Below are 450800 nucleotides of genomic sequence, written 5' to 3' on the forward strand. Positions count from 1 at the left end.
CTGACGACGGGCCGGCCGGACTTGCCCGCGCAGCCGCTGGAAGCGCGGCTGGAAAATCCCGGCAACGATGTGGCGGTGCTGATCGCCAAGGCGGAACGGCACCTGGCGCAAAGCCCCGATGACGGTAAGGGCTGGGACGTGCTGGCGCCGATCTATCTCCGCACCATGCGGGTGAACGATGCGCAACTGGCCTACCGCAACGCCATCCGGCTGCTCGGCCCAAGCCCGGCCCGGCTCGACGGCCTTGCCGAGACGCTGATGGCCGTCTCCGACGGTGTGGTGACCGAGGAGACGCGTCAGGTGCTGGAACAGTCGCTGACGCTGGAACCGGACAATCCGCGCGCCCGCTTCTACGTCGCCCTCAGCATGGAGCAGGCGGGACAGTCCGATGAGGCACGCAAGGCCTTCGAGGCGTTGGCGAAACAATCGCCGGCCGATGCGCCCTGGCTGCCGCTGGTCAATGAGCATATCGCCATGAATGGCGGCGCGCCGGCCGGTGCGGCTGCCCCGGGCGCCGGTGCGGCTGCCTCGGGCGCCAATCAGGCTGCCCCGGGCGCCAATCAGGCTGCCCCCGGCAATCCCACGCAGCAGGATGTCGCGGCGGCCGAAAACATGAGCGCCGGCGACCGGCAGCAGATGATCCGCGGCATGGTTGAAAGCCTCGATGCCAAGCTTAGCGCAGAACCGAACAATTTCGAGGGATGGGTGCGGCTCGTCCGCTCTTACGCCGTCTTGAACGACAAGGATCGTGCCGCCGCTGCGCTGAAGCGCGGGCTTGCAGCCTTTCCGCCGCCCGGCGAACAGGGCAGGCAATTGCTGGCGATGGCCAAGGAACTCGGCATATCAACGGAAGGATTGGCTGAATGACCCGCAAGCAGAAGCGCCTGGCGGTGATATCAGGTGGCATGGGCTTCATTGCCGCCGCCGTGCTGCTGGTCATGTTCGCCTTCAGCCAGTCGGTCGCCTATTTCTACATGCCAGCCGATCTGGCCAAGACGCCGGTGGCGCCGGAAACCCGCATCCGGCTCGGCGGCCTCGTCGGCGAAGGCAGCGTCGTGCGCGGCGCCGGCTCGACCGTGGAATTTTCCGTCACCGACGGCAGTGCCAATGCCGTGAAAGTCCAATATACCGGGATCCTCCCCGATCTCTTCCGCGAAGGGCAGGGGGTCGTCACCGAAGGCATGTTTGCGCCGGGCACCAACATCTTTACCGCCGATACCGTGCTCGCCAAGCATGACGAGACCTATATGCCGAAAGACGTGGCCGACAGGCTGAAGCAGCAGGGGCTGTGGAAAGAGGGGCAAGGCGAGGAGGCGAAGGCGACGCAATGATCATCGAGATCGGCCATTACGCGCTGGTGCTGGCGCTGGCAACGGCGCTCATCCTTTCGATCGTGCCGGTCATCGGCGCCCGCCGCCATGACCGGGCGATGATGGATGTGGCGACCGTCGGTTCGCTGGCGATGTTTGCGCTTGTCGCCTTCTCCTTCGGCGTCTTGACCTATGCCCATGTCGTCTCCGACTTCTCGGTCGAGAACGTCTGGGAGAATTCGCATTCGCTGGTGCCGCTGATCTACAAATATTCCGGCGTCTGGGGCAATCACGAGGGATCGATGATGCTCTGGCTGCTGATCCTGACGCTGTTCAGCGCCCTGGTCGCCGTCTTCGGCCGCAACCTGCCGGAGACGCTGAAGGCCAATGTGCTTTCCGTGCAGGCCTGGATTTCGGTTGCCTTCACCCTGTTCATCCTGCTGACCTCCAATCCCTTCCTGCGGCTCGATCCGGCGCCGGCCGAGGGCCGCGATCTCAATCCGGTCCTGCAGGATATCGGTCTGGCGATCCACCCGCCGCTGCTCTATCTCGGTTATGTCGGCTTCTCCGTCTGCTTCTCCTTTGCCGTCGCCGCACTCCTCGAAGGCCGCATCGACGCCGCCTGGGCCCGCTGGGTGCGGCCCTGGACGCTCGCCGCCTGGACCTTCCTGACGCTTGGCATCGCCATGGGCTCCTACTGGGCCTATTACGAACTCGGCTGGGGCGGCTGGTGGTTCTGGGATCCGGTTGAGAACGCCTCCTTCATGCCCTGGCTTGCCGGCACCGCGCTGCTGCATTCGGCCCTCGTCATGGAAAAGCGCGAGGCGCTGAAGATCTGGACGGTGCTGCTGGCCATCCTCACCTTCTCGCTGTCGCTGATGGGCACCTTCCTGGTGCGCTCCGGCGTGCTGACCTCGGTGCATGCCTTTGCCAGCGATCCCTCCCGCGGTGTTTTCATTCTCTGCATCCTGCTGATCTTCATCGGCGGGGCGCTGTCGCTGTTTGCCTTCCGCGCCCCGAAGCTTTCGGCCGGCGGGCCGTTTGCCCCGATTTCGCGCGAGGGCGCGCTCGTCGTCAACAATCTGATCCTGACGGTCGCCTGCGGCACGGTGCTGACCGGCACGCTCTATCCGCTGCTGCTGGAGACGCTGACCGGCGACAAGATCTCCGTCGGGCCGCCCTTCTTCAACCTGACCTTCGGCCTGTTGATGGCGCCGCTGATCGTCATCGTGCCCTTCGGACCGCTGCTGGCCTGGAAACGCGGCGATCTGCTCGGCGTTTTGCAACGGCTCTATCTGGTCGCCGGTCTCGCCTTCCTTGCTGCGGTGATCTTCTTCTATCTCCAGCATGGCGGGCCGGTGCTTTCCGTGCTGGGGCTGGCGGCCGGGCTGTTCCTGGTCTTCGGCGCCATCGCCGATCTCTGGTATCGCGCCGGCATCGGCAAGGTTACGGGCAACCTCGCCTGGCGCCGTCTGACCGGCCTGCCGCGGTCGGCCTTCGGCACCGCGCTTGCCCATGCCGGGCTCGGCATCAGCGTGCTCGGCATCGTCGCGGTGACGACGTTCCAGACCGAGCATGTCATCGAGATGAAGCCCGGCGAGACCACTGACGCCGGCGGCTACAGCCTGCATTTCGACGGCATGCAGCCGGCGAGCGGGCCGAACTACACCGAGGAGCGCGGCCACTTCACCATTCGTCGCGCCGGTGTCGCGGTCGCCGATACCTGGTCGGCCAAACGCCTCTACACCGCCCGCCAGATGCCGACGACGGAGGCCGGCATCCTGACCTTCGGCCTCAGCCAGCTCTACGTCTCATTGGGTGACGCCACCAAGGACGGTGGCATCGTCGTGCGCATCTGGTGGAAGCCGTTCATCCTCTGCATCTGGGGCGGAGCGCTTGTCATGGCCTTCGGCGGCTTCGTCTCCCTCACCGACCGCCGCCTGCGCGTCGGCGCGCCACGGAGGAAGGCGAAGGCGGCAAAGCCGGCAGAGCCTGCCATGGAGCCGGCGGAATGATGCGGCGTCTCCTCCTGGCTTTCGTCTTGATGCTGTTGGCCGCGCCGGCCTTCGCCGTCAACCCGGACGAGGTGCTCGCCGACCCGGCACTGGAAGCGCGCGCTCGCGCCCTTTCGGCGGAACTGCGCTGCATGGTCTGCCAGAACCAGTCGATCGACGATTCCAATGCCGATCTCGCCAAGGATCTGCGCCTGCTGGTGCGCGAGCGCATCACCGACGGTGACAGCGACGAGGCGGTGCTGAACTATATCGTCTCGCGCTACGGCGAATTCGTGCTGCTGAAGCCGCGGTTCAGCATGAAGACGGGCCTGCTGTGGGGCGCCCCGGCGCTGCTGGTGCTCGCCGGCGGCCTGTCGCTGCTCGTCTTTGCCCGCAGGCGCTCAGGCAAGCCGACGGGAAGTAAATTGACCGCGGATGAGCAGTCGAAGTTGAACGATCTTCTGAAAAAGTAGGCGGTCCATCGGCGGCAATCGTCGGCTCCGGCGGATTGGCCGAAGCAAACATTTCAACATTACCAATTTTTCATTGGCCGGACAGTTCGCAGTAAGGTGCGCCATCCTATATCTTGATGCATCGACTGATCCGGCGCTGCCGGGCTGAAGATTTAAGAACAAGAGAAGGTGCTCCAATGCTCAAGAATTTCAACGGACGTCCGTCCCTCGCCACCGTGCTCAAGGCTTCTACCGTTGCCGGTATCGCGGCCGCTGTGCTCGCAACCGGCGTTCCGCTCGAAATCACCCGGTCCTATGCCGAAGCAGTCAAGGTTCAAGCACCTGCTGTCCCGAGCTTTGCCAATGTTGTCGATGCCGTTTCGCCGGCCGTCGTTTCCGTTCGCGTCGAAAATCGCGTCAATCCCGTCTCCGACAATGACGGCCTGTCCTTCGATTTCAACGGCCGCGGTTTTGACGATCTTCCCGACGATCACCCGCTGAAGCGCTTCTTCAAGCAGTTCGGCGGTCAGGAGCCGAATGATCAGCAGGGCCATCAGCGGCGCTTTGGCCAGAACGGCCCCGGCGGCCCGAACGGCCCCGGCGGTAAGGGCCGTCTGCGTCCGGTTGCTCAAGGCTCGGGCTTCTTCATCTCCGAGGACGGCTACATCGTCACCAACAACCACGTCGTGTCCGATGGCCAGGCCTTCGTCGCCGTCATGAATGACGGCACCGAACTCGATGCCAAGCTGATCGGCAGGGATCCGCGCACCGACCTCGCCGTGCTGAAGGTCGACGGCAAGGGCAAGAAGTTCACCTACGTCAACTGGGCCGACGACAACAACGTCCGCGTCGGCGATTGGGTCGTCGCCGTCGGCAATCCCTTCGGTCTCGGCGGCACGGTCACAGCCGGCATCGTCTCGGCCCGCGGCCGCGATATCGGCTCCGGTCCTTATGACGATTACCTGCAGGTGGACGCGGCCGTGAACCGCGGCAACTCCGGTGGCCCGACCTTCAACCTCAGCGGCGAAGTGGTCGGCATCAACACCGCGATCTTCTCGCCGTCGGGCGGCAGCGTCGGCATTGCCTTCGCCATTCCCGCCTCGACGGCCAAGGATGTCGTTGCCGATCTGATGAAGGATGGCCAGGTGTCGCGCGGCTGGCTGGGCGTCCAGATCCAGCCGGTGACCAAGGATATCGCCGAATCCATCGGTCTGTCCGAGCCGAGCGGCGCCCTCGTCGTCGCCCCGCAGGCGGGCTCTCCCGGCGACAAGGCCGGCATGAAGGCCGGCGACGTCGTCACGGCGCTGAACGGTGAAACGATCAAGGATGCGCGCGATCTCAGCCGCCGCATCGGTGCGATGCAGCCGGGCAGCAAGGTCGAGCTTTCGGTCTGGCGTGCCGGCAAGGCGCAGTCTTTGACCGTCGAACTCGGCACGCTGCCGGCCGACCAGAAGGATGCGAACGCCGACGACAACAGTCAGCCGCAGCAGCCCGAGGCGCCGGCGTCTGAAAAGGCGCTCGCCGATCTCGGCCTGACGGTCGGTCCCTCCGATGACGGCAAGGGCCTGGCGATCACCGGCATCGACCCGGACTCCGACGCCGCCGACAAGGGCATCAAGGAAGGCGAGAAGATCACCTCGGTCAACAACCAGGAGGTCACCACCGCCGCCGATGTCGTCAAGGTGCTGAACCAGGCCAAGAAGGATGGCCGCACCCGCGCGCTGTTCCAGATCCAGTCCAGTGAAGGAAGCCGTTTCGTCGCGCTTCCGATCAACGGCCAGGGCTGATCCTTTAAGACGACAGGAGCCGTGCGGGCGAGAGTCCGCGCGGCTTGATTCTTCTGACCTTTGAAGGATGATCGCGATGGGTGCCGCCCCGCAGGAAGATGCTTTGAGCCTTGCCGAAACGCCGCCGGTGGGTAATGTCGGCCGCATGAAGATTCTCATCATCGAAGATGATCTCGAAGCCGCGGTCTACCTCACGAAAGCCTTTCGCGAGGCGGGCATCGTCGCCGATCACGCCAGCGACGGCGAGGCCGGCCTGTTCATGGGGTCGGAAAATACCTACGACGTCATCGTCATCGACCGCATGCTGCCGCGCCGCGACGGCCTCTCCGTCATCAGCGAGCTGCGCCGCAAGGCGATCCATACGCCGGTTCTCATTCTCTCCGCGCTTGGTCAGGTCGACGACCGCGTCACCGGCTTGCGTGCCGGCGGCGACGACTACCTGCCGAAGCCCTATGCCTTCAGCGAGCTGCTGGCGCGTGTCGAGGTGCTCGGCCGCCGCAAGGGCACGCCGGAGCAGGACGTCGTCTATCGCGTCGGCGATCTCGAACTCGACCGGCTCTCCCACGAGGTGCGCCGCGGCGGTAAGGAAATCCCGCTGCAGCCGCGCGAATTCCGCCTGCTCGAATATCTGATGAAGAATGCCGGCCAGGTGGTGACCCGGACTATGCTGCTCGAAAACGTCTGGGACTATCACTTCGACCCGCAGACCAACGTCATCGACGTCCACGTCTCGCGGCTGCGCTCGAAGATCGAGAAGGACTACAGCCAGCCGCTCCTGAAGACCATTCGGGGTGCGGGGTACATGATCAAGGATGAGGGATGAGCCGCTTCAGGGTTCTCTTCAAGTCTACCGCAGTCCGCCTCTCGGCACTCTACATCCTGCTTTTCGCCATCTGCGCCGCAACGCTCGTCTTCTATGTGACGGCGATGTCGGAACGGCTGCTGACCGGCCAGATTCGCGACGCCGTCAAACAGGAGGTGGAGCAGGTGCAGCGCGCCTATGACACCGGCGGCATGAACCTTCTGCTGCGCACGATGGAGCGGCGTGCCCGCCAGCCGGGCGCCAATCTCTACATCATCGCCGGTCCCTCGGGCGATATCCTCGCCGGCAACGTCGCCTCGGTGCAGCCGGGTGTTTTCGAGGAAATCGGCTGGACCTCGGCGCCCTTCGCCTATCAACGCTATACCGACGGCGGTGGTATCGAGCGCCGCCACAAGGCGATCGCCAATATCTTCGTGCTCGACAACGGCTTACGGATCCTGATCGGCCGCGACCTTGGCGACCCCGAGCGGTTTCGTCTGCTGGTGCGCCAGGCGCTGATGGTGGCGCTGGCGATCATGGGGCTCGGCGCGATCATCATCTGGTTCGCCATCGGCCGCAATGCGCTGAAACGCATCGACCGCATGTCGGATGCGAGCAAGAAGATCATGGCTGGCGACCTGTCGCAGCGTCTGCCGGTCGGCGGCTCCGGCGATGAGTTCGACCGGCTGTCGATGTCGTTGAATACCATGCTGGAGCGCATCGAGAAGCTGAATGAAGGTCTGCGGCAGGTCTCCGACAACATCGCCCACGACCTCAAGACGCCGCTGACGCGGCTGCGCAACAAGGCGGCCGACGCCCTCGACATGACCGATGGCGAGACGCGGCGCACCGCGCTCGAAGGCATCATTTCTGAATCGGATCAGCTGATACGCACCTTCAACGCGCTGCTGATGATCTCGCGCGTCGAGGCGGGATCGGTGGCGGCGGAGATGTCGCCGGTCGAGCTTTCGGCGATCGTCTCCGACAGCGCCGAGCTTTACGAACCGGCGGCCGAGGAAGCCGGGCTCGGCCTCAGCGCCAGCGTCGAACCCGGTGTCGAGGTGCAGGGAAATCGCGAGCTGATCGGCCAGGCGATCTTCAACCTGCTGGACAATGCCATCAAATATTCTTCCGATACCGAAGGGGCAGGCACGGTGTCGCTGAAACTTGCCCGCCACCCGGACGGCATCTGCCTTTCGGTGGCCGACCACGGGCCGGGCGTTCCGGCCGAGCGGCGCGACGACGTGGTGAAGCGTTTCGTCCGCCTCGATGAAAGCCGTTCGAAGCCCGGGACGGGGCTCGGTCTTTCGCTGGTGGAAGCCGTCATGGAATTGCACAATGGCCGGCTGGAACTCTCCGATACCGATCCGGACAAGCCCGGACAGCGCGGCCTGACCGTCAGCATGATCTTCCCGGCCAAGGCGGCGTGAACTCTTCTGCCGAATGACCATCGGCTGAATCGCGTCTTGGCGGTTTGGCGCGAAGACCCTAGTTTAATGCCGATCGAAGCAGACGGTTCGCGATTCCCTGTGGCCGTTTTCTTCCGCTTAGCCAGGGAGAGCGCATGCTGACGAAATCGACGCATGGCCTGACGGATGTGGCCGAAGGGCTGCTGCGTCCGCTGAGCCAGACGGAGCTGAAGCTGGCGATGGCCGATCTTCAGGAGGCCGGCAAAAGCGAGCCGTCGGTCGCCGCGATGCTGAAGACGGAAGGCCCGCTGCGCGATTTCATTGCCGCTGCGCTGACGCTGTCGCCCTATCTGCGCGAAATCGCCAATCTCGATCCGGCCATCCTCGCCGGCGCCATCACGCAGCCGCTGGAGCCGCAGATCGAGGCGCTGGTCGCCGAAGCGCGCGGCTGCTGGCGGCCGGAGGGCGAGGGAGCCGCACCGGCGGAATCGGCTGTGATGACGAGGCTGCGGATCATCAAGCGCAAGGTCGCCTTCCTGGTCGCGCTCGCCGATCTCTCGCGCATCTTCGACGGGCGGGCCACGACGGCCTGGCTGAGCGAGCTTGCCGAGGCTTCGGTCGCCGCTGCGATCGACCATCTGCTGCTGGCGGCCCACGAGGGCGGAAAGCTCAGGCTGCGCGATCCGGCGGCCCCGAGCGACGGCTCCGGGCTGATCGTACTGGGCATGGGCAAACTCGGCGCCTGCGAACTCAACTATTCCTCCGATATCGATCTGGTCGTCTTCTTCGATGAGGAGGCCGGCATCGTGCCTGACCCCGATGACGCAATCGAGGTGTTCCCTCGGATGATGCGGCGGCTGGTGCGCATCCTGCAGGAGCGCACGGCCGACGGCTACGTCTTCCGCACCGATTTGAGATTGCGCCCCGATCCCGGCTCGACGCCGCTGGCGATACCGGTCGAGGCGGCGATGATCTATTATGAGGGCAGGGGGCAGAACTGGGAGCGGGCAGCCTTCATCAAGGCGCGCGCCGTCGCCGGCGACCTTGCGGCGGGAAGCGAGTTCCTGCGCGGGCTTTCCCCTTTCGTCTTCCGCAAATATCTCGATTATGCGGCGATCGCCGATATCCATTCGATCAAGCGGCAGATCCATGCGCATAAGGGCCACGGCGCCATTGCCGTCAAAGGCCATAACGTCAAGCTCGGCCGCGGCGGCATCCGCGAGATCGAATTCTTCGTCCAGACCCAGCAGCTGATCGCCGGCGGCCGCATGCCGGCCTTGCGCGGCCGGGCGACGGAGGAAACGCTCGGTGAACTCACCAAGGCGAAATGGATCGATGCCGAGACGCGGGACGAACTGACGGAGGCCTACTGGTTCCTGCGCAATGTCGAGCATCGCATCCAGATGGTGCGCGACGAGCAGACCCACCTGCTGCCGGAGACCGATGGCGACCTGAAGCGCATCGCCTTCATGATGGGCTTTACCGATACGCCGAGCTTCGCCGAGCGGCTGGTCGGCGTGCTGAAGACGGTCGAGCGGCGTTATGCCCATCTGTTCGAGCAGGAAAGCAAGCTTTCCACCGGCACCGGAAACCTCGTCTTCACCGGCCAGGGCGACGATCCCGATACGCTGGAGACGCTGAAGAAGCTCGGTTTCACCCGGCCCTCCGACATCTCCCGCATCATCCGCACCTGGCACTATGGCCGCTACCGCGCGACGCAATCGGTCGAGGCGCGCGAAAGGCTGACGGAACTGGCGCCGGAGCTTTTGCGGGTTTTCGGCGAAAGCAAGCGCGCCGATGAAGCACTGCTGCGCTTCGACAGCTTCATCTCCGGCCTTCCCTCCGGCATCCAGCTGTTCTCGCTGCTCGGCAGCAACCCGGCGCTGCTGTCGCTGATCGTCAACATCATGTCCTCGGCACCCCGCCTTGCCGAGGTGATTGCCGCCAGGCCGCATGTCTTCGACGGCATGCTCGATCCCGGCCTGATGGCCGAACTGCCGACCCGCGATTATCTCGGCGAGCGGCTGAAGGGCTCGCTTGCCCAGGCCCGCCACTATGAGGAGGTGCTCGACCGGCTGCGCATCTTTGCCGCCGAGCAGCGCTTCCTGATCGGCATTCGCCTGTTGACCGGCGCGATCAACGGCGACATGGCCGCACGCGCCTTCACCCATCTCGCCGACCTCATCATCACAGCCGCGCTCGATGCCGTGGTGAGCGAGATGCGGGGGGCACATGGCGACTATCCCGGCGGCCGCATCGCCGTCGCCGGCATGGGCAAGCTCGGCAGCTTCGAGCTGACGGCGGGGTCCGACATCGACCTGATCCTGCTCTATGACTATGACGACGCTGCCGCCGAATCCGATGGGGCAAAACCGCTCGACGCGACGCGTTACTTCACCCGCATTACCCAGAGGCTGATCGCCGCCTTGTCGGCGCCGACCGCCGAAGGTGTGCTTTATGAGGTCGACATGCGGCTGCGCCCCTCCGGCAACAAGGGACCGGTCGCCACCCGCATCAATGCCTTCGGCAAATATCAGCGCGAGGAGGCCTGGACTTGGGAGCACATGGCGCTGAGCCGCGCCCGGCTGATCTCCGGTAATGACAGCCTGATCGCCGAGGCGGAGCATATCGTCCGCGAGGTGCTATCGGCCGACCGCGACATCGCCAAGGTGGCGCATGACGTTGCCGAGATGCGCGAACTGATCGACACGGAAAAGCCGCCGTCGGGCCCATGGGACCTGAAACTGATCCCCGGCGGCGTCATCGATCTCGAATTCATCGCCCAGTATCTGGCGCTGATCGCCCCCACCAAAGGTGTCGGCATTGCCGTCAACGGACTGAGCACCGGCGAGGCCCTGAAGGCGCTCGGCGACCGGCTGATGGCGGCGGCCGATCTCGACATATGCCTCGAGGCTTTCGGCCTATATACCAGCCTGTCGCAGCTGATCCGCCTGTCGATCGACGGCCTCTTCGATCCCGAGGACGCGCCGGCCGGCCTCGTCGAACTTGTCTGCCGCGCCGGCGACTGCCCGGACATCAGGACGCTGGAAGGCGAGCTGAAACGGCTTTCGAAGGCGGTCAGGAAGATTTTCCTGAAGATTGTGAAGGCCTGAGGCGGGATGAACGGTGTCGTGTCTTAGAAATCGTCCGGAATGCGCAGCGAGATCACCGTGCCGACAGCTTCGCGGGAGCGGATTTTCATGCGGCCGCCATGCAGCGCGGTCAGCGAGCGGGAGATTGCCAGCCCGAGGCCGGAGCCGCCCTTGCTCTTGGCATATTGGCTCTGCACCTGTTCGAAGGGCTGGCCGATCTTCGACAGCGCCGAGCGGGGAATGCCGATGCCGGTGTCGGCGATGGTGACGAGGACGGCGCCGTCGATGCGGCGTGTGCGCACCGCGATGCGGCCGCCATTGTCGGTGAACTTCACGGCATTGGAGAGAAGGTTGAGAAGCACCTGTTTCATCGCCCGGCGGTCGGCGGTCAGCGTCAGGCCGGATGAGATGCGCTGATCGATGACGATATTCTTCTCGGCGGCCGGAATGGCGGTGAAGCGCAGGCTTTCCTCGATCAGCGGCACGAGATCGATGCGCTCGCAATGCAGCCTGAGATGGCCGGCCTCGATCTTCGACATATCGAGAATGTCGTTGATGACGTTGAGCAGATGTTTGCCGCTGTCATGGATATCGCGGGCATATTCGTCGTATTTCAGCGAGCCGAGCGGTCCGAACATCTGGTTCTGCAGGATTTCGGAGAAGCCGAGGATGGCGTTCAGCGGCGTGCGCAGTTCGTGCGACATGTTGGCGAGGAATTCCGATTTCGCCTTGTTGGCGGCCTCGGCGCGTTCCTTCTCCGCCTGGTAGTTGGCATTCGCCGTCGAAAGCTCGGATTTCTGGCTCTCCAGCGTCTGGCGCGAGGCCGAGAGATCGCCGATCGTCGCCATCAGCCGGCGTTCGGATTCGCGCAGCCGCTCCTGGTGGCGTTTCATCAGGGTGATGTCAGTTCCGACCGAAACCCTGCCGCCGTCGCGGGTGCGACGCTCGTTGATCTGCAGCCAGCGCTCGTCGGCAAGCTGCACCTCGGTCGTGCGCGAATAGCCGGGGCCGTCGGCATCGGCGATCCGCCGCTCGATGACCGGGCGGGCAGCGGCGGCATTGACGATCGAGCGCTCGGTGCCGGGCACGAGTACGCTGTCCGGCAGGCCGTAAGCCTGCTGGAAATGCGTGTTGCACATCACCAGCCGATCGTTCTTGTCCCAGAGCACAAAAGCCTCGGAGGTGCATTCGATGGCATCTGCCAGGCGTTGATCGGCTTCCGCGTAACGCTGGGCGAGCCGATGCTGTTCGGTCACGTCCATGGCGATGCCGATCAGGTGCACGCGGCCGGAATTGCTGCGGATCACCTGGGCGCGGGCGCGCATCCAGACATAGTGGCCGCCGGCATGGCGCATGCGGAAGATCTGATCCACCTGGCCGGAATGGCCCTTGGCGATGGCGCGGGCGATCTCGTAGAGCCCGCCGTCATCGGGATGCATCAGCCGTGCGGCTTCGCCGAAGCCCATCGTCTTGTCGGAGCCCGGCAGGCCGAGCATGTCGTACATCGAGCGCGACCAGAAGAATTCGCGGTTCTCGAAATCGAAATCCCACAGGCCGCAGCGGCCGCGCGACAGCGCCGTCTCGACGCGCAGATTCGATTCCAGGAAGATGTCGTCGGCGTCGCGGGCGCGCTTCACCTGCGTGTAATAGGCATAGAGGATGACCAGCAGGATCGAGGAGATGCCGGCAAACAACGTGACGTTGAGGGCCAGCTGTTCGCGCCAGAGCCGGCTGATCTCCTCGAGCGAGGTGGCGGCGATGATATAGCCGCCGGCATTGCCCATCAGCGTGATCTCGGCGTAGTGCGGCACGCCGCCGATCGTCGTTTCGATGACGCCGGCGCGATCGCCGAAACGGCGGATCGCCGAGACCTCGGGAAAGAAATCGCCGACATTGCTGCCGACATGCGAAAGCCCGGCGGTCGTCGCGGCAAAGACCTTGCCGCTCGCCTGCACGAGCAGCACGAAGGCGCCGCTGTCGAGCCGGTCCTGCGGCAAGAACCTGGCGAGCCGGGCCTGCGCTTCTGCGATATCGCCGCTCTCGAAAATGTCGGATGTATCGGCAAACACCGCGGAGGCGGTCGCGGCCGAAAGCGCCGTGGCATGGCGGGCAGAGGCTTCCAGGCGGGAGTATTCGCTGACCATGCCGAAGAAATGCGAGGCGGCGACGACAACGAGGAAGGCGACGATCAGCGCCGGAATGGCGCGCTTCAGGAGCAGTTCGGCCTTCGGCAGATGACGCAGAAGCGGTTCCGATGTCGCATGGCCGGAAAGGCTGTCTCGCCAGGCTTTCAGCCCGTCAAAATCGACACGCAGCCGTCCTCCGGCCACGGTTGCCCGCCGCACGTCCATCATCTTTTCGCCTTGTCCCTCGTGTGATTCGCGCGCCGCTCGCTCGAACCTGACCTAGAGAATCATGGGTGATTCGCCTTGTCCAGAGGCAAAGGTAAAAATCCGTTAACTATTTATAATTTCGTGTTTTTCGGGCGATTCGATTTGCTCGGCAACCGGCCGCCGAATTTTTCGCGGCGGCCAGTCGAAGCTAATTACCCTTTAAGCGTGCGCTCGACGATATCGCGCACGTCGGTGGAAAGAGAGCCAGCCTGCTCGATCTCGATCAGCGCGGCGCGGGCGTGATCGGCGCGCGCCGGTTCCAGCGAGCGCCAGGAGCGCATCGAGGTGAGAATGCGGGCGGCAAGCTGCGGGTTGCGCTCGTCGATATCGAGAATCTGACCGGCGAGGAAACGATAGCCTTCGCCGTCGGCGCGGCCGAAGCCGGTCGGATTGGCAAAGGCGAAGGTGCCGACCAGCGACCGCATCCGGTTCGGATTGGTTCGCTTGAACAGCGGATCATTCATCAGCGCGCGGACCCGATCCAGGGTTTTCGCGCCGGGAATGCCGGCCTGGATCGCAAACCATTTGTCGATGACCAGCGCATTCTCGGCAAAGCGCTCGCGGAAGCTCGCCAGCGCCTCGGCCGTCTCCGCGCTGTCGGGGAAACGATGGGCGAGGAGCGTCAGCGCATGGCTGCGATCGGTCATGTTGTTGGCCGCATCGAAGGCGGCCCTAGCGCGGGCCGGCGTCGGCTCGGCATAGGAAAGATAGGTCAGCGCCGTATTGCGCAGCGCCCTGAGGCCGGCGCTTTTGGCGTCCGGGCTGAAATCGCCCGATGTCGTCGTCGCGGCGTAGAGGCCGGCAAAAACATCCTTCCCGGCATCGGCGATCTGCTTGAGAATCGCCTGCCGGCCGGCATGGATGGCATCGGGATCGTTGTTGCCGCCGAGTTCGCGGGCGATGTCGGATTCGCTCGGCAGCGCCAGCGCCTGAGCGCGGAAGGCGGGCTCGAGGCTGTCGTCGGCGGCCGCCGCGATCAGCGTCTCGACGAAGGTCGCCTCGCAGACGACCGGCTTGCCCTCGCGGGCGTCGCGCGCTGCCTTGAGGAGGTTCGGCAGCGCCAGATCGGTCAGGGCCTGCCAGCGGGCGAAGTGATCGGTCTCATGGCGGGCGAGGTGGGCGAGATCGGCCGGGCTCTGATCGAAATGCAGGTTGATCGGCGCCGAGAAGCTGCGGTTGATCGAAACGACCGGCCGCGAGCCGATGCCGTGGAACACCGCCGTCTGCGTGCGACCGGTGAGATGCAGCACCTCGCCGGCATATTCGGCGCCCTCGACCGAAGTCGGCTCGATCTTGCCGCCGTTTTCGCCGAAGAGCGCCAGGCTGAGCGGAATATGCATCGGCTCCTTGCTCGGCTGGCCGGGGGTGGCCGGGATCATCTGTTCGAGCGACAGGGTGAAGGTGGCCGCCGCAGCATCATAGCTGCCCGATGCGGTGACGAGCGGCGTGCCGGCCTGATGGTACCAGAGCGAGAATTGCGTGAGGTCGCGCCCGCTCGCATCCTCGAAGCATTTGACGAAATCCTCGATCGTCACGGCCTGGCCGTCATGGCGCTCGAAATAGAGGTCCATGCCCTGCTTGAAGCCGTCCTTGCCGAGCAGGGTCGCGATCATGCGGGTGACTTCGCTGCCCTTTTCGTAGACCGTCGTCGTGTAGAAATTGTTGATCTCGCGATATGTCGTGGGCCGCACCGGATGAGCGAGCGGACCGCCATCTTCCGGGAACTGCTCCGATTTCAGATGGCGCACCTCGGCGATGCGCTTGACCGGGCGCGAGCGCTGGTCGGACGAGAACTCGTGGTCGCGATAGACCGTCAGGCCTTCCTTGAGGCAGAGCTGGAACCAGTCGCGGCAGGTGATGCGGTTGCCGGTCCAGTTGTGGAAATATTCATGCGCAATGATGGTTTCGATATTGGCGTAGTCGGCGTCGGTCGCCAGTTCCGGATCGGCAAGGACGTATTTGTCATTGAAGACGTTGAGGCCCTTGTTCTCCATCGCGCCCATGTTGAAGTCGGAGACGGCGACGATCATGAAGATGTCGAGATCGTATTCGCGCCCGAACCTCTCTTCGTCCCACTTCATCGAGCGTTTCAGCGCGTCCATGGCATAGGCGGCGCGCGGCTCCTTGCCGTGCTCGACATAGATCTTCAGCACCACCTCGCGGCCGGACATGGTGGTGAATGTGTCTTCGACGACGCCGAGATCGCCGGCGACCAGCGCGAAGAGATAGCTCGGTTTCGGATGCGGGTCGAACCAGGCGGCGAAATGCTTGCCGGGGCCGTAGCCGGCGCCGCCGAGGAAGTTGCCGTTCGACAGGAGCAGCGGATTGGCCTCCTTGTCGGCGATGATGTTGACCGTGAACGGCGCAAGCACGTCGGGCCGGTCGGGGAAATAGGTGATGCGGCGGAAGCCCTCCGCCTCGCATTGCGTGCAGTAGATGCCGCCGGTGCGGTAAAGGCCCATCAGCTGGGTATTGGCCTCGGGATTGATCACCGTGGTGATCGTCAGCTCGAAGGGCGCGCTCTCAGGCAGATCGCGCACCGTCAGGCTTTCCGCTGTTGCCTCATAACGCGAAGGGTCGAGCTCCACCTGGTCGAACAGCAGCCCCGACAGCGTCAGTTCGTCGCCGTCGAGCACGATCGGCGCTGCCGGATCGGCGCCGGGGCGGCGATGAAAGATCAGCCGTGCCTCGACCTTTGTTTCCGTCGGGTCGAGTTCGAAGGTCAGGTCCACGCGTTCCAGCACGAAGTCGGTGGGACGGTAATCTGCCAGATGAATGACCTGGCCGGTATCTGTTCGCATGGTGTTTCCTGAAGACCGTTATTTGACAACCGCGGAATACAGAGGCGGGCGCACTCTGCCATAAATTTGCCGGGCATGATTACATTAAAGTCTGAACTAAAGTTAAAGCAAATTGCCCGCGAACACCAAGTTCACGGGCAAAATATCCTGTTTGGAGCGGATAAGCGCGGCCGCTGCGGAGCGCGGCACTATTTCAGATTGAGCGCCGCCTTGATCGTCGCGTCATTTTCCGTCTGCTGCACGACGACGCCGTACCACCCGAGCCCGTCATAATCCTCGTAGCCGAGCGTGCGCGCGAAGGCGACGAGCGAGCCGTTATTGTCGTAGTAGCTGCCCTTTGCCCGGCCGGAAGGGTTGGCGAGGGCGAAGTGCGAAAACAGCAGAGCGGGATTGGTGGTGGCGATCACCCGGCTCTTGCCGTCGAGCAGCATGACCGTTGTTTTCTCCGCCAGCTGCGGCGGCAGGTTCGCCTCTTTTTCGACGATCGCCTGGCCCTGGTTCTGCCAGTCGAAATAGACGCCGAGCGTGCCGATCAGCCGTCCGCTGAGCTTGCCCTCTTCGCGGATGCCGGTGGCATAGACGAGCGCATGCCTGTTGTCGTGGAGCGGGCTCGCCTTGACCTCGTCGACAATATAGGCGTCGCCGGAGGCGCAGGCCGATGCCGCGCGGAACCACGGATCGCCGGCAAGGCTTGTCCCGGCGAGCTTGCGCTGGAACTTGGGATTGGCGGATGCGATCACCTTGCCCGAGAGATCGGTCATGACGAGATCGAGATAGACGGTGTAGAAGCGGTTGATGGCGCCGAGACGCTCCGCTGCAAAGGCGACGGTTTCCCGATCCGGATTCTCAAGCGCCTGCCAGAGTGCCGGGTCCGTCGCCCACCAGCGCACATCGGCGGTGCGCTCGAAAAGATTGCGGACGATGAGCTGCACCAGCGTCTGCGCCAAATCGGTGAGGCGAACGCCTTCCATCTCCTCGACCAGGCTATCCGCCATGGCGCGGCTGAGGCCGATGCGGCCGAGCACGTTGCTTTCGAACCTGCCGGTGATGTCGGTTGCGATCTGTGCCAGCCGCTGCACCTCATTGGCAACGACCGCAAAGCCCTTTCCGGTCTCGCCGGCTCTTGCCGCTTCGATCAGCGCATTGATGGCGAGCAGCTTGATCTGCTTGACGATATTGGTGTTATCGGCGCTGAAGCGCTCGAGGTCGGTGCTGATGCCGTCGGTGACGACGCGCATCGAGCGCGGTGTCGCATTCTGCGACTGGGCAATGGTTTCGGCGCTAAGCGGCTTCATCAAATGATCCTGGAAGGGGCGGGCAATCGTTTGCAGGGCGAAAAATTTCGAGATCTGTAAAAACGATGCGTGCCTATGGTTTTCAATTGGTTAACGCCGACCGGTCAGAGGTGAACATTTCGGGGTGAAATCGCTGAAGAGAGGAAAAAATCGATGCTTGGGTGGCATTGCCGCTCCGTCCAGCCAGCGGTCGACGGTGATTTTGCGATTCTGCCGCGCTGCTTGCGATTTTTTCGCCAATCCGGATTTTCTTCGCTACGATGGGGAACGTCATCCTTTGCGTTCCCGAGTCGAACGCGTCTTCCCGTTCCCGTTAAGTCGGTACCAAGAGCCAGGATCATGCACGCGGTTCTCAAAAACCCGATGAGAGGCATTGCGCTGAAGGTCTCGTCGGTCGTGGTCTTCCTGGCCATGCAGACCTTCATCAAGCTGGCCGGTTCGGACATCCCGCCGGGTCAAGTGACCTTCTGCAGGTCCTTCTTCGCGCTCTTCCCGATCATGGCCTATCTCGCCTATATCGGGCAGCTGCGCGCCGCCTTCTACACCGCCAATCCGGTCGGCCATCTGAAGCGCGGCACGATCGGCATCATGTCGATGGCGTTCGGTTTCTACGGCCTGCTGCATCTCCCCCTGCCGGAGGCGATTGCGCTCGGCTATGCGCTGCCGCTCGTCGCCGTTATCTTCGCCGCGGTTTTTCTCGGCGAGACCGTGCGCATCTATCGCTGGAGCGCCGTCCTGGTCGGCATCGTCGGCGTCGCCATCGTCTCCTGGCCGAAACTCACGCTGTTCCGCAATGGCGGCATGGAAGCCGAACAGGCCGTCGGCGCGCTCGCAGTGCTGCTATCGGCCGTTCTCGGCGGCATGGCGATGATCCAGGTGCGCCGTCTCGTCGAGGAGGAGAAGACGGCGACGATCGTGCTCTATTTCTCGCTCACCGCTTCGGTCTTCTCGCTGGCCTCCCTGCCGTTCGGCTGGCTCGCCCTCGCATGGCCGTCGGCGCTCTATCTGATCGCGGCCGGCTTTTGCGGCGGCGTTGCGCAGATCCTGCTGACGGAAAGCTACCGCCATGCCGACGTCTCCACCATCGCACCGTTCGAATATACCTCGATCCTGCTCGGCGGCATCGTCGCCTATTTCGTCTTCGGCGACGTGCCGAGCGTGACCATGCTGATCGGCACCCTCATCGTCATCTCCGCCGGCATCTTCATCATCTATCGCGAACATCAGCTTGGTATCGAGCAGCGGGAGGCGCGCAAAGCCACGACGCCGCCGGCCTGACCCCGGCAAGCCGCTGATATGAAAGGCTTTAATGCGAGGATTGCCGCGATTGGAAAATTGCTCGCAAAGAGCGAAAAGAATGGTGAATTCTTGGGATACCGCTCTCTCACGGAATATGTTTGTTGAAGATGAGCGAGTATCATTTATTCGAAGCTGTGCATGTCTGAATGGCCGCTGATGCCGGAAGAGCGCTCGGTGTCGTTGCTCCGATCGCCGGCCGGTGAGGGAGGTGGAGAAAAGCGTAATGGCATTCACGGCGGAGCAATTGGCGGCGAACTGCTCCTTTCTGCTTAGCATCCGCTTTTTAGCTGGGCAGATGCGCGGCGTGTTCGATGCCGGTCCGCGCCTGGCGCGATTGCTTGCCTCGCATCAGCGCTGGCTTCTGACCCAGACTGCCTATGCCCTCAACCTGGAATATGATCCGCGCGACCCGACCTCGGGTTTCACCGCCGTCCGGCTGACCGGGCGCATCACTGCGCATAAGGTGGCGAGCCGCAACACCGTGCTCGCCTTCATCGAAGAACTCTATACTTACCGTTTCATCGTTCACACACCCGGCGACGAGCGGCGGCGGCCGCGTCATTTCGAGCCGGCCGACGTCAGCCATCAGGCGATGTTTGCCTGGATTCATTCCAATCTCGGCGCGCTTGATCTGCTTGACGGCGGTCAAAGGGCGGCGTTTTTTCAGGCAAACCCATCCATGATGCGGCTCGTTCAGCCGCGCATTGCCCGCCATTGCCTTGAGGATGCCGCCTGGCGCGAACCGCCGGAACAGGTGGCGATGTTCCTCTGGACGGAAGCCGGTGGCCTCGTCGTCGACAACTTCATCGCCCGCATGGATATAGAAAGCAGCGAACCGGATCGGTTTTCCGTCGGCCGGGTCGAAACCCGCGCGCTCGCTGCCGATTTCATGATGTCGCGCACCCATCTGCAGCGGCTGTTGGCAAAGGCGGCGCAGCGCGGCTGCGTCGGCTGGGACGACGAACCACGCAAGGCGAATCTTTGGATATCGCGGGATTTCGTCGAGCAATATTGTGCCTGGCAGGCGGTCAAGTTCGCCTATGTCGACGAAGCCTTCGAATGGGCGAAAGCCCGGTTCGAGGCAATGGCCGTCTGATCAGAGAACGATTGCCGCAGCGCTTTCCCGGCGTGAGAGGCGATCGTCGCCCGGCTTGAGCGAAAGCTCGCGCTCATATTCCCGCGCGGCTGAGACTGCGACGCGGATATGTTCGAAGGTCTTGATGTTGCGCAGAAGCGATATCAGGATCGTCATCTTGTCACTCTTAAAAGGCAGGCGAAGCGCCTGCCGCTCAATATTGCTGGAAGTCCGAGAAGATCGCGTCGGGGCGCGCCGTGCGGCCGTTGATGCCGGTGCCGCGGGCGGTCATCTGTTCGTTGGCGGCAAAGCCGAAACGGCTGTAGCCGTGGGTGGAACGAACCTGGTCGCCAGCGAGGCGAAGGGTTTCAAACCCGCTATGGATAGGACGAAAATGCTTGTTCATGGCCTTGGTTCCTGTGGTTCCTCCCAAGACACCACCTCATATTGCGGTGCAGCATCGATTCCGCAATGCGTCACGGCGGGATGCAGCTATGCAAAAGGCGCATAGGCTGATTCATAAATTATTCAACTTTGGCTAATTTCTAAGCAAAGAGAGAGACTTAAGCTTCGCTTGAAAGGAGAGCAGGTCGTTCCAGGCCAGCCGTTTGTTGACCGGCGCGGTCAGCAGATCCTGCGGATGCAGGCTGGCTATGGCAGGAATGACACAGTCCGCAGCGGCAATCTCCTTCCAGCGGCCGCGCAGGCCGTGAATCGTGTCGTTTTCGCCGAAGAAGAAGCGGGCTGAAAAATTGCCGAGCAGCAGAATCGCCTTGGGTTCGGCCAGCGCGATCTGCCGTTCGATGAAGGGCCGGCAGATGTCCATTTCGGCGGCCGAGGGCGCACGATTGCCGGGCGGCCGCCAGGGGATGACCTGTGTCAGCAGAACGCTCGAGCGCGTCAGCCCGATCGCCGCCAGCATCTTGTCGAACAACTGGCCGGATTTTCCCGAGAAGGGCACGCCTTCGCGATCGTCTTCGGCGCCCGGCGCCGAGCCGATCACCATGATACCGCTTTCGGCATCGCCGCTGGCAAAGATGGTCGAGCGGGCGCTGTGCTTGAGGTTGCAGCCGTTGAAGGCTTCGATCGCGGTTTTGAGCTCTGCTAGCGACCGCGCGGATTCGGCGACGAAACGCGCCTGCTGCACCGCCTCGCCATCCGGGATCGCCGGTTGCGGGCCGGAAGCGGCGCGTTCGGCCGGGGCAGGGCGTGCCGCTGCATTCGGGCGCGGCGATGCCCGGCCTTCGCCGGGCACGGCTCGTTCACCGGCGGCGGCAGGTTGCGCCTGCGTCGCCGGGCGCCGGGCGGCCTTCATCGCTTCGAACTCGGCGAAGCGGTCGATCGCCTCTTCCTCCAGCAGCCATTCCACGCCGGCATCCGCATGGAAATGCAGAAGCGCTGCAAGCTCGGCGGGGGAAAGGTCGTTGGCGGAGATCATAGGGACAGGTTTAGCGGAGAGACTGCGGCATTGAAAGGGCAGGATTGCCCGTCCTTGCCTGATCTATTGCACAGTCCATTGCGCGATGTCGTCGCGTTCGCCGATCAGTGCCAGGCCGTGGGCGATCGACAACAGCTCGCCGCCGCTTTCGATCCGGTCGCGGTCGAAGCGCTCGGTGAAGATGCGGCGTACCGCCGGCACGAAGGAGGTGCCGCCGGTCAGGAACACCTTGTCGATCTCTGACGCCTTTGTCTCGGTCTTGTCGAGCACGTCGTCGAGCGCGCCTTCGATACGGGCGAGATCCTCTGAAATCCAGCCTTCGAAGTCGCGGCGCTTGATGCTGCGGTGTCCGCCGCGGCCGAGCGGCGCGAAATCGAAAGGCGCCTCCTCGGCGGCCGACAGCGCCATCTTCGTCGCCGACACCGCCTGATAGAGCGGGTAACCCTCGTCATGGTCGATGAGGTCGATGAAGATTTCGAGCTTTTCCGGTTCCAGGCTGGTGCGCACCAGCTTCTTCAGATCCTCGAATTCGCGTGTGGTCTTGAAGATCGACAGCTGGTTCCAGCGGCCGAAGCTGGAATAGTAGTTGGACGGGACTTCAAGGATCTTGTCGAAGCTTTTGAAATGGCTGCCCTTGCCGATCTGCGGCGCGACGATGTTGTCGATCATCCTGTAGTCGAAATGGTCGCCGGCGACGCCGACGCCGGAATGGCCGATCGGCGTTGCCGTCAGCTTGCCGGCGACGGTCTCGAAGCGGATCAGCGAATAGTCGGTCGTGCCACCGCCGAAATCGGCGACCAGCACGGTCGCATCCTGCTTCAGGTTCTGCGCGAAGTAGAAGGCGGCGGCGACCGGCTCGTAGACATAGTGGATTTCGGGAAAGCCGAAGCGCGACAGCGCCTCGTTGTAGCGTTCGGTGGCGAGATCAGGATCGGGGCTGGCGCCGGCAAAATGCACCGGCCGGCCGGTGACGATGCGGCTGACGTCGGACGGCCAGCTGTCGCCGGCGTAATTGCGCAGCCGACGGATGAAAACCTCCATCAGATCCTCGAAATTATGCCGCTTGGCGAAGATCAGCGTGCCCTGGAACAGCGCGCTGGCCGCAAAGGTCTTGATCGACTGCAGAAAGCGGCATTCGCCGGGATTGTCGATGAACTGGCGGATCGCCGCATGGCCCGCCTCCACCTTCAGCGCCGAGGCGCCGAGTTGCGCATCCTTCATGAAGGAAAGCGCCGTGCGCATGCTGTCGGCCGTGCCTTCAGTGCTGGTGAACGCCATCGAGCGCGTCGCCCCGCTATCCGCCATGGCGAGAACCGTATTGGTCGTGCCGAAGTCCAAACCCAGCGCCTGAGCCATGCCCGCACCTCTTTCATGCCGATTGTTATTGGAGGCGGAGCATGGCTCCGCGAAGGGGCGTAAGCACGCCCCGGATTCAGGAGGGCGGGTGATGCCACAGAGGCGTGACACATTCAAGAGGATCGAAAGCGGATGTGATAGCAGGCGCACTTCTTCTCCCGGGCAGGGAAAAGAAGTGCGCCGCAAGGGATAATCGGCAATACCGAAATCAGAGGGCCGTCATCATTCGGCTGCCATTGCCCTTGCCTCCTGCACCACCGGTTCCTCCACCTTCTTTCCGCCGATCAGGCGGCCGAGGAAGTTTCCGAAGCGGTCCATCTCGACGAAGATGACCGGGGTGATGAACAGCGTCAGCATCTGCGAGACGATCAGGCCTCCGACGACGGCGATGCCGAGCGGCTGGCGCAGTTCCGAGCTTGCGCCGGTGCCGAGCGCGATCGGCAGGGCGCCGAGCAGGGCGCAGAAGGTCGTCATCATGATCGGCCGGAAGCGCCGCACGCAGGCCTCGTGGATTGCCGCCGTCGCCTTTTCGCCGGTCGTGCGCATGGTCTCCACCGCCACGTCGATCATCATGATCGCGTTCTTCTTGACGATGCCGATCAGCATCAGCAGGCCGATCAGGGCGATGATCGACAGATCGAAGCCCATGATCTTCAGCGCCAGCAGCGCGCCGAAGGCGGCGGCCGGCAGGCCGGAGAGAATAGTCAGCGGATGGATGAAGCTCTCATAGAGCACGCCGAGCACGACATAGATGGTCAGCACCGCCGCCAGGATCAGGTAGGGCGTATTGCCTTGCGACTGCTGGAAAATTTCAGCCGTACCGCCATAGGAGGTGAAGACGTCTGCCGGCACGCTGATATCCTTCTTGATCTGCTCGACCGCCGCTGTCGCATCGCTGAGCGACACGCCTTCCGGCAGGTTGAAGGAAACCGTGGTCGAGACCAGCTGGCCCGTCTGGTTGATGGTCACCGGGCCGGTGGTGCGTTGCACATGCGCGAAGTTCGACAGCGGCACCAGGCTGCCATTGGCGGAGGCGACCCGGATTTCCGACAGTTTCTGGTCGTCCCAGGGTTTGCTGGTGTCGTATTCGACGATGACGTCGTAGCTGTCGCCGGTCGACTGGATCTCCGCGGCCGCATAGCCGCTGAAGGATTCCTGCAGCGTCGTGCGTAGCGTATCGTTGTCGATCCCGTAGGCGGCTGCCCGCTCGGTGTCGATGACGATATTGGCCTGCAGGGCGTTGTTCTGGGCGTCCGAGGTCACGTCGGTGAACAGGCCGCGGTCGCCACGCATTGCCGCCTGGATCTTGCCGGCCCACAGGTTGGTCTGGTCGGCGCTGAGCGCCTGCACCACCAGCTGATACTGGCTGGCCGTCTGGCGGCCGCCGAAGCGCAGGCTCTGGTTCGGCGTCACGAAGGCCTGCAATCCGGGGATCTTGTTGATCGCCGTGCGCAGCTCGCGCAGCGTCTGGTCAAGCGGCGGCCGCTCCTTCTTGTCCTTGAGTTCGACGAACATCGAGCCGTTGTTCTGCGGTTTGTTCGGGTTGCCGCCGATCGTCGACATCACGTGGTTGACCGCCGGATTTGCCTTGACGGCGGCTGCCGCCTGCTGCTGCAGCGCTTCCATGGCGGTGTAGGAAATGTCCTGCCGCGCCTGCGTGCTGATCGTCAGGCGGCCGATATCTTCCTGCGGGAAGAAGCTCGTCGGCAGGGTCATGAAGAAATAGATCGTCAGCGCCACTGAGCCGAGGAAAACCCCGAGGATCGTCAGGCGATGGCGAAGGCACCAGCCGACCGCATTGTCATAGCCGTTGAGCGTCCGCTCGAAACCGGCATCGAAGATGCGGATGAGCAGCGGCGGGCGACTGTGGTTGTTGGACAGGCGCGAGCCGAGCATCGGCGTCACGGTCAGCGAGACGATCGCCGACGAGATGATGGCGATGGCGACCACCATGCCGAATTCGTTGAACACCCGGCCGACGACGCCGCCCATCAGCAGGATCGGGATGAACACCGCAATCAGCGAAACCGACATTGAGATGATGGTGTAACTGACTTCTCCAGCCCCCTTGATCGCCGCTTCCCGCACCGGCATGCCTTCCTCGACATGGCGCAGGATGTTTTCGAGCATGACGATCGCGTCGTCGACCACCAGCCCCACCGCGAGCGTCAGCCCCAATAGCGAGATGTTGTCGATGCTGTAGCCGAGCACATACATCATGCCGAAGGTCGAGATCAGCGACAGCGGAACGGCAAGTCCCGGAATGATCGTTGCCGTGGCATGGCCGGTGAAGAGGTAGATGACGAGAACGACGAGACCGATTGTCAGGAACAGCGTGAACTTCACGTCGGCGATCGCGGCACGGATCGGTTTTGCCGCGTCGTTCATCACGACCGTATTGACCGAGGGCGGAATTTCGGCGTGAAGCTGCGGCAGCTTGGCGTTGATCGCGTCGACGACGTCGACCGTGTTGGCATCCGGCTGACGCTGGATGGCGAGGATGATGCCGCGCTGGCCGTCATACCAGCTGCCGGTATATTGGTTCTCGACGCTGTCCTGCACATCGGCGATATCGCCGAGATGGATCGGCGCGCCGTTCGGATTGGCGATGACCAGCGAGCGGAATTGTTCGGCGTTGGTGCGTTGGGTGTTTGCCGTGATCGTCATGCTCTGCGAGTTGTTCTGCAGCGTTCCCACCGGCTGCTGGCTGTTGGCGGCAGCAAGCGCCTTGTTGACGGTATCGATGCCGATGCCGCGGGTGAGCAACTTGTTGGGATCGACCTCGACGCGCACCGCATAGGTTTGCGCACCGTAGACGCTGACCTGGGCAACGCCGGGTAGCGTCGAAAGCGACGGCGAGATGATATCTTCCGCGATCTCGTCGAGCTTGCTGCGCGGCATGGTGTTGCTCTGTACCGAAAGCAGCATGACCGGCGCATCGGCCGGGTTGGTCTTGCGGTAGCTCGGCGGCGTCGTCAGATTGTCGGGCAGCTGCCGTGTCGCATGCGAGATTGCTGCCTGCACATCGGCCGCAGCGGCGTCGATATCGCGATTGAGGTCGAACTGCAGCACGATGCTGCTGCTGCCGAGCGAACTCGAGGCGCTGATTTCGCTGATCCCGGGAATGGTTTCGAACTGTTTGATCAGTGGCGTGGCGACCGAGGTCGCCATCGTCTGCGGCGAGGCGCCGCTCAACTGCGCCGAAACGTTGATTGTCGGAAAATCGACCTGCGGCAGGGCCGCGACCGGCACGAGCCGGTAACCGGCGAGACCGGCCAGAATGACGCCGATGGCAAGCAGCGTCGTGGCGACGGGGCGCTGGATACAGAAATTGGGGATCATTGCTGAGCTCCCACCGCGATCGTCTCGGACTGCTGCTGTTGCCGAGGCTCTTCGGCGGAGGCGACATCAAGCGCCTTTTCGTCGAACTGCTCGTTGATCGCCTGCTGGTCGCTGAGCTGGCCCTGACCCTCGACGACGACATGGTCGCCTTCCGAAAGACCCGATTCGATGGCGGTGAAGCCGCCATTGGCGCGGGCAACGGTGACCGGCGTCAGATGCGATTTGCCGTCCTTGGCGACGAAGGCGAAGAAACCGTCCGGCCCGGGGCTGACGGCAACCGTTGGCACCACCACCTGCTGATCGTTATTGTTGAAATGCACCACGATATTGACCGACTGGCCGGGCCAGAGCGCCCCGGAGGCGTTCTCGAATTTCGCCTTGGCGAGGATCGTGCCGGAGGCGGTGTCGACCGTGTTGTCGTAGAAGCTGATCTCGCCCTTGCGGACCTGTCCCTTGGTGGAACTGGGAACGGTGCTGACTTCGACCGGGCCGGCTGCGAGCGCGCTCTTTAAGGTGCGCAGGTAACGCTCCTGCAGATGGAATTTAACATAGATCGGATCGTATTTGGCGATGGTGACGACGGCCGAGCCGGCATTGAGGAAGGCACCCTTGCTGATGGCGATATCGCCGAGCCGGCCGTCGAAGGGAGCGCGGATATCTGTGTTTTCGAGGATGATCTGATCGGAGGCAAGCGAGGCCTTGTCGGCGTCGACGGTGGCGGCGGCGGTATCGCGGGCAGCGACCGCCTGGTCGAGGCTCTGCTGGGTGCCGGCCTTCTGGTTGAAGAGATCCTGCGCGCGCGTCAATGCGGTCTCGGATTCCGAAAGCGTCGCCGTGTCGCGCACGATCATCGCTTTGTCTTTGTCGACCGCCGCATTGGCCGTCCGGTCGTCCAGCTTGGCGATCAAGTCGCCGGCTTTGACGGTTGCCCCATCCTGCGCATCGATGCTGACGATCAGGCCCTGTTCCTGTGCGGCAATGGTCGTGTTGTCATCGGCATCGGCCCAGCCGGTCGCGGTCACATCCGTCGGCAGCGTCGTCTTCGCCGCCGCGACGGTTTTGACGACGGTTGGGCCGCCGCCGCCGCGTCTGCGCCCGCCGCCCTGATGCTGGCCACCATTCTGCGTTTGATCGGCCTGCGCCTGATCGCCCTGTGCCGGCTGCCCGCCATTGCCGTTAACCGGCGGTTTGATGAACTGCGAGAGGTAGGGAATGCGGGAGGCATAAGGGATCTGATTCCCGAATTGCCAGACGCCGACGGCGGCAACTGCGATAACGCTGACAGTGATCCAAAATTTCTTCATGGGCGAGACCGGGGGTTGAACGGGGTTTGCGAATTTATGCTCTGATTGAACCGCTTATATTGCGGCGCAAAAAAGACATAATTCCCCGGTCGCCATCACTAAGTGGTTATAACGGCTTAAATTTTTGTAATGAATATTCCGTAATATTCAAACTATACTAATATAGACCGAGTGTAACCCGGTGCCGTTTGACGGCGGAGGGGCAGGCGGCGCGCAACAAGACGATGTCGGCCCGCGTGCCATTCGTTGCCCGGCGAAAAACACGGGAAAAACCCGAGAAAGCAGGTCATTATGACCGAGTTGAACGCCAGCGAATTTCGCTCTCTCATCATAAGCGTGTTTCCCGAACTCACGGCCTCCGCCTTCAAGCTGGCGGCGAAGGGCTGGGATTCGCTTGCCGTCGACGTCGATGACACGCTGATCTTCAAATTTCCCCGTCACTCTGGCGCGGAAAGAGCGCTTGTGAAGGAAGCCGCCTTGCTCGAGATCATCAGGCCGGCGCTGTCGATGGCGGTTCCCGACATGCACATTCACGACGGGCCGCCGATCTTTTCCAGCCATGCCAAGATCGACGGCGAACATCTCATTGCCGAAGATTACGCTGCGCTTGGCGAAGGCGATCGTCAGCACCTCGCTGACGATCTGGCGCGCTTTTACGCCGAGCTGCATGTGCTCGATGCCGATCGGATACGCTCGGCCGGCGCCGGGCCGATCCAGCCCTGGCAATCGCCCGAGATGGTGCGAACAGAGGCTTTACCGCTGCTGCCGCCTGAGATCAGGCCCTTTGCCGAGGCTGTTATTTCGGATTTCGAAACCTTGCCGCCCGATCCCCACGGCAATATCTACGGCTTCTTCGACGGTCATGGCTGGAACATGGCCTTCAATCATGCGCAAGGCAGGCTCAACGGCATTTACGATTTCGCCGATTCGGGCTTCGGGCCGTTGCACCAGGAGTTCATCTATTCGAACTTCATCTCGCCCGATCTGACCGCCCGCATCATATCGGCCTATGAAATGCTGACCGGACGTCGGCTCGACCGGCGGCGCATTTCAATCCTGACCGGCTTCCACCGTCTGTCCGAGCTCGCCGAGCTTGCCGACGATCCGGCCCATGTCGGATCGATGGTCCAAAGTGCGGCGAGTTGGGCCGCTGTTGCAGCCCATGCCGGCTGAAGGAGAGGTCAGACGGATCGGGCCGCGCCGCCGTCGCAGCGGATCAGCGAACCGGTGATGTAGCTTGCCGGCTGGCTGCACAGGAAAGCCGCCGTTGCGGCAAATTCCTCCACGCGGCCGTAGCGGCCGACCGGGATGCGCGCTTCCTTGTCGGTGCGGATCTCTTCGAGGCTCTTGCCCGTCCGCTTTGCCGCCGCCCCGTCGAGATCGTCGAGCCGCGCGGTCAGGATGCTGCCCGGCAGGAGCAGGTTGGTGGTCACGCCGAAGCCCGCCACTTCGGTGGCAAGCGTCTTGCTCCAGCCGGCCAGTGCCGGGCGCAGCGTATTGGACAGCGCCAGATTGGCGATCGGTTCGATCACGCCTGAGGAAGCGACCGTCAGGATCCGGCCCCAGCCTTGCGCCTTCATGCCGGGCAGCAGCGCATTGGTCAGCGTGATGACGCGGGCGACCATGGAAAGGAAATAGGTCTCGAGCTTTTCACCCGTCATCTCCTCGGTCGTGCCGGGCGTCGGCCCGCCGGTATTGTTGACGAGGATATCGAGTCCGCCGAACTTCTCCTTCACCGCCGCTGTCGCCGTCTCGACGAAGCGTTCATCCCCGAGGTCGGCCCAGATCCAGTCGGCCCGGCCTTTGCCTTCGCTGTTGATCGCCTTGCAATTGGCCTCCAACTGCTCGCCGCTGCGCCCGCAAAGCAGCACGTTGGCGCCTTCGTGGGCCAGTGCTGTGGCGATGCCGAGGCCGAGGCCACGTGAGGAGGCGAGGACGAGCGCCCGTTTGCCTTCGATGCCGAGATCCATGATTGTCCTCCTATATCTTAGAGCGATGTATAAGGCGCACGCAGCGGAAAAGGAAAGGGCGCGTGACCGGTTCGGTGGCGTTTGCTAATTGATGTTAACGTAAACGTTATATAATTCTGGCGCGCAGGGCCTATCATTGTGCGAATTGAAGATTGGCTGTCGTATCCCGGCTCGACAATGCTTTCTCGTTTTGACAGAAAGTGCCTGAGAGGGATGACGGCTGCGCGCCGCCAAGCGGAGACGAGTGAATGACCGAGACGACTGAGTTGCCTGAACGCGAGAGCATGGAATTCGACGTGGTGATCGTCGGCGCCGGTCCGGCCGGTCTTTCGGCGGCGATCCGGCTGAAGCAGGTCAACCCGGAACTGTCGGTCGTGGTCCTGGAGAAGGGGGCCGAGGTCGGCGCCCATATCCTCTCGGGCGCCGTGGTCGATCCGATCGGCATCGACCGGCTGCTGCCCGGCTGGCGCGACGAGGCCGATCATCCGTTCAAGACGGAAGTCACATCAGACCACTTCCTGCTGCTCGGCCCGGCCGGCTCGATCCGCCTGCCGAATGCGCTGATGCCGCCCTTGATGAACAATCACGGCAACTACATCGTCTCGCTCGGCAACGTCTGTCGCTGGCTGGCGGGCAAGGCCGAAGAGCTCGGCGTCGAGATCTATCCGGGCTTTGCCGCCGCCGAAGTGCTCTACGACGACAAGGGCGCGGTCATCGGTGTCGCCACCGGCGACATGGGCATCGAGAAGAACGGCGAGCCCGGCCCGAACTATACCCGCGGCATGGAGCTGCGCGGCAAGTACACGCTGATCGGCGAAGGCGTGCGCGGTTCGCTTGCCAAGCAGCTGATCGCCAAGTTCGATCTGCAGAAGGATCGTGAGCCGCAGAAGTTCGGCATCGGCATCAAGGAACTCTGGCAGGTCAAGCCGGAGAACCACAAGCAGGGCCTGGTGCAGCACTCCTTTGGCTGGCCACTGGGGATGAAGACCGGCGGCGGTTCGTTCCTCTATCACCTCGAAGACAATCTGGTGGCGGTCGGCTTCGTCGTTCATCTCAATTACAAGAACCCTTACCTTTATCCCTTCGAGGAATTCCAGCGCTTTAAGACCCATCCGGCGATCCGCGGAACCTTCGAGGGCGGCAAGCGGCTCTCCTATGGGGCGCGTGCCATCACCGAGGGCGGTTATCAGTCGGTGCCGAAGCTGTCTTTCCCCGGCGGAGCGCTGATCGGCTGTTCGGCCGGTCTCGTCAACGTTCCCCGCATCAAGGGCAGCCACAATGCGGTGCTGTCGGGCATGCTCGCGGCCGAGAAGCTGGCCGCTGCCATCGAAGCTGGCCGCAGCCATGACGAGGTGGCCGAGATCGAGAACGACTGGCGCAAGGGCGACATCGGCAAGGATCTCAAGCGGGTGCGCAACGTCAAGCCGCTGTGGTCGAAGTTCGGCACGGCACTCGGTGTGGCGCTCGGAGGCCTCGACATGTGGACGAACACGCTGTTCGGCTTTTCTTTCTTCGGCACGCTTGGCCACGGCAAGACCGATGCGCAAAGCCTGGAACCGGCCGCGCAGCACAAGCCGATCGCCTATCCGAAGCCGGACGGCGTTTTGACCTTCGACCGCCTGTCCTCGGTGTTCCTGTCGAACACCAATCACGAGGAGGATCAGCCGGTGCATCTGCAGGTCAAGGACATGGGCCTGCAGAAGCGTTCGGAACACGACATCTATGCCGGCCCGTCGACGCGCTACTGTCCGGCCGGGGTCTACGAATGGGTGGAGAAGGACGGGCAGGACACCTTCGTCATCAACGCGCAGAACTGCGTGCACTGCAAGACCTGCGACATCAAGGACCCCAACCAGAACATCAACTGGGTGCCGCCACAGGGCGGCGAGGGGCCGGTCTATCCGAACATGTAGATCGGATGGTCGTCCGCCATCCCAGATCTGCTACGCTTTCCTTGCTCTCCTTTCTTCGAACAGGAGCGCTCGGGCCGCTCACGCGCGGCGTGACGATGCGCGAGGTCTCGGAATTGCTGGGACCGCCCGACGGGTGGATGGATGGCGGAAGCGAGGCGCCCGTGCCTCTGCTCTGGGGCTACCGGCCCTTTCTCGAAATCCGCTTCGAGTCGGAGCCGCCCTATCTGCTGCAGACCATCAAGGTGCCGCAACTTGCGCCGCCGGATAAGAAATATATCCATATTGCACGCCTTCGCATCGCAACCGATGGGTTCCACGATCAAATGCGACTCTCGGATTTCTTGCGCCGGGACATCTGGGGGGATGACGAAATCGTCGTAGGCAGTTGTGCCGGCGGGAATCCTGTTGTCGACATTTGCACTGCGAACACCCGGTTGGTCTGGTCAATGTCGGCAGGGAGCGAAGAAATCCTGGCTCGGCAAAGCGAGGGCGGCCTATCGAAGGCGGCTTACATGGCCCGGCGCGACCAACTCTCCGATGGATTCTTCGGTATCTATTCCGCTCTTTCGCCACAACTCGATCGTGTGCCGCAAGACGGATGGGAAAACTTTTCGGCTGATCAATATCTCGCGCTGGCGGCGCATATTGAAACTGTCGTGAAATAGCGGTGGGCTATACATGATAACGCAGTCGTTATCTCTGTCTGCTGTGCTCCTTTAGCGTTTCATTAACCATAATCTCCTTAGTTTGCGACATCATGTTGACGCACTAAGGACACATTCATGACGATCTCCCGCCGGGGCTTCCTGATCGCTCTGCCGCTTTTTGTCGCCGGCTGCTCTGCGACCGGCCTGAACAGTCAGACGAATTACGCCGCACTTCCGGATGAAAAATTCCCCTTAAAGCAGGTGCCGATCGACAAGATCAAGCCGGAGCTCCGCCGTCAGGAAGTGGCCTATGAAACCACTCATGCAGCGGGCACGATCGTCGTCGATACCCCGGCACGGCGCGCTTACTATGTCCTCGGTGACAACAGGGCAGTGCGCTACGGCGTCGGCGTCGGCCGCGAGGGGCTGGCCTTTGCCGGCAACGCCTATATCGGCCGCAAGGCCGAGTGGCCGAGCTGGACGCCGACCGAAAACATGCAAGCCCGCGAAGAGCGTTATCGCAAGCTTGCCGGCGGCATGCCGGGCGGCCCGAACAACCCGCTCGGTGCACGGGCGATGTATCTCTATCGTGGCGGCGGCGACACGCATTTCCGTATTCACGGCACCAACCAGCCGCAATCGATCGGTCTCGCCATGTCGAGCGGCTGCATCCGCATGATGAACCACGACGTGATCGATCTCTACAGCCGCGTCGAGGTCGGCGCGAGGGTCGTCGTCATCCAGGCTTGAGGTGGTAAAATCACGTTCATTGAAAAAGCCGCCGCAGCGATGGCTGTCGGCGGCTTTCGACCTTTGTTGGCCCTAGCTGGCGGTCAGCGGCGCTGGGCGGCGATCCCGGTGGAAAGCGCAACGCCGATGCCGGTGATCACGGCGGCGCTGATTTCCGTCAGGCCGATCGCCTCGCCAAGCAACAAGCCGCCGCCGAGCGTTGCCAATACCGGGGTCAGCGCCGTGAAGGCGGCGGCCTGTGTTCCGCCGAGGGTCCTGACGGCGGTGCCGTAGGCGACCATGGCGACGAGACCGGAAAGCATACCCTGGCTCAGCACCTGCAGGCCGATTTCCGGGAGAGGCGCCTGCGGCAGCGAGATGCCGAAGATAAGCGCCAGCACGCCCATGATCAGGAAGGACCAGACGGCGATCAGCGCGCTTGCCTGCACGGCCGTCAGGCCCGAGCGGCGGAAGGCATGAGTATAGCTCGCCCACAGAACGGCGCCGGCCGGCAGCAGCACGAAGCTCGTCCATGCCAGCGAGGCGTCCGCAAGGCTCCGCGTCAGCAGGATCAGCACGCCGGCGACGATCGCGACGAGCCCGGCGATGCGGGTGGTATCAGGTCTTTCGCCAAACAGCACGATGCCGATCAGCGCCGCAGCGAGCGGCATCGAGCCGCCGAGCAGAATGCCTGAGGAGGCAGCCGGCGTCGAATGGATTGCCAGCGTGGTCAGCAGGAAGAAGACGGCGCCCGAGCCGGACACCATGATCGCCAGCAGATGCAGCGGCACCGTCTTCGGCAGCAGCCCTGTCTTCAGCCAGACCGGCGACAGCACCAGGGCGGGAATGCCGAAGCGGATCAGCCCGATGTCGATCGAGCCGAGAGGCGTTGCGGCGCTGTGGCGGGTGACGAGAAACCATGTCGCCCAGATCAGCACGGTAACAGCGCCGCCGGCATAACCCAGTGCCTGCGATGGCGACTTGTCGTTGGTAAATGCAATGGTGGTCATCGTCCTGTCCCTTCCTTCATCCGGAGCCTTCCGGTCGAGGAAAAGATTAGATCAGGAGGGTGGGGCATGTCCTTGCTATCTATGGCTCAAAAATCATGCTATGCGCAATCTTCTGCCAAAATGGTGCCAACAGGAATCGCGAAAATGCCAAATCTCGATAAATTCGATATCGCCATCCTGAAGTGCCTGCAGGAGGATGCGCGGGCCACCAATGTCGAAATCGCCGAGAAGGTGAACCTCTCGCCGTCGCCCTGCCTGCGCCGCATCCGCAATCTCGAACGCTCCGGCGTCATCCGCGGTTACACCGCCGATATCGACCGCAAGGAGGTTGGTCTCGGCCTGACCGTCTTCGTCGAATTCAAGGTCGCCCATCACAGCCGCGAAAATTCCGAGGCGCAACAGCAGACACTGCTCGCCATCCCCGAGATCGTCTCCTGCTTTCTGATTTCGGGCACGGCCGATTTCCTCGCCGAAGTCGTGGTGGAGGACCTCGCCGCCTACGAACGGCTTCTGACGGAGACGCTGCTGACCCTGCCCAACGCCAGCGACATCCGCTCGAACTTCGCCATTCGCAGCATCAAGACGCACGGGCCGTTGAAGCTGCCCGAGGGAAGATGATTTCTCAATAGTTTTTCTCGCTAATAAAAACCCCTCCCCAACCCCTCCCCACAAGGGGGAGGGACTAATCTGGGGCACCGTCTCGCTCCCCATCGAGGGGGTCAATATTTGGGACGCGGGTGCGGCAGTTTAAGCCCCTCCCCCTTGTGGGGAGGGGTTGGGGAGGGGCCTTTTTGCTCGACCATCAACCCGGTCGTTCAGCTCTACAGCAGCGTCCCGCTGAGGATGAGCAGCGCCACCGAGAAGTAGATGACGAGCCCGGTGACGTCGACCAGCGTGGCGACGAAGGGGGCCGAGGCGCTGGCCGGATCGAGCCGCAGCTTTTGCAGCAGGAAGGGCAGCATCGAGCCGCAGATCGAGCCGAAGGTGACGATCCCGATCAGGGCGGCAAACACCGTGACGGCGACCATCTGCCAGTGCGGGCCGTAGTCGTAAAGGCCGGACGACTGCCAGAAGACGATGCGGATGAAGCCGACGAGGCCGAGGATCGCGCCGAGCACGATGCCCGTCGGCAGTTCGCGCAACAGCACTTTCCACCAGTCCGACAGCTTCAGCTCGCCGAGCGCCAAAGCCCGGATGATCAGCGACGTCGCCTGCGAGCCGGAATTGCCGCCCGAGCTCATGATCAGCGGGATGAACAGCGTCAGCACCACGGCCTTCTCAAGCTCACCTTCGAAATGCTGCATGGCGCTTGCCGTCAGCATTTCGCCGAGGAACAGGGCGGCGAGCCAGCCGGCGCGCTTGCGGATCATGCCGGCAAAGCCGATCTTCATATAGGGCTGGCCGAGTGCCTCCATGCCGCCGAACCTCTGGGCGGCTTCCGTCGTGTCCGAGATCATCGTGTCGATCACGTCGTCGACGGTGACGATGCCGAGCACCTGCCCATGGTCGTCGGTGACCGGCAAGGCGAGCAGGTCGTGCTTGCGGATCAGCCGGGCGACATCCTCCTGCTTCATCAGCGGATCGGCCGAAACCGGCGTGCCCTTCTGCGCCACCGAAAGGATGGAAGCCTCAGGCTCGCCGGTGATGAGGCGGCGCAGCGTCACCACATGCATGAGCGCATGGCTGGCCTCGTCGAGCACATAGATGGCGTAGACGGTTTCCCGCGAGCGTTCGACCTGGCGCACATGATCGAGCGTCTGGGCAACAGTCCAGCTGACCGGCACGCTGACGAATTCCGTCGTCATGATGCCGCCGGCCGTGCGCGGCGGATAGCCCATCAGGTGCTGGATCGCGATGCGCACCGGCTCGTCGAGGCTGGCAAACAGCCGGCCGCGGGTCTCGCCGTCGAGTTCGAGCAGCACGTCGGCGACACGGTCGTTGGACATGCCGTGCAGCAGCCGTGCGGCGTCCTCGGCGCTGATCAGCGCCAGGATCTGTGCGGCGTTGCGCAGCTCCGGCCGGTCGAGAATGTTGACGGCATAGTCGAGCGGCATGCCGGTCAGCACACGCCCGGCGTCCTGGACGGTCAGCGCGTTCAACGCATCGACGCGTTCGGCGATCGTTGCGCCGCGGCTGTTGTTGATGAAGGTACGGGCGGCATGGCCTGCCCGAAGTGGGAAGCGATTGATGTTCATTAAGGCTCGCCTTTCCGTCGATCCGCCGTAGCGTCCCGAACGGGCGAGCCGACAGGAGTCGGTCAGCGCACGAGGGCCGCGTACGGCAAAGGCAATCGACTGCTACTGTCGCTTGGCATCGTGAAGATGGCTCCGTTGAAATCCGCGGACGAGTGCCATCCGCGTGAGGTTCTAGGTGGTCCCGAACGCAAAAAAAGTCAAGCGGGGTAAATGCTTAACGCCAGAATGTCGCACCCCCGCCCATTGCGAGCGGAGATGCTTTACGCAGCCTGCATGCTCCGGCTGCGGCGCTCCAGCCGCACGGAGGCTGCAAAGACGAAGAGGCCGAGGAAAGAGAGTGCCGCGCCGACATAACCGGTTGCCGCAAAACCGTAGCCCCAGGCGATGACGAGCCCGCCGAGCCAGGCGCCGATCGCATTGGCGATGTTGAAGGCGGAATGGTTGGAAGCGGCGGCAAGCGTCTGCGCATCGGCGGCGACATCCATCAGCCGCGTCTGCAGCGCCGGGCCGGCGGCAAAACCGCAGCCGACCAGGAAGACCGAGAGGCCGAGCATATAGGGATTGGCGGCGGTCAGCGAAAAGGTGGTCAGCACGACGATATTATAGACGAGCGAGCCGCCGATCGTGCCGAGCAGCGATTTGTCGGCAAGCCAGGAGCCAATGAAATTGCCGGCATTCATGCCGACGCCGAACAGCACCAGCATGATCGGGACGGCCGTTTCCGGCAGCATCGCCACCTCAGTGGTCGTCGAGGCGATATAGCTGAACATTGCAAACATGCCGCCGTAACCGACGGCGGCGATGCCGAGCGTCAGCCATACCTGCGGCCGGCGGAAGGCGCCGAGTTCGCGCAGGAAGCTTGCCTCTTCGGAAACCCTGTCCTTGGGAACGTAGAACCAGATCAGCGCCACCGTCAGCAGGCCGACGATGCCGACCGACCAGAACGCCACCTGCCAGTCGAGCGACTGGCCGAAAAACGTCGTCAGCGGCGTGCCGAGAAGAGTAGCGACGGTGAGGCCGAGCATGACGCGGCCGACGGCACGGGCGCGGCGATGTATCGGCACCATCGAGGCGGCGACCAGGGCGGCGACGCCGAAATAGGCGCCGTGCGGCAGTCCGGTCACGAAGCGCAGGAAGGTGAAGGATTCGAAAGTCGGCGCCATGGCGCTGAGGATATTTCCGACGGCAAAAACCAGCATCAGTGTCAGGAGCAGCGTGCGGCGCGCCATCTTGGCGGCGAGCACAGCGATAACGGGCGCGCCGACGACGACGCCGAGCGCATAGGCGCTGATGACGTAGCCGGCCTGCGGCGTCGTCACCGAGAAAGTATCGGCGACATTCGGCAGCAGCCCCATGATCGCAAATTCACCGGTGCCGATGCCGAAGCCGCCGCAGGCGAGCGCCAACTGGACCAGCGCCACTGTCGTTGCCGACGGCAGTCCTTCATCCTGGCTGTCGATGGAATCATTGATGGCGATCTCACTCATGAGAGCTCCTCGGGACGGTTTTTGCTTGGCAACGGCCTCCGGCGCAAGCGCGGCCGCGAGGCGATCGTGGTCTATGGCGGGAGGTGGAGACGATCTCTCCGATATGTGATCTATCCGTGATATACCGGCAGGCGTCGAGTGCATTTTTCGCAGTGCAGCGTCCTGCTATGTGCATATGTCCGTTGCAATATTTGCATTTCTGATATTCTTGCGGAAAGGCTGATGCGCTTGAAATCGCCAATGCCGCAACCATCTCAGGGCAAAGGCAGGAGCATTTCCGCGCCAGGGACGGGAGCCCTCATGAAGCTTGTAGGCTTTTTCAATCGCGACGGCGGCACCTTCAGGACCACCGACATGCTGGCCTACGAAAAGAGGGCGGAGGAGGCGTTCCGCGACGCGGGGCACGATTTCGACGCTATCGTCTTCTCCGGAAAAGAGATTATTCCCGCCATGGAGCGGGCGGCCAAGCGCGACGATATCGACGGCATCGTCGCCGGCGGCGGCGACGGCACGATTTCGGCGGCGGCATCGATCGCCTGGAAAAACGGCATTGCCCTCGGCGTCGTGCCGGCCGGCACGATGAACCTCTTTGCCCGCTCGCTGCGCGTGCCGCTCGATATCTGGCAGGCGCTCGATGTGCTGGCCACCGGCGAGATCGACAATGTCGATATCGCCAGCGCCAACGGCCGCCCGTTCATCCACCAGTTTTCCGCCGGCCTGCATGCCCGCATGGTGCGCTACCGCAACGCCTACAGCTATCGTTCGCGGCTCGGCAAGATCCGGGCGAGCACGAAGGCCGCCCTTGGCGTCATCTTCAACCCGCCGGAATTCGAAGTGGAGTTCGAGGCGGCGGGGATGCGTGAACGCCGCCGGGTGTCGGCGATTTCGGTCTCCAACAATCCCTTCGGCGAGAACGCGCTGCTCTACGCCGATAATCTGACAAGCGGCGAACTCGGCTTCTATACGGCCAATCCGCTGAAACCCATCGGCGTCGCCCGCCTCGCCATCGACATGCTGCGCGGCAAGGTCCGCGAGAACGCCGATGTCATGGTGATGCATCCGGCGGAAGTGCAACTGCATTTCCCGAAACTGCGCTCCAAGGCCAATTGCGTCATGGACGGCGAGCTGCTGCCGCTTGCACGCGACGTTTCCATCCGGCTGCATCCGGGCGAGTTGAAGGTCCTCGTCAAGCAGGGTCTCGCCGCGCAGGTGGATGCGGCCGAACGCCGCGAGCCCGCAGCCTGAGGCCGGATGCTTCAGAGCCGCGGCAGATAGGTGCGATAGTCGAAATCCGAAACGCTGCGCAGATGCGCCAGCGCTTCCTTGCGCTTGGTGTCGCCGTAAAGCGCCTGATAACGTGCGCCGAAGATGTCGGCGATGAAGGGCGAGGCACGGAAAGTCTCGACTGCGCTGAGGAAATCATGCGTCAACCGCGCCGTATTCGCCGGTATGTGTGAAGGCGTCGTCTCCGCGCCGGGGTCGAGGTCGCCATCGAGGCCAAGGAGCATGCCGCCGAGGATCGCTGCAAGCAGCAGATAGGGATTGGCATCGGCGCCGGCGACGCGGTGCTCGATGCGGGCGGCCGGCCCGTCCTGATCGGGGATGCGGATCGCCGTGCCGCGATGGCCGCTGCCCCAGGTCAGGTCGACCGGCGCGAACGAGCCCGGCTGGAAGCGGCGGTAGGAGTTGGCGAAGGGGGCGAAGATCAACTGCGCCGCGCGCATGCTGTCGAGCAGCCCTGCCGTGACCGATTTCAGGAGCTTCGGCTCGCCGCCCTTGGTATCGAGGATATTGCGGCCCTGGCTGTCGATGATGCTGGCATGCACATGCAGGCCGGAGCCGGCATGATCGGAATAGGGCTTGGCCATGCAGGTCGATTTCAGCCCGTGGCGGCGCGCCGCCTGCTCGGCGATGCGCTTCAAATAGAGGCAATCGTCGGCGGCGGCGAGCGCATCGGGTCGGTGCAGCAGGTTGACCTCGAACTGGCCCGGGCCGAACTCCGCCGTCGTCGCCTCCGCCGGCAGTCCTTGCGCCTTCGCATAGGCCCTCAGCGTCCCGAGATAGCCGTCGAGCGCGTCGACGGCGCTCATGTCGTAGAGCTGGAAACCATTCGGTTCGCCGCGATAGGTCAGGCTTTCGGGCGGGGAAGGGCGGCCGGTCGCGCGCCAGTCCCCCGACATCACGTAGAATTCCAGCTCGGTCGCCACCACAGGCGTCAGGCCGCGCGCCGTATAGCGCTCGACCACCGAGGCGAGGATGGCGCGCGGATCCATGAAGCTCGGGCTGCCGTCGAATTCATGCATGGTGGCAAGCACCTGCATCGAACCTTCGGGCGCCCAGGGCATCGACGCCAGGCTGCGCCGGTCGGGGATGACCTTGCCGTCCGGATCGCCGATCGTCAGCGACAGGCCGGTAATGTCGTCATTGTCGTCGCCCCAGATGTCGAGCGACTGCGTCGAGGTCGGCAGGCGAATGTCGCCGGCCCAGATCTTGCCTTCGGCGCCGGATGGAAGCTGCTTGCCGCGCAGCTCGCCGTTCATGCCGACGATCAGGATTTCGAGACGCGGGTCGCCGCCCTCGGTCTTGCCGTCCATCCTGTCGCTTGCCATGACCTTGAAAATCCTCCGGGACAAGGCCAAGCTCCTATCCCATCGATAGCAGCCTTTCAATCCGCGAGGGTTTTCACCTTATGCCCGATATTTATCCGCCCTCGAATCTCGCCGCGATCGACGCCGCGCACCATCTGCATCCCTTCGCCGACATGAAGAAGCTGAATGCCGATGGCGCGCGCATCATTCAGCGCGGCGAGGGCGTCCATATCTTCGACAACCATGGCAGGAAATATCTCGATGGCTTCGCCGGCCTCTGGTGCGTCAATATCGGCTATGGCCGCCGGGAGATCACCGAGGCCGTCGCACGGCAGATGACCGAACTGCCCTATTACAACACCTTCTTCGGCACGAGTTCGGCGCCCGCGACGCTGCTGGCCCAGAAGGTCACCGCCCATGCCGGCGAGCGGTTCAATCATATCTTCTTCACCGGCTCCGGCTCGGAGGCGAACGACACCTGGTTCCGCATGGCCGGTGTCTACTGGAGCGCCGTCGGCAAGCCGTCGAAGAAGATCGTGATCGCGAGAAAGAACGGTTATCACGGCTCGACCGTCGCCGGCGCCAGCCTCGGCGGCATGAAATATATGCATGAGCAGGGCGACCTGCCGATACCCGGCATTGTCCATATCGGCCAGCCTTACTGGTACGGCGAGGGCGGCGATCTCTCGCCTGATGAATTCGGCCTCAAGGTCGCCCGCGAGCTCGAAGCGAAGATCGATGAGTTGGGCGAGGAAAATGTCGCCGCCTTTGTCGCCGAGCCGGTGCAAGGCGCTGCCGGCGTCATCATCCCGCCCGAGACCTATTGGCCGGAGATCGACCGCATCTGCAAGGCGCGCAATATCCTGTTGGTGACCGACGAGGTGATCTGCGGTTTCGGCCGGCTGGGCGCCTGGTTCGGCTACCAGCATTTCGGCGTCGAGCCGGATCTGGCGCCGATCGCCAAGGGGCTGTCCTCCGGTTACTTGCCGATTGGCGGCGTGCTCGTCAGCGACCGCATCGCCGATGTGCTGATCGACGAGGTCGGCGAGTTCAATCACGGCTTCACCTATTCCGGCCATCCGGTCTGCGCCGCCGCCGCGCTCGAAAACCTGCGCATCATCGAGGAGGAGCGATTGGTCGAACGGGTGCGCGACGATATCGGCCCCTATTTCGGCAGGGCTTGGGCGGCGCTCGCTGATCATGATCTCGTCGGCGAGGCCGTCAGCATCGGCCTGATGGGCGCCCTGCAGCTTGCCGCCGACAAGAGCACGCGCACCCGTTATGAGAAGCCCGACCAGGTCGGGGCGCTGGTGCGCAACCATGCGCTCGCCAACGGCCTCGTACTGCGCGCCACCGCCGACCGCATGCTGGCCTCGCCACCGCTTGTGATCAGCCATGCGGAGGTGGAAGAGATGGCAAGGATTACCAGGCTGGCGCTGGATGCGGCCTGGAAGGAACTGAGATCTTGATGTCGCTCATCCGACCGGGTCTCTTGCGGATGCGGCGATAAGCAGGCGCTTCGCAACGCCGCCCATGCTTCCAGCCGTATCGGCGGCATTGACGCCACCGCCTGAAACACAGGTGAGGGAGGGCTTGGTAAGGCTGGCCTAATGAAGCACCCGTTGTGGTTTGTCTCTGTACGCCGGCGGCGAGTTTGGCGAGAGCGCCAACCACACTCTCCGTCTTCCCAGGCCTTGAGCCTGGGATCCATGCCACTGCTGCTAATGGATGTGGCGCGGATCCTCGGGTCAAGCCCGAGGAGGACGGAGGGTGGGGTAGGCACGGCAAACCAGTCCCAGCGCAGACGCCCGTGTCAGCACCCGCCAGCGAAGCCCGACAATGCCAGTCGCGGCCTAAACCGGTGACGTAGCGGATGATAGTCCATGTCCAGATCAACGCGGTCGGCCACCTCAATCACGGCTACACCCATTCCGGTCATTCGGCCTACGCGACCGGCACTCTCCCGATTCCGCTCAGTCCGGCCGGCCGACCCAGGCATAGCCGAAACGATACCGATCGTCGCCGCGCTGATAGAAATAGGGCACGTCGATCACCGAAGCCTGAGGTGCGGACGCGCCGAGATTGGCCTGTAGCCATTCGGCCATGGCCGGCGGGAGCCCTTCGCTTCCCCCTTTCGGCGGGATCAGCCACACGAGAAGCAGCGGTTGCCGGCCGGCCAGATCCGGGTGGAAGCCGGGGTAATCGACGGAGAGAACCGGCACATCGGGAATATCCTGCCTGAGATTGCCGGCAAGCAGGCTGTCGCCGGCAAGGATCGCCGCCGGCTCGGCCTGTTTGCGCAGGTTTTCCAGCATCGTGGCATAGGGCCTGTTCAACCGTTCGTAATGGCCGGTGAAGCGTGCGGCGGCGACACTGCCGTAGAGGGCCGCCGGCACGCCGATCATGATGATGGCGACGACCGCCATGAAACGCCGGGACGCCCTGCCGGTCGCGACGCCGGCGGCCTCGATCTTCAGGCAGAAATAGAGCGGCAGGATGAAGAGCATCGGCACCAGCCAGCGATCCTTGATGCCGGCCGCGCCGCCGAAGACGATCAGAAACAGAATGCCGATGAGGAAGACGAGCATCATCCGCTCGATGAGCTGCGTCCACTGCGAGCCGGCGGCGAGCGCCGGACGAAGGCTCTTGCCGAAGACGATCGCAAACACCGCCACGGTCAATCCGGCAAAGCTGATGGTGGCGAGAGCAAGCGAGCTGGTCCCCATGGCCACCTGCTTGAGATAGCTGGCATCGCCGCTCGCGGTCATCTTCTCCAGCGTGCGGGCGGTGGCGAAATCAAGATTGTCCTTCAGCCAGAAGAGATGCGGCAGGACGATGATAAGCGCCACGGCAGCCGTCAGCACCAGCCGCCAATCGAAGATCCGCTGCCGCAGGCGCGCATCCGCCAGCGCGGCAATCAGCGCTGCCGCCGGCAGGAGGGCGAAATTATATTTGGCGAGCAGGCCGAAACCGATGCCGATGCCGGCGAACAGATAGGAGGCAAGGCTCGGCTGCTTCAGGCTGCGGATGAAGCCGTAGAAGAAGATGCTGGCCGAGAAGAACACCGCGACCGTATGCGTCAGGTCGCGCTGCATCTCGAAAGCCATCTGCGGGATCGTCAGCAGCCCGAGCGTTGATATCGCCACCAGCGCCTTGTCGCGCAGGATAAGACGCGCGGTGAGGCCATAGAGCAGGTAGGAACTGAACAGCAGAAGGTTCTTTACGATAGAAAGCGCGGCAAGCGAGACGCCTGTAAATTGGAAAACCGCGTATTGCAGCCAGTTGTAGAAGGGCGGCTGCGGGCCGTAGCCGGCGGCAAGCCATTGCGAGCGGAAGGCCTGTTCGGCCTCGTCCAGATCGAGCGAATGCGACGTTGCCAGCCGCACGCCGATCTGAAGCACGAAATAGCCGGCCAGCAGGAGGAAAATCCAGCGGATGTCGCGGCTGTCGGTGTCGGTCATCTATCTCTCCGGCCGAACCCAGGCGTAGCCGAGCGCGAAATTGTCGCCCTGACGGCCGAAATAATAGGGAATCGACAGCGAGCCGATCTCCTGCGGCGCGATGCCTGCCGTTGCCAGTGCCGATGAAAACCGCTCCGGCATGATCGCATCCGCGGCCGTCGCCGTCTTCTTGCCGCGCCAGACGATCAGCACCGGCCCCTTGGCCTCGGCAAAGGCGGGAATGCCCGGTGCCGGGAAATCCGGGATCACCACGGGCACATCTGGAAACTGCAGCCGTATGTTTCCGCCGACATAGGTATCCGAGGCGATCACCAGCGCCGGTTCCCCTTGTCGCGTCATCTCGCGGGAAAGCCCGGCCATCGGCACGTTCGGCCTCGCGTAGACGCCGATCAGCCCGGCGCCGACGACACGCAGGCCGAGCGCGATCAGCACGCAGGCCATCAGCACCGGCAGCACCGGCCTGAGGCGGCGCAGCCCGGCGGAAAGGTCGATGCCGGCAGCCTGCATCTTCGCCAGGAAATAGATCGGCAGCACCAGCAGGAACGGGTCTAGCCAGCGTTCACGCACCGTGGTGGAACCGGTGAACAGCACGATCAGAACGATCCCGGCAAGGCTCGCAAGCATCATCCGCTCCATCATCCCGGTCCAGCGGCTGCCGGCCGAAAGCATCAGGACAAAATCCCGGCGGAAGGCGGCGGCGAAAATGGCGACCGGCAGCGCCGCAAAGGCGACGATGGCGACGAGAAAGGCGAAGAGACCTTTGCCGATCCGCACGACGCCGGCCGGCTCGTTGCCGGCGGCCATCTTGACCAGAGTATCGGAGGAGGCGAATGCGAGATTGCCCTGCAGCCAGATCGCGTGCGGCAGGACGATGACGAGCGCGACGGCAATCGCGATGAGCATGCGCCAGTCGAGCGCCCTGCGCCGCCATTCGGCATCCGGCAGGATGGCGATCAAGGCAGCGGCCGGCATCAGCGCGAAATTATATTTGGAGATCAGCCCGATGCCTGTGGCAAGCCCGAGCAGCAGATAGCTGCCGATATCCGGTCGATCGAGGGTGCGGAAAAAGCCGTAGAGAAACAGCGAACTGGCAAAGAGCAGTGCGGTCGTGTGGGTCAGATCCTGCTGGGCCATATAAGAGACCTGCGGCAGGGTGATCAGCGACAGCATGGCGACGGCGGCAAGCGCCTCGTCCTTCAGCACGCGCCGACCGGCAAGGCCATAGAAGAGATAGGATAGGAACAGCAGGATGTTCTTCGGCACGATGAGGGCGCCGATCGACATGCCGGTCACCGACACGACGGCATATTGCATCCAGTTGTAGAAAGGCGGCTGCGGGCCGTAGCCCGCCAGCAGATATTGCGAGAAGAAGGATTGCTCGGCCTCGTCGAGCTCAAGCGAATGCGGAAGCGCGATGCGCAGCACGATGTTGAGCACGAAATAGGCCGCAAGCAGCAGGCCCGCGGTTCTGATCGTCCTCGTCGCGCGCTCCAGCATCGTGATGCCGGGCTTAGGCTTGGCTTCGATCGTCGAAGATCTGCCGCACGATATAGTTCGGCGAGGCATCGTCGCGGTAGTAAGTGCGCGCGATCATCTCCGCCAGGATGCCGGTCGTGATCATCTGCACCGACGACAGCAGCAGCACGACGCCGACCATCAGCATCGGGCGCGTGCCGATATCGTTGCCCATGATGAACTTGTCGAAACCGAGATAGAGCAGGATCAGCATGGCGACGGCGCCAAGGCCGAGACCGAGCGAGCCGAAGAAATGCCCGGGCCGCGCCTTGTAGCGCATGAAGAACATCACCGACAGCAGGTCGAGGATGACGCGGAAGGTGCGCGAAATCCCATATTTCGAAACGCCGTGCTCGCGCGCATGGTGGGTAACGGCCATCTCGCCGATGCGCGAGCTCGGCACGACGCCGGCCACCCAGGCCGGGATGAAGCGGTGCATTTCGCCCATCAGCTTCACCTGCTTGATGATCGAGGCCCGATAGATCTTCAGGCTGCAGCCGTAATCGTGCAGCTTGACGCCGGTGATACGGCCGATCAGGTAGTTGGCGCACCATGAGGGGATCTTGCGCAGGAACAGACCGTCCTTGCGGTTCTTTCGCCATCCCACAAGGAGGTCGAGTTCGCGCCGTTCCAATTCGGCGACCATCGAAGGAATGTCCTTCGGATCGTTCTGCAGGTCGCCGTCCATCGTCGCGATCAGGCGGCCCTGGGCGGTGTCGATACCGGCCTGCATGGCGGCGGTCTGGCCGAAGTTGCGCTGCAGCTCGACGATCCTCAGCGTCAGCCCGTCGCGTCCGACGAACTTGCGGGCGTTGACGAGCGTCGCATCCGTGCTGCCGTCGTCGACGAGGATCAGCTCCCAGCGATGGGGATAGGCGGCCATTGCCGCTACGACACGCTCGACGAGCGGGCCGACGCTTTCCTCTTCGTTGAAAATCGGCACGACCAGCGACAGCTCGAGCGATTGTACCGGATCATTCGTACCGCGCATGGGCTCAACGGTTGTCTGCAACTCTTATCTCCAAAAAGCCGGACGGCCTGGCAATCTTTACTGCTGCCGGCGCGCTTGCGGAAGGCTAGTACATGAACTGTCCACCGGTTGCCAGCGGGCAATGCCGGTTTCCCCGCAATCGGCTGTCCTGCCGGAACGCTATTTCGAGCCGCCTTCCACCCAGGAATAACCGATAGAAAAACTGCGTTTGCCATCACCGAAGAGATAGGGCAGCGTCAGCGTCTTCAACTCCTGCAGATGAATGCCCGATCTTACCAGATCACCCGCAAAACCGGGTGAAATCGTCGGGTCATCTGCGGTTTCGCCGCGCCAGATCACCAGCACCGGCCCCTTCGCCGCCGCATATTCGGGAACGCCCGAACCAGGGAAGAACGGTATCACCACCGGAACATCGGGGAGCGCAAGCCTCATATTGCCGGCCACGAACTTGGTTCCGGCCACGATGAGAACCGGCTTGCGGGCGGCGGTCAGTTCAGCCACGTAGCCGGCAAAGGGCACGTTCGTTCTCGTATAGGTGCCGATGTATTGAATGCCAATGATCCGGAAGAGAAGGATCGACAGGATAACGACCATGAAGACCGGCACCACGGGCCGGAAGCGCGCAAGGCCGACGGAAAGATCGACATCTGCGGTTTTCAGTTTCAGGAACAGATAGATCGGCAGGACGAGCAGGCAGGGGTCGAGCCAGCGCTCGTGAATATCGCTCGCGCCGGCAAAGAGGACCACGCCGACGAAAGCGACCAGACTGACGACCATCATCCGCTCGATCACCCGGATCATCGGGCTGGACGAGGAGAGCGCGCGAAAGAAATCCCGCCGGAAGGCGGCTGCGACGAGAACGATCGGCAATGCGACGAAGCCGAGAACGGCGATGACAAGGGATAATAGTCCTTGCCCGATGCGGGGAATGCCGGCAGGCGCCAGATCTTCGGCGGTCATCCGCTCCAGCGTCGGCTGAGAGGCGCTGGCGAGATTGTCGGGCAGCCAGAGCGCATGCGGCAGCACGATCAGAATGCCGATGATGATCGCCGGCAGCAAACGCCAGTCGATGAGACGGCTGCGCCATTCCCGGTCCGGGAGCACGGCGATGAATGCTGCTGCCGGCAGGATGGCGAAATTATATTTCGAGATCAGCCCGATGCCCGTGGCGATGCCAATGACCAGGAAGCTTGTAATCGACGGCTGGCGCAGCGTGCGGAAAAAACCGAAGAGGAAGAGCGAGGTCGCAAACAGCAGGGCGACGGTATGGGTCAATTCGCGCTGCGCCATCAAACCCACCTGCGGCAGGGTGATCAGGCTCAGCATGGCGACGGCTGCGAGCGAACGGTTCTTCAGCACCTCGCGGGCGGCAAGCCCGTAGAAGACATAGCAGCCGAAGAGAATGATGTTCTTGGGAACCGAGAGCACCCACATCGATATGCCGGTCACCGAAACGATGGCATATTGGATCCAGTTGTAGAACGGTGGCTGCGGGCCGTAGCCGGCAAGCAGGTATTGCGAATAGAAGGATTGCTCGGCCTCGTCGAGATCGAGCGTATGAGGCAAGGCGATGCGCAGCGCGATGTTTAGCAGGAAATAGGCTGCCAGAAAAAGGCTTGCGCTCGGAATGCTTCTGGTAATCCGCTCCAACATCGATCTCCACGTCAAGCCGGCAAGGCGTGTGATTTACCGGTCAGCGCTCGGATCGTCGGCGGGCAAGCGGGTTCGCCCGCCATGGCCCATCAACTCCGCCGTTGTGCGCAACCTTCATTTCTCCTAAAAGGCCAGGCGAACGGGGCTAATGCCGACGCCAAGCGAGGAATGCCTACTACATGAAGAGTTCGATCGTTGAAAGCCGGCAATCCTGGTTTATGCGCAATCGCATGACGGTTCTGACGGTCGTTATCGTCGCAGCCTATGCCCTCTTCATCCAATGGTTCTGGGGTTGGCCCGTCATTATCCGGCAGTGGGCCGATGTCGGCGCCGGGCCGGTGATCGGCGCGCTGGTGCTGTTGACGAGCACCTATTTCCTGCGCACCTGGCGCATCTATGACTATTTTCCGAAGGAGACGACCGGCCGGTTCGCGGTCCTTTTTCGCGTCACGCAGATCCACAACCTGTTGAACATCATGCTGCCCTTCCGCACCGGCGAGACCAGCTTTCCGCTGCTGATGCGCACGGAGTTCGGCATCCCGCTGACGCGCGGAACCTCGGCACTGCTGGTCATGCGGCTGCTCGACCTGCACGCGCTCATTGCCGCCGCCGGCATCGGTTTTGCGGTCGCGGCCGCCGATCCGATTGTTGCCTGGTCGCTCTGGGCAGGCTTTCTGCTGCTGCCGGTCGCAGCTTTCGCCGCCCGCAAGCTGCTGCTGCGCCTCGCCGCCAGGCTGCTGCCGGAAAAGGCGCAGAAATTCGTCGTCGAGATCGAAAACGGGTTGCCGCTTAATGCCATCGCCTTTGCCCGCGCCTGGGCGATGACTATCGTCAACTGGCTGGTGAAGGTGATGGTGCTAGCCTGGGCGCTCGGCCTGATGGGCGTGCTGCCGATGGCGGCAAGCTTCGGCGGTGCGCTCGGCGGCGAGCTCTCTTCCGTGCTGCCGGTCCATGCGCCGGGCGGCGTCGGCACCTATCCGGCCGGCATCACCGCCGGCGCCATTGCTCTCGGGGCTTCGAGCGAGCGGCTGGCGCTGGCCGCGCTGGCGCAGGCGAGCGTCAATGCCCACCTGCTGATCATCGTCTCGGCGCTGACCGGCACGGCGATCTCACTGCCGCTCGGGCGTCGCGGCAAGCTCTGAAATCCGTTTTCTCAAGAATGCCTGCTCCGGCTCCTGCCGGCAGAGCGACAGCGCCGTTTCATAGGCGGCGATCGCCTCATGCTTCCGGCCGAGACGGCGCAGCAAATCGGCGCGCGCCGAATGGGCAAGGTGATAGGCCGTGAGCTCCCCGCGTCCGAGAATGGCATCGATCAGTTCCAGCCCCTTCGCCGGCCCTTCCGCCATCGCGACCGCCACGGCGCGGTTGAGTTCGACGATTGGCGAGGGCTGGGCCGCCAGAAGCAGGTCGTAATAGAAAGTAATCCGCCTCCAGTCGGTTTCCTCGGCGGTCGACACCTTCGCATGTTCGGCGGCGATCGCCGCCTGCACCGTATAGGTGCCGATCTCTCCTGTCCGCATCGCCTCGGCAAGCAGTGCCAGGCCCTCCGAAATCTTGGCGCTGTCCCAGAGCGAGCGGTTCTGATCGGCAAGCAGCACCAGCGCTCCCTCCTTGCCGCTGCGGGCGCTGCGGCGGGAATCCTGCAGCAGCATCAGTGCCAGCAGGCCTGAGACGTCGGGATGCGGCAGCAGCGCCAGGAGCAGCCGCGCCAGACGTATCGCCTCCGCGCTCAGGTCGGCGCGGACCACGTCCTCCCCCGAAGAGGCCGAATAACCTTCATTGAAGACGAGGTAGATCACCTGCAGCACACGGTCGAGCCGCTGAGGCAGCGCCTCGCGGTCGGGCACCTCGTAGGGGATTTTTTCCGCCCGGATCCGGCCTTTGGCACGCACGATCCGCTGGGCGACCGTCGGTGCCGGCACGAGGAAGGCATGGGCGATTTCTTCGGTGGTCAGCCCGCAGATTTCCCGAAGCGCCATCGCCATCTGCGCATCTGCTGCAATGGCGGGATGGCAGCAGGTGAAGATCAGCCGCAGCATGTCGTCTTCGATCGGTTCCATCTCGCTGATGTCAGTTGCATCGGGCGTGTAGAGGCTGTCTTCGATGTGCTGCTGCGAGGCATCGAAACGCGCCCGCCGCCGGATCGTGTCGATCGCCTTGAAACGGCCCGCCGAGACCAGCCAGGCGAAAGGGTTGCCGGGAACGCCGTCCGCCGGCCATGTCCGCGCGGCCGCGGCAAAGGCGTCGTGGAGCGCTTCCTCGGCCCGGTCGAAATCGCCGAGCAGGCGGATCAGCGTCGCCAGCACCCGGCGCGACTGTGTCCGGTAGATGTCCTCGATCATTTTTTCCAAAGGGGCACCTCAATCCGGCAGGGTCAGCATCCGCACCGGCCGGAGCTCCACCGCGCCGAAACGCGCCGAAGGGATCCGGCCGGCAATCTCCTTTGCCATCGCCATGTCAGGCGCCTCGATGACGTAGAAGCCGGCCAGTTGCTCCTTGGTCTCGACATAGGGACCATCGGTGGCCGACAGGATATTGTCTCGAACCCGCAGTACCGTCGCCTTGTCGGGCATCTCAAGCGCATCGGCATGGACCAAGATGGCGTCGCGGCGCAGCTCCTCATCGAAGGCGAAATGCGCTTTGATAAGGTCGTCGGTCTCTTCGGATGTCAGCGTGCCGTCGGTGTCGGCGCTGTTATAGATCAGGCAGATGTAGCGCATGACTATTTCCCATCCTGGATGGCATAAGTCGGGCGCACTTCGATCGAGCAATATCTGAGGATTGGAAAACTGGAGACGATGGTCTTCGCCTCGTCGATATTCGCGGCTTCGATCAGCACGAAACCACCGAGATGTTCTTTTATTTCGGCAAACGGACCATCCGTCGCGGAGGCCTCGCCGTTGCGCAGCCGGACCGTGATCGCGGTGGATGGTTCATGCAAGGCGAGCGCCACCAGCAGATGGCCGCTCTCGCGCCAGCGATTGTCGCTGACAATGCACTCCTGCGTGAGCGCATCCCATTCGGTCTGAGGGACCAGCTTGCTTTTCTCCGTGTCGAACCAGATTTGGCATAGAAACTTCATCGGTACCTCCTCATCAAGCTGTGAATTCGTGGATGGGCCGCACCTCGATTGCGCCGAGCTTGGCAAGCGGGATGCCGGCGGCGATGCGGATCGCATCGTTGAGGTCCTTGGCCTCGACCAGGATGAAGCCGCCGAGCGCCTCCTTGGTCTCGATGAAGGGACCATCCGTTACCGACAGCTCGCCGCTACGCACCCGGACCGTCACCGCCGATGTCGGCGGCTGTAACGCCTCGGCGACGATCATATTCCCGCTTTCGGCGAGGTCTTTGTCGTAATTCAGCGAATTCGCACCGAGTTCGGTCTTTTGCTCTTTCGTCATGGCGCTGAGCATCGCGCCGTCGAACCACACCTGACAGAGATATTTCATCGCGAACGCTCTCCTTGCCTCTTTCCATAACCCTGGACGATCGAGCTTCGCGCATTTCGACATCGCGCCCCAAAAAAACTTTTTGGCGGGTCGGCTGTCGAAACGGCAAGGCAGCACTCGACAAGGCTTCACTGAAACCTGTCGAGGAGAACTGAAATGAGCATTCTTGAAATCGCGCTGGCAAGCCAGATTTGGGCACGCCGTCATGAGAAGCGCGCGCCGGCGTTCCTCGAAAGCGATGGGCTGAAGATTCTTCAGCGCACCGCCTTCGCTTTCCTCGCCTTCACCCTGCTGATAGCAGGGCTGAATCTTGCCGCCGGCACGCCGCAAACGCTTGCGGATGGCTCGGCGTCTGCCGTGACAAGCAGATGAGGAAACGGCCTATTGGAAGGCCGTTTCGAAGAAGCTGCGCAGTTTGCGCGAATGCAGCGCTTCCTTCGGCATGGCGGCCAGCTTCTGCACGGCGCGGATGCCGATCTGAAGATGCTGGTTGACCTGCGTGCGGTAGAAGGCCGTCGCCATGCCCGGCAGTTTCAACTCGCCGTGCAGCGGCTTGTCGGAGACGCAGAGCAGCGTGCCGTAGGGCACGCGGAAGCGGAAGCCGTTGGCGGCGATCGTCGCCGATTCCATGTCGAGCGCGATGGCGCGCGCCTGCGAGAGCCGCTTTACCGGTCCGCGCTGGTCGCGCAGTTCCCAGTTGCGGTTGTCGATCGTGCCGACGGTGCCGGTGCGCATGATGCGCTTCAGCTCGAAACCCTCGTAGCCGGTGATTTCGGCAACGGCTGCCTCCAGCGCCACCTGCACTTCGGCGAGCGCCGGGATCGGCACCCAGACCGGCAGGTCGTCGTCAAGCACATGATCCTCGCGCATATAGGCATGGGCGAGCACATAATCGCCGAGCCGCTGGCTGTTGCGCAGACCGGCGCAGTGGCCGAGCATCAGCCAGGCATGCGGGCGTAACACCGCGACGTGGTCGGTGATCGTCTTGGCGTTGGAGGGGCCGACGCCGATATTGATCATGGTGATCCCGGCATGGCCCTTCTTCTTCAGATGGTAGGCCGGCATCTGCGGCAGTCGGGTGAGCGCCGCATCGGTTTCCGGCACGGTCGAGCCGGGCATGGTGACGATATTGCCGGGCTCGACGAAAGCGGTATAGCCGTCGCCGCCCTCCGCCATCAGCTTGCGCGCCCAGTTGCAGAATTCGTCGATATAGAATTGATAGTTCGTAAACAGCACGAAATTCTGGAAATGCTCGGCATGTGTCGCCGTATAGTGCGACAGGCGGGCGAGCGAATAGTCGATGCGCTGCGCGGTGAATGGCGCAAGCGGCGAGGGCTCGCCCGGCGGCGGGATATATTCGCCGTTGGCGATCTCGTCATCGGTGGTGTTGAGGTCGGGCGTGTCGAAAATATCGCGCATCGGAATGTCGATGAAGGCATTGGTCGACGCTTCTACATGCGCACCCTCGCCGAAGGCGAAGTGCAAGGGGATCGGCGTCGTCGATTCCGAGACGATGACCGGCACATTATGGCTCTTCACCAACAGCGCCAGCTGCTCCTTCAAGTAATGCTTGAAAAGCTTCGGCCGGGTGACCGTCGTCGTATAGATGCCCGGCGCCGTCACGTGACCGTAGGAAAGCCGTGAATCGACATGGCCGAAACTTGTCGTCTCGATACTGACCTGCGGATAGAAAGCCCGGTAGCGCGAGGAGATCGGAGCGCCCTGCGCAAGTTCGGTAAAGCTCTTGATCAGGAACGCCGTATTGCGCTCGTAAAGCGCCGTCAGCGCTTCCACGGCCTTGGCCGGATCATCAAAGCTCTGAGGCTGGAAAGGGGGCGGCGAGGAGATGTCGAGCGGCGGCAAAGGGGAGATTCGTTTGTTCATGACGCATTATAGAGAGTTGTTTTTGACAAGCAAACGACGCGCGCCGGCGAATTCCGATTATTTTATCCACTTTAATGTCTGATGCCGCTCACTGCACCGATGGCGCGCAGAAGGTGCCGTTTCGCTCCAGGCAGGTATAGCTCGCTCCGAAATGCGACTGTGCGCCACCGCCGCCATTGTGCACCACCACCGCCGAAAACGTGATCGCGAAGATCGCCGCAAACAGCGTGATGATGCTGAACCGTTTTGCCAGAATGTACATGTCCATCGCCGTTCCCCCGATACGCAACTCTATCGTGACAAGAGTTTTGCCATGGCGCGGCTGAATGAGTGCTGAGATACCGGTTCATCCAGCGTTCAGCTTGTGAGGCAGGCTCGGGCAGGGAGTGGGAGAGAATTTACAGGGGGTCGCCAGGCCGCGCTCAACGCGTTCGGCTTTGTCCGGTCGTCCAGGCGAAGGGGCACAAAGGCCGCGGGGATGTCGGTGCATCGGCATGTCCCGCGTTTAATGATCGTTGTCCGGCTGCCTTGCGGGCTCAGAGCCGCGTCCAGGTCTGTGACTTGCAGAGCACTTTCATCACGCAGCCCTGCATCCTCAGCGAATTGCCGGAAATCTTGCCCGAGCCGCTATAGGTCTTGTCGGCGGCCGGGTCGGTGATCTCGCCGGCATAGCTGCCGCCGGTTCCCGCAAGCGTGCCGATCTTCCGGCCCGCATATTTGCCGGTCTTCAGCGTCACGCAATAACTGCCGCCACAGGAGACGATCACTGCCGTATCGCCGGCCGCCGTCTTCCAACTGCCGACGATCGGCTCCTCAGCATGGGCGATGCCCGCGATCATTGCGATGGCGCTGGCGAGAACGAAGCTGCGGATCATCTTTTCCTCCATGATGTCCTTGGTCGGGCGCGAAATTAACTGACGCGAACGTAAAGGTAAATATGCGTGGTCATTTTCCATGCCGGTTTCATGTCGCCCGGAAGTGTGCAGCGGTTCCGGGATAACGACATGCATAAAAACAACAAGCTTTAGCGGCGGAAAAACTGCTGAGAAAAAACGCATGCGGCAGCCTTTGAAAATATCGGCTGCTGATTTCATGATGAACGATCCCTTTATTTCCAGAACTGAATCTTTCGTAAAATTCGAGCGAAAGTCCCTAAGCCGCAAGGCATCTGATGTTTAACAAAAACCCAAATTTACCAAGCATTTGCACTTTGTTTGTCTAGAATTAATCATGCATTTTAGGCGTTTTTTGAAAGCCGTTCGGCATAGTGAAGCCATCAAACGAGCGGGGCAAACCCGCCGGACCGCAAGGGCCGCAAGCCGCGATAGACGGCAAGGCCCGGAGGTAAAACAGGGTAAGTCATAAACAGGCTAACAGGGATAAAACCGATGGCACGCTTTGAAATGCACAATGCTGAAACGGCCACCATGGGTGGCGACAACAGCGCCGATGTCTTCTGTGAAATGGGGCTGATGTATGCGACCGGCCGCGGCTGCGAAGTCGATCTGGTCGCAGCCCACAAATGGCTGAACATCGCCGCAATCAAGGGCAACGACCGCGCCGCCGAGCTTCGTGCGGATGTGGCCGCCGCCATGGACAAGATGCAGATCGTGGCAGCGCTGCGCGCCGCCCGCGAGTGGATGACGGTCCACTGAGACCGTCTCCGAGCGATCGACACAAGCAGCAATAACAACCTCGGAAAGAGGGACTGGCGGGCACTTTGACAGGCCCGACGCCAGGAGAAGGGAACCGCGGCCGGATACCTCCACCGGGCGCGGTTCTTGCTGTTTTATATGAAAGAGTGAGAGCATGCCGTCATGCTCGGTCAGCCGATCTGCTTCAGCACCTGCGGCAGTGCGTTTTCGAAAAGCGCCATATCCGCCTCCGGCCCGACGCTGACGCGAATGCAGCGATTGAGCGGCGCCACGCCGGGCATGCGGATGAAGACCCCGCGTTCCATCAACCCGTCGACGATCGCCCGCGCATGGGTGCCGTCGCGGCCGGTATCGATCGCCACGAAATTCGTCGCGGAGGGCAGGGGCTCAAGGCCGTTTGCCCGCGCGATACCAGCGATGCGCTCCCGGGCTGAATGGATGTTGCCCACCACTTCGGCGAGATAGGCCTGATCTTTGAGGGCGGCGAGCGCTGCCGCCGTCGCCAGCCGGTTCATGCCGAAATGATTGCGGATCTTGTCGAAAGCTTCAGCCGTGCCGGCCGTCGAGATCACGTAGCCGGTGCGGGAGCCGGCCAGTCCGTAGGCCTTGGAGAAGGTGCGGGTACGAACGATGTTCGGCAGATCGATCAGCGAGGCGATCGACGGCAGCGACCCCGCCGGCCCGGTCTCGCTATAGGCCTCGTCGAGAACCATCATCGTCGTCTCGGGCAGCGCCCGGGCGAAAGCGACGATCCTGTCGGCATCCCACCAGCTTCCCATCGGATTGTCGGGATTGGCGAAATAGACGAGCGGCGCATTCTCGCGCTTCACGGTATCGAGCAGCCCGTCGAGATCCTCGCGGTCGTTGGCGTAGGGAACGGTCACTAGCCGGCCGCCGAAGCCGGCGACATGGAAATTAAAGGTCGGATAGGCGCCGAGCGAGGTCACGACCGGCGCGCCGGGCTCGATCACCAGCCGAACGATCTGGCCGAGCAATTCGTCGATCCCGCTGCCGATGGCGATGTTGGCGGGGGAAATGCCGAGATGGGCGGCAAGCGCTTGCCGGAGCGCGAAATTCTCCGGGTCATTGTATTTCCAGATATTGCCGGCCTCCTCGCGCATCGCTGCAAACACCGAAGGGGCGGGGCCGAAGCCATTCTCATTGGCGCCGATGCGTGCCGAAACGAATAACCCGCGTTGGCGCTCGATCGCCTCGGGACCGACGAAAGGAACTGTGGAGGGCAAGGCGCCGGCAAGAGGCGTGAAGCGCGAAAAGGCGGACATGCGAAGGCGGTTTCCCGGATATATTGACGATCGGCGCAACAATAGGCCCGGGCACCGCCGACGCAAGCAAGATATTTCTGCAACCAGATGGCTGTCGGGCTATTCACGCACGGAAGATCGGTCCCCGCCGGGCGGCGATTGCTTCCATGTTGCCGACAAGGAAATCGGTGCGGACGACGCGGCGCAAAACCTCGGGGTCCATGATGTTGATGAACCGCACCCCGATACGTTCCTTGTGCCGGTAGACCTCGGCACAGCCGATCCGGTAGGCGAGGCCCAGAATGTTGAGATAATAATGTTTCGGCAGGCCGGCGGTGGTCGACACGATGAACGTGGCGCCGCCCTGGGAAATATCGATGATCTCGGCGCTGCGCATCGAGACGCCGGTGAGGCACGGCCGGACGGCGACGATACGGGCTGGCCGCTTGACGCTGAATTCTTCCCAGCGCAGGTCATAGACGGCGGACTTGACCGTGGCAAGGTGTGTGGCGCGGAGCATAGACATTCACATTCTCCGTCAGTCAGGACGCATTGGGGGTTGATCTCGAGCAACCTGATCTTGATTTTGAGCAAGCGTGGCTTGATCCCAACCAAGGTCACATGAATGTTTTGCGCATTCGTCAAACATAAAAGTACAATTCTAACGAGTTCGAACTTTGTTCCCAAGCGGGACGCCTTGATGTTCCTTATCGGGACTCGGGCGGCATAGTCGATCAGCGCAATTTTTCCCGAACTCTTTCAATTGCCGGGCGTTCTGCCTTGATCGATGACGCACGGCGCGCTTCGAACGACGACGCGAGGAGTTGAAAATGACCGACGTTAAAATCCCTTGGGAATCATGGGTCGTGGTCTGCGATGGAGCCAAGGCTCTGATCATGCAGAATGCCGGCGATGCCCAGCTGATGAACCTGAAGGTGCAGGAAACCCTGACGCAGCCGAGCACGCCGGACCGCGAGATTGGTGCCGATAAACCCGGCCGGACCCATGCGGCAGACGGCTTCAGCCGCAGCGCTGTCGAGGAGACCAGCTGGCAGGATCAGGCCGAAGCCGAGTTTCTGAAACAGGTGGCGGAAAAGCTCGACGAACTGGTGCAGGAAAAGAGTGCCCGTCGCATCGTCATCGTTGCACCGCCAAAGGCCCTCGGCACGTTGCGGCCGGCACTTCGCGCCGACACGCAGGCCGCGATCACCGCTGAGGTGGCAAAGGACTATACCAATATGCCGGTCGACGAAATCCAACGGCATCTCGCCGCCTGAACCATGGTTGGCGAAATGGCGAGGCCCAGGCGGGCAGGTGAGGGCTGTTTTCGCCGATCTCCACCTCTGTAAAACAATGGGATAGCGTGAAACGCGGGCCTTGCGGCCCGCGTTTTCATGTCACCCCGACGGCCTTTGCCCGGCAAACAGCGCTTCATGACCGGCAAACAGCGCCGCCAGGCGGTCGATGACGACCCTCACCTCGGGCCGCTGCCGCTCGTCGTCATGCGCAACGATCCACATCTCGTAGGTCAACTCGTCGATGAGAGGCCCGGCGCGGACGAGTTTGCGATCCTGATCGCCGATGAAACAGGGGAGGACGCCGCGGCCGGCGCCCCCGCGGATAAGGTGAAAAAGCATATGCGGCGTGTTCGTCCAGCTGGTGATCCAGTAATCCGGCTGTTCGAACGTCCATTTGTCCGCCGGCGTGACGGCGGTATCGGTGCCGAGCGAGATCCAGTTGCAGTTGGCCTCGTCATAGTCCGCCGCCTGGTAAGCCGCATGCGCCACCTTGACCGAGCGGCGGATTGCGACGTTGCCGCTGTCCGGCCGGCTGTGGCCAACGGCGATATGCGCCTCGCGGTAGGTGAAATCGACGCTGGCATCGCAGGTCTTGTAGCACATGCGAAAGCTGTCTTTCGGCGTCCAGACGCTGGCCAGATGATCTGCGATGAAGCGTGAGGTCCAGCTATCGGCGGCCGTGGAGACGATCGGCAGCGTCAACACCTCGCCGCGCCAGTCGGAGATCGCCCGCGCCGCATCCTGCATCAGTCGCACGCGGTCGAGCAGTTCCTGCCCATCCCTGGCGAGCAGATAACCGGTGGGGCCGCGGCTGAACAGCGATCGGCCCGTCACCCGTTCGAGCGCCAGCATGCGCCGGCCGATCGTCGGCGCGCTGAGCCCGGTGCGCGCCGCCGCTGCCGAAAGCCCGCCGCCGGTCGCGACATGGAAGAAAAGCTGCAGGTCGTCCCAACTCGCATCTTTCATGGATGAAAACCCCCTTTCCCCGGCGCCTCTACATCGCGGAGGCGTTAAGGCCTAGCTCAAGTGCTCCAGCCAATGATGGAGGATGAAGCCATGCTTCTCAACTGGGTTGTTCTGTTCAGGGAACTTGAAAGCCGCAATCGCCGGATCCGCAACGATGCTTTTGCCGACCCGCTCGATCGGCCGGAGTGGCGCGGATTGCTCTGGATCGTTCCGATCCTTACGCGTCTGGCGGCAGGGTGGCACGTCGAGGCAAGAGTGCCGCGCCGCGATGATTCGCGGATCGCAAAAACCCTCAGCTTTCGAAGCTCAGCCGCAGCACGTGGTGCAGGAATTCCGGATTGAGCAGCATGTTGAAGCTGACCGTCACCGATTCGCCTGCGCGCTTGACCATGGTCGCGCCGATCTCGTCATGGATGCCGAGGATTTCGAGGAAGAAATGGCTCGGCATTTCCAGGTTGGGGCTAACTTCGAGCAGTGCGCCGGCGAGCGTGATCGTGCGGATCAGGCAGCGCACTTGCGTTCCGGTGCTGAGGTGATGGCCGACGAAGATGATGTTGCCCGGCCTGTCGAGATTGAATTCCCTGTAAGCACGTTCCGGCTTGGGGTGTTCTGTGTCGAGGTGCATCTGAAAGGCCCTTTTAGCCTCCGCTTGTTCTACCACGGGATATTAGCTGAAGAATGCTGACGGTTGCTGAAGAACATCGCTAAGATTGAATATTTGCGGGAAAATCGCACCGATTTCATCCAGACTTGCCCCATATTTGCTCAATCGCCAGGGCGCATGCGCCATTCTTGACATGTCGGCGGCCTTCGCGCATACAAAGGCCGGTTCGAGGCACCGGCCGCTCGCGGATGAAAATCCATGGTGAAGTCCTCGCGATCATGGTCACGGCCCTTGTGCATGCTGACTGGCGGCAATGCGAGCTCCCATCCACAGTCGAAGAGCATGCCTTGCGAAGGCTCACTCCATGACGACGACCTATCCTGCCATTGACGAATTGAAGGCCCAGGCCAGGCGCTTGCGCCAGGCAATGAACGATCGCGGCACCCCGATGACCCACAGTGCGGCGCTCGAAATGATTGCCCGCCAGCACGGCGCACGCGACTGGAACACGCTGGCGGCGCTCGCGGCAAAACCTAGCGCGGCTGCAAAGACGCGGCTCTTCGTCGGCGCGCATGTTCGCGGCCGCTATCTCAATCAGCCGTTCACCGGCGAGATTCTGGCGCTGTCGGCCCTGCCGGGCGGCGATCTTCACCGGATCACCATCCATTTCGACGAGCCGGTGGATGTCGTGACCTTCGAGAGCTTTTCAGCCTTTCGCCGGCGTGTGAATGCACAGATCGATGCCGACGGCGTCTCGCCGAGGAAGACCTCGAACGGCGTCCCGCATCTGGTGCTCGATCTCTAGATTGCTTTGATCCCTTTTGAGGCTGCTCGGATCCGCATGATTTCAAGCGGATTGGGTTGCCCGCTATCACACGGATTTCTCCATGACCGATCTTTCCGAAGGCAATGCCTTCCTCACCGGCTGGCTGCCGGCCGTCTTCATCAAGACGGCGGCGCCGATCGTCGCGATCACCACCGTCAATGGCCTGTTCACCGTCGTCGACGCTTTTTTCCTCGGCGCCTATGTCGGCCCCGACGCGCTCTCGGCAGTCAGTCTCATCTTCCCGGGGCTGATGCTGCTGATCGCTCTGCAATCGCTGGTCTCGAACGGCATGGCGAGCATCCTCGCCCGCCGGCTCGGCGCCGGCGATCGCCAGGACGCGGGCAGGGTATTCACAGGTGCCCATACACTGGCGCTGGCCGTCACTCTGATCCTCAACATCGTCTTCTGGTCCCTCGGCCGTCAGATCATCGACGCCGGTGCCGGCACGGCCGCCGTGGCCCGGGGCGCCATGCAGTTCATGGGCGCAATGATCGCCTTCGCGCCGGTGAGCTTCTTCCTGTCGCTGCATCTTGACGGTCTGCGCTGCGAAGGCAGGATCGGGTTCATGACGCTGGTGACGCTATCGGCCTCGCTGCTCAACATCCTCGCCAACTGGCTGTTCATGGCGGTGATGCATTGGGGCGTGCCCGGGTCGGCGGCCGGCTCCATCGCCTCGCAATTCGTCTGTCTGACCGCCGTGCTGACCTATCGCTTCCGCCGGCCGGCTGCACTCAGGCCTTATCGAGGATTCGCACCTGCCGAATGGCGCGGCATCGTCGCCTTCGGCGCGCCGATGAGCCTCGGCTTCATCGGCATATCGCTGGCATCCGCCGCCATTCTCGTCAACATCTCGCTCTGGAGCACCCATGATCGTGTCGCGACGGTCGCCGCCTACGGCATCATCACCCGGATCATGACCTTCGCCTATCTGCCGCTGCTTGGCCTCAGCATCGCCCTGCAGACGATTGCCGGCAACAATCACGGCGCCGGCCTCGGTCTTCGCGTCGGCCGCAGCCTGCAGATCGCCATGCTTTCGGCGCTCGTCTATTGCAGCCTGGTCGAGATCGCGGTCGAACTTTTGGCAGGCCGCCTCGGCGCCGTCTTCGTCGCCGATCCCGCCATTGTCGCCGAGGTCAGGCGAATTCTGCCCTGGACGATCGCCGCCTATTTCCTCTTCGGGCAGATGCTGATCCTGTCGTCCTATTTCCAGTCGATTGGCGACGCGCCGCGCGCGGCGATCTTCGGCCTGTCGCGGCCCTATCTGCTCACCCTGCCGCTCACTTTCCTGCTGCCTTTCGTGTTCGGTGAGCAGGGGATCTGGATGGTGCCGGTCTTCGCCGAGGCAGGCATGGTCGCCCTTGCCTTGCTGGTGCTGTCGCAGAACGCCAGACGCCGCGGCTGGCGCTACGGGCTTCTTCCGGTCTGAAAGGCCGTGCTCTCCAAGAAACGACCCCGAAAGTTGGACACCAACCTCGGGGTCGGTTCATCTGCTGCTATGCGGATACCGTCTATTCCTTGCCTGCCGAAGCGGCCGATGTCGCGGCTTCCGCCTCGTTCAGCGCCTCGGCGCATTCCCGGCAGCAGACCTCGACGGTCTTGCCGCCGAGCTTGACGGTGATGGTCTCCGCGCCGAGTTCACAGTCGCAGGCAGCGCATGTCGTCTTCTTCATAAGATGATCCTCCGGTTGATCGTCCCCGGATCGGGACAGACTGATAAGATCATCGAAGGCCGCATCGCCGCTGTCGAAATCTTTAGCGATTCCTGTCGGTCTTACCTGCGCCGTAGTTGCGCCGCGCGCTGGAATTCCGCCGGCGTCTGCCCGAAGGCCTGCTTGAAGGAGGCGCTGAAATGGCTATGGCTGGAAAAGCCGAGGTCGAGGCCGAGCGCGGTCAGATCCTCATACTGGCCGAGCAGATCGAGCGCGCGGGCAAGCCTCAGCCGCAGCTGATAGCGGTAAAGCGGCGTCGCCTCGACCTGCTGGAAGACCTGGGTGAGATAAACAGGCGAGACGCCCACTTCGGAGGCGATTTCCGACAGTGTCCAGCGCCGTGCCAGATCGGAGGAAAGCACCAGCTTTGCCCGGTCGACGAGTTTCTGCCGGCCGGCGCTGGCGCCGGCCGCATGCGATGTGCGCTCGCCGAGCGAACGGCGCACCAGCGTCAGCGCCAAGGTTTCCGCCTCCAGCGTTTCGGCGACGTTGCGCCTGAGACCGTGACGCAGAAGAGCGACCAGCGCCTGCGCGCGCGGATCGATCCGCCGGCGCTGGCGGCGGAATGAAAGGGCCGGGCCTTGCTGCACCTGGTCCTTCGGCGCGAGCTCTTCGAGCAGAGATTCGTCGATCGCCAGATCGATGCAGGCGTCGCCACCCTCGATTGGATGACTGATCCGATAACCCTGACCGGCATTGAAGAACAGCATCTGATTGGCTTCGGCCACCGTATCGTTGCGGCCGACATGCCGCATGAAGACGCCGCGATAGGGATAGACGAGGCTCGTCTTGTGAGTGCATTCCTCATCGCTTCGGTGGCGGCACTCGCCATCGCAGATGATGTCGCGAATGGCGATGGTCTTCGTTTTCAGAAGCAATGCCGTTGAAACCTGCGACATCTCGATTTCCCGGTGGACAGGCCGCGGACGAGGCGACCCGGCCACAGTATCACAACTGATGCCTGTGTTCAGGTGCGACTATAGACGTGAACGTCACTTTCCGTCTGTCCCCTGGAAAGGCCGATATCCTTCAGCTGATCGTCGGAAAGTTCCATCAGCGCATTGCGGTTGCGCCGTTCGCCGATCTTGCGTGCCAGCCAGCGGACGGCCGTGATTGCCGCAGGCAACAGGCCGGGCTCGTGATGCGAAGGACGGCTGTTGCGGCTTGTTATGGTGATATTCGAGCTATGCATGGTGATCCTCCATCCTTGTTGGATGGAGGCAGTGAACCATCAGCGGCGGCTTGGCGCTGTCAGAATATTTAGCGATTCGGAGGCGCGCTTACGCTTTCAGCAGCCATTCGTGCTCGACGGCATTGTGGAATTTCCAGACCCGTTTCGGCCCGGCCATGACATTGAGATAATAGAGATCGTAGCCGTGCGTTGCCGCGCAGGGATGGTAGCCCTTCGGCACCAGCGTCACGTCGCCGTCCTCGATCGCCATCGCTTCGTCGAGCGAGCGATCGTCGGTATAGACGCGCTGGAAACCAAAACCCTGCGGCGGGTTGAGGCGATGGTAATAGGTCTCTTCCAGGAAACTCTCGTTCGGCAAGTCGTCCCGGTCGTGCTTGTGCGGCGGATAGGAGGAGGTATGGCCGCCGGGCGTGATCACCTCGACGACGAGCAGCGAATGCGCCGAGCTGTCGTCCTCAGGCATGATATTGTTGACGTAGCGCACGTTCGTACCCTTGCCGCGCGTGACCTGCGGATGCGTGCCGGGAGAGATTTCCTTCGCCTCATAGGTGCCGCCGCCAGGCGCCGAGCAGACGGCGAGCTCGAGATCGGTCTCCGCCGTTACTGACCACGTCGATTCCATCGGGATATAGAGCGCATGTGGCGCGCCTTCGAACGGGCTCATACGGCCGCCGAGCGTGCCGAAATCCCTGGTGCCGGCCGATGCCTGGCCCTTGCCGGTCACCCAGACGAGGCAGACTTCCCGATCGCCGGTCTCTCCCGAAACCGTCTCGCCCGGCTTCAAGCGATGCAGATCGAAGCCGACATAGGTCCAGCCGGCGCTTTCAGGCGTGACATGCGTGACGCGGCCATGCGTGCCGGATGGTTTGACCTTGAGGTTTGGCATTGGTGGTTCTCCTCTACATTACAAAATCCCCGCCCCAAACCCCTCCCCACAAGGGGGAGGAGCTTAATCTGCGCCGCTGTCTCGCTCATGTTGCGACGTTCCTTTTGCAAGGTGGCGCTGTCTGGAGCAGGGCGGTGCCTCAAGTTAAGTCCCCCCATGTGGGAGGGGTTGGGGAGGGGTTTTCTTTTCCGTTATCCCTTCGGGAAACCTTCGGTTTCCACCGTATAACCCGCCGCCGTCATCACGCGCATCAGTTCGGCATGGCCGATCTCGGCCATCTTCTGCGGCGGCGCCTTGCGCGGATCCTGCTCGGCTTCGACGACGAACCAGCCCTCATAGCCGTGGTCAGCGAAGCGCTGGACGATGGCGCCGAAATCCAGCGAGCCGTCGCCCGGCACGGTGAAGGCGCCGAGTGCTACCGCATCGAGGAAGGACTGCCGGCTGCGGTCGAGACCGTCGACCACAGATTTGCGGATGTCCTTGACGTGGACATGGTTGATGCGGGCGTGGTGGTTGTCGATGGCACGCAAGACGTCGCCGCCGGCAAAGGCCAAATGCCCGGCATCGAGCAGCAGCGGAATGCCTTCGCCCGAATTACGCATGAAGGCGTCGAGTTCCGGCTCGGTTTCGACCACGGCGGCCATATGGTGGTGATAGGAGAGCGGCATGCCCTGTTCGGCGCACCATTCCCCGAACTCGGTGACGCGCCGCGCATAGGCCTTCATCTCGTCGTCGGCAAGGCGCGGCTTGGTCGCGAGCGGCTTGGAGCGGTCGCCCTGGATCGAGCGGCCGACTTCGCCATAGACGATGCAGGGCGCATTGACCGCCTTGAACAGGTCGATCATCGGCGCGATGCGGTCCTTGTTGGCGGCAAGCTCCTCATTGACCAACGTGCCGGAGAACCAGCCGCCGCACAGCGTCACGTCGGCGGCGCGCAGGATGGGCAGCATCTCCTGCGGGTTGCTGGGGAAGCGGCGGCCTTGCTCCATGCCGGTGAAACCGGCGCCGCGCGATTGCCGCAGGCATTCCTCCAGGGATACGTCGTCGCTGAGTTCGGGAAGGTCGTCGTTCCACCAGGCGATGGGCGACATGCCGAGTTTGGCCTTCATCAACATTCTCCTTAAAAGTAGTGCGGAGAAGCAGTTCCGCTCCTCCGAAAAATGACAGCAATAGAATCAGCCGATGCGCTGGGCGGCGCGCGCTTCGAGATAGCCCTTGCGCGCCTGGTTGACTTCTTCGCGCGGGCTGACTTCGGGCACCGCGACGTCCCACCAGTGGCCGCCGGCCTCGGTCGTAACAAGCGGGTCGGTGTCGATGAGGAAGACCGAGGTGCGGTCGTTTTTCTTCGAATCGGCGATTGCCTGCTCCAGCTCAGCAATGGACGAGACTTTGACAGCGATGGCGCCCATGCTTTCGGCATGCGCGCGGAAATCGATCTCCGGCATCACCTCGTGATAGGAGTCCTTGAGCAGATTGTTGAAGTTGGCGCCGCCGGTTCCCATCTGCAACCGGTTGATGCAGCCATAGCCGCGATTGTCGAGCACGACGATGTTGAGCTTGAGGCCGAGCATCACCGAGGTGGCGATCTCCGAATTCATCATCATGTACGAGCCGTCGCCGACCATGACGACGACCTCGCGTTCGGGATGCGCCATCTTGGCGCCGAGCCCGCCGGCGATCTCATAGCCCATGCAGGAAAAGCCGTATTCCATGTGATAGCTGCCCGGCGCCGTCGCCGGCCAGAGCTTGTGCAATTCGCCGGGAAGGCCGCCGGCGGCGCAAAGCACCGTCGTGTTCTCGCCACCGATGCTGCGCGCCACCGCACCGATCACCTGGGCGTCGGAGGGCAGGGCGGCATTGGTCGTCGCCATGGCCTTTTCCGCGGCTTCCATCCAGACTTTCTTCTCGGCCGCGGCCTTGTCGGCGAGTGCTGCCGGCGCCGTCCAGCCGGAAAGCCCGGCTGAAAGCGCCTTCAGCCCTTCGCGGGCATCGGCCACAACAGGATGGCTGTCGTGCTTCACCGCGTCATAGACGGCGATATTGAGGCCGATCATCTTCAGGCTGTCATTCTTGAACAGCGCCCAGGAGCCGGTGGTGAAATCCTGGCAGCGTGTGCCGACGGCGATGACGAGATCCGTCTCCTCAGCGATCGCATTCGCCGCGGACGTGCCGGTGACGCCGACCGAGCCGAGCGCCAGCGGATGGGTCTCGTTGATCGACGACTTGCCAGCCTGGGTGACGACGACGGGAATGGCGTGGGCCTCGGCAAAGGCGGCAAGCTCCTTCGTCGCCTGCGAATAAAGCACGCCGCCGCCGGCAACGATCACCGGCTTCAGCGAAGCTTTGATCAGTGCGATGGCATTGGCGAGTTCATCGGCATCCGGCTGCGGCCGGCGGATCGCCCAGACTTTTTCTTCAAACAGGCTTTCCGGATAATCATAGGCCTCAGCCTGAACGTCCTGGCAGAGCGACAAGGTCACCGGACCGCAATCCAAGGGATCGGTCAGCACCTGCATGGCGCGCTTCAGCGCCGAAATGATCTGTTCCGGCCGAGTGATGCGGTCGAAATAGCGCGAAACCGGACGGAAGGCGTCATTGGCCGATACCGTGCCGTCGCCGAAATCCTCGATCTGCTGCAGCACCGGATCGGGCGCGCGGTTGGCGAAGACGTCGCCCGGCAGGAAAAGAACGGGAATGCGGTTGACATGCGCCACGCCTGCGGCGGTCACCATGTTCAGCGCACCGGGGCCGATCGAGGTGGTGCAGGCCATGAAGCGCGTGCGGAAGTTCGCCTTGGCATAGGCGATCGCGGCATGCGCCATGCCCTGTTCGTTATGGGCGCGATAGGTCGTCAGTTCGCCACGCACCTGATAGAGCGCCTCGCCGATGCCGGCGACGTTGCCGTGACCGAAGATCGCCCAGACGCCGCCGAAGATCGGCACTTTCCTGCCGTCGACCATCGTCTTCTGCTTTTTGAGGAAATGCGCGACGGCCTGCGCCATCGTCAACCGAATCGTCTTGCCCATCGGGGCCTCCCGGAGTTTTGACTCTCTGTCTGTTTTCCCCTCCCCAACCCCTCCCCACAAGGGGCAGGGGCTAACCCGTGCTGCTCTTTCCATTCACACCACGAGGTTTCATCCGCAGGACGCTTGCTCACGGCGTGAGGCGATGCCTCAGATTAAGTCCCTCCCCCTTGTGGGGAGGGGTTGGGGAGGGGTCTTCTTCTCAATTCTCAGTGAAGCCCGCGCGTCTTCAACCACGCCTCTGTCAGCTGCCGGAAGCGGCCAGCCATGTCGGCGATCGCTTCCTCGTCGTTCATGGCGCCCGAAAGCCAGGCGCGCGCCGCATCGGCAAAGATCGTCCGGCCGACGGCAAAGCCCTTCACGGAAGGAGCCGCCAGCGTCGCCTCGAAGCAGGAGATCAGCTCCTCGGCGGGCGCCTCGAGCCCGAGCAGCACGATACCGCGGCACCAAGGATCATTTTTGGCGATGACGGCATCGATCTTCTTCCAGGCTTCGCCGGAAGCTTGCGGCTCCAGCTTCCACCAGTCCGGCTTGATGCCGAGTGCATACAGTTCTTCGAGCGCGGTGGCGATCGTATCGTCGGTCAGCGGCCCGTTCTTGCCGGCGATGATCTCCACCAGCAGCTCGCGACCGACTTTGCGTGCGGCTTCGAACAGCGTGCGCAGCTTCTCCTGCTGCTCGCTCTTCAATTCGGCCGGATCGTCGGGATGATAAAAGCACAGGCACTTTATGCAATGGCCGAGCGGCCACTCCACCAGCTGCGAGCCGATATCCTGGCTGAATTCGAAGCGCAGCGGCTTCGAGCCCGGCAGCTCCACGGGCCGGCCGATCCAGGAGAAATTTTTCGTCGCCGCATCGAAAAAGGCATCGCGGCCGAAACGTTCGTCGATCAGCATGCCGTAGCCGTCGCGGCCATTCGAAACCCGAGCCGCTGCCGAGACCGCCAGCCGCTTGAAGGCGACGATCTTCTCATGGCCGATGCCGAGTTCGTCGGCAACGCTGACGAGCTGTGAACGGTGGTCGATCGCCAACGCCATCAGCAGCGGAACGTCGCCGCGCCGGGTCGATGCCCAATGGATATGGTTGATCGCCTCGTCCTTGCGCAACGCCCGATGCTGGCTGCCGGTCTTGAGGAAGAAATCGAGTTCCGCCCAGGTCGGATATTCCGGCGAGCAGAGCAGGCGGGAAACGGCAAAGGCGCCGCAGGCATTGGCCCAGGTGGCGCAGGTCTTCAGCGGCTCGTCGCGCAGGAAGCCGCGCAGGAAGCCGGACATGAAGGCATCGCCGGCGCCGAGCACGTTGAAGACTTCGATCGGGAAACCCTCGCCGACGATGCCGGCTTCAAGATCGTCGGCGATCGGCCCGTCATAGACGATGCAGCCCATGGCGCCGCGCTTCAGCACGATCGTTGCCGGCGACAGGCGGCGAATCGCCTTCAGCGCACCGAGCACGTCGTCAGCGCCGGAAGCGATCAGGATTTCTTCTTCGGTGCCGACGATCAGGTCGCAATCCGGCAGCGTCTCCTTCATCTTCGAGGAGACTCGGTCGGATTTCACATAACGCTCGAAACCTTCGGCATGGCCGGCAAGGCCCCAGAGATTCGGCCGGTAGTCGATGTCGAAGATCACCTTACGGCCGTTCGCCTTGGCGATGCGGATCGCCTTGCGCTGCGCGGCCTCGGTATTCGGCCGGGAGAAATGCGTGCCGGACACCAGGACGGCGCGCGATGACTTAATGAAGCTTTCGTCGATATCGCCTTCGTCGAGCGCCATGTCGGCGCAGTCGGAGCGATAGAAGATCATCGGCGATACGCCTTCGGCCTCGACCGCAAGCAGCACCAGCGCCGTCAGCCGTTCCTTGTCGGTGACGATGCCATCTGTTGCCACGCCCTCGCGCGCCGACTGCTCGCGGATGAAGCGCCCCATCTGCTCGTCGCCGACGCGGGTGATGAGGCCGGATTTGAGGCCGAGCCGCGCCGTGCCGATGGCGATATTGGCCGGGCAGCCGCCGACGGATTTGGCGAAGGAGGCGATATCCTCTAGCCGCGAACCAATCTGCTGGCCGTAAAGATCGACCGAGGAGCGGCCGATGGTGATTACATCAAGCGCGGGCTCCGGCCGTGAACCCGGATTCGATTGTACCATGATGTCCTCCCGCTAGATTTTGCGCGGCTTCCAGTGCCTGCGAATTTGTCAATAATGAAACATCGGTTCCGATATTTTGTCAATTCGGAATGTTTATTCCATTTTCGCTTTCCCAGCTTTTGCGTGCTGGCGCTTGCGGCGCCGCTCGGCGATGGCCACCGGCAGCGCCATGGTGAGCGCCATCGAGGCCGAAAGCGAACGAAAGCCGGCGAAATCGGCCTCGGCCACTTCGAACCAGTGTGTGGCGCAGGCGGCAAGTGGCGAGAAGGCCGAATCGGTAATGGCGATGACGGGGACGCCGCGGTCGGCAAGCTCCTGGCTCTGGTTGAGGCTGTCGGCCGCATAGGGCGAGAAGCTTGCGGCGATCGCCGCATCCTTCGGTGTCGCGAACTGAACCATCTCCGGATCGACGCCATTCGGCGAGGCGACGATCTGGTGGCGGATATTGAGCTTGGAAAAAGCGTAGGTCATGTGCGCCGTCAGCGGATAGGAGCGCCGTTTGGCGATCAGATAGATCGTCTCGGCGGCGGCAAGGATATCCACTGCTTTGGTGAATGTGTCGCTCTGCACCGTCGCCGCCAGTCGGTTGACCGACTGGCTGGCCGCGGCGATGAAGCCAGACAGTAGATTGGCGTCCTCGTCGTCGCCGCTCGCCTGCTCCAGCGTGACCAGCCGCTCTTCATAGCTCAGCGTGCGGTCGCGCAATCTTTCGCGGAAGATGCTCTGCAGGTCGGAAAAGCCTTCGTAACCGAGATGGTGCGCCAGGCGCACCAGCGTCGAAGGCTGGACCTCGGAGGCGGCCGCGATGCTCGCCGTCGTGCCGAAGGCGATCTCGTCGGGATTGCCGAGCGCAAAGGCGGCGACCTGCGCCAGGCGCTTCGGCATGCTCGCTTTGCGCTCGATGATGGTGCTGCGCAGACTTTCGAAATCGCGCGGCACACGCGCCTGCCTCTGGGGGTCGTTATCCATGCTTGCGGCTCACGGGATGAAACAAATATTCCATATTGCGGAGCATAGACGATTTCAAACTGCGCGCCTAATTGTTTTTAATCGCCTGTAATTCAAGGGATTTAAACAGCTCTCGTAAAAAATGGTGCCGATGCCTGTGAATGGGTCTCTTGTCAAAATGATCCAAATATTCCAAAAATCCGCGCACAGTTTTGGAGGAGACGGAAATGAAGCCACTCGGCATCGGTTTGATCGGCACCGGCTATATGGGCAAGTGCCACGCGCTGGCCTGGAATGCCGTGAAGACGGTATTCGGCGACGTCGAGCGTCCGCGTCTCGTTCATCTGGCCGAAGCCAATGCCGGGCTGGCTGAGGCGCGGGCCGGCGAATTCGGCTTCGAGAAGGCGACGGCCGACTGGCGGGCGCTGATCGCCGATCCCGAGGTCGACGTTGTCTCCGTCACCACACCCAACCAGTTCCACGCCGAAATGGCGATTGCCGCGCTTGAAGCCGGCAAGCATGTCTGGTGCGAAAAGCCGATGGCGCCGGCCTATGCCGATGCCGAGCGCATGCTGGAAACGGCGGAACGCTCCGGCAAGGTTGCCGCCCTTGGCTATAATTATATCCAGAATCCGATCATGCGCCACATCAAGACGCTTGTCGGCGAGGGCGCCATCGGCACGGTCAACCATATCCGCGTCGAGATGGACGAGGATTTCATGGCCGATCCCGATGTCTTCTTCTATTGGAAGAGCGAGCTTTCCGCTGGTTACGGCGCGCTCGACGATTTCGCCGTGCACCCGCTGTCGCTGCTTTGGTATCTTTTCGGCCATGTCGAGGCCGTCATAACGGATATGGTCAAACCCTATGCCGACCGCCCGCTGAGCGATGGTGGCCGCCGTACCGTCGAAAACCACGATGCCGCCAACGTGCTGATGCGGCTTGGCGGCGGCATCTCCGCCGTGTTGATGGCCAATCGCGCCGCCTGGGGCCGCAAGGGCCGCATCGGCCTGCAGATTTTTGGCTCGAAGGGCTCGATCGTCTACGACCAGGAGCGGATGAACGAATTCGAACTCTATCAGGCCGAGGGTCGCGGCTCCGAACAAGGTTTCCGCAAGATACTGGCGGCACCAGCCCATCGGCCTTATGATCGCTTCATCCCGGCCCCCGGCCACGGCCTCGGCTTCAACGATCTGAAGATCATCGAATGCCGCGAGCTGATCCGGGCAATATCGGGTGAGCCGTCGTCGATCGTGACATTTAAAGACGGTCTCAGGATAGAGAAGTCGGTGCATGCCATGGCACAGTCCTTCCACGAGCGTCGCTGGATCGAGATCGGCTGAAGGTAAGAAGCCGCTTTCCGTTGACGGCGCATAGGGCAGGGGATAGGCCTTGGCATGAGTGTCGGCCTAGTTTCAGGAGTGAGATCGTGACGGATAGACTGGTGATCATCGGCGCGGGGCAGGCTGGTTTCGCATTGGCCGCTAAGCTGCGTGCCTTGAAGGACACGCGCCCGATCACCCTTATCGGCGCCGAGGACGTGGCGCCCTATCAGCGCCCGCCGCTTTCGAAGAAATATCTGCTCGGCGAAATGAGCTTCGACCGCCTGCTGTTCCGCGACCAGCACTGGTATGGCGACAATGACGTCGACCTTCGCCTTTCCACCTGGGCCGAGCAAATCAAGCCGGACAGCAAGCAGGTTCTGCTGCAGGACGGCTCCGTTCTCGACTACGGCACGCTGGCGCTCGCAACCGGCTCGACGCCGCGCCGGCTGCCGGCGGCGATCGGCGGCGATCTTGAAGGCGTCTATGTCGCCCGCGACAAGCGCGATGCCGATCTGCTCGCGGACGAAATGCGCCCTGGTCGCCGTGTCCTTATCATCGGCGGCGGTTATATCGGCCTCGAGGCGGCAGCCGTTGCCCGCCACCGCGGCCTTGAGGTCACCGTCATCGAGATGGCCGACCGCATCCTGCAGCGCGTCGCGGCGAAGGAAACCGCCGACATCATGCGCGGGATCCATGAGTCCCACGACGTGGCGATCCGCGAGAAAACCGGGCTCAAGCACCTGGTCGGCAAGGATGGCCGCGTCACCGGCGCCGCGCTTTCCGACGGATCGGTGATCGACATCGACTTTGTCGTCGTCGGTATCGGCGTCGTTCCGAATGACCAACTCGCCAAGGAGGCCGGCCTCGAAGTCGCCAACGGCATTGTCGTCGACGAATTCGCCCGCACCTCCGATCCGGCGATCTTTGCCGCCGGCGATTGCGCCGCTCTTCCCTGGCAGGGTGGCCGTATCCGGCTCGAATCGGTGCAGAACGCCGTCGACCAGGCCGAAGCGGCGGCAGCCGTCATCGCCGGTGGCAGCGCGGCCTATGATCCGAAGCCGTGGTTCTGGTCCGACCAGTATGATGTCAAGCTGCAGATCGCCGGTTTCAATCTCGGTTATGACGAAACGCTGCTGCGCCCCGGCGCCCGCGAAGGCGCCCATTCTATCTGGTACTTCCGGGAAGGCCTGCTGATTGCCGTCGATGCCATCAACGACGCCAAGGCCTATGTGACCGGCAAAAAGCTGCTGGAATCCGGGATCAACCCCGACCGATCGATTCTCGCCGACCCCTCAGCCGATCTCAAGGGCTTGCTCGGCTGAGCCGGACACCCACCCGTCGCCAAGAATCGCCGGCCACACGCTGTTCTGCGCCCGGCAATCCTCTCGGACGCCGGGCGGCAAAACGCCACTACGCCGTCGAAGAGAACGAAGCGCGATCAAAATCCGCCGATCCCGCCAGGAAATGCGGTCTGTTTGCGCAACCGGCCGAAATGCCGCCCACTGCATTTCTTCTGGTGAAAGCTCAAAAAACCCTTGCATTCCCAGACCGGTCGCCATAGTTAGGCCGCACCGGAGAGGTGGCCGAGTGGTCGAAGGCGCTCCCCTGCTAAGGGAGTATACGTCAAAAGCGTATCGTGGGTTCGAATCCCATCTTCTCCGCCATCTTGATTTTTCCCAGTTCAATTCAATTCACGCGGAAAACCATTTCCGCTTGGGCGACTTATGTCTCGTGATCGCTGGGCGGTCATGCCTTGCGATCGCGCAATAAGAGAATCGCTCCGCCTCGAGCATGAGAATCGCCAGCGGGGAATCATCGCCCGCTCGCATCCCCGACACGCAACGAAACCGAATCCGTGCATGTCTGGTTACGCTTGCCGCAGTGGCGATATCTCGTCCGGCATCAGGATTTCGTCAAAAAAGCGTTCCAAATATGTTGCGCAGCTCATGTCCAGATCACTGTTGGTCCGACCTAAGCTGCCGCAAAACCAAGGTTTTCTTAACAAAGCATAAAGGAAATCAGGGCCGGCTGCCCGACTTGTGTCCTTTGAGCAACAGGAAGTCGGGAAGGCTCCCTGAAACCCCCCATCCGAGTAAGTTGGTGATTGCGTGACGGCTTCCGTCTTGTATTTTCAGCGTCGGAAGCAAGGGCGACTGATCGTCCACTTCTTGCAACACGGGAATGGGGCAGGGAACGCTGCTCAGCGAAAGATCCCAAACCCGAACGAAACTTTGAATTGGAGGTCATTTATGAACATCAAGAGCCTTCTTCTCGGCTCCGCTGCTGCTCTCGCAGTAGTTTCCGGTGCTCAGGCTGCTGACGCTATCGTTGCTGCCGAGCCGGAACCGGTTGAATACGTTCGCGTCTGCGACGCATACGGCACCGGCTACTTCTACATCCCGGGCACCGAAACCTGCCTCAAGATCAACGGCTACATCCGTTTCCAGGTTAACGTCGGCGAAGACGTCGGCGGCGATTCGGACTGGGATGCCGTTACCCGCGGTCAGGTTCAGTTCACGGCCAAGAGCGACACCGAGTATGGTCCGCTGACCGGCGTCATCGTCATGCAGTTCAATGCTGACAATGCCACCGACCAGACCTCCAAGCTCGACTCCGCTTACCTCGACATCGCCGGCTTCCGCGCTGGTCTGTTCTACAGCTGGTGGGACGACGGCCTCTCCGGCGAAACCGATGATATCGGTTCTGTCGTAACGCTGCATAACTCCATCCGTTATCAGTACGAAACCTCCGACTTCTACGCTGGCATCAGCGTCGACGAACTGGAAGACGGCGTTTACAAGGCCGGCGAAGAAGCCAACAACGTTGGCGTCGCTGTTGGTCTCGGCGGCAAGGCCGGCGCATTCAGCTACCAGGTCACTGCCGGCTACGACGTCGATAATGACGACGGTGCTATCCGTGCAATGGGTACGGTTGACATCGGTCCCGGCACGCTCGGCCTCGCCGGCGTATACTCCACCGGCCCGAACTCCTACTACTCTTCGGCTGAGTGGGCTGTTGCTGCTGAATACGCTATCAAGGCAACCGACAAGCTGAAGATCACCCCGGCCGTTCAGTACTACGGCAACTACTTCGGCGGTGGCAAGGCTGTTCCGGATGACTTCGACGGTCTCGGCGATGCCTGGAAGGTCGGTCTGACGGTTGATTACCAGATCGTCGACAACTTCTACGCCAAGGCTTCGGTTCAGTACCTCGATCCGGATGATGGCGACGACTCCACGACGGGCTACTTCCGTCTGCAGCGTTCGTTCTAATCTGATCTGACTTCGGTCAATCAGGAAAGCCCGGCTCTTGAGCCGGGCTTTTTGCATTGAGGGATCGCAGCGTCTGCCAGCTGGCCGGCTTCCATGAGGTCGATGCATGTCGCCCGGAGGTGCGTCGCGGTTCGGGGGCAACGACATGTGTTACGGCAACGCGCGAGCGCATCGCGTGTATCAATTTTAAAGCGGTGGCTCCTATCGGCAGGAGGTGAGAAAAGCTCGAATCGCTGCAGGGATATCGCCGTGATGCAAAAGGGGGGCATGCCCCTGTCCTTCGGCGGTATGCAGGATCAGATTCGGATGCCGACGGGCCATTTCATCGGCCGTCTCCTTTGAGAGCAGAGACGTATTTTCGCCACGGATCAGCATCAGCGGAAATCGACACAGGTTTTCGAACTGCGCCCAGAGATCGGGCAACGGCTGGCTGAGATCGACTGATTTCACCGCCTCAGCGATCGCCGGATCGAAATCGGAGACCGGTCTTCCGCCGACGTCGCGATAAAGGGCCAGCGCCATCTCGCGCCAATCTTCCCCTCCAAGCGCGGTAAACGACGCGCCGTGATTTTCCTTCACTATATCGACCGCCTCGCTCCAGTCCGCCGGCCTTCTACCGCTGTTGAGATAATCGCGGATCAGCGCCAGCCCCTTGGCCTCGATGACAGGCCCGATATCGTTGAGGATGACGGCCTCAAGAAGATCCGGCCGTGTCGCCGCGATCAGATGCAACATCAGCCCGCCCCGGGACGTGCCGATGAAGATCGCCCGCTCGACGCCCAGCGCCGCGCAGGCCGTGACGACGTCGCCGGCCTCGATGGCGAGATTGTAGTTCGCCTTGTTCTCATCCGATGCCGAGGCTCCCCGCCCGCGCGAATCGAGCGCGATGACACGGTGCGGCACCATTGTGTCCTGAGAGAGAAGCAGCGCAAGCTGATGGAAATCCCGCGTATTGCGGGTCAGGCCGGGCAGGCAGATGATCGGCAGCCGTCCTGCGGTCGCCGTCTCGCCTGGCCGGTAGTCGCGGGCATAAAGCTTCAACCCGTCGGAAGACGTGTAAAATCGCTCCTGGAACCCGCTTGTATCCGTCTCCGCCATCGCATCCCTCGAGGGTTGTTGATCCCGAAGATGTAGCCTGGTTTTTAAACCGCGCCAAACGACTTCAGGAGGCGCTGCGTCCGCCGATCAGGTCGCGCTCGATATCGGTGGGCTGGCCGAGGCGGGCCTTGTAAACCTCGTAGTTCTCCATCACTCGCTGCACGTAGTTGCGCGTTTCGGGGAAGGGGATGCGTTCGATCCAGTCGACGATGTCGTCGATCGATCTGCCGCGCGGATCGCCGTAGCGGCCGATCCATTCAGGCACCCGCTTCGGCCCGGCATTATAGGCGATGAAGGTGAGGATATAGGAGCCGCCGAAGGCCTCGATCTGTTCGCCGAGATAATGCGCACCAAGCGTCGCATTATAGCCGGCATCGGCGGTCAGCTTGTCCTTCGAATAGGCGATGTTGTGGCGCTTGGCCACCGCCTGGGCCGTCCCCGGCAGAAGCTGCAGCAAGCCGCGTGCGTTCGCCGCTGAAACGGCTGCCGGGTTGAATGCGCTTTCCTGCCGGGCGATTGCATAGGCAAGGGCCTTGCCGGATCCAGAAATATTGGCATTCGCCGGGATGACGCCGACCGGAAAGGCGAGCGCTGCGACATCGATGCCGCGTCCATAGGCGATCTTGCCGATCTGCAGCGACAGATGATGGTCGCCGGATTGCTCGGCCTGTGCCGCAAGCACAGCCAGTTCACCGGGGCTCTGCAGCTGATCGGCGAGCGCGAGATAGAGAGTATCGGCCCGCCATCCATGGCCGGCGGCCTCCAGCCGGGCGATTGCCTTCACGGCTTCGCGGGCCTGGAAGCGTTGCCGGTCGGCCGCGCTCGGCGCGGGATAGGTAACGTTCAGCGTCTTTCGCCCCAGCCGTTCCGCTGCGAGCTGGCCATAGAAGGTGCCGGGAAAAGTCGCAGCCTTCGCATAGAATTCGCTGGATTTGCCAGGACCGCCGGCCTCAGCCGCTCGTCCGAGCCAATACCAGGCGCGTGACACCGAGATCGGTCCGTTCGATGTCTGCAGAATCTTGCGGAAGTGTTTTTCCGCCGCAGTCGGGTCCTGCAGGCCGCGCAGCGCATACCATCCGGCATGGAATTCAGCCTCGACGATATCGGTCGGGCTCGTTGCGGCGTAGTTGGCGACGATGCGATAGGCAGGCTTGAACTGGCCCTGGTCGACGAGACCACGGCTGACGATGCGCTGCTCGTTCCACCACTCGCCGGAATTGACGAGCTCGCTGCGCTCGGGCGGCATCTGCTCCAGCAGTGCTGCCGCCTCGGCATATTTGTCCTGCTTGCGCAAATATTCGATCCGCGCAAACAGCAGGCCGGCATCGCTGCGCCATCTGGTATCGACGGCGTCGAGCAGGGCGCCGGCATTGCCGGCTTTGGCGTCGACGGCAGCCCAGGCCTTGTAGAGCGACTGCGCCTGGCCCATGTCGCCGAAGCGCTTGGCCTGCGCCACCCGGCCGCGATACATTAGATAGTCCATCCGCGCCTTGTGGTCGGCCGGCGTCAACAGCGCTGAGAATTCGATGAGGATCTTGTCCTCGGTCGCCTTGTCGAGAGCCTCTCCGCGCCAGACTTTGCGGATATATTTCGCCGCCTGCGCCTGCTTGCCGGTTGCAACCAACGCCCGGCCGAGGATGACGGCGCCCTGCATCGTCTCAGGCGCGGTATCGCCGAAGGCGGCAAGCACGGCTGAGGGAGCGGGGTTTTCGTCATAGAGCGCGCGTTCGGAATAGGCGCGCAGCCGCGAAAGGCCCGGCCAGCTCTTAAGCTCCTGCGCAGCGCTGGCGATTTCGTAGGAAGGAACGCCCTTCAAGCCGGAAACGGCGATCGCCCAGGTGAGGATATGGCGATCGAGCGTACCGTCGGGCATATTGTCGCGGATCGACAGCGCCAGCCGTGGGTCCTTGTCGGAAAGCGCATCGAGGCCGGCTTTCAGGTCGCTGTTGACAGGTGCGATTGCCGGATTGCGCGGAATGGCGCCTGTTGTGATCGATTCGGGTATGGCGGTCTCGGGAATGAAGCCGAGCGGCTTGACGCCGGGCACCGACGTGCTTTCACCGGGAAGCGGCGACGCTACACTGCTCCACGCGGCGGCAACGAGGCCGAAGGCGGACAGAATCAGGACAGCTTTCTTCATCCGGGATCTCGCAACGAAAACACGCCCTGCCATTTGGCTAGAGGCATCTTAACGAAACCTTACCGTACCAGGTAAAATTCATTCACATCTGCTATCGGAATTTGCCCTAAACCGAACTCTACGCGCTTGTCGCGATGATTTCGGCGCTCTATGGTGCGCAAAATATTCATGGAATGCGGCCGAAGCAAGGATTTGGTCGTGAGGAGCTTTGCATGTTCAATGGGTCCATCCCCGCCCTCGTCACTCCTTTCACGGATGCCGGACTGATCGACGAAGACAGCTTCGCCGCCCATGTCGATTGGCAGATCAAGGAAGGCAGCAGCGGCCTTGTTCCTGTCGGCACGACGGGCGAATCCCCGACGCTGTCGCATGCAGAGCACAAGCGGGTCGTGGAATTGTGCATCGAGGTGGCTGCAAAACGTGTTCCCGTCATGGCCGGCGCCGGTTCGAACAATACGGGTGAGGCGATCGAGCTTGCCCAGCATGCCGAAAAGGTCGGCGCCGACGCTGTTCTGGTCGTCACGCCTTATTACAACAAGCCGACGCAAAAGGGTTTGATCGCACATTTTTCGGCGATTGCCGAGGCCGTCGATCTGCCGATCTATATCTACAATATCCCCGGCCGCTCGGTTGTCGACATGACGCCGGAAACGATGGGCGCGCTTGCCAAGGCGCATGGCAATATCGTCGGCGTCAAGGATGCGACGGGCAAGATCGAGCGCGTCTCCGAACAGCGCATCACCTGCGGCAAGGATTTCCGGCAATTGTCCGGCGAGGACGCGACGGCGCTCGGCTTCAACGCCCATGGCGGCGTCGGCTGTATTTCGGTCACGGCCAATGTCGCCCCGCGCCTTTGCGCCGATTTCCAGGCAGCGACGCTGAAAGGCGACTATGCCAGCGCGCTGGAATATCAGGACCGGCTTATGCCGCTGCACAAGGCGATCTTCCTTGAGCCGGGTCTTTGCGGCGCCAAATACGGTCTCTCCCGGCTTGGCCGCATGAGCCGCAACGTCCGCTCGCCGCTGCTGTCGACGCTGGAGCCGGCAACGGAAGCGGCAATCGACGCGGCGCTGCGCCATGCCGGGCTGCTGAACTGAGGAGACCGGACGTCTTCACAAGGCCGGGTCGTTCCCTTACATAGAGGGCAAGCAATGAGGGCGCGGTTTTTCACGCGCCTCGAAGGGAATATTGTCATGGCCCCCAAAGGCAGCCAGCGTGTGGTGAACAAGGTCGTGGCCGAAAACCGCAAGGCCCGCTTCAACTACGAAATCATCGATACCTACGAGGCCGGTCTCGTGCTGATGGGCACGGAGGTCAAATCGCTGCGTGAGGGCAAGGCCAATATCGCCGAATCCTATGCGTCGGATGAGGGCGGCGAGATCTGGCTGATCAACTCCTACCTGCCGGAATATCTGCAGGCGAACCGCTTCAATCACGAACCGCGCCGGCGCCGCAAGCTGCTTTTGTCGGGCCGTGAAATCCATCGCCTGCGCTCTGCCGTCAACCGCGAGGGCATGACGCTGATCCCGCTGAAGATCTATTTCAACGACCGCGGTCGGGCGAAGATGGAGCTGGCGCTCGCCAAGGGCAAGAAACTGCATGACAAGCGCGAGTCCGAGAAGGAGCGCGATTGGAACCGGCAGAAGAGCCGCCTGCTGAAGGATAACGGCTGACCACGCCGCTTGGGCGGTGATTGCCGTCTCCGGATCATTCTTGGAAATCGCTGGCCGGGGCGACGACTTCGACTTGGCGCGGCGCCCGCTCTGCGGGATCGCGACCGATTTCGGCTTTCAAAGACAAGAGATCGATGAAGTGGTCGGCCTGGCGTCGCAGGTCGTCGGCGATCATCGGCGGCTGCGTCGCCATCGTCGAGATTACCGAGACCTTGCGGCCTCTGCGCTGTAGCGCCTCGACCAGGTTGGTGAAGTCGCCGTCGCCCGAGAAGATGACGAGATGATCGACCGTTTCGGATTGTTCCATGGCGTCGATCGCAAGCTCGATGTCCATGTTGCCCTTGATCTTTCGGCGTCCCATGGAATCTGTGAATTCCTTGGCGGGCTTGGTGACGACCTTGTAGCCGTTATAGTCGAGCCAGTCGATCAGCGGCCGGATCGAGGAATATTCCTGATCCTCGATCAGCGCGGTGTAATAGTAGGCGCGCAGGAGGTAACCGCGTTTCTGGAATGCTTTCAAGAGCTTGCGGTAATCTATGTCGAAACCGAGGCTCTTGGATGCAGCGTAGAGGTTGGCGCCGTCAATGAAGAGTGCAATTTTTTCGCGTGGGTCAAACATCGCTTACCAATCCAATGAGAGCAATCGAAATCCGCAGGACCAAAATTCAATAAAATCAATAATTTGTGTGTTGATTTTGCTCTGATCCATACTTTAACAATTATTCATATATGAAAGATTTAGGGCACGATTCGGCATATTCCAAGCAACCATAGGTGGAATTGTGACATTCTCCATGGAAATTTAGTTCGGCCCTTTATAAAGACGAGGGGAGCCGGAACGAAAAACTTGTATTTGCCCGGTTTTAATTGTATCGGGCGTGCTAATCCCGAAATGACGACCGTAAAGGACAGGCAATGGCCCGTGTCACAGTTGAAGATTGCATCGACAAGGTGGAGAACCGCTTTGAGCTGGTTCTGCTCGCCAGCCATCGCGCCCGGCTGATTTCCCAGGGCGCCTCGATCACCATCGATCGCGACAACGACAAGAACCCGGTCGTCGCCCTGCGCGAAATCGCCGACGAGACGCTTTCGCCCGACGACCTCAAGGAAGATCTGATCCATTCGCTGCAGAAGCATGTCGAAGTCGACGAGCCCGAGCCCGATCCGGCCAGCATGATTGCCGCCGGCGGTGTCGCCGCAGCCGACAGCGAAGAGCAGGATGATCTGCCTGAGACGATCACTTTCGACCAGATGTCGGAAGAAGAGCTGCTTGCCGGTATCGAAGGCCTGGTGCCGCCGGAAAAGAGCGACGACTACTAAGCGCGCAGGCCGATCCTGGTCGTGTGTGATCCCGGTCGCATGCGAACAGGAAAAGTTTCATGCGATGCGAAAGAGCGATGATTACCAATCGTCAATCTTGCGCCTTTATTGCTTAGGCATATTATTGCCCATGTGTGCGCCAATCGTTGATTGGCGCGCTTTTATTTTTACCGGAGTGGCTTTGGAATGATGCGGCAGTACGAGCTCGTGGAGCGGGTTCAGCAATACAAGCCCGATGCCAATGAAGCACTGCTGAACAAAGCCTATGTCTACGCCATGCAGAAGCATGGCCAGCAAAAGCGCGCGAGCGGCGATCCCTATATTTCGCATCCGCTGGAAGTCGCCGCCATCCTCACTGACATGCACCTCGATGAATCGACGATCGCGGTGGCTCTTCTGCACGATACGATCGAGGATACGACGGCGACGCGCGCCGAGATCGACGAACTTTTCGGCGAGGATATCGGCCGTCTGGTCGAGGGTCTGACCAAGATCAAGAAACTCGATCTCGTCACCAAGAAGGCCAAGCAGGCGGAAAACCTGCGCAAGCTGCTGCTGGCCATCTCCGACGATGTGCGCGTGCTGCTCGTCAAGCTTGCCGACCGCCTGCACAATATGCGCACCCTCGATCATATGTCGGCCGACAAGCGGGCCCGCATCTCCGAGGAGACGATGGAAATCTATGCGCCGCTCGCCGGCCGCATGGGCATGCAGGATATGCGCGAGGAGCTCGAAGAGCTCTCCTTCATGCATATGAACCCGGAAGCCTACGACACCGTCACCAAAAGGCTGGAAGAGCTTTCCAAGCGCAATGAGGGCATCGTCAAGAAGATCGAGGCCGAGCTGCGCGACCTGCTGGTCGCAAGCGGCCTGACCAGCGCCTATGTCAAGGGCCGGCAGAAGAAACCCTATTCGGTCTTCCGCAAGATGCAGTCGAAGTCGCTGTCCTTCGAGCAGCTTTCCGATGTCTACGGCTTCCGGTTGATCGTCGAGGACATCCCGTCCTGTTATCGGGCGCTCGGCATCGTCCACACCCGCTGGCGCGTCGTGCCCGGCCGCTTCAAGGATTACATCTCGACGCCGAAGCAGAACGATTACCGCTCGCTGCACACCACCATCGTCGGTCCGTCAAGCCAGCGCATCGAACTGCAGATCCGCACCAAGCGCATGCACGAAATCGCCGAATTCGGCATTGCCGCTCATACCCTTTACAAGGACGGCGCCACCAACGCCGACGGCGACATCCTCTCGCGCGAATCCAATGCCTATTCCTGGCTGCGCCATACGATTGAGGCGCTGGCCGAAGGCGACAGCCCGGAAGAGTTCCTCGAGCACACCAAGCTCGAGCTGTTCCAGGACCAGGTCTTCTGTTTCACGCCGAAGGGCAAGCTGATTGCTCTGCCGCGCGGCGCCACCCCGATCGATTTCGCCTATGCGGTGCACACCAATATCGGCGATACCACGGTGGGCGCCAAGATCAACGGCCGCATCATGCCGCTGGTGACACGGCTTGCCAATGGCGACGAGGTCGAGATCATCCGGTCCGGCGTGCAGGTTCCGCCCGCCGCCTGGGAGGAGATCGTCGTCACCGGCAAGGCGCGCGCCGCCATCCGCCGCGCCACCCGCATGGCGATCCGCAAGCAATATGCAGGCCTCGGCCATCGCATCCTTGAGCGCACCTTCGACAGGGCCGGCAAGATTTTCTCCCGCGAAGCGATGAAGCCGGCGCTGCACCGCCTCGGCCAGAAGGAGGTCGAGGATGCGATCGCCGCCGTCGGCCGCGGCGAGATGTCCTCGCTCGACGTCCTGCGCGCCGTCTATCCCGATCATCAGGATGAGCGCGTCACCGTGAGGCCCTCCGGCGACGACGGCTGGTTCAACGTCCGCAGTGCCGCCGGCATGATCTTCAAGATCCCCGGCAAGACCAAGGCCGGGGTCGATGGCGGTCCTTCGGAAATCGACACCGACGCCGATATCGGGCCGATCCGCGGCCTCTCCGGCAATGTCGACGTCAAGTTCGCCTCTACCGGCGCCGTGCCGGGCGATCGCATCGTCGGCATCATGGACCAGGGCAAGGGCATCACCATCTATCCGATCCAGTCGCCGAGCCTGCAGCGCTTCGACGATCAGCCCGACCGTTGGATCGACGTCCGCTGGGATCTCGACGAAGCCAACAAGTCGCGCTTCATGGCGCGCATCATGGTGAACGGGTTGAATGAACCCGGCACGCTTGCCAAGGTCGCCCAGACGGTCGCAGGCCTCGATGTCAATATCCGTTTGCTGAACACGGTGCGGGTCGCGGCGGATTTCACCGAAATGATGCTCGAGGTGGAGGTCTGGGACTTGCGCCAGCTCAACCAGCTGCTCGCCCAGATGAAGGAACTGGATTGCATCGCCACGGTCCGGCGGCTCTACGAGTAAGCTTTTGTTAAGCCCTCAGACGTTTGAGTGCAAGATTGCACATTTTATGATCGCTTTATGATCAAAATAGTTCGCCAAAAAGGCATGCCATGCGTTGAGCGCATGGCTGTCTCCATGTTGCGGCTGTAGTAATTAACCCGCCCCGGGCCTATCTTCTGGTCATCGAAACACAAACAGAAGATGAGACAAGACAATGTTTGACCCAATCAGGAAAATCGCTCGCGCCCTCCGCGCTCCGACCGCGCAGGAACGTGAAATGGCATATCTCAACGGCTCGTTCGATCGTATCGATCTCGAGTTTCGTCAGCGCCAGGTCGACCGCGGTCTGTTCCGCACGCGCTGATACTGAATTTATACTTGAGACGAGTGAGGGACGTTATGCATGACGAACGCCCCTCGGCATGAAGAAGCTCCTCTCTGCTGAGGGGATGAGCGGTTTTTTCGGCGGTATCATTTGCCGCTCTTGTCATGGTCATGTGCGCTGCACTAAATACCGGCCATGTTGTTTCGCCGTCGCAAGCCCGCGGGATTCAAGGAAAAGATGCGAGAGCTTCTATGGCCCCGCAAAGGTTTCCTTCGCCCGATCCGTTATCTGACAATGCGCATCCTGCGCCTGAGCGCCTCGCCGCACGCGGTTGCGGCCGGCGTCGCCGCGGGTGTCTTCGTGTCGTGGACGCCGTTCATCGGCGTGCATTTCGTCATGGCCTTCGTCATCACCTATTTCCTTTCCGGCAGTATGGTGGCTGCCGCCCTCGGTTGCGCAGCCTTCGGCAATCCGCTGACCTATCCCTTTATCTGGGGCATCACCTGGGAGATCGGGCATCTGCTGTTGAGCCGTGAGGATCAACTGGCCGGTCAGACGGTTGATCTCGCCGCCCTCTTTCACAAGCTCAACTTCACGGAATTGTGGAGGCCGGTGCTGGAGCCGATGCTCGTCGGCGCCATTCCGCCGGCGGTCGTCACCTCCGTTGCGCTTTACGCTCTGACATTCTACACCGTGAAGGGTTTTCAGACGCGCCGCCACACACGGCTGCTGGAGCGGGCACGTCTGCGCCTGGCCGGTCCGGCCGGCGACATGCCGAGCGTATGAACCTGGTCAAGAATGCTTAAGCCACGGAAGGTTCCGGCATGATCATCGGCATTGGCAGCGATCTGATCGACATTCGCCGCGTCGAGAAATCCATCGAGCGCTTCGGCGAGCGCTTCACCCATCGCTGCTTCACCGAGATCGAGCGTGCGCGTTCAGACCGCCGGGCAAATCGCGGCGCCTCCTATGCCAAGCGTTTTGCCGCCAAGGAGGCCTGTTCCAAGGCGCTCGGGACCGGCATAGCCCAGGGCGTCTTCTGGAAGGACATGGGCGTCGTCAACCTGCCGAGCGGCAAGCCGACCATGGTTTTGTCGGGCGCTGCCGCCGTGATCCTCGAATCGATGCTGCCCGCCGGTCACAGGCCCGCCATTCATTTGACAATAACGGATGATTATCCCTTGGCGCAGGCCTTCGTGATTATCGAGGCGTTGCCCGAGCACCTTTGATCGCGAGCACGGGAGCGTTGATCGCGACCTCTCGTCGCTTTTGACGTTGTCGCCATTGCCGCAACCGGCCGAAGCCGCTAGAGAATACGACAGAAGAATTGCGCCGTCGCGGCGTCTTGAAGGAATAAGACTGCGTGTCCGAAAAAGTCGAAGCCAAGCCGAACGCCCTCTGGGAAAATATCAAAGTCATCATCCAGGCGCTGATTTTGGCGATGGTGATCCGAACGGTGCTGTTTCAGCCCTTTACCATTCCGTCCGGTTCGATGATGCCGACGCTGCTCGTCGGCGACTACATCTTCGTCAATAAGTTCGCCTATGGCTATTCGAAATATTCGCTGCCCCTCTCGCCTGATATTTTTAGCGGCCGCATTTTCGGCTCCGCTCCGAAGCGCGGCGATATCGTCGTTTTCCGCTTCCCGCCGAACCCCGACATCGATTACATCAAGCGCTGCATCGGCTTGCCGGGCGACCGCATTCAGATGAAGGAGGGCGTTCTCTACGTCAACGGCAAGCCGGTACCGAAGGTGCCGGACGGCGCCTTCACCTCGGATTACAAGCTCGATCCGGGCGCGGATGTGCCGGTGTTCCGCGAGACGCTCGATAACGGCAAGACCTACGACACGCTCGATTCGTCTCCGGCATCGCGCGGCGATAACACCCGCGAGTTCATCGTGCCGGAAGACCACTATTTCATGGTAGGCGACAACCGCGACAATTCGGCCGACAGCCGCTTCGACGTCGGCTTCGTGCCGGCCGAAAATCTTGTCGGCCGCGCCAGCGTCATCTTCTTCTCGCTCGGCAACGACACCTCCTTCCGTGAAATCTGGAAGTGGCCGACGAACATGCGCTGGGATCGCCTCTTCAAGGTTGTTGAATGAGCAAGGCGCCGACGCTTTCTGCGGCCGACCGCGCAAAGCTTGAAGGCCTGATCGGCCATGACTTCGCCGAAAAAGAACGCCTGGATCGGGCGCTGACCCATGCCAGCGCCCGCACCGAGAAGGGCGGCAATTACGAACGGCTGGAATTCCTCGGCGATAGGGTCCTCGGGCTCTGCATCGCCGAGCTTCTGTTCCGCACCTTTGGCACGGCGGGGGAGGGCGAGCTCTCGGTACGCCTCAACCAGCTGGTCAGCGCCGAAACCTGCGCTGCGGTCGCCGACGAACTCAATCTTCACCTCTATATCCGCACCGGCGCCGACGTGAAGAAGTTGACCGGGAAGCGCATGATGAACGTGCGCGCCGACGTCGTCGAAAGCCTGATCGCCGCGATCTATCTCGACGGCGGCCTCGAAGTGGCCCGCCGCTTCATCCTGCGCTACTGGCAGGGCAGGGCAGTCCGGGCCGATGGCGCCAAGCGCGACGCCAAGACCGAGCTGCAGGAATGGTCGCACGCGAAATTCGGCGTCACGCCCAACTACCGGGTTGATGAACGCAGCGGACCGGATCATGATCCGCGCTTCAAGGTGACGGTGGAAGTTGCTGGCATTAAGCCGGAAACCGGCGTAGAGCGGTCGAAGCGTGCCGCCGAACAGGTTGCGGCGACAAAGATGCTTGAGCGCGAAGGCATTTGGCAGCAATCGCCTGCCGGAAACTGATGGGACAATGACACAAGAAGAAGATATCGCGGCCGAAGCTGCTGCCGAAACCCATGGTCCGACGCATTCGGGCTTCGTCGCGCTGATCGGCCCGACCAACGCCGGTAAATCGACGCTGGTGAACCGCCTTGTCGGCGCCAAGGTCTCGATCGTCAGCCATAAGGTGCAGACGACGCGCGCCATCGTCCGCGGTATCGCGATCCACGACAACGCCCAGATCGTCTTCATGGATACACCCGGTATCTTCAAGCCGCGTCGCCGGCTCGACCGTGCCATGGTGACCTCGGCCTGGGGCGGCGCCAAGGATGCCGATCTGATCGTGCTGCTGATCGACAGCGAGCGCGGCCTGCGCGGCGATGCCGAAGCCATCCTCGAAGGCCTCAAGGAGGTTCGGCAACCGAAGATCCTGCTGCTCAACAAGATCGACCGCGTCAACCGCGAGGATCTGCTGGCACTCGCGGCGGCCGCCAACGAGAAGATCGCCTTCGAACGCACCTTCATGATATCGGCCGAAAACGGCTCAGGCTGCGACGATGTCATGGATTATCTGGCCGCCACACTTCCCGAGGGGCCGTGGTACTATCCGGAAGACCAGATCTCCGATCTGCCGATGCGCCAGCTCGCTGCCGAGATCACCCGCGAGAAGCTGTTCCTGCGGCTGCACCAGGAGCTTCCCTACGCCTCGCATGTCGAAACGGAAAAGTGGGAAGAGCGCAAGGACGGCTCGGTGCGGATCGAGCAGGTGATCTATCTCGAGCGCGACAGCCAGAAGAAAATCGCGCTCGGCAAGGGCGGTGAAACCATCAAGGCGATCTCGACGGCGTCCCGCAAGGAATTGTCGGAGATCCTCGAGCAGCCGGTCCATCTCTTCCTGTTCGTCAAGGTTCGCGAGAATTGGGGTGACGATCCCGAGCGGTTCCGCGAAATGGGTCTCGATTTCCCGAAATAACGGACGGCAAGGATTTCATCGGGTAAACGCCAGCCCTTTGTTTCTTTGGAAAAAACTAGCTTCGTTGCGGAACGAATCCATGCCTGTGCGCATTTCTTGCTCGACGGTGCGTCGATGAGGGGCCGCCGGTTTGCATGACCGCGAGGGCAGGTATGGCAACGTCGAAACGCGTCCACTCTTTCAAGACCCCTTGTGAGCAATGTCCTTTGCGGCCGTTGCCGCATTTCCGGGAATTCAGCCGCGACGAGCTGGAGTTCGTTTCCCGTTTCAAGAGGGGTGAACTCGCCGTCGATGCCGGCTCCACCATCCTCGTCGAAGGCGCACATAGCGCGCATCTCTTCACGGTGCTTTCCGGCTGGGGCTTTCGCTACAAGATGCTGGAGGATGGGCGCCGCCAGATTCTGAATTATATCATGCCAGGCGATCTGGTCGGCCTGCAGGGGACGATCGCCGGCGAGATGCAGCATTCCGTCGAAGCGCTGTCACCGGTTTCCCTTTGCGTCTTCGAGCGCGACAGACTGATGACGCTTTATAACAAGCACCCCTCGCTCGCCTTCGATATCACCTGGATCGCCGCGCGCGAGGAGCGCATTCTGGATGAGCATCTCTTGAGCATCGGCCGCCGCACGGCGCTGGAGAGAGCAGCCTACCTGCTGGCTTTCCTCTTCGAGCGCGGCCGGAAGCTTAACCTCTTCAATGGCCGCAAATTCATCCCCATCACCCAGCAGCACATTGCCGATACGCTCGGCCTTTCCATCGTCCACACCAACAAGACCTTGAAAAAGCTCGGTGAACGCGGGTTGATCCGCTGGCAGGAGCGCGGCTGCGAGGTTCTGAACGGCGAGGAATTGATGGCGATTGCCGGCTGGGAAGGGCTGGGAGAGGGCAGACGTCCCTTCATCTAGTCCCGCCTTATGTCTTTTTTAAATGCGCATTAGCATCAGGGAAAATAAGCTCGGCCATCGTCTTTCGTCCAATGTGATTCTTATCGACCGGACAGAAAAATGGTTCATTCGGAATTGGTGGCAGAATTCACCGATAGCGTGCCATGCGGGGCACCGGAGGGCAATGATGTTGGCGAAACGGCCTGGGCGCTGCGACAGGCGCCCGACGGAGGGCATGGAATCATGAGCGCAATCCGTGTTCTGGTTCTTGAAGACAGTCTGATCATCGCGATGGAGGCGGAGGATATGCTGCGCCTGGCCAGCGTCGAGAATATCGATATCGTCGGCAGCGTGGAGCAGGCGAGGGCTGCCATCGTTGCGGAGACATATGATTTCGCTCTTCTCGACGTCAATCTCGGTGAGGGCACGAGCTTCGGATTTGCCCGTCATCTTCTCGATCTCGGCATTCCTTTCGGCTTCGTCAGCGGCTATTCCGATACCGGCGATTTTCCGCCGGACTTGCAGCACATTCCGCTTCTGGTGAAGCCTTTCGACGAGACGGCGATGCGTGAATTCCTGCTGAGGCTTTTCCCGGCTGTCGCCTGACGCGGTCCGTGACGGCAGTCAGGCCTTTCCCATTTTCGGCATCATGCTCTAGGAGCTGTGGACACTTATCTGAGCCATAGGATTGTTGCGGCCAGAGCGATCATGGCTTTGTAATTTCGAACGGTTTTCTCATATCGTGTGGCGATGCGTCGAAACTGCTTGAGCTTCGAGAAGCAGCATTCGACGAGATAACGCTGAGCATAGAGTTGCTTGTCGAGCGGATACTTCTTGGCACGCGAGGGATTGTTCGGGATGACCGCTTGCGCGCCCTTGTCGGCAATGAGTTTGCGTAGCCGGTCGCTGTCGTAGGCCGTATCGGCCATGACGACCTCGGCTGGCAGGTCTTCGATCAGGAGATCGGCTTGCGGGGCATCCCCTTTCTGACCGGCGGTCAGAATGAAACGAACGGGACATCCAAGGCCACGCACGGCCATATGGATTTTGGTGCTCAAGCCTCCGCGGGAACGGCCAAGGGCCTGATCTTCAGCCCCTTTTTTGCGCCGGAGGCGTGCTGGTGGGCGCGAATAATAGTGCTGTCGACGATCAGATATTCGAAGTCGGTATCCTCCGACATCGCCTCAAAGACACGCCACCAGACACCCTTTTGGCTCCAGCGGCTGAAGCGGCGAAACACGCTGTTCCAATCACCGAACACCTCCGGCAGATCGCGCCAGGGCGAACCCGTCCGCACGATCCACAAGACCGCTTCCACAAACATGCGATTGTCACGTCCAGACGAACCACGCGTGCGATCGTCGCCAATGATATGGCGAGACATCCGCTCCCACTGGTCATCTCGAAGAATGAGACGATCTAAAACACCCATGACTGCCTCCAAAAGACAGTCTTGAATCTGATTTGCTCACCTTTGGGAATCCCAAGAGTCCACGACTCCTAGAACCTTTCCTGGTTAGATTGAAGCATTCTGTTGGCTCAAACGGTGTCGGATGGTCGACCGGCTGGCGCGGGGCGTAGCCCAGCGCTACGGCCAAGCCGGCCGGTCGATCAGCCGGCCCGTTTCAGTTAACCCTCGCGCAGATTTGCCAGGCAAATCTGCAAGACTTGGGAATCGCCGGAGGCACTGATCGCTTCGCCGTGGCGAAGCGGTGCGGCCGGTGGGCCGGGCATCTCTAGCCAGGATCAGAGGCGATCGGCTCGGACGTACCAAGGGGTATGCCCGTCGCCAATCGCCTCTGCCCTGGCGAAAACCTGCTCCGGCAGAATGCTTTAATCTAACCAGGAAAGGCTCTAGGATGGATTCGTCAGCCGCAAGGACTTCTTTCGATGCAGTGGCAGGATCATGCGATCATCCTGGGCGTGAAGCGCCACGGCGAGACGAGTGTCATCGCCGAGGTGATGACGCGCGATCGCGGCCGCCATCTCGGCCTGGTGCGCTCCGGCCGGTCGCGCGCCATGCAGCCGGTGCTGCAGGCCGGCAACGCCGTGGAGGTTATCTGGCGCGCCAGGTTGGACGAACATCTCGGCGAATTCCGCGTCGAGCCGGTAACATTGCGCGCCGCCCGCCTGATGGAAACGGCGACCGCCGTCTACGGTGTTCAGGCGATGGGAGCGCTGCTGCGGCTGCTGCCCGAGCGTGACCCGCATCCGCACCTCTTCGATGCGCTGGAAGTCATCCTCGATCACCTGCACAACCCGGCCGATGCCGGCGAGCTCTTCGTGCGTTTCGAGCTTGCGGTGCTGAACGATCTCGGCTTCGGCCTTGATCTGGCCGAATGCGCCGCGACCGGCGCCCGTTCCGATCTCGTCTACGTCTCGCCGAAATCCGGCCGCGCCGTCAGCCGCAGCGCCGGTGCCCCCTGGGCGGACAAAATGCTGCTCCTGCCGCCTTTTCTCGGTACCGAAGGCAACCATGCGGCCGACTTCGACAGTCTCGCGGCCGCATTCCGTCTGACGGGGTTCTTTTTGCATCGCCACGTCTATGAACCACGCGGCATCGAAGCCGCGGCAGCCCGCGACGGCTTCGTTCAGGCGGCGCTCAAGGCGCTCAATCCAGCCTTGCGGACGCTTTCCGGCCCAAATGATATTTCCGCCTGATCCCGGTTTTTTACCGGTGCAAAACATCCTCCGAATTTGGCGGTTTACCCGCATGAGAGCCCTTCCTATGTCTGGAGGACTGCCAGCCAAGGAGGATCCCATGCTGACCAAGACCGCATCCCCGACGACGATTACGCTCTGGAACGGCCGCGAAATTCCGCGTCTCGGCATGGGGTGCTGGGCGATCGGCGGCCCCTTCTTTGCCGGCGACACGCCGCTCGGCTGGGGCGAGGTCGACGACAGTGAATCCGTCGAAGCGATCGGCCGCGCCATCGAACTCGGCATCCGCTTCTTCGATACCGCCTCGAATTACGGCGCCGGCCATTCCGAAGAAGTGCTCGGCCGGGCGATCGGCAATCGCGACGATATTATCGTCGCCACCAAGTTCGGCTTCGCCACCGACCCGCAAACCAAGCAGGCAACCGGCGCCTTCGCCGATGAGGCCTTTATCCGCCGTTCGGTCGAGACCTCGCTGCGCAGCCTCAGGCGCGACCGCCTCGATCTCCTGCAATTCCACATCAATGATTTTCCGCTGGAGCAATCGGATGCCGTCTTCGATACGCTGGAGGCGCTGCGCGCCGAAGGCAAGATCGATGCCTTCGGCTGGAGCACCGATTTTCCCGATCGCGCCGCCCGCCATGCCGGCCGCCCCGGCTTTGTCTCGATCCAGCATACGATGAACGTCTTCGAGCCGGCGCCGGAGATGATCGGGGTGATCGAGGGGAAAGGCCTGATCTCGATCAATCGCGGTCCACTCGCCATGGGGCTTTTGACCGGCAAGTTCACCGCCGACAAGGCGGTGGGCGCCAAGGATGTACGCGGCGCGGCGCTCGACTGGATGGTCTATTTCAAGGACGGCCGTATGGCCCCGGAATTTGCCGCAAGGCTCGACGCCGTCCGCGATCTCCTGACCTCAGGCGGCCGCACGCTGACGCAAGGCGCGCTCGCCTGGCTCTGGGCAAAGTCGCCGCGCACCCTGCCCATTCCGGGCTTCCGCACGGTCGCCCAGGTGGAGGAAAATGTCGGGGCGCTGGAGAAAGGGCCGTTATCGGCCGGAGTTATGGCGGAGATCGACGCCGCACTTGGGCGCGGATGAGCGACGGACACCTGAGAGGCGTGGCTTTCTCCACGCCCCTCATTCCGGTGCTCGTCACAGGAATCCAGCCATCGCGCGTCTGCGCGGTGAATGACTCTTAACAAGCAAGGAGTCTCCCGCGCCCAAGGACTTGGGCGCACTGGATTCCTGTGACAAGCACAGGAATGAGGGAGAATGTTGCGACGTATACAGGATAAAGCGCGGTCAGATCTTCCCCAATTCGACCTAACTCCGCGCACGAACCTTCAACGCCCAGCCCTCCGGTCGTGCCTCGATGATCTTCACCTCGTCATCGATCGTGATCCTGCCGTTGCCGCGTGGGGTGACGTTCCAGCCGAAGAGCGGGCCGGGGACGCGCCGGTCGGCCGACATGCGGATGCGGCCCATGGATGGCATCGGGTTCGGCCCCTCGCGGGAACCGGTCAGTTGGTCCTGCGTCGTCATGATGCAGCGCGAGCAGGGTTTGACGAGATCGAAGCGGATGCCGGCGATCTCGATCGCCGCCCAGCCGTCCTCCGGCCAGGCCTCGTCGATGTCGATGACGATGTTCGGCCGGAAGCGTTCCATGCCGACGCTGCCTTCGCCATGGGCGGCGAGGTCGGCGTTCAACGCTTTCAGCGAACCGGTCGTCGTCACCAGGATCTGATAGCCGTCGGTAAAGGTGACGGGCGTGCCTTCGCCGGCCCATTCGGCATTCGCCGTGCGCCGTGCCTGGCCGTCGAAGTAGACCAGCCGCACCTCGCGGCCGAGCCATTCGGAAAGCAGCCGGTTGCTTTCGGGATCGGCGACGGCGGCGCTGACGGTCGATTTCCACACGCTCACATCCATGCGGTTTTCAGGCCGAGGCGGCGCCACCGATATGTCCTGCCTTCCCTGCATCAGCAGCCGAAAAGCGCCGGGCTCCGGCCGGACCTCGATGCGCGCGAGGTCCGGCAATTCGCGCTGGGTGATGAAGTGTCCGTTGGGATCAGTGATCATCGCCCGCCGGTCGCCGGGAAGCCCATAGGCGTCGATGTCGGCCGAAGGCAGGGCAATGCCGCGGGCACTTTTGAGGGGGTAGATGAAGAGGTCGCTGATACGCATGCCGTTCTCCCAAAACAGGATGATTTAGGCCGAGTCGGACTGAGATCTGAATCCTGTTCTAGATCTCGTCCATGAAGGCCTGGAGGAAGTCGCGCAGGCTTTTATCGCGATCGGCCGCCAGCCTGCGGCCGGTCTCGGTCTGGAACCCGTCAGCCAGTTTGAACAGCTTCGTCCGGAAATGGTCAATGGCATAACGCTTGTCGTCGAGCGGGCGATCCGCCGCCGCCGGGTCGAACGGATCGTAGAGCCCGGATCCCAGTCGCCCAGCAATATAGAAGCAGCGTGCGGCGCCGACCATGCCGATCGCATCCAGCCGATCGGCATCCTGCAGGATCTTTGCCTCCAGCGTCTGCGGCGCCACCCCGGCCGAGAAACTGTGCGCGGTGATGGCGTGAGCCGCAGCGTCGATATCCGCCTGGTTCCAGCCGAGTTCTGCCAAGATCGCCGATGCTTTCTGCGCCGCCAAAGCCGATGCCTGTGCCCGCAGCGGCGAATTCTTCTCTACGGCGACGCAGTCGTGTAGCAGCACGGAGGCGGCAAGAATTCGCCCGTCGCCGCCTTCGTCAGCATGGATGCGCATGGCGTTCCGGAAGACGCGCAGGATATGGGCAAGATCGTGCGAGCCGTCGTCGCCATCGGCCGCATGGGCGATCAGCGCCGCGGCGAGCGTTTCATGAGGAGAGAAGGCTTCGGCCTCGGACATTGAGCCACCTGTTTATGAGGAGGATTGTTCCGTCGATAGAGCATCGGTGCGGAAGCGGATGCGGGATCTCGGTCGAAGCACGCGACAACGAAGGCTCGGGGACCGTTGCCGATTATGTAGCCGCTTGCCGTGCGAGTCGCAATTGAAGCGGGCTCAGTGACTCGGCAGATGCGTCGCGCCGCCGTTTTTCGGCAGGGAAAGAAGATGGGGCACATCAAGGGCGGGTCTCGGCGGGCTAATGTGATAACCCTGGATCTCGTCGCATTCCTCGCATTCGAGCAGCGCCAGCTGCGCGGCGGTTTCGACGCCTTCGACGGTGACGCGCATGCCGAGCGCATCGCCGAGCAGGATGATCGCGTGCATGATCGCATGCGCCTCCTTGTTGTCGGCGATGTCGTTGACGAAGGATTTGTCGATCTTGATCTTGTCGAAGGGGAAGCTCGAGAGATAGCTCAGCGAGGAATAGCCGGTGCCGAAATCATCCATCGAAATGCGGATGTCGCGCTCCTTCAGCGCATGCAGGATCGGCAGCACCTCGCTGAGATTTTCCATGAGCACGCTCTCGGTGATTTCGAGCTCAAGCCGCGACGGCGACAAGGAGGCGGCCGCCAGAGCCTCGCCGACATCGCTGGTCAGGTCGCTGCTGCTGAACTGCGTCGCCGAAACGTTGACGGCGACTTTGATGTCTTCAGGCCATTCCGCCGCATCGCTGCAGGCCCGGCGCAAAACCCAGCGGCCGATATCGACGATGAGGCCGACCTCTTCGGCGAGCGGAATGAAATCCATCGGCGCAACACGGCCGCGGATCGATGGTTCCAGCGGATCAGCGCCTCGAAGCCGCAGATGCGTCGCTGCGAAAGGTCATAGAGCGGCTGGTAGTGCAGCTCAAACTCTTCCTTCTCGACGGCAGCTCTGAGGTCTGCCTCCAGCGCGTGGCGGAGCTGCATCTGCGCTTCCATCTCGCCGGCGAAAAAACGCTCGCGCTTGCGCCCGTCCGCCTTGGCGTGCGACAGCGCCACGCCGGCATGTTTCAGCAGGATATCGGTTTCTTCGCCATCTCCCGGGGCGACTGCGATCCCCATCGAGACGCTGAGTTCCACCTGCTTTTCGCCGTGCCGGAAGAGATCGGAAAGCTCGCGGCGGATCTGCTCGGCCAGCGCCGTCACATTCCACGGCTGCTGCCTGCCCGTCTGCAGGATGGCGAATTCGTCCGAGCCCAGGCGCGCCAGGGTATTTTCCGAACCGGCCGAGGCCCGGATGCGCTCGGCGACCTGCTGCAGGATCTTGTCGCCGGCGGATACGCCCATCATGTTGTTGATCGATTTGAACCGGTCGAGGTTGAGATGAACGAGAGCGATCTGCTCATCCGGTTTGCGCGCTGCGAGCGCCGCATCGACCTGCTGGCGGAAATGGATGCGGTTCGGAAGACCGGTCAGCGGGTCGTGGTGGGCGAGATAGGTGATGCGCTCGGCCGCCTCTCGATCCTCGGTAATATCGGCATGAATGGCGATGCTGCTGCCGTCGGCAAGGATGGTCACCATGCTCTGGATGATACGGCCGTCGTCCATCAGCCATTCGCGCCGGCGGATACTGCTGCTGTTTGCGGCTGCGGAAGAGTGTCGGCCGGCCCGCCGGCCGGGCCTGGCGCTGGTGCCCTCGGCACCGCGCATCTTGTCGATGAGATCGTCGATTGTCGCGCCGGGAGTGACATCGTCCTGCGTCAGGCCGAAGAGCTGACCGAAGCGAATGTTGGAAAGCGTCAGCCGCTGCTCTGCGTCGAAGACGCTGAGGCCGAGCGGCAGGTTGTTGAGGATGATTTCGAAGAGCCTCTGCTGTCCGTCGAATGCCTGACTGAGGGCCGACATATTGCCTCTCAGCGCATGGTTCTCCCGCAGCAGCGTTTCCGCGCTTCTCTCGATCTCGCCATAGTCGCTTTCGTGGACCCGATAGGTCGCGATCACAAGCTCCATCAGACGCTGCGCATCGACCGATCCATCGGCCGTGACTGCCTGGCTGCATTGCTGCCAGAAGAGCGCTTCAGCTTTCATGTGGGGGCTCTTGCGGGGCGGCGGCGGTCGCCGTCAGTTGATGGACGTACCTCATCGCATTGAAAACTCATCCAAAAGTGACCGTGAAATTGATTTTTCATAAACTAAACGTCCAGGTGGTATCTCGTGACGTTCATTCTGGACGTGCGGGATTAATATTCGGTTGCAGTGCAGCAGCGGAGTCGCGTCGTTAGACATTTGTTTTATATGTGAAAAATCGCTGAAATACGGCAAAGCCTCTTCGCTTGGTGCAGGCGGATGTTCGGCCTGGGGCTGTTCCGTTAACTGTTGTCAATCATCGTTAATGAGAAGTTAACAACTTATTGACGCACCGCGCAAATCAGTTTAACCAGCGAGTCAATCAGTGATTTTCCACGTTCGTATTGCGTACAAACACCACCGGCAAAAGGCGGTGAATGGAGGTTTGTATGACCAGCACCACATCCGTTTCCGACACTTCATATGCATATTTGGCGACGCTGTCGCGGCTTGATTCCAATGGTGATGGTGTGCTCAGCCGCGGCGAACGCGCCGCCGATGAGAAGCCCGGCATCATCAAGGAGCTTCTGGAAGAGGACAATACCAGCGAGGCGCAGCCGAAATTTTCCGGCAGCCTGATTGCGCTGATGATGGACTCGCGTGACAGCGGCATGGCGTCCAGCATCGCCGTTCCCTATCCGTTGCAGCAAACCGCGCCGACCTCAGGCGATCAGCCGGACGATCTCTACCGCAACACCTACGGCCAGTTCGACTTCAACACAGCCGCCTGAGGCGCTTCCCAATCTGGTGATTCTGCAAGCCGGCCCTTTGGCCGGCTTTTCCAGTCCTGAGCTCCCTGCGCTATGCGCCTCTTCCAGATGATAGAGCGCCCTCGGCGCCTCCTGTCGGACGCGCGGCGCTCTAAATCAGGAACACCTTCCGGGTTGATACGTTCAGAAGGACAACCGGACGGAAGGAGATCCCCATGAAAGCCATGTGCACCATCGCCGCCCTGAGCCTGCTTGCCGTTGCATTGCCGGCGGGGGCTCAGGACAAGCAGACGGCGGTCGCCAATTTCGTCGGCAAGGACGGCAAGGAGGACGGACGCGCGCAACTGACGGCGGCTGCCAGCGGTGGTGTCCTGATCGAGGTCGAGATATCGGGACTGCCGGCGAACAAATGGGTAGCCTTCCATGTTCATGAGACCGGCCGATGCGACGCCGCGACCCATCACGAGTCGGCCGGCGGCCACTTTAACCCCGAGAAGGCCGAGCACGGCATCCTTGCCGCCAACGGTCCGCACGCCGGCGATCTGCCCAATCAATATGTCGGGCAGGACGGTGTGCTGAGAGCCCAGGTCTTCGACAGCATGGTCACCCTCGACGGCAAAACCGACGGCATTCGCGGCCGCGCCTTGATGGTGCATGCCAATTCGGATGATTATCGCAGCCAGCCCTCAGGGGATGCCGGGGAAAGACTGTCCTGCGGCGTCATTCAATAGTCTGCCGCATACGTTCCGGGATCAATGTCTCATTGCCGGCTCAGTGCCGGCTTTTCGGCCGCGGCCCTGCCGTTGGACGTCTTTGCCGGCGCGGCGTTCGATGCCGGCACCTCGGTCGGATTGTTCTCGTCGAAGGCGAGCTTGACGCGTTTTGTTATGTCGCGGCTGACCGCCCACCAGTCACCGGTCTTTGCCCAGTAGCGCAGCGTCACGAAGATCGGACCGTCACCGAGGCTGTCGATGAAGACGCTTGGTTCCGGTGACGTCAGTACCCGGGAATCGGCTTTGGCAAGGCCCATCAATGTCTCCATCGCCTGATCGATGTCCTTCTCTATCTTGATCTTCAGCTCGTTGCGCCGCGTCGCCTCGCGGCTGAAATTGGTGATCGGCGTGTTCCAAAGCGTGGAATTCGGCGCCAGTCGATAGAGCCCGTCTGCGGTCCTGAGTTCGGTCGCAAACAATCCGATTTCGCGCACTGTGCCGGCCACGCTGCTGGTCTCGATATATTCCCCGACCCGAAACGGCCTGAGGATCAGCAGCATGATGCCGGCGGCGATATTCTGCAGCGTTCCTTGCAGCGCCAGCCCGATCGCGAGACCGGCTGCGCCGAGGGCTGCGATGATCGAGGCGGTCTGGACGCCGAACTGGCCGAGCACGGTGATGAATACCAGGATGAGCAGCGCGTAACGCAGCACATTGGTGAAGAAACGCGCCAATGTCTCGTCGATACCACGGACCCGCGACAGGCCTTCATAGGCCCAGCGGCTGGCAAAACCGGCAAGCGCCCAGCCGAGAATGAGCAGGATCACGGCCCCGAGGATGGAGAAGGAATACTGTACCGCCAGCGCGCTCGCCTGGTTGAGCGCCGTTTGGGTGGCGAGAAGAACGTCGGCTGCCTGTTGCTGCATGATCTGGCCCTGTCGATTGTACATGGTCGGGGGCTAGATGGAGCACATAGCAGCAGCGTCAACCGCGGGCGGGCTCGCCGATCGTAAGCACGAAGGGCGCATTGCCGTCGGCATCGGCACCGCGTCCGATCGCCCGCACTGCCGCGACCAGCCGGCCGCCGCGGTTCAGCAGCGCGTCGCCGATCTCGATCAGCCGGGCATTCGGCGTCGCGAAAGGCGAGGCTGCCCGCAGCCGGTCGGCAAGCTGTTCGTCGCTCTGATCCGGCGCAAGCGACAGCGCGGCGATCAGGGCGGCTGCCGGCGATCGCGACACGCCCATCCAGCAATGGATGAGCAGCGGCGTCTCCCGCCGCCACGATGCGGCAAAGTCGATAATCCCCTGCACATGCGTCTCGCCGGGCGCGACCAGGCCGCCGGTGCCTTTGAAGGTGATGTCGTTCATCGCAAGCGTCAGATGACGGTTGGACGCGATCACGCCCGGCCGATGAAAGGCCTGCTCCTTGGCGATCAGGCTGATCATGTCGCGCGCCTTGTGGCGCACCGCCATCTCCGCGATGCGCGACAGCGGCGAGACGACGATGAAGCTCACGACACCATCTCCCGCTCGGCCTCGATCGCCGCGAAGCGCTCGCAGAATAGCCGTTGCGCTTCGATTGCCGGCAGCGGCTCGATCATCAGCATCTCCCTGCTGATGCCGCGCGGCTGGCCGAAGAATTTCTGCGCCTCGGCGGGTGTGAAGCCCGCCAGTACCGTCGCCTCGAAATAGGCGGCGATCGTATCGGCCTTCTTGATTCGGTCCTTGAGGTCGCGCGAGGGATGCGGCGGCAGGCCGAAGCGCAAGTGCACGGCGGCCTCCAGCCGCTTTTCCACCGTCTTGTAGCCGCCGCCGACCACCGATTTGAACGGCGAGATCATATCGCCGATCACATATTCGGGCGCATCATGCAGCAGCGCCATCAGACACTCCCGCGGGGACGCATCGTTGAAGCGGCGGAAAATATCTTCGACGAGGAGACTGTGCTGCGCCACGGAAAAAGCATGATCACCCGATGTCTGGCCGTTCCAGCGGGCGACGCGCGCCAGCCCCTGGGCGATGTCGATCAGTTCGACATCGAGCGGCGAGGGGTCGAGCAGGTCGAGCCTGCGCCCGGACAGCATGCGTTGCCAGGCACGCGGAGCTTTCGCCGTCGTCACGCGCTGGCCTCGTCGGCGCTCGTGGGAAAGACAAGGCCGGACCATTCCGGCAGGACGAGGGAAACCGGTGTTTGCCCGGCAAGCAGCGGTGTGCCGGCTGCCATTGCCGCGCCGGCGCGGTCGATGCGCACGATCGCCAGTCCATGGTCGCCTTCGACCGAACCGAGTGTTCCCACCGGCTTGCCGGCGGCGGTGATCTCCGTACCGGTCTCCGGCAGAGTCGTTGCGGCGGACACCGTGACGACGCGCCGGCGCGCCGTGCCGCGGTGATGCATGCGCGAAACGACCTCCTGGCCGACATAGCAGCCCTTCCTGAAGGAGAGGCCGCCATTGAAATCCATCAGCACGTCGTGCGGAAAGGCATCCTGCAGGGCGAAGTCCGATCCTGATGTGACGATGCCATGGCTGATACGCAGCGCGTCGTAGAGCGCTTCAGCGCCATCGCCGTGTTTGCCGGGCCGACGGATCAACGTAACGCCGGCCTTAGCAAAGCGGCTGTCCCGGACGCCTTGGCTGTCCTGGACGCCCTCGGCATCTTCGCTCCAGGACACGGTGACACCCTCTTCGCCGCGCGGCGTCAGCGTGACGGCGGCGCGCAGCTTGTACATCGCCAGCCGCTTCAGCAGGCCATCGCGCTGGCCTGTGTCCGTTTCGATCGTATAGCCGTCGCCGTCCGGCCAGATCATGAAATCGAACAGGATCTTGCCCTGCGGCGTCAGCAGGGCCCCGGGCCGCGCCTCGTCTGGCGCAAGCGAGATGATATCGGTGGTGATCAGGTTCTGCAGGAAGGATTGGGCTTCCGCGCCGCTGATCGAGAGCAGTGCGCGGTCTTTCAGGAATACGGCTGGCATGGCGGAACCTGTCGCGTTGGTTATCGCTCAGAGGTATGTCTTCACGAGGTGGATCGCAAGCGCCCCATGCGCAACGCGAGACGCGAATGGCGAAGTGAGGTGGGGTCAGTCGCCCGCCGTGAAGAATTTCCATTTGCCCTGAGGCGTAATGCCGAGGCGGTAGAAATTATATCCGCCGAACTCCTGCATGTCGGAAAGATCGCCGGCCGTGACGATGCGCAGCAGTTCGACGCGCTCCGGCGGTGTCAGCGACTTCAGGTCTTTTTCGGCAAAATAGGGCCAGACATACATCTCGTCTGCCGTACCCTGGCCGACATGCACGAAGCCGGTCGAGACGATGTCGAGCATGATGGCGAGGATCTCGTCTCCATCGGGATCGCCCGAAAGATCCTTCAGCGTGCCGATCGGATCGTCCGTGGGCTCGCCGACAGTCACCTGTGTCTGCTCGGTGCCCGTGCCCATCAGCGGCCTCAGCCGTTCGAGATCGCCGGAGGCGGCTGCCTCGACGATCTGCTCGCGCATCTTGCGAACCGGCTCGGGCACCTTGCCGATGTCGTAGATCACTTCGGCGGGCTTGGAAGCATCCTGAGCGCTCGGCGTCTTGTCGACTCCCTGATTGTTCTGGCTGTTGACCAGCGGATCGGCCATGGGAACGCTAGGAGCGCTGCCGCCCTGCGGCTGGCTCTGTCCCTGAGCGCTTCCGGGCGCAGCCGGCGCATCGTTGGCCGCCTGGCCGGGGATCTTGTGCAGTTCGGAAAGCGCGTAGGCTGCCGGCGCGAGGAAAACATTGCCGGCGAGGCTGAACGCAAGCAGCACCGGCGCGAGCGGAATCCGCGAAACTTTCTCTTTACCGGCGCGCATGAAACTCTCTGATAATAACTATTGCAGGGTGCGGTTCGCGGAGAATTCGCCGGCAAGCATGCGTTCACGCAGCGAATCCAGCAAGGCTTCGGCGCTGCTTTCCCCGTGCAATCTGATCGTCTCGCGCAGTGCATGCGCAATAGCGGCATCAGCGATGATTTCAGGCTCGATTCCGTCGGCCATGCCGTCGGCCCAAGCCTCGTTCTGGTACTCCAGAGCCGCCTGCATCTTTTCATGGACGATCATGTCGTCGATCTCGTTGAGGCTTGCTTCCATTGTCTTTTCCTCAGAACTTCTCATGTCTTACTGCACCGTTAACAACACTAACAGCCTTTTCCCAAAACGACACGTCCACATGCGAAAACAGGTTAATTAAACGTCAATTTCCAAAACGCGAGGTAATTTCTGTGGCGAGTGTTGCACCTTCGTTACGGTAGCGCTCTTCTGCCACGATGGCCGCTGCGGTGCAATCCGTATAGACGGAGGCGAAGGCGCGGTAGCCGCGGTTGAAGGCGGCGGTCAGCTTTTCCTTGCGCTGCGGCTCGATGCCGGTCTCCGAATCGAGCAGCTGCTGCATGCCGTTTCGCCACTCGTCACCATCAGCCGCCTTGCAGAGCGTTCTCAAATAATGCACCGATCCGAGCACCTCAGCGAGCCGCGCCAGCTTGTCGTCATAGGGCACGATTACGGCAGGCGGCGGCGCAATCTCCTCCTCATGCGGAGGCGGCGTGTTCTTGCCCTGCGCCATGGTGGGGCCGGCGAGCACGAGCAGGGACAGAAAAACGCGTCGAACGGGAATCATGCTCCCAGTTGATACGCTGAGCATGACGGCAACAAGGCGCTCACCCAAATTTCCACTTCTATTCGGCGCAAGCCGGAGCATAATGCCGAAAAGTGTCAGCGGTTTTCGGATGACATCATGCTTTAACTTTAGCTCAGAACAGGATGATTATCGGCCGGTTGGCCGATAATCATCCTGTGCCAGCCGCTCCGCGCATTCGAGCACGCTCTGCGGCACCGGCAATCGCCGGATTTCCTCCACCGTGTACCAGCCGACGGCGGCCGCATCGTCGGCGGCCTCAGCCACCACATCTCCATCCGCATCGACGCGAAAGACCGACAGGAAGAAATGGCTGCGGAGGCTTCCATCGGCTGCATGGGTCTTCAGGTCGTAGGTCGAAAACAGCTGTGGATTACGCACCGAAATGCCGGTTTCCTCACGGAACTCCCGCAGCGCGGTTTGCTCCGGCGTTTCATCAGGCTCGGCCCGGCCGCCCGGAAAGGCGTACATGTCGGCGGAAGGCGGGTTGCGTCGCAACACCAGAAGGAATCGTCCGTCCCGTTCGAGAATGGCGGAGGAGGCGGCTTTGGCAGTGGAGATCATGAGACGGCTCCTGCTGTGATGGCCCATCCTACCTGATGAATACCACCGAAGAAATGCAAAGGATCGAAAGGCGCTTCCGTGGCCTACATCATCTATGCATTTGCCGCCGTCTTCGAGATCGCCGGCTGCTTCGCGTGGCTGGTCGAAGCCGCGTGCCCGATCGCTACGATATCGGCGGGGCGCTGATCTGCCTTGCCGGAACGAGCGTTATCCTCTTTGGGCCGAGAGGCTGACGCGCCTTGACCGGACTCAAGCCGGGTGCAAAGACAAGCCGATGTGTGGACGTTTCGCCCTGACAAGCTCCAGCGCCGACCTGCGCGAATTTTTCTCCGGTCTCGATCTCGACGATTTTCCGGCGCGCTACAACATCGCGCCGACGCAGCCGATCCTCGTCGTCATATCGGGCGAGGGGAGGGAGCAGGGAAGCAACCTGGCCGATCGGCGCGCCGTGCTGGTGCGCTGGGGTCTGACGCCGGCCTGGGTCAAGGATCCAAGGGACTTCCCGCTTCTGATCAACGCCCGCTCAGAGACTGCGATCGGCAAGGCCTCTTTCCGGGCGGCCATGCGTCATCGCCGCGTGCTCATCCCGGCCTCCGGCTTCTATGAATGGCATCGCCCGTCCAAAGAAAGCGGCGAGCCGCCGCAGGCCTATTGGATCAGGCCACGTCAGGGCGGGATCGTCGCCTTTGCCGGGCTGGTGGAGACGTGGTCCTCGGCGGATGGTTCCGAGGTCGATACCGGCGCGATCCTGACGATATCGGCCAATTCGGGCATATCGGCGATTCACGATCGCATGCCCGTCATTATCAAGCCTGAAGATTTTTCGCGCTGGCTGGATTGCAAGACGCAGGAACCGCGCGAAGTGGTGGACCTGATGCGGCCGGTTCAGGAGGATTTTTTCGAGGCCATCCCGGTCTCCGACAAGGTCAACAAGGTCGCCAATATGGGTCCCGACCTGCAGCAACCGGTGGTCGTCGAAAAGCCGCTGAAGGCTCCGGAAAAGCAGAGGCTTGGCGACGGCCAGCTCAGTTTCTTCTGAACACTATCCGTCGCTCTTCCTTGGTCGTGCTGACGTTTTAGGCGGATTTCTTGACGCTGGCCGGCTTGTGCTTGGCCATCAGCGATGCCGCTGCAACAGCCTTGAGGCCGACGGGGCGATAGTTGGCGGCGAGGTCGGGCTTGGCCGTCTGTTGTTCGCCGCTGTTGCTCTTCTTCGAAGTCACGATACTCTCCTACGTGGTTCTTCCCAGGGTATTTTGTAGTTTGATGTTTGGTCACAAATAGCGACAAAATGGGGTCGCGGCCTATCAGGATTTGTAAACGCGCACCATAATTCGCGAGGCTTAACTGAAGCCTACGTTGGTTAATACTTACTGAAGAGAGCAGTTCCAATAAAAGTGCACGACCGCTTTTCCGGGGAAAAGCGCGCAGCGGCTTGAAGGCGGGAAGTGAAGAGAGAAGCATGCCGATCACACGAAGAGATCAGGAAATGCGCCCGCGTCAGATGTGCCGGCCGATATCGTCGTCGCCGACGCCGGGTTCCTCGATTGTCAGCGTCCCGTATTTCCGCCGCCATTTCCGCGCGCCGAAGGGAAGCGAGACGAGGTAGGCGGCAACGGTAAACACCATCACCTCCCAGGTGTAGCTCATCAGCAGAGCCACATAGAGCACGACGCCGAGCATCATCGGCAGCACGAGGTCGCGCCGCAGCCGGTTGCCTTCCGATTTGCCCGACCAGACCGGCAGCCGGCTGATCAGCAGGAAAGCGATGACGACGGTGTAGATCGACGAGAGATAGGCGAAGGTGCGGTCCGTCGCCAGGCCGAGGAAGCCGAGATAGACCGGCAGCAGCACCAGCATGGCGCCGGCCGGCGCCGGTACGCCGACGAAATATTCCGATTGCCAGCTCGCCTTGTTCTCGCGTTCGGCCATGACGTTGAAGCGGGCAAGCCGAAGCCCGGCGGCGATCGCATAGATCAGGGCGGCGATCCAGCCAAGCGAGCGCGCCTGGTCGAGCGCGAAGACATAGACGACGAGGGCAGGGGCGACGCCGAAGTTGACGATATCGGCAAGCGAATCCATTTGCGCGCCGAACTTCGAGGTCGCCTTCATCAGCCGGGCCACGCGCCCGTCGATGCCGTCGAGGAAGGCGGCGACCAGCACCATGGAGACGGCGAGCTCGTAACGATTCTCGAAAGCCAGCCGGATGCCGGTCAGCCCGGCGCAGATCGCCAGAATGGTGATGAGGTTCGGAAAGACGAGACGGAGCGGGATTTCGCGCAAACGCGGACCGCGGGCGGAATCATCCGGACCATTGGGCTCGAAAGGCGGAAAGGGCGTTTCCATATCGCGTTCCAATCTAGACCTAATGCATGTCGCCCGGAAGTGTGCGGCGGTTCCGGGACAACGACATGCATAAAAACAAAGGGCTTTAGCTGCGGCGGCTGATGACGGGACCCTTGGCGGAGGCGAATTCGGCGATGACAGTTTCTCCCGCGATCGCCACCTGGCCGAGCGAAACGCGTGGCGCCGCACCGGCGGGCAGGAAGACGTCGAGCCGCGAGCCGAAGCGGATCAGCCCGAAGCGCTCACCGGCATCCACCGGCTCGTTCGGGTTTGCCCAGCAGAGGATACGCCGCGCCACGAGGCCGGCGATCTGCACGACGCCGATCTGGCCGTGGCGGGTTTCGATCACCAGCCCGTTGCGTTCATTGTCCTCGCTCGCCTTGTCGAGCTCGGCATTGACGAAGCTGCCGGAGCGGTAATTGATGCTGACGATGCGCCCGCGCATCGGCGCCCGGTTCACATGGCAATTGAAGACGTTCATGAACACCGAGATGCGCAGCATCGGCTCGGAGCCGAGATTGAGTTCGGCCGGCGGGGTCACCATCTGGATCGCCGAGACCTTACCGTCGGCCGGAGAGATTACCAGATCGTCGTCCTGCGGGGTCACTCGCTCGGGATCACGGAAGAAATAGGCGCACCACAGCGTGAAGATCATGCCGATCCAGAAGAGCGGCTTGAAGATCCAGCCGAGGATCAGCGAGGCGACGAAGAAGGCGGCAACGAAGGGATAGCCCTCCTTATGCACGGGGACGATCGTGTTGCGAACCGTGTTGAACAGGCTCATGCTGCCGGTCTCCTTGCGTTGTCGTTTTTTGCTGGTTAGCGAAAAACCGTCTCCGGGGCAATGCTGTGGCCCCGGCCCTGGTTCCGACGCCGCGGTTCTGAACAACAAAAGCTTGGCCGTTGTCGCTCCCGACTCAGCTTGCCGGGGCAAGCCGCGTGATCACGCCCAGGTCGTCGCTTTCGCGCACCTGCTTCAGATGTTCTTCCGCCTGCGTCGCCTCGCGCTGACGGTTCCACATCGAGGCGTAAAGACCGTTCTTTTCGAGCAGGGCGGCATGGGTCCCGCGCTCGGCAATCTCGCCGCTTTTTAAGACGATGATTTCATCGGCGCCGATCACGGTCGACAGCCGGTGGGCGATGACCAGCGTCGTGCGGTTCTTCGACACCATGTCGAGTGCCGTCTGGATTTCCCGTTCCGTCGTCGTATCGAGCGCCGACGTCGCCTCGTCGAGGATCAGGATCGGCGGTGCCTTGAGGATGGTGCGGGCGATCGCCACCCGCTGCTTCTCGCCGCCCGAAAGCTTGAGCCCGCGCTCGCCGACCTTGGTTTCGAACCCCTCGGGCAGCATTTCGATGAAATGGGCGATCTGCGCCACCTCGGCTGCCGCGAAGACCTCGCCGTCGCTGGCCGACGTGCGGCCATAACGGATGTTGTAGGCGACCGTGTCGTTGAAGAGCACGGTATCCTGCGGCACCATGCCGATCACAGAGCGCAGGCTCTTCTGCGTCACCGTGCGGATATCCTGGCCATCGACGGTGATGGCGCCGCCCTGGATATCGTAGAAGCGGTAGAGCAGCCGCGACAGCGTCGATTTGCCGGCCCCCGACGGGCCGACGACGGCGACCGTCTTGCCGGCCGGCACCTCGAAGGAAATGCCCTTCAGGATCGGACGGGCCGGGTCATAGGCAAAATGCACGTCCTTGAAGGCGATCGCACCCTGACCGATCCCGAGCTCTGCCGCGTCGGCCGCGTCCTTGACCTCGGCCTTGACTTCCAGCAGATCGAACATCTGCTCGATATCGGTCAAGCCTTGACGGATTTCGCGGTAGACGAAGCCGATGAAGTTGAGCGGCGCGGAAAGCTGCAGCAGCATCGAATTGACGAACACGAAATCACCGACCGTCTGCTCGCCGCGCTGGACGGCCAGCGCCGACAGCACCAGCATGATCGTCGTGCCGATGCCGAAGATGACGCCCTGGCCGAAGTTCAGCCAGCCGAGCGAGGTCCAGACATCGGTCGCTGCCTTCTCGTAGCGCTCCATCGATTTGTCGAAGCGCTTCGCCTCCATCTCTTCGTTGCCGAAGTATTTGACGGTCTCGAAATTGAGGAGGGAATCGATCGCCTTGGTGTTAGCGTCGGTATCGCTGTCGTTCATCGACCGGCGGATGGCGATGCGCCAGTCGGATGCGCGGATGGTGAACCAGATATAGGCCCAGACGGTGAAGGCGGTGACGGCGAGATAGGAGAAGCCGTAGCCCCACCAGAAAATCGCCGCCGTCAGCAGGAATTCGATGACGGTCGGGACCGAATTGAGGATCGTGAAACGCACGATCGTTTCGATGCCCTTGGTGCCGCGCTCGATGATGCGCGACAGGCCGCCGGTCTTGCGCTCCAGATGGAAGCGCAGCGACAGCTCGTGCATATGCACGAAGGTCCTGTAGGCGAGCTGGCGCACCGCATGCTGGCCGACGCTGGCAAACAGCGCGTCGCGCAGCTGGTTGAGGCCGAGCTGGATCAGGCGGGTGATGTTGTAGGCGATCACCAGGGCGATGGCGCCGGCAAGCAGCGGCGGCACCGAGCCGGCCAGATCCATTCTGCCGTTCAGCGCATCGGTCGACCACTTGAAGAAATAGGGGACGAGCAGCAGCACGAATTTGGAAATCAGCAGGAAGACCGAAGCCCAGACGACGCGCATCTTGAGATCGGGCCGGCCGGCCGGCCACATATAGGGCCAGAGGTTGAGAAGGGTACGCAGCAGGTTGGATTCCGAGACTGTCTTGCCGTTTGCCATGCTTGTCTCCGGCCCGGACGGGCTTGCCGCGATTGCCGCGCTTAGATGCCGGCAAGAGCGCGAAACCGGCTTGTGCCCGAAGCGCTTCCCCCGCTACCGCCAGATAGGATGCTGGGCGGGCGAATACAACAAATGCCGGGTTCTGGAAAAGACAGGCCGGGCGGTTATCCCGCCCGGCCTCGTCATGTTGTCTGGCGCTTAGAGGTGCCGATTCGATAGGCGCTTGCGGTGCAGTTCCTCGGCATTCGGCAGCGCATCCTTCGGCAGGCCGAAGATCTGGCCCGGGCGGATGCGGTCGGGATCGATGATCTTATCCTCGTTGGCGATGTAGATCGTCGTGTAACGGACGCCGAGGCCATAGGTGCGGCGCGAAATCTGCCACAGCGTGTCGCCGCGGCGAATGATAACAGCGGCGTTGTTTGCCGTCAGCGGCGCCTGTTCGATCGTCTTCGGCTGGTTGCCTGCCGCGTCGTTTGCCGCAGGCGCTGCCGGCGCAGGGGACGCGGAGAGTTCGGCGATGATCGCTCCCAGACCGTCGAGGCCTGCGCCGACGGATTTTGCATCCTTCGGCAGGCCCTGCAGCATTTTCAATGCGCTGGTCGCGGTCTGCGAGGCGGTGCCGGAGGCTTGCTTGAAGGTGTCGGGCGCATCGGACCCCGGACGGAACTCTGCGACCGAGCGCAAGGCGAATTCGGTTGCCGAGCGCGCTGCCGCAAGCTGTTCGGCGCCGGGCAGCTTGCCGTCGGCAAACAGGCCCTTCAGCAGGCCGAAGGCCTTGCCGGCCTCGGCCTTGCGCTTGCCGAGTTCGCCTTCGTCGAGCGGCACCATCGAGGAGGCGCCGTTGGCGTCGGCGGGGACCGATTGCGCGGCGACCCGCACTTGGTCGCCGGCCGGGCGGTTGAAATTCACCGCCGCACGCACGATCACCTTGCCGGCGGGATCGACGACATCGACGCGGATCTTGTGGTCGCCGACCGAGAGCGCCACCACGCCGTCGATGACGAAATGGCCATCGGAGCCGGCAGTGTCCTGGCCGACAAGGCTGTCGTCGGCATAACCGAGAACCTTGGCGTTGGCGCGCGCCGTGCCGGCAATGAAAATCTTGTTGCCCTCGATCTCGACGGCATTGACCATCACATCGGGCGCATTCGCCTTGTCGGGTGCGACGGTGCCTGGAATGGCCGGCGCAGTCGCCGCGCCGGGATCGGTGACATCAGGCGTCTGCAGCGCCAGCTCGCCGGTAGCGGCAGGCGCAGCCGAACCTTCGCCCGGCTTGTCGGCAGGCGGCGCCATCGGGTTGGAGGCGTCGGCGACTTCGGTGCCGGCCTTCGGCGCGGTGATGATGCGGCTTGCCGTGCCCGGTTTGGAGACCATGGCGAGCAGATTGGCGCCGTTGCCGTCCTTCGGCACGGAGATGGTCGCGACTTCTTCGGAAACCGTGGTCTTGCCGTCCTTGCCGGTAAACTTGAGCACGAGCTGGTGGTCACCGGCGGCAAGCGGATCGTCGAGAACGGCGGCGAAATCGCCGCTGGCATCGACATTGGCTGTCGTCACGACCTTTTCGCCGTCAAGCACTTCGAGTTTGCCGTTTGGTTCGGCGGAGCCGGCAATTACCGTCGAGCCATCGGGCTCGACGCGCAGGACGTCGAAGGCAGGCAGCTTCGGGCCGGCATTCGCCGCTGCGGTGCTCGCCGCAGGCTCAGGCGCACCGGTCAGTGCTGCCTCGGCCTTGGCGATCGCGGCAAGCGCATCGGCGATATTCTCCGGCAGCGACTGGATAATGGCGAGCGCCTTGGCGCCGCCGTCCTTGGCTTTGTCGGCAAGTGTCTGGGTCGCCGGATCGAGGCCCTCGGGAATGGCGAAACCGGCAAGTGCGGTCAGCGCATTGACGGCCTTGGTCTTGGCGGCGGTGAAGACATCGTCGGCAGGCCCCTTGCCGTCGGCAAACAGCGCCTTAAGTTCGTTGAGCGACACGCCTGCCTCGGCCGAAAGACGGCCCACCTTGTCGGCGACCCCGGCCGCGTCCGCCACAGCGGAGCGCGATGTCTTTGCCGACTCGTTAACCGTGTCCTTGAGCTCCGTGCTCGCCTGGTTGATGGCGTCGCCGACCTTGGCTGCATCGCCGCCGATGCGCGGCATGACGACAAACACCATGAGTAGGATTGCGATTACGAGCACTGCAAGGGCCAGCAAGCCGGCACGGTTCTTCATCATTATGTCTCCCCAGGCGGCAATTTGCCGTAGTAACCGAAATTGCTAGCGATTCCCGTTGCTTTTCACAAGCATTCAAAGCAATTCGGCAAGCTCGCGACGCTGCTTTTCAGTCAATTTTCTTGACTGCATTGAAATGGAATAGTTGTTTGCCTCCATGACCGACCAATCTGTATCGATTCGATCCATCTGCGTTTACTGCGGCTCGAGATCGGGACGCGATCCCTCCCACATGGCGGCCGGGCGTGCTCTCGGACGAGAGATCGCCGAATACGGCCTGCGCCTCGTCTATGGCGGGGGTACCAAAGGCATCATGGGCGCGGTTGCCAGCGGCGTGCTTTCAGGCGGCGGTCAGGTGACGGGCATCATTCCCGAATTCCTGATCGATATGGAAGCGACTCGCCACTCGCTCGGTCAGCTCAACGAACTCATTGTAACGCCTGACATGCACGCGCGCAAACATACGATGTTCGAGCGCTCCGACGCCTTCGTAGCACTCCCCGGCGGCATCGGCACGCTGGAAGAGATCGTCGAGATCATGACCTGGGCGCAGCTCGGCCGCCATGAAAAGCCGATGGTCTTTGCCAATATCAACGGTTTCTGGGATCCGATGATGGAGCTGATGCGCCACATGACCGAAGAGGGCTTCCTGCACACCGCCCACCGAGTGCAGCCGCTCGTCGTCGACGAGATCTCCGGCATCATTCCGGCGATCATGGCTCAGGCAGCCCAACTCGCCGCCGATCGTGACGGCGAGGACGAGGTGATTTCGAAGATGTAGGTGGGCAAGAGCCCTGGATTGCCCAGCCTTGTGGCTGGCATATTCAGCTGTAGGCCGAAACAAGCCGGGTCACCTGAGATCGCATCCATTGATTGGCGGGATCATTGTCACTTGCCGCCGACCAGACCATCGATATCGGGCTCACCGTTAAATCAAGGGGAACCTCGGCGGTCGCCAAGCCGAAAAGGCCGGCATACCGCTTCACGATCCTGGTCGGCAGGGTCGCGATCAGGGGCGCTTCCAGGACGGCGGTAAGCACGGTCAGGAATTCCGGCGCTGCCACCGACACGTCCAGTCGCACGTTGATCCGCTTCAACGCGTCATCGATGCAGCCTTCGATGGCGTCCTTCTGGGAAACGAGTGCATGCCTCAGCCCGACATAGCTGTCCCGGTCCAAAGTTTCGGGAAGATCGAGAAGCTCAGGATTGTAGCAACACATTAGCGATTGCTCGAACAGCAGGGTCCGCCGGTGTCTGTTGTTGCCGTCATCGTAGCAACCGACGCCGAGGTCGATGACATTGTCGTCCAGAAGCTTGTGGACCAGCTCCGGATCGACCGCTCGCGCAAGCACTTTAATACCCGGGGCTGTCTCGTTCAACATAGCGGCGAGGCGCGGCACGAGCAGCACCTCAAGCTCGCTGGAAAAGCCGATGCGGAATATCTGCTCGGCCTGATCGGGCTCGAAGATTGCCGGCGTTACGATCGCCTGCTGCGTGCGGCTGAGTATCTGCTCTACGGCTTCGGCGAAACGCAGCGCCCGATGAGTCGGCTGCATGACCTGGCCGACACGCACAAACAGCTCATCTTGCAGCAATGTCCGGAGAGTGCCGAGATTGTGGCTCATCGCGGGCTGCTGGATTTTCAGGCGAACAGCAGCTTTCGTCACGCTCCGCTCCTTCATGAGCGCATCGAACGCGACCAGCAGATTGAGGTCGAAAGACCACAAATTGAAATGATCAATGGAGACAATTTCATTCATCGATTTGATCGTTGCAGGAATTCTTCTTACTGTCCATAGCCATCAGACAGCGCTGTCACGGTCCAGTTAACTCGAAAGGAATTCCATGAGCGATCTTGGAAAGGAATATCGTATTGCCGGCGTGACAGTGAGAAAGGTGCAGGAGCAGTACCTTCACGACGTTCCCCCCTCATTCCTCTACCCGACTGCCGGATCTGAGGAGATCAAGGCGGTCGAGCCGCGGCTTTCCGCCGTCGATATGGACGAGGGCCGCGATGCCCTTGTAGTGAGCATTCATAGCTGGCTTGTCATCACGCCCGACCACGTCATCCTCATCGACACGGGCTCGGGGAACGACAAGGAGAGACCGCGCAATTCCGGCTTCCATCGTCAGACCATTCCGTTTCTCGATAGGCTGCGTCAGGCGGGTGTCGAGCCCGAAGATGTCGACTTCGTCATCAATACCCATCTCCACGTCGATCATTCCGGCTGGAATACCGTGCTTCAGGACGGACGATGGATTCCGACTTTCAAAAACGCCCGCTACGTCTTCCCACGCGCCGAGCAGGAATATTACGCGTCGACGGCGAGTCACAACGACGTCAACATTCCCAGCCTCGGCGTCTATGAAGACAGCGTAAGGCCGGTGATCAAGGCGGGGCTTGCCGATTTCATCGACAGCGCAGGCGGTCCTTTCCTCGATCGATTCATCTTCTTGCCGACGCCTGGGCACAGCATCGGCCATATGTCCGTTATGCTGGAGGCGGACAATGAAGCGGCAATCTTCGCCGGCGATGTCATGCACCATCCGATCCAGGTGGAACGGCCCGACCTCAACACGGTCTTCTGCGAATTCCTGGATCAGGCTGCCCAGTCCAGACAGCGTGTCCTCGAACTCGCAGCTGATAATCGCGCCATGTACTTCTCCACGCATTTCCCCGGTTCGTCTGCTGGTTATGTCACCCGCGACGGCGAAAAATTCAGGTGGTCCTATGTCTAACAACGAGCTCGCATCGTCAGCTTTTGACGCCAGTCGGATCGTATTCGACGAGCATTACGTCGACAGCGGAACCGAGGGCATCAAGCTCTATCTGCGCAATAAGCGAAGGAAGGACCACAAAGTCTTTCTTGCGGAGAAAACAATCGTGATGGTGCATGGAGCGACCTTCTCGTCCGGAAGTCTTTACGACGTTCCCTTCAATGGAATGTCCTTCATCGACTTCCTCGCGCATCATGGGTTCGACGTCTTTGCCGTCGATGTCCGGGGCTACGGAAAATCGACCCGTCCACCGGAAATGCAGGCGCAGCCCGATCTCAACCCGCCCCTTGTTTCCACCGACACGGGCGTTACCGACTTCGCAACGGCTGTCGAGTTCGTGCTTCGACTTCGGGGCCTGAAGGCTGTCAACGTGTTCGCAATGTCGTGGGGCGGTACCGTAGCCGGCGCATATGCTGCTCGCAACGCCGACAATGTCGTCAAGCTCGCGCTGCTCGCGCCACAATGGCTGAGTGACGTTCCCATTCCCATCGACCAGGGCGATTCCCTCGGCTCCTACAGGCTTGTTCCCGTCAAAGCGGCCCTGGCGCGTTGGCTGGGCACCGCACCTGAATACGCGCGTGAACGTCTTGTGCCCGAGGGCTGGTTCGATCTCTGGTCGGAATTGACCCTCTCGGAGGAGACGTCGCAAGACGATAGGGAGCAAGGCAAACTTCGCGCCACCAACGGGCCGATCCAAGACATCCGCACCTACTGGAGAGCTGGAACCCCATATTATCAACCGAGCGAGATTCGCGCGCCGGTGCTGCTGTTGCACGGCGAATGGGACATCGACGTTCCGCTTGATCTGGCGCGGGCCTATTTCGAGCAGCTGACCGGCGCCTCCTACAGGCGATGGGTGGAAATCGGGGAGGCGACACATCTGGCCCTGATGGAGAGCCACCGCATGCAGGCCTATGCCGAGGTCGTCCGCTTCTTCGATGAAGCTTTCAAACCGGAATAGAGTCTGAACGACCAGGCTCCGGCATCGAATCCGGAGCCTACTTCCTCCATCAAGCCGGCCGCGCGTTCACCCGGCCATCGAGCCATTCGTTTCCATGACAATGCTGATAACCGCCATCCTGGATGCCGGGCGAAGTGCCGTCGACATCGCGATATTCACCTTTCTGCCTCTCATGATCGTGACATTTTCGCTGATGCGCTACCTCGAGAGCGTGAGCGCGTTGCGATCAATCGCCGGCAAGGTAAACCCGCTGTTCAGACCTTTCGGTCTGGACGGTTTTGGGGTTTTGGCAATCATCCAGCTCAGCCTCGTGAGTTCGGCTGCCCCGGTCGCTGCCCTGACGCTGATGGCGCATAAAAGAGCGTCGGAGAAATTTATGGCCGCGGCCTTTGCCGCGGTGCTTGCGGCGGCGCCGGCGAATGCCAGTTTTCCGCTCGCAAGCCTCGGTGTCGATCCGGGCTCGATCATAATGAACGGCATTTGCGGGGCGCTCGCTGCGTCCACTCTCGCCGGTTGGATCGTCGGCCGCCGTTCCTTGCCTGGAAAGATCTGTTCCTGCGACAGGGCGGATGACCACGACGTCGTCAGGCGCGATCTGCTGGCCGCGATCAATCGCGGTGGCGCAGATGCCATTAGCGTCATTGCTGCGATCCTGCCGGTGCTCGTGATCTCACTTGCCCTGGTAAGGCTGACCCAAAATACAGGCGCACTTTCGGCTTTCACGTCCGTTGCGCAGCCATTGCTTCAGCTGCTCGGCGCCTCGCAGCAGGATGTGCTGTTCTTCCTCACAAAGTGCCTGGCAGGATCGAGCGCAACGGTCACGCTGTTACTCGACGCCCACAAGGAACTGAGTCTTACGCCAGAGAAAATCATTCACGGATCCGCATTTCTGCTAAACCCTCTTGACCTTCCTGGCCTCTCCATTCTTATCGCTTCGGTGCCGGCGCTCCGCTCGGTAGCAGGCGTCGCAGTCTTCAGCGCACTGGCCGGAATCCTGGTCCGCACAGCTCTGCTATCCTGGCTTTGAGCCAAGTCGGTCGGGTCGAGACGAGCGCAACGGCTACATCCTTCCGCGGCTCCCTTTGAGCATCGACCAGCTGTAGAGGAACAGCCCCGCCCAGATCAGCGGGAAGGCGATCATGCGCGCCGTGCCGAGCGGCTCGTGAAAGATAAAGACCGCGATCAGGAAGATCATCGTCGGCGCGATATACTGCATGATGCCGATCGTCGAGAGCTTCAGCAGCTTGGCGCCATTGGCATAGATCATCAGCGGCACGGCGGTGATGACGCCGCAGCCGAGCAGCAGCGCCGTATCGGCAAGGCCGGTGCGATAGAGATGGCCCTGGCCGCTGCCGAATTCGAGATAGAGGATATAGAGAAGGGCAGGCCCGCTGAGGATCAGCACTTCGAGGAAGAAGCCCTGGTTCGGCCCGAGCGGCAGCGTCTTGCGCAGCAAGGCATAAAAACCCCAGCTGATCGCCAGCGTCAGCGCCACCCACGGAATGCCGCCGCTGTCGAATGCGAGAATGGCGACGGCAAGCGCCGCCAGCGCGATCGCCGCGATCTGCAGCGGCTGCAGCTTCTCCTTGAGGAGCACCGCGCCGAGGAAGATGCTGAACAGCGGATTGATGAAATAGCCGAGTGCCGCGTCGAGCGAATGGCCGGCGCCGATCGCCCAGACATAGGTGCCCCAGTTGACGGTGATCAGCGACGCTGTCAGCGCCGCCATTGCCAACATGCGCGGCGAGCGCAGCGCCGTCGCGATATCCGCAGTGCGTCCGAGCACGATCAGCACCATGCCGGCCAGCGGCAGCGACCAGACGATGCGGTGGGCGATGACCTCGGCCGGCGAGATATGCGCCACCGCCTTCATGTAGATCGGCAGGAAGCCCCAGAGCAGATAGGCCGTCAGCGCGAAGGCAAAACCGCGCGGACTGTCTTCGTTCTTGGCCAAGGGAACGGTTGCATCGGTCGACATCGGGGTGTTTCCATCTTTGTTCTTCTTCTGATCCGGCCTAGCTTAAGCGCCGTGAATAGGCCAATTCATTTCGTTGAATAAAGGCTAAGAGGATTTGAAGCGGATGGGGGAGAATGAACGCATGATAGCGGCAAAGGCTGGTATCGGCCTCCAAAAATCCGAATCCTGTTCCAGACTGCCGCGGGCAGGCGACAGGCGGACCAATCGAGGGAACAAACTCGCAAACCCGCTGATGATCTGCGCCTTCAGTTGACAGGCCCGGCAGGTTCTTTCATCTGGAACGCCAAGCGCCAGATCAGGAGCCGCTCACATGACCCTTACCGTACGCCCGGCAACGCCTTCAGACGCGACAACGATCCTGCGATTTGTCCGCGAATTGGCCGATTATGAAAAGGCGATCCACGAGGTCGAGGCGACCGAGGAGAGCACGCGTGCGGCAATCTTCGGCGACGGTTCAGTCACCCATGCGTTGATCTGCGAACGCGAGGGTCAAGCCATCGGCATGGCGGTTTATTTCTTCAGCTATTCGACCTGGCAGGCGAAGAACGGCCTTTATCTGGAAGATCTCTACGTAACACCGGACGCGCGCGGTTCGGGCGCCGGCAAGGCGCTTTTGCGGCGCCTGGCGCAGATCGCGCTGGAGAAGGGTTGCGGCCGCTTCGAATGGAGCGTGCTCGACTGGAACGAACCTTCGATCCGTGTCTACGAGGCGATTGGCGCGGAGCCGCAGAAAGAATGGATCCGCTATCGGATGACGGGCGAGACGCTGGCGGCGTTTGCCCGCGGTTAGCCCTAGCGACGGAATAGACTTACTCCGCCGCGATCTTGCCGGCGAGCTGCCGGTTCTTCATCAGCTTGTAGATGACGGAATCCATCAGCGCCTGGAACGAGGCGTCGATGATGTTCTCCGAAACGCCGACCGTCCACCAGCGCACGCCGTCGCTGTCGGTGGATTCGATCAGCACCCGGGTGATCGCCGCCGTGCCGCCGTTGAGGATACGCACCTTGAAATCGGCGAGCACCAGATCGTCGATCTCGTGCTGGTATTTGCCGAAATCCTTGCGCAGCGCCAGATCGAGCGCGTTGACCGGGCCTTCGGCATCGGCAACCGACATCAGCGTCTGGCCGTCGATGGTGATCTTGACCACCGCTTCCGAGACGATCTTCACGCGGCCAAGACTGTCGAAGCGGCGTTCGATCATCACCCGGAAGCCTTCGATGGTGAAGAATTCCGGGATCGTGCCGAGCGTGCGGTGCGCGAGCAGCTCGAAGCTCGCATCCGCACCCTCATAGGCATAGCCGATGGATTCGCGCTCCTTGACGATCGAGATCAGCAGGTCGAGCTTCGGATCCTCCTTGGCGACGGTAATGCCGCGCCGCTTCAGCGCATTGATGAAATTCGCCTTGCCGCCCTGGTCCGAGACCATGACCTTGCGGAAATTGCCGACGCTCTCGGGCGGCACATGTTCATAGGTCCGCGGATCCTTGAGCAGCGCCGATGCGTGGATGCCGGCCTTGGTGGCGAAGGCGGAAGCGCCGACATAAGGCATCTGATGATCGGGCGAGCGGTTGAGCAACTCGTCGAAGGCATGCGAGACCCGGGTGAGGTTGAGCAGCCGCTCCTCGTCGATGGCCGTTTCGAACCGTGTGTTATAGGCGCTCTTCAGCGCCAAGGTCGGGATCAGCGTCACCAGATTGGCGTTGCCGCAGCGCTCGCCGATGCCGTTCAGCGTGCCCTGGATCTGCCGGACGCCGGCTTCGACGGCAGCCAATGAGTTGGCAACCGCCTGGCCGGTGTCGTTATGGGCATGGATGCCGAGACAGCTTCCGGGAACACCTGCAGCGATCACTGCCTCGACGATGGCGCGCACCTCCGGCGGCTGCGTGCCGCCATTGGTGTCGCAGAGCACCACCCAGCGGGCGCCGCTCTCATAGGCGGTCTTGGCGCAGGCAAGCGCATAGGCCGGATTGGCCTTGAAGCCGTCGAAGAAATGCTCGCAATCGACGATCGCTTCCTTGCCGGCGCCGACCGCCGCCTTGACGCTTTCGGCGATGCTTTCCAGGTTTTCCTCGTTGGTGCAGCCGAGCGCCACCGCGACATGATAGTCCCAGCTCTTGGCGACGAAACAGATGGCGTCGGATTTCGCCTGCAGCAGCCCGGCAATGCCGGGATCGTTGGAAACCGAAACGCCCGCCCGCTTCGTCATGCCGAAGGCGACGAAGCTCGCCTGGCCGGTGCGCTTCTCGCTGAAGAAGGCCGTGTCGGTCGGATTGGCGCCGGGATAGCCGCCCTCGACGTAATCGATGCCGAACTCGTCCAGCATCGCGGCGATCGCAATCTTGTCCTCTACCGAGAAATCGATGCCGGGCGTCTGCTGCCCGTCCCGGAGCGTCGTATCGAAGAGGTAGATGCGTTCTTTCATGTCGTTTCCTCCCGGCGGGCGGGTGTTGTTGGAATGCGGATGCTGCCCCTCATCCGGCTGCCGCCACCTTCTCCCCGTTCTGACGGGGAGAAGGGAGATGCCGCGCCGTATCGCAGAGCTCGTCCCCTCTCCCCGCGCGCGGGGAGAGGGCTAGGGTGAGGGGCCGCCTCAAACAATCAGTTTGTCTTCCCGGCAAACCGATCCGTCGCCCGGATCAGCCGATCGAGAATCCCAGGCTCCGAATAGGCATGCCCCGCACCCTCGATCAGGTGGAATTCCGCCTTCGGCCAGGCCTTGTGCAGCAGCCAGGCATATTTGGCCGGGCAGGGCATGTCGTAGCGGCCATGCACGATGACGCCGGGAATATCCTTGAGCTTGCCGGCGTCGCGGATCAGCTGTCCCTCGTCCATCCAGCCGGCATTGACGAAGAAATGGTTCTCGATGCGGGCGAATGCATAGGCGAATTCCGGTTCCTCGAACTTGCCGCTCGTCGAAGGCTCGGGCAGCAGCGTGATCGTTTCGCCTTCCCAGATGCTCCAGGCCTGCGCGGCTGCAAGGCGCACGCTCCTGTCCTCATGCGTCAGGCGGCGATGATAGGCATGCATCATCTCATGCTGTTCCTCGGGCGGAATCGGCGCGATGAAGCGCTCCCACTTGTCCGGGAACATTTCCGAGACGCCGAACTGATAGTACCAGTCGAGTTCGGCCTTGGTCAGCGTATAGATGCCGCGCACGATGATCTCGGAGACACGCTCCGGATGCGCCTCGGCATAGGCGAGCGCCAGCGTCGAGCCCCAGGAGCCGCCGAACACCTGCCAGGTCTCGACACCGGCCATCTCGCGCAGACGCTCGATATCGGCGACGAGGTGCCAGGTCGTATTGGCATTGAGTTCGGCATGCGGCGTCGACTTGCCGCAACCGCGCTGGTCGAACAGCATGACGTCGTAGAGGGCGGGATCGAAAAGCCGCCGATGGGCGGGCGAGAAACCACCGCCGGGGCCGCCATGCAGGAAGACGGCCGGCTTGGCGCCTGATGTGCCCGAGCGTTCCCAATAGATCACATGGCCGTCGCCGACATCGAGATGGCCGGAGGCATAGGGTTCGATTTCGGGATAGAGCGTGCGCAGGATTTCGGTCATATTTTCACGCCTTTCGCGGGCCAGACTGAAGTATCGTGATCGGGATGCTGGAAGGAGATGATCTCTTCCTGCCGTGCATAGAAATCCTGATCCTTCAGCACCGGCGCCTCGAAGATTTCCTCGACCCAGGGCAGGCGGGCCTCGTAATTCACCTGGATCAGCGGGGCCAGATCGCTGCGGTCGTCGAACGTGCCGATGGCAAGCTCCAGCCCGCCCGGGTGGCGATAAGTCATCGGCGTGCCGCAATTGCTGCAGAAGCCGCGGTCGATGTTGACCGAGGACTGGAAGTAGCTCGGCGCGCCGCGCGTCCATTCCATCCCGTCTTCAGGTGCTGTGACCAGCGCGGAGAAGAAGCCGCCGAACTGCTTCTGGCACATGCGGCAATGGCAGATCGAGGGGCGCCCCAGCTTGCCTGAAATGCGGAAGCGCACGGCGCCGCATTGGCATCCGCCTGTCTTGATCGTGTCCGTCATGGCGTTTCTCCGATGGGCCAGCTTTTCGTGTCGTGGTCGGGATGCTGATGGTTGCTTGCCGCGATCGCGTCCTCGCGCTCGGGCGTTTCGGGCTCCGGCTCCACCGGCAGGCCGGGGAGCGCGTGAAACCAGGACATCCTGCGGGCGGTGTTCGATTGCATCACCGGCTTGACCGCATCAGGATCGTCCAGCGAGCCGAGCGTGATGTTGATGAAATCCGTTCCCGGAATGTCATAGAACAGCGGGGTGCCGCAATCGCCGCAAAAACCCCGCCGCACCAGATCCGAGGACTGGAACCATTTCGGCGCGCCGCGCGTCAGCGTGAAATTGCCGTGCATCACGCCGCCGAGCGGCATGAAATAATTGCCGGCCGCCTTCTGGCACATGCGGCAATGGCAAAGATGGGGATAACCGAGTTCGCCTTCGGCGCGGTAACGCCCGGCCCCGCACTGGCACCCGCCGCTTGTGTTCGTCTGCGCTGTCATTTGGGCTCCTTGGGCGGCCATACTTGCGTCTCGTGATCGGGATGCTGGAAGGAGACCAGTTCGAGCACGAAGGGAGCGGATTGCGCGTCCTCCTCCGTCCGGTGCCCCGGCAACTCGTGCAGACGATCGACGAAGCCGATCTTGCCCTCGGTGCCGAATTGCACCACCGGCGGAAGCGCCGAAGGATCGTCGAAGGCGCCCGCGGCAATCGCAACCCCGTCAGGCGCTTCGTAGGAAAGCGGCGTGCCGCAATCGCTGCAAAAGCCGCGTTCGACGAAATTGGAAGAGCGGAATTTTTTCCGCTCTCCGCGTGTCCACGCGAAATCGGCGCCGCGCACCGAGACCAGCGGCGCGTAATAGGCCCCGAACGCCTTCTGGCACATGCGGCAATGACAGATCGACGAATCCTTGAGTTCGCCGCTGACGCGAAAGCGCACAGCGCCACACTGACATCCGCCGGTATAGGCGGTCATGGACAAGCCCTCCGCAACAATGTGGATGAGAAAAAGAAAACCCCTCCCAACCCTCCCCACAAGGGGGAGGGCTTTCTCGTGGCACCACCTTCATTTCCGCCTCGAATGCCTGCAATTGCAGTGACGTCGTTTCGGAGCAGCGCGGCACCGTGGTCCCTCCCCCTTGTGGGGAGGGGTTGGGGAGGGGTCTTATCCCAAGACACCACTCTCACCGCTTGACCTCCCACGTCGTCACCCGCTCACCGGTCGCTGCGTCCTTGCCGTCCTTCAGCTGGATGCCCTTTGCGGTCAGCTCGTCGCGGATCTTGTCGGCCTCGGCGAAATTCTTTGCCTTCAGCATTTCAAGACGCATGGCGACCAGCGCATCGACCGCGGCTGCGACGGCTTCGTCGATTTCGGCCTTCTTCGGCAATAGGCCGAGGAGGGCAGCCGTTGCGGCAAAACGGGCGCCGGCGGCGGGATCGCTATGGGCGGCCTGCGCCAAAGCGTGCAAGGCCTGCACCGCCGCCACCGTGTTGAGGTCGTCGGCGAGTGCATTCAGCACGGTCTCGTCAGGCTCGGCATCGCCGGGCTCCGTCGCCGGCCATTTGGCGAGCAGGCGTTCGGCTTCCTCGAGCCGCTTGATCGAGAAATCGATCGGCTCACGGTAATGCGTCATCAGCATGGCGAGGCGCAGCACTTCGCCCGGCCATTTGCGGCCGCCGAAAACCTGTGTGTGCAGCAGATCGTGGATGGTGACGAAATTGCCTTCGGATTTCGACATTTTGCGGCCTTCGACCTGCACGAAGCCGTTATGCATCCAGACATTCGCCATCACCTCGGTGCCGTGGGCGCAGCGCGACTGGGCGATCTCGTTTTCATGATGCGGGAAGATCAGGTCCAGCCCGCCGCCATGAATGTCGAAGATATCGCCGAGATAGCGCCGGCTCATCGCCGAGCATTCGATATGCCAGCCCGGCCGGCCGCGGCCCCAGGGACTCTCCCAGCCGGGCTCGTTGTGGCTCGACAGTTTCCAGAGCACGAAATCGCCCGGGTTCTTCTTGTGCGCATCGACGGCGACGCGGGCGCCGGCCTGCTGCTCGTCGAGCGGGCGCTTCGAAAGCTGGCCGTAGTCCGCCATGGATTTGGTGTCGAACAACACTTCGCCTGCAGCCACATAGGCATGGCCGTTGGAGATCAGCCTCTCGATGATCTCGGTCATCTCAACGATATTGTCGGTGGCGCGCGGCTCGACGCTCGGCTCCAGGCAGCCGAGCTCGGCGACATCGGCGTGAAACTGCGTCTCGGTTTTTTCCGTGACCGCGCGGATCGCCTCGTTCAGCGGCAGGCCGGGATGATCCCTCAGCGCCCGCGCGTTGATCTTGTCGTCGACGTCGGTGATGTTGCGGGCATAGGTGACGTGCTCCTCGCCGTAGATATGCCGCAGCAGCCTGAACAGCACGTCGAAGACGATGACCGGGCGGGCATTGCCGATATGGGCGAAATCATAGACGGTCGGGCCGCAGACATACATGCGGACATTGTCGGGATCGATCGGCGCAAAGACCGATTTTTCCCGTGTCAGCGTGTTGTACAACTTCAATTCCGGCATGCCGCCCATTCCACTCTCCCCTAAGCACAACTAGAAAAACATCGCGACCGGCGGGCCGGGGCGTTTCGCATCTGACTATTTGGGAGACGAAAACGGCCGGGCCAGCGCGTGCGCTAGCGAATAATCTTCCGGCAGATAATGCAGATAACCGTTTTCATGGCGGGATTTATGGCGCGGGAATGGCCTTTGGTCAAGAGGGGCGAGCAATGATCCACGGCACGGCTCACCTGCCATTTTCGTGGCGCAAATCGCTTATAGGCAGTTGGGACGTTGCTGAAAATAGGGGGACTGCGTGAGGGGCTGGGGCCGGGGGATGATCGGAGCGATTGCAATTCTGGCAGTCGCATCGGCTGCATATTTCGCATACGATTTCGGTATGCTTCGTTTCAACAATCCGTCTTTGTCAACCTATCCGATCCAGGGCATCGATGTCAGCCATCACCAGGGCGACATCGATTGGAAAACGGTGGCCGCGCAGCCGAATGTGCGTTTCGCGATCATGAAAGCGACCGAAGGCGGCGACCACAAGGATTCCAGGTTCGCCGATAACTGGCAGCGTGCCGGCGATGCCGGAATGGTCAGAGGTGCCTATCATTTCTTCACCTTCTGCCGCCCGGGCAAGGATCAGGCGCAGAATGTCCTGGCGACCGTGCCGCGGCAGCCGGGAACCCTGCCCATCACCGTCGATCTGGAGTTCGTCGGCAATTGCAACAAGGTCCCGACACTCGAGGAAATGGCCGCCGAAGTGAATGCTTTCTTCACCGAACTGAAGGGCACTTTTCCGGAAAAGCCGATTTTCTATGTCACCCAGGAATTTTATGATCAGTATCTGAAGGGCAATGAATCCCGCTTCCCCGAGCATTACCTCTGGCTGCGAAGCGTATTCAAGGAACCGGCGCAGGAAGATTGCAGTCGTTGGTCGATCTGGCAATTTGCCGATAACGGCACTGTCGGCGGCATCCAAGGAGCGGTGGACCTCAATGCGCTGTGCCCGTCGGAAACGGGCTTCGCGCATCTGTTCCCAGCCGTCGCAGCCAAGTGAGTCCCTGCTTATTCCGGCAGGCGGTAATCGACGAGCTTGTTTTCCCGCACGATGAACAGCTTGCCGGTCTCGGTCACGCCGGGACCGACGAGCGGCAGGATCGCCTTCGCCACCTCGGAGGGATGCGGCAGCGTCTGCGGATCTTCGCCCGGCACCGCCTGCGCCCGCATCGCCGTGCGGGTCGCGCCCGGATCGACGCTGGTGATGCGCAGCGGCGTCGATTGGCTCTCGCCGGCCCAGGTCCGGGCCAGCGCCTCGACGGCGGCCTTGGACGCGGAATAGGCGCCCCAGAAGGGCCGGCACTTGTGGGCGGCACCCGAAGACAGGATGACGGCGCGGCCGGCATCCGAGCGGGCGAGCAGCGGGTCGACCGAGCGGATCAGCCGCCATGTCGCTGTCACGTTGATGGTCATCACCTTTTCGAACACCTTCGCCTCGATATGGCCGATCGGCGAAATGACGCCGAGCACGCCGGCATTGGCGACGAGAATGTCGAGTTTGCCCCAGCGCTCGAAGATCGAGCCGCCGAGCGCGTCGATCGCGTTCATGTCGGCCAGGTCGAAGGGCACCAGCGTCGCCGTGCCGCCGACCGCCTTGATCGCGTCGTCGAGATCCTCGAGCCCGCCGACCGTGCGGGCGCAGGCGATCACATGAGCGCCGGCTTTGGCGAGTTCCAGCGCCGTGAAATAGCCGATGCCGCGCGATGCGCCGGTAACGAGCGCGATCTTGCCCTCAAGATTGATGTTCATCTGCCCCGGTTCCGGATTTGCGTGCAAAGGCGAGGGGCGCAAATCGGCCCCTCGGAAGGGAAGTCAAAATGACGGTGGCTCAGCCGTTGCTGGCAAGCATCGAAAGCTTGTTGCCCATCGACTCGCCGTTTTTGTCGAGCAGGCGGGTCGGATAGTCACCGGTGAAGTAATGGTCGGTGAACTGCGGGCGGGCGGGATTGCGGTCCTCGCCGCCGACGGCGCGGTAAAGCCCGTTGATCGACAGGAAGGCAAGCGAATCCGCGCCGATATATTTGGCCATGGCTTCGACATCGGCGTACTGGTTGGCCAAGAGCTTTTCGGCGTCGGGCGTATCGATGCCGTAGAAGTCCGGGAAGAAGATCATCGGGCTGGCGACGCGCAGATGAACTTCGCGCGCGCCGGCCTCGCGGATCATCTGCACGATCTTGAGAGAGGTCGTGCCGCGCACGATGGAATCATCGACCAGCACCACGCGCTTGCCTTCGATCATCGCCCGGTTGGCTGAATGCTTCAGCTTCACGCCGAAGGCGCGAATCTGCTGCGTCGGCTCGATGAAGGTGCGGCCGACATAATGGTTGCGGATGATGCCGTATTCGAAGGGAATACCGCTTTCCTGTGCGTAGCCGAGAGCAGCAGGCGTGCCGCCATCCGGCACCGGCACGACCACGTCGGCCTCGACGGGCGATTCCTTGGCGAGGTTCATGCCCATGTTCTTACGCGTCGTATAGACGTTGCGGCCGCCGACGACTGAGTCCGGGCGGGCGAAATAGACATATTCGAACAGGCAGAGGCGCTCCGGCTGCGGCTTGCCGGGCTTGCGGGCGTCGATGCTGATCGAGCCGTCGGGCTGGATTTCGCAGATGACGACTTCGCCGTTTTCGACATCGCGAATGAACTTGGCGCCGATGATGTCCAGCGCGCAGGTTTCCGAGCAGAAGATCGGCTTGCCGTCGAGTTCGCCCATCACCAGCGGGCGGATGCCCGTGGGGTCGCGCGCGGCAATCAGCTTGGTGCGCGTCATCGCGAGCATCGAATAGCCGCCCTCCATCTGGCGGATCGCATCGATGAAGCGGTCGGATGTGGAGGCATGGCGGGAGCGGGCGATGAGGTGGAGGACCACTTCGGTATCGGAAGTCGACTGACAGATGGCGCCGGTAGCGATGATCTGGCGGCGCAGCGTCAGGCCGTTGGTGAAGTTGCCGTTATGAGCAATGGCGATGCCGCCTTCCTCGAGTTCGGCAAAGAGCGGCTGTACGTTGCGCATCGCCACTTCACCGGTCGTCGAGTAGCGCGTATGACCGATCGACATGCTGCCGGGCAGGCGGGCGAGCGTCATCGGGTTGGTATAGTGATCGCCGACGAGGCCCATATGGCGCTCCTGATAGAAGCGTTTGCCGTCGAAGGAGACGATGCCGGCTGCTTCCTGTCCGCGGTGCTGCAGGGCATGCAGACCGAGAGCCGTCAGTGTGGCGGCATCGGGATGTCCCAGAATTCCGAAAACCCCGCATTCTTCATGCAGCGTATCTCCGTCGAGCGGATCGTCGGTGGGCAAGGAATGGGACTGGTTCATTTCTGCGGGCCTCTGCTCTCACAAGAATGGATCGGCATTTCCAGAAATAGCTGAAGCCCGACAGAGCTGGAATGCCCGGCCGGACCCCTCATTTCAACTCCCGCTCAAATGGCAATTGCCGGAAGGCGGGTCAAGCTCTTGAACACTGTGTCAATTCGCCGGCTGCTGTGCAGGCGCTGTCGGTGCATCTTCCGCCGGCGCCTGGTCGCCCGTCGGCGGATTGGTGCCTTCAGCGCCGCCCTGTGCCGGCGGCTGAAGCTTATCACGGATGCTCGCCGGTATCATCTGGGCAAATTGCTCCGGCAGAGCCGATTTCAGCTTCACGACCATCGAATCCAGGAAGGGCTTCGACTTCGCTTCGTTGACCCAGGCCGGGCGGTGGTCGGCATCGACCAGCCAGTTCCAGAAAGCGACGGCGACGACCAGCAGCAGCACGCCGCGCGCAGCCCCGAACAGGAAGCCGAGCGTGCGGTCGAGCGCGCCGACGCGGCTGTCGATGATGAAATCGGCGATCTTCATGGTGATGAAGGAGATGACGATGAGCGCGATCAGGAAGACGACCGCTGCCGAACCGACGATCGCGATGCGGTCGTCATCGGTGTATTTCTTCGCATAGGGCAGAAGGTAGGGATAGAGGTAATAGGCCGCCGCTGCCGATCCGCCCCAGCTTGCGATCGAGAGGATCTCGCGCGAGAAGCCGCGGACCATCGCCAGCACGGCGGAGAAGAGCACGACGCCGATGACAATACCGTCGAAAATCGTAATGGGCATGTAAATTCAACTCCAGGACTGCCGCTTGGCGGCCGTGTCGTGCCTTATCGTGTGCCTCCTATATCATCACCAATCTTGGCAATGAAAGGATCAAACCTCGTCTTCCACACGCAACGCCCCCTTCGACCCGGCGATGCGCGCGACCAGATCCGGCAGGCTTTCGACCTCGTTCCAGCGTCCGCCGGAACCCTTCGGCAGTTCGGCGGAGGCGGAGGGAAGCAATGCTGCGGAAAAGCCCAGCTTCTCGGCTTCCTTGAGGCGCTGGGCGGTGTGCGCAACCGGCCGGATGGCGCCCGACAGGCTGACTTCGCCGAAATAGACGCAATCGGCGGGAAGGGCAATACCGGCAAGCGAGGAAACAAGGGCCGAGGCGACGGCGAGATCGGCCGCCGGTTCGGAGATGCGGTAACCGCCGGCGACGTTGAGATAGACGTCGTGCTGGCCGAGCCTGACGCCGCAATGGGCTTCCAGCACCGCCAGGATCATCGACAGCCGGGCCGAATCCCAGCCGACCACCGCGCGCCTCGGCGTGCCGAGCGAGGTCGGCGCCACCAGCGCCTGCACCTCGACCAGCACCGGGCGCGTGCCCTCCATGCCGGCGAAGACGGCTGCACCCGGCGATTTTTCGTTGCGCTCGCCGAGGAAGAGTTCGGAGGGGTTGGCGACCTCGCGCAGTCCTCTGTCCGACATTTCGAAAACGCCGATCTCATCTGTCGGGCCGAAACGGTTCTTGACCGTGCGCAGGATGCGGTAGTGATGGCCGCGATCGCCCTCGAAATAGAGCACGGCATCGACCATGTGCTCGACGACGCGCGGGCCGGCGATCTGCCCGTCCTTGGTCACATGCCCGACGAGCACCATGGCGGCCCCCGTCTGTTTGGCGAAGCGGATCATTGCCTGCACGCCGGTGCGCACCTGCGTCACCGTTCCCGGCGCGGATTCGGCAAGTTCGCTCCACAGTGTCTGGATGGAGTCGATGATGACGAGGTCCGGCCGCTTGCCCTCGGCAAGCGTCGCCAGAATATCCTCGACATTGGTTTCGGCCGCCAGCATGACGTCGGTATCGGCGGCTGCCAGACGCTGCGCCCGCAGCCGGACCTGGGCGACGGCTTCTTCGCCGGAGACGTAGATGATCTTGTGGCCGCGCCGCGCAAGGGCAGCGGCCGCCTGCATCAGCAGCGTCGACTTGCCGATACCGGGGTCGCCGCCGATCAGCACCGCCGAGCCGCGCACGAAGCCGCCGCCGAGTGCCCGGTCGAGCTCCGACATGGCAGTATGGATGCGCGGCGCCTCCTCGATCTCGCCGGAGAGCGCCGTCAGTGCCACCGGCCGGCCCTTCTTCGGCGTCTTGCCGGGGCCGGAGCCGATCCCGCCCATCGGGTCTTCTTCGACGATGGTGTTCCACTCGCCGCAGTTCTCGCATTTGCCCGCCCAGCGGGTATGAACCGTGCCGCAGCTCTGGCAGATGAATTGTGTCCTGGCCTTCGCCATCGAATACTCTTTCAGTCCGGGTCCCGAGTGAAGCAGACGACTGCTTCATCGAATCATTGTCGTGCCTGAGATAATGGCTATCGCGACGGATCAAAACTAATGATTTTCCCATCAGCCTCTCCTGTGCCTATCCTTTGCCTCTGCTCATCCTGAACGGTGGAAAATGTTCGATTATTCGTTCACGCACTGGTTTGCATTTCTCTCGGCCGCGGTTCTGCTCAATCTCTCGCCCGGGCCCGACATCGCCTTCATCCTCGGTCACACGATGAGAGGCGGAAAACGCGCCGGTTTTTCCGCGCTGTTCGGCGTCTGGTCCGGCGCCTGCCTGCATGTTCTGATGGCAGCGCTCGGCCTTTCCGCCGTGCTCGCCGCTTCTTCGGTCGCCTTCTCCGCGGTCAAGTGGATCGGCGCCGCCTATCTTGTCTGGCTGGGAATCCAGGCTTTGCGCGCCGGCGGCGGCAATGGCCTGATAAAGGCTGCCGGCGAAGAGTTGCCGGTCGCAAGGATCTACCGACAGGGAATCCTGGTGTCGCTGCTCAATCCGAAAGTGGCGATTTTCTTCCTTGCCTTCCTGCCGCAATTCGTCGTCGAAGGGGCAGGGCCGGCATGGGCCCAGCTCATGCTGTATGGCGGGCTCATCATCGTCGTTGCCGCCTTCATCGAGCCGCCGCTTGTCCTTCTCGGAGGGCGTCTTGCCGATGCGCTCAGGCACAATCAAAAAATCGGGCTATGGCTCGATCGTGGCCTCGGCGCGCTTTTCCTCGCGCTCGGCGTCCGCCTTGCGCTCAGCAGCCGCTGAACGGGTAGGCTATTCCTCCTCGGCGACGTAGCGCCGTTCGTGGCGCAGCCCCATGCTGGTCAGCATCTCGTATCCGATCGTGCCTGCCGCGCGTGCCACGTCGTCGAGGGCCATGTTCTTTCCGAACAGCTCGACATAATCCCCGGCGCGCACGGCGTTGTCGGGCAGGTCGGTGATATCGAAGATGGTCAGGTCCATGGTGATCCGGCCGGCGACCGGGACCTTGTGTCCGGCGATGAAGCCTTGCCCGCCCTGCGGCACGGCCTGGCGCAGCGGCACGCCGCCGCTCGACAGGCCGCGCATATAGCCGTCGGCATAACCGGCCGAGGCGATCGCCAGCCGGCTCTTGCGGCCAAGCTGGAGCGCCCGCCCATAGCTGACGGTCTCGCCGGCCTCGACGCTGCGCACCTGGATGATGCGCGCTTCCGCGGTCGCCACCGGCCGCATCGGATTGGCGAGGCCGCAGACCGCTTCGCCGCCATAAAGCGCGATGCCGGGACGGGTCAGGTCGAAGTGATAATCCTCGCCGAGAAAGATGCCGGCCGAGGCGGCAAGGCTTGAATCGATGCCTTCATAAGCAGCGCTAACCCTGCGGAATGATTCGAGCTGCCGCCGGTTCATCGCATGGCTGGGCTCATCGCCGCAGGCGAGATGGCTCATGATCAGCACCGGTGCGAAGCTCGCCGGCCGCGACACGTCGTCGGCGAGTGCGATCGCATCGTCCATGTGCAGTCCGAGCCGGTTGAAGCCGGTGTCGACATACAGCGCGCAGGGATAGTCGCCGTAATCGGCAAGAACCGCCATCCAGAAAGCGAGCTGCTCATCGGAGGAAATTACCGGCACCAGATCGTTTTCGAAAAAGCGCCGCTCGGTGCCCGGCCATATGCCTGAGAGCACGAAGATGCGGGCCTCGGGCGCATAAAGCCGAAGCGTGACACCCTCGTCGACCGTGGCGACGAAGAAATCTCGGGCGCCAGCCATATAGAGCGCTTCACCGGCATCCTCGATGCCCATGCCATAGGCATCCGCCTTGACGACGGCTGCGGCGCGCGCCGCGCCGGAGCGGCGCGCCATGTCGCGCCAGTTCTCCGTCAGCGCCGTCAGATCGACGGTCAGCCGCAGGCCCGCGGAAGCGAAAAGATCGTCGTCTTCGAAGGGGATGGGGAAATCTGTCATGAATCGCCGTGAACCAGTGGAAGGAAATCGCCAGAGCCAGTTTAAAGCATGTCGCGCAAAAGTGTGCAGCGGTTTTGCGATAACGACAGGTGTAAAAACAAAGAGCTAAAGCGCAAGGAGCGAATCTGAAAGATCGCGACGCGCTTTAGAAAGCATTAGGGCCAAGGCAGGTCACATACCACCCTTTGCCTGTCATACGATCACTTTTGTTCAAGACGCGTGCAGGCTTCCGCGATAATCTTGGGGGATGCAGAACGTATCGCAAAAAGAAGCGGCGGAGGCCATGCCGCTTGCGAACGTGGAATCGGCCCGCTTCTGGCGGGATAGCCGCTTCCGCGGCATGGAGTGTTTGAGCGCCACCTTCCTGACGCATGAATATGCGCCGCATGCGCATGACACGTTCAGCATCGGCGCGATAGAAAGCGGCAGCCAAATCGCCACTCTCAGCGGCAGGCGGGAGGAAACCGGCCCGGGCGACCTTTATCTCATCGATCCCGGTGTCATCCATGACGGTGCTCCGGGCGGCGAGGGCTACCGCTACCGGATGATCTATCCCGACATGAAGCTGTTCGTCGATATTCTCGAGGATGTTACCGGCAAGGCCTTCCATGCGACGCCCTCTTTCTCCGGCGGGCTTCCACGCGATCCACAGCTCGCCAATGCCTTTCACGCCGCCCATCGAACGCTTGAGAGCGGGGCCGGCGCGCTGGAATCCGATGAGGGAATGTTTTCGGTGCTGGCAGCGATCTTTGCGCGTCATGGCAGCGCAGTCATCGTTCCTGTCGATACGCAGGAACGAAGCGCGGTGGCCCGCGCCCGCGAATACCTCATCGAGAACTTCGACAGCGATGTCGGCCTCGAGGAACTGGCCGGAGTGGCAGGTTTGAGCCGCGCCCACCTCATCCGTGCCTCCGCAAGGAATATCACATTACCCCGCACGCTTTTCTGACGGATCGGCGCGTGCAGGTGGCCCGTCGGCTGCTGCGGCAGGGGCGCATGCCTGCCGATATTGCGCTCGAATGCGGTTTTGCCGATCAGGCGCATTTCAGCCGACACTTCAAGGCACGGACAGGCGTAACACCCGGCCAATTCCGCACGGGCTGATCACTTTCGTTCAATACGGCCCTGGCTGGCCGGGCTAATCCTCCGCGATCTTGATCAGGAGGTTGCCATGTTGCAGCACAGCCGGCCATCCGGCGAATTTCTTGCCGGAATGCGCGCCATTTTTCCGCTTGTTGTCGCCGTGTTGCCGATCGGCCTGGTGTTCGGCGCGGTCGCGGCCACCAAGGGGCTTTCCCCGCTGGAAACGACGCTGATGAGCGCGCTTGTCTTTGCGGGCGGTTCGCAATTCGTGGCCATGGACATCTGGACCCATCCGGCAAGCTGGATCGGCGTCGGCTTTGCAGCCCTGCTGGTCAATATCCGCCATGTGCTGATGAGCGCGTCGATCGGCACGAAGATGCAGTCCTTCTCCAGCGTCAAACGATATATCGCCATGCTGTTCCTCGCAGATGAGCTGTGGGCCATGGCGGAATTCCGCGCCGGCGCCACGCGGCTGACGCCGGCCTGGTATGCCGGGATCGTCACGCCCTTCTACCTCACCTGGGTCGGCTCTTCGCTAACAGGCGCACTGCTCGGCGCCTTTCTCGGCAATCCTGCGGCCATCGGCCTCGACTTCGCTTTTCCGGCCGTCTTCATCGTGCTCGTCATGGGGTTCTGGAAGGGGCCGGAAACCGGCGCCGTCCTTGCGGCAAGTGGTGCGGCATCCGTTGTGGTCCACCATTTCGTGCCGGGGGTCTGGTATATCGCCGCCGGCGCTCTGGCCGGGCTGGCAACGGCCCTATGGCAGGGCAGGGCGCGGGAGCAGGCGGCATGACACTCGATCTCAACATCATGATCGCCATCCTCGCGATTGCCGCCGCAACGGTGTTCACCCGCGTCGCCGGCCTCCTATTGGTCCGTCATGTCGAGATGGATGAGCGGCGGAGAACGGCGATCGAGTCCATTCCGCCGGCGGTGCTGATGGCGGTCATTGCCCCGACCGCCTTTGCGGCGGGCTGGGCGGAGACCTTGGCCTGCGCGGTAACGGCAATCGCCGCGCGCCGTCTGCCGATGCTTGCGAGCATCGTGATCGGCGTCGCAACGGTCGCCCTGTTGCGGACCGCCGGGCTTTAGCTAAGGTAATCGACGCGGGACCGCGTCAATGTTCCTCGTAATGTGTGAAGGAGGGATCGGCGAGATCGGCGAAGCGGGTGAATTCCGACTGGAAGGCGAGCTTCACCGTTCCCGTCGGCCCGTGACGCTGCTTGGCGATGATGACATCGGCTGTGCCCTTCACCTTGTCGAACAGCGCTTCCCATTCCGGATATTTCGGATCGTGGGGATCGCGCGGCTCCTGGTTCTTGACGTAATATTCCTCGCGGAACACGAAGAGCACGACGTCGGCGTCCTGCTCGATCGAACCGGATTCGCGAAGGTCGGAAAGCTGCGGCCGCTTGTCGTCACGGCTTTCGACCTGACGCGAGAGCTGCGACAGGGCGATGATCGGAACGTTGAGTTCCTTGCCCAGCGCCTTCAGGCCGGTGGTGATCTGGGTGATTTCCTGCACGCGGTTGTCGCTGGATTTACCCGAGCCGGTCATCAGCTGAATGTAGTCGACCACCAGCACGTCGAGGCCGCGCTGACGCTTGAGACGGCGCGCGCGCGCCGAAAGCTGGGCGATCGAAATGCCGCCGGTCTGGTCGATATAGAGCGGCACCTTCTGCATCATCATCGAGCAGGCGACAAGCTTTTCGAAATCGGCATCGTTGATGTCGCCGCGGCGGATCTTCGAGGAGGAGACTTCCGTCTGCTCGGAGATGATACGGGTGGCAAGCTGTTCCGACGACATTTCGAGCGAATAGAAGCCGACGACGCCGCCATTCCTAGCCTTCATGCTGCCGTCCGGCTGGACTTCCCCTTCATAGGCGGCGGCGATATTGTAGGCGATATTGGTCGCAAGCGAGGTCTTGCCCATGCCGGGGCGTCCGGCAAGGACGATCAAGTCCGAACGCTGCAGGCCGCCCATCTTGGAATCCAGCGAATGGATGCCGGTGGAAATGCCGGAAAGCCCGCCGTCGCGTTCCTTGGCGACGGCCGCCATGTCGATCGCCAGCGCAACCGCATCGTTGAAGGCCTGGAAGCCGCCGTCGTAGCGGCCGTTTTCCGCCAATTCGAAGAGGCGGCGTTCGGTATCCTCGATCTGAGACTGCGGCGGCATGTCGAGCGGCGCGTCATAGGCGATGTTGACGACGTCCTCACCGATGGTGATCAGCGCCCGGCGCAGCGCGAGATCATAGATCGCCCGGCCATAATCCTCGGCATTGATGACGGTGACGGCATTGCTGACGAGACTTGCCAGATATTGCGAAACCGTCATGTCGCCGACCTTCTCGTCGGCCTTCAGGAAGGTCTTGATCGTCACCGGGTTGGCGATCTTGCCCATGCGGATGATATCGCCGGCAACCTCGAAGATCTTCCGGTGCAACGGTTCGTAGAGATGGATCGGCTTCAGGAAGTCGGACACCCGGTAGTAGGCGTCGTTGTTCATCAGGATGGCACCCAGAAGCGCCTGCTCGGCTTCGATATTGTTGGGTGCTTCGCGATAATGCTGCTCCGAGGGAGCAACAGCTGCAATCTTTCGAGCGGCGTCGTTCATCATCATCCGTTCTGTCTTTTTCCAGCTCCCGGATTTGCAATTCCGGACGCGAAAATCAAGAGGTTGCGAAAGGAGCAGGCGCCCGCTTCGCTGAAATCCTGAACGCTGTGCACGTTGTTCGACTTCTCCACAGTCCGGGGCGACACAAAGGAGAAATACCGTCAGTGTCACCCGCACGACACGGCATGGTGCCGACTCAGCCCATCCGTTTCGGAGAAGGTTATTTTAGCGCGATGCCATAAGGCACGCAGCAAAAACATCCGGATCATCCCCAACGAAAAAGCCCGGCGCTAAGGCCGGGCTTCCCTCACGCGGATCGCTCCGACGATATTATGCTTCGTCTTCGTCGACGCCGTCGGCTTCCGGATCGAAGAAATCTTCCGGACGCAGAGCGTCTTCGTCGACACCGTAGATGGCGTCGACCGAGGTGAGTTCTTCACCCTTGGCCTGGCGCTCTGCCTCTTCGGCGGAACGGGCAACGTTCAGCTCGACGTGGATTTCGACTTCGGCATGCAGCTGCAGCTCGACCTTGTGCAAGCCGATCGCCTTGATCGGCGTGTTCAGGTGAACCTGGTTGCGGCCAATGTTGAAGCCTTCGGCGGCGAGAATCTCGACGACGTCACGGGCAGCGACCGAGCCGTAGAGCTGGCCGGTTTCGCCGGCGGAGCGCACGACGATGAAGGACTTGCCGTCGAGAACGTCGGCGACCTTCTGGGCTTCCGACTTGCGTTCGAGGTTGCGGGCTTCGAGCGTCGCACGCTCGGCTTCGAAGCGGGTCTTGTTGGCGGCGTTGGCGCGCAGCGCCTTGCCGAGCGGCAGCAGGTAGTTACGGGCAAAGCCGTCGCGAACCTTTACGGTTTCGCCCATCTGGCCGAGCTTGGAGATGCGTTCGAGAAGGATGACTTCCATTTTCTTTTACCTTTCTGTGTCTCAGATTTTCGTGTCGGATTGTTTGGGGGCATCAGCATCTTTCGTCGGGGTCAGCGCGATCGCCTTGCGCGTATCGCTGAGACCGAGGACGAGGATGAGGAAAGCTGGCAGCAGAATGAGCATCGAGGCCAGGTAGCTGAGGATGAGGGCCGGCAGCCGCCAGTCCTTGCCGCGCGTGCGGAAATGCAGCGAGGCGAAACCGGAAAGCATGAAGCCGGCGCCGAAAGTGCCGATTACCGTCGCGCCGACCAGTGCCGGCACGCCGCCGAAGAAGCAGGCGGCAAGCCCGGCGAGGAAGATGAAGATCGAGTTGCGGTTCATGCGCAGCGACGAGGGGATGTCCTCGCGCGGGCGAAGACCGCGGCCGGAGGCTGCGACGATACGCACGGCAAAATAATAGGCGGCAAACAGCATGGAGACCCACATGCCGCCCTGCACCGCCGGCAGCATCAGCACGATCAGCGATTTGGTCTGCGCGGTCGCCGCCGGATCGGGCATGAATTCCGGTTGCTGGTCCTTGACCGAGGCGATCAGCAGGTCGACGATCTGATCGGTGATGGCAGGCCCATAGCCGATCATCACGCCGATGACGATGACAGCGAGCGTCACCAAGCCGCAGAGATGCAGCAGGATATCGGAGAGTGGGTACCAGGCCAGCAGATGGTCCGGGCCGCCGAGTTCGGAGGCGGGACGGGCGAGATTGGCGAGGTGGCTGAGCCAGCCGGCTGGCAACAGCGTCACCAGCGTCATGATTAGCGCGAAAGAGGGGGAGATGAGGGCCGCGCCGAGTGCGGCTGCCGTGACGACGGCCGCGATTGCCGCGGCATTGCCCCAGCCGAGCCCGACGATCAGAATCGGAAGCGCCGAGGCCGTGTAGAGCAGCGCGCTGAAAAACGACGGCTGCATGCTCGCGCCCAGCATCAGCAGGAAGGCGGTCAATCCGGCGAGTGCGCCGATCAGCAGCGTTTTAAGGTCAGGTCGGTTCAAGGTCGCTGTCCTGCTTCATCAAGCAGTTAGAGGATGTTGCTGAATCGAATTCAGAAACGTCTCAACATGGGTTTTTAGAGTTCCGATCCGCGCCCATCGCGGAAGGGAGGCAACCCCCGGATCTGCGATCCGGGGGTCACATATTGTATCAGGCTACGACGTAGGGCAGCAGGCCGAGGAAACGGGCGCGCTTGATCGCCTGGGCGAGTTCGCGCTGCTTCTTCTGGGAAACGGCCGTGATGCGGGAAGGAACGATCTTGCCGCGCTCGGAAATGTAGCGCTGCAGCAGGCGAACGTCCTTGTAGTCGATCCGCGGCGCGTTGGCGCCGGAGAACGGGCAGGTCTTGCGGCGGCGATGGAACGGGCGGCGGACCGGAGCGGAGGAAGTTTCAGACATATCTTGGATCTCCCTTATACGCGGTCTTCGCGCGGACGGCGCGGACGGTCTTCACGGTCGCCGAAGCCACCTTCACGCGGAGGACGCGGGCCGCGGTCACGATCGCCGAAGCCGCCTTCACGCGGGCCACGGCCGCCTTCACGCGGACGGTCGTCGCGGTCGCGCTTCTGCATCATGGCAGACGGACCTTCTTCATGCTTCTCGACGGCGATCGTCATGTAGCGAAGAACGTCTTCGCTGATGCGCATCTGACGTTCCATTTCCTGGACGGCAGCAGCCGGTGCATCGATGTCCATCAGGGCGTAGTGCGCCTTGCGGTTCTTCTTGATGCGGTAGGTGAGGGACTTGAGGCCCCAGTTCTCGATACGCCCGACTTTACCGCCGTTAGCTTCGATCACACCCTTGTACTGTTCTACGAGGGCATCGACCTGCTGGGCGGAAATATCCTGCCGGGCAAGGAATACATGTTCATAAAGAGCCATGACAGCTTTGCCTTTCTTGCGTTTGGTTCAACCCGATATTCGGCGGCTAAGCCTCAACGACTGCTCCTGATTGGGCGAACCCAGGCAAGAAAGCGTTTCCGAGACGGTCGAGAGCGGAGACACGGGAGGCTGGAACGCTTGCGTTCCGAACGATTTCCGAGGAAACCGGCCCTCCGTTCAGCCACCAGCCAGAAGACCGGGTTAACGAACAGCGCGGCTTATACGGATTTTTCGGGGAAAGGCAACCCCAATCAATATTCAAGCCCGACGCAGACCGTTCGCCAGCGTCGGGCCGGATCAGAGGATCAGGTTCAGAGCGTCAGCGGATACTGCCGGTGCACCTTGGCGATCTCAGTCAACACTTCGTTCGACAGCGTCAAGTCGGCCGCGCCGATATCGACTTTCAGTTGCTCCATCGAGGTGGCGCCGATGATGGCGGAGGCCATGAAGGGTCTCGACAGGCAGAAGGCGAGCGCCATGGCCGCCGGGTCGAGACCGTATCTGGCCGCGATCTCCAGATAGGCCTTGGTTGCCGGCTCCTGCAGCGGCTGCAGGCGGCCGCCGATATCATGGTTGATCGAGCCGCGCGAACCCTTCGGCCTGGCGCCACCGACATATTTGCCGGACAGGATGCCGCCGGCGAGCGGCGAATAGGCGAGCAGCCCGACATCCTCGTGATGGGAAAGCTCGGCGAGATCCAGGTCGAAATGGCGGTAGAGCAGATTGTATTCGTTCTGGACGCTGGCAACGCGCGGCAGGCTCTTCTGCTCTGACAGCGTCAAGTATTTCTGGATGCCCCAGGTGGTTTCGTTGGAAAGGCCGATCGCCCGGATCTTGCCTTCCTTGACGAGTGCCCCCAGCGTTTCCAGGATGTCGAGCATATTGGCGACGGCCTTGTCGCGATCCTGGGTGAAGGGATTGTAGCTCCAGTTCTGGCGGAAGTGGAAATGGCCGCGGTTCGGCCAGTGGATCTGGTAAAGATCGACATAATCGGTCTTCAGCCGCGTCAGGCTGGCCTCGAGCGCCAGCCGGATATTCTTTGCGTCGGCGCCTTCGCCGCCGCGTATATAGTCGCGGCCGCGGCCGGCGACCTTGGTGGCGAGTACGATATCCCCGCGCTTGCCTGATTTGCCGAACCAGCTGCCGATATAGTCCTCGGTCCAGCCCTGTGTTTCAGGCGAAACCGGGGTGGTCGGGTAGAGTTCGGCGGTATCGAAGAAATTGACGCCCTTTTCGACGGCGTAATCCATCTGCGCATGGGCGTCGGTTTCGCTGTTCTGCGAACCCCAGGTCATGGTGCCAAGGCAGATTTCTGAAACGGAAATGTCGGTGCGGCCGAGTGAATTGTACTTCATGAGAAAACCTTGGGAGAGAGCTGAAGCCTTGGGGAGGACCGGGCAAATCTAGGCCGGATTTGGCGGAGCGCAAGAGTAAAAGCCTGGCTTTTGCGCCGGTCCGGAAGGCTTTGCGGAGAATGGGCCGCCACTTGACTCTGCCGGAAAGAATGTCAATTGGAGGCAAAACGCCTCGCGGGGCGCGCAATCAGGGGCATGAGCCAGGGATACGAGAATGACCATTGCTTTCACTTTTCCCGGTCAGGGCAGTCAGGCCGTCGGCATGGGCAAGGATCTGGCCGAAAATTTCGCCGAAGCCCGCGCCGTTTTCGACGAGGTGGATGAGGCGCTCGGTGAAAAGCTTTCGGACGTCATGTTCAACGGTCCCGAGGATACGTTGACCCTGACGGCGAATGCCCAGCCGGCGCTGATGGCCGTCTCGATCGCCGTCGTCCGGATTCTTGAGGCCAAGGGGCTGGATCTGAAGTCCAAAGTCGCCTATGTCGCCGGCCACTCACTCGGCGAATATTCTGCCCTTTGCGCCGCCGGCACCTTTTCGCTCGCTGACACCGCCCGGCTGCTGCGCATCCGCGGCAATGCCATGCAGGCGGCAGTCCCGGTCGGCATCGGCGCCATGGCGGCGATCATCGGCCTCGAACATGCCGACGTCGTCGCCGTCTGCGAAGAGGCCGCTGCTATCGGCGCATGCCAGATTGCCAACGACAATGGCGGCGGCCAGATCGTCATCTCGGGTGAGAAGGCAGCCGTCGAAAAGGCAGCCGGCCTGGCAACGGACAAGGGCGCCAAGCGCGCCATCCTGCTGCCGGTCTCAGCACCCTTCCATTCGAAGCTGATGGCGCCCGCCGCCGAGGCCATGCGTGCGGCCCTGGCAACGGTTGCCAAATCCGATCCGGTCGTGCCTCTGATCGCCAATGTCCGCGCCGCCCCGGTGACGAGTGCCGACGAGATCGCCAGCCTGCTGGTCGAGCAGGTGACCGGTCAGGTCCGTTGGCGCGAGACGGTGGAATGGTTCGCCGGCAATGGCGTCACCACCCTTTATGAACTTGGTTCCGGCAAGGTGCTGACCGGCCTTGCGCGGCGCATCGACAAGACAGTCAACGGCATCTCCGTCAACGGTCCGGCGGTAATCGACGCGGCCGTTGCCGCCCTCATGGCCTGATTGGTATTTCCAGATATCCAGATATAAGGAACGTTTCCATGTTCGATCTTTCCGGCCGCAAGGCTCTCGTCACCGGCGCATCGGGCGGTATCGGCGAGGAAATCGCCCGCCTTCTGCATAAGCAGGGCGCCATCGTCGGCCTGCACGGCACCCGCGTCGAGAAGCTGGAAGCGCTGGCGGCCGATCTCGGCGAGCGCGTCAAGATCTTTCCGGCAAACCTCTCCGACCGCGACGAGGTCAAGGCGCTCGGCCAGAAGGCTGAGGCAGAACTTGAAGGCGTCGACATTCTCGTCAACAATGCCGGCATCACCAAGGACGGCCTCTTCGTGCGCATGAGTGACGAGGATTGGGACGCCGTTCTCGAAGTGAACCTGACGTCGACCTTCCGTCTGACGCGCGAATTGACGCATCCGATGATGCGCCGCCGCTATGGCCGCATCATCAACATCACTTCCGTCGTCGGCGTCACCGGCAATCCGGGCCAGGCCAATTACTGCGCCTCCAAGGCCGGCATGATCGGCTTCACCAAATCGCTGGCGCAGGAGATTGCCACCCGCAACGTGACGGTCAACTGCGTCGCGCCCGGCTTCATCGAAAGCGCCATGACCGGCAAGCTGAACGACAAGCAGAAGGAAGCGATCATGGGGGCGATCCCGATGAAGCGCATGGGCACGGGCGGCGAGGTCGCGTCGGCCGTCGCCTATCTTGCCTCCTCCGAGGCTGCCTATATGACGGGCCAGACGCTGCACGTAAACGGCGGCATGGCGATGATCTGAAACGACAAACCGTCGGCATGCGAGTATTTCCGCCAATAGCATGTTGAGCAATCACGAACCGTTGATTTTCTCGCTTTGCGGCAGACCTAAAGCATGTTAAGCGGGCCATGACTGTCAACAGTCGTCCCGAGAAAGCAGACGGACCGGCGAGCTTTTTGCAAGCCTGGGACATCTCTGAAGCCGGGTAAACGAGTTTGCCGAGGATGTCTGAAAACATCGCAGGCTGAAACAGGGTAGGGGTGCCGCAACGGCATTCCGATCAGGACATAAGGTCGAGGAAACCGACATGAGCGATATCGCAGAACGCGTAAAGAAAATTGTTATTGATCATCTTGGCGTCGATGCCGACAAGGTCGTCGAGAGCGCCAGCTTTATCGACGATCTGGGCGCTGACTCGCTCGACACGGTCGAACTTGTCATGGCATTCGAAGAAGAATTCGGCGTTGAAATTCCTGACGACGCTGCCGACTCGATCCTGACGGTCGGCGATGCCGTGAAGTTTATCGAGAAGGCCCAGGCCTGATCCTGTAAGTTTGAGAAAGGGCGGGCTTGGAGTCCGCCCTTTTCTTTTCGGCCTATTTCTCCATAGAGCATAAGAGACGGGGGAAAGCACGCGATGAGACGTGTCGTCATAACCGGTACCGGCATGGTGTCACCCTTGGGATGCGGAACCGAGGTGACGTGGTCGCGGCTGCTTGCCGGCCAGAACGGCGCCCGTCTCGTCACCGAATTCGAGGTCGACGACCTTCCCGCCAAGATCGCCTGCCGTATTCCCATCGGCGACGGCACCGACGGCACCTTCAATGTCGATCAGTGGATGGAGCCGAAAGAGCAGCGCAAGGTCGATCCCTTTATCATCTACGGCATGGCCGCCGCCGACATGGCGCTTGCCGATGCCGGCTGGCATCCCGAGACCGATGAGGACCAGATCGCCACCGGCGTGCTGATCGGCTCTGGCATCGGCGGCATCGAAGGCATCGTCGAGGCGGGCTACACCCTGCGCGACAAAGGCCCGCGCCGCATCTCCCCCTTCTTCATTCCGGGCCGCCTGATCAACCTCGTTTCCGGCCAGGTCTCGATCCGCCACAAGCTGCGCGGACCCAATCATTCGGTCGTCACCGCCTGCTCGACGGGCGCGCATGCGATCGGCGATGCCGCGCGGCTGATCGCGCTGGGTGACGCCGACGTCATGGTCGCCGGCGGCACGGAATCCCCCGTCAGTCGCATTTCGCTCGCCGGCTTTGCAGCCTGCAAGGCGCTGTCGACCCAGCACAACGACGACCCGCAGAAGGCCTCGCGCCCCTATGACCGCGACCGCGACGGCTTCGTCATGGGCGAGGGCGCCGGCATCGTCGTGCTCGAGGAACTGGAACACGCCAAGGCGCGCGGCGCCAGGATCTATGCCGAAATCGTCGGCTACGGCCTGTCTGGCGACGCCTATCACATCACCGCGCCATCCGAAGACGGCGAAGGTGCCGGCCGCTGCATGGCGATGGCGCTGAAGCGCGCCGGACTGACGCCGGCCGATATCGATTACATCAACGCCCACGGCACCTCGACCATGGCCGACACGATCGAACTCGGCGCCGTCGAGCGGCTGGTCGGCAACGCGGCATCGAAGATCTCGATGTCCTCGACCAAATCGGCGACGGGACACCTTCTTGGTGCCGCCGGCGCGATCGAGGCGATCTTCACCACGCTTGCCATCCGCGACAATATCGCGCCGCCGACGCTCAATCTGGACAATCCCGAACGCGAGACGGCGATCGATCTGGTTCCGCACAAGGCGCGTGAGCGAGAAATCAATGTGGCGTTGTCCAACTCGTTCGGATTCGGCGGCACGAACGCGTCGCTCGTTCTGCGCCGTTACGCGCAATAACAGCCCGCGCGGCGCAATAAGTGTCCCTTGCGCCGCGACGGCCGCTCCTCTGCATTGCGCAGCAGGGCGTGCGGGCGCATAACGACCGGCAGCGGCGCCGTTGAACGGCGGCAGAACCTGCTTTTGCCGCATTGCTTCGCGAAATAGCGACGTGAGGGTCAAGTTTTAGAGGATTGCCGGTGAGCGATACGACGAACCAGAGCAACGATGCCCCGCAGGGCGAGAACGGCCGGCAAGCGCAGAAGGGACCGATCATCCCGAAGTCGCCGAGCGAAGCCCTGCGTCCGGAGCGTGTTCCGGAGCCGCCGAAGCGGTCCAAGAAAGCCCGCGGCCAGGTCGTTCTGTTCCTGAACTTCATCATGACGATGGCGGTATTGGTCTGCGTCGTCGCCGTCATCGGCTTCTATTACGCCACCTCGACCTATCGGAATCCCGGTCCGCTGCAGACCAATACCAATTTCATCATCCGCAATGGCGCGGGTCTCGCTGAAATTGCCTCGAACCTCGAGCGCAATGCGATCATCAGCGATGCCCGCATCTTCCGCTATCTCACGGCAACGCATCTGTCTGCCGGCGAGAGCCTGAAGGCCGGTGAATATGAGATCAAGGCCAGAGCCTCCATGAGCGATATCATGGAGCTTCTGAAATCGGGCAAATCCATTCTCTATTCCGTTTCCTTCCCCGAGGGCCTGACGGTCCGCCAGATGTTCAACCGCATGCTGGAGGATCAGGTGCTGGAAGGCGATCTGCCGGCCGCCTTGCCTCAAGAGGGCAGCCTGCGTCCGGATACCTACAAGTTTTCGCGCGGCACCAAGCGCTCGGAGATCATCCAGCAGATGGCGGCGGCACAGCAGAAAATCGTCGATCAGATCTGGGACAAACGCGATCCCTCGCTGCCGCTGCGGTCCAAGGAAGAATTCGTGACGCTCGCCTCGATCGTCGAAAAGGAAACCGGCGTTGCCGACGAACGCGCCCATGTCGCCTCGGTTTTCCTGAACCGGCTCGGCAAGGGCATGCGCCTGCAGTCCGACCCGACGATCATTTACGGCCTCTTCGGCGGCGACGGCAAACCGGCAGACCGGCCGATCTATCAGTCGGACCTGAAGCGGGAAACGCCCTATAATACCTATGTCATCAAGGGCCTGCCGCCGACGCCGATCGCCAATCCCGGCAAGGATGCGCTTGAGGCCGTCGCCAATCCCTGGAAGACCCAGGACCTCTATTTCGTCGCCGACGGCACCGGTGGCCATGTTTTCGCGGCGACGCTCGAGGAGCACAATGCCAACGTCAAGCGGTGGCGCAAGCTCGAAGCCGACAAGGGCTCGGACCCGAACATCGCAGTCGACGGCCAGCCTGAAGAGCAGCCGGCCGATGACGGCGCAGCCGTCGCGCCGCCGAAGAAAAAGAAGATCAACTGATAGCTTCTGGAGGCTCGTATGGCTTTGCAGTCCATGACCGGTTTTGCGCGGCGCGAGGGAACGAGCGGCCGCTGGCGCTGGGCATGGGAACTGCGCTCGGTCAACGGCAAGGGCCTCGACCTGCGGCTGCGCCTGCCGCCTGGCCTCGAACGCATGGAGGCCGACGTCCGCCGCCTTGCCGGCGAAAGCTTCAGCCGCGGCAACCTGCAGGCATCCCTGTCCGTCACCGCCGACGAGAACCGCTTCGAGGCCGTGCTGAACAGGCAGGCGCTCTCAGCCGTGCTTGCGATGCGCGAGCAATTGGACGGCGTGATCGATCCGGCGCCGCTGAAGCTCGACACGCTGCTGCTGGTGCGCGGCATCGTGGAGTTTCGCGAAGGCGAGGATGGCGAGGAAGCACTCGCTGCCCGTGACGCCGATATCACTGCCGGCCTGTTGGCAGCCCTTGCCGATCTCCGGGCCATGCGCGAACAGGAAGGCTCGGCGCTGACCCGCATTCTCCTCGACCATGTGACGACGATCGAAGGCCTGACGCGCACGATCGAGGCCGATCCCTCACGCTCGCCGCAGGAGATTGCCGCGCGGCTTACCGCGCAGGTCGCCTTGCTGATGGACGGCATGGCCGCGCTCGACCGCGACCGGCTGCATGCAGAAGCCGCACTGCTGGCGACCAAGGCGGATCTGCGCGAAGAAATCGATCGTCTGAAGGCGCACGTTGCCGCAGCACGCGATCTCCTGGTGAAAGATGGCCCTGCCGGCCGCCGGCTGGACTTCCTTGCACAGGAATTTAACCGCGAATCGAATACCATCTGCTCGAAGTCGAATGCCTCGGCGGTCACCGCCGCCGGCATCGAGCTGAAAGTCGTGATCGACCAGTTCCGCGAGCAGGTCCAGAATTTGGAGTAAGACATGAAACCGGCGAAATCCTCGCCCGTCCAGATCGCCCGCCGCGGTCTGATGCTTGTCATCTCGTCGCCGTCGGGCGCCGGCAAGTCCACCATCGCGCGCACGCTGCTGGAGCAGGACAGGCAAATCGGCCTCTCCGTCAGCGTCACCACGCGCCAGCGCCGCCCGAGCGAAGTCGAGGATGTGCATTACCACTTCAAGAGCGTGCGCGAGTTCGAGCGGATGCGCGACAGCGACGCGCTGCTCGAATCGGCCGAGGTGCATGGCAATTTCTACGGCACGCCGCGCGAGCCTGTGGAGCAAGCCATGGCCGAGGGCCGCGACATGCTCTTCGACATCGACTGGCAAGGCGCCCAGCAGTTGCAGGAGAAGATGTCGGCCGACGTCGTCTCGATCTTCGTGCTACCGCCGACCATGACGGAGCTGCAGTCGCGGCTGCACCGCCGCGCCGAGGATTCCGAGGAGGTCATCCAGACGCGCCTCGCCAACAGCCGCGCCGAGATCGCCCACTGGCGCGAATATGACTACGTCATCGTCAACGACGATCTCAACGCCGCCTTCGACGCCGTCCAGTCGATCGTCAAGGCCGAACGCCTGCGCCGCGACCGCCGCCACGGCATGTTCGATTTCGTCCGCGAGCTGCTGGAAGAGACCCCGTCACTCTAAAGACTGTTTGCCAGAAGGCAGAATTCCTCGACCGACAGGGTCTCCGCCCGCCGCGCCGGATCGATCCCGGCCTTGACGAGCAGTCTCTCGCCGCCGAGCGGTTTGAGGCTCTGGCGCAGCATCTTGCGGCGCTGACCGAAGGCGGCCTGCGTCACTCTTTCCAGATTGGCAACGGCGCAGGGGATGGGGTTTTCCCGCGGCGTCAGATGCACCACCGTCGAAGTTACCTTCGGCGGCGGCGTGAAGGCTTGCGGCGGCACGTCGAAGGCCATGCGCGCCTGCGTCCGCCAGCCGCAGAGCACGCCGAGCCGGCCGTAATGGTCGTCGTCTTCCGAGGCGACGATACGCTCGCCGACTTCCTTCTGAAACATCAGCGTCAGCGACTGCCAGAACGGCGGCCAGGCCTTCGGCAGCAGCCAGTTGACCAGAAGCTGCGTACCGACATTGTAGGGCAGGTTGGCGATGATCTTGATCGGGCCTTCCGGCGCCAAGGCCTCGAAATCGGTCTTCAGCGCATCGCCTTCGATCACCTCCAGCCGGCCGGGATAGTGATCGGCGATCTCGGCGAGCGCCGGCAGGCAGCGTGTATCCCGCTCGACGGCGATAACCTTTTTGGCGCCGAGCGCCAGGATTGCCCGCGTCAGCCCGCCCGGGCCGGGGCCGACCTCGAAGACGGTCGCCTCGTCGAGCGCGCCCGCCGTGCGGGCGATCTTCTGCGTCAGGTTGAGGTCGAGCAGGAAGTTCTGCCCGAGCGCCTTGCGTGCGTCGAGGCCGTGACGCTGGATGACGTCGCGAAGCGGCGGCAGGCCATCAAGTGCTGCCATCAGCGGCGGCTTTCCGCACTGCGGCCGAGCTGGGCGGCGAGCTTCAGCGCCGCAACCAGGCTCTGCTCCCGCGCCAGTCCCTTGCCGGCGATGCCGAAAGCGGTGCCGTGATCGGGCGAGGTGCGCACGAAGGGAAGCCCGAGCGTGACGTTGACGCTGTCGTCGAAACCGAGCGCCTTGGCCGGGATCAGCGCCTGATCGTGATACATGCAGACGGCGACGTCATATCGCGCCCGCGCCTCGTCGTGGAACATCGTGTCGGCGGGCAGGGGGCCGATCGCATCGATGCCCTCGTCGCGCAGGCGCTCGATCGCCGGGCGGATGACATCCTCGTCCTCCCTGCCGATCGTCCCGCCTTCGCCCGCATGCGGGTTGAGACCGGCGACGGCGAGCCGCGGCGCCTCGATGCCGAAGCGCTGCCTCAGGTCTTCATGGGCGATCCGGCAGGTTTCGACGATCAGGTCGCCGCTCAGCGCCTGCGGCACGTCCCGGACCGGAATGTGGATGGTGACGGGAATGGCCCGAAGCTTCGGTCCCGACAGCATCATCACAGGCGTCACCGGCCTGCCGGTCGCCCTGGCGGCGAGATCGGCGAGAAATTCGGTATGGCCGGGAAACCGGAAGCCGGCCTCGTAGAGCACGGATTTGGCGATCGGGTTGGTCACGACCGCAAGCGCCTCGCGGTTAATGACAAGCGACACGGCTTTCTCGATCGCCGCGATCGTGCCTTTCGCTGACGCCGCATGCGGCTCGCCGGCCACCACTTCGATACCGGCCGGCACCGTCATGACCGGCAGCGCGTCGGCAAATAGGCCGGCCGCCTCGCTGGTTTTATCGACCCCGCGGATCGAAACCGAAAGATTGAGCTGCCGGGCTCGCAATGCCAAGACATCGGGATCGCCGATCAGGAAGAAAGGCGGCAGCCCGAGTTCGCGCCGCCGGAGCCAGGCCATCAGCGTAATATCCGGCCCGATGCCGGCGGGGTCGCCCTGGCTCAGCGCAAGCGGTTGCGAAAACGGTATCGTCATCGCAGATCAACGATAGGCGATCTGCGCCTTTTTGCGCAGTTCATCCAGATACTTCTTGCTGTTTTCGTTTTCCGGGCTGGCGTCCTTGTCGGCCTTGGCCTTGCCGAGATCTTCCTGGCGGAAGACCATCTCGGCCGCCTGGTCGTCGGAAACCTGGCGCTGGCTGCAGATCGCCAGATATTCGACGCCCTTGTCGGTGACGCGGGTTCCTGTCGTATTGCCTTTGGCCTGCTCGACCAGCGGCTTCCAATCCGGCGGGATTTCGGGGGCGAGCATCCGGCCGAGATCGCGCACGGAAACATCGCGCATCGTCGCGGCAAAGACCTTTGCCTGGTCGCAGCCCGGAAATTTCGCGCGCGACGCCTCGGCCTCGCCCTTGCGCTTGCCGGTGATGGCGTTGCGCTTGGCCTGCGGAATGACGAAGATGATCTGCTGCAGCATGTATTCGGTCGTCACCGGCTTCTGCTTGTTGTTCTGCATCATGCGCGAGACGAGATCATAGTTCGACAGCCGCGAGGTCGAACCGTAGCGCGCGTTGACGACCCGCGGCCAGCTCATCTGCACGGCGATGAAACCCTTGAAATGGTCGACGCCGACGCCGGCGCGATCGAGGATCTGCGACATCTGCGCGACGGAAAGCTTGTTGCCGGCCGAAAAGCGCGCGAAGGACGCATCGACGTCCTGCTGCGAAACCGACATATGGACGCGGGAAACCTCCTGGCGCTTGAGCGCCTCGTCGATCAGTTGCTCCTCGGCAGCCTTGGCGTCGGCCTTGGTATGCTGCAGGCGCAGGAAGGCCTGGCGTTTGGCGACGTCGCCGCTGGTGATGGCGGTGCCGTTCACCACGGCCTTGACCTCGCTTGCGGCAAGTGCAGGAGCGGCAACACCCGTCAGCAAGGCAAGCGCCGCCCCGGCGAGGAACTTGGTTATGGCTTTTTTCGCGTCAATCATCTGTTGACCTCCCGATAGCGCCGCGAGACGTTGTTCGCGGCGTTTTTTACCACAGTGCGAGACACGCGGCCAAACCCCTATGCCTCAGATATCGACTGGCGGCAATGTCCTGCACAGGCATACGGCGAAAGAATGGCTTCAGGCCATGTTTGCGCCGGCCGCCCGTCACTCAAGGGTGTTTGTACCGATCTTGATGTCGCCGAGCGTCCGGAAGGTCAGCCTTGCGCCGATCGTCCAGTCGCTGGCCGACTCGTCGTCGGAGTCCCGGGTATCGGTATAGGCGATCGTGAAGATCGTGCATTCGTCCTCATAGGAGAGACCGAGCGTCCGGCGGCTGAGCACATCATTGTTCAGATCCCAGGCGATGCCGCCGAAGATCGACCAGTAATCCTTGAACTTGACTTTGCTGCTGGTCTGGATCTCGTCGTTGTCCTCGGCAAAGCCATAGGCCGGCTGGGCGCTGAGATGGGTGTAGGTCACCTGCGTCTGGAAGGTGTCGTTCTGGTAGGCCGTCGTCAGGTCGCCGCGGCGGAACTCGAAATCCTTCTCGTCGAGGCGGTAGGAGGCCGCGACGGAAACGCCGTACGGTGTTTCGACGCCGCCAAGGCCGACATAGTCGGAACGGTCGGTCTCCAGGCCGGAATCCGCACCGACATTGACCAGGTCATCGGTTGCAAAGGAGTTCTGGCCGGCAATCTGATAGGATTGTCCGAAGATGCCGTGCAGTTTGTAGCCGCTGTCGAACGTCCCGGTATACTGGATGCCGACATTGGCGCGGGTGCCGCCTTCGACGCGGTCGTAGCCTGAGAACTTATCGCGATCGAACAGCGAGGTGGCGTCGAAGACGAAGCTCTGCGCATCCTCGTTCGGCAGCCGGCCGGCGAGCTGCTCGTCGGGGCGGGCATAGATCTGCGCGATCGGTTCGAGAATATGGGTGCTGTTCTCCGTCGTCATCAGGATCGGATAGCGCAGATCCAGCCCGGCGGTGAACATCGAGCGGGTGGCGGAATTGTCGTCGAGATAGTTGCCGGAGTACCCTGTGGGGCTGTCCATGTTGAGCGCGAAGGCGTCGCCGCGCGCGGCCAGAAGCGGCGTGATCACCAGGCCGGTCGGCGTGACGTAGGTGCGTTTCCACTGCAGTTCGGCCGTCAGGCGCGAGGTCTGTCCCTTCAGGCCGCGGAATCGGTCGAAACCGTCGACGGTGGTAAGGAAATCGTCATGGGTGCGCGAAATATTCGTCAGGTTGACATCCGCCGACAGTTCGCCGCCGGCAAGCGGCTGCGGCGCCACATAGTGGTAGTCGAGCGACGGATAGACGATCGCCTGCTGTTTTTCGGCCGTGTTCGTCCGATCGGCATCCTGGACGTCGAAATAGAACGCCCGCATGTCGAAATAATTGCGTTTCCCAAGTCCCGTCAGGTAGATCTGGTTCGTGCGATCCGTGGCGGTGAAATCCCGCAGCTTGTATGTTTTCGAGAAGTTGTTGTCGCTCTGCACCATGACGTCCCAGCCGAACGTCCAGCGCGGATTGATGCGGAATTCGGCCTTCGAGGCGACCATGCCACGCCGACTGGCTTCGGCATCGCTGGTGCCGGAGCTGAAATTGTCCGGCTTTGCCTGGTCTATGCCGGCGACGCGCAGGATATGCGTACCGTTTTCGAAGCGCTGGCGGAATTCGCCTTCGACGAGGAAGCCCTGGGCGGTGTAGCCGGTGGTGGTGACCGTCGCGTCCATGCTCGGCGAGATCACGTAATAATAAGGAATCGAAAGTCCGAAGCCGAGATTCTGCGACAGGCTCATCGTCGGGAAGAGAAAGCCCGACTTGCGCTTCACCGTATTGTCGGGGACCTCGATGAACGGCAGGAAGGCGATCGGATAGCCGAGCAACTCGAAACGCGCACTTTCCAGACGGATCGTGTGGGTCACGCCGTTCTGGATCACGCGCTTGGCCTTGACCTGCCAGAAAGGCGCGCGCTTCGGATCTTCGGCGCAGGGAAGGCAGGCGGTGTAGACGCCCTTGTTGAGAATCATCATCGTGCCGCCGACACGCTGGCCGCTTTCGGCGACGATACGCGTATTGTCGGAGGTTTCGATGCGCAGCGAGTTCAGGAACCCGTCGGCGAAATTGTCGGTCACGTCTAGGTTGTCGGCATAGATGCGGTTGCCGTCCGGGCTGACCAGCTCGACATTGCCGAGCGCCATCATCCGGCCGGTCTTCTGGTTGTACTCGACCTTCTGCGCGACCATCTTGTAGCCGGCATAATTGATCTGCACGCCGCCGACCGCCGACACCAGATCGGCGTCACGGTTATAGACGAGTTCATTGGCCGAAAGCAGGAGCTTGGCCCCTTCCGGAATCTTCTTCCCAATATCTTGAGCGGACGTATTGGCCTGGCCGTAGGAGACCGGGACACTGCCGAAATAGGAACATAGAGTCGCGCCGACGAGCAGGGCAACCAACTGTTTACTAAAATACTTGCGGTCGCCTGCCGCCACTAGCCGTCCTCCTGATGAAGCAGAATAGTCGCACCCAAGGCCAGCGCGACGATCACCGGTATCCACGTCGCCACGAAGGGAGGCACGACTCCACTGCTTCCGAATGCCTTTACAAGCACGGTGATGACATAAAGCATGAAGCCCGAAAGGATGCCACCCAGAATCACCGAGCGGGATTGGTTGAACCGGCTAAATTTTAGGGACACTGTTGCAGCAATGAAAGTCATGGCCACCAACAGCAACGGCTGGGACAACAGGGAGTTGAATTGCGTCTCCAGCGCCTTGGTCGAGATGCCGAAGGATTTGGCCGCGGCGATGCGGTTGGAAAGGTCAAAGAAACCAATTGTTTCCGGCGCTGTCAGCCGCTCCTGGACGAAGTCCTGTTTCAGATTGGTGCGAAGTTGAACCGAAGCTTTACGCATCGGTATTTCGCCAGGCTTGCGCTCGACAACGTTGTTAAGTTGCCAGTAACCATCTTCCAATTTAGCCGTCGCGGCGTCCTGTCTCAGAATGACCTGACCGCTTGAATCGAAATGGATCAGCACGGCGTCGATCAGCTTGGTTCCATTCTCCTGAACCGTATGAGCGCCGATGATGACATCGTCCCGGCCGCTGATCTGGCGCAGCCACGGAATCTGCGGCGCCTTGCGCAGAACCGCGTTCTCGCCGCGCCAGTCGGATTCGACGAGCAGCGCCTGGCGCTGCCCCCAGGCGGCAAGCGGGTTGAGCGCTGTCATCGTCAGCAGGCCGAGTATCAGCGAGCCGGCGATGAAGGGGAACATGAACTGCCAGACCGAAATGCCGGCGGCGCGCGTGACGACGAGCTCATATTTGCGGTTGAGCCCGATCAATACCGTCATGCCGACGAACAGCGCGATGAACGGCACCGTCTGCTGCAGGATGAGCGGCAGGCGCACGGCGGTCATCAGAATGCCGCCGCCGATCGTGTAGCCGGGCAGGCCCGACATCCGGCCCGCCGTCTCGCTGAAATCGAGAAGGAAGGAAATCGCCGAGACGCCGATCAGGAACCAGCCCATCGTCACCAGGTAGCGGCGAAAGAAATAACGCGACAATGTTCCGAACATCATTGGGCGGCATCTCCGCCGGTCCTGCCGGTTGCGGCAAGCAGCCTTTCCTGCGTCCGTCTCCAGAAAGACGACATCCGGTCGCGAATGAAGGACGGGACGGCCAGTCGTTTGTGCAGGCCGAGGAAGACGATCGAGATGATGCTGCTGACGATCGGTATGGCATAAAGAACGACGATATATTCAGGATCGGTATCGATCTGATTGGCAGCGTAAAACGCCGCCCATCTGAGCGCGAAGGCATAGGCGAGGGCGCTCACCATCGGATGCAGCCGCGCTTCGCGGTGCGAGCGTGCATCACCGGCAATCGCCAGCGAAAACAGCGCGAAGACGACAGGCAGGACCCAGTCCGTCAGCCGCCGATGCAGTTCGGCGCGATAGCTCTGCGGGCGGATCGTATAGTCCTTGTCGGCCGGATCCGGATTGAGCAGGAACCACAGGTCGCGGTCGCTGGCGCGCAGCGTCGCCTGGCCGCGATTCTCCGTCATGTCGGAGAGGTCGAAGGAATAGGAATCGAAATTGATGACCGAGACATTGCCGTCGGGCGTTTTGCGGTGCACCTCGCCCTGATGCATGATCAGCGTCGTGCCCGTATCGTCGACGGCGCCCTCCTTCGCATAATAGATCAGCTCGTAGGCCGGATCGCGCTCGTCGGCGACGAAAAGGCCCTTCAGCATGCGGCCGGCCATTCGCTTCGAGATCTGCACGTAAAGGCCTTCATCAAGCTTGCGGAAGGTCTTTTCTTCGATCACCGAAGACAGCAGATCGGCATAGGTCTCGGCGATCATCTGGCGCACGACGGTCTTTGCGCGCGGCTCGACGACGTTGTCGACGAAGAAGGAAAAGAGGCTGACGACGGCGGCAAGCAGCAGGATCGGGCGGATCAGCACGCTGCGCCGCGCCCCGGCCGCGTCGATGACGGTCAGCTCGGAATCGTTGTTCATCGTCGTCAGCGTCTGGGTAATCGCGATGACGAGGGCGAAGGGCAGGACAACAGGAATGATCGACGGCAGGATCATCGTCGCGAGCTTGGCGAACGAACCGATCGACTGGCCGCTGTCGGTCACCAGGTTGATGCGCTGCAGAACCTGAGTCGTCCAGATGATCGCCAGAACGGGCAGGAGGGCCACGAGAAACATCTGGCCGACGCGCCGCAATATGTATGTCTCGAGTAGTTTCATGCCTGCCCTTGAAAGCACCTGCACGCCCAAACGGCTTTGCAGGAGAAACCCTCTACGCTCTTTGTCGCCGTATTGCGACAAGCTGGTGTCAAAAATTCATTCAATTTTCAGAATTTTTTTGATGCTGTTGCGACTCAGTTAACGCCAGCAACGCGGCGAAGACGACAAGCGATGAAAGCCATCCGAGAACGACGTCGGAAAGGTAGTGCGCGCCGAAGGATAGCCGCATCGCAGGCGTCAGGATCGAGATCGCCGCCAGGGGTGCTGCCACCGCATACCGTAATGATTTCGGCACGAATAGCAGCAGGCAGAAAAGCCAGCCGGCGCTCGCGGCCTCGCCAGAGATGAACGAACAGTTCGAAACGCATTTTCCGGCAAGCGAACCGGCCTCGACGAAATGCAGCGCGCCGCCGAAAATGTCCGTCTGTATCGGCCGCGGCCGGCCCCAATGTTCCTTCAGCACGACATTGACGAGCAGTACCGGTCCGATCAGCAGCGTTCCCAACGCCACTTTCAGCTTGCGCGCCCGTTCGGCGTTGAAGGTCGCGCCGTGCTGCTGGTAGCATTCGATGAATTTCCACGCCATCACGATGGCCACCACATAGGGCAGGCGGAAGAAGATGGTGCGCAGCAGGTCGAAGTTCCCCGAGTCGCGATAGGGAAAGCCGCCGCAGATGCTTCCGGCCGCAGCCGTCGGGTCGCAATCCGTGGCCAGAAAAAAAAGCTGGGAAAAGTAGATGTCTATCCCGGGAAAGGCGCGGAAGGCGGCAAGCAGCGCCCACCACACCCAGAACAACAGCATGAATGCACCGAAAGTCGTTTTAGGCAGGCGGACGACCGGCCCCCGCGGGCGATTTTTCGAAAAAACTGTCAACGCGAATATCTACGAAACTGACGAAAACATGGGGGCCGTGATGGCCGCGGGCGACCATAACAATTGTCGCCAGCCATTGACAGACCCGCCAAACGCGAAATTATCCGCCGGGAACGGATTTCAAGAATCCCTGCGGAGAAGACATGTCAGCAAAGTTCGAAATCTCATTTTCAAAGTCGGCAAAGCTCACCGGCGGTTTGGCGATCCTGCTGAAGACCGGCGAAGCCGACAGCGCTGCCGGCGCCGAAACAGTCGATCCGGCAGGCGTGATCGCCAAGGCTGCCAGGATCGCCCGGTTCTCCGCGAAATCCATGAGCGCGCTCGATATCGTCGCCCCGGAAGGCGCGCCCGTCGAGCGCATCGTCGTCATCGGGCTCGGCAAGGCCGCCGATCTTTCCGCCCATGACTGGCTGAAGGCCGGCGGCTGTGCGGCGGCGAGAATCAAGAATACCGACAAGGCGGCCGTGTTCATCGACGTGCCCGGCCTTCCGGCGAGCGCGCGGGCGGCCGCCGATTTCGCGCTCGGCATGCTGCTGCGCGCCTATAGCTTCGATAGCTACAAGACGAAGAAGAGCGATGACGAGGAAAAGGCCGGGAAATCCGTCAAGGTGACGATCGTCACCGCCGATCCGGCAGGTGCCAAGAAGGCGTTTTCCGATTCCGAAGCGATTGCCGGCGGCGTCAATCTTGCCCGTGACCTCGTCAACGAACCGCCGAACGTGCTCGGCCCCGTCGAGTTCGCCGCCAAGGCGAAGGAGCTGGAAAAGCTCGGCGTCGAAGTGGACATCCTGACCGAAAAGGAGATGCGCCGTTTCGGCATGGGCGCCCTTCTCGGCGTCGCCCAGGGCTCCGTCCGCCCGCCGCGCCTGGCGGTCATGCAATGGAAAGGCGGTAAAGCCAAGGATCGTCCCATCGCCTTCATCGGCAAGGGCGTCGTCTTCGATACCGGCGGCATTTCGATCAAGCCGGCCGCCGGCATGGAGGACATGAAGGGTGATATGGGTGGTGCGGCGGCCGTCACCGGTCTCATGCATGTGCTCGCCGCCCGCAAGGCCGCCGTCAACGCCGTCGGCGTCATCGGTCTGGTCGAGAACATGCCGGACGGCAACGCCCAGCGCCCGGGTGATATCGTCACGTCGATGTCCGGCCAGACGATCGAGGTGATCAATACCGATGCTGAAGGCCGCCTCGTGCTCTGCGATGCGCTCTGGTACTGCAACGACCGTTTCAAGCCGCAGTTCATGATCAATCTCGCCACGCTGACCGGCGCCATCGTCGTGGCGCTCGGCAATGTGCATGCCGGCCTGTTTTCCAATGACGACCAGCTTTCCGCGCAGCTGACGGCAGCCGGCCTATCCACAAACGAGAAGCTCTGGCGCATGCCGCTCGGCAAGGATTACGACAAGCTGATCGACAGCAAGTTCGCCGACATGAAGAACACCGGCGGCCGGCAGGCCGGCTCGATCACCGCTGCGCATTTCATCAAGCGCTTCGTACAGGACACGCCCTGGGCGCATCTCGACATCGCCGGCACGGCGATGGGCTCGCCGCAGGACGAGATCAACCAGTCCTGGGGTTCGGGTTTCGGCGTGCGCCTGCTCGACGAGCTCGTTCGCGCCCATTATGAAGCCTGATGACGGACGTTCTCTTTTATCATCTGACCGAAACCAGGCTGGAAGACGCGCTTCCGCCGCTGATCGACAAAAGTGTCGAGCGCGGCTGGCGCGTCGCCGTCCAGACGCGCGAGCCGGCGCGGCGCGATGCGCTCGACACGCATCTCTGGACGTTTCGCGAGGAGAGTTTTCTGCCGCACGGCACCGACGAGGGCGATTTCGCCGAAAGCCAGCCGGTGCTTTTGACGGTGACCCCAGGCAATGCCAATGCTGCGACCGTGCGTTTCATCATCGACGGCGCCGAGCCGCCGCCGGTCGATGCCTATGAGCGCGTCGTCTTCATGTTCGACGGCCACGACCAGGCGCAACTGGAGGCCGCCCGGGCGCAATGGAAGAAGCTGAAAGGCGAGGGGCATAACCTCACCTATTGGCAGCAGACGCCGGAAGGGCGGTGGGAGAAGAAGGCTTGAGCGCTTCAGCGGAGATACCGACAATCGTCGCCAATATGGCACCGATTGTCGGTCTGCGAAAAACCTGACCCTTGCGGCGGGTCTTGTTGCTCAGCCTGCAAAAGTCCAAGATGGCGTCCCAAAGCCGCCAACGGCTCAGTCGTGGAACGCGTCCACGAATTTGCGCTTGCCGAGCATGAAGGCGTCGGCGACGTGGCGCAGCGGCGCCAGATCCACATCCGATGTGCCGGCCTTGATGATTTCGGCGAAGCGGCGGTAGAGCGAGGGATATTCCTGCTCCGGCGCGGCGAAGGTCAGCGTGCCGTCGATGGAAAGCTTGGCGCCGCCTTCGGCGAGAACCATCTGGCCGTCCGCCGTCTCCGCGACGATATCCCAGCTCTGCTTGCCGGTCTGGCGCCAGTCGAATTCGGCATGAACCGGAAGGCCGTCGGCATCGCGGAAGCGAATGTCGGACGCGATCGGCGCATCGCGGTTTTCAGGAAATTCGAGCACGGCCTCGGTGATGAAGATCGGCCGCGGCAGGATATGGGTGACGATCGACAGCGCGTTGATGCCGGGATCGAAAACCCCGAGGCCGCCGGCCTGCCAGATCCAGTCCTGGTTCGGATGCCAGTGGCGGACATCCTCCTTCCAGATCACATGCACACTGTTGATCGTCGTCGAAGCCAGAAACGCCTTGGCGGCCTCGACGGCCGGCGCATAGCGCGAATGCCAGCTGGCAAACAGTGACGCGCCCTGCTTTGCGGCAAGCGCCTCGAGATCGGCCACTTCGCTCAGCGTCGCACCCGGCGGCTTTTCCAGGAAGACGTGCTTGCCGGCGACGAGCGCCTTATAAGCGGCCTCGTAGCGGTATTGCGGCGGCATGCAGAGCGACACCGCATCAATCGACGGCTCGGCGTCGAGCATCGCCTCGATCGTCGTATAGCTGTTGATGCCTTCGACCGTGCCGTGGCGGCTTGCCGTGGCGACGAGCTTGAAATCGGCGTTCTTGGCGATGGAAGGGAGATGCTGGTCGCGGACGATCTTGCCGACGCCGACGATGGCGAGGTTGATAGGAGACATGGTTTCGCTCGAGCCTGTGAAAAGTATGATTTATTGCGCTTCTTTTAGCAGAAAGGAGAGCGCCGACAAGCTCTCTCCCGTCATTCTATTCTATCCTACCGCATGATGGCCCGTCTTACCTCATGATAGTCTGGCGAAGGAAGCTGTAGCCCATGGCCGCGCGGGCGGCGCGCTCCTCGGAATTGCCGTCGCCGCCATGCCCGCCCGAGCCGAATTCATGGAAGAGCGGCCGGTGTCCGGCTTCCTCCAGCCGCGCGGCAAAGCGGCGCGCATGCGAGGGATGCACCCGGTCGTCATTGGCGGAGCTTTCGATATAGATCGGCGGATAGCGGATCTCGGTCGCCGGCCTGACATTGTGAAGCGGCGAGTAGCCGAGCATGAAATCCCGGTCCGCCGATATCTCCGGATCGCCATATTCGTCCATCCAGGCCTGCCCTGCGCTGAACAGGTGGAAGCGTGTCATGTCGAGCACCGGCACCTGGCACCAGACGGCGCCGAAATCCTCCGGGTAGCGCGTCAGCATCACGCCGGTCAGCAGACCGCCATTGCTGCCGCCCTGGCAGGCGATCCGCGACGGCACGGTGTAGCCGCGGGCGACGAGATCGCGGGCGACGGCGACGAAATCGGCAAAGGCCTTGTCGCGTCCCTGCCGCTTGGCGCTGCGATACCAGTCGGGCCCGAATTCGCCGCCGCCGCGGATATAGGCCTGCACGTAGGCGCCACCTTGTTCCAGCCAGCGGCCGGTCACGCCGGAATAGTTCGGCGACAGCGACACATCGAAGCCGCCATAACCGTAAAGCAGCACCGGCAGCGCGCCCTTGGTCCATTGCTTCGGCAGGACCAGCCGGTAGGCAACCCTGGTCCCGTCCTCGGACACCGCCTCCAGCAGTTCGGATGACATGCCGGTCGCATCGAAATAGCTGGGCGCCGCGGCGACGAAAATCGGCTCGGCCTCCTTGCTGCGGTCCGACAGCTCCAGCCGGTAACAGGCCGGAGGCTGCAGGAAGCCCTGGCCGATGATGCAGAGCGTATCGTCGCCAAGATGCAGATCCGCATAGAGCGGCCTGAAATGAGCCGTCTGCATGTCCGCCGGCAGCGCGATCTCGCGCTGTTCGGCGTCGGGCTTCGTCAGATCCAGCACCATGAGACGCGGACGCAGCCGATCGGAGATGATGAAGACGCACCACTCGCGCATCAGCATCAGCTGCGAGATCGACTGGCCCTCGCCAGGCTGAAACAGGATCCGCTCGGGCCCGAGCGGAACTGTCGCCGAGCCGGGATCGAAGCGCTGCAGCACGAGGCTGCCGGTGGGAACGCGCTCATCGTTCTTTGCCCGCCAGAGGCAATGATCGTGGTTGAACTGGAAGTCCGCTTCCTTGGGCAGATCGATGCGCCGCTGCGTGCCGTCGTCGGCAGTCAGGAAGGCGCTGGCCACGCCGATCTCATGGGCAGCGACGAAAATGTCGATCAATCCGGCATCCGCCGCAGCGCCCGACAGGGCGGGGTCGATGATGAGATTGAAGCCGTAGACGTCCTCGTTCGCAGCTTCGAACATGACGGCCGCATCTTCCGGCCGCTGCCCGCGCTTCAAGCGCCGCCCGACCCGCGGCCATCCGGAGCGGGTCGCCGAAAATCGGTCGATCGAACCGAAATAGCAGATCTCGTCGCGGTTCAGCCAGTTGGCATGCGATCGTGCGGCCGGCGTATCGAAACCGCCCTCGACGACCTGTTTGCTCTCGGCGTCGAATTCGAGCAGCCGGAGAAGATCGGAGCCGCCGTCCGAGAGCGTCAGCAGCACCCGTGTCGGCTCCCATGGGCAGGTGACGACGCCGCGCCAGTTCCAGCGCTTGCCTTCACTGACGCAGAAAGCATCGAGGTCGAAGACCGGCTCCCAGTCGGCGTCCGGCAGCGGCTCCTGGTCATCAGGCAGACGCAGCCAGACGCCCAGAGGATTGTCCTTGCTCTGCCGAAAATCGAACAGCCAGCCGCCGCGCCGCATCGGCACGATCAGCCTGTCCTGCCGCTCGATCAGCGCCTTGATCGCATCGCGATCCCTGGCGAATTCAGCTGTCCTGAGTGCCGCGTCGGAAACCCGGTTATATCCGTCGATGAACTGACGGGTGCGCGGATCGTCGTCCGTTTCGAGGTGAAGGTTCATGTTCGACCTGCCGGCTCCTGTGTAGCGTCTTCCAAGATGCTGTAGCATTTTGAATTGTGCAGGAGCCACTATTTCGCAGAGTTAGGGCGAAATTGGCGCAGGCCGCGTCAGGCCGAGATGTTCGCGAAGCGTCGAGCCGCCATATTCCCTGCGGAACAGGCCGCGCTCCTGCAGGATCGGCACGACCAGCTGCGTGAAGTCTTCCAGGCCTCCGGGAAAAAACGGCGGCATGACGTTGAAGCCATCGGCGGCACGGCTGTCGAACCATTGCTGCATCCTGTCGGCGATTTCGACCGGCGTGCCAAGGATGATATGATGGCCGCGGCCGGCAGCAACGCGCAGCGCCAGCTGCCGGATCGTCAGATCCTCGCGCCTTGCCAGCGCCGTCAGCAGTTCGGCGCGGCTGCGCAACTGATCGGAGATCGGCAGATCCGGCAGCGGGCCGTCGAGATCGTATTCGGCAAGGCTGTGGCCGATGCGTTCTTCCAGAAGCGGCATGGCGCTTTTGATATCCGTCCACCTGTCGAGTTCTGCAAGCTTGTCCGCGGCCTCCTTGGTGGTGCGGCCGATCACCGGCAGAAAGCCCGGCATGACGGCGACGTCGTCCGGCCGACGCCCGAAGCGAGCGACACGCTCCTTGAGGCTTCCGTAAAAAGCCTGCGCCTCTTCAAGGCTCTGTTGCGCGGTGAACACCACGTCGGCGGTGCGGGCGGCAAGATCCTGGCCCGGCCCCGACGAGCCGGCCTGGATCAGGATCGGGTGGCCCTGCGGTGCGCGCGGAATGTTCAGCGGTCCCTTGACCGAAAAATATTTGCCCTTGTGATCGAGGATGCGGAGCTTGGCCGGGTCGGCATAGACGCCGCTCTGCTTGTCCTTGACGAAGGCATCGTCGTCCCAGCTGTCCCAGAGCCCGCGCACGACGTCGACAAATTCCTCGGCCACGGCGTAACGCTCGTCATGCTCGGGATGGGCCTTGGAGAAATTGTTCGCCGTGCGGGCATAGGAGGTCGTGACGATATTCCAGGCGGCGCGGCCGTGGCTCAGATGGTCGATCGAGGCGAAGGCGCGGGCCGTGTGATAGGGCTCTCCGTAGGTCGTCGACGCCGTTGCCGCCAGCCCGATCTTGTCGGTCACCACGGCCAGCGCGGAAAGTAGCGTCAGCGGTTCGAAACGGGCGATCGTCGAGGGATGCGCATCGACGCCGCTGGTCAATCCGTCGGCCAGGAAGACCATATCGAATTTCGCCGCCTCGGCGATCTCAGACACGCGCCTCAGCAGGTTGAAATTCTCGCTTCCCGCCTCGGCATGAGGATGACGCCAGCCGGATACGTGGTGGCCGGCCCCTTGCAGGAACAGGCCCAGATGGATTTCTCTCTTGCGGGTCATGGCAAAATCTTTCGTCAAACGAGGTTTTGGGCGGCATCTTGATTGAGCAGCGCCAGGAGTTTTCGAAGGTCGGCGGCGCTGTGCATGGTCCGGACGAGTGAGGGGATGTCGGCGAAGGCCGGATGGCGACCGGTCGCGTCACGAAATTTTTCCGTCGGATCGGTCAGCCCCGGCAGGCCGTCGAAACGGCGCTGTATCGTGCTGCCGTCGGCAAGCGCGATATCGACGATGACGAAGCGGGTCCGTGGATCGCTCGACATGCGCGGCGCGGCCTCGTCATGGCGGCGGCCGGCGCGCTTGGCGAGCGCGATCAGCCGTGGCGCGACCGGCTGCCCGTCAAAATGATCGAGCCGCAGGCCGCCGTCGATCAGGGCCGCCGCGAACACGTATTCCGGGCTGAAGCGCGCCTCGATCCCGTTGGTGGGCTCGCTCAACACCAAAGCTGCATCGGCACCGGGCGGATAGGTGAAGGTGATACGCTCGATTGCGTCTGCGCGCAGGCCTTCGCGGTTAAGGTCGATGCCGAGAGAAGCGACCGGATGGCTGGCGGTGCAGCAGGGATAGGCCTTCAGCGTCAGCCCGGGCGCTGCGATCTGCCAGGGTAAGCCCCAGTTCTCGGTCAAGGCGGACAGGCGTTCCGCGCCGAAGGCAAAAACCGAATGGAAGCCGACCGGATTGTCGAGAAAATCGGACGCGCCGCCAAAACCTGCCGCTGCCAATCGCGCCGACAACAGACCGGATCGCGCCGCCATGCCGGCATGAAAGGGTTTGGCGTCCTTGCCGAACTGCAGCCGCAGGCCGGAGGACTGCGTTGCTGCAAGGCCCAGTGCAATGGCGGTCTCGTCCGCAGAGGCGCGCTTGAGATGGGCAATTGCGCCTGCCGCGCCCATCGTGCCGAGCGTTGCCGTGGCATGGAAACCCTTCTCGTAGTGTTTCGAGCCGAGCGACAATCCCAGCCGCGCCATGGCTTCGAGCCCGACGATATAGGCGGCGACCAGCGCCTCCGCCGAAAAGGTATGCTCGGCGGCCAACGCCAGCAGCGCCGGGACGATCACCGTCGTCGGATGGCCACGCACGCTTGCATGCACGTCGTCATAGTCGAGCACATGGCCGGCATAACCGTTGACGACCGCAGCTGCCAGCGGATCGGTTCGGCGCGCGCTGCCGATCAGGGTCGCTTCACCCGGGAGATCGGCTCCGACGGCATCGGCCAGAAGGCCGGTCGTCCTGTCTCGGGCGCCGGCAATCGCGCAGGCGAGAAAATCGATGATCGCCAGGCGGGCCGCGTCCATCGCCGCGACATCCTGCAACGGGTCCGAGGCGATGATCGCTTCGGCGAATGCCGAAGTCAGAGGGGCGAATGTTCTCGTCATGACAATATCCTAAATGCCTTCGCCGCGGTCCATGCCGCGCCCGCCGGCAAGGCCGCCGACGAACTGGCGGATACGGGGATTGTCGAACGTATGGAATATTTCTTCAGGGGAGCCGTGGTCGACAATGCGTCCGTTCTCGGTGAAGACGACGGTGTCGCTGATCTCCTCGGCGAAGCGCATTTCATGGGTCACCAGGATGCTGGTCATGCCGTCGCGGATGAGGTCGCGGATCACCCACAGCACTTCGCCGACCGTCTCCGGATCGAGCGCCGAGGTGACTTCGTCGAACAGCACCAGTTCCGGCTTCATCGCCAGCGCGCGGGCAATCGCCACGCGCTGTTGCTGGCCGCCGGAAAGCTGGCCGGGATAGGCGCCTGCTTTTTCGGAGAGCCGCACCTTTTCGAGCAGTTCGCGCGCCAGTTTTTCTGCCTCGCCCCGCGCGACACCGAGGATGCGGGTCGGAGCCAGCACGATATTCTCCAGCACCGTCAGGTGAGGAAAAAGATTATATTGCTGAAAGACGATGCCGACGCGCTTGCGCAGCGCAATGCGCTCGCTTTCCGTGGCCAACTGGTCGACGCGGGTGCCGCCGACCGTGATGCGGCCGCGCTGCGGCGTCACCAATGCGTTGATGCAGCGCAGGATCGTCGACTTTCCGGAGCCGGATGGGCCGATGATGGAAACCGCATTGCCCCTGTTGACGGTCAGGTCGATGCCCCTCAGCACCTCGGTCTGGCCGAAGGAAAGGTGTACGTCTTCCAGTCGCACGATCGCGTCGTCGGTTTTCATGTTCATCGTCTCAAATCCTGGAGCCCGCGTTGAAGCGCCGCTCGAGGCGTCGGGTCAGGCGGGCGATCGGGTAGCAAAGCGTGAAAAAGGCGGCCATCACCACGATGTAGGCGATGATGGTGAAATCGAGCCGGCGCACGGCCGTGCTGGCATCGGTTGCCGCATGCAGGAGTTCGTGCACGCCGACCAGCGAGGCAAGCGACGTGCCCATGGTGATGGACGCCAATATGTTCATCCATGGCGGCAGCGAGCGCCGCAGGCATTGCGGCAGAATGATCCAGCGCAGCGCCTGGCTGCGGGAAAACCCCAGTCCCTTTGCCGCTTCCCATTGCGTGGTCGGGATCGAAAGAATGGCGCCACGCGTAATCTCGGCCACATAGGCGCTGGCCGGTATGGCAAGCCCGATCACCGCTTTCAGCCAGTCCGGGAAGGGCAGATAGTTGCCGAACACGACGATCTCGAAGGGAAAGATATAAGTCGTGGCGAAAATCAGCACGAGATGCGGTGCATTTCGGAAGGCCTGAACATAGGCGACGACCGGGTAGCGCACCGGCCTGTAGGGCACCAGTTGAAGAATGCCGAATATGGTTCCGACCACCGTTCCCAATGTCATCGCACTGAGGCTGATGACGACGTTCATCAGGAAGCCGGAGGCGAGATAGGGAAGCCACTCCACCAGTTCGCGCCCAAGGGTGAGATCGGCCAGCGACCAGAGGAGAATGAGGGCAGGGAGTGCTGCGAAGCCGATATTGCGCAGCAGGTGGCCGCTCTTGCGCGGCTCGGAAAGCGCCACCGTCGTCATAGGCCATATCCCGGAACGGCGAGCTTGCGCTCTACCCACAGGCCGACGCGGGCGACGACGAGATTGATGAGACTGAAGAACAGCAGGATGACGATCATCAACGACACCACATTGTCGCGCTGCGTCCACACCATGATGGAGGCATAGGTGATCTCGCTGACTGCAATCGCATTGCCCACCGTCGTCAGTTTCACGAGGTTGATGAGGTTGTTGACGATCGCCGGCAGCGACGCCCGGAACGCGAGAGGAATTTCGACGTAACGAAGGATCTGCAGCTTGCTGAAGCCGATACCGCGCGCCGCCTCCACGGTCGAGGCCGGAACCGCTTCGATACCCGCTCGGATCGCCTCGGCATGCAAGGCGGCAATGTGCAGCCCCACCACCGCCACCACCCAGAAGAACGGCGTCAGCGGATTGTTCTGCGCGCCGCCGACCAGGTTCGACACGAAGGTATTGAGGACGAGGAAGCTGAACATCAGTTGCACCAGCGTCGGCGTGTTTCGGGTGATTTCCACGAAAGCGCGCACCGGCGCGGAGAGCCAGAGCCTGTCCGATGTCAGGCAGGCGGCAAACAGCAGTCCGGCAATCAGGCTGACCGGGATCAGCAGGGCGATCAGATAGAGCGTGGTAATGAAACCGTCACGCCATATCTGCGCTTCGTAGCCCGTTGCCAGAAACTCGTAGTTCAGGCCAAGCCTGTTCGTCAGGTCGACGAACAGGCCGGTTATGCCGCTATTCCACATGTCGATCTACCAGTGCGACCCGTCTTATTTGCTGGCTGTCAGGGTCTTGTGCTCCTGCTCGAGATATTCGGTGTTGCTGAGCCTGTTCGCCTTGGCAAACTCAAGCAGCTTTCCGGAGGTATGAAGCTGCCGGATCGTCTTATCGAGTGTCTCGGCCGTTTCCTTTTCGCCTTTGCGAACCCAGATGACGGAATCGGACGGGATCAGTTCCGTCGGGAAGAGAATGGCGTAGTCCTTCCAATCCTCAGGGCGATCCTGCAGCAGCAGGCCAAGAGTTGCGCCGACATGCACCGCGACCACGCAATTGCCCCCCTGCAGCGCCAGCAGCGATTCCGGCTGGCTCGGCAGGCCTTTTACCTCGGCGCCGTATCTTTCGATCAGCGGCTGGGTGTAGTTCGACCCCTGCGAAACGCAGACCGGCTTTCCCTTGAGATCTGCCCAGTCCTTCAGGCCACTGTCCTTGCGCCCGACGGCAGCGCCGCCGCTGCGGTCGTATGGCGTTGGCACCCAGTCGAGGACTTTGGCGCGATCTTCGGTGTATTGCATGTTGGCAATCAGAATATCGACCTTGCCCTGCTGCAGAAATTGCACCCGGTTCGGCGGCGTGACGGTGACGGTTTCGAGTTTGACGCCGAGATCGTCGGCCAGCGCTTTGGCGATATCGAGATTGTATCCCTTCTGCGTTTGCGACGTCGGATCGATATAGCCGAACGGCGCGCCGGACAGGATGACGCCGACGGTGAGGGCGCCGCGGGCTTTAATGCGATCGAGCGTGGCATCCGCGAATGCCTGCGTTGCCGCCAGCAGCGAAATCGACATGGCGAAAAGCGCCTTTGGCAGAATTTTATGTGACATGTTTGAGCTCCATTACGAAACGAAGGAAGGAAGGAAAGAAAGGGATGGAAAAGAGAAGTCCGGACGACATCGAAACCGGCGATGCGGCGGGCGCTTGGTGAATAATCTCGCTCATGCCTCGTCTCCGGATGCGTCGAAACCGCCGGCCTGAAGAAGAGCCGCGACGGCCTTTCGGGCAATCTCCGCCGGCCTCGCTTCCGGTCGCAGGACCGATGCGGCAAGCACGCCTTCGTAGACCACGAGCAATTGCTCGCTGATCTCGTCGTGAGCCGGGCCTGGCGGGACAAGCCGGCCGAAGAGGGCGCGAAGAAAAACCTTATGCGCGCGCGCCACGTCCCGGATCGCTGCCGAGCCGGGGTTTTCGGTTACCGCAATGAGGAAGGCGCAGCCCCGGAAGCTTTCGCTGCGGGTCTTGTCGGCCAGGCTATCGAAGATCGCGAAAATGGCTGGCGCATTGCTTTTGCCGGCGACGAGCTTCTCCAGTTGGTCGCTGACCAAGGTATGGCGGTGGCTGAGATAGGTGACGATGAGACCCTCTTTGCCGTCGAAATGACGGTAGAGAGTGGCGCGGGCAATGTTTAGTTCCCGTACGATTTCGTCGATGCCGACCAGATAGGTGCCGCGCCGGTAGAAAAGGTCGCTGATCGCATCGATTATTCTTCCGCGGGTCGACATTTGGGCAGTTTTGAAAGGCATCGGTGACCGGTGAGAGAGAAGGAACGTTCTTTCTCGAAAAGATCACCATCACGATCGTTTTTATAGATTTTATTTTTTCAAATTCATGCGCGCTTTGAAAAATCCTCCGCGCGAGACGCCGTTGATTGGCCTCTCGTCTAACGGGTGGTCACGAAATCGGCCGAGGCGACGAGGTTGCTCGGCGCCTGCGTCTTCTTGAACCTCAGCGTCACCACCTTGTAGCCTTCGGCCTCGAGTTCCGAGAGTAGGGTCGGCAGCATCGTTGCCGTGCGTTTGTGGATGTCATGCATCAGGATGATGCCGCGGCCGCGCTTGTGCAGCAGGTCCATCGTCCGCTGCGTCACGGAGGCCGGCGTGATGGTGAAATAGTCCTTGCTGTCGATATCGACATCCATGACCACTATATCGCGCATGGCGATCGCGGCGCGCAGCCTGTGGCTCTCGGCAAGATAGGGGAAGCGGAAGAAGGAGACGTCGGTTCCCGTCGCCTTGGTCACCGCCAATTCGCCTTTGATCACCTCGGCCATCGCCGCGTCGAAATCGAGCAGACTCAGATTGGCGTGGTCATAGGTGTGACTGCCGATCGTGTTGCCGTCCTCGGCGACCTTGCGGGCGAGCGTCGGATGCATCTCGGCCATTTCGCCGACCATCATGAAGGCGCCCTTGACGCCGAACTGGTCGAGGATGGCCAGCACCTTGTCGGTCCGGCCGGGGATCGGGCCGTCGTCGAAGCTCAGGATCACTTCCTTGTTCTGCAGCTTGAGATCGGCGAGGGAGGAGACCTCAAGCGTCCGTCCGGCCAGATGGTGCCAGCCGGTCATTCGCGGCGCGGCTGCATCGTCGCCGGCATAGCCAAGTTTCCGCCCCTCGGGCGCAATCACCGAGGAGGTCTTGATCGATGTATCCGGGGCCTGTTTGGTGGTGCTGCAGGCAGACAGCGCGGCCGTGAGGGCCATGCAGGACAGAATGAAAAAGCGATACATCGAAAGGGCTCAACAAATCGGTAACGAATGTTGAGACAACCTTTCGAATTATGGTTAACGATTGGTTGATGGCGGCCGGAATTGTACCGATCCGCGGCACTTCGCCACGCTTTGGACGGAGCATGATGCCGAAAAGTGTCAGCGGTTTTCGGGCGACATCATGCTTTGAGGAATGTGGCTATCCTGCCATGGCTTCTTCGTATTCGGCCGAAAGCATCAGCCAGTCTTCCTCGGCGGCAGCCAGCTTGGCCGCGGCCTCGCCGCGCTGCTTTGCCTTCTCAGCCGCCTTGGCGGGCGTCTTTTCGTAGAGGGCGGGATTTGCAAGTTCCGCGTCAAGCGCCTGAATCTGTTTCTCCAGCTTCGCCGTCAAGGATTCGATTTCGTTGATCTTTTTCTTGAGCGGCGTCAGTGAGGCGCGACGTTCGGCATTGAGCTTGCGCTGGTCGGCCTTCGACGTCGCATCCTCAGTCAGTTGCGGCTTTTCTTCTTTTTTTTTACCGGATGTGACGATCAGGTCGCGGTATTCGTCCATGTCGCCTTCGAAGGTCGTCACCGTGCCGCCATTGACCAGCCACAGCCGGTCGACCGTCGCCTCGATCAGGTGGCGGTCATGCGAGATCAGAATGACGGCGCCTTCGTAATCGTTCAGCGCCTCGATCAGCGCCCGGCGGCTGTCGATGTCGAGGTGGTTTGTCGGTTCGTCGAGGATCAGCAGATTAGGTGCGTTGAAGGCGGCGAGCCCCATCAGCAGCCGGGCCTTTTCGCCGCCGGAAAGATCCTTGGCGGCGGTCGCCATCTTCTCGGTCGCAAGCCCCATCTGGGCGACGCGGGCGCGCACCTTCGGCTCCGGCGCGCCGGGCATCAGCCGGCGCACATGCTCGACCGGCGATTGCTCGGGAATGAGGTCGTCGAGCTGATGCTGGGCGAAGAAACCGATCTTCAGGCTCGGCGCCAGCTTCACTTCGCCGCTTTCCGGCGCAAGCCGGCCGGAGATGAATTTGGCGAAGGTCGATTTGCCGTTGCCGTTCGAGCCGAGCAGGGCGATGCGGTCGTCATTGTCGATGCGCAGGTTGAGGTTCTTCAGGATCGGATTGCCGGGCTCGTAGCCGACGGCGCCGCTCTGAATCGCCACGATCGGCGAGGCCGGCTGCTTTTCCGGCTCTGGAAAAGTGATCGGCTGTACGTGATCCTCGATGACAGAGGCGACGGTTCCCATGCGCTCGAGCGCCTTGACGCGCGATTGCGCCTGCCGGGCCTTGGAGGCCTTGGCCTTGAAGCGATCGATGAAGCTCTGCAGATGTTTGCGCGCCGCGTCGTTCTTGGCCTTGGCCTTGGTCTGCAGTTCGTCGGCTTCCGCCTTCTGCCGCTCGAACTGGTCGTAGCCGCCGCGGTAGAAGGTCAGTTTCTTCTGGTCGAGATGGACGATCGCATTGACCGCGTTGTTCAGGAGGTCGCGGTCATGGCTGATGATGATGACCGTGTGCGGATAACGCCGGACATAGTCTTCCAGCCACAGCGTGCCTTCGAGGTCGAGATAGTTTGTGGGTTCGTCGAGCAGCAGCAGATCCGGCTCGGAAAACAGCACGGCGGCCAGCGCCACGCGCATGCGCCAGCCGCCGGAGAAGGAGGAGGCGGGGCGGGCTTGCGCCGCCTGGTCGAAGCCGAGGCCGGCCAGAATGCTTGCGGCGCGCGCTTCGGCCGAATGCGCGTCGATATCGACGAGGCGCATCTGGATTTCGGCGATACGGTGCGGATCGGTCGCCGTTTCCGCCTCGGCAACGAGGGCGGCGCGTTCCTTGTCGGCTGAAAGCACGATCTCGATCAGGGATTCCTCGGTCGCCGGTGCTTCCTGCGCCACCTGGCCGATGCGTGCCGCCTTCGGGATCGACACGGATCCGGTCTCCGAGCCGAGATCGCCGGTAATGACGCGAAACAGCGTGGACTTGCCGGCGCCGTTGCGCCCGACGAGCCCCGCCTTTGTGCCCGAAGGCAGCGAAATGCTGGCATTGTCGAGAAGCAGGCGCCCGGCAATGCGGGCGGAAATATCGGTGAGCGTGATCATGGCCGGCGTTTTGGCCGAAAGCGCCCGCCAAGGCAAGAGCTTGTCCGCTTCTCAGTGGCCGAAGGCTTGCACCGGCTGGCGGGGGTTGGTCTGCGCGGCGAGAAGCGCCACGCGGGCATTGGCCTGCAACTGTCCGGGCGTTGCCGCATCCGTGCTGAGGGCAACGCCGATCGAGATGGTCAGCCTGCCGCGATCGGCCCTGTCAGAGGTCGCGAAGACCAGATTGTCCTCGACGGAGGCGCGCAGGCGCTCGGCGATCGTCATCGCATCCTGCATGCCGACATTGGCAAACAGGAAAGCGAATTCGTCCGCCTCGGTGCGGGCGACGAAGTCGTTTTCTTGACCGACTTGCGGAAGAGGCCGGCGAGCTTTTTCAAGAGCTTGTTGCCGGCCTGGGTGCCGTATCTGTCGTTGAGATCCCTGAAATTGTCGATATCGACCATAACAAGCGCGCTGCCGGCGAACCCCCCTTCGCGCTCATAGAGGTCGGCGATCTCGCGGTTCAGCGCGATGCGGTTCGGAAGTCCGGTGATCCGGTCGGCGACGGCGGCCGACTGCATCGCCGAAATGCCCCGCTCCAACCTTTCCAGTTTCTTGATGTCGTCCTGCAGCTTATCCGCGATCTCCGTTTCCGCCGACAGCACCGTCGCCAGCGAGGCGGAGAGGTAGTCGATCTCGCCGAGGAAGGCGGTGAGGCTCTGGTTGTCGTTGCCGGAAACCGATTTCAAGATCGTGCCGCAGGCGCGTGCAAAGGCGTCTTTGTGCCGCAGCCCCTCGGCAAGCCTCTCCGCCACCTCGCGCAGCATCCGGCTCGCCTCGTTACGCGAGGTCTCGCCGGCCAGGCCGCAATGGCCGACAAGGCGGTATTTCAATCCGAGTGCGTCAAGCATCGCCTGTTGCGGCTGCGGCCCGAGTGCTGCGATATCCTGGGCAAGACCGGCATTGAGCCCGACGATCGCCTCGTGAAAAAGTTCGTAATTGCGCGGCAGCGCCGCAATGTTCAGCCGCGTCAGGTGCTGAGCGATCCTCTGAATGTCGGCCATAGGCGCCGGGTGCGCCGCCTCGCGCGGCACCAAAGCGTTTGCGCTTGCATTCTGCATGACGATCCCTCGCAGCCCGGCTTTTCCCTTCGTTCCGCTATGCCTGCAAGGCTTTAAGAGAGGCTGAATCTTTGGCTGGATTGCGTGCGCAACCGGCAAAGGCGGTTAATGCGGTCTTGATGATGAAGGCTGCCTACATCCACTCGCGGCCTTCGCTGCGCAGGAAGTAGATGAGATCGAGACTGAGGCTCGGCTTGCCGAGCGCCGTCAGCGTCATATGGCATTGGCCGCGATGATGGGTCTGGTGATTGAAGAGATGCGCAAGCGCCGGCTGCAATGGCTGGGTGATCTCGATCGGCTGCGTCACCGGCACATAGGTGAAATCGGCGGCAAGGCTTGCCTCGTCAAGCGTGCCCGTCCAGGCAATGATCCGCTCGTCCTCCGCCCTGCGTGCGACGGTAAGCGCATCCAGTTCTTCGTAGAGAACGGCATCCAGTGTCGCCGGCGCCTCGCCGGTGCCGGTGAAGCGCTTCATCCATATCCGGTCGGCGACGAGCAGATGATTGAGCGTGTGGTGCAGCGACCCGAAGAAGGCGCCGCGGTCGCTGCGGAATTCGGCGTCGCTGAGTTCGGCCGCCGCAGCGTAGATCTGGGCGTTGGCCCAGCGGTTATAGGCGGCAAACATCCTGTAATGTCGGAGCATTCGGTCCCCCTGTCGTGATTACGGCAGTCTAGCCAGTTTCCCGAGAAATCCGAGTGATGGCGCCATGAAATTTCCTGATTTGATCGCAGGCTTTTTCTGTCGTGGAATGCACTGCGTTTCGATCTCGAAAGGACTGTCATGACCAGAGCCCTCTATTCCCTGTGCGGTGCCGACAAGCAGCACTTCTTCTCGCCTCATTGCTGGAAGGCGGTGATGGCGCTGGCGCATAAGGGGCTCGATTTCGAGGAGATCCCGACGACCTATAGCCGCATCCGCGCGATCGGCGGCGGCGTCTCGCAGACCGTGCCCGTTCTCGACGATAACGGCCGGCTGATCCCCGACAGTTTCTCCATCGCTCTCTATCTGGAGGAGGCCTATCCCGAGCGGCCGTCGCTGTTTGGTGGGGAGGGCGGCAAAGCGCTGTCGCGCATGGTCGAGGGCTATTCGCAGATGATCATCCATCCGGCGATCATGCGGATTGCTCTTCTCGAAATTCACGCCAACCTCGACGAGGAAGACAAGGCCTATTTCCGCGAAAGCCGCGAAGCGCGTCTCGGCAAGCCGCTTGAAGTCGTTGCTGCCGACAGCGAGGCGGAGAAAGCCGCCTTCGGCGCCAAGCTCGAGCCGCTCCGGCATATGCTGAAATTTCAGCCCTTCATCGGCGGGCAGACGCCGCTGTTTGCCGATTATATCGTCTTCGGCGCGCTGCAATGGCTGCGCGTCTGCGCCGGTCTCGCCATGCTGGCCGCCGACGATCCCGTCCTGGGCTGGTTCGAACGCTGCCTCGATCTCCATCAAAGCCGCGGCCGGACTGCAACAGCGGCGTGAAATTGCCGCGGGGGCTAGCTGGCGTTCAGGTGCCGCCCCATTACCAAGGCGGATCTGGGCGTTAACGCAGCGGGCTAGGTTTTCCGAAGACGCGGCCGACCATCGACGCGATCGCATTTGCTGCCGAAGCGAACATGGAAGGCTTTGGCACGATGGGCGGCAGGCCCATTTCCAAGCGCTGCCGAGGCGTCAGCGATACCGTATCGACGAGGGTCCACGCATCGCCGGTGGCAACATCGATCAACCCAAGATCTGCGGCCGCTTTGACTGCGTCATCATCCGCGAGGCCGACACCGGAAACATAGCCTCCTTCTGCAGCAACAGTGGTCAAAAGCGTATCGATTTCCCGTGAATATGACACCTTGCGCCCCCCCCAGCACCTCACAACCCTGCGCACCGAGTAACAGGTTGTGAAATGCTCGTAAATCGCCTGTAACGTTGGTCATGGAAAGAGACCAAAAATGGTCCGTCAGGTTACGTTTTGCTTATCACTGTCCTCAGGCCATTTGCCGTATCCAAAAACTTGAGAGAAGCGAACTTCAATTCAGGTTCTACAAAATGTCGTCCGACCTTGGTTTGGTTTAAATAACATCGGCGACAGGTATAATTTCTTATTTGGAAGATTTTTATGCTTAATGAGTAAGAAGAGAGTTTTGGTTATTTCAAACACTCAGGACTTGTTGTCTTTCGGCCATTCGATATTGCGTGAAGCGCCATTCGAGTGTGCGCACTGCAGCTACGCAAGCCTCGATCGTCGCCAAACCCGCAACAGCACTGTGACAGCGGCGTGAAATTGCCGCCGACCCCTTGTTTTCGGGCGTTGGGGCGGGTAAAGACCGCCCACTTTTCCCGAGAAAACAGAGGATTTGACTATGGCGATTGAACGCACCTTCTCGATGATCAAGCCGGATGCAACCAAGCGCAACCTGACGGGCGCCATCACCAAGATGCTCGAAGATGCCGGCCTGCGCGTCGTCGCCTCCAAGCGCGTCTGGATGAGCCGTCGCGAAGCCGAAGGCTTCTATGCCGTTCACAAGGATCGCCCCTTCTTCGGCGAACTCGTCGAAGGCATGACCTCCGGCCCGACCGTCGTTCAGGTTCTGGAAGGCGAAGGCGCCATCCTCAAGAACCGCGAGATCATGGGCGCGACCAACCCGGCAAACGCTGACGAAGGCACGATCCGCAAGGTTCATGCCCTGTCGATCGGCGAAAACTCCGTTCACGGTTCGGATGCTCCGGAAACGGCTGCTCAGGAAATCAAGTACTGGTTCTCCGATACCGAAGTCGTCGGCTGAGGCTGCGCTTCGGCATTGGCTCGCAATGCCTTGAATTGACTCTCGAAAGCCGGGGCCTCGCTCCGGCTTTTTCTATGCCGGCATTTTTATGCCGGGCACTTGTCGGTATTGGAAAAATCGACGCTGCCGTCCGGCTTGAAGACCTCAGGGTTCTTGTCATAAAGCGCACCAACGACGAGCGGCTTGCTCGGCAGCACGGTCTGATCCAGGTCGGATCGGAACTGCGTCTTCAATTCCTGCAGCACCTTGCCGTCCTTGTCGACCAGCCGGACATTCACTGCATAGGGTCGGTCCTTGCGTACGCAGTGCAGGTTTTGGCTCTGCAGCGCGATCTTGTCGTCGATCGGATAGATTTTCTGGTTCAGCACCAGCGGTTCGCCGCCTTGAGGATTTTCGAATTCGGCGATGATGACCGAACCGTCAGGGATGGGCCCGGTCTTTTTCAGCGTCAGCAGATAGGTGGCGCTCGCCACCCGATAGTTGAAGACGAAGAGGTGGCCGGTGACTTCGACCAGGTTTTCGGCCTGACGCTGGCAGGCGGACAGCAGGAGGCCGATTGCCGCCGCTGTGACGATCAGATGTTTCCTCATGGGATTTCCTCCTTCTTGCGACGATAATGCCGGTTCGCCTTGGCGCGGTTGCCGCAGACCGCCATGTCGCACCAGGCCCGGCTCCTGTTCTTGCTGCGGTCGATGAACAGCCAGCCGCAATTGCCGCAGATTTTCATCCGCTCCGGATCCGGCATGGCAATCAGCCGCAGCACCGAATGGGCGGTCGCCGCGACCAGGCTGCCGGGGCTTGCCTCGCGCAGCACCTTTGCCAGCGCGTCCAGCAGTCCGGCCAGCAATTGGTCGTCGCCGCCATCCAGTATACGCTTGCGGAAATAGCGGTCGATTGCTTCCCGCAGCGCGATGAAATCTGCCTCGTTTTCCCTGGACACCGGGGCGATATCGCCGAAGAGGGCCCGCTCGGCGCAGAATTCGGCAGCGGCGCGCGGAAAATCCCGCATCTGGTCCCGGGCCGCGAAGCGGTCGATCCGCCGCGCCGCATCGTGGCGCAGCACGACGCTATTGGCGACGTCGAGCGCCAGCGCGCCTCCGGCAAAGCGGTGAGGGGTCCAGGAAAAGCTCATGATGAAATTATAACTGGTGAAGTCAGTTTTACCAGTTATAAGTTTGGCGACGCGGAGTGTCTGGGATGGCCTATCTTCTGCAACAGTTGGCGAATGCGGTTCCGCTCGCGGCCCTCTATGCTGCGCTCGCTTTCGGCTATTCCGTCGCCTTCGGCGTGACCAAGCGGGCCGACATCACCTATGGGGCGATCTTCGCCTTCGCAGGGCAGATCCTGCTGCTCTTCACCGAACTCGCCTATGTCAAGTTCTGGCTGGTGCTGCCAGCGGCCCTTGCCGTCGGCGCCGGCGCTGCGATCGTCTACTCGTTGGCAGCGGGCCTGTGGATCGGCCGCTCGATCATGCTGCCGCTCGTCAGAAAATCCCCGAATACGGTGATTGTCGCCGCCCTCGGCATCATGATCGTGCTGATGGAAACCGCCCGGCTCGCCGCCGATACCCGCGCCATCTGGCTGCCGCCCTTCCTGAACGGTACGGTCGTGTTCTGGAGCGACGGCCCGTTCAAGGTGACGCTGACTTATATCCAACTGATCGATACCGCGCTGATGGCGGCGATCGTCGCCGTGGGGACGCTAATCCTCAGGCGCACGGCCTGGGGCCGCGTCTGGCGCGCCGTCACCGACGATCCGCTGGCCGCCGAACTCTGCGGTACCAGCGCCGACCGCGTTTTTCTCGCCGCTTATGCGGCAGCCGCCCTCGTCGCCACGATCTGCGGCATCCTCGCCACTTTCTATTACGGCTCGATGGATTTCGGCGCCGGCCTGATGTTCGGGCTTAAAGTGCTGCTGATATCAGCCGTCGGCGGCTATTCCGACCCGCTGCGCTCGGCCGGCGGTGCTGCCGGGCTTGCCGTCGTCGAAACCCTATGGGGCGCCTACGGCCCCTTCGTCTGGCGCGATCTCGTCATCTTCTCACTGCTCGTCCTGCTCTTGGTCATGAGCCGCAGGGAGCGCGTCGTGCTATAAGTCACTTCCACTTGTCGCGCGCCGCATCGTCGGCGTCTTTCGCCGCGACCCAGTCGCCGGCGCCGCCATCCCTAGCGTGCTCCTTCTTCCAGAAAGGGGCCGCGGTCTTCAGGAAATCCATGACGAAATTGGCCCCGTCGAACGCCGCCTGCCGGTGCGGCGCGGCCGCGACGACGAGCACGATATTCTCGCCCACGGCGATCTTGCCGTAACGGTGGATGGCGGTCAGCCCGAGCAGCCCGAAACGGACAATGGCGAGTTCGCCGATGCGCGCCATCTCGGCTTCGGCCATGCCGGGGTAATGTTCGAGTTCGAGCGCCGCAAGTGTGCCGCCGTCATCGCGGCAGAGGCCGGAAAAGGTGACGACAGCGCCGATGCCGGGTTTGCCGTTGGAGAGGAGGTCGACCTCGGCTTGCAGGTCGAAGTCCTCATGCTGGACGCGGATGGTGGGGGTAACGGTCACAGCGAGATCCTCCGCTGCTTTGATGCAGCTGCAAAGAATACCGAAACGCTGTGCCGTGGAAACCCCCCTCTGGCCTGCCGGCCATCTCCCCCACAGGTGGGGAGATCACAAGTGGCACGACCTTCTTGCCCCCTTACCGTTCCGCCCGGCTGAAACGTTGATTGTTTGAGCGAGCCGGCACTCCCAGCCAATCTCCCCACCTGTGGGGGAGATGCCCGGCAGGGCAGAGGGGGGCGATCTGGCACGGCCGTCACCGCATTACCCCCCCGTCATCGGCGGAAATATCCCGATCTCCCGCGCGCCTGCTATCGGCTCGTCATGCTCGACATGCTCCATGTCGAGCGCCACGCGGATCACGTCCGGATATTGAAGTGCCGCCTCATATTCTTCGCCCAGCGTCTTCAAATGATTCAGAAGATCGGCGACGGTGACGACGGAGGAGGGGAGGTCGATTTCCTCCTCGTCCTTGCCGATGCGCTCGCGCACCCATGCGAAATAGACAAGCCGCGTCATTCCTCGTCATCCACGATATGTTTCAGCCCGGCGCGGAAATAGTCATAGCCGGTATAGATGGTCAGCAATGCGGCGATCCATAAGAGCGCGATGCCGGTCTGCGTCGTATAGGGGAAAATCTCGTCGCCGGCAGGACCCGCGAGCAGGAAGGCGATGGCGACGAGCTGCAGCGTCGTCTTCCATTTGGCGATCCGCGTCACCGGCACGCTGACCTTCAGCGCCGCCAGATATTCGCGCAGGCCGGACACGAGGATTTCGCGGCAGAGAATGGTGATCGCCGCCCAGATCGACCAGCCGGCAATCGTCTGGTCGGCTGCGACCAGGAGCAGGATCGAGGCCACCAGCAGCTTGTCGGCGATCGGGTCGAGCATGCGGCCGATATTCGACGTCTGGTTCCAAATGCGCGCGAGATAGCCGTCGAGGAAATCGGTGATCGAGGCGATGACGAAGATCCACAGCGCCACCCAGCGCGCCGTGTTGCTGATCGACAGCCTGCCTTCGATGAAGAAGCAGAGAACGATCAGCGGCACGGCGAGGATACGGCCGTAGGTCAGAAGATTGGGGATGCTGTACGCACGCGATGCCATGGGATCGTTTCTCTGAATGGATGCACCGCTACAGCGCCGCGCGTCTTTCAGGACGCTGTAACACTTTGAATCGACGCATCGTACTTTCCTGATAATCGAGTCCGATTTTCGGGCCGATGCGGTAGATGACGGCTTTGACCGCGGACCGTCAACATTCTTTCTGTCTTTTCACTGCCTTTGCGTGGAATTTGCGACGGACGCCGGTTATTTCGCGGCGTCGTCGTGGAAATGGTTATAAACCTGCCTGGCGACGGCTTCCGAGATACCTTCCACCGTCATCAGGTCGGAGAGCGCGGCGCGCGAAACCGCTTTCGCCGTGCCGAAATGCTGCAGCAGCGCGCGCTTGCGCGACGGGCCGATGCCGCCGATCTCGTCGAGCGGGTTCTTGACCATTTCCTTCTTGCGCCGGGCCCGGTGCGAGCCGATGGCAAAGCGATGCGCTTCGTCCCGCATGCGCTGGACGAAATAGAGCACCGGATCGCGCGGCGGCAGGGTAAAACTCTCGCGTCCCGGCGGGAAGAAACGCTCGCGCCCGGCATCGCGGTCGACGCCCTTGGCGATGCCGATCGCCGTCACGCTGTCGGTGATGCCGAGTTCGGCGAGGATGGCGCGCACCGCCGTCATCTGCCCCTGGCCGCCGTCGATCAGGATCACGTCGGGCCAGGCCGGGAAGGGCATGTCGGCGGCGTCGGCAGTGGCCGTCTGCGCCGATCGGTCGGGAATGCCTTCCTCCTTGATGAGCCGCGAGAACCGCCGCGTCATCACTTCCTTCATCATGCCGAAGTCGTCGCCGGGGGTGATGTCGGTCGATTTGATGTTGAACTTGCGGTACTGGTTTTTGACGAAGCCTTCCGGCCCCGCGACCACCATGCCGCCGACGGCATTGGTGCCCATGATATGCGAGTTGTCGTAGATCTCGATGCGCTGCGGCGCATAGGTAAGCCCGAACGTGTCCTTGAAGCCTTCGAGCAGCCGCGACTGCGACGCCGTCTCGGCAAGCTTTCGCCCATGCGCCTCGCGGGCATTGCCCACGACATGGTCGACCAGATCACGCTTCTCGCCGCGCTGCGGCACCAGGATCGAAACCTTGTGGCCGGCCTTTTCGCTGAGCGCGGCTGCGAGCAGTTCCATCTCCTCGATCGTTTCCGACAGCATGATCTGCTTCGGCACCGGCTTGTCGTCGTAGAACTGCGCGAGGAAGGCATTCAGCACTTCGGCGCCGGACAACTGCGGATCGGCCTTCGGGAAATAGGCGCGATTGCCCCAGTTCTGTCCGGTGCGGAAGAAGAACACCTGGATGCAGGAGACGCCGCCCTCGTGGTGGATGGCGAAAACGTCAGCCTCCTCGACGCCGGCCGGATTGATGCCCTGATGGCTCTGCACATGCGAAAGTGCGGCCAGGCGGTCGCGATAGATTGCCGCCCGCTCGAAGTCGAGATCCTCCGCCGCCTGGTTCATGGCCTCGGCCATATGCGACTTGACCTTCTGGCTCTTGCCGGAGAGGAAGTCCTTCGCCTCCTGCACCAGTTCGGCGTAACCCCCGTCGCTGACCTCGTGGGTGCACGGTCCGGAACAGCGCTTGATCTGGTAGAGCAGGCAGGGACGGGTGCGCGTTTCGAAGACGCTGTCGGTGCAGGTGCGGATCAGGAAGGCGCGCTGCAGCGAATTGATCGTCCGCCCGACCGCGCCGGCCGAAGCGAACGGCCCGAAGTAGTCGCCCTTTCGCGCCCGCGCACCGCGATGCTTGAAAATGGCCGGCGCCCGGTGATCGCCGGTGATGAGGATATAGGGAAAGGACTTGTCGTCGCGCAGCAGCACATTAAAGCGCGGCCGCAAGCGCTTGATCAGATTCGCTTCCAGGAGCAGCGCTTCGGTTTCCGTGCGCGTCGTCACGAATTCCATGTTCGCCGTCTGGCGCACCATCTGTGCGATGCGGTTTGAATGCACGCGGCCGACGGCGTAATTGCCGACGCGTTTCTTCAGGCTGCGCGCCTTGCCGACGTAGAGCACGTCACCCTCGGCGTTGAACATGCGGTAGACGCCGGGGCTGTTCGGCAGCCGCTTGACGAATTCGCCGATCAGCTCGGCGCCGATGAGCCCGGTCTCGTTGAGGCTGCCGGCGTTCCAGTCGACACCAGCCGCAAGCGGGGCGGCGGCGGAAACGTCGCCTTCCACCTCGATCTCGTCTTCGCTCTCATCCGTATCGTCGTAGAGAACGCCGCCGTCCGGCAGCTTTCGTCCGTTCATTCCGTAATCTCCGCCACATCGGGCGTCTGCCAGGCAAGGTGCTGGCCGCCGTCGAGGGCAATCATCTGGCCGGTGATCGAGGGCGTGTCGTAAAGGAAGCGAATCGTTTGTCCGAATTCCTCCAGCGCCGGCCCTCGCTGCAGGATAAGGGCTGAGACCTGTGCTTGGAAGTCCTCCTGCGCTTGCCGTTCGCTCGGCATCGACGGGCCGGGGCCGATGGCATTGACGCGGATGGCCGGCGCCAACGCCTGGGCAAGCGTCTGCGTCGCCGTCCACAGCGCCGATTTGGAGAGCGTATAGGAATAGAAGCTGGGCCTCAGTGCCCAGACCCGCTGGTCGATGATGTTGACGATCAGCCCGGCGGCCTCGCCGGGCATCTGCTGCGCGAAGGCTGCGGCAAGGATCGAGGGCGCCCGCACATGCAGGTCGAAATGCAGTGCCCAGGTGTCGGCGTTGAAACTGCGCACGGAATCATTCTGGAAGATCGATGCATTGTTGACGAGCAGATCAAGCGGGCCGAGCGCTGCCGACGCCTTTGTGACCAGCTCGCTTGTTTCGCCGATATCGGTAAGGTCGGCCTTGAGCGCGATCGCCCGAAATCCCTTCCGCCGCAATTCCGCCGCCAACTCTTCGGCTTCAGCGAGGGAGCCGTTCGCGTGGATCGCGACGGAAAAGCCATTTGCAGCAAGGTCTTCGGCGATTGCCCGGCCTATTCTTTTAGCAGCCCCTGTTACAAGGGCCGAGCGAAGTCTTTTGTGGTTCAAAATCCTGCCTTCTAATCCCGCGAGTCTGTCTGCCGACTATATAGGCGCGGGCGGAGATTATATAAATAGGTCGTTGTGGTTGCGTCCGTGGGCGGGATATTCTATGTATTATTTAAGAATGCGATTTCTTAAAATAAGTATTTTAAGTTTAACCCTTCAGTAAGGTTAATGAAGTGTATGTTGCGACAAAGCAACATCGAATTTCGGCCATGCGGCAGCCACAATGATATCACAATTTGGCTCTTTCAAATCCGCATTTGAGTTCCAATTTCAGTCTCGATCCGGAAGGGACATCTGGCAATATCCCGCCAATGCTTCACTGATAGACAGATGATAAGCGGTGCGGGACTGAAAGGAGACTAAGTATGCGTGTACTCATTGCTGGCCTCATGGCCTCCGTTTTTGCAATTGCGGGCGTCTCGGCAGCTCAGGCGGCCGATGCCGTCGACCAGGTTCCGGAAGCACCGGTCGCCCAGGACGCTCCGGTCAAGCCGGCCGGCAGCTGGGAAGGTTTCTACCTCGGCGGCGCCGGCACCTATAACATGGGTGACTTCGGTTCCGACCGTCACACCTATGGTTTCGGCGGCCAGGTCTTCACCGGCTACAACTGGCAGCAGGGCCAGATCGTTTACGGCGTTGAATCCGATCTCGGCTACAGCGGCGACGACGTTTCCTCGGGCGGCGTCAAGAACAAGTATGGCTGGAACGGCTCCGTCCGTGGCCGCGTCGGCTACGACATGAACCCCTTCCTGCTCTACGGCACGGCCGGTCTCGCCCTCGGCAACATCAAGGTTTCCGACGGCACCTCGGACGAAAGCAAGACGAATTACGGCTATACCGTCGGCGCCGGCGTCGAAGCCTTCGTGACCAACAACATCACGACGCGCTTGGAATATCGCTACACCGACTACCAGAGCAAGGACTACGACCTCGACTCCGGCAGCTTCTCGCGCGGTTACGACGAGAACAGCGTCAAGCTCGGTATCGGCGTCAAGTTCTAAGCCGAACGGAATTATTCAAACATGGAAAAGCCGGGCACGTCGCCCGGCTTTTTGCTGCTCGCCTGTTGTTGCCAGGCGCTCAGGCCTGGGTCTTGAGTTCCTGATAGGCTGGGAATTTCTTTTCGAACTGCCGCAACCAGTCGATCAGCGGTGCATGATCGGCTTCCCACTGGCCCTTGAAGCGCAGATCGAGATAGCCGAGCGTGGCGGCCAAGGCGAAATGCCCGCCGTTGAGTTTCTTGCCCAATTTCGGCGGCTTGGCGCTCAGATGCGCAAGCCCGCTCGTCACCTTCTTCCATTGCCGGTCGATCCAGGGCTGGTGGATCTTTTCCTCATCGCGAAAACGCCGCTCATACATGATCGCCAGCAGGCAATCGCAGATGCCGTCGCAGAGCGATTCGAGGACGTCGGCATCCGTGCGTTTGCCCTTCTTGGAGGGATAGAGCTTGCCCTTCGCCAGCCGGTCGAAATAGTGCATGATCGCCACGCTGTCGAAGACCGAGGCGCCGTCATCGGCCAGCAGCGTCGGGATCTTGCCGAGCGGATTGTTCTCCACCAGGATCGCCGGCGCCGTATTGGTGTCGACCCGGATGGCGTTCAACTCGAGATCCAGGAAATGCGCGGCCATCCGCACCTTGCTGGAATAGGGGGAGGGCGGCGACCAAAGGAGCTTCATGAGATACCTGACGAGATTGTGAAACTGCGGCGGACTATTCCCGAACCGGGTTAATGGGTCAATCGTCCTTCACCGCCTTGGTCTCGCCGCGCAGCCAGAAGGCCCGGTGCGAGGCGAAGCGGTCCTGGGCCAGATGGTCCTTCAATGCTGGCAGCAGCTGGTGCAGCTCGTCCTTCAGCGTGAAGGGCGGGTTGACGATGACGAGGCCCGAGCCCGTCAATCCGGTGATGCCGCGGTCGCTCCGAACGGAAAGTTCGGCGCAGAGCATTTTCGGAATGTCGAGCGCCTGTAGCCTCTCGTGGAATTCCTTGATCGGCGCGCCCTTTTTCAGCGGGTACCACAGGCAATAGGTGCCGCCGGGAAAACGGCGATAGGCCTTTTCCAGCCCCTCGGCCAGACGCTGATATTCGTCCTCTTCCTCGAAAGGCGGATCGACGAGCACGATGCCGCGCTTCTCCTTCGGCGGCAGATGCGCGCCGAGCGCCAGCCAGCCGTCGAGCTCGGTGATGCGCGCATGGTGGTCGCCTTCGAACAGCCGGTGCAGCCTGACAAAATCCTCGGGATGCAGCTCCATCGCCGACAGCCGGTCCTGCGGCCGGAACAGCAGGCGCGCCAGTTTCGGCGATCCGGGATAGAAGCGGATGCCGCCTTCGGGGTTGAGTTCGCGGATGGCTGTCAGGTAGGGCTCCAGCAGTTCGGAAACCTGCGGTCCGAGATCGGCCTCCATCAGCTTGCCGATGCCTTCAAGCCATTCGCCGGTTTTCTGCGCTTCTTCGGAGGAGAGGTCATAGAGCCCGATGCCGGCATGTGTGTCGAGCACGCGGAAGGCGCCATCCTTCTTCTGCATGTAGCGGATCAGCCGCGCCAGCACGGCATGTTTCAGCACATCGGCAAAATTGCCCGCATGATAGATGTGGCGGTAGTTCATTTTCGGTGATGTCCGTATGAATTCGCGTCATGGGAAAGTTTGTGGCTTTTGGCCGTGCAAGGCTTGGAATATACAAATGCCATGAACATTGCGACCCCCATCCACGCCAAATCCCCGAAGCCGGACACCAGGGTAGGCCACACCGCCTGTCCGCACGACTGTCCCTCCACCTGCGCGCTGGAGGTCGACATATCCGAGGACGGCCGCATCGGCCGCGTCCGCGGGGCCAATGATCACTCCTACACCTCCGGCGTCATCTGCGCCAAGGTCGCCCGCTATGCCGAGCGGCTCTATCATCCCGATCGCCTGATGCATCCCCTGCGCCGCGCCGGCGCCAAGGGGGCAGGGCAATGGCAGCAGATTTCCTGGGACGATGCGCTGGATGAGATTGCCGAAGCCTTCGTGAAGGCCGAGGCGCGGGACGGCAGCGAGGCGATCTGGCCTTATTTCTATGCCGGCACCATGGGCTGGGTACAGCGCGATTCGATCGATCGCCTGCGTCACGCCAAGCGTTATTCCGGCTTCTTCTCCTCGATCTGCACCAATCCGGCCTGGACCGGCTTCACCGTGGCGACCGGCACGCTGCGCGGCCCCGATCCGCGCGAGATGGGCCGCACCGATTGCGTCGTCATCTGGGGCACCAATGCGGTCTCGACCCAGGTCAATGTGATGACCCACGCCATCAAGTCGCGCAAGGAGCGCGGCGCCAAGATCGTCGTCATCGACATTTACGACAATCCGACGATGAAGCAGGCCGACATGGCCTTGATCGTCAGGCCCGGCACCGATGCGGCACTGGCCTGCGCCGTCATGCACATCGCCTTCCGCGACGGCTATGCCGACCGGGACTACATGGCGCGCTATGCCGATGATCCCGCCGGCCTCGAAGTCCATCTGAAAACGAAGACGCCGCAATGGGCCGCCGATATCACCGGCCTTTCGGTCGAGGAGATCGAAGCCTTTGCCCGCCTCGTCGGCACGACGAAGAAGACCTTTTTCCGCCTCGGCTACGGCTTCACCCGCCAGCGCAACGGCGCGGTCGCCATGCATGCCGCCGCCTCGGTCGCCACCGTGCTCGGCTCCTGGCAATATGAGGGCGGCGGCGCCTTCCATTCGAACAACGATATCTTCCGCATGAACAATGCGGAACTGACCGGCCGTTCGATGAAGGATGCCGATATCCGCATGCTCGATCAGTCGCAGATCGGCCGGGTGCTGACCGGCGATCCGGTGGCGCTGCGCCATCGCGGCCCGGTGACGGCGATGCTGATCCAGAACACCAACCCGGCCAACATCGCCCCCGAGCAGCGCCAAGTCAAACGCGGTTTTGCCCGCGACGACCTGTTCGTCGCCGTGCACGAGCAGTTCATGACCGAGACGGCCGAGATCGCCGACATCGTCATTCCCGCGACGATGTTCGTCGAGCATGACGACATCTACCGGGCCGGCGGCCAGAACCATATCCTGCTCGGGCCGAAGCTGGTCGAGCCGCCGCCGACCGTGCGTACCAATCTCTTCGTCATCGAGGAACTGGCCAAACGCCTCGGCGTCGCCGATCGCCCCGGCTTCGGCTTTTCAGCCCGCGAAATGGTCGATCGCTTACTGGAATCGAGCGGCCTGCCGGATTACGAGCATTTCCTAGAACACAAATGGTTCGATCGTCAGCCGGCCTTCGAGGAGGCGCATTTCCTGAACGGCTTTGCCCATCCCGACGGCAAGTTTCATTTCCGCCCGGACTGGATCGATCAGCCGGCGCCGAACAAGCCGCCGGCGGCGGTCGGCCTGCTCGGGCCGCATGCCGAGCTTCCCGCCTTCCCCGATCAGGTCGATGTCATCGAAGTCGCCGATCCCGGGCATCCCTTCCGCCTCGCCACCTCGCCCGCCCGCAATTTCTTGAATTCGAGCTTCGCCGAGACCAAGACCTCGCGTCAGAAGGAGGGCCGTCCTGAGGTGATGATCAATCCGGCCGACGCCGAAGCCAACGGCATCGCCCATGGCGATCTCGTCCGAATCGGCAACAGCCGCGGCGATCTGCGCATCCACGCCCGCATCACCACCGACGTGAAGCCTGGCGTGCTGATCGCCGAGGGCCTCTGGCCGAACAAGGCGCATATCGACGGCGAGGGTATCAATGTCCTCACAGGCGCCGACCCGGTCGCGCCCTATGGCGGGGCGGCCGTGCACGATAACAAGGTCTGGATTCGCAAGGACGCAGCATGATGCAGCCGAAATCACGCGTGAAGATCGTCAGCGCGGAAACGCTGTCGAATGGTTGGACAAAGCTTAGCAGCTATCTGCTCGACTATATCGACCGCAAGGGCGCGACCCAACGCTTGAAGCGGGAGGTCTACCACCGCACGCACGCCGCCTGCATCCTGCTTTATGATCCGCAACGCGATCTCGTCATTCTCGTCCGCCAGTTCCGCCTTCCCGTCCATCTGAACGGCGATCCCGCCTGGATGATGGAGGTGCCGGCCGGCCTCCTCGATGACGATCATCCCGAACAGGCGATCCGCCGCGAGGCGATGGAGGAAACCGGTTACCAACTGCGCGACGCGCGTTTCCTCTTCAAATGCTACAGCTCGCCCGGCGCCATCACCGAAGTCGTTCACTTCTTCGTCTCGCTGATCGACATCGCCGACCGCGTGGCGGAAGGCGGCGGCCTGGACGAGGAGCACGAGGATATCGAGGTTCTCGAAGTCCCGCTCGATGAGGCAGCCCAAATGATCGAAAACGGCGAGATCTTCGACGCCAAGACGATCATGCTGCTGCAATGGGCCTTGTTGAACAGGAATAAGCTTCGATAGCGGGTGAGCGGTCTCGGGCAACCCGCCGGGTTGGGCTCAAGACGGTTTCGGTATCGCGGTTCTGGCGTTCGAAAAGTTCATACGTTTGTCACGAAGCGGTTCTATCCGCTGCGGTCTGTCAATCATCGATGCGGTCAGGAGAAAGCCCATGTGGCTCAGCAATTTCACCCTCGTTCTCCCCAACGAGGTGGTGAGTGAAGGTTCCGTGCGGGTTGAAGACGGCGCCATCGCCGAAATCAGGCCGGAGCGGGTCGCCGGGGCTGCCATCGATGGCGGCGGGCGGCTGCTGATGCCGGGCTTCGTCGATCTCCACGGCGACATGATCGAGCGCGAGATCGCGCCGCGCCCGAACGCGACGATGCCGATCGATTTCGGCATCCACGAGCTCGACAAGAAGCTGGCCGCCGCCGGTGTCACCACGGCCTTTGCCGCCGTCTCTTTCGCCACCGAAAGTGTTTACGGCCACGTCCGCTCGCTGGAGACCACCTCGGCGGTGATCGAGGGCATCAACCGCCTGCGCGATGATCTGCTGATCGACCACCGCGTCCACGCCCGCTACGAAATCACCAATGTCGGCGCCGCTGCCGCACTCGAGCGCCTGCTCAATGCCGACCAGATCGATATGGTTTCGCTGACCGACCACACGCCGGGGCAGGGCCAATACAACAACCTGCAAAGCTACATCCTCAGCATTTCCGAGCGCCGCGCCATCTCTGAGGATATGGCCGCCGAGATCGTCGCCAAACGCATCGCCATGCGCAGCAATTCCGAGATCGAGGCCAAGCTGAAGGAGATCGTCGCGCTGTCGCTGAAGCATAAGCTGTCGCTTGCCTCGCATGATGATGACAGTGTCGAGAAAGTCGCGGAAATGCACGATCTCGGCGTCACCATCAGCGAGTTCCCGGTGACGGCGCCCGCCGCCGAAGAGGCGCGCCGCCGTGGCCTCTGGACGCTGATGGGCGCGCCCAATGCGCTGCGCGGCCAGTCGATGTCGGGCAACCTCAGCGCCCTCGATGCCGCCAGGGCCGGCCTCTTGAGCGTCATAGCCGCCGACTATCACCCGGCCGCCTTTGTGCCCGGCATCTTCAAGCTCGCCGAGATGGTGGAAGGCGGCTTGCCTTCAGCCGTCGCCATGGCGACCGGCAACGCCGCCCGCTCCGCCGGCCTCTCGGATCGCGGCGAAATCGCCATCGGCCAGCGGGCCGATCTGGTGGCGGTCGAACCGGGTGAAGTCCATCGCATCCGCGCCACCTTCCGCGCCGGCCGCTTCGTCTATAGCGACGGCACCCTGCATCCGCTGCGGGCGCTTGCGGCGTAGCTTTAATTGAACTTGATTGCCGTCGGTTGAGCAGCGTGCAAACGATAGCGAACCCATGGCTCGAATTGCTTCAAGGCCATACTTCAACCAGGGCAGCCGTTTGCTGTTGCGTAGGGCGAACGTATGCCGTGCGCTAGCCAGCCTCACTGCACTCCGAACTCGATAAAATCGTCTATGCTGGGTTAGCGAACACTTCAACTTTCTCGTGCATCGTTCGGCGATTTCAAGATCAACGAGGCTGTACTTAGTGACCATTTTTGGCCAATCTCGGCTTACACGCATCACCTATGCCGTGCTGCTTCTGCTCATGTTCTGCTTCGACTTTGCAAAGGACCCGATCCAGCGCCTCATTGTGGCCGAACAGGATCAGGCGGCGCGCGAGCTAATGGCGCCACGCCCGGCAAGCAGCGTAGGGACCGCCGTCGGAGGAGAGGTCAGCGGCAAAAACATGCCGCTGATGTTCAAAGGCCAGGAAGAGTTGGTGAAGCAGATTGCAGCCTCCGGCCGCAAGCCGACGGCGGAGGATATGGAAAATCTACGTGCTATGGCCGCCAAAGGGGCAATGCAGATGACGTTGGGCGTCGGAGCGGGCGACGCCGAAACTGCCAAGCTCGTCGCCCGCCGATCCTTCTTCGAAACGCTATACATGGTTGCTGCGATCGCGATGACAGCGATTACAATTGTAGGCCTGCTCTACATCGTATCAGGTCGCCTTCGCGATATTGGCTGGCCTCAATATCTGCTCTGGGGGCTGCTTGCGCCCGTCTTCTTGCCGAAGTTTTTGGCAATTCCCCTGCCGGCGCTCGCGATCCAGGGGATTACCTTTTTCTTCTACGGCGTCCTTCTCGTTCTTGCCTTCATTTCTGGTGAGGACTCCAGCCCGCCCACTCGTTACAAATTGGCCCAGTCGCCGACTCCGGCCAAACGTCGGCCGGGTCAGTTCGGACGACTTGGCACGCAGTAGATGTAGCGGCTCGCTAAGCAGTATTTGGATTGACCTGCCCAGCCGGTTTAGGGGCTGTCGGCAAGCCGCCGCTCGTCGCTTCCATGCAGTTGAGCGTCGGCCTACCCCGGCCAGGTCAGAAGAGGCATTGCAGTCATAAGGTGATCGATGGAGAGGCGACAAATGCCGATCATAAAGTGTAGCGGCAGCATTCCGGAGTCGTTCACGACCAGAAGAGGGCTACTTACGTCGTTCGGAGCGTTGGCATTGGTCGGTTGCCAGGGTGCAACTACGTCGGTTCGTTTCAAGGTCATCGCATCTGCGATCATCGATGGCCGACCGGTCGAAAGTTCATCAGTGATGGAGATCACCTATTCTAAGGTGACGCACAGCCTGATCGGAAATGGTGGCGCAACACGGCTCTATGGCGAGGCCTTGATTTTTGATCTAGACGGAAAAGGTACAATTTACATCTTGCCAACCCAGCATGATCCGAACAACAGTCTTACCCAAGTTTACGAGGATGGCATCCTAGCAACCTTAGAGATAAGGAATAGCATAGGCTCGCTGTCTGATGCAGATTTTGCGAGCCTGCGCAGCGCAAATGGGCGGTATCCATTCAAGTTGAAAACGAGCCGGCTGCCGGTAATCGTGTCGTTCAAGAACGAGAATGATCCAAAAACTATATTTGAGATTCAGCCGGGCGAGATTGGTCGATACTTTTCAGGCGTGCAGTTTACGGGTCTCGATATCGCGATTACGACCGACCGGCTAACTTATAAATTACGAAAACGGCTTCCCTGGCTCGATACCACTATTGCACCGCGAAAAATTTTTGCGCGCGATCCTCCAGGCGCTCTGCGGCCTTATAGGGAATTGCCGTTCAGTTACGTGATTACGCCAGCCGACTTCTTTGGAGACGCTAGCCGATGACAGAGATGCCCTTTGCCCCGAAGAGTTGGCTGCGTTAGTAAAATGTTTAGAAGAGCCCTTGTGGCTCTGTACCCTAACAGCGGTCGCCGATCAGCGAGATGAGCTGGGCCTTGGGCGCAACGGCCGAAGCCTCGGCGCCGATGGCCTTGCCGCCTTCCATCGTCACGCGGCCTTCGGCGAAGAGCCGCAGTGCCTGCGGATAAATCTGGTGTTCGACGGTCAGCACGCGCGCGGCAAGGCTTTCGGCCGTGTCGCCGGAAAGGACAGGCACGGCCGCCTGGCCGATGACCGGCCCTTCGTCCATGCCTTCGGTGACGAAATGCACGGTGCAGCCGGCGATGCGCATGCCGGCGTCGATGGCGCGCTGATGAGTGTGGAGGCCCGGAAACAGCGGCAGCAGGGAAGGGTGGATGTTGAGCATCCGGCCTTCGTAACGCTGGATGAAGGTCGGCGTCAGCAGCCGCATGTAGCCCGCCAGGCAGAGGATATCGGGGGAAAGCTCATCAAGTGCGGAAAAGATCGCCGCCTCATGCGCTTCCTTGCTGGCATAACCCTTGCGGGGAAAGGCGTAGGTGGCGATGCCTTCGGCGGCTGCCTTGGCAAGGCCGCCGGCCTCAGCCTTGTCGGAAATCACGCCGACGATTTCGGCCGGGTAATCGGCGGCCTTGGCGGCCGCAACCAGCGCCATCATGTTGGAGCCGCCGCCGGATATGAGGACGACGACGCGTTTGCGCTTCGCGCTCATATGGCAAGCGTGCCCTTATACACCGTGCCGGCAGCACCCTCGTCGCGGGCGATCATGCGGCCGAGCGTGACCACCGTCTCGCCCTCGGCCTCGAGGGCAGCGGAAACGGCGGCGACATTCTCGCCGGCGACGACGGCGATCATTCCGACTCCGCAGTTGAAGGTGCGCAGCATTTCCTTGGTTTCGACGCCACCCGTCCTGGCGAGCCACGAAAACACCGTGGGAACCTTGACGGCGGCAAGATCGATCTCGGCCGCCAGATGCTTCGGCAGCACGCGCGGAATATTCTCGGGGAAGCCGCCGCCGGTAATGTGGGCCAGCGCCTTGATGGCGCCGGTCTCGCGGATCGCCTTCAGCAGCGGCTTCACATAGATGCGGGTCGGCTCGAGCAGCGCTTCGCCGAGCTTCTTGCCTTCGGCGAACGGCGCCGGCGCATCCCAGCCGAGGCCGGACAGTTCGACGATCTTGCGCACCAGCGAGAAGCCGTTGGAATGGACACCGGAGGAGGCGAGACCGAGGATCACGTCACCCTCGGCAATATCGCCGGAGGGAAGCAGCTTGCCGCGTTCGGCAGCTCCGACGGCAAAGCCGGCGAGGTCATAGTCGCCGGAGGAGTACATGCCGGGCATTTCGGCGGTCTCGCCGCCGATCAGCGCGCAGCCGGCCTGCCGGCAGCCGGCGGCAATACCGCCGACGATCGCAGCACCCTGGTCGGGGTCGAGCTTGCCAGTGGCGAAATAATCGAGGAAGAACAGCGGCTCGGCGCCCTGGACGACGAGATCGTTGACGCACATGGCGACGAGGTCGATGCCGACGGTGTCGTGATAGTCCGCATCGATGGCGATCTTCAGCTTGGTGCCGACGCCATCATTGGCGGCGACGAGAACCGGATCGGTAAAGCCGGCGGCCTTGAGGTCGAAGAGCCCGCCGAAGCCGCCGATCTCGCCATCGGCGCCGGGGCGCCGCGTCGAGCGCACCGCCGGTTTGATCTTCTCGACAAGGAGGTTGCCGGCATCGATGTCGACGCCCGCATCGCTGTATGTCAGGCCGTTTTTCCCAGACTGGCTCATGCTGGTCTCCGATGGCTATTTTCAGGCGGCTAACATGCCGCGTCATCTGCCGGTCGCAATTGCATGACAGGGGCTTTTATGCAAGCGCCGCATGGCAAAAGCCCCCAATTTCCCGCGTCTTCAACCGGCCTTTCCGGGATTTGCCGCGACAGGGTTGACCATCTTTGCGCCTGCATCCTATGTGCTGAATGGCCGCGTCGGTTCGAATGCGGCGTTTGGCGGCGGAAAGCGATCAGCGGGGAAGCGATGCCACAGCAAGTCAGCGGCAACAGTCTCAAGCGTCAGATTTTCTTCTGGCTGGGCGTGCTCGCCTTCTTCATCGTCTTTCTCTATGTCTTCAGCTCGATCCTGCTGCCCTTCATCGCCGGCATGGCGATCGCCTATTTCCTCGACCCGGTGGCCGATCGGCTGGAGCGTCTGGGCCTCAGCCGCATGATGGCGACGGTCGTCATCCTGATCGCCTTCGTCATCACCTTCGCGCTGGCGCTGATGATCCTCATTCCCGTGCTCGTCAGCCAGTTCAACGACTTCGCCGAGCGGCTGCCGGGTTATATCAGCCAGCTGCAGCAGTTCATCGACAGCTCGAAAAACTCGCTGCTGCCGGACTGGGTCAGGAGCCAGGCCGGCACGATCAAGGACAATTTCTCAGGCATCCTCTCCGAAGGCATGGGCTTCCTGACCGGGCTCTTCGCGCAGATCTGGAATTCCGGCAAGGCGATCGTCGACGTCATATCGCTGCTCGTCGTCACCCCCGTTGTCGCCTTCTATATCCTGCTCGATTGGGACCGTATGGTCGCCAAGGTCGATCAGTGGATCCCGCGCGATTATATCAGCGACGTCCGCCAGATCGCCAGCGAGATCGATCAGGCGATCGCCGGCTTCATCCGCGGTCAGGGCTCGCTCTGCCTCATCCTCGGCATTTATTATGCCGCCGGCCTGTCGCTCGTCGGGCTGAATTTCGGCCTGCTGATCGGGCTCTTTGCCGGCATGATCAGCTTCATTCCCTATGTCGGCTCGCTGGTCGGCCTGGTTCTCGCCGTCGGCGTGGCGATCGTCCAGTTCTGGCCGGATTATCCCTGGATCGGCCTGGTGCTCGTTGTCTTCTTCAGCGGCCAGTTCCTGGAGGGCAACATCCTGCAGCCGAAGCTCGTCGGCTCCAGCGTCGGACTGCACCCGGTCTGGCTGATGTTTGCGCTGTTTGCCTTCGGCGCGCTCTTCGGTTTCGTCGGTCTTCTGGTCGCCGTGCCGGCTGCTGCTGCCGTCGGCGTCCTTGTTCGTTTCGCGCTTTCACGCTACCTTCAGAGCGATCTTTATTTTGGCGGGTCATCAGGCGACCGCGCCCGGAAGACGAAATCAGTTTCCAATGAATGACGTGAAGAACGCTGATCCGAAGCGCAAGGCCGGAGAGCAGCTGCCGCTGGTCTTTTCGCACGATGCCGCCAGCGGGCGTGACGACCTCCTGATCTCGGAGCGTCTTGCCGCCGCCGTGTCGATCGTCGATGCCTGGCCGGCATGGCCGTCGCCGGTTGTCGTGCTCGCCGGCCCGGTCGGTTCGGGAAAATCGCATCTCGCCCGCATTTGGCGGGAGCTGAGCGGCGCCGTCGACATCCATCCCGAGCTTGGCTCGGACGCTGCCGTTATTGCCGCCGCCGGCCCGGTGCTGTTCGAGGATGCCGACCGCCTCGGCTTCAACGACAATGCGCTCTTCCACGTCATCAACAGCGTGCGCGAAAACGGCACCAGCCTGTTGATAACCAGCCGCCTCTGGCCGATCTCCTGGCCGGTCTTGCTGCCGGATCTGCGCTCGCGCCTGAAAGCTGCGACCGTCGTCGAGATCGGTGAGCCCGACGAGGCACTGTTGTCGCAGGTGATCGTCAAGCTCTTCGCCGACCGCCAGCTTTATATAGATGACAAACTCGTGCTCTATATCGTCAACCGGATGGAGCGGTCGCTGAATGCCGCCCAGACGATCGTCGAAAGGCTGGACCGGCTGGCCCTGTCGCGGGGTACGAAAATCACCCGGTCTATGGCTGCCGAAGTATTGAATGAATTGGGAAATTCGGAGCCGGCCGATTGACTGTCACAGTTCCGTCGTGAAACTGATATAATTGCCTTCGGCGATTGAGAACGGGGTAGACCATGGATAGTGCCGTCGCAGAGCATCAGGAACTCACTCCGGAAACCAACGACAACACGCCCCCGCTGGAAGAACTGCTCAAGAGCCCCGAGCGCTTCATCAACCGCGAATTCTCCTGGCTGCAGTTCAACCGCCGTGTCCTGGAGGAAACGCTGAATACCGAGCATCCGCTGCTCGAGCGCGTCCGCTTCCTGTCGATCTCGGCTGCCAACCTCGATGAATTCTTCATGGTGCGTGTCGCCGGCCTCGAGGGCCAGGTGCGCCAGAACATCGTCATCCGCAGTCCCGACGGCAAGACGCCGGCCGAGCAGCTCGATTCGATCCTGCAGGAGATCGACCATCTGCAGATGGAGCAGCAGGCCTCGCTGGCCGTCTTGCAGCAATATCTCGCCAAGGAAGACATCCTGATCGTGCGCCCCGGCGCCTTGAGCGATGCCGATCGCCAGTGGCTGGCCACCGAATTCGAACAGGCGATCTTCCCGGTGCTGACGCCGCTGTCGATCGATCCGGCCCATCCTTTCCCGTTCATTCCCAATCTCGGCTTCTCGATCGGCCTGCAACTCGTCAGCAAGAACGGCCGCGAGCCGATGACGGCGCTGCTGCGTCTGCCGCCGGCGCTCGACCGCTTCGTCCGTCTGCCGGACGATGGAAACACTATCCGCTACATCACGCTTGAGGATGTCGCCAACATCTTCATCCATCGGCTCTACCCGGGTTACGAGGTGCAGGGTTCCGGTACCTTCCGCGTCATCCGCGACAGCGATATCGAAGTCGAGGAAGAGGCCGAGGATCTCGTGCGCTTCTTCGAAACGGCGCTGAAGCGGCGGCGTCGCGGTAAGGTCATCCGCATCGAGACCGACTCGGAAATGCCGGCCTCGCTGCGTCAGTTCGTCGTTCAGGCGCTGAATATCCCTGACAATCGCGTCGCCGTTCTGCCGGGCCTTCTGGCGCTGAACACCCTGTCCGAGATCACCAAGGCGCCGCGCGACGATCTCAGGTTTCCGTCCTACAATGCGCGATTTCCCGAGCGCGTCCGCGAACATGCCGGCGACTGCTTCGCCGCCATCCGCGAAAAGGACATGGTCGTCCATCACCCCTATGAATCCTTCGACGTGGTGGTCCAGTTCCTTCTCCAGGCTGCGCGCGATCCTGACGTCCTGGCGATAAAGCAGACGCTTTACCGCACCTCCAACGACAGCCCGATCGTCCGCGCGCTGGTCGACGCCGCCGAGGCCGGCAAGTCGGTGACGGCACTGGTCGAGCTCAAGGCCCGCTTCGACGAAGAGGCGAACATCCGCTGGGCGCGCGATCTCGAGCGCGCCGGTGTGCAAGTCGTGTTCGGCTTCATCGAGCTCAAGACCCACGCCAAGATGTCGATGGTCGTCCGCCGCGAGGAAGGCAAGCTCCGGACCTATTGCCACCTCGGAACCGGCAACTACCACCCGATCACCGCGAAGATCTACACCGACCTGTCCTATTTCACCTGCAATCCGGTCATCGCCCACGATATGGCGAACATCTTCAATTTCATCACCGGCTACGGCGAGCCGGAACAGGGCATGCAGCTTGCGATTTCGCCCTATACGATGCGGCCGCGCATCCTGCGCCACATCGAGGAAGAAATTCAGCATGCCCGGAACGGCGCTCCGGCAGCAATCTGGATGAAGATGAACTCGCTTGTCGACCCCGACATCATCGACGCGCTCTATCGCGCCAGCCATGCCGGCGTTGAAATCGATCTCGTCGTACGCGGCATCTGCTGCCTGCGCCCGCAGGTGCCCGGCCTTTCCGAAAAGATCCGCGTCAAGTCGATCATCGGCCGCTTCCTCGAACACAGCCGCATTTTCTGCTTCGGCAACGGCCATGGCCTGCCGTCCGACAAGGCGCTGGTTTATATCGGTTCGGCCGATATGATGCCGAGAAATCTCGATCGCCGCGTCGAGACCATGGTTCCGCTGACAAACCCGACCGTTCACGAGCAGGTCTTGTCACAGATTATGCTCGGCAACGTGATTGACAATCAACAAAGCTACGAGATATTGCCCGACGGTACGTCCCGGCGCATGGAAGTGCGCAGAGGCGAGGAACCGTTCAATGCGCAGCTGTATTTCATGACCAATCCGAGCCTGTCGGGCCGTGGTGAAGCTCTGAAGTCCAGTGCGCCGAAGCTGATCGCCGGCCTGCTCGAAGGCCGCAACAACAAGTAAAACTGGACCTAGATGGTTGAATCTGAAGCCCAGGGGCGCCTTCCGGGGATCGCCCCGGTCTCCGTCGTCGATATTGGATCGAATTCCATTCGTCTTGTCGTCTATGAAGGCATGTCCCGTTCGCCAACCGTCCTGTTCAACGAAAAGGTTCTCTGCGGCCTCGGCAGGGGCATAGCCCTGACCGGCAAAATGGATGAAGCCAGCGTCATCAGGGCTTTGGCGTCGCTGCATCGTTTCAAGGCTCTGTCCGACCAGGCGCGCGCCGCCACCATGTATGTCTTGGCGACGGCCGCCGCGCGCGAGGCGAGCAACGGTCCCGATTTCATCCATCAGGCCGAAACCATCCTCGGCCGCAAGGTCCGTGTGCTCTCGGGCGAGGAGGAGGCGAAATTCGCCTCGCTCGGCATCATCAGTGGCTTCTTCAATCCCGATGGCATCGCCGGCGATCTCGGCGGCGGCTCGCTTGAGCTCATCGATATCAAGGGCAAGGAGTTCGGCAAGGGCATCACCCTGCCGCTCGGCGGCCTGCGCCTGTCGGAATATGCCGGCGGCTCGCTCTCCAAGGCCCGTACCTTTGCCCGCAAGCAGGTGAAGACGGCAAAGCTCTTGTCGAAGGGCGAGGGGCGCACCTTCTACGCCGTCGGCGGCACCTGGCGAAACATCGCCAAGCTGCATATGGAGATGACACATTATCCGCTGCACATGATGCAGGGTTATGAAGTCTCGCTCGAAGCGATGATGCTGTTTCTCGAACAGGTGGTGACCGCGCGCGATTCCAAGGAGCCGGCGCTGCAAGCCGTGTCCAAGCATCGCCGTTCGCTGCTGCCCTTCGGCGCCGTCGCCATGAAGGAAGTGCTGAGCGCGATGAAGCCGTCGGTGATTTCCTTTTCGGCGCAGGGTGTGCGCGAGGGATATCTCTATTCGCTGCTGTCGGAGGGCGAGCGCCGTCTCGATCCGCTGCTTGCCGCTGCCGGCGAACTGGCAATCCTGCGGGCCCGCTCGCCCGAGCATGCCCGCGAGCTGGCGGAATGGACCGGCCGGATGATGCCGCTCTTCGGCATCCAGGAAACCGAAGAGGAAAGCCGTTATCGCCGGGCCGCCTGCCTGCTTGCCGATATTAGTTGGCGCGCTCATCCCGATTATCGTGGCCTGCAGGCGCTGAACGTCATCGCCCACTCTTCCTTCGTCGGCATCAGCCATCCTGGCCGCGCCTTCATCGCGCTGACCAATTATTACCGTTTCGAGGGCTTGCACGACGACGGCGCCACCGGCCCGCTGGCGCAGATCGCCACGCCGCAGCTCATCGAGCGCGCCAAGCTGCTCGGCGGCATGCTGCGCGTCGTCTACCTCTTCTCGGCCTCGATGCCCGGAATCGTCAAGAACCTGACCTTCCGCAGATCGTCGAACCCGGACCTCGACCTCGAATTCGTCGTGCCGCCGGAATACCGCGATTTCGCCGGCGAACGCCTGGACGGACGATTGCAGCAACTGTCGCGGCTGACGAACAAGAGGCTGGCGTTTTTGTTCGAGTAAGGTGGTGCTTGCTCCCTCTTCTCCCCAGCGGGGAGAAGGTGGCCCGAAGGGTCGGATGAGGGGGCCGCACGGCACACCATGTAATTATTGCCTTCGCTTGCGCTCAGTGCATTCGCGGCTTTTGCCGCTCACCCCCTCATCTGCCTGCCGGCATCTTCTCCCCGCTGGGGAGAAGGGGAATGTGGCGGCGCCGAATGCCTTCTTCACTCGTTAGAAGCCCGAGGGAACGAACGAGACGGCTGCTTACCTCCTCACGCATGTTGTCCAGGCAAAAAGGGCGCCGCTCGCGCACCGCCCTTCCTGTTCAAGTATCAGAACCCAAATCACTTCGCGCTCAAAAACTCCCCAACCTCCAGCAGGCTGAACTCGTTATTGTCGGCCTTGTCGACGGCGCGGCCGGCGGAGAAGGGCAGGTTGTTGTCGTTGCCGATGATGATGTGGGTGGCGTCGACGCGGTCGACGTTTTCGATCGTCACGAAGGGCATGTCGTAGACGCCGTCCTTGGCTCCGGCCTTCTTCTTGTTGTCGGGGTCCTGGATATTCAGAAGGTCGATATAGCCGATCTTGCGGACGGCCTTGCCGGCATTGGCGTCGTTGAACTCGATCTTGTAGACGCGCTTCAGCTCGGCAGGCGCCTCGAAGCAATCCGGCTTCGGCTGCTTCGGGTCGGCGCAGGCCTTGTCCTTGGTGCCGGCGCCGCTGTCACGCTCGATGACGAGGGCGGTCGTGTCGTCGAGCATGTTGAAGTCGCCGATCGACACGCCCTTGTCCTCGAACGGATAGAGCCAGCTGCGGCCGGTCCACTTCTTGGAGGCGAGGTCGAATTCGATGATGCGGACGGCGGTGTGGCCGTCAACCGTTTCCATCTGGCCGTCATCCTTGTAGATGGCGCCCTCGAGCAGGCCATAGAGCTTAGCGCCGTCCTTCGACATGGCGAGGCCTTCGAAGCCGCCGGAGCGCTTCAGGTTGAAGACCGGCATCTTCGCGGCCGGGTTGCCTGGAGGCTGGATCAGCGGATTGTCGGGCGAAAGCACCGGCTTGCCGTCGAGCGTCGTTGCGATGACGTCGGTCAGGTGGCCCTCGGTGTCGATTTTCAGAATGTAGGGGCCGAATTCGTCGCCGAGCCAGAAACCGTCGGCAACCGGCTGGATCGATTCGATGTCGAAATCGGCGCCGGTGAGGTAACGCGTATCGGTGCCTTCCAGCACGATCGGGAAGGGGGCGATCTTGTTCGGATCGGAAAGGAAGAGGTTCTTGACGACGTCGGCCTTGTTGGCCGCCCAGTCGAACTTCATCTGGTGCAGGAAGAGCATGGAGTCGGAGGAATTGGCCTTCGAGCCGAAGCCGTTATCCGTGAGCGTCCAGAAGGTGCCGTCAGCCATCGTCTTGATGCCGGAGAAACCCTGGACCGCCTGACCGTCGAAGGGGAGCTTCAGATCGGTGACGCGGGCGCCGTCCTTGCCGGGAACGGTGCCGAGCGCTTCGGTGCGCTTGCGGTCCGGCGTCGTGAACTTGCCTGAGTGCTTGAGGAATTCAGGAGCGTCGGCCGGAGCCGGAACCAGGGTGTTGGCAAGCAGGATTGCCTGGCCGGCGAGCTTCGCCGGAAACTGCTGCTGGTCGGCCGAAGCGGAGGCGGCCATCAGGATGAAAAGCGATACGGAAGCAAAAAGGACGTTCTTCATAATATCCCCATGGAACGGATGCCAATGGCTTCCGCTTAGCAGGGCTTCCGTGTCAGCGAATTGACGGTTGGGTGAAGCTTTGGTGACGGGTGGAAATGCCGTTGCTCAGCCGTGCAGAATGACTGCCGGCGTGTTCAGCACGGTCACCGCGCGCGAGGAAAGCGCCATGACGCCGAGCGCCTGGCCGCGCCCCTTGACGGCATGGGTGCCGAGATCCTCGCAAGCGATATCGTCGGGAAACTCCATGCGCCGGGCAAGCTCGGAGGAGATCAGCACCGGCCGGTTCAAGCTGCGGCAGAGGGTTTCCAGCCGGGCGGTGGTGTTCACCGTATCGCCGAAATAGCTGATTTTGTGATGATCGACGCCGATTTCGGCGGTGATGATCTCGCCGCCATGAAGGGCGGCCCGCAGCTTCGGCACCTGTCCGTAGCTTTTCCGCCAGCCGGCGGCATTGGCTTCGATATCGGCGAGGATATCGAAGATGCAGCGCACGCAGCGCGCATTTTTGACGCCGCGGGCAAGTGGCCAGGTGATGATCGCCGCATCGCCGACATAGTCGTTGATCATGCCCTTGTGGCGCCGAACCGGCTCGGCGAAGGTCGCAAACAGCGAGCTCAGCAGCTGCTGCGCGCGGAGGTCGCCGTGCTTTTCGGCAAAAGCCGTCGAATCGACGAGATCGATGAACAGGAAGACACGCTCTTCCCTGACCGGATTGCGATAGCGGCTGACCAGCATGCTCAGGAAGACTTCGCGGCCGAGCAGTTCCCGCACGCGCAGAAGGAAGATCATCGCCGAGCAGACGGCAAGCGCATAGAGGAAGACCTCGTAAGGCATGATGACGAGATCGAAGAGCGAGGGCGGCTTCAGCATGCCGATCGCCCAAAGCAGCAGGCCGCCGCAGGCAAAGCCGATGCTCATCAGAATCTCGTAGATCACCAGCTCGGTGATGATGAAGGCGAACGTCGGCAGCTTCTGGATGCGCCTGTAGAGTCCGCGGAACAGCACCTTGCGCTCGAAGGCGATGATCGGCATGCCGATGAACAGCGCAAAGATCGCCCCGATCACGGGCGTCTGATTGGAGTAGAACATCAGATCATAGACGACGCCGCTGGCAGCCAGAACGATCGTGATCAAGATCCAGTTCTGCGTCGGAGATATTTCCCGCATGCGGCGCTTCGCCCGTAATGTTTCGTCCAGCCATTGTTTCAGCTGGGAAAAAAGCGTCAAGCGAATTCGCTGCGGCACCGTAGCGCTTGGAAACCGCCTGTCGGGCCGATGCGCTACAGGCTGACGGTTTCGACCTTGCGGCCGACGAAACGCAGAGCGATCTGACCCTGGATAAGCTGCAGCGCCGGCTCGCCGAAAAGATCGCGTCGCCAGCCGTTGAGGGCCGCGACTTCGGCCTTCTCGCCCTCGGCGGCGATCCTGTCGAGATCCTCGCTGTTGGCGATCACCTTCGGCGCCACGCCGTGTTTTTCCGAAATCAGCTTCAGCAGCACCTTCAAGAGTTCGACGGCAGCAGCAGCCCCTTCGGGCGCCTGCGCCTGGCGCGGCACATGTGGCATATCGGCCTTCGGGAGAGCGAGTGCTGCGTTGACGGCCTCGATGACGGCGGCGCCGGAAGTCGAGCGTTCCCAGCCTTTGGGAATGGTGCGCAGCCGGCCGAGCGCCTCAGTATCCTTAGGCTGCTGCTGGGCGACCTCGTAGATGGCATCGTCCTTCAGCACCCGCGAACGCGGTACGTTGCGGGCGCGGGCCTCGCGTTCGCGCCAGGCGGCGACATATTTCAGGATCGCCAGCTCCTGCGGCTTGCGCAACCGCATCTTCAGCCGCTGCCATGCATCGTCGGGATGCAGGTCGTAAGTTTCGCGCGCCTCGAGAATGTCCATTTCCTCGGAGAGCCAGGAGGTGCGGCCTTCGCGATCGAGTTCCGCCTTCAGCGACAGGTAGACGTCGCGCAGATGGGTCACATCGGCCAGCGCATATTCCAGCTGCTTGTCGGAGAGCGGCCGGCGGCTCCAGTCGGTGAAGCGCGACGACTTGTCGATATGGACATTCTTGATGCGGCTGACCAGCTGATCATAGGAGACGCTGTCGCCGAAGCCGCAGACCATCGCGGCGACCTGCGTGTCGAAGATCGGATGCGGAATGAGATTGCCGCGATTGAAGATGATTTCGATGTCCTGGCGGGCCGCATGAAAGACCTTCAGCACCTTCGGATCGGCCATCAGCTCGAAGAAGGGGGCGAGATCGATGCCCTTGGCCAGCGGATCGACGAGCACTTCGGTTGTCGGGCTTGCCATCTGGATAAGGCAAAGCTCCGGCCAGAAGGTCGTCTCGCGCAGGAATTCGGTGTCGATGGTGATGAAGTCGGACTTGGCCAGCTCTTTGCAGGCGGCCGCCAAATCGGCGGTGGTTTCGATCATATCATTTCATTCGCAAGGAAAAGGTCGGTTGAACCTTCCTTCTCCTTTCGCTTCGATATGTCAATACAACAGCATAAGCTTCGCGCATCGCTGGCTAAGAATTACGTCCGAACTGCGGCGAAGCCGCCTCAGCTCACTCTGACGTAGCTGGTCATCCCGGTCTTCTGGTGCTCGATGATATGGCAATGCAGCAGCCAGTCGCCGGGATTGTCGGCGACGAAGGCGAGCTGCACCTTCTCGTCGGGCTGGATGAGATAGGTGTCCGACACCAACGGCATCACCTGCCGCGTCGAGGAGGAGATCACCGTGAAGCTCATTCCGTGTAGATGGATCGGATGCGCGTGCGGCGTGACATTCTCCAGATTGAAGACATAGCTCCGGCCGAGCTTCAATTCCGCCAGCGGCGCCGTCGGATCCGGCGTGTCGCCCGGCCATGGCACCTTGTTGATCGCCCAGAAACTGTAGCCGAGTGTGCCGCAGATGCTCTCGGTGGCGGTATTCTCGGCGGTGGCGCTCAGCACCAGCGGGATCTCTTCGGCAGTGGAAAGGTCGGCCTTCGCCACCGGATTTTCGGCAAGCGGCCCGAGATCGCCGATCTCGCGCTTCAGCGATGGCCCGATGGCGCGCAGGCTGGCGATCGTCTTCGGCGTGGTGCCGCGGATATCCTCGAGCGTCGCGACAGCGCCTTCTCCATCCGGCATGCGCACCGCAAGATCGAGCCGCTGTCCCGGTCCGATCTGCAGCAGGTCGAGGGGAAAACGCTTCGGCACCGGATTGCCGTCGATGGCGATGACGGTCGTATCGGCGCCTTCCACCTTCAGCGAGAAGATCCGCGTCACGTCGGTGACCGCGATGCGCAGCCGCACCAGCCCGCCGGCCGGCGCGTCATATTGCGGCTCCTGACGCCAGTTGGCGGTGCGCACCGTGCCGTAGGTGCCGGACTTGGCCGCGTCGCGCGGTCGGAAAGCGGCGATGAACTGCCCGTCTCCGCCAAGCCGCCAGTCGCGCAGGTTCAGCACCACCTCCGCATCGAACTCAGGATCGGCCGGATCTTCGACGACGATGACGCCGGTCATGCCGTGACCCATCTGCGTCAGCGTATTGCAATGCGGATGATACCAGAAGGTGCCGGCATCGGGCGGCGTGAAGGCATAGTCGAAGCTGTCGCCGGTATAGATGTAGGGCTGCGTCATGAAGGGCACGCCGTCCATGCGGTTGTCGATGCGAAGCCCGTGCCAGTGGATCGTCGTCGGCTCGTCGAGCCCGTTTTTCAGCCGCGCGGCGTAAGGGCGCCCCTTCGTCATCCGGAGAACCGGCGGCATGCCGTCATGGCCCCAGCTCATGATATCCCGGGTCGGTCCCGCCTCGGTCAGCACCGCCTCGGTCTTAACCGCCGCCAGCAGCTGCGGCTCGGGTGCTGCCTCAGCGGGCCCGAATTTGCCGGCAATGCCGATGCCGACGCCATAGGCGCCCGCGACGGCGGATGCCTTGAGAAGATTGCGGCGGGTCAGGAGGGGCATGCGGGCGCTCCACAGTGAGAATGCCGATCCTTTTAAAGTTGACCGGCTTCTTCATCAATACGGGAAGCGCGGCCAAACTGCCGCAGCATACGGGCCGCTGCGTTACCACAAACGCGTGCCAAACGCGTGGGCGGCACGCGCCAAGCCTTGACAAATCGGAGCGTCCATGCGCTTTTCCGCCCGATTTTCTTGTCGGCGCTTGAGGGTCTTTGAACCCTTGCTGCCGTCTTAAGCCACATTCCAGGATTTGAGATCATGCATCGCTATCGCAGCCACACATGCGCCGCCCTCCGCAAGACGGATGTCGGCTCGACCGTCCGTATCTCCGGCTGGGTCCATCGCGTCCGCGACCATGGCGGCGTTCTCTTCATCGACCTTCGCGACCATTACGGCATTACCCAGGTGGTTGCCGATCCGGACAGCCCGGCCTTCAAGATGGCCGAGACCGTGCGCGGCGAATGGGTGATCCGCATCGACGGTCTCGTCAAGGCCCGCACCGAAGACACCGTCAACAAAACAATGGCGACCGGCGAGATCGAGCTCTACGCCCAGGAGATCGAAGTGCTTTCCGCCGCCAAGGAATTGCCGCTGCCGGTCTTCGGCGAGCCGGATTACCCTGAAGACGTCCGCCTCAAATACCGCTTCCTCGATCTCCGTCGCGAAACGCTGCATAAGAACATCGTCAAGCGCACCCAGGTCATCTCGGCGATGCGCCGCGAAATGGGCAATGTCGGCTTCACCGAATATACGACGCCGATCCTGACGGCCTCCTCGCCGGAAGGCGCGCGCGACTTCCTCGTGCCCTCGCGCATCCATCCCGGCACCTTCTACGCCCTGCCGCAGGCGCCGCAGCAGTACAAGCAGCTGCTGATGGTCGCGGGCTTCGACCGTTACTTCCAGATCGCGCCCTGCTTCCGCGACGAAGACCCGCGCGCCGACCGCCTGCCGGGCGAATTCTACCAGCTCGACCTCGAAATGAGCTTCGTCGAACAGGAGGACATCTGGGACACGATGGGCCCGATGATGACTTCGATCTTCGAAGAATTCGCCGAAGGCAAGCCGGTGACCAAGGAATGGCCGCGCATCCCTTACGACGAGGCGATCCGTAAGTACGGTTCCGACAAGCCGGATCTGCGCAACCCGATCGTGATGGAAGCGGTGACCGAGCATTTTGCCGGCTCCGGCTTCAAGGTCTTCGCCGGCATGATTGCCTCCAATCCGAAGGTTGAGATCTGGGCGATCCCGGCAAAGACCGGCGGCTCGCGCGCCTTCTGCGACCGTATGAATGCCTGGGCGCAGAGCCAGGGACAGCCCGGTCTCGGCTACATCTTCTGGAAGGAAGAAGAGGGCAAAATCGCCGGCTCCGGACCGCTTGCCAAAAACATCGGCGAGGAGCGTACCGAGGCGATCCGCACGCAGCTCGGCCTTGAGGCGGGCGACGCCTGCTTCTTCGTCGCCGGCGAGCCGTCCAAGTTCTACAAGTTTGCAGGTGAGGCCCGTAACCGCGCCGCCGACGAACTGAACCTGATCGACCGCGACCGCTTCGAGCTGTGCTGGATCGTCGACTTCCCCTTCTTCGAATACAACGAGGAAGAAAAGAAGATCGACTTCGCCCACAACCCGTTCTCGATGCCGCAGGGCGGCCTCGATGCGCTGCTGAACCAGGATCCGCTTGGCATCAAAGCCTACCAGTACGACGCGGTCTGCAACGGCTTCGAAATCGCCTCGGGCTCGATCCGCAACCAGTCGCCGGAAACCATGGTCGCCGCCTTCGAGAAGGTCGGTCTCAGCCAGCAGGACGTCGAAGACCGCTTCGGCGGCCTCTACCGCGCCTTCCAGTACGGCGCGCCGCCGCATGGCGGTGCTGCATTCGGCATCGACCGTATCGTCATGCTGCTCGTCGGCGCCAAGAACCTGCGTGAAATCTCGCTGTTCCCGATGAACCAGCAGGCGCAGGATCTGCTGATGGGCGCGCCGACCCCGGCAACCCCGACGCAGCTGCGCGAACTCTCGATTCGGCCGATCCCGCCGGTCAAGAAGGACTGAGGATCGTCCGATCCCGAATGTGAAAAGCCCGGCGACCGTTCAGGTGTCGTCGGGCTTTTTGCTGTCGCTCACAAGGCCGCGTAGATCGCCTCGCGCAGATCGACCGTGAACTTGCCCCACATGCCCTCCAGCGTCGTGTTCGTCAGCGCCACGACGGTTATCCCGTTGACCGGATCGATGAACCAGCTGTGGCCGTAGACGCCGCCCCATTTCACCGTGCCCTTGGGGAAGGGGACGCCTGCCTCGGCCGGATCGGTGATGACGGACCAGCCGAAGCCGAAGCCCGAGCCGGGTTCATACCGCTGGCGGTGCCCGCCGGCCTGGTCGGTCATCATCATCGCAACGGTGTCGCTCGAGAGCAGCGGTGCGCCGCCCCTGCGGATGGTTTCGAGCACGGCCAGAACGTCACCAGCCGTTCCCGCCATGCCGCCGCCGCCCGAATGATAGGAGGCGGGATCGAAGATGCGCTTCGGCGCGAAGCGGATCGGACCCATCAGCGACATCACCAGCGCATTTTCGCCCATCAGCGCCGGTTCCGGTGAAGCGTTCATATAGGCGGCGGCGAGCCGGCTGCGGTCACGAACCGAAAACGCCGTGTCGGCAATCCCGAGTGGTCTTGTCACCAGTTCGGCGACGGCCTCAGCCAACGGCACGCCGGTTTCCGCCTCGATGACGCCGCCGATAACATCCATGGCAAGGGAATATTGCCAGTCGCTGCCTGGCGCGAAACGCAAGGGCACACTGGCGATCCGCCTGAGATTTTCGGTGAGCGCCAGTCCCGACTGGTCGAGGCCGTCGGAAATACCGGCGCGGATATAGGGACCACCGTCCTCTTCTGAGAAACTGTAGCCGAGGCCTGATGTATGGGTCAGCAGATGGCGAATACGAATGGTCGCCTCGCTGCCGTCGGGCAGCTTTGGCCGGAATTCCGGCAGCCATCTGGTCACCGCGTCGTCAAGGTCGATTCTCGCCTGCTCGACGAGCCGCATCGCGGCGATGGTGACGATCGGCTTGGTGATGGAGGCAAGCCTGAAGATCGTATTCTCGCGCATTGCCAGGCCGTTTTCGCGGTCGGCGAGGCCGGCTGCGCGCCGGTGAATGATTTCTCCGTCGCGGGCGACGAGCACGACCGCTCCGACCAGCCGCCTGTCGTCGAGCGCATCTGCAATTGCCGCGTCGACGCCCGCGGAAAGCAAGGAATTCTTGTTGGCATGTGTCGTTTCGAGGGGAAGACTCATCAGATCAAACCTTCTATAATCACAATGACCATTCCTGAATTAGATAGATCAGGCGAAATTTCTAGAGTGATCGTTGTGAAAAATAGTCCAGAGATGAAAAATCCTTCCGCGCGCCGCCGCGGCCGCCCGCCAGCCTTCGATCGCGAGACGGTTCTCGCGGCCGCCCGCGAGACCTTCTGGGCGCATGGATACGAAGGCGCCTCGATCGCCGATCTCACGACCGCCATGGGCATCACGCCTCAAAGCCTCTATGCCGCCTTTCACTCGAAGGCCGATCTCTACCGCGCGGCGCTGGAGCAATATAGAGCGCTGGGCGCCGGAACCTTTTCCGCGCTCGGCGAGCCGATCGACACCGTCTCTGCCTTCGAACGGATATTGCGGGGCTCGGCGGCGATATTTTCGGCGCCGGAACATCCGAAAGGCTGCATGATTTCGACGGCTGCATTGAATTGCGCCAGCGAGAACGACACGATCGCCGACCATGTCGCGGCGCTGCGTCGTCGGTCGCTGGATACTTTTGCGGCAAGGATCGAGCGCGGCATCCGCGAGGGCGACATGAGCGCGGAAACGAATCCGCGTGCGTTGGCGCGATTCCTCGGCGCGATCGTTCAGGGCATGTCCGTGCAGGCAAGGGACGGCGCATCGCTTGAGGAATTGCTTGAGATCGCGACCCTCGCCATCGCAGAACTCGCCCGCCACCGCGTTTGAAAACGAAAGGCCCGGCGGTGCGAACGGCCGGGCCTTCCATCGCAAGAGTGAAGCGATCAGTCGTTAGCCGAAACCTTGACGCCGAGCACTTGCGGCAGCGTGTTCGGAGCGCCCATGGCAGCACCGACGATCGTCGGGAAAGGCACCGGCTTTTCAGGAGCGGCCTTGACGGTCAGGCTCTTCGGGTCGTCGAGGAAGGTGTTGACCGCAGCCGAAACGGCGTTCTGCAGTTCCGGGATGTTGAGCTGCGCCAGCATGATCGGCGTCATCGCCTTCAGCGAATCCGCCATCTGCTTACCCGACATGTTCTGCTGCGAGCCGGCATAATCAAGCGCGCGCTTGGTGATCGAGGCATCGTCGAAACGCACCTGCGCCGCCTCGAAGGAAAGCTGCTGCATCAGGCCGAGCATGGCGAGGCCGAGCGCCTGCTGCGACTGCTCCTTGTTCGGGTTGGTTTCGGATTCCTTCATCGCATCCTGCATCGATTTCATGAAGGCCATCGTGTAGCCCGAAATCTTGAAGCCGAGATTCAGCTTGCCGACATTGGTGAAGTCGAAGGCAAATTCCGAAATGTCAATCGTGCCGGGGGCGAGTTCCCAAGCGCCCTTCATGGTGATGTCGCCCTGGACGTGCTGCAGGGCGAGCTTTTCGATCGCATCCTTGCTCTGCGCATCCTCGGTCTTGGTGAGATCGGCCTTCATGCTTTTGAAGGCGCCGTCGAAATCGAAGCCGGATTCGTCTTCGCGCAGCGTCAGGTTCATGTTGCTTTCGAGCAGCGAGAACACTTCCGCACCGTCCTTGACCACCTTCACCGGGCCAATATGCGCGGTTTCGTAGAGCATCATGGTGTCGAGCGTGTCGCCGCCCGGCGTTGCCGGCACGGAGATGCCGGCGAGCGTCAGCTCTTGCGCCGTCACGGTGACGCCGTCCTGCGTCTTGTTAATGTCGGGGAAGGCCGCTTCTTCGATGTAATAGCCGCCGTCCTCGTCTTCTTCGACGCCGGAAAGGGTGATTTCGCCGATGGGCAGGCTTTCGCTGCCGGTCGGCTTGACGGTGACATTCTTCAACGTAACGGTCGTGCCGTCGATATCGACGCTTTCAGCCGCAATCGTCCCACCCTGGGCGGCATAGGCGGCATTGATCTTCTTCAAGAGATCGGTGCCGTCGAGAGCGAAAGCCGAGCCGGCGAGCGAGAAAAAGGCGGCGCCCGACAGCATCAGCCGCGTTGTCCGGTAAATGTTCATGGGGTGATTCCTCTGGTGGCGTGTGGCGGTTGGAAATCTGCAGTTACGCTACTACGGATTGGGCCTGCTTTATATTTGCGGACTTCTAAATTTCCGTTGAAGGGAACGGCAAACGAAGTCCAAATTGCGGCCGCACGTTTGTCTCATCCTTTGATGTCGGTGCCAAGACTTCATCCACAGCTGCAATGGCCTGGATTCCTTGCCCGCCAGCCTCTTCTGGGCTAGTCAGAACCTATGGGACAAGAGATTTTGCCGCCTTCCGGCGGAGACGACGACAACATCCAGCCGGTCGACCTCAAGGCGGCGCTCGAACAGCGCTATCTCGCCTATGCGCTGTCGACCATCATGCACCGCGCTCTGCCAGACGTGCGCGACGGGCTGAAGCCCGTCCATCGCCGCATCGTCTACGCGATGAACGAGATGGGGCTGAGGCCGACATCGGCCTTCAGGAAATGCGCAAAGATCGTCGGCGAGGTGATGGGTAATTACCATCCGCACGGCGATCAGTCGATCTATGACGCGCTTGCCCGTCTCGCCCAGGATTTCTCGCAGCGCTACACGCTGGTCAACGGCCAGGGCAATTTCGGCAATATCGACGGCGACAGCCCCGCCGCCATGCGTTACACCGAATCGAAGATGACGGCAGTCTCCGAACTGCTGCTCGAAGGCATTGATCAGGATGCCGTCGATTTCCGCGACACCTACGACGAATCGAATTCCGAGCCGACCGTCCTTCCCGGCGCCTTCCCGAACCTGCTCGCCAACGGCTCTTCCGGAATTGCCGTCGGCATGGCGACCTCGATCCCGTCGCACAATGCCCACGAGCTTTGCGACGCGGCGCTGCATCTGATCAAACATCCGGATGCGACGGTCGAAAAGCTCGTCGAGTTCATTCCCGGCCCGGATTTCCCCACGGGCGGCATCATCATCGACAGCCGCGACAGCATCATCGAGAGCTACCGCACCGGCCGCGGCGGTTTCCGCGTGCGGGCGAAATGGCAGACCGAGGATCTCGGCCGCGGCGGCTACCAGATTGTCATCACCGAAATTCCCTTCCAGGTGCAGAAGTCGCGGCTGATCGAAAAGATCGCCGAGTTGCTGATTGCCCGCAAGCTGCCGCTCCTGGAAGACATCCGCGACGAATCGGCCGAGGACATCCGTGTCGTCCTGGTGCCGAAGACCCGCAGCGTCGATCCGACGATCCTGATGGAATCGATGTTCAAGCTGACGGAGCTGGAAAGCCGCTTCCCGCTCAACATGAACGTGCTCTCCATGGGCCGCATCCCGCGGGTCATGGCGCTGAACGATGTGCTGAAGGAGTGGCTGGATCACCGCCGCGAGGTGCTGCAGCGCCGCTCGCGCTTCCGTCTGGCGGCGATCGAAAGGCGCCTCGAAATCCTCGGCGGCCTGCTGATCGCTTATCTCAACATCGACGAGGTGATCAGGATCATCCGCGAGGAGGATGAGCCGAAGCCGGTCATGGTGGCGCGGTGGGATCTCACCGACAATCAGGTCGAGGCGATTCTCAACATGCGGCTGCGCTCTCTGCGCAAGCTCGAAGAGTTCGAGATCCGCAAGGAGTTCGACGAACTCACCAAGGAAAAGGGCGAGATCGAAGCGCTGCTTGCCTCCGACGACAAGCAGTGGCAGACGGTCGCCTGGGAAATCGGCGAGGTGAAGAAGAAATTTGCCAAGGCGACCGAGGTCGGCCGCCGCCGCACCCAGTTTGCCGACGCACCAGAAGCCGATGAGCAAGCCATCCAGCAGGCGATGATCGAGAAGGAACCGATCACCGTCGTCATATCCGAAAAGGGCTGGATCCGCGCGCTGAAGGGCCATATCGCCGATACGGCGACGCTGACCTTCAAGGAGGGCGACGGCCTGAAGATAGCCTTCCCGGCGCAGACGACGGACAAGATCCTGATCGTCACGACAGGCGGCAAGGCCTTCACGCTTGGTGGCGACAAGCTGCCGGGCGGTCGCGGCCACGGCGAGCCGCTGCGCATCATGGTCGACATGGACAACGACCAGGCGGTGCTGACCGCTTTCGTGCACGATCCCTCGCGCAAGCAGCTGATCGTCTCCACAGCCGGCAACGGCTTCGTCGTTGCCGAGGCCGAGCTGCTCGCCAATACGCGCAAGGGCAAGCAGATCATGAACGTGGCGCTGCCCGAGGAGACGCAGCTGCTCGTGCCCGTCGGCGGCGATCATGTCGCCGTCGTCGGCGAAAACCGCAAGCTGCTGGTCTTCCCCTTGGCGCAGGTGCCGGAAATGTCGCGCGGCAAGGGCGTGCGTCTGCAGCGCTACAAGGATGGCGGCATCTCAGACGTCCGCTGCTTCGCGATATCGGACGGCCTCGTCTGGGAAGACAGCGCCGGCCGCACCTTCACGAAGAACAAGGACGAGCTTGCCGAATGGCTGTCCGACCGCGCCACCGCCGGCCGCACCGTGCCGAAGGGCTTTCCGCGCAGCGGCAAGTTCGCCGGCTAATGCATGTCCCCCGGACGTGTACAGCGGTTCCGGAACGACATCCATAAAAATTCCATGCTCGTCTCTTGGCGGGCGCTGGAACTTCTCTATCTCAACGCTGTTACCCAAAAGAAGAGAAGGCCGGTCCGTGGGCGGATGGAACGGCTATGGCACGCGCGCTTGGAGAAGGCGCGCGCCGTTACCGGAGGAAAATCGATGCCCGCCAGCACCATCAAATTGCATGTTTGCCACACCTATAGAGTGCCGCCTGCTGTCGTGTACGACGCCTGGCTCAACCCCGAAATCGCCCGCCGCTTCCTGTTTGCCACCGATGACGGTCACGTCATTCGCGCCGATATCGATCCGCATGTCGGCGGCCGTTTTTTCATCGTCGACCGCCGCCCGACCGGCGACGCCTTTCACCAGGGGGTCTTCCTGGAGCTGAAGCGCCCGCAGCGCATGGTCTTCAGCTTTTCCGTCGAGGACCACGACCACAATTGCGACCGCGTCGAAATCGACATCGAGCCGCTCGGCGGCGGCAGCCGACTGACGCTGACCCACGAAATGTGCGCCGAATGGGCCGAACATGAGGAGAAGACCCGGCAAGGTTGGGCGTACGTGGTCGAAGGGCTTGGCCGTGAGCTGGAGCAGCAGCAGATGAAGGCTACGGGTTGAGCGGCACGCTGAAGTCGCGAAGGAAGCGGGTCGCGTCAAGACGTTGAAGCGGCCCCGCTTTTCGATGAAATTTGAACCGCTTTATTCCGCCAGCTTTTTCAACGCGACCTTGTACTTGTCTACGAAATTTCGTGCCGCTTCCAGCTGACGAGGGAAATCCTCATTGACCGGCTTCATATTGATGCCGCCGTTTTGCAGCTTCACTTCCAGTGAATCACCCGTCTTCAATCCAAGACGGGCCAGAACTTCCTTAGGGATAATAATCCCCTCGGAATGACCGATCTTGCGGATTGTAACGTTCATCGCTTCGTCCTCTGTGTCAGAACGGAGTATCACATGGTGGTAAGCAGGCGACAACGCCTATTCCGCCAACGGCCTGCTGCTTCCCCGCGCCATCCAGAAACAATGCCCGGCGATCGCCGCCATCAGGATTCCGCCGCCGATGAGTGTCATCGTCGCCGGCGTTTCCGAAAAGATCAGCCAGACCCAGATCGGGGCGAGCACGGTTTCGAGCAGGTAGAACATGCCGACTTCAGGGGCGGAGAGGTAGCGCGGCCCGGTGGCAAGGCACCAGAAGGCGACAGGCATCACGATGGCGCCATTCAAGAGGATCCAGCCCGGATGGGCGATGGAAAGCCCTGACGGCAGAGCTTGCGCGAGACCGAGCGCGGCCGGCAGGATGGCGGCAAGCAGCGGCACGAAGCCCATTTCCCGGCGCGAAGCCCGCCCGATCGTGATGGCTGCGGCAAGAATAAGCGCGCTGAGAAGTGCCATGGCATCGCCGAAAAAATGCCCGCTGGATAGCCCTTCGCGCACGATCAGTCCGACGCCGAGAATCATGAAGAACATGGCGATCAGCGTTGCGGCCTGCGGTCTCTCCTTGAGGAAAATCCACGAAAGAAGCGCCCCGAACATCGGGTTGAAGGCGACGATGAAGACGACATTGGCCGTGGTCGTGTTGAAGATGGCCAGCACGAAGGTGAGGGAGGAGAGGCCGTAGAGCAGACCGGCGAACAAGCCGGGCCGCCCCGGGACGAGGATCGGCCATTTGCCAGAGGCCAGGCGCATCGCGCCAAGGATGACGAGCGTGGCGAGGACCGTGGCCGCGCTTCGCATCCCCAATACCGACCAGATGTCGCCACCGCCAAGACGGACGAGCGGAATATCCATGGAAAGCGCCAGCCCGCCGATCGCCGTCAGCAGCAGACCCTTCCGATGATCGGAAAGAGCGGTGGGGAACATTTAGTCGTGGGGACTCTCGGGCATGGATGAGGGATCGAAACGTTCCCAGCCGCGTGGGGTCAGATGCTCCTGCGGCTGGAAGCGTGTCTTGTAGTCCATTTTTCGCGACCCTTGAACCCAGTAACCGAGATAGACATGTGGCAGGCCGAGCGCCTTCGTACGCCTGACATGGTCGAGAATCATGAAGGTGCCGAGCGATCGCCGCTCGATATCGGGGTTGAAGTAGGAATAGACCATCGACAGCCCGTCGCTCATCGTGTCGGTCAGCGCAGCGGCAAGCAGCTCGCCCTTCGGTCGCTGCTCCAGCCCGGAGCCTTCTTCACGCCGGCGGTATTCGACGATTCGCGTGTTCACATGCGTGTCCTCGACCATGATCGCATAGTCGAGCACGGTCATGTCGGACATGCCACCCTGCTGGTGGCGATAATCGAGATAGCGGCGGAAAAGCGAATATTGCTCGCTGGAAGGCTGGGCCGTGAATTCGGTGGCGATGACGTCGGAATTGGCGGCAAGCACCCGCTTCATCGATTTCGTCGGCTCGAATTCCTGGGCGAGAATCCGTACGGAAACGCAGGCGCGACAGGATTCGCAGGCCGGGCGGTAGGCGATGTTCTGGGATCGGCGGAAACCGCCCTGGGTCAGGATGTCGTTCATCTCGGCGGCGCGCGGGCCCACCAGATGGGTGAACACCTTACGCTCCATCTCATGCGGCAGATACGGACACGCAGCCGGAGCCGTCAGATAAAACTGCGGGGATGGCGTTGTCTGCGTATTCATCTGTCGCGGAAATTTCCTTGTCGAGACTGTGCTGTTTCTTGACAGCATGACCTAAGAATAAAAAACGTCAACAGCGGGGCGGTTCTTGCCCTTCATTTCGGTCTTCTAATTTTAGATATGGAGCGTTGGCGCGCCCGGGCAAAGAGAAAGCGGAGACTTTATTTCGTCTCCGCTGAATGGCTTAGCCGTGGCCTCGGTCCAACGCTCAGGCGGTGCGAACCGTCGCCGTCCCGACCAGCAGGTCATGGATGAGACGGCTGCGCTCGGTGAACAGGCCGGCAAGCAGAATGAGCGGCGTCAGCACCGAGTTGAGGATCCAGAACAGCGCCAGATGCACGATCGCCGTCAGGAAGTCCATCGGCCGGCCGTCGACGCGCACGATGGCGATGCCCATCGCGCGCATGCCGAGCGAGGCCTGGCTCCGCCCGCCGACGGTCAGGCCGAAATAGATGCCGGCGACGATGACGAAGAGGGCAGGGTAGAGCAGGAAGCCGAGCCCGAGCGTGACGATCGACAGAAAGAACAGCACGATCCCGGCGGGGATGCAGAGCAGCAGCACGATAAGATAGTCGAGGATGAAGGCGAAGACACGGCGGCTCAACACGCCGCTATAGGCGCGCCAGTCCTCCGGTGCGGCATAAAGCGGATTGGGGTTGTAGCTCATCTCAATCTCCTGCGGAAAAGCGATGCCGCTGATATGGTATCGGCAGTGGGAAATACAATATTTCTTCCTAGATGCGGATGTTTCAGGCCGGATTGGCCTGAAACATCCGCATCTAAATCGAAGAAATAGAGCATGATGTCGCCCGAAAACCGCGTACACTTTTCGGCATCATGCTCGCAATCACCGCTTGGCGAGGATTTTCGCCACCTCGATCGCGAAATAGGTGAGGATGCCGTCGCATCCCGCCCGCTTGAACGACAGCAGCGTTTCGAGCATCGCCCGTTCGCCGTCGATCCAGCCGTTCATCGCCGCCGCCTTGATCTGCGAATATTCGCCGGAAACCTGGTAGGCGAAGGTCGGCAGGCCGAATGCCTCCTTCATCCGCCAGCAGATGTCGAGATAGGGCAGGCCGGGCTTGACCATCAGCATATCAGCGCCTTCCTCGACGTCGAGGGCCGCGTCGCGGATCGCCTCGGTGCCGTTGGCCGGGTCGATATAATAGGTCTTCTTGTCGCCCTTCAGCAGCCCGCCCGTCGAGATCGCCTCGCGATAGGGGCCGTAGAAGGCGGAGGCGAATTTCGTCGCATAGCTCATGATGCCGACGCCCTGGTGGCCGGCGGCATCGAGCGCCATGCGGATTGCGCCGATGCGTCCGTCCATCATCTCCGACGGTGCGATGATGTCGGCGCCGGCATCCGCCTGCATCACCGCGGCCCGCGCCACCTGATCGACCGTCTCGTCGTTGACGATCTCTCCGTGTCTCAAGATTCCGTCATGGCCATGGCTGGTGAAGGGATCGAGCGCGACGTCGGTGATAACACCGATATTGGGCACCGCCTTCTTGATCGCCGCCGTCGCCTGATTGATCAGATTGTTGGCTTCGAGGCTGTTCGAGCCGGTCTCGTCGCGCAGTTCCATTTCGATATTCGGAAAGGTGGCGAGCGCCGGAATGCCGAGGCTGGCCGCTTCGCGCGCCGCTTCGACGGCCTTGTCGATGCTCATGCGGTTGACGCCCGGCATGGCCGGGATCTGATCGACGATGCCGGAACCCGGCACGATGAAGATCGGCCAGATCAGGTCGTCGACCGTCAGCCGGTTTTCCTGCACCAGCCGGCGCGTCCAGTCTGCCTTGCGGTTGCGCCGCATGCGGCGATGGCCGGTGATGTCGTCGACGAGATGCGTCCTATCCTGCATGATATCTGCCCCTGGCCCATTCCATTTATCGGAGCGCTCATTATCATGACGCCTCGAAAATCCAAACCGGGCGATTGGCCGCGGCGGAAAAACCTCAGGCTTATAAACCCGCAATCATTTTTCTGCGTTACGCGCGAACGCGATATGATAGAGCGTCGTTGGTACGTCGTCAGATGTGCGGCGCTCTTTAACAAGCTGCAACCCCAAACCGATGTCTGCGCTATGGAAACCGATTCCCCGACGATACCGAAACGCACGCTGGCGGATATACTCTTCATTCTCTTCCTGAGGCTGGTCGCCGTTTCGTGCTTCTGGTTCGGCCTGCAATATTGGGCGATGCTCGTCGGCTATTCGCTGGTCGGCGCCGGCCGCTTCGATCTTTTGAGCCTGCCGTGGAAGGTGGCGAGCACCAGTCTTGCCGTGCTTTTTCCCGTCGCCTCCCTCGGCCTCTGGCTGACCGTCTCCTGGGGGCCGGTCATCTGGGTGCTGGCGGCCGGCGGGCAAATCCTGATGTATGGCCTGCTGCCGGATATTTTCGGCCCGAACAAGCTGATCATCCTGCTGCATCTGATCGTCGCCGTCGTCTACTGGATTTTCCGCCTGCTGCTCTGGCTGGAAAAGCGCCGTCATCGCCGCCAGGTAAGTGTTGATTTACCCTGAGACAACGTGGGGTTTCCAGTAAGGCTCCGTTAAGCCTGCGGTTTAAGTCGAATTTTATATGTATTCGATAGGGTCTCACTCAAGGCGGGAAGAAAACGACACCGCCAAACAAACAGTGAGGCAGTCAATATGAACACGAAAATCAAGCCGCAGGCGGTATCGAACTTCCGTGACCAGCAGGACCAGGGCATCCGTGATCTTTACATGGAATCCCTTCATCTTGTTGAACGTCTCCACCGCCGTCTTCTCGACGTCATCAAGGACGAATTCGACCGTCAGGGCCGCAGCGATGTCAACGCCATCCAGGCGCTGCTCCTTTTCAACATCGGCAATTCCGAGCTGACCGCCGGCGAGCTGCGCTCGCGGGGCTACTATCTCGGCTCCAACGTTTCCTACAACGTCAAGAAGCTGGTCGATCTCGGCTTCATCAACCACCAGCGCTCGCGCATCGACCGCCGATCGGTCCGCATCAGCCTGACCGAAACGGGCCAGGACATTGCCGAAACGGTTGCCAAACTCTACGAACGCCACATCACCTCGATCGACAAGGTCGGCGGCATCGGCACCGACGAGTTCACCCAGATGAACAAGCTGCTCCAGCGTCTTGACCGCTTCTGGAACGATAGCATCATGTATCGCCTCTAAGACCCTGGACCTCCATCAGGGTTGCAGAAAACCGGACGTGTCCCTGCGCGTCCGGTTTTGCCGTTGGCGCTGCGTGGCATCTTTGCAACGCAAGGGAGGCAAGCATTATCTCCCGTATCCAAGCCGTTTTTTAGCCGTTATTAACCGCCACGGTTTAGCCCGTCATATGGTTCGTTGTGTCGTGTTTCCGCTAGCCGGGTCGTCGGTCTTTCGGCCGGCAACACGAATTGGCCATATTGGTGTGGCAGCGGAAGGCTTAACAACCGGCGCTTTCAATGGACCGATCGAAATTGTCAGGCTGTCGCATCGCAAACTTGTGATGGGGCAAGCGGAAAGTTTTGATGTGCCGGGACAACAAATGCACAGAGATCTGCGTTAAGGCGCAGGGATATCGCAAAGAGCCGCGGCTTCTCTTTATCGCCGCATTCAGTGGTTGGGACTATGTCGAAGAAAAACGGAAATGAAGCTCTCTCGCGCCGCGCTTTCCTTGCGTCCGCGGCAACGGTTGGCGTAAGCGCGATTGCCGCGCCGGCCTTCGCGCAATCGGCGATCGATACGCTGATCAACGCGCCGCGCCGCGGCAACTGGGACGACCAGTTTGACGCCAAGGCGGCTTCGCGCACGGCAAGCGCCGTCGTTTCCAACACGCCGATCCTTGGTCCCCAATCGCTCGCCAGCGCCCAGCAGGCGGTCATGCAGTATCAGCAGATCGCGGCCGCCGGCGGCTGGCCGGAGGTCAATCCCGGTGACCAGAAGCTGCAGCTCGGCGTCAGCCATCCCGCAGTCCAGGCGCTGCGCCAGCGTCTGGCGATCACCGGCGACCTGCCGCGCGAGGCCGGCATGTCGAGTGCCTTCGACTCCTATGTCGACGGCGCCGTCAAGCGCTTCCAGGCCCGCCACGGCCTGCCGTCCGATGGTGTGCTCGGCGAATTCACGCTGAAGGCGATGAACATCCCCGCCGATGTCCGCCTACAGCAGTTGAACACCAACATCATCCGCTTGCAGACGTTCCCCGAGGATCTCGGCCGTCGCCACGTGATGGTCAACATCCCCGCCGCCTATGTCGAGGCTGTCGAGGATGGCACTGTCGCGACGCGCCACACCGCGGTTGTCGGCCGTCTCAGCCGTCCGACACATCTCGTCAATTCGAAGATCTACGAGGTCATCCTCAACCCCTACTGGACCTCGCCGCGCTCGATCGTCGAGAAGGACATCATGCCGCTGATGCGCAAGGATCCGACCTATCTCGAAAAGAACGCCATCCGCCTGATCGACGGCAAGGGCAACGAAGTCGCCCCCGAGACCATCGACTGGAACGGCGAGGCGCCGAACCTGATGTTCCGCCAGGACCCCGGCAAGACCAACGCCATGGCCTCGACGAAGATCAATTTCTACAACAAAAACGGCGAGTATATGCACGACACGCCGCAGCAGGGCCTGTTCAACAAGCTGATGCGCTTCGAATCCTCGGGTTGTGTCCGCGTCCAGAACGTGCGCGACTTGTCGAACTGGCTGCTGCGCGAGACCCCCGGCTGGAACCGCCAGCAGATGGAGCAGGTAATCGCAACCGGCGTCAACACGCCGGTCAAACTCGCCACGGAAGTTCCGGTCTATTTCGTCTATATCTCCGCCTGGGGCATGCCGGACGGCATCGTCCAGTTCCGCGACGACATCTATCAGATGGACGGCAATGCCGAACTGGCGCTCGATACCACGGCCGGCATGGAACAGCCGGCCCAGTAAACGCCGGCCTCTGCATCGTATCTTCAAACCGCGCCCTCCCGGCGCGGTTTTTTTTATGCCGGGGGAAGGTGACCGCCGGTTCTTAGTTTTGCGCTGTCGCAAAATGACGGGAGCGCGCGCTTTGCTCAGCAAATGTCGTTCTTCGTATTGCCCTTGCCCCGGCGGAAGGCTAATACCTCAGCGCATTCCAGTTGAGGAGCCCGCCCATGACCAATGCTTCTACCGAATCCTTCTTCAATCGCCCGCTTGCGGACGTCGATCCCGAGATTTTCGGCGCGATCGGAAAGGAACTCGGTCGCCAACGGCACGAGATCGAACTGATCGCTTCCGAGAACATCGTCTCCCGCGCCGTGCTGGAAGCCCAGGGCTCCATCATGACCAACAAATATGCCGAGGGTTATCCGGGCAAGCGCTATTACGGCGGCTGCCAGTTCGTCGATATCGCCGAGGAGCTGGCGATCGAGCGCGCCAAGAAGCTGTTCGGCGTCAACTTCGCCAACGTTCAGCCGAATTCCGGCTCGCAGATGAACCAGGCCGTGTTCCTGGCGCTGCTGCAGCCCGGCGATACCTTCATGGGCCTCGACCTGAATTCGGGCGGCCACCTCACGCATGGTTCGCCGGTCAACATGTCCGGCAAGTGGTTCAACGTCGTCTCCTACGGCGTGCGCGAAGGCGACAACCTGCTCGACATGGATGACGTTGCCCGCAAGGCCGAACAGCACAAGCCGAAGCTGATCATCGCCGGCGGCACCGCCTATTCCCGCATCTGGGACTGGAAGCGTTTCCGCGAAATCGCCGACTCGGTCGGCGCCTATCTGATGGTCGACATGGCCCACATCGCCGGCCTCGTTGCCGGTGGCCAGCATCCGTCGCCGTTCCCGCATTGCCATGTCGCGACGACCACGACCCACAAGTCGCTGCGCGGCCCGCGCGGCGGCGTCATCCTCACCAATGAAGAGGATCTGGCCAAGAAGTTCAATTCGGCCGTCTTCCCGGGCCTGCAGGGTGGTCCGCTGATGCACATCATCGCCGCCAAGGCCGTCGCTTTCGGCGAGGCGCTGCAGCCGGAATTCAAGGACTACGCCGCCCAGGTCGTCAAGAACGCCAAGGCGCTGGCCGAAACGCTGATCGCTGGTGGCCTCGATGTCGTCTCCGGCGGCACCGACAACCATCTGATGCTGGTCGACCTGCGCAAGAAGAACGCCACCGGCAAGCGCGCCGAGGCAGCTCTCGGCCGCGCCTACGTCACCTGCAACAAGAACGGCATTCCCTTCGACCCGGAAAAGCCCTTCGTCACTTCCGGCGTGCGCCTCGGCGCGCCGGCCGGCACGACCCGCGGCTTCAAGGAAGCCGAATTCCGCGAAATCGGCAATCTGATCGTCGAGGTTCTCGACGGCCTGAAGGTCGCCAATTCGGATGAAGGCAACGCTGCCGTCGAAGCCGCCGTGCGCGGCAAGGTGGTCAACCTCACAGACCGCTTCCCAATGTATGACTACATGGGATAAGGAGTAGCGATGCGCTGCCCCTATTGCGGTTCGGAAGATACACAGGTCAAGGATTCGCGCCCGGCGGAGGACAACACGTCCATCCGCCGGCGGCGTATCTGTCCGGATTGCGGCGGCCGCTTCACCACCTTCGAGCGCGTGCAACTGCGCGAGCTGATGGTCATCAAGAAGACCGGCCGCAAAGTACCCTTCGACCGCGACAAGCTGGTGCGCTCCTTCGAAGTGGCGCTGCGCAAGCGCCCTGTCGAGCGCGATCGCATCGAGCGGGCCGTTTCCGGCATCGTTCGCCGGCTTGAAAGCTCCGGCGAGACCGAGATCTCCTCCGAGCAGATCGGCCTGCAGGTGCTCGAAGCCATGAAGAGCCTCGACGATGTCGGCTTCGTGCGCTACGCCTCGGTCTATCGGGATTTCTCGCTTGCCGAGGATTTCGAGAAGGTCATTTCCGAAATCAACGCCAAGATCGCCCGCGACCCGCTGGACAGGTGAGCCATGAGCGTCACGCCGCATGACGAGAGTTTCATGGCGGCGGCGATCCGCCTGTCGCGCCGGCATCTCGGCCGCACCGCCACCAACCCCTCCGTCGGCTGCCTGATCGTGAGCGATGGCGTTGTCGTCGGCCAGGCGGTCACCGCCGTCGGCGGCCGCCCGCATGCCGAGCCGCAGGCGCTTGCGGAAGCCGGCGCGGCTGCCCGCGGCGCCACCGCCTATGTGACGCTCGAACCCTGCTCGCATCACGGCAAGACGCCGCCCTGCGCCGAGGCGCTGATCGCCTATGGCGTTGCTCGCGTCGTCATCAGCGTCACCGATCCCGATCCGCGCGTCTCCGGCCGCGGTATCGCCATGCTGCGGGAAGCCGGCATCGAGGTGGATGCCGGCGTGCTGGAGGCGGAGGGAAGGCGTTCACTGGCCGGCTATCTCACCCGCCAGACGAAGAACCGGCCCTATGTGACTCTCAAACTTGCCGTTTCCGCCGACGGCATGATCGGCCGCGAGGGGGCGGGACAGGTGGCGATAACCGGCCCGGAGGCCCGCGCCGAGGTTCAGGCGCTGCGCGCCGAAACCGACGCGATCCTGGTCGGCATCGGCACGGCGATATCGGACGATCCGCTGCTGACTGTGCGCACGCCGGGCCTCGAAGCGCAGTCGCCTGTTCGTATCGTGCTCGATCCTTCTTTGGCCCTGCCGCTGACGAGCAAGCTGGTTCAGACGGCGCGGGATGTCCCGGTGATCGTGGTGGCGAGTGAAGAGATTTCGCCATTAGGGACAGAAGAAGGGTTACCCCCCTCTGTCCTGCCGGACATCTCCCCCACAAGGGGGGAGATCAACAAGGAGCACGATCTGAGTTTCCACGACAGCGGGTCGCCGTCCGCGGCGGAAGAGATAGAGCAGGGAGCTGACCCTCAGCCAATCTCCCCACCTGTGGGGGAGATGCCCGGCAGGGCAGAGGGGGGTACCGCATCCACCGACGCCGCCGACCTGGACTCCCGCCGCGCCGCACTGGAAGCCGCCGGCATCGAGATCGTCTACTGCAATCCCTATCACCCGGAAGTCCTGCTGCCGGCCTTGGCAACACGCGGTATTTCCTCGCTTCTGGTCGAAGGCGGCGCCAAGACGGCGCGGCTTTTCCTCGAGGCTGGCCTCGTCGATCGCATCCAGCTTTACCAGGCGCCTGTCGTGATCGGCGAGGGCGGTATTGAATCGCCGCTTGAGGTAACCGACATACCATCGGGTTTTGCCCATACGGGCACACAGATGTTCGGCGAAGATCGTCTGGACGAATACGAAAGAGGACTTTGATGTTTACCGGAATAGTCACCGATGTCGGCACGGTCGAATCCGTTTCCCCCTTGAAGGAAGGCATCCGGCTGCGGGTCGCGACCGCTTATGATCCCTCGACCATCGACATGGGCGCCTCGATCTCGCATTCCGGCATCTGCCTCACCGTCACCTCACTTCCTGCCGAAGGCAGCAACGGCCGCTGGTTCGAGGTCGAGGCCTGGGAGGAAGCGCTGCGGCTGACGACGATCGGCGCCTGGCAGCAGGGCAGCCGCATCAATCTCGAACGGTCGCTGAAAATCGGCGATGAACTCGGTGGTCACATCGTTTCCGGCCATGTCGACGGCAAGGCGGAAATCCTCTCGGTAACATCAGAGGGTGACGCCACCCGTTACCGCTTACGGGCGCCCGACCATCTGGCGAAATTCGTCGCCCCCAAGGGCTCGATCGCCCTCGACGGCACCTCGCTCACCGTCAATGCGGTCGACGGCACCGATTTCGACGTCCTGCTCATCCGCCACACCCTCGAAGTGACGACGTGGGGCGAACGTAAGGCCGGCGATTTCGTCAATTTCGAAGTCGACACCATGGCACGCTACGCTGCCCGACTGGCGGAATTCCCGAGCGCCTGAATCGAAAACCTGTACCTGTTTCCGGGGTCACAAGTCACTTACCAATCCGGGGACAGCTTCGTCAGATACTGGCCGTAAGCGCTCTTGCCGAGCTTCTCCGCCAGCTTGGCGAGGTCGCCCTGCGAGATGTAGCCCATGCGCCAGGCGACTTCTTCGGGGCAGGCGATCTTGAAGCCCTGGCGTTTTTCCAGCGTGCTGACGAAAGCGGCTGCATCGTGCAGACTATCAGGCGTGCCGGTGTCGAGCCAGGCATAGCCCCGGCCCATCAGTTCCACGAAAAGCTGGCCGCGCTCGAGATAGGTGCGGTTGACATCGGTGATTTCCAGTTCGCCGCGCGGTGACGGTTTCAGGTTGGCGGCGATATCGACCACCTGCTGGTCGTAGAAATAGAGGCCGGTCACCGCCCAATTCGATTTTGGCTCTTTCGGTTTCTCTTCGATCGACAGCGCATTCATCTTTTCGTCGAAGCCGACAACGCCGTAGCGTTCCGGATCGGTGACGTGATAGGCGAACACCGTTGCGCCTTCCCGCCGGCTCGTGCCGGATTTCATGATCTCCGGCAGTCCGTGCCCGTAGAAGATGTTGTCGCCGAGAACGAGCGCCGAGCTGTCGCCATGCAAGAAGTCGGCGCCGATGATGAAGGCCTGGGCGAGGCCGTCCGGGCTCGGTTGTACGGCATAGTTCAGCGAAATTCCCCATTGCGAGCCGTCGCCGAGAAGGCGCTTGAAGGCTTCGACGTCGTGAGGCGTGGTGATGATCAGCAGTTCCCTGATGCCGGCGAGCATGAGCGTCGTCAGCGGATAGTAGATCATCGGCTTGTCGTAGACCGGCATCAACTGTTTCGAGATCGCCTGCGTGATCGGATGCAGACGCGTGCCGGTGCCGCCGGCGAGAATAATGCCCTTCATGCCCATCTCCTTAAAGACCCTCGTTCAAAAGGTCTTGCATGACAATTGTCATAGACTGCTTCCACTCAGGGAGCCGGATTCCATATGTCCTGGCGAGCTTGTCGCCGTTGAGACGGGAATTGGCGGGACGCTTCGCCGGTGTCGGATAGTCCGCCGTCCGGATGCGTTCGACGCCGACGTTTCTGCCGCCGGACTTGGAAAGCTCCGCGAATATCTCTTCGGCGAAATCGGCCCAGCTTGCTTCGCCGCTGCCGGTCAGGTGAAAGGTGCCGCGGAGTGATGGCGCAGGGTCCGCTACAACACGGGTTGCGATCGCAAGAATCGCATCGGCGATGTCGAGTGCCGAGGTCGGGCATCCTGTCTGATCGGCGACAACGCGAAGATGATCGCGCGTCTCGGAAAGCCGCAGCATGGTTTTCAGGAAATTGGAGCCAAAGGGCGAGTAGACCCAGGCGGTGCGCAAGATGACGTGGTTCGGGTTTGCCGCCGCGACGGCCTTCTCGCCCGCGAGTTTCGAATGCCCGTAGACGGAGATCGGCGCCGTCGCATCCTCTTCGCAATAGGCGGAGGCCTTGTTGCCGCTGAAGACGTAGTCGGTCGAAATGTGGATCACCGGGACGCCGATCCGCGCGGCAGCCTCGGCAACCGCGCCGGCGCCTGCCGCGTTGACGGAAAAAGCAAGCTCGGCTTCGCTCTCGGCCTTGTCGACCGCCGTATAAGCGGCGGCCGAGACGATCACATCCGGGCGCAGAGCCGAGAAGGCGGCTGCGATGCTTGCAGGATTCGCAAGGTCCATTTCTGGGCGCCCGACCGCGCTGATTTCGACGCCTGTTCCGGCGCCACGTCTGAGCAGCGACTGAACGACCTGGCCCTGTTTGCCGGTGACGGCAATGCGCATCTTATCGCCCCTTGACAACGCCGAGGCGTTCGCCGGAGTAGACTTTTTCGCGCAGCGGCCTCCACCACCATTCGTTTTCCAAATACCAGTGCACGGTCTTCTCGATGCCGGTTTCGAAGGTCTCTTGCGCCTTCCAGCCGAGTTCGCTTTCGAGTTTCGAGGCATCGATCGCGTAGCGTGCGTCGTGTCCGGGGCGGTCGGTAACATTGGTGATCAGACGTGCATGCGGTGCCTTGTCACTGTAGACGCCGTCGAGAATAGCGCAGATGCGATGAACGACATCGATATTCCTGCGCTCATTGCGGCCGCCCACATTGTATTTTTCGCCAGGGCGCCCTCTGGATGCGATCGTGAAGAGCGCGCGGGCGTGGTCTTCGACATAGAGCCAGTCGCGGACATTCACGCCATTGCCGTAAACCGGAAGAGGCTTGCCCTCCAGTGCGTTGAGGATCATCAGCGGAATGAGCTTTTCCGGGAAATGGAACGGGCCGTAATTGTTGGAGCAGTTGGAGACGACGACTGGCAGGCCGTAGGTGCGGTGCCAGGCGATCGCCAGATGGTCGCTCGCGGCCTTGGAGGCGGAGTAGGGCGAGGACGGATCGTAAGGCGTCGTCTCCTCGAAGAGGCCTTCGTCGCCGAGCGAGCCGTAGACCTCGTCCGTCGAGACATGCAGAAAGCGGAAGGCGCTCTTGCGGCGAACGTCAAGCCCGTCCCAATAGTGCCGTGCGGCATCCAGCAGTCTGAATGTGCCGACGATGTTGGTCTGAATGAAATCGGCCGCGCCCGAGATCGAGCGGTCGACATGGCTCTCTGCCGCCAGGTGCATGACGATTTCAGGACGGAAGGACGCGAATGCTTCCCGCATCCTGGCATGGTCGCAGATGTCGGCGCGCAGGAATTGATAGTTCGGCGCCGATTCGACGGATTTCAGCGATTCCAGATTGCCGGCATAGGTCAGCGTGTCGACATTCAGTACCTCGGCGCCGATCTCGCTGACGAGATGGCGCACCAATGCCGATCCGATGAAGCCCGCTCCGCCCGTGACCAGTATGCGCATTGTCGATCAATCCTGGGGTTGCTGTGCTGAAAAGGAAAAATGGCTTGGCAGATCGGCGAGCCGCGGCAGCGTCTTGTCCTTGTCGGACGATACCATGTCTCGCTCATCGAAGGGCCAGCGAATGCCGATCGCCGGATCGTTCCACGCAATGCCCCGGTCATGCTGCGGGCTGTAGGGTGCGGTTACCTTGTAGCTGATGACGCTGTTCGGCTCGATCGTTACGAACCCGTGCGCGAAACCGGCCGGTATCCAGAGCTGCTTGCCGGTGTCCGGCGAAAGCTCCTGAGAGAGCCATTTGCCGAAGCTCGGTGATCCCTCGCGGATGTCGACGACGACGTCCATGATCCGGCCGGCAAGGCAGCGCACCAGCTTGCCCTGTGCGAAGGGTGGGATCTGGAAATGCAGCCCCCGGACGGTGCCGGCCTGCGCCGAGAGCGATTCATTGTCCTGGATGAATGTGACGTCGGCCACATTTTCCCGGAACCAGGCATCCTTGAATACCTCGGAGAAGTAGCCGCGGTGATCGCCGAAGCGTGGCGGCGTGATTGCAACGATGCCCTCGATGGCGGCGGTCTCAATGCGCATGACGTACCTTTTCTGCGGCCTTCATAACGCTCATCAGCATGTCCGCCTGCGAGCGGATCCGAATGGCCTCAAGACCTTTCGCGGCAATGGCATCGCGCTCGTTAGCATCTGCGATCAGCTTGAAGCAGCGCTCGATCATGTCGTCATAGGGCTCGATTGCCAAGCCGCCGATGAAGGGCTGGAGGTCCGGATCGCGGATGTTGCCTTCCGTCAACACGCAGACCCGATTGGCGAGCAGATAGGAAATGCGCACGATCTCGAAGACGCCGCTGGCATAATGATGGATGTTGATGACGATCTTGGCGCGGGCAATCGCCGCATCGCGTTCCGCACCATAGATGTTGAAGAGGTGGGCGACCTTGAGCCCGCCGTCCTTCAGCGTCTTCAGGATATGGTGGCGGCGTTCGTTCATCGAGCCGTAGAAGAGCACGTCGATATCCTTGACGGGGGCGTGCTGAATCTGGCTCAGGCAACTGTTGTAACCGATCTCGAGCACACCGGCGTGATCGATCCCCTTGGCGGCAAGGTTCTCGCGGTTGCGCGGGCTGTAGTCGAGCACCGGCATCGCCCTCAGGATCGACACATAGCGTGAATTGATCCAGGTGCTTTCTTCAGACACCTGCTCGAGGTTGATCAGAACGCTATCCTTCGGCAGATGAGCGACGACTTCGGGGGCCAGAAGATTGCCGCCGTAGATGATTGGCGCACGGCCGGCAAATGCGTTCATGTCGCGGACGATCGGTGCCGAGCCGCCGAGTTCCTCGAAGGCGCCCTGCAGGCCGAGCGCGACTTCGTCGAAGGCGTGGCTGTGATTGTAGTTTTCAGGCGTGACGATCCAGATGCAATGACGGTCCTTGTGGGCCTGCCATCCGCCGGCAAAGGGCTGCAACGGCGGCTGCTCGATTCTCGGCGCGGCCGGTATGGCGGGCCTTTCCGTTCGTAGCGGCTGCTGTGGCGCCGGAGAGGCGCCTGGAACCTGGTGGGAATAGGCACGCACCAGTTCGGGGCCGCCGGTGAACTGGCCGCGCGGCATCCAGGCCGGCGGATCATCGGCGCACCAGATCAGATGCGGCTGCTTGATCAATGGTTGACGGCCTTGCTGCCACGCGTTCAGGAGAGCATCTTCAGGACTCCGCAGAAAGGCTTCCTTGGCGGCGAAGAGGCCATGCAACATCCGGCCGAGGCGGACGCCGAACTTCCATTCGAAATCGGCAAGGGTCGGCACGAAGGCAGCGACTTTCAATCCGGAGGCGATAGCCTGCTGGACATAAAGGCCGAGCAGACGCTCGATCACGAAAGGGCGCATCTTTGCGTTGGCATCGCGTGAGTAGTGAGCCGTACCGGAATATGCGTTGCCCGCCGCGGTGCCGGCGCGCGCCTGGTTTTCCAGCGATTCGAGAATGCGTTCGCAAAAGGCGAAATACCCGGACCAGAATTTCCGGTTGCCGCAGAAATAGTTGCAGAACATGAAGGCAATCTTGTCCTGCGGCGGCGCGATCGGATAGCCGAGCTCCTGGAGATGCAGAAAGATCGGCTCCATGCCAGGATGACCGCCAAGCAGCGAATGTTCCCAGACGTTGCTGTAGATCGCCGCGTGGCCGATCAGCGGATTGTAAAGATAGGCGTCCGCACCTTCCGCCCTGGCCTTTTCCGCCTCGGTGACGAAGGACGGGAAGCTCGTCACCGACTTCATCTCGAATTTGCTCGAAAGCAGCCCCCAGAACACGTCGTCGCCGAGGCCGATCGCCTCGTGATGCTGATGCAGGGTGAGGAAGAGTTCATATTCGCGGGTCGTCGCCTGCGTATTGAACGAGATGTCGAACGGCATGGCCGCCGCGTCGAGCTGGCTGCGCTGCGAAGCATCGAGATAAGGCTGATAGATAATGACGGATCCCGTGCCGGCCGCTTTCTCCGTGAGAAGCGCCAGATCAGGAAGGCCGGCCGGCAAAGAAGAAATGGGCTGATTGATCGTCAAGGCGTCGTCCTTCGCGCATAGCTACCGTTTTCGTGATTCACGAAACGGCATTCGGGCTGGTTCTGGTGTCGACTATTGGACGTGAAGCTTGCGCCACACTGTTGGGCGGGAATTTCGCTGGTCAGCCTGGGAACAGGTTAAGCCGTGATGTTCGCGCCAGGCCCATTGCGTGATAGTGGCTAACTTTGGACGGCGTCATGAAAAACGAAAAGATCTATGTAACGAAGCCCAGCCTGCCGCCGCTCGAAGAATTCATTCCTTCGCTGGAAGCTATCTGGAACAATCGCATCCTGACCAATGGCGGGCCTTTCCACGAGCAACTGGAGCAGGAGCTCTGCAGCCATCTCGGCGTGAAGCACATCAGCCTGTTTTCGAACGCCACCGTTGCGTTGCTGACGGCGCTTCAGGCGCTCCGCGTCACGGGCGAAGTCATCACCACGCCTTATTCCTTCGTGGCCACTTCGCATTCGCTTCTCTGGAACGGCTTGAAGCCCGTCTTCGTCGACATCGATCCGGTGACGCTCAATCTCGATCCAGCGAAGATCGAGGCAGCGATCACGCAGCAGACGACGGCGATCATGCCGGTGCATTGCTACGGCCACCCTTGCGACGTCGATGCGATCCAGAAGATCGCCGATCTCTACAATCTCAAGGTCATCTATGATGCCGCCCATGCCTTCGGCGTCGAGGACGAACGAGGAAGCATTCTCAATCACGGCGACCTTTCCATCCTGAGCTTCCACGCAACCAAGGTTTTCAACACCTTCGAAGGCGGGGCCATCATCTGCCCTGATGTCAAGACGAAGACTCGAATCGACCAGCTGAAGAACTTCGGTTACGTCGATGAGGTTACCGTGGTAGCGCCAGGCACGAACGGCAAGATGAGCGAATTCAATGCAGCGCTCGGGCTGTTGCAGCTGAAATATATCAATTTCGCCCTTGAAAGGCGTGGGCTCATCGACGCCGCATACCGCGAGCGTCTGCGCGGCGTCGCCGGCATAGAATGCCTGGACCGCTCAGGCGAGACTGTCTCAAATTTCTCTTATTTCCCGATCCTCGTACGCCCTGGCTATCCCATATCGCGCGATGAGCTCTATGAGCTTCTGAAGGAAAACGGCATTCATCCGCGCCGTTATTTCTATCCGCTGATCTCAAGCTTTTCGATGTACCGCAGCCTGCCTTCCGCGCAGCCTGCGAATCTGCCGGTCGCAACCGAAGCCGCACAACAAGTGCTCTGCCTTCCCATCTATCCCGACATGGAAATGGAGGTCGTCGACAAGGTCTGCGCGATCATTGCTTCTTAGGGGTAGACGAAATGAAACTGGCTATTATGCAGCCGTATTTCTTTCCTTACATTGGCTACTTTCAGCTGATCAGTGCGGTCGATAAATTCATCGTCTACGACAATATCAAATACACAAAAAAGGGTTGGATTAACCGAAACCGCATGTTGCGCGACGGCCGGGACGCCACATTCTCTCTGCCGCTGAAGGCCGCGCCGGATAGTTTGGACGTGTGCGAACGCAGCCTGTCGCCAGACTTCGACCGCAACAAGCTGCTCAATCAAATTCAAGGCGCTTATCGACGCGCGCCATTTTTTTCCAATGCTTTCCCGGTAATCGAGCAGGCGATAGGATTTCCCGACAACAATCTTTTTTTCTATATTTTCAACTCAATCAGGGAAATTTGCGGCTACCTTGGCATCAGGACAGACTTCGTCGTTTCCTCTGAAATAACGATAAATCATGATCTCAAGGGCCAGGAAAAAGTTTTGGAGCTTTGCGAGAAAGCGGGCGCGGAGGTCTATGTGAATGCGATAGGGGGTATGGAACTTTACTCTCGAGAGGCGTTTGCTGCGCGCGGTATAGAACTGAAATTCATCAAGTCGAAGTGTGTGGAATATTCTCAGTTCGGCGCTGATTTCGTGCCCTGGCTGTCAATGGTGGATGTCATCATGTTCAATTCGGTGGAAGAGATTCAGGGGAATATGCTGGGTGCGTATGAGCTCATTCAACCTTAGATGCGGACGAGTGGTTCCTTTCGGCGGTCTGCCAAGAAGAAGATATCGGTGAAGCAATGTTCAAATGGAAGAAGTTAGGCAAGGTTTTTACACCGCAGGAGGTGACTGATCGTCCGTGGCTTAAGGAGTTTGCTCAAGCGCCCGCAACGCTGCTTTTCGACGATTTTGTGCGAATATACTTTTCCTGCCGCCCACCAGCGGATCAGGCCGGGCAATATGTCTCGCATTCTGCTTATGTTGACGTGGATAGGGCCGACTTGTTTAAGATCATACGGATCAGCGAAGGTCCGGTCCTGGAATTGGGCGGTCTCGGCGAATTCGATCAATTTGGTACTTATCCGATCTCCGTCGCGAGGGATGGCGACCTCATACGCGCTTACTATGCCGGCTGGACGCGATGCGAATCCGTGCCATTCAACGTCGGTATAGGATTGGCCTTTAGCACGGACGAAGGCCGGACCTTCTCTAAGGCGGGCAGGGGACCCGTCGTGCCATACTCGCCGGATGAACCCTTCGTCCTGAGTGGACCCAAGATTCGGCGTTTTAACGACCGGTGGTACCTGTTCTATATCTCTGGTTCCAAGTGGATCATGGCCAATGGGCGTGCGGAGCCTGTGTACAAAATCCGTCTAGCCACCTCTGAAGATGGCGTGCACTGGAAGAAAGCGAACAGGGATCTGATCGAATCTGTCGTCGAGACCGATGAGGCACAGGCGAGCCCCGATGTGATCTTTGCCGGCGGGCGCTACCACATGTTCTTCTGCTATCGCCACAGCACGAATTATCGCGGCAAGGAAGGGGGGTACCGGATCGGTTACGCCTCGAGCAACGATCTGGTCAACTGGCAACGTGACGATAGCAAAGCGGGGCTGACGGTGTCCGACACAGGCTGGGATGATGAGATGGTTAGCTACCCGCATGTCTTCGAGTTGGATGGCAAGACCTATATGGCCTATCTCGGCAATCAAGTCGGGCGCAATGGTTTCGGCCTTGCTGTTCTCGACGGAAAGCTTGGTGACGCATGACCAAGATGCGATGGAAGAAACTGGGCAAGATCTTTGATCCCACGCAGCATCATCTGCCCGCAGGCTGTGTCGAGTTTGCGCAGTCGCCCCAAGCGCTCGTTTTCGATGACTTTATACGAATCTACTTCTCAACGCGCGCAACTGACGTGAACGGCAAATATCTCAGCCATGTCGCTTTTGTCGATATGGACAAGACTCTGGAGAGGGCCATTCGCGTTTCCGACAGGCCGGTTATTGAACTCGGCAAACTCGGTTGCTTTGACGAGCATGGCATCTTCCCGATGAATGTGATGCGACACGAAGGGAAGATCTACGGCTACACATGCGGCTGGAATCGAAGGGTTGCTGTCTCGGTCGATACGGCAATCGGGCTTGCCCTCAGTCACGACGACGGGATGTCGTTCAAGAGGATCGGCGATGGGCCGGTCTTGTCGGCGTCTCTCAAGGAGCCGTGCCTGGTCGGCGACGGCTTTGTGAAGTTCATCGATGGCCTATTTCACATGTGGTACATTTTCGGGACTGGGTGGAAAGAATACTCCCCGGGCGCGCCTCCGGATAGGACTTATAAAATTGGTCATGCGACCTCGCCAGACGGCATCAATTGGCAGAAGGAGGAAGGCAGGCAGATCATACCGGATCGGCTTGGCGCCGACGAGAGCCAAGCTCTGCCGACCGTCATCCGGATCGATGATCGCTATCATATGTTCTTTTGCTATCGGCAATCGTCGGATTTCCGAACTAACAGGAAACGCGGCTATCAAATCGGCCACGCCTATTCGCACGATCTGATCAACTGGTCACGCGATGACCTTGAATTGGGGATTGAAGGAACGGACGGCGAATGGGATTCCGACATGTTGTGCTATCCGCACGTCTTTGAGGCGGATGGGGCGATTTACCTCCTCTATAACGGAAACCAGTTTGGCCGGCATGGATTCGGCGCCGCAATATTGGAACGCGCTGCATGACGCCGGATTGGGGCCACAACCTCGCTTCGGCAAGCGACATCGCCTACCACTTGAATGAATGCGGAAGTGTTTTCGCCGAGGGGCTTCGCGCACGCGTGGACATCGACGCTTATGCGCTGAAAATCCTGCTCAATGCCGAGCGCTTTGAGGCATGGTCTGACGGTAGGTTGATCGGGCTTCTGGCCATATATTGCAACAATTCCCAACAGACATCGGCGTTCATCACGAATCTAAGTGTGTTCGAAGAATGGCGCGGCAGGGGGATAGCGGGAGCGTTGCTTGAACGGAGCATCGCTTTGGCCAGGCAGAAGAGGTTTGAAACGATACGCCTCGAGGTCGAGGCGAAAAACACGGCCGCCGTCGCTGTCTATAGCAGATATGGGTTCGTGGTGCTGGATAGCGAACAGTCAATGCTGACAATGAAGCGAGATTTGGGGTAGAAGATGGCTGAGAAGAAGCGCGATTATAATAGCGAAATCAAGGATGCTAGTGATCATCGCTACGCATACAACTTCGATTTTGACGTCATGCATCATTATATGCTGAAGTCTTTCATGCCCTTTTTCCGCCCGGGAAGCCTGCTTGAACTTGGAAGTTTCCGGGGCGATTTCACGAAAAGGATCGTTCCTTATTTCGACGATATCACCTGCGTAGAAGCCTCCGATGAGGCAATAGCCGTCGCGAGGAACGAACTGGGTGACGGCCTGACATTTATCAATGACGTGTTCGAAGAGGTGAAGCTCCCCAAGCGCTATGACAATGTCCTGCTGACACATGTTCTCGAGCATCTGGACGATCCGGTAGGCGTGCTGAAGCGCATCAATGACGAATGGCTATCGGAAGGGGGCAGGCTCTTCCTGGTATGCCCGAATGCGAATGCCCCGTCCCGCCAGATCGCTGTTAAAATGGGTTTGATAAGCCACAATTCCGCAATCACGAAGGCGGAAGCGGAACATGGTCACCGCATCACATATTCACTAGATACCCTGGAGCGCGATGCAAGATTGGCGGGATTGAACGTTGTGCATCGGTCCGGCGTTTTCTTCAAAGCCCTGGCAAATTTCCAGTGGGATCGCTTGCTCCAGACGGACATCATTTCCAGTGAATATCTGGAGGGGTGCTATCAGCTAGGGCAAATCTATCCCGATCTTTGCGCCAGCATCTTTCTCATGTGTGAAGCCGGCCGAGCGCAATAGGCTGCGCTTTAGCGAACTCAACTTCTGAATTCGAAGGATGTCCGATGCCGCGCGTATCGATCTGTATTCCCGCATACAAGGCCGACTATTTCGAACTGTGCCTGCGAAGTGCGTTAGCTCAAAGCTTCACCGATGTCGAAATTCTGGTGTCGGATGATTGTCCGACCGATGAAATCCAAGCGATCTGCCGGAACTACGAAGGGTTTGTCCAATACAGCCGCAATCCGAATCCCGGTCCCGAGAGCAATGTGCGCAGACTGGTGGAAATCGCGAGCGGCGAATACATCAAATTCCTGTTCGATGACGACGTGCTACACCCTTTCTGCATACAGTTCCTGCTAGAGGCGCTGGAGTCGACAAAGGAAAGAAACACGCGCCTTTCGTTTTCTCCTCGTTATTTGATTGACGGGAAAAATCACACTACCGGCTTCATCAACCACTTCAATGCTTCCGGAGATGGCCTCAAGATCGTTTCTGGCGACGACTTCTTGCGGTTGACGGCTCTCAATCACGTCAATTTGGTTGGAGAGTATACAACGGCTTTATTTCGGAAGGAGGATGCATTCGATAGCAATGGTCAATTCCGATTGTATAAGATGGAAGGCGATCTCTTTCCTGGCTTGATTGATTTGTCAGCCTGGGTGGAACTGGCGCAGCTCGGCAACTTCGTCGTTCATCCTACACCGCTTTCCTATTTCAGGCGCCATGAGAACGCCACGTCGAACCCAGAGGTCAACTGGAAATTCATTTATGCAATCACCTACTATGAGGACGTGCTAAATTTTGCGTTTGAAAGAGGTTATTTGCCGGCAAGCGACTTGCCTACCTCATATCGTAACCTGCTGAATGTCTACCGGTACTGGCAGAATTCGTTCCCTCAGCTTGGAGCGAGAATTGCGCAAATTGAAGAAGCACTGATGTAAAAGAAAGGTGGCACGCCCTCGTGCATTCGCAACCCCGCATTCCACGAGCATCGGGCCGGTGCGGTGGACGCCCTGCGCCACTCTGTGCCCGTTTGGCGGATCCCTACCGCGAAAACTGAATGATCTCGCCGTTATACTGCGTGCGTGTGGTCTCGCGGAAACCGAGCTTGGCTGCGACCCTGAGCGAGGCCTGGTTTTCCGGGCTGATGATGCAGCTCATCGGCTTTCCCGGGAAATAGCTTTCCGCCCAGCCGATCAGCGCCGTCAGCGCCTCGGTGGCATAACCGCGGCCATGCGCCGAGGGCATCAGCACCCAGCCGATCTCCATCGTCCCCTCGATCGGCGGTTCCATCTCGCGGCGCGATTCCATGAAGCCCGCTTCGCCGATGAAACGACCGCTCGCCTTTTCCTCGATCGCCAGAAAGCCGAAGCCCATATGGTGCCACATGCCGGCAATCCGCAGCATGCGGCTCCAGCTCTGCTCGCGCGTCGATGGGCTGCCGCTGATGAAGCGAACGACGTCTTCGTCTGCCCAGAGTGCCGCATGGGCCTCGAAATCGTCGAGGCGGTGTGGACGGAGCGTCAGCCGCTCCGTTTCGAGGGTTGGGATGTCGGTCATATCGGGTCCTTCAGGCGCCGGGCTCGCCGTCCCAATAGTCGAGATCGCCTTCCGGTCGGCCGATATGGCGGAAGCGTACAGGTTTGGAACCGTCTCTGTTGGTCTTGGCAAGAAATTTTCCGGAGTCCGGGTATTCGACGATCTCGGTCTTCGCCATCGTCGAGATGCCGAGATAGACGAGCGGAGCGGTGCCGGTGTTGATGATCTGGTGCGCCGTTTCCGGCCCGCCGGCCGGGGCGCCGAGCGTGTCGCCCGCCTTGATCGCATGGCGCTCGCCGCCGAAGCGGTATTCGCCGCTGCCTGATATCACGTAGAAAAGCTCGTCTTCGACATGGTGATTGTGGAAAGGGCAGCCCGATTTGCCCGGCGGCACCTCGTTATAGCTGATGCCGAGGCCGGTCAGGCCGAGAAGCGCGCCGAACGACGTGTCCAGGCTTTCATAGAGCGTGCCCCGTTTCCAATGGTCGAGCTTGAGATCGGCGATATTGATCGCCGCCTTCGATTCCCTGGCCATGATGTCCTCCTGTTGCAGAAAGAGAAACCATCATCGCCGGGGAAAATTCAATAGTTTTCTGGAAATCCCCGGCATAGGCGGAGAAAGGCATGGGCGGAGAAAAGCATGGGCGGAGAGGAGACCGCCGCCCATGCTTTGAGCGCCGCGCACCGATGGGACGCGATGCGCTCGAGCTGTCAGCGGACGTAGAAGGTCAGGCTTCCGTCGGCGGCCTGTTCGGCATTGACGATGTTGCGGACGTCGACGCCCTCATTGTTGAGCCGATGGGCCAGCGACCGGTTGGCGTCGATCGAGGCCTGGATGGCGTGAACGGCCTGGCCGGAACGTTCCGGCGCCGAGCGCGGCCCGGTGCTCTCGTCGTCGAGGTTGCGCCAGTTATGGACCTGCTCGACGTTGAAATCATTGCCGTGGAAGGTCCTGAGAGTCTGCTCGATGCCCTGGGCAGTGTTCATCCCGAGGCTTTCGGCCCGGCTGACACCGGCAAATGCGAGGGAGGAGAGGGTGGCTGCGATGGTGAGAGTGACAACGCGGTTCATGATTATATCCTTTCATCTGCTTTGACGGTCGGCTGTCGTTGCAGGGGATCGTCTGTCACGACATGGAATTGGCGTTCTCCTCTTCGCGATTCAATAGGTTAAGCCACTGAAAACGCATTAAGAATTGTTCATGAAATCCGCCTTCGAATTGCCGTTTTCCAGGCATGCGGAAAAACGGGGTCGAAAGGCCTGCCGAGCAGCGTGGTGGTGGCGCGGCTATCCCCTTGCGGATATTTCTTCTTTGGCGCTGCGGCATCGGGCGAAAGTGCTTGCCATTCTGGTGAAGGCATGTTTTGACCGCGGGCTGCCGCGAGTGGAAAACGCCCCACAAAACGAAGGTGAACCATGCCGAGAGAGACCGCTCCCCATATTTTGATCGTTGAGGCCCGCTTCTACGACGACATGGCCGACGCCCTGCTCGAAGGCGCGACCTTCGCATTGGAACAGGCCGGCGCCACCTTCGAGGTCGTCACCGTTCCCGGCGCACTGGAAATTCCGGCAGCGATTGCCATGTCGCTCGATGGAGACGACAATGGCGGAACGCATTATGATGGCTATGTCGCCCTCGGCATGGTCATTCGCGGCGAGACCTATCACTTCGATATCGTGTCGAACGAATCCTCGCGCGCTTTGATGGATCTTGCGGTCAGCGAGTCGCTTGCCATCGGCAACGGCATTCTGACCGTGGAAAATGACGAACAGGCCTGGGCGCGCGCGCGCCGCTCGGACAAGGACAAGGGCGGATTTGCCGCCCGCGCAGCTCTGACGATGATCGAGCTGAAGCAGAAACTGGGTGCATAACGAATGAACGACGACAAGACGGAACGGCCGGTCAAGACTGCAAACCAGCGGGGCGCTGCCCGTCTTGCTGCCGTTCAGGCACTGTATCAGATGGATGTCGGCGGCACCGGCGTTCTGGAAATCGTCGCCGAATACGAGGCGCACCGTCTTGGCCAGGAAATCGACGGCGCCACCTATCTGAAGGCCGATGCCGGCTGGTTCCGTTCGATCGTCTCCGGCGTCGTGCGCGATCAGACCCGTCTCGATCCGCTGATCGCCGCAGCCCTGCAGGATGACTGGGCCTTGTCGCGCCTCGACAGCACCGTGCGCGCCATCCTGCGCGCCGGCGTCTTCGAGATCACTGATCGCAAGGACGTCCCGGTGGCGGTCATCGTCACCGAATATGTCGAGATCGCCCAGGCCTTCTTCGACGACGACGAGCCGAAGCTCGTCAATGCGGTGCTCGACCGTATTGCCAAGCAGGTTCGCGGCGAGACGAAGAAGTAAGTCTTTAGCCGCCAAACAATCTCCCTAAGTCTTTCTTTGCACTGCAACGGTTTTCGCCCGTTGCGGTCTTGACGCCACGTGATCGACCACGCAATCTCCGCACCGCTTAGCTGTGGCATTTCTGTGGAGAGGAAAGGCGATTCGGCGGCGTTTTTGCCGGAGGAGGAGTGAGCTCCGGCCTATGGGAGGAAAGAGCGAAATGACCATTCTTTTATGCGTAATTGCATGCGGTCTGCTCTCGGTGGTCTATGCCGCCTGGGCAACCCGATCGGTGCTTGCCGCCGATCAGGGCAATAGCCGCATGCAGGAGATCGCGGGCTATATCCGCGAGGGCGCCCAAGCCTATCTGACGCGCCAGTACAGAACCATTGCCCTTGTCGGCGTCGTTGTTTTCATCGCAGCCTGGCTGCTTCTTTCCGCCACGGCCGCCATCGGTTTCCTGATCGGCGCCGTGCTTTCCGGGGCTGCCGGCTTCATCGGCATGCACGTCTCCGTCCGCGCCAATGTGCGCACCGCCCAGGCGGCTTCCGCCAGCCTCTCCGCCGGTCTCGACATCGCCTTCAAGTCCGGTGCGATCACCGGCATGCTGGTGGCCGGCCTCGCGCTGCTCGGCGTCTCCATCTACTATACCATTTTGACCTTTGGCCTTGGCCATGAGAGCGGTTCGCGCGAAGTCATCGATGCGCTGGTGTCGCTCGGCTTCGGCGCTTCGCTGATCTCGATCTTCGCCCGTCTTGGCGGCGGCATCTTCACCAAGGGCGCCGATGTCGGCGGCGACCTCGTCGGCAAGGTGGAAGCCGGCATTCCCGAGGACGATCCGCGCAACCCGGCAACGATCGCCGATAACGTCGGCGACAATGTCGGCGACTGCGCCGGCATGGCCGCCGACCTCTTCGAGACCTATGCGGTCTCAGTCGTCGCCACCATGGTTCTCGCCGCCATCTTCTTTGCCGGCGCGCCGATCCTCCAGTCGGCGATGATTTATCCGCTGGCGATTTGCGGCGCCTGCATCATCACCTCGATCATCGGCACCTTCTTCGTCAAGCTCGGCTCGAACGGCTCGATCATGGGCGCTCTCTACAAGGGGCTCATCGTCACCGGCCTGCTGTCGATCGTCGGTCTCGGCGCTGCCACCTCGCTGACGGTCGGCTGGGGCTCGCTCGGCACGGTCGCCGGTGCCGACGTGACCGGTACGAACCTCTTCGTCTGCGGCCTTGTCGGCCTCGTCGTCACCGCGCTGATCGTCGTCATCACCGAATACTACACCGGCACCGGCAAGCGCCCGGTCGTGTCGATCGCCCAGTCGTCGGTCACCGGTCACGGCACCAACGTCATCCAGGGCCTGGCGGTCTCGCTGGAATCGACCGCCCTGCCGGCCATCGTCATCGTCGGCGGCATTCTGGCCACCTACCAGCTCGGCGGCCTTTTCGGCACCGGCATCGCGGTCACCGCCATGCTTGGCCTTGCCGGCATGATCGTCGCCCTTGACGCCTTCGGCCCGGTCACCGACAATGCCGGCGGCATCGCCGAAATGTCGCATCTGCCGCCTGAGGTGCGCAAGTCGACCGACGCGCTCGACGCCGTCGGCAATACCACCAAGGCGGTCACCAAGGGCTATGCGATCGGCTCGGCCGGTCTCGGCGCGCTGGTGCTCTTTGCCGCCTATGCCAACGACCTCAGGTATTTCGCGGCCCACGGCGACCAATATCCCTATTTCGCCAATATCGGCGAAATCTCCTTCGAATTGTCGAATCCCTATGTCGTCGCCGGCCTGCTGTTCGGCGGCCTCATCCCCTATCTCTTCGGCGGCATCGCCATGACGGCCGTCGGCCGCGCCGCCGGCTCGATCGTCGAAGAGGTGCGCCGTCAGTTCAAGGAGAAGCCGGGCATCATGCAGGGCACGGACAAGCCGGACTACGGCAAGGCCGTCGACCTTCTGACCAAGGCCGCCATCCGCGAAATGCTGGTGCCATCGCTGCTGCCGGTGCTGGCCCCGATCGTCGTCTATTTCGGCGTGTTGCTCATCTCCGGCTCCAAGGCCTCGGCCTTCGCCGCACTTGGCGCATCGTTGCTCGGCGTCATCATCAACGGCCTCTTCGTCGCCATCTCGATGACATCGGGCGGCGGCGCCTGGGACAATGCCAAGAAGAGCTTCGAGGACGGCTTCGTCGACAAGGACGGCGTGCGTCACATGAAGGGCTCGGATGCGCACAAGGCATCCGTCACCGGCGATACCGTCGGCGATCCCTACAAGGATACGGCCGGCCCCGCCGTCAACCCGGCGATCAAGATCACCAACATCGTCGCGCTGCTGCTGCTCGCTGTTCTCGCCGGTTGATGCGAGAACCGCCGATGGCTGCCCCTCACCCTAACCCTCTCCCCGTTCTGACGGGGAGAGGGGACGTGCCTTGTGAGACGCTGGTGAGGGACGGGGAGCTGGCGGCGTGTCCCCTTCGCCCCGCAGGCGGGGAGAAGGTGGCGGCAGCCGGATGAGGGGCGGGCGTCCAATCTCCTGGGCCGAAGATGACGCCAATTAAAAAACTAGATTTCTCAACAAAAAACCCGCCGGAGCGATCCGACGGGTTTTGTTGTTGAAGCTTGTCCGATCAGCGCAGGCTGCTCGGATTCTGCGGCGTGCCGCCGGCGCCGCCGCCGAACAGGCTGCGGGCAGCACTTGCAGCGCTGCCGCCGGATAGCATCTGCTGCAGGAAGGTGAGTTCCTTGCCGCCGGTCGGCGTGACGCGTCCGATCGTGTCGAACACCTTGCCGTCCTGCAGCGCATAATTGGCGCGGCGGCTGACGACGCCGTCCTTGTCGAAATAGATCGCCAGAACGCTCTGGTCGACGACCTTTAGTTTCTGGAAGGCGACCGCACGTGTGCGCCGCTGCGAGATATAATAGAAGACTTCGCCGTCGAAGGTCGCCGTCGTCGACGGAGTGCCGAGCGAAAGCAGCACCTGCTCACGGCTGGATCCTTCCGGAACGAGGTTCAGCGACTGCTGGTCGGCGACGTATCCGCCGTTGAGCACGGTGCTGGTTTGGCAACCGGAAAGAGCCGTGGTGGAGGCGATTATAAGGGCAATGGCCGCACTGCTGAAGAGTTTCACGTCAGACTTGAAATACCGTTTCTTCAACGACATCTACTCCCTAAAGTATCGATAGCAGCCATTTGGGCCTTGCACGCTTTACCTCCTGCAAAACCATTGTGGCCATTCCGGGTCGACTATCCCGATTTCGCTTCGCTGACGCATCGAGGGCGTCGTCCCGAAACTGGCCACGATCGGCATTGCAATTCGCGCCTGCTTCGGTAAACCAGCTTTCGAAATCATGCAACAAGGCCAGAGGCCGGCCGGCGTGAAGAATGAGGCATTTCCGGAAAAAACAATGATCTTCGGGCTGTTCCGCAAGAAAAACAACAATCAGGCAATCGTCGACAGGCAATATGCGCTGCTGACGGCGGCCGCGCGCATGCCGGAGATTTATGAGCGGCTCAATGTGCCGGATACGGTCATGGGCCGTTTCGAGATGCTGTCGATCGCCATGATTCTGTTTTTCCGCCGCACGCGCAGCTCCGCCGTGAGCGGTCAGGAGATCGCCCAGGAGATCGTTGACGCCTTCTTCCAGGATATCGACTATTCGATCCGCGAACTCGGCATCGGCGATAACAGCGTGCCGAAGCGCATGAAGAAGCTCGCCGGCATGTTTTACGGCCGGCTCGAAGCCTATTCGAAGGCGATGGACATGGGCGATACCGAAGCGCTCGCACTGGCGCTCACGCGCAATGTCTATCCGGAAAGCCCGGCGCCGGCCGACATGTCCGGTCTCGCCGGCTGGATGATCGCCGCGGAAGCGCATTTGTCGGCTCTGGCCGAAGAGGAGATCGCCACCGGTTCGGCGACGCTCCCGCCGGTTGCCCACCCACCGGTTGCTTAGGAGGACATCATGAAGAACGATCGGGACCATGTTCCCTTCTCCTATCACGTCAAGGTCGGCCATATCTCGGCCAACCCCGTCGAGGTTCATGTCGAGGCTGATGCCAACGAGTTGAAGGCGCTTGCCGAAAGCTGGAGCGTCGTCGCCGTCGATGATCTCCGCGCCGATCTGCAGATTGCCCGCTGGAAGCGCGACGGCGTGCGCATCAAGGGGCGCGTACAGGCGAAGATCGTCCAGTCCTGCGTCGTGACGCTGGAGCCGGTCGAATCCGCCATCGACGAGAGCTTCGAGCAGATTTTCGTGCCTGAAGGTTCCAAGCTTGCCCGCCAGGCCGGCAATGATGCCGGCGAGATGCTGCTCGATCCCGACGGTCCCGATCTGCCCGAAACCTTTGTCGGCGATACGATCGATGCCGGCGAGGTGGTTGCCGAATTCGCCGCTCTTGCGATCGACCCCTATCCGCGCAAGGCGGGCATCGAATTTTCAGGCCATATCGAGGATAGCGGCGAGGACGACAAAAAGCCTTCGGCTTTCGCTGCCCTCAAGGATTGGAAAAAGGACTGAAGCGCCTCTGGCATTTGACATAATTCAGTTGTAAGCGACGCCAAAACCGGTATTTTGGCCGAAATTTCGCCCTCGGCGAAAAGAAGGATCAGGGACGCGTGATCAGAATATCTCTCGACCTCATGGGTGGCGACTTTGGTCCCCAGGTTGTCATCCCCGGCGCCGCCAAGGCGCTGGACCGGCATCCGGATATTTTCTTCGTTTTCTACGGTCTCAAGGAACAGTGCGATCCGGTTCTCGCCAAGTTTCCGAAGCTCAAGGAAAAATCGGTCTTTCACGACTGCGAGCTTGCCGTCAGCATGAGTGAGAAGCCGAGCCAGGCGCTCCGCCGCGGCCGTTATATCTCCACCATGTGGCGCTCGATCGAGGCGGTGAAGACCGGGGAGGCCGATGTCGCGGTCTCGGCCGGCAATACCGGCGCGCTGATGGCGATGGCGAAGTTCTGTCTGCGCACCATGGCCAATATCGAGCGCCCGGCGATCGCCGCGATCTGGCCGACGCTGAAAGGCGAGAGCATCGTGCTCGATGTCGGCGCGACGATCGGCGCCGATGCGCAGCAGCTGATGGATTTCGCCCTGATGGGCGGCGCCATGGCGCGGGCGCTGTTCGAGGTCGAACGTCCGACGGTCGGCCTTCTGAATGTCGGCGTCGAGGAGATGAAAGGCCAGGAAGAGGTCAAGGAGGCCGGCCGGCTGCTGCGCGAGGCGAACATCGATTCGCTCGAATATTCCGGCTTCGTCGAGGGCAACGACCTTGGCAAGGGCACGGTCGACGTCGTCGTCACCGAAGGTTTTTCCGGCAATATCGCTTTGAAGACCGCCGAAGGCACCGCCAAGCAGATCGCCGAATATCTGCGTGCCGCCATGTCGCGCACGTTGCTTGCCCGCATCGGCTACCTCTTTGCCAAAAGCGCCTTCGACCTGCTTCGCGAGAAGCTCGATCCGAGCAAGGTCAATGGCGGCGTGTTTCTCGGCCTGAACGGCATTGTCATCAAAAGCCATGGCGGGGCGAATGCCGAAGGCATCGCAGCGGCCATCGAAGTCGGCTATGATATGGCCAAGAACGGCCTCAATCAGAAAATAGAAAACGATCTTAAGAAATATCATGCCAAGCGGCTGCCCCCGATGGGCCCGGAAGCTGCATGAGCAATGGGGTTCAATCGAATATGATCCGTTCAGTGGTTCGCGGGTTCGGAGCCGCACTCCCGAAGCGCGTGATGACCAATGGTGACATGGAGGCCATCGTCGACACGTCGGACGAATGGATCGTCCAGCGCACCGGCATCCGCCAGCGTTATGTCGCCGGCGATGACGAGACGACGGCCTCGCTCGGTGAGGCCGCCGCGCGTGCCGCCCTTGCCAATGGCGGCCTGACGCCCGCCGATATCGATATGATCATCTGCGCTACCTCGACGCCGGATAACACCTTTCCAGCAACCTCGGTCAATATCCAGAACCGTCTCGGCATGAGCCACGGCTTCGCCTTCGACGTCCAGGCCGTCTGCACCGGTTTCGTCTATGCGGTCACGACGGCGGATGCCTATATCCGCGGCGGCCTCGCCAAGCGCGTTCTCGTCATCGGCGCTGAAACCTTTTCGCGCATTCTCGACTGGAACGACCGCACCACCTGCGTGCTGTTCGGCGACGGCGCCGGCGCGATCGTGCTCGAAGCGGCAGAAGGCGAGGGCACGGTTGCCGATCGCGGCGTGCTGACCGCGCATCTGCGCTCCGACGGCTCGCACAAGGAAAAGCTTTATGTCGATGGCGGGCCGTCGACGACCGGCACCGTCGGCAAGCTGCGCATGGAAGGCCGCGAGGTCTTCAAATATGCCGTCGGGATGATCACCGATGTCATTCAGGCTGCCTTCGATTCCACAGGCACCACCGCCGAGGATCTCGACTGGCTGGTGCCGCATCAGGCCAATCGGCGCATCATCGACGGCTCGGCCAAGAAGCTGAACATCGATGCGGCGAAGGTCGTCGTCACCGTCGATCTGCACGGCAATACCTCGGCCGCCTCGATCCCGCTTGCGCTGGCGACCGCCGCCGGCGACGGCCGCATCAAGAAGGGCGACCTGGTGATGCTCGAAGCCATGGGCGGCGGCTTCACCTGGGGCGCCGTTCTGCTGCGCTGGTAGGCACGAATCCAAAAAAACTGGCGGCGAACAAGAGCTTGACCGTAAGGCGCAAGACAAATACTCTTTGCGCGATTTCACAAAATATTTGTAATGGGCGGGGAAACCATGACCGGAAAAACAGTGACGCGAGCAGACCTGGCGGAATCGGTTTTCCGAAAGGTCGGGCTGTCCCGCACCGAATCTGCGGAACTTGTGGAAACCGTCATCGACGAAGTTTGCAACGCCATCGTGCGTGGTGAAACCGTCAAGCTGTCCTCCTTCGCCACCTTCCAGGTGCGCGACAAGAACGAGCGGATCGGCCGCAACCCGAAGACCGGCGAGGAGGTTCCGATTTCTCCCCGCCGGGTCATGACTTTCAAGGCGTCGAACGTGCTGAAGACACGCATCCTCAAGGCGCATGTGTCTCGCAAGGTCAAGCTGAAGCCGCAGAATCCGGCCTCCTGATCACCGGCTTTCCGTTTCCAAACGGCGTTTTTTTCCCCTCGCACTGTCCTGCGTTGTGCGCAACGTCGAGACATGACTTGAATTGTCGGCGCCAAACCGTTGAAATATGATGAGTCGCCGTAAGATCGAGCCGCGAGGTCGCGTAGCAGTATGACGTTGGACAAGAGCCCCGATGCCTTTCGCACCATCAGCGAAGTCGCAGACGATCTTGATCTGCCGCAGCATGTGCTGCGCTTCTGGGAGACGCGTTTTCCGCAGATAAAGCCGATGAAACGCGGCGGCGGCCGGCGCTACTACCGGCCCGAGGATGTCGATCTCCTCAAGGGCATCCGGCATTTGCTCTATGATCACGGCTATACGATCAAGGGTGTGCAGAAGCTTCTGAAAACCAACGGCAATAAGTTCGTCATCTCGGTCGGCCACGGCGATCTCGCCAGCGTCGAGGCGCTTGCATCGGGCGTGCAGGAAACGAGTGCCGGGGAACCGCGCGTCGGCATGGCCGACGAAGACCAGATTGTCGGCCGCGCCAAGCCGCCGATTACCCGACGCTTCTTCAATTTTGTGGCTGGCGAGGACGAGCAGGAAGTCTCGATCGGCAAGTCGAGCGTTGGCAAGGAAGACAGGGCATTGCTGCAGGAGGCGCTTTACGACCTGCTGGAATGCAAGCGTCTGCTCGATCAGGTGCGCTGACCAGAACGTTTTATGCAAGTCGTGATCCCGACCGCTGGACGTTTCCTGCGACAGGCATCAGGCTTCGGTAAGCCGTTTCATCGTCTGTTCGAGTTCGCTGAGCTGGAAGGGTTTTTGCAGCACCGGCAATGTGCTTGGGCTGCTGCCAGCCGGGGCTGCGCCATATCCCGTCGCATAAACATAGGGCTTGCCGCGTTCGTCGAGCAGTTTGGCGACCGGCAGCGAGCTCTGCCCCGCAAGCGAGACGTCGAGAATCGCAGCGTCGAATTCCGTGTCCCGGGCGGCGGCCATCGCCCGTTCCAGATCGGGCGCGCTGGCGCAAACCCGGTAGCCGAGATCGGCGAGCATGTCCTCGAGCAGCATGGCAATCAGCGCGTCGTCTTCGACGATGAATATGTCTTTCATGTTCCCGTCCAACCATTTCCCCTTGCCGGGCCTGCGGATTTATGTGGACTCCTGGCACGGCTCGTCAAGACGTCGTGTCCGCCAGTGCGAGAAACAGCATATTGCCGGGTGAAATTCGATGTGTAAAAGCTGAGATGCCGTCTGCGCAACGGCGACTGCATAGGTCTTAGATCGGGATCGATTTTGGATAAAACTATGCAGTAATTCAAAGTGTTACGGCGTTCTTTGGAGTCTGAAAAGACGCGGGCGCCGTAAGGAGGGTCTGGAATGGATTTGCTGAGCGCCACGGATTGGCTGCGTCATAGGCCGGGTTATACATATCCGCTGGCCGTTGCCTTCGTGGGCCTGACGTTTCTTCTGAGGCTTGCCGCCAGCGACTATCTCTCCGGCTTTCCCTTTCTGAGCTTCCTTCCGGCAATATTGCTGGCGAGTTTCATCGGCGGCGCGGGGCCGGGTTTCGTCGCGGCGATACTGGCTGCCTTCACCGTTCAGCAGTTTTTCGTCGAGCCGCACGATGTCTTCTGGCCGGTCAGCGCCGGCCAATGGGTTGGGCTTTCAACCTATCTCGTCAATGCGGTGATTATCATCGGCCTGATGGAACTGATCATCATCGCCCACGGCAGGCAGAGTCGCCTCCGCGATGAACTCAACAGTTTCAACACCCGCCTTGAACAGACGGTGGTCCAGCGTACCGCCGAGCTCAGGCACGAGATGGAAGAGAATGCTTCCGCGCAGGCGCAGGTGCGTCAGTTGCAGAAGATGGAGACGATCGGCCAGCTCACGGGCGGCGTCGCGCATGATTTCAACAATATGCTGGCGATCATCATCGGCAATCTCGATCTCGCCCAGCGGCGGATGACCGGACAGGAGGATCCCCGCCTGCTGAACTCCATCCAGAATGCCAAAGACGGCGCCCAGAGGGCCGCGGTACTGACCGCCCGTCTTCTCGCTTTTTCGCGTCAGCAGCCGCTCGCCCCTGAAGTGATCGACCTCAACAAGCTGGTCGGCGGCATGTCGGAACTGCTGCGGCGTACACTTGGCGAGCAGATCCGGATCGAGACAGTGCTGGCCGGCGGCCTCTGGCCGAGCTTTGCCGATTTGAGCCAGCTTGAGAACGCCATCCTTAACCTTGCCGTCAACGCCCGCGACGCCATGCCCGGCGGCGGAAATCTGACCATCGAGACCGCCAATACCGAACTTGACGAGCGATATTCCCGCATGCATTCGGAGGTCGAGGCCGGCCAATATGTGATGGTCAGCATGACAGACACCGGCACCGGCATGTCGCCCGACGTGATCGAGCGGGCATTCGACCCATTCTACACCACCAAGGGACCCGGAAAGGGCACCGGTCTCGGCCTCAGCCAGGTTTACGGCTACATCAAGCAGAGCGGCGGCCACATCAAGATCTATTCGGAGATCGACAGGGGCACGACGATAAAGATCTATCTGCCCCGTCATGTCGGCGCAGCGGACGCCAGGCTGAGTGCCTCGGGCGCCCAGCCGATCCCTCAGGGCAGCGTCAATGATATCATCCTGGTGGTGGAGGATGACGAGAACGTTCGCTTCATGACCGCCGAAAGCCTGCATGAACTGGGTTACACGGTGTTGCAGGCCGCAAGCGGCATGGAGGCGCTTCTCCTTCTGGAAGAAAATCGCGAGGTCGACCTGATCTTCACCGATATCGTCATGCCGCAAATGAGCGGGCGCCAGCTTGCCGATATCGTCCAGGAAAAATGGCCGGCGATCCGGATCCTCTACACCACCGGCTATACCCGCAATGCCATCGTCCATAACGGGGTGCTCGATCACGGCGTCTCCCTGCTTGCCAAGCCCTTCAGCCTGGAGCAGCTCGCCCACAAGATCCGCGAACTTCTGAATGTGCCGGCGAGAATGGAAGATGAGAGGACGTGAAGCCGCTCCTTTAACCGGGCCATCCCGTTCCAGGCAGCCGCACGTCCACTGTTCCCGATCACCTTATTCCAGGACCTGGATCACGCGGTGCGTCTTCGGCTCGACGATGACGCGCCGCTCGTTGACGACGGTATAGCCATAGCCGTCTATATTCGGCACCGTATGTATTTCGACGGTATCGGGCAGCGTCGCGCCGACGGCGATATCGCCTTCATAGACGACGGACGGCGTGTTTTGCTCCATCACATAGGTGCGAACTTCGCCCGGCAGCACGACGGAGCCGGTCGGTGCGGGATCGGTGACGATGACGGTGCTTTGCGCGAAGGCGGCGGAGCTGATGGTCAGCATGGCGGCCGTAGTCAGCATGATCTTGCGCATAGGATGTTCTCCTCTTTAACCTCAGACATCAAGGCAACGCTGACCATGCGGCATAGTTCCCGCGCCGGCGTTTCATGGCGAGGCAGGTCAGGCGTCACGGGCGCAGCTGAGGTGTTGCTAAATCGATTTATGCACCATACGGTTGAGCTATCCGAATCATGATCCGTGCGGGTTCGATTGGTGCCATCGCCGGCCGACTGTTTACTCTTCGTTAACCATGTTGGCGATTTATACCCTGTGAACGGCCGCGTGGTCGTTGATTCGAAGGTCCGTCGCGTTTCGGTTTGCGAATGGATATCTGGAAAGACGATTGCGGCGGCTCGAAATATGCGTTTGCGGATGACGATATCGCTGGTGGCTGTAGCAGGCATGATGGCCGGCTGCACCTCGACAGGCGGTGTGCGCCAGCCCTCCGGGCCGGAGACCGTGGCGCCTGAAAAGGCGCTGGTCCTGCCGCCGCCGGGCGGCCCGTCGATCGTTAGCGTCGTCGAGCGCAAGCGTGGCAACGGCGTCGAGCAGACGGTCTCCTTGTTTACCTCATCCTCCGTGCCGGGGCAGAACTTCCTGAAAGTTCAGTTTTTCGGCGCCTCCGGGGCCAATCCCGGCACCGGCAATGCCGGCTTCAGCATGATCAACGAGAGCGGCATTGCCCGCGAAGTGGCGCGCTCGGCCCCCGGTGTGCCGATGGCGACGTCGGCGACCTTCCTGCAGAACAGCTATGGCCCCTTCGGTTATGCCTCCGGCCGCAGCCGTGCCGGCGACACCTGCATCTATGCCTGGCAGCAGATCCGCTCCAGCGTCAACGCCAATACCCAGGCGCGCAATTTCGGCATGATCCAGCTGCGCCTGCGTCTCTGCGACGCGAGGGCCAGCGAGCGTCAGCTGCTCGGCATCGTCTATGGCTATACCGTATCGGGCACCTTCGACGGGGAGATCTGGAATCCTTACGGCAATCCGCCACCCGCCGATGCCGCACTTGGGCGCACCGGCGAGCCGATCTATCCTGACCAGGGCGGTTACCGCGCCAGCCCGATGCCGATCGGCTACGAGCCGGCGCCTGCCATTGTCAGCCGGCCGCGGGTAGCGCCCGCCCGCAGCGCTTCGCCACCGGCGCAGAGCGTCGCACCGATGCCGGCGCCGATCGGCCCGCCTGTGCCGCTGCCCGGCGAGGCGCCTCAGGCGAGCGCAATGCCGGATGCAGCCGCATCGGCCGAGCAACAGGTTGAACAATCCGCAAGGGCGATCGGCGTCACCGTGCCGTCGCCAGACTGCATAGGCGACGCGGCCATGACGGCCGCCTGCCGGAGATAGAGCATGATGCCGAAAAGTGTGAGCGGTTTTCGGACGACATCATGCCTGTCCTAGTGAGCATGCCCGGAGTGCCGAAGGGCGCCTCGGTTAGCAATTTCGAGGAACGTCGATGCGCAAAGCCCGCAGTGTCTTCATATGGGCCGTGGTTTCGCTCTGCTTGATCGTACTGATCACGCTGCCGGTCAACCTGCAGACCCAGCTCATTACCAGTATCACGGTCGTGACGGTGATGGCGCTGATCAAGGTCTTGAAGGGCGAGGGGACCTGGCGCCTCGTGGCGCTCGCCTTCGGCACCTCGATCGTGCTGCGCTACGTCTACTGGCGCACCACCAACACGCTGCCGCCTGTCAACCAGCTTGAGAATTTCATTCCCGGCCTGCTGCTCTATCTCGCCGAAATGTACAGCGTCGCCATGCTGGCGCTCAGCCTGTTCATCGTCGCCACACCGCTGCCGCCGCGCCCCTCGCGCGCCGCCAATCCCGGGCGTTTGCCGCATGTCGATGTCTTCGTACCGTCCTACAACGAGGATGCCGGGCTGCTCGGCAACACGCTGGCGGCCGCCAAGGCGATGGATTATCCGGCCGACAAGCTGCATGTCTGGCTGCTCGACGACGGCGGCACCTTGCAGAAGCGCAATTCCGGCAAACTGCTCGAGGCCCAGGCCGCCGCTGCCCGCCATGTCGAGCTGAAGCAGCTCTGCCAGGACCTCGACGTCCATTATCTCACGCGCGACCGCAACGAGCACGCCAAGGCCGGCAATCTCAACAACGGCATGAAACACTCGACCGGCGAACTCATCGCCGTCTTCGACGCCGACCACGCGCCGGCCCGCGATTTCCTGCTCGAGACCGTCGGTTACTTCGAAGACGATCCGAAGCTCTTCCTCGTCCAGACCCCGCACTTCTTCATCAATCCCGATCCGCTGGAGCGCAACCTGCGCACCTTCGACAAGATGCCGAGCGAAAACGAAATGTTCTATGGCATCATCCAGCGCGGCCTCGATAAATGGAACGCCGCCTTCTTCTGCGGTTCGGCCGCGGTTCTGAGCCGCAGGGCGCTCGAATCCCAGAACGGCTTTTCCGGCATCAGCATCACCGAAGACTGCGAGACTGCGCTGGCCCTGCACGGCGCCGGCTGGAACAGCATCTATGTCGACAAGCCGCTGATCGCCGGCCTGCAGCCGGCCACCTTCGCAAGCTTCATCGGCCAGCGCAGCCGCTGGGCGCAGGGCATGATGCAGATCCTGCGCTTCCGCTTCCCGCTGCTGAAGCGCGGCCTGTCGATCCCGCAGCGCCTCTGCTACATGTCCTCCACGCTTTTCTGGCTCTTCCCGTTCCCGCGCACGATCTTCCTGTTTGCGCCGCTCTTCTACCTGTTCTTCGATCTGGAGATCTTCACCGCGTCGGGCGGCGAGTTCCTGGCCTATACGCTGGCCTATATGCTGGTGAACCTGATGATGCAGAACTACCTTTACGGGTCGTTCCGCTGGCCATGGATTTCGGAGCTCTACGAATATGTCCAGACCGTGCATCTGCTGCCGGCTGTCGTCTCCGTCATGCTCAATCCGAGGAAACCGACCTTCAAGGTTACCGCCAAGGACGAATCGATTGCGGTCAGCCGCCTGTCGGAGATCAGCCGCCCGTTCTTCGTCATCTTTGGGGTGCAGATCATCGCGCTCGTCATCACCTTCTACAGGATCTATGCCGAGCCCTATAAGGCCGACGTCACGCTCGTCGTCGGCGGCTGGAACGTCATCAACCTGATCATGGCCGGCTGTGCGCTCGGTGTCGTGTCGGAGCGCGGCGAGCGCGCCTTGTCCCGCCGCGTCCGCGTCAACCGGCGCTGCGAATTCGGCGCCAATGGCAAGTGGTATGCCGCCTCGATCGAGGACGTCTCCGTCCATGGCGCCAGGCTTCACATCTTCAACAAGCAGCTCGACGAGATGCTGGTCGGCGCCGTCGGCGAAATCCGCTTCCGGCCCTATAGCGGCGCGGAACTGGAAACCCTGCCGCTGATCGTCCGCAACATCGAGCCCTCGGGCGACATCAGCAATGTCGGCTGCCAATACGTGCCGAAAAGCGCGCTCGACCATCGCCTGATCGCCGATCTGATGTTTGCCAATTCCGGCCAGTGGACCGAGTTCCAGGCCTCGCGCCGCCGCAATCCGGGCCTGATCCGCGGCACCATCTGGTTCGTCGGCATGGCGCTCTATCAGACCAGCCGCGGCCTCGTTTATTTCTTCCGCAGCATGCGCCCGGAGCGCGAAGCCCAGCAGCAGGCGGCAAAGGTCAACGCCGGATGAGAAGCATCGTCGCCGCCTCGCTTCTGCTGCTGAATGCCTCCGCCTTCGCCCAGGCGCAGACGGCACCCTTCGACATGTCCGGCGAGCGGCCGCCCGGCGCCTCCGTTACCCCGAGACTGACACCGTCGACCCCGCCGGCACCAGCCGCGCCGGTTCCCGTCACGCCTCCGGTTTCCGTAGCGCCGGCACCCGCACCCCATGCGACTCCCGCGCCTGCTTCGGCACCGGCGCCGGTTGCCCCGCCGATTACCGTTTCGCCGCAGGCGCTGCAGCCGGCCGCGACAGATACGGCGCCGGCTCAGCACCCCGAGAGCGTCCGCCGTTATGTCGTGCCCTTTTCGAAGCTCGGTCTTAACGGTGAATATGACCGGCGGTCATGGTCGGTCTATCTGACGCAGGAACAGGCGGCCTCCCAGGCGAGCTTCACCTTCGCCTACCAGAATGCGATCGTCGTCGCCCCCGAGGCCTCGGCGCTGACCGTCTATCTCAACAATCGCCCGATCGGCCAGCAGCGCGTCGGCTCGCCGGACGGCCCGTCGGCCGTCACCTTCAAGGTTCCGCCAGGTCTGCTGCAGCCGGGCGCCAATGTCGTCAGCTTCGAGGCCGCTCAGCGTCACCGCACCGATTGCAGCATCCAGTCAACCTATGAATTATGGTCGAATATCGATCCGGCCGGCACCTATCTGAGCTTTGCCGGCAACGACGCCGCAGAGCCGGCGAGTGCCGATGCGATCCGCGCCATCGGTGTCGACGGCGCCGGCAAGACCGAGTTCGATATCGTCGTCCCGGCGCTGGAGCAGCCGGGAACCACGAAGCCGCTGCTGCGCCTGGCGCAGGGACTCTCTGTGCTGAGCAGCATGCCGAACCAGATCTTTGCTTTCAGCACCGCTTCGCTTCCGGCCGGCGGGGCCGGCAGGCTCAGCGTGCTCGTCGGCACCGGGGCGGAACTGCGGCCGCTCTTTCCCGGCCTGCCGCCCGGCGCCGAGAGTGCGGCACTCGCCGCTTTCGTCACCGATCCGCGCAGCGGCTTACCGGTACTTCTGATCAGCGGCCCCTCCTGGCAGGCGGTGTCCTCGGCCATCGATACCATCGTCTCGCCGACGGACAGATCCGCAGATAGCCGCCGCGACGTGCTGACCACCGAACGCTGGAGCGCGCCGAACGCGCCGCTCGTCTTTTCCGACACCAACATCGCTTTGTCTCAGCTCGGTGTGAAGACCACCGAATTCTCCGGCCGGCGGCTGCGGACCAGCTTCAATATCGCCGTGCCGGCGGATTTTTATGCCAATGCCTATGGCGAGGCGAAGGTGCTGCTCGACGCTGCCTATACCGACAACGTGCTGCCCGGCAGCCATATCGATATTTACGTCAACGACAATATCGCCTCCACCGTGCCGATCACCACCACAACAGGCGGCATTTTGCGTCATCTGCCGATCCGCGTGACGATGCGGCACTTCAAGCCCGGCCTGAATACGGTGGCGATCGAGGCGATCCTGATGACCAAGGACGATGCGGCTTGCGCGCCTGGCGCCACCGCCGGCGCCAGCCCGCGCTTTGCCCTGTTCGACACTTCCGAGCTGCATATGCCGGATTTCGCCCGTGTCGGCCAGCGGCCGAACTTGGCCGCCATGGCCGGCACCGCCTATCCCTATGGCCGGGCCACGGAGCCGACGCCGCTGTTCATCGACCGTGTCGATACCGACACGCTTTCGGCCGCCGCGACCCTGCTTGGCCAGATGGCGATCATGGCCGGCCATCCGATCCCCGTGGAAACCGTCGCCTCGCCGAATACGATCGGCGATCGTGACGCCATCTTCATCGGCTCCATCTCGCAGATGCCGACTACCGCGCTGTCGCAAACCAATATTGCGACGGCGAGCCAGGCTTCGTGGCGTCCGGTGACGGATGCGCAGACGGGTGTCGTCGATACCGGTACGGCCTTCGAGGAGTGGAATTCCAAGGTCAGCGGCGGTGTTTTGCGCAGCCGGATGACGGCGTTCCGCGAGTGGTTGTGGCGCAATTTCGATATTTCCCGCAGTTCGCTGCAATTCGTGCCGGGCGCCGAGCAAATCTTTACGCCGCCCAATACCGCCTCGCTTCTGGTGGCCCAGGGCTCCAGCCCGGCGGGAGCGGGCTCTTGGACCGTGGTGGCGGCGCCGTCGGCAAAGGATTTGCGGGAAGGGGTCGAGGTTCTGACGTCGCAGCTGAACTGGCCGCAGATATCGGGCCACATCACCACCTATTCCAGCAAGACCGGCAAGATCGAGGCGGTGCCGGTCACCCGTTTCGATTTCGTGCCGTCGACGCCCTGGTCGATCGCCAACTACCGCCTGATCGCTGCCAACTGGCTGTCGACGAATATCCTCTCCTATGCCTCGCTGCTGGTCGTCTTCGTGCTCCTGATCGGCGTCACCACGTCGAAGATGCTGAGAAACCTGGGTCGGTCGAAATGAGGCGGTGGTGTGCGCTCCTGCTGGCGGCATCGGTCGCGCTGGCACCGGGCCTGCCGGCCAGCGCGCAGCAGGCGATGATCAATGCCGGCGCATGGTCGGCCTATAAGGCGAAGTTTCTCGATCCGACCGGCCGCATCGTCGACAACGGCAACGGCAACATCAGCCACAGCGAAGGGCAGGGCTATGGCCTGCTGCTCGCCTATCTCGCTGCAAACCCCGCCGATTTCGAGCAGATCTGGTATTTTACCCGCACCGAGCTGCTGCTGCGCGATGATGGCCTGGCCGTGTGGAAATGGGATCCGAACGTCAAGCCGCACGTGGCCGACACCAACAATGCCACGGACGGCGACATGCTGATCGCCTATGCGCTGGCGCTGGCCGGCACGGCATGGAAGCGAGAAGACTATATCCTCGCAGCCTCCCGCATGGCGCAGGCGCTGCTTGCCGAAACCGTCGGCAGCTCGCAAGGCCGCACTTTGCTGATGCCGGGAACCGAAGGCTTTACCGGCAGCGACCGCGACGACGGCCCCGTCGTCAACCCGTCCTACTGGATTTATGAGGCGATCCCGGTGATGTCGGCGCTCGCTCCTTCGGATGCCTGGAAAAAACTGTCGGACGACGGCGTGGAGCTGTTGAAGACGATGCAATTCGGCCCGCGCAAGCTTCCGGCCGAATGGGTGAGCCTTCGCGATAAGCCACGGCCGGCGGAAGGGTTCGACGCCGAATTCTCATATAACGCCATCCGCATCCCGCTCTATCTCGCGCGGGGCGGCATCACCGACAAGGCGCTGCTGATGCGCCTGCAAAAGGGGATGTCGCAAGATGGCGTTCCCGCCACCATCGATCTGACCACCGGCCGGCCGAAGACCGTGCTGTCCGACCCCGGTTATAGAATTGTTAACGATGTTGTGGCCTGTGTTGTCGATGGGACCAGGCTGCCGAGTTCGGCGCTGCAGTTTGCCCCCGCACTCTATTATCCGTCCACCCTTCAACTGCTGGGGCTGGCCTATATCGGGGAGAAGCATCCGGAGTGTCTGTGAAGTCTTCTCTCGTGGCGGTTTCAGCGGCAGTGGTGGTGGCGAGCCTCGTCACCGGGCTGAAGGACCGCGCCGCTCTGCAGGAAAAGTTTGGCCTTGGCCCGGCCGGCAAGCCGGCGCCGGAGCTGATGATGATGGGCCGCATCAAGCCGACTGATGCCGCTGCCGGCAATTCCGACTTCAATGCGCAGCTCGTCGCCGACAAGATCGAAGCGATCACCTCCTCGCCGCCGTCAGCATCGGGGACTTCAGATCCGAATGCCGTTGCGGAGCAGCCCGCACCGCCGCAATCCGCCGCGCCTCAATCTGCACCCCAACCTGCACCTCAGCCGGCGGCTCCGCCGGCGCCGGTCACGCCTCCCATCGTCTCCGAATCTCCCGCGCCGCAAGAGGCCGCCGCGCCGCCGCAGCCTGCCGTCGATGAAAGCGCGCTTCGGTATTTCGCCAGCCGCGGCGACAAGGTGCGCCTGCAGGCCGAGATCTCCCGCCTTCAGGCGCTCTACCCGAACTGGGTTCCGCCGGCCGATCCGCTCGCCGTGCCGCAAAACGGCGACAAACAGCTGGAGGCCATGTGGCAGCTCTATTCCGATGGCCGTTATGCCGAGCTGCGCAAGGCGGTCGCCGACCGTCAGGCCGCCGATGCCGGATGGCAGCCGCCGGCCGATCTGCTCGATCGGCTCGACGTCGCCGAGGCCCGCGCCCGCCTCATCAACGCTTCGGACCTCAAGCAATATGCGACCGTGGTCGATATCGCCGCCGCAACGCCGAGCCTGCTCACCTGCAGCGAGGTCGACGTCCTCTGGCGTGTCGCCGAAGCCTTCATCCAGACGGAGAGGGTGCAGCGCGGCCAGGACGCCTATAGCTATATCCTGAAGAACTGCCCCAATCCGTCCGAGCGGCAGGCGACTGTGGAAAAGGCCTCGACACTGCTTGCCTATCAGCCGATGCAGGCGCTGCTGGCGCTGGAAAAGCCTGCTGCCGACGGCAGCAGGGAGTTCGATGCGATCCGCGACAACCTCGCCCGACGCTTCATGGCCGAAGGCAATGACGATCCGAAGCTCGCCATCGGCCCCGATTACGTCGCCCGCCTCGAAAAACTTGCCGGAAGCGAGGGGCTTGCCTCGGATGCGCTGCTGCTCGGCTGGTACCAGCTTCGCCGCAACAACGATGCCGAGGCGGAGAAGTGGTTCCGCGCCGCCCGCGCCAAGGAAGACACGGCGGCGGCTTCGCAGGGGCTGGCGCTGGCGCTGATTGCCCGCAAGGCGCCTGAGGAGGCCGAGGATGTGATGTTCCGCTGGCGCGCCGAATCCGATGATGCGAGCGCCACCTATCTCGCCGCCACCGCCAATCTGATGGCGCTGCAGCCGCCGGCCGATCTCGCCGAAGACGTGCTGCATCGCATCGCCGCCGAGATTATCGCCCGGAAATACGTGCCGACGGCGCAGCAGTTCGGCTGGTATGCCCGCTCGCTCAACCAGTTCCAGACCGCCGCACGCTGGTTCGAGACCGCGCTTGCGTGGAAACCCGATGACGAGCCGTCGGCCTATGGCCTTGCCGTCACCCGCGAGCAGCTGGACGACCGCAAGGGTGTGCTCGACCTGCAGCACGCCTGGGCCGGCCGGTCGACCCGGATCGCCAATCTCGAGGACACCTCCTCGCTAATGCCGAACGGAAGCGTCCTTCCGCCGCAGAAGGGCACGCTTGCCCCGCAGCAGCCGGTTCAGCCGGTTCAGCCGACGCAGCCGGCGCAACGCCCCGCCACGACGGCAGAGCCACTTCCGGCTGAACGCCCCACGCCGCTGCAGCCGGGGCCTGATCAGGCCGTTCGCCCGGCAAGGCCGGCGCTGCAGACGGTGACCGTTCAGCGCGGTCCGCGCCAGACACGCGGCTGCTCGACGACCATCGATGCGGCACAGCTCAGCCCGGCGAACGCGCTGTCGCGTGGCTGGTGCCTGATGGATATCAACCGGCCGATGGAGGCGATCTCGGCCTTCGAGACGGCATTGCAAAGCCCCGTCCGCAAGGACCGTGAAGACGCAGCCTACGGCCAGAGCCTTGCCTATCTGCGCGCCGGCCTTTCCAGCAATGCCGCTGTGGCCGCCACCAAGGCACCGCAGAACCGCCAGCGCGCCGCCGAGCTCCAGGTGGCGATCCTCGCCGACCGTGCGCTTTCGGCCTTCGACGCCGGGCGTTATCGCGAGACCCTGATCTATCTCGATCAGCGCGCCCAGCTGCAGCAGGAACGCATCGACCTGATGGTGCTGCGCGGCTACTGCTACCTCAATCTTAAAATGTATGGCGACGCGACCCGTATCTTCGAAGCTGCTGCCGCGACCGGCAACCGCGACGCCGCCCGCGGCCTGGCCGACGTCCGCAACGTCACCCATCCCGATGTCAACGACTAGCGTTGACGCCGCCGCCGCTCTCCGCTACTCGCCTGTGCAGGGGTCGCCCCGGCCTCGCACCCGCAAGGAAACGCCCGTGCCCGCTCTCCACGATATCCTCGACAGATCCTATGACGCCTTCCTTTTCGACATGGACGGGACGCTGCTGAATTCGATCGCCGTCGTCGAACGCGTCTGGAGCGAATGGGCAAGGCGCCACGGCTTCGAACCGGAGGTCTTCCTGAAGACGATCCACGGCATCCGCGCTTCCGACGTTATCCGCGGGCTCGGCCTGCCCGGCGTCGATCCGGCCCATGAGGCGGATCTGCTGCTTGCCGAGGAGATGGAGGATGTCTCCGGCATCGTCGAGATCCCCGATGCCGTCCGCTTCCTCTCCGCCATTCCCGACGGCAAATGGGCGATCGTCACCTCGGCGCCGATCGAACTCGCCGTGCGCCGCATGGCCGCCGCCGGCATCCCGATGCCGAACGTCATCGTCAGCGGTGGCGAGGTCAAATCCGGCAAGCCCAGTCCCGAGGGTTACCTGCTCGGCGCCAGCCGCCTCGGTGTCGATCCCGAAAAATGCCTGGTCTTCGAAGACGCCGTCGCCGGCATCCTCGCCGGCGAGGCGGCCGGTGCCGATGTGGCCATCATCACCGAAACCCACGCCACCCCCTTCGAAACCCCGCATTTCTCCATCGCCAATTACCAGGCATGGCAGCCCCGCCACACCGCCGAAGGCCGGCTGACGATCGCGGCGATCTGACCAAACCGACAAACCGCCCTCCTTTTTGTCGGAGGCGAGTTTTTCCGCTTGCATTGCACGCGCCGAAAAACTAAACGAAGCAAGCCGTTTCGGCAGGTCGGGGCGTAGCGCAGCCCGGTAGCGCACTTGACTGGGGGTCAAGGGGTCGCTGGTTCGAGTCCAGTCGCCCCGACCATTTATCCCCTTGAAATCCAGTCAGAAGATCATGTTTCGTGGCGGCCGCTCTCGCGGCCATTGCCGAAAACGGCGGATCTTCAGTGCGGTTTCTGGGCAATCGCGATCATCGATTTGGCCAGAAGCGGAATCCTCCCGACATATTCGAAGTCGACCTCTTCGAAACCTGTTTCATGCAGCAGCGTGCTCAGCGTTCCCGGAGACCAGAATTTGATATGGCCATGGTCCTTGAGCGGCATGAAATGGTCGTCCATCTTACCGCTCACGGCCAAGGCCAGATTTTTCCAGTAACCGTGAAAAGGCGTCGACATGACCGCGATGCCGCCGGGCCTGACCAGATCGTACATGGTGGCCGAAAACGCCTTGGGATCATAGACGTGCTCAACGACCTCAAGGCTGATCACCGCATCGAAGGTTCCGTACCGGCTGGAAAGATCTTCGTAACCGGAGCCGATTTCCAGCGGCAGATTGGGATGGGCCGTTCGCGCTTTTGCGATGCCGTCCTCGGACGGATCGACGCCGATGACATCATAGCCCTTTCCCGCAAGCATGGCTGCAGCACCGCCGGCACCGCAACCGAGATCGAAAACCGATGTTTCGTTTGCCTCCTGAAAACTGTTCTCAAGTACATCGACAACAGCCGGCAAGATATAAGAATGCGCAGTCGCCGGTTTGGCATGCACATAGGTCGTCGCGTCTAGTTCGATAGACATTTTAACTCCTGGAGAAGTGGGCCCGCCAACCCAATAATACGCAACACAATCGTACGGCGGACTTTGACGGCAGTGTGGTGTCGTTGTGGTATTAAAGTGATTAGCGCCGAAGGCGATCGCGGCAGCTGAGGATATTGTTGACGATGTGCGCATTCAGCCGGGCGCGCCGTTGCCTCATGAACCATGTCCGCCCGGCGCACGCCTTGGACGATTTCGAAGCGGATTGACAGGGTGGAGGGAAGATGATGAAACGTGCCGCAATTCGGATTTTGTCTGGTAGGCGGGTTAAATAGTCGCCGCTTCGACTCCGATGTCGCAGCCATTTGCAGTAACTAACGCAATGAAAATACCCTTCGAGGGTGCGTAGTCAAATAATCTATTAGTTCTTTTTGGCACTCATCCAATTGATGGAGGCTGTGTTTGTTGCCTTTTGTTAAGGTTATACCAAGAGATACCAAAATTCGAAATTTAAGAACGTGAAACCTCTTCGCATTCATGCGAATATGTGTAGATTAAAACGTCCCTATCACAATTAGCCTAGGGCGAGCGCATGGCGGATATGAAGCAGAATCTCACTTGCAGGCAAGCCCTCGCCGGCGCATTCCAGGCTTTGTCCGACGAGGCCGTCAAGGCTGGCTGGCCGGAAGGCGATGTCGCCCTCGCGCTTGCTGAACTGGCCGAGGAGCAGGTGATCGAGGTAACCGCCAAGGTGATCATGGAAGGCTCCATTCACCCGCAGCTCGCCGCCGCCGGCCGCCACAGCAGCTGATCTCACAGCAACAATCCCGCCGTCTTCGCCGCCGTGATGAAAGAAGCCTGTGCGGCGCGCGGGCTGCGTAGCCCGTCGAGCGCATCCAGGCAATGCTGGCGCGCAACGCGATAGTCGCGCCCACGCTTGTTCGGCCATCGTTTCAAATATTCGACGGCTTCCCAAACGGTGGAAACGATCAGGCTGCGGTTTTGAGAAACTACCCGGACCGGGGAGGGAAAGCGTATTTCAGTCAACGCCTGCACTCGCTCATTCCTGCTGCAAACGCGCCTAAAACGCGCGGGGCAAAATTTTGTTCCCGAATTTTGCTCTGTGGAAATTTGCATAGTTGCTAAAGTTCGGACCCTCGCGCATAATCATTTTTGCCGGTTGCGGAGGGCGGCCGGCAATGCAAGCGTGAATGCGTTTGCCCTCGGAGGGAATGCGGCGTGATGTTACGATCATCAATTCATCCGCATGATTTACCGCTGTTTTCGGAAGATCTCGACCTGCTGTCGCAGGTGCTCGACAAGGTCTGCGACGAACGCGGCTTGGTCCGGACGACACCCGAAGCCGAGCGGATCGGTGCGGTGATCATTCAGCTCTACAGGCAGGGCGTGAAGGACGGCGGCAAACTCGCCGATCTGGCGAAGACCTATCTCTGACGCTCAGTTCTGCTCGATCGTGTTTTCCCAGCGGTGGATATAAGCGCCGAGCCGATAGCACCCATTTCCTAATCGTCGTTGGCGGCGTTGAGGTTTTCCGGCCGGATACCGTCGTCGCTCATGGTGCGCGCGCGCAACCGGATGCCGGGGCCGCCTTCATCCTGATTGCCGCTCGACAGGAAGATGATGCCGTGCGCCTCGAGCGTGCTGCGCACATCGAACAGCGCGTGCGGTTCGCCCGCGAATTCGCCGTTTTCCAGAGCGGTCACGGTCTCCACCGGCAGGCCGCTTGCGGCGGCGAGCTCTTCGATACTCATCCCGATCATGGCGCGCGCGCCGCGTATCTGCGTTGCTGTTATCATGGCGGAAAATCTAGCGCATTGACCGCACTTCTCAAGTGGTGCGGGCCGATCAAGCGTCTTTCAATTTCACGCCGAACAGATCGTCGTGCATGCGCTCGACCGCGACCCCCATTCCTCCCATAAGGGCGGCGCGGTTGCCAAAGCGGCTGATCTCGATGCGCGGCGGGTAGGGCGTGCAACGCGGCAGGAAACCGCGGATGGCGTTGACGAGTTCCGGTCTTGCGCCGATGCTGCCGCCGGTGATCACCAGTTCGGGATCGAGAGTGGCTCCGATGGCGGCAATGGCGAGCGCCACCAGCCGCGCCGTCTCTTCGATTGCCGCGACGGCGCTGGTCTCTCCGGCATTGAACGCGGCGAAGAGATCGGCGACGGTGGATGCGTTGCGCCCACCGAAACCGGTGTAGCGGCGCAACATGGCGACGCTGCCGACTGCGCTCTCAAAGGTTCCAAGCGTAAACCCGCCGGGATCGAAAGCATCGCCGCCGATCGGAAGATAGGCGATTTCGCCGGCCGCACCGCGCGCGCCGCGCAACAGAGCGCCATTGGCGATGATGCCCATGCCGACGCCGGTTCCGAGAGCAATGAAGGCGAAGTTGCCAGTTTCGACCCCGTGACCCCGCCATCTCTCCCCTTGCGCCGCCAGGTTGACGTCATTTTCGACAATCACCGGTATGCCCATCCTGTCGCTGAAGACCTGCCGCAGATTGATGGCGTCAATGCCCGGGATGTTTGGCGCGACGTTGATATGTCCGGTGGCCGGATCGAGCACGCCGGGACTGCCCAGAACAACGAGGCGGAGCTTGTCGGCGGCCGTTCCTGCCGCAGATGCGAGTCCAGCGATCACATCGCTGAACTGATTGACGAGATGCATTCCGCCGCGCGGGTCGGTCGCCACTTTGGTTTCGGCAACGACATTGCCCAACAGGTCGCAGATCGCCGCGGCAATCTTGGTGCCGCCGAGATCGATGGAGACCGCCAATCCAGCCCTGGCGTTGATTTCGTAGATGATTGCATTGCGGCCCGGCCGACCGTCGGTCTGCCCGGCAGGTTTCAGCCAGCCATCATCCTCAAGGTCGCGCACGACATCGGAGATCGTCTGTTTCGACAGGCCGGTCAGCTTGGCGATATCGGCGCGGGAAATCGACCGGTTCGCCAACACGGTCCGGATCACCGCATTGGTCGATATTTTTCGGGCGATCGGTGTTTCTACGACAGAAGATGTCATTGGCACCCGGTTGTTGCTCTAATTAGTTCGGAGCATGTACCTAATTCGATGGCGATATCGGCTGGTAACCATCGCGAAAAGAAGCGAGAGGTCAAACTCTCATGATCTTGTCCCAAATTCAGTACATCGAAGTCGATGGTTTGTCTATGCCATTGACAAATAGGGGGCTGGCTGTAGGCTGAGACCAACGTGCAATGAGATGCGCGATGAAATAAAGAGGGGTCGGACAAGTATGCATCATACATATTGTCTGTGTAGCCGCGCGCTCGCCAAGGTCGTCCTAGTCGCGGCCGGCTGGGACTTATCTCGCTATTTTCGCTTTGACGTCTCGCCGTCCCGTTAACTTGGCTGCCGGGGATCTGCCGATGCTAAAGCCCTTGATTGATGGACAGCTCTTCACGGAAGAAGGCGTTTTACTGCCTGTCATGGCGCCACGCCTTCAGGCGGATGTTCACCCTGATGGATATGCCGATCTTGCCTTATGGGGGGCGGGCAGCCTCGGCCGTGTAAGATTTTCCGCGGTCAGCGAGCCTTATACCTATGCCCCCAACCGGATCCTGTCGGAACAAGGCGGCGTCTTCGTTGCGCAGTCGCTGCCCGTGATGGTGATCCGCGGCGTGAGACTTCAGGGCGTCTATCCAGCCCGCCGCTGCGCGTGGTGGCATGAGCCAGGTGGGGAAGGCGCAAGGGCGAGGGTCACCCGGAAGCATCACCGGCAGACGTTCGAAATGGGCTGGGGTGTCCTCATTGTGGAGGCTCTGGCTTCCGATTTGCGGATTGCCGTCGGCGCGTCGAGAGACGAAGCCGAGAAGGCGCTAAGCCTCACCAGCGAAGCCATCATTGCCGAAGCCGCTGAATATGCGGCTCGTTGTGACATGGCGCCAGCCGCCGACCCGTTGATGCGCAGCATGGTCAGCCAGGGGACGCACGCCGCCCTTTCCAGCATCAGGCGCGACGAAAACGGCGCCTTCGCCGGACTTGCCGCCGGGCAGGCCTATAGCGCTCCGGCGCGCACCTATTACCGCGATGGCTATTGGACGATGCAGCCTCTTTTGACGCTTGCGCCGGAGGCGGTGCGCGACGAGATCCGGCTGCTTGCGAAAGGCGTGCAGCCGGATGGAGAAACCCCAAGCGGCGTGATCTTGACGGGACCGGCGCAGTCAGAAGCCTGGCAGCGCTTTGTCGCAGACAGCAAGGCCAATCCCAAAACCCACAAAAGGGCGGTTCCGGAATATCACAACCGCCCGCAGGACTGGTGGAGCGACCACTTCGACAGTCCGCTTTTCTTCATCCTGTTCATCGACGACTATGTCAGGGCCACGAAGGACCTCGCCGAGGCGCAGCTGCACTGGCCGATCGTCCGGGCAATCGTCGACCGCTATCTCAGCCTGGCCGGCCCCGACAGCGTCCTGCCGGTAAAGCCACGTAACGATCGGGATTGGGCCGACAACGTCTATCGCGAGGGCCTTGTCTCCTATGATCTCGGCCTTTTCGTCGGCGCCATGGATGCGGTGGCAAGGCTTGGCGAGGGGCACGATCCGGCTCTTGCCGAACGCGCGGGCAGGATCGCAGATCTGGCCCGCCAGGAAATCGAGGCCAAACTCTTCGTCCCGGCAACGGGAGGATATCTCGACTATGGAACGCCTGGCGTATTCGTCGAGGATCATCTGGCGCTCGACAGCCTGACCTTGTCGCGGTTTGGTGCGATTTCACGGCCGAAGGCTATTGGCTTGCTGAGAGCGTTTGAAACCAAGCTGGAAACGCGCAACAATCAGCAACAGCCCTATGGCAGCTGGGGTGTCATGTGCGCCTATCCGCCCTTCAAGCGGCCAGGCGATCTGCGATCCAAGACCGCGTTTCCCTACCGTTACCATAATGGTTCGGACTGGCCCTATTGGGATGGCGCCTATGCCGAAGAGCGCCTTCGCCACGGACTTGGAGGTGCACGCTACGCGCTGACACGCTGGTGGGAAACCTGCCTGGAGAACGGCTGGATGGGTGCGGTGGAATATTTCTCGCCGCCCTATGGGCGCGGCTCCCTGCTGCAAGGCTGGAGCGGCATGTCGGCGGCGGTCGTTTTGAAATATGGGCTTGACGCCGCAAATGCGGAGCCAATCTCATGAGCAGAATGGCACCGTCGGTTCTAGCCGGGGACCTTATCGATCCGCATGGCGAAGGCGACGGAGCCGTCCCGTTCGAGTTCGGCAAAGCCAAGGTGACGGTAAAAACCTCTGGCCCGTTCATTGTTTGGATCGACACCGAGATGCACAGCTGCGACCCCGTGATTGCGAAGCGCTTCGAGCTCGGTGCTGATCATCCGGCGGCCCCAGCCGCCTGCCTGAAGTCCGGGAAGAATGTTGATGTGAAGATGCGCCGGGTAATCGTCCTGAAGCCACGTCGTTCCGCTGCGCGGATTTTGAATTCGTTCGATCACGTCGGCGTCGCGCGCACGGCTGGGCGTCAGCCCGGCGATCTCTCGGCGGACGAACGGCCACCAGTTTACCTCAAGGTCTTTGTCGAACCCGCCGGTATCGGGCACCCCGACGACGTAGCCGACCGGCCGGTCGCCCTGAACGAGAACAAAGGCAAAGTCCCTGGCGAATTTGAGATAGGGTACCGACCAGATGTAACCGGGCAGATGCGGGTCGCTGTAAAGCGCGCTGGCATCCTCGCCGCCGTTGGCGGTTTTCAGGCAGATGTCGAAAAGAGCGTCACTATCGGCCTCGATCGCCGGGCGGATGAAGCAGTTGCTGTCCATCGCTTTGCCACCTCCTGCGTGGCGCTTTGTCATTCTGGATCGCGAGAGGGGCTGATGCATTGACGATTACCCCAGATTCGCCAGCCAGGCAAAGCTCTGGGGGAAGAAAACGTTCGGCCGGCGCCAGGCGCGAGGTCCGGACGGGGAGTGGAGAATAAACCAAATGAGGTGGAGCAGATGAACAGAACCGTGAAATCGATCAGCATACTGCCGGCATACCGATTGAAAGCAGCTGTCGCGCTTGCCGGCGCGGCGCTTGTCAGTTTCGGCCTTTCCGCCGCCCGCGCCGACGATCTGGCCGTATGGGACGACCAAACCTTTGAGGGCCAGAGCGCGGTCATCGAGCAACTGAACAAGGAGTTCGAAGCCGCACATCCCGGTGTCACGATCAAACGCACCGCCCGAACCTTCGATGACATGAAGCTGACGCTGAAGCTTGCGGTTTCGGCAGGCGATGGCCCCGTCATCACCAAGGTCAACCAGGGCGCCGGCGACATGGGCGCGATGGTCAAGGAAGGATTGCTCCTGCCGGTTGACGAGTACATCAAGAAATACGGCTGGGATAAGCGGCAGTCGGATTCCGTGCTGGCCAGAGACCGCTGGGAGGGGACGAAATTCGGGGTCGGCAAGACCTACGGCATATCGGGTCTCGGTGAGATCGTCGGCCTTTACTACAATAAGAAGATCCTCGACGAGGCGGGCGTGGCGCTGCCGAAGACCTTCGAGGAGCTTTTGGCGGATCTCGACAAGCTCAAGGAAAAAGGCGTCGCGCCCTTCATGATGGGCTCGGCCAAGCAGCATCTCGCCCTGCACATGATCGGCGCCATCGATCAGGCCCATATCGACGCGGCCAATCGCGCCGAGCTTGACGACCTGATTTACGGCAAAGGCGGCTCCTGGAACACCAAGGGGAATATCGAATCGGCCAAGCTCGTGCAGAAATGGGCGCAGGGCGGCTATTTTTATCCCGGCTTCGAGGGCATCTCGGGTGACGACGCCGTCCAGCTGTTCATATCCGGGCAGGGCGCATTCCTGATCTCCGGGACCTGGTATTTCGGCGACATGCAAAACAATCCGGATATCGGCTTCATGGCCATTCCTGCTCCGAAGGGCGTTTCCAAGCCGATGAGCGTCGGCGGCGTCGATCTTGCCTGGGCGATAACCAGCCTTGCCAAAGACAAGGCGAAGCAGGACCTGGCCGGCGAGTACATCGACTATATGGTGTCTGAAAAGGCCGCTGAAAGCTGGGCCGCGGCAGGCTATCTTCCGGCAACATCGCTCCCGGCGGATGCAAAGCCGAAGCTCACGCCGCTCCTGACCGCTGGTATCGAGATGTGGAAGACGCTCAACGCCAACGATGCGCTCGGCCACTACCCCGATTGGTCGAGCCCGACGATGCTGAAGACAATCGACGACAACACGCCGCTTCTCTTGTCCGGCAAGATCACCCCCGAAGCCTTTGTCGATGCCATGGACAAGGACTATCAGGCCTATTTGAAGGATAAGAAATAAGGGAGTGCGGACGCCGGTCGCGCCCTCCGGGCGGCTCGACCGGCGTCCTGTTCCTCACGCTGAAATGAGCGTTGCGAGCCTACGGCTTACTGCGCGATGACCCGAGATTTGGCAGGGAGTACTGGATGAAACGCTCCGCACTGGATGGAACGCAACAGACCAATTTCATCTATTTATTGCCTGGATTGCTGCTCTATGGGGCGTTTGTCTTTGGGCCGATCGTCGCGGCTTTGGGTTTGAGCCTGACCAGTTGGGACGGCCTGACCATGCCCAGATGGGTTGGGCTCGGCAATTACGCCGATCTCTTTTCCGACAGCCGTTTTTACATTGCCTTGCGCAACAACGCCGAGCTCATGATCTTCTACTGCGTTCTGCCGCTCGTGCTCGGTATAACGCTTGCCGCCTGCGTGTGGAATTTGAAGCAGCGCGAGCAACTCGCCCTCAGAACCTTCCTGTTCCTGCCTTACATCATGCCGACTGCCGTGTTGGGCATCATCTGGGCATGGCTCTACAATCCTGCATTCGGCCCGTTCAATCAGTTTCTGCGAGCGGTGGGATTGGGCAGGTTCGCATTGCCCTGGCTCGGAGATTTCAATTTTGTGCTTCCTGCGGTCGGGATCGTTGCCACCTGGTATTTCTTCGGTTTTTGCATGGTGATCTTCCTCACCGGAATCCAGCGCATCGACCCGTCTCTTTTCGACGCCGCCAAGGTCGACGGCGCGTCGCCGCGAAAGACCTTTTTCTGGATAACGCTGCCGCTTCTCATGCCGGAGATCAGGGTGGTTTTGCTTCTGACGGTCATTGCCTCGATCAAAAGCTTCGACCTGATTTTCACGATGACCCGCGGTGGACCCGCCAACGCAACGCTGGTGCCGAATATCTACATGTATCAGCTCGGCTTCGAGCTCAATCGCTTCGGCGCCGCAGCCGCCATCGCCATTGTCGGCGCCTTGCTGACATTCGCAATCAATTTCGCAATTCACCGGCTGGTGGGCTCCAGAAGCAAAGGATTGGCTTGATGAGCCGTTCGTCCAATATTCCCGCCGCGCTGTTCCTTCGCATTGTCCTCTGGCTCCTGGCCTTCGTAACGATCACCCCGTTCCTGCTGCTGTTGCTGACCTCGATAAAGAGCAAGGCCGACGTGCTGAAAGGCGCATTCGCCCTTCCGGCCTATCCGCATTTCGAAAATTACGTCGATGCCTGGAATGCCGGGCACTTCAACATTTACTTCTGGAATTCGATCGTCGTCGTCATACCCGTCGTTGCCGCAAGCGTCTTTCTGGGCCTGCTGACCGGTTTTGCCTTCGCCTACCTGTCGTTTCCGCTGCGGCGCACGCTGTTCGCGATCCTGACGCTCGGCATGATGGTGCCGGCGGAGGCCTTCATCATCCCGCTTTATTATGAAATGCGCTACCTTGGGCTGATCAATACCTATGCGGCTCTCATCATCCCGCAGATCGCGATGTCGATACCCTTCTCCACGATCTTTCTCGCTAGCGCGATGCAGCAATTACCGGAGGAGGTTCTCGAAGCGGCGGTCCTCGACGGCGCCGGACGCTTCTATATCCTGCGCAAGATCGTTATTCCGCTGATGATACCGGCAATGTCGACGCTGGCGCTGTTCTTGTTCATCTGGACCTGGAACGAGTTTCTCATTCCGTTCATTCTGGTCAATGACGACGCCTATCGGACGCTGCCGCTCGGCATGCTGTTTTTCCAGGGGCGTTATACCGTCAACACGCCGGTTCTGACCGCCGGCGCGGTGATCGTCATTTTCCCGCTCATTCTGACCTATCTGGTATTCCAGCGGCGGTTCATCGCCGGCTTGACGGCCGGCGCGACGAAATAGCACGACGACAGAGCCTTACGGCGTGCGCCCGAGCCGTCTTTGACGCTTGTGGCGCACCTCGAGCGCGGCGCACCCCCAGACAGTGCCGAGCAGCAGATAGACATGGCGCCAGTGATCGATATCGATGACGTTGCCGATGGTGGCGTGGCCGAGAACCGAGATCCAGGCGATCATCAGGAAGGGCTGCCACGGCCGGTCGAGCAGCAGGTATCGGAAGCCGAGCGCCAGCGTCCAGACAAGCATGCCGACATAGGTGACGAAGCCGAGCCAGCCATAGGTGGTCAGTGATTTCAGCCAGATATTGTGCTCGTCCTCGGGAAACATCGTGCCGAACACCAATGGCCCGATGCCGAGCGGCCGCTCCATCATCATGGTGAAGCCGATCCGGTGACGCTCGAAGCGGCCGAGATGCTCGCCGTCATATTGCTGCACCAGCTGGGCGCGCGCCGAAAACAGTTCGGCGACTTTCGGGATCTGCAGCGCCACCAGCAGTGAGCCGACCAGCATGATGATCGCCGCCAGCGACAGGACCAGCACCCTGAGGCGAAAGGCGCCGCTACGCTCCTTGAGCAGCATGATGAAGATCAGGAGCGCCACGCCGAGCGCGAAGAGCCCCCAGGCGGCGCGGGAAAAAGACAGGAAGATGCCGAGCGCAAGCACCAGCAGGGCGACAGCCTTCAGCGGCGATCTTTTCAGGTCGCCGACCAGGATGCCGTGGACGAGATAGAGCGACGGCGGCACCAGGAACGGGCCGAAGACGTTCGGGTCCTGAAAGGCGCCCTTGGCGCGGTCATAGAGCGTGAAGATCTCCGCGCCGGGAAAGGCGTGGAAATAACCGAGTATGCCGAGCGCGGAGGTGGCGACGGCGGCGAAGGTCCAGGCGTTGAAGATCAGCGGCAGCCGCTTGTGGCTGTCCTCGATAATCGCCGCGTAGAAGACCGCCGTCAGCGCCAGGAAGGTCGAGACCGCGATATACATCGGCCCGGTCGCCAGATCCTTCATCTGCGTCAGCGATAGCATGCCGCCGATGTTGAAGGTGAGCAGCAGCGCAAGCAGCGGTGCCACGCCGCGCGAAATCCTGAGACCCAGGATGAACCAGAGGCCGATCAGCCCGGCCATCCAGAGTTCGTAGGGCGCCGGCTCGTCGATCACGAAACCGGAGAGGAAAACGCCGAAGGCGACGAAGGCCGAGCCGATCAGGCGCAGCGTCATCCGCTGCGGCTGGGCGACACGGGGATATGTCGCCTCGATCGCGCTCAATAGGCGTTTTCCGTGTTGAGCAGCCGGATCGGTGTCAGGAACAGGATCTTGAGATCGAACCAGAGCGACCAGTTCTCGATGTAATAGAGGTCGTAGGCGGTGCGGAACTTGATCTTCTCGTCATTGTCCACTTCGCCGCGCCAGCCGTTTATCTGCGCCCAACCGGTGACGCCGGGCTTGACGCGGTGGCGGGCGAAATAACCCTCGACGACATCGCCGAAGGCGCGGTCGCGGGCCTGGGCGAGAACGGCATGCGGGCGCGGGCCGACCAGCGAGAGCTCGCCCCGCAGCACGTTGAAAAGCTGGGGCAGTTCGTCGATCGAGGTTTTGCGGATGAAGCGGCCGACGCGGGTGACGCGCGGATCGCCCTTGGTCACCGCGGCCTTGCCCGTGGGGTCGGCCATGTTGGTGTACATCGAGCGGAACTTGAAGACGTTGATGATTTCGTTGTTGAAGCCGTGGCGCTTCTGCATGAAGAAAACAGGGCCTTCGGAGGTCGCCTTGATGGCGATGGCGGTCGCGACCATCAGCGGCCAGAGCAGCGCCAGGGCGACGAGCGTGAAGAATATGTCGAAGCCGCGCTTGGCGACGGAATCCCAGTCGCGGATCGGCTTCTTGAAAATGTCGAGCATCGGCACCGAGCCGACATGCGAATAGGCGCGCGGCCGGAAGCGGAGCCGGTTGGCATGGGCGGCAAGGCGGATATCGACCGGCAGCACCCAGAGCTTCTTCAAAAGGTCGTAGATGCGCGCTTCGGCCGACAGCGGCAGAGCGATGATCAGCATGTCGATGCGCGTCAGCCGCACGAATTCGACCAGTTCGGCCACGGTGCCGAGTTTGGGATAACCGGCAACCATGATCGGCGAGCGCTTTTCGCCGCGGTCGTCGAAGATGCCGCAGATGCGGATGTCGTTGTCATCCTGCTGTTCGAGGATGCGGATCAGCTCCTTGGCCGGCTCGCCGCCGCCGACGATGACGGCGCGGCGCTCCATGATGCCGTTGCGCGCCCAGTTGCGGATGCCGTAGGCGACGAGGAAACGCTCGGCCGTAAGGAAGAGCGCGCCAGCCGCGAACCAGGGCATATAAGCGTCGACGACCATCGCCCATGTGCTGCCGCGAACGAGAGCGAACAGGCCGACGGTCAGAAAAAGTGCGATCGTCCACGACGCCAGAATGCGCGGGATCAATCGCAGCTTGGCCCGAAGTGCCGGAATGGTGTAGCTGTCGGCAAGCTGCAGGCCGATGACTGTCAAGGCCGAGGCAATCGCCGCCATGACCGTCCGCACCAGGGCTGAATCATTGCCGTCGCCGGGCCAGAAATAATGGGCGATCAGGGCGATCGCGAAGAGCGCCAGGAATTCCAGCAGCCGCAATTGCCCGATGATGATCACGGGCGAATTGGTTCCGTCGCGGAACTGTTCGGCGATCTGCCGGGCATAGGGATTGATTTCGGTCGGGTCGGACGGTTTTTCCTGACCCGCGTCGCCGCGCGCCTCGATGTCGGAGACCTGCCTGCGCAGAGCTTCCACGTCGAATTGATCGCCTTTTTCCAGCTTGTTCATGGGGCTTTTCGCTCGTTGTCAGCAAGCGAAATACCAGAAAGCCCCTAAGAAATATTTACGGGGCGGCGGGCATTGCTCGGCCGGCGGCGGGCTCGACGAGTTCATGGTATAATTTCAGGACATCGCGCGCCATGACGGCCGAGGAAAACACCGCCTTCACCGCTTCGGGCTTCGGCATCGTCCTGGCGTGCCAGCCGGGCGTGCTCAGCGTTTCCGCCATGACGCGGGCGAGATCGTCGGAATTCCCAGCCTCCACGAGGGCTGCGCTATCGGCGCCGAGCACCTCGGGAATGCCGCCGACACGGCTGGCGATGATCGTCTTGCCGGCGCCGAGCCCCTCGAGCACGATATAGGGCATGGCTTCGGCGCGCGAGGGAACGACGAGGTTCTGCGCCATGGAGAAGGCTTCATGGACCCGCATCGCGGGCAGCATGCCGATGCGCTTGCCGAGGCCGCGTTCGACCATCATCTCGCGGTAGCGGTCGCGATCCGGTCCGTCGCCGATCATCAGCGCCGACAGCGGCCGCCCGAGCAGCCGTTCTGTCTTGGCGAAGGCATCGACAAACAGATCGGGACCCTTGAGGTCCCGGAGCATACCGACATAGATGAAGTGAACGGCATCCGAGCGGGTGGGGATCGGTTCGAAATCGCGCTCGGAGATGCCGTTGTAGATCAGTCTGGTCTTCGTCCGCGGCTTACCCACCTTGCGCGCGTAAGTGTCGCGCTCGTATTCGCAGATGAAGACCAGCGCATCGGTGAAATATTCCTGCAGGCGCTCCATCCTGAGGACGAATTGTCCGCTGAGCGAGGAACGCGAATAATGCAGGCTTCCGCCATGCGCGGTATAGAGGCGGGCTACGCGATACCTGTTCACCCGCAACGCTGAGCCGGCAAGTCGCGCGAGCACGCCGCCTTTGGCGCCGTGTCCGTGCAGCACATCCGGCCGCAAACTTTTGATTTTCTTGTATGTATCCCACATCGTCGCAATGTCGGACGGGCTGATCGAACGCCGGATCGGCACCCGTGTCAGGCCGAGCGAAAGATAGGGTCTTATATCGTCGAACAGGCTGTCCTCGTACTCGCCGCCGGTCGAGCTGTCGCAGAGGATGCCGACTTGGTGGCCGGCCTTGCTGTGCTCCTCGACGAGATCGCGGACATGGCGGAAAATCCCGCCGACCGGCGATCTGAAGCAATGGAGGATGCGGAGGGGCTTGTGTGTTGCCATCGCTCAGAAGAGCCGTTCGCGTACGTAGATCGTGTCGCCGGCGATGATCGGCCCCGATATGTTGATGCGGCCGGTCAGCACCTGTCCGTTGATCTTGCGGGTGACGTCGACCATGCTCTGGTTGGCACGGCTGGTAAAGCCGCCGGCGACCGCAATGGCATTTTGCACCGTCATGCCGGGGACATAGGCATATTGGCCGGGTTGACCGACTTCGCCCATGAGGAAGATCGAACGGTAGCGATCGACATCGATGGTGACATCCGGATCGCGAAGATAGCCCTGCTGCAGTTTCTGGGCGATCTGCCCCGACAATTGCTGCAGGGTTCGGCCGCGGGCAGGGACCTGGCCGATAAGAGGGAAGGCGATATAGCCGGCCTGATCGACTGTATAGGTGTTGGTCAGGCTCTGCTGGTCGAAGACGGTAACGCGCAACCGGTCGCCGCTATCCAGCGTATAGGGCTGGATGGTCGCCTCGTTGAACGCCTTCGGAGCCGGCTTGTACGTCGTGCAGCCGCCCAATGCCGCCGTCATGGCTGCAAGGCTCAGGGCCAAAAGGATCTTGGGCTGGACGACAGACATCCGTTGGTGCTCACAGAAAATGAACTCGGTAGAGCCGTTATCGATCCGTTAGGGTTAATGCCCGGTAAAGGCCGCTTGCGATTTCCTGGCGTCCGTTCTTCAGTCGTCGCTTATTCTCGGCAAGATTGCCATTAACCGTTGAGTTACCATGGTCGTTTACGCTTGCGGCACCTTTGTTGTGGAGTAAGAGCATGTCCGGCGTAGCGCGTGATCAGGATGTGGACATCGACCTCGGCCAGCTGGTTCGCGCCGTCTGGGCGCGGCGGCTCAGGATTCTGGCGATCACCTTTGCGGGAGCGGGCGTCGCCTTTACCGGCGCCAAGATCATGTCGCCGCAATATCGCAGCGAAACGCGCATTCTGATCGAACCCCGCGCGCCGGCCTTCGCCAGCACCCAGCAGGTCAACGACGCTGGCGCCGGCCCGCTGATGGACGAGCTGAATATCGCCAGCCAGGTGCAGCTGCTGCAATCGGCCGATCTCCTCAAGAAGGTGATCAACGACCTGAAGCTCTACAACCTGCCGGAATTCGACGATGCCGCCAACGGCTCGGCGATGAGCAGCATCCTGGTCAAGCTGCACCTGAAGAAGAACCCGATGGAGAACCCGCCGGAAGAGCGGGTGATCGACGCCTTCGTCGAGCGCCTGCAGGTCTATCAGGTGCCGGGTTCGCGCGTCATCGGCGTCAGCTTCACCTCGAAGGACCCGAAGCTCGCCGCCGCCATTCCGAACGCCATGGCCAATGTCTATCTTTCGACCCAGAGCGGCGCCAAGCTCGATTCCAATTCGGAAGCGACACGCTGGCTGGAGCCGGAGATCGAGGGCCTGCGCCGCAAGGTCAGCGAAGCCGAGAAGAAGGTCGCCGAATACCGCACCTCGCACGGGCTCTTACAGACCAACGGCACGACCACCTTTCCGGCCCAGCAGCTGAACGACATCTCCGCCGAGCTGACCCGCGTGCGCGGCGACAAGGCCAATGCCGAGGCGAGGGCGCAGGCAGTGCGCAATGCGCTGTCTTCGGGTGAGGCTTCCGACACGCTGCCCGACATCATGTCGTCCCAGGCGATCCAGCGGCTGAAAGCGACGGAATCCGGCCTGCAGTCGCAAATATCGGATCTGCAGACCAGCCTTCTCAACAATCATCCGCGGCTGAAAAGCCTGCGCGCCCAGCTCGCCGATATCCGCACTCAGATCCGCCAGGAAACCAAAAAAATCCTGACGAGCATCGAGAACGAATCCAAGGTTGCGGATCTGCGGGCGAGCGAGCTTGAGCACCAGTCGGACACGGTGCAGGCCACCAGCGCTCGTGCCGGGGAGGACGAGGTCGGTCTCAACGCGCTGGAGCGCGAGGCCACCGCCCAGCGTCAGCTGCTCGAAACCTATCTGGTGCGCTACCGCGAGGCCGCCTCCCGCGCCGACAGCAATTCGAGCCCGGCCGATGCCCGTATCGTTTCCAAGGCCATCGAGCCGGTCGATCCCTACTTCCCGAAGGTAGTGCCGATCGTCGTCGTCGCTGCCGTCGCCACTTTGATCCTGAGTGCCATTGTCACCATGCTGGCCGAACTCTTCAGCGGCCGGGCGCTCCGTCCCGTCGATGCGCCCCTTGAGACGATCGAGGCGGAAACATTCGTTGAGGGGAGGGTTGTCCCGCAGGCCGCTCCGGTTGCCGCGGCCGTCAGAAAGCCCATCCGGCCGAGTATGCTCGCCATTGTCGGCGATGAAGACGAAAAGGACGCGACCGAAGACACCGAGGCCGCCGAGGAGCCGCCGGAGGACGACAATGAATTCTCCGTCGCTTCCGTTGCTGATTATCTCACGGGCAGCGGTGCGCCGCTGGCAATCGCAATATCTCCGACCGGTGACAATGGCTCGGCGGCGACGGTCCTGCTGACCCGCATGCTGGCCGACGCCGGCCGCCGCGTCATTCTGATCGATATGACCGGTTCCGGTTACCCCACGGAACTGATGGCCGAGGACGAGGCTGCTCCCGGCGTCACCGATCTGCTGTGCGGCGAGGCCGCCTTCGGCGACACGATCCATGGCGACCGCCTTTCCGACGCCCACCTGATCCCTCAGGGCCGGAGCGACGTGCGCCGCGCCATGCGCGGTGTCGACCGGCTGTCGCTGCTGCTCGATGCACTTGCCGCCGCCTACGACCTCGTGGTGGTCGAATGCGGTTCGGCCGATGTCGCCGGCGTCTCGCGGCTGACGCGCAGCCGCGATGTCGAGATCATCCTCTCCCTGCCGGAGATCGAGGAGACGATCTTCGTGACCCTGATGACGGAATTCCAGGCCGCGGGCTACGAGCGCGTCGTGCTGATGTCGGGCGGAGAAGCGGGCGAGCAGACGCTCGGCCGGGCTGCCTAAAAATTGAAGGTTTAGCCGAGCCGTGCTCGGATGCTCTGCGTGAATTTATAAAGCTTCGGACGGGCCTTGATATATGCCTTGCCGCGGGTGACGATCCGGTGCGCGGTGCCGGCGACAATGCCAAACGGCGAGACCGGCAGCACCACGTCGTAATGCGCGGTTTCCACAGGCGCCCAGGAACGTTTGTACGTCTGATCGCCGAGACCGAAATCGAACAGCTCAACGCCTTTGCCATGCAATCCCGAGATGGTTTGCCAGTAGAGGAATTCGCCGGGGCTGGTATCCGGCACCAGCTCTTCATCGATCGCGCCGAACTGACAGATGATGTGGTCGCCCTTGCGCGAAATCCCTGAAATCGCGGCGATCCGGCCCTCATTCTCGCCCTTGAGCCGCAGCGCATGCATCTGCAGCCCGAAATATCGCCTGCCGCCATCCCGCTTGTCGATGAGAGCGTGCAGGAAGGCTTGCGTTTCCTGATCCGCGAAGACGTCGGGCAGGCCGAGGCTGGCGAAACGGGCGCTCTTCAGCCGGAAGAAGATATCGAGCAGACGGTGCTGCTCTTCCGATGCCTCGGGGATAAGATATTCGAAGCCGCCGGCCGCCTCAAGACGTTTCGATTGAACGCGGAATTTCTTGCGCCGGTTTTTGGCGTTGAGTTGCTTCAGCGTCTCCTCGAAGGCGGGAAAGAACGGCAACTGATAGGCATGATTCTGGTTCTGCACCATCGGCAGCCCGGTGAGCGGGGTCTGTCGCCCGCGCCATTCCAGCGGAATATTCTGCAAGAGCAGCAGATCGGCCCGGCCTTTGAGCGCCTGCTGAAGCTGGCCGGCGAACTTGCCGGCATCGATGCTGCCGCCGGATTCGGCAAAGCTCTCGGAAAACAGGCCGGTATTGATATTGCTGTGATCGGCGGCGATGAACTTCGCCACGGCAAGCCCCCGCGACTTGACGATTTCGACCGGCAGAATGAAGGCGGTCTGGCCGGCATAGCTGCCTTTGAGGATCGCCAGCGGCCGCTGAAAGGCGCTGACCCATGCGGCGCACCAGTCATAGCTCTGATGCAGCGATTGGAGATTGTCGCGCTCCAGCGCCCGCCAGTCGTCCTCCAACGGCTGCATCGCGTCGAAAACGCCGATATCGACTTCGGCCATGGCGAGTTTCATGCTCAGCTGACGCAGGCGCGAAATGGCCGTCTGGGCCAGCGCCACGTCTTCCGACGGCTGTTCATGAACATCGAGCTTTTGCGTCTGCACGGTTTTCTCCGGTCAAGAATGCTGAACGGGAAGGTAGGAATGCAGGACGTATATTTGGTTTACTCGCACGCGATGGGCGAGGTTTTCCGCCGATCACGGTTATTCGGCCGTTAATGGCCTATTGCTGCCGCGGCCCGGCCATCCATTTGATGATCACCATCGCCGGCAGGACCCAGAGCAGGCCGGTGAGCAGGAAATAGAGCAGGTGCCCCCACCAGGGCGCATTGCCAAGCGTCGCCACCGCGATCGTATTCGCCACCAGCGCATAGACCAGAACGAGCACGATGATGAGGGTCGTACCGATGAATTTGCGGAGGCGGACGGGCATCGATGATCTCTCGGCAGGGACGGGGCGGACCGGCGCGACGGCATGCCGCAAAGGTTCGGGGCTTGTTTTGCATGAGCCGGTGGGGCAAATCAACTGCCGGATAGAAGGAGACATCATGGCCGTCGCAAACCCGACCACGGAACAGGCGATCCTGAGCGAAGTGCAAAAGCAGAACCGCAACCGCCGCGCCTTGCGCTTCTGGCTTGGCTTCGTGTTGTTGGCGCTCTTCTGTCTCGTGCTCGTCGGCGGCGCCACCCGGCTGACCAATTCCGGCCTGTCGATCACCGAGTGGAAACCGATCCACGGTGTCATCCCGCCGCTGTCGGCTGTCGAATGGGAGGAGGAATTCCGCCTCTACCAGCGCATTCCCGAATTTCAGCAATTAAACAGCGCCATGACCGTCGACGAGTTCAAGGGCATCTTCTGGTGGGAATGGGCGCACCGGCTGATTGCCCGCGGCATCGGCGTGATCTTCGCGCTGCCGCTCCTCTATTTCTGGCTGACGGGGCGAATCGAAAAGCGCCTGCGCTGGCCGCTCGTCGGCATATTGGCGCTCGGCGGCCTGCAGGGCTTCATCGGCTGGTGGATGGTGTCCTCCGGCCTTTCCATCCGCACCGATGTCAGCCAATACCGGCTGGCGACGCATCTCGTCATGGCGTGCCTGATCTTTGCCGGCTGCATGTGGATCATGCGCGGGCTCTCACCGCATTCCAGCGATCCGCCGCCGGCCCGCAGTTCGCGCGGTTTCGCCGCCGCGATCGCCATTTTCGCGCTGTTCCAGATCTATCTCGGCGCGCTGGTCGCGGGGCTGGACGCCGGCTTTTCCTACAACACCTGGCCGCTGATGGATGGCGCCGTCATCCCGTCGGATCTCCTGATCCAGCAGCCCTTCTGGATCAATGCCTTCGAGAACCCGAAGACGGTGCAGTTCATCCACCGCGTCGGCGCCTATACGCTTTTCGCGCTAACCTTGATCAACATGGTGATCGCCCTTCGCGCCGCATCCTGGACCACCCATGCCCGCCGCGCCGTCGTGCTTTTCTCGCTGGTGACGCTGCAGGCGGCCATCGGCATCGCCACGCTGCTGATGCAGGTGCCGCTTCACTGGGGCCTGCTGCATCAGGCCGGCGCCCTGGTGGTTTTCGGTTTCGCCGTCGCCAACTGGCGCGGCTTTTACGGCGAATATCCGCAGGCGACGATGATCAGAGAGCGCGATTGACGCGAGCCTTCGCTCCACGGAGGGGGCTACCGCAGCACACCGTCGAGCAGCGGCATGCCGATGATCGCGGCGGCGGCGATCAGGATGTAGCAGGCGATGCGGAAGGTCCGCTCCTCGGCGAGCCCGAATAGTTTCGAGCCGCCGTAGAGCCCGACCGCATAACTCGGCAGAATGACCGCAGTCAGCGCGAAGATGGCAGGCACGAACAATCCCCCGAAGTAATAACTGATGGCGCTGAAGACGCTCGAAATCGAGAAATAGAGCACGACATTCGCCCTGACGCGGGTGAAGTCGCTCTTGCCGCCGAGCCAATAGGCGACAACCGGTGGCCCGCCGAGCTGCGCGGCGCCGCTGAAAAGCCCGGCGATCAGCCCGACGCCACTTGTGAGCGGTGCGGACGCCTCCCCGTGATAGCGCCATCCAGATACCAGCAGCGCAAGCAGGCAGATGGCGATGATCGTGATACTCCAGCGTAGGATCAGCGGGTCGAGCAACGTCAGTATCGCCGTGCCGGCTGGGATGCCGAGCGCAGCACCGGCCGCCATGACGAAGACTTCGCGCCGGTTGGCGCCGCGCCAGGCCGGCGGAATCATCCCGAGTGAGGCAATGCCGTCGATGACGAGGAGGATGGGTGAGATCAGCTTCGGCCCGACGATCGCACCGCCGAGCGGAACGAAGATCAACGCGGCGCCGAAGCCTGAAAAGCCGCGGGCGAGCCCGGCGACGAAGGCAAACGCCATCAGCGCATAGATGCCATGGTCGGGCAGGGCGGCGGCAAACCAGGCCTGCACGCCGGCGATGAGTGCCTCGAGCGTCATAATGTCAGGAAGCGAGCATCAGGTCCATGTTCTGCACGGCGGCACCCGAGGCGCCCTTGCCGAGATTGTCGAGCAGCGCCACCAGATTGACCTGGGAACCGCCCGGCGTGCCGAAGACGAAGAGCTTCATCGTGTCCTGGCCTTCGAGCTCGACGGCGTTGACGCGGGGGAGCGCCTTGCTTTCGGCGAGCGGCACGACCGTGACGACCTCCTGACCGGCATAATGAGCGGCGAGGGCGGCATGGAGGCTTTCCATCGTCGTGCCCTCGGCGAGATCGCCGAGATGCAGCGGCACCTGCACAATCATGCCCTGCGCGAATTTGCCGACTGACGGCGAGAAGATCGGCGCGCGGTCGAGCAACCCGTGCACGGTCATCTCGGGCACATGTTTGTGGGTGAGCGGCAGGCCGTAGAGGAAATGCGGCGCGGTGATCGCATCCGGGTGATCCGCATTTTCCATCTGGGCGATCATCTGCTTGCCGCCGCCGGTATAGCCGGAGACGGCGTTGACCGTCACCGGATAGCCGTCCGGCAGGAGGCCGGCGGCACGCAGCGGCCGGATCAGGCCGATTGCGCCTGTCGGATAGCAGCCGGGATTGGCGACGAAACGGGCGGCTCTGATCCTGCCTGCCTGTGCGCCGTCCATTTCGGCAAAGCCATAGGCCCAGCCGGGATTGACCCGGAAGGCGGTCGAGGTGTCGATGACGCGCACATTGTTGTTGGCCGAGACCATCTGAACCGCTTCCTTCGACGCATCGTCGGGCAGGCAGAGAATGGCGATATCGGCGCTGTTCAGCATGTCCTCGCGCATGGCGGCGTTGCGCCGCTCGGCTTCGGGAATGGACAGAAGCTCGACATCGCGGCGACCGGCCATACGCGTGCGGATCTGCAGACCCGTCGTGCCGTGTTCGCCGTCGATGAAGATTTTCGGTGCCATGTTAACCTGCGCTTTCAATGGGTTCAGAAGGTTTCCGGATTCATTTTGGGATAATAGGTCAGCCTTGTGACACGGCGATGGCGCGTCGTTCGGCATGAAGCCCCAGCATATACATCGCCACCGTTGCTCCCGCAATGGCGGTGATGTCGGCATGGTCGTAAGGCGGCGATACCTCGACGATATCGGCACCGCGAATATCGAGCTGGTGAAGACGCTGCAGCACCGAGAGGATCTTGGCGCTCGACGGCCCGCCGGCAACCGGCGTGCCGGTGCCCGGCGCAAAGGCCGGATCGAGGCAATCGATATCGAAGGTGAGATAGGCAGGCGCGCCGCGCGTATGCGAGATGATCGCCGAAGCAATGTCGCCGGCGCTCATCTCCTCGACCTGATGACCGTAGAGAATATTGATGCCGCAATCCTCCGGCGCATGGGTGCGAATGCCGATCTGGATCGAACGATCGGGATCGATGATGCCGGCGCGGGCGGCGCGTGCCACGAAGGAGCCGTGGTCGATCCGCCGGTCCTCGTCGAACCAGGTGTCCTGGTGCGCGTCGAACTGAACCAGTGCCAGCGGCCCGTGTTTTGCCGCATGGGCTTTGAGCAGCGGCCAGGTGACGTAGTGATCGCCGCCGAGCGTCAGCAGGAAGGCGCCGCTGTCGAGGATCATGTTCGCCTGCCGTTCGATGGCAGCAGGCGTGTCCTGATGATTGCCGTAGTCGAGCAGGCAATCGCCGTAATCGATCACCGCCATCTCGGCGAAAAGATCGCGGTTGAAAGGATATTGCGCATCATTGTCGAAGATCGCCGAGGCGCGCCGGATGGCCTGCGGCCCGAAGCGCGTGCCCGGCCTGTTCGAGGTAGCGGCATCGAAGGGAATACCCCAGACAGCGACGTCGACGCCGGCGAGCTCCTTGGTGAAGCGCCGGCGCATGAAGGACAGCGCTCCGGCAAAGGTCGGATCGCTGGCGGCTGACGTGAGGCTGGTCGCCGTGAAGGCGTGGTCAATCGATCTGTTCGCCAAGTCATGCTCCTTTTTTCGGTCGCAGAACCATCGTCGCGTTCAATGCGGACGCTGCATTGCGGGTGCTCGACGTCAAAGCGTCGGTGCCTGGTCCGCGCGAAGGAATTGGCCGATCCGTCGCGCAGACAGGGGTAGGCGAGGTGCGCACGGATTTCAAGCAATCGTTCGGACGACGGCCGCTCGTCGTTATCGGGCGGCCGTCCTTCTCGTCGCTGTCAGGCCGGTTCTCGCAGGCACCGCAATCCAGAAAGGGTCGTCAGCGCGGTCACGCAGACATAACCCACGAGCGGCCAGGCGCTGTCGCCGCCGAGCAGAAGCACGAACAAGGTTCCGGCAAAGCTGACGATGATGCTCTGGATGCACGAATAGAACGCGACGGCCGTTCCTGCCATGTCCCCAAAGGCGTCGAGCGCACCATTGGCGGTGACCGCTGTGGCTAGGACGATGCCGATTGCGATGATCCACATCGGCCCGACGAAGCTGAGAAGCGAAGGCTGCAGAAACAACTCGCCGAAGGCCAGCAGCGCGGCTCCGAAAAGCAGCATGGCCATGCCTCTGGCAAGGCTGCCGGCAATGCCCCAGCGCATGACGAAGCGCTTGGTGAACCGCGCCGTCACGACCATTGCCAGCGCCACCGTGGCAAAGGCGACGCTGAAGCCGATGCCGGAGAAGCCGGCTTTATCGATCAGGATCCGGGGTGCAGTCGAGAAAAAGACGAAGAAGGCGCCCATCGCCGCGCTGAAGCCGGCTGTATAGACCCAGAACGGAGAGCTTTTGAGGATTAAGCGCAGAGCGATCTTCGCGGGGGCCGCTGGACGGGTCTCATGCCACCGCATGCCGGCGTTAAGAAGGGTGGCAACCGACAGCAGGCCGATGACGAGAAAAATGGCGCGCCAGCCGAGGTGATCGGCGATCAGGGCTCCGGCGATCGGGCCCAATGCGGGCACGAAGGACAGGATGGAGCCGAGAAGGCTATAGATCGCGCTGCTTTCGGGGCGCCCGGCGTAAACGTCACGCACGGTTGCGAAGGTCGCGACCATGGCCGCCGACGCGCCGATGGCCTGCAGCAACCTCAAGGCCACGAAGAGCGGTGCGGAGGAGGCGCCGGCAAGCAAGAGCGAGGCAGCGGCGAAGAGTGCCGCCCCGCCGAGCAGAACGGGCCGCCGCCCGACGATATCGGAGACGGGACCGAAGACGATCTGTCCGGCACCGAGCACAAGCATGTAGAGGCTGAGGGTCAGTTGGATGACCGCACGCGAGGTGCCGAGCGCCTCCGGCATCGTCGGCACGACCGGCAGATAGATGTCCATGGCAAGCGAGGCCAGGATGTCGAAAGGCGCCATCAGCAGCAAGGCTGCCGGCAGGGAATAGGTCCAGCGCTGGATTTTGGGATAAGACATGGGAAAGAACCCGCTCAAATGATTTTCATTCGGCGGCGATCTGTCTCTTCATCAGTATCAGGATTGGCCGGACAGACGCCGCAACAACAGGGCAGAGTTGTTGCGGCCTATTTGTCTGCGGACTTGGTTGTTCCCATCATGCGCCCCTGACTGCGGCTCCGCTCATTCCCGAAGCCCCTTTGCTCCTATCTAGCAGCGTAGCCAAGGCTCGACAACTGAGCATGCCTCCTCCGGCGCCGGTGATCCGGATAAAAGCGGTGGTTTAGTCAAATTTTTTCTAAAAGTAATACTTGCAGAAAATACCACGACTGCCTATGCAAGGCCGGGTTGCAGATTCGCTCCTTTTCGCCGGCATTAGCATCATATTTTTGGGAATATTTGAGTGATTTACCGAAGAGAGATTGACGGCCTGCGGGCGGCCGCGGTGATGCCTGTCATTCTGTTTCATGCGGGCTTCAGTTTCTTCAGCGGCGGCTTCATCGGTGTCGATGTTTTCTTCGTGATCAGCGGCTTTTTGATCACCTCGATCATCCTTGAGGAGATGCGCAACGGCACCTTCTCGCTGGCGGCATTCTATGAGCGCCGCGCTCGCCGGCTCCTGCCGGCCCTGTTTCTCGTCATCCTGTGCTCTCTGCCCTTCGCCTGGCTCTGGGTCATGCCGGAGGAGTTTCGCGCCTTCTCCGACAGCCTGATTGCCACCAGTCTTTCCGGGGCCAACTTCCTGTTCTGGTTCAAGAGCGGTTATTTCGCACCGGAAGCCGGAGAGGTGCCGCTGCTCCACATCTGGAGCCTCGCCGTCGAAGAGCAGTATTACATGTTCTTTCCGCTCCTCGTCATGGTGATGGGGAAGCGCAAGCCGAGTTGGATGTTTGCGGTCCTGGTTGCGATCGCGTGTGCCAGCCTTGCCTACAGCGAGTGGGCCTCGCGGGTCTTTCCCTCGGCCAATTTCTATTTCCTGCCCTCGCGGGCCTGGGAGTTTCTGGCCGGATCGATCTGCAGCTTGGTGCAGTCGAAGGGGCAGAAGCGCGGCAACGATCCGTTGTCGCTGCTGGGGTTCGGCATGATCGCCTTCTCCGTCTTCTATTTCGACGAAACCTCGCCGATTCCCTCCACGCTCGCCCTGGTTCCCGTGATCGGCGCGATGCTCGTGCTGCTCTATGCACGACAGGGAACCTGGGTGGCGGCACTGCTTTCGACCCGCATCTTCACCATGATCGGGCAGATCAGCTACAGCGCCTATCTCTGGCACCAGCCGCTTTTTGCCTTTGCGCGGATTCGCAGTATCGATCCGCCGTCGCTCGCTGTGATGGGCGCTCTTGCCTGCCTTTCTCTTATGCTCGCCTATATCTCCTGGCGTTTCGTCGAGCAGCCGTTCCGCCGCGGCGAGCGCCGGTTGCTGCCGTCCACCCGCAGCCTGGTCGCATCCGTGTCCCTGGTGCTTGCAGCCTTCATCGCCTTCGGCATCTACGGCCACGACACGCGTGGGATTCCCTGGCGGCTGCCGGCGCCGATCAAGGAATTCATGGCGGACAATGATTGGAGCAAGACCTGCCTTATCGAGGGCGCGTCGGGCTGGGATGCGATGCCGATCGAGGACTGCGTATTTAACGGCAACCACGCCCAGACTTACGCCATCCTCGGAGATTCCCTAGCCTCGTCGCTGACACCGGCGCTGGCCAAGCGCCTGGACGGCATGAATATCGGCCTGCAGCAGATCACCCACAGCTTCTGTGCGCCGGTCGCCGACGTCTCGATGGTCCCTCACCAGGCGCGCGACTGCGGCGCCTTCAACGCTGCGGCGATCGACTATCTCGTCAAGAGCAAGGTGAAAACGGTCTTCCTCGCCGCCTCATGGAAGATCTTTTTCGAGCAATCCCGGTACATCTTCAACGGCGAAGAGGTCGCGACATCAGACGTGGGACAGAGGTTGAGGGATGCTTTCGACAAAACCGTCGGCGCGCTGACATCGGCCGGCATCCGCGTCGTCATCGTCTATCCTCATCCGCGCGGCGACACGGAGATCGCCGCCAAGGTCGCGAAACTGATGCACAAGGGCACGCCGGCGCCGACGATCACGATCGCCCAGGATGAATTTCTCCAGCAATCGTCGCCTTCCTACGCCTATCTCGACGGTCCCAAAGACAGGCATGTCCTACGCGTCGATCCGGCCAGGATTTTCTGTGGGAGAGAGGCGGGGCGGTGCGATCTGGCGCGGGACGGCAAGACGTTCATTTCCGACAAAGTGCATTTCACCCCGGCGGGTGCGGAAGCCGTCGCCGACGAAATCGTGGTCGCTCTCAGGCAAGACGACGTGGTGGATGGAAACGGCGTGGCCTCCCTTTCTTCCGACTGATGCACGCCGGGTGGGGCGAACCAAGGCGCGTCGCTATCTTTCAGACGCGCTGCTTCTGCTTTTGTTTGACCCACACCGTTACCGCGGAACCGCAGCGCGGTTTTGCGCGGGATGTTTTGGCGTCCTGAAGCGCGCGCGTGGCAGTGGTTCTGCCCTTTTAAGCCGATTGCACAATAAAAAAGGCCGGGTTGCCCCGGCCTTCGTAATTCCGTCTGTTCGAAGCGATTAACGCTTGGAGAACTGGAAGGAGCGGCGAGCCTTGGCCTTGCCGTACTTCTTACGTTCGACGACGCGGCTGTCGCGGGTCAGGAAGCCGCCCTTCTTCAGCACCGAGCGCAGGCCCGGTTCGAAGTAGGTGAGCGCCTTGGACAGACCGTGGCGAACAGCACCGGCCTGGCCGGAGAGGCCGCCGCCGGCAACGGTTGCGACGATGTCGAACTGGCCGTCACGGGCAGCCGCAACGATCGGCTGACGCAGGATCATCTGCAGCACCGGACGGGCGAAATATTCCGCGAATTCCTTGCCGTTGACGATGATCTTGCCGGAGCCCGGCTTGACCCAGACGCGGGCGACAGCGTTCTTGCGCTTGCCGGTCGCGTAGGAGCGGCCGAGCGAGTCGACCTTGCGGACGTGGGCCGGAGCAGCAGCTTCGGAAGCCGTGCCGAGATCCTTCAGGGAGGAGAGGTCAGCCATGATCAGGCGCTCCTTACATTCTTTTTGTTGAGCGCGGCAACGTCGAGGGCGACCGGCTGCTGGGCTTCATGGGGATGGTTGGAGCCGGCGTAGACGCGCAGGTTCTTCATCTGGCGACGGCCGAGTGGGCCGCGCGGAACCATGCGTTCGACGGCCTTTTCGAGGACGCGCTCCGGGAAGCGGCCTTCGATGATCTGGCGCGCGGTGCGTTCCTTGATGCCGCCGGCAAAGCCGGTGTGCCAGTAGTAGACCTTGTCGGAATACTTCTTGCCGGTGAAAACGACCTTGTCGGCATTGATGACGATGACGTTGTCGCCGTCGTCAACGTGGGGCGTGAAGGTTGCCTTGTGCTTGCCGCGCAGGCGCATAGCGATGATGGAAGCGAGACGGCCAACGACCAGCCCTTCGGCGTCGATGATCACCCACTTCTTCTCCACCTCTGCAGGCTTCTGGGAGAAGGTTGCCATAGTGAATACTCTCTTTTGAGACCCTTGGCCCGAGGGCTTGAAGGGCGTTTCTTGTTGCTTGAATTGACAGGCTTGCAGCATGCCAAAAAGAAAGCAGCCCGGACAGGCTGCGTTCTGGCGCGGTGTATAAAGGGAATGTGACATGGGGTCAACATCGACGTTCCCGAGGTTTTGAAAAAAATACAAGCAGAAACAATAGGTTAATAGTATGGTATTATGTTACCTCAAATTTGGCGACTGGAATCTGCCGTATTTGGTGTTGGCGTCACCTGTGGCGGGCTTAAACCCGCCGGCCGCGAAAGCGTACGCGACCGCCGAGAGCTGCCGCTAATCCTCGAAGGCGCGCAGGCATTTCATCATTTCGCGAAGGCCGCGTGTCAGATGTTTGTCGCGGCGCAGAACCATCCCGAGGCGGCGCGTGAGCTTAGGCCGCAGCGATGATGTCGTCACGAGGCCGGCGCGGTCGCGCTTTACCGCCAGCCCCGGCAGGATCGACCAGCCGAGCCCGACGGCCACCAGTTCCTTGATCGCCTCGATGCTGCCGAACTCCATCGCCGGCCGGATCCTAGTGTCCGGGGCGGCCAGCCACGCGTCGATCGCTCGCCTGGTATTGCCGCCCTCATACAGCAGCAGCGTCCTGTCGCGCATGAAGGCGGCGTCCGGTCCGCCTTCGGGCATGCGGCTACCGGCCGGCGCCACGGCCAGCAATTCCTCTTCGTAGAACGGTTCGATCTCAAGGTTCCGTCCCGAGGCCGGCAGCGCGATGACGGCGATATCGAGGCTGTTGGCTTCCAAATCACGCAAGATGTCGTCGGCATTGCCGATATGGACGGTGATTTCGAGGCCGGGCATGGATTTGCGGGCGGCGGCAATGGCGCGGGGAAGCAGATGGATCGACGCGGTGCCGCCGCTGCCGATCCGCACGCGGCCGCTGGCGCCATCCCGATAGGGCATCATCGCTTCCTCGGCGGTCGCCGCGTCCTGGAGCAGGCGCCTTGCATGCGCCAGCAGATCGAGGCCCGCCGCGGTCGGCTGCGCCCGCCGTCCGACGCGCTCGATCAGCCGAACGCCGAGCCGCTGTTCGAGCCCCTTGACCTGCAGGCTGACGGCCGGCTGCGTCAGTCCTTCCTTGTCGGCCGCGGCCGTAAAGCTTCCGAGATCGGCGACGTTGACGAAGGTTGCAAGCTGATCGAGGCTGAGCGCCATACCAAAGGAATCCTTATGTATCTCATAATATCCATAAGCTTCCTTCGCAGCATTCTCCAGCGCATTTCTTCCGTCGAGGAAAGGAAGACGAAATGGCCTTGGAATTGAGCGAGAGACTCGAAACGCCGCGCGATATCGCTCGGTCGAAGATTGGCGGGATGGCGCGCCGGGGCCGATGGCTGCTTGCGGCCGTCGAGCATCGCCTGGAAAAGCGCCGCAGCCGCCGCACGCTGTGCGAACTCACCGAGGACGAGCTTCGCGACATCGGCCTGACCCGTGCACAGGCCAAGGCCGAAATATCGAAATCCTGGTTCTGGTCCTGACCAAGAGGGCTTGCGCGAAAAGCGTGGATGCCGCTCGAAATTGCCGGCGCCTTGTGGCAATACCTCAGTCTGGAAATCGAGCGCAGGGAGCAGCATCATGGCCGAAATCGTATCCTTCCCGGAGGCAGGCAAAGCGGATGGCTTGCTGCTCCGCTCGTCGCGCGACGGCGTGCTGCGTCTCGTGCTCAACGACCCGCCGGCCAATGCGCTGTCGATCGCCCTTCTCCAAGCGCTGATCGCCGAGCTCGACAAGGCCGGATCGGATGCGAGCGTGTGCGTCGTCGTCATCGCCTCGACCGGCAATGTCTTTTCCGCCGGCCATGATCTCAAGGAACTCACCGCCCATCGTGCCGATGCGGATCAGGGAGCCGGTTTCTTCGAGAGGGCCTTCCGGCTCTGCGCCGATCTGATGCTGAAGATCGCGCATCTGCCGAAACCGGTCATCGCCGAGATCGATGGGCTGGCGACGGCGGCCGGCTGCCAGCTCGTCGCCTCCTGCGATCTGGCGATCTGCACGGACACGTCGACATTCTGCACGCCGGGCGTCAATATCGGCCTGTTCTGCTCGACCCCGATGGTCGCCGTTTCCCGGGCCGCCCATCGCAAACAGGCGATGGAGATGCTGCTGACCGGCGAGACCATCGACGCCTCCACAGCCAAGGATTTCGGCCTCGTCAACCGCATCGTGCCGAAGCAGTATCTGGCGCAGGTCGTCTCCAAATATGCCGGCGTGATCGCCAGCAAGTCGCCTCTGACCCTGAAGATCGGCAAGGAAGCCTTCTATCGGCAGCTCGAGCTGCCGGTCGAGGCAGCCTATGATCATGCCGCCAAAGTGATGGTCGAGAACATGCTGACGCGCGATGCCGAGGAAGGCATCGGTGCCTTTCTCGGCAAGCGCTTGCCGGAATGGAAAGGCGAATGATTACGTCAGTTTCAGAACCAGCCCGCCAATGGCGATGACGACGCCGGCGACGTAGCGCCAGACGCTGGCCTTTTCCTTGAAGACGGTAATCGAGATCACCAGCGCAAAGAGGATCGCGGTTTCGCGCAGGGCGGCAACGGTTGCGACCGGGGCTTTCGTCATCGCCCAGAGCGCCAGTCCGTAGGAGGCGATCGAGCCTGCGCCGCCGATGAGGCCGCGCCACCAGTTGCGACGGACGTGACGCGCCACGGCCAGGGTGCCGCGCTGCGAAACCGCCCAGGAAAACAGCAGCACCGGCGGCAGCAGCGACATCCATAATGTGTAGGACACCGCATTGCCGGAAAGGCGTGCGCCGATGCCGTCGACATAGGTGTAGCTGGCGATGACGCAAGCATTGACAAGCGAGAGGATGACGGCGCGGCTGCTGCCGTGCCGCGCCTCTAGAGCGAGTGTGAGCACGCCGGCGCAGATCGTCATTGTGCCGGCAAGGGCACCGCCGGAAAGATTTTCCTTCAGAATGAAACCGCTTGTCGCGGCAATCAGCAGCGGTGCGCAGCCACGCATCAGCGGATAGACGAGGCCGATATCGCCGGCTCGATAGGCGGCGGCGACCAGCTGGAAATAGGCGAATTGCAAGATGGCGGAGGCGCCGATGAACGGCCAGGAGGCGCTGTGCGGCAATGGCAGAAAGGCCAGGAACGGCAGCGCTGAAACCGCGCCGCCAGCCGAGATCAGCGCCGCATCGAGGGATTTGTCGCTGCCGGCTTTGACGATGGCATTCCAGGTCGCATGCAGCAGTGCACCGAAAAGAACGAGCAGGATGACGTCCAGAGGCAAGGGGTAAATCCGGAATACGGGAGGGAGAGTACGCTTCGCCCGACGGGGCGAACATCTCAAAAGACAACTGGTATTTGCAAGAAAATCAACGCGACGCGGTCACGGATGCGTTCCCACGTCGAATAGCATCCTTTCAACATGCAGACAATGTGCGATCGCCAAGGCAATTTTTACGTGCGCGCGATATGCGTTCAATCCACACGGTCCTTTCAACTATGAGATGTTTCTAATGGACGCGGGAACGTGTGCCGTACCTATCATGAACAAAATGAGAATTGGCATCAGCGAATTCCGCGGCGGATTATTCTATGATGCTGAAATACAGATATTATTCTATAACTTTGACATATGTGGAAATTAAAGCTGCTGATTGCAATATCGAAAATAAATCGCCGTGCGCGATTGAGTTCCAGCCCTTACGCAAGCGCGATGGGCGCGACGCTTCAGCCTCCGCTACTTCTGAGAAAACATCAGAGCTGATAGTGCGGAACGAACAGCATCCCGTCCAGGTTGTCTATGTTCTGGCAGTTCAGAACCGGGCAGCGGGGATCGTCTTTCGAGGGGATGTGCGTCCACTCCGCATAATCGGTCGCGTCGCAATAATGGCTGTTGCGGACGTAACGATCATAAAGGGGCAGACCGCGACGAGACTGGTATCGGAAGATGACGGCGCCCTGATTGTGGATGGCGGCGCGCACGCTGGCGCAGCTCATGGTCAGCGGATTGTAGCGTGAGATCGCCAGCGCCGGCGATGCGGCGAGCACGAGCACGAGGGCAAGAGCGATTTTTTTCATCGAATTATCCTCCGGGAGCACCCAATTCATATATACGGCAAAGACACGCAGCCGGTTTCACCTAAACGCAAAAAAACCGCAGGCCGCAGCCTTCGGGAGTGGAGACGCGAACATGAACCACGACAGCTACACGGATGACTATCTCGCCGGAATCCTGCATTCGGTAAAGACCATCGCGCTGACCGGCGCTTCGCCCAATCCGGCCCGGCCGAGCAACGGCGTCATGGGTTATCTGCTGTCGCGCGGCTACGAGGTCATTCCCGTCAACCCGGGGCAGGCGGGCAAACAGATCCAGGGCCGCACCGTCTATGCCCGGCTCGCCGACATTCCCGTGCCGATCGACATGGTCGACGTGTTCCGCGCCGCTGAATATCTGGACGGTGTTGTCGAGGAGGCCTTGGCGCTGAGGCCGTTGCCGAAGATCATCTGGGCCCAGCTCGGCGTCCGCGACGATGCGGCTGCGGCAAAGGCGGAAGCCGCCGGCATCAAGGTGGTGATGGACCGCTGCCCGGCGATCGAATATCCCCGTCTCATTGCCTGAGTTGCGGTCTGGAGAGACGGATTTTCCACCGAACGCCATTGGGTTGAAACGGATCGCGATTAACTTTCGTCTTCAAGCGGCTATGATCCCGTCCGTCAGCAATAATTGGAGGACGACATGGCCAAGAACGATCCGGGATTCAACACGTTGGCGATCCATGCCGGCGCTCAGCCCGACCCGGCGACCGGCGCGCGGGTAACACCGATCTATCAGACGACCGCCTTCGTCTTCAATGATTCCGATCACGCGGCCGCCCTCTTCGGCCTGCAGGCCTTCGGCAACATCTACACCCGCATCATGAACCCGACCCAGGCCGTGCTCGAGGAGCGCGTCGCAGCGCTCGAAGGCGGCACGGCGGCGCTTGCCGTCGCCTCCGGCCATGCGGCGCAGATGATCGTCTTCCACACCATCATGCGCCCCGGCGAGAATTTCATCGCCGCCAACAGGCTCTACGGCGGCTCCATCAACCAATTCGGCCACGCCTTCGAGAATTTCGGCTGGCAGGTGCGTTGGGCCGATCCCGCCGATCCGGCAAGCTTCGAAAGCCAGATCGACGACAAGACGCGCGGTATCTTCATCGAAAGCCTGGCCAATCCCGGCGGCACCTTCGTTGATATCGCCGCCATTGCCGATGTCGCCCATCGCAACGGCCTGCCGCTGATCGTCGACAATACGATGGCAACCCCCTATCTCATCCGCCCGATCGAACACGGCGCCGATATCGTCGTGCATTCGCTGACGAAGTTTCTCGGCGGCCACGGCAATTCCATGGGCGGCCTTATCGTCGACGGCGGCACTTTCGACTGGTCGAAATCGGGCAATTACCCGATGCTGTCGAGCCCGCGGCCGGAATATAACGGCATGATCCTGCACGCGACCTTCGGCAATTTCGCCTTTGCGATCGCTGCCCGCGTGCTCGGCCTGCGCGATCTCGGGCCGGCGATCTCGCCCTTCAACGCCTTCCTGATCCTGACCGGCATCGAGACGCTGCCGCTGCGCATGCAGCGCCACAGCGACAATGCGATCGCGGTGGCGAAATGGCTGAAGGCCCACAGCAAAATCGCCTGGGTGAACTATGCCGGCCTCGACGACGATCCGAACCACGCCCTGCAGCAGCGCTACTCGCCGAAAGGCGCCGGTTCCGTCTTCACCTTCGGCGTCGAGGGCGGTTACGAGGCAGGCAAGGCGCTGGTCGAGGGGCTGCAGCTCTTCTCCCATCTTGCCAATATCGGCGACACCCGCTCGCTCGTCATCCATCCGGCCTCGACGACGCACCGGCAGTTGAGCGACGAGCAGAAGACCTCAGCCGGCGCCGGACCGGATGTGGTCCGCCTCTCCGTCGGCATCGAGGACGTCAAGGACATCATCGCCGATCTCGAACAGGCGCTCTCGAAGATCTGAAGTCGGAGGTCCTGACCATGACTCATTTCATCACCTTCAGCATTGACGGCGTCGAGCCGGAGTTCGGCGCTCCGGAGGCCGGCCGGATCATCTCCGGCGATCCGCAATTTCGCACCTGGAGCCTGGAGGAGGCCGAAGGTGGCCTCTATTCCGGGGTTTGGGAGGCAACGCCGGGCAAGTGGCGAATCGTCTACGAGGAATGGGAATATTTCAGCCTGCTGTCCGGCCATTCGATCGTGACCGAGGACGGCGGCGAGCCGGTTCATCTGAAGACGGGCGACCGGATGATCCTGAGACCCGGCTTCAAGGGAACGTGGGAAGTCGTTGAAACGACTCGCAAGGACTATGTGATCAAGGTTTAGGCCGTGCCGGCAAATCGCCGCCGACGATGGTCGGCCTGTCCCGAATTGCGGCGGGGACGGCCGGTCTTTGTGCGAATGACCGCGCCTCTTTCCCAGATAGAACGCTTTTAACCAATCCCATTAATCGGGCCTACATCGTCAAAATGCTATATCTCGTCCGCAGCGCATAGCGGACATGATGTCTCCTGCCGTCTCACAGACATGGCCTTGCAATCAATCTTTTGCGGAATTTGCATGTCGACCCTTGCAGGTAGGTACGTTCGGACTCAAACGTCCTCCATCATCGCGACAACGGTCTGCTTCCTCGTCGTCGCCCTTGTCCTGACCGGCCTGATGGCGCATGTCGTCGTCACGATGACCCGGTCGGCAAATGAGATCGATGATGCGCGGGCCACGCGCGCCGCCCGTGCGGCGATCTCAGCCTTTGTGGCGCGCCTGAGCGGGACGACGACGGACAATGCCATATGGGACGATGCCTATAGTGCAGCCTCGTCTCCGACCGCCGCCGCTTGGGCTTTTGAAAATTGGGGAAAGACCAGTGAGGATTACGCGCTCTATGACGGCGCGGTCGTTATCGGTCCCGACCGGACTTCGATCGTCTCCGCATATGCCAAGGGCAAGCCCTTCGAGCCGACCGCCTTTTTCGGCGAAGGCTTTTTTCGGCAGACCAACGCGGCTGCCGATCCGGCCCGGGCGCCGCTCGTCAATTTCATCAAGACCGAAAACGGCATCGCCCTGCTCGCATCGCAGGCGATCCAGCCATTCCAGACCGCCGGCGAGCTTCCGAAGCTCAGCACGCTGAGTTTCTACAAGGAATTTACGCCCGAGGTTCTCGACACGCTCTCGGACGAACATGAACTCGAAGGCCTGCACCTTGAGACGAAGCCCAGACCGGAATTTCTGAACACGCCGATCACCGACATCAAAGGCGCCGTCATCGGTTATCTCGTCTGGCCGAGCAAAGCCCCTGGAAGTACGGTGTTCCAGCAGGTAACGCCATATGTGGCGGCCGCCGTCGTCATCCTGGCGCTGTTCCTGATCGGCGTGCTGATGCTCGGCGCATCCGAGACGCGGCGCCTGCGCCAACTGGCGCAAGCAGCACTTTTCGAAGCCGGCCATGACAGCCTGAGCGGTCTGTTGAACAGGCATGGGCTTCTCGGCCTGCTGGAGGAGTTGGAAGGGCTGGGCTCTTCGCCGCCACGGCTCTATCTGGTCGACCTTGACGGCTTCAAGGCCGTCAACGATGCCTGGGGGCATGCGGTCGGCGACGATTTGATCCGGCTGGTCTCGACCGCCCTGGTGGGCTGCCATCCCGAAGTCGTTGCCGCGGCCCGGCTGGGCGGCGACGAATTTGCGCTGGTGCATGTTGGGTCCGCCACCTGTGAAGAGATGGAAAAAACCATTCTGGCGCTGTTTGCCGAGCCCTTCAAAATCGACGGCCGGACGATCGAAGTCGGTGCAAGCATCGGCGCTGCCGCGGGTGACGGAGACATCGAGCCTTTGGAGCTTCTGCGCAGAGCGGATATGGCCCTCTACCGCGCCAAGGCAAACGGCCGAGGCCAGGCGATCGAATACGACCCCGAACTGGACGAGGAGCGCCAACGGATCGCCGAGTTGGAAGGCCTTTTGAAAGGCGCCATCAGCACTGGTGCGATCGAGGCTGTTTTCCAGCCTCTCGTTTCTGCCACGACAGGCGCTGTCACCGGTCTTGAAGCACTGGCGCGCTGGCGAACGCCGACAGGACACATCAGCCCGGAGATTTTCATCCCGCTCGCCGAGCGGTGCGGTCTCATCGATGCGCTCGGCGTGCACATGCTGAGAACTTCGATCGAGCATGCCAGGAGCTGGCCGGATCTGGCATTGTCGGTCAACGTCTCGCCGATCCAGCTCTGCAATCCCGAATTTGCCGCCGAAGTGATTTCGGTCCTGCAGGAGCTCGATTTCAATCCAAAGCGCCTGACCCTGGAAATCACCGAAGGCGTCCTGATGACGAATCCGGATCAGGCCCGGCGGTCGATAGACCAGCTCAAGCGCGTCGGCATAAAGTTCGCGCTTGACGACTTTGGCTGCGGCTACGCCAGCATTGGCGCCTTGCGGCAGTTCGGGTTCGATCGCATGAAGATCGACCGCTCGCTTGTGTCCGCTCTCGATGAAGGTGCCAACGGCGCCGATGTGCTTCGGGCAACCATTTCCCTGGCAACCGCTTTGCAGATCCCGGTGACCGCCGAAGGCATCGAGACCAGCCGCCAGGCGACGATCTTGCGAGAGGCCGGCTGCGATCAGCTTCAGGGATATCTGATTGGCAGGCCTATGTCGGCCCGTGACATATCCAGCAAGCTGGAAGAAGAGTCGGCCGCCTGACGCCGTGGATTTCGTGGCATATGCTCCGATCAGGCGTACCAACCAGCAGGCTTTCCGCATCGATCGCCACATTTTCGGGCATGGCCGTCGCCGGCCCATGCGGCGGCTGTCCCGATAAGTTTTGTCAATCCGCGTTTCAACCAAAAGGCTGAGGCTGGGGCATCACCGGCCGCTGCGGCTGATCAGCGCTTCCGAACGGGTCACCACCGCAGGTCCAGCCGGTCGAGCCCGTGGAAATGATAGACGTCCTTGACCACGGGCGTCTTTGCCAGCTTCAAGCCGGCAAGCCTTGCGAACAGGATCGGCAGCACGACGTTGAGTTCCAGCCGCGCCAGCGGCGCGCCGATGCAGAAATGGATCCCGGCGCCGAAGGAGAGGTTTGCCGCCTCGCTGCGGTCCGGACGGAAGGTGAGGGGATCGGAAAATTTCGTCGGGTCGAGGTTGGCGGCGGCCAGAATTAGGCTCACCTTGTCGCCGCGCTGGAACGAGACGCCGTCGATTTCGGCCGGCTCGAGCGCCCAGCGCTGAAAGATGTGGACCGGCGCGCAGATGCGCAGGGTTTCCTCGACGGTGCGCTCCGTCGTCGCCTCGTCGCGGAAGAGCGTTGCCGGATTCGAGCCGCTCTCGAGAATGGTGCGCACGGAATTGCCGATCTGGTGCACGGTCGCCTCGTGCCCGGCATTGAGCAGCACGATCGTCGTCGAGATCAGCTCTTCCTCTGTGAGATACTGCCCCTTGTGCTCGGTATGGATCATGTGGGTCAGCAGGTCGTCGCGCGGCGCGGCGCGGCGTTCCGTGATGACGGTCCTGACGTAGTCGGAAAATTCCTTCGCCGCCCGTTCGGCCTCGTCTTCCTGGGCGCGCGTGCGGCCGAACATGTACATGCGGACATAGGCGTGCGACCAGGCGAGCAGCTGCGGCCCCATCTCCTCGGGAATGCCGATCATCCGCGCGATCATCGTCACCGGGATGATGTCGGCAAAGGCGGAGAGCAGCTCGACCTCGCCCTGGTCGGCAAAGCCGTCGATCAGCCGGTTGGCGAGGTCGGCAAGTTCCGGCTTCATCTTTTCGACATGGCGAGAGACGAAGGCGCGGTTGACGAGCGTGCGCAGCCGCGTGTGCTCCGGCGGTTCGAGTTCGAGCAGCGAATACCGTTCCGAGAGATCGAAATTTTCAAGATGCGGCATCGGCTCGGCAAGCCCCAGCTCCTCGCGGCTGGCGATATGCAGGATCTGCCGGCCGAAGCGGCGGTCGCGCAGCAGCCCGTTCACATGGTCGTAGCCGGTGAAGAACCACTGCTTCTGCTCGCGCCAGTAGAATGTCGGGCAATGGGCGTGCAGCGCGGCATAGACGGCATTCGGGTTGCCGTAGAAGGCCGGATTGCGGGCATCCAGCGAGACATGTCGGTTGGATGGATCGATCGAGAGAAAGGGCGGTATCGTCATGACCCGAAGGCTTAGCGGATTTGCCGGCCCTCGGAAAGATGGCGGGGTGAGGGCGAGCGATCCTGAAACGACGCGCCCGCGGGACGCGCCGATCACATTAAAATCCGTGCCTAACCCCGGGGATTGATTCCCGTTTTCCGGTTAGCCGGCCCGCGACAGCGTGCCCATGCGCCGCAGTGCCTCGACCTGGTCGTCGACCGTCGGCACGAGTTCGCCGGCGGTGGTGCTCGGCGTCGCCGGTGCCGGGGATGCCGCCTCGGCTTCGCCGAAAGTGACGGTGCAGTTGCGGCCGGCGCCCTTCGCCGCGTAGAGCGCCCGGTCGGCGGCCGAGATCAGCTTGTCGATATTGGCTTCGATCGAGGAGGCAAGCGCGATGCCGATGCTGACGGTGGCCGGGACGATCGCTTCGCCGGTGCTGACGGGCAGGCGGCAGAATTCGGTGCGGATCGCTTCGGCGATCGCCTCGGCTTCGGTCTGGTCGGTGACCGCGGCGAAGGCTGCGAATTCCTCGCCGCCCATGCGGCCGAAGATGCTGTTCGGAATATACTGGCGGGCCATGCGCGCGAATGCGATCAGCACGGCGTCGCCGGACTGGTGGCCGAAACGGTCGTTGACGCGCTTGAAATGGTCGAGATCGAAGAGCATCACCGCGACCTGGCGCTGCTCGTCATGGGCTTTTTCCTGGATGGCGTCGAAATAACCGATGAGGCCGCGGCGGTTAAGCACGCCGGTCAGCGAATCGGTCAGGGTGAGGGCGCGCAGGTGCCGTTCGGAGCGCTCCATGATCAGCCGGCAGGTGAAGGCGAAGGCGATGGTGAGCAGGAAGGCGCTTGCCATGGCCGAGGCGCCGCCGAGATTGGTTGCCTCGATATCGCTCGGCAGCGTCAGCGCCATCGTCAGCGCCGAGCCGAAGCACAGGCAGCCCTGGATGACGAAGACGCCCATCAGCTTGACGCGGGTACGCTCACGGCGCATGTCGCCGGCGGCAACCGCGAGCGCCAGCGCCGTCGCCCCCGTTGCCGAAGCGAGATTGTAGAGCACGACGCGGTTTGAATAGTCGCTGTTGACCCAGGGCAGGAAGACCCCGGCCAGCCAGATCGCCGGCGGCAGCAGCGCCCACCATTCGATCTTCTTGCGGTCGAGCGCCAGAAAGCCCGCCACCCAGGCGCTCTGGCCGAGCAGAGCGACGGCATTGCCGATCTCGATGGACAGCAGGCTGGGCACTTGCCCACGCAGCGCGATCATCGCAAAGCCGATGCCGGTCAGAAGGAAGCCGATGCCCCAATAGAGATAAGCCTCGTTCCTGACATTGTGGCGCCAGGCGACGAACAGCACCAAAGCGAGCGTCATGGCCTCGGAACACCAGATGGCGAGACCTGTAGCGATATTGAACACGGCAGCAACCCCTTGCCCGTCGGCCTGATCAGTCGGCCCGATTTGTTGGCGTGCATCCTTGCCGAGGAAGTTCGCCACTTCCTTAATGCTGCTGCGCTGCGGCATGATTTTACGCCGATATCTGCCGGTAGGCTTTCCCTAGGGTAAACGTGTGTGAGCACTCTCGAATGGAGTAAGCATTCCTTCATCCTGTCGCGGAGAAAAGTCGGGGAGGGCGGTGCCATGGGCTCGCCGTTAACAGCCGCTTGTTGGAAAGAGGCTACCAGCTAAGGCCGTCTTGCCCCGGCTTCTTAACGTTATCCGCATGCGTGTCTTGAAGAGGAGGGCCGGGACACTCTATGTAGGGATAAGACATTTTCTTTGATTCCCGGCGCCGGCCGGCGAGACGTTGACAAAGGACGCACATGAGAAACCCAGTCGATACCGCAATGGCCCTCGTGCCGATGGTCGTGGAACAGACCAACCGCGGTGAACGCTCCTACGACATCTATTCCCGCCTGTTGAAGGAGCGCATCATCTTCCTGACCGGTGCCGTCGAAGACCATATGGCAACGCTCGTCTGCGCCCAGCTTCTCTTCCTCGAGGCCGAAAACCCCAAGAAGGAAATCGCCCTCTACATCAATTCGCCGGGCGGTGTCGTCACTGCCGGCATGGCGATCTACGACACGATGCAGTTCATCAAGCCGGCGGTTTCGACGCTCTGCATCGGCCAGGCCGCCTCCATGGGCTCGCTGCTGCTGGCCGCCGGCCACAAGGATATGCGCTTCGCCACGCCGAATTCCCGCATCATGGTGCATCAGCCCTCGGGCGGCTTCCAGGGGCAGGCTTCGGACATCGAGCGCCACGCCCGCGACATCCTCAAGATGAAGCGCCGCCTGAACGAGGTCTATGTCAAGCACACCGGCCGCACCTACGAGGAAGTTGAAAAGACGCTCGATCGTGACCATTTCATGGATGCGGACGAAGCCCAGGGCTGGGGCGTGATCGACAAGGTTCTGACGTCGCGTCTCGAAATGGAAGGCGAACAGGCCTAGTAATTAATTGGGATGGTGTTTTCGTCGCCACAGTTCTATCTCATTTGTGATCGAACAAGGCTTTCAACTGGCGACGAAGACGCTAATAGTAGCTATTAATGCTATGTTGAATTTTTATGACATAGCATCGGCATTCGAAGGGGAATTCGTTGCCACCGGAACCCGGACATGATTGGGCCCGGTTCGTACCCCCTGAAGCCCTTCTCGGCAAAGGCTCCGGTGACGGAGTGCCGCCAGGAGCTGATTGAGTGGACCGCGATTTCGCCTTGAAATGCGGCGTGCTGGAAGGAAAGTGATATGAGCAAGGTCAGCGGCAGCAACGGCGGCGACTCCAAGAACACACTCTATTGTTCGTTCTGCGGAAAGAGCCAGCACGAAGTCCGGAAACTGATTGCCGGACCGACCGTCTTCATCTGCGATGAATGCGTCGAATTGTGCATGGACATCATCCGCGAGGAGAACAAGTCCTCGATGGTCAAGTCCCGCGACGGCGTACCGACGCCCCAGGACATCATCAAGGTCCTCGACGAATATGTCATCGGCCAGCGGCAGGCGAAGAAGATCCTGTCGGTCGCCGTTCACAATCATTACAAGCGCCTGGCGCACGCCTCCAAGAACGGCGAAGTCGAGCTGGCGAAGTCGAACATCATGCTGGTCGGCCCGACCGGCTGCGGCAAGACCTATCTTGCCCAGACGCTCGCCCGCATCATCGACGTTCCCTTCACCATGGCCGATGCGACGACGCTGACCGAAGCCGGCTATGTCGGCGAGGATGTCGAAAACATCATCCTGAAGCTCCTGCAGTCGGCCGACTACAATGTCGAGCGCGCGCAGCGCGGCATCGTCTACATCGACGAAGTCGACAAGATTTCGCGCAAGTCCGACAATCCGTCGATCACCCGCGACGTCTCGGGCGAGGGCGTGCAGCAGGCGCTGCTGAAGATCATGGAAGGCACGGTCGCTTCCGTTCCGCCGCAGGGCGGCCGCAAGCACCCGCAGCAGGAATTCCTGCAGGTCGACACGACCAACATCCTGTTCATCTGCGGCGGTGCCTTCGCCGGTCTCGACAAGATCATCTCCGCCCGTGGCGAGAAGACGTCGATTGGCTTCGGCGCCACTGTCAAGGCCCAGGACGACCGCCGCGTCGGCGAAGTCCTGCGCGAGCTGGAGCCGGAAGACCTGGTCAAGTTCGGCCTCATCCCCGAATTCATCGGCCGTCTGCCGGTTCTGGCGACGCTCGAGGATCTCGATGAGGATGCGCTGATCCAGATCCTGTCCGAGCCGAAGAACGCGCTGATCAAGCAGTATCAGCGCCTGTTCGAGATGGAAGACGTGGAACTGACCTTCCACGAGGATGCGCTGCGGGAAATCGCCCGCAAGGCGATCGTCCGCAAGACCGGCGCCCGCGGCCTTCGCTCGATCATGGAGAAGATCCTGCTCGACACGATGTTCGAACTGCCGACGCTGGAAGGCGTGCGCGAAGTCGTCATCTCCGAGGAAGTGGTGCGCGGTTCGTCCCGCCCGCTTTACATCTATGCCGATCGTCAGGAAGAAAAGGCCAACGCTTCGGCGTAACCTTTGCGCTTTCGCACGATTATTTTGGGGGCTTGCCATCGGCAGGCCCCTTTCTATTTGAAAAACCATCCGAGGCACTGTTAGTATTTTGCCGGTGGGAACCGGAATTGACTTAGCCGACGTTGCGAAGGGGCCGATGTTGCGCAAGTAAAGAGTGCTTGGCAATGATGCCGTGATTCCGTAGCCTATTGCCGGTGCTTGTATTTTAGCCGGTCGGAAGTGGTAAGCGCCGGTCCAGCCACGCGCTTCATAGTGTTGGCGTTCCGTTGTAACAAAGCTGTCACATCCGGGGAACGCGGGCGTTAGCGTGGCTTGAAAAGCGTAGTCAGAACCTCCACTTGTAGACCCAAGTGAGAGTGCCGGCCGGTCCCAAGCGGCCGCGCAGAGAGCCCGGTAACGGGACGATGGAAAGGACTTAAAAATGACGAAGAAAACGTCTGTAGCGAGCAGCACTGCCTACCCTGTTCTGCCTTTGCGCGACATCGTGGTTTTCCCGCATATGATCGTGCCGCTGTTCGTCGGACGGGAAAAGTCGATCCGTGCGCTCGAAGAGGTCATGGGTTCCGACAAGCAGATCATGCTCGTGACGCAGATCAACGCCAGTGACGACGATCCGGATCCCTCCGCGATCCACAAGGTCGGCACCGTGGCGAACGTATTGCAGCTCCTGAAGCTGCCCGACGGCACCGTCAAGGTTCTGGTCGAAGGCCGCGCCCGCGCCGAGATCGACACCTATACCAGCCGCGAGGATTTCTATGAGGCGCTCGGCCACGTGCTTGAGGAGCCGCATGACGATCCGGTCGAACTGGAAGCCTTGTCGCGTTCGGTCGTCTCCGAATTCGAGAGCTATGTGAAGCTCAACAAGAAGATTTCGCCTGAAGTGGTCGGCGCTGCCAGCCAGATCGACGACTATTCCAAGCTCGCCGATACGGTCGCTTCGCATCTGTCGATCAAGATCACCGAGAAGCAGGAGATGCTGGAAACCACCAGCGTCAAGGCTCGCTTGGAAAAGGCCCTCGGTTTCATGGAAGGCGAGATCTCGGTTCTGCAGGTCGAGAAGCGCATCCGTTCGCGTGTCAAGCGCCAGATGGAAAAGACCCAGCGCGAATATTACCTGAACGAACAGATGAAGGCGATCCAGAAGGAACTCGGCGACGGCGAGGAAGGCCGCGACGAGATGAGCGAACTGGAAGAGCGCATCGCCAAGACCAAGCTCTCCAAGGAGGCCCGTGAAAAGGCCGATGCCGAGCTGAAGAAGCTGCGTCAGATGAGCCCGATGTCGGCCGAGGCCACCGTCGTGCGCAATTATCTGGATTGGCTGCTCGGCATTCCCTGGGGCAAGAAGTCGAAGATCAAGGCCGATCTCAACAATGCCGAGAAGATCCTCGAAGCCGATCACTTCGGTCTCGACAAGGTCAAGGAGCGCATTGTCGAATATCTGGCCGTGCAGGCCCGCGCCACCAAGATCAAGGGTCCGATCCTGTGCCTCGTCGGCCCTCCGGGCGTCGGCAAGACCTCGCTCGCCCAGTCGATCGCCAAGGCGACCGGCCGCGAGTATGTCCGCATGGCGCTGGGCGGCGTTCGTGACGAAGCCGAAATCCGTGGTCACCGCCGCACCTATATCGGCTCGATGCCCGGCAAGGTCATCCAGTCGATGAAGAAGGCCAAGAAGTCCAACCCGCTCTTCCTGCTCGACGAGATCGACAAGCTCGGCCAGGACTATCGCGGTGATCCGTCTTCGGCGTTGCTCGAGGTGCTCGATCCGGCGCAGAACTCGACCTTCATGGACCACTACCTGGAAGTCGAATACGATTTGTCGGACGTGATGTTCATCACGACGGCGAATACGCTGAACATCCCGGCGCCACTGATGGACCGCATGGAGATCATCCGTATCGCCGGCTATACCGAAGATGAAAAGCGCGAGATCGCCAAGCGGCATCTGCTGCCGAAGGCCATCAAGGAACATGCGTTGCAGCCGGAAGAGTTCTCGGTCAGCGACGACGCCCTGATGGCGATCAGCCAGCAGTACACCCGTGAAGCCGGTGTGCGCAGTTTCGAACGCGAACTGATGAAGCTCGCTCGTAAGGCGGTGACCGAGATCATCAAGGGCAAGACGAAGTCCGTGCATGTGACGGCTGCCAACATCTCCGACTATCTGGGCGTTCCGCGCTTCCGCCATGGCGAAGCCGAGGGCGAGGATCAGGTCGGCGTTGTCACCGGTCTGGCCTGGACCGAAGTCGGCGGCGAACTGCTGACCATCGAAGGCGTGATGATGCCGGGCAAGGGCCGCATGACGGTTACCGGCAATCTGAAGGAAGTCATGAAGGAATCGATTTCGGCAGCGGCTTCCTATGTCCGCTCGCGCGCTGTCGATTTCGGCATCGAGCCGCCGCGCTTCGACAAGAGCGACATCCACGTGCACGTGCCGGAAGGCGCGACACCGAAGGACGGCCCCTCGGCCGGCGTCGCCATGGCGACCGCGATCGTCTCGATCATGACCGGCATCCCGGTGAACAGGCACGTGGCCATGACCGGTGAAATCACCCTTCGCGGCCGTGTGCTGCCGATCGGCGGTCTCAAGGAAAAGCTGCTCGCAGCGCTTCGCGGCGGCATCAAGAAGGTGCTGATTCCGGAGGAAAACGCCAAGGACCTGGCAGAGATTCCGGATAACGTGAAGAACAGCATGGAGATCATCCCGGTATCCCGCATGGGCGAGGTGATCAAGCATGCGCTGATCCGGCGGCCGGAGCCGATCGAATGGGACGGCACGGTGGAAACGCCGGTCATCACCTCGGTCGAAGGCCTTGATGAGACGGGCGCGACCATAGCGCATTGAGTGGCCTTGGCCACATTTAGGCCCCATTGGCTGAAAAGACGGAAAAAGGCTGGCGAAAACGCCAGCCTTTTTTGTGAAAACGTCATGGAGACGCTTGCTTTTCCTTGATTTGCAGGGCTTTTGGGTTCCCGGCGGGCCTGATGAAACCTATTCTGCGCCTAGCTTACTTTTGAGTCGTTTCGTACCATTTAGAAAGGGGTGGAAACATGAACAAGAATGAACTCGTGTCCGCAGTCGCCGAAAAGGCAGGACTGACGAAGTCTGACGCGGCTTCCGCTGTTGACGCGGTTTTTGACGTTGTCCAGGGTGAACTCAAGAACAAGGGCGACATCCGCCTCGCTGGGTTCGGCAGCTTCACCGTTTCTCATCGTGCCGCATCGAAGGGCCGCAACCCGTCGACGGGCGCTGAAGTCGACATTCCGGCTCGCAACGTGCCGAAGTTCACGCCCGGCAAGGGCCTGAAGGACGCCGTCAACGGCTGATCTGAGATTATCCGCCAGCCGTAAACGAGACCGGCTGCGCAGGATTTGGAAGGGGTTCGGCTTTGCCGGACCCCTTTCGCTTTCGCCGCTTGCCGCATGCGGCCCTTTGTTCTACGACAGAGCTGTTCTCAGGGCGGGGTGAAACTCCCCACCGGCGGTAAGGGCTGCGGCCCGAGCCCGCGAGCGCTTTCCCAAGCCGACGCTTGGGAGGGGTCAGCAGATCCGGTGCGATTCCGGAGCCGACGGTCAAAGTCCGGATGGAAGAGGATGAGCATGGCCGCGTGCGGGGCAGGGGACTGCCAGCGTCAGCGTGCTGTCGCTCGTTGCGTCCTGATTTATGTTGGTCCCTGATTTCGGATGAAAGACATGAATCAGAAATCCCTTGCAGTCTCGCAGTCGCGCGCCCTTGCCGGCGCAGCTTTCATGGTGCTTGGAGGCGTGGTCTTCTCGCTCCTCAACGTCGTCACCCAGTGGCTGACGATGAAGCTCGCCTTTCCCCCGGCCTCCGCGGCCTTCTGGCAATATGCCTTCGCCTTTCTGTTCTCCTTGCCCTTCCTGCGCAAATCAGGCCTTTCGGCAATGCGCACCGAATATCCCTGGCGGCATCTCGTGCGCGTGATCTTTGCCGCGCTCGGCGTCGAGGCCTGGATTTCCGGCCTTGCGTCGGTGCCGATCTGGCAGGCGATCGCCCTCGTCATGACCTCGCCCTTCTTCATCATTCTCGGCGCCCGCCTGTTCCTCGGTGAACGTGTCGGTCCAGCCCGGTGGGCGGCGACCGGTGTCGGCTTTGCCGGCGCGATGATCATCCTGCAGCCATGGTCCGACAGCTTCACCTGGGCAGCCCTGCTGCCGGTGCTCTCGGCGCTGCTCTGGGGCGCCTCCTCGCTGATCACCAAGAGCCTGACCGGCATCGAAAAGCCCGAGACGATCACCGTCTGGCTGCTGGTGCTGCTGACGCCGATCAACGGCGGCCTGGCGCTGGCGGCGGGCTTCGCCGTGCCGACAGGCACCGCACTTGCTCTCTTCCTGCTGGCCGGCCTGCTGACGGTCGTGGCGCAATATCTGCTGACGCTCGCCTATGCCAGTGCCGACGCCGCCTATGTGCAGCCCTTCGACGATCTGAAGCTGCCGCTGAATGTGCTGGCAGGCTGGCTGTTCTTCGGTTATGCGCCGGCTGGTTACCTTTGGCTCGGAGCCGCCCTCATTCTTGCCGCGTCGCTTTTCATCATGCGCAACGAGATGCGCCGGGAAAAGGGCGGCCTGACGCAAAGCGCGTAAAATGGCCGGGGCTGTCATGCCTCTGTCATGGCAGTCCCGCAGAAAACCCATGTTTCGACTATTCGACACATGGGGGATTTTCATGACAATTTTATCGCGCAAGGCAGCGCTTGCTGCCGTGCTTTTCACATCCGTTGCCTTCCCGGCCGCCGCCGAGCCGGTCTTCAACCGCATCGCGTCCTTCCCGGTCGCGCAGAACCTGCCTGATGACAAGGACAAGCTTTCGCCGACCTCTGCCGAAATCATCACCGCGACCGATGACGGCAACACGCTGATCTATAGCGACAGCCCGCTCGGCGCGATCGGCTTCATCGACATCACCGATGCCAAGGCCCCGAAATCAGGCGGCGCGCTGATGATGGACGGCGAGCCGACATCGGTCACCTCGAGCGCCGGCAAGGCCCTGGTCGCCGTCAACACCTCCGAAAGCAAGGCCAAGCCCTCGGGCCGTCTGGCGATCGTCGACGTGGCGACGAAGAAGATCGAAAACAGCTGCGATCTCGGCGGCCAGCCGGATTCGATCGCGCTCAACAAGGACAAAACGCTCGGCGCCATCGCGATCGAAAACGAACGCGACGAAGAGGTCAATGACGGCAAGATCCCGCAGATGCCGGCCGGCGATCTCGTCGTCTTCCAGCTGAAGAACGGCGCCGTCGATTGCGGCACCATCAAGCACGTGGCACTGACCGGTCTCGCCGGTGTCGCCCCTGAGGATCCGGAGCCGGAATTCGTCGCCTTCAACGGCCTGAACGAGATCGCCCTGACGCTGCAGGAAAACAACGAGATCGTCATCATCGACGCCAATACGGCTCAGGTGAAAACGCATTTCTCCGCCGGCAGCGTCGATCTCACCGGCATCGACACCAAGCGGGACGGCGCCCTGAAATTCACCGGCGAATTGAAGGGCGTGCCGCGCGAGCCCGACGCCGTGAAATGGCTGGACGACAACCGCCTCGTCGTCGCCAATGAAGGCGACTATCAGGGCGGTTCGCGCGGTTTCACCATCTTCGACAAGACGGGCAAGCTTCTCTACGAATCGGGCGCATCCTTCGAACGCGCCGTCGTCCATATCGGCCATTATCCGGAAAGCCGTTCGGGATCGAAGGGAGTCGAGCCGGAAGGCCTCGAAGCGGCAAAATTCGGCGATGAGCAGTATTTTTTCCTGCTTGCCGAGCGCGCCTCGGTCGTCGGCGTCTATAAGGATACTGGTGCCGATCCCGAACTCGTGCAACTGCTGCCGTCGGGCATTTCGCCGGAAGGCGGGATCGCCATTCCCCAGCGCAATCTTTTTGCCACCGCCAACGAACTGGACCTCGGCAAGGATGGCGGCGCACGCTCGCATGTGATGATCTACCAGCGCTCGGAAGGCGAGAAAGCCTATCCGCAGATCGTCTCTGCTGACAAAGACGGCAATCCGATCGGTTTTGCAGCCCTTTCGGGCCTTGCCGCCGTGCCGGGCAAGCCAGGCATGCTCTATGCCGTCAGCGACAGCGTTCTCGGCGCGCAGCCGACGATCTACACGATCGATGCCAGCAAGAAGCCGGCCGTCATCACCGACGCTCTGATCGTCAAGCGTGACGGCGCCCCGGCCCAGAAGCTCGACATCGAAGGCATCGCAGTGGCTGCCGACGGCTCGTTCTGGCTGGCCTCGGAAGGCTACAGCGAGCGCCTCGTCCCGCACGCCCTCTACAACGTCAACGCCAAGGGCGACATCAAGGCCGAGATCGCCCTGCCGAAGGAGCTTGCCGCCAACGAAATCCGCTACGGCTTCGAAGGTGTGACCATTATCGGCACCGGCGACGACACCACGCTCTGGATGGCGGTTCAGCGCGAGTGGGGTGACGACGAGAAGGGCTTCGTCAAGCTCGTCTCCTACAATCCGAAGAAGAAGGAATGGGGCGCCGTGCGCTATCCGCTCGACAAGACGGAAAGCGGCTGGGTCGGCCTGTCGGAGATTTCGGCGCAAGGCGACAGCGTCTACATCATCGAGCGCGACAACCTCGTCGGCGATGCCGCGAAGCTGAAAAAGCTCTACAAGGTGGCGATCTCGGAGCTGAAGCCCGCCAAGCTCGGCGGCGAACTGCCGGTGGTCAAGAAGACCGAAGCCCACGACTTCCTCGGCGAACTCAAGAGCGCGACCAACGGTTACGTGCTCGACAAGCTCGAAGGCTTCACCTTCGACGCCTCAGGCAAGCCCTACGCCGTCACCGACAATGACGGCGTCAGCGACTCCTCAGGCGAGACGCTGTTCTTCACGGTGGAGCTGAGCGCCACGAACTGAGACGCGATAGAGGGGGAAAAGCCCCTCACCCTAACCCTCTCCCCGTGAAAACGGGGAGAGGGGACGTGCCTTGCGAGAGGTAGGAGGGGAACCGAGAGGTCGCGGCATATCCCCTTCGCCCCGTTTACGGGGAGAAGGTGCCGGCAGGCGGATGAGGGGCGGCTCTCCGTCGTGCCACAACCCTCAAAAACAAGCAGCCGCACCCTACCAACGCTGATGCACATGCGGCGCGATCAGCCGCTCGTAGATCTCGCGCGTTGCCGCCATGACATCGGCCGCAAGCGGCGCCAGATCGGCGGCGGCCGCGTTGGCTCTGGCCTGCTCGCCATTGCGGGCACCGGGGATGACGACGGTGACGGCGTCGGTCATCAGGATCCAGCGCAGCGCGAAGGCCGCCATGGTGGCGCCTGCGGGCACGAGCCTGCGCACCTCTTCCACCGCCTGCAGGCCGACCTCGAAGGGCACGCCGGCAAAGGTCTCGCCGACATCGAAGGCTTCGCCGTGGCGGTTGAAGTTGCGGTGGTCGTCGCTGGCAAAGTGGGTCTCCCCGGTAATCTTGCCGGAGAGAATGCCGCTGGCCAGCGGCACGCGGGCGATGATCGCCACGTTCCTGCGGCGCGCTTCCTGGAAGAACAGGTGGTCCGGGCGCTGGCGGAAGATGTTGTAGATGATCTGGATGCTGACGACGCCTGGATATTCGATCGCCTTCAGCCCGTCCTCGACCTTTTCGACGCTGACGCCGTAACCCTTGATCTTGCCGGCCTTCTGCAGCGCATCCAGACTTTCGAAGACCTCCGGCTGATAAAACACCTCGCGCGGCGGGCAGTGAAGCTGCACGAGGTCGAGGCTGTCGACGGCAAGATTCGCAAGGCTGCGGTCGATGAAGCCTTCGAGGTTCGCCTTGGTATAACCTTCGGCAACATGCGGGTTGAGCCGGCGGCCCGCCTTGGTGGCGACCATCGGCCGTTCGCCGCCGCGCGCCTTCAGCACGTCGGCGATGATCTTTTCCGAGCGGCCGTCGCCATAAACGTCAGCCGTATCGATGAAGGTCATGCCGGCATCGAGCGCGGCATTCAGCGCCGCGCGGCCGTCCGCCTCGCTGATATCGCCCCAGGAGCCGCCGATCTGCCAGGCGCCGAAGCCGACACTGGTGACGGTAAAGGGCATGCGGCCGAAAGCATGGTGTTTCATGAGAAAAATCCTTCGTAAGTAATGAAAGACACTGGCCTAGCAGGCGGGGAACTGTGCGACAATTGCCGATCCGGCCTTGATCGGTCATCCCGTTGAAATATCGTGGAGCGCGGTAAGGCTTCAACCGCAATGGAATAGAAAAGGAAAAGATCATGGAGATCAAACCCGCCGGCTCTCGCCCCTCGATGACGCCGCCGGCCGACTATTTCACCGGCGCCGTTCGCCAGGCCCCCCTGATGGAGACGCCCGAACCGGCCCGGATGCGGGCAACCTCCGTCACCTTCGAACCCGGCGCCCGCACCGCCTGGCACACGCATCCGCTCGGCCAGACGCTGATCGTCACCTCTGGCAGGGGTCTCGTCCAGAGCTGGGGCGGTGAGATCAGCGAGATCCGCGCCGGCGACACGGTGTGGTTTTCGCCGGGCGAAAAACATTGGCACGGCGCCGCCCCGGATACGGCGATGACGCACATCGCCATCCACGAAGCACTGGACGGCAGGCATGTCGATTGGATGGAGCAGGTCAGCGACGCGCAATATTCCGGCAAAAGCTGATCAGAGCCGCTTCAGGCAATAGGAAAAATGCGCGTGTGATTCGACCGTCAGGAACTCGAATTGCCAGCCGTAATCCCTGCAGAATTTGGTGACCGCCTCGACGACGCCATAGACGATCGGCTTGACCGTGTTGCCGGTGCAGAAATCATGCCCGGCAATGCGCCCCGTCCGCTTCACCTTCTTTTCGCAGAGCAGCAGTTCCTGCCAGGTGAGCTCGAAGGAATGATCGGTATCGATATAGGCCCAGTCGAGGAAATCGTCCGCGAATTCGGCGAGCTTCTCCAGCGACGTGCCTTGCATCAGATGCAGCCGGCCTGCCTCGATCTCGGCCGCGAACGTCGTGTGGATCGAATCGAGGCCGGAGCTGTAGCGATCCATCGACCAGGGGTCGATGAGGTAGAGCTGCGCCGGGCGATTCTTTTCCAGGATCTCCGCCGTATATTCGCCGAAGGCCGCACCGACCTCGACGCCGATGCCGCCGTTCGGGATGCGGTAGAGCAACTCGCCGCGATCGGGCAGCAGGCGGGCGTTTTCCATATGATGGGCGCTGAGGGAGGTGCGCGGCATGCTTGCCCGGAGCGCCTGCCTGTCTTCACGTGTCTTCATCTCTGATCTCGGGATTGCGGGCGTCTGACGGCCCTGATGCGGTCTGCGGGGAACGTAGGAGCAGCGGCCCTCGATGACAACCACATGACGGGAATTTGCTTCTTTCGAACAAATCGCTAAGTTTCACCTGTGGACTGACGAGAGCCTCGGGAGGAGCGATTTCATGAGACGCATGTGGCCTGAAGAGTTCAACGCCATCATCAACGGAGCCGAGGAGGTGATGTTGGAAGCGCCCGCCGAGGCCGGCGAAGCGCCGCTGCACCGCAAGGCACTGAAGGCGCGCATCAGCATGGCGGATTACGAGCGGATCTGGCCGCTGGCGGAGATGCGATTCCGGCTGGGTGAGGAAGCCCTGGAAGGCAAGGCCATCACTCTGATCACCACCAACCCCCATTACCACGCCTGGCACCCGAAGGACGGCGGCAGCATCGAATCCGTGTCCGACAGCGGCCGCCATTACAAGACCGATTATCTCGTCGTGCACTTCCTGCTCGACGACGTGAAGGAAACATCCCCCGCCTGAGTGCCTGAGTCCGGCGCCGGCCGCAAGCCTGCGCCGGCTCTTGTTGACGCCGAGTTGATCCAGACGCTGATGACAACGGTGGCGATATCGCTAAGTTTGGCGGATATGTTCCGACCAAAATTGGAGGCTCCCGTGACGGGCAACGTGCTGGATATCCCTGTCAAGTCAGTGGACGGTCGTGAGACCACGCTCAACGAATACAAGGGCAGGGTGCTGTTGATCGTCAACGTCGCCTCGAAATGCGGACTCACGCCGCAATACGAAGGGCTGGAAAAGCTCTATGGGGAAAAGCGCGAGCGCGGCTTCGTCGTCGCCGCTTTCCCCGCCAATGATTTCAAGGGCCAGGAACCAGGCACCGACGCCGAGATCCTCGACTTCTGCACCAGCACCTACGACGTCACCTTCCCGATTTTCTCGAAGATTTCGGTCAAGGGCGAGACCCAGCACCCGCTCTACCGGCAACTGACCAAATCCGGCGTGAAGACCACAGGCGAGGGCCCGATGCGCGAACGCCTGAAATCCCATGGCATATCGGGTGGCGACGAGGACGATATCCTCTGGAACTTCGAAAAATTCCTGATCGGCCGCGACGGCAAAATCGCCGCCCGATTCGCGCCCGACGTGACGGCCGATGATTCGCGGCTGGTCTCGGCGGTGGATAAAGAACTGGCGAAGGGGTGAATGGTCGGCGATGAGCCCGGCTGTTACGATTCTAAAGCATGTCGCGCAAAAGTGTGCAGCGGTTTTGCGGCAACGACATGCGTAAAACAAAGAGCTAAAGCGCGAGGAGCGAATCTGAAAGATCGCGACGCGCTTTAGAACGCCACTTCGGAATCCCGAAATTCCCCGCTTCGGGATTCCGAAATCCGCAGCGTTTTGCGAGCGGTCGACAGAAAAAATCACGCAATGATTTCAATGCCGCAACCAATTTCGGGATTCCGAAGGGCTATATAGAGTCTGGTGGGGAGTTCAGGGCGAAGGCCCTTGGCCACGATCAGAAACTCCGTCGCAGTCAAGCGATGGATCCCGTCGGGCTGGCAAGCCGGACTGGATCACGATGATTCGCAAAGACGCTGAGACGGTCGTCAGATCCCAAGCACGGTCACCAGCGGGGGCGTAAAGTCCTTGAAGCCCACTCTCGGCCAGTCGCACCGCCTGTCAAACTTCGTCTTTGGTTCGTGGCGCTGGCACTGCGGATTCGTCTTGAATGCGTATCCGGGCAGGCTGACATAGATGGCGTTTGGCGTGCAAAGGGCGATTGCGATGCACAGCGTCAAAGCGGAGCAGAGAGTCCTCATGGAACACCTCCAGGTGTCGTAAGCCGTCAGAGCGGAGACTTTCCGGGCCGCGAATATTCCCATTTTTGCCGGCCCCCATCCATTCGCCCAATAGGAGGTGGCCGCGGCGGTCGGGAGTAGTCCGTTTGATGGAATCAGATGTCAGGCAGCGCGCCGCATCTGGCGGGCGTTCCACTGGGATCAATGGGTCGTTTGGGATCGTACATAGTGGCAAGCAGCGTCGGCGGGCCTGTGGGCCGTTTATGCCGCCAAGATATCTGACATTCTAGGGAAAATGGTGGGCGATGAGAGACTCGAACTCCCGACATCCTCGGTGTAAACGAGGCGCTCTACCAACTGAGCTAATCGCCCATCGCGAGCGAAGCCGGATCGGCCTGCCGCGTTGGTGGCCGTGATCTATGCGGATCGCGGCAAAACCGCAAGAGTGTTTGTGAAGATTTTTTGATTTTTTTGGCGGCGGTCTCGCTCCTGCCGATGCCGGTCGGGCGCAGCCAGGCTGTGGATAAAGGGGAGGGGGCATGTCGGCTTCGACTGCGCCGGCGGCTTCGAACGGGTGTCGGTGTCGATGCGGACAACGGAATTGCCGATTTTCATTCTCCCCGCATGGGCCTTGCCGAAACAATTCAACGACTGTCATGGTTTTGTCTCCAAACCTGCTTGACACTAAATGGCGAACCCCGTAGTTAGCCGCTCATCGAAACGGGCAGCCGTTTTGGTGAGGGTGCGAAGGCATCCGGACTGCTTGAAATGAATTGCGGGTGTAGCTCAGTTGGTTAGAGTGCCGGCCTGTCACGCCGGAGGTCGCGGGTTCGAGCCCCGTCACTCGCGCCATTTCAAGTCTTTAGAACGCAAATGTGATTTGTCGTTCGTCCGGTTTTCTTCATCCCTGCGGCCGCAAATGGCCAATCAATGCGCGGGTGTAGCTCAGTCGGTTAGAGTGCCGGCCTGTCACGCCGGAGGTCGCGGGTTCGAGCCCCGTCACTCGCGCCATTTCTTCTCAAAGCCATGCAGTTTCCGTTGGTCAGACATGCAGCTTCAGGCAGCTTGCGCGGATTTGTCGCGACATCGTTGCATCTGCTTGATAATGTCCGCGCGCGACGCGTCGAATTGCCTCTGTAAATCTCTTGCGCCGGGGCTTCGGCTGCGCTAACCACGGCTTTGTTGCAACGCACGTTCGCTTGCCGGGCATTTGCCCAAATGCGCCGCCTGGCGCCTCCGGCAAGCAGGGATGAACATGATGACTGAACTGCTCAGTTCCTATATTCCGATCGCTATCTTCATCGCTATCGCGCTCGTTATCGGCCTGGCGCTGCTCATTGCGCCGTTCGCCGTCGCTTTCAAAGCGCCCGATTCGGAAAAGCTCTCGGCTTACGAATGCGGCTTCAACGCTTTCGATGACGCCCGCATGAAGTTCGACATCCGCTTCTACCTCGTGTCGATCCTCTTCATCATCTTCGACCTCGAAGTCGCCTTCCTCTTCCCTTGGGCCGTCTCCTTCGGCGCCATCGGCTGGTTCGGCTTCTGGTCCATGATGGTCTTCCTCTTCGTGCTGACCATCGGCTTTATCTATGAATGGAAAAAGGGAGCCCTGGAATGGGAGTGACCCCTGTGAGCAATCAGCCGCTCGTCGCCCAGCAGCCGAAGGGGATCATCGATCCCTCCACAGGCAAGCCGATCGGCAGCAACGATGCATTTTTCGGTGAGATCAACAATGAGCTTGCCGACAAGGGTTTCCTCGTCACCTCGACCGACGAGCTGATCAACTGGGCCCGTACCGGCTCGCTGATGTGGATGACCTTCGGTCTCGCCTGCTGCGCTGTCGAAATGATGCAGCTGTCAATGCCGCGTTATGACGTCGAGCGCTTCGGCTTTGCGCCTCGCGCCTCGCCGCGCCAGTCCGACGTGATGATCGTCGCCGGCACGCTGACCAACAAGATGGCGCCCGCGCTCCGCAAGGTCTACGACCAGATGCCTGAGCCGCGCTACGTCATCTCGATGGGCTCCTGCGCCAATGGCGGCGGTTACTACCACTATTCCTATTCTGTGGTGCGTGGCTGCGACCGCATCGTGCCGATCGATATCTACGTGCCGGGCTGTCCCCCCACGGCAGAGGCGCTGCTCTACGGCGTGCTTCTGCTGCAGAAGAAGATCCGGCGCACCGGCACGATCGAACGCTAAGGGTTAAGGACAAGGCATATGAGTGAAGCCCTGACTGAGCTTGCGTCTTACCTTGGCGAAGCGCGCGGCAATCTGATCGCCGCATCGCAGATGAAGTATGGCGAGTTGACGCTGACGACGACGGGTGAAAACCTGATCGCGCTTTTGACCTTCCTGCGTGACGACGCCAAATGCGGTTTCGTCAACCTGATCGATATTTGCGGCGTCGACTGGCCGCAGCGCGAGCTGCGTTTCGACGTCGTCTATCACCTGTTGTCGCCGAAGCAGAATGTGCGCATCCGCGTCAAGGTCGCAACCGACGAAGATACGCCGGTTCCCTCGGCCTGCGCCGTCCATCCCGGCGCCGACTGGTTCGAGCGCGAAACCTGGGACATGTACGGCGTGCTTTTCACCGGTCATCCGGACCTGCGCCGCATCCTGACCGACTACGGCTTCGAAGGCCACCCGCTGCGCAAGGACTTCCCGACGACAGGTTTCGTCGAAGTCCGCTACGACGACGCCGCAAAACGCGTCGTCTACGAGCCGGTCGAACTCAAACAGGAGTTCCGCAACTTCGACTTCATGTCGCCCTGGGAGGGGACGGAGTATGTGTTGCCGGGGGATGAGAAGGCGAAGCAGTAGCTTTAGGCATTAGGCAGAAGCCAGCAGGCAGCAGTAATAACGGAGAATGGCAACGGCGATTAATTCCTATCAGGACCTTACGGTGTGGCAGCGCTCTATGGATCTTGCGGTTGAATGTTACGGCCTGACCAAGGAATTTCCAAAAGAGGAAATTTATGGCCTTACGTCCCAGGTAAGACGTTCAGCAGCGTCCATCGCGGCAAACATAGCGGAAGGTTACGGACGAGAATCAACAGGTGCGTATGTGCACCATTTGAAAATCGCCCAAGGATCCCTGAAGGAATTGGAGACGCATTTGATACTCTCGGGGCGAGTAGGAATGGCTACGGTGTCGCAGACCCAGTTGGCGCTTTCCTTGATCACCGAAGTAGCAAAGATGCTGCGGTCGCTCATTCGCCGCCTGCAGGATGGACAGAACGAACGTGCGAACTAAAAACGATACTATTGCCTATTGCCCACTGGCTAATGCCTGCAATAGCGGAGCGCTTGCAAATGACCGAACATAACGTCCGCAACTTCAACATCAATTTCGGACCGCAGCATCCGGCGGCGCATGGCGTTCTTCGTCTTGTCCTGGAGCTTGACGGCGAAATTGTGGAGCGGGTTGATCCGCATATCGGCCTCTTACACCGCGGCACCGAGAAGCTGATCGAGACCAAGACCTATCTTCAGGCCGTGCCCTATTTCGATCGGCTCGATTACGTCGCGCCGATGAACCAGGAGCATGCCTATGCACTGGCGGTGGAAAAGCTGCTCGGCATCGGCATCCCGATTCGCGGTCAGCTGATCCGCGTTCTCTATTCGGAAATCGGCCGTATCCTCTCGCATCTCCTGAACGTCACGACGCAGGCGATGGACGTCGGCGCGCTGACGCCGCCGCTCTGGGGCTTCGAAGAGCGTGAAAAGCTGATGGTATTCTATGAGCGCGCCAGTGGTTCGCGCATGCACGCCGCTTACGTGCGTCCCGGCGGCGTCCATCAGGACCTGCCGGAACAGCTCGTCCAGGATATCGGCGACTGGTGCGATCCCTTCCTGAAGGCGCTCGACGACATCGACAATCTGTTGACCGGCAACCGCATCTTCAAGCAGCGCAACGTCGATATCGGCGTCGTCTCGCTGAAGGATTGCTGGGCCTGGGGCTTCTCCGGCGTCATGGTGCGCGGTTCGGGCGCTGCCTGGGATCTGCGCCGCTCCCAGCCTTACGAATGTTATTCCGATCTCGAATTCGACATTCCGATTGGCAAGAACGGCGACAATTACGACCGCTACCTGATCCGCATGATCGAGATGCGCGAATCGGTCCGCATCATGAAGCAATGCGTCAACCGGCTGCTGTCGGATGCCAAGACCGGTCCCTTCTCGTCGATCGACGGCAAGGTCGTGCCGCCGAAGCGCGGCGAGATGAAGCGCTCGATGGAAGCGCTGATCCACCACTTCAAGCTCTATACCGAAGGCTACCACGTTCCGGCCGGCGAGGTTTACGCCGCCGTCGAAGCACCGAAGGGCGAGTTCGGCGTCTATCTGGTCTCCGACGGCTCCAACAAGCCGTATCGCTGCAAGATCCGCGCGCCCGGTTATGCGCATCTGCAGGCGATGGATTTCATGTGCCGCGGCCACCAGCTTGCCGACGTCGCAGCCGTGCTCGGCTCGCTCGACATCGTCTTCGGCGAGGTGGACCGCTGATGCAGCCTCTGCCGCTTGCCGTCGCACTCCTTCTTGCGGCATCCGGGGTTTCGGCCCAGGAGACCGACACGCTCGGCACGCCGCTGGGTCATAAGGAAGTGACGCCGCCGGCGGCGAAAACGTCCATGGGCGAGCTTTTGTCCAAGGGCTATCAGATCAAGGCCGCCATTCCGAATGGCAGCAAATTCGTCGTATTTATGCAGAAAGACCAGTCGGCCTATGCCTGCGAAATGCAGTCTTTGACCGCTTCGCGGTGTGGAACCCTAAACTGACAAGGCGTGAGGAAGAATGTCCGTTCGTCGATTAGCCGAAGATCAATTTCAGCCTGCCGCATTCGCTTTCAGCGACGAAAATGCGGTCTGGGCGGACAAGACGATCCAGAAATACCCTGCCGGCCGCCAGCAATCGGCGGTCATTCCGCTGTTGATGCGGGCGCAGGAGCAGGATGGCTGGGTCACGCGCGCGGCGATCGAAAAGATCGCCGACATGCTCGACATGGCCTATATACGGGTGCTCGAGGTCGCGACCTTCTATACCCAGTTCCAGCTGCATCCCGTCGGCACCCGCGCCCATGTGCAGGTTTGCGGCACCACGCCCTGCATGCTGCGCGGCTCGGAAGCGCTGATGTCGGTCTGCAAGAGCAAGATCCATGCCCATGCTTTCGAGCGCAATGCGGAGGGAACGCTGTCCTGGGAAGAGGTCGAATGTCTTGGCGCCTGCGTCAACGCCCCGATGGTGATGATCGGCAAGGACACCTATGAGGACCTGACGCCGGCCCGTCTCGAAGAGATCATCGATACCTTCGCCGCCGGCAATGGCGCGAGCATCAAGCCCGGTACCCAGATCGACCGGATTTTCTCAGCACCAGAAGGCGGCCCGACCTCGCTGACGACGGAAGAGCCGAAGGCAAGGACGCGCGCCAAAAAGGCCGATGCCGAAACCATTTCGGCTCCGGTCGACGCCGCTCCGGTTCCGCCCTCCGAGGCTGCCCGCCCGAAGAGCACCGATGCCGAGACCAACGCGGCGCTGAAGACGCCGGCAACGGCGCCGAAGGCGGCTGCCAGGAACGCCAAGGCTGCCGAGCAGCAGCCGGTGTCCGGCACTGCGCCCGCCGAACCGGCGCCGGCAACCGCCGCCAAGGCCGAAGCTGCCCCGGCGGCAAAGCCTGCGCTCAGCGACAAGAACCGTCCGGCCGGCATCGAAAAGCCCGCCGCGCCGGATGATCTGAAGATGATCTCGGGCGTCGGCCCGAAGATCGAGGCGACGTTGAACGAAATCGGCATCTTCACCTTCTCGCAGGTCGCGGGCTGGAAGAAGGCCGAACGCGAATGGGTCGACGGCTACCTGAATTTCCGCGGCCGCATCGAGCGCGACGACTGGGTCAAGCAGGCCAAGGCGCTCGCCAAGGGCGGCGAAGCGGAATATATCAAGGTCTTCGGCAAGAAGCCGCGGTAAGAGGTGAAGCATGTTACAAGATAAAGACCGCATCTTTACCAACATCTACGGCCTCAAGGACAAGTCCCTGAAGGGCGCGATGAGCCGCGGCCATTGGGACGGCACCAAGCAGATCCTCGAAAAGGGCCGCGACTGGATCATCAACGAAATGAAGGCGTCAGGCCTTCGCGGCCGCGGCGGCGCCGGTTTCCCCACCGGCCTCAAATGGTCCTTCATGCCGAAGGAAAGCGACGGCCGCCCGCATTATCTCGTCGTCAACGCCGACGAATCGGAGCCCGGCACCTGCAAGGACCGCGACATCATGCGCCACGATCCGCATACGCTGATCGAAGGCTGCGTTATCGCGAGCTTCGCCATGGGCGCTAATGCCGCCTATATCTATGTTCGCGGCGAATATATCCGCGAGCGCGAAGCGCTGCAGGCGGCGATCGACGAATGTTATGATTACGGCCTGCTCGGCAAGAACAACAAGCTCGGCTGGGATATGGACATTTTCGTCCATCACGGCGCCGGCGCCTATATCTGCGGCGAAGAGACCGCGCTGCTCGAAAGCCTCGAAGGCAAGAAGGGCCAGCCGCGCCTAAAGCCGCCGTTCCCGGCCAATATGGGTCTCTACGGCTGCCCGACGACGGTTAATAACGTCGAATCGATCGCGGTCGCGCCGACGATCCTGCGCCGCGGCGCCGGCTGGTTCTCGGCCATCGGCCGTCCGAACAATGTCGGCACCAAGCTGTTCATGCTCTCCGGCCACGTCAACAAGCCGTGCACCGTCGAAGAGGAAATGGGCATCACCTTCCGCGAACTGGTCGACCGCCATGCCGGCGGCATCCGCGGCGGCTGGGACAACCTGCTCGCCGTCATTCCGGGCGGCGCATCCTGCCCGATCGTTCCGGCCAAGGACATCATCGACTGCCCGATGGATTTCGACGGCCTGCGCGGCGTCGGTTCCTCCTTCGGCACCGCGGCTGCGATCGTCATGGACAAGTCCACCGACGTCATCAAGGCGATCGCCCGCATCTCCGCCTTCTTCAAGCATGAGAGCTGCGGCCAGTGCACGCCCTGCCGCGAAGGCACGGGCTGGATGTGGCGAGTGATGGAGCGCATGGCCAAGGGCAATGCCCAGAAGCGCGAAATCGACATGCTGTTCCAGGTGACCAAGCAGATCGAAGGCCACACCATCTGCGCGCTCGGCGACGCCGCCGCATGGCCGGTGCAGGGTCTGATCCGTAACTTCCGTCCCGAGATCGAAAAGCGCATCGACCAGTACACGGCAAGCGCGCTCGATCACGGCGCGGTTCTGGAGGCGGCTGAATAGTCATGGCGGACAAGGCATCGAAGAGTGGACAGAAGGAAGACGTCGCCGATTTCGCGGCCGGCTTCGGCCGTCTTGCCGCCGAGATGCTGGAAAATGCACGGGCGATGCCGGTGCATCCGCTGATGGCGCATCCGGCCGCCGCCTTCGCCGCCGCAACGGCGATCGGCTTCGGTTTTTCGACGCAGATGGCGGGCGCCTTCTTCGGCGCCTTCCAGAGCGCGCTGGAAACCACCGGCAAGGTCGCTGCCGCCCTCGATGACACGCCGCCGGATGCACTCGCGTCCGACGTCGAGATCCGGCCGGAGAATATTCGCCCTGCCGTCAAGGTTGTCGCCAGGCCGGCGACCGCGAACCGGCCGGCGGCGGAGACCAAGCCTGACGTCGAGACGAAGGCAAGGCCGAAACTGACCGTTGTAACACCGGTCAGCGCACCAGTACCGGCAAGCCAGCCGAAGCCCGCCGTCAAAGCAAAACCGGCAGCGCGGGCTGCGAAGGCCGACGATCTGAAGCTGATCGCCGGCATCGGCCCGAAGCTGGAGCAGGTGCTGAACGCCAAGGGTATTCGCAGCTTCGCCGAGATTGCCGGCTGGAGCGCCGAGGACATTGCCCGGCTTGACGCCGAGCTTGGCTTCAACGGCCGCATCGGCCGTGACGACTGGACCGGTCAGGCGAAAGTTCTGGCCCGGCGGGCGCGCCGAAAGAAATGAACTGTCCGGCCGTGCAATCGGCCGGAAAAATGGGCGGATCGGCGGACGGGCGGGGGCCTCACGCTGCAGAAGCCGGTGCGGGTTCCGGACCTGGAACACGCGATAGAGAATTTGGCGGCATCAGATGTCGGCAGGACGAAAGATCCGGCTTGGCAATGAGAGTGTTGCAAAAATAGGTTTGTTTGCCGTCATCAGGCAAACGGGAAACAGGACTGAGCGACGATGGCAAAACTGAAGATTGACGGCAACGAAATCGAAGTTCCGGATCATTACACGCTGTTGCAGGCGTGCGAGGATGCCGGCGCCGAGGTTCCGCGCTTCTGCTTCCATGAGCGCCTGTCGGTTGCCGGCAATTGCCGCATGTGCCTTGTCGAGGTGAAGGGCGGCCCGCCGAAGCCGCAGGCTTCCTGCGCCATGAGCGTGCGCGATATCCGCGGCGGCCCGAATGGCGAACTGCCCGAAGTCTTCACCAACACGCCGATGGTCAAGAAGGCCCGCGAAGGCGTGATGGAATTCCTGCTGATCAACCATCCGCTCGATTGCCCGATCTGCGACCAGGGCGGCGAATGCGACCTGCAGGACCAGGCGATGGCCTTCGGCATCGACACCTCGCGCTACCAGGAAGACAAGCGCGCAGTCGAGGACAAGTATATCGGCCCGCTGGTCAAGACGGTGATGAACCGCTGCATCCACTGCACGCGCTGCGTCCGCTTCACCACCGAGGTCGCCGGCATTTCCGAACTCGGCCTGATCGGCCGCGGCGAGGATGCCGAGATCACCACCTATCTCGAACAGGCAATGACCTCCGAGCTGCAGGGCAACGTCGTCGATCTTTGCCCGGTCGGTGCGCTCACCTCCAAGCCCTTCGCCTTTACCGCGCGCCCATGGGAATTGAACAAGACCGAATCGATCGACGTCATGGATGCCGTCGGTTCGGCGATCCGTGTCGATACCCGCGGCCGTGAAGTCATGCGCATCCTGCCGCGCGTCAACGAGGCGATCAACGAAGAGTGGATCTCCGACAAGAGCCGCTTCATCTGGGACGGCCTCAAGACCCAGCGCCTCGACCGGCCTTACGTCCGCCGCGACGGCCGCCTGCAGCCGGCCACCTGGGCCGAAGCTTTCGGCGCCATCAAGGCCGCTGTCGGCGCCACATCGGGCGACAAGATCGGCGCGATCGCAGGCGACCTTGCCTCCGTCGAGGAAATGTATGCGCTTTCCGAACTGGTGAAGTCGCTGGGTTCCGAGAACCTCGACTGTCGCCAGGATGGGGCGGCACTCGATCCGTCGCTCGGCCGTGCAAGCTACCTCTTCAACCCGACCATCTCGGGCATCGATCAGGCCGACGCGCTGCTGATCATCGGCGCCAACCCGCGCTTCGAGGCGGCGATCCTCAATGCCCGCATCCGCAAGCGCTGGCGCCGCGGCAAGTTCCCGATCGGCGTGATCGGCGAGCCGGGCGAACTGCGCTACAGCTATGACTATCTCGGCGGCGGTCCCGACACGTTGAAGGATCTGGTCGACGGCACCCACGCCTTCGCCGACGTGCTGAAGAACGCCGCCAAGCCGATGATCATCATCGGCCAGGGCGCGCTGTCGCGCACCGACGGCGCCGGCGTTCTCGCCAGTGCCGCCAAGCTTGCCGGTTCGGTCGGCGCGGTCGTCGAAGGCTGGAACGGCTTTGCCGTCCTTCATACCGCCGCCTCGCGCGTCGGCGGCCTCGATCTCGGCTTCGTGCCGGGTGCCAAGGGCGTCAACGCCGCCGAAATGCTGACGGCGATGGATGTGCTCTTCCTGCTCGGCGCCGACGAACTCGCTTTCACCGCCAAGAAGGCCAAGCTCACCGTCTATATCGGCTCGCATGGCGATAACGGCGCCCATCATGCCGACGTCATCCTGCCGGCCGCGGCCTATACCGAAAAGTCCGGCACCTGGGTCAACACCGAAGGCCGCGTCCAGATGGGCAATCGCGCAGGCTTCGCGCCGGGCGACGCCCGCGAAGACTGGGCGATCATCCGCGCCCTTTCCGACGTGCTCGGCAAGAAGCTTCCCTTCGATTCGCTCAGCCAGCTGCGCGTTGCGCTCTATGCCGCTTTCCCGCATTTCGCCGCCATCGACGAGATCGCCGAATCCGATAGCGCCCAAATTGCCGCAGTTGCGAAAAAAGCCGGCAAGATGAACAAGTCAGGGTTTGCGTCGCCGGTGAAAGACTTCTATTTGACGAACCCGATAGCGCGTGCCTCGGCAGTGATGGCGGAGTGCTCGGCATTGGCCCGCAACAACTTCAAAGTCGCGGCAGAGTAAGGGCAGGGGACTATGGATTCTTTCTTTTCGACCTATGTCTTGCCGGCGATCATCATGATCGGTCAGTCGCTGCTGCTTCTGGTCTGCCTGCTCGTCTTCATCGCCTACGTGCTGCTTGCCGACCGCAAGATCTGGGCTGCCGTGCAGCTGCGCCGCGGCCCCAACGTCGTCGGCCCCTTCGGCCTGTTCCAGTCCTTCGCCGACCTTCTGAAGTTCGTCTTCAAGGAGCCGATCATTCCGGCCGGCGCCAACAAGGCGGTGTTCCTGCTTGCCCCGCTGGTGACGGTGCTTCTCGCACTGTCCACCTGGGCGGTAGTGCCGCTCGCCGACGGATGGGTGATTGCTAACATCAATGTCGGCATCCTCTACATCTTCGCGATCTCCTCGCTCGAAGTTTACGGCATCATCATGGGCGGCTGGGCTTCGAACTCGAAGTATCCGTTCCTCGGCGCGCTGCGCTCGGCCGCACAGATGGTGTCCTATGAAGTTTCGATCGGCTTTGTCATCGTCACCGTGCTTCTCTGCGTCGGCTCGTTGAACCTGACCGATATCGTCAATGCGCAGCATACCGGCCTCGGCACCATGCTCGGCCTGCCGGCGTCGTTCCTCGATTGGCACTGGCTGTCGCTCTTCCCGATGTTCATCATCTTCTTCATTTCGGCGCTGGCCGAAACGAACCGTCCGCCCTTCGACCTTCCTGAAGCCGAATCGGAACTGGTTGCCGGCTTCATGGTCGAATATGGCTCCTCGCCATACATGATGTTTATGCTCGGCGAATATGCGGCCGTCTGCCTGATGTGCTCGCTGACGACGATCCTCTTTTTGGGCGGCTGGCTGCCTCCGGTCGACATCTGGATCCTCAACTGGGTTCCCGGCATCATCTGGTTCATGCTGAAGGCCTGCTTCGTGTTCTTCATGTTCGCGATGGTCAAGGCTTTCGTCCCGCGCTACCGCTACGACCAGCTCATGCGCCTCGGCTGGAAGGTCTTCCTGCCGCTGTCGCTCGCCATGGTCATTATCGTTGCATTCGTGCTGAAGCTGATGGGATGGGCTTGATGACGCCCTCTCTCGTTTCCGGCAAAATTGGAGGTTGAAGATGGCAAGCTTGTCCGGCTCCATCAGCTCGCTGTTTCTCAAGGAATTCGTCGGCGCGTTCTTTCTGTCGATGCGCTATTTCTTCCGCCAGAAGGCGACGATCAACTATCCCTTCGAAAAGGGCCCGGTTTCCCCGCGTTTCCGCGGTGAGCATGCGCTGCGCCGTTATCCGAACGGCGAGGAACGCTGCATCGCCTGCAAACTCTGCGAGGCGATCTGTCCTGCCCAGGCCATCACCATCGAGGCCGGTCCGCGCCGCAACGACGGCACCCGCCGCACGGTGCGCTACGACATCGACATGGTGAAGTGCATCTATTGCGGCTTCTGCCAGGAAGCCTGCCCGGTCGACGCGATCGTCGAAGGCCCGAATTTCGAATTTGCGACGGAAACCCGCGAAGAGCTCTATTTCGACAAGGCGCGCCTTCTCGATAACGGCGACCGGTGGGAGCGCGAAATCGCCCGCAACATCGCGATCGATTCGCCGTACCGCTGATTGGGTTTTGAAATGCCGCGATGGAGCAGCTGCTCCACTCGCGGTCAATATGCACAGGAGCTTTGCCGGTCAGCCGCGCAAATCTCTATCGGGCAGATAAACTCCCGGCTGCCCGGGGGAAGATGAAAAAGGCACCAACATGGGTCTGCAGGCTCTATTTTTCTATCTTTTCGCCTTTGTCGCGGTGGCGTCGGCGTTCATGGTCATCTGGGCGAAGAACCCGGTTCACTCGGTTCTGTTCCTGATCCTGGTGTTCTTCAACGCGGCCGGCCTCTTCCTGCTGCTGGGTGCCGAATTCCTGGCGATGATCCTGCTGGTGGTCTATGTCGGCGCCGTCGCCGTGCTCTTCCTCTTCGTGGTGATGATGCTCGATATCGACTTCACCGAGCTCAGGGCAGGGGTTCTCGAATATGCGCCGATCGGCGGGCTGATCGGGATCATTCTCGCAGCCGAGCTGATCGTCGTCATCGGCGGCAGCGTCATCTCGCCCGAGATCGCCAAATCCGTCGCCATGCCGATCCCGGCGCTCAGCGAGCGCACCAACACCGCCGCTCTCGGCGACGTGCTCTACACCAACTACGTCTATTTCTTCGAGATCGCCGGTCTGGTGCTGCTGGTCGCGATGATCGGCGCCATCGTCCTGACGCTCCGGCACCGCACCAACATCAAGCGGCAGAATATCCCGAGGCAGGTTGCCCGCACGCCCGCCACCGCCGTCGAGGTGGTGTCGGTCAAGCCCGGGCAGGGCGTCTAAGGCAGGTCAAGGAACAAAGAACATGGTCATCGGACTTTCCCACTACCTGACGGTCAGCGCCATCCTCTTCACGCTCGGCGTCTTCGGCATCTTCCTGAACCGGAAGAACGTCATCGTCATCCTGATGTCGGTCGAACTGATCCTGCTTTCCGTCAACATCAACATGGTCGCCTTCTCCTCCTTCCTGAACGACATCGTCGGCCAGGTCTTCGCGCTGTTCATCCTGACGGTCGCGGCTGCCGAAGCGGCGATCGGTCTTGCAATTCTCGTTGTCTTCTACCGCAACCGCGGCTCGATCGCGGTCGAAGACGTCAATATGATGAAGGGCTGAGTGGCTCATGTTCCTCTATAAGGCTATCGTCTTTCTTCCCTTGATCGGTGCGATCGTCGCCGGCCTGTTCGGCCGCGCCATCGGTGCCAAGGCTTCGGAATATGTCACCAGCGGCCTGATGATCATCGCCGCCATCCTCTCCTGGTACGTCTTCTTCACCGTCGGCATGGGCCATACCGAAGGCGGCCCGATCAAGGTCGAGGTGCTGCGCTGGATCCAGTCCGGCGGCATCGACGTCTCCTGGTCGCTGCGCGTGGATACGCTGACCTCCGTCATGCTGATCGTCGTCAACACGGTCTCGACGCTGGTTCACATCTATTCGATCGGTTACATGCATACCGATCCGCATCGCCCGCGTTTCTTCGCCTATCTCTCGCTCTTCACCTTCGCCATGCTGATGCTGGTGACGGCCGACAACCTGGCGCAGATGTTCTTCGGCTGGGAAGGCGTCGGTCTCGCCTCCTATCTGCTGATCGGCTTCTGGTTCAAGAAGCCCTCGGCAACGGCTGCGGCGATGAAGGCCTTCATCGTCAACCGCGTCGGCGACTTCGGCTTCGTGCTCGGCATTGCCGGTGTCTTCGTGCTGTTCGGCTCGATCAACTTCGACACGATCTTCGCCAACGCCTCGAACTTCGCCCCGCATGAAGGCGGCGGCGAGGCTGGTGAAGTGATCCTCAACCTCTTCGGCATGCAGCTCGACAAGGCGCATGCGCTGACCGGCATCTGCCTGCTGCTGTTCATGGGCGCCATGGGCAAGTCGGCGCAGTTCCTGCTGCACACCTGGCTGCCTGATGCCATGGAAGGCCCGACCCCGGTTTCGGCCCTCATCCATGCCGCCACCATGGTCACCGCCGGCGTCTTTCTCGTCGCCCGCATGTCGCCGCTCTTCGAACTGTCGCCGGATGCGCTCGTCGTCGTCACCGTGATCGGTGCGATCACCGCCTTCTTCGCGGCAACCGTCGGCCTGGTGCAGAACGACATCAAGCGCGTCATCGCCTATTCCACCTGCTCGCAGCTCGGCTACATGTTCGTGGCGCTCGGGGTAGGGGCCTATGGCGCGGCGATCTTCCATCTGTTCACGCATGCCTTCTTCAAGGCGCTGCTGTTCCTCGGCGCCGGCTCGGTCATCCACGCGGTCGATGGCGAGCAGGACATGCGTTACATGGGTGGACTTTTGCCGCATATTAAGGTTACGGCCGGGCTGATGATCATCGGCACGCTGGCGATCACCGGCGTTGGTATTCCCTTCACGCCGTTCGGCTTTGCCGGCTTCTTCTCCAAGGACGTGATCATCGAGGCGACCTATGCTTCGCATTCGCCGGTCTCGGGCTTTGCCTTCTCGCTGCTGGTTATCGCGGCGCTGTTCACCAGCTTCTATTCCTGGCGCCTGATCTTCATGACCTTCTTCGGCAAGCCGCGCGCTTCGCACGAGGTCATGCATCATGTCCACGAGTCGCCGCAGGTCATGCTGGTGCCGCTCTATCTTCTGGCGTTCGGCGCAATGTTTGCCGGCGTGATCTTCGAAGGCCGGTTCTACGGCGAGGAGTATGCCGAGTTCTGGAAGGGCGCGCTGTTTACCGGCGCCGAGAACGAACTCGTCGAACAGTTCCACCACGTGCCGGCGCTGGTGGCCCTGAGCCCCTTCATCGCCATGCTGCTCGGCTTCGTCACCGCCTGGTACATGTATATCCGTTCGCCGCAGACGCCGCGCACCCTCGCCAGGCAGCACCGCGTGCTCTACCAGTTCCTGTTGAACAAGTGGTATTTCGACGAGCTTTACGACTTCCTCTTCGTCCGCACCGCCAAGGCTCTCGGCCGCTTCCTGTGGAAGAAGGGTGACGTCGGCGTCATCGACACCTACGGCCCGAACGGCGTGGCCGCCCGCGTCGTCGCCGTCACCGACCGCGTCGTCCGCCTGCAGACCGGTTACCTCTATCACTATGCCTTCGCGATGCTGATCGGCATTGCGGCGCTTGTTACCTGGATGATGCTCGGGAGTTCCTTCTGATGACCGATTGGCCTATTCTTTCAACGGTCACCTTCCTGCCGCTCGTCGGCGTGGTGTTCCTGCTCCTGATGAACGGCGACAGCCAAGCCGGCCGGAAGAACGTGCTGGGAATCTCGCTGATCACCACCGTCTTCACCTTCGTCGTCTCGCTCTTCATCTGGATCGGCTTCGACAATGCCAATCCGGGATTCCAGATGGTCGAAAAGCATGACTGGCTCGGCACCGGCATCGGCTATCATGTCGGCACGGACGGCATCTCCATGCTGTTCATCATTCTGTCGACCTTCCTCATGCCCTTCTGCGTGCTGGCGAGCTGGCTGTCGATCGAGAAGCGCCTGAAGGAATACATGATCGCTTTCCTCATCCTGGAAACGATGATGGTCGGTGTCTTCGTCTCGCTCGATATCGTGCTGTTCTACGTCTTCTTCGAGGCGGGCCTCATTCCGATGTTCCTGATCATCGGCGTCTGGGGCGGCAAGGACCGCGTCTATGCGAGCTACAAGTTCTTCCTCTATACGCTGCTCGGCTCGGTGCTGATGCTGCTCGCCATCATGGCGATGTACTGGCAGGCCGGCACGACCGACATCACCGCGCTGCTCGCCTACAAATTCCCGCCGGCGATGCAGACCTGGTTGTGGCTAGCCTTCTTCGCCTCCTTTGCGGTGAAGATGCCGATGTGGCCGGTTCATACCTGGCTTCCGGATGCCCACGTTCAGGCACCGACGGCAGGCTCGGTGATCCTGGCCGGCGTGCTGCTGAAGCTCGGCGGCTACGGTCTGATCCGCTTCTCGCTCGGCATGTTCCCGGTCGCATCAGATTATTTCGCGCCGTTCGTCTTCGCGCTGTCGGTCATCGCGATCATCTACACCTCGCTGGTGGCGATGATGCAGGACGATATCAAGAAACTGATCGCCTATTCCTCCGTGGCGCACATGGGCTATGTCACCATGGGCATTTTCGCCGCCAACATGCAGGGTGTTCAGGGTTCGATCTTCCAGATGCTCTCGCACGGCATCGTCTCCGGCGCGCTCTTCCTCTGCGTCGGCGTCGTCTACGATCGCACCCACACCCGCGAGATCAACGCCTATGGCGGCCTCGTCAACAACATGCCGAAATATGCCGTGGCGATGATGGTCTTCACCATGGCCAATGTCGGGCTTCCCGGCACATCGGGCTTCATCGGCGAATTCCTGACGCTGATGGGCGTCTTCCGGGTCAACACCTGGGTCGCGCTCTTTGCCGCCACCGGCGTCATCCTTTCGGCCGCCTATGCGCTCTGGCTTTACCGCCGGGTGATCTTCGGCGCGCTGGAGAAGGAAAAGCTGAAGGCGCTGCTCGACCTGTCTCCCCGGGAGCAGCTGATCCTCTACCCGCTGGTCGCACTGACCATCCTCTTCGGCGTTTACCCGGCTCCGGTCTTCGATGCGACGGCTGCCTCGGTGGATCTGCTGGTCAACAACTACACGGCCGCCGTGCACGCAGCGCAGAATGTTGCGCTGTCTATGAATTGATGACGGGACTTATCGGACATGACCGCTGAAACAATTCTCCTCAGTCTGCATCTTTCCGCGCCGGAGCTCATCCTCGCGGTCGGCGCCCTGGTGCTGCTGATGGTCGGCGTCTTCTCGGGCGAGCGCTCGGGCCTCGTCGTCACCGGCCTCGCCATCGTCCTGCTGCTGGCTGCCGGCCTGTGGCTGCTCTTCGTGCCCGCGGAAGGCCTTGCCTATGGCGGCGTCTACATGGCCGACGGCTTCTCCCGCTTCATGAAGCTGGTGGCGCTCATCGGTTCGCTGGTCGCCCTGTTCATGACGATCGGCCATGCCAGGGAAAATCAGCTCGACAAGTTCGAGTTCCCGGTTCTGCTGGTGCTTGCGACCCTCGGCATCCTACTGATGATCTCGGCCAACGACCTGATCTCGCTCTATCTGGCGCTGGAACTGCAGTCGCTGGCGCTTTATGTCGTCGCCGCGATCAACCGCGACAGTCTGAAGTCGACCGAAGCCGGCCTGAAATATTTCGTCCTCGGCGCGCTTTCCTCCGGCATGCTGCTCTATGGCATGTCGCTGGTCTATGGCTTCACCGGCCACACCCACTTCTCCGAAATCGCCCAGGCGCTTTCGGTCGAGGGCGCACGGTCGCTCGGCCTGATTTTCGGCCTGGTCTTCATCCTCGCCGGCATCGCTTTCAAGATCTCCGCCGTTCCCTTCCATATGTGGACGCCGGATGTTTATGAAGGCGCGCCGACGCCGGTCACCGCCTTCCTGGCCGCAGCCCCCAAGGTTGCCGCCATGGCAATGATGACCCGCATCGTCATCACCGCCTTCCAGCCGGTCCTGGCCGACTGGCAGCAGGTCGTCGTCTTCATCTCGATCGCCTCGATGCTGCTCGGCTCCTTTGCCGCGATCGGCCAGAAAAACATCAAGCGGCTGATGGCCTATTCGTCGATCGGCCACATGGGCTACGCGCTGGTCGGCCTTGCCGCCGGCAATCAGACCGGCGTTTCCGGTGTCATGCTCTACATGGTCATCTATATGGTCATGACCCTCGGCAGCTTTGCGATCATCATGTCGATGCGCCGCAAGGACGGCACCGTCGTCGAGGAGGTCAACGATCTCGCCGGGCTTTCCACTACCAACCCGTTCATGGCCGTGGTGCTGACGGCGCTGATGTTCTCGCTTGCCGGCATTCCGCCGCTCGCCGGCTTCTTCGCCAAGTACTTCGTCTTCGTCGCCGCCATCGAAGCCAAGCTTTATGCGCTTGCGATCATCGGCGTTCTCGCCTCGGTCGTCGGCGCCTACTATTACCTGCGCGTCATCAAGCTGATGTGGTTCGATGAGGCGACCGGCGAATTCGCCCGTGTCTCCGGTTCATTGCGTCTGGTCTTCGGTCTCTCCGGTCTTTTCGTCACCGCCTATGTCCTCATCGGCGGCCCGATCGGCGGTGCGGCAGAGCTTGCCGCCGCGACGCTCTTTTGATGGCTTCCGACGGACGGCGCCGGATATCGCTCGGCGATTTCAGGCACGAGGCTCTGTCGGAAACATCGTCCACCAACAGCGAATGCCTCGCCCGGGCGCGGGCGGGCGATGACGGCAATCTCTGGGTGACGGCCGAACGGCAGACCGGCGGCCGCGGCCGCCGCGGCAGGCTCTGGGTTTCCGAACGCGGCAACCTCTACGCCTCTCTTCTGCTGATCGATCCGGCGCCGATGGAGCGCCTGAGTTCTCTGCCGCTGGCCGTCGCCGTTGCCGTGCACCAGGCGATCCGCCAGGTGCTGCCGCCGGGCGCCGAGCCGCTCGAGGTCAAATGGCCGAACGATATTCTCATCGGCCGCAAGAAGACCTGCGGCATCCTCGTCGAAGGCGAGGGGCTGCCCGATGGCCGCTACGCGCTGATCGTCGGCATCGGCATCAATGTCTCGGTGATGCCGGACAATCCCCTCTACCCCGTCACCTGCCTGCGTCAGCACGCAAGTGCGGCCTCGCCGGAAGAGTTGTTCGCTCATCTCTTCGCTTCGATGGCTGATGTGCTTGATCAATGGAACCAGGGCCGCGGCATCGCCGAAATCACCGCCCGCTGGCGCGCGATCGCCTGCGGCATCGGCGAAAAGATCACGGTGAATTTGTCGGACCGCTCGATTTCCGGACAATTCGCCGGAATTGATGATAATGGCTTGTTGATGCTCGATACCGGCACTGGCAGGATAATGCCCATTGCTGCCGGTGATGTGTTTTTTGGATAGCGGAAAAAACGAAAATTATGGCGAAACAGGACGAGTTGGTATTCCTGCCTCTGGGCGGCGTTGGCGAGATCGGCATGAATCTCGCTCTTTACGGCTACGGCCCGCCCGAGCATCGCCAATGGATCATGGTCGATTGCGGTGTCACCTTTCCCGGGCCCGACCTGCCGGGCGTCGACCTCGTGCTGCCCGATATCCGCTTCCTCGCCAGTGAGCGCAAGAATCTCAAGGCGATCATCATCACCCATGCGCATGAAGATCATTATGGCGCGCTCGCCGATCTCTGGCCGGGCTTGAACGTGCCGGTCTATGCCTCGGGCTTTACCGCTGGCCTGCTCGAGGCCAAGCGCAATTTCGAGAAGGCGAGGATCGGCGAAGTGCCGGTGACGCCGTTCAAGGCAGGCGACACGATCAATGTCGGCCCCTTCAGCATCGAAGGCGTGGCCGTCAACCATTCGATCCCCGAGCCGATGTCGCTGATGATCCGCACGCCGGCCGGCAACGTCATCCACACCGGCGACTGGAAGATCGACCACGAGCCCTCGCTCGGCCCCCTGACCGATGAGACGCGGTTCCGCCAGCTCGGCGACGAGGGCGTTTTGGCGCTGATGTGCGATTCCACCAACGCGCTGCGCGACGGCGTTTCACCCTCCGAAAAGGATGTCTCGGAAAGCCTGCGCAAGATCATCGAGGATGCCGAGGGCCGGGTGGCGATCACCACCTTCTCGTCGAATGTCGGGCGCATCCGCACCGTTGCCGAAGCTGCCGAGGCGGCCGGCCGCGAAGTGCTGCTGCTCGGCAGCTCGCTGAAGCGGGTCGTCGACGTCGCCCAGGATATCGGCCTGATGGAGGGCGTGAAGCCTTTCATCTCCGAGGAGGAATACGGCTACATCCCGCGTGACAAGGTCGTCGTCATCCTGACCGGCAGCCAGGGCGAGGCGCGGGCAGCGCTTGCCAAGCTTTCCCGCGACGAGATGCGCAATGTCGCCTTTGCGGCAGGCGATATCGTCGTGTTTTCCTCCCGCGCCATTCCCGGCAACGAGAAGGCGATCCAGGACATCAAGAACGGCCTGGTCGAGCAGGGCGTGCACATCATCACCGATACCGAGGCGCTGGTTCACGTCTCCGGCCATCCCCGCCGCAACGAGCTGCAGCGGATGTACGAGTGGACGCGGCCGAAGATCGTCGTGCCGGTGCATGGCGAGGCGACGCATCTGACGGCGCACAAGGAACTTGCCGAGCAATCCGGCATCGCGATCGTGCCGCGTGTGCGCAACGGCGATATCCTGCGGCTGGCGCCGGGCCCGGTCGAGGTGATCGGCGAGGCGCCGCATGGCCGCATCTACAAGGACGGGTCGCTGATCGGCGATTTCGACGAGATGGGGATCGGCGAGCGCAAGAAGCTCTCCTATGTCGGCCATGTCGCGGTCAGCGTCGTGCTCGACGCCCGCTATGACATCGTCGGCGACCCCGATCTCGTGTCGATCGGCCTGCCGGTTTATGACGACGAGGGTGAGGAGATGGAGGATACGCTCTTCGAAGCGGCGATCGGCGCCATCGAAAGCATTCCGCGCGCCCGCCGCAAGGATATCGACATGGTGCAGGAAGCCGTGCGCCGCGCCATCCGCGCCGCCGCCAACCATGCCTGGGGCAAGAAGCCTGTCGTCACCGCCTTCGTCACCAAGGTCTGATCATGCTCGGCCGGGTAAACCATATCGCCATTGCCGTTCCCGATCTGGCAGCGGCGACGGCCGCCTATCGCGACACGCTGGGTGCGGCCGTATCGCAGCCGCAGGCTCTGCCGGAGCACGGCGTCACCGTGGTCTTCGTCGAATTGCCGAACACCAAGGTCGAATTGCTGCAGCCGCTGGGGGACGCTTCGCCGATCGCGGCCTTCCTCGAAAAGAACCCGTCCGGCGGCATGCACCACATCTGCTACGAGGTGGACGATATCATCCTCGCCCGTGACCGGCTGGTCGAAGCCGGGGCGAGGGTGCTCGGCGACGGCCGGCCGAAGACCGGCGCGCATGGCAAGCCGGTGCTGTTTCTGCACCCCAAGGATTTCTGCGGCACGCTGATCGAACTCGAACAGGCGTGAGGCCTGCGGCAGAATGCCCGCAAGGCGGCTACGGGTTTCATTCGCTTTGAGTTGGTCGCCATTCCGCCGTATAAGGGCGCCTAACTCAAAGTGAATGAACGTCTGTCGCCCGTTCTGTCGGCGCGGCACCACCGGGAACCAAAATGCTCCAGACATTTCTTCAGGGATTTGCCGTCTACTTCATCGTCTGGTGGATGACGCTGTTTGCCGTCCTGCCGATCGGTCTGCGCACCCAGGCCGAGGACAATGATGTCGTGCTCGGCACCGTCCCAAGCGCGCCGAGCCGCTTTCGCGCCGTCTTCACCTTTTCGCTGACGACGCTGATCTCGGCTCTGGTCTACGGCACCTGGTATGTCTGCGACACCTATTTCGGCTGGGGCTTCGATGCTCTTCCACAACTCGGGCCGAGCTTCTATTAAAGATCAGCTTTTGCCCAAACTTTGGGCATATGTATATTATAAAAACGCGAACTTCGTCATACCAGCGTCATGCCATTGCGGCAAAGAGCTGGCGTAAGGGAATGAGGATCATTCCCTTACGGAAGTTGGCCCGGATTTCCAGGGTAGAGCGAAGTCTAAAAGCCAAAAAAAAACAAGGCTAAAAGCCTTGTTTTAAGTATCGCGTGATCTGTAACCGTTGCCGGGGCAGCGACGAGCGCGCCTAAGATCTGATCCTCCCAAGACTTGACCGCGAATTTGGCAAGAATTTATCTCTCTTGCCTGTTTTGTGAGCTAAAGCTAGCTCAAACATTGGGCTTTGTCATCAGCTTTTTTTGCATTTTTGCTACACTCTAGCAAAATTTTTCTGTTGACAAGATTTTCGTTCAAGTCCTTATAAACACGCGCTTTTTCACGCCCTTTCATTTTGCGGCTGCGAACATGCGCATGCGGGAGGTTGCCGACATCAGTTGCGGGTTTCCTTCCTGCCGCGAAGCGGCTATGAACGCTCCCGACATTAACCATTGTCTTTCGATTCCGCCTGCTGCGGGATCTCAACTGCTTCGGAATCCGCCATGCGTCTGTCCCGCTATTTCATGCCCATCCTCAAGGAAAATCCCAAGGAGGCGGAAATCGTCTCCCATCGGCTGATGCTGCGCGCCGGCATGATCCGCCAGCAGTCGCAGGGCATCTATTCCTGGCTGCCGCTCGGCAAACGCGTGCTCGATAAGGTCAACGCCATTATCCGCGACGAGCAGAACCGGGCCGGCGCCATCGAGCTGTCGATGCCGACGCTGCAATCGGCCGAACTCTGGCAGGAAAGCGGCCGCTACGACGCCTATGGCAAAGAGATGCTGCGCATCAAGGACCGGCAGGATCGGCCGATGCTCTATGGCCCCACCAATGAGGAGATGGTGACGGATATTTTCCGCTCCTCCGTCAAGTCCTACAAGGATTTGCCGCTCAATCTCTATCACATCCAGCTGAAGTTCCGCGACGAGATCCGTCCGCGCTTCGGCACCATGCGCTCGCGCGAATTCATGATGAAGGATGCCTATTCCTTCGATCTGACGCGCGAAGGGGCGGAGCATTCCTATAACAAGATGTTCGCCGCCTATCTCAGAACCTTCGATCGGCTCGGCCTGCGCGCCATCCCGATGCGCGCCGATACCGGCCCGATCGGCGGCAATCTCAGCCACGAATTCATCATCCTCGCCGATACCGGCGAATCCGAGGTCTTCTGCCACAAGGATTTCGTCGGCTTCGATATTCCCGACGACCGCACTGATTTCGACAGCGTCGAGGGCCTGAAGTCGATCTTCGACAAGTGGACCTCGCTCTATGCGGCAACTTCGGAAATGCATGACGAGGCGGCCTTCAACGCCGTTCCCGAAGGCGAGCGCCTGTCGGCGCGCGGCATCGAGGTCGGCCATATCTTCTATTTCGGCACGAAATATTCCGAGGCGATGGGCGCGAAAGTGCAGGGGCCCGACGGCAAGGAACACTTCGTTCACATGGGTTCTTACGGTATCGGTCCGACACGCCTTGTTCCCGCCATCATCGAAGCATCGCATGACGACAATGGAATCATCTGGCCGGCGTCGGTCGCGCCTTTCGATATCGTGGTGATCAACATGAAGGCGGGCGATCAGGCCTGCGACGATACCTGCGAGCTGATCTATGCGGCGCTCACCAAGGCCGGCAAGGATGTGCTCTACGACGATACCGACGACCGGGCCGGCACGAAATTCGCGACCGCCGACCTGATCGGCGTGCCCGTCCAGATCATCGCCGGCCCGCGCGCGGTCGCAAACGGCGAGGTCGAAGTGAAGGACCGCAAGACCGGCGCCCGCGAAACGATGACCATCGAAGCGGCGATCAACAGGTTCGTGGCTTAAGGAAACGGAGGCGAAATGGCAGAGACAGCAGTGGACCGGAGTTCAACATCCGGCTTGGGTCCGGCTGGCAAGCCATTTTCCACCTTCGAACGTCTTGTCGCCTGGCGCTATCTGCGCGCCCGGCGCAAGGAAGCCTTCATCTCGGTCATTGCCGGCTTCTCCTTCGTCGGCATCATGCTCGGCGTTGCGACGCTGATCATCGTCATGGCCGTCATGAACGGCTTCCGCACCGAGCTCGTCTCGCGCATCCTCGGCATCAACGGCCATATGATCGTTCAGCCGTCCGATGGCCCCTTCACCGATTATGCCGACCTTTCCAGCCGGCTCGCTGCCGTACCGGGGGTGAAGATGGCGCTGCCTTTGGTGGAAGGCCAGGTGCTCGCCTCCGCCCAGGCCGGCGGTAGCACCGGCGCTCTGGTGCGCGGCGCCCGCGCCGAGGACCTGACCAAGCTCAAGACGATCTCCGGAAACATTAAATCCGGCGATATGGTGGGTTTTGCCTCCGGGCAGGGCGTGCTGATCGGTACCGGCATGGCCAACCAGCTCGGCCTGAACGTCGGCGACCTTATCACGCTGACGTCGCCGGATGGTGACATTACGCCGATGGGAGTCAGCCCGCGCGTCAAGTCCTACAAGATCTCCGGCCTCTTCGAGATCGGCATGTCGGAATATGATTCCTCGATCATCTTCATGCCGCTGGAGGAATCGCAGCTCTTTTTCAATGCCGAGGGACTGGTGCAGTCGATCGAGCTTTTCGTCGATCACCCCGACGACATCGACGCTCTGAGACCGAAGGTGGAAGAGGCGGCTGGCCGCCAGATCAACCTCACCGACTGGCGCCAGCGCAACCAGACCTTCTTTTCGGCGCTGCAGGTCGAGCGCAACGTCATGTTCATGATCCTGACGCTGATCGTGCTTGTCGCGGCGCTGAACATCATCTCCGGCCTGATCATGCTGGTGAAGGACAAGAGCAGCGATATCGCCATCCTGCGCACCATGGGCGCCAGCGCCGGTGCGATCATGCGCATCTTTTTCATGACCGGCGCTGCGATCGGCATCGTCGGCACCATGGCCGGCGTGCTGCTTGGTGTGCTCGTCTGCGTCAACATCGAATCCATCCGCCAGTTCTTCTCCTGGATTTCAGGCACGGTGATCTTCAATCCGCAGGTCTATTTCCTCAGTCAGTTGCCGGCCGAGATGCAGCTCAGCGAAACCATCTCGATCGTCGTCATGGCGCTGACGCTCTCCTTCATCGCGACGATCTTCCCGGCCTGGCGCGCCTCCAGGCTCGATCCGGTGCAGGCCCTGCGCTACGAATAAGGAATGCCGCCTTCATGAAACGCAACGTCGTTCTCAAGCTTACCGGCGTCGAGCGCCATTACGGGCAGGGTGATACGCTGCTCCCGATCCTGAAGAGCGTGGATTTCTCGCTGTCGAAGGGCGAGATCGTCGCTCTCGTCGCTCCCTCCGGCACCGGCAAGTCGACCCTGCTGCATCTTGCAGGCCTCTTGGAACATCCCGATGGCGGTGAAGTCACGATCAACGGCCATGCCTGCAACGGCCTGAGCGATGAGAAACGCACCGCCATCCGCCGCAGCGAAATCGGCTTCGTCTACCAGTTCCACCACCTGCTGCCGGAATTTTCCGCACTCGAAAATATCATGATGCCGCAGCTGATCGCCGGGCTGGCCTGGAAGGAAGCCGGCGAACGGGCCGGCCAGCTTCTCGATTATATGCGCATCGGCCATCGTGGCGCCCATCGCCCCGGCGAGCTTTCCGGTGGCGAGCAGCAGCGCGTTGCGATTGCCCGCGCCGTCGCCAATGCGCCGAGCTTGCTTCTTGCCGATGAGCCGACCGGCAATCTCGACCCGGAAACGGCAAGCTACGTCTTCGATGCGCTGGAGGCGCTGGTGCGCCAGTCCGGCCTCGCGGCCCTCATTGCCACCCACAATCACGAGCTCGCCCGCCGCATGGACCGGCGCGTGACGATCTCGGATGGCAAGGTCGTCGATTTCTAATGCATGTCGCCCGGAAGTGTACAGCGGTTCCGGGATAACGAGATGCATAAAAACAACTTCTAATGCATGTCGCCCGGAAGTGTGCAGCGGTTCCGGGATAAGACATGCATAAAAACAACCAGCGAGAGCATGATGCCGAAAAGTGTGTGCGGTTTTCGGGTAACATCATGCTCCAATATGTGGCTTGCAATCAGGGAATGACCAGCCCGCCGCGATAATCGAGCATATAGGCCTTCCGGCCCTCGACCATGATGCATTCATTGCCGCTGAACCGCTCGCAGTTCCCTTCGCTGCGATCGAGATAGCGGCCGAGCGGGTGGTGGAATTCCATTCCGCCGAGAAAGCGCCCCTGCCGATACATGGTTGAAAGTGCTGCCTTGATCACCGCACCGGCGGCAGCGCCGTCGATGACCTCCGGCGCGACGATCCAGCCGAAATAATTCATCACCCAGACGGGCTCGCCGGCAAACCAGACAACCTCCTGTCCGGCGAAATCGGTGCCGCCGAAGTAACTGTCGAGATAGCGCCAGTCGCCGCGCTCATAGCCGATATCGTGGGCGCCTGGCCGGCAGGGCGCGCGCGGCACGCCGCCGCCGACATAGGTGGCAGCCTTGGCCTCCACGATGAATTCATTGAGCATGGCGATGTCGAGCATGATGCCGTTCTCCTCTCGGCTGGATGCTGGCAAATATCCTGCGGCATGTAAAGAACAAAAGTAGAACAAATTCGGAAGCAAGGGGGCGCCGCGAGAGGCGGTCTGGTGTTCCCGCAGCATGTCCGAGCTGGTTTTCAAGCACAAAAACGAAGGAAAAGATTCCTGTTGACAACGGAACATACATCGAACAAATTGAAAACATAACGAGTAAAGGAGAGCCAAATGACTGACATGATCCGTGATATCGCAGCATTCACCTCCATCGCAATGTTCGTTGCCAGCTTCTCGCTGATCGTCATGGCGATCTAAAGTTTTCAGGGGACCGCATGGCAAACATGCGGTCCGGACGCGGGACTTCTTCTGGACATCATCGCCCTCTATGCCGACAATGCGTCCGATTCATTCGGGTGATTGGGAAGGCATGACATGGCGGATACGGCAAAGGGTTCAACGGGTGAGGCGACCGGCGGCACGCCGGGCTTCATCCACCTGAGGGTCCACTCCGCCTATTCGCTTCTCGAAGGCGCTTTGCCGCTGAAGAAGATCCTTTACAAGGCGACCGGCGACAGCCAGCCGGCGATCGCCATCACCGACACCAACAATCTGTTCATCGCGCTGGAATTCTCTCAGAAGGCGATGGACGAAGGCCTGCAGCCGATCATCGGCTGCCAGGTCTCGATCGACATGGAAGACGGGCTGGAAACGGAAAAGCGCGGCGGCCAGCAGGCGCTGGTCAAGCTCCCGTCGATCGTTCTTCTCGCCGCCACGGATGCCGGTTACGAACGGCTGGTCGATCTCGTCAGCCGCGCCTATCTCGGCGGTGAAAGCAACCAGACGATCCATATCCGTGCCTCCTGGCTCGAGGAGACCGGCACCGAAGGGCTGATCGCGCTGACCGGCGCCCTGACCGGGCCGGTCGACGCGGCGATCCGGGAGGGCCATACCGCGCAGGGGGAGGCCCGGCTGCTGGCGCTGAAACGTCTCTTCGGCGACAGGCTCTATGTCGAATTGCAGCGGCATGGCACCTATGACAAACGCCACGAGCAGAAGATCGTCGGCCTCGCATATACCCATGACCTGCCGCTGGTCGCGACCAACGAGGCCTTCTTTCCCACACGCGACGATTACGACGCCCATGATGCGCTGATGGCGGTCGCCCACAATGCCATCGTCTCCGACGACAGCCGCTTTCGCCTGACCCCGGACCATTATCTGAAGAGCCGGGCGGAGATGGCCAAGCTCTTCGCCGATCTGCCGGAAGCGCTGGAGAACACGATCGAGATCGCCAGGCGCTGTTCCTTCGTGCTGAAGACGCGAAAGCCGATCCTGCCGCGCTTCACCGGTGCGACCGACGATGCCGAGGAGGCCGAACGCGCCGAGGCGAGCGAACTGCGCCGCCAGGCTGTGGAAGGGCTGGACATGCGGCTTGCAACGCTCGGCATGTCGCCGGGTTACGAGGAGAAGGAATATCGCGAGCGGCTGGATTTCGAACTCAGCGTCATCGAACGCATGCGTTTTCCCGGTTACTTCCTGATCGTTGCCGACTTCATCAAATGGGCCAAGCAGCACGACATTCCGGTCGGTCCCGGCCGCGGTTCGGGCGCAGGTTCCCTGGTCGCCTACGCTTTGACGATCACCGACGTCGATCCGCTGCGGTTTTCGCTGCTGTTCGAACGCTTCCTCAATCCGGAACGCGTCTCGATGCCGGACTTCGACATCGACTTCTGCCAGGATCGCCGCGAAGAGGTGATCCGCTACGTCCAGGCCAAGTATGGCCGCGAGCAGGTGGCGCAGATCATCACCTTCGGTTCGCTGCAGGCGCGCGCCGCCCTTCGCGACGTCGGCCGCGTGCTGGAGATGCCCTACGGCCAGGTCGACAAGATCTGCAAACTGGTGCCGAACAACCCGGCCAATCCGACGCCGCTCTCCAAGGCGATCGAGGAGGAGCCGAAGCTGCAGGAGGAAGCGGCGAAGGAGCCGGTCGTCGCGCGCCTGCTCGACATTGCCCAGAAGATCGAGGGGCTCTACCGCCATGCCTCGACCCATGCCGCCGGCATCGTCATCGGCGACCGCCCACTGTCAAAACTGGTGCCGATGTACCGCGATCCGCGCTCCGACATGCCGGTCACCCAGTTCAACATGAAGTGGGTGGAGCAGGCAGGTCTCGTCAAATTCGACTTCCTCGGCCTGAAGACGCTGACGGTGCTGAAGGTCGCGGTCGATTTCGTCGCCAAGCTCGGCATCAAGGTCGATCTTGCGGCCATTCCGCTCGACGACAAGAAGACTTACGAGATGCTGTCGCGCGGTGAGACGGTCGGCGTGTTCCAGGTGGAAAGTGCCGGCATGCGCAAGGCGCTGATCGGCATGAAGCCGGACTGCATCGAGGACATCATCGCGCTGGTGGCGCTCTACCGCCCGGGCCCGATGGAGAACATCCCGACCTACAATGCCCGCAAGCACGGGGACGAAGAGCTGGAATCGATCCATCCGATGATCGACCACCTGCTCAAGGAAACCCAAGGCGTCATCGTCTACCAGGAACAGGTGATGCAGATCGCCCAGGTCCTGTCCGGCTACTCGCTTGGAGAAGCCGATCTTCTGCGCCGCGCCATGGGCAAGAAGATCAAGGCGGAGATGGACCAGCAGCGCGAACGCTTCGTGGTCGGCGCCGTCAAGAACGGCGTATCGAAGCCGCAGGCCGACAATATCTTCGAACTGCTGGCGAAGTTCGCCAATTACGGCTTCAACAAGTCGCATGCCGCTGCCTACGCCATCGTCTCCTACCAGACGGCCTATATGAAGGCGCATTATCCGGTCGAATTCCTCGCCGCCTCGATGACGCTCGACATGTCCAACACCGAAAAGGTCAACGATTTCCGCCAGGATGCCAAGCGCCTCGGCATCGAGGTGATCGCCCCCTCGGTGCAGACCTCCTTCCGCCATTTCCAGACCGGCGACAACCGCATCTATTATGCGCTCGCCGCCCTCAAGGGGGTCGGCGAATCCGCCGTCGACCATATCGTCGAGGTGCGTGGCGACAAGCCCTTTGCCGGCATCGAGGATTTCTGCCTGCGCATCGATCCGCGCCAGGTCAATCGCCGTGTCTTGGAAAGCCTGATCTTTGCCGGCGCCTTCGATTGTTTCGGCACCGACCGCGCCCAGCTTTCAGCCGGCCTCGACCGTATCCTCGGTTATGCCCAGCGCGCCCAGGAGAACAAGCTGAGCGGCCAGTCGGACATTTTCGGCAGCACTCTGACCTCGGGGCCTGAAAAAATTTCCCTGCCGCCGTTTTCGCCCTGGCTTGCCTCCGAGAGATTGCTCAAGGAATTCCAGGTGCTGGGCTTCTATCTCACCGCCCACCCGCTCGATTCCTACAACAACATCCTGCAGAAGATGCGGGTGCAGACCTTTGCCGAATTTTCCCAGGCGATCAAACAGGGCGCCTTCAATGCGCGCCTCGCCGGAACGGTCATTTCGAAGCAGGAGCGCAAGACCCGCACCGGCAACAAGATGGGCATCATCGTCTTTTCCGATTCCTCCGGCCAGTTCGAGGCGGTGCTGTTTTCGGAAATGCTCAACCAGTATCGCGACGTGCTGGAGTCGGGAAAATCCTTCGTGCTGACCGCGACGGGGGAGGAGCGGCCGGAGGGCATCGGCCTGCGCATTCAGACGATCCAGTCGCTGGAGGAAAAATCGCTGCAGATGCAGAAGGCGCTGCGCGTCTATGTCAGAGATTCCGGGCCGCTGAAGATGGTCGCCGGCCATCTCAACGCCAAGGGCGACGGCCTCGTTTCCTTCATCGTCATCAAGGAGGATGGCAAACGCGAGGTGGAAGTGGCGCTGGCGGAGAAATACCGCATCACCCCTGAGATCGCCGCCGCGCTTCGCGCCGCCCCCGGCGTCGTCGATGTCGAGCTTGTCTAAGGGCAATGCGCCTTACCATAGGTTACGCACTTCACCCTGGGTGATGGTTGTCATCCCAGGGTGATGGTTTATCGCCCCGGGAATCATCAACCCCTTGTGATGGTGATGAAATCCGTGCCTTCGCCGGTCTCCCGGCCGAGGCCGGTATCGGAGATCGTCAGCGTCGAGCCGGGCGCGATCAGCGCCTCGATCCTGCGGCGGGTCTCGTCGGGGATCGTGATGCGGCTGAGCGACCGGGCGATCGGCCTGCCGCTGACGATCGAGCTTTCCTGATTGGTGACGCCGAGCCGCTTCATCGTCTCGCGGGAGAGATTGTTTTCCAGCGTGATGCCGAGCCAATCCGCCGTACCGGCATTTTCATCGAGTGCATGCAGCGTGAAGAAATGCGTGCCGAGCGCCAGTCCCGGATCGGCAATCGTCACCGGGGCTTCGAAGATCGGCTTGAACGCCTGGCGCACCATGATGACGCCGTTTGGCGGTTCACCCCTGCCGGTCGCCGCATAGACGGATTTGAGCAGCGTGTCGGAGACCAGGCTCCTGTCGCCGGCAAATTCCGCCGGCCGCAGCGTCTTGAAAGACTTGATCGCCTGCACGGTCGACGGCCCGAGCAAGCCGTCCGGATCGCCGGCGGAAAAGCCGAGCTGGTTGAGCAGGGTCTGGATGTCGATCACCGTCTCGCGCAGCGTGCGGCGGGTGATCAGCATGCTGATCGGCTCGGACGGCGGTTCGGCCTCGGGCGTTGCAACCAGCGGCGCTGCCGGCATCGGCATCGCAGCCGTGTCGTTCATCGCCACCTGCACCGGTGTCCCTGCGCTGTCGGGCATCGAGGGTCGCAGTTCGACATCCGAAAGCAGCAGCATCGGCGCCGGCGCCTGCGGATGGAAAAGGGTTGGATGGTCGATCGGCTGCGGCACCACTTCGCCGTTGCTGATGATGACGGGAATACCGGGCTCGGTCATCCCGTAAAGCTTTTTTGCAAAAGTACCGGGCATGCGCACGCAGCCATGCGAGGCCGGATAACGCGGCACGGAATTGGATTCGTGCAGCGCAATGCCCGACCATGTCAGCCTTTGCATGAAGGGCATCGGCGCGTTCGAATAGAGATTGGATTCGTGGTACTTCTGCTTTTCCAGCACCGAGAAGATGCCGCTCGGCGTCGTGTGCCCGTCCTTGCCGGTCGAGACTTTCGAAGTCGCGACGACCTCGGTGCCGTCATAGACCGCAAGCGACTGCTTGTCCTTCGAGACGATGATCTGCAGCGTGCGCGCATCCGCCGCAAGAGCAGGGTGCACGAGTGCGGTGGCCGACAGCAAGCCGAGGCCGAAGACAAGACGCGAGAACATGATAGCCAACCATACGCAATACTGGCCGGCACATTATGGGACGAAGTTTAAGGAAGATTTTATAGGCCGCGCGGCGCGCACGGCTCACGCTTTAGTGATTGCGTTTGCCGCTGCCGAAGGTGTAGCCGGTTTCGACAGTGTTCTTGCCGAACTTGTCGCGCAGCTTGTCCATCGCCGCTTCGGCCGCCGCCCGCCGGCCCGACTGCCGGTCGATGAGATCGGGCGGATCGGCGCGGGCGGCATCGCCGAGATCGCTGACGCCGATGCCGAGCAGCCGGAACTTTGTGCCGTCGGTCTCTTTTTCGAGAAGCTCGAGCCCGATGAGAAAGATCCGGTCGGTAAGCTGGGTCGGGTCTTCGAGCTTGCGGTTGCGCGTCCGTATCTTGAAGTCGGCGGTCTTCATCTTCAGGACCACGGTCTGGCCGGCGATGTCGCTTTTCTTCAGCCGCCAGGAGACTTTTTCCGAAAGATTGCGCAGGATCGGCACCAGATCGTCATAGCGCCAGATATCTTCGAAGAAGGTGGTCTCGGATGAAACGCTCTTGGCTGCATCGTTGAGATGCACTTCACGGTCGTCGATCCCGCGCGACAGCCGGGCGAGCCGCTGGCCGATGCTGCCGTAACGGCGCATCAGATCGTTCTCCTCCATCTGCTGCAACTGGCCGATGGTGCGGATGCCATCCGCCTCCAGCGTCGCCGCAAAGGCCTTGCCGACGCCCCAGATCGTGGTGACCGGACGCGGCGCCAGGAACTCGACGGCTTCTTCGCGGCCGATGACGGAAAAGCCACGCGGTTTCTGCAGGTCAGAGGCGACCTTGGCGAGGAATTTGCAATAGGAAAGCCCGACCGAAACGCTGATGCCGATCTCCTTTTCGACCCGGCGGGCGAATTTGGCGAGCGTGCGCGCCGGCGGGTCGTGATGCAGCCTCTCGGTGCCGCCAAGCTCCAGGAAGGCCTCGTCGATCGACAGCGGCTGCACCAGCGGCGTCAGATCCTGCATCATGGCGCGCACCTGCCGCCCGACCCGGACATATTTCTCCATGTCGGGCCGAATGACGATCGCCTGGGGGCATGCTTCCAGCGCCTTGAACATCGGCATCGCCGAACGCACGCCGTGGATGCGGGCGATATAGCAGGCGGTGGAGACGACGCCGCGTTTGCCGCCGCCGATGATCACCGGCTTGTCGGCAATGTCGGGATTGTCGCGTTTCTCGACGGCCGCATAGAAGGCGTCGCAATCGATATGCGCCAGCGTCAATGCGTAGAGCTCGCGATGGCGCACCAGCCGCGGGCTGCCGCAGGACACGCAGCGGCGCGCCTCGCCCTTCTGCTCGGCAAGGCAGTCGCGACAGAAGCCGGGTGTCTTGTCGGGCGCGGGCGTCATCATGAGAACAAAGATTGAACGCCGCGACATTACGCCCTAAGCTTCCGAGTCTCAAGAGAGGCCGGGAGCTTTGCCTTTGGATAACGATCTTCGTTTCGAGCCGGTAACGGCAGAACGCTGGGACGATTTCGAAACCCTGTTCGGGCCGCAGGGCGCCTTCTACAATTGCTGGTGCGTCGCGCTGCGCCTGCCGCATGCGATAAGAACGAAGATGGCGGCCGATGAGCGCAAGCTGCATATGCACGAGCGGATCAAGGCTGGGCCGCCGCCGGGCGTTCTCTGTTACGCCGACGGCGCGCCGGTCGCCTGGGTGCAGGTCGGGCCGCGCCATGACGTGCCGCAGTTCAATTCGCCGCGCACAGTCTCGCGGCCGCTGGAGGAGGGCGATGCGTTCGATCCGTCGATCTGGGCCGTCAGTTGCTTCTTCCTGCTACCCAGGCTGCGCGGCAAGGGGATGAGCCATCGCCTGCTCGCCGGCGCCATCGATCACGCCCGGCGCCAGGGCGCGCGCCTGCTCGAAGCCTGTCCGATCGATCATGTGAAGCAGTCGAAATCGGTGACCCTCTGCATCGGCTCGACGGCGATCTTCGATGCGGCCGGTTTCGAGACGGTGGCGCGGCGCAAGGATGGCCGTCCGCTCATGCGGCTGGAGCTGCGGGGTTGAACGCGCCGGCAAGGAAATGCGCCTCGATCAGCGCGGCCGCATGCGCCCAGTCGCTGGCCCGGGTAATGTCGTCGGCCGCCGCCGGCGCAAAACGATGGACGGGCGAATCCGGCATCAGGTGGATCAGCAGGCAATCGGCGACATGGTCCCTGACGGAATGCAGATTGCGCGCCATATCATCGATGAAGACGACGGGAAGGGAGCGGCTGGCATGCAATGCGTGAACGATCGGCCCCTTGGGCTCTTCGCTGGCAAGCAGCGGAAAAATGAGGCCGATCCGGTCGAGCAGGCGGCGGCGCTGATCCTGGAAGCGCGGCTGCATGGCCGTCAGGAAAAGTACATCGGCGGCCTCGGAAAGCCGGCCGAGCGTTTCGACGACACGGTCGAGCGGCGTCTGCCACTGCTCCTGCGTCTCGAAAAATTCCTCGATCAGCCGGCTGACCTCCTGGTCCTCGATCTCCGCGCCATCCGCCTGCGAGACGATGTTGCCGTGGAGCCGGAACGAGCGCGGCAGGAAGGCATGACCCCGGCTTTCAATGAAAAGCTGGAACGGGCCGATGAATTGCAGCACCACATCGTCGACGTCGCAGACGATCAGCGGCCTCTCGCCGAGGCGGATATGCGAGATATCGAGTTCCCTCACGCCGATCACCGTCAGTACTCCCCGGAATCGAGGCCGGGCGAGGCGAAATGCTGCCAGGCGGCGGTCACCGTCTCCGGGCTGATGCCGCTCGCCGCGCAGAAAGCCATCGCCGTCGGTTCGTGGTTCATCAGGAAATCCATTATGCCGGCGAGGAAGCCGGGATCGTTGACGGCGCCGCGCACCTGGCCAGGGGCCACACCCGTCAGCGCAAGAAAGCGGCCGAACATGTCGGGATCGTCGGCAAGCCAGCCGAGCACGGCGATCGCGGTTGCGTGCGGGTCGGCGGCCTGTTGTTTCGAAGTCTTGAAGTTGCTTTGCATTTCGAGGGGTAAGTTACCTTTTCTTCAACCAAATGCCGCTAGCGTGCGCTATCGGTTTCACGGAGCTATTGTCCGCATGTGCCTTTCTCATGGGACGAACCGCTGCGCGAACGGACGTAGGGACAGCTTGTCATGCCCAAACAGGTGATGATTGTAGAAGATAACGAGCTCAACATGAAGCTCTTTCGCGACCTCATCGAGGCGTCCGGCTATACCACGATCCAGACCAGAAACGGCATGGAAGCGCTGGATCTGGCGCGCAAGCATCGCCCCGATCTCATTCTGATGGATATTCAGCTTCCCGAGGTCTCGGGCCTCGAAGTCACGAAATGGCTCAAGGAAGACGACGAGCTGCACGTGATTCCCGTCATCGCCGTCACGGCTTTCGCGATGAAGGGCGACGAGGAGCGGATCCGTCAGGGCGGCTGCGAGGCCTATGTTTCCAAGCCGATCTCGGTTCCGAAATTCATCGAGACGATCAAGACCTATCTGGGCGATGCCTGACGCATCGGAAAGACAGCTATGACTGCGCGAATACTGGTGGTTGACGATATTCCGGCCAATGTGAAGCTGCTCGAAGCGCGGCTGCTTGCGGAGTATTTCGACGTGATGACCGCAGCCGACGGCTACACGGCGCTGGCGATCTGCGAGCGCAACCAGGTCGATCTCATCCTGCTCGACATCATGATGCCCGGCATAGACGGTTTCGAAGTCTGCGAGCGGCTGAAGGCCAGCCGCAAGACCGCCCATATTCCCGTCGTCATGGTCACGGCACTGGATCAGCCGGCCGATCGCGTCCGCGGCCTGAAGGTCGGCGCCGACGATTTCCTCACCAAGCCGGTCAATGATCTGCAGCTGATCTCGCGGGTGAAGAGCCTGCTGCGGTTGAAGACGTTGAGCGACGAGCTGCGCATCCGCGCCGATACCGCCCATACGATGGGCATCGACGATCTCATGCGGGCAGGCGAGGGCCGCGCCGACGAGACGGGTCAGATCCTGCTCGTCGACGGCCGCGCCAATTCGCAGGAGCGCATCATCAAGGCGCTGAAGCCCGTTGCCGACGTGCTTGCCCTTTCCGATCCGCAGGCAGCCCTCTTCGAAGCGGCCGAAAGCCCGTTCGATCTCGTCATCGTCAACGCCAATTTCGATGATTACGATCCGCTGCGCCTCTGCTCGCAGCTGCGCTCGCTGGAGCGCACGCGCTTCCTGCCGATCCTGATCATCACCGAGAAGGGCGCCGACGAGATGGTTGTGCGCGCGCTCGATCTCGGCGTCAACGACTACATCGTCCGCCCGGTCGATCCCAACGAGCTGGTTGCCCGCAGCCTGACGCAGATCCGTCGCAAGCGCTGCAACGACCGCCTGCGCGCCAGCGTCAAGCAGACGATCGAGCTCGCCGTCACCGATCCGCTGACCGGCCTTTATAACCGGCGCTATCTCGACAATCATCTGAACGTGCTCTTCAACCGTTCGATGGCGCGCGGCCGGCCGCTTTCGGTGCTGATCACAGACATCGACCGCTTCAAGCAGGTGAACGACACCTATGGCCACGACGGCGGCGACGAAGTGCTGCGGGAATTTGCCAATCGCGTCCGCTCGACCATTCGCGGCGCCGACCTCGCTTGCCGCTACGGCGGGGAGGAGTTCGTCGTCGTCATGCCGGATACCTCGCCGGAAATTGCCGCAACTGTCGCCGAGCGCCTGCGCGCCGCCGTCGAAAGCGCGCCCTTCCAGCTGAAACATTCGGGAGAGCCGCTGAATGTCACCGCGTCCTTCGGCATCGCCTCGCGTATCGGCGCGGTGCTGACCCCCGATCAGCTGATGAAGCAGGCGGATCTTGCGCTTTACGAAGCCAAGAACACCGGCCGCAATCGCGTCGTCGCTGCGGCCGCCTGACGAATCATCTGCCGCCTTATGTGCCGTTTATGGGTTTTCCACCGTGGTAAGCGGATTGTTACACAATTTTAATGCTCGCCCGCACAGCGTGGCGTGAAAAACTTGCAATCGAATAGCCAAAAAAAGGATTTTCGGCTTTGCTGCGGATGTGCCGCTGACCGATAGTTTTGAACGCGTCCGGCCATAGCTAAAAATGAAATGGCGACTATAAAAAGCGCCTGCTGCCGATTGGGGAAAATAGAGTGCCGCAGCCCCACCTCACCCAGGGGGAGGGGAGGTGTAAGTTATTACGCTATATTGTCGAATTTCTTCGGTGGGTCAGCGTCTAGGCTTCATCCCTAAGCAGAGTCGATAAATCTTTGTATGTACCAAAACTGGACTTTTAACCATAGAATCAAGTCCGCAAAAATCATCATTAAGAATTTGTTGATTTTCTTTCATTTTTGCGCAAATTATCGGCTCATAAGAGAAGCGCTCCCGCTGAGGAGTTGTCGATACCCCATGATGCTCAGGTCCGCCGCATCTCCTGGGTCGTGGGGTCGGTCGGCTAGTAGGCAAGTTATAGCGGTTCCTCGTGCCGTTTTGCATGCTGGCCGACCCCCTTTCAAGAAAACGCCGCTACTTCCCGAAGATGGAAGGGCGGCGTTTTTCTGTTTGCGCTGTCATTTTCAAAGCGGGAATTTCGGACAAAAAAAACGCGCGACCCGAGGGCGCGCGTTTTTTGCGAAATCCGCAGATCAAGTGATTACTTGATCTTGGTTTCCTTGAACTCGACATGCTTCTTAGCAATCGGGTCGTACTTCGTCTTCGTCATCTTGTCCGTCATCGTACGGCTGTTCTTCGTCGTGACGTAGAAGAAACCGGTGTCGGCTGTCGACAGCAGCTTGATCTTGATTGTTGTAGCCTTGGCCATGGTCGTCCTGCCTTTAAGAAAATGAAAGCCGTGGAAGCCGGATGGGCTCCACGGCAAATTCTGGCGCGAAACTACGAATCCCGCCCGAAAAGTCAAGTCCGTTTTCGAATGAACATCAGCCTGATGCCGGAAAGTAGGGCGTAAAAGCCGAAGAAAGCGGCAATCGCCCAAGCAAAACCGTTATTTCCGGCGACATCGATCGCTGCGCCGATCGCCTGCGGCCCGGCTACGGTTCCCATCGCATAACAGAAGACGAAGGCGGCATTGGCCGCGGCAAGATCGGAACCCGTCAGCCGCGAGCCGAGATGGCTGAGGCCGACCGTATAGAGGCCGGAGACGCAGCCGCCCCAGAAAAGCAGGAGCCCGGCCATCAGCAGCCAGTTGTCGAGCAGCAGGGGCAGCAGCATCGAGCCGATGAAGCCCATCAGCGCCATGCCGGCCAGAAGCGGCCGCTTGTCGGCGATGCGGTCGGAGAGCAGGCCGAGCGGGATCTGGAAGATGATGTTGCCGACGCCCATCATGGTGAGCAGAAGCGCTGCCTGTGATTCGGTGAAATGGGCGCGCACCGCAAAGATCGGGAAGAGCGACAGGCCGCCCGCTTCGACCGCGCCGAAGATGAAAACCGCCGCCGTCGCCGTCGGCACCAGGAAAACGTAGCGCATGAAATGCAGCTCCGGTTTTTCCTCGAGCACAGGGCTTTCGTCGCGGGCGATGAAGATCGGAATGGCGGCAAGCAGAATGGCGCCGGCGCCGATCAGGAAGGGGAAGATGCCGTCGCTGCCGAGGATCGAAAAGAGCAGCGGCCCGGCTGCGAAGCCGAGTGAAAGCACGGTCGCATAGATGCCGAGCACGAAGCCGCGTTTGGACGGCGGCGAGGCGGCGTTGATCCAGAATTCGGAAAGGATGAACAGCGTCGTCGTTGCCCCATGGAAGGCGAAACGCAGCGGAAACCACATCCAGAAATCCTCGGCATAATAAAAGCCGAGAGCGCTCAGCGCCGAAATCAGCACCGCCCAGAGCATGGTCGGCGCAACGCCGTATTTATGGGCGAGCTTGGTGGTGATGGGCGCGGCGGCCATCGCCGCGACGCCTGCCATCGCCGTGTTGAGCCCGATCAGGGTAGACGAGATGCCGCGTTTTTCCAGGATGATGCTGAGCAGCGGAAGTCCGAGGCCGATTGCTATGCCGACGGCCGATATGGACGAGACGGCTGCCACCAGAGAAGGCCAATGGATTTCCTCGACATCGCCCGGTGTGCCGTTTCTCGGCTGAGACATTTATCCATCCTTAGAAAGCTGCGCGAGCGAATCGGCCGGTTCCCGTCGGATAGATAGGCACAGACGTGCCAAATCCGGGTGACGGATGCCGCTTCGCAGTATTTCCGATGTGAGTGACCATCTGCGGAATGTAAAGCCCGTTCGGCCAAGAAATGCTTACCATGTCGGGTTGAGGATCGTCGGCTGCCGCATTCGGGTGGTGGTCGGTGGAGCGCTGGCACTACACGTTAAATATGTCTGGAAGGTGAAGGCGCTCAATCCCGGCGTCCGGCAATGTCGTAATCGTCAGGCCCGTCGCTCTCGCCGCCGAAACCGTGCATGCGCAGCGCCCATTGCAGGCCGATGACGCCGCCCTTGATCGGCTGGATCGAGGCAAGCGCGGTGATGACCGTGATCGGCGCCCAGATGGCAATATGCGCCCATACCGGCAGCACGAAAGTCAGGTCCGTCAGCATATAACCACCGACCACCACATGGCCGAGGACGAGGATGACGATATAGGGCGGCAGGTCGTCGGCGCGTTGGTGATGCATCGCCTCGCCGCAGGCCGCGCAATGATCGACCGGCTTCAGGAAGGCGCGGAAAAGTTTGCCGCTGCCGCAGGCCGGGCAGCGGTTCATCAGCCCGCGCAGGATGGAGCGCCCCAGCGGCCGCTCGGTCTCCGGCTTGTCGCCGTAGTGCACGGTCGGATCGGTCGATGTGCCCATCGTAAGCTCCTCTTCGCAGAATACCCTAACGCCGCCCGCGTGGCGGCCTCGTTCCGGGCTTCTTGCGGACCTGGCCCTTGTCGCGGCGGCCCGCTTTATGGAAGCTGCGCACCGCCGTCGGCATCTCGCGGCCCTCGCTGATCATCTCGAAGCGCAGCGCGCCGGCAAGCGGGATCGCTTCGGCAAGCTTCACCGTGACGTTGTCGCCAAGGCGATAGCCGAGCCCGGTCCTTTCACCCGAGAGCGCCTGATGCGCCTCGTCATAGATGAAATAATCGGTACCGAGCGTCGATATGGGAACGAAACCGTCGGCGCCATACTCCGGCAGGGCGATAAAAAGGCCGGATTTCGTAACGCCCGAAACCCGCCCGGCAAATTCCTCGCCGACGCGGCCGCTGAGATGATGCGCGATCAGCCGGTCGACCGTCTCGCGCTCGGCCGCCATCGCCCGGCGCTCGAAGGTCGAGATTTCGGCGGCGATATCGTCGAGAGCAGCCTCTTCCTCCGTCGTGATGCCGCCTTCGCCGAAGCCGAGCGAGCCGACGAGGGCGCGATGGACGATGAGGTCGGCGTAACGGCGGATCGGCGAGGTGAAATGCGCATATTTCATCAGATTGAGACCAAAATGGCCGATGTTCTCCGGGCCATAGATGGCCTGGCTTTGCGACCGCAGCACCATCTCGTTGACCATGGTCTGGTGGGGCGTGCCGTCCGCCTTGGCCAGAATGCCGTTGAAATTGTTGGCGCGCATGTTGCCGCCCTTGGCAAGCGGGATGCCGAGCGTCGCCAGGAACTCCCGCAGGATTTCCTGCTTGGCAAGCGTCGGCCCGTCATGAATGCGGTAGATCAGCGGCTGGCGTTTCTTTTCCAGGGTCTCGGCGGCGGCGACGTTCGCCTGGATCATCATCTCCTCGATCAGCTTATGCGCGTCGAGCCGCGGCGGCACATGGACCCGGTCGACGGTGCCGTCGGGCTTCAGCAGGATCTTGCGCTCCGGCATGTCGAGTTCCAGCGGCTGGCGCCGGTCGCGGCCGCGCTTCATCACCTCATAGGCGTGCCAGAGCGGCTTCAGGATCGGCTCGAGCATCGGCCCGGTCTTATCGTCCGGCTTGCCGTCGATCGCTGCCTGCGCCTGCTGATAGGAGAGCTTGGCCGCGCTCTTCATCATGACGCGATGGAATGTGTGGCCGATCTTGCGGCCTTCGCCGGAGAAGCTCATGCGCACGGCAAGCGCCGGGCGGTCGACGCCTTCCTTCAGCGAGCAGAGATCGTTGGAGATGCGCTCCGGCAGCATCGGCACGACGCGATCCGGGAAATAGACCGAGTTGCCGCGCTTCAGCGCCTCTCGGTCGAGCGGCGACTTGGGGCGGACATACCAGGAGACGTCGGCAATCGCCACGGTGACGATGACGCCGCCGGGATTGTCGGGCGAGGGGTCGAGTTCGGCATAGACGGCGTCGTCATGGTCCTTGGCATCGGCCGGATCGATGGTGATCAGCGGCACGTCGCGCCAGTCCTCGCGATGCGACATGGTGGCGGGCTTTGCGTCCTCCGCCTCGGCGATCACGGCGGGCGGGAAGACATGCGGAATGCCGTGCGCATGGATGGCGATCATCGAGATGGCCTTTTCCGAGCCGACGGAGCCGACGACGGAAAGCACCTTGGCGCGCGGCAGGCCGAAGCGGCCGAGCCGGGCGACTTCGATCTCGACCAGGTCGCCGTCCGCAGCACCGCCGGTGAAATCGGGATCGATCACCATCTCCTCGCCACGCCGCTCGATCGGCAGCAGCCTGCCGCCGCCGCCGGGCGCGGCGCGGAAAACGCCCATCGCGGCGCCACGGCGCTTGTCGATCACCTTGATGATCCGCGCGGTATAGGCCGGCCCGCCGCGATCGACGGCCGGGAAGATCTTCGCCAGGATGCGGTCGCCGAGGCCGGCGACCGGGGCCTTACCCTTGCCCTGGCGGCCTGCGGGCGATTGCTGGCGGATGGCGACCGCGGGCGCCACGCCCTGATCCTCAGGCCATTCCGCCGGCCGGCCGATCAGATCGCCGTCCTTGTCGCGCGTGGTGATATCGAGAACGGTGACCGGCGGCAGCGCGCCGGGACGGATCAGCGACTTGCGGTTCTTCTGCAGCATGCCTTCCTGCTCGAGCTCCTGCAGCATGTGCTTGAGTTCGACGCGATTGTCGCCCTTGAGGCCGAAGGCCTTGGCGAGCTCCCGCTTGGACGCTTTCTGCGGATGATCGGCGATGAAGCGCAGGATCACCTCGCGCGAGGGCAGCGCGCCGTGGACGATGTTCAGCGGCTCGACGGCCGGAGCATCCTTGCCGGCACGGCCGATCTTGCCCGGGCGCTTGCCCGCAGGGTTCGTTCTGTCGCGCGGTATTCTGCTCACGTCAGCTCTTTTTCGATTTCGCGGGCGCTTTCGCCTTCGTTGTCTTCGGCTTGGCCGCCGTCTTGGTGGTCTTGGCTTCGGCCGCCGCCGCCTTCGGCTTGGCTTTCGCCTTGCTCGTCTTGCCTGCAGGCGCCTTGCCGGCCTTTTCCGTGATCAGCGCAAGCGCCTCTTCGACGGTGATGGCCTGCGGATCCTTGCCCTTCGGCAGGGTGGCGTTGACCTTGCCCCAATTGACGTAAGGACCGTACTTGCCGTCGCGAACGGTGATGGCGCCGCCATCGGGATGATCGCCGAGCGTCTTCAGCGCCGCCGGCGTGCCGCGCGAACCGCGGCCCGGTGCCTGGTTCGCCTTTTCGGCAATCACGGTCACCGCGCGGTTCAGGCCGACCGAGAACACGTCCTCGATCGTTTCCAGATTGGCATAGGAACCGTCATGCAGGAGGAACGGCCCATAGCGGCCGATGCCCGACGAGATCATCTTGCCCGATTCCGGATGTTTGCCGATATCGCGCGGCAGCGAGATCAAAGCCATCGCCTTTTCGTAGTCGATATCTTCGGGCTTCCAGCCCTTCGGCAGCGAAGCGCGCTTGGCCTCCTTGCCGTCGCCGCGCTGGATATAGGGGCCGAAGCGGCCGGAACGCAGCGTCAGCTCCTCGCCGGTCGTCGGATCGGTGCCGAGGTTCTTCGGTTCGTTGAGGGCCGCACCATCCGCTTCTCCGCCGTTTTCGGAGGAGAGCTGGCGGGTGTAATTGCATTCCGGATAGTTCGAGCAGCCGACGAAGGCGCCGTATTTGCCGAGCTTCAGCGACAGGTTGCCGGTGCCGCATACCTGACAGATCCTCGGATCGCTGCCGTCCTCCCGCTTCGGGAAGACCAATGGCGCCAGCGCTTCGTTCAGTGAATCGAGCACATTGGTGACGCGCAGTTCCTTGGTGTCTTCGATCTGGGCGAAGAAATCCTTCCAGAAATCGCGCAGCACCTGCTTCCAGTTCAACTCGCCAGCGGAGATGCGGTCGAGTTTCTCCTCGAGATCGGCGGTGAAGTCGTATTCGACATATTTGGTGAAGAAGCTTTCGAGGAAAGCCGTCACCAGCCGGCCCTTGGCCTGCGGGATCAGCTTGCGCTTGTCGATCGTCACATAGTCGCGGTCGCGCAGCGTCGCCAGCGTCGCGGCATAGGTGGAGGGGCGCCCGATGCCGAGTTCTTCCATCTTCTTGATCAGCGAGGCTTCCGAGTAGCGCGGCGGCGGCTCGGTGAAATGCTGGGTCGAATTGATTTTCTGCTTGGCGAGCGTCTCGCGCGCATTGATCTCTGGCAGGCGGCCATCCTCGTCGCCGTCGTCGCTCTGCTCGCCGTCTTCCTTCTGATCGGTATAGGCGGCAATGAAGCCGTCGAAGCGGATGACCGAGCCGACGGCGCGCAGGCCGGCCTTCTCGCCCTTGTTGTCGGCGGTAATCTCGGCCGTCGTGCGCTCGATTTCGGCCGAGGCCATCTGGCTGGCGATGCCGCGCTTCCAGATCAGGTCGTAGAGCCGGATCTGGTCGGCATCGAGGAACTGGCGCACGCGGTCGGGCGAGCGGTAGAAATCAGTCGGGCGGATCGCCTCGTGCGCCTCCTGGGCGTTCTTCGCCTTGGTGGAATAGAAGCGTGCCTTTTCAGGCATGTAACGCTCGCCGAACTGGTCGACGATGGCGCGGCGCGCCGCATCGATCGCTTCGGGTGCCATCTGCACGCCGTCGGTTCGCATATAGGTGATGAGACCGACGGTCTCGCCGCCGATATCGACGCCTTCATAAAGCTTCTGGGCGATCTGCATGGTGCGCGATGCGGAGAAGCCGAGATTGGAGGAGGCAGCCTGCTGCAGGGTCGAGGTCGTAAAGGGCGGTCCCGGGTTGCGTTTGACCGGTTTCGCCTCGACCGTGTCGACGACATAGCTCGCGCCTTCGAGCAGCGCCTTGAGCCGGCCCGCATCCTCGCCGTTGCCGATCGCGCGCGGCTGCAGCCGTTTGCCGTTCGCCGAAACCAGCCTTGCCTCGAACTCGTCGCCGCGCGGCGTCTTCAGCAGCGCCGAGATGTTCCAGTATTCTTCGGAAATGAAGCGCTCGATTTCGGATTCGCGGTCGCAGACCAGGCGCAGCGCTACCGACTGGACGCGGCCGGCCGAGCGTGCGCCGGGCAGCTTGCGCCAGAGGACCGGCGAAAGATTGAAGCCGACGAGATAGTCGAGCGCGCGGCGGGCGAGATAGGCGTCGACCAGCGGCACGTCGATGTCGCGCGGATCGGCCATCGCGTCGAGCACCGCCTTCTTGGTGATCGCGTTGAAGACGACGCGCTTGACCGGCTTGCCGTTCAGCACACGCTTCTTGTTGAGCATGTCGAGGACGTGCCATGAAATCGCTTCGCCTTCGCGATCCGGGTCGGTCGCGAGAAACAGGCCGTCGGAGGATTTCACCGCGTCGGCGATGTCCTTCATCCGCTTGGCCGAGGCCCCATCGACCTCCCAAAGCATTTCGAAATCCTGATCGGGGAGGACAGAGCCATCCTTGGCAGGCAGATCGCGCACATGGCCGAAGGAGGCGAGCACTTTGTATCCCGAACCCAGATACTTGTTGATCGTCTTGGCCTTGGCAGGCGATTCCACCACTACAACATTCATGATGATTCTCTAAAAAAGGAAACGACGCCAGCGTTGAAGCCAGCGCAACACACACCGCAACTTGGATACCGGCCCTCCGACATGGACAGGGAAATCGCTGCGGTCAAGGGGTTTGCTACAATTTTACCTCTTGCAGCCGCTGCAAAGCGGGTCGCTCGTATCGTGCAGGCCTCACTCGGAAAGCGAGATGAGACCGCCCTGATGCCGGTGCAGCCTGCCTGCTATGTCGAGCTCCAGCAGGATGAGATAGACCGCCGATGCCGAGAGCCCGGTGTGGCGGATAATATCGTCGATCTCGACCGGCGTCGGCCCGAGCGCATCGATGATGCGGTTGCGATCCGTATCGCCGGGCGGCATCGTCATTGCCCCGCCGTCACGTGGCGGTTCCTCCGCCATCGACGACGGGAACAGCTCGAATTGCGCCAGCGGCGCCAAGGCTTCGATGACATCGGCGGGGGCGGTGACGATCGAAGCCCCGTCCTTCAGCAGGCCGTTGGTGCCATGGCAGCGCGGATCGAGCGGTGAGCCGGGCACGGCAAACACCAGCCGGCCGAACTCGCCGGCAAGCCGTGCGGTGATTAGCGATCCCGAGCGCGTCGCCGCTTCGACGACCACGAGACCGAGCGCGATGCCGGCGATCAGCCGGTTCCGGCGCGGGAAATCGCGGGCCCGCGGTTCCCAGCCGAAGGGCATCTCGCTGACCGCCAGGCCGTTGCCGCCGGTTATCTCCGCGAGCAGGCCGATATTCTCCGGTGGGTAGGGCTGGTCGAGGCCGCCGGCAAGCGCCGCGATCGTGCCCGTATCGAGGCTTGCCCGGTGCGCCGATGTGTCGATGCCGCGCGCCAGCCCCGAGACCACGGTATAACCGGCGCGACCGCAGTCACGCGCCACCATCGCCGCGAATTTGGCGCCGGCGATCGAAGCGTTGCGCGAACCGACGATGCCGACGGCCGGCCGCTTGGCGGCGGCAAGCGCGCCCTTGACGGCGAGAAGCGGCGGCGCGCCGTCGATCTGCTTCAGCGCTTGCGGATAGTCCGGCTCGCCGATGCCGACGAAGCGGGCGCCGAAACGATGCGCCGCTTCCAGCTCCCGATGCGCCTCGGCCTCGCTGGCGATACGGATCGCCCGCGTCGCGCCGCCGCGCGCCGAAAGCTCCGGCAACGCCGCGAGCGCCGCCTCGGCCGATCCGAAATGATTGATGAGGTCGCGAAAGGTCGCCGGGCCGATATTGTCGGAACGGATGAGGCGCAGCCAGGCAATTTTCTGCCGTTCGCTCAGCACAGTGCCTTTTGGTCCCGCGCTCAGCGCATCCATTATCCCTTCGCCCCGATCTTGCTTTCCGTCCCGCCCATCAGGCGGGAAATATTCGCCCTGTGCTTCCAGTAGGAGATCAGCGTCATGATCGCCATGACGGCTGCAACTTTTTCATTGCCGAGTATCCACAGCGCAACCGGCATGACAAGCATGGCAACCAGCGCCGACAGCGAGGAGTAGCGGGTCGTGAAAGCGATCGCCAGCCAGATGGCGGCGAAGAGCACGACCATGATCGGTGCGACGCCGAGCAGGGTGCCGATATAGGTGGCGACGCCCTTGCCGCCCTTGAAGCCGATCCAGACCGGGAAGAGGTGGCCGATGAAGGCGAAGAAGCCGGCGATGATCGCAGCCTCGTCACCGAGAAAGTAACCGACGACCCAGGCGGCGGCCGATGCCTTCAGCGCATCGAGCAGCAGCGTCGCCGCCGCAAGCTTGCGGTTCCCGGTTCTCAGCACATTGGTCGCGCCGATATTGCCGGAGCCTATGCTGCGCACGTCGCCGAGGCCGGCGGCGCGCGTCAGGATCAGGCCGAAAGGAATGGAACCGAAGAGATAGCCGATGACGGCGGCGGCAAGCGCGACCGGCAGCGTGATCTGCCATGACATGAGATTGGATAACATATGCCGCCTCAGCCCCTCCGTTGCCTATCCCAATATGCCGTTCTTTAAGGACGCCGTTTCCTAGAGTGCGTGGACAAGCTTTCCCGAGACATATGTCGCGACCGCTCGCCCGCTGAAGCGCGCATCTTCGAACGGCGTGTTCTTCGAGCGAGAGAGAAGCATGTCTTTGGCGACAAGCCAAGGCTCATCGAGATCGATCAGCGCGATATCGGCCGCAGCCCCCGGCTTCAGCGTGCCGGCGGGGAGGCCGAAAATTTCAGCCGGGCGGGTGGACATGGCGTCGATCAGGCGCATCAGGCTCACTTGGCCGCCATGGTGAAGCCTGAGAGCCGCCGCCAGCATGGTTTCAAGGCCGACCGCGCCGTCTTCAGCTTCGCCAAAGGGCAGGCGCTTCGTATCGACGTCCTGCGGGTCGTGCGAGGAGACGATGATGTCGATCGCGCCGCTTGCCAGCGCCTCGACCATGGCCACCCGGTCGTCTTCCGGGCGCAGCGGCGGATAGAGCTTGAAGAAGGTGCGGTATTCGCCGATGTCGTTTTCGTTGAGCGCCAGATTGTTGATCGAGATGCCGGAGGTGACCTTGGCGCCGCGGCTGCGGGCGCGTTCGATCGCCTCGACCGATTGCGGCACGGAGATCATCGCGGCATGATACCGGCCGCGCGTCAGCTCTGCGATCCTGAGATCGCGCTCGAGCGGGATGAGCTCTGCTTCTCTTGGAATGCCGGAGAGCCCGAGCCAGCTGGCGAAAAGCCCCTCATGCATGACACCGTTGGCGCCGAGATATTTGTCACGCGTTTCGCAGCAAATGACGGCACCGAATTCGCGCGCATAGGTCATGATCCGCCGCAGCACCTGCGTGTCGTGGACGCTGGAATGAGCATCGGTGAAGGCGACGGCGCCTGCCTGCATCAACAGGCCGATCTCCGTCATCTCCTCGCCGGCAAGACCCTTTGTGAGGGCGGCGGCCGGATAGACGTTGACGGCAGCGGTATCGCGCGCCGTCTTCTTGACGAATTCGACAAGTGCGATGTCGTCGATCACGGGATCGGTGTCCGGCATCATGATGATCGAGGTGACACCGCCGGCTGCGGCCGCCCGGCTTGCCGAGGCGATCGTCTCGCGGTGCTCGCCGCCGGGTTCGCCGATATGGACGCGCGCATCGACGAGGCCGGGCGTGGCGACAAGGCCCGTGCAGTCACGGATATCAGCACCTTCAGGTGCACCCTGGTTCTGCGCCGCGCTGCCGGCAGCAAGGATCACACCACCTTCGGCGATGATCGTGCCCACCTCGTCGAGATGGCGCGAGGGATCGACGATGCGGACGTTCTGGAGGACGATCGCGTTGCTCATGCCTTCAATCCATCGGTTCGGGGACCCTGGTTCTGGGAGACGAGCAGCGTCTCCATGACGGCCATGCGCACAGCGACCCCCATTTCCACCTGTTCGGCGATCACGCTCTGCGGACCGTCAGCCACCTCGGAGGCGATCTCGACGCCGCGGTTCATCGGGCCGGGATGCATGACCAGCGCATCCTCTTTCGCCGCCTTCAGCGTTTCGGCGTCGAGCCCGTAGAAATGGTAGTATTCGCGCACCGAAGGCACGAAGGCGCCGGACATGCGCTCGCGCTGCAGCCGTAGCATCATCACCACGTCGGCGTCCTTCAGCCCTTCCTTCATCGAATGGAAGACCTCGACGCCCATATCGGCGATGCCGGCGGGCAGGAGGGTGGCGGGCGCGACGACCCGCACGCGGGCACCCATGGCGTTGAGCAGCAGGATATTGGAGCGCGCCACGCGTGAATGCAGCACGTCGCCGCAGATCGCCACGATGATGCGCGAGAGCTTGCCCTTGGCGCGGCGGATCGTCAGCGCGTCGAGCAGCGCCTGGGTCGGATGTTCGTGCTGGCCGTCACCGGCATTGACGACCGAGCAGGAGACCTTTTGGGCGAGCAGGGCGGCCGCTCCGGCGCTCGAATGGCGGATCACCAGTACGTCGGGGCGCATCGCATTCAGCGTCATCGCCGTATCGATCAGCGTTTCGCCCTTCTTCACCGAGGAGTTTCCGACCGACATGTTCATCACGTCGGCGCCGAGCCGCTTGCCGGCAAGCTCGAAGGAGGCCTGTGTGCGGGTCGATGCTTCGAAGAAGAGGTTGATCTGCGTCAGTCCGCGCAGCGTCGATGTCTTCTTCTCTCGCTGGCGGCTGATCTTGACGGCTTCGTCGGCCTTATCGAGCAGATAGGTGATATCCTGCTCGGTGAGGCCCTTGATGCCGATGAGGTGGCGGTGGGGGAAAAAGACCATGACCCTGCCTCTTGCTGTCTCTGGCGGGTCTATAAAGAGTGCGGCCCGCCGGGGCAAGCATGCGCTGTGGGCAAAGGCTTATGTCCCCATGCATTTTCGCCAAAATTCCGATAGAGCAGAATGAACCGAATCATAACTTCCGGTTTCCCTTTGCCGGGTTCTTACACTAGAAGCGAATTATGACCTCCGCCAACCGGACTGACGAAAAACTCGCAGAACTCAACCAGCCGAGCCTGTGGTCCGGCATCAACGCCTATCGGTCCGATCCGCTGATCGTCGATCTGACGGCGGCTCTGCCCCGGGGCATCCGCGAGGACCTGGAAAACATGGGCCGCTACGTCACTTCGCCGGAGGCGCAGGAGCTGGCGCGCATGGCGAACCAGGGCGCGCCTCAGCTGCGTACCCACGGTTCCCGCGGCGAGCGCCTCGACGTCGTCGAGTTCCACCCCGCCTGGCACGCGCTGATGCGCCGCTCCATGTCTGTGGGCCTGCATTCCTCCGTCTGGGATCCGCAGGCCGATACCGATGCCAAGGATGAGGCCCACAAGGTTCGCGCCGCCCGCTTCTATCTGACGGCGCAGCTGGAATCCGGCCATCTCTGCCCGCTGACGATGACCAGCGCCTCGGTTGCCGCGCTTTCGGCGTCGCCCGCGGTGCAGAAGGACTGGGCGCCAAAGATCCTCTCGCGCAAATATGATTCGTCCAACAAGCCCGCCATGCAGAAATCCGCCGTCACCATCGGCATGGGCATGACGGAAAAGCAGGGCGGCACGGATGTGAGGGCCAACCGGACCGCTGGCGAAAAGGTCAGCGAAGGCATCTACCGGCTGTCCGGCCACAAATGGTTCATGTCCGCGCCGATGAGCGATGCCTTCATCATGCTGGCGCAGACGAAGGAGGGCATGGGCTGCTTCCTGGTGCCGCGCCTGCTGGAGGATGGCTCCGCCAACGGCCTGCAGTTCCAGCGTCTGAAGGATAAGGTCGGCAACCGCTCCAACGCCTCTGCCGAAGTCGAATTCTCAGACACCTTCGGCTTCCTGCTCGGCGGCTCCGATGCCGGGATCCGCACCATCCTCGACATGGTGACGCTGACGCGGCTCGACTGTGCGCTGGCTTCGTCAGGCATGATGCGCGCCTCGCTGGCCGAGGCCGTGCACCACACCCGCGGCCGCAGCGTCTTCGGCAAGATGCTCGTCAACCAGCCGATCATGACGCGCGTGCTGGCCGACATGGCGCTCGATGTCGCCGCAGCCACCGCTCTCTCCTTCCGCCTTGCCGACGCCTTCGACAAGGCGCGCGGCAATGCCGAGCAGGCGGCCTATGCCCGCGTCATGACGCCGGTCGCCAAATACTGGTGCTGCAAGATCGCCCCGGCGCTGATCTACGAGGCGATGGAATGCATCGGCGGCAACGGCTATATCGAAGAGCGCCCGATCGCCCGCCATTACCGCGAAGCCCCCGTCAATGCCATCTGGGAAGGCTCCGGCAACGTCATGGCGCTCGACGTGCTGCGTGTATTGAACCGCGGCAAGGATCTGTTCGAAACCGTTTTTTCAGGCCTTGCCCGCGATCTCGGCCCGGCCGGCAAGAAGACGATCGACGTGCTGCGCGCTGCAATCGCACTCTGCGAACAGGACGAGGGGGCCGCGCGCCTGCTCGTCGAGCAGCTGGCGCTTGCCGCCGGTGCCGCCGAACTCTATCGGCTGGGGGCAGGGCGCATTGCCGATGCCTTCATCGAGACGCGCCTTGCCGGCGGCTGGCGCTCCACCTACGGCATGCTCGATTCCCGCTTCGACGCCAGCTACATCGTCGATCTGCTCTATCCCCCGGCGGCCTGACCGCAGCGGACAATGATTGCTCTTCGCTGGCATCGATCTCAGCGATATCGACGCGCGCGTCGCGCCGATGGTTGCCCCTCACCCTAACCCTCTCCCCGTTCTGATGGGGAGAGGGGACGTGCCCTGCGAGAGGTTGGTGGGGAACGGAGAAGTCGCGGCTATCCTCCTTCGCCCCGCGAGCGGGGAGAAGGTGCCGGCAGGCGGATGAGGGGCTGGCCTCGGCGATCTCCCGGACCGGGCTGGCCGCACCTATCCCGCGCAGATGCACGGATCCAAATCCGAACTGTGGACGACGATCACCGTCTGTCGTCCGGCTGGTCGCAACGTCTCTCTTCCAGGTTGCCTTCCCAGCCTATCCCTGCGAGATCTGCGATCGCATTTTTCCGGCGGTGCCTCTCGATGAGGATTCGTAAAGCCTGTTCGACGGCGGCCTCTTTTGTCGCCAACCCCGTGACGATCATTGCTGCGTCGAGCAAGCCATCATCGATATCGATCGTTGTAGGCATGACCACCTCAAATGTCCCAATATCGTGAAGGTAGACGCCCGGCCCTCAGGGTTCAACTTTGCTAAAGAAGCTCGCCACAAACAAAAATCCGGCCGCGTCGCCACGGCCGGATTGATTATTTACGTCCAAAAATCAGCGTTCAAAAGAAGCCACGGCGCTGCCACCAGCCGGCTTTCTTCGGCTTGCCGTCATCGCTTTCGGCATTTTCGCTGCGGGTGGATTTCACCGTCGGCTCGGAGGAGGTGATGTTGGATTCGCGGTTGGCGCGAACCGGCTTTGCCTCTTCCGGGGCTTCTTCCTGGGCGGGCGTTTCAAGATCGGCGGAGGCCTCGACCAGCTCCGGCGCGGGTTCGGCGACAGGAGCCGCTTCTACCACCGGCTCCTCGACCGGCGCTGCAGCGGCTTTGCGACGGCCGCGGCCACGGGCGGGCTTCACATCCTCGGTGACAACAGCCGCAGCCTCGACGGCGGCAGCTGCGGCCTGGCTTTCGCCAGCCTGATCGGCAACCGCTTCGACAGCTTCTGCTTCCCCAGGAACGCCTTCGTTCGAAACGTCGTCGCCTTCGCTCTCGTCAGGCCCATTGTCTTCACCGGCTTCGCCGGCCGTCAGTTCAGAACCGTCCTCGGCGCGGTTGCGGCGGCCGCCGCGTTTGCCGCGGCGGCGGCGCTTGCGGCGCTGCGATTCTTCGCTCTCAGCCAGCGTCTCGGACGTGGCTTCGGTGTTTTCATCACCTTCGCCGCCCTCGTCGTCGCCGTCTTCATCCTCGTCGCCGGCTTCGCCAGTCGCCGATGCCGGCTGCTCGGCATTGCCGTTGCGGCCGCGCCGGCGCCGGCGGCGCTTGCGCTTGCGGTTGCCGTCACCTTCGCCTTCCGAGCGCGCCGCAACGGGTCGCTCGGCAGCGGCCGGCTTTTCCTCGATTTCCTCGTCTTCGTCCTCATCCATTTCGATGACGATGTCGTCGTCGTCATCCTCGGGAATGGCTGCGAAATTGAAGAGCGTCTCGATCTTGACCGGGTTCTCCACAGCCTCGCCGCGATCGATGGCGAAATGCTGCGCGCCGACCGAACCGTCCGCATCGATGACGATAGCGACGCCGAAACGATTTTCGTAGTCGATGATCGTCTGGCGCTTGTGGTTGAGCAGGTAGAGCGCAATGTCAGGCGTGGTGCGTACGCTGATGTTGTGCGTGGTATTCTTGAGCAGATATTCCTCGATACCGCGCAGGACATGCAGCGCGACGGAGGACTGCGAACGCACATGGCCGCTGCCGCCGCAATGCGAGCAGACCTGCGTCGTCGATTCGAGAACCGAGGCGCGGATGCGCTGGCGCGACATTTCCAGCAGGCCGAAATGCGAGATCCGGCCGACCTGGATGCGGGCGCGATCGTTCTTCAGGCATTCCTTCAGTTTCTTCTCGACGGCGCGGTTGTTGCGTTTTTCTTCCATGTCGATGAAGTCGATGACGATCAGGCCGGCAAGGTCGCGCAGGCGAAGCTGGCGGGCGACTTCGTCGGCAGCCTCGAGGTTGGTCTGCAGCGCGGTGTCTTCGATCGAGTGTTCTCGGGTCGAGCGGCCGGAGTTGACGTCGATCGAAACCAGCGCTTCGGTCTGGTTCATGATCAGGTAGCCGCCGGACTTCAGCGTCACCTGCGGCTGCAGCATGCGGTCGAGCTGGGCTTCGATGCCGGAACGCGAGAAGATCGGATGGATGTCGCGGTAGGGCTGAACCACCTTGGCATGGCTCGGCATCAGCATCTTCATGAAGTCTTTCGCTTCACGATAGCCTTCTTCGCCGGAGACGATGATCTCGCCGATATCCTTGTTGTAGAGGTCGCGGATCGAGCGCTTGATCAGCGAGCCTTCCTCGTAGACTAGGCAGGGCGCGGTGGATGCCAGCGTCAGCGTGCGGACGTTTTCCCAGAGGCGCATCAGATATTCGAAGTCGCGCTTGACCTCGACCTTGGTGCGGTTGGCGCCGGCTGTGCGCAGGATGACGCCCATGCCCTGCGGCACCTCGAGCATGCGCGCGATTTCCTTCAGGCGCTTGCGGTCGGCAGGGTTGGTGATCTTGCGGGAAATGCCGCCGCCGCGCGCCGTGTTCGGCATCAGCACGGAATAGCGGCCGGCAAGCGACAGATAGGTGGTAAGAGCTGCACCCTTGTTGCCGCGCTCTTCCTTGGCGACCTGCACCAGCAGGATCTGACGGCGCTTGATGACTTCCTGGATACGGTACTGCTTGCGCGGCTTGCGCTGCACGCGGTCCGGCACTTCTTCCATCGCGTCTTCGGCGCCGACAGATTCGATGACTTCCTCTTCGCCGTGATCGTCATCATCGTCGTCATCATCGTGGCGACGCTTGCTGGTATCGACATCTTCGGAGATCGAGTCGGTTTCCACCATGGCGGCCATCGCGCCGCCGGTCGAACCGTCATCCTCGTTGTCGACGCTCGCAGCGCCTTCGGCCTCGACATCAGTGGGAACGGCGTCCTCGGTCGCGGTCGTCTCGGCAACCGGTTCGGCGGCCTTCTTGCGGCTGCGGCGCGGTCTTGCCTTCTTGGCCGGCGCTTCTTCGGCGGCCTCGGGCGCTGCCGCGGCTTCTACCGCCGGCTCTTCCGTTACATCTGCCGTTTCCGGCGCCGCTGCCGGCACGATGCCGACATCCGGCTGATCCTGCTTGGAAAGATCGACCATCGGCGCGGTTTCGACATGCTCGACGTCTTCGTCGCGGCGATGCTCCTCGGCTTCGGCCCGAAGCAGCGCCTGACGGTCGGCAAGCGGTATCTGATAATAGTCGGGATGAATTTCGGCGAAGGCCAGGAAGCCGTGCCGGTTGCCGCCGTAATCGACGAAGGCGGCCTGCAGCGAGGGCTCGACCCTCGTTACCTTTGCCAGATAGATGTTGCCGCGGATCTGCTTCTTGTGCTGGGACTCGAAGTCAAATTCTTCTATGCGGTTCCCGCGAACGACAACGACGCGCGTCTCTTCCTCGTGAGACGCATCGATAAGCATTTTGTCTGCCATGTAAGCTGTGCTCCTCGGCGTGGCCGCGAGAGCGCATTCCCGACTGCTGTTGAAACAGAAAGAATGCGGTCCGCAGTGGCCGCGCCGGATAATGAAAGTCGCGCCTGATGCGAGGGGGAGGGCAGCAGCCAGACCGCAGCCGGAACCATTTCGGTCCGGGGCCTGTACACTTCAGATAAAACCTGCTGCGAAACCATCAACAACCAAGCGTGATCGACAAATACGAAGACCCATTCGGGTCCGATGAGTTTGCTCCCTGAGAGCGTGGTGGCTGATCCACCAATGAATTCCGACAATGAGCCGGAAAATCAGGATCCAGTTCTACGGGTGAAGCGCATGAGACGGCGGACGATGACCGGTGTGGCGCCAGGTCCAGATCTGGCTGGCAGCCTTTGCGGCGACTCTATCCCGTCAACACTTTACCCTAAAATTCGTTGTATGTTTTCCGTGTCACAATAGCAAGGGAAAAGCCAAATGTGCCATAATATTGATGGATTTCGTAACGCATAGAAGCTGGGGATAAAGCGATTGCGATTCGGCAGGCCGCAACGGGTGTTTCGTCCCAACGACGTTCGACGCGGCCGCGCCGGCTCCATCGCAGTAACAGATAGGGTGTGGCGGTTTATTGTTTAAGAGGGCTCGGACCGCGGTGAAATCCGCAATGCGGCGATCGACATGCGCAAGGCGGGTTCTGACGGCGTTTCTGGCCGTTGGTCTGTTGTCGGCTGTTGTTGGTTCCGTCGAGGCCAAAGATCCGCTGCTTGCTTATGGCGCGCGCATCATCGGCGACGATGCAAGAACCCGCATCGTCATCGATTTCGATCGGGAACCGCGTTTTTCCGTCCACTATATCGCCAATCCCGAACGTATCGTCGTCGACCTGCCGGCGACCGCCTTCGGTTTTCCGGCCAAGGATCTCGCTGCCCGCGGCCTGTTCAAGGATATTCGCTACGGTAAGATGGACGAGGAGAGTGCCCGCATCGTGCTGACGACGGCAGGGCCGGTGAAGCTGGCGCTCGCCAAGGTACAGGCCGACGAGGCCGGCAAGGGCCATCGCCTCGTGCTCGATGCGGAGATGATCGACAAGCAGGCCTTTGCCGAACTGGTCAAGACGCAATCCTGGGGCGATCGGGCCTGGAGCGATCGGACCTCGAACGATGAGACCGGCGCAGCCCAGACGACGAGCGCCATTCCGGCACCTGAGAAAACCGCTCCCGGGGATTTCGTCATCGCGGTCGACGCCGGCCATGGCGGCATCGATACCGGCGCGATCGGCGTCGACACCAAGACCGAGGAAAAGCAGGTGACGCTCGCCTTCGCCAAAGCCTTGACCGAGCGGCTGAACAAGGAGCCGGGCATCAAGGCTTTCCTGACGCGCAAGGATGACGAGTTCCTGTCGCTGTCGCAGCGGGTGCTGATCGCCCGCCAGAACCATGCCGGGCTGTTCATTTCGCTGCACGCCGACACCCTGAAGCAGAAGGATATCCGCGGCGCCACCGTCTACACCATCTCCGACAAGGCATCCGACAAGCTCGCCGCCGACCTTGCCGAACGCGAAAACCTCTCCGACCAGATCGCCGGCAAGGAGACTGTCGCCGAGCCGCCCGAGGTCGCCGATATCCTGCTCGATCTGACCCGGCGCGAGACCCAGGCCTTTTCGATCTCGCTGGCCGAAAGCGTGCTGAATTCGTTCAAGGACCAGGTCGGCACCATCAATAATCCGCACCGTCATGCCGGTTTCCGCGTGCTGCAGGCCCCAGATGTGCCGTCGATCCTTCTCGAGCTCGGCTTCCTCTCGAACGCCGAGGACGAGAAACTGCTGCTCGACGAGACCTGGCGCGGCAAGATCGTCGGTCTATTGACCGACGCAGTGAAGCGCTACCGCGCCGCCGTCATCGCCAATGGCGGCTGATGCCCGCCGCGCCCCATAAATCCATAGGGGTTTCAGGTCGATGAAATCCATAAAAACAGAGACTTAATGTGCATCGCATGATTCAAACTCTGAGCAGCATGGCTCGGATGGGCGGCGGCGACGGGCGTTGCTTGGATGTGACAGTCCCGATGAAACGCGCCCGCGGCGGTGAATGCGGCGGGCAGGGCCCTATTTTCCTCACAATCGCGCCGTTACTCCGGCTTATGTTTCGTAAGCCTTGAGCGCGGAATCGGCTTGTGGCGGTAGCGCTCATGGAGTAAGCCGCGCAACGTGCAAATTGCCTTGATCGGTGCAATCGTTGCGTTCTGCGCCGATTGAAGATCGAAGAGACCGGTAGCTGAAAATATGGTTAGACTTTTTGGATATTTCTTCGGAATGGCCTGCGTCCTGTTTCTGGTCGCGGCGGCGGGTGTTGCCATCTATCTCGCCAACGTCGCGAAGGATCTCCCGGACTATGCCGTTCTGAACAGCTACGCGCCGCCGGTGACCACCCGTGTCCACGCCGGCAACGGCGCGCTGATGGCCGAATACGCCAAGGAAAAGCGTCTCTTCCTGCCGATCCAGGCCATCCCCGACCGTGTCAAGGCGGCTTTCCTGTCGGCCGAAGACAAGAATTTCTACAATCATCCGGGCGTCGATCTCACCGGCCTCGGCCGCGCCATCCTCGTCAACCTGCAGAATTTCGGTTCCGGCCGCCGCCCGGTCGGCGCTTCCACGATCACCCAGCAGGTGGCCAAGAACTTCCTTCTGAGCTCTGACCAGACGATCGACCGCAAGATCAAGGAAGCGATCCTGTCCTTCCGCATCGAGCAGGCCTACAGCAAGGACAAGATCCTTGAGCTCTACCTGAACGAGATCTTTTTCGGCATGAATTCCTACGGCATCGCCGGCGCCGCGCTGACCTATTTCAACAAGTCCGTCACCGAACTGACCGTCGCCGAAGCCGCCTATCTGGCATCCTTGCCGAAAGGCCCGGCCAATTATCATCCTTTCCGCCATCCGGAAGCTGCGCTCGAGCGCCGCAACTGGGTGATCGACCGCATGATCGAGAATGGCTATGTGAGCCAGAGCGACGGCGTGGAAGCCAAGAAGCAGCCACTCGGCGTCACCGCCCGCACGACCGGCCCCTCGCTTTTTGCTTCGGACTATTTCGCCGAAGCCGTGCGCCGCCAGCTGATCGACCAATATGGCGAGAAGGTTCTCTATGAGGGCGGCCTTTCTGTACGCACCTCGCTCGATCCGCAGATGCAGCTCGCCGCCCGCAAGGCGCTGCAGGACGGTCTGGTGACCTATGACGAGCGTCGCGGTTTCCACGGGCCGATCAAGCAGATCGATGCAAGCGGCGACTGGGGCAAGGCGCTTGCCGATATTCCGGCACTCGCCGACGTGCCGGAATGGCGGCTGGCCGTCGTGCTTGCGGTTTCCGACAGCAATGTCGATATCGGCCTGCAGCCGGCCAAGGATGGAAGCGGCAAGGTTTCGGCCGACCGTCAACGCGGCACCATCGATGCCAAGAACATGCAGTGGGCCTTCCGTTCGGCCGACGCCGCCCGCAAAAGCACGAAATCGCCGGTCGGCGCCGTAGCCCCCGGTGACGTCGTCTATGTCGCAAAGCTCGGCGGCGACGCCTCGACCTCCTATCGCCTGCAGCAGCCGCCGAAGGTGCAGGGCGGCCTGGTCGCCATGGATCCGAAGACCGGCCGCGTGCTAGCCATGGTCGGCGGCTTCTCCTATTCGCAGTCCGAATTCAACCGCGCCACCCAGGCGATGCGCCAGCCGGGCTCCTCGTTCAAGCCCTTCGTCTACGCCGCCGCGATGGATAACGGCTATACGCCGGCTTCCGTCATCATGGATGCGCCGATCGAGATCGTCTCCGGCGGCCAGGTCTGGAAGCCGGAAAACTACGGCGGCGAAGTCGGGGGCCCGTCGACGCTGCGCTCGGGCATCGAGCATTCGCGCAACCTGATGACGGTGCGTCTCGCCAACGATCTTGGCATGAACATCGTCGCCGAATATGCCGAGCGCTTCGGCATCTACGATCACATGATGCCGGTTCTCTCCATGTCGCTCGGCGCCGGCGACACCACGGTACTGCGCATGGTCTCGGCCTATTCGGTCATCGCCAATGGCGGCAAGCAGATCAAGCCGACCTTGATCGACCGCATCCAGGACCGCTACGGCAAGACGATCTTCAAGCATGAGGAGCGTCTCTGCGAAGGCTGCAATGCCGGCGACTGGCAGAACCAGGAAGAGCCCAATGTCGTCGACAACCGCGAAACCGTTCTCGACCCGATGACCGCCTATCAGATCACCTCGATGATGCAGGGCGTTATCCAGCGCGGCACCGCCGCCGGCAAGATCGATCTCGGCGGCCGCGACGTGGCCGGCAAGACCGGCACCACCAACGACGAGAAGGACGCCTGGTTCGTTGGCTTCACCCCGGATCTGGTCGCCGGCCTCTATATGGGCTTCGATACGCCGGCCCCGCTCGGCCGCGGCGGCACCGGCGGCGGTCTCTCCGCTCCGATCTTCAACGAGTTCATGCAGGCCGCCGTCAAGGACGCGCCGGAGTCGAAATTCGTCATTCCGCCGGGCATGAACCTGATTTCGATCGACCGCAAGACCGGCATGGCCGCCATGGACGGCGATCCGAACACCATCATCGAGGCCTTCAAACCAGGCACCGGCCCGGCCGACAGCTTCAACGTCATCGGCATGGATAGCACCATGGCGCCGGAAGAGATCCTGAAGACCTCGCCGCAGGCAAACCAGGCCGTCCAGACCGGCACGCCCGGCCTGTTCTAACCATCGCCGAATTTTGAACGCCCGCCGCGGCTCTTTACATCCGCGGCGGGCGTCTCTATGTCCACCAGCACCGGAAGAACCGAGACAGAGAAGCAGGAAAATGCGAGCGGAAATCGAAAACGTGGTCGATGAAACCAAGCAGGCTATCACCCTGCTGAGGAGGCATCTTTGACTGGGACCAGGCGATAAGACGGCTGGACTGGTTGAACAACAAGGCAGAGGATCCGACCCTCTGGAACGATGCGCAGGAAGCCCAGAAGCTGATGCGCGAGCGCCAGCAGCTCGATGACGGCATCAATGGCGTCAAGCAGCTGGAACAGCAGCTGAATGACAATATCGAGCTGATCGAACTCGGCGAGGAAGAGGGCGACGAAGGGGTCGTTAAGGAAGCCGAGGATACGCTGAAGGCCTTGAAGGCCGAGGCCGCCCGCCGCCAAGTCGAAGCCATGCTCTCCGGCGAAGCCGATAGCAACGACACCTATCTCGAAGTCCATTCCGGCGCCGGCGGCACCGAGAGCCAGGACTGGGCGAACATGCTGCTGCGCATGTACACCCGCTGGGCCGAACGCCAGCGTTTCAAGGTCGAGCTTCTCGAGGTCCATGACGGCGAAGAGGCGGGCATCAAATCCGCGACCCTGCTCGTCAAGGGACACAATGCCTATGGCTGGCTGAAGACGGAATCGGGCGTGCACCGGCTGGTGCGCATCTCGCCTTACGACAGCAACGCGCGTCGCCACACCTCCTTCTCGTCGATCTGGGTCTATCCCGTGGTCGACGACTCGATCCAGATCGAGATCAACGAAGGCGATTGCCGCATCGACACCTATCGTTCGTCGGGCGCCGGCGGTCAGCACGTCAACACCACCGACTCGGCCGTGCGCATCACGCATATGCCGACCGGCATCGTCGTGCAGTGCCAGCAGGAGCGTTCGCAGCATAAAAACCGCGCGAAGGCGTGGGACATGCTGCGCGCCCGCATGTACGAAGCCGAGCTGAAGAAGCGTGAGGACGCCGCAAACGCCGAAGCCGCCTCCAAGACGGATATCGGTTGGGGCCACCAGATCCGCTCCTACGTGCTGCAGCCCTACCAACTGGTCAAGGATATGCGCACCGGCGTCGCCAGCACCGCGCCGGACGACGTGCTCGACGGCGAACTCAACGAGTTCATGGAAGCGGCGCTTGCCCACCGCATCAGCGGCGCCGCCGACGCGGTCGTCGACGACGTGGACTGACAGACAAAACCACGATTGAGACGAGAAAGCCCCGGAGACGGGGCTTTTTTGATGCTCAGGCCATCGCTTTGACAGCGCTGTCCTGAAACAGCGCTGCCGACAGATCGGCAATCTCGTCATGAATGGCCGCGCGCTCGATATCAGGAGGATCGGTAAAGAGCTCTGCCGCAAAGGCCAGGCCGAGGGCGGTACCTTCAGGCACGAAGACATAATGGCCAAGCCCGCCGCCGAAGATTTTAAGAGAACTGCGCCGGAGCCGCGCATGCAGCCATGCGGAACATTCTTCGGCCGGTGCCGCCCTGTCGGCATCGCCGACCACAATGAGGGCGGGCGCGTCGACGGCTTTCAGGCTTTCCTCGCTGAAACCGAAAATGGAGCGGCCCGGCGCGCACAGGAGTGCGGCCTTGATTCTGTCGTCCCGGTAAGACTTCGACATGCGCGACCATGAATGGCGAAAGACATCGCTGGTGCGAAGCAAGGTCGGGATATGATCGGCAAGGTCGGGAAATTCCCTTGGTCCGCGCGCCGCGCCCGGCTTCATCCTGGATAGTTCGAACTGCGAAAACCGGGCGACAGCGCCGAGAAGCAGCATCACGCTATAGGCTCCGGCCGAAAATCCGGCTGCGAACACGCGGGTGGTATCGATATGAGTGGAGAGATCGCCGAGCCAGTCATCGCGGCGGTCGAGCATGAAGCTCAGATCCGGCGCCCGCTCCCAAAGGCAGGCAAAGCCTTCGGCGCGATAGGGCTCGTTGCCGGTATTGCCGTGATGGTTGACGCCGAGCGCTGCAAATCCGCGCTCGGCGAGCCGTCGCGCCAGCCACTCCAATCCCGCCGCGGATCCGCCGGTGCCATGCGACAGCAAGACGAGGGGATAGGGCCGGGCCTCAGGCCGGATGGCTGCGTCGCGGGCGACGACCGCCTTCTTGAACCAGCTTCTTTCCGCCGTATCGTTTTCCAGCGCCGCGTCGGCAGCCGGATACCACAGCGACCAGCTGATGGGTCTGGGGCCGTCTGCGTCCCAGTTCGATCTGTTGTCGTCGTAAAGGACGCCGTCGCGGAAGCCGAGTTTCATTTCTTCAGCACCTTCCCGAACGGATCCTCGCGGTTCAATTCGTCGCCTTCTGGACGGTGATGTCGCCGAATTCGTCGATCAGCACGGTCCAGCCATCCGGCTCGGCATTGGGATCCGTCTTCAGATAAATCGTGGCGAACAACCCGGGTTCCTTAATGATGCCGTTCGAATTTTCGGGGCGTATATCGGTAATATAAGGCTTGAGGTCGCTGATTTCCTGCAATTCGACGGTAGAAGCGATCGTCGGGCCGGTCTCGGTCTGGGCAATCTGCTGCAAATAGACCTTCGAGGTCCTGTCTGCTTGGCGCACGGCAAAGAGCTTGTAGTAGCCGTGGCGCTGCGTGGCCTTTGCCTGCGGGTTGGCAACGCTCTCGGCGGCTGTCGGCGCCCGCTCGACATCAGGTGCGTTGCCGTCATCCTCCCAATAGCCGGTGCTGGTTGCGAAAATAACCGATGCCGGCAGGATGGCGTCCTGCGCCGGCAAGGCTGCGGCCGACCATCCGATGAGGAAACCGGTGGTCATCAATATCCGTCGCATTGCCATCGTCTTAATCCTTGAACTGCTCGGCGAGAATACGGTCGGACCAAGAGCGGTCGGGATCGGAAAGAATGCGCGCCGTCATATGCTCCGACTGGGCGATGCGGACATGCAGCACCGATTTGACCTCGGTATTGTCGGCCACCGCATTGACCGGCCGCTTCACCGGCTCGAGCACGTCGATATCCACCGTCACCTTGTTCGGCAGCAGTGCGCCCCGCCAGCGCCGTGGCCTGAAGGCGCTGACCGGCGTCATGGCGAGCAGCGGCGCCTCCAGCGGCAGGATCGGGCCATGGGCGGAAAGATTATAAGCCGTCGAGCCGGCAGGGGTCGCGACCATCAGCCCGTCGCAGATCAGCTCCTCCAGGCGCACGCGCCCGTCCACCGTCACTCTCAGATTCGCCGCCTGATATGACTGGCGGAAAAGATAGACCTCGTTGATGGCGAGCGCCGTCGAATTGGTGCCGTCGGCATTGGCCGTCGTCATCTGCAACGGCCGGAAGACGTTTTCGACGGCGTCGCAGATGCGCTGCTGAAGCTGGTCGGTGCGATAGTCGTTCATCAGGAAACCGACCGAGCCGCGATTCATGCCGTAGACCAGCTTGCCGGAGTTCATGGTGTTGTGCAGCGTCTGCAGCATGAAACCGTCGCCGCCGAGCGCGACGATGACATCGGCATCGTCGGCCGGCACGTCGCCGTAGATGCGAATCAACTCCTCGCGCGCGGCGAGCGCCTCCGTCGTCGGCGAGGCGATAAAGGAAAGAGTCTGAAATGAACGGCCCATGCAATGCCCTTTGTGAAGCTGCTCTAGCTAACGGATAAAGGGCTGGCGCGACAAGGACGTTTTCTATCGCCAGGCGTTTGAGCGGCAGCCGACCTGTCCGCACAGACACGAATTTTCCTTTACAGAACCTTAGAATCTGCTAGTTGGGCACCTGTTGCCCTTGTAGCTCAGTTGGTAGAGCACCTGATTTGTAATCAGGGGGTCCCGGGTTCGAACCCTGGCGGGGGCACCATCTTTTTCCGCGTCATATCCCTGCCCAGACGATCGCTATGGTTCGACGTCGCTTAGCTCGATCGCACCGGCAGATTTTTTCAGCCATCGCACATCGCTTGATGAACCTTGTCTGAAGGGCTGCTTCAGCGCCAATTCAGCCGCGCGGGTTTAACTTCGCCTCATCATCAATGAGGAAGCAGCCATGAAGCTCGCACATCTCTTTTTCGCCGCAACCATATCTGTCGGTGCGGCTTTGGCATCCGTCGCCCCGGCAACCGCCATGCCCGTCGACCGGCCGGCGGTGTCGGCCCAAGGCGATATCGTTCAAATTCGTGATGGCTGGCGCCATGATCGCGGCGGTGACGACCGTGGCTGGCGTGATGAGCGTGACGACCGTGGTTGGCGCCATCAGCGCGATTGGCGCCGGTCCGACTGGCGCGGTGATGACTGGCGCTGGCGCCGGTGGCGTGCCGAGCGTTGGCAGGAACGCCGTGAGTGGCGCCATCGCGATCGTGATATGCCTTTCTGGCTCTACCGCGGCTGACGCCAACAGCGTCTGTTGCGCGTCCGAGACGCGCGGCGAGAGAACGGCCCGGATCATCCGGGCCGTTTTTTAATGACTGACGGGTTCGTTGACGCTTGCCTCGAGCTTGCTGCCGTTGCCGGTCTGGCCGGCGCCCGACGGCGACAGGATTGCGATGCTGAGCACGGAGGCGACCATGAAGGCAACGACGGCAATCATTATGCGCATAGGCGTTCAATCCTCGTTCAGTGGGGATTAACGCGCCATTGTCGTCCGCGTTCCTGTCAGGGCTAAAGCGCGCCGCATCGAATTTGATTCATGCTACGCGCTTTAGCCTTTTGTTCTTATGCATGTCGTTACTCCGGAACCGCTGCACACTTCCGGTCGACATGCATTATTGCATCGTCCCCGGCGTCGCGGGGCCGGGTGCCGTCGGCGACAGGGGATCGGGCTGGTGGACCGGATGCGAGGTGTCCACCCAGATGATGCTGAGGATGATCCCGACGAAGACCGCGATGAAGAGGATACCGAAAATCAGCGGTCGAATAGCCATGATGGGGATCGTTCCTTCTTGCTTCCGACCGGTCGTTGCAATCGGTCATCGCCCGATCATAATGCTCCAGGAGGTCTTTCCAAGGCAAAATCGAATTTCTCCGGCATCGCTCGAGCCTCGCTGGGCTATCGCAGGCCTCCGTTTTCCATCTGTCGCACCGGGTTGAACTGTGTCAGGGATGCCTGAAACAGTTGGGGACGGACGTCATGAAGCGCATGGTTACAGCATCGGTCATTGTCGCGGCATTCGTCTCCGTCGCCGGAGCCTCGGAAAATGCGGCCGCTTTCGACAAGCCGATAAAAGTCGATGTGGTCGCGTTGCCGAAGGATGAGCTCAATCCCGATGCGAAACCGAAGATCACCTGCAGCCGCTATCCCACCTTCATGGTCAAGGTGGTCGATCTCGGTGAAGTCGGCGCCGAAAAGCTGGCACTGCTTGCCGCCGATGCGCCTTGTGAGCGCACAAGCGAGCGCGAGCGGGTGATCGCCGACGATACCGCCGGCTATCTCATGGGTGTCAGCGGTGGTTTCGTCTTTTTCCGGGCGGCGGACGGGTGGAACGGCGGACTGCCTTTCGTCGTCTACGATGCGGCGACGGGTGAGAGGCTGCTCGACGATTCCCTCGAGGGCGACGATTTTGCCGCGATAAGGAGCGGGAAGGGGGAGCTGACCCTCGATTTCCGCCGCGTCTACACGGCGTCCTGTTCGCTCTATCCGGAGCGTGCTGCCTGTGCGAAGACGATCGCCGCCGACATTGGCCTGTCGCAACTGCCGGATTGCACCGCCGCCTACAAGGCGGAAATCAAACGCAGCCCCGACCATGCCGGCGAAATCGACAAACTGCCGAGCGTGATCGTCTATCCCGTCGAACTGACCTATGCGGCGGGCGACACTTCGCGCCGTGCGTTGGAAGGACCGACGGCCTGCCGCGTACCGGACTGACCGGCGTGTTGGCGGTTGCGTTCGAATCATTGACGCACGAGCGACAGCGGCTTGCCGCCTTCTTCCTTCGATTTGTCGAAATTGCCGTCGGCGCGCATGTCGAAGCCAAGCGATGAGCCGTCACCGCCCATCAGCGTCAGGCCGAAACCTTCGATATGCCAGACCGCGAGTTTCAGCCCGGAGACTTTGGCGGCGCAGTCGCCGGACAGCGACAGCGGCGCATTGCCGTCCGCATCGGCATGGCCGTCGAGCGTCACCCCGCAAAGCCTTTCGCCGTCCGGTCTTTGCATCGTCCATATCCCGGCAAGGCTGCTGACGCTCGGCAGGCGATCGATGCCGTCAGGCGCGGCGATCAGCAAAAGCGGCGTACCGTCCTGCGTCTTCAGCGGCGAGCCCTCGTTTTCGACGAAACGGGCGAGCACCTTGCGCGTCGCATCGATCAGGATGACGCCGCCATTGCCGTCGAAATTCCAGGCAGCGGCTTCGGCAAGAGCTGGCAGCGGCTTGGTGCAGGCGGCCTGGCCGGACAGCGAATGACCGCCGATCGCCATGTCGGTTTCGAGCGTCATCCGGCATCCCGCGCGCCCATCTTCCGGAGCGACGAGATAGGTTCCGGCCTGCGCTTTAAGGATATCGGGATCGATATCCTGCCCATACGTCTGACCGCAGACGAAGAGGGCGGCTGCGGAAGCCGCGAGCCGAAAGACGAAACGGATCATGACAGTCCCCCTTGTCGCTGCCCGCATGCGGACCGGCCTATGCCTTCAGGTAAAGCTGCGCCGCATAAAGCGCAATTGCCGCAGCATTCGAAACGTTCAACGATTTGATGGCGCCAGGCATGTCGAGACGGGCAAGCGCGGTAACGGTTTCCCGCGTCTTCTGCCTGAGCCCCTTGCCCTCCGAGCCGAGCACCAGCGCCACTTTCTCGCCAGAGAAGGTGCCCTCGAGCGGCGCCGGTCCTTCCGAATCGAGGCCGATGGTGGAGAAGCCGAGCTTGTGCAGTTCACCGAGCGCATCGGCGAGATTGGTCACCTGTATATAAGGTATCAGTTCCAACGCGCCGGAGGCGGATTTGGCAAGCACGCCTGACTCTGTCGGACTATGTCTCTGGGTGGTGATAACGGCACCGGCATTGAAGGCGACGGCCGAGCGCATGATCGCGCCGACATTGTGCGGATCGGTGACCTGATCGAGAACGAGCAGGAGAGGGCTGTCCTTCAGGGCTTCGAGCCGGCGCACCGGCAGCGGCCGTGTTTCCAGCATGACGCCCTGATGGATCGCCTCGGGGCCGAGCACCTTGTCGATATCCTGCGGCGAGACGATCTCGAAGGGAATGCCGAGCGCTTCGGCGTCGACTTCGAGCCGCGCCAGCGCGTTCTGGGTCACAAAAAGCTTAATCTTCTTGCGCTCGGGATTGTCGAGGGCGGCGCGCACCGTATGCAGGCCGTAAAGATGCACCTGGTCGGGCGCCAGCGCCGGTGGCTTCCAGTCGTCGCCGCCGCGCCTGCGCTTCTGCGGCTGAGGCGTCGGAATCTCGCCGCGTTCACGCTTGGCGTCACGGTGGGCGCGCCGCAGCGTGGCGTAATGCGTATCCTTGGCCGATGGGTCTGTCGCGGCCTTGCCGCCGGGTTTTTTGTCTTTGCTCATGCGGCTTTATAGCCATGGCGCTCGCCGCCGCATAGGCTTTCTTTCATATGCCGGCTTTCGGCGGCGAATGAAATTTTTCGTGTTTTTTCCGTGGTCATCGTGTTGACAGACTGAAATGCTCCGGTCATATACGCGGCGCAGACGACGGGCGGCAACGCTTCGAAGTCTGACAAACTTGGTCTTCTAGATCCGGACGAAAAACTGGAGAGATGCCCGAGTGGTTAAAGGGGACGGACTGTAAATCCGTTGGCTCAGCCTACGTTGGTTCAAATCCAACTCTCTCCACCATTCGTCATCGGATCGGACCAACCCCGCGGGTATAGCTCAATGGTAGAGCAGCAGCCTTCCAAGCTGAATACGCGGGTTCGATTCCCGCTACCCGCTCCAGTTCTCAAAAGCTCAATTCAAGTGACTGGCGCCGCGGCGATCAATTGCCACGCGGATGTTTCGGATGACGCCCGGCGACAGCTTGTCATCGGCCGACAGGCGAGGGCCCTCGGTGCCGGGCGCGGCCGCTCATCTCCGCCAGCCCACGCGATTTTATCCAAGCATTTCAGTGATTTTCGATAGGGCCCCGGCGAATCATCTTGCAGGCGGCGAATTGTCCCCCATATGCGCTGTCACACCAAGAATGGCGTCTGCAATTAAGTCTTGCGCAATTTCGCCGAAAGCCTTAAACGGCGGCACTAAACCGGTTCGCCGGGGCCCACCATTTCGTTCACAGGAAGCATTCAAATGGCAAAGAGTAAGTTTGAGCGCAACAAGCCGCACGTCAACATCGGCACGATCGGCCACGTTGACCACGGCAAGACGTCTCTGACGGCAGCGATCACGAAGTACTTCGGTGAGTTCAAGGCGTACGACCAGATCGACGCTGCTCCGGAAGAAAAGGCCCGTGGCATCACCATTTCGACGGCGCACGTCGAATATGAGACGCCGGCCCGCCACTACGCGCACGTCGACTGCCCCGGCCACGCCGACTACGTCAAGAACATGATCACCGGTGCTGCCCAGATGGACGGCGCGATCCTGGTGTGCTCGGCCGCTGACGGCCCGATGCCGCAGACGCGCGAACACATTCTGCTGGCCCGCCAGGTCGGCGTTCCGGCGATCGTGGTGTTCCTGAACAAGGTCGACCAGGTTGACGACGCCGAGCTTCTCGAACTGGTCGAGCTCGAAGTTCGCGAACTGCTGTCGTCCTACGACTTCCCGGGCGACGATATCCCGGTCGTCAAGGGTTCGGCGCTGGCCGCTCTCGAAGATAGCGACAAGAAGATCGGCGAAGACGCGATCCGCGAGCTGATGGCTGCGGTCGACTCTTACATCCCGACGCCTGAGCGTCCGATCGACCAGCCGTTCCTGATGCCGATCGAAGACGTGTTCTCGATCTCGGGCCGCGGCACGGTCGTGACCGGCCGCGTCGAGCGTGGCATCGTCAAGGTTGGCGAAGAAGTCGAGATCGTCGGCATCCGCGCAACCTCGAAGACGACGGTGACCGGCGTTGAAATGTTCCGCAAGCTGCTCGATCAGGGCCAGGCCGGCGACAACATCGGCGCACTGGTTCGCGGTGTGAACCGTGACGGCGTCGAGCGTGGCCAGATCCTGTGCAAGCCGGGCTCTGTCAAGCCGCACAAGAAGTTCATGGCGGAAGCCTACATCCTGACGAAGGAAGAGGGTGGCCGTCATACGCCGTTCTTCACCAACTACCGTCCGCAGTTCTACTTCCGCACGACGGATGTGACCGGCATCGTGACGCTGCCTGAGGGCACGGAAATGGTTATGCCGGGCGACAACGTCACGGTTGCCGTCGAGCTGATCGTTCCGATCGCGATGGAAGAAAAGCTGCGCTTCGCGATCCGCGAAGGCGGCCGCACCGTCGGCGCCGGTATCGTCGCTTCGATCGTCGAGTAATCCTGGGATTACCCGCAATTCAGGAAAAACCCCGCTGGAAACGGCGGGGTTTTTTCGTTTTGATGCCTATTCGGGTGTTTAACAGGTGTTGTAAAAATATCGTTAAATTAGCCCGTCACAGTATTTTGTTCATCTCACATTCAGAAACCGGTTGTGATTGGTTCATTTTAGTCCAGACTCCTTCATGCAAAGAGGAGAGCCCGGATGATTCCAAAGGCCACATTCGCTGCGACGATATTCGCAATGTATGTTTTCACGATGTTTTTCATCGCTGCCATTCCGCAGGAGGTTGTTCAGGCAGCCGGCGTGCAGATTGGCGAGGTAAGTGTTGTTAAGTGATGATTAGCGCAGTTCCTTAAGGGGCTGCGATGATCGGAAATGATCGGCCAGGCGCTCCCGGATCGGATGCTCTTGGCGACGCGGGGGTGAACCCTTGCAGGACGCTCGCTTGCTCTTCGCGCGGAAGCGTCTAACTATGCCTCCGATTTGATGACGCGGAGGATATTCCATGAAGAAGCGAATTCTGTTCACGGGCGGTTCGGGCAAGGCAGGTCGCCATACCGTGCCGTGGCTGGTCAATGCCGGTTACGAGGTTCACAACCTCGATCTCGTGCCGCTGGACAGTCCCGGCGTCACCAATCTCATTGCCGATATCACCGATAGCGGTCAGGTCTTCAACGCGCTGTCGATGCACCGCGATTTTCCCGATCTCGATGCGGGCAGGGGCGTGCAGTCCTTCGATGCCGTCGTGCATTTCGCCGCCATCCCGCGCATTCTGATCAAGCCCGACAATGAGACTTTCCGCATCAACACGATGGGCACTTATAATGTCATCGAGGCCGCGGTGAAGCTTGGCATCAGGAAGATTATCGTCGCATCGAGCGAGACGACCTACGGCGTCTGCTTTGCCGAAGGCCATCGCGATTTCCACCAGTTCCCGCTGGAGGAGGACTACGACGTCAATCCGATGGATTCCTACGGGCTGTCAAAGGTGGTCAACGAAAAGACGGCCCGCGCCTTTGCCGAACGGTCGGGCTTCGACATCTATGCGCTGCGAATCGGCAATGTCATCGAGCCGCACGAATATGAGAGGTTCCCCACCTTTTTCGCCAATCCCGAGATGCGCAAGCGCATCGCCTGGAGCTATATCGATGCCCGCGACCTCGGGCAGATCTGCCATCTCTGCATCGAAAAGGACGGTCTCGGCTATCAGGTGTTCAACGCCGCCAACGACACCGTCTCGGCCAACACGCCGTCGAAGGAGCTTGCGCAGCGATTCTTTCCGAACGTGCCCTTCACTCGCGAGATCGGCGAATATGAAGGCCTTCTCTCCAACCGCAAGATTCGCGAGGTGCTGGGGTTCAAGGAAGAGCACGATTGGCGGAAATATGTGACGGTCTGAACGGATCCCGGCAGCGCGACGAGCAAGCCGATCGCTCGCATATACGCAGAATGGCTATGAAAATCGAAAATCGTGCTTGCCAATCCGCTGTCGTCGTCTTAAAGGGAGCGCCATGCTTTTCAGCAGCGATTTGCGGGCCTTGGCCCGGCGCTGAATGATCGGTGTGAAGGGGTATAGCTCAGTTGGTAGAGCGGCGGTCTCCAAAACCGCAGGTCGTAGGTTCGAGCCCTACTGCCCCTGCCATTTTCCTTGATGCGGGACAGCGCGGACATGCTCGCGGCATTCCGGCCGGGGATTGATGGGTGATGACTAATTTCGTTAAACTTCGGTTTCCCTCTTGTGTATTCGGAAATCGGTGTTTATTTAGGGTTCAACAGACACGCGGTGCGTGGGGCTGATAGTTTCAGCTTTACGCGCCGTAATTGCGTGGGCAGTCGATGGCATCCAAATCCAATCCGTTTGCGTTTCTGCAGCAGGTTCGCTCCGAGACGTCCAAAGTTACATGGCCGTCGCGCCGCGAGACGATGATCTCGACGGTTATGGTGCTTGTGATGGTGGTTTTCGCTGCACTGTTTTTCTTTGCCGCTGACCAGCTGATCGGCTGGGTTCTGAGCTTCGTGCTGAATACCGGCAACTGATACGGGTGGAGATGAAAATGGCGGCACGTTGGTACATCGTCCACGCATATTCAAATTTTGAAAAGAAGGTCGCTGAAGACATCGAGAACAAGGCTCGCCAGAAGGGGCTTGAGCACCTGTTCGAGAAGATCCTCGTGCCGACCGAAAAGGTGGTGGAAGTGCGTCGCGGCCGCAAGGTCGACAGCGAGCGCAAGTTCTTCCCGGGCTATGTCATGGTTCGCGCCAATCTGACGGATGAAGCCTATCACCTGATCAAGAATACGCCGAAGGTCACCGGCTTTCTCGGCTCTGACAATAAGCCCGTTCCGATTCCGGATTATGAAGCCGAGCGCATTCTCGGTCAGGTCCAGGAAGGTGTCGAGCGGCCGAAGGCCTCCATTACCTTCGAGATCGGCGAGCAGGTTCGCGTTTCCGACGGCCCGTTCGCGTCGTTCAACGGCACGGTTCAGGATGTCGACGAAGAGCGTTCGCGCCTGAAGGTTGAAGTGTCGATCTTTGGCCGCGCAACGCCGGTCGAGCTGGAATACGCTCAGGTCGAGAAGGTCTGATTGCAAGAGATTGGAAGCAGGCCTTGCGGCCGGTTTCCCGCGGACCTTGTCCGCACCCGCGTGGAAGGTGAGGGGTCTTAGCCGGACCCCAATGATCCGCACCACGCAACCGCAGCCGCCGGAGCGATCCGGCATCACGGGCCGGGCGACCGGCCGCTCATGAAAGGCAGAGAGATATGGCTAAGAAAGTTGCAGGCCAGCTCAAGCTTCAGGTCAAGGCAGGATCGGCAAACCCGTCCCCGCCGATTGGTCCGGCGCTTGGTCAGCGTGGCATTAACATCATGGAATTCTGCAAGGCGTTCAATGCCGCCACGCAGGAAATGGAAAAGGGCATGCCGATCCCGGTCGTCATCACCTATTACCAGGACAAGTCCTTCACCTTCGCGATGAAGCAGCCTCCGGTCAGCTACTGGCTGAAGAAGGAAGCGAAGATCACGTCCGGTTCCAAGACGCCCGGCAAGGGCGCCAAGGCCGGCTCCCTCACCAAGGCTCAGATCAAGACGATCGCAGAAGCCAAGATGAAGGATCTGAACGCAGCGGATATCGAAGGTGCAATGGCGATGATCGAGGGCTCTGCCCGCGCCATGGGCCTGGAAGTGGTGGGTTAAGATCATGGCTGGTAAGCGCACGCAGAAGATCAACGAAGGTGTTGATCCCACCAAGCTCTACGCTCTGAGCCTCGCCATCGGCATGGTCAAGGAACGGGCTGTCGCCAAGTTCGACGAAACCATCGAAGTCTCGATGAACCTCGGCGTCGACCCGCGCCATGCGGACCAGATGGTTCGCGGCGTCGTCAACCTGCCGAACGGCACCGGCCGTACGGTTCGCGTCGCCGTCTTCGCTCGCGGCGTCAAGGCTGACGAAGCCAAGGCTGCCGGTGCCGATATCGTCGGTGCTGAAGACCTCGTCGAAATCGTTCAGGGCGGCAAGATCGAATTCGATCGCTGCATCGCCACCCCCGACATGATGCCGCTCGTCGGCCGTCTCGGTAAGGTTCTCGGCCCCCGCGGCATGATGCCGAACCCGAAGGTCGGCACCGTCACCATGGACGTCGCCGGAGCCGTCAAGGCTTCCAAGGGCGGCGCAGTCGAGTTCCGCGTCGAGAAGGCTGGTATCGTCCATGCCGGCATCGGCAAGGCCTCTTTCGACGCCAAGGCTCTGGAAGAAAACATCCGCGCTTTCGCTGACGCCGTCATCAAGGCGAAGCCGGCTGGCGCCAAGGGCAACTACGTCAAGCGCGTGGCGATTTCTTCGACCATGGGTCCGGGCGTCAAGATCGAAGTCGGCTCGGTCACCGCAGCGCCGACTGCATAAGTTGATTGCCGGACCTCGGTCCGGTCACTGAAATTCCGGCCTCGCAAGGGGCCGGAATATTCCGGAGAAATCCGGAATCCTGTCCGAGATTGCAGGTGGTTTTCCCTTAATCACTTCGCCTGCATGAGACGGGTAAGACCCGAATTGCATGAAGTTCGCTTCTCGTAACTCGGTTCGAGCCTTGGATGCCTTGTGCCTCTTCAGCCTTCATTGGCGCGGGAGCGCGGGGGGACAGGATCCTCAAGCGTCGCTTGGGATCTCGCATGATCCCGGGAGGCAAAAGGCAACCCGGCGGGCCCGTTTTCGGTCCCGCCAACTGGAGATAGGCAGTGGAAAGAGCGGAAAAACGCGAATTCGTCACGGAACTGAACGAAGTCTTCAAGGCTTCGGGCTCGGTTGTCGTGGCCCACTATGCTGGTGCCACAGTCGCGCAGATGAACGATTTTCGTTCGAAGATGCGTGCAGCTGGCGGTACCGTCAAAGTCGCGAAGAACCGCCTGGCCAAAATTGCCCTTCAGGGTACGGAAGCGGAAGGGATCACCGATCTCTTCAAGGGTCAGACGCTGATTGCATACAGCACCGACCCGGTCACCGCTCCGAAGGTCGTCATGGATTTCGCCAAGACCAACGACAAGATCGTTGTTCTGGGCGGCGCCATGGGAACAACCACGCTCAACGCCGATGCAGTCAAGTCGCTTGCGACCCTGCCTTCGCTCGATGAGCTGCGTGCGAAGCTGCTGGGCATGATCCAGACACCGGCTACCCGCATCGCTGGGGTTGTTGCAGCACCGGCAAGCCAGCTTGCCCGCGTGTTTGCGGCCTACGCCAAGAAGGACGAAGCCGCTTAAGGCGGTTTTTCGCTGTTTATAATCAACCGGTTCGAACCGAACAAAAGGAACTAGTAAAATGGCTGATCTCGCAAAGATCGTTGACGACCTCTCCGCTCTGACCGTTCTGGAAGCTGCAGAACTGTCGAAGCTTCTCGAAGAAAAGTGGGGCGTTTCCGCTGCTGCTCCGGTAGCTGTTGCTGCCGCTGCTGGCGGTGCTGGCCCGGCTGTCGTTGAAGAAGAAAAGACCGAATTCGACGTTATCCTCGTCGACGCCGGTGCCAACAAGATCAACGTCATCAAGGAAGTCCGCGCCATCACCGGTCTCGGCCTCAAGGAAGCCAAGGACCTCGTCGAAGGCGCTCCGAAGGCTGTCAAGGAAGGCGTCAACAAGGCTGAAGCCGCTGACATCAAGAAGAAGCTTGAAGACGCTGGCGCCAAGGCCGACGTCAAGTAATCTTGAAACGCTTTTGGGAGGCAGTCTCTGCTGCCTCCCATTTGCCGTTTTTCTGAACGAATTACCCAAAAGCCGCGTCAAACCGGCTTTTGGGTAATGGGTTCTTCAAAAGGATAGTCTCGCACCGAGGGCAGCACAGCAATCCGAGCTGAGCGTTTTCGGGTGTCGGACGAGATTGAACTACCCATTGATAGACGGGATCGACTGGCCATCGGTTCCCGTCCGTTGCAGGCCCGGGTGCAAGATTTTGAAGGAGCGACGATGGCTCAGACCCTTTCGTTCAATGGTCGTAGGCGCGTACGCAAGTTTTTTGGTAAGATCCCCGAAGTCGCAGAAATGCCGAACCTCATCGAGGTTCAGAAGGCGTCCTACGACCAATTTTTGATGGTTGAAGAGCCGAAAGGCGGCCGGCCCGACGAGGGCCTTCAGGCCGTTTTCAAGTCGGTTTTCCCGATCACAGATTTCTCCGGCGCCTCCATGCTGGAATTCGTGTCCTACGAGTTCGAGCCGCCGAAGTTCGACGTTGACGAATGCCGTCAGCGCGACCTGACCTATGCTGCGCCGCTGAAGGTGACGCTGCGCCTGATCGTGTTCGATATCGACGAGGATACCGGCGCCAAGTCGATCAAGGACATCAAGGAACAGTCCGTCTACATGGGCGATATGCCGCTCATGACCAACAACGGCACGTTCATCGTCAACGGCACCGAGCGCGTCATCGTTTCCCAGATGCACCGTTCGCCGGGCGTCTTCTTCGACCACGACAAGGGCAAGAGCCATTCTTCCGGTAAGTTGCTCTTTGCCGCCCGCGTCATCCCCTATCGCGGCTCCTGGCTCGATATTGAATTCGACGCCAAGGATATCGTCTACGCCCGTATCGACCGTCGCCGTAAGATCCCTGTCACGTCGCTGCTGATGGCGCTCGGCATGGACGGCGAGGAAATCCTCGACACCTTCTACACGAAGTCGCTCTACAAGCGCGACGGCGAAGGCTGGCGCATTCCCTTCAAGCCGGAAACGCTGAAGGGCGCCAAGGCGATCACCGAGATGGTCGACGCCGATACCGGCGAAGTCGTCGTGGAAGCCGGCAAGAAGCTGACCCCGCGCCTGCTGCGCCAGCTGTCCGACAAGGGACTGAAGGCGCTGAAGGCCGGCGACGACGATCTTTACGGCAACTACCTCGCCGGCGACATCGTCAACTACTCCACCGGTGAGATCTACCTCGAAGCCGGCGACGAAATCGACGAGAAGACGCTCGGCATCATCCTGGCGAACGGTTTCGACGAGATCCCGGTTCTCGGCATCGACCACATCAATGTTGGTGCCTATATCCGCAACACGCTGACCGCCGACAAGAACGAGAACCGTCAGGACGCTCTGTTCGACATCTACCGCGTCATGCGTCCGGGTGAGCCGCCGACCATGGAATCGGCCGAAGCCATGTTCAACTCGCTGTTCTTCGATGCGGAGCGTTACGACCTCTCCGCCGTCGGCCGCGTCAAGATGAACATGCGTCTCGACCTGACTGTCGAAGACACCGTCCGCATCCTGCGCAAGGACGACATCCTGGCCGTGGTCAGGATGCTGGTCGAACTGCGCGACGGCAAGGGCGAGATTGACGACATCGACAACCTCGGCAACCGCCGCGTCCGTTCGGTCGGCGAGCTGATGGAAAACCAGTATCGTCTCGGCCTGCTGCGCATGGAGCGCGCGATCAAGGAACGCATGTCCTCGATCGAGATCGACACGGTCATGCCGCAGGATCTGATCAACGCCAAGCCGGCAGCCGCCGCTGTGCGCGAATTCTTCGGTTCCTCGCAGCTCTCGCAGTTCATGGACCAGGTCAACCCGCTCTCGGAAATCACCCACAAGCGCCGTCTGTCGGCCCTTGGCCCGGGCGGTCTGACCCGTGAGCGCGCCGGCTTCGAAGTCCGCGACGTGCATCCGACCCACTACGGCCGCATTTGCCCGATCGAAACGCCTGAGGGCCCGAACATCGGTCTGATCAACTCGCTTGCGACCTTTGCCCGCGTCAACAAGTACGGCTTCATCGAAAGCCCGTACCGCCGCATCGTCGACGGCAAGGTGACGAGCGACGTGCTCTACCTCTCCGCCATGGAAGAGGCGAAGTACTACGTCGCCCAGGCCAACGCCGAAATGAACGCCGACGGTTCCTTCGTCGACGAGTTCGTCGTCTGCCGTCATGCCGGCGAAGTCATGTTGGCGCCCCGCGACAGCATGAACCTGATGGACGTTTCGCCGAAGCAGGTCGTTTCGGTCGCAGCCGCGCTCATCCCGTTCCTGGAAAACGACGACGCCAACCGCGCCCTCATGGGCTCGAACATGCAGCGTCAGGCCGTGCCGCTGCTGCGTGCCGAAGCCCCGTTCGTCGGTACCGGCATGGAGCCGGTCGTTGCCCGTGACTCCGGCGCTGCCATCGGCGCCCGCCGCGGCGGCGTGGTCGACCAGGTCGACGCGACGCGTATCGTTATCCGCGCCACCGAAGACCTCGAAGCCGGAAAGTCCGGCGTCGACATTTACCGCCTGCAGAAGTTCCAGCGTTCGAACCAGAACACCTGCGTCAACCAGCGCCCGCTGGTCACCGTCGGTGACGAGGTCAACCGCGGCGACATTCTCGCCGACGGCCCGTCGACCGATCTCGGCGACCTGGCGCTCGGCCGCAACGCGCTCGTCGCGTTCATGCCCTGGAACGGCTACAACTACGAAGACTCGATCCTGCTCTCCGAGCGTATCGTTGCCGACGACGTGTTCACCTCCATTCACATCGAGGAATTCGAAGTGATGGCGCGTGACACCAAGCTTGGTCCTGAGGAAATCACCCGCGACATTCCGAACGTTTCGGAAGAAGCGCTGAAGAACCTCGACGAAGCCGGCATCGTCTATATCGGCGCCGAAGTTCAGCCGGGCGATATCCTGGTCGGCAAGATCACCCCGAAGGGCGAAAGCCCGATGACGCCAGAGGAAAAGCTTCTGCGCGCCATCTTCGGTGAAAAGGCCTCCGACGTGCGCGATACCTCCATGCGCATGCCGCCCGGCACCTACGGCACGATCGTCGAAGTTCGCGTCTTCAACCGCCACGGCGTTGAGAAGGACGAGCGCGCGATGGCGATCGAGCGCGAAGAGATCGAGCGTCTGGCAAAGGACCGCGACGACGAGCAGGCGATCCTCGACCGTAACGTCTACGGCCGTCTGATCGAAATGCTGCGCGGCCAGGCTTCCATCGCCGGCCCGAAGGGCTTCAAGAAGGGCACCGAGCTTTCGAACGCCGTCGTCTCCGAATATCCCCGCTCGCAGTGGTGGATGTTCGCCGTCGAGGACGAGAAGGTTCAGAGCGAACTCGAAGCGCTCCGCGGCCAGTACGACGAATCCAAGTCGCGCCTTGAACAGCGCTTCATGGATAAGGTCGAGAAGGTCCAGCGCGGCGATGAAATGCCCCCGGGCGTCATGAAGATGGTCAAGGTCTTCGTCGCCGTGAAGCGCAAGATCCAGCCAGGCGACAAGATGGCTGGCCGTCACGGGAACAAGGGCGTCGTCTCGCGCATTGTGCCTGTCGAAGACATGCCGTTCCTCGAAGACGGCACGCATGTCGACGTCGTTCTCAACCCGCTCGGCGTTCCCTCGCGCATGAATGTCGGCCAGATCCTCGAAACCCATCTGGGTTGGGCTTGTGCCGGCATGGGGCGCCAGATCGGCGAACTGATCGAAGCCTACAAGGCCAATGGCAATATCGAGCCGCTGCGCAAGACCATCGGCGATGTCGTCGGTGACGGTCCGAAGGCCGAACAGGTGCAGGAGTTCGACGACGAATCCGTTCTGCGTCTCGCCGACCAATGGAAGCGCGGCGTTTCGATTGCGACGCCTGTTTTCGACGGTGCCAACGAAGCCGACGTCAACGACATGCTGCGTCTGGCCGGTCTCAAGGACAGTGGTCAGTCGACGCTCTATGACGGCCGTACCGGCGAGCAGTTCGACCGCCAGGTGACCGTGGGCTACATCTACATGCTGAAGCTCAACCACTTGGTCGACGACAAGATCCATGCCCGTTCGATCGGTCCTTACTCGCTCGTGACCCAGCAGCCGCTGGGCGGAAAGGCGCAGTTCGGCGGACAGCGTTTCGGCGAAATGGAAGTCTGGGCGCTCGAGGCATATGGTGCGGCCTATACGCTGCAGGAAATGCTGACGGTGAAGTCGGACGACGTCGCCGGCCGCACCAAGGTCTACGAAGCCATTGTCCGCGGAGACGACACGTTCGAAGCCGGTATTCCGGAAAGCTTCAACGTTCTCGTCAAGGAAATGCGCTCGCTGGGCCTCAGCGTCGAACTCGAAAACACCAAGCTTGATGAGGCGCAGGCAGCACAGCTGCCCGATGCTGCCGAGTAAGCACTTGATAGGGCGTGCGCTGCCATGGCGGCGCGCGCCGGTCCCACCGGGCGCCGTATCCGTGTCGCCCCGGAAGGGAAGTTTCGCCGCATCTTGCGGTTATTCTCGTTTAAGCGAGGGAGGCGGCTCCCGGGAAATTGCCGCCGACCATCGCATTTTGAGGGCGCTTTAGCCCATGAAGGAGACAGGCATGAACCAAGAGGTCATGAATCTTTTCAATCCGCAGGTGCCTGCACAGAATTTCGATTCTATTCGGATTTCAATCGCATCTCCGGAGAAGATCCTCTCCTGGTCTTACGGTGAGATCAAGAAGCCGGAAACCATCAACTACCGCACGTTCAAGCCGGAACGCGACGGTCTGTTCTGCGCGCGCATCTTCGGACCGATCAAGGATTACGAATGCCTGTGCGGCAAGTACAAGCGCATGAAGTACAAGGGCATCATCTGCGAAAAGTGCGGCGTCGAAGTGACGCTGTCGCGCGTTCGCCGTGAGCGCATGGGCCATATCGAGCTCGCTGCTCCCGTTGCCCATATCTGGTTCCTCAAGTCGCTGCCGTCGCGCATTTCGACGCTGCTCGACATGACGCTGAAGGATGTCGAGCGCGTCCTCTACTTCGAAAACTACATCGTCACCGAGCCGGGCCTGACGGCCCTGAAGGAGCACCAGCTCCTCTCGGAAGAAGAGTACATGCTTGCCGTCGACGAATACGGCGAAGACCAGTTCACCGCGATGATCGGCGCTGAGGCGATCTACGAGATGCTGGCCTCGATGAACCTCGAAAAGATCGCCGGCGACCTGCGCGCCGAGCTTGCCGACACCACGTCGGATCTCAAGCAGAAGAAGCTGATGAAGCGCCTGAAGATCGTCGAGAACTTCATGGAGTCGGGCAATCGTCCGGAATGGATGATCATGAAGGTCGTTCCGGTCATCCCGCCGGATCTGCGTCCGCTGGTTCCTCTGGATGGTGGTCGGTTCGCGACCTCGGATCTGAACGATCTCTACCGCCGCGTCATCAACCGTAACAACCGTCTGAAGCGCCTCATCGAGCTTCGTGCGCCCGGCATCATCATCCGCAACGAAAAGCGCATGCTGCAGGAATCGGTTGATGCGTTGTTCGACAACGGCCGCCGTGGCCGCGTCATCACCGGCGCCAACAAGCGTCCGCTGAAGTCGCTCTCCGACATGCTGAAGGGCAAGCAGGGCCGCTTCCGCCAGAACTTGCTCGGCAAGCGCGTCGACTATTCCGGCCGTTCGGTCATCGTCACCGGTCCGGAACTGAAGCTGCACCAGTGCGGCCTGCCGAAGAAGATGGCGCTCGAGCTCTTCAAGCCGTTCATCTACGCCCGCCTCGACGCCAAGGGTTACTCCTCGACCGTCAAGCAGGCCAAGAAGCTGGTCGAAAAGGAAAAGCCTGAAGTCTGGGATATCCTCGACGAGGTCATCCGCGAGCATCCGGTTCTCCTGAACCGCGCGCCGACGCTGCACCGCCTGGGCATCCAGGCCTTCGAACCCACCCTGGTCGAAGGCAAGGCGATCCAGCTGCACCCGCTCGTCTGCACGGCCTTCAACGCCGACTTCGACGGCGACCAGATGGCCGTTCACGTGCCGCTGTCGCTGGAAGCCCAGCTCGAAGCCCGCGTGCTGATGATGTCGACCAACAACATCCTGCATCCGGCCAACGGCGCGCCGATCATCGTTCCCTCGCAGGACATGGTTCTTGGCCTCTATTACCTGTCGATCCTGAACCAGAACGAGCCGGGCGAAGGCATGGCCTTCTCCGATCTCGGCGAACTGCATCACGCCCTCGAAACCAAGGTCGTGACGCTGCACACCAAGATCCGCGGCCGCTTCAAGTCGGTCGACGAGGATGGCAAGCCCTACTCGAAGATCTATGAGACGACGCCTGGCCGTCTGCTCATCGGCGAACTGCTGCCAAAGAACGGCAAGGTGCCCTTCGACATCTGCAACCAGGAAATGACCAAGAAGAACATCTCCAAGATGATCGACACGGTCTACCGCCATTGCGGCCAGAAGGACACGGTCATCTTCTGCGACCGCATCATGCAGCTCGGCTTCTCCCATGCCTGCCGCGCCGGCATTTCGTTCGGCAAGGACGACATGGTCATTCCGGATGCCAAGGCCAAGATCGTTGCCGACACCGAAAGCCTGGTGAAGGAATACGAGCAGCAGTACAATGACGGCCTGATCACCCAGGGCGAAAAGTACAACAAGGTTGTCGACGCCTGGGGCAAGGCCACCGAAAAGGTCGCCGAAGAAATGATGGCCCGCATCAAGGCGGTCGAATTTGATGAGAACACCGGCCGTCAGAAGCCGATGAACTCGATTTACATGATGAGCCATTCCGGCGCCCGCGGTTCTCCGAACCAGATGCGCCAGCTGGGCGGCATGCGCGGCCTGATGGCCAAGCCGTCGGGTGAAATCATCGAGACGCCGATCATCTCGAACTTCAAGGAAGGCCTGACCGTCAACGAGTACTTCAACTCGACGCACGGCGCCCGTAAGGGTCTGGCAGACACTGCCTTGAAGACCGCCAACTCCGGTTACCTGACCCGCCGTCTCGTCGACGTCGCGCAGGATTGCATCGTCACGCACGTTGATTGCGGCACCGAAACCGGCCTCACCATGACCGCCATCGTCGATGCCGGTCAGGTCGTCGCCTCGCTCGGCGCCCGCATCCTCGGCCGCACGGCGCTCGACGATATCGATCATCCGGTCTCGGGTGAGCGCATCGTCGATGCCGGCAAGATGATCCTCGAGCCCGACGTCATCGAGATCGAGAAGGCCGGTATCCAGTCGATCCGCATCCGCTCGGCGTTGACCTGCGAAATCCAGACGGGCGTCTGCTCGGTCTGCTACGGCCGCGACCTTGCCCGTGGTACGCCTGTCAACATGGGCGAAGCCGTCGGCGTCATCGCCGCTCAGTCGATCGGTGAGCCGGGGACCCAGCTCACCATGCGTACCTTCCACCTTGGCGGTACGGCAACCGTGGTCGACCAGTCGTTCCTGGAAGCCTCGTACGAAGGTACGGTGCAGATCAAGAACCGCAACATCCTGCGCAACTCCGATGGCAACCTCGTTGCCATGGGCCGCAACATGACCGTCCAGATCCTGGACGAGCGTGGCGTCGAGCGGTCGTCGCAGCGTGTGGCCTACGGTTCGAAGCTGCATGTCGACGAAGGCGACAAGGTCAAGCGCGGCCAGCGTCTGGCGGAGTGGGATCCTTACACCCGTCCGATGATGACCGAAGTGGCTGGTACCGTTCAGTTCGAAGACCTGGTCGACGGTCTTTCGGTCCTGGAAGCGACCGACGAATCCACCGGCATCACCAAGCGTCAGGTCATCGACTGGCGTTCGACCCCGCGCGGTTCGGACCTCAAGCCGGCGATCGTCATCAAGGATGCCAGCGGCAATGTCGCCAAGCTGTCGCGCGGCGGCGACGCCCGCTTCATGCTCTCGGTCGACGCCATCCTGTCGGTCGAGCCGGGCACCAAGGTCTCCCAGGGTGACGTTCTCGCGCGTTCGCCGCTGGAAAGCGCCAAGACCAAGGACATCACCGGCGGTCTGCCGCGTGTTGCCGAGCTCTTCGAAGCCCGCCGTCCGAAGGACCACGCCATCATCGCAGAGATCGATGGTACGATCCGTCTCGGCCGCGACTACAAGAACAAGCGCCGCGTCATCATCGAGCCGGCGGAAGACGGTGTCGAGCCTGTCGAATACCTGATCCCGAAGGGCAAGCCCTTCCACCTTCAGGAAGGCGACTATATCGAAAAGGGTGACTACATCCTCGACGGTAACCCGGCTCCGCACGACATCCTGGCGATCAAGGGCGTGGAGGCTCTGGCCTCCTACCTCGTCAACGAGATCCAGGAAGTCTACCGCTTGCAGGGCGTTGTCATCAACGACAAGCACATCGAGGTAATCGTCCGTCAGATGCTGCAGAAGGTGGAAATCACCGATGCAGGCGACTCGACCTATATCGTCGGCGACAATGTCGACCGGATCGAGCTCGAAGACGTCAACGATCACCTGATCGAGCAGGGCAAGAAGCCCGCCTACGGCGATCCGGTTCTTCTCGGCATCACCAAGGCGTCGCTGCAGACCCCGTCCTTCATCTCGGCCGCATCCTTCCAGGAAACGACCAAGGTGCTGACGGAAGCTGCGATCGCCGGCAAGACCGACGGCCTGCAGGGTCTGAAGGAAAACGTCATCGTCGGCCGGCTCATCCCGGCCGGCACCGGCGGCACCATGACCCAGATCCGCCGCATCGCCACGTCGCGCGACGAGCTGATCCTCGAAGAGCGCCGCAAGGGCACGGGTGCTGCCGTTGCCACGCCGATGCTGCAGGACATGGCCGAAAAGGCTCCGGCTGCGGAATAATCCGCGGCCCTTGCCCACCACCTGGTGGCACACGAATTGAAAAACCGCCCGGAGCGATCCGGGCGGTTTTTGTTTTTGGTCTGGGTTGATCAGTCTGGGGGAGGGAGGGCCTTTCCTCCGCTTGTGCTGCCACAGCTTATGCTGCCTCTGGCGACCTGCAGCTTTCGCGGCGGCTCCCGTCAGTTGAAGCGGATGATCGCGACCTCGCCATCGACGGCGCCTTGGTAGGCAGAGGCATGCGGCTCTTCGGCGGGCACCTCGGTCAGCATGCCGATCTGGTCGAGATCGGCCTCGATGAAGCCTTCCTCGGCAAGGGCGTTCAAGGCTTCCCGCACGGCGGTGTCGTCGTCAGGCGCCTTCAGCATGATGTGCAGGTCGATGCCGTCGCTGTCGTCGGACTCGTAGCCTTTGCCGATGATGATGAAGATCATCGGGCCGTCGAAATTATTGTCGTTATCAGGTGTCGTAATCATCGCCTGTCCTTCGGCTCTTTGACGATTCGGTCGCTCGAATCCTGCTGTGAGGGCCGCACGCCGCAATTGCTGATTCCTTAACTGCTTTTGCCGCGATGCCCAAGTTTTTATCTTGGTCCAAGGCCGCCATTTCGTCTAGAAGGATGAAATCAGGCCGTTAGGCCCGCAGATCAAGGCGATACGGCGAGTTTATTTCTTAACCGGCCTTGACGAGAGGGGTGGAAACCAGTAGTACCCCGGCCATCAGATCCCATGTGAGGCTTGGCTGTTCGGGGCGACGCGCCCTGAAGTTCACCTCAAACAAGGTTCTAAACGCACGTTGAAGTCATGATGCTGCACGCACGACGCATATTTTATGCGTCCTCTGCTCCTTGTGGTCCATCTGCGGAAGCGGATCGGGCCATATTTTGCGCATTGACGGAAAGCGTGCGTCACTGCCGGAGACGGCGCGAGTTCAAGCCCGCAAGGGTACTGAGATAAAACGTAAGGGATGGTTGAATGCCTACCGTAAACCAGCTGATCCGCAAGCCTCGCCAGGCGAACGTAAAGCGTAACAAGGTTCCCGCACTCCAGGAGAACCCGCAGAAGCGCGGCGTTTGCACGCGCGTCTATACGACGACGCCGAAGAAGCCGAACTCGGCTCTGCGTAAGGTCGCAAAGATCCGCCTGACCAACGGCTTCGAAGTCATTGGTTACATCCCCGGCGAAGGTCACAACCTTCAGGAACACTCTGTCGTCATGATCCGTGGCGGCCGCGTCAAGGACCTTCCGGGTGTCCGTTATCACATCATCCGCGGCGTTCTCGATACCCAGGGTGTCAAGAACCGCAAGCAGCGCCGCTCCAAGTACGGCGCGAAGCGTCCGAAGTAATTCGGTTTTGAATAATTCGGCGCTGCGCGAGGTCCTCCGCGTGATGAAGCGCCTTAACGGTTGAAGAGACGAAAACTATGTCCAGACGTCATAAAGCAGAAAAGCGCGAGATCAATCCGGACCCGAAGTTCGGCGACCTCGTCGTCACCAAGTTCATGAATGCCATCATGCTCGACGGCAAGAAGTCCGTTGCTGAAAACATTGTCTATGGCGCGTTCGACGTCGTCCAGGGCAAGTCCAAGCAGGAGCCGCTCACGGTATTTCATTCTGCGCTCGACAACATTGCTCCGCACGTTGAAGTCCGCTCGCGCCGCGTCGGTGGTGCGACCTATCAGGTGCCGGTCGATGTTCGTCCGGAGCGCCGCCAGGCTCTCGCCATTCGCTGGCTGATCGCTGCTGCCCGCAAGCGCAATGAAACGACTATGGTTGACCGCCTTTCCGGCGAACTGCTCGATGCGTCCAACAATCGCGGCTCCGCCGTCAAGAAGCGCGAAGACACGCACAAGATGGCTGACGCCAACCGTGCATTCTCGCACTATCGCTGGTAATTCCGAACGGTATCGAAAGGCAGTCCACAATGGCTCGCGAATATAAGATCGAAGACTACCGTAATTTCGGTATCATGGCGCATATCGACGCCGGCAAGACCACGACGACCGAGCGTATCCTTTATTACACCGGCAAGTCGCACAAGATCGGCGAAGTCCACGACGGCGCAGCCACCATGGACTGGATGGAGCAGGAGCAGGAGCGTGGCATCACGATCACCTCCGCTGCCACCACGACCTTCTGGAAGGGCCGTGACGGCAAGACGCGCCGCTTCAACATCATCGACACCCCCGGCCACGTCGACTTCACCATCGAAGTCGAGCGTTCGCTGCGCGTTCTCGACGGCGCCATCGCGCTGCTCGACGCCAATGCCGGCGTCGAGCCGCAGACGGAAACCGTCTGGCGCCAGGCCGAGAAGTACAATGTCCCGCGGATGATCTTCTGCAACAAGATGGACAAGACCGGCGCCGACTTCTACCGCTCGGTCGAGATGATCAAGACCCGTCTCGGCGCAACGGCTGTCGTGATGCAGCTGCCGATCGGTGCCGAAACCGAATTCAAGGGCGTCATCGACCTGATCGAGATGAACGCTCTCATCTGGCGCGACGAGTCGCTCGGCGCCCAGTGGGATGTCGTCGAGATCCCCGAGGACATGAAGGCCAAGGCTGAAGAATATCGCGAAAAGCTGATCGAGACGGTCGTCGACATCGACGAGGCCGCGATGGAAGCCTATCTCGAAGGCATTCTGCCCGACAACGATCAGATCCGTGCGCTCGTTCGCCGCGGCACGATCGACGTCAAGTTCCACCCGATGTTCTGCGGCACCGCCTTCAAGAACAAGGGCGTGCAGCCGCTGCTCGACGCCGTCGTCGACTACCTGCCGTCGCCGATGGATATCCCGGCGATCAAGGGCATCGACTTCAAGACGGAAGCCGAAATCGAGCGTCATGCCGATGACAGCGAGCCGCTTTCCATGCTCGCCTTCAAGATCATGAACGACCCCTTCGTCGGTTCGCTGACCTTTGCCCGCATCTATTCCGGCAAGCTCGAAAAGGGCGCATCGGTCATGAACACGGTCAAGGACAAGCGCGAGCGCGTCGGCCGCATGCTGCAGATGCACTCCAACTCGCGTGAAGACATCGAAGAAGCCTTCGCAGGCGACATCGTCGCTCTCGCCGGCCTCAAAGAAACCACGACGGGCGATACGCTTTGCGATCCGCTGAAGCCGGTTATCCTCGAGCGCATGGAATTCCCCGAGCCGGTCATCCAGATCGCCATCGAGCCGAAGACCAAGGGCGACCAGGAAAAGATGGGCCTCGCGCTCAACCGCCTGGCTGCTGAAGATCCGTCCTTCCGCGTCAAGACCGACCAGGAATCCGGCCAGACCATCATCGCCGGCATGGGCGAACTGCATCTCGACATCATCGTCGACCGCATGCGTCGCGAATTCAAGGTTGAAGCAACCGTCGGCGCGCCGCAGGTTGCCTACCGCGAAACCATCACGCGCCAGCACGAAGAAGACTACACGCACAAGAAGCAGTCCGGTGGTACCGGCCAGTTCGCGCGCGTCAAGATCGTCTTCGAACCGAACCCGGAAGGCGATGACTTCAAGTTCGAATCGAAGATCGTCGGTGGTTCCGTTCCGAAGGAATACATCCCCGGCGTTCAGAAGGGCATCGAAAGCGTTCTGTCTTCGGGTCCGCTCGCTGGCTTCCCGATGCTCGGCGTCAAGGCGACCCTCATCGACGGCGCCTTCCACGACGTCGACTCCTCGGTTCTCGCCTTCGAAATCGCATCGCGTGCCTGCTTCCGTGAAGCGGCCAAGAAGGCCGGCGCGCAGCTGCTCGAGCCGATGATGAAGGTCGAAGTCGTTACCCCGGAAGATTATGTCGGCGACGTCATCGGCGACCTGAACTCCCGTCGCGGTCAGATCCAGGGCCAGGAAAGCCGTGGTATCGCCGTCGTCATCAACGCGAACGTCCCGCTCGCGAACATGTTCAAGTACGTCGACAACCTGCGCTCCATGTCTCAGGGCCGCGCCCAGTACACGATGACCTTCGATCACTATTCGCCGGTCCCGTCGAACGTCGCAACAGAAATCCAGGCAAAGTATTCCGGTCAGAAGTGACCGGAATACCAATTGACCGATAACAAGAATTAGATCCCCTCGGGGACTAGCAAAACGGAGAGCCGAAAATGGCAAAGAGTAAGTTTGAGCGCAACAAGCCGCACGTCAACATCGGCACGATCGGCCACGTTGACCACGGCAAGACGTCTCTGACGGCAGCGATCACGAAGTACTTCGGTGAGTTCAAGGCGTACGACCAGATCGACGCTGCTCCGGAAGAAAAGGCCCGTGGCATCACCATTTCGACGGCGCACGTCGAATATGAGACGCCGGCCCGCCACTACGCGCACGTCGACTGCCCCGGCCACGCCGACTACGTCAAGAACATGATCACCGGTGCTGCCCAGATGGACGGCGCGATCCTGGTGTGCTCGGCCGCTGACGGCCCGATGCCGCAGACGCGCGAACACATTCTGCTGGCCCGCCAGGTCGGCGTTCCGGCGATCGTGGTGTTCCTGAACAAGGTCGACCAGGTTGACGACGCCGAGCTTCTCGAACTGGTCGAGCTCGAAGTTCGCGAACTGCTGTCGTCCTACGACTTCCCGGGCGACGATATCCCGGTCGTCAAGGGTTCGGCGCTGGCCGCTCTCGAAGATAGCGACAAGAAGATCGGCGAAGACGCGATCCGCGAGCTGATGGCTGCGGTCGACTCTTACATCCCGACGCCTGAGCGTCCGATCGACCAGCCGTTCCTGATGCCGATCGAAGACGTGTTCTCGATCTCGGGCCGCGGCACGGTCGTGACCGGCCGCGTCGAGCGTGGCATCGTCAAGGTTGGCGAAGAAGTCGAGATCGTCGGCATCCGCGCAACCTCGAAGACGACGGTGACCGGCGTTGAAATGTTCCGCAAGCTGCTCGATCAGGGCCAGGCCGGCGACAACATCGGCGCACTGGTTCGCGGTGTGAACCGTGACGGCGTCGAGCGTGGCCAGATCCTGTGCAAGCCGGGCTCTGTCAAGCCGCACAAGAAGTTCATGGCGGAAGCCTACATCCTGACGAAGGAAGAGGGTGGCCGTCATACGCCGTTCTTCACCAACTACCGTCCGCAGTTCTACTTCCGCACGACGGATGTGACCGGCATCGTGACGCTGCCTGAGGGCACGGAAATGGTTATGCCGGGCGACAACGTCACGGTTGCCGTCGAGCTGATCGTTCCGATCGCGATGGAAGAAAAGCTGCGCTTCGCGATCCGCGAAGGCGGCCGCACCGTCGGCGCCGGTATCGTCGCTTCGATCGTCGAGTAATTAGCGGCTGGGCCACCAGGCCCAAGGAAAGGATAGGGACGCCGATCTCGGTGTCCCTCTCGATCTTTGAAACCGGTGGCCCGCTAACGTAACTGAAGGTAAGTCGTGTCCCTGAATGGTGACACGCGGATAACAGACACAAGGATAAAGTCGAATGAACGGCCAGAATATCCGCATCCGCCTGAAGGCGTTCGATCACCGGATTCTCGATGCCTCCACGCGCGAGATCGTATCGACGGCTAAGCGCACCGGTGCAAGCGTCCGGGGCCCCGTTCCGCTTCCGACCCGCATCGAGAAGTTTACGGTCAACCGGTCCCCGCACATCGACAAGAAGAGCCGTGAACAGTTCGAGATGCGCACGCATAAGCGCCTTCTCGATATCGTTGACCCGACCCCGCAGACGGTAGACGCGCTGATGAAGCTCGATCTCGCCGCCGGTGTCGATGTTGAGATCAAGCTCTGAGACTTCGGGTCTTCGGGCTGAGTGAGAAGGATTGAACCGATGCGTTCAGGTGTGATTGCACAGAAGGTGGGAATGACCCGCGTCTATAACGACGCCGGTGAGCATGTCCCGGTAACGGTACTGCGTATGGACGGCTGCCAGGTCGTCGCCACGCGCACTGTCGAAAAGAATGGCTATACCGCAGTTCAGCTCGGTGCCGGCCAGGCGAAGGTGAAGAACACGTCGAAGGCGATGCGCGGCAACTTTGCCGTTGCCAACGTCGAGCCGAAGGCCAAGGTTGCTGAATTCCGCGTGTCGGAAGACCAGCTGCTGGAGATCGGCACGGAGATCAAGGCAGGTCACTTCGCAGCCGGTCAGCTCGTCGACGTGACGGGCACGACGATCGGTAAGGGTTTTGCCGGCGCCATGAAGCGTCACGGTTTCGGCGGTCTTCGCGCCACGCACGGTGTGTCGGTGTCGCACCGTTCGCACGGTTCGACCGGCTCGCGCCAGGACCCGGGCAAGGTTTTCAAGAACAAGAAGATGGCTGGTCACATGGGCCAGACGCGCGTCACGACGCAGAACCTTGAAGTGGTTTCGACCGACGAAGATCGTGGTCTGATCCTGATCAAGGGTGCTGTTCCCGGTTCCAAGGGTGCCTGGATCATCGTGCGCGACGCCGTCAAGTCGGCCGCGAAGTAAGGGAGCCAGATCAATGGAATTCAACGTCAAGACCCTCGAGGGAAAAGACGCCGGGAAGGTTTCCCTTTCGGACGCGATTTTCGGCCTCGAGCCCCGCGAAGACATTCTCGCCCGCGTCATCCGCTGGCAGCTTGCCAAGAAGCAGCAGGGCACCCACAAGGCAAAGGGCCGCGCTGAAGTTTCGCGCACCGGCGCCAAGATGTACAAGCAGAAGGGTACGGGCCGCGCCCGCCACCATTCGGCTCGCGCTCCGCAGTTCCGCGGCGGCGGCAAGGCCCACGGCCCGGTCGTCCGCAGCCACGAGCATGACCTTCCGAAGAAGGTTCGGGCGCTCGGCCTGCGTCACGCTCTTTCGGCCAAGATCAAGGCCGATGACGTCATCGTCATCGACAACCTGGTTGCTGCCGAAGCCAAGACCAAGGCTCTCGCGTCCGTATTCGAGACGCTCGGCCTGACCAACGCCCTTTTCATCGGTGGCGCAGAACTTGACGGCAACTTCAAGCTTGCAGCTCAGAACATCCCGAACATCGATGTTCTGCCGATCCAGGGCATCAACGTTTATGACATCGTGCGCCGCGGCAAGCTCGTGCTTTCCAAGGCTGCGGTTGAAGCGCTAGAGGAGCGATTCAAGTGACCGATCTTCGCCACTACGATGTGATCGTCTCTCCGGCGATCACCGAAAAGTCCACGCTGGTATCCGAAAACAACCAGGTTGTTTTCAATGTCGCCAAGCAGGCGACGAAGCCGGAAATCAAGGCTGCTGTCGAGGCGCTGTTCGGCGTCAAGGTTACGGCCGTCAACACTCTGCTGCGCAAGGGCAAGACCAAGCGGTTCCGCGGTTTCGTCGGCAAGCAGAAGGACGTGAAGAAGGCTGTTGTGACCCTGGCTGAAGGCCAGACGATCGACGTCTCCACCGGTCTCTGAGGTATAAGAAAATGGCATTGAAAACATTCAATCCGATCACCCCGAGCCAGCGCCAGCTGGTCATCGTCGACCGTTCGGCCCTCTACAAGGGCAAGCCGGTTAAGGCGCTGACGGAAGGCCTGACCAAGAGCGGCGGTCGTAACAACCTCGGTCGCATCACCGCCCGCTTCATCGGCGGCGGTCACAAGCGTACCTATCGCCTGATCGACTTCAAGCGTCGCAAGTTCGACGTCGAAGGCACGGTCGAGCGTATCGAATACGACCCGAACCGCACGGCGTTCATCGCGCTGGTGAACTATGCTGACGGCGAGAAGGCTTATATCCTCGCTCCTCAGCGTCTCGCTGCCGGTGACAAGGTCATCGCTTCGGAGAAGGCTGTCGACGTCAAGCCCGGCAACACCATGCCGCTGCAGTTCATCCCGGTCGGCTCCATCATCCACAACGTGGAAATGAAGCCGGGCAAGGGCGGTCAGATCGCTCGCTCCGCCGGTGGCTACGCGCAGCTCGTCGGCCGCGACCAGGGCATGGCGATCCTTCGCCTGAACTCCGGTGAACAGCGTCTCGTGCATGGCTCCTGCCTTGCTTCGATCGGCGCCGTCTCCAACCCTGACCACGCCAACATCAACGACGGCAAGGCCGGTCGTACCGTTTGGCGCGGCAAGCGTCCGCACAACCGCGGTGTCGTCATGAACCCGGTCGACCATCCGCACGGCGGTGGTGAAGGCCGGACCTCCGGTGGTCGCCATCCGGTGACACCGTGGGGCAAGCCGACCAAGGGCAAGCGCACCCGGTCGAACAAGTCGACCGACAAGATGATCATGCGCTCGCGTCATCAGCGTAAGAAGTAAGAGAGGAAGTCTCCAATGGCTCGTTCAGTATGGAAAGGTCCGTTCGTTGACGGCTATCTTCTCAAGAAGGCTGAGAAGGTTCGTGAAGGCGGACGCGCAGAAGTAATCAAGATCTGGAGCCGTCGCTCCACGATCCTGCCGCAGTTCGTCGGTCTCACCTTCGGCGTCTACAACGGCAGCAAGCATATCCCGGTCAGCGTCAATGAAGACATGGTCGGCCACAAGTTCGGTGAATTCTCTCCGACCCGCACCTATTACGGTCACGGCGCGGACAAGAAGGCGAAGAGGAAGTAACGATGGGCAAGGCAAAAACAGAACGCCGGCTCAAGGACAACGAAGCGCAGGCAGTCGCCCGCACGCTCCGCGTCAGCCCCCAGAAGCTCAACCTGGTTGCTGCGGCCATCCGCGGCAAGAAGGTCGAGCGCGCACTCGCTGAGCTGGAGTTCTCCCGCAAGCGTATCGCAGGCGCCGTTAAGAAGACGCTCGAATCTGCGATCGCCAACGCCGAGAACAATCACGATCTCGACGTCGACGCACTCGTCGTCGCCGAGGCCTATGTCGGCAAGTCGATCGTCATGAAGCGTTTCCACGCTCGTGGCCGCGGTCGCGCGTCGCGCATCGAAAAGCCTTTCGCGCACCTGACGATCGTCGTTCGTGAAGTGCAGGCAGTAGAGGAGGCCGCATAATGGGTCAGAAAATCAATCCAATCGGTTTCCGTCTTGGCATCAACCGTACCTGGGATAGCCGCTGGTTTGCGGACAATGCCGAGTACGGCCAGCTGCTGCACGAAGACCTGAAGATGCGTAAGTTCGTCATGAGCGAACTGAAGCAGGCCGGGATCTCCAAGGTGGTCATCGAGCGTCCGCACAAGAAGTGCCGCGTCACGATCCACTCGGCACGTCCGGGCCTGATCATCGGCCGCAAGGGCGCCGACATCGACAAGCTCCGCAAGAAGCTGTCGGATATGACCAACTCGGAAACGCACCTCAACATCGTCGAAGTGCGCAAGCCCGAAGTCGATGCGACGCTGGTCGCTCAGTCGATCGCCCAGCAGCTCGAGCGCCGTGTGGCTTTCCGTCGCGCCATGAAGCGCGCCGTTCAATCCGCAATGCGTCTTGGCGCCGAAGGCATCAAGATCACCTGCGCCGGCCGTCTCGGCGGTGCTGAAATCGCCCGTACGGAATGGTACCGCGAAGGCCGTGTGCCGCTGCACACGCTACGCGCCGACATCGACTACGGCACGGCTGAAGCAGAAACCGCGTTCGGCATCTGCGGCATCAAGGTCTGGATCTTCAAGGGCGAAATCCTTGAGCATGATCCGATGGCTTCCGAGCGCCGTGCGATGGAAGGTGACGCCCAGGGTCCGGCAAGCCGTGATCGTGACCGCGACAGAGACCGTCGCCGCGACAACGCTTGATAGCGCGCGTGGCAGAGAAGTTCGGAGAATAAGAAAATGTTGCAGCCAAAGCGTACCAAGTACCGCAAGCAGTTCAAGGGCCGCATCAAGGGCGTCGCCAAGGGCGGTTCTGACCTGGCATTCGGCGAATTCGGCCTGAAGGCACAGGAACCCAACCGCGTCAATGCGCGCGAGATCGAAGCGGCCCGCCGCGCGATCACGCGTTATATGAAGCGCGCCGGCCGTGTATGGATCCGCGTGTTCCCGGACGTTCCGGTAACCGCAAAGCCGACCGAAGTCCGCATGGGTAAGGGTAAGGGCTCCGTTGAATACTGGGCATGCAAGGTCAAGCCCGGCCGTATGATGTTCGAGATCGACGGTGTCAGCGAAGAAATCGCCCGTGAGGCGCTTCGTCTCGGCTCTGCCAAGCTCTCGGTCAAGACGCGCTTCGTTCAGCGCATTGCAGAGTAAGGGATTGAGCTCATGAAAGCCTCAGATGTTCGCGGGTTCACCGCCGACCAACTCAAGGACGAGCTTGCCAAGCTGAAGAAGGAGCAGTTCAACCTGCGCTTCCAGAAGGCGACCGGCCAGCTCGAAAAGTCCTCGCGCATCAACGAAGTCCGCAAGGACATCGCCCGCGTGAAAACCATTGCCCGCCAGAAGGCGGCAGAAGTTAAGGCCTAAAGGAAGAAAAATATGCCGAAGCGCATCCTGCAGGGCGTCGTCGTTGGCGACAAGAACGAGAAGACGGTAGTGGTTCGCGTCGAGCGTCGTTTCGCTCACCCGCTACTCCAGAAGACCGTTCGTCGTTCCAAGAAGTACAAGGCCCACGACGAGAACAACCAGTACAAGATTGGCGATACCGTATCCATCGAGGAATGCGCGCCGATCTCCAAGGACAAGCGCTGGACGGTAATTTCCGCCCAGGGTCAGTAAACAGAATTTCGTGCGAGGCCTTGCGTCTCGCCGAAATATCTGTATGAAGCAGCGTCAGAACGCTCGAATGCCGGGCGTTCTTTTGCTTTGAGCGCACGGAAGGTCCTTCGGGAAACCACCCTGGCACGATCGATCCCGCGCTATTCAGCTATTGCCGCGTCTGTGCTGCCGTTACGGCAGTTCGGCCGGCGAAATTTTCATAAGCCGGAGTAGGGGGCTAGCCCAACCATTCCGGTAAACCAAGAAGGCGACCTGATATGATTCAGATGCAAACAAACCTCGACGTCGCGGATAATTCCGGCGCACGTCGTGTCATGTGCATCAAGGTGCTGGGCGGCTCGAAGCGCAAGTATGCCTCGATCGGCGACGTCATCGTCGTTTCGATCAAGGAAGCGATCCCGCGCGGCCGTGTGAAGAAGGGTGACGTGATGAAGGCGGTTGTCGTTCGCACCGCCAAGGACATCCGTCGTCCGGATGGCTCTGTCATCCGCTTCGACACCAACGCAGCAGTCCTCATCGACAACAAGAAAGAGCCGATCGGCACCCGTATCTTCGGACCGGTTCCGCGCGAACTTCGCGCCAAGAACCACATGAAGATCATCTCGCTGGCTCCCGAAGTACTGTAAGGAGCGGAAGCGATGCAGAAGATTCGTAAGGGCGACAAGGTCGTCATGCTCGCTGGCAAGGACAAGGGCCGTACCGGCGAAGTTGTCCAGGTCATGCCGAAGGAAGATCGTGCCGTTGTTCGTGGCGTCAACGTCGTCAAGCGCCACCAGCGCCAGACGCAGACCCAGGAAGCCGGCATCATCAACAAGGAAGCCCCGGTTCACCTCTCCAACGTTGCAATCATCGACAAGGACGGCAAGCCGACCCGCGTCGGTTTCAAGGTTGTTGACGGCAAGAAGGTCCGTGTGGCCAAGCGTTCTGGAGAAGTGATCGATGGCTGAGGCAAAATACGAGCCGCGGCTCAAGAAGGAATATGTCGAGCGCATCCGCAAGGCGATGCAGGAGCAGTTCTCCTACGCCAACGAGATGATGATCCCGAAGCTCGACAAGATCGTGATCAACATGGGTGTCGGCGAAGCGACCGCTGACTCGAAGAAGCCGACGGTAGCTGCCGCCGACCTCGCAGCGATCGCCGGCCAGAAGCCGGTCATCACCCGCGCACGCAACTCCATCGCAGGCTTCAAGGTCCGCGAACAGATGCCGATCGGCGCGAAGGTCACCCTGCGCGGCGCCCGCATGTACGAGTTCCTGGATCGCCTGGTCAACATCGCGCTCCCGCGCGTTCGCGACTTTCGCGGCCTGAACCCGAAAAGCTTTGACGGCCGTGGCAACTTCGCCATGGGCATCAAGGAGCACATTGTGTTCCCTGAGATCAACTACGACAAGGTTGATCAGATGTGGGGCATGGACATCATCGTTTGCACGACGGCGACGACCGACGACGAAGCACGGGCTCTTCTGAAAGAGTTCAGCTTCCCGTTCCGTCAATAACCGTAACGACGAGCGTAGAAAAGGAACCTGACATGGCGAAGACAAGCGCAGTTGAAAAGAACAAGCGCCGCCGTACTACGGTCGCCAACCAGGCCGCTAAGCGGGCTGCGTTGAAGGCGATCATCATGAACCAGGCTCTTCCGATCGAAGAGCGGTTCAAGGCCTCGATCAAGCTGGCATCCCTGCCGCGTGATGGATCGAAGACCCGTATTCGCAACCGTTGCGAAGTTTCGGGGCGTCCGCGCGCATATTACCGCAAACTGCGCATGTCGCGTATTGCGCTGCGTGAACTGGGCAATCTCGGCAAGGTGCCGGGCATCGTCAAGTCGAGCTGGTAAGGAGCAGGTTACATGACAATGACTGATCCGTTGGGCGATATGCTCACCCGTATCCGTAACGGCGCTTCCCGCCGCAAGTCGTCGGTCTCGACGCCTGCGTCCAAGCTCCGTGCACGTGTTCTCGATGTCCTGCAGTCCGAAGGCTACATCCGTGGCTATTCCGTTGTCGATTTCGGCAATGGCAAGTCGGAACTCAGCATCGAGCTGAAATATTATGAAGGCGCATCGGTGATCCGTGAGATCGGCCGCGTGTCCAAGCCGGGCCGCCGGGTTTATGTCTCGGTCAAGTCCATTCCGCAGGTCGCGAACGGCCTCGGCATCACCATCCTTTCGACTCCGAAGGGCGTGATGGCCGATCACCAGGCTCGCGAACAGAACGTTGGCGGCGAGGTTCTTTGCTCGGTCTTCTAAGATCGGGCAGAGATCTCCATAGCGAACAGACAGGATTGAAACATGTCTCGTATCGGTAAAAAGCCCGTTCAGGTGCCTGCTGGGATCACGGCTACGGTCGATGGCCAGAAGGTCACTGCAAAGGGCCCGAAGGGCGAACTGTTTTTCGTTGCTAACGACGAAATCAGCCTCAAGCTCGAAAACAACGCGGTCGTCGTGACGCCCGTGAATCAGACCAAGGATGCACGTTCGAAGTGGGGCATGTCCCGCACGATGATCGAAGGCATCTTCAAGGGCGTCAAGGACGGCTTCGAGCGCAAGCTCGAAATCAACGGCGTCGGCTACCGCGCCTCCCTGCAGGGCAAGAACCTGCAGCTGGCCCTCGGCTTCAGCCACGACGTGATCTATGAGCCGCCGGTCGGCATCACGATCGCCGTTCCGAAGCCGACTGAAATTGTTGTCTCCGGCATCAATAAGCAGCAGGTCGGTCAGGTCGCCGCCGAAATCCGCGAATATCGCGGTCCTGAGCCTTACAAGGGCAAGGGCGTCAAGTACGCTGACGAGCGGATCGTCCGCAAAGAAGGCAAGAAGAAGTAAGGATCACGCGAAATGGCTAGCAGGAAAGAAGCACTTGCACGTCGTGCCAACCGCGTGCGCCGTCATCTCAAGTCGGTGGCCAACGGCCGTCCGCGCCTGTCGGTTCATCGCTCCTCGAAGAACATCTACGCTCAGGTTATCGACGATGTCGCCGGCAAGACGCTTGCCGCTGCATCGACCCTCGATAAGGATCTGCGCGGTTCTCTGAAGACCGGTGCTGACACCGCAGCAGCTGCCCTCGTCGGCAAGCTCGTTGCAGAGCGCGCTTCGAAGGCTGGCGTCACCGAGGTCGTATTCGACCGTGGCGCCTTCATCTATCACGGCCGCATCAAGGCTCTTGCCGATGCAGCCCGCGAAGGCGGTCTCACCTTCTGATCAATTTCCGGCCGGACGCTTTTGGCGCCGGCCGGATTTTCGCCGGACCGCAGGCACTCTCCGAAAGGGGAGGCTGACGCGGTCCACATGTATTTGCCGATTGCACCCGGAAAAGAAAAAGGAAGAGGACAATGGCACAGGAAAGAAGGCCGCAGCGGGAAGACCGCCAGAGCCGTGAAGAGCGCGATAGCGAATTCGTCGACAAGTTGGTCGCGATCAACCGCGTCGCCAAGGTCGTCAAGGGCGGCCGTCGTTTCGGTTTCGCAGCACTCGTCGTCGTCGGCGACCAGAAGGGCCGCGTCGGCTTCGGCCATGGCAAGGCACGCGAAGTGCCGGAAGCCATCCGCAAGGCAACCGAAGCCGCCAAGCGCGAGCTGATCTTCGTACCGCTGCGTGACGGCCGTACGCTGCATCACGACGTTCATGGCCGCCACGGCGCCGGCAAGGTTCTGCTGCGCTCGGCCAAGGTCGGTACCGGCATCATCGCCGGCGGTCCGATGCGCGCCGTATTCGAAACGCTCGGCATGCACGACGTCGTCGCCAAGTCGACTGGTTCGTCGAACCCCTACAACATGGTTCGCGCCACCTTCGACGCTCTGAAGCACCAGGTTCACCCGAAGGACATCGCAGCTCAGCGCGGCATCAAGTATGCAACGCTGCAGGCTCGTCGTAGCGCCTCCGGCAACGCCTCTGAAGAATAAGAGGAGTTTGACAGATGGCCAAGGCTACCAAGAAGGCTGAAGCGAAGACTGTCACGATCGAACAGATCGGCAGCCCGATTCGCCGTCCGGATGTTCAGCAGCGCACGCTGATCGGTCTCGGACTGAACAAGATGCACCGTCGCCGCACGCTGGAGGATACTCCTTCGGTTCGCGGCATGATCCGTGCTGTCCAGCATCTCGTTCGCGTCGTCGACGAGAAGTGAGACGGAGGAAACGCTCATGAAACTCAATGAAATTAAAGACAACGAAGGCTCGACCCACAGCCGCAAGCGCCTCGGCCGCGGTATCGGCTCGGGTTCCGGCAAGACCGCTGGCCGCGGTGTGAAGGGTCAGAAGTCCCGTTCGGGCGTCGCCATCAACGGCTTCGAAGGCGGCCAGATGCCGATCTATCGTCGCCTGCCGAAGCGCGGCTTCAACAACATTTTCGCTTCCGATTTTGTTGTTGTGTCGCTCGCTCGCATCCAGACGGCGATCGACGCCGGCAAGCTCGATGCCAAGGCGACCGTTGACGCAGCTGCCCTCAAGGCTGCCGGCGTCATCCGCCGCACCAAGGACGGCGTTCGCGTTCTCGCCGACGGCGAGCTGAAGGCCAAGATCACCATCGTCGTTGCAGGCGCCTCCAAGCCTGCCGTCGAGAAGATCGAAAAGGCCGGCGGTACCGTGACGCTGCTTTCGGCTCCGGCTGCAGCCGAATAATAATCTGATGATATGTCGCCCGGGGTGCTTCACACCGGGCGATTTTGCTCCCATATGTGGGCCTCACAAAATGTTGGCTGGCGCGCCCGCGTCATGCCGGTAAGACTAAAACAAGGGTGAGGCATGGGGTTGCGCTGCAATCCGTACTGAACCCGGTTTTGAATAATTTTCATACTGATTCCGGGCCGGCCTATCCCCAGAGACGCCGGAATTGGTAGCGCGGAGAAACGCATGGCTTCTGCAGCGGAACAATTGGCATCCAACCTCAATTTTTCGACCTTTGCCAAAGCCGAGGATTTGAAGAAGCGCCTGTGGTTCACACTGGCAGCTCTCCTCGTTTACAGGCTCGGCACCCATATTCCGCTTCCGGGCCTCAATCCCGAAGCCTATGCCCAGGCTTTCCGCGGCCAGTCAGGCGGCATTCTCGGCCTTTTCAATATGTTTTCGGGCGGCGCCGTGCAGCGCATGGCGATCTTCGCGCTCGGCATCATGCCCTATATCTCGGCTTCGATCATCGTGCAGCTCATGACGTCGGTCGTGCCGGCGCTCGAAAACCTCAAGAAAGAGGGCGAGCAGGGCCGCAAGATCATCAACCAGTATACCCGCTACGGCACGGTCATCCTCGGTGCGCTGCAGGCCTACGGCATTGCTGCCGGGCTTGAGAGCGGCCAGGGACTCGTCGTCGAGCCGGGCTGGTTCTTCCGTGTTTCCACCGTTCTGACGCTGCTCGGCGGCACGATGTTCCTGATGTGGCTCGGCGAGCAGATCACCTCGCGCGGCATCGGCAACGGCATCTCGCTGATCATCTTCGCCGGCATCGCCGCCGGTCTTCCCACCGCTCTTGCGGGCACGCTCGAACTCGGCCGCACCGGCGCGCTGTCGACCCCGCTCATCCTGCTGGTCATCCTTGTCGCGATCATCGTCATCGCCGTCATCGTCTTCGTCGAGCGTGCGCAGCGCCGGCTGTTGATCCAGTATCCGAAGCGCCAGGTCGGCAACCGGATGTTCCAGGGCGATACCTCGCACCTGCCGCTGAAGCTCAACACTTCGGGCGTCATTCCGGCGATCTTCGCCTCGTCGCTGCTGCTGCTGCCGGCAACCGTCGCAGGCTTTGCCAGCACCACGGCAATGCCTTCCTGGGCAACGTCGATCGTCGCGGCCCTCGGCCACGGCCAGCCGCTCTATATGGTGCTCTATGCGGCGCTGATAGCCTTCTTCGCCTTCTTCTACACGGCCATCGTCTTCAACCCGAAGGACACGGCCGACAATCTGAAGAAGCATGGCGGTTTCATTCCGGGCATCCGCCCGGGCGAGCGCACCGCCGAATATATCGACTACGTGCTGACCCGAATCACGGTGATCGGCGCAATCTATCTCGTCTTCGTCTGCATTCTCCCGGAGATCTTGGTGTCGCAAACCGGCATTCCATTATCCCTTGGTGGGACTTCGCTTTTGATCGTGGTTAGCGTAACTCTTGATACGGTTGCACAGATCCAGGGTCACCTGATCGCGCAGCAATACGAAGGCCTGATCAAGAAATCGAAGTTGCGTGGAGGAAAGAGGGGGCGATGAGACTTATCCTTTTAGGGCCGCCGGGCGCGGGTAAGGGAACCCAGGCCCAGCGGATCGTGGAAAAGCACGGCATTCCGCAGCTTTCCACGGGGGACATGCTGCGCGCAGCGGTCAATGCGGGCACGGATGTCGGCAAGCGCGCCAAGGCGGTGATGGATGCCGGCAAACTCGTCTCGGACGAGATCGTCATCGCCATCGTCTCCGAGCGAATCGATCAGCCCGATTGCGCCAACGGTTTCATTCTCGACGGCTTCCCGAGGACGCTCGTCCAGGCCGATGCCACCGAAGCGATGCTGAGGGCAAAGGGTCTCGGCCTTTCCGTCGTCATCGAATTCCGTGTCGACGACGACGAGCTGGTTCGCCGTGTCGCCGGTCGCTATTCCTGCGCACAGTGCGGCAGCGTCTATCACGATACCGATAAGGTTCCGGCTGCCGAAGGCGTGTGCGACAAGTGCGGTTCCACGCACTTCAAGCGCCGTCCTGACGACAATCCGGAGACCATGACGGCTCGGCTGCAGGTCTACTACAAGGAAACCTCGCCGCTGATTGGCTACTACCATGCCAAGGGGAAACTCAAGTCCGTGGACGGCATGGCGGAGATTGATCAGGTGACGTCAGAGGTCGAAAGCATTCTTTCCAAGCTTTAAGGCTTTGAAAATAAACTTGGCGGAACGGTTGCTTTTCAGCAGTGATTCCGCTAAACACCGCGCCAACTCGCGACATTCCATGCGATCGGCGCGGATTTCCCAGGGAAGTCCGGGTGCGGTCGTTTTGACATGTTACGGACGTAAATCTGAACGAGCGGTTCCAAAGACCGCATAACGAAGCCCACTTGCCGGATGGCAACTGGAATGCAAGGAGAATAGGCGTGGCACGTATCGCTGGCGTCAACATCCCGACTGCAAAGCGCGTTGTTATCGCGCTGACCTACATTCACGGGATCGGTCCGAAATTCGCACAGGAAATCGTCGAGAAGGTCGGTATCCCGGCTGAACGTCGTGTGCATCAGCTGACGGACGCCGAAGTCCTTCAGATCCGCGAAGCCATCGACCGCGACTATCAGGTCGAAGGCGATCTTCGTCGCGATACCGCGATGAACATCAAGCGCCTGATGGATCTCGGCTGCTACCGCGGCCTGCGTCATCGCCGCGGCCTTCCGGTCCGTGGTCAGCGCACGCATACCAATGCCCGCACCCGCAAGGGCCCGGCAAAGGCAATTGCTGGTAAGAAGAAGTAATTTCCGGGAAACCGGGGTGGGGAGGCTGGCGGTCTGCGCCGGCCTCTTTTGAGTTTGGAGCGGGACCATATAGGCGCCGTTCCGGTGTAGCCGCTGGCATTACGGCGGTGAAGAGATCAACGAAAGGAATACCATGGCTAAGGAAGCCGTCCGCGTTCGCCGTCGTGAGCGCAAGAACATCTCGTCGGGTGTCGCTCACGTCAACTCGACCTTCAACAACACGATGATCACCATCACCGATGCCCAGGGCAACGCGATCGCTTGGTCGTCGGCTGGCGCCAAGGGCTTCAAGGGCTCGCGCAAGTCGACCCCGTTCGCTGCCCAGATCGCTGCCGAAGACTGCGCCAAGAAGGCTCAGGAGCACGGTATGAAGTCGCTTGAAGTCGAAGTCTGCGGTCCGGGTTCGGGTCGTGAATCGGCTCTGCGCGCGCTCCAGGCTGCAGGTTTCATGATCACGTCCATCCGCGACGTGACCCCGATCCCGCACAATGGCTGCCGTCCGCGCAAGAAGCGCCGCGTCTGATCATCGCTCTCGTCACTGGTGAGCGCCTTGGCGCTCCCGGTGGTTTTCAAGCTCGGTTGCCACGATTGGATGGTGGCAACGAACGGAAGGCAAACTCATGATTCAGAAGAACTGGCAGGAACTGATCAAGCCGAACAAGGTGGAGTTCTCCTCGAGCTCGCGCACCAGGGCGACGCTTGTTGCCGAACCGCTGGAGCGCGGCTTCGGTCTCACCCTCGGCAATGCGCTTCGCCGCGTTCTGCTCTCCTCGCTGCGCGGCGCTGCCGTCACGGCGGTGCAGATCGATGGCGTGCTGCATGAATTCTCGTCGATTCCGGGCGTCCGCGAAGACGTGACGGACATCGTGCTCAACATCAAGGAAATCGCCATCAAGATGGATGGCGACGACGCAAAGCGCATGGTCGTGCGCAAGCAGGGCCCGGGCGTTGTCACGGCTGGCGACATCCAGACGGTTGGCGATATCGAAATCCTCAATCCCGAGCATGTCATCTGCACGCTCGACGAGGGCGCCGAGATTCGCATGGAGTTCACCGTCAACAACGGCAAGGGCTACGTTCCGGCTGAGCGCAATCGCGCGGAAGATGCGCCGATCGGTCTCATCCCGGTCGACAGCCTCTATTCGCCGGTCAAGAAGGTGTCCTACAAGGTAGAAAATACCCGCGAAGGACAGGTTCTCGATTACGACAAGCTGAACATGACCATCGAAACCGATGGCTCGATCACCGGTGAAGACGCCGTCGCATTTGCGGCGCGCATCCTCCAGGATCAGCTTGGCGTCTTCGTCAACTTCGACGAGCCGCAGAAGGAAACCGAAGAGGAAGCAGTCACCGAACTCGCTTTCAACCCGGCTCTCCTCAAGAAGGTGGACGAACTCGAACTGTCGGTCCGTTCGGCAAACTGCCTGAAGAACGACAACATCGTCTACATCGGCGACCTCATTCAGAAGACCGAAGCAGAAATGCTCCGCACCCCGAATTTTGGTCGCAAGTCGCTGAACGAAATCAAGGAAGTTCTCGCTTCCATGGGCCTGCACCTCGGCATGGAAGTGCCGGCATGGCCGCCCGAGAACATCGAAGATCTCGCCAAGCGTTACGAAGACCAGTACTGAGCGGCGTGAGGAAAAGTGTGAAGCGGTTTTTCGCCCGCACGCCGATCGCAAGAACATAACAAAAGGCAGGCTCTTTCGGCTGCCTTTCCCCGTCAAACAGCAGGCCGATCGCCTGCATGTGCCAGGAAACGGCAGGCCCACGTAACGTAAGGGCACCTGCATTAAAGGAGAATAGCAATGCGCCATGGTAAAGCCGGCCGCAAGCTGAATAGAACTGCAAGCCACCGCAAGGCGATGTTCGCCAACATGGCGGCTTCGCTGATTACCCACGAGCAGATCGTCACGACCCTGCCGAAGGCCAAGGAAATCCGCCCGATCGTCGAGAAGCTCGTCACGCTCGGCAAGCGCGGCGACCTGCATGCTCGCCGTCAGGCGATCTCGCAGATCCGTGATGCCGCTGTCGTTTCGAAGCTGTTCGACACGATCGCAACGCGTTACGCCACCCGCAACGGCGGCTACCTGCGCATCATGAAGGCCGGCTTCCGCCAGGGCGACAATGCCGCCATGGCTGTCGTCGAATTCGTTGACCGCGACACCTTCGCCAAGGGCGCAGCCGACAAGGCCCGCGTCGCCGCCGAAGAGCAGGCCGTCGCCGCTTAATCTTCCGCTCCGTCGGAAACAAAACAGCCGGGCTCACAAAGCCCGGCTGTTTTTGTTTGTGCATCGGTCGTGGACGAACGTGGAAGCTGCGATGACAGGCAGCACCTCGCCGGATAATTGGATATCTCCGCCTCAACACTCCAATGGTCGATCTCTGTAGGACAGATTCTATTGCTCGAATTCATTCAGACGCGCTCGCAAGCGCAGTTCCTTCGCCTCGCGGCCCTGCTTGTGGTGATCGTGCTCGGACTGGCGCTCAGGCGTTTCGGCTACGCGATCGACCTGTCCTTCATCGTCGTCAAATATGGCGGGTCGGCGCTGTGGGCCGCGATGGTCTATCTGCTCGTGGCGCTCTTTGTCGCAAGGGCCCGACCGGCAATCATCGCCGCCATGGCGCTGTTCATCGCGATCTCAGTCGAGCTGTTCCGGCTCTACCACACGCCCTGGCTCGACGCATTTCGGCTGACGACAGCAGGCGCGCTGCTGCTCGGCCGAATATTTTCGCTCTGGAACATGCTGGCTTATGCGATCGGGATCGCCGCGGCCTGCGCCTTCGATCCCGCCCGCCGGGCGGCGTTTGGTCGTCGCCGGTAGTCTAAAGCATGTCGCGCAAAAGTGTGCAGCGGTTTTCCAGGCAAAGCGCGAAGCGCTTTTGCCGCAACGACATGCGTAAAACAAAGACCTAAAGCGCGAGGAGCGAATCTGAAAGATCGCGACGCGCTTTAAGGTCTCACGAAGCCGACGCCATGGCGCGATTGCGCGTCCGGCCCTGGCCCTTTTTCCGGTTGCGGGCAATCGGCCGCCAGGAGCGGTAGAGGATGAGCGCGATGATCAGCCCGACATAGATATATTGCTCGAGATCGAGGATCTTGGTCGAGAGCGCGAAGTGCAGCGCTCCGCAGGCGGCGACAATGTAGACGAGCCGGTGCAGCCAGATCCAGTTCTTGCCGAGGCGGCGGATCGAGACATTATTGGATGTCACCGCCAGCGGAATGAGCATCGCAAGCCCGGCCATGCCGAACATGATAAAGGGGCGCTTCAGCACGTCATTGACGACGGCGTGGATATCCATCGCCTGGTCGAGCACCATGTAGACGGTAAAATGCATCAGCGCGTAGTAGAAGGTCAGCAAGCCCACCGCGCGGCGATAACGCAGATAATTCCAGCCGAGGAGCTCGCGGGCCGGGGAGACGGCAAGCGTTGCGATCAGGAAACGGATCGTCCAGATGCCGAGGAAGAGCTCGAAGGTCTTGACCGGATCGGCGCCGAGCTGATCGGTCGCGCCGAGATAGAAGGTCCAGACCGCCGGCACGAGGCCTGCCACATAAAGCAGCCAGACGGAGGCGGGCTGCCAGCGCTTCTGGATGGCGAGCGACAATTCCGCCATCAGAAATTCGCCTTCAGATCCATGCCAGCATAGAGGCTCGCCACCTCGTCGGCATAGCCGTTGAAGGGCAGGGTGGAATGGCGGCTCGCGCCGAAGAAGCCGCTTTCGCCGATGCGCCGTTCGCTCGCCTGGCTCCAGCGCGGATGGTCGACTTCCGGATTGACGTTGGCGTAGAAGCCGTACTCCTGCGGATTGGTCACCTGCCAGGTGTTCTTCGGCTGCTGGTCCGTGAGGGTGATCCTGACGATCGATTTGATGCCCTTGAAGCCGTATTTCCACGGCACGACGAGGCGCATCGGCGCGCCGTTCTGGTTCGGCAGCGTCTCGCCATAAAGCCCGACGGCAAGCAGCGTCAGCGGATGGCGCGCCTCGTCGAGGCGCAAACCTTCGACATAGGGCCAGTCGAGCGACTGGAAGAAGCCCTTCTGTCCCGGCATCTCGTCCGGCCGCACGACGGTTTCGAAGGCGACATATTTGGCGCTGCCGAGCGGCTCCACCTTGTCGAGCAGCGATGCCAGCGGAAAGCCGTCCCAGGGAATGACCATCGACCAGGCTTCGACACAGCGCATGCGATAGGTGCGCTCCTCGATCGGGAATTCCTTCATCAGCGCCTCGAGGTCGAAGGTGCCTGGTTTGTTGACCATGCCGTCGACCTTGATCGTCCAGGGCAGCGGCTTGAAATCGCCGGAATTGGCTGCGGGATCGGCCTTGTCGAGGCCGAACTCATAGAAGTTGTTGTAGGTGGTGACGTCCTTGAGCGGCGTCGGCTTCTCGTCGACCTTGTACTTGCTCCCGATAGCGGAAAGCGCGGCCGCGCTCGCCTTGCCGGCGCCGTAGAGCGCCATGGCGCCGAGAGCCGCTGCGCCCAGGAATTCACGCCGGCGCACATAGATCTGGCGCGGAGTGATCTCCGACGACGCGATCTTCGGGGGGCGATAGCTTGGCATGACGAAAAACCTCCAGGGCGGATTTCCCGAATATAGTCTCTAAACGAACCGCCCGCATATTCGTATTAGTGTCTAAGCCTTGAATATTGCTGACGGGAAGCCAACTTTTTGTGTTCGGCTGTGATGGAATAGGCTGTAACCGAACCGCGCGCCGAACCGTATATCATCGATGGTGCTCCGTCCGCAGCGTACCGGATTTGACCTTGCCGGTAGTGACAGCCCCCGTCGATTGGATTAGGACAATTCCAAAAGGCAGCGTTCGCCCGGCCCGCAGGCTTCATGCCGCTTCGCTTCGCCTGATCATTTCCGACACGTCGAGGAAGACACCGATGCCAGCTTACCGTTCGAGAACCACGACCCACGGCCGCAACATGGCAGGCGCGCGCGGCCTTTGGCGCGCCACGGGCATGAAGGATTCGGATTTCGGCAAGCCGATCATCGCGGTGGTGAATTCCTTCACCCAGTTCGTGCCCGGCCACGTGCACCTGAAGGATCTCGGTCAGCTCGTCGCCCGCGAAATCGAGGCGGCCGGCGGTGTCGCCAAGGAGTTCAACACGATCGCCGTCGACGACGGCATCGCCATGGGCCATGACGGCATGCTCTATTCGCTGCCCTCGCGCGAGCTCATCGCCGACAGCGTCGAATACATGGTCAATGCCCATTGCGCCGACGCCATGGTCTGCATCTCCAACTGCGACAAGATCACTCCCGGCATGCTGATGGCGTCGTTGCGCCTCAACATACCCACCGTCTTCGTCTCCGGCGGTCCGATGGAAGCGGGCAAGGTCGTGCTGCACGGCAAAACCCATGCACTCGACCTCGTCGATGCCATGGTCGCCGCAGCCGATGAAAAGATCAGCGATGAGGACGTCCAGACCATCGAGCGCTCGGCCTGTCCGACCTGCGGCTCCTGCTCCGGCATGTTCACCGCCAATTCGATGAACTGCCTGACGGAGGCGCTCGGCCTGTCGCTGCCCGGCAACGGCTCGACGCTCGCCACCCACGCCGACCGCAAGCGTCTCTTCGTCGAGGCCGGCCATCTGATCGTCGATCTCGCCCGCCGTTACTATGAGCAGGACGATATCAAGGCGCTGCCGCGCACGATCGCCTCCAAGCAGGCCTTCGAGAATGCCATGGCGCTCGACATCGCCATGGGCGGCTCGACCAATACGGTCCTGCACATCCTTGCCGCCGCCCATGAAGGCGAGATCGATTTCACCATGGCCGATATCGACGCGCTTTCGCGCCGGGTGCCCTGCCTGTCGAAGGTCGCACCCGCCAAGAGCGATGTGCATATGGAAGACGTGCACCGCGCCGGCGGCATCATGTCGATCCTCGGCGAACTCGACAAGGGCGGTCTCTTGAACCGCGATTGCCCGACCGTGCATGCCGAGACCCTGGGCGATGCGATCGACCGCTGGGACATTACCCGCACCAACAGCGACACCGTCCGCAATTTCTATCGCGCCGCGCCCGGCGGCATCCCGACCCAGGTCGCCTTCAGCCAGGAGGCCCGCTGGGACGAACTCGACACCGACCGCCAGAACGGCGTCATCCGCTCGGTCGAACATCCTTTCTCCAAGGATGGCGGCCTTGCCGTGCTCAAGGGCAACCTTGCGGTCGACGGCTGCATCGTCAAGACCGCCGGCGTCGATGAATCCATCCTGAAATTCTCAGGTCCGGCCCGCGTCTTCGAAAGCCAGGATGCCTCGGTCAAGGCGATCCTCGCCAACGAGGTCAAGGCGGGAGACGTCGTGGTCATTCGCTATGAAGGCCCGAAGGGCGGCCCCGGCATGCAGGAAATGCTTTATCCGACGAGCTATCTGAAATCGAAGGGCCTCGGCAAGGCCTGCGCGCTGATCACCGACGGCCGCTTCTCCGGCGGCACCTCGGGCCTCTCGATCGGCCACGCGTCGCCGGAAGCAGCCAATGGCGGCACGATCGGCCTGGTGCGCGAAGGCGACATGATCGACATCGACATCCCGAACCGCACGATCAGCCTGCGCGTCGGCGAGGCCGAACTTGCCGCCCGCCGCGCCGATCAGGACGCCAAGGGCTGGCATCCCACAGAAGTGCGCAAGCGCAACGTCACGACGGCGCTGAAGGCTTACGCTGCCTTCGCCACGAGCGCCGACCGTGGTGCCGTGCGCGATCTGAACGCCCGCTGACCCACCTATCAGACCTGCTGATTCAAGGTCAGCTGCTCAAGACCGGTCGCTTTCAAAGCGGCCGGTTGATGTTTTTATAGGTCTCGCCGAGCTGTTTCAGCCGCTCCTCATAGGCAGCCTTGATACAGGCGGCATCCGCCGCGCATTCCTGCCGTTTCTTCAGCCAGGCGGTCTGCTCGTCCTGCAATGTTCCGCGTGAGCCCATCGCCAGCAGACCGGAGAGCAGCTCGAAGGTCGTCACCATCTTCACGTCGGCATCGTTGAGCGCGCGATTGTCGCAGATCGCCTTTTCATCAGGCTTCAATTCCTTCGCATCGCAGTCGAAGCTCGCCGCCTGCGCCATATCCGATGCGAAGATCGAAATCGCAAAACCAAAACCCATCATCATCGCTCTTGCCGTCATCATTCCATGTCCCTTTTGCTCCTGGTCAGCCCAGTTTGCGCAATGCCAGAGCCAGGAAGATGATGCAGGCAAACCAGACGGCAAGGATGAAGATCAGCCCGGCCCGGCCGGAAGGACGCTCGATGCGTCTTGCCGCTTCATCGCGCAGCGCGCTCATCATTTCTGCCGGAATAAGCCGCGTCGCCAGCAGAATGCCGAGCGGCACGATCAGGAGATCGTCGAGATAGCCGAGCACCGGAATGAAATCGGGGATGAGATCGATGGGGGACAGCGCATAGGCCGCAACGGCGCCGGCCACCGCTTTCGCATGCCAGGGCACCCGCGGATCCCGCGCGGCAAGCCATAGAGCGATGATGTCACGCTTCAGTGACTTCGCCCAGGTTTTGGCTTTTGATATCAGTCGCATGGCCGCTCTTCCTGAATCGAATTCGCAAAGACTTCCAGCGAAGTCTTGCGGGCACATATCTGCCTTATTCTTCCATGCTTCCGCCCTCTTTCCTTTCTAGCGTCGGGCCGCAGAACAAGATGATTTTGGGCCGGTTCGGCCTGAAATCTGAATACTGTTCGCATTAAATAGTTAGAGCACGATGTCGTCCGAAAACCGCTCACACTTTTCGGCATCATGCTCTAAAACTATCCACAAGAGGATTCAAAAGGAATACCCATGCAAGGCCTGTTCAAGCGCGCCTCCGTCTCGCTACTCGCTCTCATGCTCGTTCTGCCGGCTGCGGCCAATGCGCAGACCGCAAAGACCGTGCCCGAGAGCCAGATGCAGATGCAGCTCTCTTTCGCGCCGCTCGTCAAACAGACGTCGGGCGCCGTCGTCAATGTCTATGCGGAAAAGACCGTCCGGCGGCAGTCGCCCTTTGCCGGCGACCCCTTCTTCGAGCAGTTCTTCGGCCAGCAGATGCCGAATCGCTCGGAGAAGCAGTCCTCGCTCGGTTCCGGCGTCATCGTCGAGGCGAACGGCACTGTCGTCACCAACAATCACGTCGTCGAAGGCGCCGACGACATCAAGGTTGCGCTGCCGGATGGACGCGAGTTCCCCTGCAAGGTGGTGCTGCGCGACGATCGTGTCGATCTTGCCGTGCTGAAGATCGACACCAAGGAAAGTTTTCCGACATTGCCGATCGGCAATTCCGATGCGGTCGAGGTCGGCGATCTCGTGCTGGCGATTGGCAATCCCTTCGGCGTCGGCCAGACGGTGACGAGCGGCATCGTCTCAGCACTGGCCCGCAACCAGGTGGTCAGGAACGAGTTCGGCTTCTTCATTCAGACCGACGCCTCGATCAATCCCGGCAATTCCGGCGGCGCCCTGATGAACATGAAAGGCGAGCTGATCGGCATCAACACCGCGATCTTCTCGCGCGGCGGCGGCTCGAACGGCATCGGCTTCGCCATCCCCGCCAATCTGGTCAAGGTCTTCCTCGCTTCGGCCGATGCCGGCGTCAAATCCTTCGAGCGGCCCTATGTCGGCGCCAGTTTCGATGCCGTGACTTCCGAAGTCGCTGAGGCGCTGGGGCTGAACAAGGTTCGCGGCGCGCTCGTCGTCAAGGTTTCGGAAGGCGGCCCGGCCGCCAAGGCCGGGCTGAAGGCCGGCGAAATCGTCACTGCCGTCGACGGTATTTCGGTCGAACATCCGGATGCGCTGCTTTACCGGCTGACGACGGCCGGTCTCGGCAAGTCGGTCAAGCTCACCGTTGTCGAGAACGGCCGCGAGGAGCAGTTGCCACTGACGCTCGATCGCGCCCCGGAAACCTCGCCGCGCGACCAGCGCACCATCGGCGGGCGCACTCCCTTCAGCGGCGCTGTCGTCGAGAACCTGTCGCCGCGGGTCGCCGACGAGTTGCGCATGCCGCCGGAATCGGCGGGCGTCGTCGTCTCCGAGGTGAAGGAGGATTCACCGGCCGCCCGTCTCGGCTTCGAGCCGAAGGATATCATCGTCTCGATCAACGGCACCGATGTGAAGACCACCAGCGAACTGTCCGAGATCGCCGAGAGCGACCCCGGTCTTTGGCGGGTGGAGATCGAGCGCGACGGTCAGCGCATCCGGCAGTTCTTCCGATGAGCAATGATCTCTTCGCGCCGCGCGTTCCGGAGGAGGTCGCCGCCAGGCGGCCGCTTGCCGACCGGCTGCGGCCGAAGACGCTTGCCGATGTCACCGGTCAGAAACATCTGACCGGTGAAGACGGCGTGCTGAAACGGATGATCGAAAGCGGTTCGCTGGGCTCGATGATTTTCTGGGGTCCGCCCGGCACCGGCAAGACGACGGTGGCACGGCTGCTTTCGGGCGAGGCGGGGCTGGCTTTCGAGCAGATTTCGGCGATTTTCTCAGGGGTCGCCGACCTGAAGAAGGTGTTCGAAACTGCCCGCCTGCGTCGCATGGACGGCCGTCAGACGCTGCTCTTCGTCGACGAGATCCACCGCTTCAACCGCGCCCAGCAAGACAGTTTCCTGCCCGTCATGGAGGACGGCACCGTCATCCTGGTCGGCGCCACCACCGAAAACCCGTCCTTCGAGCTCAACGCCGCTCTGCTGTCGCGCGCCCGCGTGCTGACCTTCAAGTCGCATGACGAGGAGAGCCTTGAGGAGTTGCTGAAGCGCGCCGAGGCGATCGAGCAGAAGCCGCTGCCGCTGACGGAGGAAGCGCGCGTCAGCCTGATCCGCATGGCCGATGGCGACGGCCGCGCGGTGCTCACACTTGCGGAAGAGGTCTGGCGGGCCGCGCGCGAGGGCGAGAGTTTCGATACCGAAGGCCTGACGCGTATCGTCCAGCGCCGCGCCCCGGTCTATGACAAGGCGCAGGACGGCCACTACAATCTGATCTCGGCGCTGCATAAATCCGTGCGCGGCTCGGACCCGGATGCCGCCCTTTATTATCTCGCCCGCATGTTCGATGCCGGCGAGGATCCGCTCTATCTCGGCCGGCGGCTGGTGCGCATGGCGGTGGAGGATATCGGCCTTGCCGATCCGCAGGCGCTGGTGATCTGCAACGCCGCCAAGGATGCCTATGAGTATCTCGGCTCGCCGGAGGGAGAGCTGGCGCTCGCCCAAGCCTGCGTCTATCTCGCCACCGCGCCGAAATCGAATGCCGTCTACACCGCCTTCAAGGCGGCAAGCCAGGCCGCCAAGCAGAACGGCTCGCTGCTGCCGCCAAAGCATATTCTCAATGCGCCGACCAAGCTGATGAAGGGCGAGGGTTACGGCGACGGCTACCGCTACGACCATGACGAGCCGGATGCCTTTTCCGGCCAGGATTATTTCCCGGAGAAAATGGGCCGCCAGACCTTCTACGATCCGCCGGAGCGCGGCTTCGAGCGCGATATCCGCAAGCGGCTGGAATGGTGGGACAAACTGCGCAAGGAGCGCAAGCCGCGCTGATGCATCTGAACCTGTTCGGTTGGTGAACGGCGCTCAGCCGCCAAGCGCGATCGCTATTGCAACCAAAAGCAAGCCGAGACAAGTCATTGTCATGCCTGCATAAACAGGCCTCCCTCCTGAAAACCGCGCCCATGCATAGCCCGTCACGAACAGCAGCGTGATGAGAAACAGGTTGCTGGTCCTCAGGGCAAGGTGCGCATCGTCAATGAAAAAGAAAGGGATCACTGCCGGAATGGCGGTAGCAGAGACCAGAACGAAGACCGCGATTGCGGCGAACAGATCGCCTTTCGGGAGGGACGCCTTCACAGGATCGGCCCGGCATGCGAGCGTCAGGAGCGTTCGATAGAGCGCGTCCGCGTCAGCGCCCCTTGCAGAGAACGGTGCCTCCTCTATCGGGAATTCGTTCGCAAGCACCGTCAGCGCCGCAGATTCGCTTCTGGCGGTTTTGATTTGCCGAAAAAGGCGCAGCCGTCTGCTTTTGTAAAACGTCGTACCCAGGAAGAACAAGACGGCGTCAATGATCCCCCAGGCGACGTTGCAACCGATCGTCGCGACGATCAGATCGTGGACATCTAACCCTTCCTTTTCAAAAACCAGCCTCGAACCGACCGTCAGCGTCAGCGCCATGATCAATCCGAAAAGGAGTTCGCCGAGCGCATCGCCAGGATCAATGATATTGGTGATGCGACCGATCGGTTTCGAAGTCATGGACCGCTTCCCATGTGATGAAGACCATAGTGGCGACGCGGCGTGGTCTTGCGGCCGTCACTGTGATCGACATTGCAGCCTGATTCATTGATCGTGATCAAAGAACAGCGCGATCGGACGTGTCCATGGAGCGCGTCGGCGCTACCGCGACGCTTCCCGGAGAGACGCGCGGTGCTGTAAAGCTCAGGAGGCGCGCGGCGTCTTCTGATTTGGCGGCGCGGCGATCACCTTGACGGAAGAGTCCGCCAGCCCGTGATGGCCTTCCATATCGACGACGACGTGCCAGTGGCCGCTTTCCGGAACGGCGATCTTGATCGGCGATTTGCGTGCCACGCCACCGATATATTTGAAATCGAGAACCTCGGTGAAACGCTGGAAATTCGGCGCCGTCATCAGCCGGACATTGTTCACCGCATTCAACGACACCTCGATGATCGTTCCGGCGCGTTGTTCTTTAAGATCGTAATGGGTGAAGCGGAAATTCGGTTTCGGCATCGGTCTCGTGGTGTCTGAAGTCTCTGCGACGAGATTTTACCAGCATGCCGGTTAAGGAAAAGTTGGATATCGGCAGCAAAGCCCGATCGGAGAAATTTCGAAGCGCGGTGTCGGAAAGGCCTGGCCGCCGCCGTCCTTGCGGTATCGACGCAAAAACGGAGCAAGGACATGTCGAAGATGAGGCTGATTTCGATGATTGCAACCGCTGCCGCATTCCTGGCCGCGCCCGACATGGCAGGCGCCGGCGGTGCGCCGGCGAGCGAGGATAAGGCGGTCGCGCCGATCGTCACGAAGGGAAGCCTGCCGGTCGACGGCATCGACTATTATTACGAAATCCGCGGGGAAGGCGAACCGCTGCTGTTGCTGCACGGCGGCCTCGGACAGATCGAGATGTTCGCACCGGTCATGCCCGTTTTCACCGACCACCGCCAGGTGATCGCCGTCGATCTGCAGGGCCATGGCCGCACGCCGCTCGGCAAGCGGCCGATCGAGCTTGCGGCAATCGGCGCCGATCTTGCGGTGCTGGTGAAGCAGCTCGGTTACGACAAGCTCGACGTCTACGGCTATTCCTTCGGCGGCGGCGTGGCGCTGAACATGGCGGCGAACGCGCCCGACCAGGTGCGCCGTCTGGTGATTGTGTCGGCGCCCTATGCGCAGAACGGCTTTTTCCCGGAGATGCTGCCGCAGCAGGCGGCCGTCGGCGCCGGCATGGCCGAGATGATGAAGGACACGCCGATGTTCCTCTCCTACAAGGCAGTGGCGCCCGACGTGTCCGAATTTCCGAAGCTGCTGGACGCCATGGGTGTGCTGATGCGCGAACCCAAGGATTATGGTGATGCCGTCGCTAAGCTCACCATGCCGGTGATGCTGATCTACGGCGATGCCGACATGATCCGCCCCGAGCATATGGTCGATTTCTATCACAAGCTCGGCGGCGGCCTGCGCGACGCCGGCTGGATGCGGGAGAATATGTCGAAGAACCGGCTGGCGATCCTGCCCGATCTCACCCACTACGAGACCTTCGCTTCGCCACTGGTGGCTAATGTGGCGATGACTTTCCTCGACGGCGGCGGCAAGGCGCCGAACTGGGCCGAGCAGGTCGTAAAGTAAGGAACGGCAGCGGGGGCTTCCGCTGCCTTTGTCTCCCGCTGTCACGCCGCCGCATCGCGAAATTCGGAAATGCGGCGGTACTGGCCTTGGCCCTCAGGCCGAGGCCGTTGCATCGCTCGGAAAATCCGTGGAGAGAGCAAGTTCACGCCAGCCGGCAAGCTCCTTTTCGACGCTGGCATGCTGCGCTTCGATCATCGCCACCGTATCGCTGCCGAATGGCATGCGCAGCGGCGGGTTGGCGGAATTGACCATCGTCATGATGCCGGCGGCGAGCCTGGCGGGGTTGCCGGGCTGGGCATGATTGGCGTCGGCGGCGAAGGTGCGCATGTTGCCGGCCGGCGTGCCTTCGTAGTCAGCGATGGAGGCCGGGCTGACCGCGAGCGACGTGTCGGCGAGGAAGTCCGTGCGGAAGAAGCCGGGCTCGACGATTGTCACCTTGATGCCGAAGGGTTCGAGTTCGGCGGCCATCGATTCCGACAGGCCTTCGACGGCGAATTTCGTCGAGCCGTAGACGCCCCAGCCGGGATAGCCGAAGTAACCGCCGATCGAGGAGAAGTTCAGGACATGGCCGGAACGCTGGCGGCGCATATAGGGCAGCACGGCGCGCGTCACCTTCAGGAGGCCGAAGACATTCGTGGCATAGAGCTTTTCGATCTCTTCGGCCGTGGCTTCCTCGACGGCGCCGAGCAGGCCGTAGCCGGCATTGTTGGCGAGAATGTCGATGCGGCCGAAGCGGGCGATGCCGGCAGCCGCGGCTTCTTTCGCCTGCGCCTCGTCGGTGACGTCGAGCGCGACGGCCAAGAGGTTCGGATGATCGCCGAACTGCTCGGCCACGGTCTTCGGGTTGCGGGCGGTGGCAATGACGGCATCGCCTGATGCAAGGGCTTCCTTGGTCATCAGCGCGCCGAAGCCGCGGGATGCACCTGTGATGAACCAGACTTTCATGGTGAATTCCTTTCGAGGTCTATTTGGGTGTCTCGGCGTCGCATCTCTGTGCTGACGGGTCGAATTTGACCGAAAATCTGTTGGTGTATAAGATTTGTTATTCTTGAGACTATGATGAGTGTAATTCAGCAATGCGCGCCACCGAGCTTTCCGAACTCGCGGCTTTTGCGGCCGTTGCCCGACATAAGAGCTTCCGCAGGGCCGGCGAGGAGAGGGGTGTCACCGCCTCAGCGGTCAGCCATGCCGTCCTCAATCTCGAAGACCGGATCGGCATTCGCCTGCTCAACCGCACGACGCGCAGCGTCTCGCTGACCGAGGCCGGCGAGCTGCTGATCTCGCATCTCGACCCGGCCTTCGGGGAGATGACGGCAGCGCTCGATGCGCTGAACCGCTACCGCGACACGCCCTTCGGCAAGGTGAGGATCAACGTGCCGAATTCGATCGGCTCCTTCATCATCGGTCGCATCATCGGCCCGCTGCTGAAAAGCAATCCCAATCTGCAGCTGGAGATCAACGCGACCGACAGGCTGGTCGATATCGTCGAGGAGGGCTTCGATGCGGGCATCCGCTTCGGCGAGCGTGTCACCGAAGGCATGATCGCGCTGCGCATCAAGCCGCGCATCCGGCTGATCGTCGTCGGTTCGCCCGCCTATTTCGAGGCCCGTCCGAAGCCGGCGACGCCGCACGAGCTCAAGCGCCATCTCTGTATCCAGAACATGTTTCCGTCAGGCGCGCGTTATGCCTGGGAATTCGAGAAGGATGGCCAGACGGTGAGCTTCCAGCCGACCGGACCGTTGTCGCTCGACGATCACGAACTGATGATGCAGGCAGCCCTCGGCGGCGTCGGCCTTGCCTATATCTGGGAGCCGCGCGTCGAGAAGGCGATCGCCGGCGGAGAGCTGATCCAGGTGCTCGACGACTGGTGCCAGCCGGAGGAACCGCTCTATCTCTATTATCCGAGCCGACGCCACATGTCGGCGGGCTTCAGGGCGGTCATCGATGCGATGAGAGCCGAGTAAAAAAGGTGAGGATTCGCATCCTTCAGCCTTTTGACTCCCGCACGCGAACTGGCCAAAGATGCTGCCATGGCCACCATGGCCAGCACCATCGGGAGAGGTTGATGAACGGTCGGATCTTGCCAACTGTCAATCGAAACGCATCAAGGCGGCTCGGCGGTCTGTTGCCGGCATTGGCCGCGCTGATGCTGCTGGCCCCGGCGGCGGTCGGCAAGGACATTGGACCGCAAAGCCAGGCCTCGCGCGAGCAGGTCGAAAAGCTTGTCGGCCTCTGGAAGGATCATTTTGCCGGCGCCGATAGCCTGCAGCAGCGGCGCACAGCCTTCCGGACGCTGATGGAAACGACGCCGGGGCCAACCCGCATCCAGGTCCGGCAGGTCGATGCCGATGGCGTCGATGCGGAGCTGATGTGGCCGGCCCGTCTCCATCACCCGATCGGTCACAGGGTGATCCTCTATATTCATGGCGGCGGCTTTTCCGGCGGCTCCATCCGCACGCACAGCCTGCTTGCCGGCTCGCTCGCCAAGGCCGCATCCAGCGACGTGCTGCTGATCGACTATCGGCTGATGCCCGAATATACCTATCCCGCCCAGATCAACGACGCGCTGACGGCCTATCGATGGCTTCTCGACAACGGCTATCGCAACGACAACGTTATCATCGCCGGCGACGACGCCGGCGGCAATATCGCAATCGAGACGGTGCTGCGGCAGAAGCAGGCGGCAAAGCCATTGCCGGCGGCTGTGATTGCGCTCAGCCCGATCACCGATCTCACCGCGACCGGCGGATCAATGACATCAAATGCCGATAGCGATCCGCTGGTCGGAAGCGCCTCGATCGAGGTCTTGCGCAAAGCCTATCTCGGCAACCGCTCGCCGACCGATCCCCCGGCGTCGCCGCTTTATGCAGATATGACCGGTTTTCCGCCGCTTCTGCTGCAGGTCGGTTCCGGCGAGGTCTTGCTCGACGATACGCTGCGGCTCGCCGAAAAGGCGCGCCAGGCAGGCGTTGATGTCACCACCGAGATCTGGCCCGGCATGCCGCATCAGTGGCAGTTGTTTCCCTCGCTGCTCGACGATGCCGATCGCTCGAGTCAGAATATTGCCGAGTTTGCGATCCGGCATTTTGAGGACAAGCCGGAAGAATAAGCCAGCAAGGGTAGGGGCTACTCTCTCATTGTGATGTGCCACGCGCCTGTGACGGCGCCAGAGGCCGTTCGACTTCCCGGCCGACGCTGAGCGCCTTTCTGATATTCGGCTCCAGCCGCTCGATATAGGCGTGATCGGGTGCGGCACCCAGCGCATCCAGCATTTTCGAGAAGAAACACCGGGCCGCTGCCGCGGCCGTGACGTCGAAGACCTCGGCATCACTCAGCCCGTGTTTCTTCAGCCCGTCTATATCCTGTTGGGTGACCGACGTCGCATCGCGCGCCACCTTGGCGGCAAAGGCCATGATGGCCCGTTCACCGGCATCAATCGGCGCTTTCTCCGTCTCGTTGACGACAGCCGTCAGCCCGTCGCTGGTAAAACCCTCGCGCAGCAGCACCGAGCCGTGCGCCAGCATGCAATAGGAGGATTTCAGCTCCTTGGCGGCGGCCAGCGTCACCAACTCATAGCGCCTGAGGCTCATATGACCGCGAATGCTCGAAAGCAGCGCTGCCCAGTTCTCCATCACCTCCGGCCGGTGTCCGAAGGCACGGTACATGTTCGGCAGATAACCATAATTCGCTTCGGCCGACGCATACATCGACGTCGTCTTCTCGCTGGCGGATGCATTGGGGGTGTGAATGAAAGCCATGGCATGGTCCTCCTCTATAGCGAGAAGGATAGGGTAGATATTGAGGACAGCAATCCTGAAAAATCAGGCGGCGTCGCTGCTCGCAGAAGCGTGACCGGTTCGCTCGATCGGAAGGGTGACGGTAAATGTCGATCCGCATCCTCTGGCGCTTTTAACCTCTATCGAGCCGTGATGCAGTTCGACGATCTGCTTCACCAGGTTGAGGCCGATGCCCGTTCCGGCAATTCCGGTCGACGTTCCTGCCCGAAAATAGCGCTGGAACAGCCGGGGCACGTCTTCGGGATCGATCCCCACCCCGTCATCGCTGATAGACACTTTGACGTTTCCGGTCTCCTGCCATGCCGTGACGCGAATTTCGGGGGTTCCGGGCGCATATTTGACGGCATTGGACAGCAGGTTGGTAAAGACCTGCGCCAAACTGCGGGGGTCGGCATCGATGCACTCCGGCAGCCTATCGATATCCAGCACGAAGCTGTGCGTCTTGGCGATCGTCGACTGCCGCTCGCAACAGGTTCTTATCAAGGATCTCACGGCGCAGGCGTCGTAGCTTATATCGATCTTGCCGGTGTCGAGACGCCCGGCCGACAGGATGCTCTCCATGAGATCGACGATCCGGTTCACCGAGGCACGGATCTGATCGACCTTGTCGCTCAAGAATTCGGGCTCGACTGCTCCTTTTTTGCGCAGCAGCCGTTGGGCGGCAGCGTCGATGATGGCGAGCGGTGTGCGGAATTCATGGGATGCCATTGCGACGAACTGCCGCTGCAGTTCGTTGATGTTGCGCTCCTGCGCAAGCATTCGCTCGAGTTCCCGGGCCTGGCGCTCGACCTCGGCCGTGCGGCTCTGCACCGCCGTTTCGAGCTGATCGTGATGCCGGCGCAGCTCTTCCGTCAGCCGCACTGTCTTGGTGACGTCTTCGTGGGTGGCCACGTAGCCACCGTTTTGCATCGGATTGTGGGTGATTTTGATGACGCGGCCGTCGGAGAGCACGATATTCTGGCTGGCCACTGCACCGCGCGCCGTCGCTTCGAACACCACATCGAAATAGGTCGCGGTGTCGGCCGGACCATTTCCCTCGCGGCTGCGATAGGCCAGGATATCGACAAGCGGCGTCCCTGGCTGCGTCAGTGAAAGCGGCAGATTGTACATCCGCGCGTAGGATGGATTGCACAGGATCAAGTTCTTCGTCGAATCGAACATGCACAGCCCATGCGGCATGTTGCGGAGCGCCGCGTCGAACCGGTGATGTTGTTCGGTGAGACTGTCTTCGACACGGATCAGGGTAGAGATGTCTTCATAGCTGAGGATCCAGCCTCCCTCTTTCGATGGGGCGCAGGTCAATGAAACCATCCGTCCATCGGACAGCGCAAACTGAGACGTGTGCGGCCTGCCGGTCGTCGACTGCCGGCATGCGGCTGCGCGGCAATCGGCGGTGCCCGGCAATCCGTCGATAGTCATTCCTCTGCCGATGGCTCCATCCGGCAGCCCGAGAATATCCAGCGTGCGGGAGTTGAATGCCGTCACCCTATTGGCACGATCAAGGAGAACGATGCCCTGCGGCAGGTTCTCCAGAATGGATTCAAACGAGTGTGGCATCATCCGGCCCTGCTTCAGATCTGGCACCTTGCACGTATCCGTAGCATTCGTCAGAAAACGATAAAGTTTCGCTAATGGCTATCGATCGCGCTTCTTCGGTTGAAGAGAGGGCACCGTCACATCGTTCGGAGCAACCACCGATGGCAGGGACACTCCTCGTCCAGAGGGAAACAGCTTTCATGAACAATCTGGTTGTCTTGGCCCCGCGGGCTGTTCAGCAGAGGTTGGCCAGCTGTTCGTCCAGAAGGTCGAGACTGTCCTCTTCCACCTCGTTGACATCACTCGGCATCGGCTCGCCGATCTCATAAAACAAGCCAGGCAATGCCGCGTTCTATCGCAGAAAATGTAGCTCTCGCGTGCCCCAGAATATCGGTGGATGCCCCTTGATCGTCACCCAAAATTTAGAACGTTCCAAATAATTCAGTGCTTCATTGCTGGATGAAAACCCCGCAGGCCCACATAATGCGTCTGATTGAATGGCATCTTCGCAAATATTAACTTGACATAATTGGAACGTTCCAAATATTTATCCAGCAGTCGACGTTGCCGGAGAGGGAAATGACAAAGGCGCGGGTAACCGTCATTGATATCGCGAAGGCCGCCGGCGTCTCCAAGTCGACGGTGTCGTTGGTGCTGCAGGGCTCCTCCCTGGTCAATGAGGGCACGCGCTCCAAGGTCAATGCCGTGATGCGCGAACTCGGCTACGTCTATAATCGCGGCGCAGCCAATCTTCGCCAGGCGGGCGCCAAATCGCGGATCGTTGGGGTTGTCGTCAACGACCTGACCAACAGCTTCTTTGCGGAACTGGCGGTCGGCGTCGATATGGTCGTTCAGTCGGCCGGCTTCGTGCAGTTCCTGTCGAACACCGGCGAGAGCATCGACCGGCAGCGTGAGGTTGTCGCATCGATGCGTGAGCACGGTATTTCCGGCCTCATCGTCTCGCCGGCGCGCGCCACCGATGCCGCGGATTTCAAGCCGCTCGTCGCCGCCGGGATTCCTGTCGTGGTCGTCGTTCGAAGCCTGCCCGGTGCCAAGGTCTCGTCAATCGTTTCCGACAACCAGGCCGGCATGATGTCGGCGGTCAAGCATCTGGCCGGGCTCGGCCACAAGCGCATCGCTTTTCTCGGCGGCTTTCCCGACACCGCGGTCTTCGACGACAGGCTTGCCGGCTACCGAAGCGGCGTCGAAGCGGCCGGGCTCGATTATCACGACGAACTCGTCATAGCGTCGGCGCCGTCGCGGGCCGGCGGGGTCGAGGCGGTCGGAAAGGCCATTGCGCTCGGCCGTCGGCCGACCGCAGCCGTCTGCTTCAACGATGCCGTAGCCTTCGGTGTTTGCGACGGATTGCGTGCGCGCCGGCTGGAGCCCGGCGTCGATTTCGCCGTGGTGGGCTTCGACGACGTCATCGAGGCCCAGGCAGCGGTCCCGGCGCTGACGACGGTCTCGGTCGATCCGCAGGGGATCGGGCGCCGCGGCGCGCAGATGCTGCTCAAGCAGATCAATGCGGGCAAGGCCGAGGCGGAGACGGTGACGACGGCCGTTCGGCTGGTCGTTCGCGAGAGCTGCGGCGCCGGCAAGGCTGCGACGTCGAGGACCGGCAAGAGCGTAAAATCGAAACAGGACGCCGAGTAATGCCCATGAAGAAGCATCTCACCCCAGCCGAAGCGGCCGCGCTCATCCCGGATGGCGCCGTCGTCACGGTATCGTCCTCGAGCGGTCTCGGTTGCCCGGACCTCATGCTGAAGGCGATCGGCGAGCGTTTCGAGGCGACCGGCCATCCCTGTGATTTGACGACCCTTCATCCGATCGCCGCCGGCGACATGAGCGGCATCAAGGGCATCGACCATATTGCCAGGAAGGGTCTGCTCAAGCGCATCGTCGGCGGCTCCTATCCATCCGGGCCCTCATCGTCCGAGCCGCCGCTGATCTGGCAGATGATCACCAATAACGAGATCCCGGCCTACAACATTCCCTCCGGCATCCTCTTCGACATCCATCGCGAGGCGGCTGCCAAGCGGCCGGGCGTGCTGACCAAGATCGGCGTCGACACATTCGTCGATCCCCGCCGGCAGGGCTGCGCGATGAACGAGCTGGCTTCGCAACAGCAGGTGGTCAAGCGCGTCAGCTTCGAGGGTGACGACTGGCTGTTCTTCCCCTCGATCGTCCCTCAGGTCGCCATCATCCGCGCCACCACCGCCGATGAGCGCGGCAACCTGACCTACGAACATGAGGGCGCCTATCTCGGCGGTCTCGATCAGGCGCTCGCCGCCCGCAACAATGGCGGCATCGTCATCGCCCAGGTCAAGCGGATCACCAAGGAAGGCTCGCTGAAACCGCATGATGTCCGGGTGCCGGGAATGCTGGTCGACTATATCGTCGTCGACCCCGATCAAAAGCAGACAACGCAGACGGGGTATGATCCGGCGATTTCGGGTGAGATCTTCCGCCCGCTCGACGGCTTCCACGTTCCGGAGTTCAATGTTCAGAAGGTGATCGCGCGCCGTGTCGCGCAGGAGCTGCAGGCGGGAAGCTGCGTCAATCTCGGCTTCGGCATTTCGGCCAACGTGCCGCGCATTCTGCTGGAGGAGGGGCTCCACGGCGCCGTCACCTGGGTCATCGAGCAAGGCGCGGTCGGCGGCGTGCCGCTGCTCGATTTCGCCTTCGGCTGCGCGTCCAACGCGGACGCCTTCATGCCGTCCCCCTATCAGTTCACCTATTTCCAGGGCGCGGGTTTCGATGCATCGCTGCTGTCTTTCCTTGAAATCGGCCGGGACGGCTCGGTCAATGTTTCAAAACTTTCCTTCCGGCCGCATGTGACGGCTGGCGCCGGCGGCTTCGTCGACATCACCGCGCGGGCAAAGAAGATCGTCTTCTCCGGCATGTTCAACGCCGGCGCAAAGCTTTCGATCGCCGATGGGGCGCTCCTCATCGAAAAAGAAGGCAAGCTGAAGAAGCTGGTGAACGAGGTCGAACACGTCACCTTCAGCGGCAGGCGGGCGATCGAGCAGGGCCAGGACATCACCTATGTCACCGAGCGGTGCGTGATGAAGCTGACCCCCGATGGCATCGTGCTGACCGAGATCGCGCCCGGCGTCGATCTTCAGTCCCACATATTGGACCAGTCGGAATTTCCGCTGATCGTCGCGCCGGACTTGAAGGTCATGGATGCGGCACTCTTCGGCGAGGCGAACATCGGCCTGTCGCTTCCGACAAAAAGCGCGCCGACATTGGAGGGCACCTTCCATGGTTAGCGGAACGGTCAGAGTTGACGTCGATGGGCATGTTGCAATCCTGACGATTTCCCGTCCGGAGAAGTTGAACGCGCTCGATCTCGACATGCTGAAAGCGCTGGCCGAGGCGGCGGATGCGGTGGAGGCGAATGCGGATGTGCGCGCTGCCGTTCTCACCGGCGAGGGTAAGGGTTTTTCTGCCGGGGGTGATATCAAAGCCTGGGGTGGAATGCAGCCGCAGGAGTTCGGTCACGCCTGGGTGAGGCACGGTCACCGTATCTTCGAAAGGCTGGCGACGCTCCGGGTGCCGCTGGTCGCGGCTCTGAACGGCCACGCGCTTGGCGGCGGGCTCGAACTGGCGGGCGTTGCCGACATTCGCATTGCCGAGGAACACATCAAGATCGGCCTGCCGGAAACCGGCCTTGGAATGGTGCCGGGCTGGTCGGGCACCCAGCGTCTCGTGCGCCGGTTCGGCGCGCAGGCCGTCCGCCGCATGGCGCTCGGCGGCGAGATATTCACCGCCGAGGACGCCCGCCTGCTCGGCATCGTCGACGCGGTCGTTCCGACAGGAAATTCGGTCGCCGCCGCCAGGCAATATGCCGGGCGGATTGCCGCGCGGGGACCGGCGGCCCTCGAGATCGCCAAGTTGATGATCGCATCGGCGACCGGCGAAGACAACGGAACGGCGGTCGAAGCTCTGGGCTCGATCCTCGCCGCGAAAACCGGCGATCTGAAGGAGGGCGTCGCATCATTCAGCGAGAAGCGCCCGGCAACGTTCAAGGGAGAATGGTAATGACGGTCCTCGTCAACCCCACGGCGCTCAGCGACCACAAGGCGCGTGATTTCAAGATGCTGATCGACGGCAAATGGGAGGCCGGCGCCTCCGATCCGATCGAACGTATCGCGCCGAGCCATGGTGTGACGGTCAGCCGCTTCCCCGCCGGCAGCCGGAAGGACGCCGAGCGCGCCATTGCTGCGGCACGCAAGGCCTTCGACGAGGGGCCGTGGCCGCGCATAACGGCGTCCGAACGCTCCGCCATCCTGCTCAGGGCTGCCGATCTGATCGCGGCACGTGCCGAAGAGCTGGCATTTCTCGATGCCATCGAGGCGGGCAAGCCCATCACCCAGGTGCGGGGGGAAATTGCCGGTTCGGTCGACATCTGGCGCTATGCGGCGGCTCTCGCACGCGATCTCCACGGCGAAAGCTACAACACGCTCGGCGACGGCACGCTCGGCGTCGTCCTGCGCGAAGCGATCGGCGTCGTCTCGATCATCACGCCCTGGAACTTCCCGTTCCTGATCGTCGGCCAGAAGCTGCCCTTCGCGCTCGCCGCGGGCTGCACGACCGTCGTCAAGCCTTCCGAGCTGACGTCGGGATCGACGCTCGTCTTGGGCGAAATCCTGCAGCAGGCGGGCATTCCGGATGGTGTCGTCAATATTGTCACCGGCACGGGACCTGAAGTCGGCGCAGTCATGACGTCTCATCCAGACGTCGACATGGTCTCCTTCACCGGCTCGACCGGTGTCGGAAAACTGACGATGTCGAATGCGGCGCAGACGCTGAAGAAGGTCTCACTGGAACTCGGCGGCAAGAACCCGCAGATCGTTTTCCCCGATGCCGACCTCGACGCCTTCATCGATGCCGCCGTCTTCGGCGCCTATTTCAATGCCGGCGAGTGCTGCAACGCCGGCTCGCGGCTGATCCTTCACAAGTCGATCGCCTCTGACGTCGTCAGGCGCGTCGCCGAGCTGTCGAAGGGGGTGAAGGTCGGTGATCCCCTCGATCCCCAGACGCAGGTCGGCGCGATCATCACGCCGCAGCATCTGGAAAAGATCTCAGGCTATGTCAGCGGTGCCAAGAGCACCGGCGCCCGCGTCGCCCATGGCGGCGACACGCTCGACCTCGGCATGGGGCAGTTCATGTCGCCGACGATCCTGGAAGCCGTCACGCCCGATATGGCGGTGGCGCGCGAGGAAGTCTTTGGCCCGGTCTTGTCGGTCCTGACATTCGAAACATCGGCCGAAGCGGTCAGGATTGCCAATTCCATCGACTACGGCCTGTCGGCCGGTGTCTGGAGCCGCGATTTCGACACCTGCCTGACCATCGGCCGGTCGGTGCGGGCGGGCACGGTCTGGATGAACACCTTCATGGACGGCGCCTCGGAGCTTCCCTTCGGCGGCTACAAGCAGAGCGGCCTTGGCCGCGAACTCGGCCGCCATGCAGTGGAGGATTACACCGAGACCAAGACGCTGAACATGCATATCGGCAAACGCACCGGTTGGTGGATGCCGCAGACGGAGGTCTGACGCATCGGCCCGAAAATCGGAATCGATTTTCGGAAAGCACGATGCGTCGATTCAAAGTGTTACAGCGTCCTTTGCGCGCCTGAAAGGCGCGCGGCGCTGTAAACGGCAAAGCGACTACGCCCGGGGAGGGCGGGTGATCGATGCGGGAATGGTCCCGCATCTTCCAAGAGGGAACTGGGAGGTTCTTCGATGAATAGGTTTTTGACCACGACTGCCGTGATCGCATTGGCGCTGGCCGGCACGCATGTCGCGGCCCGCGCCGCCGACGTAAAAGAAGTGCAGATGCTGCACTGGTGGACGTCAGGCGGCGAGGCAGCGGCTCTGAACGTTTTGAAGGAGGATCTGTCGAAGGAAGGCTTTGCCTGGAAGGACGTTCCGGTGGCCGGCGGCGGCGGTGATGCGGCGATGACGGCGCTGAAGGCGATGGTGGCGGCCGGCACCTATCCGACGGCCTCGCAGATGCTCGGTTATACCGTGCTCGATTATGCCCAGGCCGGCGTCATGGGCGACCTGACCGAGACGGCCAAGAAGGAAGGCTGGGACAAGTCGGTGCCGGCGGCCCTGCAGAAGTTCTCCGTCTATGACGGCAAGTGGGTTGCAGCCCCCGTCAACGTGCACTCGGTCAACTGGCTGTGGATCAACAAGGCGGTGATGGACAAGATCGGCGGCACTGAGCCGAAGAGCTTCGACGACCTGATCGCCCTGCTCGACAAGGCGAAGGCGGCCGGTGTCATCCCCTTGGCGCTCGGTGGCCAGAACTGGCAGGAAGCGACGATGTTCGATTCCATCGTGCTGTCGACCGGCGGCCCGGAATTTTACAAGAAGGCCTTCAACGACCTCGACGAGGCGTCGCTGAAGTCGGACACGATGAAGACGTCCTTCGACAACCTGGCGAAGATCGTCAAATACGTCGATCCGAACTTCTCCGGCCGCGACTGGAATCTCGCGACCGCCATGGTCATCAAGGGTGATGCGCTGGTGCAGGTGATGGGCGACTGGGCGAAGGGCGAATTCGTCGCCGCCAAGAAGACCCCGGACAAGGACTTCCTGTGCTACCGCTTCCCCGGCACCGACGGCAGCGTCATCTACAACTCCGACATGTTCGGCATGTTCAACGTCCCCGACGACCGCAAGGCGGCGCAGGTGGCGCTGGCAACGGCAACGCTGTCGAAGAGCTTCCAGTCGGCCTTCAACGTCGTCAAGGGTTCGGTGCCGGCCCGTACCGACGTTCCCGACACCGACTTCGACGCCTGCGGCAAGAAGGGCATTGCCGACCTGAAGGCGGCCAACGAGGGCGGCACGCTGTTCGGTTCGCTCGCTCAAGGGTACGGCGCGCCGCCGGCGATCGCCAATGCCTATAAGGACGTCGTCTCGAAGTTCGTCCATGGCCAGATCAAGAGCTCCGACGAAGCCGTCACCCAGCTGGTCCAGGCGATCGACGACGCTCGCTGAGATCAGTCGATGCACATGGCTTCCCCGCGCCTGCCGCGGGGAAGCGTCAGGCTCCGCAGCGATAAATGCCGAGCGATCCTGCGGGAAGGGAGATGATATCCATGAGCACAGTTGCCACCACCGATCCGGTTCTGACACCCCGGCGAGCGACGCCGATCTCGCTCAGAGGCCGGCTGCAGGATGCGCTGCCGAAGATCGTGCTGGCGCCGAGCTTCGTTATCACCCTCATCTTCGTCTACGGCTTCATCGTCTGGACGGCCTATCTCTCCTTCACCAATTCCAAGACCTTTCCGTCTTATGCGCTGACGGGGCCACGCGCCTATCAGCGGCTGTGGCGCTGGACCTTCGAGAGCGATCCGCCGTCATCCTGGTATACCTCGATCACCAACATGGCGATCTTCGGCTTCCTCTATGTCGGCATCTGCCTGGCGCTCGGCCTTTTCCTGGCCATCCTGCTCGACCAGAAGATCCGCGGCGAGGGGTTGCTGCGGCCGATCTTCCTCTATCCGATGGCGCTCTCCTTCATCGTCACCGGGGTGGCCTGGAAGTGGTTCCTCGATCCCGGCCTCGGGCTGGAGCAGACGCTGCATCACTTCGGCTGGACGAGCTTCCACTTCGACTGGATCAAGAACAAGGACTTCGTCATCTATACCGTCGTCATCGCCGGTGTCTGGCAGGCGTCGGGCTTCGTCATGGCGATGTTCCTGGCGGGGCTTCGCGGCATCGACGGCGAGATCATGAAGGCGGCGCAGATCGACGGCGCCTCGCCCTTGCAGCTTTATCGCCGCATCGTCATTCCGCTGCTGCGGCCGATCTTCCTCTCCGCCTTCATCGTGCTCGCCCATATGGCGATCAAGTCCTACGACCTTGTGGTGGCGCTGACCTCGGGCGGGCCGGGCGGCTCGGCCTGGCTGCCGTCCAACTTCATGTATGAATACACCTTCAAGCGCAACGAGATGGCCGTCGGCTCGGCCAGCGCCATCATCATGCTGATGACGATCTCGGCGATCATCGTGCCCTATCTCTATTCCGAACTGAAGGAGAAGGCGCGATGAGCATCTCGGCTTCCTCTCCCTCCCATTCCAGCAACACCCGCTGGATCGGCCGGCTGGTCATCTACGGCCTGCTGGTGATCTTCGCCATCCTCTACCTGATGCCGCTCTTCGTCATGCTCGTGACCTCGTTCAAGACGATGGACGAGATCCAGGGCGGCAACATGCTGGCGCTGCCTGAGGCCCCGACCTTCGATCCCTGGATCAAGGCCTGGGGCGAGACCTGCGTCGGGCTGACCTGCGCCGGCATCAAGGGCTACTTCTGGAACTCGATCAAGATGGTGGTGCCGGCGGTGGCCATCTCCACCATCATGGGAGCGCTGAACGGCTATATCCTGACCAAATGGCGTTTCCCCGGCCATACGCTGGTGTTCGGGCTGATGCTGTTTGCCTGCTTCATCCCGTTCCAGTCGGTGCTCTTGCCGATGGCGACCATCCTCGGCTCGCTCGGCCGCTTCGGCGTCACCCTGCAGAACGCCACCGGCTGGAACTTCGGCTTCGGCAATTCCACGATCAACCTGGTCTTCGTCCATGTCGTCTATGGCTTGGGCTTCACCACGCTGTTCTTCCGCAATTTCTACGAGGCCTTTCCGACCGAGCTGGTCCGCGCCGCCCAGGTCGACGGCGCCAGCTTCTTCCAGATCTTCCGCCGCATCATGCTGCCGAACTCGCTGCCGATCATCGTCGTCACCGTCATCTACCAGTTCACCAACATCTGGAACGACTTCCTGTTTGCCTCGGCCTATGCCGGCACTGGCGACTCCATGCCGATGACGGTGGCGCTCAACAATGTCGTCAACACCTCGACCGGAGTGGTCGAATACAATGTCAACATGGCGGCGGCGATGATCGCGGCCGTTCCGACACTCATCGTCTATATCCTCGCCGGCCGCTACTTCGTGCGCGGTCTGATGGCGGGCGCAGTCAAAGGGTAAGTCATGGCCTTCCTGGAAATCTCCGGTCTCAGAAAACGCTTCGGCGCCGTCGACATTCTCAAGGGCATCGACCTCGAACTCGAAAAGGGCGGCTTCCTGGTGCTGGTCGGCCCGTCCGGCTGCGGCAAGTCGACCCTGCTCAACACCATTGCCGGGCTGGAGACGATCACCTCGGGCGACATCAGGATCGACGGGCGCGACATCAGCGGCCTGCATCCCTCCAAGCGCGACATCGCCATGGTATTCCAGTCCTATGCGCTCTATCCGAACATGACGGTGGCGGGCAATATCGCCTTCGGCATGGAGATCCGCGGCGTGCCGAAGGAGGAGCGGGCCAAGGCGATCAAGCAGGTCTCCGACATGCTGCAGATCGGCCATCTGCTCGACCGCAAGCCGTCGCAATTGTCCGGCGGCCAGCGCCAGCGCGTCGCCATGGGCCGGGCTTTGGTGCGCAATCCGCAGGTCTTCCTGTTCGACGAGCCGCTTTCCAATCTCGACGCCAAGCTGCGCGTCGACATGCGCACCGAGATCAAGCGGCTGCATCAGCGCATGGGCACCACCTTCGTCTATGTCACCCACGACCAGATCGAGGCGATGACGCTGGCGACCAAGATCGCCGTGCTGAAGGACGGGGTGCTGCAGCAGTTCGGCACGCCGGCCGAGATCTATAACAGCCCGGCCAATCTCTTCGTCGCCGACTTCATGGGATCGCCGGCGATGAACCTGCTCAACGCCACCGTCGAAAATGGCGCCTCCGGGCTTGCCGTCGCACTCGAACGGCCGAACGGCGCGCCGCTGAGATTGCCGGTGGTCGCCGGCGCCAACGGGTTGTCGGCCTATGCCGGCAAGCAGGTGATCTTCGGCATCCGCCCGGAGGCGCTAACCGACCCTGATGGTGCCGACCGCAAGGCGCGTTCGCTGACCGAGGACGACTGCCTGATCGAGGTCGTCGAACCGGCCGGCTCCGACACCTTCGCCGTCACCAAGCTCGGCGGCAAATCCGTCGTCGCCCGCCTGCGCGCCGATGCCGGCATCGCCCCCGGACAGACCACACGCCTCGCCTTCAATCTCGACAAGGCCGTGTTCTTCGATCCGCAGAGCCAGGTGCGGATCGCATGATGGCCAGAGGCTAAGATGAGCAGTTCACCAGACATCGTCATCATCGGCTCAGGCGTCGGCGGCTCCACTGTCGCCGCCGGCCTGGCCGCGACCGGCGCTGAGATATTGATCCTCGAAGCTGGCGATCACATTGCCGATCTTCCCGTCAACCGTGACCAGCGCGCCATCTTCCAGCGAGGGCATTTCCGCCCGAGGGAAGTCTGGTACGAGGCGAACGGCAAGGGCTTCAGTCCCGGCAATTATTACAATGTCGGCGGCAATTCGAAATTCTACGGCGCCGTCTTGTCGCGCTACCGCAAAGAAGACTTCGGCATCATCGAACACCGGGAAGGCGTGTCGCCGGCCTGGCCCTTTCCTTATGAGGAGTTGGAGCCCTGGTACTCGAAGGCGGAGCTCATATATCAGGTTCGCGGCAGTCTCGGCGACGATCCGACCGAACCGCAGCACTCGACTGCCTACGAATTCCCGCCCGTGCCCGACGAGGCGCCGATCGCCGATGTCAGGGCACGCCTCAAGGCGAAAGGCCTGCATCCGTTTTCGCTGCCGCTCGGCCTCGATCTTGACGCTTGGCTCTCCAAGGCGCGCACGCCTTGGGATGCCCATCCGAACGCGCGGGACGGCAAGATGGACGCCGAGACCGCCGCGCTTGCGGTGGCGTTGAGACACAAGAACGTCCGGCTCGAAACCAATGCGCGCGTGACGCGGCTCGATACCGGATCAGGCAGTCGGATCGACCGGGTCACCTATGTCAGGAACGGTGAGACGCTGACTGTCTCGCCTGACATCGTCATCCTTTCGGCCGGGGCGGTCCAATCGTCGGTGCTGTTGCTGCGGTCGAAGAACGACCGCTTCCCCAGGGGCCTCGCCAACTCGTCCGATCAGGTGGGACGCAACTTCATGAACCACAACGCCTCAGCCGTGATCGGCGTTTCGCCACAGTTCAGGAACACCGCCGTCTACCAGAAGACTTTTGCCTTCAACGATTTCTACCTTTCCGACGGAGAGGGGGGGCCGCCGCTGGGCAACGTGCAACTCCTCGGCCGTATCTCCGAGAAGGTTCTGAAGGGCTCGCTGCCGCAGGCTCCGGAATGGCTACTGCGCTTCATCACAGGCCATGCCATCGACTTCTACGCCATGAGCGAAGACGTGCCCAATCCCGAAAGCCGCGTCATGGTCGACGGCGATCGGATCATTCTCCAATGGCAGAGAACCAACTGGGACGCCCATCTGGCGCTCGTCGCCAAGCTGAAAGCCATCCTGCGGTCGATCGGGTTTCCGATCGTGCTGTCGCGGCCCTTCGACAAGCGCACGCCGTCCCATCAGTGCGGGACGATCCGGATCGGCAGCGACCCTGCGACGGCGCCGCTCGATCCCTATTGCCGGTCCTATGATCACGAAAACCTCTTCGTCGTCGACGCCGGCTTCCTGCCCACCTCGGCTGCGGTCAATCCGGCGCTGACCGTCGCCAGTCAGGCGCTGAGAGTTGCAGATCACATCGCATCGAAGGACTGGCAGGCAAAAGCAGATCCGTTGGCGCATGCCGGCTCTCAAATAGGACAGTAAAATGGGATTCGATTATATCATCACCGGTGCCGGTCCTGCAGGCTGCGTCCTGGCAAGCCGGCTCAGCGAGGATCCCGATGTCAAGGTGCTGCTTCTCGAAGCGGGCGGCGGCGACTGGAATCCTCTTTTTCACATGCCGGCCGGCTTCGCCAAGATGACCAAGGGCGTGGCGAGCTGGGGATGGGAAACCGTCCCCCAGAAGCACATGAAGGGTAGGGTGCTTCGTTACACCCAGGCGAAGGTCATCGGCGGCGGCTCGTCGATCAACGCCCAGCTCTACACGCGCGGAAACGCGGCCGACTATGATCTCTGGGCCAGCGAAGACGGCTGCGAGGGCTGGGACTATCGCTCGATCCTGCCCTATTTCAAACGGGCGGAGGACAATCAGCGCTTCGCCAACGACTACCATGCCTATGGCGGCCCGCTGGGCGTGTCGATGCCGGCGGCAGCGCTGCCGATCTGCGACGCCTATATCCGCGCAGGGCAGGAACTCGGCATTCCCTATAACCACGATTTCAACGGCCGCCAGCAAGCCGGTGTCGGGTTTTACCAGCTGACCCAGCGCAACCGCCGCCGGTCCTCGGCATCGCTCGCCTATCTCTCGCCGATCAAGGGCCGGAAAAACCTGACGGTCCGAACCGGGACGCGCGTCGCGGGCATCGTGCTGGAAGGACGCCGCGCTGTCGGCGTCGAGATCGCAACGGCGCACGGTTCCGAGATCGTGCGCGCCGAGCGCGAAGTCCTGGTCTCGTCAGGCGCGATCGGATCGCCGAAGTTGCTTCTGCAGTCCGGCATCGGGCCGGCCGATCACCTCAAATCGGTGGGCCTCAAGGTGAATCACGATCTGCCGGGTGTCGGCGGCAATCTTCAGGATCACCTCGATCTTTTCGTCATCGCCGAATGCACCGGCGATCACACCTACGACGGCGTCGCGAAGCTGCACCGCACGCTTTGGGCCGGCATTCAATATGTCCTGTTCCGCACCGGCCCGGTGGCATCGTCGCTCTTCGAGACCGGCGGCTTCTGGTATGCCGATCCTCATGCCCGGTCTCCCGATATCCAGTTTCACCTAGGTCTGGGATCGGGCATCGAAGCCGGTGTCGAGCGGCTGAAGAATGCGGGCGTGACGCTCAATTCTGCCTATCTGCATCCGCGCTCGCGGGGGACGGTGCGGCTATCGTCGTCCGACCCGGGCGCCGCGCCTCTGATCGATCCCAATTACTGGTCCGATCCGCACGACAGGCAGATGTCGTTGGAGGGACTCAAGCTCGCCCGCGAAATCATGCAGCAGGCGGCGCTGAAGCCCTATGTCATGGCCGAAAGGCTTCCTGGCCCGAAGGTCACGACTGACGAGCAACTGTTCGACTACGGCTGCGCAAATGCCAAGACCGATCATCACCCGGTGGGCACCTGCAAGATGGGAACCGGGCCGGACGCGGTGGTCGGGCTGGATCTCAAGGTCCATGGGCTGGAGGGCCTGAGGGTCTGCGATTCCTCCGTCATGCCGCGCGTACCGTCCTGCAATACCAACGCGCCGACGATCATGGTCGGCGAAAAGGGATCGGACCTTATTCGGGGTCTGCCGGCGCTGCCCTCCGCCATTTTCGCCTATGAGCGCAACGATACCAGGCCACGAGCCCGCGCAGAAATCCGCTAAGGAGAACGACGATGTCTCAAGTCAGAGTTGCAGTGCTTGGCGCCTCGGGCTGGATGGGGAAGGTCCACACGATGGCCTACCAGACCTTTCCGCATTTCTTCGGCGTCTCGGACGGAACGGCGAATATCGTGGCGCTGGTCGATAGCAACCCTGAGGTAGCGCCGGATATCGGCAACAGAGCGCCGGGCGCCAGGATCTATCAGGATTGGAAGCTGGCGGTCGCCGATCCCGAGGTCGATCTGATCGATATCTGCCTGCCCGACCATCTCCACTACCCCGTTGCCAAGGCGGCCTTGCTGGCCGGCAAGCATGTCTATTGCGAGAAGCCACTGGCCAACACTGCCGATGAAGCGCGGGAGCTGGCCGAGATTGCCAGAGAGAAAGGCGTGATCACCCGTGTCGGTCATGCCTTTCCCCGCAATCCCGTCCACGACATGGCGAAAGACATCATCGATTCAGGCGAAATCGGCGAGATCAAGCTGTTCCGCGGCTGCCAGCACGTCGACATGTACGGCGATCCGACGGCACCCTTCATGTGGCGCGCCGACGGCAAGCTGGCGCCGACGGGGATCGTTGGGGACACGGGCTCGCATATCTTCAGCTTCATGGATTTCCTGGTCGGCCGCGTCAGTTCGCTGATCGCCGACAATCTGATCGTCACGCCGCGCCGGCCCGTCGTCGAGGGTCTTGCCTATGGCGAGCAGGTGAAACTGTCAGGCAACGAGTCCTGGGCCGATATCACCAACCCCGACGCCACTAACCTGTTGTGCCGCTTTGCCAATGGCGCCGGCGGGATCGTCGATTTCAGCCGTGTCGCCACCGGCCGCAAGTTCATGCAGACCTATGAAGTCTATGGAACGAAAGGCAGCATTGCCTATACCTATGACGAGATAAACCGGCTGCGCTTCTACTCCAACGACGACCGCACGGGGCGGCGTGGCTTCCGGGAGATCGACGTCGGCCCGGAAAATGCCACCTTCCGCGCTTTCCTGCCGCTGCCGAATTTCGGTATCGGCTATAACGAAAGCAAGATCATCGAGGTGGCCGAGGTGATCCGCTCGATCGTTGCAAACAAGCCGATGTGGCCGACCTTCGATACGGGCCACCACATCTGCCAGATCGTCGACGCATGCATGCAGTCCTCCCGGCAGAAGCGCTGGGTCGACATCCCGCTGGGCTGACGTCTATGAGCACAGCTGTTCCGCAGGAAATTCTCGACGCATTGACCGATGTCGATATGCCCAAGCTTCCGTCCGAGATCGCCTCATCGGAAGCGATCCGGCTCGCCGGCATCGAGGTGCCTGTCTATCGGGCCGGCTGCGTCGTCGTCGGATCGGGTGCCGCAGGTCTGCGTGCGGCCGTGGAAATGAAGCGGCGCGGCGACGACGTCGTCATCATCAGCCAAAGCGCCTGGGGCGGAACCTCGGCCTGCTCCGGATCCGACAAGCAGACCCTGCACACCGCCGATACGGCCGATCAGGGCGACAATTACAAGGCGATGGCCCGCGCCATCCGCAGCGGCGGTGCTATGGACGAGGACACGGCCTATGCCGAGGCCGTCGGCTCGTCGCGGATGATGGCGTCGCTGCAGTTCCTCGGGCTGCCGCTGCCGCAGGATCCGCTCGGGGGAACGCTGCGATATCAGACCGACCATGACGAGGTCGGCCGCGCCACCAGCTGCGGCCCGCGCACCTCGCGCCTGATGGTCAAGGTGCTGGCCGAGGAGGCGATCCGGCTTGCTGTGCCGTTCTACAACCAGACCACTGCGGTGAAAATCCTCACCGAAGGCGAGGGGTCGGGACGCCGCGTCGTCGGCATGCTCACTATGCGCGCCAGCGACCGCGCGGAGGCGAACCCGCTGGGCATCGCCCTCTTCGTCAGTGACGTGATCGTGCTGGCCGCCGGCGGCCCGGGCGAGCTCTACCGTGACAGTGTCTACCCCAACGGCTGCTTCGGCTCGCTCGGACTGGCGCTCGAGGCAGGTGTCGAACTCGTTAACCTCACCGAAAGCCAGTTCGGCATCGGAACGCGCAGGGAAGGCTTCCCGTGGAATCTGTCGGGCACTTACGTCCAGGCGATCCCGCATATCTACTCGGTTGATGCCGATGGCGTCGAATATCACTTTCTGGCGCAATATTATCGCAGCACACCGGAATTGGCGTCGAACGTCTTCCGCAAGGGCTATCAATGGCCGTTTCATGCGACGCGCATGCTCGATTTCCGCTCGAGCCTGGTAGACCTCGCCATCTTTTGCGAAACCGCTGCCGGCCGGCGTGTCTTCATGGACTTCAATCGCAATCCGCTGCCGGTGCCGGGCGATCTGCCGTTCAGCCTGGAGAGGCTGGATGATGACGTTCGCCTCTATCTCGGTAAGGCCGGCGCCGGCCAGGAGATGCCGATCGACCGGTTGAAGCACATGAACCCGCTGTCGATCGAACTCTACCGCCGCTACAAGATCGACATCGCCGCCGATCCTTTGGAATTCGCCGTCAATAACCAGCATATGAATGGCGGCATCCTGGTCGACACCTGGGGCCGCAGCAGCCTTGCCGGCTGTTACGCCGTCGGCGAAGCGGCGGGCACACACGGTGTCACGCGGCCCGGCGGCGCAGCGCTCAATGCCGGGCAGGTCTTCGGCACACGGGCGGCCGAGCATATCGGCGCAAACGGCAAGGCCAAGCGGGCGGCTGCAGGCGATATGTCCGCTATCGCAGAGCCAGGTATCGCCGAGATGCTGGCCACCCTTCGCACCGGGAGCCCGCTCACGGTCAAATCGGTCCGCTCTCAAGTGCAGGCACGAATGAGCGAGAAGGCCGGCATCATCTGCGATCAGGAGAGCGTCGCCCAGGCCCTGATCGAGGCGCGGAGGCTGAATGCCGACATTCGCGCTGGCGGCCTCGCTTACGGCCGCGCCGCCGAGGCGGTCCGCGGTGTGCAATGGCGGCACATGGCGTTGGCCTCCGAAGCGGTGCTGAGCGCCCTCGACTTCTTCATTGGCAATGGCGGCGGCAGCCGCGGGGCGCGGGCGATATGCGATCCGGAAGGCGAATCCCTTCCGCATGCGCGTACGGGCCCACTCGAGGAATATCGCTTCCGAAGGGAACGCGAAGAGGATCGGAACGAGCAGATCGTCGTTCGGCTCGAGGGCGATGAGATCAGGCTTTCCAAACGCGCAAACCGCCGCTTGGACGAAACCGCCAGGTCATTCTTCGAGCGAGACTGGCCGGCCTGGCTGACGGGCCGGATATACGATCTCTCCCTCGACGAATGAGGCGGTGCCGGTAGTTGGCCTCGCCGAGGCTCACATGGCGTCTGCGCCGGGAACATCCAGCTCGATCAGGACGGGTGCGTGGTCGCTCGTATGCTCCCAGCCTCGCGGTTTTCTCCGGACCGTCGCCGATCGAAGCCATGGCGCGGCGGCCGGGCTGAGCAGAAGGTGGTCGATCCGCAGCCCGGCGTCGCGCTCGAAGCTGTTGCGCCAGTATTTCCAGAAGGTGTAGATGCGTTCCTGCGGATGCAGATGCCGGACGGCGTCAGTCCAGCCCTGGGCGACGAGACGGCCATAGGCCCTGCGAACCTCCGGCCGGAAAAGCGCGTCGTCGAGCCAGCGTTCCGGCTTGTAGACATCGATCTCCGTCGGCATGACGTTGAAGTCGCCTGCGAGGATTGCCGGCACTTCGAGTTCGAGGAGCTCGGCGGCGTAGTCGTGCAGGCGGCGGAACCAGCGGAGCTTGTACTCGAACTTGACGCTCGGGAACGGATTGCCATTCGGCAGATACAGGCATCCGATCACCATGCCGTCGATAACGGCTTCGATATAGCGGCTGTGGGTGTCATCGGGATCGCCGGGAAGACCGCGCCGCGTCAGGATCGGTGTTTTGTCCTTCGCCAGGATGGCGACGCCGTTCCAGGACTCTCTGCCCGTGCCAGACGGCGCCGTAGCCGGTTCGCTCGATCTCCTCTCGCGGAAACCTTGCATCGTCCGTCTTCAGTTCCTGAAGGCAGACAATATCGGGGGCGTCTTCCTTCAGCCAGCGCAACAGGATGGCCAGCCGTCCGTTGATCCCGTTGACGTTGTAGGTTGCGACCTTCACGCCGGCTACTTAACGCGTCGCTCCGAAGACGAAGGCGATGCCGGCGACGATCGCGACCGCTGTGAGCGGCTGCCGGCGTATCCGGTCTTCGAAGTCCTGGACAAAGCTGCGTGCTTCCGCCTTTGCCAGGCGGGCGGTTCCGGAAGCCAGCTCCGAAGCGGTTTCCGCTACGCGGCCGGCGTCTTTCTGGAGCGTCCGCCTTTCGCCGCGATCGGCATCGAAGCCTTCGGAGGAGCCGCCGGTTTCGCCGGTCGAGCGCAGGGCTTGGTCGACGAGTGGAAACGCTTCATCGAGCCGGGTGGGATCGGGCTCCCGCTTGACGCGTTCGGCCGCCTCGACGTCGCTGCGGCCGGCAGGAATCGAGGTGTGGGTGGCCGACACAGGGTCGGAGGCCGGGAAGGTGCCCTCGATACCCCTGTCGAGTTCACCCTTTCGGGCCCTCCGTTGCTGCTCAGCCTGTTCCTTTCGCAGGGATTGGACTGCGGGGGATTCGTTCGGGTTTACCATCGGCGTTTCCTCTCTTGCTCTTCGACAATCAAAAGCGGCGACAAGGAAAGAAGTTCCAGAAAAATGCATCCTCCTTGTGCGGCCACCTATTGACGAGGAAGCAAACATCGCGAATGGCTCGCTGCGCAATCCAGCGCCCGCGATAGTCCTTCGAACTTTTGCGCCTTCAAGGCCTCGGCAATCCGGCAGGCAGGACCAAAGTCCTGCCCGATCTAGTACCTAGGTCCGGTTGCATTTGGTCGACGAAACGGCGAAAATTGCCGCGCGTCCATATTGCGTGGAGAAAGGGAGGAACGGACGAGGCTATGGCATGACACTCTCGAAACGCGATTTTCTGAGATTGGGCGGCAGCGCGGCCGTTGCCCTCGTCGCTGCCGCATCGCCGGCGACATTCAATCTCCAAGGATACCTCCCCGTTCTGACCGTCGAAAGCGCCGAGGCAAAGGACGGCAATAACGGCAACGGCGGCGGCAATGGAAACGGCAACGGGGGAGGAAATGGCAACGGCGGCGGCAACGGCAACGGCGGCGGGAACGGCAACGGGGGAGGGAGTGGCAACGGCAATAGTGGCGGCAACGGCAATAGCGGTTCGGGCAATAGCGGCGGTGGAAACTCCGGCAATAGTGCCGGCTCCTCTTCCTCTGCGACTGGAGGACAAGGATCGGCGGCAAGAGCGACGGAAGCGTCCGATGGCTCGATCGACGTCCGCCATGCGAACGGCATTACCGAAACCTTGCGGCGCGGCCGCTACGTGATGAAGGACGGAAAAGGCAGGACGATCATAAGCCGGCAAGCGACGGCAAACGATGCCCGCCGGCTAGGCCGCTACCTTCGCTAAAGTGAGAAAGCCACGGGACTAAACATCTAGCGCTGTTCGCGCCATTGGAGAGCCGCTTCAGTCCTGTTCGAAACGCCGAGCTTGCTCAGAATCTGGGTCATATGATGCTTCACCGTCTTTTCCTGCAGGTTGAGACGCAAGCCGATATGTTTGTTTGACAAGCCTTGGGCGACCAGATCCATCACTTCGCGTTCCCGTGGCGTTAGGCCGTTCTTGTCAGGGGCGCCGCCATTCAGCGAATTCTCCATGACTTTTGTCGACATCGTCGGCGAGATATATCGTGATCCGCTCAGCACCGTCTGGATGGCTTCGGCGAGACCACGCGAGCCGACGCCTTTGAGAACATAGCCCATTGCGCCCCGTTGCAGGGCTGTCAGCAGCGTGTCCACCTCCTCGGATACCGTCAACATCAGCACTTTTGTTGTCGGGCTGCGCGTCAGCACGGCGCCGATCGCCGACAGTCCGCCGCCGGGCATGGAGACATCGAGCAGCATGATGTCGGGACGGTTGTTTGCAGCGATCATCGCTGCGTCGTCGCTGCTTGCGCCTTCACCAACGACGGCGAAGTCGCTGATCTCCGACAGGCTGCGCGTGACGCCCTCGCGAAAAAGCGGATGGTCGTCCACGACGCCGATGGTGATTGATGTCATGTCTAGTCTCCCACTTCCATGGGCTCGAAGGTCATGGTCACCGTCGTCCCTCCTTCGCCCGTATTGATCTCGAAGGATCCTCCCAGGCTGTCGATGCGTTCGCGAAGCCCCACCAAGCCGAGGCTGGCCGGCCGCACCTCGTTCGGGTCGAAGCCATCGCCGCGGTCGCTGACCTCGACATGAACATGACCATTGTGCGAGACCGCTCTTACGGCCTGCTGAATACCGCCGCCATGGCGATAGGCATTGTTCAAGGCTTCCTGCACGAAGCGATAAATGCAGATCTTTACAGCAGGAGCGAGTTCGGGGCCATCATCGTCGATGATTGTTTCGACGCGGGTTTCGGTCTTGTGCTGATGCGCTTCGACCACCCGGGTTACGATCTCGCTGATCGAGGACTTCTCGATTTGCGGCAGCACCAGTCCGCTGCAGATATTGCGGATCTCGGTCATCGCCTCGGCAAGGCTCGAGCGTATCCAAGCGAGTTCCTTTTCCCGCGCTTCGGGCAGGGTCGACGCGTTGATCAACATATCGCTGTCCAGCCGCAGTGAGGCATAGGCTATGTGCTGGGCCGGGCCGTCGTGCAGATCGGCGCCGATGCTGCGCAGATAGGTTTCGTTCAGCGCCGCCACGCGCTGGGAGGCGCGCTGCAGCCGCCGCTGCAGCCCGCGGTTTTCCGCCAGCAGCGCTGACAGATCGTTGACCCGTTCCTTGAGATCCTTGCGCTGCGCCTCTATCGTGCGGCTGACCCGGAACACCAGGACGGCGAGAACAAGGAAAAAGATTGCCGTCAGAGCGGCGACTGCGGCCCAGCTCCGGAGCCTGGCATGCGCCAGGCTGTCGCCCAATCCTTCCGCCGTCTCGTAGAATTCGATGACGGCGACCGCCTGTCCGGACCATGGCTGGAGCACGGGGTTGTAAATTTCCATCAGCGGTTTGCCGAGTGCGCGCTCCTTGTCGCTTTCCGGATCGTCGGCGATTTCGTAGCGGGCGACGAGAGATCCCGCGAAGGCTGTCTGGAGCTTGTCGCTGACCGCAAACCTCCTGCCCACCATCTCCTTCTCGTTCGAATAAAGGATGGTGCCGTCGTTTCGCCAGAGCTTGAAGGAAACGAGCCGCCTGCCGAGTGCCCCCTGACCGAGCGTCTCGTCCAGAGCCTGAGCGCTGCCTTCGTCCAGGAATGATGCCGTTTGCATGTCGGGGAGCAGCGGCGCGACAACGCTGTCGACATAGAGCGCCGTCGCGGCACCGGAATTGTGGATGACCGCCTCCTCGATGAGGTGGGTGACGAGAATGCCCACCAGGAACATGGCGGCAATCGAGATCAACCCACCCGCGATAAAGAACTGGGAGGCGAGTGAGCGGGCATTCCAGCGGCGAAGCCAATTCATTGTGATACCGGTAAGAGACTTGCCGACTAACCTATCGCTTCCTCAGAATTTTTCCAGACAGCGTCAGGGCACATCCCTGGTATCGAAGATTTCGGCGCCTCTTATGCTTTTGGTCAACTGCAGCGTATCGCCTGACATGGCCGCCCCGAAGACGTAGAGAAGCCCGGCCAGAACGACGACAAGGGCGATGACGCACAGGTTGCAGGCGTCATTGACGCGGGATCTGTTAGTCTGGGCCATATTTGGATCTCCTTCGGTATCCTTCGAAACGGAGCCGGTTCGGTGCGCGTTCCACGCCGGGGACTTCGGTCGGGGAGGATAGGGACCAAGGTCTTATCCCCGTGGACATCGGCGGAAGCCGTCATATTTCAGACCTGAGGGACTTAAGGGTGGAGGTTTGTGAGTGACGATTTCTGCCGACATCGAAAGCGGCGACAACGCTGTATTTGCCACGTCTCCCGCGCCATTCGATCAGGGCGTCGCCGAGCTTTACCAGGCCCTTCTGGTGCCGATCCTCTTCGCGCCCTATGCGGCGGAGATGGCCATCGCCGCCGACCGGTCGAAACCCGGCAGCGTTCTGGAGCTTGCTGCGGGGACAGGCGCCTTGACACGCGCGCTGCGCGCGACGCTCGATCCGCCGACGGAGATCGTCGCCACCGATCTCAGCCAGGCGATGATCGACATCGGTGCACCATCGGTGACGATGTCGCGGACTCACTGGATGCATGCCGATGCGCAGAACCTTCCCTTCGCCCCCGAAATGTTCGATCTCGTCATCTGCCAGTTCGGCGCAATGTTCTTTCCCGACAAGGTGAAGGCCTATGGCGAGGCTGAAAGAGTGCTGCGCGGCAAAGGCCGTTTTCTGTTTTCGACCTGGGATTCACTGTCGGCCAACAGCTTCGCAAGCTGCGTCGACGAATGTCTGGCAAACCTCTTCCCATCCGATCCGCCGGATTTTCTCAGGCGCTTGCCCTATTCCTATTTCGACCCCAGCCAGATCAAGGCCCAGATGTCGTCGGCAGGGTTTGAGGCCGTGACCTGCGACCGGCTCGAATTGACCTCCGTCGCGGCCACCGCGCATGACGTTGCGGTGGCCTTCTGCCGGGGCACGCGGCTGCGGGGAGAGATCGAATGGCGGGCGCCGGAGCGCGTGTCCGAAATCGTCGACGAGGTGGCCGGGCGGGTTGAAGCGCGGTACGGCGCTTGCCCCAGCGGCGGCATGAGCGCCTTGGTCGTCACCGGTCACGTTTCGTAGTCCTCGGCCGAGTGTCGGCGCATTAATCATACAATTCCTACAATCATCATCCGGTTTTATAATCATTCTTAATCGGAACATGCTTCACTCGTCCCAAGGCCGAGGGAATAGCATTCATGTCGATAATATTTCGAATTCTGATCGCAGCATTGATCGTGCTGCCGACAGCCGTCTTTGCTGCTGATGACTGGCGGGTCGTCAAGGCGACAGATCAAGTAAAATTTACGGTCGACAGGACGAACTGGCAGGGCTTGCGCGCCGGCGCGGTGGTTCCCAACCGGGCCTGGGTTTCCACCGGCCCGCGTGGGCGCCTTCAGCTTGCCAGGGGGGTGGAGAGCATCACCTTCCAGCCCAACACGCTTGCCGCCATCGCCACCAACGATTCCGCCACCATGAAGACACAGATCTTCCAGCAGGTCGGTTCGCTGGACCTTGAAATCGAGAAGCGAAGCCAACCGCATACGACGGTACAGACGCCCTACCTCGCGGCAGTGGTGAAAGGGACGATCTTTCATGTGACGGTCAACAGGGCGAAAGCATCCGTCGCCGTCGATCGTGGACTGGTCCAGGTGACCTCCTTCGCCAGCGGCCAGCGGTCGAACGTGGCGCCGGGGCAGAGCGCGACCGTCGACAAGACGGCCGGTATGACGGTGGCGGGCCGGCTATCCAAGCCCGAGATCACCTCGGTTGCAGCCTCGGTCGCCCAGATTCCGGCCGTGGGCACCACGAAACTCGCCGGTGCCACCGCAGAGACCAAGAGCAGTTCTTCGGCGACGAGCGAGAACACCAGTTCCAGAGCGAGCGAGGATGACAGCGCTAGCAACGGCAAGAGCAACGGCAATTCCGGCAGCAACAGCGGTAACGGCAACAGCGGCAGTAGCAACGGCAATTCCGGTGGCAACGGAAACGGAAACGGCGGCGGCAACGGCAACAGCAATTCCGGAGGAAACGGCAACAACGGCAATGGCAACGGCCATTCCGATGACAGCGGTAGCAATGGAAATGGCAATGGCAATTCCGGCGGCCACGGCAACAACGGCAATGGCAACGGCCATTCCCAAGACAGCGGTAACAATGGAAATGGCAATGGCAATTCCGGCGGCCACGGCAACAACGGCAAGGGTGACAACAACGGCGGCGGCAACGGCAACGGCAATTCCGGCGGAAAAGGCAAGGACAAGTGAGGGGTAGGGCCAAGGCGGCTGGGGATTATCTCTCCAACGGCATCAGCACGATCACGGTTCGGCTTGTGCTGATCGCCGTCATGCTGGTGCTGCCCGTGGCCAGCCTCGGCTTCGTGCAGGGGATCGACAACAGCCTTTTCGCCAAGCGCTTCGAATGGGCGCCTCGCACCGCCACCGGCAACATTGTCTTCGTTGCGATCGACAAGCATTCACTCGACGCTGTCGGGACATGGCCCTGGCCACGGAGCATCTACGCGACACTGCTCGACAAGCTGATTGCCTCAGGCGCCAAGGAAGTCTTTCTCGACGTCGATTTTAGCGCAACCTCCAGCCGTGAGGAGGACGAGCTTCTCGCAGCGGCGCTCGCGAGGTCCGGAGGAGGGGTTCTTCTGCCGGTGTTCCGGCAGCAGGAGACGGCGTCATCGTCTGAAACGGCGGTGACGAGGCCGATCCCGCAGTTCCTTGAGAATGCTTGGCCCGCATTCGCCAATGTCGCGTTGGATGCGGACGGGATCGTCCGGCGTTTCGATCTGGGAAGCCAACTCGATGGCAACCCCACCCAATCGGCCGCAGCAGCCCTGGGCAGGATCGACGGCAGTTCCGGTTCCCTGGCTGTGGACTATTCGATCAGGCCCGACACCGTCCCGACATTCTCGTTGTCCGGCGTGCTGAACGGGACCGTGCCGGCCGAGGCGATCAAAGACCGCTCGGTCGTGGTGGGAGCATCCGCGGCCGAGCTGAAGGACATTTTCGCCGTTCCCGTCTACGGCGCGATCGCCGGCCCGCTTATTCACGTGCTTGCCGCTGAAACGCTGCTTCAGAAGCGTTTCCTCCGGGTGTTCGATCAGGTTCCGCTGGAACTCTTGTTTGCCACCTTGCTGATCGTCGGCGTCATCCGCAGCCGTTCAACCGGGATTGTCACGATGATGGCGGTGGGACTGACCATCGTCGCCATCGGCGAGATCAGCGCATTCCTGCTGCAGTGGCGCTACGGGATCCTTGTCGCAACCGCAGTGCCGTGGTTGACGCTGCTGCTCGCATGGATGCTCGCTTTGAACGAACGTGTCGACCTTGGCCGAATGCTGGTCGCCATCGCCAATACCGAGGTCCGCAACACCAGGCGCCTGATGAGACGGATCATCGCCGACAGTTCGGACGGTGTCGTTGCATTCGATAGCGATCTGAGGATCGTCGAAGCGAGCGCATCCGCAAAGGCGGTGCTGCGAGCCGAGATCGGCGCCTCCCTTCTCACCAGCACCGACGCCGCCATCGTCGATGTCGTGCGAAGGCTGGTAGCGGAGCACGATGCCGAACCGGGCAAGGTGCACACGGCCCTTGTCGACTTCGCCGACAAGGGCTCGCAGGGCACGCATTACGAGGCATCCGTCACGATTTCGCCGATCGAACAGCCGCATGGGCATCCGGCCTCGGCGCGGTTTCGGTTTGCCGGTTGCCTGATCATACGGGACATCACCGCGCGGTATGATTATGAAGAGCGGTTGAAGGCGCTGTCCGAGCTGGACGACCTGACCGGGCTGCTCAATCGCCGGGAATTTGCCTCCCGTCTGGCAACCCTTGAGGGCGGCACCCTCGTCTCGGTGCTGGATATCGAACGTTTCTCCTCGCTTTGCGCCACGCTTGGGCGCGACGTCGGCGACGAACTCCTGAAGGCCGTGGCGGTGAGACTCGGCAATGCATTCGCCGGCAATTTGCTGGCGAGGCTCGACCGCGACCATTTCGGCATCGCCACCCCGGCGGTCGATGCACAGGCGATCGAGGGTTTTGCAAAGGGTCTGTTGGACCTGTTCGAGGCGCCTCTACAGCTCCGCGGTTCGGCTGTGCCGATCTCGGTTCACGTCGGAATAGCCAGCTCGGAAGATGCCGCCGCCGGCGCGCTCCTGAACGCCGCAGAATCCGCGCTCGATGCTGCGAAGACCATGGCAGGCCGGCAATGGTCTTCTTTCGATCCTTCCACGGCCGTTCGCCAGGCCCGGTCGCGCCGGCTGGAGCGGGATATGCGCGATGCCCTCCGGGATCGGCAGTTCTTCCTGCTGTTCCAGCCACAGATCGAATTTGCAAGCGGGCGCCTGTTAGGCGCGGAAGCCCTGATCCGCTGGAACCATCCCGAGTTCGGTTTGATATCTCCCGCCGAGTTCATCCCGATCGCGGAATCCTCCGGCTTGATCTGCGAGATCGGCCGCTGGACGCTGTTCGAGGCCTGCACCGAAGCGGCCGCCTGGCCCGGTGAACTCGGCGTCGCCGTCAACGTCTCGGCCCTTCAGTTCGAGCAGTCCGACATCGAGGCCGATGTGAGGGAGGCATTGTCAAACAGCGGGCTTCCTTCTTCCCGCCTCTGCCTCGAGCTGACGGAATCCGCCTTCCTCGGCCAAGGCGGACTCGTGATCGAAAAGATGCGCGCACTTCGCGAAACGGGGGGCGTCATCGCCTTGGACGATTTCGGCACCGGCTATTCCTCGATGAGCTACCTTGCCGATCTTCCTCTCGACAAGCTCAAGATCGACCAGTCCTTCGTCCGGCGAATGAAGGGAAATCCGACCATGCTGGAGATCGTGCGGGCGATCATTTCGCTGGCGCATGGTTTGAAACTGCAGGTCGTCGCCGAAGGCGTCGAAACCGAAACGGAGGCCGAAGCACTGCAACGGCTCGGATGCGAGACGGGGCAGGGCTATCTGTTCGGCAGGCCGGACGAGGCTCTTCGCATGCTTTCCAACTGGAGTGTCCGGAAACGTCTATCGGCCTGACGGCTCGCCGGGTTTGCGCTGAGGGGCCGTGGGTCCGACGGAACGTTCGTGGATTGCCCGGATGACGTGCTTTTCGATCTCGAAACAGGTTTCGTCATATTCTTGCACCCGCTTCGGATCGAAGTGCTGCTTGCGAACGCAGTCGCGCGCTTCGATCGCCATCTGGTAGGCCTCGAAGAGCTGGAGTTGCCACGGGTCGCGCGCTTCCATGATCAGCTTCCGCATCTCAGGCAGACGCATCGCCAGGCGCCTGCGCCCCGCCTCCCTGCGGTTGGATCGTGCCATCTCCTTCAGTCTCCTGCCGATACCGGGAACGACCGGTTCCTTTCGATCAGAAAGTAGCGCCGGCGACCGACATTGACATGGATCTCGGACCAAAGGCCGGGATCGATCGGACTGAGGTCCTAGGCGTGGAACG

426 protein-coding genes, 9 tRNA genes, 4 pseudogenes and 1 riboswitch (1 of these 440 only partly in view) are annotated in these 450800 nt (G+C 61.7%); of the genes and pseudogenes, 242 read left to right on the forward strand and 197 right to left on the reverse strand.

The features are described from left to right. The 8 genes from ccmI to AMK05_RS06860 form a co-directional block, all read left to right on the forward strand. Positions 1–867, forward strand: the 3' portion of a protein-coding gene (gene ccmI, locus AMK05_RS06825) for a c-type cytochrome biogenesis protein CcmI (RefSeq protein WP_064837737.1). 327 nt of this gene lie to the left of the window's left edge; 867 of the gene's 1194 nt are visible here — the last part of the coding sequence; the start codon falls outside the window, past its left edge; the stop codon is at positions 865–867. Next, positions 864–1331, forward strand: coding sequence for a cytochrome c maturation protein CcmE (gene ccmE, locus AMK05_RS06830; RefSeq protein WP_064837739.1), 468 nt, complete (start codon positions 864–866; stop codon positions 1329–1331). Before ccmI ends, ccmE begins: the two co-directional genes overlap by 4 nt. Further along, positions 1328–3325: a heme lyase CcmF/NrfE family subunit gene (locus AMK05_RS06835; protein WP_064837741.1), complete on the forward strand. Its 1998-nt coding sequence runs from the start codon at positions 1328–1330 to the stop codon at positions 3323–3325. Before ccmE ends, AMK05_RS06835 begins: the two co-directional genes overlap by 4 nt. After that, positions 3322–3777, forward strand: a complete 456-nt coding sequence (locus AMK05_RS06840) for a cytochrome c-type biogenesis protein (protein ID WP_064837743.1) — start codon at positions 3322–3324, stop codon at positions 3775–3777. The genes AMK05_RS06835 and AMK05_RS06840 overlap by 4 nt, the downstream gene beginning before the upstream one ends. Positions 3778–3953: 176 nt before the next feature. Further along, on the forward strand, positions 3954–5543 hold the full coding sequence (locus tag AMK05_RS06845) for a Do family serine endopeptidase (RefSeq protein ID WP_064837745.1): 1590 nt from the start codon (positions 3954–3956) through the stop codon (positions 5541–5543). Between the two features lie 67 nt (positions 5544–5610). Further along, on the forward strand, positions 5611–6366 hold the full coding sequence (locus AMK05_RS06850; protein WP_432431652.1) for a response regulator transcription factor: 756 nt from the start codon (positions 5611–5613) through the stop codon (positions 6364–6366). Then, a complete protein-coding gene (locus tag AMK05_RS06855; RefSeq protein WP_064837750.1) occupies positions 6363–7775 on the forward strand; it encodes a sensor histidine kinase in 1413 nt (470 codons plus the stop codon). Before AMK05_RS06850 ends, AMK05_RS06855 begins: the two co-directional genes overlap by 4 nt. 134 nt (positions 7776–7909) lie before the next feature. Further along, complete coding sequence (locus AMK05_RS06860; RefSeq protein ID WP_064837753.1) at positions 7910–10867, forward strand: bifunctional [glutamine synthetase] adenylyltransferase/[glutamine synthetase]-adenylyl-L-tyrosine phosphorylase; 2958 nt, start codon at positions 7910–7912, stop codon at positions 10865–10867. A 23-nt stretch (positions 10868–10890) separates the two neighbouring features. Here the strand turns inward: AMK05_RS06860 and AMK05_RS06865 are convergent, their stop codons facing one another. The 4 genes from AMK05_RS06865 to AMK05_RS35120 all read right to left on the reverse strand — a co-directional run bounded on the left by AMK05_RS06865 (position 10891) and on the right by AMK05_RS35120 (position 17609). After that, positions 10891–13200 (reverse strand): PAS domain-containing sensor histidine kinase, encoded by a 2310-nt coding sequence (locus AMK05_RS06865; protein WP_064837755.1) that lies wholly within the window; start codon positions 13198–13200, stop codon positions 10891–10893. A gap of 191 nt (positions 13201–13391) precedes the next feature. Continuing rightward, on the reverse strand, positions 13392–16040 hold the full coding sequence (pepN, locus tag AMK05_RS06870; RefSeq protein ID WP_064837757.1) for an aminopeptidase N: 2649 nt from the start codon (positions 16038–16040) through the stop codon (positions 13392–13394). A gap of 188 nt (positions 16041–16228) precedes the next feature. Then, positions 16229–17335 (reverse strand): methyl-accepting chemotaxis protein, encoded by a 1107-nt coding sequence (locus tag AMK05_RS36040; protein ID WP_064837759.1) that lies wholly within the window; start codon positions 17333–17335, stop codon positions 16229–16231. An 82-nt stretch (positions 17336–17417) separates the two neighbouring features. After that, complete coding sequence (locus AMK05_RS35120; RefSeq protein WP_190237336.1) at positions 17418–17609, reverse strand: hypothetical protein; 192 nt, start codon at positions 17607–17609, stop codon at positions 17418–17420. Between the two features lie 65 nt (positions 17610–17674). Here AMK05_RS35120 and AMK05_RS06880 point away from each other — a divergent pair, with 65 nt between their 5' ends. Both AMK05_RS06880 and AMK05_RS06885 read left to right on the forward strand, forming a co-directional pair. After that, complete coding sequence (locus tag AMK05_RS06880) at positions 17675–18613, forward strand: DMT family transporter (RefSeq protein WP_064837761.1); 939 nt, start codon at positions 17675–17677, stop codon at positions 18611–18613. A 244-nt stretch (positions 18614–18857) separates the two neighbouring features. Then, the gene (locus tag AMK05_RS06885) at positions 18858–19730 is read left to right on the forward strand and encodes a hypothetical protein (protein ID WP_064837763.1); all 873 of its coding nucleotides are present in this window, start codon (positions 18858–18860) and stop codon (positions 19728–19730) included. Here the strand turns inward: AMK05_RS06885 and AMK05_RS35125 are convergent, their stop codons facing one another. The 6 genes from AMK05_RS35125 to AMK05_RS06910 form a co-directional block, all read right to left on the reverse strand. Then, positions 19731–19886: a hypothetical protein gene (locus AMK05_RS35125; protein WP_190237337.1), complete on the reverse strand. Its 156-nt coding sequence runs from the start codon at positions 19884–19886 to the stop codon at positions 19731–19733. A gap of 37 nt (positions 19887–19923) precedes the next feature. Continuing rightward, positions 19924–20115 carry a hypothetical protein gene (locus AMK05_RS06890; protein WP_003569328.1) on the reverse strand — a complete coding sequence of 64 codons (192 nt, stop codon included), beginning with the start codon at positions 20113–20115 and terminating at the stop codon, positions 19924–19926. Positions 20116–20247: 132 nt separating this feature from the next. Next, on the reverse strand, positions 20248–21147 hold the full coding sequence (locus tag AMK05_RS06895) for a uracil-DNA glycosylase (RefSeq protein ID WP_064837765.1): 900 nt from the start codon (positions 21145–21147) through the stop codon (positions 20248–20250). Between the two features lie 63 nt (positions 21148–21210). Beyond that, on the reverse strand, positions 21211–22503 hold the full coding sequence (locus AMK05_RS06900) for an Hsp70 family protein (protein WP_064837767.1): 1293 nt from the start codon (positions 22501–22503) through the stop codon (positions 21211–21213). A 222-nt stretch (positions 22504–22725) separates the two neighbouring features. Beyond that, a complete protein-coding gene (locus AMK05_RS06905; RefSeq protein WP_064837770.1) occupies positions 22726–25845 on the reverse strand; it encodes an efflux RND transporter permease subunit in 3120 nt (1039 codons plus the stop codon). After that, positions 25842–27149, reverse strand: coding sequence for an efflux RND transporter periplasmic adaptor subunit (locus AMK05_RS06910; protein ID WP_064837772.1), 1308 nt, complete (start codon positions 27147–27149; stop codon positions 25842–25844). Before AMK05_RS06910 ends, AMK05_RS06905 begins: the two co-directional genes overlap by 4 nt. 291 nt (positions 27150–27440) lie before the next feature. Between AMK05_RS06910 and AMK05_RS06915 the strand changes: the two genes are divergently transcribed. Then, complete coding sequence (locus AMK05_RS06915; RefSeq protein WP_064837773.1) at positions 27441–28322, forward strand: phosphotransferase family protein; 882 nt, start codon at positions 27441–27443, stop codon at positions 28320–28322. Positions 28323–28330: 8 nt separating this feature from the next. Here AMK05_RS06915 and AMK05_RS06920 read toward each other — a convergent pair whose 3' ends face one another. Beyond that, complete coding sequence (locus tag AMK05_RS06920; RefSeq protein WP_064837775.1) at positions 28331–29119, reverse strand: SDR family oxidoreductase; 789 nt, start codon at positions 29117–29119, stop codon at positions 28331–28333. Positions 29120–29367: 248 nt separating this feature from the next. On the opposite strand from AMK05_RS06920, the gene AMK05_RS06925 reads away from it, so the two are divergent. The 3 genes from AMK05_RS06925 to AMK05_RS06935 all read left to right on the forward strand — a co-directional run bounded on the left by AMK05_RS06925 (position 29368) and on the right by AMK05_RS06935 (position 32429). Continuing rightward, positions 29368–31032, forward strand: a complete 1665-nt coding sequence (locus AMK05_RS06925; RefSeq protein WP_064837777.1) for an electron transfer flavoprotein-ubiquinone oxidoreductase — start codon at positions 29368–29370, stop codon at positions 31030–31032. Between the two features lie 95 nt (positions 31033–31127). Next, positions 31128–31697: a hypothetical protein gene (locus AMK05_RS06930; RefSeq protein ID WP_143535819.1), complete on the forward strand. Its 570-nt coding sequence runs from the start codon at positions 31128–31130 to the stop codon at positions 31695–31697. Between the two features lie 117 nt (positions 31698–31814). Then, on the forward strand, positions 31815–32429 hold the full coding sequence (locus tag AMK05_RS06935; RefSeq protein ID WP_064837781.1) for a L,D-transpeptidase: 615 nt from the start codon (positions 31815–31817) through the stop codon (positions 32427–32429). Positions 32430–32512: 83 nt separating this feature from the next. On the opposite strand, the gene AMK05_RS06940 is transcribed toward AMK05_RS06935, so the two are convergent. Next, complete coding sequence (locus AMK05_RS06940) at positions 32513–33418, reverse strand: DMT family transporter (RefSeq protein WP_064837783.1); 906 nt, start codon at positions 33416–33418, stop codon at positions 32513–32515. 144 nt (positions 33419–33562) lie between these two features. Between AMK05_RS06940 and AMK05_RS06945 the strand changes: the two genes are divergently transcribed. Then, a complete protein-coding gene (locus AMK05_RS06945) occupies positions 33563–34036 on the forward strand; it encodes an Lrp/AsnC family transcriptional regulator (RefSeq protein WP_064837784.1) in 474 nt (157 codons plus the stop codon). Positions 34037–34239: 203 nt separating this feature from the next. On the opposite strand, the gene mgtE is transcribed toward AMK05_RS06945, so the two are convergent. Both mgtE and AMK05_RS06955 read right to left on the reverse strand, forming a co-directional pair. Beyond that, positions 34240–35613 (reverse strand): magnesium transporter, encoded by a 1374-nt coding sequence (gene mgtE / locus AMK05_RS06950; RefSeq protein ID WP_064837785.1) that lies wholly within the window; start codon positions 35611–35613, stop codon positions 34240–34242. Between the two features lie 260 nt (positions 35614–35873). Next, positions 35874–37100, reverse strand: a complete 1227-nt coding sequence (locus tag AMK05_RS06955; protein WP_064837786.1) for an MFS transporter — start codon at positions 37098–37100, stop codon at positions 35874–35876. 300 nt (positions 37101–37400) lie between these two features. On the opposite strand from AMK05_RS06955, the gene AMK05_RS06960 reads away from it, so the two are divergent. Beyond that, complete coding sequence (locus AMK05_RS06960; protein ID WP_064837790.1) at positions 37401–38345, forward strand: diacylglycerol/lipid kinase family protein; 945 nt, start codon at positions 37401–37403, stop codon at positions 38343–38345. Between the two features lie 11 nt (positions 38346–38356). On the opposite strand, the gene AMK05_RS06965 is transcribed toward AMK05_RS06960, so the two are convergent. Further along, positions 38357–39709 carry a glutamine synthetase family protein gene (locus AMK05_RS06965; RefSeq protein ID WP_064837793.1) on the reverse strand — a complete coding sequence of 451 codons (1353 nt, stop codon included), beginning with the start codon at positions 39707–39709 and terminating at the stop codon, positions 38357–38359. A gap of 80 nt (positions 39710–39789) precedes the next feature. On the opposite strand from AMK05_RS06965, the gene AMK05_RS06970 reads away from it, so the two are divergent. Further along, positions 39790–41157 (forward strand): aspartate aminotransferase family protein, encoded by a 1368-nt coding sequence (locus AMK05_RS06970; protein ID WP_064837795.1) that lies wholly within the window; start codon positions 39790–39792, stop codon positions 41155–41157. A gap of 504 nt (positions 41158–41661) precedes the next feature. Here AMK05_RS06970 and AMK05_RS06975 read toward each other — a convergent pair. The 4 genes from AMK05_RS06975 to AMK05_RS06990 all read right to left on the reverse strand — a co-directional run bounded on the left by AMK05_RS06975 (position 41662) and on the right by AMK05_RS06990 (position 47308). Further along, the gene (locus AMK05_RS06975) at positions 41662–43149 is read right to left on the reverse strand and encodes an ArnT family glycosyltransferase (protein ID WP_064837798.1); all 1488 of its coding nucleotides are present in this window, start codon (positions 43147–43149) and stop codon (positions 41662–41664) included. Beyond that, positions 43150–44646 (reverse strand): glycosyltransferase family 39 protein, encoded by a 1497-nt coding sequence (locus AMK05_RS06980; protein WP_064837800.1) that lies wholly within the window; start codon positions 44644–44646, stop codon positions 43150–43152. A 13-nt stretch (positions 44647–44659) separates the two neighbouring features. After that, entirely contained in the window at positions 44660–45676 is a 1017-nt protein-coding gene (locus AMK05_RS06985) for a glycosyltransferase family 2 protein (protein ID WP_064837802.1), read from the reverse strand. A 138-nt stretch (positions 45677–45814) separates the two neighbouring features. Continuing rightward, positions 45815–47308 (reverse strand): ArnT family glycosyltransferase, encoded by a 1494-nt coding sequence (locus AMK05_RS06990; RefSeq protein WP_064837805.1) that lies wholly within the window; start codon positions 47306–47308, stop codon positions 45815–45817. Between the two features lie 179 nt (positions 47309–47487). On the opposite strand from AMK05_RS06990, the gene AMK05_RS06995 reads away from it, so the two are divergent. After that, on the forward strand, positions 47488–48450 hold the full coding sequence (locus tag AMK05_RS06995) for a lysylphosphatidylglycerol synthase domain-containing protein (RefSeq protein WP_064837810.1): 963 nt from the start codon (positions 47488–47490) through the stop codon (positions 48448–48450). Here AMK05_RS06995 and AMK05_RS07000 read toward each other — a convergent pair. From AMK05_RS07000 to AMK05_RS07015, 4 genes are read right to left on the reverse strand one after another with little or no spacing between them, the layout of a single operon-like run. After that, a complete protein-coding gene (locus AMK05_RS07000; protein ID WP_064837812.1) occupies positions 48418–49659 on the reverse strand; it encodes an RNA polymerase sigma factor in 1242 nt (413 codons plus the stop codon). The two genes, AMK05_RS06995 and AMK05_RS07000, sit on opposite strands and share 33 nt — an antisense overlap. Before the next feature lie 9 nt (positions 49660–49668). Further along, positions 49669–50028: a YciI family protein gene (locus AMK05_RS07005; RefSeq protein ID WP_064837814.1), complete on the reverse strand. Its 360-nt coding sequence runs from the start codon at positions 50026–50028 to the stop codon at positions 49669–49671. Positions 50029–50030: 2 nt separating this feature from the next. Next, positions 50031–50390, reverse strand: coding sequence for a YciI family protein (locus AMK05_RS07010; protein WP_064837816.1), 360 nt, complete (start codon positions 50388–50390; stop codon positions 50031–50033). 13 nt (positions 50391–50403) lie between these two features. Beyond that, positions 50404–50757: a YciI family protein gene (locus AMK05_RS07015; protein ID WP_064837818.1), complete on the reverse strand. Its 354-nt coding sequence runs from the start codon at positions 50755–50757 to the stop codon at positions 50404–50406. A 156-nt stretch (positions 50758–50913) separates the two neighbouring features. Here AMK05_RS07015 and AMK05_RS07020 point away from each other — a divergent pair, with 156 nt between their 5' ends. Continuing rightward, entirely contained in the window at positions 50914–51129 is a 216-nt protein-coding gene (locus AMK05_RS07020; protein WP_064837820.1) for a hypothetical protein, read from the forward strand. Between the two features lie 9 nt (positions 51130–51138). On the opposite strand, the gene AMK05_RS07025 is transcribed toward AMK05_RS07020, so the two are convergent. The 3 genes from AMK05_RS07025 to AMK05_RS07035 form a co-directional block, all read right to left on the reverse strand. Then, positions 51139–52641, reverse strand: a complete 1503-nt coding sequence (locus AMK05_RS07025; RefSeq protein WP_064837823.1) for an AMP nucleosidase — start codon at positions 52639–52641, stop codon at positions 51139–51141. A gap of 88 nt (positions 52642–52729) precedes the next feature. Then, entirely contained in the window at positions 52730–52909 is a 180-nt protein-coding gene (locus tag AMK05_RS07030) for a hypothetical protein (protein ID WP_049733843.1), read from the reverse strand. 268 nt (positions 52910–53177) lie between these two features. Further along, entirely contained in the window at positions 53178–53516 is a 339-nt protein-coding gene (locus tag AMK05_RS07035; protein ID WP_003587628.1) for a DUF2147 domain-containing protein, read from the reverse strand. Between the two features lie 513 nt (positions 53517–54029). Here AMK05_RS07035 and AMK05_RS07040 point away from each other — a divergent pair. Further along, complete coding sequence (locus AMK05_RS07040; protein ID WP_003569238.1) at positions 54030–54296, forward strand: SEL1-like repeat protein; 267 nt, start codon at positions 54030–54032, stop codon at positions 54294–54296. Positions 54297–54466: 170 nt separating this feature from the next. Here AMK05_RS07040 and AMK05_RS07045 read toward each other — a convergent pair whose 3' ends face one another. Beyond that, complete coding sequence (locus AMK05_RS07045; protein WP_064837825.1) at positions 54467–55579, reverse strand: pyridoxal phosphate-dependent aminotransferase; 1113 nt, start codon at positions 55577–55579, stop codon at positions 54467–54469. Between the two features lie 103 nt (positions 55580–55682). After that, positions 55683–56084 carry a hypothetical protein gene (locus tag AMK05_RS07050; RefSeq protein ID WP_064837827.1) on the reverse strand — a complete coding sequence of 134 codons (402 nt, stop codon included), beginning with the start codon at positions 56082–56084 and terminating at the stop codon, positions 55683–55685. Positions 56085–56388: 304 nt separating this feature from the next. Here AMK05_RS07050 and AMK05_RS07055 point away from each other — a divergent pair, with 304 nt between their 5' ends. After that, on the forward strand, positions 56389–56835 hold the full coding sequence (locus AMK05_RS07055) for a baeRF12 domain-containing protein (RefSeq protein ID WP_064837830.1): 447 nt from the start codon (positions 56389–56391) through the stop codon (positions 56833–56835). A 120-nt stretch (positions 56836–56955) separates the two neighbouring features. Here AMK05_RS07055 and AMK05_RS07060 read toward each other — a convergent pair whose 3' ends face one another. Then, positions 56956–57822 (reverse strand): LysR family transcriptional regulator, encoded by an 867-nt coding sequence (locus AMK05_RS07060; protein ID WP_064837832.1) that lies wholly within the window; start codon positions 57820–57822, stop codon positions 56956–56958. Between the two features lie 90 nt (positions 57823–57912). Between AMK05_RS07060 and AMK05_RS35495 the strand changes: the two genes are divergently transcribed. After that, positions 57913–58164 carry a hypothetical protein gene (locus tag AMK05_RS35495; RefSeq protein WP_082935711.1) on the forward strand — a complete coding sequence of 84 codons (252 nt, stop codon included), beginning with the start codon at positions 57913–57915 and terminating at the stop codon, positions 58162–58164. Here AMK05_RS35495 and AMK05_RS07065 read toward each other — a convergent pair. Next, complete coding sequence (locus tag AMK05_RS07065; RefSeq protein ID WP_064837834.1) at positions 58115–58447, reverse strand: hypothetical protein; 333 nt, start codon at positions 58445–58447, stop codon at positions 58115–58117. The two genes, AMK05_RS35495 and AMK05_RS07065, sit on opposite strands and share 50 nt — an antisense overlap. Before the next feature lie 343 nt (positions 58448–58790). On the opposite strand from AMK05_RS07065, the gene AMK05_RS07070 reads away from it, so the two are divergent. Both AMK05_RS07070 and AMK05_RS07075 read left to right on the forward strand, forming a co-directional pair. Next, positions 58791–59231 (forward strand): glyoxalase superfamily protein, encoded by a 441-nt coding sequence (locus tag AMK05_RS07070; RefSeq protein ID WP_064837836.1) that lies wholly within the window; start codon positions 58791–58793, stop codon positions 59229–59231. A gap of 82 nt (positions 59232–59313) precedes the next feature. Beyond that, entirely contained in the window at positions 59314–60678 is a 1365-nt protein-coding gene (locus AMK05_RS07075; protein WP_064837839.1) for an MATE family efflux transporter, read from the forward strand. An 82-nt stretch (positions 60679–60760) separates the two neighbouring features. Here AMK05_RS07075 and AMK05_RS35130 read toward each other — a convergent pair whose 3' ends face one another. From AMK05_RS35130 to AMK05_RS07110, 8 genes are all read right to left on the reverse strand, one after another. Then, entirely contained in the window at positions 60761–60922 is a 162-nt protein-coding gene (locus tag AMK05_RS35130; RefSeq protein ID WP_171899757.1) for a hypothetical protein, read from the reverse strand. A 101-nt stretch (positions 60923–61023) separates the two neighbouring features. Continuing rightward, on the reverse strand, positions 61024–61860 hold the full coding sequence (locus AMK05_RS07080) for a helix-turn-helix transcriptional regulator (protein WP_064837841.1): 837 nt from the start codon (positions 61858–61860) through the stop codon (positions 61024–61026). Between the two features lie 68 nt (positions 61861–61928). After that, complete coding sequence (locus AMK05_RS07085) at positions 61929–62153, reverse strand: DUF1127 domain-containing protein (RefSeq protein WP_064837844.1); 225 nt, start codon at positions 62151–62153, stop codon at positions 61929–61931. A gap of 88 nt (positions 62154–62241) precedes the next feature. Next, positions 62242–63039, reverse strand: coding sequence for a 5-deoxy-glucuronate isomerase (gene iolB / locus AMK05_RS07090; RefSeq protein ID WP_064837846.1), 798 nt, complete (start codon positions 63037–63039; stop codon positions 62242–62244). Positions 63040–63230: 191 nt separating this feature from the next. Then, positions 63231–64148, reverse strand: a complete 918-nt coding sequence (iolE, locus tag AMK05_RS07095; RefSeq protein ID WP_064837848.1) for a myo-inosose-2 dehydratase — start codon at positions 64146–64148, stop codon at positions 63231–63233. Positions 64149–64214: 66 nt separating this feature from the next. Continuing rightward, a complete protein-coding gene (gene iolD, locus AMK05_RS07100) occupies positions 64215–66065 on the reverse strand; it encodes a 3D-(3,5/4)-trihydroxycyclohexane-1,2-dione acylhydrolase (decyclizing) (RefSeq protein WP_064837850.1) in 1851 nt (616 codons plus the stop codon). Between the two features lie 206 nt (positions 66066–66271). Beyond that, complete coding sequence (locus AMK05_RS07105; RefSeq protein WP_064837852.1) at positions 66272–68206, reverse strand: bifunctional 5-dehydro-2-deoxygluconokinase/5-dehydro-2-deoxyphosphogluconate aldolase; 1935 nt, start codon at positions 68204–68206, stop codon at positions 66272–66274. Between the two features lie 93 nt (positions 68207–68299). Then, positions 68300–69175, reverse strand: a complete 876-nt coding sequence (locus AMK05_RS07110; RefSeq protein WP_064837855.1) for a MurR/RpiR family transcriptional regulator — start codon at positions 69173–69175, stop codon at positions 68300–68302. A 206-nt stretch (positions 69176–69381) separates the two neighbouring features. On the opposite strand from AMK05_RS07110, the gene AMK05_RS07115 reads away from it, so the two are divergent. The 4 genes from AMK05_RS07115 (at position 69382) to AMK05_RS07130 (ending at position 73751) form a co-directional block, all read left to right on the forward strand. Further along, a complete protein-coding gene (locus AMK05_RS07115) occupies positions 69382–70497 on the forward strand; it encodes a Gfo/Idh/MocA family protein (protein ID WP_064837857.1) in 1116 nt (371 codons plus the stop codon). A gap of 86 nt (positions 70498–70583) precedes the next feature. After that, positions 70584–71801 carry an NAD(P)/FAD-dependent oxidoreductase gene (locus AMK05_RS07120; protein WP_064837859.1) on the forward strand — a complete coding sequence of 406 codons (1218 nt, stop codon included), beginning with the start codon at positions 70584–70586 and terminating at the stop codon, positions 71799–71801. Between the two features lie 251 nt (positions 71802–72052). Next, positions 72053–72143 (forward strand) — tRNA-Ser (locus AMK05_RS07125). Between the two features lie 585 nt (positions 72144–72728). Beyond that, positions 72729–73751, forward strand: coding sequence for a porin (locus AMK05_RS07130; RefSeq protein ID WP_064837861.1), 1023 nt, complete (start codon positions 72729–72731; stop codon positions 73749–73751). 201 nt (positions 73752–73952) lie between these two features. On the opposite strand, the gene AMK05_RS07135 is transcribed toward AMK05_RS07130, so the two are convergent. After that, positions 73953–74849, reverse strand: a complete 897-nt coding sequence (locus tag AMK05_RS07135) for an alpha/beta fold hydrolase (protein WP_064837864.1) — start codon at positions 74847–74849, stop codon at positions 73953–73955. Between the two features lie 64 nt (positions 74850–74913). Continuing rightward, entirely contained in the window at positions 74914–76989 is a 2076-nt protein-coding gene (locus tag AMK05_RS07140) for a lytic transglycosylase domain-containing protein (protein ID WP_064837866.1), read from the reverse strand. Positions 76990–77201: 212 nt separating this feature from the next. On the opposite strand from AMK05_RS07140, the gene dapA reads away from it, so the two are divergent. Both dapA and smpB read left to right on the forward strand, forming a co-directional pair. Beyond that, positions 77202–78086 (forward strand): 4-hydroxy-tetrahydrodipicolinate synthase, encoded by an 885-nt coding sequence (dapA, locus tag AMK05_RS07145; RefSeq protein ID WP_064837868.1) that lies wholly within the window; start codon positions 77202–77204, stop codon positions 78084–78086. A gap of 96 nt (positions 78087–78182) precedes the next feature. Beyond that, positions 78183–78662, forward strand: coding sequence for an SsrA-binding protein SmpB (gene smpB / locus AMK05_RS07150; protein WP_012557117.1), 480 nt, complete (start codon positions 78183–78185; stop codon positions 78660–78662). A 34-nt stretch (positions 78663–78696) separates the two neighbouring features. Here smpB and AMK05_RS07155 read toward each other — a convergent pair whose 3' ends face one another. Beyond that, the gene (locus AMK05_RS07155; protein ID WP_049733874.1) at positions 78697–79281 is read right to left on the reverse strand and encodes a LabA-like NYN domain-containing protein; all 585 of its coding nucleotides are present in this window, start codon (positions 79279–79281) and stop codon (positions 78697–78699) included. A 296-nt stretch (positions 79282–79577) separates the two neighbouring features. Here AMK05_RS07155 and rpoZ point away from each other — a divergent pair, with 296 nt between their 5' ends. The 10 genes from rpoZ to AMK05_RS07205 all read left to right on the forward strand — a co-directional run bounded on the left by rpoZ (position 79578) and on the right by AMK05_RS07205 (position 87969). Further along, on the forward strand, positions 79578–79982 hold the full coding sequence (gene rpoZ / locus AMK05_RS07160; RefSeq protein ID WP_003574261.1) for a DNA-directed RNA polymerase subunit omega: 405 nt from the start codon (positions 79578–79580) through the stop codon (positions 79980–79982). Positions 79983–80168: 186 nt separating this feature from the next. Then, positions 80169–82403, forward strand: coding sequence for a RelA/SpoT family protein (locus AMK05_RS07165; RefSeq protein WP_064837871.1), 2235 nt, complete (start codon positions 80169–80171; stop codon positions 82401–82403). 193 nt (positions 82404–82596) lie between these two features. After that, positions 82597–82746, forward strand: coding sequence for a DUF3563 family protein (locus AMK05_RS07170; protein WP_064837873.1), 150 nt, complete (start codon positions 82597–82599; stop codon positions 82744–82746). A gap of 156 nt (positions 82747–82902) precedes the next feature. Continuing rightward, the gene (locus tag AMK05_RS07175) at positions 82903–83493 is read left to right on the forward strand and encodes a DUF2062 domain-containing protein (RefSeq protein ID WP_064837875.1); all 591 of its coding nucleotides are present in this window, start codon (positions 82903–82905) and stop codon (positions 83491–83493) included. A 38-nt stretch (positions 83494–83531) separates the two neighbouring features. Further along, positions 83532–83936 (forward strand): holo-ACP synthase, encoded by a 405-nt coding sequence (gene acpS / locus AMK05_RS07180; RefSeq protein ID WP_064837877.1) that lies wholly within the window; start codon positions 83532–83534, stop codon positions 83934–83936. Positions 83937–84070: 134 nt separating this feature from the next. Next, entirely contained in the window at positions 84071–84814 is a 744-nt protein-coding gene (gene lepB, locus AMK05_RS07185) for a signal peptidase I (RefSeq protein WP_049733878.1), read from the forward strand. Then, positions 84811–85530: a ribonuclease III gene (rnc, locus tag AMK05_RS07190; RefSeq protein WP_064837880.1), complete on the forward strand. Its 720-nt coding sequence runs from the start codon at positions 84811–84813 to the stop codon at positions 85528–85530. Before lepB ends, rnc begins: the two co-directional genes overlap by 4 nt. 7 nt (positions 85531–85537) lie before the next feature. Then, positions 85538–86479, forward strand: a complete 942-nt coding sequence (gene era, locus AMK05_RS07195; protein ID WP_049733880.1) for a GTPase Era — start codon at positions 85538–85540, stop codon at positions 86477–86479. A 152-nt stretch (positions 86480–86631) separates the two neighbouring features. Then, positions 86632–87384: a Crp/Fnr family transcriptional regulator gene (locus tag AMK05_RS07200; protein ID WP_064837882.1), complete on the forward strand. Its 753-nt coding sequence runs from the start codon at positions 86632–86634 to the stop codon at positions 87382–87384. 99 nt (positions 87385–87483) lie between these two features. Next, on the forward strand, positions 87484–87969 hold the full coding sequence (locus tag AMK05_RS07205) for a response regulator (RefSeq protein ID WP_064837884.1): 486 nt from the start codon (positions 87484–87486) through the stop codon (positions 87967–87969). Positions 87970–88034: 65 nt separating this feature from the next. Here the strand turns inward: AMK05_RS07205 and AMK05_RS33135 are convergent. Next, positions 88035–88795, reverse strand: a protein-coding gene (locus AMK05_RS33135; protein WP_088930309.1) for an IS5 family transposase whose coding sequence is annotated in 2 segments (ribosomal slippage) — positions 88035–88468 and positions 88468–88795 — 762 coding nt in all. Because the reading frame shifts where the segments join, the coding sequence is not laid out codon by codon here. 458 nt (positions 88796–89253) lie between these two features. Between AMK05_RS33135 and recO the strand changes: the two genes are divergently transcribed. Beyond that, on the forward strand, positions 89254–90024 hold the full coding sequence (recO, locus tag AMK05_RS07220; protein WP_064837886.1) for a DNA repair protein RecO: 771 nt from the start codon (positions 89254–89256) through the stop codon (positions 90022–90024). A gap of 100 nt (positions 90025–90124) precedes the next feature. Continuing rightward, entirely contained in the window at positions 90125–91120 is a 996-nt protein-coding gene (locus tag AMK05_RS07225; protein WP_064837888.1) for an aldo/keto reductase, read from the forward strand. Between the two features lie 225 nt (positions 91121–91345). Here AMK05_RS07225 and AMK05_RS07230 read toward each other — a convergent pair whose 3' ends face one another. The 3 genes and pseudogenes from AMK05_RS07230 to AMK05_RS07240 all read right to left on the reverse strand — a co-directional run bounded on the left by AMK05_RS07230 (position 91346) and on the right by AMK05_RS07240 (position 94954). Next, on the reverse strand, positions 91346–92203 hold the full coding sequence (locus AMK05_RS07230; RefSeq protein ID WP_064837890.1) for an MOSC domain-containing protein: 858 nt from the start codon (positions 92201–92203) through the stop codon (positions 91346–91348). Positions 92204–92261: 58 nt separating this feature from the next. Then, positions 92262–92906: an HD domain-containing protein gene (locus AMK05_RS07235; RefSeq protein WP_064837892.1), complete on the reverse strand. Its 645-nt coding sequence runs from the start codon at positions 92904–92906 to the stop codon at positions 92262–92264. A gap of 153 nt (positions 92907–93059) precedes the next feature. Next, a pseudogene (locus tag AMK05_RS07240) lies at positions 93060–94954 on the reverse strand (putative bifunctional diguanylate cyclase/phosphodiesterase). A 428-nt stretch (positions 94955–95382) separates the two neighbouring features. Here AMK05_RS07240 and AMK05_RS07245 point away from each other — a divergent pair. Beyond that, positions 95383–95724, forward strand: coding sequence for a hypothetical protein (locus tag AMK05_RS07245; RefSeq protein ID WP_064837894.1), 342 nt, complete (start codon positions 95383–95385; stop codon positions 95722–95724). A 194-nt stretch (positions 95725–95918) separates the two neighbouring features. Continuing rightward, the gene (locus AMK05_RS07250; protein WP_064837897.1) at positions 95919–96434 is read left to right on the forward strand and encodes a superoxide dismutase family protein; all 516 of its coding nucleotides are present in this window, start codon (positions 95919–95921) and stop codon (positions 96432–96434) included. Positions 96435–96463: 29 nt separating this feature from the next. Here the strand turns inward: AMK05_RS07250 and AMK05_RS07255 are convergent, their stop codons facing one another. The 8 genes from AMK05_RS07255 to AMK05_RS07290 all read right to left on the reverse strand — a co-directional run bounded on the left by AMK05_RS07255 (position 96464) and on the right by AMK05_RS07290 (position 101632). Next, positions 96464–97342: a mechanosensitive ion channel family protein gene (locus tag AMK05_RS07255; RefSeq protein ID WP_064841301.1), complete on the reverse strand. Its 879-nt coding sequence runs from the start codon at positions 97340–97342 to the stop codon at positions 96464–96466. Between the two features lie 58 nt (positions 97343–97400). Beyond that, positions 97401–97931, reverse strand: coding sequence for a tyrosine phosphatase family protein (locus tag AMK05_RS07260; RefSeq protein ID WP_064837899.1), 531 nt, complete (start codon positions 97929–97931; stop codon positions 97401–97403). Beyond that, positions 97928–98536 (reverse strand): YfbR-like 5'-deoxynucleotidase, encoded by a 609-nt coding sequence (locus tag AMK05_RS07265; protein WP_064837901.1) that lies wholly within the window; start codon positions 98534–98536, stop codon positions 97928–97930. Before AMK05_RS07265 ends, AMK05_RS07260 begins: the two co-directional genes overlap by 4 nt. Next, positions 98533–99387 (reverse strand): CAF17-like 4Fe-4S cluster assembly/insertion protein YgfZ, encoded by an 855-nt coding sequence (gene ygfZ / locus AMK05_RS07270; protein ID WP_064837903.1) that lies wholly within the window; start codon positions 99385–99387, stop codon positions 98533–98535. The genes AMK05_RS07265 and ygfZ overlap by 4 nt, the downstream gene beginning before the upstream one ends. Positions 99388–99492: 105 nt before the next feature. Continuing rightward, positions 99493–100248 carry a hypothetical protein gene (locus AMK05_RS07275; RefSeq protein WP_064837905.1) on the reverse strand — a complete coding sequence of 252 codons (756 nt, stop codon included), beginning with the start codon at positions 100246–100248 and terminating at the stop codon, positions 99493–99495. An 18-nt stretch (positions 100249–100266) separates the two neighbouring features. After that, complete coding sequence (locus AMK05_RS07280; protein WP_003578293.1) at positions 100267–100524, reverse strand: hypothetical protein; 258 nt, start codon at positions 100522–100524, stop codon at positions 100267–100269. A gap of 103 nt (positions 100525–100627) precedes the next feature. After that, positions 100628–101074 carry a TIGR02301 family protein gene (locus AMK05_RS07285; protein WP_064837907.1) on the reverse strand — a complete coding sequence of 149 codons (447 nt, stop codon included), beginning with the start codon at positions 101072–101074 and terminating at the stop codon, positions 100628–100630. Between the two features lie 123 nt (positions 101075–101197). Then, positions 101198–101632, reverse strand: coding sequence for an NUDIX hydrolase (locus tag AMK05_RS07290; protein ID WP_064837909.1), 435 nt, complete (start codon positions 101630–101632; stop codon positions 101198–101200). A 274-nt stretch (positions 101633–101906) separates the two neighbouring features. Between AMK05_RS07290 and AMK05_RS07295 the strand changes: the two genes are divergently transcribed. Then, entirely contained in the window at positions 101907–102671 is a 765-nt protein-coding gene (locus AMK05_RS07295) for an SOS response-associated peptidase (RefSeq protein ID WP_064837912.1), read from the forward strand. Between the two features lie 37 nt (positions 102672–102708). On the opposite strand, the gene AMK05_RS35135 is transcribed toward AMK05_RS07295, so the two are convergent. The 5 genes from AMK05_RS35135 to AMK05_RS07315 all read right to left on the reverse strand — a co-directional run bounded on the left by AMK05_RS35135 (position 102709) and on the right by AMK05_RS07315 (position 108987). Continuing rightward, entirely contained in the window at positions 102709–102855 is a 147-nt protein-coding gene (locus AMK05_RS35135; RefSeq protein WP_167347791.1) for a hypothetical protein, read from the reverse strand. Positions 102856–103132: 277 nt separating this feature from the next. Next, positions 103133–103978 (reverse strand): CDP-diacylglycerol--serine O-phosphatidyltransferase, encoded by an 846-nt coding sequence (pssA, locus tag AMK05_RS07300; RefSeq protein ID WP_064837914.1) that lies wholly within the window; start codon positions 103976–103978, stop codon positions 103133–103135. Between the two features lie 85 nt (positions 103979–104063). Beyond that, the gene (locus AMK05_RS07305) at positions 104064–104762 is read right to left on the reverse strand and encodes a phosphatidylserine decarboxylase (protein WP_049733895.1); all 699 of its coding nucleotides are present in this window, start codon (positions 104760–104762) and stop codon (positions 104064–104066) included. A gap of 133 nt (positions 104763–104895) precedes the next feature. Further along, a complete protein-coding gene (locus tag AMK05_RS07310) occupies positions 104896–106773 on the reverse strand; it encodes an ABCB family ABC transporter ATP-binding protein/permease (RefSeq protein ID WP_064837916.1) in 1878 nt (625 codons plus the stop codon). Positions 106774–106971: 198 nt separating this feature from the next. After that, positions 106972–108987 (reverse strand): Ig-like domain-containing protein, encoded by a 2016-nt coding sequence (locus AMK05_RS07315; RefSeq protein ID WP_064837918.1) that lies wholly within the window; start codon positions 108985–108987, stop codon positions 106972–106974. 154 nt (positions 108988–109141) lie between these two features. On the opposite strand from AMK05_RS07315, the gene AMK05_RS07320 reads away from it, so the two are divergent. After that, entirely contained in the window at positions 109142–109765 is a 624-nt protein-coding gene (locus AMK05_RS07320) for a TIGR00730 family Rossman fold protein (RefSeq protein ID WP_082935712.1), read from the forward strand. Positions 109766–109808: 43 nt separating this feature from the next. On the opposite strand, the gene AMK05_RS07325 is transcribed toward AMK05_RS07320, so the two are convergent. Continuing rightward, entirely contained in the window at positions 109809–110744 is a 936-nt protein-coding gene (locus AMK05_RS07325) for a LysR family transcriptional regulator (RefSeq protein WP_038687963.1), read from the reverse strand. Between the two features lie 85 nt (positions 110745–110829). Between AMK05_RS07325 and AMK05_RS07330 the strand changes: the two genes are divergently transcribed. From AMK05_RS07330 to AMK05_RS07340, 3 genes are all read left to right on the forward strand, one after another. Next, the gene (locus AMK05_RS07330) at positions 110830–111723 is read left to right on the forward strand and encodes an MBL fold metallo-hydrolase (protein WP_064837920.1); all 894 of its coding nucleotides are present in this window, start codon (positions 110830–110832) and stop codon (positions 111721–111723) included. Next, complete coding sequence (locus AMK05_RS07335) at positions 111716–112723, forward strand: alpha/beta hydrolase (RefSeq protein WP_064837921.1); 1008 nt, start codon at positions 111716–111718, stop codon at positions 112721–112723. The genes AMK05_RS07330 and AMK05_RS07335 overlap by 8 nt, the downstream gene beginning before the upstream one ends. 94 nt (positions 112724–112817) lie before the next feature. Continuing rightward, positions 112818–113750: a hypothetical protein gene (locus AMK05_RS07340; RefSeq protein WP_064837922.1), complete on the forward strand. Its 933-nt coding sequence runs from the start codon at positions 112818–112820 to the stop codon at positions 113748–113750. Between the two features lie 33 nt (positions 113751–113783). Here AMK05_RS07340 and rarD read toward each other — a convergent pair whose 3' ends face one another. Next, positions 113784–114701: an EamA family transporter RarD gene (gene rarD, locus AMK05_RS07345; RefSeq protein ID WP_064837923.1), complete on the reverse strand. Its 918-nt coding sequence runs from the start codon at positions 114699–114701 to the stop codon at positions 113784–113786. A 310-nt stretch (positions 114702–115011) separates the two neighbouring features. On the opposite strand from rarD, the gene AMK05_RS07350 reads away from it, so the two are divergent. Then, a complete protein-coding gene (locus tag AMK05_RS07350; protein WP_064837924.1) occupies positions 115012–115491 on the forward strand; it encodes a GNAT family N-acetyltransferase in 480 nt (159 codons plus the stop codon). A 19-nt stretch (positions 115492–115510) separates the two neighbouring features. On the opposite strand, the gene cimA is transcribed toward AMK05_RS07350, so the two are convergent. From cimA to cysS, 6 genes are all read right to left on the reverse strand, one after another. Beyond that, positions 115511–117124 (reverse strand): citramalate synthase, encoded by a 1614-nt coding sequence (gene cimA, locus AMK05_RS07355; RefSeq protein ID WP_064837925.1) that lies wholly within the window; start codon positions 117122–117124, stop codon positions 115511–115513. Between the two features lie 176 nt (positions 117125–117300). Beyond that, a complete protein-coding gene (pip, locus tag AMK05_RS07360) occupies positions 117301–118263 on the reverse strand; it encodes a prolyl aminopeptidase (protein WP_064837926.1) in 963 nt (320 codons plus the stop codon). Then, a complete protein-coding gene (locus tag AMK05_RS07365) occupies positions 118260–118736 on the reverse strand; it encodes a GFA family protein (protein ID WP_064837927.1) in 477 nt (158 codons plus the stop codon). The genes pip and AMK05_RS07365 overlap by 4 nt, the downstream gene beginning before the upstream one ends. Then, complete coding sequence (locus tag AMK05_RS07370; RefSeq protein ID WP_064837928.1) at positions 118733–119221, reverse strand: GFA family protein; 489 nt, start codon at positions 119219–119221, stop codon at positions 118733–118735. The genes AMK05_RS07365 and AMK05_RS07370 overlap by 4 nt, the downstream gene beginning before the upstream one ends. Beyond that, on the reverse strand, positions 119218–119694 hold the full coding sequence (locus AMK05_RS07375) for a GFA family protein (protein WP_064837929.1): 477 nt from the start codon (positions 119692–119694) through the stop codon (positions 119218–119220). The genes AMK05_RS07370 and AMK05_RS07375 overlap by 4 nt, the downstream gene beginning before the upstream one ends. A gap of 208 nt (positions 119695–119902) precedes the next feature. Continuing rightward, entirely contained in the window at positions 119903–121294 is a 1392-nt protein-coding gene (gene cysS / locus AMK05_RS07380; protein ID WP_064837930.1) for a cysteine--tRNA ligase, read from the reverse strand. Between the two features lie 304 nt (positions 121295–121598). Between cysS and AMK05_RS07385 the strand changes: the two genes are divergently transcribed. Further along, positions 121599–122327 carry a glycoside hydrolase family 25 protein gene (locus AMK05_RS07385; protein WP_064837931.1) on the forward strand — a complete coding sequence of 243 codons (729 nt, stop codon included), beginning with the start codon at positions 121599–121601 and terminating at the stop codon, positions 122325–122327. 8 nt (positions 122328–122335) lie between these two features. Here the strand turns inward: AMK05_RS07385 and AMK05_RS07390 are convergent, their stop codons facing one another. The 4 genes from AMK05_RS07390 to radA form a co-directional block, all read right to left on the reverse strand. Then, positions 122336–123076 carry an SDR family NAD(P)-dependent oxidoreductase gene (locus AMK05_RS07390; protein WP_064837932.1) on the reverse strand — a complete coding sequence of 247 codons (741 nt, stop codon included), beginning with the start codon at positions 123074–123076 and terminating at the stop codon, positions 122336–122338. 79 nt (positions 123077–123155) lie between these two features. Then, the gene (purF, locus tag AMK05_RS07395; RefSeq protein ID WP_064837933.1) at positions 123156–124646 is read right to left on the reverse strand and encodes an amidophosphoribosyltransferase; all 1491 of its coding nucleotides are present in this window, start codon (positions 124644–124646) and stop codon (positions 123156–123158) included. Between the two features lie 150 nt (positions 124647–124796). Then, positions 124797–125417 (reverse strand): CvpA family protein, encoded by a 621-nt coding sequence (locus AMK05_RS07400; protein ID WP_064837934.1) that lies wholly within the window; start codon positions 125415–125417, stop codon positions 124797–124799. Positions 125418–125507: 90 nt separating this feature from the next. Then, on the reverse strand, positions 125508–126908 hold the full coding sequence (radA, locus tag AMK05_RS07405; RefSeq protein ID WP_064837935.1) for a DNA repair protein RadA: 1401 nt from the start codon (positions 126906–126908) through the stop codon (positions 125508–125510). Positions 126909–127071: 163 nt separating this feature from the next. Between radA and AMK05_RS07410 the strand changes: the two genes are divergently transcribed. Continuing rightward, positions 127072–127707 carry a LysE family translocator gene (locus AMK05_RS07410; protein WP_064837936.1) on the forward strand — a complete coding sequence of 212 codons (636 nt, stop codon included), beginning with the start codon at positions 127072–127074 and terminating at the stop codon, positions 127705–127707. A 9-nt stretch (positions 127708–127716) separates the two neighbouring features. On the opposite strand, the gene alr is transcribed toward AMK05_RS07410, so the two are convergent. Further along, positions 127717–128883, reverse strand: a complete 1167-nt coding sequence (alr, locus tag AMK05_RS07415) for an alanine racemase (protein ID WP_064837937.1) — start codon at positions 128881–128883, stop codon at positions 127717–127719. Between the two features lie 283 nt (positions 128884–129166). Between alr and AMK05_RS07420 the strand changes: the two are divergent. The 3 genes and pseudogenes from AMK05_RS07420 (at position 129167) to AMK05_RS07430 (ending at position 131058) form a co-directional block, all read left to right on the forward strand. Further along, positions 129167–129987 (forward strand): annotated as a pseudogene (locus AMK05_RS07420) (AraC family transcriptional regulator). Positions 129988–130054: 67 nt separating this feature from the next. Then, positions 130055–130759, forward strand: coding sequence for an AzlC family ABC transporter permease (locus AMK05_RS07425; protein WP_064837938.1), 705 nt, complete (start codon positions 130055–130057; stop codon positions 130757–130759). Further along, positions 130756–131058 carry an AzlD family protein gene (locus AMK05_RS07430; RefSeq protein ID WP_064837939.1) on the forward strand — a complete coding sequence of 101 codons (303 nt, stop codon included), beginning with the start codon at positions 130756–130758 and terminating at the stop codon, positions 131056–131058. Before AMK05_RS07425 ends, AMK05_RS07430 begins: the two co-directional genes overlap by 4 nt. Before the next feature lie 25 nt (positions 131059–131083). On the opposite strand, the gene AMK05_RS07435 is transcribed toward AMK05_RS07430, so the two are convergent. The 6 genes from AMK05_RS07435 to AMK05_RS07460 all read right to left on the reverse strand — a co-directional run bounded on the left by AMK05_RS07435 (position 131084) and on the right by AMK05_RS07460 (position 136731). Then, a complete protein-coding gene (locus tag AMK05_RS07435) occupies positions 131084–132580 on the reverse strand; it encodes a replicative DNA helicase (RefSeq protein ID WP_064841302.1) in 1497 nt (498 codons plus the stop codon). A 330-nt stretch (positions 132581–132910) separates the two neighbouring features. Further along, entirely contained in the window at positions 132911–133489 is a 579-nt protein-coding gene (rplI, locus tag AMK05_RS07440; protein ID WP_049733920.1) for a 50S ribosomal protein L9, read from the reverse strand. Between the two features lie 21 nt (positions 133490–133510). Continuing rightward, on the reverse strand, positions 133511–134497 hold the full coding sequence (locus AMK05_RS07445; protein ID WP_064837940.1) for a DUF2232 domain-containing protein: 987 nt from the start codon (positions 134495–134497) through the stop codon (positions 133511–133513). A 148-nt stretch (positions 134498–134645) separates the two neighbouring features. After that, positions 134646–134894 carry a 30S ribosomal protein S18 gene (gene rpsR, locus AMK05_RS07450; RefSeq protein ID WP_003547038.1) on the reverse strand — a complete coding sequence of 83 codons (249 nt, stop codon included), beginning with the start codon at positions 134892–134894 and terminating at the stop codon, positions 134646–134648. A gap of 14 nt (positions 134895–134908) precedes the next feature. Continuing rightward, on the reverse strand, positions 134909–135376 hold the full coding sequence (gene rpsF / locus AMK05_RS07455; protein WP_003574183.1) for a 30S ribosomal protein S6: 468 nt from the start codon (positions 135374–135376) through the stop codon (positions 134909–134911). A gap of 311 nt (positions 135377–135687) precedes the next feature. Beyond that, positions 135688–136731 carry an aldo/keto reductase gene (locus AMK05_RS07460; RefSeq protein WP_064837941.1) on the reverse strand — a complete coding sequence of 348 codons (1044 nt, stop codon included), beginning with the start codon at positions 136729–136731 and terminating at the stop codon, positions 135688–135690. A 214-nt stretch (positions 136732–136945) separates the two neighbouring features. Here AMK05_RS07460 and fabD point away from each other — a divergent pair, with 214 nt between their 5' ends. The 7 genes from fabD (at position 136946) to gmk (ending at position 143535) form a co-directional block, all read left to right on the forward strand. Beyond that, the gene (gene fabD / locus AMK05_RS07465; RefSeq protein WP_064837942.1) at positions 136946–137890 is read left to right on the forward strand and encodes an ACP S-malonyltransferase; all 945 of its coding nucleotides are present in this window, start codon (positions 136946–136948) and stop codon (positions 137888–137890) included. 38 nt (positions 137891–137928) lie between these two features. Further along, positions 137929–138666 carry a 3-oxoacyl-[acyl-carrier-protein] reductase gene (gene fabG, locus AMK05_RS07470; RefSeq protein WP_003578339.1) on the forward strand — a complete coding sequence of 246 codons (738 nt, stop codon included), beginning with the start codon at positions 137929–137931 and terminating at the stop codon, positions 138664–138666. A 286-nt stretch (positions 138667–138952) separates the two neighbouring features. Further along, positions 138953–139189 (forward strand): acyl carrier protein, encoded by a 237-nt coding sequence (locus AMK05_RS07475; RefSeq protein ID WP_003547058.1) that lies wholly within the window; start codon positions 138953–138955, stop codon positions 139187–139189. A 93-nt stretch (positions 139190–139282) separates the two neighbouring features. Further along, entirely contained in the window at positions 139283–140545 is a 1263-nt protein-coding gene (gene fabF, locus AMK05_RS07480) for a beta-ketoacyl-ACP synthase II (protein WP_018447415.1), read from the forward strand. Between the two features lie 179 nt (positions 140546–140724). Further along, positions 140725–141963 carry an endolytic transglycosylase MltG gene (gene mltG / locus AMK05_RS07485; protein ID WP_064841303.1) on the forward strand — a complete coding sequence of 413 codons (1239 nt, stop codon included), beginning with the start codon at positions 140725–140727 and terminating at the stop codon, positions 141961–141963. 18 nt (positions 141964–141981) lie between these two features. Continuing rightward, the gene (locus AMK05_RS07490) at positions 141982–142869 is read left to right on the forward strand and encodes a YicC/YloC family endoribonuclease (protein ID WP_064837943.1); all 888 of its coding nucleotides are present in this window, start codon (positions 141982–141984) and stop codon (positions 142867–142869) included. Positions 142870–142872: 3 nt separating this feature from the next. Continuing rightward, positions 142873–143535, forward strand: coding sequence for a guanylate kinase (gene gmk / locus AMK05_RS07495; protein ID WP_064837944.1), 663 nt, complete (start codon positions 142873–142875; stop codon positions 143533–143535). On the opposite strand, the gene rsmA is transcribed toward gmk, so the two are convergent. The 7 genes from rsmA to AMK05_RS07530 all read right to left on the reverse strand — a co-directional run bounded on the left by rsmA (position 143532) and on the right by AMK05_RS07530 (position 151974). Continuing rightward, positions 143532–144359, reverse strand: coding sequence for a 16S rRNA (adenine(1518)-N(6)/adenine(1519)-N(6))-dimethyltransferase RsmA (gene rsmA / locus AMK05_RS07500; protein WP_064837945.1), 828 nt, complete (start codon positions 144357–144359; stop codon positions 143532–143534). The two genes, gmk and rsmA, sit on opposite strands and share 4 nt — an antisense overlap. Further along, positions 144359–145387, reverse strand: a complete 1029-nt coding sequence (pdxA, locus tag AMK05_RS07505) for a 4-hydroxythreonine-4-phosphate dehydrogenase PdxA (protein ID WP_064837946.1) — start codon at positions 145385–145387, stop codon at positions 144359–144361. The genes rsmA and pdxA overlap by 1 nt, the downstream gene beginning before the upstream one ends. 6 nt (positions 145388–145393) lie before the next feature. After that, positions 145394–146338, reverse strand: a complete 945-nt coding sequence (locus AMK05_RS07510; protein WP_064837947.1) for a peptidylprolyl isomerase — start codon at positions 146336–146338, stop codon at positions 145394–145396. A gap of 165 nt (positions 146339–146503) precedes the next feature. After that, complete coding sequence (locus AMK05_RS07515; RefSeq protein WP_064837948.1) at positions 146504–148834, reverse strand: LPS-assembly protein LptD; 2331 nt, start codon at positions 148832–148834, stop codon at positions 146504–146506. Further along, positions 148834–149922: an LPS export ABC transporter permease LptG gene (gene lptG / locus AMK05_RS07520; RefSeq protein ID WP_054181791.1), complete on the reverse strand. Its 1089-nt coding sequence runs from the start codon at positions 149920–149922 to the stop codon at positions 148834–148836. Before lptG ends, AMK05_RS07515 begins: the two co-directional genes overlap by 1 nt. Further along, positions 149919–151100 (reverse strand): LPS export ABC transporter permease LptF, encoded by a 1182-nt coding sequence (gene lptF, locus AMK05_RS07525; protein ID WP_064841304.1) that lies wholly within the window; start codon positions 151098–151100, stop codon positions 149919–149921. Before lptF ends, lptG begins: the two co-directional genes overlap by 4 nt. Positions 151101–151200: 100 nt before the next feature. Then, positions 151201–151974, reverse strand: a complete 774-nt coding sequence (locus AMK05_RS07530) for a phosphatase PAP2 family protein (protein WP_064837949.1) — start codon at positions 151972–151974, stop codon at positions 151201–151203. A gap of 143 nt (positions 151975–152117) precedes the next feature. Between AMK05_RS07530 and AMK05_RS07535 the strand changes: the two genes are divergently transcribed. Beyond that, positions 152118–153608, forward strand: a complete 1491-nt coding sequence (locus AMK05_RS07535) for a leucyl aminopeptidase (protein WP_064837950.1) — start codon at positions 152118–152120, stop codon at positions 153606–153608. Continuing rightward, positions 153608–154057, forward strand: coding sequence for a DNA polymerase III subunit chi (locus AMK05_RS07540; RefSeq protein WP_064837951.1), 450 nt, complete (start codon positions 153608–153610; stop codon positions 154055–154057). Before AMK05_RS07535 ends, AMK05_RS07540 begins: the two co-directional genes overlap by 1 nt. A gap of 135 nt (positions 154058–154192) precedes the next feature. On the opposite strand, the gene AMK05_RS07545 is transcribed toward AMK05_RS07540, so the two are convergent. The 13 genes and pseudogenes from AMK05_RS07545 to AMK05_RS07605 form a co-directional block, all read right to left on the reverse strand. Beyond that, a complete protein-coding gene (locus AMK05_RS07545; protein ID WP_064837952.1) occupies positions 154193–155119 on the reverse strand; it encodes a Gfo/Idh/MocA family protein in 927 nt (308 codons plus the stop codon). A 115-nt stretch (positions 155120–155234) separates the two neighbouring features. Continuing rightward, complete coding sequence (locus tag AMK05_RS07550; RefSeq protein ID WP_064837953.1) at positions 155235–157277, reverse strand: prolyl oligopeptidase family serine peptidase; 2043 nt, start codon at positions 157275–157277, stop codon at positions 155235–155237. An 81-nt stretch (positions 157278–157358) separates the two neighbouring features. Then, positions 157359–158663 carry an LLM class flavin-dependent oxidoreductase gene (locus AMK05_RS07555; RefSeq protein WP_064841305.1) on the reverse strand — a complete coding sequence of 435 codons (1305 nt, stop codon included), beginning with the start codon at positions 158661–158663 and terminating at the stop codon, positions 157359–157361. Positions 158664–158677: 14 nt separating this feature from the next. Further along, a complete protein-coding gene (locus tag AMK05_RS07560) occupies positions 158678–160036 on the reverse strand; it encodes an MmgE/PrpD family protein (RefSeq protein WP_064837954.1) in 1359 nt (452 codons plus the stop codon). Positions 160037–160045: 9 nt separating this feature from the next. Further along, the gene (locus AMK05_RS07565; RefSeq protein WP_064837955.1) at positions 160046–160831 is read right to left on the reverse strand and encodes an amino acid ABC transporter ATP-binding protein; all 786 of its coding nucleotides are present in this window, start codon (positions 160829–160831) and stop codon (positions 160046–160048) included. A gap of 4 nt (positions 160832–160835) precedes the next feature. Next, entirely contained in the window at positions 160836–161627 is a 792-nt protein-coding gene (locus AMK05_RS07570) for an amino acid ABC transporter permease (protein ID WP_064837956.1), read from the reverse strand. After that, the gene (locus tag AMK05_RS07575) at positions 161624–162370 is read right to left on the reverse strand and encodes an amino acid ABC transporter permease (protein ID WP_064837957.1); all 747 of its coding nucleotides are present in this window, start codon (positions 162368–162370) and stop codon (positions 161624–161626) included. Before AMK05_RS07575 ends, AMK05_RS07570 begins: the two co-directional genes overlap by 4 nt. Before the next feature lie 24 nt (positions 162371–162394). Continuing rightward, entirely contained in the window at positions 162395–163225 is an 831-nt protein-coding gene (locus AMK05_RS07580) for a transporter substrate-binding domain-containing protein (protein ID WP_064837958.1), read from the reverse strand. 111 nt (positions 163226–163336) lie between these two features. After that, positions 163337–163900: a TetR/AcrR family transcriptional regulator gene (locus AMK05_RS07585; protein WP_237352194.1), complete on the reverse strand. Its 564-nt coding sequence runs from the start codon at positions 163898–163900 to the stop codon at positions 163337–163339. 158 nt (positions 163901–164058) lie between these two features. Then, positions 164059–164904 (reverse strand): polysaccharide deacetylase family protein, encoded by an 846-nt coding sequence (locus AMK05_RS07590; RefSeq protein ID WP_064837960.1) that lies wholly within the window; start codon positions 164902–164904, stop codon positions 164059–164061. 178 nt (positions 164905–165082) lie between these two features. Continuing rightward, positions 165083–166966, reverse strand: coding sequence for an ABC-F family ATP-binding cassette domain-containing protein (locus tag AMK05_RS07595; protein ID WP_064841306.1), 1884 nt, complete (start codon positions 166964–166966; stop codon positions 165083–165085). Positions 166967–167017: 51 nt separating this feature from the next. Continuing rightward, a pseudogene (locus AMK05_RS07600) lies at positions 167018–168066 on the reverse strand (diguanylate cyclase domain-containing protein). Positions 168067–168199: 133 nt separating this feature from the next. Continuing rightward, positions 168200–168709, reverse strand: a complete 510-nt coding sequence (locus AMK05_RS07605) for a DinB family protein (RefSeq protein WP_064837961.1) — start codon at positions 168707–168709, stop codon at positions 168200–168202. A gap of 138 nt (positions 168710–168847) precedes the next feature. Here AMK05_RS07605 and AMK05_RS07610 point away from each other — a divergent pair, with 138 nt between their 5' ends. Then, positions 168848–169537 carry a glutathione S-transferase family protein gene (locus AMK05_RS07610; RefSeq protein ID WP_064837962.1) on the forward strand — a complete coding sequence of 230 codons (690 nt, stop codon included), beginning with the start codon at positions 168848–168850 and terminating at the stop codon, positions 169535–169537. A 61-nt stretch (positions 169538–169598) separates the two neighbouring features. On the opposite strand, the gene AMK05_RS07615 is transcribed toward AMK05_RS07610, so the two are convergent. Next, positions 169599–169868: a hypothetical protein gene (locus AMK05_RS07615; protein WP_064837963.1), complete on the reverse strand. Its 270-nt coding sequence runs from the start codon at positions 169866–169868 to the stop codon at positions 169599–169601. A 541-nt stretch (positions 169869–170409) separates the two neighbouring features. Here AMK05_RS07615 and ndk point away from each other — a divergent pair. Continuing rightward, a complete protein-coding gene (gene ndk, locus AMK05_RS07620; RefSeq protein ID WP_003574140.1) occupies positions 170410–170832 on the forward strand; it encodes a nucleoside-diphosphate kinase in 423 nt (140 codons plus the stop codon). Positions 170833–170918: 86 nt separating this feature from the next. On the opposite strand, the gene AMK05_RS07625 is transcribed toward ndk, so the two are convergent. Then, positions 170919–171422, reverse strand: coding sequence for a hypothetical protein (locus AMK05_RS07625; RefSeq protein WP_064837964.1), 504 nt, complete (start codon positions 171420–171422; stop codon positions 170919–170921). Continuing rightward, on the reverse strand, positions 171419–171964 hold the full coding sequence (locus tag AMK05_RS07630) for a CGNR zinc finger domain-containing protein (RefSeq protein ID WP_064837965.1): 546 nt from the start codon (positions 171962–171964) through the stop codon (positions 171419–171421). Before AMK05_RS07630 ends, AMK05_RS07625 begins: the two co-directional genes overlap by 4 nt. A gap of 65 nt (positions 171965–172029) precedes the next feature. Here AMK05_RS07630 and AMK05_RS07635 point away from each other — a divergent pair, with 65 nt between their 5' ends. Further along, positions 172030–172926 carry a branched-chain amino acid ABC transporter permease gene (locus AMK05_RS07635; RefSeq protein WP_064837966.1) on the forward strand — a complete coding sequence of 299 codons (897 nt, stop codon included), beginning with the start codon at positions 172030–172032 and terminating at the stop codon, positions 172924–172926. A gap of 1 nt (position 172927) precedes the next feature. Here AMK05_RS07635 and AMK05_RS07640 read toward each other — a convergent pair whose 3' ends face one another. The 5 genes from AMK05_RS07640 to AMK05_RS07660 form a co-directional block, all read right to left on the reverse strand. Further along, on the reverse strand, positions 172928–173389 hold the full coding sequence (locus tag AMK05_RS07640; protein ID WP_064837967.1) for a molybdenum cofactor biosynthesis protein MoaE: 462 nt from the start codon (positions 173387–173389) through the stop codon (positions 172928–172930). A gap of 258 nt (positions 173390–173647) precedes the next feature. After that, on the reverse strand, positions 173648–173902 hold the full coding sequence (gene moaD / locus AMK05_RS07645) for a molybdopterin converting factor subunit 1 (protein ID WP_064837968.1): 255 nt from the start codon (positions 173900–173902) through the stop codon (positions 173648–173650). After that, positions 173899–174489, reverse strand: a complete 591-nt coding sequence (pgsA, locus tag AMK05_RS07650) for a CDP-diacylglycerol--glycerol-3-phosphate 3-phosphatidyltransferase (RefSeq protein ID WP_003587473.1) — start codon at positions 174487–174489, stop codon at positions 173899–173901. Before pgsA ends, moaD begins: the two co-directional genes overlap by 4 nt. 204 nt (positions 174490–174693) lie before the next feature. Continuing rightward, positions 174694–176736 (reverse strand): excinuclease ABC subunit UvrC, encoded by a 2043-nt coding sequence (uvrC, locus tag AMK05_RS07655; RefSeq protein WP_064837969.1) that lies wholly within the window; start codon positions 176734–176736, stop codon positions 174694–174696. Then, entirely contained in the window at positions 176733–177500 is a 768-nt protein-coding gene (locus tag AMK05_RS07660; protein WP_064837970.1) for an SDR family oxidoreductase, read from the reverse strand. Before AMK05_RS07660 ends, uvrC begins: the two co-directional genes overlap by 4 nt. 365 nt (positions 177501–177865) lie before the next feature. On the opposite strand from AMK05_RS07660, the gene AMK05_RS07665 reads away from it, so the two are divergent. After that, on the forward strand, positions 177866–178501 hold the full coding sequence (locus AMK05_RS07665; protein ID WP_064837971.1) for an outer membrane protein: 636 nt from the start codon (positions 177866–177868) through the stop codon (positions 178499–178501). Between the two features lie 79 nt (positions 178502–178580). Here AMK05_RS07665 and AMK05_RS07670 read toward each other — a convergent pair whose 3' ends face one another. Continuing rightward, the gene (locus tag AMK05_RS07670; protein WP_064837972.1) at positions 178581–179177 is read right to left on the reverse strand and encodes a glutathione S-transferase family protein; all 597 of its coding nucleotides are present in this window, start codon (positions 179175–179177) and stop codon (positions 178581–178583) included. Between the two features lie 58 nt (positions 179178–179235). After that, positions 179236–180105, reverse strand: a complete 870-nt coding sequence (locus AMK05_RS07675) for a 23S rRNA (adenine(2030)-N(6))-methyltransferase RlmJ (RefSeq protein ID WP_064837973.1) — start codon at positions 180103–180105, stop codon at positions 179236–179238. An 81-nt stretch (positions 180106–180186) separates the two neighbouring features. Between AMK05_RS07675 and AMK05_RS07680 the strand changes: the two genes are divergently transcribed. The 5 genes from AMK05_RS07680 to AMK05_RS35140 all read left to right on the forward strand — a co-directional run bounded on the left by AMK05_RS07680 (position 180187) and on the right by AMK05_RS35140 (position 186106). Beyond that, on the forward strand, positions 180187–182325 hold the full coding sequence (locus AMK05_RS07680) for a molybdopterin-containing oxidoreductase family protein (protein ID WP_064841307.1): 2139 nt from the start codon (positions 180187–180189) through the stop codon (positions 182323–182325). Further along, the gene (locus tag AMK05_RS07685; protein ID WP_064837974.1) at positions 182322–182912 is read left to right on the forward strand and encodes an NUDIX domain-containing protein; all 591 of its coding nucleotides are present in this window, start codon (positions 182322–182324) and stop codon (positions 182910–182912) included. Before AMK05_RS07680 ends, AMK05_RS07685 begins: the two co-directional genes overlap by 4 nt. 148 nt (positions 182913–183060) lie before the next feature. After that, entirely contained in the window at positions 183061–184230 is a 1170-nt protein-coding gene (locus AMK05_RS07690; RefSeq protein WP_064837975.1) for an alpha-D-ribose 1-methylphosphonate 5-triphosphate diphosphatase, read from the forward strand. A gap of 247 nt (positions 184231–184477) precedes the next feature. Next, positions 184478–185194 carry a hypothetical protein gene (locus AMK05_RS07695; protein WP_064837976.1) on the forward strand — a complete coding sequence of 239 codons (717 nt, stop codon included), beginning with the start codon at positions 184478–184480 and terminating at the stop codon, positions 185192–185194. Between the two features lie 162 nt (positions 185195–185356). Further along, positions 185357–186106: a hypothetical protein gene (locus tag AMK05_RS35140; RefSeq protein ID WP_064837977.1), complete on the forward strand. Its 750-nt coding sequence runs from the start codon at positions 185357–185359 to the stop codon at positions 186104–186106. Between the two features lie 73 nt (positions 186107–186179). On the opposite strand, the gene purN is transcribed toward AMK05_RS35140, so the two are convergent. Together purN and purM are read right to left on the reverse strand one after the other, a co-directional pair. After that, positions 186180–186851: a phosphoribosylglycinamide formyltransferase gene (gene purN / locus AMK05_RS07705; protein ID WP_064837978.1), complete on the reverse strand. Its 672-nt coding sequence runs from the start codon at positions 186849–186851 to the stop codon at positions 186180–186182. Beyond that, a complete protein-coding gene (gene purM / locus AMK05_RS07710; RefSeq protein ID WP_064837979.1) occupies positions 186848–187921 on the reverse strand; it encodes a phosphoribosylformylglycinamidine cyclo-ligase in 1074 nt (357 codons plus the stop codon). Before purM ends, purN begins: the two co-directional genes overlap by 4 nt. A gap of 246 nt (positions 187922–188167) precedes the next feature. On the opposite strand from purM, the gene AMK05_RS07715 reads away from it, so the two are divergent. The 4 genes from AMK05_RS07715 (at position 188168) to ppx (ending at position 193798) form a co-directional block, all read left to right on the forward strand. After that, entirely contained in the window at positions 188168–189292 is a 1125-nt protein-coding gene (locus AMK05_RS07715; RefSeq protein WP_064837980.1) for an AI-2E family transporter, read from the forward strand. Further along, positions 189285–189998, forward strand: coding sequence for a DnaA regulatory inactivator HdaA (gene hdaA, locus AMK05_RS07720; protein WP_064837981.1), 714 nt, complete (start codon positions 189285–189287; stop codon positions 189996–189998). The genes AMK05_RS07715 and hdaA overlap by 8 nt, the downstream gene beginning before the upstream one ends. Before the next feature lie 62 nt (positions 189999–190060). Continuing rightward, the gene (locus tag AMK05_RS07725; protein WP_064837982.1) at positions 190061–192265 is read left to right on the forward strand and encodes an RNA degradosome polyphosphate kinase; all 2205 of its coding nucleotides are present in this window, start codon (positions 190061–190063) and stop codon (positions 192263–192265) included. Positions 192266–192277: 12 nt separating this feature from the next. Next, positions 192278–193798, forward strand: a complete 1521-nt coding sequence (ppx, locus tag AMK05_RS07730) for an exopolyphosphatase (protein ID WP_064837983.1) — start codon at positions 192278–192280, stop codon at positions 193796–193798. A 323-nt stretch (positions 193799–194121) separates the two neighbouring features. Here the strand turns inward: ppx and AMK05_RS07735 are convergent, their stop codons facing one another. From AMK05_RS07735 to AMK05_RS07750, 4 genes are all read right to left on the reverse strand, one after another. Further along, positions 194122–195480 carry an esterase-like activity of phytase family protein gene (locus AMK05_RS07735; protein ID WP_064837984.1) on the reverse strand — a complete coding sequence of 453 codons (1359 nt, stop codon included), beginning with the start codon at positions 195478–195480 and terminating at the stop codon, positions 194122–194124. Positions 195481–195585: 105 nt separating this feature from the next. Continuing rightward, entirely contained in the window at positions 195586–196647 is a 1062-nt protein-coding gene (locus tag AMK05_RS07740; RefSeq protein WP_064837985.1) for an adenylate/guanylate cyclase domain-containing protein, read from the reverse strand. Between the two features lie 113 nt (positions 196648–196760). Beyond that, on the reverse strand, positions 196761–197906 hold the full coding sequence (gene rnd / locus AMK05_RS07745; RefSeq protein WP_049733968.1) for a ribonuclease D: 1146 nt from the start codon (positions 197904–197906) through the stop codon (positions 196761–196763). Positions 197907–198034: 128 nt separating this feature from the next. Continuing rightward, the gene (locus tag AMK05_RS07750) at positions 198035–199426 is read right to left on the reverse strand and encodes a multicopper oxidase family protein (RefSeq protein WP_064837986.1); all 1392 of its coding nucleotides are present in this window, start codon (positions 199424–199426) and stop codon (positions 198035–198037) included. A 255-nt stretch (positions 199427–199681) separates the two neighbouring features. Here AMK05_RS07750 and aspS point away from each other — a divergent pair, with 255 nt between their 5' ends. After that, positions 199682–201472 carry an aspartate--tRNA ligase gene (gene aspS / locus AMK05_RS07755; RefSeq protein ID WP_064837987.1) on the forward strand — a complete coding sequence of 597 codons (1791 nt, stop codon included), beginning with the start codon at positions 199682–199684 and terminating at the stop codon, positions 201470–201472. Between the two features lie 68 nt (positions 201473–201540). Here the strand turns inward: aspS and AMK05_RS07760 are convergent, their stop codons facing one another. After that, a complete protein-coding gene (locus tag AMK05_RS07760) occupies positions 201541–202710 on the reverse strand; it encodes a serine hydrolase domain-containing protein (RefSeq protein ID WP_064837988.1) in 1170 nt (389 codons plus the stop codon). Positions 202711–202776: 66 nt separating this feature from the next. Between AMK05_RS07760 and AMK05_RS07765 the strand changes: the two genes are divergently transcribed. After that, on the forward strand, positions 202777–203418 hold the full coding sequence (locus tag AMK05_RS07765) for a TetR/AcrR family transcriptional regulator (RefSeq protein ID WP_082935633.1): 642 nt from the start codon (positions 202777–202779) through the stop codon (positions 203416–203418). Positions 203419–203474: 56 nt separating this feature from the next. On the opposite strand, the gene AMK05_RS07770 is transcribed toward AMK05_RS07765, so the two are convergent. Further along, positions 203475–204662, reverse strand: coding sequence for a hypothetical protein (locus tag AMK05_RS07770; RefSeq protein WP_064837989.1), 1188 nt, complete (start codon positions 204660–204662; stop codon positions 203475–203477). A gap of 234 nt (positions 204663–204896) precedes the next feature. Here AMK05_RS07770 and parC point away from each other — a divergent pair, with 234 nt between their 5' ends. Both parC and AMK05_RS07780 read left to right on the forward strand, forming a co-directional pair. After that, entirely contained in the window at positions 204897–207152 is a 2256-nt protein-coding gene (gene parC / locus AMK05_RS07775; RefSeq protein ID WP_064837990.1) for a DNA topoisomerase IV subunit A, read from the forward strand. Positions 207153–207347: 195 nt separating this feature from the next. After that, positions 207348–207806 carry an SRPBCC family protein gene (locus AMK05_RS07780; protein WP_064837991.1) on the forward strand — a complete coding sequence of 153 codons (459 nt, stop codon included), beginning with the start codon at positions 207348–207350 and terminating at the stop codon, positions 207804–207806. An 81-nt stretch (positions 207807–207887) separates the two neighbouring features. Here AMK05_RS07780 and AMK05_RS07785 read toward each other — a convergent pair whose 3' ends face one another. The 5 genes from AMK05_RS07785 to hemB form a co-directional block, all read right to left on the reverse strand. Next, positions 207888–208109: an AbrB/MazE/SpoVT family DNA-binding domain-containing protein gene (locus tag AMK05_RS07785; protein WP_064841309.1), complete on the reverse strand. Its 222-nt coding sequence runs from the start codon at positions 208107–208109 to the stop codon at positions 207888–207890. Between the two features lie 57 nt (positions 208110–208166). After that, positions 208167–209048, reverse strand: coding sequence for a DMT family transporter (locus AMK05_RS07790; protein WP_064837992.1), 882 nt, complete (start codon positions 209046–209048; stop codon positions 208167–208169). Beyond that, positions 209049–209825 carry an arginyltransferase gene (locus tag AMK05_RS07795; protein WP_064837993.1) on the reverse strand — a complete coding sequence of 259 codons (777 nt, stop codon included), beginning with the start codon at positions 209823–209825 and terminating at the stop codon, positions 209049–209051. Between the two features lie 205 nt (positions 209826–210030). Beyond that, the gene (locus AMK05_RS07800) at positions 210031–210489 is read right to left on the reverse strand and encodes an RDD family protein (protein ID WP_003574079.1); all 459 of its coding nucleotides are present in this window, start codon (positions 210487–210489) and stop codon (positions 210031–210033) included. A 180-nt stretch (positions 210490–210669) separates the two neighbouring features. Then, positions 210670–211683, reverse strand: a complete 1014-nt coding sequence (hemB, locus tag AMK05_RS07805) for a porphobilinogen synthase (protein WP_064837994.1) — start codon at positions 211681–211683, stop codon at positions 210670–210672. A gap of 222 nt (positions 211684–211905) precedes the next feature. Between hemB and AMK05_RS07810 the strand changes: the two genes are divergently transcribed. The 8 genes from AMK05_RS07810 to AMK05_RS07840 all read left to right on the forward strand — a co-directional run bounded on the left by AMK05_RS07810 (position 211906) and on the right by AMK05_RS07840 (position 218644). Then, positions 211906–212343: a DUF6163 family protein gene (locus tag AMK05_RS07810; RefSeq protein ID WP_049733978.1), complete on the forward strand. Its 438-nt coding sequence runs from the start codon at positions 211906–211908 to the stop codon at positions 212341–212343. Between the two features lie 129 nt (positions 212344–212472). Continuing rightward, positions 212473–212988 carry a transcriptional regulator LdtR gene (gene ldtR / locus AMK05_RS07815; protein ID WP_003574072.1) on the forward strand — a complete coding sequence of 172 codons (516 nt, stop codon included), beginning with the start codon at positions 212473–212475 and terminating at the stop codon, positions 212986–212988. Positions 212989–213025: 37 nt separating this feature from the next. Next, positions 213026–213367 carry a hypothetical protein gene (locus AMK05_RS34475; RefSeq protein ID WP_143535821.1) on the forward strand — a complete coding sequence of 114 codons (342 nt, stop codon included), beginning with the start codon at positions 213026–213028 and terminating at the stop codon, positions 213365–213367. Positions 213368–213429: 62 nt separating this feature from the next. Then, positions 213430–214731 carry a L,D-transpeptidase family protein gene (locus tag AMK05_RS07820; RefSeq protein ID WP_003587437.1) on the forward strand — a complete coding sequence of 434 codons (1302 nt, stop codon included), beginning with the start codon at positions 213430–213432 and terminating at the stop codon, positions 214729–214731. Positions 214732–214937: 206 nt separating this feature from the next. Next, on the forward strand, positions 214938–216236 hold the full coding sequence (gene glyA / locus AMK05_RS07825) for a serine hydroxymethyltransferase (protein ID WP_064837995.1): 1299 nt from the start codon (positions 214938–214940) through the stop codon (positions 216234–216236). Between the two features lie 9 nt (positions 216237–216245). Further along, on the forward strand, positions 216246–216722 hold the full coding sequence (gene nrdR / locus AMK05_RS07830; RefSeq protein ID WP_003547190.1) for a transcriptional regulator NrdR: 477 nt from the start codon (positions 216246–216248) through the stop codon (positions 216720–216722). A 3-nt stretch (positions 216723–216725) separates the two neighbouring features. Continuing rightward, positions 216726–218033 (forward strand): bifunctional diaminohydroxyphosphoribosylaminopyrimidine deaminase/5-amino-6-(5-phosphoribosylamino)uracil reductase RibD, encoded by a 1308-nt coding sequence (gene ribD, locus AMK05_RS07835; protein ID WP_064837996.1) that lies wholly within the window; start codon positions 216726–216728, stop codon positions 218031–218033. Next, the gene (locus tag AMK05_RS07840) at positions 218033–218644 is read left to right on the forward strand and encodes a riboflavin synthase (protein WP_064837997.1); all 612 of its coding nucleotides are present in this window, start codon (positions 218033–218035) and stop codon (positions 218642–218644) included. The genes ribD and AMK05_RS07840 overlap by 1 nt, the downstream gene beginning before the upstream one ends. A 38-nt stretch (positions 218645–218682) precedes the next feature. Here the strand turns inward: AMK05_RS07840 and rfbA are convergent, their stop codons facing one another. The 5 genes from rfbA to AMK05_RS07865 are packed head-to-tail and all read right to left on the reverse strand — an operon-like array spanning position 218683 to position 224067. Then, positions 218683–219552 carry a glucose-1-phosphate thymidylyltransferase RfbA gene (gene rfbA, locus AMK05_RS07845; RefSeq protein WP_064837998.1) on the reverse strand — a complete coding sequence of 290 codons (870 nt, stop codon included), beginning with the start codon at positions 219550–219552 and terminating at the stop codon, positions 218683–218685. A 10-nt stretch (positions 219553–219562) separates the two neighbouring features. Further along, positions 219563–220450, reverse strand: a complete 888-nt coding sequence (gene rfbD, locus AMK05_RS07850; RefSeq protein WP_064837999.1) for a dTDP-4-dehydrorhamnose reductase — start codon at positions 220448–220450, stop codon at positions 219563–219565. A 1-nt stretch (position 220451) separates the two neighbouring features. Further along, on the reverse strand, positions 220452–221507 hold the full coding sequence (rfbB, locus tag AMK05_RS07855) for a dTDP-glucose 4,6-dehydratase (protein WP_064838000.1): 1056 nt from the start codon (positions 221505–221507) through the stop codon (positions 220452–220454). A 6-nt stretch (positions 221508–221513) separates the two neighbouring features. Then, on the reverse strand, positions 221514–222092 hold the full coding sequence (rfbC, locus tag AMK05_RS07860; RefSeq protein ID WP_064838001.1) for a dTDP-4-dehydrorhamnose 3,5-epimerase: 579 nt from the start codon (positions 222090–222092) through the stop codon (positions 221514–221516). Continuing rightward, positions 222082–224067, reverse strand: coding sequence for a hypothetical protein (locus AMK05_RS07865; RefSeq protein ID WP_064838002.1), 1986 nt, complete (start codon positions 224065–224067; stop codon positions 222082–222084). Before AMK05_RS07865 ends, rfbC begins: the two co-directional genes overlap by 11 nt. Positions 224068–224264: 197 nt before the next feature. On the opposite strand from AMK05_RS07865, the gene AMK05_RS07870 reads away from it, so the two are divergent. From AMK05_RS07870 to AMK05_RS07900, 7 genes are read left to right on the forward strand one after another with little or no spacing between them, the layout of a single operon-like run. Continuing rightward, positions 224265–225371, forward strand: a complete 1107-nt coding sequence (locus AMK05_RS07870; RefSeq protein ID WP_064841310.1) for a DegT/DnrJ/EryC1/StrS family aminotransferase — start codon at positions 224265–224267, stop codon at positions 225369–225371. Positions 225372–225382: 11 nt separating this feature from the next. Further along, a complete protein-coding gene (locus tag AMK05_RS07875; protein WP_064838003.1) occupies positions 225383–226087 on the forward strand; it encodes a WbqC family protein in 705 nt (234 codons plus the stop codon). A 56-nt stretch (positions 226088–226143) separates the two neighbouring features. Then, complete coding sequence (locus AMK05_RS07880) at positions 226144–227112, forward strand: hypothetical protein (protein WP_064838004.1); 969 nt, start codon at positions 226144–226146, stop codon at positions 227110–227112. Next, positions 227109–228080, forward strand: coding sequence for a hypothetical protein (locus AMK05_RS07885; protein ID WP_064838005.1), 972 nt, complete (start codon positions 227109–227111; stop codon positions 228078–228080). The genes AMK05_RS07880 and AMK05_RS07885 overlap by 4 nt, the downstream gene beginning before the upstream one ends. Beyond that, a complete protein-coding gene (locus AMK05_RS07890; RefSeq protein ID WP_064838006.1) occupies positions 228077–228520 on the forward strand; it encodes a GNAT family N-acetyltransferase in 444 nt (147 codons plus the stop codon). Before AMK05_RS07885 ends, AMK05_RS07890 begins: the two co-directional genes overlap by 4 nt. A 3-nt stretch (positions 228521–228523) precedes the next feature. Beyond that, positions 228524–229276 (forward strand): class I SAM-dependent methyltransferase, encoded by a 753-nt coding sequence (locus tag AMK05_RS07895; protein WP_064838007.1) that lies wholly within the window; start codon positions 228524–228526, stop codon positions 229274–229276. A 44-nt stretch (positions 229277–229320) separates the two neighbouring features. After that, positions 229321–230199: a glycosyltransferase family 2 protein gene (locus AMK05_RS07900; RefSeq protein WP_064838008.1), complete on the forward strand. Its 879-nt coding sequence runs from the start codon at positions 229321–229323 to the stop codon at positions 230197–230199. A gap of 103 nt (positions 230200–230302) precedes the next feature. On the opposite strand, the gene AMK05_RS07905 is transcribed toward AMK05_RS07900, so the two are convergent. The 3 genes from AMK05_RS07905 to AMK05_RS07915 all read right to left on the reverse strand — a co-directional run bounded on the left by AMK05_RS07905 (position 230303) and on the right by AMK05_RS07915 (position 231868). Beyond that, entirely contained in the window at positions 230303–230818 is a 516-nt protein-coding gene (locus tag AMK05_RS07905; protein WP_064838009.1) for a GNAT family N-acetyltransferase, read from the reverse strand. Between the two features lie 10 nt (positions 230819–230828). Beyond that, positions 230829–231332: a cupin domain-containing protein gene (locus AMK05_RS07910; RefSeq protein WP_064838010.1), complete on the reverse strand. Its 504-nt coding sequence runs from the start codon at positions 231330–231332 to the stop codon at positions 230829–230831. 176 nt (positions 231333–231508) lie between these two features. Next, the gene (locus AMK05_RS07915) at positions 231509–231868 is read right to left on the reverse strand and encodes a hypothetical protein (protein ID WP_064838011.1); all 360 of its coding nucleotides are present in this window, start codon (positions 231866–231868) and stop codon (positions 231509–231511) included. Positions 231869–232213: 345 nt separating this feature from the next. Here AMK05_RS07915 and ribH point away from each other — a divergent pair, with 345 nt between their 5' ends. The 3 genes from ribH (at position 232214) to AMK05_RS07930 (ending at position 235493) form a co-directional block, all read left to right on the forward strand. Next, positions 232214–232669 carry a 6,7-dimethyl-8-ribityllumazine synthase gene (gene ribH / locus AMK05_RS07920; RefSeq protein WP_003574043.1) on the forward strand — a complete coding sequence of 152 codons (456 nt, stop codon included), beginning with the start codon at positions 232214–232216 and terminating at the stop codon, positions 232667–232669. A gap of 3 nt (positions 232670–232672) precedes the next feature. Further along, complete coding sequence (gene nusB, locus AMK05_RS07925) at positions 232673–233155, forward strand: transcription antitermination factor NusB (RefSeq protein ID WP_064838012.1); 483 nt, start codon at positions 232673–232675, stop codon at positions 233153–233155. A 199-nt stretch (positions 233156–233354) separates the two neighbouring features. Continuing rightward, positions 233355–235493: a sodium-translocating pyrophosphatase gene (locus AMK05_RS07930; protein ID WP_049733997.1), complete on the forward strand. Its 2139-nt coding sequence runs from the start codon at positions 233355–233357 to the stop codon at positions 235491–235493. Positions 235494–235761: 268 nt separating this feature from the next. On the opposite strand, the gene AMK05_RS07935 is transcribed toward AMK05_RS07930, so the two are convergent. Beyond that, entirely contained in the window at positions 235762–236295 is a 534-nt protein-coding gene (locus tag AMK05_RS07935) for an outer membrane protein assembly factor BamE (protein ID WP_064838013.1), read from the reverse strand. A 187-nt stretch (positions 236296–236482) separates the two neighbouring features. Between AMK05_RS07935 and AMK05_RS07940 the strand changes: the two genes are divergently transcribed. The 6 genes from AMK05_RS07940 (at position 236483) to AMK05_RS07965 (ending at position 240923) form a co-directional block, all read left to right on the forward strand. Next, positions 236483–237088, forward strand: coding sequence for a ubiquinol-cytochrome C chaperone family protein (locus tag AMK05_RS07940; RefSeq protein ID WP_082935634.1), 606 nt, complete (start codon positions 236483–236485; stop codon positions 237086–237088). Between the two features lie 9 nt (positions 237089–237097). Continuing rightward, complete coding sequence (locus AMK05_RS07945) at positions 237098–237652, forward strand: YceD family protein (RefSeq protein WP_064838015.1); 555 nt, start codon at positions 237098–237100, stop codon at positions 237650–237652. A gap of 98 nt (positions 237653–237750) precedes the next feature. Next, entirely contained in the window at positions 237751–238797 is a 1047-nt protein-coding gene (plsX, locus tag AMK05_RS07950; protein WP_064838016.1) for a phosphate acyltransferase PlsX, read from the forward strand. 20 nt (positions 238798–238817) lie between these two features. Then, positions 238818–239789, forward strand: coding sequence for a beta-ketoacyl-ACP synthase III (locus AMK05_RS07955; RefSeq protein WP_049734143.1), 972 nt, complete (start codon positions 238818–238820; stop codon positions 239787–239789). 105 nt (positions 239790–239894) lie between these two features. Then, positions 239895–240233: an integration host factor subunit alpha gene (locus AMK05_RS07960; RefSeq protein WP_003574027.1), complete on the forward strand. Its 339-nt coding sequence runs from the start codon at positions 239895–239897 to the stop codon at positions 240231–240233. 150 nt (positions 240234–240383) lie between these two features. Further along, on the forward strand, positions 240384–240923 hold the full coding sequence (locus AMK05_RS07965) for a MerR family transcriptional regulator (protein WP_049734001.1): 540 nt from the start codon (positions 240384–240386) through the stop codon (positions 240921–240923). A gap of 57 nt (positions 240924–240980) precedes the next feature. Here AMK05_RS07965 and AMK05_RS07970 read toward each other — a convergent pair whose 3' ends face one another. After that, positions 240981–241328: a response regulator gene (locus AMK05_RS07970; RefSeq protein ID WP_064838017.1), complete on the reverse strand. Its 348-nt coding sequence runs from the start codon at positions 241326–241328 to the stop codon at positions 240981–240983. A 267-nt stretch (positions 241329–241595) separates the two neighbouring features. Here AMK05_RS07970 and AMK05_RS07975 point away from each other — a divergent pair, with 267 nt between their 5' ends. Then, positions 241596–243242, forward strand: coding sequence for a response regulator (locus AMK05_RS07975; RefSeq protein ID WP_064838018.1), 1647 nt, complete (start codon positions 241596–241598; stop codon positions 243240–243242). A gap of 63 nt (positions 243243–243305) precedes the next feature. On the opposite strand, the gene AMK05_RS07980 is transcribed toward AMK05_RS07975, so the two are convergent. Beyond that, a complete protein-coding gene (locus AMK05_RS07980; RefSeq protein ID WP_064838019.1) occupies positions 243306–243620 on the reverse strand; it encodes a DUF1236 domain-containing protein in 315 nt (104 codons plus the stop codon). A gap of 327 nt (positions 243621–243947) precedes the next feature. Between AMK05_RS07980 and bcsN the strand changes: the two genes are divergently transcribed. From bcsN to AMK05_RS08015, 7 genes are all read left to right on the forward strand, one after another. Continuing rightward, the gene (bcsN, locus tag AMK05_RS07985; protein WP_064838020.1) at positions 243948–244931 is read left to right on the forward strand and encodes a cellulose biosynthesis protein BcsN; all 984 of its coding nucleotides are present in this window, start codon (positions 243948–243950) and stop codon (positions 244929–244931) included. A 109-nt stretch (positions 244932–245040) separates the two neighbouring features. Then, positions 245041–247233, forward strand: coding sequence for a UDP-forming cellulose synthase catalytic subunit (gene bcsA / locus AMK05_RS07990; RefSeq protein ID WP_064838021.1), 2193 nt, complete (start codon positions 245041–245043; stop codon positions 247231–247233). After that, positions 247230–249689 (forward strand): cellulose biosynthesis cyclic di-GMP-binding regulatory protein BcsB, encoded by a 2460-nt coding sequence (locus tag AMK05_RS07995; RefSeq protein ID WP_064838022.1) that lies wholly within the window; start codon positions 247230–247232, stop codon positions 249687–249689. Before bcsA ends, AMK05_RS07995 begins: the two co-directional genes overlap by 4 nt. Beyond that, entirely contained in the window at positions 249686–250729 is a 1044-nt protein-coding gene (locus AMK05_RS08000; protein WP_064838023.1) for a glycosyl hydrolase family 8, read from the forward strand. Before AMK05_RS07995 ends, AMK05_RS08000 begins: the two co-directional genes overlap by 4 nt. Continuing rightward, entirely contained in the window at positions 250726–253131 is a 2406-nt protein-coding gene (locus tag AMK05_RS08005) for a hypothetical protein (RefSeq protein ID WP_064838024.1), read from the forward strand. Before AMK05_RS08000 ends, AMK05_RS08005 begins: the two co-directional genes overlap by 4 nt. 76 nt (positions 253132–253207) lie before the next feature. After that, complete coding sequence (locus tag AMK05_RS08010) at positions 253208–253876, forward strand: HAD family hydrolase (protein WP_064838025.1); 669 nt, start codon at positions 253208–253210, stop codon at positions 253874–253876. Positions 253877–253974: 98 nt separating this feature from the next. After that, positions 253975–254051 (forward strand) — tRNA-Pro (locus AMK05_RS08015). A gap of 79 nt (positions 254052–254130) precedes the next feature. On the opposite strand, the gene AMK05_RS08020 is transcribed toward AMK05_RS08015, so the two are convergent. After that, a complete protein-coding gene (locus tag AMK05_RS08020; RefSeq protein WP_064838026.1) occupies positions 254131–254763 on the reverse strand; it encodes a class I SAM-dependent methyltransferase in 633 nt (210 codons plus the stop codon). Positions 254764–255313: 550 nt separating this feature from the next. On the opposite strand from AMK05_RS08020, the gene AMK05_RS08025 reads away from it, so the two are divergent. Beyond that, positions 255314–255532, forward strand: a complete 219-nt coding sequence (locus AMK05_RS08025; protein ID WP_064838027.1) for a hypothetical protein — start codon at positions 255314–255316, stop codon at positions 255530–255532. A 2-nt stretch (positions 255533–255534) separates the two neighbouring features. Here AMK05_RS08025 and AMK05_RS33165 read toward each other — a convergent pair whose 3' ends face one another. After that, the gene (locus AMK05_RS33165; protein WP_049734145.1) at positions 255535–255768 is read right to left on the reverse strand and encodes a DUF982 domain-containing protein; all 234 of its coding nucleotides are present in this window, start codon (positions 255766–255768) and stop codon (positions 255535–255537) included. Between the two features lie 195 nt (positions 255769–255963). On the opposite strand from AMK05_RS33165, the gene AMK05_RS08030 reads away from it, so the two are divergent. Then, entirely contained in the window at positions 255964–256176 is a 213-nt protein-coding gene (locus AMK05_RS08030) for a hypothetical protein (protein ID WP_003587392.1), read from the forward strand. A gap of 68 nt (positions 256177–256244) precedes the next feature. Here AMK05_RS08030 and AMK05_RS08035 read toward each other — a convergent pair whose 3' ends face one another. Both AMK05_RS08035 and AMK05_RS08040 read right to left on the reverse strand, forming a co-directional pair. Continuing rightward, entirely contained in the window at positions 256245–256538 is a 294-nt protein-coding gene (locus AMK05_RS08035) for a helix-turn-helix domain-containing protein (protein WP_049734013.1), read from the reverse strand. Positions 256539–256587: 49 nt separating this feature from the next. Beyond that, positions 256588–257769: an ROK family transcriptional regulator gene (locus AMK05_RS08040; RefSeq protein ID WP_064838028.1), complete on the reverse strand. Its 1182-nt coding sequence runs from the start codon at positions 257767–257769 to the stop codon at positions 256588–256590. A 359-nt stretch (positions 257770–258128) separates the two neighbouring features. On the opposite strand from AMK05_RS08040, the gene AMK05_RS08045 reads away from it, so the two are divergent. Beyond that, positions 258129–259886: a hypothetical protein gene (locus AMK05_RS08045; RefSeq protein ID WP_064838029.1), complete on the forward strand. Its 1758-nt coding sequence runs from the start codon at positions 258129–258131 to the stop codon at positions 259884–259886. A 20-nt stretch (positions 259887–259906) separates the two neighbouring features. Here the strand turns inward: AMK05_RS08045 and AMK05_RS08050 are convergent, their stop codons facing one another. Beyond that, the gene (locus AMK05_RS08050; RefSeq protein WP_064838030.1) at positions 259907–260521 is read right to left on the reverse strand and encodes a GNAT family N-acetyltransferase; all 615 of its coding nucleotides are present in this window, start codon (positions 260519–260521) and stop codon (positions 259907–259909) included. Between the two features lie 177 nt (positions 260522–260698). Here AMK05_RS08050 and AMK05_RS08055 point away from each other — a divergent pair, with 177 nt between their 5' ends. The 3 genes from AMK05_RS08055 to AMK05_RS08065 all read left to right on the forward strand — a co-directional run bounded on the left by AMK05_RS08055 (position 260699) and on the right by AMK05_RS08065 (position 263882). Then, the gene (locus AMK05_RS08055; RefSeq protein ID WP_064838031.1) at positions 260699–262033 is read left to right on the forward strand and encodes an extracellular solute-binding protein; all 1335 of its coding nucleotides are present in this window, start codon (positions 260699–260701) and stop codon (positions 262031–262033) included. Positions 262034–262158: 125 nt separating this feature from the next. Further along, entirely contained in the window at positions 262159–263052 is an 894-nt protein-coding gene (locus AMK05_RS08060; protein ID WP_064838032.1) for a carbohydrate ABC transporter permease, read from the forward strand. After that, positions 263052–263882, forward strand: coding sequence for a carbohydrate ABC transporter permease (locus tag AMK05_RS08065; RefSeq protein WP_064838033.1), 831 nt, complete (start codon positions 263052–263054; stop codon positions 263880–263882). Before AMK05_RS08060 ends, AMK05_RS08065 begins: the two co-directional genes overlap by 1 nt. A gap of 15 nt (positions 263883–263897) precedes the next feature. Here the strand turns inward: AMK05_RS08065 and AMK05_RS08070 are convergent, their stop codons facing one another. The 4 genes from AMK05_RS08070 to AMK05_RS08085 are packed head-to-tail and all read right to left on the reverse strand — an operon-like array spanning position 263898 to position 268508. Further along, entirely contained in the window at positions 263898–265142 is a 1245-nt protein-coding gene (locus tag AMK05_RS08070; protein ID WP_064838034.1) for an O-antigen ligase family protein, read from the reverse strand. Next, positions 265139–266704, reverse strand: a complete 1566-nt coding sequence (locus tag AMK05_RS08075; RefSeq protein WP_064838035.1) for an undecaprenyl-phosphate glucose phosphotransferase — start codon at positions 266702–266704, stop codon at positions 265139–265141. The genes AMK05_RS08070 and AMK05_RS08075 overlap by 4 nt, the downstream gene beginning before the upstream one ends. Before the next feature lie 55 nt (positions 266705–266759). After that, the gene (locus AMK05_RS08080) at positions 266760–267929 is read right to left on the reverse strand and encodes a glycosyltransferase family 4 protein (protein ID WP_064838036.1); all 1170 of its coding nucleotides are present in this window, start codon (positions 267927–267929) and stop codon (positions 266760–266762) included. 3 nt (positions 267930–267932) lie between these two features. Further along, positions 267933–268508 (reverse strand): polysaccharide biosynthesis/export family protein, encoded by a 576-nt coding sequence (locus AMK05_RS08085; protein WP_003573986.1) that lies wholly within the window; start codon positions 268506–268508, stop codon positions 267933–267935. 191 nt (positions 268509–268699) lie between these two features. Here AMK05_RS08085 and AMK05_RS08090 point away from each other — a divergent pair, with 191 nt between their 5' ends. Then, positions 268700–270874 carry a GumC family protein gene (locus AMK05_RS08090; protein WP_064838037.1) on the forward strand — a complete coding sequence of 725 codons (2175 nt, stop codon included), beginning with the start codon at positions 268700–268702 and terminating at the stop codon, positions 270872–270874. Between the two features lie 11 nt (positions 270875–270885). Here AMK05_RS08090 and AMK05_RS08095 read toward each other — a convergent pair whose 3' ends face one another. Continuing rightward, entirely contained in the window at positions 270886–272127 is a 1242-nt protein-coding gene (locus AMK05_RS08095) for a GNAT family N-acetyltransferase (RefSeq protein WP_064838038.1), read from the reverse strand. 118 nt (positions 272128–272245) lie between these two features. Further along, positions 272246–272455 carry a DUF2842 domain-containing protein gene (locus tag AMK05_RS08100; protein WP_064838039.1) on the reverse strand — a complete coding sequence of 70 codons (210 nt, stop codon included), beginning with the start codon at positions 272453–272455 and terminating at the stop codon, positions 272246–272248. A gap of 115 nt (positions 272456–272570) precedes the next feature. Here AMK05_RS08100 and AMK05_RS08105 point away from each other — a divergent pair, with 115 nt between their 5' ends. Next, positions 272571–273674: a COX15/CtaA family protein gene (locus AMK05_RS08105; protein ID WP_064838040.1), complete on the forward strand. Its 1104-nt coding sequence runs from the start codon at positions 272571–272573 to the stop codon at positions 273672–273674. Positions 273675–273700: 26 nt separating this feature from the next. Here the strand turns inward: AMK05_RS08105 and AMK05_RS08110 are convergent, their stop codons facing one another. The 4 genes from AMK05_RS08110 to cml all read right to left on the reverse strand — a co-directional run bounded on the left by AMK05_RS08110 (position 273701) and on the right by cml (position 277850). Beyond that, positions 273701–274492 carry a sulfite exporter TauE/SafE family protein gene (locus tag AMK05_RS08110; RefSeq protein WP_064838041.1) on the reverse strand — a complete coding sequence of 264 codons (792 nt, stop codon included), beginning with the start codon at positions 274490–274492 and terminating at the stop codon, positions 273701–273703. Between the two features lie 4 nt (positions 274493–274496). Beyond that, positions 274497–275429: an N-acetyl-gamma-glutamyl-phosphate reductase gene (argC, locus tag AMK05_RS08115; RefSeq protein WP_064838042.1), complete on the reverse strand. Its 933-nt coding sequence runs from the start codon at positions 275427–275429 to the stop codon at positions 274497–274499. Positions 275430–275487: 58 nt separating this feature from the next. Beyond that, on the reverse strand, positions 275488–276450 hold the full coding sequence (gene speB / locus AMK05_RS08120; protein ID WP_064838043.1) for an agmatinase: 963 nt from the start codon (positions 276448–276450) through the stop codon (positions 275488–275490). 215 nt (positions 276451–276665) lie between these two features. Further along, positions 276666–277850: a CmlA/FloR family chloramphenicol efflux MFS transporter gene (gene cml, locus AMK05_RS08125; protein ID WP_064838044.1), complete on the reverse strand. Its 1185-nt coding sequence runs from the start codon at positions 277848–277850 to the stop codon at positions 276666–276668. Between the two features lie 382 nt (positions 277851–278232). Here cml and AMK05_RS08130 point away from each other — a divergent pair, with 382 nt between their 5' ends. Then, positions 278233–280203, forward strand: coding sequence for an acyltransferase family protein (locus AMK05_RS08130; protein ID WP_064838045.1), 1971 nt, complete (start codon positions 278233–278235; stop codon positions 280201–280203). A gap of 225 nt (positions 280204–280428) precedes the next feature. Here the strand turns inward: AMK05_RS08130 and rpsI are convergent, their stop codons facing one another. From rpsI to AMK05_RS08145, 3 genes are all read right to left on the reverse strand, one after another. Then, entirely contained in the window at positions 280429–280896 is a 468-nt protein-coding gene (rpsI, locus tag AMK05_RS08135; RefSeq protein WP_009995734.1) for a 30S ribosomal protein S9, read from the reverse strand. 2 nt (positions 280897–280898) lie between these two features. After that, positions 280899–281363, reverse strand: coding sequence for a 50S ribosomal protein L13 (gene rplM / locus AMK05_RS08140; protein ID WP_010069368.1), 465 nt, complete (start codon positions 281361–281363; stop codon positions 280899–280901). 327 nt (positions 281364–281690) lie between these two features. Beyond that, positions 281691–282569: a LysR family transcriptional regulator gene (locus AMK05_RS08145; protein ID WP_064838046.1), complete on the reverse strand. Its 879-nt coding sequence runs from the start codon at positions 282567–282569 to the stop codon at positions 281691–281693. A 92-nt stretch (positions 282570–282661) separates the two neighbouring features. Here AMK05_RS08145 and AMK05_RS08150 point away from each other — a divergent pair, with 92 nt between their 5' ends. After that, positions 282662–282892 carry a DUF1127 domain-containing protein gene (locus AMK05_RS08150; protein ID WP_064838047.1) on the forward strand — a complete coding sequence of 77 codons (231 nt, stop codon included), beginning with the start codon at positions 282662–282664 and terminating at the stop codon, positions 282890–282892. Positions 282893–282989: 97 nt separating this feature from the next. Further along, positions 282990–283814, forward strand: coding sequence for an enoyl-CoA hydratase (locus AMK05_RS08155; protein WP_064838048.1), 825 nt, complete (start codon positions 282990–282992; stop codon positions 283812–283814). Here AMK05_RS08155 and AMK05_RS08160 read toward each other — a convergent pair whose 3' ends face one another. Then, the gene (locus AMK05_RS08160) at positions 283815–284651 is read right to left on the reverse strand and encodes an EamA family transporter (protein ID WP_064838049.1); all 837 of its coding nucleotides are present in this window, start codon (positions 284649–284651) and stop codon (positions 283815–283817) included. 470 nt (positions 284652–285121) lie between these two features. Further along, on the reverse strand, positions 285122–285445 hold the full coding sequence (locus AMK05_RS08165) for a hypothetical protein (RefSeq protein WP_064838050.1): 324 nt from the start codon (positions 285443–285445) through the stop codon (positions 285122–285124). A gap of 112 nt (positions 285446–285557) precedes the next feature. Between AMK05_RS08165 and AMK05_RS08170 the strand changes: the two genes are divergently transcribed. The 4 genes from AMK05_RS08170 to AMK05_RS08185 all read left to right on the forward strand — a co-directional run bounded on the left by AMK05_RS08170 (position 285558) and on the right by AMK05_RS08185 (position 290110). Then, positions 285558–285986 (forward strand): CoA-binding protein, encoded by a 429-nt coding sequence (locus AMK05_RS08170; RefSeq protein ID WP_064838051.1) that lies wholly within the window; start codon positions 285558–285560, stop codon positions 285984–285986. Between the two features lie 117 nt (positions 285987–286103). Next, positions 286104–287387 carry an O-acetylhomoserine aminocarboxypropyltransferase gene (locus tag AMK05_RS08175; RefSeq protein ID WP_064838052.1) on the forward strand — a complete coding sequence of 428 codons (1284 nt, stop codon included), beginning with the start codon at positions 286104–286106 and terminating at the stop codon, positions 287385–287387. A 17-nt stretch (positions 287388–287404) separates the two neighbouring features. Continuing rightward, positions 287405–287749 (forward strand): cupin domain-containing protein, encoded by a 345-nt coding sequence (locus AMK05_RS08180; RefSeq protein ID WP_064838053.1) that lies wholly within the window; start codon positions 287405–287407, stop codon positions 287747–287749. 234 nt (positions 287750–287983) lie between these two features. Next, positions 287984–290110 (forward strand): bifunctional diguanylate cyclase/phosphodiesterase, encoded by a 2127-nt coding sequence (locus AMK05_RS08185; RefSeq protein ID WP_064838054.1) that lies wholly within the window; start codon positions 287984–287986, stop codon positions 290108–290110. A 200-nt stretch (positions 290111–290310) separates the two neighbouring features. Here the strand turns inward: AMK05_RS08185 and AMK05_RS08190 are convergent, their stop codons facing one another. Both AMK05_RS08190 and AMK05_RS08195 read right to left on the reverse strand, forming a co-directional pair. Continuing rightward, positions 290311–291555 carry a cytochrome P450 gene (locus tag AMK05_RS08190; protein ID WP_064838055.1) on the reverse strand — a complete coding sequence of 415 codons (1245 nt, stop codon included), beginning with the start codon at positions 291553–291555 and terminating at the stop codon, positions 290311–290313. Between the two features lie 141 nt (positions 291556–291696). Further along, positions 291697–292950 (reverse strand): GGDEF domain-containing protein, encoded by a 1254-nt coding sequence (locus tag AMK05_RS08195; protein ID WP_064841311.1) that lies wholly within the window; start codon positions 292948–292950, stop codon positions 291697–291699. 404 nt (positions 292951–293354) lie between these two features. Here AMK05_RS08195 and clpP point away from each other — a divergent pair, with 404 nt between their 5' ends. The 6 genes from clpP to AMK05_RS08225 all read left to right on the forward strand — a co-directional run bounded on the left by clpP (position 293355) and on the right by AMK05_RS08225 (position 302439). After that, a complete protein-coding gene (gene clpP, locus AMK05_RS08200; RefSeq protein WP_003573944.1) occupies positions 293355–293984 on the forward strand; it encodes an ATP-dependent Clp endopeptidase proteolytic subunit ClpP in 630 nt (209 codons plus the stop codon). Positions 293985–294281: 297 nt separating this feature from the next. Continuing rightward, positions 294282–295559 carry an ATP-dependent Clp protease ATP-binding subunit ClpX gene (gene clpX / locus AMK05_RS08205; protein WP_064838056.1) on the forward strand — a complete coding sequence of 426 codons (1278 nt, stop codon included), beginning with the start codon at positions 294282–294284 and terminating at the stop codon, positions 295557–295559. 421 nt (positions 295560–295980) lie between these two features. Continuing rightward, positions 295981–298398, forward strand: coding sequence for an endopeptidase La (gene lon / locus AMK05_RS08210; RefSeq protein ID WP_012557323.1), 2418 nt, complete (start codon positions 295981–295983; stop codon positions 298396–298398). Positions 298399–298604: 206 nt separating this feature from the next. Then, complete coding sequence (hupB, locus tag AMK05_RS08215; RefSeq protein WP_003573937.1) at positions 298605–298880, forward strand: DNA-binding protein HupB; 276 nt, start codon at positions 298605–298607, stop codon at positions 298878–298880. A gap of 120 nt (positions 298881–299000) precedes the next feature. Beyond that, a riboswitch (FMN riboswitch) is annotated at positions 299001–299153 on the forward strand. 84 nt (positions 299154–299237) lie between these two features. After that, the gene (locus AMK05_RS08220; protein ID WP_442966256.1) at positions 299238–300158 is read left to right on the forward strand and encodes a DMT family transporter; all 921 of its coding nucleotides are present in this window, start codon (positions 299238–299240) and stop codon (positions 300156–300158) included. Between the two features lie 82 nt (positions 300159–300240). Next, positions 300241–302439, forward strand: coding sequence for an esterase-like activity of phytase family protein (locus AMK05_RS08225; RefSeq protein WP_064841312.1), 2199 nt, complete (start codon positions 300241–300243; stop codon positions 302437–302439). A gap of 204 nt (positions 302440–302643) precedes the next feature. On the opposite strand, the gene AMK05_RS08230 is transcribed toward AMK05_RS08225, so the two are convergent. Further along, positions 302644–303630, reverse strand: a complete 987-nt coding sequence (locus AMK05_RS08230; RefSeq protein ID WP_064838058.1) for an aldo/keto reductase — start codon at positions 303628–303630, stop codon at positions 302644–302646. A gap of 152 nt (positions 303631–303782) precedes the next feature. Here AMK05_RS08230 and AMK05_RS08235 point away from each other — a divergent pair, with 152 nt between their 5' ends. Beyond that, positions 303783–304184 (forward strand): (R)-mandelonitrile lyase, encoded by a 402-nt coding sequence (locus AMK05_RS08235; protein WP_064838059.1) that lies wholly within the window; start codon positions 303783–303785, stop codon positions 304182–304184. On the opposite strand, the gene AMK05_RS08240 is transcribed toward AMK05_RS08235, so the two are convergent. Further along, positions 304185–304790, reverse strand: coding sequence for a class I SAM-dependent methyltransferase (locus AMK05_RS08240; protein ID WP_064838060.1), 606 nt, complete (start codon positions 304788–304790; stop codon positions 304185–304187). Positions 304791–304953: 163 nt separating this feature from the next. Here AMK05_RS08240 and AMK05_RS08245 point away from each other — a divergent pair, with 163 nt between their 5' ends. After that, positions 304954–305313 (forward strand): hypothetical protein, encoded by a 360-nt coding sequence (locus AMK05_RS08245; protein ID WP_064838061.1) that lies wholly within the window; start codon positions 304954–304956, stop codon positions 305311–305313. A gap of 132 nt (positions 305314–305445) precedes the next feature. Beyond that, a complete protein-coding gene (locus AMK05_RS08250) occupies positions 305446–305994 on the forward strand; it encodes a glutathione peroxidase (protein WP_064841313.1) in 549 nt (182 codons plus the stop codon). Between the two features lie 404 nt (positions 305995–306398). Here the strand turns inward: AMK05_RS08250 and AMK05_RS36085 are convergent, their stop codons facing one another. Both AMK05_RS36085 and AMK05_RS08260 read right to left on the reverse strand, forming a co-directional pair. Beyond that, positions 306399–306611, reverse strand: coding sequence for a hypothetical protein (locus tag AMK05_RS36085; protein ID WP_064841314.1), 213 nt, complete (start codon positions 306609–306611; stop codon positions 306399–306401). 275 nt (positions 306612–306886) lie between these two features. Then, positions 306887–306962: transfer RNA gene (locus tag AMK05_RS08260), tRNA-Val, on the reverse strand. 403 nt (positions 306963–307365) lie between these two features. Here AMK05_RS08260 and AMK05_RS08270 point away from each other — a divergent pair. The 26 genes from AMK05_RS08270 (at position 307366) to AMK05_RS08395 (ending at position 331742) form a co-directional block, all read left to right on the forward strand. Next, positions 307366–307442: transfer RNA gene (locus AMK05_RS08270), tRNA-Asp, on the forward strand. Positions 307443–307524: 82 nt separating this feature from the next. Beyond that, positions 307525–307601 (forward strand) — tRNA-Asp (locus AMK05_RS08275). Between the two features lie 247 nt (positions 307602–307848). After that, entirely contained in the window at positions 307849–308214 is a 366-nt protein-coding gene (locus tag AMK05_RS08280) for an NADH-quinone oxidoreductase subunit A (protein ID WP_007626195.1), read from the forward strand. Next, positions 308205–308789 carry a NuoB/complex I 20 kDa subunit family protein gene (locus tag AMK05_RS08285; protein ID WP_003573916.1) on the forward strand — a complete coding sequence of 195 codons (585 nt, stop codon included), beginning with the start codon at positions 308205–308207 and terminating at the stop codon, positions 308787–308789. Before AMK05_RS08280 ends, AMK05_RS08285 begins: the two co-directional genes overlap by 10 nt. Before the next feature lie 18 nt (positions 308790–308807). Next, positions 308808–309410 carry an NADH-quinone oxidoreductase subunit C gene (locus tag AMK05_RS08290; RefSeq protein ID WP_003587282.1) on the forward strand — a complete coding sequence of 201 codons (603 nt, stop codon included), beginning with the start codon at positions 308808–308810 and terminating at the stop codon, positions 309408–309410. Between the two features lie 46 nt (positions 309411–309456). Beyond that, complete coding sequence (locus tag AMK05_RS08295; RefSeq protein ID WP_064838063.1) at positions 309457–309843, forward strand: four helix bundle protein; 387 nt, start codon at positions 309457–309459, stop codon at positions 309841–309843. A gap of 59 nt (positions 309844–309902) precedes the next feature. Beyond that, complete coding sequence (locus AMK05_RS08300; protein ID WP_064838064.1) at positions 309903–311093, forward strand: NADH-quinone oxidoreductase subunit D; 1191 nt, start codon at positions 309903–309905, stop codon at positions 311091–311093. Then, positions 311093–311365, forward strand: coding sequence for a hypothetical protein (locus AMK05_RS08305; protein ID WP_064838065.1), 273 nt, complete (start codon positions 311093–311095; stop codon positions 311363–311365). The genes AMK05_RS08300 and AMK05_RS08305 overlap by 1 nt, the downstream gene beginning before the upstream one ends. A gap of 16 nt (positions 311366–311381) precedes the next feature. Further along, positions 311382–312548: an NADH-quinone oxidoreductase subunit E gene (locus tag AMK05_RS08310; RefSeq protein ID WP_064838066.1), complete on the forward strand. Its 1167-nt coding sequence runs from the start codon at positions 311382–311384 to the stop codon at positions 312546–312548. A 10-nt stretch (positions 312549–312558) separates the two neighbouring features. Beyond that, entirely contained in the window at positions 312559–313863 is a 1305-nt protein-coding gene (nuoF, locus tag AMK05_RS08315; protein ID WP_003547378.1) for an NADH-quinone oxidoreductase subunit NuoF, read from the forward strand. A gap of 2 nt (positions 313864–313865) precedes the next feature. Further along, a complete protein-coding gene (locus AMK05_RS08320) occupies positions 313866–314570 on the forward strand; it encodes a hypothetical protein (protein WP_064838067.1) in 705 nt (234 codons plus the stop codon). A gap of 222 nt (positions 314571–314792) precedes the next feature. Then, positions 314793–316874, forward strand: a complete 2082-nt coding sequence (nuoG, locus tag AMK05_RS08325) for an NADH-quinone oxidoreductase subunit NuoG (protein ID WP_064838068.1) — start codon at positions 314793–314795, stop codon at positions 316872–316874. 12 nt (positions 316875–316886) lie between these two features. Continuing rightward, positions 316887–317930: an NADH-quinone oxidoreductase subunit NuoH gene (gene nuoH / locus AMK05_RS08330; RefSeq protein ID WP_003587271.1), complete on the forward strand. Its 1044-nt coding sequence runs from the start codon at positions 316887–316889 to the stop codon at positions 317928–317930. Between the two features lie 40 nt (positions 317931–317970). Then, complete coding sequence (gene nuoI, locus AMK05_RS08335) at positions 317971–318462, forward strand: NADH-quinone oxidoreductase subunit NuoI (RefSeq protein ID WP_003547385.1); 492 nt, start codon at positions 317971–317973, stop codon at positions 318460–318462. 139 nt (positions 318463–318601) lie between these two features. Continuing rightward, positions 318602–319216 (forward strand): NADH-quinone oxidoreductase subunit J, encoded by a 615-nt coding sequence (locus AMK05_RS08340; RefSeq protein ID WP_003573901.1) that lies wholly within the window; start codon positions 318602–318604, stop codon positions 319214–319216. Positions 319217–319238: 22 nt separating this feature from the next. Further along, a complete protein-coding gene (gene nuoK, locus AMK05_RS08345; protein WP_049734055.1) occupies positions 319239–319547 on the forward strand; it encodes an NADH-quinone oxidoreductase subunit NuoK in 309 nt (102 codons plus the stop codon). A 7-nt stretch (positions 319548–319554) separates the two neighbouring features. Further along, positions 319555–321555: an NADH-quinone oxidoreductase subunit L gene (gene nuoL / locus AMK05_RS08350; RefSeq protein WP_064838069.1), complete on the forward strand. Its 2001-nt coding sequence runs from the start codon at positions 319555–319557 to the stop codon at positions 321553–321555. Beyond that, the gene (locus AMK05_RS08355) at positions 321555–323066 is read left to right on the forward strand and encodes an NADH-quinone oxidoreductase subunit M (protein WP_064838070.1); all 1512 of its coding nucleotides are present in this window, start codon (positions 321555–321557) and stop codon (positions 323064–323066) included. Before nuoL ends, AMK05_RS08355 begins: the two co-directional genes overlap by 1 nt. A gap of 18 nt (positions 323067–323084) precedes the next feature. Continuing rightward, complete coding sequence (nuoN, locus tag AMK05_RS08360; protein WP_064838071.1) at positions 323085–324530, forward strand: NADH-quinone oxidoreductase subunit NuoN; 1446 nt, start codon at positions 323085–323087, stop codon at positions 324528–324530. Further along, positions 324530–325294: a biotin--[acetyl-CoA-carboxylase] ligase gene (locus AMK05_RS08365; RefSeq protein ID WP_064838072.1), complete on the forward strand. Its 765-nt coding sequence runs from the start codon at positions 324530–324532 to the stop codon at positions 325292–325294. Before nuoN ends, AMK05_RS08365 begins: the two co-directional genes overlap by 1 nt. Positions 325295–325311: 17 nt before the next feature. After that, the gene (locus tag AMK05_RS08370) at positions 325312–326982 is read left to right on the forward strand and encodes a ribonuclease J (RefSeq protein ID WP_064838073.1); all 1671 of its coding nucleotides are present in this window, start codon (positions 325312–325314) and stop codon (positions 326980–326982) included. A gap of 2 nt (positions 326983–326984) precedes the next feature. Continuing rightward, the gene (gene mce / locus AMK05_RS08375) at positions 326985–327389 is read left to right on the forward strand and encodes a methylmalonyl-CoA epimerase (RefSeq protein ID WP_064838074.1); all 405 of its coding nucleotides are present in this window, start codon (positions 326985–326987) and stop codon (positions 327387–327389) included. Between the two features lie 143 nt (positions 327390–327532). Then, positions 327533–327808: a DUF1467 family protein gene (locus AMK05_RS08380; RefSeq protein WP_064838075.1), complete on the forward strand. Its 276-nt coding sequence runs from the start codon at positions 327533–327535 to the stop codon at positions 327806–327808. A gap of 593 nt (positions 327809–328401) precedes the next feature. Further along, entirely contained in the window at positions 328402–329724 is a 1323-nt protein-coding gene (gene proS, locus AMK05_RS08385) for a proline--tRNA ligase (protein WP_064838076.1), read from the forward strand. 15 nt (positions 329725–329739) lie between these two features. Beyond that, positions 329740–331044 (forward strand): lipoprotein-releasing ABC transporter permease subunit, encoded by a 1305-nt coding sequence (locus AMK05_RS08390; protein ID WP_064838077.1) that lies wholly within the window; start codon positions 329740–329742, stop codon positions 331042–331044. A gap of 14 nt (positions 331045–331058) precedes the next feature. Next, positions 331059–331742 (forward strand): ABC transporter ATP-binding protein, encoded by a 684-nt coding sequence (locus tag AMK05_RS08395; RefSeq protein ID WP_064838078.1) that lies wholly within the window; start codon positions 331059–331061, stop codon positions 331740–331742. Positions 331743–331932: 190 nt separating this feature from the next. On the opposite strand, the gene AMK05_RS08400 is transcribed toward AMK05_RS08395, so the two are convergent. After that, positions 331933–332397 carry a DUF5680 domain-containing protein gene (locus AMK05_RS08400; RefSeq protein WP_064838079.1) on the reverse strand — a complete coding sequence of 155 codons (465 nt, stop codon included), beginning with the start codon at positions 332395–332397 and terminating at the stop codon, positions 331933–331935. 426 nt (positions 332398–332823) lie between these two features. On the opposite strand from AMK05_RS08400, the gene dnaE reads away from it, so the two are divergent. Continuing rightward, positions 332824–336321, forward strand: a complete 3498-nt coding sequence (gene dnaE, locus AMK05_RS08405; protein WP_064838080.1) for a DNA polymerase III subunit alpha — start codon at positions 332824–332826, stop codon at positions 336319–336321. An 86-nt stretch (positions 336322–336407) separates the two neighbouring features. Here dnaE and AMK05_RS08410 read toward each other — a convergent pair whose 3' ends face one another. Next, positions 336408–337664 (reverse strand): L,D-transpeptidase family protein, encoded by a 1257-nt coding sequence (locus tag AMK05_RS08410; protein ID WP_064838081.1) that lies wholly within the window; start codon positions 337662–337664, stop codon positions 336408–336410. Between the two features lie 91 nt (positions 337665–337755). Next, the gene (locus AMK05_RS08415; RefSeq protein WP_064841315.1) at positions 337756–339048 is read right to left on the reverse strand and encodes a DNA polymerase IV; all 1293 of its coding nucleotides are present in this window, start codon (positions 339046–339048) and stop codon (positions 337756–337758) included. Between the two features lie 76 nt (positions 339049–339124). Between AMK05_RS08415 and AMK05_RS08420 the strand changes: the two genes are divergently transcribed. Further along, complete coding sequence (locus AMK05_RS08420) at positions 339125–339712, forward strand: GNAT family N-acetyltransferase (RefSeq protein WP_064838082.1); 588 nt, start codon at positions 339125–339127, stop codon at positions 339710–339712. Here the strand turns inward: AMK05_RS08420 and AMK05_RS08425 are convergent. Then, positions 339687–340361: a hypothetical protein gene (locus AMK05_RS08425; protein ID WP_171899821.1), complete on the reverse strand. Its 675-nt coding sequence runs from the start codon at positions 340359–340361 to the stop codon at positions 339687–339689. The two genes, AMK05_RS08420 and AMK05_RS08425, sit on opposite strands and share 26 nt — an antisense overlap. Positions 340362–340366: 5 nt before the next feature. After that, complete coding sequence (locus AMK05_RS08430; RefSeq protein WP_064838084.1) at positions 340367–340675, reverse strand: DUF3572 domain-containing protein; 309 nt, start codon at positions 340673–340675, stop codon at positions 340367–340369. A 132-nt stretch (positions 340676–340807) separates the two neighbouring features. Between AMK05_RS08430 and AMK05_RS08435 the strand changes: the two genes are divergently transcribed. Both AMK05_RS08435 and AMK05_RS08440 read left to right on the forward strand, forming a co-directional pair. Next, positions 340808–341179 carry a response regulator gene (locus AMK05_RS08435; protein ID WP_003547430.1) on the forward strand — a complete coding sequence of 124 codons (372 nt, stop codon included), beginning with the start codon at positions 340808–340810 and terminating at the stop codon, positions 341177–341179. 18 nt (positions 341180–341197) lie between these two features. Next, entirely contained in the window at positions 341198–342571 is a 1374-nt protein-coding gene (locus tag AMK05_RS08440) for a PleD family two-component system response regulator (RefSeq protein ID WP_064838085.1), read from the forward strand. Positions 342572–343316: 745 nt separating this feature from the next. Here AMK05_RS08440 and rpmG read toward each other — a convergent pair. The 9 genes from rpmG to AMK05_RS08485 form a co-directional block, all read right to left on the reverse strand. After that, on the reverse strand, positions 343317–343484 hold the full coding sequence (gene rpmG, locus AMK05_RS08445; RefSeq protein WP_003587245.1) for a 50S ribosomal protein L33: 168 nt from the start codon (positions 343482–343484) through the stop codon (positions 343317–343319). 92 nt (positions 343485–343576) lie between these two features. Then, on the reverse strand, positions 343577–344761 hold the full coding sequence (locus tag AMK05_RS08450; RefSeq protein WP_064838086.1) for an MFS transporter: 1185 nt from the start codon (positions 344759–344761) through the stop codon (positions 343577–343579). A 254-nt stretch (positions 344762–345015) separates the two neighbouring features. Then, a complete protein-coding gene (locus tag AMK05_RS08455; RefSeq protein ID WP_064838087.1) occupies positions 345016–345468 on the reverse strand; it encodes a DUF983 domain-containing protein in 453 nt (150 codons plus the stop codon). A 25-nt stretch (positions 345469–345493) separates the two neighbouring features. Then, positions 345494–347866 (reverse strand): ribonuclease R, encoded by a 2373-nt coding sequence (gene rnr / locus AMK05_RS08460; RefSeq protein ID WP_064838088.1) that lies wholly within the window; start codon positions 347864–347866, stop codon positions 345494–345496. 1 nt (position 347867) lies between these two features. After that, complete coding sequence (gene topA / locus AMK05_RS08465) at positions 347868–350522, reverse strand: type I DNA topoisomerase (RefSeq protein ID WP_064838089.1); 2655 nt, start codon at positions 350520–350522, stop codon at positions 347868–347870. Positions 350523–350693: 171 nt separating this feature from the next. Then, complete coding sequence (gene dprA, locus AMK05_RS08470) at positions 350694–351836, reverse strand: DNA-processing protein DprA (RefSeq protein WP_064838090.1); 1143 nt, start codon at positions 351834–351836, stop codon at positions 350694–350696. Further along, positions 351836–352456, reverse strand: coding sequence for a glycerol-3-phosphate 1-O-acyltransferase PlsY (plsY, locus tag AMK05_RS08475; RefSeq protein WP_064838091.1), 621 nt, complete (start codon positions 352454–352456; stop codon positions 351836–351838). The genes dprA and plsY overlap by 1 nt, the downstream gene beginning before the upstream one ends. Before the next feature lie 60 nt (positions 352457–352516). Then, positions 352517–353806 (reverse strand): dihydroorotase, encoded by a 1290-nt coding sequence (locus tag AMK05_RS08480; RefSeq protein ID WP_064838092.1) that lies wholly within the window; start codon positions 353804–353806, stop codon positions 352517–352519. Continuing rightward, positions 353803–354759, reverse strand: coding sequence for an aspartate carbamoyltransferase catalytic subunit (locus AMK05_RS08485; RefSeq protein ID WP_003587231.1), 957 nt, complete (start codon positions 354757–354759; stop codon positions 353803–353805). Before AMK05_RS08485 ends, AMK05_RS08480 begins: the two co-directional genes overlap by 4 nt. Before the next feature lie 179 nt (positions 354760–354938). Between AMK05_RS08485 and AMK05_RS08490 the strand changes: the two genes are divergently transcribed. Continuing rightward, positions 354939–356597: an acyl-CoA dehydrogenase family protein gene (locus AMK05_RS08490; RefSeq protein WP_064838093.1), complete on the forward strand. Its 1659-nt coding sequence runs from the start codon at positions 354939–354941 to the stop codon at positions 356595–356597. A gap of 296 nt (positions 356598–356893) precedes the next feature. Here AMK05_RS08490 and AMK05_RS08500 read toward each other — a convergent pair whose 3' ends face one another. Next, the gene (locus AMK05_RS08500) at positions 356894–357103 is read right to left on the reverse strand and encodes a type II toxin-antitoxin system VapB family antitoxin (protein WP_064838095.1); all 210 of its coding nucleotides are present in this window, start codon (positions 357101–357103) and stop codon (positions 356894–356896) included. A 139-nt stretch (positions 357104–357242) separates the two neighbouring features. Further along, positions 357243–360125 (reverse strand): ribonuclease E/G, encoded by a 2883-nt coding sequence (locus AMK05_RS08505; protein WP_064838096.1) that lies wholly within the window; start codon positions 360123–360125, stop codon positions 357243–357245. Between the two features lie 625 nt (positions 360126–360750). Here AMK05_RS08505 and AMK05_RS08510 point away from each other — a divergent pair. The 3 genes from AMK05_RS08510 (at position 360751) to prfB (ending at position 366095) form a co-directional block, all read left to right on the forward strand. Then, positions 360751–362037, forward strand: coding sequence for an N-acetylmuramoyl-L-alanine amidase (locus AMK05_RS08510; protein ID WP_064838097.1), 1287 nt, complete (start codon positions 360751–360753; stop codon positions 362035–362037). Between the two features lie 366 nt (positions 362038–362403). Then, positions 362404–364863: a penicillin-binding protein 1A gene (locus AMK05_RS08515; RefSeq protein WP_064838098.1), complete on the forward strand. Its 2460-nt coding sequence runs from the start codon at positions 362404–362406 to the stop codon at positions 364861–364863. A 100-nt stretch (positions 364864–364963) separates the two neighbouring features. Beyond that, positions 364964–366095, forward strand: a protein-coding gene (gene prfB, locus AMK05_RS08520) for a peptide chain release factor 2 (RefSeq protein ID WP_171899759.1) whose coding sequence is annotated in 2 segments (ribosomal slippage) — positions 364964–365032 and positions 365034–366095 — 1131 coding nt in all. Because the reading frame shifts where the segments join, the coding sequence is not laid out codon by codon here. 55 nt (positions 366096–366150) lie between these two features. Here prfB and AMK05_RS08525 read toward each other — a convergent pair. From AMK05_RS08525 to AMK05_RS08535, 3 genes are read right to left on the reverse strand one after another with little or no spacing between them, the layout of a single operon-like run. Beyond that, positions 366151–367170 (reverse strand): alpha/beta hydrolase family protein, encoded by a 1020-nt coding sequence (locus AMK05_RS08525; protein ID WP_064838100.1) that lies wholly within the window; start codon positions 367168–367170, stop codon positions 366151–366153. 34 nt (positions 367171–367204) lie between these two features. Beyond that, a complete protein-coding gene (locus AMK05_RS08530; protein ID WP_064838101.1) occupies positions 367205–367714 on the reverse strand; it encodes a hypothetical protein in 510 nt (169 codons plus the stop codon). Positions 367715–367718: 4 nt separating this feature from the next. After that, positions 367719–368492: an NAD kinase gene (locus AMK05_RS08535; RefSeq protein ID WP_064838102.1), complete on the reverse strand. Its 774-nt coding sequence runs from the start codon at positions 368490–368492 to the stop codon at positions 367719–367721. A 156-nt stretch (positions 368493–368648) separates the two neighbouring features. On the opposite strand from AMK05_RS08535, the gene AMK05_RS08540 reads away from it, so the two are divergent. Together AMK05_RS08540 and AMK05_RS08545 are read left to right on the forward strand one after the other, a co-directional pair. Continuing rightward, positions 368649–368724 (forward strand) — tRNA-Thr (locus AMK05_RS08540). A 183-nt stretch (positions 368725–368907) separates the two neighbouring features. After that, the gene (locus AMK05_RS08545; protein WP_049734089.1) at positions 368908–369249 is read left to right on the forward strand and encodes a hypothetical protein; all 342 of its coding nucleotides are present in this window, start codon (positions 368908–368910) and stop codon (positions 369247–369249) included. Positions 369250–369318: 69 nt separating this feature from the next. Here AMK05_RS08545 and AMK05_RS35145 read toward each other — a convergent pair whose 3' ends face one another. Both AMK05_RS35145 and AMK05_RS35150 read right to left on the reverse strand, forming a co-directional pair. Further along, entirely contained in the window at positions 369319–369456 is a 138-nt protein-coding gene (locus AMK05_RS35145; protein ID WP_171899760.1) for a hypothetical protein, read from the reverse strand. A gap of 166 nt (positions 369457–369622) precedes the next feature. After that, a complete protein-coding gene (locus tag AMK05_RS35150) occupies positions 369623–369781 on the reverse strand; it encodes a hypothetical protein (RefSeq protein ID WP_171899761.1) in 159 nt (52 codons plus the stop codon). 206 nt (positions 369782–369987) lie between these two features. On the opposite strand from AMK05_RS35150, the gene AMK05_RS08550 reads away from it, so the two are divergent. Further along, positions 369988–370722 (forward strand): hypothetical protein, encoded by a 735-nt coding sequence (locus AMK05_RS08550; protein WP_064838103.1) that lies wholly within the window; start codon positions 369988–369990, stop codon positions 370720–370722. A 26-nt stretch (positions 370723–370748) separates the two neighbouring features. Here the strand turns inward: AMK05_RS08550 and AMK05_RS08555 are convergent, their stop codons facing one another. The 3 genes from AMK05_RS08555 to AMK05_RS35155 are packed head-to-tail and all read right to left on the reverse strand — an operon-like array spanning position 370749 to position 372542. After that, positions 370749–371441, reverse strand: a complete 693-nt coding sequence (locus AMK05_RS08555; protein ID WP_064838104.1) for an AprI/Inh family metalloprotease inhibitor — start codon at positions 371439–371441, stop codon at positions 370749–370751. Positions 371442–371478: 37 nt separating this feature from the next. Beyond that, on the reverse strand, positions 371479–372369 hold the full coding sequence (gene rlmB, locus AMK05_RS08560) for a 23S rRNA (guanosine(2251)-2'-O)-methyltransferase RlmB (RefSeq protein WP_064838105.1): 891 nt from the start codon (positions 372367–372369) through the stop codon (positions 371479–371481). Continuing rightward, entirely contained in the window at positions 372366–372542 is a 177-nt protein-coding gene (locus tag AMK05_RS35155; RefSeq protein ID WP_010069471.1) for a hypothetical protein, read from the reverse strand. The genes rlmB and AMK05_RS35155 overlap by 4 nt, the downstream gene beginning before the upstream one ends. Positions 372543–372572: 30 nt before the next feature. On the opposite strand from AMK05_RS35155, the gene AMK05_RS08565 reads away from it, so the two are divergent. The 14 genes from AMK05_RS08565 (at position 372573) to rpoC (ending at position 388266) form a co-directional block, all read left to right on the forward strand. After that, positions 372573–372657, forward strand: a tRNA-Tyr gene (locus tag AMK05_RS08565). Between the two features lie 25 nt (positions 372658–372682). Then, positions 372683–372756 (forward strand) — tRNA-Gly (locus AMK05_RS08570). A gap of 348 nt (positions 372757–373104) precedes the next feature. Further along, positions 373105–374280 carry an elongation factor Tu gene (tuf, locus tag AMK05_RS08575; protein WP_010069472.1) on the forward strand — a complete coding sequence of 392 codons (1176 nt, stop codon included), beginning with the start codon at positions 373105–373107 and terminating at the stop codon, positions 374278–374280. A gap of 204 nt (positions 374281–374484) precedes the next feature. Continuing rightward, on the forward strand, positions 374485–374619 hold the full coding sequence (locus AMK05_RS35955) for a hypothetical protein (protein WP_257784958.1): 135 nt from the start codon (positions 374485–374487) through the stop codon (positions 374617–374619). A gap of 169 nt (positions 374620–374788) precedes the next feature. After that, on the forward strand, positions 374789–375682 hold the full coding sequence (locus AMK05_RS08580; protein ID WP_064838106.1) for an NAD-dependent epimerase/dehydratase family protein: 894 nt from the start codon (positions 374789–374791) through the stop codon (positions 375680–375682). A 167-nt stretch (positions 375683–375849) separates the two neighbouring features. Beyond that, a tRNA-Trp gene (locus tag AMK05_RS08585) sits at positions 375850–375925 on the forward strand. Positions 375926–376119: 194 nt separating this feature from the next. Then, the gene (gene secE / locus AMK05_RS08590; RefSeq protein WP_003573826.1) at positions 376120–376320 is read left to right on the forward strand and encodes a preprotein translocase subunit SecE; all 201 of its coding nucleotides are present in this window, start codon (positions 376120–376122) and stop codon (positions 376318–376320) included. A 17-nt stretch (positions 376321–376337) separates the two neighbouring features. Continuing rightward, positions 376338–376868, forward strand: coding sequence for a transcription termination/antitermination protein NusG (nusG, locus tag AMK05_RS08595; RefSeq protein ID WP_003547516.1), 531 nt, complete (start codon positions 376338–376340; stop codon positions 376866–376868). Positions 376869–377044: 176 nt separating this feature from the next. After that, a complete protein-coding gene (gene rplK, locus AMK05_RS08600) occupies positions 377045–377476 on the forward strand; it encodes a 50S ribosomal protein L11 (RefSeq protein WP_047620024.1) in 432 nt (143 codons plus the stop codon). A gap of 4 nt (positions 377477–377480) precedes the next feature. Further along, positions 377481–378182 carry a 50S ribosomal protein L1 gene (rplA, locus tag AMK05_RS08605; RefSeq protein WP_049734093.1) on the forward strand — a complete coding sequence of 234 codons (702 nt, stop codon included), beginning with the start codon at positions 377481–377483 and terminating at the stop codon, positions 378180–378182. 329 nt (positions 378183–378511) lie between these two features. Beyond that, complete coding sequence (gene rplJ / locus AMK05_RS08610; protein ID WP_064838107.1) at positions 378512–379030, forward strand: 50S ribosomal protein L10; 519 nt, start codon at positions 378512–378514, stop codon at positions 379028–379030. A gap of 58 nt (positions 379031–379088) precedes the next feature. Beyond that, a complete protein-coding gene (gene rplL / locus AMK05_RS08615) occupies positions 379089–379466 on the forward strand; it encodes a 50S ribosomal protein L7/L12 (RefSeq protein WP_064838108.1) in 378 nt (125 codons plus the stop codon). Between the two features lie 261 nt (positions 379467–379727). Further along, positions 379728–383867 (forward strand): DNA-directed RNA polymerase subunit beta, encoded by a 4140-nt coding sequence (gene rpoB / locus AMK05_RS08620; protein ID WP_064838109.1) that lies wholly within the window; start codon positions 379728–379730, stop codon positions 383865–383867. Between the two features lie 190 nt (positions 383868–384057). Continuing rightward, positions 384058–388266, forward strand: coding sequence for a DNA-directed RNA polymerase subunit beta' (gene rpoC / locus AMK05_RS08625; RefSeq protein WP_064838110.1), 4209 nt, complete (start codon positions 384058–384060; stop codon positions 388264–388266). 179 nt (positions 388267–388445) lie between these two features. On the opposite strand, the gene AMK05_RS08630 is transcribed toward rpoC, so the two are convergent. Then, positions 388446–388739: a hypothetical protein gene (locus AMK05_RS08630; protein WP_049734097.1), complete on the reverse strand. Its 294-nt coding sequence runs from the start codon at positions 388737–388739 to the stop codon at positions 388446–388448. Positions 388740–389237: 498 nt separating this feature from the next. On the opposite strand from AMK05_RS08630, the gene rpsL reads away from it, so the two are divergent. The 32 genes from rpsL (at position 389238) to AMK05_RS08790 (ending at position 409027) form a co-directional block, all read left to right on the forward strand. Then, positions 389238–389609, forward strand: coding sequence for a 30S ribosomal protein S12 (rpsL, locus tag AMK05_RS08635; RefSeq protein ID WP_003547537.1), 372 nt, complete (start codon positions 389238–389240; stop codon positions 389607–389609). A gap of 77 nt (positions 389610–389686) precedes the next feature. Further along, complete coding sequence (gene rpsG / locus AMK05_RS08640; RefSeq protein WP_003578662.1) at positions 389687–390157, forward strand: 30S ribosomal protein S7; 471 nt, start codon at positions 389687–389689, stop codon at positions 390155–390157. A 29-nt stretch (positions 390158–390186) separates the two neighbouring features. Then, complete coding sequence (gene fusA, locus AMK05_RS08645) at positions 390187–392286, forward strand: elongation factor G (RefSeq protein WP_064838111.1); 2100 nt, start codon at positions 390187–390189, stop codon at positions 392284–392286. Positions 392287–392354: 68 nt separating this feature from the next. Continuing rightward, a complete protein-coding gene (gene tuf, locus AMK05_RS08650) occupies positions 392355–393530 on the forward strand; it encodes an elongation factor Tu (RefSeq protein WP_010069472.1) in 1176 nt (391 codons plus the stop codon). A 154-nt stretch (positions 393531–393684) separates the two neighbouring features. Next, positions 393685–393993 (forward strand): 30S ribosomal protein S10, encoded by a 309-nt coding sequence (rpsJ, locus tag AMK05_RS08655; protein ID WP_003547547.1) that lies wholly within the window; start codon positions 393685–393687, stop codon positions 393991–393993. A 39-nt stretch (positions 393994–394032) separates the two neighbouring features. Further along, positions 394033–394674 carry a 50S ribosomal protein L3 gene (gene rplC, locus AMK05_RS08660; protein WP_003587198.1) on the forward strand — a complete coding sequence of 214 codons (642 nt, stop codon included), beginning with the start codon at positions 394033–394035 and terminating at the stop codon, positions 394672–394674. Between the two features lie 13 nt (positions 394675–394687). Further along, complete coding sequence (rplD, locus tag AMK05_RS08665; RefSeq protein ID WP_003578669.1) at positions 394688–395308, forward strand: 50S ribosomal protein L4; 621 nt, start codon at positions 394688–394690, stop codon at positions 395306–395308. Further along, positions 395305–395598 (forward strand): 50S ribosomal protein L23, encoded by a 294-nt coding sequence (locus AMK05_RS08670; RefSeq protein ID WP_003547550.1) that lies wholly within the window; start codon positions 395305–395307, stop codon positions 395596–395598. Before rplD ends, AMK05_RS08670 begins: the two co-directional genes overlap by 4 nt. An 11-nt stretch (positions 395599–395609) precedes the next feature. Beyond that, complete coding sequence (gene rplB, locus AMK05_RS08675; RefSeq protein WP_003547551.1) at positions 395610–396446, forward strand: 50S ribosomal protein L2; 837 nt, start codon at positions 395610–395612, stop codon at positions 396444–396446. Between the two features lie 15 nt (positions 396447–396461). After that, positions 396462–396740: a 30S ribosomal protein S19 gene (rpsS, locus tag AMK05_RS08680; RefSeq protein ID WP_003573797.1), complete on the forward strand. Its 279-nt coding sequence runs from the start codon at positions 396462–396464 to the stop codon at positions 396738–396740. 2 nt (positions 396741–396742) lie between these two features. After that, entirely contained in the window at positions 396743–397132 is a 390-nt protein-coding gene (gene rplV, locus AMK05_RS08685) for a 50S ribosomal protein L22 (RefSeq protein ID WP_064838112.1), read from the forward strand. Beyond that, a complete protein-coding gene (gene rpsC, locus AMK05_RS08690) occupies positions 397132–397863 on the forward strand; it encodes a 30S ribosomal protein S3 (RefSeq protein WP_003587196.1) in 732 nt (243 codons plus the stop codon). Before rplV ends, rpsC begins: the two co-directional genes overlap by 1 nt. 36 nt (positions 397864–397899) lie before the next feature. Then, positions 397900–398313, forward strand: coding sequence for a 50S ribosomal protein L16 (gene rplP, locus AMK05_RS08695; RefSeq protein ID WP_003573792.1), 414 nt, complete (start codon positions 397900–397902; stop codon positions 398311–398313). A 12-nt stretch (positions 398314–398325) separates the two neighbouring features. After that, complete coding sequence (gene rpmC / locus AMK05_RS08700; RefSeq protein ID WP_003547556.1) at positions 398326–398526, forward strand: 50S ribosomal protein L29; 201 nt, start codon at positions 398326–398328, stop codon at positions 398524–398526. A 12-nt stretch (positions 398527–398538) separates the two neighbouring features. Further along, positions 398539–398778 (forward strand): 30S ribosomal protein S17, encoded by a 240-nt coding sequence (rpsQ, locus tag AMK05_RS08705; RefSeq protein WP_003573791.1) that lies wholly within the window; start codon positions 398539–398541, stop codon positions 398776–398778. 257 nt (positions 398779–399035) lie between these two features. Next, positions 399036–399404 carry a 50S ribosomal protein L14 gene (gene rplN, locus AMK05_RS08710; RefSeq protein WP_003573790.1) on the forward strand — a complete coding sequence of 123 codons (369 nt, stop codon included), beginning with the start codon at positions 399036–399038 and terminating at the stop codon, positions 399402–399404. 12 nt (positions 399405–399416) lie between these two features. Continuing rightward, positions 399417–399725 (forward strand): 50S ribosomal protein L24, encoded by a 309-nt coding sequence (gene rplX / locus AMK05_RS08715; RefSeq protein WP_003547559.1) that lies wholly within the window; start codon positions 399417–399419, stop codon positions 399723–399725. Then, positions 399718–400275, forward strand: a complete 558-nt coding sequence (rplE, locus tag AMK05_RS08720; protein WP_003573788.1) for a 50S ribosomal protein L5 — start codon at positions 399718–399720, stop codon at positions 400273–400275. Before rplX ends, rplE begins: the two co-directional genes overlap by 8 nt. A 32-nt stretch (positions 400276–400307) precedes the next feature. Then, complete coding sequence (gene rpsN / locus AMK05_RS08725; protein ID WP_003573787.1) at positions 400308–400613, forward strand: 30S ribosomal protein S14; 306 nt, start codon at positions 400308–400310, stop codon at positions 400611–400613. 12 nt (positions 400614–400625) lie between these two features. Further along, on the forward strand, positions 400626–401024 hold the full coding sequence (gene rpsH / locus AMK05_RS08730; RefSeq protein WP_003547562.1) for a 30S ribosomal protein S8: 399 nt from the start codon (positions 400626–400628) through the stop codon (positions 401022–401024). 42 nt (positions 401025–401066) lie between these two features. Beyond that, positions 401067–401600: a 50S ribosomal protein L6 gene (gene rplF, locus AMK05_RS08735; protein ID WP_003578670.1), complete on the forward strand. Its 534-nt coding sequence runs from the start codon at positions 401067–401069 to the stop codon at positions 401598–401600. 12 nt (positions 401601–401612) lie between these two features. After that, entirely contained in the window at positions 401613–401975 is a 363-nt protein-coding gene (rplR, locus tag AMK05_RS08740; RefSeq protein ID WP_003573785.1) for a 50S ribosomal protein L18, read from the forward strand. Positions 401976–402106: 131 nt separating this feature from the next. Beyond that, positions 402107–402676, forward strand: a complete 570-nt coding sequence (gene rpsE, locus AMK05_RS08745; protein WP_003573784.1) for a 30S ribosomal protein S5 — start codon at positions 402107–402109, stop codon at positions 402674–402676. Between the two features lie 14 nt (positions 402677–402690). Further along, positions 402691–402900: a 50S ribosomal protein L30 gene (gene rpmD / locus AMK05_RS08750; RefSeq protein WP_003547566.1), complete on the forward strand. Its 210-nt coding sequence runs from the start codon at positions 402691–402693 to the stop codon at positions 402898–402900. Between the two features lie 16 nt (positions 402901–402916). Beyond that, entirely contained in the window at positions 402917–403393 is a 477-nt protein-coding gene (gene rplO, locus AMK05_RS08755; RefSeq protein ID WP_064838113.1) for a 50S ribosomal protein L15, read from the forward strand. Positions 403394–403624: 231 nt separating this feature from the next. After that, complete coding sequence (gene secY, locus AMK05_RS08760; protein WP_064838114.1) at positions 403625–404965, forward strand: preprotein translocase subunit SecY; 1341 nt, start codon at positions 403625–403627, stop codon at positions 404963–404965. After that, complete coding sequence (locus tag AMK05_RS08765) at positions 404962–405612, forward strand: adenylate kinase (RefSeq protein WP_064838115.1); 651 nt, start codon at positions 404962–404964, stop codon at positions 405610–405612. Before secY ends, AMK05_RS08765 begins: the two co-directional genes overlap by 4 nt. 221 nt (positions 405613–405833) lie before the next feature. Beyond that, positions 405834–406202 carry a 30S ribosomal protein S13 gene (rpsM, locus tag AMK05_RS08770; RefSeq protein ID WP_003573772.1) on the forward strand — a complete coding sequence of 123 codons (369 nt, stop codon included), beginning with the start codon at positions 405834–405836 and terminating at the stop codon, positions 406200–406202. 133 nt (positions 406203–406335) lie between these two features. Continuing rightward, positions 406336–406725: a 30S ribosomal protein S11 gene (gene rpsK / locus AMK05_RS08775; RefSeq protein ID WP_003547577.1), complete on the forward strand. Its 390-nt coding sequence runs from the start codon at positions 406336–406338 to the stop codon at positions 406723–406725. Positions 406726–406822: 97 nt separating this feature from the next. Further along, positions 406823–407833, forward strand: coding sequence for a DNA-directed RNA polymerase subunit alpha (locus tag AMK05_RS08780; RefSeq protein WP_003547579.1), 1011 nt, complete (start codon positions 406823–406825; stop codon positions 407831–407833). A gap of 177 nt (positions 407834–408010) precedes the next feature. Further along, on the forward strand, positions 408011–408433 hold the full coding sequence (rplQ, locus tag AMK05_RS08785) for a 50S ribosomal protein L17 (protein ID WP_003573769.1): 423 nt from the start codon (positions 408011–408013) through the stop codon (positions 408431–408433). 171 nt (positions 408434–408604) lie between these two features. Next, positions 408605–409027 (forward strand): ribosomal maturation YjgA family protein, encoded by a 423-nt coding sequence (locus tag AMK05_RS08790; RefSeq protein ID WP_064838116.1) that lies wholly within the window; start codon positions 408605–408607, stop codon positions 409025–409027. Between the two features lie 136 nt (positions 409028–409163). Here AMK05_RS08790 and msrQ read toward each other — a convergent pair whose 3' ends face one another. Both msrQ and msrP read right to left on the reverse strand, forming a co-directional pair. Continuing rightward, positions 409164–409820 (reverse strand): protein-methionine-sulfoxide reductase heme-binding subunit MsrQ, encoded by a 657-nt coding sequence (gene msrQ, locus AMK05_RS08795; RefSeq protein ID WP_064838117.1) that lies wholly within the window; start codon positions 409818–409820, stop codon positions 409164–409166. After that, complete coding sequence (gene msrP / locus AMK05_RS08800) at positions 409820–410767, reverse strand: protein-methionine-sulfoxide reductase catalytic subunit MsrP (protein ID WP_064838118.1); 948 nt, start codon at positions 410765–410767, stop codon at positions 409820–409822. Before msrP ends, msrQ begins: the two co-directional genes overlap by 1 nt. Before the next feature lie 329 nt (positions 410768–411096). On the opposite strand from msrP, the gene ilvD reads away from it, so the two are divergent. Then, positions 411097–412935: a dihydroxy-acid dehydratase gene (gene ilvD / locus AMK05_RS08805; protein ID WP_064838119.1), complete on the forward strand. Its 1839-nt coding sequence runs from the start codon at positions 411097–411099 to the stop codon at positions 412933–412935. A gap of 52 nt (positions 412936–412987) precedes the next feature. Here ilvD and AMK05_RS08810 read toward each other — a convergent pair whose 3' ends face one another. Further along, a complete protein-coding gene (locus AMK05_RS08810; RefSeq protein WP_064838120.1) occupies positions 412988–413341 on the reverse strand; it encodes a lysozyme inhibitor LprI family protein in 354 nt (117 codons plus the stop codon). A 22-nt stretch (positions 413342–413363) separates the two neighbouring features. Further along, positions 413364–413744: a YkvA family protein gene (locus tag AMK05_RS08815; protein WP_064838121.1), complete on the reverse strand. Its 381-nt coding sequence runs from the start codon at positions 413742–413744 to the stop codon at positions 413364–413366. 258 nt (positions 413745–414002) lie between these two features. Between AMK05_RS08815 and AMK05_RS08820 the strand changes: the two genes are divergently transcribed. Both AMK05_RS08820 and AMK05_RS08825 read left to right on the forward strand, forming a co-directional pair. After that, on the forward strand, positions 414003–415406 hold the full coding sequence (locus AMK05_RS08820; protein WP_064838122.1) for a DegQ family serine endoprotease: 1404 nt from the start codon (positions 414003–414005) through the stop codon (positions 415404–415406). Beyond that, a complete protein-coding gene (locus AMK05_RS08825; protein WP_064838123.1) occupies positions 415403–416719 on the forward strand; it encodes a replication-associated recombination protein A in 1317 nt (438 codons plus the stop codon). The genes AMK05_RS08820 and AMK05_RS08825 overlap by 4 nt, the downstream gene beginning before the upstream one ends. A 33-nt stretch (positions 416720–416752) precedes the next feature. Here AMK05_RS08825 and AMK05_RS08830 read toward each other — a convergent pair whose 3' ends face one another. Next, on the reverse strand, positions 416753–417427 hold the full coding sequence (locus tag AMK05_RS08830) for a VIT1/CCC1 transporter family protein (protein WP_064838124.1): 675 nt from the start codon (positions 417425–417427) through the stop codon (positions 416753–416755). 183 nt (positions 417428–417610) lie between these two features. Further along, positions 417611–417922 carry a DUF1883 domain-containing protein gene (locus AMK05_RS08835; protein ID WP_049734110.1) on the reverse strand — a complete coding sequence of 104 codons (312 nt, stop codon included), beginning with the start codon at positions 417920–417922 and terminating at the stop codon, positions 417611–417613. 168 nt (positions 417923–418090) lie between these two features. On the opposite strand from AMK05_RS08835, the gene AMK05_RS08840 reads away from it, so the two are divergent. Next, on the forward strand, positions 418091–419032 hold the full coding sequence (locus AMK05_RS08840; RefSeq protein ID WP_064838125.1) for an alpha/beta fold hydrolase: 942 nt from the start codon (positions 418091–418093) through the stop codon (positions 419030–419032). Between the two features lie 93 nt (positions 419033–419125). Here the strand turns inward: AMK05_RS08840 and AMK05_RS08845 are convergent, their stop codons facing one another. Then, a complete protein-coding gene (locus tag AMK05_RS08845; RefSeq protein ID WP_064838126.1) occupies positions 419126–419977 on the reverse strand; it encodes an oxidoreductase in 852 nt (283 codons plus the stop codon). A gap of 131 nt (positions 419978–420108) precedes the next feature. Here AMK05_RS08845 and AMK05_RS08850 point away from each other — a divergent pair, with 131 nt between their 5' ends. Continuing rightward, entirely contained in the window at positions 420109–420996 is an 888-nt protein-coding gene (locus AMK05_RS08850) for a LysR family transcriptional regulator (protein ID WP_064838127.1), read from the forward strand. A 170-nt stretch (positions 420997–421166) separates the two neighbouring features. Next, a complete protein-coding gene (locus AMK05_RS08855) occupies positions 421167–422141 on the forward strand; it encodes an alpha/beta hydrolase (protein ID WP_171899822.1) in 975 nt (324 codons plus the stop codon). A 25-nt stretch (positions 422142–422166) separates the two neighbouring features. On the opposite strand, the gene AMK05_RS08860 is transcribed toward AMK05_RS08855, so the two are convergent. Both AMK05_RS08860 and AMK05_RS08865 read right to left on the reverse strand, forming a co-directional pair. Next, complete coding sequence (locus AMK05_RS08860) at positions 422167–422790, reverse strand: carboxymuconolactone decarboxylase family protein (protein WP_064838129.1); 624 nt, start codon at positions 422788–422790, stop codon at positions 422167–422169. Positions 422791–422853: 63 nt separating this feature from the next. Continuing rightward, complete coding sequence (locus AMK05_RS08865; RefSeq protein WP_064838130.1) at positions 422854–424389, reverse strand: sensor histidine kinase; 1536 nt, start codon at positions 424387–424389, stop codon at positions 422854–422856. Between the two features lie 555 nt (positions 424390–424944). Between AMK05_RS08865 and AMK05_RS08870 the strand changes: the two genes are divergently transcribed. The 12 genes from AMK05_RS08870 (at position 424945) to AMK05_RS08925 (ending at position 440972) form a co-directional block, all read left to right on the forward strand. After that, positions 424945–426018: a LacI family DNA-binding transcriptional regulator gene (locus AMK05_RS08870; RefSeq protein WP_064838131.1), complete on the forward strand. Its 1074-nt coding sequence runs from the start codon at positions 424945–424947 to the stop codon at positions 426016–426018. Between the two features lie 5 nt (positions 426019–426023). After that, a complete protein-coding gene (locus AMK05_RS08875) occupies positions 426024–427637 on the forward strand; it encodes an acyl CoA:acetate/3-ketoacid CoA transferase (protein WP_171899762.1) in 1614 nt (537 codons plus the stop codon). Then, entirely contained in the window at positions 427630–428409 is a 780-nt protein-coding gene (locus tag AMK05_RS08880; RefSeq protein ID WP_064838133.1) for an enoyl-CoA hydratase/isomerase family protein, read from the forward strand. Before AMK05_RS08875 ends, AMK05_RS08880 begins: the two co-directional genes overlap by 8 nt. Continuing rightward, on the forward strand, positions 428409–429923 hold the full coding sequence (locus AMK05_RS08885; protein WP_064838134.1) for an aldehyde dehydrogenase family protein: 1515 nt from the start codon (positions 428409–428411) through the stop codon (positions 429921–429923). The genes AMK05_RS08880 and AMK05_RS08885 overlap by 1 nt, the downstream gene beginning before the upstream one ends. Before the next feature lie 189 nt (positions 429924–430112). Continuing rightward, entirely contained in the window at positions 430113–431375 is a 1263-nt protein-coding gene (locus AMK05_RS08890) for an ABC transporter substrate-binding protein (protein ID WP_064838135.1), read from the forward strand. A 101-nt stretch (positions 431376–431476) separates the two neighbouring features. Beyond that, positions 431477–432430: a carbohydrate ABC transporter permease gene (locus AMK05_RS08895; protein ID WP_064838136.1), complete on the forward strand. Its 954-nt coding sequence runs from the start codon at positions 431477–431479 to the stop codon at positions 432428–432430. Then, positions 432427–433362: a carbohydrate ABC transporter permease gene (locus tag AMK05_RS08900; RefSeq protein ID WP_064838137.1), complete on the forward strand. Its 936-nt coding sequence runs from the start codon at positions 432427–432429 to the stop codon at positions 433360–433362. Before AMK05_RS08895 ends, AMK05_RS08900 begins: the two co-directional genes overlap by 4 nt. Positions 433363–433365: 3 nt before the next feature. Continuing rightward, positions 433366–434481 carry an ABC transporter ATP-binding protein gene (locus tag AMK05_RS08905; protein WP_064838138.1) on the forward strand — a complete coding sequence of 372 codons (1116 nt, stop codon included), beginning with the start codon at positions 433366–433368 and terminating at the stop codon, positions 434479–434481. Positions 434482–434496: 15 nt separating this feature from the next. Continuing rightward, positions 434497–436044 carry a GMC oxidoreductase gene (locus AMK05_RS08910; protein ID WP_064838139.1) on the forward strand — a complete coding sequence of 516 codons (1548 nt, stop codon included), beginning with the start codon at positions 434497–434499 and terminating at the stop codon, positions 436042–436044. Position 436045: 1 nt separating this feature from the next. Further along, positions 436046–437701, forward strand: coding sequence for a GMC family oxidoreductase (locus AMK05_RS08915; protein ID WP_064838140.1), 1656 nt, complete (start codon positions 436046–436048; stop codon positions 437699–437701). A gap of 11 nt (positions 437702–437712) precedes the next feature. Then, the gene (locus AMK05_RS08920) at positions 437713–438882 is read left to right on the forward strand and encodes a Gfo/Idh/MocA family protein (RefSeq protein ID WP_064838141.1); all 1170 of its coding nucleotides are present in this window, start codon (positions 437713–437715) and stop codon (positions 438880–438882) included. Positions 438883–438887: 5 nt separating this feature from the next. Beyond that, positions 438888–440972 carry an FAD-dependent oxidoreductase gene (locus tag AMK05_RS08925; protein ID WP_064838142.1) on the forward strand — a complete coding sequence of 695 codons (2085 nt, stop codon included), beginning with the start codon at positions 438888–438890 and terminating at the stop codon, positions 440970–440972. 30 nt (positions 440973–441002) lie between these two features. Here AMK05_RS08925 and xth read toward each other — a convergent pair. Then, a pseudogene (gene xth, locus AMK05_RS08930) lies at positions 441003–441795 on the reverse strand (exodeoxyribonuclease III). 9 nt (positions 441796–441804) lie between these two features. Continuing rightward, a complete protein-coding gene (locus tag AMK05_RS08935; RefSeq protein WP_064838143.1) occupies positions 441805–442302 on the reverse strand; it encodes a hypothetical protein in 498 nt (165 codons plus the stop codon). 310 nt (positions 442303–442612) lie between these two features. Here AMK05_RS08935 and AMK05_RS08940 point away from each other — a divergent pair, with 310 nt between their 5' ends. Further along, positions 442613–443140 (forward strand): hypothetical protein, encoded by a 528-nt coding sequence (locus AMK05_RS08940; RefSeq protein WP_064838144.1) that lies wholly within the window; start codon positions 442613–442615, stop codon positions 443138–443140. A gap of 26 nt (positions 443141–443166) precedes the next feature. Here AMK05_RS08940 and AMK05_RS08945 read toward each other — a convergent pair whose 3' ends face one another. From AMK05_RS08945 to AMK05_RS35160, 3 genes are all read right to left on the reverse strand, one after another. Continuing rightward, positions 443167–443790, reverse strand: coding sequence for a response regulator (locus tag AMK05_RS08945; RefSeq protein WP_064838145.1), 624 nt, complete (start codon positions 443788–443790; stop codon positions 443167–443169). Positions 443791–443792: 2 nt separating this feature from the next. Then, entirely contained in the window at positions 443793–445181 is a 1389-nt protein-coding gene (locus AMK05_RS08950) for a sensor histidine kinase (protein ID WP_064838146.1), read from the reverse strand. 63 nt (positions 445182–445244) lie between these two features. Next, positions 445245–445421, reverse strand: coding sequence for a hypothetical protein (locus AMK05_RS35160; protein WP_171899763.1), 177 nt, complete (start codon positions 445419–445421; stop codon positions 445245–445247). A gap of 163 nt (positions 445422–445584) precedes the next feature. On the opposite strand from AMK05_RS35160, the gene AMK05_RS08955 reads away from it, so the two are divergent. The 3 genes from AMK05_RS08955 (at position 445585) to AMK05_RS08965 (ending at position 450382) form a co-directional block, all read left to right on the forward strand. Beyond that, entirely contained in the window at positions 445585–446436 is an 852-nt protein-coding gene (locus AMK05_RS08955; RefSeq protein ID WP_064838147.1) for a class I SAM-dependent methyltransferase, read from the forward strand. Positions 446437–446552: 116 nt separating this feature from the next. Next, positions 446553–447620 carry a FecR domain-containing protein gene (locus AMK05_RS08960; protein WP_064838148.1) on the forward strand — a complete coding sequence of 356 codons (1068 nt, stop codon included), beginning with the start codon at positions 446553–446555 and terminating at the stop codon, positions 447618–447620. Further along, positions 447617–450382, forward strand: coding sequence for an EAL domain-containing protein (locus tag AMK05_RS08965; protein ID WP_064838149.1), 2766 nt, complete (start codon positions 447617–447619; stop codon positions 450380–450382). Before AMK05_RS08960 ends, AMK05_RS08965 begins: the two co-directional genes overlap by 4 nt. On the opposite strand, the gene AMK05_RS08970 is transcribed toward AMK05_RS08965, so the two are convergent. Beyond that, positions 450371–450667 (reverse strand): hypothetical protein, encoded by a 297-nt coding sequence (locus AMK05_RS08970; RefSeq protein ID WP_064838150.1) that lies wholly within the window; start codon positions 450665–450667, stop codon positions 450371–450373. The two genes, AMK05_RS08965 and AMK05_RS08970, sit on opposite strands and share 12 nt — an antisense overlap. Positions 450668–450800 lie beyond the last annotated feature (133 nt).

The sequence above is a fragment of the Rhizobium sp. N324 genome (assembly GCF_001664485.1).
Classification (GTDB): Bacteria; Pseudomonadota; Alphaproteobacteria; order Rhizobiales; family Rhizobiaceae; genus Rhizobium.

What these genes read in the sequence shown, in the direction of transcription:
- rplV (WP_064838112.1), top strand. Translation starts at nt 396,743, where the DNA reads ATGGGCAAGGCAAAAACAGAACGCCGGCTCAAGGACAACGAAGCGCAG.
- AMK05_RS08365 (WP_064838072.1), top strand. Translation starts at nt 324,530, where the DNA reads ATGGCTTCCGACGGACGGCGCCGGATATCGCTCGGCGATTTCAGGCAC.
- AMK05_RS07060 (WP_064837832.1), bottom strand. Translation starts at nt 57,822, where the DNA reads ATGAAAGATGCGAGTTGGGACGACCTGCAGCTTTTCTTCCATGTCGCG.
- AMK05_RS07970 (WP_064838017.1), bottom strand. Translation starts at nt 241,328, where the DNA reads ATGAAAGACATATTCATCGTCGAAGACGACGCGCTGATTGCCATGCTG.
- AMK05_RS07115 (WP_064837857.1), top strand. Translation starts at nt 69,382, where the DNA reads ATGAAGCCACTCGGCATCGGTTTGATCGGCACCGGCTATATGGGCAAG.
- AMK05_RS07910 (WP_064838010.1), bottom strand. Translation starts at nt 231,332, where the DNA reads ATGGCCAGGGAATCGAAGGCGGCGATCAATATCGCCGATCTCAAGCTC.
- AMK05_RS07475 (WP_003547058.1), top strand. Translation starts at nt 138,953, where the DNA reads ATGAGCGATATCGCAGAACGCGTAAAGAAAATTGTTATTGATCATCTT.
- AMK05_RS07770 (WP_064837989.1), bottom strand. Translation starts at nt 204,662, where the DNA reads ATGAACATTTACCGGACAACGCGGCTGATGCTGTCGGGCGCCGCCTTT.
- AMK05_RS07625 (WP_064837964.1), bottom strand. Translation starts at nt 171,422, where the DNA reads ATGAGGAAACATCTGATCGTCACAGCGGCGGCAATCGGCCTCCTGCTG.
- hdaA (WP_064837981.1), top strand. Translation starts at nt 189,285, where the DNA reads ATGAATGACGTGAAGAACGCTGATCCGAAGCGCAAGGCCGGAGAGCAG.
- AMK05_RS07875 (WP_064838003.1), top strand. Translation starts at nt 225,383, where the DNA reads ATGAAACTGGCTATTATGCAGCCGTATTTCTTTCCTTACATTGGCTAC.
- AMK05_RS35140 (WP_064837977.1), top strand. Translation starts at nt 185,357, where the DNA reads ATGCCGATCATAAAGTGTAGCGGCAGCATTCCGGAGTCGTTCACGACC.
- AMK05_RS07070 (WP_064837836.1), top strand. Translation starts at nt 58,791, where the DNA reads ATGACGACGACCTATCCTGCCATTGACGAATTGAAGGCCCAGGCCAGG.
- AMK05_RS07235 (WP_064837892.1), bottom strand. Translation starts at nt 92,906, where the DNA reads ATGTCCGAGGCCGAAGCCTTCTCTCCTCATGAAACGCTCGCCGCGGCG.
- AMK05_RS08870 (WP_064838131.1), top strand. Translation starts at nt 424,945, where the DNA reads ATGACAAAGGCGCGGGTAACCGTCATTGATATCGCGAAGGCCGCCGGC.
- nusG (WP_003547516.1), top strand. Translation starts at nt 376,338, where the DNA reads ATGGCGGCACGTTGGTACATCGTCCACGCATATTCAAATTTTGAAAAG.
- AMK05_RS08180 (WP_064838053.1), top strand. Translation starts at nt 287,405, where the DNA reads ATGACTCATTTCATCACCTTCAGCATTGACGGCGTCGAGCCGGAGTTC.
- AMK05_RS07535 (WP_064837950.1), top strand. Translation starts at nt 152,118, where the DNA reads ATGTCAGCAAAGTTCGAAATCTCATTTTCAAAGTCGGCAAAGCTCACC.
- AMK05_RS07935 (WP_064838013.1), bottom strand. Translation starts at nt 236,295, where the DNA reads ATGTCGTTGAAGAAACGGTATTTCAAGTCTGACGTGAAACTCTTCAGC.
- AMK05_RS08810 (WP_064838120.1), bottom strand. Translation starts at nt 413,341, where the DNA reads ATGATGACGGCAAGAGCGATGATGATGGGTTTTGGTTTTGCGATTTCG.
- AMK05_RS07385 (WP_064837931.1), top strand. Translation starts at nt 121,599, where the DNA reads ATGATCGGAGCGATTGCAATTCTGGCAGTCGCATCGGCTGCATATTTC.
- AMK05_RS08500 (WP_064838095.1), bottom strand. Translation starts at nt 357,103, where the DNA reads ATGCCTACAACGATCGATATCGATGATGGCTTGCTCGACGCAGCAATG.
- AMK05_RS07050 (WP_064837827.1), bottom strand. Translation starts at nt 56,084, where the DNA reads ATGTCTATGCTCCGCGCCACACACCTTGCCACGGTCAAGTCCGCCGTC.
- AMK05_RS07085 (WP_064837844.1), bottom strand. Translation starts at nt 62,153, where the DNA reads ATGCATAGCTCGAATATCACCATAACAAGCCGCAACAGCCGTCCTTCG.
- AMK05_RS08025 (WP_064838027.1), top strand. Translation starts at nt 255,314, where the DNA reads ATGGCGGATATGAAGCAGAATCTCACTTGCAGGCAAGCCCTCGCCGGC.
- fabG (WP_003578339.1), top strand. Translation starts at nt 137,929, where the DNA reads ATGTTCGATCTTTCCGGCCGCAAGGCTCTCGTCACCGGCGCATCGGGC.
- rplI (WP_049733920.1), bottom strand. Translation starts at nt 133,489, where the DNA reads ATGGAAGTCATCCTTCTCGAACGCATCTCCAAGCTCGGCCAGATGGGC.
- AMK05_RS07250 (WP_064837897.1), top strand. Translation starts at nt 95,919, where the DNA reads ATGAAAGCCATGTGCACCATCGCCGCCCTGAGCCTGCTTGCCGTTGCA.
- AMK05_RS06965 (WP_064837793.1), bottom strand. Translation starts at nt 39,709, where the DNA reads ATGGCAAGCGACAGGATGGACGGCAAGACCGAGGGCGGCGACCCGCGT.
- AMK05_RS07610 (WP_064837962.1), top strand. Translation starts at nt 168,848, where the DNA reads ATGACCAGAGCCCTCTATTCCCTGTGCGGTGCCGACAAGCAGCACTTC.
- AMK05_RS07410 (WP_064837936.1), top strand. Translation starts at nt 127,072, where the DNA reads ATGTTCGATTATTCGTTCACGCACTGGTTTGCATTTCTCTCGGCCGCG.
- pssA (WP_064837914.1), bottom strand. Translation starts at nt 103,978, where the DNA reads ATGGAAACGCCCTTTCCGCCTTTCGAGCCCAATGGTCCGGATGATTCC.
- AMK05_RS07560 (WP_064837954.1), bottom strand. Translation starts at nt 160,036, where the DNA reads ATGACGAGAACATTCGCCCCTCTGACTTCGGCATTCGCCGAAGCGATC.
- AMK05_RS08905 (WP_064838138.1), top strand. Translation starts at nt 433,366, where the DNA reads ATGGCCTTCCTGGAAATCTCCGGTCTCAGAAAACGCTTCGGCGCCGTC.
- tuf (WP_010069472.1), top strand. Translation starts at nt 373,105, where the DNA reads ATGGCAAAGAGTAAGTTTGAGCGCAACAAGCCGCACGTCAACATCGGC.
- AMK05_RS07930 (WP_049733997.1), top strand. Translation starts at nt 233,355, where the DNA reads ATGACCATTCTTTTATGCGTAATTGCATGCGGTCTGCTCTCGGTGGTC.
- lon (WP_012557323.1), top strand. Translation starts at nt 295,981, where the DNA reads ATGACGAAGAAAACGTCTGTAGCGAGCAGCACTGCCTACCCTGTTCTG.
- AMK05_RS35495 (WP_082935711.1), top strand. Translation starts at nt 57,913, where the DNA reads ATGCTTCTCAACTGGGTTGTTCTGTTCAGGGAACTTGAAAGCCGCAAT.
- AMK05_RS07635 (WP_064837966.1), top strand. Translation starts at nt 172,030, where the DNA reads ATGGCCTATCTTCTGCAACAGTTGGCGAATGCGGTTCCGCTCGCGGCC.
- AMK05_RS07205 (WP_064837884.1), top strand. Translation starts at nt 87,484, where the DNA reads ATGGTTCATTCGGAATTGGTGGCAGAATTCACCGATAGCGTGCCATGC.
- AMK05_RS07735 (WP_064837984.1), bottom strand. Translation starts at nt 195,480, where the DNA reads ATGAAGAACGTCCTTTTTGCTTCCGTATCGCTTTTCATCCTGATGGCC.
- AMK05_RS08175 (WP_064838052.1), top strand. Translation starts at nt 286,104, where the DNA reads ATGGCCAAGAACGATCCGGGATTCAACACGTTGGCGATCCATGCCGGC.
- AMK05_RS07370 (WP_064837928.1), bottom strand. Translation starts at nt 119,221, where the DNA reads ATGACAGCGCAGACGAACACAAGCGGCGGGTGCCAGTGCGGGGCCGGG.
- nrdR (WP_003547190.1), top strand. Translation starts at nt 216,246, where the DNA reads ATGCGCTGCCCCTATTGCGGTTCGGAAGATACACAGGTCAAGGATTCG.
- AMK05_RS08080 (WP_064838036.1), bottom strand. Translation starts at nt 267,929, where the DNA reads ATGGCAACACACAAGCCCCTCCGCATCCTCCATTGCTTCAGATCGCCG.
- AMK05_RS06860 (WP_064837753.1), top strand. Translation starts at nt 7,910, where the DNA reads ATGCTGACGAAATCGACGCATGGCCTGACGGATGTGGCCGAAGGGCTG.
- topA (WP_064838089.1), bottom strand. Translation starts at nt 350,522, where the DNA reads ATGAATGTTGTAGTGGTGGAATCGCCTGCCAAGGCCAAGACGATCAAC.
- alr (WP_064837937.1), bottom strand. Translation starts at nt 128,883, where the DNA reads ATGACAGATTTCCCCATCCCCTTCGAAGACGACGATCTTTTCGCTTCC.
- AMK05_RS06970 (WP_064837795.1), top strand. Translation starts at nt 39,790, where the DNA reads ATGCCCGATATTTATCCGCCCTCGAATCTCGCCGCGATCGACGCCGCG.
- AMK05_RS08300 (WP_064838064.1), top strand. Translation starts at nt 309,903, where the DNA reads ATGACCGAACATAACGTCCGCAACTTCAACATCAATTTCGGACCGCAG.
- AMK05_RS07740 (WP_064837985.1), bottom strand. Translation starts at nt 196,647, where the DNA reads ATGCGGGAAATATCTCCGACGCAGAACTGGATCTTGATCACGATCGTT.
- aspS (WP_064837987.1), top strand. Translation starts at nt 199,682, where the DNA reads ATGCATCGCTATCGCAGCCACACATGCGCCGCCCTCCGCAAGACGGAT.
- secE (WP_003573826.1), top strand. Translation starts at nt 376,120, where the DNA reads ATGGCATCCAAATCCAATCCGTTTGCGTTTCTGCAGCAGGTTCGCTCC.
- rplM (WP_010069368.1), bottom strand. Translation starts at nt 281,363, where the DNA reads ATGGCAACCTTCTCCCAGAAGCCTGCAGAGGTGGAGAAGAAGTGGGTG.
- AMK05_RS07005 (WP_064837814.1), bottom strand. Translation starts at nt 50,028, where the DNA reads ATGCGCTACATCTGCCTGATCTATAACAGCGCCGACACCGACGGCACG.
- AMK05_RS06920 (WP_064837775.1), bottom strand. Translation starts at nt 29,119, where the DNA reads ATGGATCTCGGCATCGAAGGCAAACGGGCGCTCGTCCTCGCCTCCTCA.
- AMK05_RS07425 (WP_064837938.1), top strand. Translation starts at nt 130,055, where the DNA reads ATGTTGCAGCACAGCCGGCCATCCGGCGAATTTCTTGCCGGAATGCGC.
- rpsH (WP_003547562.1), top strand. Translation starts at nt 400,626, where the DNA reads ATGACAATGACTGATCCGTTGGGCGATATGCTCACCCGTATCCGTAAC.
- AMK05_RS06975 (WP_064837798.1), bottom strand. Translation starts at nt 43,149, where the DNA reads ATGACCGACACCGACAGCCGCGACATCCGCTGGATTTTCCTCCTGCTG.
- AMK05_RS07140 (WP_064837866.1), bottom strand. Translation starts at nt 76,989, where the DNA reads ATGAAGAAAGCTGTCCTGATTCTGTCCGCCTTCGGCCTCGTTGCCGCC.
- AMK05_RS08880 (WP_064838133.1), top strand. Translation starts at nt 427,630, where the DNA reads ATGGTTAGCGGAACGGTCAGAGTTGACGTCGATGGGCATGTTGCAATC.
- AMK05_RS08235 (WP_064838059.1), top strand. Translation starts at nt 303,783, where the DNA reads ATGGAGATCAAACCCGCCGGCTCTCGCCCCTCGATGACGCCGCCGGCC.
- AMK05_RS07285 (WP_064837907.1), bottom strand. Translation starts at nt 101,074, where the DNA reads ATGCTCAGCGTATCAACTGGGAGCATGATTCCCGTTCGACGCGTTTTT.
- lptG (WP_054181791.1), bottom strand. Translation starts at nt 149,922, where the DNA reads ATGATGTTCGGAACATTGTCGCGTTATTTCTTTCGCCGCTACCTGGTG.
- AMK05_RS08035 (WP_049734013.1), bottom strand. Translation starts at nt 256,538, where the DNA reads ATGATAACAGCAACGCAGATACGCGGCGCGCGCGCCATGATCGGGATG.
- AMK05_RS07105 (WP_064837852.1), bottom strand. Translation starts at nt 68,206, where the DNA reads ATGGTACAATCGAATCCGGGTTCACGGCCGGAGCCCGCGCTTGATGTA.
- AMK05_RS07015 (WP_064837818.1), bottom strand. Translation starts at nt 50,757, where the DNA reads ATGAAATATCTCTGTCAGGTGTGGTTCGACGGCGCGATGCTCAGCGCC.
- nuoG (WP_064838068.1), top strand. Translation starts at nt 314,793, where the DNA reads ATGGCAAAACTGAAGATTGACGGCAACGAAATCGAAGTTCCGGATCAT.
- nuoI (WP_003547385.1), top strand. Translation starts at nt 317,971, where the DNA reads ATGGCAAGCTTGTCCGGCTCCATCAGCTCGCTGTTTCTCAAGGAATTC.
- AMK05_RS07430 (WP_064837939.1), top strand. Translation starts at nt 130,756, where the DNA reads ATGACACTCGATCTCAACATCATGATCGCCATCCTCGCGATTGCCGCC.
- AMK05_RS08530 (WP_064838101.1), bottom strand. Translation starts at nt 367,714, where the DNA reads ATGGCAATGCGACGGATATTGATGACCACCGGTTTCCTCATCGGATGG.
- AMK05_RS08220 (WP_442966256.1), top strand. Translation starts at nt 299,238, where the DNA reads ATGAAAGACATGAATCAGAAATCCCTTGCAGTCTCGCAGTCGCGCGCC.
- AMK05_RS06925 (WP_064837777.1), top strand. Translation starts at nt 29,368, where the DNA reads ATGACCGAGACGACTGAGTTGCCTGAACGCGAGAGCATGGAATTCGAC.
- AMK05_RS07290 (WP_064837909.1), bottom strand. Translation starts at nt 101,632, where the DNA reads ATGATCTCCACTGCCAAAGCCGCCTCCTCCGCCATTCTCGAACGGGAC.
- AMK05_RS07350 (WP_064837924.1), top strand. Translation starts at nt 115,012, where the DNA reads ATGACCCTTACCGTACGCCCGGCAACGCCTTCAGACGCGACAACGATC.
- AMK05_RS07315 (WP_064837918.1), bottom strand. Translation starts at nt 108,987, where the DNA reads ATGATGAAGAACCGTGCCGGCTTGCTGGCCCTTGCAGTGCTCGTAATC.
- AMK05_RS07675 (WP_064837973.1), bottom strand. Translation starts at nt 180,105, where the DNA reads ATGAACTACCGCCACATCTATCATGCGGGCAATTTTGCCGATGTGCTG.
- AMK05_RS07915 (WP_064838011.1), bottom strand. Translation starts at nt 231,868, where the DNA reads ATGAACCGCGTTGTCACTCTCACCATCGCAGCCACCCTCTCCTCCCTC.
- AMK05_RS08815 (WP_064838121.1), bottom strand. Translation starts at nt 413,744, where the DNA reads ATGCGACTGATATCAAAAGCCAAAACCTGGGCGAAGTCACTGAAGCGT.
- msrQ (WP_064838117.1), bottom strand. Translation starts at nt 409,820, where the DNA reads ATGGCGGAATTGTCGCTCGCCATCCAGAAGCGCTGGCAGCCCGCCTCC.
- AMK05_RS08780 (WP_003547579.1), top strand. Translation starts at nt 406,823, where the DNA reads ATGATTCAGAAGAACTGGCAGGAACTGATCAAGCCGAACAAGGTGGAG.
- AMK05_RS08240 (WP_064838060.1), bottom strand. Translation starts at nt 304,790, where the DNA reads ATGAAGACACGTGAAGACAGGCAGGCGCTCCGGGCAAGCATGCCGCGC.
- rpsE (WP_003573784.1), top strand. Translation starts at nt 402,107, where the DNA reads ATGGCACAGGAAAGAAGGCCGCAGCGGGAAGACCGCCAGAGCCGTGAA.
- rpsN (WP_003573787.1), top strand. Translation starts at nt 400,308, where the DNA reads ATGGCGAAGACAAGCGCAGTTGAAAAGAACAAGCGCCGCCGTACTACG.
- AMK05_RS08430 (WP_064838084.1), bottom strand. Translation starts at nt 340,675, where the DNA reads ATGCAAAGCAACTTCAAGACTTCGAAACAACAGGCCGCCGACCCGCAC.
- AMK05_RS08065 (WP_064838033.1), top strand. Translation starts at nt 263,052, where the DNA reads ATGAGCCGTTCGTCCAATATTCCCGCCGCGCTGTTCCTTCGCATTGTC.
- rplF (WP_003578670.1), top strand. Translation starts at nt 401,067, where the DNA reads ATGTCTCGTATCGGTAAAAAGCCCGTTCAGGTGCCTGCTGGGATCACG.
- AMK05_RS07435 (WP_064841302.1), bottom strand. Translation starts at nt 132,580, where the DNA reads ATGAACGACGCCGCTCGAAAGATTGCAGCTGTTGCTCCCTCGGAGCAG.
- AMK05_RS08225 (WP_064841312.1), top strand. Translation starts at nt 300,241, where the DNA reads ATGACAATTTTATCGCGCAAGGCAGCGCTTGCTGCCGTGCTTTTCACA.
- msrP (WP_064838118.1), bottom strand. Translation starts at nt 410,767, where the DNA reads ATGCCAAGCTATCGCCCCCCGAAGATCGCGTCGTCGGAGATCACTCCG.
- AMK05_RS35150 (WP_171899761.1), bottom strand. Translation starts at nt 369,781, where the DNA reads ATGGCTATTCGACCGCTGATTTTCGGTATCCTCTTCATCGCGGTCTTC.
- AMK05_RS08305 (WP_064838065.1), top strand. Translation starts at nt 311,093, where the DNA reads ATGCAGCCTCTGCCGCTTGCCGTCGCACTCCTTCTTGCGGCATCCGGG.
- AMK05_RS07725 (WP_064837982.1), top strand. Translation starts at nt 190,061, where the DNA reads ATGGATAGTGCCGTCGCAGAGCATCAGGAACTCACTCCGGAAACCAAC.
- rpsQ (WP_003573791.1), top strand. Translation starts at nt 398,539, where the DNA reads ATGCCGAAGCGCATCCTGCAGGGCGTCGTCGTTGGCGACAAGAACGAG.
- AMK05_RS07275 (WP_064837905.1), bottom strand. Translation starts at nt 100,248, where the DNA reads ATGCGCGCCGGTAAAGAGAAAGTTTCGCGGATTCCGCTCGCGCCGGTG.
- AMK05_RS07340 (WP_064837922.1), top strand. Translation starts at nt 112,818, where the DNA reads ATGACAATGCTGATAACCGCCATCCTGGATGCCGGGCGAAGTGCCGTC.
- rlmB (WP_064838105.1), bottom strand. Translation starts at nt 372,369, where the DNA reads ATGAGCAAAGACAAAAAACCCGGCGGCAAGGCCGCGACAGACCCATCG.
- mgtE (WP_064837785.1), bottom strand. Translation starts at nt 35,613, where the DNA reads ATGAACATCAATCGCTTCCCACTTCGGGCAGGCCATGCCGCCCGTACC.
- AMK05_RS07175 (WP_064837875.1), top strand. Translation starts at nt 82,903, where the DNA reads ATGTTGTTTCGCCGTCGCAAGCCCGCGGGATTCAAGGAAAAGATGCGA.
- AMK05_RS35130 (WP_171899757.1), bottom strand. Translation starts at nt 60,922, where the DNA reads ATGAAGAAGACGACATGCGCTGCCTGCGACTGTGAACTCGGCGCGGAG.
- AMK05_RS08075 (WP_064838035.1), bottom strand. Translation starts at nt 266,704, where the DNA reads ATGAACAAGCTGGAAAAAGGCGATCAATTCGACGTGGAAGCTCTGCGC.
- radA (WP_064837935.1), bottom strand. Translation starts at nt 126,908, where the DNA reads ATGGCGAAGGCCAGGACACAATTCATCTGCCAGAGCTGCGGCACGGTT.
- AMK05_RS06900 (WP_064837767.1), bottom strand. Translation starts at nt 22,503, where the DNA reads ATGGCTCAGGCGCTGGGTTTGGACTTCGGCACGACCAATACGGTTCTC.
- dnaE (WP_064838080.1), top strand. Translation starts at nt 332,824, where the DNA reads ATGGCGGATACGGCAAAGGGTTCAACGGGTGAGGCGACCGGCGGCACG.
- AMK05_RS08310 (WP_064838066.1), top strand. Translation starts at nt 311,382, where the DNA reads ATGTCCGTTCGTCGATTAGCCGAAGATCAATTTCAGCCTGCCGCATTC.
- iolB (WP_064837846.1), bottom strand. Translation starts at nt 63,039, where the DNA reads ATGCCAAACCTCAAGGTCAAACCATCCGGCACGCATGGCCGCGTCACG.
- AMK05_RS08910 (WP_064838139.1), top strand. Translation starts at nt 434,497, where the DNA reads ATGAGCAGTTCACCAGACATCGTCATCATCGGCTCAGGCGTCGGCGGC.
- rfbD (WP_064837999.1), bottom strand. Translation starts at nt 220,450, where the DNA reads ATGCGCATTGCCGTCACCGGCAAACAGGGCCAGGTCGTTCAGTCGCTG.
- AMK05_RS07080 (WP_064837841.1), bottom strand. Translation starts at nt 61,860, where the DNA reads ATGTCGCAGGTTTCAACGGCATTGCTTCTGAAAACGAAGACCATCGCC.
- fusA (WP_064838111.1), top strand. Translation starts at nt 390,187, where the DNA reads ATGGCTCGCGAATATAAGATCGAAGACTACCGTAATTTCGGTATCATG.
- AMK05_RS07895 (WP_064838007.1), top strand. Translation starts at nt 228,524, where the DNA reads ATGGCTGAGAAGAAGCGCGATTATAATAGCGAAATCAAGGATGCTAGT.
- AMK05_RS08145 (WP_064838046.1), bottom strand. Translation starts at nt 282,569, where the DNA reads ATGGCGCTCAGCCTCGATCAGCTTGCAACCTTCGTCAACGTCGCCGAT.
- parC (WP_064837990.1), top strand. Translation starts at nt 204,897, where the DNA reads ATGGGACAAGAGATTTTGCCGCCTTCCGGCGGAGACGACGACAACATC.
- AMK05_RS08190 (WP_064838055.1), bottom strand. Translation starts at nt 291,555, where the DNA reads ATGACGATACCGCCCTTTCTCTCGATCGATCCATCCAACCGACATGTC.
- rplD (WP_003578669.1), top strand. Translation starts at nt 394,688, where the DNA reads ATGGAATTCAACGTCAAGACCCTCGAGGGAAAAGACGCCGGGAAGGTT.
- AMK05_RS08970 (WP_064838150.1), bottom strand. Translation starts at nt 450,667, where the DNA reads ATGGCACGATCCAACCGCAGGGAGGCGGGGCGCAGGCGCCTGGCGATG.
- AMK05_RS07885 (WP_064838005.1), top strand. Translation starts at nt 227,109, where the DNA reads ATGACCAAGATGCGATGGAAGAAACTGGGCAAGATCTTTGATCCCACG.
- AMK05_RS07565 (WP_064837955.1), bottom strand. Translation starts at nt 160,831, where the DNA reads ATGAACATGAAAACCGACGACGCGATCGTGCGACTGGAAGACGTACAC.
- AMK05_RS07555 (WP_064841305.1), bottom strand. Translation starts at nt 158,663, where the DNA reads ATGACCCGCAAGAGAGAAATCCATCTGGGCCTGTTCCTGCAAGGGGCC.
- rplE (WP_003573788.1), top strand. Translation starts at nt 399,718, where the DNA reads ATGGCTGAGGCAAAATACGAGCCGCGGCTCAAGAAGGAATATGTCGAG.
- AMK05_RS08030 (WP_003587392.1), top strand. Translation starts at nt 255,964, where the DNA reads ATGTTACGATCATCAATTCATCCGCATGATTTACCGCTGTTTTCGGAA.
- AMK05_RS07965 (WP_049734001.1), top strand. Translation starts at nt 240,384, where the DNA reads ATGACGTTGGACAAGAGCCCCGATGCCTTTCGCACCATCAGCGAAGTC.
- rpmC (WP_003547556.1), top strand. Translation starts at nt 398,326, where the DNA reads ATGAAAGCCTCAGATGTTCGCGGGTTCACCGCCGACCAACTCAAGGAC.
- pepN (WP_064837757.1), bottom strand. Translation starts at nt 16,040, where the DNA reads ATGCGAACAGATACCGGCCAGGTCATTCATCTGGCAGATTACCGTCCC.
- AMK05_RS07025 (WP_064837823.1), bottom strand. Translation starts at nt 52,641, where the DNA reads ATGAACAAACGAATCTCCCCTTTGCCGCCGCTCGACATCTCCTCGCCG.
- tuf (WP_010069472.1), top strand. Translation starts at nt 392,355, where the DNA reads ATGGCAAAGAGTAAGTTTGAGCGCAACAAGCCGCACGTCAACATCGGC.
- AMK05_RS07010 (WP_064837816.1), bottom strand. Translation starts at nt 50,390, where the DNA reads ATGAAGTTTCTATGCCAAATCTGGTTCGACACGGAGAAAAGCAAGCTG.
- AMK05_RS07790 (WP_064837992.1), bottom strand. Translation starts at nt 209,048, where the DNA reads ATGTTCCCCACCGCTCTTTCCGATCATCGGAAGGGTCTGCTGCTGACG.
- AMK05_RS08230 (WP_064838058.1), bottom strand. Translation starts at nt 303,630, where the DNA reads ATGAAACACCATGCTTTCGGCCGCATGCCCTTTACCGTCACCAGTGTC.
- AMK05_RS07165 (WP_064837871.1), top strand. Translation starts at nt 80,169, where the DNA reads ATGATGCGGCAGTACGAGCTCGTGGAGCGGGTTCAGCAATACAAGCCC.
- AMK05_RS06995 (WP_064837810.1), top strand. Translation starts at nt 47,488, where the DNA reads ATGAAGAGTTCGATCGTTGAAAGCCGGCAATCCTGGTTTATGCGCAAT.
- AMK05_RS06885 (WP_064837763.1), top strand. Translation starts at nt 18,858, where the DNA reads ATGGCATTCACGGCGGAGCAATTGGCGGCGAACTGCTCCTTTCTGCTT.
- AMK05_RS07900 (WP_064838008.1), top strand. Translation starts at nt 229,321, where the DNA reads ATGCCGCGCGTATCGATCTGTATTCCCGCATACAAGGCCGACTATTTC.
- rplO (WP_064838113.1), top strand. Translation starts at nt 402,917, where the DNA reads ATGAAACTCAATGAAATTAAAGACAACGAAGGCTCGACCCACAGCCGC.
- AMK05_RS07685 (WP_064837974.1), top strand. Translation starts at nt 182,322, where the DNA reads ATGATGCAGCCGAAATCACGCGTGAAGATCGTCAGCGCGGAAACGCTG.
- AMK05_RS07890 (WP_064838006.1), top strand. Translation starts at nt 228,077, where the DNA reads ATGACGCCGGATTGGGGCCACAACCTCGCTTCGGCAAGCGACATCGCC.
- uvrC (WP_064837969.1), bottom strand. Translation starts at nt 176,736, where the DNA reads ATGAACGGACGAAAGCTGCCGGACGGCGGCGTTCTCTACGACGATACG.
- AMK05_RS07065 (WP_064837834.1), bottom strand. Translation starts at nt 58,447, where the DNA reads ATGCACCTCGACACAGAACACCCCAAGCCGGAACGTGCTTACAGGGAA.
- rpsL (WP_003547537.1), top strand. Translation starts at nt 389,238, where the DNA reads ATGCCTACCGTAAACCAGCTGATCCGCAAGCCTCGCCAGGCGAACGTA.
- clpX (WP_064838056.1), top strand. Translation starts at nt 294,282, where the DNA reads ATGAGCAAGGTCAGCGGCAGCAACGGCGGCGACTCCAAGAACACACTC.
- AMK05_RS08185 (WP_064838054.1), top strand. Translation starts at nt 287,984, where the DNA reads ATGTCGACCCTTGCAGGTAGGTACGTTCGGACTCAAACGTCCTCCATC.
- nuoL (WP_064838069.1), top strand. Translation starts at nt 319,555, where the DNA reads ATGTTCCTCTATAAGGCTATCGTCTTTCTTCCCTTGATCGGTGCGATC.
- AMK05_RS08390 (WP_064838077.1), top strand. Translation starts at nt 329,740, where the DNA reads ATGGCAGAGACAGCAGTGGACCGGAGTTCAACATCCGGCTTGGGTCCG.
- AMK05_RS08845 (WP_064838126.1), bottom strand. Translation starts at nt 419,977, where the DNA reads ATGAAAGTCTGGTTCATCACAGGTGCATCCCGCGGCTTCGGCGCGCTG.
- cysS (WP_064837930.1), bottom strand. Translation starts at nt 121,294, where the DNA reads ATGGGCGGCATGCCGGAATTGAAGTTGTACAACACGCTGACACGGGAA.
- rnc (WP_064837880.1), top strand. Translation starts at nt 84,811, where the DNA reads ATGAGCAAGGCGCCGACGCTTTCTGCGGCCGACCGCGCAAAGCTTGAA.
- rplX (WP_003547559.1), top strand. Translation starts at nt 399,417, where the DNA reads ATGCAGAAGATTCGTAAGGGCGACAAGGTCGTCATGCTCGCTGGCAAG.
- AMK05_RS07295 (WP_064837912.1), top strand. Translation starts at nt 101,907, where the DNA reads ATGTGTGGACGTTTCGCCCTGACAAGCTCCAGCGCCGACCTGCGCGAA.
- AMK05_RS08170 (WP_064838051.1), top strand. Translation starts at nt 285,558, where the DNA reads ATGAACCACGACAGCTACACGGATGACTATCTCGCCGGAATCCTGCAT.
- dprA (WP_064838090.1), bottom strand. Translation starts at nt 351,836, where the DNA reads ATGGATGCGCTGAGCGCGGGACCAAAAGGCACTGTGCTGAGCGAACGG.
- AMK05_RS08945 (WP_064838145.1), bottom strand. Translation starts at nt 443,790, where the DNA reads ATGACATCAATCACCATCGGCGTCGTGGACGACCATCCGCTTTTTCGC.
- AMK05_RS06990 (WP_064837805.1), bottom strand. Translation starts at nt 47,308, where the DNA reads ATGTTGGAGCGGATTACCAGAAGCATTCCGAGCGCAAGCCTTTTTCTG.
- nuoH (WP_003587271.1), top strand. Translation starts at nt 316,887, where the DNA reads ATGGATTCTTTCTTTTCGACCTATGTCTTGCCGGCGATCATCATGATC.
- AMK05_RS07375 (WP_064837929.1), bottom strand. Translation starts at nt 119,694, where the DNA reads ATGACCGCCTATACCGGCGGATGTCAGTGTGGCGCTGTGCGCTTTCGC.
- dapA (WP_064837868.1), top strand. Translation starts at nt 77,202, where the DNA reads ATGTTCAATGGGTCCATCCCCGCCCTCGTCACTCCTTTCACGGATGCC.
- nuoK (WP_049734055.1), top strand. Translation starts at nt 319,239, where the DNA reads ATGGTCATCGGACTTTCCCACTACCTGACGGTCAGCGCCATCCTCTTC.
- AMK05_RS06895 (WP_064837765.1), bottom strand. Translation starts at nt 21,147, where the DNA reads ATGATCTCCGCCAACGACCTTTCCCCCGCCGAGCTTGCAGCGCTTCTG.
- AMK05_RS08290 (WP_003587282.1), top strand. Translation starts at nt 308,808, where the DNA reads ATGAGTGAAGCCCTGACTGAGCTTGCGTCTTACCTTGGCGAAGCGCGC.
- purN (WP_064837978.1), bottom strand. Translation starts at nt 186,851, where the DNA reads ATGAGCGCGAAGCGCAAACGCGTCGTCGTCCTCATATCCGGCGGCGGC.
- AMK05_RS08960 (WP_064838148.1), top strand. Translation starts at nt 446,553, where the DNA reads ATGTCGATAATATTTCGAATTCTGATCGCAGCATTGATCGTGCTGCCG.
- hupB (WP_003573937.1), top strand. Translation starts at nt 298,605, where the DNA reads ATGAACAAGAATGAACTCGTGTCCGCAGTCGCCGAAAAGGCAGGACTG.
- AMK05_RS35125 (WP_190237337.1), bottom strand. Translation starts at nt 19,886, where the DNA reads ATGACGATCCTGATATCGCTTCTGCGCAACATCAAGACCTTCGAACAT.
- fabF (WP_018447415.1), top strand. Translation starts at nt 139,283, where the DNA reads ATGAGACGTGTCGTCATAACCGGTACCGGCATGGTGTCACCCTTGGGA.
- era (WP_049733880.1), top strand. Translation starts at nt 85,538, where the DNA reads ATGACACAAGAAGAAGATATCGCGGCCGAAGCTGCTGCCGAAACCCAT.
- AMK05_RS08505 (WP_064838096.1), bottom strand. Translation starts at nt 360,125, where the DNA reads ATGGCAGACAAAATGCTTATCGATGCGTCTCACGAGGAAGAGACGCGC.
- AMK05_RS07310 (WP_064837916.1), bottom strand. Translation starts at nt 106,773, where the DNA reads ATGGCAAACGGCAAGACAGTCTCGGAATCCAACCTGCTGCGTACCCTT.
- AMK05_RS08480 (WP_064838092.1), bottom strand. Translation starts at nt 353,806, where the DNA reads ATGAGCAACGCGATCGTCCTCCAGAACGTCCGCATCGTCGATCCCTCG.
- AMK05_RS06915 (WP_064837773.1), top strand. Translation starts at nt 27,441, where the DNA reads ATGACCGAGTTGAACGCCAGCGAATTTCGCTCTCTCATCATAAGCGTG.
- AMK05_RS07225 (WP_064837888.1), top strand. Translation starts at nt 90,125, where the DNA reads ATGCTGACCAAGACCGCATCCCCGACGACGATTACGCTCTGGAACGGC.
- AMK05_RS07785 (WP_064841309.1), bottom strand. Translation starts at nt 208,109, where the DNA reads ATGAACGTTACAATCCGCAAGATCGGTCATTCCGAGGGGATTATTATC.
- AMK05_RS08060 (WP_064838032.1), top strand. Translation starts at nt 262,159, where the DNA reads ATGAAACGCTCCGCACTGGATGGAACGCAACAGACCAATTTCATCTAT.
- AMK05_RS07690 (WP_064837975.1), top strand. Translation starts at nt 183,061, where the DNA reads ATGTGGCTCAGCAATTTCACCCTCGTTCTCCCCAACGAGGTGGTGAGT.
- AMK05_RS07365 (WP_064837927.1), bottom strand. Translation starts at nt 118,736, where the DNA reads ATGACGGACACGATCAAGACAGGCGGATGCCAATGCGGCGCCGTGCGC.
- AMK05_RS08435 (WP_003547430.1), top strand. Translation starts at nt 340,808, where the DNA reads ATGCCCAAACAGGTGATGATTGTAGAAGATAACGAGCTCAACATGAAG.
- pdxA (WP_064837946.1), bottom strand. Translation starts at nt 145,387, where the DNA reads ATGACGATACCGTTTTCGCAACCGCTTGCGCTGAGCCAGGGCGACCCC.
- AMK05_RS06955 (WP_064837786.1), bottom strand. Translation starts at nt 37,100, where the DNA reads ATGAGTGAGATCGCCATCAATGATTCCATCGACAGCCAGGATGAAGGA.
- AMK05_RS08830 (WP_064838124.1), bottom strand. Translation starts at nt 417,427, where the DNA reads ATGACTTCGAAACCGATCGGTCGCATCACCAATATCATTGATCCTGGC.
- rfbA (WP_064837998.1), bottom strand. Translation starts at nt 219,552, where the DNA reads ATGAAGGGCATTATTCTCGCCGGCGGCACCGGCACGCGTCTGCATCCG.
- acpS (WP_064837877.1), top strand. Translation starts at nt 83,532, where the DNA reads ATGATCATCGGCATTGGCAGCGATCTGATCGACATTCGCCGCGTCGAG.
- rsmA (WP_064837945.1), bottom strand. Translation starts at nt 144,359, where the DNA reads ATGGCAGCACTTGATGGCCTGCCGCCGCTTCGCGACGTCATCCAGCGT.
- AMK05_RS08455 (WP_064838087.1), bottom strand. Translation starts at nt 345,468, where the DNA reads ATGGGCACATCGACCGATCCGACCGTGCACTACGGCGACAAGCCGGAG.
- AMK05_RS07670 (WP_064837972.1), bottom strand. Translation starts at nt 179,177, where the DNA reads ATGAAGCTCCTTTGGTCGCCGCCCTCCCCCTATTCCAGCAAGGTGCGG.
- ilvD (WP_064838119.1), top strand. Translation starts at nt 411,097, where the DNA reads ATGCCAGCTTACCGTTCGAGAACCACGACCCACGGCCGCAACATGGCA.
- AMK05_RS08485 (WP_003587231.1), bottom strand. Translation starts at nt 354,759, where the DNA reads ATGGTCTTTTTCCCCCACCGCCACCTCATCGGCATCAAGGGCCTCACC.
- AMK05_RS08320 (WP_064838067.1), top strand. Translation starts at nt 313,866, where the DNA reads ATGGCGGACAAGGCATCGAAGAGTGGACAGAAGGAAGACGTCGCCGAT.
- AMK05_RS08045 (WP_064838029.1), top strand. Translation starts at nt 258,129, where the DNA reads ATGCTAAAGCCCTTGATTGATGGACAGCTCTTCACGGAAGAAGGCGTT.
- pgsA (WP_003587473.1), bottom strand. Translation starts at nt 174,489, where the DNA reads ATGGCATCGCGTGCGTACAGCATCCCCAATCTTCTGACCTACGGCCGT.
- AMK05_RS08835 (WP_049734110.1), bottom strand. Translation starts at nt 417,922, where the DNA reads ATGCCGAAACCGAATTTCCGCTTCACCCATTACGATCTTAAAGAACAA.
- AMK05_RS35120 (WP_190237336.1), bottom strand. Translation starts at nt 17,609, where the DNA reads ATGACGTTCCCCATCGTAGCGAAGAAAATCCGGATTGGCGAAAAAATC.
- AMK05_RS07030 (WP_049733843.1), bottom strand. Translation starts at nt 52,909, where the DNA reads ATGGACATGTACATTCTGGCAAAACGGTTCAGCATCATCACGCTGTTT.
- AMK05_RS07245 (WP_064837894.1), top strand. Translation starts at nt 95,383, where the DNA reads ATGACCAGCACCACATCCGTTTCCGACACTTCATATGCATATTTGGCG.
- rpsK (WP_003547577.1), top strand. Translation starts at nt 406,336, where the DNA reads ATGGCTAAGGAAGCCGTCCGCGTTCGCCGTCGTGAGCGCAAGAACATC.
- AMK05_RS07045 (WP_064837825.1), bottom strand. Translation starts at nt 55,579, where the DNA reads ATGTCCGCCTTTTCGCGCTTCACGCCTCTTGCCGGCGCCTTGCCCTCC.
- bcsA (WP_064838021.1), top strand. Translation starts at nt 245,041, where the DNA reads ATGCGCAAAGCCCGCAGTGTCTTCATATGGGCCGTGGTTTCGCTCTGC.
- argC (WP_064838042.1), bottom strand. Translation starts at nt 275,429, where the DNA reads ATGGCACCGAAAATCTTCATCGACGGCGAACACGGCACGACGGGTCTG.
- AMK05_RS08400 (WP_064838079.1), bottom strand. Translation starts at nt 332,397, where the DNA reads ATGCTCGACATCGCCATGCTCAATGAATTCATCGTGGAGGCCAAGGCT.
- AMK05_RS07960 (WP_003574027.1), top strand. Translation starts at nt 239,895, where the DNA reads ATGACCGGAAAAACAGTGACGCGAGCAGACCTGGCGGAATCGGTTTTC.
- nusB (WP_064838012.1), top strand. Translation starts at nt 232,673, where the DNA reads ATGAACGACGACAAGACGGAACGGCCGGTCAAGACTGCAAACCAGCGG.
- AMK05_RS08090 (WP_064838037.1), top strand. Translation starts at nt 268,700, where the DNA reads ATGTCCGGCGTAGCGCGTGATCAGGATGTGGACATCGACCTCGGCCAG.
- AMK05_RS07945 (WP_064838015.1), top strand. Translation starts at nt 237,098, where the DNA reads ATGAAGAACGATCGGGACCATGTTCCCTTCTCCTATCACGTCAAGGTC.
- AMK05_RS06835 (WP_064837741.1), top strand. Translation starts at nt 1,328, where the DNA reads ATGATCATCGAGATCGGCCATTACGCGCTGGTGCTGGCGCTGGCAACG.
- rplQ (WP_003573769.1), top strand. Translation starts at nt 408,011, where the DNA reads ATGCGCCATGGTAAAGCCGGCCGCAAGCTGAATAGAACTGCAAGCCAC.
- rplP (WP_003573792.1), top strand. Translation starts at nt 397,900, where the DNA reads ATGTTGCAGCCAAAGCGTACCAAGTACCGCAAGCAGTTCAAGGGCCGC.
- AMK05_RS07575 (WP_064837957.1), bottom strand. Translation starts at nt 162,370, where the DNA reads ATGTGGAATAGCGGCATAACCGGCCTGTTCGTCGACCTGACGAACAGG.
- AMK05_RS07715 (WP_064837980.1), top strand. Translation starts at nt 188,168, where the DNA reads ATGCCACAGCAAGTCAGCGGCAACAGTCTCAAGCGTCAGATTTTCTTC.
- rfbC (WP_064838001.1), bottom strand. Translation starts at nt 222,092, where the DNA reads ATGCGCATTGAGACCGCCGCCATCGAGGGCATCGTTGCAATCACGCCG.
- rpsS (WP_003573797.1), top strand. Translation starts at nt 396,462, where the DNA reads ATGGCTCGTTCAGTATGGAAAGGTCCGTTCGTTGACGGCTATCTTCTC.
- AMK05_RS07320 (WP_082935712.1), top strand. Translation starts at nt 109,142, where the DNA reads ATGACCGACCAATCTGTATCGATTCGATCCATCTGCGTTTACTGCGGC.
- AMK05_RS08150 (WP_064838047.1), top strand. Translation starts at nt 282,662, where the DNA reads ATGGCCTTGGAATTGAGCGAGAGACTCGAAACGCCGCGCGATATCGCT.
- AMK05_RS07605 (WP_064837961.1), bottom strand. Translation starts at nt 168,709, where the DNA reads ATGCTCCGACATTACAGGATGTTTGCCGCCTATAACCGCTGGGCCAAC.
- bcsN (WP_064838020.1), top strand. Translation starts at nt 243,948, where the DNA reads ATGCGTTTGCGGATGACGATATCGCTGGTGGCTGTAGCAGGCATGATG.
- AMK05_RS08940 (WP_064838144.1), top strand. Translation starts at nt 442,613, where the DNA reads ATGACACTCTCGAAACGCGATTTTCTGAGATTGGGCGGCAGCGCGGCC.
- AMK05_RS07665 (WP_064837971.1), top strand. Translation starts at nt 177,866, where the DNA reads ATGCGTGTACTCATTGCTGGCCTCATGGCCTCCGTTTTTGCAATTGCG.
- iolE (WP_064837848.1), bottom strand. Translation starts at nt 64,148, where the DNA reads ATGAAGGCCAAACTCGGCATGTCGCCCATCGCCTGGTGGAACGACGAC.
- AMK05_RS08370 (WP_064838073.1), top strand. Translation starts at nt 325,312, where the DNA reads ATGGCGAAACAGGACGAGTTGGTATTCCTGCCTCTGGGCGGCGTTGGC.
- AMK05_RS08285 (WP_003573916.1), top strand. Translation starts at nt 308,205, where the DNA reads ATGGGAGTGACCCCTGTGAGCAATCAGCCGCTCGTCGCCCAGCAGCCG.
- AMK05_RS07580 (WP_064837958.1), bottom strand. Translation starts at nt 163,225, where the DNA reads ATGTCACATAAAATTCTGCCAAAGGCGCTTTTCGCCATGTCGATTTCG.
- AMK05_RS08840 (WP_064838125.1), top strand. Translation starts at nt 418,091, where the DNA reads ATGTCGAAGATGAGGCTGATTTCGATGATTGCAACCGCTGCCGCATTC.
- AMK05_RS08950 (WP_064838146.1), bottom strand. Translation starts at nt 445,181, where the DNA reads ATGAATTGGCTTCGCCGCTGGAATGCCCGCTCACTCGCCTCCCAGTTC.
- AMK05_RS08280 (WP_007626195.1), top strand. Translation starts at nt 307,849, where the DNA reads ATGACTGAACTGCTCAGTTCCTATATTCCGATCGCTATCTTCATCGCT.
- AMK05_RS08555 (WP_064838104.1), bottom strand. Translation starts at nt 371,441, where the DNA reads ATGATCCGTTTCGTCTTTCGGCTCGCGGCTTCCGCAGCCGCCCTCTTC.
- AMK05_RS08935 (WP_064838143.1), bottom strand. Translation starts at nt 442,302, where the DNA reads ATGGTAAACCCGAACGAATCCCCCGCAGTCCAATCCCTGCGAAAGGAA.
- AMK05_RS08515 (WP_064838098.1), top strand. Translation starts at nt 362,404, where the DNA reads ATGGTTAGACTTTTTGGATATTTCTTCGGAATGGCCTGCGTCCTGTTT.
- cml (WP_064838044.1), bottom strand. Translation starts at nt 277,850, where the DNA reads ATGTCTTATCCCAAAATCCAGCGCTGGACCTATTCCCTGCCGGCAGCC.
- AMK05_RS07820 (WP_003587437.1), top strand. Translation starts at nt 213,430, where the DNA reads ATGTCGAAGAAAAACGGAAATGAAGCTCTCTCGCGCCGCGCTTTCCTT.
- AMK05_RS07230 (WP_064837890.1), bottom strand. Translation starts at nt 92,203, where the DNA reads ATGCGTATCAGCGACCTCTTCATCTACCCCCTCAAAAGTGCCCGCGGC.
- AMK05_RS06935 (WP_064837781.1), top strand. Translation starts at nt 31,815, where the DNA reads ATGACGATCTCCCGCCGGGGCTTCCTGATCGCTCTGCCGCTTTTTGTC.
- proS (WP_064838076.1), top strand. Translation starts at nt 328,402, where the DNA reads ATGCGTCTGTCCCGCTATTTCATGCCCATCCTCAAGGAAAATCCCAAG.
- AMK05_RS06840 (WP_064837743.1), top strand. Translation starts at nt 3,322, where the DNA reads ATGATGCGGCGTCTCCTCCTGGCTTTCGTCTTGATGCTGTTGGCCGCG.
- AMK05_RS07780 (WP_064837991.1), top strand. Translation starts at nt 207,348, where the DNA reads ATGCCCGCCAGCACCATCAAATTGCATGTTTGCCACACCTATAGAGTG.
- AMK05_RS07750 (WP_064837986.1), bottom strand. Translation starts at nt 199,426, where the DNA reads ATGCCCCTCCTGACCCGCCGCAATCTTCTCAAGGCATCCGCCGTCGCG.
- nuoF (WP_003547378.1), top strand. Translation starts at nt 312,559, where the DNA reads ATGTTACAAGATAAAGACCGCATCTTTACCAACATCTACGGCCTCAAG.
- AMK05_RS07335 (WP_064837921.1), top strand. Translation starts at nt 111,716, where the DNA reads ATGTCTAACAACGAGCTCGCATCGTCAGCTTTTGACGCCAGTCGGATC.
- rarD (WP_064837923.1), bottom strand. Translation starts at nt 114,701, where the DNA reads ATGTCGACCGATGCAACCGTTCCCTTGGCCAAGAACGAAGACAGTCCG.
- AMK05_RS08395 (WP_064838078.1), top strand. Translation starts at nt 331,059, where the DNA reads ATGAAACGCAACGTCGTTCTCAAGCTTACCGGCGTCGAGCGCCATTAC.
- AMK05_RS08850 (WP_064838127.1), top strand. Translation starts at nt 420,109, where the DNA reads ATGCGCGCCACCGAGCTTTCCGAACTCGCGGCTTTTGCGGCCGTTGCC.
- AMK05_RS07545 (WP_064837952.1), bottom strand. Translation starts at nt 155,119, where the DNA reads ATGTCTCCTATCAACCTCGCCATCGTCGGCGTCGGCAAGATCGTCCGC.
- AMK05_RS07680 (WP_064841307.1), top strand. Translation starts at nt 180,187, where the DNA reads ATGAACATTGCGACCCCCATCCACGCCAAATCCCCGAAGCCGGACACC.
- AMK05_RS08155 (WP_064838048.1), top strand. Translation starts at nt 282,990, where the DNA reads ATGGCCGAAATCGTATCCTTCCCGGAGGCAGGCAAAGCGGATGGCTTG.
- rplL (WP_064838108.1), top strand. Translation starts at nt 379,089, where the DNA reads ATGGCTGATCTCGCAAAGATCGTTGACGACCTCTCCGCTCTGACCGTT.
- rplC (WP_003587198.1), top strand. Translation starts at nt 394,033, where the DNA reads ATGCGTTCAGGTGTGATTGCACAGAAGGTGGGAATGACCCGCGTCTAT.
- AMK05_RS35160 (WP_171899763.1), bottom strand. Translation starts at nt 445,421, where the DNA reads ATGGCCCAGACTAACAGATCCCGCGTCAATGACGCCTGCAACCTGTGC.
- AMK05_RS08550 (WP_064838103.1), top strand. Translation starts at nt 369,988, where the DNA reads ATGAAGCGCATGGTTACAGCATCGGTCATTGTCGCGGCATTCGTCTCC.
- AMK05_RS08105 (WP_064838040.1), top strand. Translation starts at nt 272,571, where the DNA reads ATGGCCGTCGCAAACCCGACCACGGAACAGGCGATCCTGAGCGAAGTG.
- AMK05_RS07130 (WP_064837861.1), top strand. Translation starts at nt 72,729, where the DNA reads ATGAACATCAAGAGCCTTCTTCTCGGCTCCGCTGCTGCTCTCGCAGTA.
- ppx (WP_064837983.1), top strand. Translation starts at nt 192,278, where the DNA reads ATGGTTGAATCTGAAGCCCAGGGGCGCCTTCCGGGGATCGCCCCGGTC.
- AMK05_RS36085 (WP_064841314.1), bottom strand. Translation starts at nt 306,611, where the DNA reads ATGAGGACTCTCTGCTCCGCTTTGACGCTGTGCATCGCAATCGCCCTT.
- AMK05_RS07390 (WP_064837932.1), bottom strand. Translation starts at nt 123,076, where the DNA reads ATGAACATCAATCTTGAGGGCAAGATCGCGCTCGTTACCGGCGCATCG.
- AMK05_RS07305 (WP_049733895.1), bottom strand. Translation starts at nt 104,762, where the DNA reads ATGAGCCTGTTCAACACGGTTCGCAACACGATCGTCCCCGTGCATAAG.
- AMK05_RS07810 (WP_049733978.1), top strand. Translation starts at nt 211,906, where the DNA reads ATGGAAACCGATTCCCCGACGATACCGAAACGCACGCTGGCGGATATA.
- AMK05_RS35145 (WP_171899760.1), bottom strand. Translation starts at nt 369,456, where the DNA reads ATGCGCATAATGATTGCCGTCGTTGCCTTCATGGTCGCCTCCGTGCTC.
- rplN (WP_003573790.1), top strand. Translation starts at nt 399,036, where the DNA reads ATGATTCAGATGCAAACAAACCTCGACGTCGCGGATAATTCCGGCGCA.
- AMK05_RS08860 (WP_064838129.1), bottom strand. Translation starts at nt 422,790, where the DNA reads ATGGCTTTCATTCACACCCCCAATGCATCCGCCAGCGAGAAGACGACG.
- pip (WP_064837926.1), bottom strand. Translation starts at nt 118,263, where the DNA reads ATGACCGAAATCCTGCGCACGCTCTATCCCGAAATCGAACCCTATGCC.
- rpmG (WP_003587245.1), bottom strand. Translation starts at nt 343,484, where the DNA reads ATGGCCAAGGCTACAACAATCAAGATCAAGCTGCTGTCGACAGCCGAC.
- AMK05_RS07550 (WP_064837953.1), bottom strand. Translation starts at nt 157,277, where the DNA reads ATGAACCTTCACCTCGAAACGGACGACGATCCGCGCACCCGTCAGTTC.
- AMK05_RS07510 (WP_064837947.1), bottom strand. Translation starts at nt 146,338, where the DNA reads ATGATTGACGCGAAAAAAGCCATAACCAAGTTCCTCGCCGGGGCGGCG.
- AMK05_RS07040 (WP_003569238.1), top strand. Translation starts at nt 54,030, where the DNA reads ATGGCACGCTTTGAAATGCACAATGCTGAAACGGCCACCATGGGTGGC.
- AMK05_RS07880 (WP_064838004.1), top strand. Translation starts at nt 226,144, where the DNA reads ATGTTCAAATGGAAGAAGTTAGGCAAGGTTTTTACACCGCAGGAGGTG.
- AMK05_RS07800 (WP_003574079.1), bottom strand. Translation starts at nt 210,489, where the DNA reads ATGAGCTACAACCCCAATCCGCTTTATGCCGCACCGGAGGACTGGCGC.
- AMK05_RS08245 (WP_064838061.1), top strand. Translation starts at nt 304,954, where the DNA reads ATGAGACGCATGTGGCCTGAAGAGTTCAACGCCATCATCAACGGAGCC.
- rpsR (WP_003547038.1), bottom strand. Translation starts at nt 134,894, where the DNA reads ATGTCTGAAACTTCCTCCGCTCCGGTCCGCCGCCCGTTCCATCGCCGC.
- secY (WP_064838114.1), top strand. Translation starts at nt 403,625, where the DNA reads ATGGCTTCTGCAGCGGAACAATTGGCATCCAACCTCAATTTTTCGACC.
- rplB (WP_003547551.1), top strand. Translation starts at nt 395,610, where the DNA reads ATGGCATTGAAAACATTCAATCCGATCACCCCGAGCCAGCGCCAGCTG.
- AMK05_RS07460 (WP_064837941.1), bottom strand. Translation starts at nt 136,731, where the DNA reads ATGAAGTACAATTCACTCGGCCGCACCGACATTTCCGTTTCAGAAATC.
- AMK05_RS08490 (WP_064838093.1), top strand. Translation starts at nt 354,939, where the DNA reads ATGACCTCCGCCAACCGGACTGACGAAAAACTCGCAGAACTCAACCAG.
- ldtR (WP_003574072.1), top strand. Translation starts at nt 212,473, where the DNA reads ATGAACACGAAAATCAAGCCGCAGGCGGTATCGAACTTCCGTGACCAG.
- AMK05_RS06880 (WP_064837761.1), top strand. Translation starts at nt 17,675, where the DNA reads ATGCACGCGGTTCTCAAAAACCCGATGAGAGGCATTGCGCTGAAGGTC.
- AMK05_RS07055 (WP_064837830.1), top strand. Translation starts at nt 56,389, where the DNA reads ATGACCGACGTTAAAATCCCTTGGGAATCATGGGTCGTGGTCTGCGAT.
- ribH (WP_003574043.1), top strand. Translation starts at nt 232,214, where the DNA reads ATGCCGAGAGAGACCGCTCCCCATATTTTGATCGTTGAGGCCCGCTTC.
- AMK05_RS08295 (WP_064838063.1), top strand. Translation starts at nt 309,457, where the DNA reads ATGGCAACGGCGATTAATTCCTATCAGGACCTTACGGTGTGGCAGCGC.
- rpsJ (WP_003547547.1), top strand. Translation starts at nt 393,685, where the DNA reads ATGAACGGCCAGAATATCCGCATCCGCCTGAAGGCGTTCGATCACCGG.
- AMK05_RS07020 (WP_064837820.1), top strand. Translation starts at nt 50,914, where the DNA reads ATGAGCATTCTTGAAATCGCGCTGGCAAGCCAGATTTGGGCACGCCGT.
- fabD (WP_064837942.1), top strand. Translation starts at nt 136,946, where the DNA reads ATGACCATTGCTTTCACTTTTCCCGGTCAGGGCAGTCAGGCCGTCGGC.
- AMK05_RS07795 (WP_064837993.1), bottom strand. Translation starts at nt 209,825, where the DNA reads ATGAATACGCAGACAACGCCATCCCCGCAGTTTTATCTGACGGCTCCG.
- AMK05_RS07540 (WP_064837951.1), top strand. Translation starts at nt 153,608, where the DNA reads ATGACGGACGTTCTCTTTTATCATCTGACCGAAACCAGGCTGGAAGAC.
- ygfZ (WP_064837903.1), bottom strand. Translation starts at nt 99,387, where the DNA reads ATGCCAGCCGTATTCCTGAAAGACCGCGCACTGCTCTCGATCAGCGGC.
- rplA (WP_049734093.1), top strand. Translation starts at nt 377,481, where the DNA reads ATGGCTGGTAAGCGCACGCAGAAGATCAACGAAGGTGTTGATCCCACC.
- AMK05_RS08875 (WP_171899762.1), top strand. Translation starts at nt 426,024, where the DNA reads ATGAAGAAGCATCTCACCCCAGCCGAAGCGGCCGCGCTCATCCCGGAT.
- AMK05_RS08340 (WP_003573901.1), top strand. Translation starts at nt 318,602, where the DNA reads ATGGGTCTGCAGGCTCTATTTTTCTATCTTTTCGCCTTTGTCGCGGTG.
- AMK05_RS07400 (WP_064837934.1), bottom strand. Translation starts at nt 125,417, where the DNA reads ATGCCCATTACGATTTTCGACGGTATTGTCATCGGCGTCGTGCTCTTC.
- AMK05_RS08380 (WP_064838075.1), top strand. Translation starts at nt 327,533, where the DNA reads ATGCTCCAGACATTTCTTCAGGGATTTGCCGTCTACTTCATCGTCTGG.
- AMK05_RS07110 (WP_064837855.1), bottom strand. Translation starts at nt 69,175, where the DNA reads ATGGATAACGACCCCCAGAGGCAGGCGCGTGTGCCGCGCGATTTCGAA.
- AMK05_RS07035 (WP_003587628.1), bottom strand. Translation starts at nt 53,516, where the DNA reads ATGATCCGCAGCTTCGTTCTCGCCAGCGCCATCGCAATGATCGCGGGC.
- purM (WP_064837979.1), bottom strand. Translation starts at nt 187,921, where the DNA reads ATGAGCCAGTCTGGGAAAAACGGCCTGACATACAGCGATGCGGGCGTC.
- AMK05_RS06845 (WP_064837745.1), top strand. Translation starts at nt 3,954, where the DNA reads ATGCTCAAGAATTTCAACGGACGTCCGTCCCTCGCCACCGTGCTCAAG.
- AMK05_RS08630 (WP_049734097.1), bottom strand. Translation starts at nt 388,739, where the DNA reads ATGATTACGACACCTGATAACGACAATAATTTCGACGGCCCGATGATC.
- AMK05_RS08085 (WP_003573986.1), bottom strand. Translation starts at nt 268,508, where the DNA reads ATGTCTGTCGTCCAGCCCAAGATCCTTTTGGCCCTGAGCCTTGCAGCC.
- AMK05_RS07905 (WP_064838009.1), bottom strand. Translation starts at nt 230,818, where the DNA reads ATGACCGACATCCCAACCCTCGAAACGGAGCGGCTGACGCTCCGTCCA.
- AMK05_RS07135 (WP_064837864.1), bottom strand. Translation starts at nt 74,849, where the DNA reads ATGGCGGAGACGGATACAAGCGGGTTCCAGGAGCGATTTTACACGTCT.
- AMK05_RS08915 (WP_064838140.1), top strand. Translation starts at nt 436,046, where the DNA reads ATGGGATTCGATTATATCATCACCGGTGCCGGTCCTGCAGGCTGCGTC.
- AMK05_RS07325 (WP_038687963.1), bottom strand. Translation starts at nt 110,744, where the DNA reads ATGAATGAAATTGTCTCCATTGATCATTTCAATTTGTGGTCTTTCGAC.
- plsY (WP_064838091.1), bottom strand. Translation starts at nt 352,456, where the DNA reads ATGTTATCCAATCTCATGTCATGGCAGATCACGCTGCCGGTCGCGCTT.
- cimA (WP_064837925.1), bottom strand. Translation starts at nt 117,124, where the DNA reads ATGAAAGAACGCATCTACCTCTTCGATACGACGCTCCGGGACGGGCAG.
- rfbB (WP_064838000.1), bottom strand. Translation starts at nt 221,507, where the DNA reads ATGCGCATACTGGTCACGGGCGGAGCGGGCTTCATCGGATCGGCATTG.
- AMK05_RS08100 (WP_064838039.1), bottom strand. Translation starts at nt 272,455, where the DNA reads ATGCCCGTCCGCCTCCGCAAATTCATCGGTACGACCCTCATCATCGTG.
- rpmD (WP_003547566.1), top strand. Translation starts at nt 402,691, where the DNA reads ATGGCCAAGGCTACCAAGAAGGCTGAAGCGAAGACTGTCACGATCGAA.
- AMK05_RS08920 (WP_064838141.1), top strand. Translation starts at nt 437,713, where the DNA reads ATGTCTCAAGTCAGAGTTGCAGTGCTTGGCGCCTCGGGCTGGATGGGG.
- hemB (WP_064837994.1), bottom strand. Translation starts at nt 211,683, where the DNA reads ATGCAGGATAGGACGCATCTCGTCGACGACATCACCGGCCATCGCCGC.
- AMK05_RS07590 (WP_064837960.1), bottom strand. Translation starts at nt 164,904, where the DNA reads ATGTATCGCTTTTTCATTCTGTCCTGCATGGCCCTCACGGCCGCGCTG.
- AMK05_RS35955 (WP_257784958.1), top strand. Translation starts at nt 374,485, where the DNA reads ATGATTCCAAAGGCCACATTCGCTGCGACGATATTCGCAATGTATGTT.
- rnd (WP_049733968.1), bottom strand. Translation starts at nt 197,906, where the DNA reads ATGATCGAAACCACCGCCGATTTGGCGGCCGCCTGCAAAGAGCTGGCC.
- AMK05_RS07330 (WP_064837920.1), top strand. Translation starts at nt 110,830, where the DNA reads ATGAGCGATCTTGGAAAGGAATATCGTATTGCCGGCGTGACAGTGAGA.
- AMK05_RS08900 (WP_064838137.1), top strand. Translation starts at nt 432,427, where the DNA reads ATGAGCATCTCGGCTTCCTCTCCCTCCCATTCCAGCAACACCCGCTGG.
- AMK05_RS08055 (WP_064838031.1), top strand. Translation starts at nt 260,699, where the DNA reads ATGAACAGAACCGTGAAATCGATCAGCATACTGCCGGCATACCGATTG.
- AMK05_RS08890 (WP_064838135.1), top strand. Translation starts at nt 430,113, where the DNA reads ATGAATAGGTTTTTGACCACGACTGCCGTGATCGCATTGGCGCTGGCC.
- AMK05_RS08110 (WP_064838041.1), bottom strand. Translation starts at nt 274,492, where the DNA reads ATGACGCTCGAGGCACTCATCGCCGGCGTGCAGGCCTGGTTTGCCGCC.
- AMK05_RS07630 (WP_064837965.1), bottom strand. Translation starts at nt 171,964, where the DNA reads ATGAGCTTTTCCTGGACCCCTCACCGCTTTGCCGGAGGCGCGCTGGCG.
- AMK05_RS08020 (WP_064838026.1), bottom strand. Translation starts at nt 254,763, where the DNA reads ATGTCTATCGAACTAGACGCGACGACCTATGTGCATGCCAAACCGGCG.
- glyA (WP_064837995.1), top strand. Translation starts at nt 214,938, where the DNA reads ATGACCAATGCTTCTACCGAATCCTTCTTCAATCGCCCGCTTGCGGAC.
- gmk (WP_064837944.1), top strand. Translation starts at nt 142,873, where the DNA reads ATGAAACCGGCGAAATCCTCGCCCGTCCAGATCGCCCGCCGCGGTCTG.
- AMK05_RS08355 (WP_064838070.1), top strand. Translation starts at nt 321,555, where the DNA reads ATGACCGATTGGCCTATTCTTTCAACGGTCACCTTCCTGCCGCTCGTC.
- AMK05_RS07585 (WP_237352194.1), bottom strand. Translation starts at nt 163,900, where the DNA reads ATGTCGACCCGCGGAAGAATAATCGATGCGATCAGCGACCTTTTCTAC.
- AMK05_RS08825 (WP_064838123.1), top strand. Translation starts at nt 415,403, where the DNA reads ATGAGCAATGATCTCTTCGCGCCGCGCGTTCCGGAGGAGGTCGCCGCC.
- AMK05_RS07570 (WP_064837956.1), bottom strand. Translation starts at nt 161,627, where the DNA reads ATGACGACGGTGGCGCTTTCCGAGCCGCGCAAGAGCGGCCACCTGCTG.
- rpsC (WP_003587196.1), top strand. Translation starts at nt 397,132, where the DNA reads ATGGGTCAGAAAATCAATCCAATCGGTTTCCGTCTTGGCATCAACCGT.
- purF (WP_064837933.1), bottom strand. Translation starts at nt 124,646, where the DNA reads ATGAACCAGTCCCATTCCTTGCCCACCGACGATCCGCTCGACGGAGAT.
- AMK05_RS06960 (WP_064837790.1), top strand. Translation starts at nt 37,401, where the DNA reads ATGAAGCTTGTAGGCTTTTTCAATCGCGACGGCGGCACCTTCAGGACC.
- ndk (WP_003574140.1), top strand. Translation starts at nt 170,410, where the DNA reads ATGGCGATTGAACGCACCTTCTCGATGATCAAGCCGGATGCAACCAAG.
- AMK05_RS07940 (WP_082935634.1), top strand. Translation starts at nt 236,483, where the DNA reads ATGCAACAAGGCCAGAGGCCGGCCGGCGTGAAGAATGAGGCATTTCCG.
- nuoN (WP_064838071.1), top strand. Translation starts at nt 323,085, where the DNA reads ATGACCGCTGAAACAATTCTCCTCAGTCTGCATCTTTCCGCGCCGGAG.
- AMK05_RS08820 (WP_064838122.1), top strand. Translation starts at nt 414,003, where the DNA reads ATGCAAGGCCTGTTCAAGCGCGCCTCCGTCTCGCTACTCGCTCTCATG.
- rpoB (WP_064838109.1), top strand. Translation starts at nt 379,728, where the DNA reads ATGGCTCAGACCCTTTCGTTCAATGGTCGTAGGCGCGTACGCAAGTTT.
- AMK05_RS07870 (WP_064841310.1), top strand. Translation starts at nt 224,265, where the DNA reads ATGAAAAACGAAAAGATCTATGTAACGAAGCCCAGCCTGCCGCCGCTC.
- AMK05_RS08865 (WP_064838130.1), bottom strand. Translation starts at nt 424,389, where the DNA reads ATGATGCCACACTCGTTTGAATCCATTCTGGAGAACCTGCCGCAGGGC.
- AMK05_RS06890 (WP_003569328.1), bottom strand. Translation starts at nt 20,115, where the DNA reads ATGAACAAGCATTTTCGTCCTATCCATAGCGGGTTTGAAACCCTTCGC.
- AMK05_RS07075 (WP_064837839.1), top strand. Translation starts at nt 59,314, where the DNA reads ATGACCGATCTTTCCGAAGGCAATGCCTTCCTCACCGGCTGGCTGCCG.
- AMK05_RS06855 (WP_064837750.1), top strand. Translation starts at nt 6,363, where the DNA reads ATGAGCCGCTTCAGGGTTCTCTTCAAGTCTACCGCAGTCCGCCTCTCG.
- AMK05_RS06930 (WP_143535819.1), top strand. Translation starts at nt 31,128, where the DNA reads ATGCGCGAGGTCTCGGAATTGCTGGGACCGCCCGACGGGTGGATGGAT.
- AMK05_RS08885 (WP_064838134.1), top strand. Translation starts at nt 428,409, where the DNA reads ATGACGGTCCTCGTCAACCCCACGGCGCTCAGCGACCACAAGGCGCGT.
- AMK05_RS06980 (WP_064837800.1), bottom strand. Translation starts at nt 44,646, where the DNA reads ATGCTGGAGCGCGCGACGAGGACGATCAGAACCGCGGGCCTGCTGCTT.
- AMK05_RS36040 (WP_064837759.1), bottom strand. Translation starts at nt 17,335, where the DNA reads ATGAAGCCGCTTAGCGCCGAAACCATTGCCCAGTCGCAGAATGCGACA.
- AMK05_RS07595 (WP_064841306.1), bottom strand. Translation starts at nt 166,966, where the DNA reads ATGATCACGCTCACCGATATTTCCGCCCGCATTGCCGGGCGCCTGCTT.
- AMK05_RS08415 (WP_064841315.1), bottom strand. Translation starts at nt 339,048, where the DNA reads ATGACGCCCGCGCCCGACAAGACACCCGGCTTCTGTCGCGACTGCCTT.
- AMK05_RS07840 (WP_064837997.1), top strand. Translation starts at nt 218,033, where the DNA reads ATGTTTACCGGAATAGTCACCGATGTCGGCACGGTCGAATCCGTTTCC.
- AMK05_RS08450 (WP_064838086.1), bottom strand. Translation starts at nt 344,761, where the DNA reads ATGTCTCAGCCGAGAAACGGCACACCGGGCGATGTCGAGGAAATCCAT.
- AMK05_RS06905 (WP_064837770.1), bottom strand. Translation starts at nt 25,845, where the DNA reads ATGATCCCCAATTTCTGTATCCAGCGCCCCGTCGCCACGACGCTGCTT.
- smpB (WP_012557117.1), top strand. Translation starts at nt 78,183, where the DNA reads ATGGCCCCCAAAGGCAGCCAGCGTGTGGTGAACAAGGTCGTGGCCGAA.
- AMK05_RS06865 (WP_064837755.1), bottom strand. Translation starts at nt 13,200, where the DNA reads ATGATGGACGTGCGGCGGGCAACCGTGGCCGGAGGACGGCTGCGTGTC.
- AMK05_RS07975 (WP_064838018.1), top strand. Translation starts at nt 241,596, where the DNA reads ATGGATTTGCTGAGCGCCACGGATTGGCTGCGTCATAGGCCGGGTTAT.
- rpoC (WP_064838110.1), top strand. Translation starts at nt 384,058, where the DNA reads ATGAACCAAGAGGTCATGAATCTTTTCAATCCGCAGGTGCCTGCACAG.
- AMK05_RS07980 (WP_064838019.1), bottom strand. Translation starts at nt 243,620, where the DNA reads ATGCGCAAGATCATGCTGACTACGGCCGCCATGCTGACCATCAGCTCC.
- AMK05_RS08580 (WP_064838106.1), top strand. Translation starts at nt 374,789, where the DNA reads ATGAAGAAGCGAATTCTGTTCACGGGCGGTTCGGGCAAGGCAGGTCGC.
- ribD (WP_064837996.1), top strand. Translation starts at nt 216,726, where the DNA reads ATGAGCGTCACGCCGCATGACGAGAGTTTCATGGCGGCGGCGATCCGC.
- mce (WP_064838074.1), top strand. Translation starts at nt 326,985, where the DNA reads ATGCTCGGCCGGGTAAACCATATCGCCATTGCCGTTCCCGATCTGGCA.
- AMK05_RS08165 (WP_064838050.1), bottom strand. Translation starts at nt 285,445, where the DNA reads ATGAAAAAAATCGCTCTTGCCCTCGTGCTCGTGCTCGCCGCATCGCCG.
- AMK05_RS07255 (WP_064841301.1), bottom strand. Translation starts at nt 97,342, where the DNA reads ATGCAGCAACAGGCAGCCGACGTTCTTCTCGCCACCCAAACGGCGCTC.
- clpP (WP_003573944.1), top strand. Translation starts at nt 293,355, where the DNA reads ATGAGAAACCCAGTCGATACCGCAATGGCCCTCGTGCCGATGGTCGTG.
- AMK05_RS08765 (WP_064838115.1), top strand. Translation starts at nt 404,962, where the DNA reads ATGAGACTTATCCTTTTAGGGCCGCCGGGCGCGGGTAAGGGAACCCAG.
- rplK (WP_047620024.1), top strand. Translation starts at nt 377,045, where the DNA reads ATGGCTAAGAAAGTTGCAGGCCAGCTCAAGCTTCAGGTCAAGGCAGGA.
- rpsG (WP_003578662.1), top strand. Translation starts at nt 389,687, where the DNA reads ATGTCCAGACGTCATAAAGCAGAAAAGCGCGAGATCAATCCGGACCCG.
- ccmE (WP_064837739.1), top strand. Translation starts at nt 864, where the DNA reads ATGACCCGCAAGCAGAAGCGCCTGGCGGTGATATCAGGTGGCATGGGC.
- AMK05_RS08535 (WP_064838102.1), bottom strand. Translation starts at nt 368,492, where the DNA reads ATGGGCCGTTCATTTCAGACTCTTTCCTTTATCGCCTCGCCGACGACG.
- AMK05_RS07200 (WP_064837882.1), top strand. Translation starts at nt 86,632, where the DNA reads ATGGCAACGTCGAAACGCGTCCACTCTTTCAAGACCCCTTGTGAGCAA.
- rpoZ (WP_003574261.1), top strand. Translation starts at nt 79,578, where the DNA reads ATGGCCCGTGTCACAGTTGAAGATTGCATCGACAAGGTGGAGAACCGC.
- AMK05_RS06910 (WP_064837772.1), bottom strand. Translation starts at nt 27,149, where the DNA reads ATGAAGAAATTTTGGATCACTGTCAGCGTTATCGCAGTTGCCGCCGTC.
- AMK05_RS07155 (WP_049733874.1), bottom strand. Translation starts at nt 79,281, where the DNA reads ATGTTTGACCCACGCGAAAAAATTGCACTCTTCATTGACGGCGCCAAC.
- AMK05_RS08545 (WP_049734089.1), top strand. Translation starts at nt 368,908, where the DNA reads ATGAAGCTCGCACATCTCTTTTTCGCCGCAACCATATCTGTCGGTGCG.
- AMK05_RS08440 (WP_064838085.1), top strand. Translation starts at nt 341,198, where the DNA reads ATGACTGCGCGAATACTGGTGGTTGACGATATTCCGGCCAATGTGAAG.
- AMK05_RS08050 (WP_064838030.1), bottom strand. Translation starts at nt 260,521, where the DNA reads ATGGACAGCAACTGCTTCATCCGCCCGGCGATCGAGGCCGATAGTGAC.
- AMK05_RS08000 (WP_064838023.1), top strand. Translation starts at nt 249,686, where the DNA reads ATGAGGCGGTGGTGTGCGCTCCTGCTGGCGGCATCGGTCGCGCTGGCA.
- rplR (WP_003573785.1), top strand. Translation starts at nt 401,613, where the DNA reads ATGGCTAGCAGGAAAGAAGCACTTGCACGTCGTGCCAACCGCGTGCGC.
- AMK05_RS06850 (WP_432431652.1), top strand. Translation starts at nt 5,611, where the DNA reads ATGATCGCGATGGGTGCCGCCCCGCAGGAAGATGCTTTGAGCCTTGCC.
- iolD (WP_064837850.1), bottom strand. Translation starts at nt 66,065, where the DNA reads ATGGGCAAGACGATTCGGTTGACGATGGCGCAGGCCGTCGCGCATTTC.
- AMK05_RS06945 (WP_064837784.1), top strand. Translation starts at nt 33,563, where the DNA reads ATGCCAAATCTCGATAAATTCGATATCGCCATCCTGAAGTGCCTGCAG.
- rpsF (WP_003574183.1), bottom strand. Translation starts at nt 135,376, where the DNA reads ATGGCTCTTTATGAACATGTATTCCTTGCCCGGCAGGATATTTCCGCC.
- lptF (WP_064841304.1), bottom strand. Translation starts at nt 151,100, where the DNA reads ATGAAACTACTCGAGACATACATATTGCGGCGCGTCGGCCAGATGTTT.
- AMK05_RS08410 (WP_064838081.1), bottom strand. Translation starts at nt 337,664, where the DNA reads ATGTTCTCGCGTCTTGTCTTCGGCCTCGGCTTGCTGTCGGCCACCGCA.
- AMK05_RS08525 (WP_064838100.1), bottom strand. Translation starts at nt 367,170, where the DNA reads ATGAAACTCGGCTTCCGCGACGGCGTCCTTTACGACGACAACAGATCG.
- rpsI (WP_009995734.1), bottom strand. Translation starts at nt 280,896, where the DNA reads ATGGCTGACCTCTCCTCCCTGAAGGATCTCGGCACGGCTTCCGAAGCT.
- AMK05_RS07490 (WP_064837943.1), top strand. Translation starts at nt 141,982, where the DNA reads ATGGCTTTGCAGTCCATGACCGGTTTTGCGCGGCGCGAGGGAACGAGC.
- AMK05_RS07955 (WP_049734143.1), top strand. Translation starts at nt 238,818, where the DNA reads ATGATCCGTTCAGTGGTTCGCGGGTTCGGAGCCGCACTCCCGAAGCGC.
- recO (WP_064837886.1), top strand. Translation starts at nt 89,254, where the DNA reads ATGCAGTGGCAGGATCATGCGATCATCCTGGGCGTGAAGCGCCACGGC.
- AMK05_RS07170 (WP_064837873.1), top strand. Translation starts at nt 82,597, where the DNA reads ATGTTTGACCCAATCAGGAAAATCGCTCGCGCCCTCCGCGCTCCGACC.
- moaD (WP_064837968.1), bottom strand. Translation starts at nt 173,902, where the DNA reads ATGACGCGGCTTGTCTATTTCGCATGGGTGCGCGAGCGCATCGGCAAG.
- AMK05_RS07760 (WP_064837988.1), bottom strand. Translation starts at nt 202,710, where the DNA reads ATGAGTCTTCCCCTCGAAACGACACATGCCAACAAGAATTCCTTGCTT.
- AMK05_RS06940 (WP_064837783.1), bottom strand. Translation starts at nt 33,418, where the DNA reads ATGACCACCATTGCATTTACCAACGACAAGTCGCCATCGCAGGCACTG.
- AMK05_RS07995 (WP_064838022.1), top strand. Translation starts at nt 247,230, where the DNA reads ATGAGAAGCATCGTCGCCGCCTCGCTTCTGCTGCTGAATGCCTCCGCC.
- AMK05_RS07280 (WP_003578293.1), bottom strand. Translation starts at nt 100,524, where the DNA reads ATGGAAGCAAGCCTCAACGAGATCGACGACATGATCGTCCATGAAAAG.
- AMK05_RS08925 (WP_064838142.1), top strand. Translation starts at nt 438,888, where the DNA reads ATGAGCACAGCTGTTCCGCAGGAAATTCTCGACGCATTGACCGATGTC.
- AMK05_RS08895 (WP_064838136.1), top strand. Translation starts at nt 431,477, where the DNA reads ATGAGCACAGTTGCCACCACCGATCCGGTTCTGACACCCCGGCGAGCG.